The organism is Bdellovibrio sp. HM001, from assembly GCF_055397275.1.
In genome coordinates this window covers 2165993-2627365 of the sequence record NZ_AP029174.1, presented here as the reverse complement: position 1 = coordinate 2627365, position 461373 = coordinate 2165993, and the positions used below count along the sequence as shown (strand labels likewise).

The following is a 461373-nucleotide window of genomic DNA, read 5'->3' as shown; positions in this document are numbered from 1 at the left end:
CGTGGTTTTGAAGAGTATCATGGCGAATGGCCTGTTATGTTTTTTCCCAAGGTCGATATCCCGAGCGGAAAACTTGTGAGTCTTCGCCTGGTGCCACTGCATCTAAAGCAGTTTCAGTTGTCCAGGGCGACACTGGCAGAAAGCACTTGGATCAGAGATGTGTTAAATCGTGAAGGTCAAAAATGGAAAACACAATTCTCGGTCGAAATAGATAGGTCCGTGAAAATGACATGGTGATTTCACGGATCTTTAACTTTTTCAAATCATCAGTGCTTCAAATCAAAAGAGCTATGGCTTTCTTTGTGGGGTTGTCCAAGGGCGGTCCTCACAAACTCAATCATTTTGTAGATAGGGGAGGTGTGACTTTCCCAGTATTCCACCGTCTGGACGTGGACCCTTAGAAGTTGAATAGTCGGGTCCTGTGGTCCTTGGGGGAACCAGTCTTCGTGGGGCTTTTGCCATAATTCACGAACCAGGTCACGATCTTCGATGAACTCGACTGTGCCATTGACAGAGACACATTTGTGTTTGTCAGAGTACGTCAGATTGACGTCACCATGTTTTTGCAGTTCTTGATACTTAGGCGAGTTTTTCGAGATCAAAAACCACAGGCTTCCGTCAAAGTCCAAATCTTGAGTCACTAACGGGAAGCTGCACAGCTTATTGTTGTCACTAAGGAAGGTCATCATGGCGACCGGGAAACCTTTGATCAGGTGATCCACTTTTTCCATTTCAGCAGTATAGTCGATATAAGGTTCTTTTTCTTCCACCGAAAACCTCCGTGCTGTTCCTAAGGTTCGCGCCAGTCAAGAAGGCAGGCAAGATGTGCTTTGGCAGGGGATGGCCGACTACTTGTTTTTGAATCCCAGGATGTCCACGTAAGTGATGCCCTTCGACACGGAGGAAGACGGCGTGGCTCGTTGACCTTTGATCAGAATCTTGCCGGACTTGAATAGTTCTTTATATTGAGTGCGAGAGATCTCGCGCAGGTTCAGGTCTTCGTTTTGGTTTTTGATTGCTGTCAGCAAGACACCATCAAGTCGTTTTGCGGACTTGAACAGCTCCAGAACAATGCGGAAGGATTTTGGGGGCTGTGGAGGTATGAAGTCTTGCATGCGTGTTTCCTGATTTGAAAAGGGTCGGCGCGAAAAGTCCCATAGGACGTGGGACGGGACAAGGTCTTTTATTGATCCTGTATATTAAACCGGCTTTTTCGATCTTAAAGCCCCAGACGTAGCTATACCCTCAGGGGAGTTTTAGTGGCTAAGTTGTTTTGGATTTTTTAAGAAAAGATGGATGGGGTAGCAGGACTCGAACCTGCGAATGACAGAATCAAAATCTGTTGACTTACCAACTTGTCGATACCCCAACAAGGTGCATTTGCGAAAACCCAAACTACGGATTTTGCGGCCTAAAATCAAGAAAAGACTTCTTGCGTCAGAAGATTGATGGGGATTGCCAATAAAAAAGCCCGTCAGGGATCTGACGGGCTTAACGTTTCCATCGGTGTTTGAAGCCGCCGTCCCGGGTCATCTCCACATAAAATGGCCCGTTGGCGTGTGAGCAGGGAACTTCAGACCTAGTAGTCGTCGTTGCCGTAATCGCTCCCAGGAGCTTTCTGGCGTTTTAGACTGACAAGGGTCTCACCCATGGATTTGAGTTCTTTTTCATAAGCCTCAAAAATGAGGTCTTCAATCATCGCCCGGGTCTCCTGATTCAGGGGGTGGGCGATATCGCGGAACTGGCCGTCTTTGCGCTTCTTGCTGGGCATGGCCACAAACAAGCCGCTGGTTCCCTGAATAACCTTTAAATCCCTCACCACGAAGCAATTATCGAGAGTGATCGAGACATAGGCCTTCAGCCGGTCCTCATTGACGGGGAAAACTTTCACCTCGGTGACTTTCATACAGTCCCTTTCTTGTTGCCGTTCTTGTTGCAATATCCGTTGCTCATCTTGAACCGCCGAAGCAGCTCTTTTGTCGCAATCTTGGAGCCAAACTATGGTCCCGTATTTCTTCTCGGTGAGACTTTGAAAAACTAAAGACCTAGGTCGAGGATTTTTTTATATTTCGCCATTTTGTCCCGCGAACGCCTCAAAACGAGGCAGTGCTTACTTATATAGCAGCAAAATAAAAAAGCCCATCCGAAGATGGGCTTTGAAGCAGTGCTCTTAATTAAATTTTATATGCTCAAATCTATTCAATATTAATGATTTGGATACGGGCATTGCGGGCAATGCGCAGGGTGTTCTTGCCCTTTTTCAAGGATTTTAAAACGTCTTTAGAGTTGTCTACCGGCTGCTTATTAACATCCAGAATCACATCACCCACGCGAAGGCCGCCTTTGCTGGCGACAGAGAAGCGTTCGGTCTCAATGACAACCGGTTGCTTCATGTCGTCTGGCAGGCCCCACTCCTGGCGCAGTTCCGGGGTTGGATCAATCACCGAGAAGCCCAAATTAAACGGAGCTTTCTGACCCGCATAGGTTTTTGCGCTGGCCTTGCGAGTCGTGCGTTTTTCTTCCACTCGTTCAGCCGTCGTTACATTCAAGGTCAGTTCTTTGTTGTTGCGGATCAGCTTGGTCTTAACAGGTTTGCCAATCGGAGCATCGGCCACGGCATCCATAAGATCCAAAGTCGAACGAATGGTCTTGCCGTTAAACTCAGTCACGATGTCATACATTTTTAAACCGGCCTTCATCGCAGGACTGCCCGGTGCAATCCCTGTGATCACGGCGCCACGAACATCGCCCAGTCCCAGATACTCGGCAGCTTCCGGATCCAAGTCACCCAAGCTTGTGCCCAGGAATCCGCGAGCAATGCGGCCCTTGCTTTCAAGTACCGGAAGGATCGCTTTGACTTCATCAATAGGAATCGCAAAACCAATTCCTTGAGCGCGGGCATCAATCGCCGAGTTCACACCGATCACCTGACCTTTGGTGTTCACCAGCGGACCACCAGAGTTCCCCGGATTGATGCTGGCATCTGTTTGCAGCAGGGGAATCTTATTGATCTCGGTGATGTCGCGGCCTTTTGAAGAGATAATCCCTTTGGTCATCGAGTGACCGTGACCGAACGGATTCCCGAAGGCGGCCACCCATTCACCCACTTCAACGGAGCTGGAGGAGCCCAGAACCGCCACCGGAAGTTTTCCCTTCGGTGTGATCTTGATCAAAGCGATATCAGTTCGTTCGTCGCTGCCGACCAGAGTGGCTTCATAAACATCGGTGGATTTTTCACTGAGTTGGACATTGATAATATCCGCACCCGCTATCACGTGATTGTTAGTGATAATCAATCCGTCTTCACGAATGATGAACCCGGTTCCCAGGCCCATCTGCTGGGGGCGTTGTTGCTGCTGAGGCTGCTGCATACGGAAGCCATAAAGCTGTTCCAGCATATCCAGCATCGGATCACGCATGCGTGGGGAGTTTTTGGGTAGTGCAGTGGTGGAAATATTCACAACGGCCGGGTTGATGGCCTTGGCCAATTCCACAAACAAATTGCCGGGAAGTGGATCGTTGAGCTTCATTTTCGGCGGATCTTTAGGAAGCTCTTTCGTTCCAGTTTGAGCTTGCGCAGTCAGGGCAACGGACAGGAAAAGAACGAGAAGTGTCTTCATAGAAAAATTCTCCTTACATAGACACAAATTTCATTTGCAGATCACTGATTAAGTTTTCCAAAAATTTAGCTTCGTCGCTAGTCAAATTCCCCTTGGTCTTTTGTTGCAAGACCACCAAAAGGTCGATGTTAAAGCGAGCCATATTTTTATCTTTGCTCACTTCACCATTGGCAGGGTTCGGGGCAAGACCCATGGCCATCACGGCGGAAGAGGCCACAGACATAATCAAAACCGAGAAAGAAGCTTCTAATTTTTCAGTCATAGTTCAGGTCCTTTTTCTAATCTGAGTTTTCTGTTTATTCTGTCAAGTTTAGATGGGGTAATAGCCCATCAGTTTCTGCAGTCTGACTTCGATGGCCGGATGGGATTTTAAGAACAAATTCTTTTGTTTAAAGCCCTCGGGGTTCACCATGAACAGGTGGCTGGTGCAGGCCGGGATTTCCAACGGCTGGGTTTGTGCCAGACCCTCCATGCGCCATAAAACTTCGCCCAGCTTGTTTCTGTTTTCCAATAATTCGGAGGCCATCAGATCGTTTTCAAAGAATGATTTTTCAACCACTACGATTTTTATAATCAGCCAGCCCAGCGGGGACAGTAAGGGCATAAAGAACTGCAGGTTGTAAGGCAGAAGGTTGTCCAGGAATTGCCCCAGCCCCACGACGGAATTAGCTAAGGTGCTGCTAACGCTAAAAGCAAAAGTATCCAGACGACGGATATGGCAGATCTGGTGGGCCACGACAGCCTCCAGTTCCTCGTCGTTGAGCTTATTTAATAGCCCCACAGTGAATCCCAAGGAACCACGCTTCCAGGAATGTCCCACGCAGAATGCGTTCACGGAAGTGTGTGGCGTTACGTAAACCGCTGGAGCCGGCATGGACAGTTGGGCCGAAAGGCGTTCGACCTTGTCGATCAAACCCCAAGAGTCCTGACCTTTGATTCTTTGGGCATTGAGCTTGGCTAGCACACGACTTTCGCCGTAAATGAAGACGAAAAGATTCAAAAGAACTGCCAACAAAAAGCCCATCAACAGGCCCAGACGTTCCCCCAATTGGTAGCCCAAGATAAGCAGGGCCAGGGAGCTTGAAAGAATGAAAATCCAGACTTTTGTATTGTTGTTAATCATATAAAATTTGTCCCACTTAAATCCCAGGTTGGCAAGCGGGGAGGACGCGGCGTTATGCCAGCCCTCAAAATAGTTTTTCCTGACATGGCAACTCTAAACTTGCGAAGTCTTTGGGATAATTGTGAAATAGATTAGTTCTATTCTCCGGGAGGCAAGAACGTGAGTGAAGTCGATATCATGGCCCTAAATGCCGCAATCAAGCAGGAAAGCCAATTCATTGATAAGATGATGGCGGAAATCAACAAAGTTGTCGTAGGGCAAAAAGAAATGGTGGAAGGCATCATGATGGGCCTTCTGACCGGCGGGCATATCCTGCTGGAAGGTGTGCCAGGCTTGGCAAAGACGCTGACCATTGCCACCGTTTCTAAATCCATTTCCCTGGATTTCCAACGTATTCAGTTCACGCCGGATCTTCTGCCGACGGATTTGATCGGGACGATGATTTTCAATCCAAAATCAGGTGAGTTCGCTCCACGTAAAGGACCGATCTTTACCAATATCGTGCTGGCCGATGAGATCAATCGTGCCCCTGCAAAGGTGCAGTCCGCGTTGCTGGAAGCCATGGCCGAAAAGCAGGTCACTATCGGGGAGGAATCCTACAAGCTGGCGGCCCCTTTCCTGGTTTTGGCGACACAAAATCCACTAGAGCAAGAGGGAACGTATCCACTGCCAGAGGCGCAGATGGACCGTTTCATGTTCAAGATCAACGTCGTTTATCCGGGTAAAGGCGAAGAGCTTGAGATCCTAAACCGCATGGGCACGAACGAAAAACCGGTCGTGAACTCTGTGATTTCCAAAGAAGACCTGCTGCGAGCTTCCGAGCGTGCGGATCAGATCTACGTGGATAACAAAATTAAAAACTACATCGTGGAACTGATCATGGCCTCCCGTAAACCGGGGGAATATGGCCTGAGCCGTATCGCCAATCTGATCAACGTCGGCGGATCTCCGCGTGCGACGATCAGCTTGTATCGTGCAGCGAAAGCTCACGCGTTCCTGCGTGGTCGCGGTTATGTGACAGCCGAAGACGTGAAGGCCATTGCCTACCACGTTCTGCGCCACCGTCTGATTCTGACTTATGAAGCGGAAGCGGAAAATATCAAAACCGATGACATCATCAAAGAAATCCTGAGCCAGGTAGAGGTGCCCTAGTGAGCCTGCCTCCTGAGGTCTTAAAAAAGGTCAAACTGCTGGAGATCAACACAAGGAAGCTTGTGAACAATCTCTTTGCGGGTGAGTACCACACGGCATTCAAAGGCCAGGGTATGACCTTTGCGGATTTCCGGGAATACGTTCCGGGCGATGATGTGCGTTCGATCTCCTGGCCGCTGACCGCGCGCACGGGAAAACCGTATATCAAAACCTTTGAGGAAGAGCGCGAGCTGACTCTGATTCTGGCCGTGGACGTCAGTGGTTCCAGTGATTTCGGAACGGGCCCTTATTTTAAGGGTGAAGTGATGACTCATATGGCAGCCTTGTTGGCGTTTTCTGCAGTGAAGAACAACGACCAGATTGGTTTGTTGCTGTTCAGCGATCAGGTGGAACACTTTGTACCACCGAAAAAAGGCCGAGGCCACGTGCATCGTCTTTTGCGTGATTTGTTTTACTATAAACCCAAAAGCCATCGCACCAAGCTTTCTGCCGGGTTTTCATACCTGCAGGGGGTTTTGAAAAAACGTGCGACGGTCTTTGTCTTTAGCGATTTTATGGATCAGGGCTTTGAACAGTCCTTGCGTTTGTTGGGAAGAAAACACGACGTTGTGGCCTGTGTGGTGAACGACGCGGCGGAATACTCTTTGCCTGCGATGGGTGTCATCGAAGTGCAGGATGCCGAAACCGGTGAAATCGTCACGGTGGATACGTCTTCTCAAGGTTTCCGTGAACAGTACGAAGAAGCCGTGAACAAACGTAAAGATCAGCGGGATAAGATGCTTCGCCTAGCACAGGTGGAGCGGGTGGATGTGAAGTCCAGCGAGGATTACGTGAATCCTTTGGTGGCCTTCTTTAAGAAGAGAAAATAATGGCGGCGATTCAGTGTAAGGCAGAAATTCCCAGTGTTGAGGGACTTAAAGACAACGAGCTCACAGTCGGGCGCGAGTTTTTGCTGGTCTGTGACGGGGATTTCCCTAAAAATCTGCAACAGGAAAAGCTTCATTTTGTTCTAAAACCAGAACAGAAGTATCAAATTCATTTTTTGGGGTTTGAGTTCCGGTCGCCAACCCAGGCCGATATCAAGGCCACAGCTTATACAGCTGGCAACATCCAATTTGAAGATCTACAAATTTCTGATGGTGTTCAAACCCTCAGCTTAGGTCCCATTCACTATGGGGTGCAATCCGTGCTGCCACCGCAACAGCCCGGCGAAGCTCCGGTCAAGCAAGAACCCTTCGGTCCGATCGGACCCGCCAGTATCGGGGTGCCGATGCTGTACTGGGCATTGTTAGCCGGGTTTGTCGGCTTGCTGATATTGATCGCAATTTCCAAAGTCTATCGAGTGGTGCAAAGACGCAATATGCTTGATCGCTTGCGTGAGCATGATTCAGCTCTCAGTCCCTTGGCCGAATTTCATCAGCAGTTCCGACGTCTGCAAAGAACCAACCCTGTGTTCTTTGGTCAGGATGCTGATTCAGCTCAGATTGATGAAGTTCTGGTTGAAACCCATAAAAGTTTTAAATTATTCCTGACCCGTCAGTTCCGTGTTCCGGCGCTGGAATGGAGCGAGCGTCTGGTGATCAAGGATTTAAAAAAATACCATGGCAAAGTTTATGCGGAGCTTTCTGAGGACCTTAAAAAAGTTCTGCGTGAATACCAATTGGCTTTTAAAGACCGCAAAAATCTGTCCAGTACCGATGTGCTGAATCTGGCAACCCAGGCGCGCATTCTGGCTGAAAAGATGGAAAGGTTGTCATCATGACTTACCATTCCTTATGGGCCTTTTGGTTCCTTGTTCCCCTTGTTTTAGTGCTGGTGTGGATCTTCTGGCAGCGCAAAAAAAAGACACCGACGCTGCAGTTTGGCTCGGTTGAACTGCTAAAGTCAGTTGCGCCGACTTTGCGTACACGTCTGATGCATCTTCCAAATATCTTGAAGGCACTGGGTTTGATTCTGGTCATTGTGGCGCTGGCCCGTCCACAGACGATGAACACCAAGGTTCGCAAGAATGTGGAAGGTATTGATATCGTCATCTGTCTGGACGTGTCCGACAGTATGTTGATCGAAGACATGAAGCCGCTGAATCGTCTGGAAGCCGCCAAAGAAACCATCGGGAAGTTCATCGAAGGCCGCACCTCTGATCGCATCGGTCTGGTGGTTTTTGCCGGTGAATCCTTTACGATGGTTCCACCGACATTGGATTATCAGATGATCCTGCAAAGGGTGGCGGATATTTCCAGTGCCTCCAGTGCAAAGATCAAAGATGGTACGGCTTTGGGTGTTGCCATGGCCAATGCTGCGGGTCGTTTGAAGGATTCCCAAGCGCGCAGCCGCGTGATGATCTTTATGACAGACGGGGAAAACAACTCAGGGACCATTGACCCGGAAACAGGTCTTGAGATCGCCAAGGGTTACGGTATTAAGGTTTATTCCATCGGCATTGGTAAAGACGGTCCGACACGCATCCCGGTTTATGGCCGTGATATTTTCGGTCAAAAGGTGAAAACCTATCAGCCCTTTGAAAGCACTGTGAACGAAGAACTTTTAAATCGCATGGCTTCTGATACGGGCGGTAAATACTATCGCGCCACGAACGAAGGGGCCCTTCGCAATGTCTTTAACGACATCGACCGTCTGGAAAAAACCAAGATCGATGTGAACAAATACACCAACTACACCGAAGAATTCCCGCCGTTTTTGATTGCCGGATTGATTTTGTATCTGGCGGGCCTGTTGTTGGGTCGTTCCTGGTTAAGGAGGGTGCCGTAATGTTTCGCTTTGAAAACATAGCCGCCTTTAACTACTTGTGGCTGATCCCCGTGATTATTCTGATCGGGATCTTCTTTGACCGTCGTTCGCGTAAGCAAATGGAAACGGCGATTGGCTCCAGGTTGTATCCGTTCTTATCCAGCTCCGTATCGCGAAAAAAACGCTCCATCAAAACAGCGCTGCAGGTCCTGGCTGTTCTTTGTTTTGTGCTCGCCCTGGCTCGCCCGCAAATGGGAGAGTCCCAGCAGGAAGTCAAAAGCGAAGGGGTCGAGATCATTTTTGCCGTGGACGTTTCAGAAAGTATGATGGCCGAGGATGTAAAACCGTCTCGTTTGGCGCAGGCCAAAGCCGAGCTGAGCCGTCTGGTGGATTTGATGCCGGGAAACAAGGTCGGTATTGTAGCCTTCGCCGGATCAGCCGCACTGTTGTCACCCCTGACTAATGACCCTGGTGCGATCAAAATGTATCTGGAATCCTTAGAGCCAAGTTCGGTGTCTTCCCAAGGAACTAACTTCACAGAGGCGTTGAAAATCTCCAAGGAAGCTTTTGAGCGTGGCGGTGTCACCACTGATGACACTGTGAAAGTCACCCGTGTGATCCTGATTGCCTCGGACGGGGAAGATCATGAGCAAGGGGCTTTGGATGAAGCAAAGAAAATGGCCCAAGAGGGCATTCGCATTTTCTCGCTGGCCTACGGAACAGAAAAAGGTGGCGCGATCCCGGTTCGTGATGGCATGGGCTTTTTGAAGGGTTATAAGAAGGACCGCCAAGGTCAGACAATTCTGACGACGGTGAAGGGGGACGCATTGCGTGCCCTGGCCGAGGCGGGGCAAGGAAGTTTCTATTTTGCCACCTTCGGCGGGGAACAAACCAAGCTTTTGGTTGAAGACATCAGTAAACTTGAAAAAGCTCAGTTCGACACCACCATGGCCGTTCAGTATGAAGAACGCTTCCAGACTATTTTGATGATCGGAGTTATCATTGCGCTGCTCGAGTTGTTCTTGGGCGAGCGCCGCACCTCTTTCCGATTCTGGAAAGGCCGCTACGAGGTACCCCCAGCATGAAGCGCTTGGCCTGTGGTTTTTACTCGAATCTTCGAACAGTGTCTCGGGCTCCTGCCCGAGCTCCTTCGGACAATGCTTCAAACGGCCTTCCTGGCCGTTTGATCCTCGCTCGACAGGGGCAGGGGGTTAATATGATGGCCGGTGGCTCGCTGTGGAACTTGCTTCGAGCAAAAACCATAGGCCAAGCTTTGTGTGTTGTGTCGCTTTCGCTTTTGGCTTCCGGCTGTGGGCCGGGCAGACCTCATTTGAAGACGTTGGAGTTGAACCGGGAGGCGAATAAGGCCATCACTGGTCAGACTTATCCGGCGGCGATGGAGAAGTATCTGCAGGCATTGCGGTATGATCCGTTTATTGGGCAGTTGCATTTGAATTTGGGTTTGAGTTTTGAGGGGCAGCAGCAGGCCGAGAAGGCTTTGCAGTCCTACAAGGAAGCAGAAAAGCTGGCTTTGCTGGATAAGAACTTCCCGTTGGTGTTCATGGCGCGCTTTAATCAGGCGCAGCTCTTAGGCAAGGCCAAGCAGGTGGATGAGGCTTTGGCGGCTTATCAGAAAGCTTTGGAAATCATTCCATCTTCGAATGAAGTCAAAACTAATATCGAACTTTTGATCCAGCAGCAAAAAGGTCAAAGCGGGGGCGAGGGACAGCAGAACCAGCCTCAGCAGGGTGATCAGCAGCAGAATCAGAATCAACAGAATCAAGAAGGCAAAGATCAGAAGGATCAAAAGGATCAGGAAAAAGAACCTCAAGAGGGTCAACAGAAGCAGCAGTCTCAGAAATACAAACCTCGTCCGTTCAACGGCAAAGAACTGTCTGAAGCTGATGTGAAGAAAATCCTGGGCGAACTTAAGCAGCAGGAAGAAAAGATCCGTGCCGAGTACAATCGCAAAGATGTGAAGGAGCAGCCTCGTGATAAAGACTGGTAATTTCCTGTTCTTTCTTAGTTTTATTTTCTTTGGGCTGTTGGCCCAGGCCGCCGGGACGACGGTCACTTCGACGGTGGATCGCAATGAAATGGGCCTGGGGGATACGTTCACCCTCAGTGTCGTGGTGGTGAGTTCGGAAGATGTGGATATTCAAGATCCGCGTTTGCCCGATTTGGAAGGTTTTGATCTTTTGAACAACTGGACGTCCAACGCCGTAGCACAAAAGCTGGTTGAAACTCCATCAGGCATGCAGTTTCAAACGCAGCGTCGCCGCGAGTTTCACTATCAAATGGCTCCCAAAAAGACCGGCACTTTAAGTGTGGGGTCTTTTGAGGTTGTTGTTGGCGGGAAGGTTCATCGCACTCAGCCCGTGGTCATTAAGGTGGGAAATGAATCTCAAGGTCGTGTCCCCAAACCACCGAAGCGTCCCACTTTGCCGGGATTTGACGATCCGTTTGAAGAGATGGATCGTGCCGAGCAGGAAATCTTCGATCAGCTCTTGCGCAATCGCATGCGCGGCTTCCAGGGACCGGCACAAGAGGATCAGTACAATGGTTACCCCAGTGCTTCTAATTTGCCGGATGCGGCCTTCCGCAGTTTGCCGACCAATCCAAACGAGGCTTTCTTCATTTCCGTTGAAGTTGACAAGACCGAGGTTTTTGAAGGCGAGCAGGTCACAGTTAATTGGTACATCTACACTCGCGGCCAGATGGAAACCTTGGATCGTCTGAAGTTCCCAAGTCTGAAGGGCTTCTGGAAAGAGATCATCGAGGAAGTTCCATCCATCCAGTTTATGGAAGAAGTCGTCAATGGTGTTCCGTGGAAGAAGGCGCTTTTAGCCTCACACGCGCTGTTTCCGATCAAGCCTGGGACAGCCACTATTGACGAATACAAAATCAAGTCCCGTGTCAGACTGCCGGCACAGGGCTTTGGATTTTACGGCAAGCCTTACGAGTACACCAAAAGCTCCGCACGTGTTCCCATCAAAGTGAAGCCTTTGCCATTGGAAGGGCGTCCGGCAGACTTTACCGGGGCGGTAGGGCAGTTTGAATTCCATGCCTCTGTTGAGAACAACAATGTCCTGGTCAACCAGCCCTTTAGTTTGAAGATTCGCTTTGAAGGGGCCGGCAATGCCAAGATGATTGATTTGCCGGCGTTGAATCTGCCAGCAGGGCTTGAACAGTACGACAGTAAATCCGAATCCAAGTTCTTCAAAAACGGTCGAAGCTACAAAGAATTTGAAGTGCTGGTCATCCCCCGTCAGGAAGGCCCGGTGAGCATTCCTGGTTTGAGTGTCAGCATGTTTGATCCGCAGAGCAAAAAATACTACACACGCGCCACCGATCCGATCAATTTACAAGTGTCCAACAACCCGAATGCCCCTGTGGGATCCTCTTCGCGCATGGCGGATACGACCAAACCACAGCAGGCCAAAGTGGTTGAAAACCGCCTGCCGGATCCATTGATGCAATGGCAACCAGCGGCGGAAGCCAGTGTTCTTTATCGCCCGTGGTTCTGGGCTGTGCTGTACTCTGTGGCGTCCGCGTTGTTGTTGGTTAAAGCCCAGCGTGAATTCGGCTGGGGTCGTCGCCGTCGCAGCTTGAAAGAGCTTGTGCAAAAGCGCTTTAAGGTTGTGGATGCGGCGTTGGCCAAGAATGACCACCGAAAGGTCGGTGTTGAAATGACTAACACCTTCTACACTGTTCTGGGAGAGATCTCTGGATCGGGGGGGGCTGCGCAGGAAATTGAACGTCTGTTGGAAATGATTCCGCCAAGTGTTCGTCGTGATCACGGTGATGCCATCACCAAAAGTTTTGAGTTCTTCCAAACCCTGAGTTTTGCTCCGGAAGAAATGCTGGGCAAAATGAAAGAAAAAGAGACCATGAAGACCCAGGCGGACCAGGCTAAGAAAGTTCTTGGCTCGGTGGTTTCGGCCGTAGAGGAGAAATAACTATGAAAGCCCTTTTATTGACATCACTGACCGCGCTGACTTTGCAAGCACAATCCCCAATACCTCCGGTCGAGCCGACTTCTGTGCCGGCGCAGGATTCTGCTCCGGCAGAAATGCTGACATTGACAGCCCCAGGAAAGGGAGAGGTTTCATTGGAAAGTACTCCGCAGACGAACAAGGATCTGGCAATGGCCGGGTTTAAAAAGTGCTATGATCAAACGGTCGCCGAAGCCACGGCACAGAATCAACCCATTCCGACCGGAAAAGTAGTGGTGGATTTCAGTTTTGATTCAGAAGGCACGGTGACGCAGTTCGAGTTCAAGGAAAACCGCGTTCGCCCAGCTTCGACAGCTTTGAATGATTGTATTGAAACGTCAATTCGCCAGACAAAATTCGAAAAGCTACAGAGTCAGCGAAACGGGAAAGTGGTCAATCTCTTCTATCCCTACATCTTTGAAAATAAGAAGAGAGTGAAACGTTAGGTTGTTGAACCGACATAAGAAAAGCGCTCCTTGGGAGCGCTTTTCTTGTTTTTAGCGTCTGTAAAACGGCAGGCGCTCAAATTTTTTGTGACGCTGGAGCGGGGACTTCCCACTGCTTTCTTGCGAAGCAGTTCCAAGATAGAAAAGCTCCTGTCCGTCTTTTGGTTCGGTTTTAAAGATAGAGTAAGTCTTATCGCCCACGTTGGGGGCTTTGTACTCATCACACAGGTAACCAGAAACCACTTTCTTTTCGTTGCGTCTCCAGTCCGTGTATTCACAGTAGCGAACCATGTTCAGCGCTTCAGCCACTTCCTCGGTCAGAGGAGTGTAAGAGGACTCGGTCACCGTCAGATCCACATTGCCGCCATCAATGCGCACGCCGTACTGAATCTCAAAAGCCAGATAGGACTGCTTGCAGGCATCTTCCTCATAAGCAATATGAGTTAGGACCCATTTGCCGTCCTGTACCTGAAGATGAGTTGTGAGAACATCTCCATCATCGCTGTAGCAGGGGCGGTCATAATAAGTCACAGCCTGTTGCGGAGCCGCGAACGCCAATTGTGTCAGAGCAAATAAAAGTTGAATCATGTATCTAGACTATCGAACAGAAGCTGAATGCCAAGAACAAATTAGATATATTTTGCTTAGTGGCAAATGGACAGGGTCCGCGACAGGGCTGAAAATAAAGACTCGCGCTAAGGAGGTTCCTATGACACCGGATTATTCTCCCTTTCGGCATCTCAACGACATTGGTGGTGAAGAGATCGAAGGTCTTTTCGTCGATGGCAAAACGGGGGAGCCCATCTTGATCCGCGCTCAAGGGGATTATTGGATGAATCCATTTGCGTTGCGTTTTGTTCCCGTCAAAGACCTAAAACACGAAGGCTATCAGGACTATCTTGAGCTTTTCCATCGTGAACAGCCACACCTGAAGGGCAGCGAAAACGAAGCTGGCGCCCCGGGATACTAAGAGCGGTGTCGGAGGCCTGAGTTCTAGCGGCCGCCTTCTTCGAGGAATTCTGAAATAAATCTTGGAACCTCTGTGGAGGCCGGCCCTATAAAGTGCTGGTCGAATGCGGGGGAAATCTCGGTGTCCTTGAGATTGATTTCTATTTTCTTCGCTTTCCAGGCCAGTCGCACGAACCCGGCGGCCGGATAGACGTTCCCACTTGTTCCAATCGAAACAAAGTAGTCGGCCTTATCCAACGCCTCATAGATTTCCTCCATGTGGTGGGGCATTTCCCCAAACCACACGATGTCGGGGCGGACTCCGCCGCGGCGCCCACAATGAGGGCAGGGTTCATCCACAGCCAGATCCAGAAGCCATTCAAAGTGCTCATCACAGTGAAGGCAGAAAACCTGGTCCAGCCGGCCGTGCATGTGCAGCAGGTTTTTAGACCCGGCCCGGCGGTGAAGGTTGTCGACGTTCTGGGTGACCAAAAGGAAGTTTCCTTCCCAAATATTCTCCAGCTCCACCAGGGCGGAGTGGGCGGCGTTTGGGTGCAGGGCGGGGTCTCTCAGTTGAGCCCGTCTCATGTTGTAAAAGCGCTGGACCAGGGCTGGATTTCGAGCAAAAGCTTCAGGTGTGGCGACGTCCTCGATGCGATGGTCTTCCCAAAGGCCGTTTTGGTCCCGGAACGTGCGAATCCCGCTTTCTGCCGAGATTCCCGCGCCTGTGAGGATGACTATATTCTTAAAAAGCCTTAAGTCCATTATGCCTCGCGCAACGTGCTGGATTCGTTGAGATTTCAACTGATTTTCATTAGGATGGGGCGTTCTTCAAAGAAAGGCAATTACAATGGCTTCGAAAATCGAAACTACGCCAGAAATGGTGCAGAACGTTTACAAGAAGACAGCTGAAAGATTGGCTGTTGTTCGCAATCGCTTGAACCGCCCTTTGACTTTGGCGGAGAAAATTTTGTTCGGTCACTTGGACGACCCACAAAATCAAGAATTGGTTCGTGGTGAAAGCTTCCTGCTTTTGAGACCAGACCGTGTGGCAATGCAAGATGCGACAGCGCAAATGGCTTTGTTGCAATTCATGCTTGCTGGTAAAGATGAAGCAGCTGTGCCTTCCACTGTGCACTGTGATCACTTGATCCAGGCGTACAAAGGTAAAGACGCTGATATGACAGCGTCCAACATGTCCAACAAAGAAGTTTTCGACTTCTTGGCAACAACTTCTTCCCGTTACAACATCGGCTTCTGGAAACCAGGCGCTGGTATCATTCACCAAGTCATCCTTGAAAACTACGCGTTCCCAGGCGGCTTGATGATCGGTACGGACTCCCACACTCCGAATGCGGGTGGTTTGGGTATGTGTGCTGTGGGCGTTGGTGGTTCTGACGCTTCTGACGTGATGGTGGGTCTGCCTTGGGAAGTTAAAAATCCTAAGCTGATCGGTGTTCACCTGAAAGGCAAGCTGACTGGCTGGGCGTCTGCTAAAGACGTGATCCTGAAGCTTTGCGGAATGCTGACTGTTAAAGGCGGTACTGACAAGATCGTTGAGTACTTCGGTGAAGGTACAACTTCTATTTCTTGCACAGGTAAAGCAACGATCACAAACATGGGTGCGGAACTGGGCGCGACTTGCTCTGTGTTCCCATACGATGATCGCATGGCGGCTTACTTGAAATCCACAGGCCGTGAAGAGCTTTCCAAAGTGGCTGATGCTCACAAGGAACTTTTGGCTGCGGATGCTGACGTTGTGGCAAACCCAGGCAAGTACTTCGACGAAGTTTACGAAATCGATTTGTCTGCTTTGGAACCACACCTGGTGGGTCCTCACTCTCCAGACATCGCTCGCCCAATCTCTGCTTTGAAAAAAGAAGCGGCTGAAAAAGGTTACACAATCAAGATTTCTTCTGCGTTGATTGGTTCTTGCACGAACTCTTCTTACGAAGACATCGGTCGTGCAGCATTCGTGGCAAAACAAGCCATGGATATCGGCGTAAAAATGAATCAACCGTTCCTGGTTTCTCCAGGTTCCACTCAGATCCAAAAAACCATCGAACGTGATGGTCAAATGGCGACCTTCAACGAAGTGGGCGCGACGGTGTTGGCAAATGCTTGCGGTCCTTGCATCGGTCAGTGGAAGCGCGACGACGTTAAAACTGGAGAGAAGAACACCATCGTGACTTCCTTCAACCGTAACTTCCGTGCACGTAACGACGCGAATCCAGAAACTTTGGCATTCATCGGTTCTCCGGAAATCGTGATGGCTTTGGGTCTTGCAGGTCGTTTGGACTTCAACCCGGCGACTGACGAACTAGAAGGGCCAAAAGGCAAAGTGAAGTTGCAAGCTCCAGTAGCTCCGGAACTTCCGGCTCAAGGCTTCATCCCGGACACTGAAGGTTACCAAAAACCAGCAGGTGCTCAGGCTCAAGTAGCAGTGAGCCCGACGTCCGAGCGTTTGCAGCTTCTTTCTCCGTTCGCGAAGTGGGACGGTAAGGACTTCGTTGATAATTTGGTTCTTGCGAAAGCAAAAGGCAAATGTACGACAGACCATATCTCTCCGGGTGGTAAGTGGTTGAACTACCGTGGTCACTTGGACAACATTTCTAACAACATGTTGTTGGGTGCGGATAACGCCTTCACAGGTGAAATCGGTAAGGGTAAAAACCTTCTTACTGGTGAAACAGCAGAATTTGCTCAGGTGGCTCGTGCTTACCAAAAAGCGAACAAAGGCTGGGTGATCATCGGGGATGAAAACTACGGTGAAGGCTCTTCCCGTGAGCACGCGGCTATGTCTCCAAGATTCTTGGGTTGCACAGCTGTGATCACGAAGTCTTTTGCTCGTATCCACGAAACCAACTTGAAAAAACAAGGTGTTCTGGCTTTGACGTTCGTAAATCCAAAAGACTACGACAAAATCCAGGAAGAAGATCATGTTTCATTGGTGGATCTGAAAGATCTTGCTCCAGGCAAACATGTGAAAATGAACATCAAACACAAAGATGGTTCCACTGAATCCATCGAGTTGAAACACACATACAACGCAGAACAGTTGAAATGGTTCCGCGCAGGAAGTGCGTTGAACCTGATCCGCGGTCTTTAATTAGATCCTGAAGAGTTCGAATCAGAAAAGCCCTGGTGCAAAACACCAGGGCTTTTTTTTGGTCTTCAGTTTAAGACACCGTTCTGGCCTCAGGAAGGCGGCCTCTGTCCTAAGGGGTGGTGGAGCGAGCCTCGAACAGTTTCACTTTGTATTTCTTTGCAATGCCGTCCAGGAATTGATTCTTACGCATCTCCATTAGATGTCCTTCCATACGGGAAAACTGCGTCGGATCAAATTTTTTCTTTGAAAATGCCATGTAATACTGGATGGATTCTCCCAGCTCTGGAACTTCCAGTAACTGGCTTCGCGTGCGCTGAATCCAGGTCATGGCGACGTCGCGATTGGCGTATGCTAAAGGATAGGCTTTGTTTTCAAGCTTTCGTAAAGAGATAAAGACCGTGGCCTCCGGTTGAATGATGAAACCTTTATCTGAAAATTCGTGGATCTTTTGCAGACTGACCTCTGTCATTGAGGGACTGAAGACCCCCACTTTCATGCCCTTCAGATCTGGATAGCCTTTGATTTTTTTTACATAGCTTTCCGGGCCAAAGAATGAATAGTGCGTGGAAAAGACGGGAGTCATAAAGTAAACGGTTTCGCGCTGGGGTGAGGCAGAGAGCGGGCAGCCAATGTCAGCTTTGCCTTCTTTGAGCATGGCCAGAAATGTTCTTAGCGGTGCTATCTTGAACTTGCAGTGGACCTGCTCCATTTGGCAAAGGCGCTGGATAATTTCATAGCAGGCCCCTTGAACACCAGATGTGCCGGATCTGAAATAAAAAGGTTCATAATCCTGGCCGATCACGGTCATCGAGGGAGCTGTGAAGGCCGTTGAACCGGCAAAGAGCATCGATAAAAGAAAAATTAGGGCTCTGCTCATGCTTTAAGATTAAACCCGGCACGAGCTTCCCTCTAAAGATGGCAGAGTCTGGTGTGCAAAAACAGCTTAGAAACTGAAATAATTCGGGAATAATTTCGGACCAAAATAGAGCCAGCCATAGAACGCAAGGGAGTTGAACAAGATTGCAAGCAGAAGTCTGTTGCGGCTGACACGGCCTAAAGGGCGTTCCTGTCTAAGAACGCGATAGCCCAAAGCCATCGAATAGAAGTTACAGATCAATGGTACAAAAATGCATCCCAAGATGGCATTCAGCAGGGCTTTTTTTGCCATTGCTTCTGTATCCACGTCTTGAACGGTGACAATTTGAATACGAGGTTGTTCCCGGCTTTCCAACAACTGAGAAGCCTCCATGTATTCATGTTCCGGGATTTCCAATGTGAGTTTACCCAGAAGATTTTCGAAATGGGGGGCGACACCGCGAGTTTGTTCATCTTTCACGCGGGGGTTTAGACCTTGAGCCATCAGGAAGGAGCGAATCACCTGTGCTTCGGAAAAATCCGCACAATCCATCAAAAAGACGTAATTTTTTTGATTACTCATAAGATCAGCTTACGCGCTTTAGGGGGAGCTGTACACAAGGATCTGATTGCCTTCATCCGCAGATCCTTGCGGCAACCTAGCCCTTAAGGACGGCGTGCACCGCCTCCAGGGCGCAGTGGTGGGCCGTTTCAAAGCAAGGATTGGCCCAGTTGTCCTGGTTGGCAAAGTGTATCACGCTATTGATCGAGGCGGCGGCCCGTTGTGGAATTCCTTTTTGAATCAAACCGGCTTGAGCCAATGGAAGCGAGTGTCCCCAACGAGTCAAACGAATGCCATGCACGTCATCCAAAGTCAGATTCATGGTTTTCAGAACCGGTTCCACATCAGTCAGATAGCGTGTCTTGTATTTATCGTGTGAGGCCGGATTAAACAGGAACTGACGGGCCCCATCATACGGAATTCCGTGATAAAGAGTCAGAACACTGTGATCGACTTTTTCCTGCTGGGCCCAGGTGCCGTAACAAATATCCGTAAAGCTGCGATCGCCGCGTCTTAAGGCGGTTGGAGACGGTGGTACCTGGCCACGCAGGCAGTAGAGTTCATAGCTGGGGCTTTGGAAAGGCTTCTTCGTGATGATGTTGCCGACCAAATACGCTCGGTACATGAGCTGGCCGATGGCATCGAACTGCTCTTTTGGCATTTCGGGGACGATACGTCTTGCGACAAATTTTTGGCAGGCCATGACGACTTTTTTGGCGCGGATCTTTTTCAGGTTCCCCATCGCATCTTCGTAAAGAACCACTGCCGAATCACCTTCTGTGGTGACTCGCAGAACGATGGCGCCCGCACGCAGGGACTTGGTGCCTGCAGCCTTGCGGATGGCTTGGGCCATCTTATGCACCACATAGGCGTTGCCTCCAGGGTAAGCCATCAAATTGCCGGTTTCAGCGCAGATAAAACCCAAGTACTGATACGCTGACAATTCATCAGTGGAGCCACAGAAGGAACTCCAGCCATACAGTTGGAAGTATTCCAGCAGGTGAGGATGAACATCGCCGAACTCTTTTTTCAGCCATTGTTCGAATGTCAAATGATCCACCGTACGGGCCAGTTCCCCGTTGTAATCAAAGTCAGCCTCAGCACCGATTTCGGCCAAGCGGGTGAAGATTTTTTTAAATTGCTCGGAGGCGGCTTTGTCGGTCGCACCTTTCCAGAATGGAGAGGTGAATTTATTATTATAAAGCACTGTGGTGTGGTCCGAAGATTCACGGCGTGCGTGATCCCAAACGCCCAGTTCATTCAGCAGATGAGCCAACGGCGCGTCTTTATCAGGCTCAACGAAGTAAGCAGCCCCGGTGGAATACATCGCGTTTTTATAGGTCTCACCTTTGGAATTGCCCCCCAGGCGGAAATCCATCTCAAGAACGGCGATTTTTTTATCACGCAGATAGTACGCGGTGGAAAGACCAGCAACGCCACCGCCGACTATCACCACATCCAGATCCTCCGAAATACCAGAAGGTTCGCCGCCTTTTTTGGCGATATAGCCGTCGATATTCCAGAAGGCATCGTGCGGGCGGTTGATGTCGTCTCCGTTAAAGTCGATGCTGTTGTTTTCAGAGTCTTTAAGACGCGCAATAGGCCAGTCATGGGACATGTTGGTGTTCATCCACTCGGAACCCTTGGCAAGGGTTGAAGCGGGCAGAGAAGAGATCGCGGCCAGAGAAATACCTGTTTTAAGGAAGTCACGTCTTTGCATGGCGATTTAATAAAAGCGCCCTCGTAAAGACACAAGAGGAGTTCGTAGAACTCCTCTTGTTGAAAAGGAAATGAGAGGCTTAATCGGCTGTCACATTTTCGCAGTTGGGAACTGTGTAAGATTTTCTAAACAGCAGTTCATAGCGTTCGACGTTTCTGTTGGAAATACGTCGATAAACCGGAATGTTGACGGTCAAGGGGTAAGAACCCGTCACAATCTCTGTCTTGCAGACACGACGCTCGCCACGCCAGTCGCAGTTATCCACCTCGTGGCGGTAGCTGATCGGTGTTGACAGATAGTCGCGGTCAATCACAATGATTTCCTCGCGGTCGCCACGAGTTCTGCTGACAGTGGTATCCACCGGCTTTAGGGTGCGCAGGTGGTCCCCGTTGCGGCAGACGAAGGTGTAGTCAATGGAGCGGCTCATATAAACTGTAGGGGCTTTCACGATGGCGTATTTGTCGCGCATGATCTCTTCCCAGGAAGAGGAGGCGGTGACGCCGGCAAAGGCTGGGGCTGCGGTCAGAAGGCCAATAACAAGGGATAGGAACTGTTTCATATCTAGGTTCTCCTAAAAGGGGTTAGAGTGTTTTCTTCTTTGCGCAAAGAGATGACGCCACTTTGGGGTAGAGACCTCTGTGAGCTCAAGTTAAGGGCCTGTAAGAGGGGATGTTCGGCCCTTTTATTGTTCCGGCAATTTCTACATCTAACGCTTTTGGTCACGAAAAAAGTCATGCAACTGCTGGGTCCATAAGGTAAGCACCATCCATGAATTTTGAAATACCTGTGCTGCCAGAAAAGTTGAATCGTGAAGAGATTATCGAGAAGTCCTGGGTTGTGACCTTGTCTGGAAACCGCTTCAGTATTTTGAAGCCGGAACCGGATGCCATCATGATCGAAGACATTGCGTGCGCCTTGGCACGTCAGGCCCGCTTTAATGGTCACACCAGATTCTTCTACAGTGTGGGCCAGCACTCCTGCATTGGGGCGGAGGTTTCTCCGACCAAAGAAATTGCCCTGCACATGCTTTTCCATGATGCCACAGAGGCGTACATTGGTGACTTGGTATCTCCGGTTAAAGCTTTGCTTCCTGATTTTGAAATTATCGAGTCGCGCATTCACTGGGCGATTTCCAAACGCTTTAATCTGGAATACCCGTTGCCGAAAGTGGTGAAGCAGATCGATCGTCGTCTGTTGGCAACAGAGGTGCGCGACCTTATCACCAAGGATCTGAAGTCCTGGGGCATTTCCGAGGACGAGCCGTTTGATTTCCCGATCATCCCTTGGCCTCCGGAAGTGACAGAAGCGCGTTTCCTGGATCTGGCTAAAAACCTTTTAAAAAAATAAGTTTCTTAAAATCCGACCGAGCCCCGTTGAGGGCCCGGTCTTATTTGCAGGACAGTTTTTCGTTTGCTCCTAACTGCTTTAATAACTGAGCGGTCTTCAGGCGATCCTCCATTTCAGCTGGTAAAAGAACATCCACCGATTTAGCCAGACGCTGATAAGCAGTCATTTCATCCCAACAGGCATCAATATTCCATCCTGATTTTGTCGCACTTTCGATAAAATCGTGGCACCCACGCAAAGCCGCCAGATGAATAAGATAGCTAAGATCGGTTCTTTTCCTAAGAAGCAGTTCAAAGTTTATAATTCGGTACTTTTGGCACAGGCCAATCAAGTCCTTGATCTGATCGGCCTCACTGTCTTCCGTGTTGAGCAGGGTCAGCAATGACGAGGAAAGATGGTAGTTTCTGTCCTGGTAGCCAGCAATCGGCAGAACCTCGTGCAGGACCAGAAGATTCTTTTGCTCGACGGTCAAGTTGGTCCAGGCCGATTCGGACAGCACGACAAGTTCCAAGCTGGGTTGGTTGATGGCGCTGACTTCAAAGTCCTGCAGAAAAACATGGGCTTGGGAGCGCACAGTGAGTCGGTACCGTTGGGCGTGGATTTTATTCACGATGATTGAAGATTGTTCGGGAAGTATCTTTTTTTCCAGCAGTCCCAGAAGATTGTCCAAAATACTGAAAAACTCGGCGGCATAGGCATTGCCCCCATTGGTTTCAATCCCGCCGGGGTGGTGAGGCTGAGCAAAGGCCAGAGCAGAAAGAGTCAGAGAAAGCAAAATGGTGATACAGAGTTTCATAGGACCGCCGGGTAAACAGCCATGCTGATGTTATAGATATGTTCGTGATTTGATTTCTTTTCTGAGATGACATTGATGCGATGACGCGCCTTTTGAAGGATCTGTTTGATCTTCAAAAGGTCCTTGGAGCTGATCGGGACCGTCAATGTGCAGTTGTCGCGAAGTTCAAAAGGTACTTCGTCGATGGCCTTTTTGGCATCTTCCAAAAATTCCTGCTGAACAGTCTTACGCTTTTCTGTGGTGAAGGGGATCGGCAAAGTGCTGATGTTTTTTGCGAGAACTTCAACCGCCGTTTCATTGATGGAGACCGCACCGATTCTTTCAAGTCTGCCGATACGGAGCTGAAGCTCTTCTTCGGGAAGGGCCAGCTGGTGTGCCAGGTACTTCCAGTTGCGTTTTTGTCTGAACTTATTCAGGCGCAGACTGGCTAAAATTAAGATATTGGTTTTTTCGAAGATATTCTCAAAGACCTCGGTGTCGATGTTTTGCATAGAAGAAGTCCGGGGCTTTCTTTGTGTTCTTTTCTTCGAAAGCAGTTCAAGCACCTGTGTTTGAGTTTCCTGATCCAGGTTCAGAGCGGTCATCACGGAAAGAGCCGTTGCCTGCTTGACCAGTCTTTTGCCACTCATGACTCGTGTCAGTGTTCCGGCATCTTGATCCAGGCTCTTAGCGAAGGCCCGGAGGCTGTAGCGAGGGTTTTTGTTTTGTCTTCTTTTAAATTCAACGTGCAAAAGATCCGCTAGTTCCATGGGGCGCATCTTCTATTCTTTCAAAACAGGATGTCAAATAGGGAGTTCTGATAGCTGAGTACAAGTTTTTAATGTTGTTGCTTTAAAAATCATGAGCAACATAAACGAAAAATTTTCAGCCGTTTTCTGAGTTGAGAATGTCAAGGGTGCAAGGGTGGAGTGATGGTCCGGGCTGTTGCTCACAAAATTGAATGCTAGGTGCATAAACGCAAAGTGGTTCTTCTTTTGTGGAAAAGATATTTTTCAAAAAATAGGCTACCGACCAAAGGCAATTCCGCCTGACTAAAAATAAAGGAGATAAAATGAAAGTGTTAGTTTCGTCTTTGGTGGTGTGGTTGATGATGTTGGGATCTTTTGCGCAGGCTCAGGTGCAGGAGGGGACCGCAGTTCTGAGAGAAGATGGTACCGTTGTGCTTCAGCCGCTCAGTGGATACTGTCCGCCACAGCCGACCGCTGAAGACATGACCATGCTTGGCGCTTGTGAGCCTGAAACCTCTGAATGCCCGGCTCATTATGAAGAAACGGCAAAGTATTGCTGGGGTGGCTGGGGACGCGGTTTCTATCGCTGTGGTTCTGTGTGCAAACCCTACAGAGACCATGAAGGACGTGGCGGTGATCGTGGTGGTAAAAAAGGTGGCCATCATGGAGGTGGACACGGCGGACATCATGGTGATCGAGGCAATGACCGTGGCAAATAGCTAAAAAAAAGCGAGGCCTTATTCAGAGGCCTCGCTTTGGATTTTTTATCCTATGACTTAGGAACTTTGGATTCGTCGACAGTGATTTCAATTTCCACGCGACGGTTTTTAGCACGAGCTTCTTTTGTTTTTGCAGGGTCCACTGGGTTCGCAGCGCCCATACCAACAGAAGTCACAGTCTGAGCCGGAACACCTGCCGCGATCAGTTGAGCGCTGACAGATTTTGCGCGCATTTCAGAAAGAGGGTTGTTCACCATGGCGTTGCCAGTGTCATCTGTGTAACCTTTAACGGTCAGAACGTTCTCTGGATACTTTTTCATGATGGCAGCCAGCTGATTGATGTTTTCTTTTGCTGCGGGCTTCAAATCGGCTTTGCCAGTGTCAAACAAGATGTCACTTTTAAGCTTCGTGATCAAACCTTGTTCAGTTCTTTTTGTTTCAGCGATCTTTGCCAGTTCCTTTTGTTGTTTGTCCAAACGGTTGCCCACAACACCACCGATACCAGCACCCAAAGCCGCACCAATCAGGGCGCCCTCGTTGCGTTTGCCAGTCTGGTGACCGATCACAGCTCCGGCTACGGCGCCAATCGCAGCACCAATACCAGCACCTTTTGCTGTGTTAGGGTTTTCTTTCGTTGTCGCACAACCAGTCAGCATCATTGCTACGGCAGTACCAATCAGAATCATTTTTTTCATGGGGGGAACTCCTTAATTATTGAGAACTTATTATCGGGATAATTTCTGTCAGAGTGCAATATAAGAATCGCTGCGTCTGGTTGGGATACTGCACTAAGATTCTAGCCCTTTGCCTTCTACAAAGTCTGATTTATGCTTTGAGGGATAGCACCCATGGAAAGGGGTATTGCATGAAGAAAGTTTTAGGAGCCGGCCTTTTGGCGGCGGCATTGATGACCGGAATGATTGCTCACGCCGAAGATCGTTTTATCGTGGTCAGTGGTTCGGCGGAAAAAGGACTGGATCCAAACCTGGTTCATATGAACGTCGAGGTATGGAGCAAGGCAAGTACGGCGAAGCAAGCGCAGCAGTTGGCGGCCAATCAATTTAAGCAAGTTAAAAAGGCATTGGATGATTTCAAGGTCAAAAAAGAGGACATCCAGACGGACAACTATTCCTTGAGCCCTGAATACGAATACGATCAAAAGACCCGTCAGAATAAGTTGGTCGGCTTCCGTGTGGTGCAAAGTCTGTCTGTGACCTTGCGTAAGGTCGAGGATGCGGGAAATTTCCTGGATGCCCTGGTGGCCGAGAAAAAGACCACGGATTCCGGCGTGAATGTGAACTCTTTGGCTTGGGATTCTGACAAACGTCCTCAGGCTGAAACAGCGGCCTTGGGAGATGCTGTTCGTATGACTCGCACCAAAGCTGATGAAATCGCCAAAGCGGCCGGTGTTAAAATTAAAGGCGTATCCAAGATCAGTCACGGGACTTCAGGAATCAACCCACCGCAACCGGTGTTCAGAAACTTTGGACTGAAAGCCATGGCGGCCGAGGCGGCTCCGACAGAACTGTCTTCCGGTCAAATCAAAGTTCGTGTGGAAGTCACGGCTGAATACGAAATCAATTAATTTTTAGGATCGAGTGCGTGAGTCTTTAACGGCACGCACTCGAGCTGATTTACTGTACAGGGAACAGGTAAGTGGTGGTCATGGCATTTTTCTCTGTGATGGAGTGAATCTCGTAGATTTCAATCACAGCGTCGGTCTGCTTCAGGCCGGCTTTCAGCATAAAGTCATTCACTTTCGGATACACTTTCAAAGGCCCGATGCCCGGGGATCCAGTGAAGACAGCCATCACATATTTACGCTGCGGGATTTCACCCAGCTGTAGGCCTTCGGTCAGTTTTGGTGGTTCGCCCTCAAGGATGCAGCCCACTTTGGAGCGCAGGCGTGCTTCTTCCACTTCGCGAGGGTTGTCCAGATATTCACCAAAAGTACGACCGCAAGTGATGCCCTGGGACTGCATGTACTTTTCAATGCGTTCCAGTTGTTTGTTCACTTTGTGATAAGGGCCAACGTGCTCAACATAGACAATCTTAAATGGTCCTTGAGTCACTTCAGAGATCTCAACACCCCGGAAAGCACCCAGGTAGTTTGCCAGGAACAAACCGAAAGAAATCATCGCCACTGCAATAAATACCAATACATATTTCATCTTCTTAAACCCACTTGATAGAGCAGCCCATAGAGGCCGTTTGATCTTCAGAAACTTTTTCGTCTTTTAGCAATGTCTGAACCGCATCATAAAGCTCGCGCTTGGTGACTTTGCTGGCATCTTTCCAGGAGTCATCCAGGCGGCCGCGATACGCCAGCTTGTGGTTCTTGTCATAGACAAAGTAGTCCGGAGTGCAAACAGCACCGAACTTCTTGGCAATGTCCTGAGTCTTGTCATGCAGATATACGAAAGGGTAACCCTTTTCTTCAGCACGCTTTTTCAGGTTTGCAAAAGAATCTTCCGGATGGCTGACTTCATCGTTAGAGCAGATAGCGACGACAGAGACGCCTTGTTTTTTTAAGTCTGTGCCCAGTTGGATCAGGCGATCTTCAATGGCCTGCACGTAGGGACAGTGGTTGCAGATGAACATCACCACCAGCGGATGCCCCTTGGCGAAGTCCGCCAAAGAATAGGTTTTTCCATCTACCGCCGGCAATGTGAAGTCGGGGCAGCTATTACCCAAATCTGGAAATGGAGTGAACGTCAAAGCCATATCAGCACCTACAGTGTGGACCAGTTGATTTCTTTTTCACCAATTAGCAAACTGCCATCGGCTTTCATTCCCGTGTATTTTTCTTTTAACAAAGGATGCTGGTTCAGAGCTGTCAGCAAAGACAGTTGATCTGTCGGGCTCAGCTCTTCATCGGAATGTGAAACAGCATCTGTCAACTCAAACAACAGACGATCCAGGAAGCCCATGTAGTCCTGGCCCAGCAGCGGAGCGCCCATCGGCAAGGATTCGATAATGCTTGTGGATGTTTCAACTTCTTCAGGGGACGCTGTCACATTCAGGCCCAGACCGATGATCAAGCGAACTTCATCACCTTGAGCGACATTTTCCAGAAGGATGCCCGCTACTTTTTTTGCGCCAATATAGATGTCATTCGGAGCTTTTAGGTTCCAAGGCAGAAAGGGCCAGGTCGTCGAGCAGGCGCGATAGACCGCCAGGCCAACCAAGCAGGATGTTGTCGGTTGAGGCTTAGTACCCAGAAGATAAGTCCATGAGCTTAGCAGTGCACTGCCTGGGCGAGAATCCACCCACGTGTTTTTACCGCGACCGCGACCCGCTGTTTGGTGGTCCGTCACATAAAGACACAAAGACTCTTCCATCAGGTTTTCTGCGAAGGCTTCTTCCTTGGCCAGAACATTCGTGCTGGGCATTTCCTTTTGATAGGAAACGTACAGATGATTGCTCTCGGCCCATTGGGAGGTCACATAGCCAATACGGATATCAGAAACAGGAGTGTCCGTCATTAGTCCTCCCACTGGAAGACCAGGCTGACGTCTGCGCACGGCGCAGAGTGAGTCAGCGCGCCCACGGAGATGTAGTTTACGCCCAAAGCAGCCACAGAAGCCACGCGGTCCAGGTTCATGTTACCGCTGGCTTCGGTTTCGATTTCAGCAGGGATGATCTCTAAAGCTTTTTTCAAAGTGTCGTTGTCCATGTTGTCCAGAAGGATTCTTTGCACCTTCATGGAAACGGCCTCTTTGACACCGTCCAGATTCGCAGCTTCCACTTCAATGGGAAGATTGCTGTGTTCACGCACGCGATTGATGGCATTGGTGATGCCGCCCATGACCGAGATATGGTTGTCTTTGATCAGGATGGCTGTGCTGAGGTTCATTCGGTGATTCACTCCGCCGCCGTGAACCACGGCGCGTTTTTCCAGATCCCGGAAAGCAGGTGTGGTTTTACGAGTGTCCAGGATCTTGGTTTTGGTGCCTTCGATCTTTTTAACAAAACGGCGAGTGTGGGTGGCAATACCGGACAGGTGTCCCAGGAAGTTCAGGGCCACGCGTTCAGCTTTCAGGATTTGCACCAGATCACCTTCGATGGTGCAGATGATTTGGTTCTTCAGGATTTCATCACCTTCTTCGAAGTGCCATTTGATACGGCAGGTGGGTTCCAGGGACTGCATGGATTGTTCAAATGCCATGGCGCCGGAAAGAACGATGTCTTCCTTCGCTTTTAAACGAGCGCGTCCCATACGGGGCTTTAAGGCTAGGGATTCTGTGGTGACATCGCCATTTGGCATGTCTTCTTTAATGGCTGCGCGGATGAGCTCCAGCAATGTCATAAGCGTGACCTCACAAGTGGCGGTCAGCTGTATGATCTGTGACTGACCGCTTTAGATAGACTTTTCAGTTTCGCGGAGGATCTTTTTGATTTCTTCGCGCACGATGCGCTCAGCGATCTCGGGAAGGACTTTCCAGCAAATGGATTCGATCACTTCGCGAGCTTCCTCACGGATAATCTTTTCCATCATATTGGGGTCTAAGTCCACCTTGGATTGTGTATTGGGCTTAGCATTAGAAGCAGGTGACGGAGCCGCCCCTGTGGAGGTGACTTTTGTTGCACCTTTTTTAAGGGTTTCCATCATTTGATCTTTGACGGATTTTTCGACGTTGGAAATGAAGGATTCCGCCGTTGGAGCCTTGGTTTTTGTCACTTCCGCAGAAGGCTTCACAAAGCTGATCTCTTCGAAGTCGCCATCCATTTCAATGTGGGCACCTGAAAGTTCATCATCCTGAGGGATCACGAATTTAGAGGCAAAGTCAGCACTTTCAACTTCCGGGATTTGGATTTTGAATTTGGTCAGATCCTGATGCGCCCAGCCGCCTTCGTCGTGTTCGTCTTCGCCTTTAGGGGACGTCAACGGAACGGCCGAAAACTCCTCGCCGGAAACCTCCAGAAGGTTGGCCTCATCTGCATCAATTTCAGGAATATTCAGGAAGCCTTCGGATTTTTCCTCTGGCATGGCATAGTCTGAGTGTTCTTGGGCAGATGCTTCGGCTTCAGCAGGAGTTTCCTCAAATTCCGGCATTTCCGGGAACGTCAAAAAGCTGCTGACAGGGTTGGATTTGGTTTTTTGAACCAGGTCCGAAACAATCGTTCGCAAATGATCCGCATCAAACGGCTTTTCCAGGCGACGGTCCGCTTGACATTCCACTGCCTTGGCCTCGTCGATCTCCATAAAACCGCTCCACATCAATACGACAGGAAGGTGAGCAGTTTCGGAATCATTTTTAAGATCAGCGCAGACCTCATATCCGGATCTTTTGGTCAAAAGGACGTCGGCGAAAACAATGTCAGGCTTGAAGGTCTTAGCCACTTGCAACACATCAAGACCCACGGGGACCGATTTAACTTCAACCCCGAAGTCAGACAATGCCAGTTGCATTACTTTTTTGATTGTGGAACTCTCATCTGCAAGCAAGACGCGTAAAGCCATAAGCAAAGTAAAATAGGATTTCCGCCTCCAGTCAAGGGTTATCGGCGTTGTTCGGCCCCGCCGGCAGAGCTGGATCGCCGGCGACTCCGATGAATTCGGAGTGTTGACAGACGCGTATGCTGAAGCAGATAGGTTTAAGAGGATCAGACGTGAACAGAATTGATCGATACACAGCAGGGCTTTTTCTAGGCTACTTCGTCGGTGGCCTTTTGGTGTTTCTGACGCTTTTTACGGCTGTGGATGCGATGAGCACGATGGTGAATTACAAGGACGTGGCGCCCTCGGCCTTGGTTAATTATTACATATATTCCTTCCCCGGCATTGTGCACCAGTTGCTTCCGGTTGCCTGTTTGTTGGGCGTTATTCTGACGTTGAGCAGCTTGAATAAAGCCAATGAACTCGTTGCGTTATTTGCCAGCGGGATGAGCTTGATTCGTATCACTTTGCCCATGTTGGCGCTAGTGGCGGCGATTTCGGCTTTGGGGTATGCGGTGTCGGACCGGGTGCTTCCGCGCGCGACCAAGCAAAAGAACTACATTTTGTATTACGATCTGAAAAAAGAGCCGCATCGTTTTTCCACGATTAAAACAGACCGTATCTGGTACCGCTCCAAGAACTCTATCTTCAATATTAAGACATTGAATGCCAAAGGGGATGGAGCCCAGGGTTTGACCATGTATTTCTTCAGCGATGAATGGGATTTGGTGCAAATGATCACGGCAGCTCAGGTGAAGATTCAAGGGGCCCAGTGGTTGCTGGAGAAGGGGACAGTCACCATCTTTAGCAAGGACTCAAGCTTCCCACTGACAAGTCCGTTTAAAACCAAAAGTATCGTGATGGCTGAGGACTCCAAAGATCTGCAAAGTGCCGGTCAGACAGCGGATATGATGTCCCAGAAGGAACTGGAACGCTTTATTGATAAAAACCGGGACGCTGGATTGGATACGGTGGCCTATGAGGTCGATTATCACTCCAAGATCAGCTTTGCCTTTGCGGGCCTGGTCATGTGTCTGCTGGGCCTGCCTTTCAGCGTGGGTCGGGCTCGTTCGGGCGGGACCATGTTGAATGTCGGGATCTGTCTGGCCCTGGTCTTTGCCTATTACGTGTTTTATTCGTCCGGGATCACCCTGGGGCAGCACGGGACGCTCCCTCCGGTCGCAGCCGCTTGGACCCCCAACATAGTTATGTTGGGCGTGGCCTTCGTTCTTCTCAAAAAGCTCAAACGCTGATATAATGGGGGCCTCCCGGAGGTTCCCATGATCATGAAAATCCTCACATTCCCTGACCCTAAGTTGCGAGAAGTTTCGCAGCCGGTAGAAACCTTTGGCCCTGAAATCGCCAAACTGGCAGAGGATATGATTGAAACTATGTATCACGCCAATGGTATCGGCCTGGCCGCCCCGCAAGTGGGGGAGCTGGTTCGTATGGTGGTGATCGATACGCGCCCTAAAGACGAAAAGGGCCGCCGTTACAAATACGAAGAAATGACCGAACTTGAAGCGGCCGTGAAACAGCCGTTGGTTTTGATCAATCCTGAGATCGTTAAAGGCGAAGGCAAAACCACTTTTGACGAAGGTTGCCTGTCCATCCCTGGTTACTACGAAACGGTTCAGCGCTTTGACTACATCGAAATGAAAGCTTTTGATGTGAACGGCAAAGAATTTATCGTTAAAACTGACGGTCTGCTTGCGATCTGCATGCAGCACGAAATGGATCATTTGGAAGGAACTTTGTTCATCGACCATTTGAGCTTCGTGAAGGGCAATAAAATCAAAAACCAAATCAAAAAGTACGGCTACCCGGTTAAAAAAGATAAAGAGGGTGAAGCCACAACTGCTGACGAAGAAAAGTGTGAAGTGTGAGCAAGGTCCGTGTCTGTTTTCTAGGGACGCCTGAATTTGCCGTGACCTCGTTGAAAGCTCTTCTGTCGGATGAGCACTTTGAGGTCGTAGGTGTTGTGACCCAGCCGGATCGTCCCGCCGGTCGTAAGTTGCAACTGACTCCAAGTCCTGTGAAGGCCCTGGCACAAGCCCACGGTTTGAAAGTCCTGGCGCCGGAGTCTTTAAAAGCCAATCCCTTGATGCTTCAAGAAATCAAAACCTGGGGGGCTGAAGTCGCGGTTGTCGTGGCGTTCGGTCAGATCCTGACGCAAGAGTTTTTGGACTCTTTCCAATTTGGTTGCGTGAACGTGCACGGTTCTGTGTTGCCCCGTTGGCGTGGGGCCGCACCGATTCAGCGTGCGATTGAAGCGGGTGACGTCGAATCCGGAGTCACCTTGCAGAAGATGGTGCGTAAGCTTGACGCCGGTGACATCATTGGCATTCGCCGTGTGAAGATCACTCCTGAAATGAATGCTCTGGAGCTGCATGATGAACTGGCTCGTCTGGGAGCGGAACTTCTGCAGGTGGAACTGATGGATTATGTGCGCGGGAATCTGGCGCCGGTTCCGCAGGATGAATCCCAAGTGACGTTGGCCAAAAAAATTGAAAAGCAGGAATCCCAGATTGACTGGGCGACTTCGGCTAAGGCGATTGATGGCAAGGTCCGTGGCTTTGTTTATGGGCCGGGCACTTACACTTTGTTGCAGGGAAAAAAGCTAAAACTTCATAAGGTGAAGCCGGTTTCTGGTATTACCACAGTGGCGCCGGGAACGGTGACCTCTTTGAATGAGGATCACTTCTCGGTTGCGACCGGTGATGGGATTTTGAAAATCTATGAACTTCAGCCTGAATCCCGCAACCGCATGCTGGCTCAGGACTTCCTCAAAGGTCATCCTCTAAAAGTTGGAGATATGCTCGGTGTCTAAACTGGTTGCGCCCTCTATTTTGTCAGCGGACTTTGCCAATCTTGAAAAAGAGATCAAAGCCATTACAGAGGCTGGGGCGGACTGGGTGCATGTCGATGTGATGGACGGGCGTTTTGTTCCGAACATCACGATTGGCATTCCTGTGGTGAAGTCTTTGAAAAAGGTGTCCTCACTGCCATTGGATGTGCATCTGATGATCGAAGAGCCGGAACGCTATGTGGAGGACTTCATCAAAGCGGGCAGTGATTACCTGACCATTCATGTGGAATCCACCAAAGATGCCGCAGGAACTTTGCGCAAGATCCGCGAGTTGGGTGCCAAAGCGGGCATCACCTTAAGACCGCGCACTCCGGTGGAGCAAGTTTTACCGCTGCTTCCGTTGTGTGATTTGGTTTTAGTTATGACGGTTGAGCCGGGCTTTGGAGGTCAATCCTTCATGCACGATCAAGTTGCTAAGATCACGCGTCTGCGCGAAGAGATCTCATCTAAAAACTTGAATTGTCTGATCGAAGTGGACGGCGGCATCAACGCCGACACCGCGAAGATCTGCCACGAAGCTGACGTCTTCGTCGCTGGCAGTTACGTCTTCGGCAAAGACTACCGTTCCGCCATCACTACTCTTAAAAACGCTTAAAAGGTGCCTGGTTGTTTTTTCTGGCTACAACGCATCAGTCGTCGTGCTGGGGGTGTTTAGTTGGCTTTGGGGCGCGCGTTTGTCTGGCTTTGGTTAAGTAAGTTTTGTTGTCTGCTGCGCAGTAGCCAGAAAAAACAACCAGGCACCTTTTAAAGATTCAGCAGGGCGATGGGGTTTTGTTTGCCGTTTTCTAGGTAGAGGATTTCATTGGGGTGATCTTGCAGGCTTTGCAGGCGCCTGGCGATGTTGGGTGCCAGTAATGGCAGGGCTTCATCGAAATCCATGAAGCGATAATTTTTAACGTCATAGAATTTGGCTTCGATGGATTGGGCTTGTTCTTCGGTTAAGTCTTCGGTTGAAAAGAGCAGTTGAAGATATTCTCCTTTGACGTCGGTGTTGGCGACATAATCGACAGCGATCAGCTTTTTTGGTACGATCTTGAGCTTTAGCTCGTCTTGCACTTCTCGAATGAGAGCTTCTAGTGGGGACTCCTCATATTCCACTGTGCCCCCAGGTAGAATCCAACTGGAACTATATCCAGGCTGTATGATCAGCAGCATTCTTTTGTAGAATATCAGAGCGGCGACACCAATACGTTTGCGGGGCAGGGATTCATAATATTCTTTGTCGTCCTTGTACATAAGAACTCCTGTGTGAAGGTCCGGCCAGCTTAAGGGCCAGAGGGGACTGTTTCGGTCTTTGCATCGTTGACCCTTGGGCGGACTCCTCTCAGAATTTTAGGGGAGTCCAAAATATTTTTGGGTTACAAAAGGAGAAGACTTTATGAAAAAGCTCTTAGTAGTGTTGGTTGCAGTTCTTGGATTTGGGAGCGTTTCCAAAGCGGATATTTTGATTGAACCGTATGTGGGTTATGAAATGGGTAAGACCACGGATCCAGATGGGAAGCTGACGGGTTCTCAATTGGGCTTGCGCCTGGCTTACAAAACTCCGTTGATGTTGTGGGTAGGTGCTGACTACACAATGGGAAGTGGTGAAACGGATCCTGATGTTGGTACAAAAGAAGATGCAAAGCGATCCACTTTGTCTGGTGTCGTGGGAATTGATTTCCCGATTCTTTTGCGTGCATGGGTGGGTGTTGGTCTTACGAACGACATCAAGGTTGGTGACTACAAGTTTGAAGGTAAAAACGTGAAAGTCGGCTTGGGCTTCACAGGTCTGCCGTTTGTTTCCTTGAATCTTGAGTACATCAAAGACACTTGGGACAAATGGGATGGTCCGGTTGCTTTGACAACAGACGCTCAAAACGAAAGTTACGTGTTCTCTGTGTCCTTGCCTCTAGAGTTCTAATTTCCAAACAAAACAAGAAACATCAAAAAGCCATTCTGCTAACCCCAGAATGGCTTTTTCCGTTAAAAGGTGCCTGGTTGTTTTTTCTGGCAATAGTGCGTTATCGGGGGCTTTGATGCGCCATAGCCAGAAAAAACAACCAGGCACCTTTCTTTGATTGGGGTGGGGGTTTTGCGCTAGGATGCGGGCTTCTTTAAGAGAGGCCTACTATGCAGATTACTGGTGAAAATATCACACTTGAAAACCTATATCAGATTGCCCACAACCCTTCGATCAAGGCAGAGCTTTCCGCGTCCGGAAGAGCCAACATGCAAAAGTCCCGTGACTATATCGAAGGTCGTATTTCCAGTGGCGAAGTGATGTATGGCGTGAACACCGGTTTCGGCGCCTTCTCTTCTGTTCGTATTTCAGACGCTGAAATTGAACAACTGCAAAGAAATCTGATCCGTTCTCATTCCATGGGGATTGGGGCGCCGTTCACGAAAACCGAAACGCGCGCCATGATGGTTCTTCGTGCCAATGCCCTGGCAAAAGGTCACAGCGGTATTCGTCCCCTGGTTGTTGAAAAAATTCTTGAGTTCCTGAACAACGATATCATTCCGGTGGTGCCTTCCCAGGGTTCTGTGGGGGCCAGTGGTGACTTGGCTCCGCTGTCTCACCTGGCGTTGACCATCATTGGTGAGGGCGAAGCGTGGGGCGCTGACGGCAAGCCCGTTCACGTGACTGAATTGTTGAAGCAAAAAGGTATCACTCCGCTGGAGCTGAAAGCCAAAGAAGGTCTTTCCATGATCAATGGCTGTCAGGTGATGACGTCCATCGGTCTTTTGTCCTTGTGGGAAAACCGTCGCTTGTTGTGGTTGGCGGATCTGGCAGGAGCAATGACTTTGGAAGGCCTGCGTGGTTCCCGAAAGCCATTTGATCCTTTGATTCAGGCCAGCCGTCCTCATGCCGGCGAAGGCAAGACGGGGCGCAATTTGATTAAACTTATGGGCGAAACCAGCCCGATCGCAGAAAGTCACGCCGTGAACGATCCGCGCGTGCAGGATGCGTATTCTTTGCGTTGTATGCCAGCGGTTCATGGGGCTGCGAAAGATGCTTTGAGATATGCGGTGAAGGTTCTTGAAACTGAGGCGAACTCTTCCACCGACAATCCTCTGGTGTTTGCGGATGCGAACAAAGTTCTATCCTGTGGTAACTTCCATGGCATGCCAGTGGCGCACGCGATGGACTTTGCGGGGATCGCGCTTTCTTCCCAAGCCAGCATCAGCGAGTGCCGTATTTCCAAAATGATCTCCACTCAGATGAGTGAGCTTCCGCCGTTCCTGACCCCCAACGGGGGCTTGAACTCCGGTCATATGATCGTGCAGGTGGCAGCGGCCTCTTTGGTCAGTGAAAACAAAGTTCTGGCGCACCCGGCGAGCGTGGACTCTATTCCGACATCTGCGGAAAAAGAAGATCACGTTTCCATGGGGACGATCGCGGCAAGAAAATTCGCGCAGATTTTGAGAAACGCTGAAAACGTTATTGCAATGGAGCTTCTGTCAGCCTGTCAGGCCTTGGATTTGTTGGCGCCTTTGAAGCCAGCCGCAGCCGTGAAAGCTGTGCATGAGCACATTCGCAAAACGGTTCCGTTTGCAAAAGAAGACCGCATCTTCTCTAAAGACGTCGAAGCGATCAAAGCCATGATGGTGTCCGGAGAACTTATGAAAGTCGTCGAACAAACTGTCGGCGAACTGGAATGGTAATTTGTTTTAGATTTTAATTTGGAGGATTTATGTCTCGTGTTGTGAAAGCCCCTACAGGGAACAAGATGGTTTGTAAGGGATGGTTGCAGGAAGCTGCTTACCGTATGATTCAAAACAATCTGGATCCGGTGATCGCGGAGCATCCTGAAAATCTGGTGGTCTATGGTGGTATCGGTAAAGCGGCTCGTAACTGGGAATCTTTCGACAAGATTTTGGAAGCGTTGAAAGAGCTTGAAAACGACGAAACCCTGCTGGTTCAATCCGGTAAGCCAATTGGCATTTTGAAAACTCACGAAGACGCTCCACGTGTTCTCTTGGCGAACTCCAACTTGGTGCCGAAGTGGGCGACGTGGGAACACTTCAACGAACTCGATAAAAAAGGTCTGATGATGTACGGTCAGATGACGGCGGGTTCTTGGATTTACATCGGGACCCAAGGGATCATTCAGGGCACATACGAATCTTTCGTGGAAGCCGGTCGCCAGCATTTCAATGGCAACCTGACGGGTCGTGTGATCCTGACTGCGGGCTTGGGCGGCATGGGGGGCGCACAGCCTTTGGCGGGGGTTTTTGCTGGCGCTTGTGTTTTGGCAGTAGAGATTGACCCCACTCGCATCCAAAAACGTCTGGAAACCAAGTACGTGGACGAAGTGGCCACGGATCTTGATGATGCTTTGGCGCGCATCAAAAAATACACGGCAGCTGGTGAGGCGAAATCCATCGCCTTGCAAGGCAATATGGCAACTGTCATCCATCAATTGATCGAGAAAAACTTCACACCAGATCTTTTGACGGATCAAACTTCGGCGCACGATCCATTGGTGGGCTACATTCCAGAGGGTTATACTGTTGAAACAGCAAAAACCTTCCGTGAAAAAGATCAAAAGGCTTATTTGAAGGCCGCTTACGATTCCATGGCCAAACACGTTCGTGGCATGTTGATCATGAAGGATCGCGGTGCTGTGACGTTTGACTATGGTAACAATCTGCGTGCGCGTGCTCAAGAAGCCGGTGTTGAAAATGCCTTCGACTATCCAGGATTTGTTCCAGCCTTCATCCGTCCTTTGTTCTGCAAAGGCTCGGGTCCCTTCCGTTGGGTGGCTTTGTCTGGTGATCCTAATGACATTAAAGTAACAGACGATGCGCTTCGCGAATTGTTCCCGCACAAAAAAGATCTTCTGCGTTGGTTGGATATGGCCGAAGAACGCATTGCCTTCCAAGGTTTGCCGGCACGTATTTGCTGGCTTGAATACGGCGAACGTGCGAAAGCAGGGTTGTTGTTCAATAAACTGGTTGCTGAAGGCAAAGTGAAAGCGCCAATCGTGATCGGTCGTGATCACTTGGACTGCGGCTCGGTGGCTTCACCAAATCGTGAAACCGAAGCGATGAAGGACGGCTCTGACGCTGTCAGCGACTGGGCATTGCTCAATGCCCTAGTGAACACCGCATGCGGAGCAACTTGGGTCAGCTTGCACCACGGTGGTGGCGTGGGTATGGGTTACAGCCAGCACGCAGGTCAGGTGATCGTGGCGGATGGTACGGAAAAAGCCGCACGTCGCTTGGAACGCGTCTTGACAGCCGATCCGGCAATGGGTGTCTTCAGACACTTGGATGCGGGTTACGAGCTGGCGGAACAAGTGGCCAAAGAGCGTGGCGTTCGCAGTCTTTGGATCTAATTTCGAAGTCATTACTGAGCCTCTCGATGTTGTGTCGAGAGGCTTTTTTTTGCCCGGTTGACGGCTGCGCCTGTGTAACAACACAAACACCTGTCTTCGTCTTGCCATCATCTGCCAATAGTTTGACGATACTTTCATAAAGATTTCTTTTCGCTGGAGGAGGACCTTTTATGAAAGTGGTCAAGCTTACGGGATGGATTCTTCTGATCTCACTGTTTCATTTTCATGCTCAAGCCCAAGCACCTGATTTGGTGCGTGTCGGGAATCTTAAGTTTGCTCACTATGGGGCGATCAGTTACATGAGCGAGTATTGCGGAAAGTACAATCTGAAAGTCACAGAACGGGTATTTGCCAAGGGCATTGATATTATGCCCGCGATCATCGCCGGAGAAATTGACGTGGCGGCCAGTGCAGCCGATGCCGCCATTGCAGGTCGAGCCGGGGGTGTTCCCATTTTCGCCGTGGCAGGTTTTGCAGAAGGCGGCGCACGCATCGTGATTCGTCCGGATCTGCCCATTAAGTCAGTTAAAGATTTCAAAGGTCGAAAGGTCGGTGTCGCCCGAGGGGGTGCCCAGGAACTGCTGCTTTTGGCGGAACTAGCCAAGAACAATCTGACCTGGTCTGATCAAAAGGGCAAAGACGTGCAGATCGTCTACATGGCCTTCGCAGATTTGAATCAGGCGCTGCAGGCCAAGAACATCGATGCCATGGCTCAGAGCGAACCTCAGGCGTCCCAGGCGATCAATAAAGGCTTTGGAGTGGAGCTGTTGAAACCCTATGACACGCCCATGGGAGAACCCATTCGCACTTTGGTTATGACCGAAAAAATGTACAACACCCAACGCCCGGTCGCGCAACGCTTTATGAAGTGCTTCGTTGAAGTGACAAAGTTGTTCATCGAAAAGCCGGAAGTGGCCGAGAAGTACGTGATTTCGAAGATGTTTAAAAATCAAATCACCTCTCAGGATTTCAAAGATGCCATTGGCAACTCGCCTTACACTTATGATCTGACGATTGAGCATATTCAGATCACCACGGATTTTATGCAGAAGTACGGTGTCGGGCGTATGCAAAAACCACCTAAAGCCTCGGACTGGGTGAAGCTGGATCTTTTGACCGAGGCCAAGACTGCATTGGGAGTCAAATAGATGGCGGCCGAGAAAAGCCTCCTTTCTCAGCTTAAGGGTGTGTGGGTGCCAGTCATTGTCATCCTGGTGTGGGAGGCGGTGGTGCGCGTAGGGTGGGTGAACCCTCAGGTTCTTCCGGCGCCCTCGGCTGTTCTTATCAAGTGGTATCAGTATTTGATGCCTTTGGAGGAATATGATCCGTCACAAGGGTCGAAGTTTGCCTGGTATTTTTCCGGGGAACTGGTTCGGGACATGTGGGAAAGCTTTTATCGTGTGCTGATGGGATTTGTTATTGGGGCGGGGCTTGCGCTGCCGCTGGGTCTTTTGATGGGAGCCAGCAAGCACATCTATGACTACATGAATCCCTTAATCCAGGTGCTTCGTCCGATACCTCCGATTGCTTATATTCCACTGGCGATTCTGTGGTTCGGTTTGGGCAATCCCCCCGCCGTGTTTCTGATCGCACTGGGCGCTTTTTTTCCCGTCTTGATGAATACGATTGTCGGAGTTCGAGCCGTGGACAGCATCTATATTCGAGCCGGAAAGAATCTGGGAGCGGGGTCTTTTTTAATGTTCCGCAAGATCATCGTACCAGCTGCGATGCCATACATCTTAAGTGGTGTACGCATTGGTATCGGAACGGGCTTTATCTGTATGATTGTGGCGGAAATGATCGCCGTGAACAACGGCTTGGGGTATCGCATTTTGGAGGCTCGGGAATATTTCTGGTCAGACAAGATCATTGCCGGGATGTTTTCTATCGGTCTTCTGGGACTTGCCATTGATACCGTGGTCAGTCGTTTGAACAACTATCTGCTGCGGTGGCATCGAGGTTTGGAATAATGGCAGATCAGGCACAGATTCAAATCAAACATGTTTCAAAAGTCTTTAAAGGATCAGAGCAGGACGTGGTCGCGCTGAAGGACATTGACTTCAGTATCCCCGAAGGGCAGTTCGTCTGTCTGTTGGGGCCATCGGGGTGTGGCAAGAGCACGTTGCTCAATGCGATAGCGGGGTTTTCCCTGCCATCCGAAGGCAGGGTTGTGGTCGGAGGGCAGGAGGTCTTTGAGCCAGGCCCGGATCGGGGCATGGTTTTTCAGGAGTACGCCTTGTTTCCATGGATGACGGTCGAGGAGAATATCACCTTCGGTCTTAAAATCAAAAAAGCAGATCCGGCGAAGATCGAAGAAAAACTACAGCAACTTCTAAAAACATTGAAACTGACAGACTTCCGCCGACGTTTTCCCAAAGACCTGTCGGGTGGTATGAGACAGCGGGTGGCGATTGCGCGCGTGCTGGCTCTGGATCCTCCGATCATGTTGATGGATGAACCCTTTGGCGCTCTGGATGCTTTAACCCGCCGAAGTTTGCAGGATGAGCTGTTAAAGATATGGAGCGATCTTAAAAAAACCGTGGTCTTTGTCACTCACAGTATTGAAGAGGCCATATATCTGGCGGACCGTATCGTGGTGATGAGTTATCGCCCGGGCACCGTAAAGAAAGATGTGCAGGTGGATATTCCTCGCCCGCGCAATCCCGCAGATCCAGATTTTAACAACTTAAAAAGAGAACTGTCGCTGATGGTGATGGCCGAACAAAATCGCTTCGAACAGGCCACAATGGGAAGCACCGGGGATTAACCGGCCCCGCCGGCAGAGCTGAAGAGCCAGAGGCTCTAATCATCCGAAGACAGCGTATTGGTGGTCACGCGACTGCGACTGGCTTTTTTAATTTTATGAGCGAAGTGGAAGAGCACCATTCCGACAAAGGAAAAAGCCAATCCCAAAGCCAAAGTGGTTGAAGTTGAAACCAGTGCCAACTGCAGGAAGTCTTTTACCGAAGGGGCTTCTGTATAAGAGAGCTTGAGGCAATTACGGATCAACAAGGGCAGTATATATCCCAAAGTCATCAGCAAAGAGTTTTCGATAACGTGGATAAAACGTCGAGCCAGGAAGCCATTCATGACAAATAGCAGACAAAGAAAATTGACAGAATCACCAAGGACTTCCCATCCAAGTGCTTGATAGACAAGGACTAAGGATCCTGAAAAGAAGAGGGTGTAGTAGACCCACAAGCTTCGGCTATGCAAAAATGAACCGCTTTTTGTCATGATAAAACCCTCTGTGTTTAATCTTAACAGAGGGCTTGTGGATTGAAATACCGTGACGGATTCTTAATAAGGTCCTGGACCTTGGATGGGCCCTACTGACACTGACACTCTTTGAAACGGCAAGAAAGGATCTTGCCGTGATTGTTGTATTGGAACTCAAAGACTTTGTTATCGTGCTTTTCCAAAGCAACAGAAGTCTTATCACGCAAGAAAAGTTCAGACTTCACTTCATGACGGGTGACTTGGCCCAGAGCCAGCAGAGACTCCAAGGTCTCATCGCCTTTCAGGGGCAGACGTTCCGGATAGCCTTCGGCATCCAGTTTGAAGAAGCGGATCTCGACACGGTCTTTGGCGTTGGTATTATCAGCCGTGATCAAATGCACACGGCGTAGGGATCCATCTGGCAAAGTCAGATGATAGTTTTCCAAAGAAATTTCCTCTTTTTCGATACCCACGCTTTTCTGCAGATATTCCATCAGGGCTTCAGGGGTCGCAACCGCCTGGGCAGCCACTTCCGGAGCGCACTCTTGCAAAGACTTCAGAAAGTTGTCTTTGCCGGAATCAGCTGGGGTAGCGGAGTCCCCCTTTTCCCCTAGAAAACTTTCATCAGATCCCGTCGTTTGAGGGTTTGCGTTCGGTGGAATCGCTGCTCCCTGATCTTCGATAACTTGCAAAGTTTCCTGCTGCTTTTGATGGAAAAGGATGTGCAGGAAATAATAGTCCGTTGCAATCCCCAAAAGGAAAAGTGCCAGTGCCCACAGAAGCCAAGTGCTTAGTTTTGTCGATCTCATAGTTCCTTACTATTCCTGATTTAAGTCCGGAGCCCAATGGTCCCATGACTGGCAGGTTCTTGCACGCTGCGAAGGTCCACGAACCTCACCCCAGCGGTATTCGCCTCCGTCGTGCGGGTTGTTGGAAATCAGCCCCAGGAACAAGCGGCGCTTGAATTCGGCCAGATCCATCGTGCGGCCAGGAAGGTACGCCGTCGCGCAGACAGAAGAAGCTGTCACAGTTTGTGCCGCCATTTTTGCAGCTTCTTGTGCCACAGACAGGTTGATGGCTGGGAAAATCTTATCCAATTGAGCTTTTGTTCCTGCGCTGAGCTGATTGCCGCCATTGATTTGCAGAATTTCGCGGTAAGCACGACGCAAGGACATGAAGTCGTCAAAGATACGACGGTCACGGTTGGGGGTGGAGTAAGTGTCGTAAGTTGCATAGTCCATGCACTTGGAGTTGCGCTTCAGATAGTCGATGCCTTCGTTGATAGAGGTCACGCGGCCCGTGAAGCCCTCACAGGTGGTTTTCATCAAACGAGCAATCAATTGATCGTCGGTTTCCTGGCGCAAAGCCAGACGGTTTTGTACGTAGCGAACCCATTTGTTCAATGGAATTTTAAACTGTTCATCGCTGTAGCCCGGAGTCTGCCAAACAGGTTTGTTCAAAGAAGAAGCCGGTCTCCAGTAGCGGAAGCCCGCTCCACTGGAAGCGGAGTAGTCACCCTCAAATACCCATTCAGGATTGGGCCAGGACTGACGTTCTTGCAAACCAAAGCCCGAATTCGCGCCCACAACAGAATTGTAAACCAAATAAGGCACCCCAATAGGCAGGATTTCTTTGATTGTCCAAGAGTGGTGATTCTTTTTTGTCGTCGCCATCAAACCACCGGAACGGATGGTGTCACGGCTGATCGCAACAGGGTAAGTGTCGTTTGGAAGTGAGCGAGTGCTCATGGTGTTGTAGATGAACAACAGGAAGTTGCGAACGCGGTTGATTTCGCTTTGACCATCCCAGCGGCTCATTTTATTGGAAATCGTTTTGCCAGAGGCTGTCGGGTCTTGGGCTACGAACGGCAGACGGTTTTCGTAAGCAAACACGATGCGCATGGAATAAACAGTGTCGGCACAATCGACGCGAAGGCCATAATAAGGATTGCTCTGACCATTTTTCAACGATTTGCGAGAGAAGAAGTCCGTACGCCATTCCGCGCGCACCCATTCCGCGAAGCGGTCCTCATAGGCCGGGGACCATTCGTTGACTTCGGTCCAAACCGCCGCCTGAGCGGACATTGCGAAGAGCATCATTACAGCAAAAGCGAAATTACGCATGTAGCCTCCCTGAAGTGTTACACCGGGGCAGGGGTATATTGCTGTGGAGTAAGGATCAATGGAATTATTATACTGCCTTATGTGTCATCTCGAATTTTGCGCTTAGCGACATTAGTATGCTGCGTTATCTATGCGAACAATCATTCATCTCATACTTTTTGCGTCCGTTTCTGCTCTTCTGTCGTGTCAGACAAAAGAGCAACCTGTGACTCGCGAAAGTCGTCTGTCTGCCGGTCACAAACTGATCGATCAGGGGCGCTATGACGAGGCGATTGGCTACTTTAAGAAGTTCTTGCAGGAAGATTCTCATCCCCATGTGAAGATGGCCCTGGCGTCAGCCTATGCCGGGCGGGCGGGGATTCGCATCGAGAAGATCTATACATTTGTGGTATTGCGGAACTTTCAAACCGAGATTGCGCCTCTGGAGGGTCTTTCATTGGATCACCAAACACAAAGTCTGGTGAGATCGTTGTCAAAGTATTCGCAGCACTGGAAAAAGGTGCCACTGCTTTCAGAAGAGGGACGCCACGATATTTCTGCCGCCGTGGCGGTGCTGGAGCATGAAGCAAACTCGGGAGCACGCCTTTATTCAGCAGTCCTTCGCGTGGTGCTGTTAAAATCTGTCGTTGAACAGGGGCTTCAATCCTGGAGTCGGGTTCACAAGCACAGTCTGTGTTCGGATCAGTTGCAACCTTACTTCCAGTGGATGATTGAATTGACAGACACGCTGATCCTGGTTTTGCAGGATCTTCAACGGGCCTTTCCGGATCAGAAGAGTGAATATGCCAAATATGAATCAGACCTTATGACCTTCAAAGCCGAGGCCCAGAAGGTGCCGTGGCCTCAGGAGAAAATATGCTTCTGAGACTTCTTGTGTTGTTTGCAGCGATGTCCGCCCTGACGGCTCAGGGGGCGACTTATTCTCCGGTCTTACGGGATGGAGGCAGCCGCTTCCTAGTCAGATCTCTGGGAAGTGTTTGTTATTCGATGGACAGCTTCCGCCGGGGGCTTCCCTGCAATCCGGCTTTTGTTGCTAAAGACAAAGCTCCGCGCTTTGATGTGGATCTGATGCTGGGAAGTAATATGGAATACCTGCGCGAGGCCGAAGAGCTTCTTAACGGCAAAAGCGATGAGCAGGGCGTTGCCAAAATCTTTTCCCGGCGCGAGATGGTGGATGGCGAGATTTCTATTGAAGCCTCTTTTCAGCGGCCGACTTGGGGTGTTTCGATTGAGCCATATCGCCTTGTGTATGTTTATCAGTTTGAAAATGCAGCTCTTCCTATGGTGGAGCTGATCGCTTCGGAAGAACAAAGTCTCAAAGCCCAGTTGGCCAGTTTCACTTCCGGAAATTTTTATGCCGGCTTGCAGTTGCGCTACACACATATCAAGTACATTGGAAATTCGTTTTCCATTGCCGAAGCCATGGCCGGTGATAATGAAAAGCTTTTTGAAATTCACAATCAGGACATTTTGTATGTGGAACCGGGAATTTTGTATGCCTGGGAAGACGCCGTTTGGGAGCCGCAGATTTCTGCCATGCTTTCGCAGTGGGGTGTCAGCTCCAAGAAATCAGAACAGTATCCCATCCGACCGCAGGGGCTGTTGGGGGCTTCGCTAAAACCCACTGTGCCGCTGGGCTTGCTGGAAGTCGGTATGCAGGTTCAAATTCACAATGAAACCAAAAATTTTCAGGATGCTGTTCGTGCCGCGATCACTTATCAACTGGGTCTTCTGCAGGCGGTGGTCAGTGGGTCGCAGTATGATCAGTCGGCAGGATTTCTGGCGACTTATAAAAGCTTTTCCACGGGGCTTTCCTATTGGAGTGAAAGACAGAATAAAAGCGTCTTCGTTCAGTTCGGGGTGAGTCTGTGAGGCTTTTGCTGCTGATGATGACAGTTCTGCTTTCTCATCCGTCGTGGGCAATGAAGCGCGAGACGGCCTATACTGGTGCTGTCCAATGGACGGAGTTTCGTCAGTATGTGCTGCATCAGCAGCAGGAAGATGAACGCACGGGTGTGGCTTATATGATTTCCGGGGCGGTGGCTGCGATAGGCGGAACAATCGCGTATCAACAGTCAGAAGAAGTCTTCAGCCGCACGATCTTTGCCATTACCTCCAATTTGGGTCTGGCGGCGATCGGACTTGGAGCCGCTTATTATTGGACGGGGAACGAGCTGGATTCTTTTTATTATGCCATCGAGGGCTCGTCCTTAAGTCTAGCTGAGCGCAATGAGGTCCTGCAAAGATTCCTGTACAAGCAACAGGAAGAAAAACGCAAGGCCAAATGGATTCGTGTGGCCACTCATGCACTGCTGGCGGCAGCCAATATCTATGGAGCGACTCAGGAAGAAAATAAAGAGATAAGCTCAGTTTTCTATTTTCTGGGCGGAGCCAATGCTGTGCTGGCTTTGACCTACACCTTTTAGCTGTGTTTCCTGGACCTTAGTTCATTCAGTTTTGATTCAATTAAACAGATAAGAAGTTGATATTCCACTTGATAGGAGAAGCTAGTGCGACGTTCAAATACTTCTTTCTGGTTTTCCACATTCTGTTGTTTCGTGGCCTTTGCCGGTTTTGGCTGGTATCAGGCGTCGTTAAACTCAAATCCGGAAACGGCGGGAACTGCCGACTTTGCATCCAAAGGTGCCTTTGAGACGGCAGAGCAGTGTGGACCGGAGCGAAACTATTTTGCCAATGACCTTAAAAAAATGTCGGCAGTCTACGCGGGCAACCGCAGTCGGGCGCAATTGGGGAACAGCAACCCACCGAAGGAATGTGTCTCCTTTATCATGCAAAACTTCATTCCTTTAAACTCCAAATCGGGTGCTATTTCGATGTGTCGCGGAGCTAAAGGAGAGCTGCTGGCTTCTCCGACCAAAGGTGCTGACGGCCTTGGGTTCCAACCCCCTTGTACGACAGAGCCCTATGTGAACAGCGTTTACAACGCTCTGGTGGATGTCGGGGATTGTCTGAATATTCCAGTGAAGGAGCTTCTGCCGAAGCTTTACAACGAAAGTGGTCTGCACGTGAACACCTTGGGCGGCGGTTTCGACGCGGGTGTGGGACAGTTGACGGTCAGCGCTCTTAAAGAGGTTTTCGTCCGTTATAATATGGATGCCAAACAGCCATCCACCTTGGACTGGTATATGAAAGAAATTGCCAAATCCAACAAAGAATCCTGCAAAAGAATTGTGGCCGAAAAGAGCGCTTACGCTCTGGAAGTTCCTGCAGGCAAAAAGCTTTGTCTGGTGGGCGAGTCTGAAGGTGCCGATTGCTACACCCCGTGGTCTTCTTCCAATCGTTGTGTGGTCATGACGGTTCCGTCCAGCCCACTTCGCAATGTTCTTTTCACTGGGATTTTCTATCGCAGTATGCTGAAAAATGCCACGGGTCTAAGCTATTCCGCGGGTAATGACATTATCAATGGCCGCATTTACAGAGAAGGCGAAGAGCTGAATGGTTACATGGGTAAGGGTAACTATGTCGAGCGCCTGCGCGCTTTGGGGGCTACTCATGCCAATCTGAATGTGATCAAGCAGATTCTGGTTTCTTTGGGTTTCAATGCCGGTATTCAGAGCGGAAAAATCTATTTGGATAACTACATCAAACAACGAGAAGAAAAGAAGAAGTATATCAAAAACGAAGACATCGACTTCCAGAACATCAGCACCGGGAAATGGGCGATCGTGACGAATCTGCCGACGTTCTGGCGCGGTCTGGGTTCGGAAGATGCGGCAGAGTTTGACAAAGCTCTGACTTCGCTTGAGGTGCTGCGGGAATTGGGCGTGGACGTGGTGAAAGCTCAGAAGATGTACAAAGATCTTCGTCCTCATGTGCAAAAGGAAATCAAAGCCATCAACGGCAATGCCAAAATGTCGGAAGATGACAAGCAGAAGAAGATCAATGAATTGAAAGTAAAATACGACAAGTACCGCCATCCTCTATTGAAGGCCGTATTTGCCAAGTCGGATGAACTGACTTTGCCAGAGTACATGAGAATCGCACACGCCTATGCGATCATCACAAATCCAAATGCGGGCGGGGCTCCAGGGTATTTGAGTTTCGTCGCCGCAAAACATAAGCAGTTGGAAAAAGAGATGGGAGTTAAAGTATGTACAGCAGACCAATACTTACAGTTCTAGGATCAATTTCAGTTGCTTTGCTGACGTCCGCGTTCACCTTTCAGGTGCGTGCTCCCTTTGCTGGTGGCGGTGAAGCGCCGACAATGAAGGTGGCCGATGTGGTTCGCAGTGTGGACGGGCAGCTCAACGTTCTTAACAGACAGGTTCATTCCCGTATGCCGGCCAGTGCAAAAGTGGAAATTCTAAAGCAGACTCTTTCGACGATCGAAGAAGTTCGTAAACAAAACTCGCTTCAATCTGTCGACAAGGAAGTCTATTTGGACTATTCGACGGCGTCTTTAGAGCACGTGGCAACGGACAGGGATTTTTCAGTTGAAAAGTGTCCTGAATACAAAGCACGTGTGATGATCGACTTTGAGCCCTATGCGGAGCATCGTCCGACGCACCCTGCGTTGAAAAGGTCCTACGAAATCATCGAAGGTATCTGCTCATAATCTGGCAGGTGAAAAAGGCCCCACTGACGGCGTTGGTGGGCCTTTGGGGGCAGCCTTTATATTTTCGCCATGTGTACTTTCTCATGAATCATAATTAAAAAATCAGCAGTATTTGGATTACCAATAGGGTCGTGATTGAAAAAAACTCCAGAACGTAAGATAAAGTGTCTGGAGGTCGTTATGAAATCGGGTATCTTAAATTGGGCAGTCTTGGGCAGTCTGTGTCTGGGGGCCACTTCAGTTTCTTACGGGGCTGGAGGCAAAGAGATTCCGATCTACAGCAACCGTAGTGTGCGCCAACAAGTCGATACCTTGGCCGAACTTCTGGAAAAAGAAGTCGGCAAGGCCAAAAATAACCGGGATCGTTTTCGCGCAATGAACCGTGTGGTGGGACAGATTAAAAGTCTCCGAGACAACAGCGTACCACAAGGAGCTCAAGACGAGGCCCATATGGATCTGATGGTTTCTGTTTTGGAATCTCTGCCATCGGAAAAGAGCTTCAAGAAGAAAGACTGTGCCAAATACGAAAGTGATTTGATCAACCAGTATGAACCCACTGCGGAAGAAGTTCCGCAAGAGCCTGCGGTTCAGCCGGCATGGAAGGTGCTCAGCTTTTTGTGTCAATAGCTGAGTCGTTGGGTTGTCTCACATTGAGACAGGTAAATCTTAAATCGTTGCAATGATTTAAAGGCGACCTCACAAAAATCCGATCTTTCCAAGTAATGAACCTAAAGGTAAAAATCTGTCTTTTACTATGTACAATGGGAGTACTTGGAGGCTGTTCAATGGAAGCCTCTATCGAGTCTTTGTATAGAGGGGTAGGCCCCTTCGTATCAAGCAAAGGAAAAATAGTCATCGCTCCTTCTCGTCAAATGATAGCGCAGGATCACACGGGGCAATACAGAGCCGAAGGTGTGGTCGGCGAGGTCATTACGACAGAGCAGGCCCAGTCGCAAGACGGTGCCTATCGTGCAGAAGTTAATGTTCGTTTTCAGGTGATGTGAGGCGAACTATGTCATTCGCATGCGGATTTTTGTTGATCGGACTTCTTTTCCTCTCCATAGCACAGGCCAGCGGCCCTAAGACCGTAAATATCTCAGGGCGCATCATGGACAATACGACAGATCTTCCTTTGGCTGCGGTCAGTGTGGATTTTACAGTTAAAGTTCTCAGTCCCAACAACTGCCTATTGTATGAAGAACAACATCTGGGAAAAGATATGTCTGGCTCCGAGGGGGCTTTTTCACTTTCCGTGGGGACTGGAACCGGAGCTGTGAATGTGTATGCCACAGCAGGACAGGAACAAACCCGGGAAAATATCCTGAAGGTTTTTTCAAATCACACGACAACCCTCAATGGACTTCAGTCGGAAGATCAGGGCAGTGAATCCACGGTGTGTAACGGAACTTACACGCCGGCAGCCGGGGATTTGCGTAAAGTGAAGATTGTCTTTAATACAGGCGCTGGCGGGCCACGTACTATTTTGCCTTATCATCAGATTGGCACAGTCCCATATTCGATGGTGGCGCAAGAGGCGGCCATGGCCCGTGACTCTGAAAAGCTTGGTGGAGCGTCTGCAGGTGATTATGCCAAGTTGTCTGACTTAAGCGCCGAGGTTCCGAATAATGAAACCGATCCAACGGTGCGCCCGTTTGCGAAATCGGCATTACCCAACTGTGGAGCGGGTGAGGTTTTGAAATCCAATGGAGCCAGCTTTTCCTGCGTGACTGATACGGGCGGAGCCGTGCCGGTGGCTACCGCCGCCAGCACCGGCGTTGTGCAGGTGGGTTCTGGCTTGTCTGTAAATGGCGCTGGTGTTTTAAGTGTCGGCAGTCTGCCGATCTCGCAGATCACGGGTTTGCAGACGGCCCTGGAAGACCGCCTGCAGATGAGCGTTTTGCAGCAGTGCTCGACCAGCCAGGTTTCAATTTGGAATGCGGTTTCAGACACCTTTACATGTTCTAATATCAGTGTGACTGCGAGTCAGATGACTGACTTTAACACTGCGGTGGATGCGCGTGTCGGTGCTGCTGACACAGCCAATCCTAAATTGCCTTTGAGCGGTGGCACAATGACGGGCGATCTGAATATGGGTGGCGAAGATATCCTGGCCAGCGGTCACATCACAATGAGCGCCACTAAAACACTGCTTTTGGGGAACTTCACGCAAGTGCAGGAAGATGCCCTGGTGTTGAATGCCGGTCACAAGGGGCTATCGTGGTACAATTCGGATCTGAAGGCATTGAGATACTATGATGGCGCAGCCAAGCTGACAGTGGCGGCCAGCACTTCGGCCTGCACTGACGGGCAGATTTTAAAATGGAATAACACAGCCAAAACCTGGGATTGTTCGGCGGACTCTTCGGGATCGAGTCCCGGGGATGCAACTTACGCAGCAAAGGGTCTTGTGCAGTTTGATACCAGTGCTGATACTTCAGGAATGATCGTGGCGTCCGGTGTTGCCAGAGTGAACCACGGGACGGGGGCCTATCAGATTGTCAGACTGGGATCTGATTCCAAGCTTCCGGCCGTGGATGGGTCTGCACTGACGAATATCAATGCCAGTAATCTTGCGACAGGGAGTGTTTCTGCTTCCGTTTTGCCGACGGCCACAGTCGCCAAAGGTGGTACAGGTTTGACGTCAGGCACTTCAGGTGGAATTCCTTATTTCAATTCCGGCACAACTATGGCTTCGTCGGCGGCGCTGACTCAGCACGGGGTTGTATTGGGCGGTGGAGCAGGGTCTTCGCCTGTTGCAACAGCTGCCGGGACTGCTAATCAGGTTTTGCGTGTGCCAGCAGGTGGCGGTGCGCCGACCTTTGGTGCTATTGATTTGGCTTCTGCGGATGTTGTGGGAACTTCAGTTTTACCAATTGCAAACGGCGGTACGGGGGCTGCGACAGCGGCCAATGCCCGCACAGCTTTGGGGTTGGGAACCGCGGCTGTGGCGACAACGGGGAGTGCTTCAGGCAATGTCCCGGTCTTGGGTGTGGGTGGTATGACTGCGAATAAGATGTGTACTTCAGATGGTACCGGAACTGGCATTATCTGTAACGTGAACATCCCGGGGACAAGCACCCTGATGGGGTCTTTGACGATGCTGGGAAAGGCGGGGTGCGTGTGGGAACATGCCAATACTTCGTATGCCTCTTTTTCGAATGTGACAGCATGTAACGCGGCCACGGTGACGGGGCTGGCTTCGGCTCCAACGGAAGGCAAGATTCCGGGCATTCGTTTCGCAAGTCTTCCCGCGGGAGATTATGAGCTGACGGTATTACTTTTTTCGATGTATCCAGTGGATGCCGGGGTTTACTGTCGTTATCGTCTTTGGGATGGCACAAACTACTCGGGCACGGCAGGGGCCTATCAAAGTGAAATCTATCAAATGACCGGGTTGTTCTCTTATGCCACGGACCAGACGAATTTGACCTTTTATGTTCAGACGCAGACGACGACGGCCTCAAAAAACTGCCGTGCCGACATTTCGGTGCCTGGACAGGATAAGATGCAAATCTATTTGAAGAAGTTATAGCTGGTTGAATACGCGGAAAAGAAAAAACCCACAGTCGGTGACTGTGGGTTTTGTTTTTGCTGCTTCAGCTGAATCGCCGGTCGGCAATTCCGCACTGCCGGCGGGGCCGACTACATCTGGCGTTGACGTTTTTCAACGGCCAAAGCCGCTTCACGCACAACTTCAGACAAAGTCGGGTGGGCGTGGAAGGATCTTGCCAGATCTTCGCTGCTGCCGCCGAACTCCATGCACACGATCACTTCGTGGATCAGTTCAGACACGCTTGGACCCACCATGTGAGCGCCCAGGATTTTGTCTGTTTTCTTATCCGCGATGATTTTGACGAAACCTTCCGTGTAACCTTTCGCGCGCGCACGGCCGTTGGCCATGAACGGGAATTTACCCACGTTGATTTCAAGACCTTTTTCTTTGGCGTATTCTTCAGTGATACCGACAGAAGCAATTTCCGGGTGAGTATAGATCACACCTGGAACCGTGTCGTAATTCACGTGACCTGCACCACCAGCCAGGATTTCTGCCAATGCCACGCCTTCTTCTTCCGCTTTGTGCGCAAGCATAGGACCGGCAATAACGTCACCAATGGCATAGATGCCAGGAACGTTGGTTTGATAGTGTTTATCGACGATGATGCGGCCTTGAGGATCCTTTTGGATGCCCATTTCTTCGCAGCCCACACCTGTCGTGAATGGTTTGCGGCCTGTAGAAACAAGCACAACATCCGCTTTCATCGATGAAGCTTTCCCATCAGTCAAAGACTCATAGGTCACTTCAACGCCATCATTGCCCACTTTAGAACCTGTCACTTTGGTGGATAGAAGGAAAGTCATACCTTCTTTTTCCAGGGATTTTTTAAGCACATTCATGCAGTCCTGATCCATCGTGCCGCCCAGACGGTTGGCATACTCGATCACGGTGACTTTAGCACCCAGACGCTGCCATACAGAGCCCAGCTCCAAGCCGATGACACCACCACCGACAACGATCATGGTTTTTGGAACCTGATCCAACGCCAGAGCGCCTGTGTTGGAGACGATACGTTTTTCATCGTACTTCAAGAACGGCAGCTCCACGGGGACAGATCCAGTTGCGATCACGATATTTTTGGTCGTAAGAATCTGCGTGTTGCCGTCAGCACCTTTTACTTCCACTTTCCCCGGAGCCACGATTTTACCCAGGCCGTTGAAGGGAGTGATCTTGTTCTTTTTGAACAAGAAGGCGATGCCTTCGGTGTTTTGTTTTACAACTTTGTCTTTGCGAGCCTGCATGGTTGGAAGATCCAAATCGACTTTGGATACTTTCACACCGTGAGCCGCTAGATCATGCTGAGCCGCCTGATAGTGTTCAGAGCTTTCAAGAAGCGCTTTGGACGGGATGCAACCTACGTTTAAGCAAGTGCCGCCATAGGTTTTATCTTTTTCAATCACGGCCGTTTTAAGACCCAGCTGAGCTGCACGAATGGCCCCTACGTAACCGCCGGGACCGGAACCAATAATAATTAGGTCAAATTGAGTGTCTGCCATGATTATACCTCTAGAAGCAATCTTTCAGGATCTTCGACAAGTTCTTTAATTTTCACAAGGAGGCTCACAGCCTCTTTGCCATCGATGATACGGTGATCGTAAGTCAACGCCAGATACATCATCGGGCGGATTTCCACTTTGCCGTTGATCGCCATAGGACGATCCTGGATTTTGTGAAGGCCCAAGATAGCTGACTGCGGGAAGTTCAGGATCGGAGTTGAAAGCAAGGAACCGAACACGCCCCCATTCGTGATGGAGAAGGTGCCGCCGCCCAGATCGTTAGGAGTGATTTTGCCGTCACGACCTTTTGCTGCCAAATCGCGAATAGCCAGTTCAATACCAGCCAATGACAAAGTGTCCGCATCTTTAATGTTCGGCACCATCAGGCCTTTCTCAGTGGAAACGGCAATACCGATATTGTAGTAGTTGTGATACTCGATGTCTGTGCCGTTGATCCATGCGTTCACCGCAGGGAAGTCTTTCAGTGCTTCGACAACCGCTTTCACGAAGAAGCCGTTAAAGCCCAGATTCACGCCGTACTTTTCTTTGAATTTGTCTTTGTATTTAGAGCGAAGCTCCATCACTTTGCCCATGTCCACTTCGTTGAAAGTGGTCAATAGAGCTGCTGTGTTTTGCGCTTCTTTCAGTTTTTCCGCGATACGTTTGCGGATAGTCGTCATTGGAACAAGTTTTTTGTCGCCTTGTTTCGACGGGCCCGTAGCAACCGGAGTTACTGTCGCAGGAGCGGCCTTAGCTGCCGGCTTGTCCGCCGTAGCTTTAGTGGAGGCGGAAGCCTCAAGAACGTCCCCTTTCGTCAGGCGGCCGTCTTTGCCTGTGCCTTGGATCGCAGAAGGATCAAGACCCTTTTCATTTACGATTCTGTTAACAGCCGGGGACAGGTGCGCAGAGGCGGCGGCAGCCGGCAGAGCTGCAGCACCGGCAGGTGCGGAAGCTGGAGCAGCTTTCGGAGTTTCAGCCGCAGGAGCTGCTGCGCCCGCTGCCGGTTTTGCGTCCGTATCAAGAGTTGCAACTGTTGCGCCGATTTGAACAACCGCACCAGCCTCACAGCCTGGATTGATAGTCAATACACCGTCATTTTCTGCAACAACTTCCACGCTGGCTTTGTCAGTCTCAAGAAGCATAAGCACTTCATTGCGTTTTACAAAGTCGCCGGATTTTTTAGTCCAACTGCCGATGGTTGCTTCTGTGATGGATTCCCCAACCGCGGGAACTTTAATCTCTTGTTTCATGGCAACGTCCTTTTTTAAATCTTTCTAAAAATCAAATTATTTTCTACTTCAGCTTCTGCGACTGCCGTCGCGCCAGCACTGTCGGCCCAGTCGACTATTTACTGAACACGGCTTTGACGATCTCAGCTTGTTCGATGCGGTGTCTGTAGACAGAACCTGTCGCCGGAGAGGATCTTTCCGGACGGCCCACGTATTCAAAGCCCAGCTTCAGGCCGGCTTTGGAGACAACATCAACAAACTTGAAGTACACGTTCTGGAAGGCACCCATGTTTTTTGGTTCTTCCTGCGCCCATACCAAAGTTTTTGCTTTAGGGTAGGACTTCAGAACTTCCGTCACCTGATTGGCAGGGAATGGATAGATCTGCTCCAGACGAACCAATGCGACATTTTCTTTCTTGGACTTTTCTCTTTCTTCCAAAAGCTCGTAGTAAAGCTTACCGGAAACAAACACCACCGTGTCCACTTTGGACTTATCAATAGTGTCAGCAATCACTTCCTGGAAGCGACCGTTGGCCAGTTCGTCGATGGTGGAAACGGCACGCGGGTGACGAAGCAAAGACTTTGGTGACATCACAACCAAAGGTTTGCGGAAGTCACGGCGCACCTGGCGGCGAAGAGCATGATAGATCTGAGCCGGTGTTGTCAGATTTACAACTTGCATGTTGTTCTGAGCACAAAGTTGCAAGAAGCGCTCAAGACGGGCCGAGGAGTGCTCGGGACCCTGACCTTCATAGCCGTGAGGCAGAAGAAGTACCAGGCCGCTCATCTGTTGCCACTTGGATTCACCCGCAGACAGGTATTGGTCGATCACGATTTGCGCGCCGTTGACGAAGTCACCGAACTGCGCTTCCCACATCACCAGGGATTTGGGATCCTGAACGGAATAACCGTACTCGTAACCCATCACGCCGTACTCAGACAGAATACTTTCCGCCACCAGCAGTTTCGCCTTCGGATTCAGATCCGCCAGCGGGAAGTAAGCTTTGCCGGTTTTAAAGTCGTACATGCCTGCATGACGATGAGTGAACGTGCCACGCACGCAGTCTTCACCAGTCAAACGAACATTGGTGCCCTCTGACAGCAAAGAACCGTAGGCCAAAAGTTCACCCATGCCCCAGTCGATGTTTTCTTTGCCAGCGCCCATCGCTTTACGCGCTTCCAGAAGTTTGATCAGTTTCGGATGTGGAGTGAAGTCAGCAGGGTGACTGCCGATTTTCTCGCCGATTTGTTTTAGCTTGCCCAGATCGAAAGTGGTGTCGGCGGATTTTTCGAAATCAGAATCCTTGGCCTTGCGCAGACCTTTCCAGTTGCCTTCGAACTTGAAGTTCTTAAGTTTCGGCGGATTCTTTTTGGTATCTTCGAAAATAGTCTGCAAGCGATCCATCGCCTGGTTGTACATGTCGTCAGAAGTTTTCTGATCCACACTTCCTTCCGCGGCCAGTTTCTTCGCAAATAGCTCGCGAACTGTTGCGTGGGTTTTGATGATCTCATACATCTGCGGTTGAGTGAACGCAGGTTCGTCCCCTTCGTTGTGGCCGAATTTACGGTAACACAGCAGATTGATCACAACGTCTTTGCCGAATTCCTGGCGATAGCGAAGGGCGATGTCCATGGCGCGCACGGCGCTTTCAACATCGTCACCATTCACATGCAGAACAGGGGTGAAGGTCATTTTCGCTGCATCAGACGAATAACGTGTGGAGCGAGTGTCCTTGCCGTTGGTGGTGAAACCCACCTGATTGTCGATGATGATGTGGATCGTGCCGCCAGTGGAGTGAGAGTGAACTCCAGCCATTTGCAGAGTTTCCTGAACAATCCCCTGACCGGCAAACGCCGCATCCCCGTGGATTAGAACTGGAACAACATTCTTTTTGCCTGTAGTGCCGATTTGGTCTTGAGCCGCACGCGCCATCCCCAATGCCACCGCGTTGACAGTTTCCAGGTGGGAAGGGTTGTAGGCCAGAGTGACTTTGCAAGAACCGGTCGCGGTTTTCTTTTCAGTGACATAGCCCAGGTGGTACTTCACGTCGTTGTCGAAGTCTTCAATGGGCTCGGCCAGTTCCAGCGGACCGTTGAAGTCGCCGAAGACGTATTCTTCAGGCTTTCCGAAGAAGTTCACCAGGATGTTGACGCGACCACGGTGAGCCATGCCCACGAAAACTTCCTGAACCTGATGAGCCGCACCTTTGTTCACCAATGTGTCCATCATCGGCAAAATAGAATCAGCCCCTTCCACAGAGAAGCGCTTTGTTCCGACGTAGCGGGTGTGAACGAACTTTTCCAAAGTTTCCGCTTTGGTCAAAGCCGCCAGAGCGTTCTTTTTTTCATCCAAAGAAAGTTTTGCCGGATTGTTTTCGAATTGCTGAGTCAGCCATTGAACTTCTTTTGGAGAAGCATCCGCAGCCTGAAGGGAAAGTGTTCCGCAGTAAGTGGCCTTCAGATGTGCGATGATGTCGCTGAGAGTGGCGTTGGCTTTACCAATCACAGAACCAATCTGGAATTTCGCCGTCAGATCTTTTTCCGTCAGGCCAAAGCGCTTCAGGGAAAGAAGCTCGCCTGCTTGCGGAGCATACAGCGGATTCAGGTTGGCTTCGGTGTGTCCGTCAGCGCGATAAGCCTGGATGAGTTGGAAGACGGCCAGCTCTTTATCGGACATGCCGAACTTGCCTCCTTGGGCAAACTCAACACCTTCAAAGAAGCTTTTCCATTCTACTGCGAGTGAATCCGGATTCGCTTTGAAATCAGAGTAGAGTTGTTCGATGTATTCAAGATTCGCACTATTGATGCCACTGTTGCTCACGATATAACCTCAAACTTCACATGGGTTGAGCGGGCGGTTAAACAAATTATCTCGAATCCAAAGGTCTTGATATAACTTGTTTCACCGTCCGCTAGCGCTCGCTAATTTTTCAAAAAGTTGGGGATTTGACACGTCTTAATGCGCAGCAAAACGCCAAGCTTTTGATGTTATTTAAAGCCTTGTCATGATAGCTCTTTTTCTATCCAAAATGAAGGAGTTTAAACGTGTATAAGTTGGTACTTATTCGACACGGTGAAAGTGTTTGGAACCAAGAAAATCGCTTCACGGGCTGGCAGGACGTTGATCTTTCCGAGAAAGGTCGAGCGGAAGCTCTAAAGGGTGGCAAAGCTCTTCGTGAAAAAGGCTTCAATTTTGATGTGGCCTATACAAGCATGCTCAAAAGAGCGATTAAAACTCTGAATTTCGTGCTAGATGAGGTTGATCAAGTGTGGCTTCCTGTCCACAAGGACTGGCGCTTGAATGAAAGACACTACGGAGCACTTCAAGGTCTGAATAAGGCAGAGACCGCGGCTCGTCATGGTGAGGAGCAAGTGAAGATTTGGCGCCGCAGTTACGACACTCCGCCACCTCCGATGGAGGTGACAGACCCTCGTCATCCCACGCATGACCCTCGTTACAAGGATGTAGATGCTAAACTTTTGCCTAGCAATGAGTCTTTGAAGGACACCGTTGCTCGTTTCTTGCCGCTGTGGAACGGCACAATCGCACCTGCTGTAAAATCAGGCAAAAATGTCCTGATCGTGGCTCACGGTAACAGTTTGCGTGCCTTGATGCAGCATTTGGAAGGTATGACCCCTGAGGAAATCATGGGCGTAAATATGCCAACCGGTATTCCCATGATGTATGAGCTGGATGCTGATTTGAAGGTCCTGAAGAAGGAATTCATCGGGGACCCCGATGAAGTGAAAGCGGCTATCGAGGCCGTCGCCAACCAAGGCAAAGCAAAATAAGCATTGCGATGAGGGCTCCTTTTAGGAGCCTTTCTTTTTTGTCATTCGAATTTGATACATAAGTTGTTTCGATGTGAAACAAATCCCGTGCGGCGGGACCTCCTTTGCCCTGTCTTTTCTTAAGTTTGATACGATTTATGTCGATACAAGAGACAGGAGAAATCACCGTGAAATCAGTCCGTAAGTCACGTTCTGTCTTTAATAACAGGGGAAGCGCATTCGTCCAGGCGTTGGTGGCCGTGGGCGTTGTCGGTGTTATGATCTACTTCCTTTCGCCGACAGTTGTTAAGCACAGAACTCAGGTCACTAAAACGGCCTCGATCATTACGGCGCGTCTGGCTCTGCACTCCATGGTGGATTATACTCTGTTCGGTATTCGACAGCGCTGGTGTTTTTCTGAATCCTGGATGCAGGAAAGTTGCGGCAAGAGTGTGCCGGCAACAGCGGTCGAGCTGCTCAGTCACCCGCGCTCGGTTGAGCGTATTCTAATGAAAAAAGAGACCGTCGACTTCTTGCGTGTGATAGGTATCGCCAATCCGGAAAAAGTCCCTGTTTCAAAAATTCACCAACGAATCAATATTGAGTCTTTCTCTGCCTTGCATCCGGTTTATAAGATCGTGGCGGATTTGAAGGGTTACACCGTGGCTGCGATTGATGTCTCTATTTCACGAGATGTTCGCGCGTCCATCCCAGAGTACGGTCGGGAAGTGTATTTGCGTATTGATGTGAGCTTGTTGGATCGCTCCGGCAAGGTGATCGAAGTGGGCTCAAGCTCCTTAAAAACAACTTCGTATGTCGGGGTTTATCCTCGTGAGGTGGGAAGCTTTGCCGTGATGGTGGCGGGTGACCTTTATCTGGATAAAACTGTCACCACATCTTCGGGTTTGAAGAAGGGTGATGCTGTTATCAAGCAAACCGGCTCACGCCTTGCCAATATCAAGTATCCAGGTTTGATCTTTGAAAGTCCGGTCTTTGTAAACGGATCCATTCATTTGCCGATGGCGCCGGATTCCGGGGCGGATCTGACTGGCGGGGACACTGTCTACACGCCGGTGACCTTCAAGGATAAAGTGGTTCTGGGTGACGGACCTGTGATGCGCAATAATCAGGAATTTAAACCGCGTTACGCCGGTCAACAGGATGACCAGTTCTGGGGTCAGATTCGTCAGTTCGGTGGCTTCCAGAAAGGTGTGGAAGTGGATGGCGCACGTGATCTGGGCTTGGACTATCTTTCTGGTTTTGCCGTCGGAGAGACCGTGAATGCCAGTTTGATGGCACAATGTCTGCGCCACGAAAAAATCAAATACGAACTAGCCAATACCGATAACAGTCAGTTGACGGGTCAGTTGCTGGGTCAAAAGGGAAGTAAATACAATTACCGCCTGGCTTTGACTGACGGGAATATGTTCACAGTTCAGAACAAAGACGTTGAAAAGCCAAATTCGCCGGACAACTGGTGGGGCTTCCGTGATCTTTTGAAAGGATTCTCTTTAAGTCAGGAAAAACTGGCCGCGACAAGATATAACATCAAGTTCGGTAATATGTATCTGACCGGGGAGATTCCGGCTGAAGGCTCTGTGACTTTGGAACCGAAGATCGATCTTCGACCATTGGAAAAAAGTCTGGAGCGTCAGGTCAGTCAGCTAGAGTCTGACGTGAGCAGCAGTCAGGCTCGACTGAATCAAGCAGCCCGTGCTGTGGAGCGAGCGATTCGTGATGTCAACGATGCTGAAAATGATGTCGAGCGTGAGGAGCGTCGCAATCCCGTCGACAAGGATCGCCTGGCAAGTGCGCGTTCCAGGCTTTCCAGTGCCCGCAATGATCTGGCTCAGGCAAAACAATATAAAGAACGCATGGAAGCTGAGTTGGATGCGAATGAACGTAAGCTCAGCGGCACGCGTGAGCAGCTTCGTAAAGTTCGTGCCAGCATGGACATCCAGCCCAAAATTCATCTGACACTTAAAAAGCCTCTGAAGCCAGGGGATGATCCTAAGAACAATAACTCCAACTCTTCTTTCCAGGATTTGGATGTCAGCTTTGATAATGCTTCCATGCTGGTCAACTCCATGGGTGAGCGTTTGCCGGTCTCTCTTGAGTTGATCGCTTACGATGTTGGTTACTATGATGGACGTAACCTAAGAAAGAACTGGGCTGCGGGAAATAACAAAGGCTGGCTGGTCTTTGAGCCAGATGGTGATGACTTTAAGGTGGGTTCCCGCCTGCGCGATTCTGCCGGTCGTGACAAGAGCGGCTATCCAGAGGATATCGACCCTTATGTGAATCTGGACAATGCCTGTGAGGCCTTGGGTAAAAACTCTTCCGCCTTCGGGGGCTCGGACTGGTCCCAGTCATTTGCTTCATCGGCCCGTCAATCGTGGTCTTTCACCGCGAAACTGGGCGAAGCCAAGGACTTTATCTTTGACAAGAACAACGCCCGTTGGGAACCAAGTGGGGGCAGCACCGCAGCCTTCCAGGTCGTGTCGTTGGCTAAGACCTGCTATATCAAATCCGATGCGAACTTTGTATCCGGTTTCATGAACTGCGAAAGACTGGTGATTGAAGCCCGTGATAAGCCGCTCAGAATCGTCGGCAGCTTCATTCTGTCGCAAGGAATGTCCATAGATGATTCCGCTTATCGCAGTGGTATTCGCTGGAGTACCATCTATCACGCCATGGCGACTTATGAACTTCGTAAGGCGGGTGTACTAAGAGGTAATAACAGTGTTGATTGCTCTGTGATCAATCGTTACCCGGTATGGCATCCGTACCCAAGTATCACGGACGTTTCCAATCTGTATAAGTGCAACTCCATCTCCTTGCGCGCCAAGGCCGATCCTTTCCGTTGGACGGCAGTGGATCCGGATTGTGGTTTTATTAAAAACAGCAACTCGACAGTGTGTAAGAACCGTCTGGTGCGCTTCTATGTTCTGGAAATTTCGCGGGAGTCCGGCATATGAAATCCCTCATCCGAAACCAGCAAGGTATTTCGATTCTGGAGGTCTTGTTAGGGTTGGCCATGCTGACTCTGGTGGGGTCATTCTTTATCTCAGGAATTCTGAGTATGAAGAAGGTGGCCACAGACAGTGGAGTTAAGAACTCGGTCTATAAGCAGATCAACGACGTCATTGAAAACATCCGGCCTAATGTGCGCATGTATCAGATCAACTACTTCACCTCGGACAAAGAACGTGAAGCAGCGCTGGCGAAGGACAAGCTGCCCATGGCCTGGGGGAATGGAATGATGTCCACGGCCAAGGAATGTCCCGGATGTCCCGGCCGCTATGGTTTTACCATTCAGGCCTACCCGGGGATGAAAGGTTTGTATCTGGTAACAGTTCGTCTGACCCACAAAGATTGGGCGGATGGTACGGATAAAAATGGCAAGGCGGCCAAGCTCACTCCGGCTAACTATGGCTCGGTGGACTATCAGTTTGTGGTGAATGCACAATGATGAAGAATCAACGCGGTTTTACTTTAGCAGAAATGATCGTTGGTGTGGCCCTGATGGGAATCATGGGCATGGTGGCGGCCTCGTTCTTCGTCTTCACGGCAAAAACCAAAACCGAGATCACCAACGAAATTGAAGACAAGGTCGACAGTATTCTGGCCGAGCGTATGATTCTGCGGGATCTGAAGAACTCCGAACCTTCATTTAACAATTTGAATGTGCTGGATGATTACGGTCGCCGGTTCTTTGACTACGTTTCCGATGCGAGCGAGACGGCCGTCGATAACTCTGAACGAAAGCTGACATTGGAGGCGGGGCGCCGCCACGAAGTGATCTTTATTACGACGGCGGAACGAAAGGGCGGAACGATCCTTTATACTCCAGCTTCAGCTTATGAAGTGGGGAATCCGCCGGCGGATCCAAGGCAGGCGGCCTCTTTGAACTTTGTCTCTTTGAATAAAAACAATGAAGTCACCTTCGCCAACGACAAGATCTGGGTGGGTGGAAATGTGGTGATGCTGGATACACCGACAACGGTGAGAGAGATGACCTCATCGGGGCCGGACTACAGCAAGCCGGCGCGCTCTCCGATCTTTTTGGGTGTGGTGCCCAATTCCGGGGCCAGCACGTTGGTGCGCCTGAACTTGGGAAATCTGATCGACATGAGTAATCCGATGTATCCTAATGAGACGATTACAAACGAAGATAAGTTCTTAAGGGATATACCGCCAATGGGAGGAGCTGCTCCTCTTGTCCGCTTGAAAGTTGTCAACATAATCAAGTATTATTTAGCCAAGGATCAAAGCGGGAAGCAAATCAACTTGTGGCGCTCGGTTTATGGGCTGCAAGGATTTAACCAAGGTCAGCTGTTTGCATATGACGTGCAAAAAGTTGAGTTCTCTCGCAAGGACGCAAAGGATGCCTTGATTTACTTCAAGATCGTGCGTCCTGAGAAGAAGTAGCTTTGAGTCTTGATGGGGAATAAAAGGGGGCTTGTATGTTTATGCGTAAAGGGCTTTGCGCCGCCGCTGTGCTAGTGGCATCGGGTGCGGCATATGCTCAGACCGAACAGCAACCGGCAGCAGTGAACTCCGGTGCAGGCGGTTCGGCAGGGTTTCAAGGGGTCGTTTTATCCGGCCAGGCGACACGGGCCTCTTCCGACGGTGTGACCATCAACGTGGCCAACACGTGCTTCGGGACAAATCTTCGTCACGTTTCAAATCCGATTTCACCTGCGTCTCAGGTTAAAATCAAAATTACTATGAATGTCAAAGGTGCGATGAAGACCTACGAGGTGCTTTATCCGGCCAATATCGTAATGAAGGCTGGTGAAACCAACGTGGCCGTCATCAAGCACGACACCGTCAAGGCCAGTTATGCCGGGAACAACGTGCGGATTGTGTTGCCGATCAACTTTAACACGATGGTTGACGAGCAAGGGAATATCTCTGATGACTTTGAAGCCAAGCTGGAAGCCATCACCTTCGAACAGGTTTTCGATGCGCGCCAGAAGCAGGAATACATGGGTTACAACGGCCCGCTTTCTGCCACAGTCTATACCAGTGGTTCAAAAGATGGCCGACAGTACAGTGTCTCAGCCTTCTTCCCGGGTGAAAACGGCTATTGCGGCGGGTATTTCTCGCCACTGATGGTCTTCTTTGATGACAGACTTCCTCAGTTCTCTGCGGCTGTGGACTTCCCGCTGAATCCAACGGGCAAAACAATGTGGCCTGAAGCTGGTGCGCCAGGGGCATTCATTGCAGTGGATCGCAATGGCGATGGTCTGATCACCACCGAAGATGAGTTGTTCGGTAATCAGGGGGACAAATATAAAAACGGTTTTGAGGCTTTGCGCGAATTTGATTCGAACAAAGATGACGTGATTGATAAAAAGGACAAAGACTTTGCAAAACTGCTGTTGTGGTTTGATAAAAACGGTGACGGCAAAGTGCAAAAAGGCGAACTGGTTCCTTTGAAGTCACGTATTGAGTCAGTGTCTTTGAAATACGATGCTTCTGCGGTAAGCTCCGTGGCAGACCGCGCGGAAATCCGCGAGAAGAGCACCTTCGTCTTCAAAGAAAAAGGCAAAAAGAAGGAAGGCCGCGTGATCGACTTGTGGTTCTCTCCAAAAATGAAGTAGTCCAGTTTTAATTAGCAAAAAAATCCGAAGCCGGAGTGTGTGAAGACACTCCGGCTTTTTAATTTTTGACAGGTTGAATTCGACAACATTGACCTGCGTGCAAAGCGCGCCATACTTCGGGCAAGTGATTACAAGGAGGATGTTATGCCTATGCGTTCTTTGGCGCCCTGGAGCAGTCAGCGCCGGTTGGGGTCCACTTCAGACCTAATTAGTCAGTTCGAGGATTTTATTAACGACTTTGACCGGGGTTTTGGTTCAAGTCTGGCGCGTTCAGGGATGGACTTCTCGCCTGCCGTGGATGTTGAGGAAAAGGACAATGCTTATCTTGTGACGGCTGATTTGCCGGGCATGAAGAAGAATGAAATCAAGTTGGATCTGTCAGATAATGTACTGACGATTTCTGGAGAGCGCACCCGCCAGAGCCAAGGGGAAGGGCGCTATACTGAAAGATCCTATGGCAAGTTCCTAAGATCCTTCACGTTGCCCACCCAGGTGAACTCCGAAAAGATCGAAGCTCACTTCGAGGACGGTGTACTGCATATTACGCTGCCTAAAACAGAGGGCGCGCGCAGTCATAGTATCAAGATTATGTAGGGCCAAGATTTTAGCTTGATCCTCGGGACCCATGTGCTTGAATAGGTGCATGGGTATTCTGCTTAAAAATATTTCGACATTACTGACCTTGCAGGGCGCTTCAGCCAAAAATGGCCGTCACATCAAAGAAGAAGATCTGGGTATTATGAACCAGGCTTCGGTTGTCATGGATAAAGACAAAATCCTGTGGGTGGGCCCCCATAAAAAACTTTCCAAGGAATGGGCCAAGAAAAAAGGAATGCGCGAACTGGACATGAAGGGCAAAACGGTTTTGCCTGGGTTCGTGGAGTGTCACACACATCTGGTTTTTGCCGGAGATCGCGCCGCAGAGTTTGAAATGCGCAATCAAGGTGTCAGCTACCAGGAGATTGCCGCCAAAGGAGGCGGCATTTTGTCGACGATGCGAAAAACGCGGTCTTCGACTTTAAAGGATCTGGTGGCGACCGGGCAGAAGCGGGTGAATCACTTTCTGGCTCAGGGGGTGACCACGCTGGAAGTGAAATCCGGTTATGCTTTGAATCTGAAAGATGAAATCAAGGTTCTTCAGGCGATCCAAGAGCTCAAAGGCCCACGCACTGTCAGTACATTCCTGGGGGCGCATGCTTTGCCGCCGGAATACAAGTCTTACGAAGAATATCTGACCTTCCTGGCGGAAAAGGTTCTTCCTGTTGTCGCCAAAAAGAAATTGGCTCGTCGGGTGGATGTCTTTATTGAAAAGGGCTTTTTTCCGGCGGAGGCCTCTGAAAGATATCTGCGTCTTGCGCAGGAACTGGGCTTTGATGTCCTGATCCACGCCGACCAAATGTCTTTAAGTGGCGGCAGTGAGGTGGCGGTACGTCTGGGGGCACTTTCTGGCGATCATCTGCTGCAAATCGAGGAAAAAGAAATCCGCAATCTGGCAAAATCGGAAGTGACCGGAGTTTTGTTGCCTACGGCCGATCTTTACACAAAGACAAAATATCCTCCGGCCCGAGCGATGATCGATGCGGGGGTGCGCGTGGCTCTGGCCACCGATTTTAATCCGGGTACATCGCCGACGCAGGATCTGAATCTTGTAGGCCTCTTGGCTCGCTTGGAAATGAAGATGAGTCTGCCGGAAGTCATTGCTGCCTACACCGTCGGTGCAGCTCATGCTTTAAACCTGCACAAAGAGGTGGGATCCATCGAAGTGGGTAAATCTGCTGACATTGTAGGCATTGATCAGGAGTGGTCGTGTCTGTTCTACAGTGTGGGAGAGCACGCGGAGAAGGTTGTTTTCTCGAGAGGAAAGAAGGTTTTTGAGTCTTAAAATTAATCTGACGCGTCAGAAAATTTAAGATTCTTAAAATTTCCTTTGAATTAGGAAGGGTTTTCTTCCTAGTCTTGGGTTGTGTCTGTGGAGGGGGGAGCTACAACATGAGGTCATCATACACCACGTTAATGCAGTCGAAGTATTTTAATCCTGCTTTTAATAGTGCCATCTTTGATGGTCCCGTTCGCATTTACTTCGCCCAGTTTCATGAAGCGCTGGCACTGAAGATTTATTTTTTGATTCAGCAGAAACTTACAGCCGAAATGGCAAAGGCCAAGGAAGTTTCCAAGGCTTCCGGAGCCAACATCCTGGTGATGGTCTATCCGACGGAAGACAGCTTCCTGCTGTCTTTTGAAGACGCCGCCAAACACATCGGTCCTTTGGAAGTTGAAAAATGGCACGATGATGTGGTAATCGGCCTGCGTGGTCCTATTGAAGATGAAAACCTCGACCTTTTGGTTGAGACTTTGCGTCTCACAATGGAAAACTGGCGTCCAGCCCCTGTGGTGCGCACTACCTCTCCTGCGGAAGTGTGATATAATTTAAAATATGAATAAACGAGGTCAAATCGTGGTGGAGTATGTGCTCCTCCTCGTCCTAGCCGTGAGTCTTGCCGCCATCCTGGTCAGTCGACTGGTGAGCCGCAATGCTGATGACCCCGGCATCCTGGTCGCGAAATGGCATAATATTTTAGAAGTCATCGCGGAAGATCTTCCTGATGGAAAATAGAAATTAAAGGAACGCGTGCCCGCGTTTTTGCAGTTCTTCTTCAATTGCCGTCTGCATTTTTTCCTGAATATCCTGAGCAATCTCGTTCATCAATTCCGAATCATTGATGGCTTCCGGTTTATAGGGCAGATGGATCGGCTCTAAAAAGCGAATGCGCCATTTGGCGGGCAGGGGAATCACATTCAAAGGCAGCGGAATGACGGTGCCCTTCAGGAATTTCGTGAACTTCAACTTCTTCAGATTGATGTGGGTTTCCTCGGCCCCCAAAACCACCACGGGAACGATGGGGCATTGGGCTTCCAGGGCCATACGCACAAAGCCGCGTTTGAATTCCTGCAGCTGATAGCGTTCAGAAGTGGGTTTGAAGTTTCCCTGTTCGCCTTCTGGGAACAGAACAATGGCGTTTCCCTTTTTCAGGGCATTGACGCCGTTTTCATAGGTCGCTTCGGTAAAACCCATTTTGTTGGCGGGAATGGCCGTGGTCTCAGTTAAAAACCAAAAGTGGTGAGTCAGAACCCGCGGCACACGCTTGGCTTCCTGTTGGACAATATGTCCCAGCAAGATGGCATCAAAGCCAGAATAGCCGGAATGATTTGGTGCTAGCACCACGGCGCCTCGGCGGGGAATGTTCTCAACGCCTTCCACTTCCAGACGGAAGTATTTGCGCATGATTTCCAGAAGAAAACGCGGCAGAACACGAAAAATCAAAGTATCGCGATCCAGAGAGCGCAAACCAAAAATTTTTTCGTTGGGTTTCTTCAGGAAATTCTTCATTATTATTACATCGATTGGAGAATGTTTATGTCTTCTTTTATCATGGCCATTGACCAAGGGACAACCAGCTCAAGAACCTGCATCATCAATCAAGCCGGAGGTCTTGTCGCCGAGGCGCGTGAGGCCTTTAAACAGATTTTCCCCAAGCCCGGCTGGGTGGAGCATGATCCCGAGGATATTTGGTATTCCACGCAACGATCCATGCGTTTGGCATTGGAAAAAGCAGGGATCAAAGGGTCACAGATCCGTGCCATTGGCATCACCAATCAGCGTGAAACAGTGATGCTTTGGGATTCGGAAACAGGCAAGGCCCTGCACAACGCCATTGTGTGGCAGTGTCGCCGGACGCAGCAGATTTGCGAAAAGCTGAAGAAAAACAAAAAAGAAAAAATGATCACTGCCAAAACCGGACTGGTTTTGGATCCGTATTTTTCGGCGACCAAAATTCAGTGGCTGCTAAAGAATGTCCCCAATGCGGCGAAGAAGGCCCGTGAAGGTCGTGCCTTGGTCGGCACCGTAGACACTTTCCTTCTGTGGAAGTTGACTGCAGGCCAGTCGCATAAGACGGATGTGAGCAATGCCTCACGCACGATGCTGATGAACATCCACACGGGGTGGTGGGATCAGGATCTATTAAAACTTTTCGGTGTGCCTGAGGCCATTTTGCCGGAAATCTGTCCGTCCAATGCGGAATTTGGTGTCACTCATGGTTTGGGTTTTATGCCCGATGGAATTACTGTGACGGGTATTGTTGGGGATCAGCAGGCGGCCTTGTTTGGGCAGACTTGTTTTGATGTTGGGGATTCCAAATGCACCTTCGGTACAGGCAGCTTTTTACTTTTGAACACCGGAAAAAAAGCGGTGAAGTCCAAGAACAAACTTCTGACGACAATCGCATGGAAACTGAAAAATCAGGAAATGACCTACGCCCTTGAAGGAGGCGCATTCGTCTGTGGGGCCGCAGTTCAGTGGTTGCGCGACGGACTGGGATTGATTCAGCAGTCATCTGAGGTGGAGACTTTGGCCAAGACCGTACAAACCACCGAAGGGGTGGAATTCATTCCGGCACTGACCGGTTTGGGAGCGCCTCACTGGAAGCCGGAGGCTCGTGGGGTGATCTGTGGATTGACTCGTGGAAGCACCAAAGCTCATATCGCGCGCGCGACTTTGGAAGCCATGGCTTTGCAGAATGTGGATATCCTAAATACCATGCAAAGGGATCTGGGTAAAAAACTGCGTGGGGTTCGGGTGGATGGCGGTGCTGCTGCCAATGATCTTTTGATGCAGCTGCAAGCGGACTATTGTGGGGCCAACGTTGTTCGTCCCAAAAACTTGGAAACCACGGCTTTGGGGGCGGCCTTTATGGCAGGATTGGGCGCTGGTGTTTGGAAGGACCTAAAAGAAATCAAACGGGTCTGGAAGGTGGAAAAGGAATTCAAAGTGCAGATGGCCACGAAGGCGCGCAAAGATCGTCTTAAAAAGTGGGCCGAAGCTTTGGAAAGAGTGTAGTGCATGAACGGCCCCGGAGCGCAGACAATCTTTAAGAAAGTGGCGGTGTCCGAAAAGAAGCTTCTGTTTCGCGAGATCGCCGATGACAAGCTTCAACTTTCGATGAAAGGCTCGGTGAACGAGGAGGTCTTTCATTTGATCGCTGTGCAGGTGGATAAGGATGAAACTTTGTTGTGTCATCACACGGCGGACTCCAAAGGGGTTACCACCCCTCAGAAAGTGGTGGTGAACTTTCCCTTCAAAAGCGAGCGCTACTTTTTCCAGACGGACTTGTCCTTCAGTGTTGGGTGGGCGGTGCTTAAGACCGATGTGGACCTGTTCCAGCTGCAACGCAGAGCCAATGCCCGTATTGATTTGCCGGCAAAGTACGAGGCCATTTTCAGCATTCTGAATCACGGCAATCGGGTTTACTTTGTTGAAACCAGGGTGAAAGATGTCAGCGCCGGAGGTCTGAAAATAGATTTCAAAGGGACCTCACCGGATCTGAAAGTGGGGGACCGCATCAAGGGCGCTCTGCGTCTTGGAAGTCGTCGGGCCATGGAGTTTGAGGTGGAGGTGCGTTTTGCCCAGAAGCGGGAGCAAGAGGGTGAGACCTTCCAAACTGCGGGTTTACAGTTTCTAAACGTCAATCAGATGCTGGAAACGCGTTTATTGAGTCTGATGATGGATCTGCAGCGGGAACTGTTCTTAAAATATCCCAAAAAAGACGGGCGATAGAAGTTGTCAGTTTCATTTGGTGTCATTTTGTCCGGCACGAATCTTGGAAAGATTGTTGTGTTTGATTAAAAAGGAGCCTTTATGAAACTACCATTGATGTCTACTCTTTTGGCCGCAGCTTTCATGCTGCAAAGTCCATTGGTTTCTGCGCAAATTCGCCCGGATCGTGGCAACGACGATCGACGCGAAGATCGCCGTGATGATCACCGTGGGCCGGATCGTTACCATGATGACGATCGTTATGATCATGGCCGTCGCGATGATCGCCATGGCGGCATTCGCCCTCGTCCAGAACCACGTCCACCGGTCAGACCGAATCCGCGTCCTGATCCATATCCGCATCCAAACCCTCGTCCAGAGCCGTATCCAAATCCTTATCCTCCGCACAATCCCTATCCGCCTCCAGGCAATCACTATGGTGAATCCAGCGTGCAGTTCTATGGCGTGAGTCGTCGCGGCGGTGGCGAGTGGTTGCGTGTGCAGTTCAACTATGCAGCTTATGTGGATTATGTTCGCGTCAGCGTTTACCGTGCCGGAGTGCAATTGCATGAAACTTATGCGATCACTCAAAGCGGTCGCCGTGTGCAGTTGAACCGTTTGAGCTACACAGGCACGTTCTACTCTGGTTTGACGTCAGAATATCTGATGGCCGGAGAAAGAATTGTGGCGATTGATATTCGCGCTGAATCCATGGGTGGGTATGCGGACCTGGATGTGCGTGTATCATCCAGCTACGGTGCACCTTCCATTTATCCTGTTCGATACTAGTTCCAAAAAAACTGGAGGCCTTAGTGGCCTCCAGGATACCAAATCTTCGTATAGGATTCTTCAAAAGGGATCCTGCCTTCGAGCTCTTTCAAAGAGTGGGCTTTCAAAGAATCCGCTGTCACCTCAATTGGTTCACTGACATAACCGCTGGGAGCCAGGCCGGCAAAAGCTCGGTTGAATTCATCAGCCAACTGCCATCCCTGAGCACGTAAGGGTTCCGCAATGGTCGCCACCTGTTGGGACAGTTGGGACTTGATGCGAGTTAAGGCGGTGATGGAACCATCACCGGCCGAGATATTCACGATATCTTTTCTTCCGATTTTTTTCAGCGGAAAGTTCATGTGATCAAAGTAGACATCATTGATTGCCAGTGTATGAGTCCATTTTTTTCCGTATTGTCTGTGCAGGGTTTCAACGGTCTTGGGAACTTCACGGTCCGCTCGCGAAATTGGCATATCCAGAGTTGTTAAGACCTTGATGTCCTTTGAATCTTCCAGAATGTGTTTCATTCTTTCTGCTTTCGCCAGTGCAATGGTGAAGCGACTGTCGGTGATTATAACCACACCGGCTTTGCGCGGACCGAACTTCGTGGCCAAGCGGGCGGATCTTTCAGCTACGATCAAAGGATCTGTCGTAATGTTGGTGAAAAGAAGCTTGGATGGGCCGGGTTTGGCAGAGGCATGCCACCCCAGAATACGAATTCCTGCGGCCTGGGCTTGTTTGACCTGTTCGGGGTGATCCTCGGCATCGAAGCCCCCAAGAACAATACCGTCCACTTTCTGCGAGATCGAGTGGCGCAGCTGCTGGCGCAGAAGTTCCGAGCTGCCTTTGCCGTCAAAAATCTGCGCTTGCCATCTCAGGACACGAACGGCGGAAAGAAAACTTTCGCTGACGGCACTCACGCCGCCATTTTTTAAGTCCGAGGCAATAAAATGAACAGTGTGTGATTCCTGGGCTTGAGGCCCTGTGGTGGGGCCGGTCCATTTTGTTGTGTTCTGGTGTTGGGCCTCAGTGGTCATGGGGGAAAGCAGTAAAACCACAGGCAGTGAGCAAAGGAAAATATAAAATCTAAATTTGGCGATCATTTGTTCTCAGCATACATGGTCATTTCGCAAATAACTATGTGATTGAGGATTACAATGCGCTCAGGAAAGTGAGGAGGACACAAAAAAACACCCCGAATAAGGGAGTGGTTTTAAGGACTGCGACGTTTGAACTGCTCCATTTCTCGTATTTTTTCCGTCATATTTTGCAGGCGGTCGGTAAAGGACTTCAGCATGCACTCAGCCCAGGTGGGAAGTTCGGCCAGAAGTTGCTTGTAGCCTTCTTCCGAGACTTTCACCAGTACAACGTCGGTGGTGGCTTGTGCTGAAGCTGAACGGGGCATTTTTGAAATCAAAGCAAATTCACCAAAGGATTCTCCATCGGTGATGTCACAGATGTGAATGCGTTTTCCCATCTGGTCTTTGGTGAAGATGTTCACCACACCGGATTCGACGATATAGAAGTGATTTTCGATATCGCCCTCAAAGAAGATGTAGTCGCCAGGTTGATAGCTCTCTTTTACAATAGCGCTCTGATCGTCCATGTCAGAATCCTCTCGATGTGTGAATGTTCTATTTAATTATTCTACTCAGATCATGCACATTTTTGACAAATGAAATTTTCTTCTCTTTCGAAAGCTTCACTTCCTCCAAATGGCGTTTGTTGGAAAACGGAATCACAAAGTGCATAAAGCCCAGCTTGTCAGCTTCGCGGATTCTTTGTTCCACAAAAGAAACCCCACGGACTTCGCCAGTTAAACCGATTTCACCAAAGAAGCAGGTTTTTGCATCCAGATCTCTGCGGCCTTCTGTGGAAAGTACCGCAGCAGCCACCGCCAGATCTGAAGCAGGCTCCACCAGCTTCAAGCCACCTACCACGTTGATAAAGATATCACTGTGGGCCAGGCGAATATCCAAGTGGCGATCCAAAACGGCCGTCAGCAAATGCAGACGATTGATATCAATTCCCAGCGCCGTTCGGCGAGGCATGGCCATGGGACTGGAAAGGGTCAGCGCCTGCACTTCACAGAGCAGTGGTCTTGTTCCTTCCATCGACGCGAACACGGCCGATCCTATCAGTTGATCGCCACGTTCTTCCAAAAACAGTTCTGATGGGTTTGAGACTTCTTCCAGACCGCGCGAGTTCATCTGGAACACACCCAGTTCATGAGCCGCACCAAAACGGTTTTTCAAAGCCCGCAAAAGACGGAAGTTGTAAGAGACATCACCGTCGAAGGACAGCACGCAGTCGACCATGTGCTCAAGCACCTTCGGGCCGGCAATGCTGCCGTCTTTGGTGACGTGACCAATCAGGATGACTGTGATGCCTTCTTGCTTGGCTAGTCCCATCAAATGACCGGCACACTCGCGCACCTGGGAAACTGAGCCGGGGGCTGCCTGCAAATCAGGCAGGAACATGGTTTGGATCGAGTCCACCACTAGAACATCGGGTTTTTTAAAGCGCGCCATTTCCATGACGGCCTGAAGGTTGCTTTCACAACCGATTTCAATCAGCGGAGAACGAATGTCCAAACGATGCGCCCGAGATCCGGTCTGCGAAACGCTTTCCTCTCCAGAGATGTAGAGAACCTTGTGTTTGTTTTTGGCTAAACCACCAGCCATTTGCAGCAAAAGGGTGGACTTACCAATACCAGGCGAGCCCCCCAGAAGAACGAAGCTGCCTTTGGCAAGACCGCCCCCCAAGACACGATTGAGTTCTTCAAAACCCGTGTCGAAACGATCCAGCTTCACCTCTTCAAGTCTTTGGTCCAGGGTGACTGGTTTGGAAGCCGCGGCATCCCTCTCCGGAGAGCCAGTGGACCATCCTCGAGTTTTGACCTCGGGCATCTGCAGTTCTTCGACGTAGGAATTCCACGCGCCGCAGTCAGAGCATTTTCCTTCCCACCTAGGTCTTTGGGCCCCACAATTTTGACAGGTATAGATCGTTTTAGTTTTCGATTTTGCCATAGATATTCGGTATCATTATTAAATGACGGAAGCACCTGAAAAACGATTTGGGAAGGGGCTTCTTTTTATTGGAACTGTACAACTTTTTGTATCGGAGTGGTGGACATGAAGGTCTTCCTGAAATGCATTGTTTTTTCTCTTTTGATGGGTCCTTTGGCGGGAGCTCAAACAACCAAGAACGATCTGGAGCCCTTTAAAAAGGCGCTGGAACAATTTCGTGCCGCCAAATATGAAGAAGCCATTCCTGCATTTCAAGCTCTTCTGAAAGACAAGACCTCTTTGGAAGAATACGTGCGCTTCTATCTGGGTCAGTCCTACATGAAAACATCCAAGTGGGACGAAGCAGAAGGGGAGCTGAAGAAAGTTCTGGAGCTTTCCCCAAATGTGAAGATGTCCATTGAAACATCCAATCTGATGGGTCAGATTGCCTTGGAAAAAAAGAACTTCAAACAAGCCAGCGTGCAGTTCATGAAGCTGGAAAAACGCACACGTAACACCGAGGACTACCCGGATGTCATTTACAACCTTGCCATTGCGGAAAAAGGTTTGAACCGTCATGGCAATATGTGCAAATGGCTGGTGAAGCTTTACGAGCGTCATCCGGCCTATCCGAAAGTCGCTGACTGGAGTGTGGACCTTGCCAGCAATGAATTCCAAGGTAAACCCACAGATTGCAAAGCTACACCTGAAGATTTCCGCACCCGCGTTCGTTATTTGCTGTGGGCCGGACAGGATCAAAAAGCTCAGGCTGAAATCAATATCATGAAAAGCAAACTTCCCAAGTCGGACAAATATCTTTCCGACAAACTGCAGGCCCAGTTCTATCTGCAGGAAGGGGAAGTGGTTAAAGCTGTTGAATTGTTAAAGCCCTACTATGAAGCCAATAAAAGAAACTTTGATTTCCTGATTCTGTTTGCCTCTGCAGCCGCGCGAGCAGGGGAAGTGCAACTGGCAGTGGGATCTTACTATTCTGCCTACAAGATGAGCCCGAAGTCCAAGACCGGCCGTCAGGCGCTTTATCAGTCCGCTTTCCTCAGTTATCAGTTCCAGGACTATGACGGAGCTGCTCGTCGCTTCCAGGAGTTCATGAAGGCGTATCCAAAATCCGGCTTGAACCGCGATGCTCAATGGCATTTGGCGTGGCTGAAGTATCTCAAAGGTGATTACCAGGGGGCGTATAAAGCTCTGGGTGAATTGAATGCGGCGAAAAAAAGAAACAAAAAAGCCTGGAAGTCCTTCCCAGAAGATCGTGTGACTTACTGGATGGCGATGAGCTTGTATCGCCAGGGGAAAGTGGAACAGGCCCGCGCCATGATGTCTTCTTTGGCGAAGGATTCTTTGCTGGGGTACTATGCGATCGCGGCCCAGGCCCGTCTGAAGAAGATGGAGGAGATCAAAGTTCCTCGGTTGGCAGAATCCAGCCTGCCGACCCAACCGCGTGTGATTTCCCGTTTCTCGGCCGGCGAATTCCTGATGCCATTTTCGCAAGAAAGCTATCGTGGGGATGAAAGTGAATCAGAAGAAAATCTGATCCTGACCCAGTATTCTGCGGACGATGAAAAAGGGGAAGAGGAAGAAGCCGAAGCGGTGGACAACCCGGATTTGAAGTCCGTGGAAGTGGCTGATTCGGTGGAATCTGCGGATGAAGTTCCGGATGCCAGTGGTGAAAAAGTGGCGACGTTCTCGAACCCGGCGCTGATGAAGCGCTTTGAACGGGCTCGCGATATGATGATTCTGGGTGAAAACGAATGGGCGCGTTGGGATCTTTATGACATTGAACGCAAGACATCCAACCGCGAGTACCTGCGCACGTTGATGAGCGAATACAATACGGCCGGTCACTACAACCGATCTTCGTATATCGCACAGATCAACTTTGGCGGTCAGCGCGCCGCTCATGGCGTGGAAGGAATCCGTTATCTTTGGGAGTTTGCTTATCCTCGCGCCTATTCCGAGCATGTGGAAAAATACACCAAGAAATTCTCTGTGCCGGAAGAGCTGGTATGGGGGATCATGCGCGCGGAAACTCATTATCGCCGCGACGCGATTTCTCCGGTGGGGGCTTTGGGCTTGATGCAGGTGATGCCGTTCACGGGGCACAAAGTGGCGATGCTTTTGAACGAAAAAGAATTCAAAGCCCCGATGCTGTTGCAGCCGGAAACATCCGTGAAAATCGGCTCGCGTTATTTGAAACGCCTGATGGATCGCTTTGAAAATACGATCCCACTGGTGGCGGCGGGTTACAATGCCGGTCCTCACCGTGTGAAAAACTGGCTTTCCAGCTTCGGTAATCTGGAAACCGATGAGTTCATTGAGCACATTCCGTTCCTGGAAACTCGCAACTATGTGAAACGTGTGGTTTCCAATGCGCACATTTATTCACAACTGTACGGCAACAAAAAAGATCTTTTCCCTTATCTGGCGGGTGCGGTGCCGGTGAAGTTCACCGCCGAGCTGGCAGGAAAAGAAAACTGGGATGACATTTGAGCGATACGGGATTTCGTTTTGTCTTAAAAAAGTTATTTGAAATGTTAGCGTCGCTGGTGGTCCTGGCGACGCTAACATTTTTTTTGCTTAAAGCCCTTCCAGGTGGTCCCTTTGACGGAGACACCGCGCTGAACCCTGTGGTCAAGGAAAAGCTGTCCGAGCACTGGGGAGTTCAGCAGTCCGCGCTGGGGCAAGTGGGTTCTTATCTGTTGGCGGTGGGGCAGGGCGATCTGGGAATTTCCATGGCAAAGCCCGATCGCACAGTGGCAGAGATCATCGCGCAAGGGGTGCGCAACACGCTGGCCTTAAACGGCATTGCTTTATTGTGCATCTTGTCCGGAGCCTTCATGGTGGCGGTGGCGGCCGTGCGTTTCCGTGAAACCTGGATTGAAACCATGGTGGATCAGATGGTGATTGCGTTTTTGTCACTGCCCAGCCTGTTCTGGGGTCCATTGTTAATATATCTTTTCGGTTTTTACTGGAACCTTTTGCCAGTGGCCTTTTTGGCTTCTCCGATTCACTATGTGCTGCCGGTTCTGACGTTGAGTTTGCGTCCACTGGCCTCTTTGATTCGTCTTTTGAAAAACTCGCTGAATGAAAATTTCCAGATGGATTACGTGCGCACAGCCAAAGCCAAAGGCATTGGGGTGTGGGCGATTTTGATTCGGCACGTTTTAAAGAACTCGCTGGTTCCGTTTCTGAGTTACGTGGGGCCTTTGATTGTTTCATTGCTGTCGGGTTCGTTCCTGGTTGAAGTTCTTTTTGCCGTGCCGGGATTGGGAACCGAGTTCATCAGTGCCTTGAACGACCGCGATTACACCTTGATCGTGGGGCTGACGCTTTTCTATGGCAGTCTGTTGATCGTGGTGAATTCGTTGATTGATGTGCTTTTGCGTCTGGCAGATCCACGCTTAAAGGAGCAGGCATGAGAAAAATCTTGTTCGCTTTGGCCGTGGTGTTTTTGGGAATTCTTCTGTTTGCCACAATCTTTGGGCCCTGGTTGCTGGCGACCTCCGGACTGGAGCAAAATGTCGAAACCATTTTACTGCCGGCGGGGAAAGAGCATCTGTTCGGGACGGACAGTCTGGGGCGTGATCTTTTTGCACGCGTGCTTTTGGGGGGACGAATTTCACTGGTGGTGGGACTTTTGGGGTCGCTCATGGCCTTTGTTGTGGGGCTTTGTTATGGCGGTGTGGCCGGTTGGTCGGAAGGTCTTGTGGACCGCACGCTTATGCGCTTTTGTGACATCCTGATGGCCATTCCCAGCTTTATTCTGGTGTCGGTATTGTGTTTAAGTCTGCAGTTGCTTCTGCCCTTTGAAGATCCTTTGTACCGTTCCTTGATCAGTCTGTGTGTCAGTATTGCGGCGACTCACTGGATGAGTCTTGCCCGGGTCACCCGCGGGATGGTTCTGGAAATCAAGCGCAAGCCTTTTGTGGAAGCCGCCATTGCGTTGGGTGGCAGTCGCAGTCATATTTTTTTCAAGCACATACTGCCGAATATGCTGGGCACATTGTTGATTCTGGTGGCGATGCAGATTCCGACCAACATCTTGTATGAAAGTTTTATGAGTTTTATCGGGTTGGGGATTCATCCGCCGTACACAAGCTGGGGTATCTTGGTGCGAGAAGGGTGGAAGACTCTTTCCAGCTTCCCGCATCTGATTTTGTTCCCCAGCCTGGTGTTGTTCCTGACGGTGTGGAGCTTCCACATCATCCTGGATTATCTGCGTCGGCCTAAATTCTAAAGACCTTTGGGAGGCTGCCAGCCGCCGAAGGTTGTTTCCAGGAATTCCGCACAAGACAAAGCCAGATGGTCCTTCATGTAAGGGGCCACCACCTGCACACCCAGTGGCAGGCCGTCTTCATTCAATCCCATCGGCACTGACGTTGCGGGATGTCCCAAAGTCACAAAGATCGCTGTGTAGATAAAATCAAACGGTGACCACAAAGGCGCACGATGTTTCGGAGCCACGCGCGGATGTGGGGGAAGGATCAAAAGACCTTCGTCGCCCAGTTTGGCATCCAGTTCAGCGCGCATCTTTGCCAGAGCTTGCATTTCTTCGGCAAAGTCTTTTTTGCTGGTGTCAAAAATTTCTGCCAGCGACACCAAAAGATTTGGCAGGGTGTAGTCGCCTTTACCAAATGTCAGCTTCAGAATTTCTTTTCCGATGGACAGATGTTGGGTGGGTCCCATCAAAGTCTCATACAGATTGCGAGTCTTGGAGTTTTTCAGGGCTGCAAACCACAGCTCCACCGCGCGAACAAAGAAGCGTGGATCCAGTTCTTCCACCTCAGCACCCAGCTCTTTAAACAACTTTCCACAATTACGCACGGCTTGTGCCATATCGTCATCCGTCCCGCGCGCACGGTGGAAATTGGGTGTTGGACAGATCAGGATTTTTCGTCCGGCCCATTCCTCTGTCAATCCACCCAGTGACGGGGTTTTGACGGTCTGTTGATCGATATTATCCGAACCCATTAAGACTTTTAGCATCGGATAAAGATCCACTGCTTTACGAGTCATCGGTCCCATGGATGTGAACGGATACTTTTCCCCCAACAAAGTGGTGCGGAAGTCATCTTCCACAAAAGGGAAATGTCCAGTCAGAGGCAATAGATAGCGAGAAGGCTTGTGGCCGAAGACACCACAGAAAGAGGCTGGCATACGAATGCTGCCGCCAATATCACTTCCCAGACCCAAGGGGGTGGCACCTGCGCCCAGCAAGGCTCCTTCACCACCACTGCTGCCACCGCAAGTGCGGCCCAGGTCGTAAGGGTTGTTGGTGCGGCCATAGACCGGATTGTAACATTCAAACCAGAAGCCCAGTTCCGGGACATTGGTGGTTCCCATGGGAATGGCGCCCGCTTTTTTCATACGCGCCACCACGGTCGCATCCCAGTCCATCACTTCATTTTTGCGATGAATGCTGCCGCCCGTGCGTTTCATGCCGGCATAGGCGAACATTTCTTTGACGGTGAAGGGCACACCAAAGAACACCGGCAGGTTGGTGTTGTCTTTGGCCAATTGCTCTGTTTGTTCATGCGCCAATTTTCTGGCGCGAACAAAGTCGTCTTCCACCATGGCATTCAAAGCAGGATTGACCTGTTCAATGCGGGCGATGTGCGCTTCAAGCACTTCGGTGGGGGAGAACTGTTTGGAAACAATTTTTTTATTCAGTTCAACAGCAGAAAGCTTCAGAAGTTCATTCATAAAAAAACAAAAGGGAGCTGCGAGCTCCCTTTCCTTTCGGAACTAAACGTTAAATTTGAAGAACAAGACGTCGCCGTCTTTTACCACGTACTCTTTACCTTCGATGCGGTATTTGCCGGCATCCTTGATGGCTTGTTCGGACTTATAGTTGAACAAGTCTTCACAGTGGTAAGTTTCAGCTTTAATGAAACCGCGTTCGAAGTCCGAGTGAATCACACCCGCAGCCTGAGGAGCTTTCGTGTTGGCACGAATAGTCCAAGCGCGAACTTCAGTCACACCTGCAGTGAAGTAAGTCTGCAGACCCAAAAGTTTATAAGCTTCACGGATCAGGCGGTTCAGGCCTGGCTCTTCCGCGCCCAAAGCGTCCAGGAAGTCCTTACGTTCTTCTGGTGGTAACAAAGCAATCTCTGCTTCCATCGCAGAACAGATCAGAATGGTTTTGTTGTTTTCCTCAGCGGCGCGAGCCTCAACAGCTTTTGTCCAGTCGTTGCCACCGGCGGCGAAGTCCGTGTCGTTCACGTTCATCGCATAAAGAACTGGTTTTGCCGTCAGCAGGTGCATTTCGCGCAAAGCACCCATTTCCATATCGTCCAAGGCAACGGAACGAGCCGGAAGGCCTTTACCCAAAGCCTCTTTGATTTTTTTGGCAACTTCCACTTCCAGCTTCAATTTCTTGTCGGTGGAATTCTTGGCTTGTTTTTCCGTGCGCTGCAAACGCTTTTCCACGGAATCCAAGTCAGCCAAAAGAAGTTCCGTGTTGATGATTTCGATGTCACGGATCGGATCTACGGAACCTGCCACGTGAATGATATTTGGATCATCAAAGCAACGAACCACGTGAACGATGGCATCAGTTTGACGGATGTGGGACAGGAACTGATTTCCCAAACCTTCGCCCTGGGAAGCTCCTTTAACGATACCCGCGATGTCCACGAATTCCATTGTTGTCGGAACAACCTTTTGAGGTTTGATGAATTCGGTGATTTTATCCATGCGTGGATCGGGAACTGTCACAACGCCCACGTTTGGATCAATTGTACAGAACGGATAGTTAGCGGCCTCAGCCTTTGCGGAAGTAAGAGCGTTGAACAAAGTACTTTTGCCAACATTCGGTAATCCTACGATACCAACCTGAAGTGCCATTAAAAACCCCTTGGAAAACAGTATTAAACAAACGCAGTCAATCTAGCTTAAGTGTTGAATTTTGTCGAAGCTTTTTGAATTCCGTCCAGAATGATACTTTCAATCGCATCACCGGCTTTATTCAGGAAATCCGGCATTTGCGCGAACTCTTCTTTGGTAAATTTGCCCAGCACATAGTCGGCCACGGGAATATGAGGATTCTCGGGACGACCGACGCCCAACTTCAGGCGGGTATAGTCCATGGACCCCAACAGACCCGAGATGCTCTTAATGCCGTTGTGGCCGCCATGACCACGGTTCTTGTGAATCTTCATCTGATTGAAGGGCTGGTCAATGTCGTCATGAATAACAATGAGGCGTTCCTGAGGGATTTTATAGAAGCCCATCAAAGGCTGCACGGATTCGCCGGAAAGATTCATGTAGGTTTGCGGTTTGCAAAGGATGACCGGGTGATCTTTGATTTTGGTCTGCGCAATTTCGGCCTTGAATTGATTTTTAATGGCGGGGTTGCCCAGGCCTTCCATCAAATAGTCGATGGCCATAAAGCCGATATTGTGTCGAGTCAGTTTATATTCTCCGCCGGGATTTCCAAGTCCAACAATCAACCACATTGTTCAAGCCTTTCAAAAACAAAAGGCAGCTCGGGTGAGCTGCCTTTTTGAACTATCAATTCGTGCGTGCGAATTATTTTTTCGCAGCAGGTGCTTTTGCAGCAGCAGCTGGAGCAGCAGCAGCAGGAGCCGCAGCGGCAGCAGGAGCAGCAGCTTCTTCTTCTTGAGCGTTAACAACTGCAACAGTTTGCTCAGCGCCAGTGATCATTTTCACGGAGCCAGAAACTTTGATGTCGGAAACGTGAAGAGCATCACCAACTGCCAAGTTAGAAACGTCAGCAGTGAAGAATTCAGGGATTTCAGTTGGCAAGCACTCAACCTCAACGGAACGAAGAACAACGTTCAACAAACCGCCTTCAGAAAGACCGATTGGTTTACCTTCAAGACGAACTTCAACGTTAACGCGAACAGCTTTCTTAAGATCCAAAGCAAAGAAGTCTACGTGTTGTGGACGACGAGTCAGTGGGTGTACGTCTACGGATTTGATCAAAACAACGATACCGTCTGCTGTTTTGTCAGTGGATTTCAAGTTGAAAAGAGCATTCTCGTAAGCACGAGTGTTGTACTTAACGATTTCTTTTTCACCAACGGAAACGTTAGTTGGAGTTACAGCTCCGTAGATAACAGCAGGAACGTTGCGGCTCACGCGCAGGCCACGGCTTGTGTGTTTACCAGTTTGACGAGGTTCAACTGTAAGGTCGATTCTTGTTTTCATTTTTTATCCTTCTAGTCCAATAGAGGAAGTTAATAATATCCACCAGATGGTGGTTTAAGTTTTTACTTCAGCTTTCGCACCTTTCGGCGCTTCAGCTCTGTCGGCTGAGGCCGCTTAGTCAAAAAGCGAACTGACAGAGTCGTTGCCGTGGATACGCTTGATCGCTTCAGCCAGAACCGGAGCTACAGAAACCACTTCAATTTTTCCGCAGTTTTTCGCCGCTTCAGTCAGCGGAACCGTGTCAGTCACCCAGACTTTTTCGATCTGGCTTTCTTTTAAACGATTGATCGCGGGACCCGATAAAACGGGGTGCGTTGCAACGGCGAACACACGTTTTGCCCCATTCTTGTAGAGGCTGTCAACTGCTTGTGTAAGAGTTCCCGCCGTATCGATCATATCGTCCACGATCACGGCCGTTTTACCAGCCACATCCCCGATTAAATGCAACGCTTTGGCCTCATTAGGTCCGGATCGGCGTTTATCGATAATCGCCATCGAGGACTCAATTCTTTTGGCAAAGGCCCGGGTTCTTTCGACCCCTCCGGCGTCTGGACTCACCGCAACAAAGTCGGAGCCCTGGCCATAGGCCTCACGCCAAGCGCGAGCCAAAGTCGGAATTGCAAACAAGTGATCCACCGGAACATTGAAGAATCCTTGGATTTGGGCGGCGTGCAGGTCCACGGACACCACACGGTCGGCTCCGGCGGTCGTCAGCAAGTCGGCCATCAATTTGGCAGAAATGGGCGCACGGGGAGCCACTTTACGGTCCTGGCGGGCATACCCGTAATACGGGATCACGGCCGTAATGGAGGCGGCAGACGCCCGGCGAAGGGCATCGAGCATCACAAAAAGCTCCATGTAGTTCTGGTTCACCGGAGGGCAGGTGCTTTGGACGACAAAGACATGCTGTCCGCGAACGCTTTCATGGATTTCGACCTGAATTTCGCCATCAGCAAAACTGCTGACTTCACAGTATCCGAGCTCAACTCCAGCGGCTTCGGCTACTTTTTTGGCTAATATGGGATTGGCATTGGCAGTAAAGATTTTTAGGCCCTTCATCACTCGTAGTCTCCTGAGTTGACGTTGTGCACTCTGACGCTGTCAGAGTAGGGATGCGTTTAAAGGAAGCTAGCAAGGGGTCCTGATTTTGTCTACCCAAAAGGGGCCTTTTTAGGGCCCCTTTCTCTATATTTCTCCTCTGGATTTATGCTTCAAGCGCACGCGCAGATCCTGGGAAATTTTTTTCCACTTTTGACGCTCTTCCCGGGCGATTTCCGGATCGGATTTGCGCTGAAAATAACGCAGTTCTCGATCCAAATTTTGAAAACTTTCCCATCTTTCTGTGGAAAGTTCCCCATTTTGCAAAGCCCGCAGGATGGCGCAGCCCGGTTCAGTTCTATGTTGGCAGTCAGAAAACCGACACTGGGTGGCCAGATCGACAATATCCTCGAACTGACTATCAAAGCCCTCGCGGTGGTCCAAAAGCCCCAACTCGCGCATACCCGGGGTGTCCATCAGTAAGGCTCCCGAGGGAAGCTGGTACAAGGATCTTGATGTCGTGGTGTGCTTTCCCTTGTCGTCGCTTTCCCGGATGCCCTGAGTTTTGAGCTGCTCTTTTTCCAGCAGCACATTTCCCAAGGTGGACTTGCCAACACCAGAAGAGCCCAAGAGCACCAAACTTTTCCCGGGCACCAAATAAGGATTCAGCCCGAGCACTGTTTCCGGTTGCAGGGCGCTGACGGCGTGAACGGGGACGCCCATATGCTGGGACTCGACCGCCCGAAGCAGGCTGGCGATGTCTTCACAAAGATCCGCCTTCGTCAGAACAATGACAGGGGAGGCATTGCTTTCCCATGCAAGGCTCATGTAGCGATCCAGGCGCTTTAAGTTAAAATCCTGATTCGCCGACATGGTCACAAAGATCGTGTCCACGTTGGCGGCCACCACCTGGGCTCGTGCGCCGCTGCCGGGTTCTTTGCGATAAAAGCAGGATTTTCGTTCTAGCACCTCATGAATCAAGGCTTGCGTTCCGTCTGAATGCAGTTTGCAAATCACCCAGTCGCCCACGCCGGGGTATTCCAGGTTGATATCTGCGTGTTCATAGCGAAACTTGCCGGTCAGTTGGGCTTGGGCTTTTTCAGTGCCATCAGCGGTAAAATAAACCACCCGGTACATTTCGCGTTCTTGATTGATAATTCGAGCGACCACCTCGTCGCTGGCAAGTGGGCGCATTTCCAGTTGTGTCTGGAAAAATACATTCCATCCCCATTCGAGGATGATGGATTGATTAAAATTCACGGATAACTCCATTTAGTTAAAAATAAATAGGAGCTCTCGTGGGGCGGATTTTAAATTAAAATTGAATTAAAGTGCCGCAGGAGAGCCAGCAAATTTGATAGAAGATAGAACAATCATCAGCCCTCCTTTGTTTGGGTGTTTCTAAAGTATTCTCTATATCTGGAAATTATGCAAGTCCCTGGTGCAAAAGAGATCAGTCTGGCAGGAAGTATTCTGCCACACCATAGAATCCTGAAGAATACACCGCGAATATGACCGAGTTGCGCTCGGGATGATAGAGCAGTCGACGAGTTGAGCCTACGCAAGACAGGCCCGGCTGGGACCAGCTTAACTGTGATTCTGAGTCAGTTTTCATATCGTATTGGTAAAGCTTGTTGTTGTTGCAATAGAAGAATCGTTCACGAGTGGCATCGTGGACCTTATTGTCCCAAGCAAAGCCAGTCATGCTTCTAGGGAAGTTCTTATAGGGAGAAATGTCTCCGCCTCGGGTGACCGAATAGATGGTGGAGCTAAACGGAGTCAGCAGCCAACTGTTTGCGGTGGAAGGGTAGGCGCCAGAGAGTCCCCCATAGGAGGGAAGGTAGGCCGTAGCGGCAGGGGTTGTCGTTGTTGGGAAAGGCCCATTGGTTCCGGTCACGCCGGCAACATGATACTGTTTGTAAGAGCTGCTGCTGTCATAGATTTTCAACATGGCATCAACGGTCCCCGAGTTCCAACGGGATTTATGCTGTAACACATCTTTTCCATCCCAGGCCAGAACCTGGCCGTTGTAGGCAATGCTGGCCCCGGCGGTGAAGCTGATACTGGCGCCATTAGTTCCATCCGCTGCGGTCGTGAAGGCAGTACCTCCGCCACCGGCAACCAGATTCGAAGCAAGAGTGCTGTAATCAAGGCGATAAAGCCCGCCTGAATTGCCCCAGAAAATATCGCCAGTGGCAGGATCGGAGGCGAAGTTATAAAGTCCGCCATAGCCGATATATCGGATGCTGCCACCCAGTTGGAATTCACGAATCGAGTAGTTACCCCAGTCGATGATATAGAACCGATCGCGGGCACCGCCAATGTTTTTACCAAACTCAAGGTCCATAATTGAACTGATACGAGCATTGGTGGAGCGATCGCCATCACCAGAGGTGAGGCCCTGACCAAACACGGTCAGGATTTTGTTGTCACTATCTATGGTGCGGATCAAACCTTTTTCCATAAAGAAGATCTGTCCGGTTTTGGAAATGAAGACATCGTTGAGCATAAGCGCACAACTTGTTTTGGGCGTTCCATCGGGACAGATGGCCCTTGAGCCGCTGGTGGTGCCTAATAGCAATGTGAGCGAGTTTGTGTCTGGATCCCATGAATAAAGGGCACTGCGGTCGTGCGTCACCACATAGAATTTGCCATCCATCCCGGTCATCAACCATGGGTGGTAAGGGAAGGCAATGTCATAAGGGGCCATCGTGGAGTAAGTTTGACTGTGGCTTCCATTCAGGAAATCCAAGCGGGCGTAACTTTGTTGATCGTTCCCCAGGACCAGATAGTAGATCATGGCCAGCATGTGCTCGACGGCTGAAGTTGTTGGGTTGAATTTTACGTGAATAGCTCTGGGATAGCGAGTGTAACCACCCTGAGGGGTCCATGGCGCGCTGGCATTGGTGTCAAAGCCTGGCCCTTGAGTCTGGATACGCTCCACTTTTTGAGTGGCTGCAACATAGTGTTGGAAGACCCCATTTCCACTGCTGGAGGCGCGGAAGTACATGTCACCGTTGGGAAGCACGGTCCAGCCAGCGGTGGCTTCATCATAGGCCGCAAGCTTAATCTGATTCCAGTCGACTTGTGTCCCTGCCGGATCAGTGCTTGCTCCGCCGCCAACAATGGTGGTGATGATATTGGTGTTAAGATCCACGCGACGAATGCGATCCGAGTCCCAGATCAGCAGTCCATTGTTGTAATCAAGTCTTAGGGCTTCGGGGTATTTCAGAGTTGCAGAGGTGGCCGGGCCCCCATCGCCACTGGATGTTCCAGTCGTTGGAATAAATTTGTCAATGACCCCTGTGGCCGGATTGATCCACAACAGTCCGTCGACTAGATCCCGAACAAAGACACGTCCGTCATCGGCAAAAATCAGCCCCCCTGAATCCAGGGTGTAGCCCGAGGTTTGGCTGCCGGTTCTGAAGGTGTACCCCATGGCACTGCCTTTCAGTCCTGAGCCAATATTCCCCGCAATAATCTGCAGATTGTCGTCATTGAGACCTGAGGAGCGTGCAAAGGTTTTCAGTCCCAAAGTGTCTTTCGCCGTCACACGAATCGAAAAGTATCCCGAAGTTGGTGCATTCGTCCAGGTGTAGCACCCGGTGGAGGAGTCTTGGTTGGTGCATCCACCATTGACGGCATTTGGAAGATTTTGGGCGCCAGGGATATCGACAAAGTTCACTTCGTCGGTCGTATACGACAGTGAAATTGGATTGGCTGCAAGCCCTTCGAGATCGGAGGCATTCCAACGGATATAGACAGTTTGCTGACTGACGCTGGTTTTTAGCTGTGACTTCAGTGGTGGAGACGACGGAACATCGACATTTGCGGCGATGACGTCCTTAACCACAGGGGGCGTGCCTGGATCGAAGTAAATAGATTTTTTATCGACGCCATCGCTGCCACTGTTGGCAGAGATGTTGCCAGCTTCGTCCATGACCCAAACATAGACAGAGTAAGACTGTTTTGTGAAACCCAAAAGATAGTAGATTCCATCCGCAAGAGTGATTGAGACTGTTTGCGATTGCAACCCCGTTGCCAGAGTTGTCCAACAGGCGGCGTTGCTGGCAGGGGTGGCCGGAGTGCCTATGCTGGAGCTTAGGAAGCACACACGATTCACTTTGCTGAAAGAGTCCGCGGCATTGAGACTGATTTGAACGTTATTGTTCGAGGTGTTCGCGGCTCCATTGTTCAGGTTAAAACTGCTGATGGTGGGCTTGGAGTTATCAATCTTGAATGTCCAGACCGCATTTGCGGAGTTTCCGGCAAGGTCAGTGAAAGAGACTCGCACTTTAGCGCCTGCGTGGGAAACGTCGGGCAGGCTGAGGCTGGTGTTGAAAGGTCTGTTGCTAAGAGGGCCATTGGCGGCTGCTACTGCGGGCTGAGCAATATAGTTACTGCCGTCAGAGGCCAGTTCAACGACAAAGTTCTGGGAACTGGATGTGTTTTGATCGGTGAGCAGCCAAGAGAAAGTGGCTGAACTGTTGCCTTGGAAAATGGCTCCAGAACTGAAACTTATTGCCGGTGCCACAGTATCCAGTGTGAAGGTGGCTGGTGAACTCACGGCGCTGATGTTCCCGACGGCATCCATAGCAAAAGCATAGACAGACTTCAGGCCATCCCCGGTGCTGGTTGTAAAGACTTTGCTGGCAGCGCAGGAGGTCCAGTTAGGATCGCTGGCCAGTGGCACAGAGGCGCTTTCAGAGAAAAGCATTTTGACGGCATCGCCGGTGCATCCGGTAATGTTCATGGAGATTGAGTTTGTATTGCTATAAGCATTACTGGTGCGAGTAAGCACGAGGGAGCCAGGAGCTGTAGAGTCCACAGTCAGGTTGGAGCTGGAGATGGCAGAGTTGCTCCAGCCCGCAGAGTCGATGACTGAGATACGAATCTTGACTTGGGAAGAGTTGATCGAGCTGGGGATTGTCCAGGCATAGCTCCCAGAGGCAGGCTGAGCTGTGGCAATGCTGTTCCAAGTGGTGCCGCCATCAGCGGTGTAATCAATACTGACAGGGGAACCCGCCAAAGAAATATTGTCAGAAGCATTCCAGTTGATACTTTGAACGGAGCCGCCTTGATATGATCCGGAGTTCATCGAAGTCAGAGTGACCGATGGAACCGTGTTGTCCACTGTGAAGGCCAATGTGGAGAGGGTCTGACTGAAGTTGCCAACGGCATCGTAAGCAGTCAGGCGAACCAGCATGGTTGTGGAGTCCAGGGACGGCAGAGTCCAGCTATAGCAACCGCTGCTTCCACCAGGAATGCTACAGCCACCGCTGGAGCCGTTGATTGTGCCAGGGGACAATGTTGTCCAGGTGCTGCCGTTGTTGGAACTGTATTCAATAGCCACAGGGCTTCCGGCAAGTGCAAAGTTGTCTGAAGAGCTCCAGGCGATAGGCTCTGTGCTGCCAGCTTTGAAAATCCCAAAATTAAAGTTATTCAGTGAAATTGTCGGCGCGGCGGAGTCAATGATCAGCGCGGCCAAGGAGGCCACTGTCTTACTGTTGCCTGAACTGTCGGTGGCCTTGGCGCGAATCCGGACTTGGTTTGAATTTATCAGGGGTAAAGTCCAAGTATAACAACCACTGCTACCACCGGGCACCACACAAGTGTCGTTGGCTGCATTGTTAAGAGTGTTTGCAATGGAATTCCAGGTCAAGCCGTTGTCGCTGGAATAGTCAAGGCTGACAGCGCCGCTATTGAGGCCGACGTCATCTGAGGCATTCCAGGTGATTGTTTGAACCGAGCTTCCTTTAAAGCTGCCACTGTTAAACGAGGTCAGTGAAAGAGTCGGGGCAGTGCTGTCGATACCAAATGCGGCAGAAGTGATCGTGGAAGAGTTCCCGGCCATATCCATGGCAATAAGTCTTACTTTTGATCCAGCGGTATTTACTGCGGGCGGGGACCAAAGATAGCTGGTGCTTCCGGCGGCGGGTGTGGCGACGTCCGTAAAAGTTGTTCCATCCTGGGCAAACTGCAAAGTGAGTGAAGAAATATTGTTGGTATCACTGGCTGAAAATTGCAGATTGAAAGGGGTGGCACCTTGAATGGTAACTGGCAGATTAGTCAGGGAAACTGTTGGAGCAGTGGAGTCCACAGTCAGGCTTCCCGACGAGACAGATGAGGCCGTCAAGCCGACTTTGTCGGTGGCCGTAACACGAACTTTGACTGTGTTGGAGTCAATACTTGGAACTGTCCAGAGATATACGCCTGAGTTGCTGAGGCCGGAGGCGATGGAGATCCAAGAACTGCCATTATTGGTAGAGTATTCCAAGGCAATAGGAGCGCTGATCAATCCTCCCGTATCGCTGGCTGTCCAAGAGAACGTTTGGGTCGATCCACCTTTGTAAAGGCCGCTGTTCAGCGAGGTGAGGGCCACCACGGGCACAACAGTGTCATGGGTGAACTCCACTAAAGAATAGGACGAAATATTCCCGGCCAGATCTCGCAGCCAACCATAGATGTTATGAACGCCTTGGGTTGCGGGGATTGTGTAGGTGTAGGTGCCTCCCGCGGTGCAAGTCTGCCAACGGCCGTCACCAAGGCCAGGCTGCAGAGTGGAGTCTGTGAAAATGATCTGAGACGCAGCCTTATTGCAGTTTTGGTTGGTTAAAGAAACGCTGGTGGATTGAGATGGAGTCACGGTATTTAAGGAAAGTGCTGGAGGATTTGGTGCCGTGCTAGAGATGTTAAAGGCTGTACTTGTTGAGGTGTTACTATTGCCGGCATTGTCGATGGCAACCAGTCGGATTTTGACTCCGGTGGCGTCCAGAGTTGGAACCCGCCATTGATAAGAGGTTGCTGAAGAAGCAAGTGTTGCGACATCCGTGAAGGTGTTGCCGTCTTCGGCAATTTGCAAGGTGAGCGAGGCAATTCCATAAGAATCGGTGGCGGCATATGTAAGATCCACCAAAGAATTTCCCTGCAGGTTGGTTGAGCTTAAGGCTGCCAGAGAGACCGCCGGAGCTTGTCGGTCCAGTGTGAAGGTCACTTGGGTTGGAACGGTGGAGATCGTTTTGCTGGCATCCAGGGCCCACAGTTTCAGGGTGATCGGACCATCTTCGGAAGCCAGAGTATAGTTGAGGGTTTGAGTCCCTGTGGTGTTGCAGGTGATGTTGTATGCGGATTCATTTGTCGGTGCAATAGCAGCATTTTCAGTCAACGCTAGAGACGAAAACGACTCGCAGTTGATTAAAGAGGCGCCTGTATTGAGATTCAAGACGACATTTGCAGAGTTGATAAACGCCCCTGTCGGAGTGGTTTTCGTGAAGGTCGGGGAGGTTGGCGGAATTGTGTTGTCAACTTGGATGTTAAAAGTGCGAGTCCAAATTGGTTTTGTCGTGTCGATCTTCCCGGTGCCATCGTCACGCCCCAGGGTGATCTTCACGCTGTGCGAACCCTGGGAGTTGGCCGAAAGGACCTTGCTGAAGAAGGGAGTGCTGGAAAGGGAGACCACTTGATCATCCAGTTCCCACTTGTAGATGGTCAGGTAGTTTGAAGACCAGTGCTCAGTTTCCACAATCGGGGTCAGCGTTTGCCCCTCGCCGAAGCTTGAGGATACCGTCATTTTTTTGATCTCAGGAGTGATGTCTTCGACTTTTTCAACGTTAAAGCCATAGACCTTCAAAAACTCGGCAGAAAGGGCTGGGGAGTTTTTGATTTCAAGGTAGGTGCCCTCTAGAGATGGCAGGCCGTATTCACTTTCAATCATTTGCAGGCGTGCGACGAAGTTTCCGAGTGCAGTCTTGTCAATACTGCTTTTGGAGATCCCCTGGAAGGCCGCTACGGCCAGAGCTTGTTCGGTGAGTTCGCTTCCCAGCGAAATGTTTTGATTTTCCATGCCCGTCAAGGGGCGGCTGAAGCTAGAGTCACAATTGCTCATCACAGCTTTGTACTGGAGACTTCCATTTTTTAAACTGTCGCGGTCTGCCTCGCTGATGGTGAATGCATAAGTTCCATCGCTTGAAACAGAAACTGTCTGTAGAGCTGCGGGATTGTCGCCGCGATAGAGCGTGACGTTTGCGGGGCATCCAAGACCAATGTATGAACCTAGGGTCTTTAGGATGCCCGTGGAAAACTGACTTTCGGGAAGAATGATTTTTCCTGAGATTATAGTAGGGGAAATATCAGTGAGCGTCGCCTGAATATTACACGCGGTTTGACTCAAAATGAGACAAATGATGAGTAAAGAACGCTCCAAGATTCCCATGAAGAATCTATCGGCCACCAACGAGAACAGCTGAAGATTTTTTGCGTTAAAATGAAGATATCTCCAATGAAAGACTCGCGGATGTGTTCTGTATTATTCCATGACAAAGACAATGGTCCTGAAAGTCTCTCACGCCCCGCACCCAGCTCAGTGGCTGCCCTAGAATGTCACACGTGAAGAAAAGTTGAGCTGTGGCATACACTTAAGCCACAGCTCAGTATGAGTCATTGCATACACAAATGTCCTTGTCCTGCATTTTAAGTGCAGCTGGGCCGGGCGGAGGCATGGGGGCGCGAATGCTGCAAGAACTCACTTTGTCACAAGACCATTAAAAAATTGGCTTAAGCCAAATTAACTAAGGAGAATCTTATGAAAATGAAGTCCGCTATTGCGACGGCAATCCTTGCTATTTCCACATTTTCCACAGTGGCCCAGGCTGTGACAGAGCTCAGCTGCAGTTACGAGTATAAAAACGTTGGCCAGCGTCTTAAAATCGATAACAGAATAGGTCGCGACGGCAAGCTTCATCCTTTTATGCGTCACTTTGAAGACAGATCAGGAGATTCTGATTTGAAGTTTGGAACCGACGAGATTCAATTCAGCGTTTCCGGGAGTGACAAGCGCATGCAAAATTGGATTTACGTTGAAGCGTACAGTGACATCGCAGAACGCACCTTTCAGTTGGATCTGAAAAAAGGCACCATCACCATCATCAAAGGTGGACGAGTTATTTTGGCTAATAGCCCACTTTCATGCACTCTTTCGATGGGTGGCGAGTAGTTTTTAAAAATTAAATAGAAGTTCGCAAAAAAAAGCCCCCATAGTCAGTCAGATTATGGGGGCTTTTCATTTACGGATTCACAGTCTGTAGTTTTTCAAGGAAAGCTTTGAGTGCCATCGCCCGGTGGGAAAGCAGGCTCTTGTAGCCTGTACCCAGCTCTGCCAGCGTCTGTGTCTGGCCTTCCGGGATAAACACCGGATCATAACCAAAACCGTGCAGGCCGGCTGGTTTAGAGGCTATCGTGCCCTTCATTTCGCCGGTGAAGACCCATTCTTCCCCGGTTGGTGTGTAAACCACTGTAGTGCAGACGAACTTCGCGTTTTTGTTGGGCATCGGTTTTAAAGTGATCATCTTCAAAAGCTTGGCCACGTTCTCGCTGTCAGAAGCCTTCGGTCCGGCATAGCGAGCGGAATGAATTCCGGGCAGACCATTGAGCCCCTCAACCACAAGTCCGGCATCTTCCCCCAGCACCCAAACATTGTTTTTCACCGCACGCAAAGTTTTGGCTTTGATGCGGGCGTTGTCTTCGAAAGTTTTTCCGTCCTCGGGACGGGGAGTGAAGGATGGAATGTCGCCTTGTGAAAAGACTTTTAAGTCTGGAAGTTCACGCAGCAGTTGTTTGTATTCAGCCAGTTTTCCTTTGTTTCCGGTCGCAATCCACAATTCCATTTTTTTAAACCCCAGCAATTTTATAGATTTCACCCATGACAGCAGCTTGGTGAATGAAAAGTTCACGGCAGCCTTTTTCCGCGACGTCCATCATTTTGAACAACTGATCGCGAGTGAAGGGCACATGTTCAGCAGTTCCCTGAACCTCAACGAATTGGCCTTTGTCCGTCATAACAAAATTCATGTCGGTGCCGATCGCAGAATCTTCGTCATAGTTCAGGTCCAGCAGAATATTGTTCTCATGCAGTCCCACGCTGATGGCAGACACATAGTTCGTCAAAGGCATGGACTTGATTTCGCTGACAGCATGCAATTTTTTAAGCGCCAGTGCTAATGCAACAAAGCCACCAGTTACAGACGCAGTGCGAGTGCCACCATCGGCGTTCAGAACATCACAATCCACGATGATCTGTTTTTCGCCCAGTTGTTTCAAATCCACCGCGGCACGCAGTGAACGCCCGATCAGGCGAGAAATTTCCTGAGTGCGTCCGCCCGTCATGGACTTTTCACGCTTGATACGTGTGTGGGTGGAGCGGGGAAGCATACCGTATTCAGCCGTCACCCAGCCAGCCCCCGTGCCCACCAACCAAGAGGGCGCTTTGGCTTCATAAGTGGCGGTGCAAAGAACTTTGGTGCGACCAAATTCCACCAGCGCCGAACCTTCAGCGTATTCAGAAACATTTGGTGTGATTTTGATATTTCGTAGTTGATCAAATAAGCGGCCATCAGCGCGCATAAAAACTCCTGCGACTGTCGAAAATGATCCGTCCGATGCGTTGTCGTGCGGCGGCTTTGCCTTGCGGCGCAACCCTTTGAACAGTCTTAAATTGGGGGTGGTAAGACTTGTCTAATTTAGGGTTTTTGCGTTGTGGTTGTCCATCTTTTCTTTATAGGACTGGAGGGCGTTGTAGATTTTTTGAGCAAGGTCGCTTTGATAATTCGCGCTGACCAGCTTTTTGACCTCTTTGGGATTTGTGAGGAATCCTATCTCAATCAAAACTGAGGGCATGGTGGTTTTTGAGATCACATAGAAGGGGGCTTGTTTGATCGTGGCTTGCGCCGCCGAAGAATCGCGCTCCCACACCTGGGTCAGTGTTTGCGTCAGACGCAGGCTGCTGTTCATGCGGCTTTGACGTTGTAAGTCCTCGACAATAGCGGCCACATCGCCTTTTTTGGAAAGTTCATCACCACCGGAAATCTCCTGCAGTTCACGGCGATTCAGGACCATTTGATTTTCCTGACTGGCCAGGAACAGAGCATCCTCATCCGGAGGTAAATTGTTCTGGAAGAAAAACTCAACCCCTTTGGCGCGCTGATCGGCAGCGGCATTGGCGTGCAGGCTGACGAACAGATCGACTTTGGAGCTTTCGGCCAGTTTCACACGTTCGGGAAGTCCAAGGTTGCGATCGTTGGTGCGAGTCATGCTGACCGTGAACTGGTCATCGTTTTCCAGAAGCACTTGCAGCTTCTGTGCGACTTTAAGAACCAGATCCGCTTCTTTGGCGCCACTGTAAACGGCCCCTGTATCCACACCCCCATGCCCAGGATCGAGCATGACATGCAAAGCATTGGCAGCAGAGGACGTACAGAGAATAAGCAAAGCCCCAAGGCTTTGTTTCAGAAACGGAAGATTCATGAAATCAGAATAAGAAGGAAGTCGAGGGTGTGTCGAGTCCAGAGCCCGAATCGGGCCGAACCTAGCCATGGGTCAAGGAAAGGAGCCTGCGAAGATGCAGGCTCCAAAGCTTCTTACTGAATACAGAAGGAAGGGGAGGCGTTCACTGGAACGGTTGGGATATCTTCTTCCGCCATGCGGGAGTAAGCGGGAGCTCCATCGAATTCAGCGCAGCGTGTTTCAGGTTCGCTGCCGCATTCGCCTTCGGCGATATAGAGTTTTTCTGATTCAAGCTTGGCAGTTAAGTATGTTGTGGTATTGCATCTTGTGGAGTTGAATTCTACGGTCCACGGGGACTGGGACACAATATTGCCAATTTCAACAGTGTTTGTACCAAGGCTATTAATACTAAACACATCGCCGCTACAATCGTAACTTTCGTAGTTTACGCGGAAAAGGTTTTGAGATCCGTCTTCATTAAGCTGGAAGTAATCATAGCTACTGCCGATAGCCAACAGCATAGGTGCCGCCTGGCATTGGCCTTTCCAGTAACCAGTCAGGTCCGGCTCTGTGGAACCAGGATTTGACTTCTTGCTGTCGGAGCAGGACACGATTGTCATAAGGGAGGCTGCCAGGACGATGTTTAGACTCATTCGTAAGTGCTTCACGTGTTTTGTTATCCTTTCAAAACATAGGGTTGTTGTTTTACTGTGGGGCAATGAGATGAGCTTGGGGATCGCACGGATAAGAGATCCAGTGCGGTTTCCTATAAAATCCGGACCTGCGTCTACTCACTTTGAGACAATCTGACTAAAAAAAATGGGTGATCTGGAAGGGGCGAACGTCGAGGCAGAGCCTCCCACAAAGACACGTTTATATGAAACTTCCGTCCGACAATTGTCGTTTTCTGTCAAAAACCTCGACATAGGATTTGAGCGCTCTGTGAGTTTAATCGGATCTGACGAAGTAGTAGGCATGGCATCGCGGTTGCTTTAGTACAAGGCAACCCCCCATGGCGGCCAGGACCCCTCCCCCCCAAATCCTGGTCGCTTTTTTTTTGCCCAAAATCCCATTATCCTAAGTGCTATTGAACATCGATTGAAACATCGAAGGAGACATTCAATGCAGTTAAAACCCCTTGGGATTCTTCTCTTGGCAGCTCTGATGACCTCAACCATGCCACTGACGGCCAAAGCGCAGGTGGACAGTTCGCAGATTGAAGCTGAAGAAGCCACTGCAGATGCCGAGGCTGCGAAGGCCGAAGCGAACGAAGCAAAGAAACGCGCGGAAGAAGATCGCAAACGCCGCGACAAAGTGCGCGCGGAATCTCAGGCGGCGATTAATAAAGCTCGCTCTTTGGAAAATGATGCCAAGAAAGAGCAGGCCGAAGCCGAGCGCGAATCAGCCAAACTAAAAGCCGAAGCGGCAGAGCATGAGCGGGCTCAAAAAGCCGCCGAAAAAGAACAAGCCGCGGCTCAGGCCCGCATCAAGGCCGCACAGGAAAAGACTCAAAAAGCCCAGCAGGTGCGTGATGAAGCTCAAGGCAAACGCAAGCAAGCTGAAGGCAAAGCCAAAGAGTTAGGCGACGAGGCGAAGGAACAAGAAAAGCTGGCAAGCAAAGCGACGGAAGAAGGAATGAAGGCTTCTCAAGAAGCTGAAGTTGCCAAAGCCGAGACGATGAAGGCCGAACAGAATCTTTCCAAGGCCAAGTTGTTAACGCAAAAAGCGGTGGCAGAAGCCAAAGCCCGTGAAGCCAAGGCCAAACAGGAAATCGCCCGTGCGGAGGCGGACCGAGCGCGTGCTGAAGCCGAGATGTCGCGTTTGAAGGCGCAGGATGAACAGTCCAAAGCCATGATTGAAAAAGTCGAAGGTGAACTGAAGGCTTCATTGGAAGCGTCCAAGAAAGCCAAGGAAGACGCCGAAGTGGAACGCAAGAAAGTGGCAGAGACTAAATCTCAGGAAGAGAAGTTGAAGCAGTCTGCGGCCAAAGCCCGACAGGAACTGGAAGGTAATCGCAACAATCTTCGTAAAGAGCAGGCGACAGCGAATCTGGAAATCGCCCGGGCCAAGAAGGCCATTGCTGAATACGAAGCCGAGATCGCCCGCTCAGAAGGCGAGCTGAAGCGTTTGACGGAAGAGGCTGAGAAGGCCAAGAAAGAACGCGAGAAGCTTGAGAGCAAATTGGATTCAGTAAAAAACACGGCTGAAGAATCCCGCATCAAGGTGGCTACTGTCAAAGCGGATGCTGAGGCTGAGCAGATGAAGCTTGAGGCCATCAAGATTCGTATGGAAGCCGGCTTGTCCAGTAAGTCCAATAAGAAGAAAAAGTAGATTCTGAATCTGCAAAAAAAAGTAAGCCCGCTAATCGCGGGCTTTTTTATTTCATTTTCTCAAGAAAGCGGAAGTAGCGTTCCGGTTGGATATCCACGGACATCAATTGTCCGTTGCTGTCGTGGACTTCAGGGAAGGAAAACTTCCACTGGCCTTCGTACAGATAGAAGTTAATCCCGATCGAGAACTGAACGGGAGTTTCTTCCCCGGTGGATTCTGAATAATAGGGGACAGAGAAACTGCGCACGCGGGCTTGTTTGGGTAAAAAGCCATCGACCATATTGACCTGATCAATAAAACATTTGGGCGCATCGTAGATCAAAATCTTTGCATTCTTCAGTGGCGAGGCCCAGTTGATGAAAGTCCGTACACCCAATGAGTTAATCCCACGCAATTGATCCAGATGCAGGTGCAGATCCAGATGTTCCGGGATCTGCAAGGACGCGAAAGACTTTTCGTCATTTTCAAGCAAACCGCCCAAGCTGATTTTGGCAACGTTTTGCTCTTTCAGAATAACGAAATCCAACTTTACTGGCATCGGGCTAGGGTCCTATTTGGGTGTAAGGTTCGTTTGATACACGGTCTGCGTTGGGTACGCAAAATCGACCTTCATATCGGCGGCAATCTTCAGAATCTCAATAAAGATTTTTTGTTGATGGGCCAGCTCTTCAGGTCCAGTGTACACCTTCAGGTGGAAGTTGACGAGAACATCCAGAGACGAGGCATTATAATTATTGAAATGAACAGTGACGGTGTCGGAAATCACCTTTTCGTCGGATTTGATGTAATAACGAACACGGTCGCAGAATTCCTCGATCTTTTCTGGCGGGGTTTCATAGGTAAGACCCAGGACTTGGCGGACCCTGCGGGCTGGACGAACACCCATATTATCCACAGTTTCTTTAGCCATCATCGCGTTCGGAATAGTAATCAAAGAATTATAGAATGTGCGAACACGAGTCGAGCGGAAACCGATTTCTTCAACCGTTCCCTCCATGTCCTTGATTTTGACCCAGTCTCCGACCTGGAATGGACGGTCAAATAGAATTGTAATGGAGCCAAAAAGATTCGCGGCCGTATCCTGGGCCGCCAAGGCCAAAGCCAATCCCCCAAGCCCTAGACCGGCCAACAGTGACATGACATTCAGACCAAAGCTTTGCAGAACAATCAGGAAACCCATGACCACGACAAAGATCTTTGCCGCTTTGGATGCAAAGGGCACGATTTGATCGTCGAAGGTGCTGGGGGTTTTGGAAGTGTAGTCGGCCAGAACCGAGCAGGCAGCGTCGACCAGATAGTAGATCAAGCGAATGATAAAGATCGCAATCAGACCGCGAAGAAAGTGGTCATAGTATTTGGCAAATTTTCCTGAAAGATCGGCGGCGTCGCCGGCCGCGAACCACAACAGAATAACCAGTATCCAGGCCAAGGGGCGATCGGTATTGGATTGTAAATAGTAACCCCAGAAGCTTTTTGGATACTTTTTGACGATTGGATTGTGCTTTTTTAGTTCTTTTAGAATGAAGTAGAAAAGAGGGCGCAGAACAAAAATCCCTGCAGCAAAAGCGATTCCCAAGAATGCCCACTTCCAGGTTGGCATAATAAAGACGGTTGATTTTAGGAATTCACTCATTTCAGTTGAAAACCATTGAGAGTCTTCAAATAAAAATCTTTCCATGCTGGACAGTTCTTTCATATTACATCACCTGCAGATTGTGTCCTGTATATAGTAGTACAAGTAAAACGACGCCCAAGACGATTCGATAGTAACCAAAGCCCCGGAAACCGTAGCGAGACACTATACCGATAAAGAACTTGATCGCAAGCATCGCCACGAAAAACGCCACCACGCAACCCACCAGCAGAACATTGATTTGTTCTGGTTCGATCGTCTTATAGATTTTCAACAACTTGTAAAAGGTGGCTGCGGCCATTGTGGGGACCGCTAAAAAAAATGAAAATTCCGCTGCCTCTTTTTTGTTCATGCCAAGTGTCAATCCGCCCATGATAGTGGCTGCGGACCGTGATACGCCCGGGATCATGGCGATGGCTTGAAACAGCCCCAGTTTGACCGAATCCTTGTATGTCAGATCATCGGTTTTTCGCCCCATCATTGTCAGATGAGCAAAGATCTTATCGGACCACACCAGGATCACTCCACCGATAATCAGCGACCAGGCCACGACGTGCACGCTGCCCAATAGATGTTCTACAACATCTTTGACCAAGAAGCCGATGGTCACAGTCGGCAGAAAGGCCACGAACAACTTTTTATAGAATCCCCATTGGGGAAGGAAGCGTTTCCAGTACAAAACCAGCACGGACATGATGGCGCCAAATTGAATGATGACCTCGAAGGCTTTGGTGAAAGTGCTGTCTTCAATCCCCATCATGGAGCTGGCAATAATCATATGTCCGGTGGAAGAAATCGGCAAAAACTCGGTGATACCCTCGACGATGCCAAGGATGATGGCGTGGAGATAACTCATGCTGAAACTCTCTTTCGCTGCATAAAAACAGTCGCCCACATCATTGAAAAGAAGCGGTGTGGGTTCAATATTCGATGGGTTGTGTCAAAAGATTTTAAGATTTGTTTAAGATTTTTGTATTCAACGCAGAAGAAAGGTGAATATGATTTTTTTTACCACGGAGGGGGTTTAATATGAAACGTGCATTACTAGTTGGTGCGGTTTTGTTTGGTTCTCAGGCGTTCGCAGGCGAATACCTGGTGAAGTATACGAACACACGCGCTTTCAACATGCTAAATACAATGTCGACATCTAAAGTGTCCACGATCCAGATGATGGATCACAACGACACGGCAAGCTTGGTTCTTGTAGATATCGCGAAAAAACACGAAGCTCAGGCTTTGGCTTCTCTTTTGGGTCAGCCAGGAGTTGAGTACATCGTGCCTAACTTCAAAATCAGAGCTTTCGAAGCGCCGGTTGATGCCGCAGCTTTGAAAGAACAATGGTCTATCGCGAAAGTTCAAGCTGAGAAAGCTTGGCAGCGCGCGGGTAACAAGGGTAGCAAAAACGTTATCGTAGCGGTTATCGATACGGGCGTGGATTACACTCACCCAGCTTTGGCTCCAAACATGATCACGGGTTATGACTTCCGTGACAACGATGCAGATCCAATGGATATCACTGGCTTCCAAAACCCAGGTCACGGTACACACTGTGCGGGTGCGGTTGGCGCAACGGGTTTGATCGACGGTGGTATCGTAGGTCTTTCTCCAGAAGTTTCCATGATGCCACTTCGCTTCTTGGGTGCTGATGGTTCTGGTGACTTGAACAACGCGATCAAGTCTATCGACTACGCTATCGAAAAAGGCGCACACATCATCTCTGCATCTTGGGGTGCGGCGGTTCCTCGCAATCAAGCAGCTCCGCTTCTTGAGGCCGTGAAACGTGCAGATGATAAAGGTGTTATCTTCATCGCAGCAGCTGCGAACGATGGTAAAAACAACGATAAAACTGAAATGTTCCCAGCGAACAACGGTTATCCTAACTCTATCACAGTTGCGGCTTCTGGTCCTTCTGATGCAAAACCATCTTGGTCTAACTACGGTACTGCAACAGTACACGTAGCGGCTCCTGGTGAAAACATCATGAGTACTTTGCCAAAAGGTAAATACGGCAACCTATCCGGTACATCCATGGCGACTCCGCTAGTGTCTGGTTTGGTGGCTTTGATGAAAGCTCAAGATCCTTCTCTGACTGGTGCGCAAATCCGCGCGATCCTTCAGACGACAGGTGCTAAAGTTTCCATCGAAACTGCATGTAACTGCCGCGTTGATGCTTACGAAGCTGTTGAAGCTGTTATGTCCAAGAAAATGGTTGTTGTTCCATCTGCGGCGACAATCAAAAATTCTGAGACTTTGGCGCTTTCTGTATTGAATGGTAAAGCTCCATTCAAATTCACTTCCAGCAACCCATCTGTAGCTACTGTATCTGACAACGGTACAATGACTGCTGTGGCAAACGGTTCCACTGTTATCACGGTGACTGATGCTTCTGGTAAAACGGCTTCCACTTTGAACATGCACGTAGGTGCTTCTTCTGGTGGTTCTAACCCAAATCCTCCAGATGATGGTGGTGGTTTGCCATCTCCTGGCGAGCCGGGCGAATGCCCACTGGGTGATCCAGCGATTTGTCAGATCATCTGCCAAATCAAACCAGATCTACCGTTCTGTCAGTAGTTGACGAACAAAAAAAGGCTCCTTCGGGAGCCTTTTTTCGTTCTAAGGGGGAGCAGCCTATGGAATGCCAACTGCTGCGTTGGGCGTCGTCGACGTACCAGTGGTACGCCTCCTCCTTCAGCCTTGCATTTGACATCCCCTAGACTGCTTGGGTAGGTTCGAGAGAGGGGGCGTTGTGTCTTTTTATTCTCAGGCTTTTGCGCATCTGTCGGTTTCTCTTAAAAATCATACGCTTTGGGTGACTTTGAATAATCCAGAGCAGAGCAACGCTATTTCGCTGGAGATGGTGGATTCTTTGACTCGGGTTTTGAAGTTTGCGGATTTCGATCCCGAAGTTCGGGTGATTGTACTTAAGGGCGAAGGGGCTTCGTTCTGTGCTGGCGGGGATGTGAAGGCCATGCAAAATAAGACCGGCATGTTTGCTGGTGAAAGCAATGAGCTTCGCATGCGCTATATTCACGGTATTCAACAGATTCCTAAATGCATTGAAGAACTTTCGACTCCAGTCATTGCAATGGTCAATGGGCCAGCGATCGGGGCGGGCTGTGATCTGGCCATGATGTGTGATTTGCGCATTGGTTCTGCCAAATCCAAATTTGGCGAAACCTTCGTGAAGTTGGGACTTGTTCCGGGCGACGGAGGCACGTTCTTCCTGCAGCGAGTGATCGGCTTTAGTAAAGCCATGCAGATGTCTTTAACCGGGGACCTGGTGTCTGGCGAAGAGGCTTTGAAATGGGGACTTCTGAACTATCTGGTGGAAGAAGCAGCCTTGGAAGCAGAAGCAGACAAACTGGCTTCCCGAATTGCGGCCAATCCTCCGGTGGCGGTGCAGATGACCAAGAAGGCGATGAAGATGGCTTACTTGAATGATCTGTCGACCATTTTGGATCTATCCGCGGCTTATCAGGGGATTACTCAACGCACGGAAGATCACTTCCGGGCTTTGGAGGCAATGAAGGAAAAGAAGTCTGCTGATTATCAAGGGCGTTGAGCGATCTGTTCCAGATCCTCGGCGCGGGCGATCAGATTTTCTTGCAGGTTTTCTTTTTGTTCGGGACTTAGGCCCTTCCAAAACTTTTCAGCCAGAAAAATTTGAAAAGCGTGTTTGTGGGCGTTTAAGGCTTCGGTGAATTCAGGCAGTCGACTGGTTTCATAGTCGGTGTAATAATCGGCCACAAATTTTTGTAAACTTTCCGGGTTCTGGCTTGAATCGATAAATTGCTTCAAGCTGTATTCGCGGCTTTTGTGTTGCAGATCCCAAGGGTAGGGGTGGCGCTTTAAAAAATCTTCTAACTCTACTTGTTGTTTGGCGGATATCCCACCGATCCAGAATTCCACCGAGCGGCGATAGCGCTTAAAGGCCGTGCGCTGGGCTTTTTCCGGAGTGTCGTTGTCTTTTCTGGATTCTTCGATGTCGGCGCGAACTTTTTCAGCGAAATGATCAAACTGAGGTCTTTTTAACTGAGCTGTGATCTTGCTGGCTGTAGCTTTAAAGTATCCCGCACCTTTTTTGAAATAATCCTGCACCAGCATAAAGTTTTTCGCCAGCAGGGCCGGGTTCATGTGGCCATTTTTGATTTCAGGCTCCAGTTCCCGTAAGGATTTGGCAACTTCAGGCAGAAGTTCCTTACGCAAACGGGTGATGTCTTTTTGCAGATCTTTCTTAAGCTCTTTTTCTTGGTCGCTGCTCAGATCAAAGTACTTATCGACGCGCGAAGTGGCTGTGAGGTCAGCCCAGCGGACCACCATATCCAGGCGACTGCATCCCAGGGACATCAAAACTGTGATTAAAAGAAGAAGCTTTTTCATCCTATCTTTGTTTTAGAATGGCCCTTCGTAACAGCAAAGCCTCAATGACAAGATACAGGATAAAACTGACGGTCAGGCCCACTCCTTTTAGCAGGGCCCAGTTGGTGGTGGTCCAATCATAGGCCGCCCACGTTGCCAGCACCGCATGAATGGCAAAAAAGACCCCCACGCGCAAGGTGAGTCCGTTCATCCGGGACTTGATTTCTTCCGGAAACTTTTGCCCCTGTTGTTCTGCAAGATAGACCAGTAAGGGCTTTTTTAAAATCAACGAACCCCACAGCACCAGGGCAAAAGCCCCTTCCATCAAAGCGGGTTGCAGCTTAAACCATATGCCTTCAGATGAAATCAGCGAAATTCCACCCAAAGCCAACAGCATCCCGTTGCCGATCCAGGTGATCTTTTGCACTTTCTTGTGGCGATAAAGTTCCCAGATGATTTCGCCCACACCAAAAATCATCCCCGCAATCAGACCCGGGATGATTCCGTAGTATTCTTCGATGAAAGTAAAGGCGATAACCGGAAGCAGACCGCCGAAGAACAGACCGGCGGCCGTTTTCTTAGGGCTCGGGTTCATGGGGTTTTATCCAGAAAATCCACCGGCTGACCTTGTGACGGCAAAACGACCTGATCGTTTTCCATCACCAGCTTTCCACTAACGATGGTGTGAGTCGGCCATCCGGTCACCTTCATGCCATGGAACGGAGTCCATCCGCAGCGGCTGGCAATCCAGGAATTATCAATGGTCATTTCTTTTTTCAGATCCACGATCGTGATGTCAGCGTCATATCCTTGGCGCAGGCGACCTTTGTTTTTAACTCCAAAGACACGGCAAGGGTTTTCTGTCACAAGCTCAGTGAACTTGCGCAAACTTAAGCGGCCCTCATGCACATGATTCAGCATGATCGGCACCAAGGTTTGCACGCCCGGAACACCCGAAGGGCTTTGTGGGTAGGGTTTGTCTTTTTCTTCACGTGTGTGGGGGGCATGATCGGACCCGATCACATCCACGGTGCCGTCTTGCAGGGCTTTCCAAATACGATCCAAATGGCGCTTTTCGCGGATCGGTGGGTTTTGTTGGGCATAGGTGCCCAGTTTGTCGTAACAGTCGGGGGCATATAACGTCAGATGCTGTGGCAAAACCTCGACCGTGGCGATGTCTTTGGCATCTTTCAGCAGGTCCATCTCTTCGCCCGTGGACACGTGCAGAACATGAATCTTACGTCCGGTTTTACGAGCCAAACGCAGCAAGCGGGTTGTGGAGTTCACGGCAGTTTCCACATCTCTCCAGACCGGGTGGTAGTGAGGATCAGCCATATCCACGGCAATATGACGTCTTTCGCGCAGGCGCATTTCATCTTCGCTGTGGAAGATGATGCGGCGATGGCCCTGCAACAGGATTTTTTCTAACGTTTCATCGTCCTCGACCAGCAGGTTCCCGGTCGAGCTTCCCATAAAGATCTTAATCCCCGAACAGTGGGGCAGAAGCTCCAGCTCGGCGATTTTGTCGACATTGTCGTGAGCTCCCCCGATAAAGAAGGCATAGTTGGCGTGGCAGCGGTTTTTGGCGCGGTTGAGTTTGTCTTCGAAGGCCTCTTTGGTGGTGGTCGAGGGGTTGGTGTTCGGCATTTCGAAAATACTCGTAACTCCACCCAAGATGGCGGCGCGGGTGCCGGTTTCTAGATCCTCTTTATGAACCAGTCCAGGTTCGCGGAAGTGAACTTGGCTGTCGATCACCCCGGGCAGGACGTGCAGTCCATGAGCTTTGATGATCTTCCGGGTGGGTTCGTTGATGGTTTCTCGGATCTTTTCGATGCGTCCATCTCGGATGGCGATGTCGGCCTGCTGCTCTATCAGGCCAGTTTCAGACGGGTGAGGCAGCAGGCAGGTGCCGCCTTGAATGATCAGATCGTAGGGACGTGGCTGAGACATGTATCACCTCGGAGTGCCTTCAAAGCTATCATTAGATACCTTCGAAGGTCCAGCGTTGACGAGACCCTTGGGATAGGTGAGAATTTGAATTGTGACAGTTGAAAAATTTCTCTCCTTCTGGGACCAGCACAATACCGCCATCATTGAGGGCCTCGTCGCACTCATTGTTCTTATATCATTGTTTCTGGCCTATCGCGCCTTCTTTGCCAAAAAAGACCAAGGCGGCGGCGAGCTGGGGAGCGGCTCTTTGGATGCCGCGCAACTGGAAAAAACTCTGCAGAAGATTTTAGAAAATCAACAGGCGTCCGGAAAGTCCCCACGCAGTGCTGCTGCGTCAGAAGATTTTGGTGTGGATGTGGAGATGGATGAATCTCCAGCTCCTGTCCGCGGGCCCAAGGTGGCAGCCGCTGCAGAGTCTGCAGTCGATGCTCCTGAAGTCAAAGCCGCCATCGAAGGGGCCAAAGAATCTGCAGCAGAAGTGGCGCAGCTGCGATTGTCACTGACAGAAGGGCATCAAAAAATTGCCGAGCTTCAGGCGCAATTGCAAGAAGCCCAGGCCGCAGCCCAAGCCGGTGGTGGCGGTGGTGCGAGTGAAGGCGGGATGTCTTCAGCGGAAAAAGAAGAACTTAACGGTAAGCTTCGCGATCTGGAAGCTCGTTTGGCTGAATATGAAATCATCAGCGAAGACATTGCGGATCTATCCCGCTATCGCGATGAAAATGAAGAGCTGAAAAAACAGTTGGAAGCCTTAAAAGCTGGAGGAGCCGCAGCGCCAGCCGCGACACCGGCGGCAGCAGAACCGGCTCCAACGCCAGCCCCAACGCCAGCGGTTGAAGAACCTGTTGCCGAGGTGGCGGTGGAAGCAGCCCCAGCAGAAGGTGGCTCGGATCTGATTGATGATGATTTGATGAAAGAATTTGCAGCGGCCGTGGAAGGGCAAAGAGCCTTGGACAAGGCTGCTGAAAAAGCCGGGGACGGCAGCGATGCAGCTGCGAAGGCCGGGGATGAAACTAATCAGTTGATGAGTGAGTTTGAAAACTTCGTTTCCAAAAAGAGTTAAAAGCTATGAACAAGTTTCTTTTGGCCTCTGTTTTGTTTGCGGGACTTTCTTCAAGTGCTTTGGCGGCAGGGACTAAACCTTCATCCAGCACTTTAACTTCAGCCTTGGAGTTGTTGAAACTTCCTGGTGAAAACCGCCGCATGGTGGTCCAGGTTCAGGGCGAAAAATACTATCAAAATTTTATCTCGTTAGCCTTCAGTGACGCTCAACCGATGGGGCTTCGCTGGCGGGCCTTGATGGCCGCTGCCGAAGCTCGTGGCGCGAAGGCGACTCCGGACTTGGTAAAGGCGGGGGCGAACAGTCAGTGGTTCATGCGCAATGCAGCCCTGATTGCGCTGTCTGAAGTGAACCCCTCTGAGGCCGAAAAACTTGCCAAAAAGCTAATCAAAGACAAGGCCCTGGTGGTCCGTTCGGCGGCGGTCGAGACTTTAGAAAAAAGCGGGTCTTTGGATCGAGAGCTTTTATGGGAAGAGCTGAATCAGGATTATAACTTCAAGAACCGTCAAAGCCTGTGGATCCGTCATCAGATCGTCGAAGCTTTGGCGAAAAAACCGATGGATCGTGAAATGTCGTCGTTTGCCAGTCTGCTAACGGATAAAGACGCCCGGGTTCATATGCCCGCCGTGCGAGGGCTTGAACGCCTGACCGGAGTTCGTCTGAACGACAAACCGATGAAGCAGACCGCACTGGTTGATCTTTGGAAAGACTATATCAAGAAAAACAACTAAGAAAAAAAGCCGGGGGAACCCGGCTTTTTTAGTTTTGTGAGCTTATTCAGAATCCGGGCTGCTCTCGGTTGGAGTTTCCGTTGGCCCGTCAGTTTGCTCTGGTGCGTCGGCGTCTTCGATCTCTTCCTCATCTGGAAGTTCGGGTTTAGCACTAGTCAGGGTTTCGTTCACAGAGGAAGGCGTTTTTGCCAGCACGGTGTTGCAGGAAGCTTTTACCCGGAAGAAGTGCTTCCACATTTCACCGTCGACCTTTCCTTTGATCTCGGGTTTTTGCAGTTCCGATCCCATGTATGAGCTCGCGTTGGCAAATTCTTTAAGGCGTTTCAGGCGCGGGATCTTGCGTTCGCCGTCACATTCACCTTGGGAAGCTTTTCCGCCTTCAGCAATGAAACTATAAGCTTTCGGTGGAGTTCTTCTTTTTGCATGAGCCACAGAGTCTGGACTCAAGAGAGGGTGAAGAAGCAGGACGCTGGTAAAGATGAACAGTTTTTTTAAAGTGGAGTTCTTCATAGAGAAGAATGGTAGCAGGAGTTGGTGGTGGCTAAAAACAAAAAAAATGGGTTCGTTGTATTAGAACCCGGCTTTTTTAAGGGCTTCGTTGATAATCAGCTCACGCTCGATGCGATAGAAGATGATCTTTTCTTCCAGACCGTCGGTTTCCAGGGTTTCGGGTTCAGAGAAGAAGTCTTTTAAAATTTCCATGCGCTTTTCAATGGTCACGCGCGTGGATTCACGCCCCTCGGTTTTACCGCGGGCAAAGATCAGGGTCAGTTTATAACGGATGCCGCCGGATGGGCGTTCGGTCTGGCCTGGTGGTTGCCAGCCATCGATGCCTTTGATGTATTCAGTTTCAATCACACCCGTGTCTTGGTTTTCTTGGGCGATGGGGTACTTCAGGACCGCGTGGGCGGCTCTCCAGACGTTGTCGTAAGGAGCAAAGAAGACTTTTTGTTTGTTGATTTGGCCCATACGTTGGTGGGCGGAAGGCTTTTTATCAAACAGGCTGCACCCAAATAAGGAGCAGCCTGTGATAATCACAAGTCCAAGAAGGATTTTTCTAGAAAGAGACGGAACTGTGTGTGACATGTGTTGCAGCTTCGATCATAGCAGGCCCCAGGGCCGCTTGTGAAGTAGTTTGGCTGCCCACGAAGTTCACTTCCCAACGTTTTTTGCCGGTGATCGCGGAATCGTTCGGCCATACGGGCAGTTTCACGCGCTCAGCCCAGTTTTGAGAGTATACTTCCCATTGTGGGTTCAGGATTTTCACCTTCGCAGAGCCTTGAACCACTTCCTCTTCCTTGGAAAGAACAGAATAGGTCGCAATCGGGCTGACACCATCAATTGTGTTAAACTTTGGCATCAAAAGCTCGCCGGCTTGCAAAGTCGGATCCGGGATCAGAGGCAGCATCTGAGGCGTCGTGCCCGCAGCAAACGGAAGCAGGGTTGCGCTCATGCGGTCGCCGCCGGACTTAAGGTCTGCTGTTTTCTTAAGCACCCCCAAAACCATGGCTTGAGATCCTGGCAGGACGTTCAGGCCCATTTTCTTGCCGTTTTGAATGGACTTCACATCCGTCGGGATCAGGTAGCCGGATTGGTTGGCGACGCCGACGGCGATGAAGGTTTCATCAGAGCGGAAGCCAGGGGCTCCGACGTCTTTTTTCTCGTTGAAGTTCAGCTCACGGGTCGGCATATCCAAGCGCGTGCTGCCGGATTTAACTTCGATGTCACGAACGGCGCCGCCGTTGATAGAGAACGAATTGATCAGCTCATAGAATTCCGCCCCGCCACGAAGAGCGTCCACGGTGGATTTGAACGGGAATCGTCCGCGAGCTGCAAAGACGCGGTTCACACCGCTGCTTCCGTAATAAATACGATAAGTCGGTTTATCCAGGTTGATAGTGAACAGACCATACTTTTCGCTTTGATCTGGTACGGAGATGTTGGCCGGGATGTCGATGTCCTGACCCATGGCAGAGATACGGTCAAACTGCGGGCTGATAACATTATTAATGTCAAAAGCCAGAAGATCCATTTTAGAGAACGCCGGCATCACCAAACCGAAATCGACATAGCCGTCTTTGTTTTGAATCGGAAGACCGGAAGTCACACCTTTGACTTCATACTGAGTCTTAGTCGCTTGAGCGCGAAGTTTGATCGTCAGTGCGCCCGGCTCTTGATTCATATAAGTGCTGCGCAGGAAGCCTGGGGCTTGGACTGTCACCGGAAGGCCTGTGTTCCAAGCCGCGGGGATTTCAACCTGGCCGTTGGCGTCCGTGGTCAGGAAGTTGCCAGCAAACGGGGAGTTCAGGGCGTCACCGATCAGGATTTGTGCGCCTTTGATGGGTTTGTCGTCAAAAGTGCGGATAGAGATGATGTTGGTGGATTGTTGCCAGAACAGGCCGGCAAAGCCATTAGTGTCATTTTTTTGAGTGCCTTTGTGGTCCGAACAACCCGCAAGAAGTGCCGGGACGGCCATGGCCATCACTAGTTTTTTCATGTTGTATCCCTCCGTGGTGGGCTTTAGGGGCCCTTTTTTCAGTTTCTTTTCTAGAGCAGCGGTACTAGTGACAGGTTTCTTTATCGCGCTGCTGGCTCGGTCCCCTTCGTTGGAGTCCGAATAATCTGTCATGACCTGTAATTGCATTGCGGAAAAGCCACAGGGTCAAGACCTAAGGCGAGGAATTGGGTAAAATTTAAGGAATCTAATTTAACGCAAAGCCCATTATTGACTTCCTGCGCGTTCACAACTAAAAATCTTGCTTCACGCACTTCCAATAAGGCTTCGTCCTTGTCGGGTGTGTTACTGTGTGGTGGGGTAGCTCAGCTGGTTAGAGCAACGGAATCATAATCCGTAGGTCGGCGGTTCAAGTCCGCCTCTCACTACCAATTTTTTAAAACCCGCGTAACTGCGGGTTTTTTTGTTTCTGGTTCGGGTTCAATCCCCGATGATCACCCCAATTTCCTTTCCTAGGAAATTGAACAAGGTCCTCCAAAAATCATAAATAGCTGAAAAATCAAAACAAGTGGTTTCAATAACTTACGGGTCTCTTCGCGCGTGTACCGTTACAGCGAATTACAGGGAATTACCCTGTTTGGCTATATCTGGCTATACGTTGGCTATACGATTTTTTTGATTCAAACCACTCATCCCTAAGCACATCCCAAGACCAAGTTGCCCGCGTTACAAGGCCCGCCCTGTAAGTCAGCGAGGTGACTTGGTTTAGCTTGCCTTGCTCGCTCCTTATTCCTGCTGACCACCCGCTCTCTACGAGATCAGGTGGTCAGCAGCGGAGCTCGCAAGACAAGCAAAACCAATAACCAAAGATTGGTTATCAACAGGGCGGGCAGATTTAAACTTTTTAGGGAGGAATGAGTGCAATTAGCAATGAGTGGGATATTCCCAGAGATCACAGAAAAACGAACCTCGGCAAAGAATATTGTATTAACCGAGAGAGATTTTGAAATTTTAGAATTTATCATGGATATGAAATTCGCGGGCATTGAAGAGGTATTCGAAAGGTTTTTTAAGATAACCATGTCCAATGAATCGGCGAAAAGTGCCGAGTGGGCGAGGAAGCGACTTTGCCAACTTGAAAAAGCAAACTTTTTGAAGTCGGTACGATCTTTTTCGGAGAGCACAAGGTACTACGTCACAACTTTCAAGGCGTACTATGCTTTGACACAATTTAACCCCGAGAAATTTATAAGTAAACCGAGCGGGGGATTTGATCAGCGGACCTTCTTGCATGACCGTGGTGTTTTGCGCGCGCGTTTGCATCTTGAATCTCTGCGATTGGTAAATCTCTGGTTGTCAGATCGTAAGCTGAAGTCTTCGACTGAGTTGGCAGGTGGCCTGTCAGTTCAATATATTCCCGATGCCATCTATGTTACTTCGGCGGGTGTGCGAGTTGCCTTTGAACTTGAAATCGCTGTGAAGGCGAAGAGTCGCTATCAAGATAAAATCAAAAAATATGTTCAACTTATGCGTTCGACAAATATGCAACATAAGGTTTTTGATCGCGTTCAGTTTGTCTGTTCAAAAGATACCGTAGCTAAATTTTTGATTAAAGAGACTCGAATCTACGGAGATCTTTTTGAAGTCGTGACCGTTGAAAACTTCTTTTCAAAGAAGGGTGGGGTTTAAGATGGAAAAGTTTAACTCCGTTCAAGAGTTGGTGTCAGGTGGTGGTGGCAATCTTAAACCTTCAAAGACGACAGGAAGAAAGCCCGTAGCTGGTGATCGTGTTGTCCTTGGCAAGGTCAGTGGTTCATTGTGGCGCAAAGAGGAGCTGACAGAAGGTCAGCTCAATCACCACGTTCATATTGTCGGGGCATCTGGGTATGGGAAGACGGTATTACTTTCTCATATTATCAAGCAACGAATTCAGCAGGGTAAAGGTTTGCTTTTCATTGATCTAAAAGGTGACATCGAGACGATCATGAAGTTTTCAAAATTCGTCGCAGATAGTGATCGTATTGAGGATCTTCAGATATTCTCTTTGTCAGACCAAAAGTTGTCGATTCCCTACAATTTGATTGAAGATGGAACGCCAACGCAGTTGCGTGACAAAATCATGCTGGCACTGAATTGGTCTGAGGAGTTTTATAAAAATCAGTCCGCCAGTTTTCTTTTAAAGGTGCTGATTGGTCTTTGTTATCTCCGTGATACGCAATCATTCAGATTTCACTTAGGAACAATTTTGGAGGCAGCAAGTAAATCGGAATTTTTGGAAAGTTTGTCGTTGAAAGTTCCAGAAAGTGAGCGCCGGGTTAAATTGGCATTGGAGGATTGTTACAGTTTTCTAAATTCACAGGATAACTATAAGTCACTTCAGGGGTTGCGAACTCAAATCGAGTCTTTGGTGCTTTCTGATTTTGGAGATATGATCACCTCGGAAGATCTAGGTATCAATTTGTACGATACTGTATCCAACGGAAAAATCGCTTTCGTATTTTTGGATTCTCGTCGGTATGGAGACACGGCAAAGTCAGTTGGCCGTTTTATTCTGCAAGATTTAAAAATGGTCTCGGCAAAAGTAGATGCTGGAGTTCCAAAGGAAAAACGTCGTCCATTTACAGTGATAGTTGATGAGTTTGCGGATTTAGCCCAGGAAGACTTCATCGGTTTCCTAGATCGCGCGAGAAGTTCCAAAATGTCGGTCATCGTTGCACACCAAGAGATCTGCGACTTGTTGCGAATTAGCCCTGAGTTTGCAGGTCGTCTAATGGGGAATACCTCAACTTTGTATGCTTTCCTTCAGAAGCGCCCCGAGAGCGCGGAGATGATCTCTGCCATGGCTGGAACACGAAAGGCTTGGAAGGAAACTATGCAATCTTCAAAGATGCTTTGGTTGGATGTTCCGACGGGCAATAAATCACTCCGGGAAGTGGAGGAGTTTGTGATTCACCCAAATACTATAAAATCCCTAAAAGTTGGAAAGTGCGTTTCTGTTAAAAAGTACCCTGAGTCTAGGGCTTACTTAGTGGCGGTGAATCATGAAACTTAATGTTTTCAAGGGTTTATATGCCAGTTTTTCTGTGTTATATTGGTGGGAAATCGGAGGTCTATATGTCTAATGATACCCCTAAATTGCCGAAAACTGGTGGAGCGAAAAAGGCTCTAGAAGCGGTTAAAAAATTTAGAAATCAGCAACCTTCGGATCGCCTCGTAAAAATCATTTCCGAATACGGAAATGAAGTAGAAGTTGAGAAGGAAAAGGCTCCAAAGAAGCCTTCTGTTGCTGCCAAGGATATGGAGTTATAATTGGGCACTGCTGTTCCTTATTCAGATGTTGATAAGTTTTTGATGGGTATTGATTGTTCAAAAGGTTGTGTTTTAGATACGAACTTTTTGATCGCGTTGACCGAAGAGAATCACCGGTTTAACGACGACTCTAATTTCATTTACGAAAAGCTCGTCGAGTATAAAGTTCCAATTTATTCTACGGTGACTGTGCGAACTGAGTTCATTGATTACCAAAGAAGAATCAAGGTGACTGAGTCCCTTATGGATATGTTGGCGCCATCTTCAAAGTGGAGGATTTCTTCCGCAGTCCGAGACGAGCTCAAAAAGCAAAGAGGCTGGATAGATAATCAAGCCAAAGATGAAGAGTTGCCGTGCCTCACAGATACAAGAATTAAAGACGTGAAACGAGTATTTTTACCTAAGACACAATCGGGTCAAATCGGGTGGATTGAGATGTGTAAGGAGTTTCTGCAAGGGAAACTTCTAGAGGCATGGAGAGGTGTGGAAGAAGCCCTTTCGATCAATTACGTTGATATGCGCGACGGCAGTTCTCAGAGACTTTTCCAAAAAGAGTTGAAGTGGGAGAATATGTATGTGCTATCTGAGCAAACAGCACTTGGTAGCAATGATGCGATGATTTTGAATGTACTGGAGTCGAGTGTAATGCCTTTTGTTGTCAGTGCTGATTATGATCTTGCTTATGGGGTAATGAAGTCCAACAGTGAAAAAACTATTTTGGTGCCGGATTCTCTTTATAAAAACTATCTCAAGAAATTACGCTTCTAACATGCGGGTGTAGTATGGCCGATATTATGACTAAGGAACAAAGAAGTCGGAATATGGCCAAAATTCGAAGCTATGATACCAACCCAGAGCAAATAGCAAAATTGATTTTGAGAAGGTTTGGTTGGTATCTTAGGGACGGGAGACATGAGTGGGGGCGTCCTGATTTTATAAATAAAAGAAGAAAGATTGTTGTTTTTGTAGATGGGTGCTTTTGGCATAAGTGTAGGTTTCACTTCACTATGCCCAAGTCAAATGTGAAATTCTGGAGAGAGAAAATTGAGAGGAACGTGGTCAGAGATCGGCAGGTAAATTTCGAGTACAGGAAACTTGGATACACTGTTATTCGTATTTGGGAACATGAGCTCAAATTTCCTGATAAGTTGAATGCTAAAATTTCCCGCAGGATAATTCAAAAATCCTCTGTTTACCCAGGAGAGGGACAAAGTTATGGGGCGTAAAAATGAGAAGATTGTGTGGGTCTACTTTCCGAAGAACCAGAAGCTGCCTTCGATTGGTGGTAAGATTGTTGATTTGTTCAGTCAGCACTTTGAGTCCATTTCCTCTGAAAAAAATGATCATAAAATAAGTAAAGATTTTAAGGATGCCTCAAGTGACAATGTTCTAAAGGTTGTTGCGACAGACTTGGAGTCAATTGGATTTCGTGTAGAGAAAAGTAAAAAGAAAGAGGAGCGGGTGTATGTTCCTGTTCTTTTTGGTATCAACGGGAAGGCAGATAAGTACTTTCTGGTAGATGCGTATGATGAACGCTCAAAATGGGTTGTAGAGGTTGAGGCTGGTAGAGCTGTCGCAAACTATCAGTTTCTGAAAGATTTATTTCAGGCTTGCGTGATGGTCGATGTTGACTATCTGTGCATAGCAATTCGAAAGAGCTATAAAGGAAATAAGGACTTTGAAACAGCTCTCGGATTTATTGAAACATTATACTCAAGTAGTCGTATTCAACTACCATTGAAAGGCATATTGCTAATAGGTTACTAAACCTCATTGAGACAATTTAGTTTTCTAAAATATTGGGAGTCGTGAATTAAATGTTGTAAAAAGTCGCAGATTTTTTCTGCTGCTTCTCTAGACTCAATTACGGCACCTATTTCGACGTTATGATTCATACCAAGAAATGTTAGGTTGGCGGATGAGAGTAATAGTTTACGTTCATCTACAATTATTGTTTTTGCGTGCATTTTTATTTCTGATAGGTGGTCATCTTTTTGCATGATATATATTGAGGGGCTGATGTCGGGGCGCCAATAGCGCATGAATGGGTCAATGAAGTTTTCTTTAGAATCAGCTATTAGAATAACTTTTACACCACGATTGTGGGCAATCGCTATAGCCTCTGCAATTTCTTTTGAGTTGTCAGTCATCCAGAATCCAAATAGGTAAATTGATCTCTCCGCTGAGTTTATAAGATCGATTAATTTACTTCGAATGGTTGCCAATTTTACATTGTATAGTTTTGGCGTAGTAAATACTGGCGTTATTTTTCCAATATGAAATCTTTCGCGACACATGAGAATGCTGAGTGCTGGAGTTCTAATTTCTGAAAAGGTTTTTCCTTTGAAGAACGATAGAAGTTTATTTTTTGTTCTTTCGTTTATGGGAAGTGATCGGATTTCAATTGGCTCGTCCGAAGAGAACATCTTAATGAGGCTCTCGATTTCGGTGTTTGAGCAAGCTTCTATTATTAAAATAAGATTGGAAATTTCGTTGGGAGTCATCTTTTTCTCCAAAATCCAATCTCATCATCGATCAATACATTTCTATCTAAATATTTATTTGATGCTTCGCAACTGGTTTCAGATAGGAACAAACAAGCGTGACATGCAGCTAAATTTTGAGAAGTAGTTTTTTCGTGCGCATTTTCTGAGCATATTGGATCAGAGGAGCACCACCTAGACTCGGCTAAGGCTTCTTCGAATATTCCATGAAATTTGAGGGGGTCAGCCATGGAAACAATTCCCCCCATTGTTCCCTCTGAATCAGACTCGCCGGTATAAAGTAGTAATCCGTTTCGATCTGGGAAAGAGTAGATCTTTTCCCTAATAGATACGCTCGAATAGCCACCATATAGAGACATCTGCTTGATGAGTGCATGCGCTAATGAATGAAGAAGTATTGATCGAGGTGCGAGTGAAAATGGGAGTCTTCTGAATTTTGTGATTGGGTTGAGAAGCTTGGAACAATGAAGTTGTACTTGGGGATTCTTCTCCCAGCGTTGTAGTTCCTGTTCATCCAAAGATAAGAAGATTCCTTCACCACTGACTTCAATCGCGGGGTAGTGTCCATTCGATTCTGAACCTATGTCAACGAGGTTAGAGGTGTTAGGAAAAACTCTATTAAATCCTTGAAGAACTCGAATTTCTTGTAGACGGTCCACTCTCACAAGATTGTTGACATGGAGGCTTTTTAAAGAAGAGTTGAGATCAATTCCCTTTGCTGAAAATACTTTCGGAAGAACATTCTCTCGAACGATTTGGGGCTCAGATAGCACTTTTAACTCTTCACCTCTGATGTCTTCTTCAGATCTCTCTGTTGTAATTTGGGAAGAAAATCTTTGTAAAATATAGTTTCCGAACTCTCCGGGATCAATACTTCTCTGGAGCAATAGTTTATAGATATGGGGGCGCCCTAAAAATGACTCTATGAAAACCTTGTCCGCATCCCTTAGTAAATCGTGATAGACTTCTAACTCTTCTTCTAGGAATCTTTGAAAGGTTTCGTTGCTTTCTGGAATGGTTATTTCAGATTTGATTTCTGGGAAATAAACGTTGGACGCTCCTCGAAGAACAATTAAAGATGTCTCTGTGCACTTATCATTTGGTTGATCTAGCCAAGGTTTTTTTCCCGTACATCCTTTCGCGAGAGGAAAGGAATAGATATTTCCTAGGCTCAATCCATCGCGGTGCTTTTTGCATCTGCAGAATAATTTAAGATCGCTAAGGGCTCCCGTTTGGTTGTCGGAAGCGACCAACTTCATTTTTGGGTGGGCCTCACCACATTCATCCTCACCGTGATAGAATTGCTCCCAAGGTATGTCATCTATGTGTCCTTTGGGGCAGATTCGAATCAACCTGGCGGGAACTAGTTTTGAAAAGCAGGAAACGCATTTAAATTCATCTTTCTGGGATTTTATAAGCCAAAATGGTCCAAAGATTGAACACGATGGGTTCGAGCATTGAACCCATAATGGAAATCTGCGAACCGGAACTTTTCCGAAAGGGGTGTAAGCTTCAGAAAAACCAATTTTTGAAACTATAACCGGAGGTCTTAGTAAAATACCGAGGCCTCGGCGGCTTTTTTTGGGTATTCTTTGGAGTTTTTCTGGAGTCCATTCTGCTAAAGTTGAGACCACACCAGACCAGTCCGATGTTTCAACGATGGCCCCAGGTCCTGAGTTGAATATTAATTGGGATTTTCTGATTGGAGAAATTTTCATTACCAGCCTCCAGATTTAATTTGTAAGGGAACTTCTTCGTCAACATTCCTCAATGAAGTAACGAATTGAGCGATGTGATCTGAACCAATTTCTTGAGGCCCAAATGCTTTTAAGAGCCCCCGCGTCTTGTTTCCAGCTCGATACTTAAAATCAGAGGACTCAATTTTGGTCGCGATATCCCAACGAGAAACGATTTCACGCAATTCTGCTTCGAAATCTTCTTTTAATTCGTTTGGTGATATTGAGGACAATATCAAATTACAGATTTCTTCAATTTGAGATTTGTGTCTCTGAAAATATTTGGCCGAATCATCGGTTCTCATTTCGGGAATAAGGTTTCTCACCAATGCTACTAAGATTCCAGCAACGGTTCTAATCCGAACTTGAGGACTAAGAGGAGTAACGCTAATACCTTCAACATATCTATAAAGCTGGCAATGATAGGATAAAAATCTTTCATAGTGGGAAACATCACGAGGTCTTGACCAGTTGAAGTTGGTAATAACCAGACCAGGCACAGAGCGACCCACGCGACTACTGGCTTGGATATACTCCGAGGTGGTTTTCGGTTGACCTGCAATCACCATGCTGAACAGTCTGCTAATATCGATACCTACAGATAGAATATTAGTAGATAGAACGAATTCTGGCGCAGAGTGTTTTTTTTGTTCGAGGCTATTTAGAATTTTTGTTACTCTTTCCCCAGACATGCCTCCTTTTAGCTCTGGGTATTCAACAGGTCTCTCGTCATCGTAATTTGATCCGTCGGAATCGTGATGAAATTTTCTCCACTTGAGAACGTCATCTCCCATCATCGAAAGCACTCCTCCTAGTTCCTTTCTGGAGTTGAAGTAACCTATTACGGTGCGTAGGTAATCTGTTGAGTCTTTTGAAAACGTGTTTTCATGAAAATGATGATTATAATAATGATTTAATAGTCCATATAACCTTGCCATGACTAGCTTGCCGGAGCGACCTTTAGCACTAACTCCTAAATATAGTCTGCCCATGTCGTTATCTTCTTTTTTTCCCTGTTTTGCGAAGTAAGAATCATCATGGTTAATTCCAGGCGGTGGAAACTGAAACGATGGTGTGTTGTATAATTCGAATAGCTGTTTACTTGCTCCTCGAATAGTTGCTGTCGATGCAATGTATTTAGGTTTAATTCCTTTTCGCGAGCATAAGTTTCTTACGGCAATTTCAAATGCACCTACCATTGATCCTAGAGGGCCAGTTATTAGATGTAGTTCGTCCTGAATTATTAGTTCTGGAGCAGGTGTCTCTATCGAGACCGTACCTTTACAGTTGCAAGTGTCAGCATTTGGAGAAAAATACCCGTGTATGACGCAATGCCTGGAAAATATATTAAATATTTTCCCCGCATCCTCGTGCCATGCGATTTGTGCAAATTTATCAACTGTTCCGATAAGAATTGAAGGTGCATATTTGTATACGTCTTCATCGGTGAGGTGAATGGGCAGAGGAATATCCTTATATTTGCATGACTCAAAATCGCATTTTATTTCAAGTCTTTTAAAGCTGCTGCGTCTTTTTTTTTCTTCTTGTAGGTGATTTATCTTATAATTTTTAATCGACAACTCACTATTACAGCAAGGGCACGATTCGAAAACGAGTGGGGCTTTGCCCTCGTCACGTCTCTTTTGCCATTCGCTATTGTCATTTGGAAAAGAATCTCCTCCGACCCAGAGGCCGATTGAAAATTGGCTTTTTCCATATAGAGATGGGTTTGCGCTTCTTAAGTACTCAGCAGCGCAGATCATCCTAGCTGCCCTTTGGAGTTGTTGTTGGGTCAATAATCTAAGTGTGTATCGCAGAATGACCGCTGTGCCGCCGCCAGACTTTCCAGTCTGTTCCTCTCTGAGATTGCGATATACAATTAAGAAAGCGGCTATTAAAAGATATGCTTCAGTTTTTCCACCCCCGGTCGGAAACCAAAGAAGATCTGTCATAGATCTATCGGTTGAGGTTTCATCGGTTAGTCCGAGTAGGTTTTGAAGGAAAAAACAAATTTGGAATGGATGCCAGTTGAACTTATTCAAGCCTTTCCATTCATTTTGAGTTTTTAATATTGTGTTGGCAGCGACAAAAGCTTGTTTGGCCAATGTATTGTTTTCAAGTATTTTTATTCCATTCCCTATTCTTACAGATGCCGTTTTGCACTCATCAATATGAATTGAGGCGATATTCTTTAAGTGGGGCGGAACTTCCAGAGATGCTTGATGCGCAATCCAGTCATCATATCCTTTGGATAATTTTTTTAAGGCATGAATGCCATCTCGATCTAGGGAATCTATAGTGATGAAGTTATCGATAGAAAGATCAATATTATTACGATTTGAGGGCTTCATTAAGAAGAGCTCATATTCAGGTATAAAATCTGTAGACACCTTCAATGTTGGGCCATCTTGTTCCCAAGTGGCTGAGCAATTGTGTCCAACGCCAAATATTGGGATGTCTCGGTAGAGTAAAACTTGAGATTTTACCTCATTGTCCATTGTAGTACTTGAGAGAGAGTTGATGCTAAGAAAATTGCTTTTTTCTAGCGTGGCTTCGATTTTGCACTGCCACAGTGTTGAAATATCTTTTAAGATACTTCTTTTTTTTGCTGCCTGTTCTTTGAATAATTCTTTAGGTGCCTTGTTGATAAGGGTTAATGTTACGATTTTTTGTTCTTCGTAACTACGTACTCTTATGTCTAAAAATGCCCAATTTTCAATCAGAGCAATTCTTGAACTGCTCTGAATATCTAGTGTTAAGTTCCAATCGTGTGGTGTTCTGCTAAGAGATTCATCGAGGTTGGAGAACTTATATATTCCAAAAGATATTGAAACCGGTAGGTGATTGACTTCTTTTTTTGTATAGATTGTCAAACCCGCCGAGCTCGGGAACAAGATCAAATCTTTTGAAATTTCGTCGGCTGTTTCCTCGTTGGAATTAGCAGTTTCATTTAGGCTCGCATATTCATTAGCTAATTCAGATTCCGTTTCTTTTTCCGATTCACGATGGTTGGACTCATTGTCATTTGCTGTGTCAGCCTCAGTCATGGAGTTAGAATAAATAGCTCCGGTTAGATACGTATTATGCGGACGTCGTCCTCCACTTAGCACTTCAAAGCTGTCTTCAGGTCCGATGAAGGAGCTTTTTAAATAGGCTGTTAATCCTTTTCTTAGGTCTGAAATTTCATGCTGAACGGCCATAATGTTCTCCTAGATTAGCACTGTTCCGGTTAGTTTAACTGCGAGCCAAACTTCTATAGAATTTGTGAACTCAGTGTTCTTAATAGTACTCGAAAATGGGTCAAATCTAAATTCGGAGTAGACCTTTCCAATTGAAGATTCAAATCGTTTTGCTCGAGGGCCAAATTGTCTTGATAGAGCGGACATAGAACTAAAGAAATTGAAAGACATGCAGCCAATTACTTTGCCTTGATGTTTTATGTAGTACCGTGAATCCCCAGAAGGGGACTTATCAAAAAATATTTCAACTCGGTCATTTGGTCGAACTGCAAGTTGAATATAATCTTGAATTTCTTCAGGTGTGCCATATCCGAAGTCAGTTATAAAGGATGATCCGTCAACATCATCATCTGCATCAATATTCATTCTTATATCTCTCCCTTCTCGGCGTATCCAACGATCTGCGGAAGTAGAGTTGGGATTGGTGTTAAATCCGTATAGTTGACTTAGTCCTTTAGGCGAAATTAGGTGTATAGAGTTTTTCGCTCTGGTTAGGCCGACATAAAATAGTTTTAGCTCAGCAAGCAAGTCATCTTTGCTTGTGATCTTATCTAATTCGGGTTCACTCATTACCACGTCGTCAAACTCAAGACCTTTGGAGCAGTGTATGGTGGAAATCGTAAGTGGACTTATTGTGATTAGTGCTTGTTCTTTTGTACTTAATGGAACGTCTTTTATGGACTTTAAATTTCCTTTTAGTTTTTCAAGGTGTACATAGTTAGGATTTGGCTGACGCTCAATGTGTTTTAGAAGATAGAAGGCCTCGTCCTCTTCCCAACCGTCTTTTTCAGCAATTTTTGCGAAGGCAGATTTAAAGGTTTGTTTTCTGTCTAAAATATTCCTAGAATCTAAACGAAGATCATATAGAAGCTTCGCGACCCATCCAGGTAATAAACCCTTAGAGTATTTTCCTAATAGTCTAACATTTGATAGACAATTAAGATTATCCGCGATTTCCCCTAGAATTTGCCCATTTGTTCTTACAAGTAAGGCCTTTTTTTTATTCGGTTCAGCAGACAGTAGCGAATTTTGTCCGAACTTTTCTTGTCCGTGGGACGCGCATTTTGAAACTTCAGTAATAACTCTTTTAAATATATCTAGACATTGATTGAGGTCGACTGTGCCTTTTTCTAGGCTGCGTATAAGTTTTTCGATCTCGAGTTTGGCAGTAATTCCACTTGCCATTCTATGCTGCTTAGTTAACGAGAGCTTTTCGACACCCTTAAGGTCAGATATCACTTCGTTGAAGTGGTTTGAGTTAATATTACTTAGATCGCTGTCCTTTAAAGTCCAATCGTAAATCGACTGGTTGAAATCGCCAAATATAGAGTATCCACAGTCTTCATTAATTTTGCCTAGTACTTCTAGTACAAAATCGGCGCGAACGCCGACAATATCTTGAACCTCATCGATGAGTACATGTCTGAACTTTTGAATTCCGAACTCTGTTAAGAACTTCTTTGCTTCAGTTACATTGCTGTCAAAAGATCGATTCAGCCATTGTTTGTCGTTTGTTGTGGATATCAAAATCCAGGATGCTAGGGAATCGATTGTGATTGGATTGATCCACTGAATACGTTCATCTCTAAACTTCGAAAGACGTCTTTTTACCTCTGCTACAGCTTCTCTCGAGAAACTGATAATCAAAATTTCTGATGGACTTAGTCGATATTTTTCGATTAGGCATGCGGCTCTGTGAGTTAGGCAGAAACTTTTTCCGGTTCCAGGTCCGGCTTGTATAAGTTGCCGTTTGTTGGGGTGTGCCTTTATAATGATATTTTTTTCTTCAAACTCGAGATCAAAGACATTTTCTATTTTTTCTTCTGTAATTAAGGGTTTACTGTTTGCTTCTACTTTTTGATGTTCAATATCTAATATTACCCATTCTCCAGACGGGAGGGTAAATACATGCCCGACAAAATTTCCGAGAATAATTTGAGCTAATGGTGTGTTGAGTCCCAAGAGGCCACCTGAGGGACTTGTCAGATTCGGATCTACTATTGTGTATGACTTTTCTTCGGAGTTGGACAGGTTTTTTATTGTAAATTTTGAACCGATTTCTGCGCAAATATTCTCATTGCGCTGTTTTTTTATAGCCGCGGATAAAGGTTCGGATAAGTTACCCGTCTTTTTTTTAATAACACCAAGTATTTGCGATTCAAGCAGGCTGTATGATTTTCGGCTAGGTTTTGATGTTTCAACGGTCCAATAGTTTTTTCCATTGTGACTGCGAGGGCCGGCGGTTATCTTTCCTACCACTTCCCTTGGAAACCCAGCTGTATGAATGTGAAATCGGACAATGTCCCCGATTTCGTAAGTTGTGTGCATAAATGAATATCCCTAAAAAGTTTCTATCTCGTTTATTATCTGTTTATAAACAAAGATATGTCATCTTTTAATCAGGGATAGATTTCAAAAATTTTAGGAATTCAGAAGCTGTTCGTAGTTTTGCTGAGGCTTGTTGTTGTTGATCTTCTTTGATTTATTCATCAAGCTATTTAGGTCTGTAAAAATTCTTTTAGCAACTGCCGTTGCAACAAGTGGTGGGATTGCGTTCCCGATTTGCTTAAAAACTTTGCCCATTGGGCCATTGAATTGGTAGCCGTCAGGAAAACTTTGAAGTCTTGCGGCCTCTCGAATCGTGAGAGTTCGAGCTTGCTTGTGATCAAAATGAATGTGGCTATATCCGTCTTTTTCCAAGTGTGCAGTTAAGGTGCATGCCAATTTATTTGGATCCAGTTTTTGCCATTTTTCCGGAAAACAATCTAGGCGATAAGGAGGAACAACTGTGCTCTTTTTTGGTAGCTGAGAAATTCGTCCCTTTGCGAATTGAGCCTTTTTCTTTTGCCAAAGAGCCTGAGCGATTGCAACAGCTTGAGGAAACATGTCGCCATAATTCATTTTTGAGAAAATTATATAATCACGAGGAGTGCTTCGGCAGAAGTGGTCTTTAACTACATTGCTTGAGTATCCAGGCCAGTTTCTCATCTTTGCGCAGTATTTGTTGGATGGAGTGTTGGATGTGTAATCTTGATGTTCGCACTTCATTCTTGAGGCTCGGTAGCCAATAGTTAGATGTTCATAGAACGGAGGTAGATCTTCAAAGGCGTCCGATACTGAAACTCCAACTTCTGGGGTTTTTTTTTGACCTATAGATTCTTGGCTGACATAGTACTTATCGGTTTTCCATTTTACCCCATTTTTTATGGGCTGTCCCCATGCGCCGCCGACATTGTCTAGATTGTGAGATTTGAGCGGGAAGGATGGAGTGATTCCAAGGTCAGACCTGAATGCAACAACAAACACTCTTTCGCGACTTTGAGGCACTCCGTACCACGCAGAATTCAACACAGAGCATCGCACGTTGTAACCGAGATTTTCTACGTCCTGGCAAAATATTTCGACGAAATTCATACCGCGAACATTTAACATTCCAGGAACATTCTCAAACAGTAATGCCTTTGGCTTCAGGATTGAGATGTATTGAACCACGGATTTATAAAGTTTATTTCTGGGGTCTTTCGAAAAACATGAGTCTTTGTTAAGAGAGTTAAGCTTCGCTCTTCCTGCTGCCGAAAAGCCTTGGCAAGGAGGGCTAGCTACCAGCAGATCCAGAGATAAGCACCCGGTTTCTGCAAGCTCCTTTTTCATTTTTTTTAAATCTACCTTAGTTACATCTCCATCGGCATCACGAATGGATTGCAGAGGGGAGGAACCAAAGTTAAGTTCAAGAGTTTTTTTTGCGGTCTCATCAATTTCAATATGGCCGATGCTATGAAAACCAGCAGTTTCAACACCCAAAGCAGTGCCACCACATCCAGAAAACAAATCTAAAGAGTAAAATAGAGGTCTGCTGCTAGTCACTGATGCTGCTCCAACTGTTTTAAATCAGCATTTAGTTTAGATCTAACAGCCATGTTATGTAAACAGAAATTGTACATGCTACTGAAATCGCTCGTTAGACTCCTGTTGAAGGTTGGTCCACTGTTTTTCAATGCTAGCCTTTTTAGGCAAGATCCAGATTCTTATATTTTGGGACATCTAAGTTGGGAATGCAGATATTTTTGACTTCCCAATTGCCATAGTTTACCTGTAGCTATCTATAAGATAACTAGAATTAAATCGTCTTGCGAGCCATGCTTATGCCCGAACCTTTGTCGGGTCTTAGACTTGTACATGGTTCTATGGGTGCCGGTCCCAATGGCACAAGAGGGCGTTCCACTCAAGTCTTCTGGCCGTCGTTTCTTGAGTAGCCGTTAGTATACGTATCATCCATAACATTTACCGATGGCCCCGGCTCCTGTCGCGCTTGTTGGTGTTATTGCAACCGCCGTATTTCATGGTACCTGTCCTTTATGAGTGCGCCCTCGCCATATCACTTTGGGCAGGGTGTTGCGGAATCGTTTATTTCTTTGTCTTTAGTTCTTAAACCGCAGCGCTCTGAGCACACCTGCCTGGTCAGCCAGAATCATCAAATCCCTATAAGCTACGACATTGTTGAAAGTCCCGGGCCATTGACCCTCAGGCTTCCAGACGGACAGAAGGACCTGGTTTTCTCTGGAATACACATACAGCCCCTCTTCCCCAGGAAGCAGGATTCGATCCTGGGAATCAATCGAAACGGAAGCATAGCTGAGACCCTTGGTTGGCACTTGGATGGTCCAATCAAGTTGGCGAGTCTTTAAATTGAATTGATAAATTTTCCCGTAAATGTCTGAAACAACCAAATGATCACCGCGCACAACCGGTTGGCTGATCAAAGACCCCGTGGTGTTGAATATGAAATAGTCCTTGCCACTGGCTTTTTCGTAACAGGACAGTTGGCCAAATTTTAAGTTCTTATAAACGTCCCCGGTCGGAAGGCAGACGACGTTGTTCCAAAGAACGGGAATTCCCCAAACTGAGGTGGGTAAAGGTTTTTCCCAGACAACTTTTCCGGTCTGCAAATTGATCGCGAAGGCCTTGGTGGGAGCTTCTTCAAATCCCGCCTCCAGACCCGAGCCGATATAAGCCTGTTCACCATCGACGACAGGGAACGTGTCAAAATGCCCAAAAGGAGCTTGCCAGACTTTTTGCATTGTTTCGGGATTAATAGCGTAAAGTCCGTCCTTGCCCGCAGGGAAAACCAACAAGGATTGATTCTGGGTTTTGGTGTAAACGGCGGCCCTTTCAATATGCCCGGCTGTTTGGAAGGCGCCGGTGAATTCTCCGGATTTAAGATCGAAGGAATAGATACGGGCGTTATAGGTCAGGTGGATTCCTTCGCCAACATAGATCTTGTTATTGGCAATCACAGGAGAGGCCATGACCGGCTGGCCGATCTCGAATTTTCGCAAGAGCTGGCCGCTTTTTAAGTCCACTTCAATCAGGCGGCCTTTTTCTAATCCTGCAAATAACGAGTCCCCGGCCACCAAAGGCAAACCAAAAACGACACTTTTCAAAGGCAATTCCCAAACCACTTCCAGATCGTTTGAAGCGGGCAAGGCAGATACCGTCGTCGCGAGGGGATTTGTGGTTTCATAATTTCGATCGGAAGGCTGCGGCGATGCGTTTTGCAGTTCAACCCACCAAAGCGGGTAAGGCCCGTTGGAAAGATGCTGAACCCCTTTGATGGCACCATAGACAATCAAATTCGACACCAGGGCGAAAGCTAGAACTTTTGGTTTCATCAAAACTTCAAAAAGTCTTTTGGGCCCTTCGGCTTTCAGTTCAAAACCGAAAAGGGCCGCAATCCATGTCGCCACGCTGGTTAAGATCATTCCAATGATTGTGAACGGCAGTACGACCGTTGGAATAATGGCTAACTTAGTTGCTTCGTCTAATTGTCCCGTGATTTCCATCAATCCAAACACGTTCACCTTCTTTAAATAAATGACTTGCTCCGCGAATTTCCCCAACCGCAGGAAGGCCCATTTCACGTGCGACAATAGCACAGTGAGATAACACCCCACCACGCGCAACGATAATGCCTTTTGCTCGCTCAAATAGAGGCGTCCAGCCCGGATCGGTGGCTTCGGCGACCAGGACATAGTTATCCGGCCAAGAATCCAAATCCTCGTCTTCGGGGTTATTTACAATGTGGACGACACCAGAGGCAATACCCGACGACAGGGAAACGCCTTTGACCAGAGGAGCTGACGAACTGGCGCTGGCATCCTCGGTCAGAACTTTTTTGAGTTCTCCCAAAGAGAAGGTCATCGGCAAATCCACAGCTTTCAGTGCTTTGGTAAGCTGCTTTCTTTTTTGGATCAGTGCTTGAAGCTCTGAAATGTCTTGGTCTGGCTGCAAAGAAAGGATCTCATTCAGATTAAGCCAGAAGATGTCATTCCCCAGATTCATCTTTGCAGCAATGGCCAAGGCCAGCCAGCGAATCTGAGCATAGGGCTTCATGACTTCCATTTTGTTTTCTTCACGAATCTGCAAAAGCTTTTGAAGCTCTTGGAACTCTTGTTTGAACACCGGTCTTCTGAGGCTAGAGATCTTCTGCAAGACCTCGTCAAGAAGAGCATTGGTTTTTGGGGCAGGCGCTTTGTTGACGCTAGGCTTGTATTGAGGACGCTGGGTTTCAATCCAACGCGGATGGGAAAGCTCCAGTTCCCCCACGCCACGGTGACCATAGCGTGACAAGAATGAATTCCATTTGTCGTCGCAGTCCGCAACGGCCTTTAATTCCTGATTCATTTCGCTGGCCAGGGTTTGCAGACTGGTGCCAGTCAAAAGCTGCAAAGAACTTTCAGCCTCTTCCTTGCCCAGGTCCTTTGCAATAAGGGCCATAAGACCTTGCGTGGTGGATTCAATCAGCAGAGTCAGTAAAAAGGTCCCCTGCATCGCCGTGGATGAAAATAAGTCACAGAGAGATTTTAGCTTCTGCTGCTGGGACTCTAGCGATTCCGTCTGACATTCCGCCTTGAGAGAAAAGGCATCCTGATTGGCTTGCGAAATGGATCTGGTTGAAGCCAGGACTTTTTTAGCAAGTTCGCGGCGTCCGGTTTGAATATTCCAAGCGACAGTGATCATTTTGAAAATGCCATAGGGAGCGCGAGCCAGAATCGGCAAAGACAGTTTGCTCCAGGCGAACTCAAGATGCGGGCGAGGATGCGGAACCAACTTGTAAGGCGACTTGCCAAAATAGACTGGCTCTAGAGAATTCAGATTCAGATAAGCCCGGCCGTAAACCCGATCGAGCAGGCTGAATTTTTCGGACCTATTGCCAAGCCCCTCGTAACCGATGGATTTCAGAGCCAAGTCGTAGGCTTGGTTTTCAGCGAAAGTTCGCTGCCAAAGATCGAAAGTCAGCTCGGTCGGAAGACCTGTCCATTCGGCAAAGGTGTGGCCATCCCAAGTGGTGTCCAAAGAGTGCTGTTTGGAAAGTCTTTGCCACTCTTGATCTAAGATCTTGCGATTGTTGGATGGGGCCGCCATAGCGGTGATCGGGCGGGATTGCAGAATCCAAAAGTGCCCTTCCTGATCGATGGCCCATTCCATGTCCACCTTATAGCCAAATTCCTTTTCAACCTTCAGGCCCCATTGAACGATGGTTTGTAAGTACTCAGGCCGCCAATTTTTTGGCAAAGCGGAAGGAGTCTTATCACTAAAGCGGTAAGGGGTGACCTGACCGGAAACAAGCTGCTCGCCCTGACCTTCAACGACCTCGACCAGCCATGAGCCTTCGGGATTGCGAGGGTCCACGGAAAAGAAGACTCCCGAATACTGCGAATCAATCATACGCTGCACAAGAACGTGCATGGGGATTTGTGGCTGTTCAAAGTGGGATGCATAGGCTTTGCTGGCAGTGCGATGAACGGCCTGAAAGCAGGTTTTCACTGCCGATTGCAGTTCTTCAGCCGTTTGCAGGTGCAAGAGAGTCACAAACTGGCCAGCATAACTAAAATCACCGCTGTCTTCACCAGAGGCAGAGCTTCGTGCGGCCACAGGATATGAACCCATTTCCTTCCACCACCTCAAAAGGGGAGCAAAATCATCTGCGCCCTGGGGTTCGTGAAAAACAACAGACCCAGAGGGAACGGGGAAGCCTTTTTGAAGCAGGTGAGCCAGGGTTGCCGCTTTGCCTCCCATCAACTTAATTTCTGAAGCTGTGGCGTTACGAATATCCTGAAACGCCGAAAGTTCCGTTTCCATAAGTCTTTCCTTTGAGCAAAAGGACTATCACTTTTGGCAAAGGGGAGCAACAGTCATAGAGGGAGGGCCTATTCGTCCATGGGAGGTTTCAGGATTACCCCCAGGGAGGAGAGGTCGGCTCTGGTGGCCCGGATTTGAAAGCCATCCCGGATCTCAGAACCCTTTCTAAATTCTAAGAAGCAAGTCCGTTTTTCGCACTTGAAGTCCAATATATTCGAGTTGCGGATCCGTTGTTGTGGCATAAACGATGAAAATGACAATACGGTATGGACAAAATATTAATCACCTTAGTTGGATTTGCTGTAGTTCTGGTCGCTCATTCTCGCGGAACCGTGCCCCCATCTCATTCAGAAAGAGGGGGCTCCGTGAGACTTCTGCCAGCCAAGGTTCAAATAGAAAGGCAAGCTCAAGACGCCTTGCCGAAGCCACATCATCCATCTTCAGATAATGTGCCCCCAGTGGTGGCGACGGCAGCTCCCAAGAATGACGCTGCAGAGGAAACTCAAGTGCACGCTCCCAAAGCGCCTCAGAACCTCGATCGAGATGTCCTGTTTTCGCCTTATAAAGTCACCATCACGAATCAGGACTCCCCCCTGGGGCGCACTCCAAAGTCGCTTCAGAAGATCAAGTCCTTGGCCGCGATAAAGCACTTTGATTCAGTGCCTTCCTTGCGGTTCCTATCCGGTAATTTTATTGGAGCCTATCAACGAGGGGGTAGCCTTAACGTCATACGGTTGGCGCTGTTTTTTAAAGATGATAATTTGGACGAGATGTCTTCTGTTTCTTGTGCAGGAATACTTCAACGGCACCCAACGAGTCAGAGTCTGTCAGGAAGTCTTCAGGACCAAACGGTGCAGTTTTTTTCAATGGATGGAAAGACGGAGAACCAAAGAAGTCTTCTTGTGGTGATCAAGGATCAGATTGTCATTCATGCGTGGCAGGTCGATAAAAGAGCAAAAAAACTCTGGGCTAAGGTTTATCTTGTGCAGAAGAAAGGTGATCTTTTGGAGCTGGGATATGCCCAGCTGGAACAGGCCAAAGAAATCTTTGGCTCGTGCTCTAGTATAAATTGATTATGTTGATTCAGGGGGGCGTGACTTCTTGATGATGTAATATGCGGCGCCAAGTGCCACAATAAGAGCCGCAATCCCGACAAGTGTAAAAGCAGGAGTTTCTTTAAAGTCGAGTGTGATAACCTTTCTCGATAACGCAATCAATGTAACAAGAATCACAACTTCGGCGCGCGCCGAGCTTTGATGAAGATACAGCTTCAGCGTTTCAACAAGTTCGATTCCTATCAAGACCAAAAGAAACATCGAAAATATATCTAAGAGCTCGTTCACATCTAAAAGTATGATGGGCGGTGTGATGATGTCTTTGATAAGCAGCCAGATGAGATCAATAACGGTGAGGCAAACAACAATGCTCATCAAGACGATCAGGATCCCAGTCACGATTCGTTCGAACTGTTTTAAGTAATCCATATTTCCATTTGTCGCCACGAACGCCTCTCAGGTTCAAAATTCACAGCCTCAGTTCTTAAATTAGACCCTATTAATGAACTGGGCAAGATGCTCAGCAAGTGGTGTCTTTTAACAGTAGATTCCTTCATGACTTCTCTTTTGGGACCCATCATCCTTTGATATAAAGGGGACGTCTAAAATGGATCAGCGTGATCAATCTCAATATGTCTATGCAATGACTGGAGACGAAGTCTTAAAGCTTCTCTCAAGTCAAGTTGAGGGTCTTTCCCAAGAAGAGGTTCAAAAGCGCCAATCCAAATATGGTAAGAACATCCTTCCCCAGGCGGAAGGCGAAGGTGTACTCAAAATATTCTTTCGTCAGATTCACAACCCCTTAATATACATTCTTCTGTCTTCTTCTGCTCTTGCATTTCTCATGGGAAAGTCGACAGACGGAACCATTGTGCTTTTCGTCGTGGTGATAAATGCCTTCATTGGCTTCTTTCAGGAATTCCGCGCCGGGAAAGCCGTCCAGGCCCTTTCAGCTATGATTCCAAACAAAGTCCGGGTCATCCGTGACAAGCAACGGCTTGAGATCGACTCAACGGATCTGGTCCCAGGTGATATTGTGCATTTGTACAGTGGCGACAAAGTTGCAGCTGACATGAGGCTGCTCGAGGTAAAAACGCTTAGGATCGAAGAGGCGGCCCTTACTGGGGAGTCGGTTCCAACTGAGAAAATCATCAGTCCAGTCGAAAAAGACAAGGTCGTTGGCGATCGGCTGAACATGGCTTTTAGCGGAACTCTAGTTTCTTTTGGTCAAGGGACGGGTGTTGTCACCGGCACTGGAGATCGAACGGAGCTTGGACGAATAGCCAAGTTGCTGAAGAGTGCAACAAAAGTTGAAACTCCACTGACTCGATCCTTAGACTCAATCGGTAAGATCCTGACGATAGCTATTTTGATCGTGGCAGTTGTTTTGCTTGTCATCAGTCTTTGGCGTGGGTTTCCTATCGTTGAAGCCGTCCTTGCATCGATTACATTAGCCGTTGCTGCGATTCCAGAAGGGCTTCCTGCTATTATAACTATTGCGCTGGCCATTGGTGTTCGCAGGATGGCTTTACGAAAAGCAGTTATCCGTAAGCTTCCTGCCGTTGAAACTCTCGGGTCGACCACAGTTATTTGTTCGGACAAAACAGGAACATTGACCAAAAACGAAATGACGGTTCAGGCTCTTTGGACACCGCAGGCAGATTACCGTGTCACTGGTGTTGGATACACTAATGACGGAAAGATTCTCCTCGACGGCATTATCTTGAATGAGCCAGGTGATGATATACAGGACCTTCTGAAGGCGGGCGTTCTGTGTAACGATTCAGAAGTTGTCAATGAGGGTGAGAATCGGAAAGTGCAAGGGGATCCTACAGAAGCGTCATTAATCGTGGCCTTCGAAAAGGCCAATGGCGTCGTGGCAGCGATAAAGTCCGATCATCCTCGGCTGGACTCTATTCCCTTCGAATCAGAGAGGCAATACATGGCAACTCTCCATCAAGATGGCAACCAAGGGGTTCTCTTTCTCAAGGGGGCGCCAGAGGTCATCTTAAGGGCTGTGTCCTCTGAAGAGGTCGTTGTCAACGAGGCCCGTAGCCGAATTTCTTCCTATGCGGCCCAGGGGATGCGGGTGCTGGCATTTGCGCGAAAAACCTTTCAAGGACATGAACTTACAGAGGCAGGTTGCCATGGTGGTTTTGAGCTTCTCGGCCTTCAAGCTATGATTGACCCACCAAGGGAAGAGGTGATCCAGGCCATTGCTGATTGTCATAGAGCCGGTATCGTCGTGAAGATGATTACGGGGGATCATCCAGAGACTGCAGAGGCAATAGCGAGGGAACTAAATATCTCTACCGGGAAGTCCGCCCTGACGGGTTCCCAGATTGAAAAGATGCGGGATGAGGAGCTTGAACGCATTGTTGCCAACATAAATGTGTATGCTCGGGTTGCACCTGAGCACAAGCTTCGACTTGTTAAAGCTTTGCAGAGCACTGGCAATGTGACAGCGATGACCGGCGATGGAGTGAATGATGCTCCGGCACTGAAACAATCTGATATTGGTATTGCCATGGGGATTACGGGAACGTCGGTCTCAAAAGAAGCGGCCGATCTTGTTTTGCTAGACGACAATTTCGCAACAATTAGGACAGCCGTGGAAGAGGGCCGAAGGATCTATGATAACCTAGTCAAGTCACTTGCATTTGTACTGCCGACCAATTTAGGTCAGGCTTTTATCATTCTTATTGCAGTTGCGTTTTTCCCAAGAGAAGATGGTCATCTCTTAATGCCAATCCTGCCGGTCCAAATTCTTTGGATCAACCTTGTGGCTTCTGTAGCGCTCTCGCTGCCTCTTGCCTTTGAAGCTAAAGAGCCTGATATCATGTCACGACCACCCAGGCCCCAAAAAGAGAAAGTTTTAGGAAAGTTTGTTTTGTGGAGAACTTTGATTGTCGCACTGATTATGGCTTTAGGTGCCCTTGCGCTTTTTCGCTATGAATTGAACGTCGCTCGGGAGCTCGGACATGATTTCGAAGATGTCGTTCGCAAAGCGCAAACCATGGCTGTTAACACTGTTATTTTCTTCCAGATCTTCTATTTTCTGCAATGCCGTTCCCTTAAGAGCACGCTGCTTAAGATCGGAGTTTTCTCGAACCCAACGGCCTTTCTTGGTATCGGCAGTTTGATTCTGCTACAAATTGCCTTTGTTCATCTGCCATTTATGAACAGGTTCTTTCACTCAGGTCCTTTGCCTGTTGAAGACTGGTTGAAATCAATTGCGGTCGGAGCTCTTGTGTTTCCCGTTATTGCTTTTGAAAAGATCGTGCGTCAGTCAACTCAACGCTAATCATTTGAGGATCCACGCACTTAAGTTGGCCTGCATAGCCTTATCAAAAGACATGTTCAGATCCTGGATCTTGTCTTTTTTTACAAACACCGTGAAACCTCCCCCCACCATGTAGGCTAGGGGTATGTACACGGCCACCAAGTCGTCCATGGGTTCATTCGTCGGTAATGTATTCAAATCTGTTCTAGTCAGGAATCCAGCAATTCTAAATTCAGGATTGTCGAATTTTACAATGACTGCTTTTCCGTGAGGGCTTGCTTCGGCTTTTTTGAAGAAATCAGTCAGGTCGCGAATAGAAACATAAATGGCCCCCAAAACCGGAATTCTGATGATAGTTCTTTCCAACCACTCCTTGATAAACTTCGCGACAAAAAGATCCGAAGTTCTTCCCAACACATAGATCAAAACCAGACCGCCACCGATGCCAACGCCGAAAGGCAAGGTGATTCCCATTGGTACCAATATCCCTGAAAAAACCTTATCAAAAAAATCTGCAAGCCAGTAAAGGAAGTAGAAACTCAGAATGAATGGAAGAAGAACAATAGCCCCTTTTACGAGATTGTCAGAAATATTCTGTCTTAATCCTTCGGTCTTCATATTTTTACCCCTGCTGACTTCAAATTTTCACCTAATTGCCGCCAACAAAGAAACTAAAAACGGTCATGAAATTCATATTGCTTAAAAGCAGAACGTATCCAGCATCAGAAAGAGTTAGTCTGTCGTTTAATAGGCCTGCGGTGTTTGACAAGAAAAAGGAGGCATGTGGTAAGTGCCATAATATCTAGGTGGGAATCTCATTCCCAAAATTTTTAAAAACCCGCGAAACTGCGGGTTTTTTTTATGCTTAAATTTGCTTTTGTAGCTCAAATAAACCAAAGGTTCAGGTTATCTACTCCCAGCAAAGTAGACGCCACCGACTAGGTCGTAGCCCAGGATATAGTTCTTATCCGGGGACATTGTGAAGATCCCATGGATGGGCCCATCTGCGGTTGGTGTACCATTGCCAACTGAACTGTCGTAGCCGAACAGGAATATTCCAGCGGCACTATCATTCAATACGGTTTCCCCTTCGAACGAACCATTTATGGAATTGCGTCCTTTAAATGCGATTAGGCCATTTCCGCCAGTTCCGGCAATTGTTGCAGTTGATGTTGAGTTGACGATAACCGATCCTAGGCCACTCACTGTGAAGTTAGCAAATCCCCAAGTTTTAGTTAGGTCAGAGTTTGAAACTGAAGGAGCCGAATTAGCTTTTTGTGCTATAAAGAAGAAATTTGAGTTGTCTCCACCGACCATTGTACTAAAGTCGCTTGAGAAAATAACGGCGGCGTCACTTACATCTGACAAGTACGTGTTATCTCCAAAGTCCAAGTTAAATCCAACAAATCTTGAGGTTGAATCAGTGATTGAGAGTCCATTTTGTGATGGTGAATAGTTTCCAGTTACATTTGTGTTGGTGCTACTACTTAAAACCACTGTATTTGAAGTGGCCGAAGCATACCGGACTAGGCGATCGATATAGAAATTTGAGAAGTAAGCAGTAGAATCATCATTCTTCACCAGATCGAAATGAACGACTGCGCCGTGTAAGGATCCACCGCTTAAATAAATGACTCTTCCATAGTATGTGACTGACGTTGATTGAATTTCTACCTTATTTGATAAACTCGTCTGCGAGGTGATTGAGTCAATAGTTATCGGCCCAGAGGAGGCAGTAAAGCTATTGGAGCCTCCACTTTCTGAGCTACCTCCACCGCCGCCTGAGCATCCTATTGTTGAAACGAAAAATAGAGCTATAAAAAAACATCTTAAAATCATTGTTCTCTCCCGATTAAATCAAACGTTTTTTAAGAGGCCGTTTTGTTTTCACTTGTGCAAGTGGGGGTGGTTTCTAAATTTACTTGCTGTTCAGCAGGAGGGGAGGTTAGTCCCTGGTCGGTTGCTGCCGTCGTCTTACGGATACGTTTGGTTTTTCTGGAGGCGCGCTTTTGTGATTTTACGAACTTATGAATCTCCGCAGCCTTTGTGTCATTCCATCCTTTGATGGCATCGTTCAAACCTTGCTCCAATAGCCAATATAGGCGGTCAGTCAAAATCTCGTGGTTTGCTTTGAATTCATGTTCGCCACGTACGTACTTGGCTACGTACTTAACAACGTCCACAGACAAAATAGCTTTAGCCAAAGACTCGGGAGAGAATGCCATCGCTTCTTTTGAAAGCTCGGGCCACATCGAAGTAGTATAAGAGCTTTCATGGAAGTCGAAGAATTCATAGGCTTGTTCTTCAACTGCTTTTTTGGATACTTCGATTGTATCCTCGGATTTTAAGTCAAAGTTTGCGATTTCGATGCCACCATATTCCGGCAAAGAGAAGTCATAGAGTTTCCATTCGCATCCATTTGTGAGAATGCCCCAACGAACATCGCCGATAAGACTTAGGTATTCTTTAAGTTGAACCTTGCCACAACGGAAATCAGACTTATTTAGATCAAAACCCATTTTCTTTACTTCGACTACAAAGATAGGTTTGTCTTGGTAAAGAACTACTAGGTCGGGACGCATTTTGCCTTTGGTTTCTTGCGCACGGATTGAATATCCCGCGGAAGCAGAGTAGCCCAGGCAGTTTCTCAGGAAGCTTTGAGCCCAGCGCTCTACGTCGAGTTCTTTTGTATTCGGGTTAGAGTCCAAACCTTTTAACTCATGCAGATGTTCTGTCGTTTGATCAAGTAGGTTGCGAATGATTCTATCTTGTTTGGTCTCTCTGGACATTTTTTGGCTCCTTGTTCTGTGTATAGTTCAGCGTGTTTAGTTAAAAGTTTAGAATGCTTAAATATAAAGCATAAACTGTTTTGTTTAGTTTTTAACAAGGGCAAACTATTTGGTGTAGTCACCATTTTTTAGCCCCAATCGCACCTTATCGATGATGACTTGATCCGATTCTCGACTCGAATTTTGATTTGTTGGCGCTGATAGTTGGTGGGGCTGCTTTGCAATTTTGCGTGAAATCTTTCGTTGTGTCCTAAGAGGTTGAGGCTCTTGAGGATTTGCAGCTCTTTTGATCGAATCATTTTTTACAGTTGTCGGATTGAGGGGAGAAGAGGTAGTCGCTGATTTTGGGGATGGCGAAAGGGAACGCACTGTCGAAATAATCGCGAGTCCGAGAGAAACAATTTTTAGGATGTCTTTTAGTTTGCTCATGGCTTACTCCACCAACTGCTCGTTGGATGTAGACATCGGAGTGTTTATTGAAAGATTTAGGAACATTCCTAAAATAGAACAAAGAGAGCGATTTTTCTCCATTCTGTAAAGAATATTTAACTGAGAAAACTGAACCTTTAAAAGTAATTGTTCAAGAAAAACTAAAATGTGTGCGGGGAGTGGAGGCAAACTATTAAGCTAATTCGCACGAAAGCTGATTGGTTCGTAAATAAATGCAAACAACCAATCAGAATATTGGGACTATTCTATAAATGCTTGTGTATGTGCGGTTTGGACTAAGCTGTTGATACAACTGAAAAGGCTTTTTAGAGGACAGTTAGAAGCGGCAATGGCATCACCACCTCTAAAGTAATAAATTAAAGAACTTCCGCAAGATGTGATCTAAGGCGTTTTTTAAACTCATCAATATCGATGGACTTCCCAGTTTCTTTTTCTAAACTGGTCATTACATTGCTTTTAAGGCCGCAGGGGTTCATCCCTTGGAAGGCTTCAGGGTCTTCAATAAGATTGATGGCGGCTCCGTGAAAGGTGATCCATTTTTTGACACCAATTCCCAAGGATGCAATTTTCTGTGTGCCAATCCAGACACCGGTTTCGTTATTTTCAACCTGTGTCAGTGGATTTTTTTGCAGCGACCGACCGACAACATTGGCGACACCGTAGTCGCTGATAACTTGGGCGATGGCGGATTCGAGCGTTCTTAAGTATCCTGCGATCTCATGAGAAGATCGGCCCTTGCGCGGACGAGTGAGATTTAAGATCGGATAGACAACAAGCTGGTTGGGTCCGTGATAGGTGGCTCGGCCCCCTCGCGAAACTTCCACCGTATTGCCTTTCCAAGCAAACACATCGCCGGGTTGGGTGGCTCTTCCTAAGGTGACAACAGGTGGATGTTGGCAAAAGATCAAATACCCGGGGAGCTCTTGTTTGTGCAAAGTTTCAACCAGCTCAAGTTGCTTGGTCAGAGCAAGCTCGTAAGGAATCAGTCCCCAGTCTTCGAAAATCAGATCCATGATTTATCTCAATCCTCTTTCGACAAGACTTTTCATGAAGAACTCGCCCGCACGGTAAGAACTGCGAACAAGTGGGCCGGAAGCCACGTAAAGGAATCCCATGTCCTCAGAGATGCGCTTCCACTCGTCAAATTTTTCAGGAGTGACATATTCCATCACTTTTAAGTGGCGTGGCGTCGGCTGGAGGTACTGACCGAAGGTGACCACATCGCAGTCGATCTCTCGCAGGTCCTTGAGTGTTTGCAGTATTTCTTCATCGGTTTCACCAAGACCCAGCATCAAAGAGGTCTTCGTGTAGCGAGAAGGATCACGGTCCTTAACGGATTTTAGAACCTGCAAACTTTGACGATAGCCGGCTCGGGGATCTCTTACTTTAGGAGTGAGTCTTTCAACTGTTTCCACGTTGTGGGCATAGACATCGGGTTTGGCATCAGTGAGCTTGTAAATCAATTCCGTGTCGCCGCGGAAGTCACCGGCTAGAATCTCGATAATAAGATTCGGGGAGCCTTTTTTGACCTCATGAAGGGTTTTGACGAAGTGCTCAGCCCCCTGATCGGGAAGGTCATCCCGGTCCACGGTAGTGATGACGACATATTCGAGGTTCATTTTGGCGATAGATTCTGCGACTTTTTGGGGCTCCAGAGGATCAAGCACCTTTTTGGGATTTCCCGTTTTTACGTTGCAGAAACGGCAGCCTCGCGTGCAGACATCGCCCATGATCATGATCGTCGCAGTGCCACCATTCCAGCATTCCCCAATATTGGGGCAACGGGCAGACTGGCAAACTGTTGCAAGCTTTAGTTCCGACATCATTCCCTTGAGATTTTCATAGGTTTCCCCGGTGGATGCGCGAACCTTAAGCCAGCCCGGTTTTTCGAGAGTTTTCGTGTCTTTTTGCATGTGAACCTCTGCAGTCGATATCGTCTTTTAGCTTAACCTGGGGGGTATGTAAATCTTAGACTGCCAACCGCTCCCCGGGCTTTGGGTCGACGGAAGCTCCAATGCCCGTCGCTAAAAAGCCTTAGAGCTTCCGTCGCGACGTTCCATTTTCTTCGTATAAAGTCACCAACAGTTGTCCATCACCTTACGGCCACTTGATAACCGCACCTGTCGACATAGCTGAAGCATTGCCGCTCGAATCCACGGCAACCACCTGATAGCTGTATTGCACGCCTCGGGTAATATTACTATTGCGGTAGCTCAAGTTTGTGGTTTCCCCCAGCTTCACACCGTTGCGATAGATCACATATTTTTGCACAGCCACGTTGTCCGTGGAGGCTTGCCAGGTCAGATCGACTCGGGCGGATTTTCCACCACGAAGATAAGTCAGAGTCGCTTTGACATTCCCCGGGACTGTGGGAGCCAAGGTGTCGGCGGGTGGGGCTACCGGGGCATTGCCAGCTCTCAGAGTGGATGTGTTCGCATCAACGTAAGAGGGAACTCCTGCCGCCGAAAGCAGGGTGTTTCCCTGGGCCGGGTTTACGATGTTGAAGCGCAACGTGCTCAAAGGACTTCCCACGGTCGAGTCCTTTTCAATCAGATAGAAGTACTGATTGTTGATGTCAGACCCCGCCAAAGAGGAAATATCAAAGTAGAAAGAGCCTTGTTTTTCTAAAGACGTTCCGTCAAACGCCCAGTTGCCACCGTTGTTAACAAAAGCAAACGGTGTCCAGTAGGCTGTAGGTTTGGTCGTTGTATTTGTCGAAGAGCCAAACTGCAAGGACACTTGCGAACGCAGGGCGTGGGACATGCTGACTTCGGCCAGAAGTTTCGGGGTGTAGGCTGTGTAGGTTGTAAATTCAACGGTTCCGACTTGCGTCAGTTGCACTCGGCCAGCTGGGGCGAAGTTTGGAACTGTCGAAGTCGCACGGAAGGCATCATAAGAAGCCCAGCCGAAGCCTTGATTACCCCAGGTTGTTCCGAAGGAATTTGCAATCTTGAATGCGCCAAGCTCCTGGCTTTCCACCAGGCCATTCCCGTTGATGTCAGTCCAGATTGTGTCGTCATACCCAACAATTGTAATCGCATGACCCGCGACAGTGCCATTCAGGTGAGTCACGATGATCTGGCCCACAAAAGGATTTGATCCTACGTTGGGATTAGCTTGAACCTTTTTATAGACCCAGCTGTTTGCATAAGTTCCGGTGATCACCACGTGACCGTTGGCAAGCATCTGTTTTAGTGAAGCCATGCCGGCGTCGGTATTGACCACCATATAGCTCGACGGACGCATGCGCGAGTTGATGGCATTCTTCCAATGCTCAGGGTTCATGCTCCAGGCGCGATAGTCCGTGTCATAGGGGAACTCCGAGTTCAAAGCGGCCCCATGCTTTTCCAGAACAGACAGAGCGGCTGAGAAATTAGAGCCGTTGTCGCTGCCGCCGTTAATAAGATTGTAAGTCCATTTCGGAGAGTAGATGCGCTGGCCATAGTTTTTGTTATTACAACCCAAGGTCAGACACACTTCGTGGCTCATCATGTAGTAGGTCGAAGCAAAGGCAACACAGGAACCTAAGCCACCTTGATTGGCGATCGGTGGGAAGGAGGCTAACGCCGAGTTGTCGACCTGAGCCGGCGCACTTCCCAGTGCAGTGCTGTAGACTCCGTCAGAGGAGGCAGCTCCCAGGGTCTCTTCCGTTTCGAATTCAGGCAGGGAAAGATCCGCAGAAATGGGAGGCTCACCGCGGTGACTACGCTCTTTGTTAATGCGTTCCAGTCCCAGACGGTTGGGGCGTACCTTCTTGACCTTCTTTGTGTGAAGTTTTTTGCTCTCCTCAGCCGTCATTGCTTTAAGGCCAGGGCGGAAGGCGGTGTTATTCTGTGCAAGGCTATGAGAAACGTTCAAAAGGAGCGTCAGGGACAGGGCCGCTCCAGCAGGCATAAAGTAATTTCTCATGGGGTTCATCTCCAGAGTTATATTGTGGTACTAAACGCAACGGCAGATTTGGGCTGAAGTCTTAATGTCGAACTGAAAAAATATGTGAATGCGAGGTGCTTCCCGCAGAAAGTGAAAAAGGACTATACAGATTGCGGCAAATTTCCGGGTCGTTACTTGTATGCGTTGGGGCTGTTAGAGCCGACGAAGGGGTGCCTTAGTTAAGGCCATTAGAACTGACCCACTCTTAAAAAGAGAGAGTCAGCATTCATTCCTCAGTGTTTATTTGGTCTCATCAGTCTTGTTGTGTGTGCGGACTTCGATCATCACTTCATTCCTGCGTAGAAAGGGAAGTGTCCACGGTGGGTCATAGCCAGCAAACACCGGTTCAGAGACCTGTTGGTAAGTTCCATTTTTAATCAGCCACTTCAGCAATTCATCGGCTTTCTCCTGATTTTTTTCTTCCGACCAAGTCCCAGAGTACCGAAGAACCGCGAAAAGTTTAGCAGGAACCGGCATGAGCTTCACACGCGGATCTTTGGGGCGAGGCAGGTCTTGCATAGAATACTTTGACGGCATCATAAAACTCATCTGCCAACCATCTGCGACTTTCGTTTGCACCACGGGTGCCGTCATCTGAATCTTTTCTGAAGATGGCGCCGCCACAACGGGAGCCGTCATGGAAATAGATTGGCTTTTTTCATTTTCGCCAAAGATGTACGCTGCAAGAATACGAAACGCCGAACTCATTGAATCCTTAAAGGGGCCCTGGACTTGAGTTGTGGCTACGATATAAGGGGAGTACTGACGAATCTCTTTATTTTCATCCTTGAGTAGAACTTCGTATTTTGGAGTTTCCTCGGTGCGAATACCAACCACACTGCATCCCACTTGAGTCATTAATATAGCGAGTGCTCCGAGAGATCGCCTCATACAGATGTCCTCCTATTGCTATATTGGAACTCAGATTAATGTTTTTGCCAAATTTAAAGTTGAAGTCGGCCGGTGTATCCTTTGGGACTGCATATTCGCTTGGATATACGCTTGACCATTTCAGAGGCATACTTGAGGAGTTCGGGGGTCCATGACTCTTTTTTGTTGAGTCCGACAGTGAAGCTGCCAGTTATTCCCTTCGCATCAAAGATCACGAGAGAATAAAGTCCCGGCTTTAAATTCCCAGTCCATTCGCCTCCAACCCAATAAGATTGTCTTCCAAACTCTTCATAATACTTGGGTCGATGTCCAACGGCATAAGAGGATTTCGCCTCTGCTATCGCAGATCGTCGGAGGCGCTTTACATAGTTGAAGTTTGATTCTCCGGACTTTTTCCAAGGCACATCTCCGGGAATTATAATTCCACTTGGCTGGAACAGTTCATACCTTGGAATCTGTGGACACTCCGGAGTCAAAATCTGAAGCAGCGTCCCTTCGGACTTTGAAGGCACGAAAAACTGGGCCACCAAGAACTCATGGGGCCTGGTGATCTCTGAATAAATTGCGCGTGATATTTCTGACTGTCCAAGAAAATACGATGCGACAGGCGTTTGAGGAATTGGAAGCAGCAGAACCGGAACGTGGGCCGAAGCAAACACAGCAGAAAGGAAAACGGCGAGAAAAAAGGCAGATCGCATGCGAACCTCCCGGTGAAATGAATATAGCTTCAATTTCGCTCTTAGAAAACTTTGGATCACGAATAACATTTTTTGTGAGGTGCCCTCCAGACGAAGAAGTTTGGCAAGCGACAATGAGGAATACTTTTTCTTTTAAAAAGAACATCTCGTTTTTGAATCTGTCATTGATGATACTGTTGTGGATCTGGACGATTTAGTTTGAATTTGTTTTTAAGTAATCACTCTTTCTGCCGAAATCATTTTGTAGTTGATCATCTGTCAATTGCTTTCAGAAACAAATCCCGCGCTATTTTTCGCAGTGGATAGAATAAGAATAAAATTCTGGATTCGGGAGGAAGTCTCGCTGCTTTTGTCTTGCTACTAAATTACTGGTCTGAACATGAAGGTTATTTTGGAGGTGTAAATGAAGAATCGAAGTCTGAATTTTAAGTTGGCTCTTGTTATCGGAATACTTGTGACGGGGTCACTGCTGATTGCTGGAATTGGATTGAGTCGGATGGATGCAATTAATACGGCTTTGGATCAAATCGTCACGGAAAAGAGTGCGCGAGTTTCCATCGCGAAGGACATTAAGGCTTTGTTTTATTTGCAGCTTTTGAATGAACGTAGCTTTGTGATCGAAGAAAGTCGCGAGGGTATGCAAGATATTGCGAGCCGTCTGGAAAAGAGGGGCGATGATATCTTAAAGAAAATCGACGAGCTTTCGGCAATCTCAGGAGAGCAGGGGAAAGCTGAGGCGGCTCAGTTTAAAGAGACCTACTTGAAGTGGTGGGCTGTGAATGAGCAGGTTCGCAAAACATCCTTTGACGGTGACAATAAAGGTGCAATGGCTCTGGTTAACTCTAAGGGGAATGAGCTCCGCAATGAAGGAGAAGCTCTGGTTGATTCCGTTGTGAGTCGCAATGAGCAGAGAATGTTAGATGACGCGGCCAAAGCCTCGGCCGACTTTAAAAATGCCCGATTCTTTATGATTTTATTGAGCTCCCTCGCGATTCTGATTGGGGTTTCTATTGCTACCTTTATTCTTATCTCTTTGAGTAAAGCTATTAACACAATTATTGAAAATCTGAGTGGCTCGTCCAGTCAGGTGGCTGGTGCCTCGCAACAGATCGCTTCGTCGGCCGAAGGACTTTCACAGGCAACAACAGAGCAGGCTTCGTCTTTGGAAGAAACGGTGGCAACAATCGAAGAGCTGTCTTCCATGGTAAGAGTGAACTCTGACAACGCCCATCAGGCGGCTCAGTTATCCACCCAGACCAGCGAAGTGGCCAGTCGTGGAGAGCAAGAGATTCATGCTCTTGTCAGCTCCATGCAGGAAATTTCCAATGACTCTCAAAAGATTGCTGAAATCATCAACGTCATTGATGATATTGCCTTCCAGACAAATCTTTTGGCATTAAATGCAGCTGTGGAAGCCGCCCGGGCAGGGGAGCAAGGAAAGGGCTTTGCTGTTGTGGCTGAAGCCGTGCGCGGCTTGGCACAGCGAAGCTCTTCGGCAGCAAAAGATATCGAGGCGCTTATTAAGTCCAGCGTGCAAAGAATCGAAGTTGGAAGTGATCAGGCCGAAAAGAGCGGGGCTGTCCTGGGAGAAATCGTGTCAGCAGTGAAGAAAGTCACGGCATTAAACAACGAGATCGCCGCCGCAAGTAAAGAGCAGTCCGATGGGATTATGCAGATTAGTAAAGCTATGAATCAATTGGATCAAGTGACACAGGTAAATGCGGCTTCCTCGGAAGAAGCAGCGGCCTCAGCAGAAGAGCTTTCTGCGCAATCTGAGAACATGACTCTTGTGATTCAAGAACTGGTTGCGGTGGTCAAGGGAGGGCAAACTTCGGTGTCGCCTTATCAAGGTGAAGTGGCTAAACCTCGGGCTGTGGCCGCTCCGGTGGCTTCCACCGCTCCGAAAAAGGGAGAGTCCACAAACCACGAGGATCTTTTGCCACTGAATTCAGCAAGCTAAATAGAAAAAAGGCGCCGGAAGGCGCCTTTTGCTTTATTTGATAAAGTACCAGCCGTTACCAGCTCCAGAGGTAGAACCCGTTGTCGCCCAGGCTTGGGCTGCACTGACCCAGTAGGCTCCAGGATAGTAGGAATAACCAAGGTCTTCACCACCGCCCCAGAGACTTCCTGACCAGCAGTCTTTGTACCAGAACGGGGAGGCGGTGTAGTTTCCGCCGCAGTGAGAAGCCGAAACGTCATTGTCTTTGTCCCAAGCAGAGAATTTATAGCCGCTGTGAAAGCTGACGACATCAGGGGCCGTGGCGCCAACTAACTGGGCGCAGGACGAAAAGTTAATTATGTAATCGGCCGTAGTCAGCGTGTAGTTGCACTTATATCTTTGCTCGACAGCTGTGCCCGTGACCGCTTTCCAGTCGTAGCGCCACTGGCCATTGGGAGCAAGTCCGCTCCAGTGTTTAAGGCCGGTATAGACTTCAAATGAGTCAATATCATCGTTGGGATAGTTTTTGTTTATCGGAGTGGTATTGATGGCCCGGTCCCATACCAAGCTGGAAGAGGGTTTTCCCTTCCCGCCGCGGATGTTGGACCAAACCAGAGTCCAACCGCCACCGTCGGTCGTCATATCACAATAAACCTGAAAAGCAGTATTGAAGTTGTGGGCTTCACCCAGTACACGCCGTCGGTGACTCCTGCGCGGTTTTGTTTTAAGTGATAGCAGTTTTGTGCAGGATTGGCATTTGTATCACCTAAATTCGTCGCGGCGGCTGCGGTGGTCTGCACGCTGCCATCGGGGAACTTAAATCCACCCGAGGTGCTTTCGACGGTCCCAGCTACGGTCAGTTTTTGCCCGGGTGTTAAGGTGCCTACACCCATGTTGCCAGCGGTATTAATAAATAGCCGCGAAACTCCGGCAGTGTAGTCGTACACTTCGTAGCCCGCATTTCCGTTACTGAGATTCATCCCCGCGCCCCAGACATGAGCCGCAGAGGCGGCGCTAAACCCGGCATAGCGGCTTTGCACCGCGCTGCCATTATTTCCGCTTTCCACATTCGATGTTGTACTGGCCGTGCCACGATAGACGGACAAGGCATACGCGGGTGTCTGTGTTCCGATGCCCACATTGCCGTTGTTAAGAACCGTCATTCTGACAGCGCTGTTGGTTTCAAAGTTCAGATTAAAGTTGTCGTTGGTCCCCAAAGTGGCATTTGCAGCAAAAGAGTTTCCACCATTAGTGAAGATAGAACCATTGGTGAAGGAAGAACATGTCATCATTCCTGTGGCATCGAAGGTCAGCATTTGTCCGGTGCCACAGGTAAAGGTCGTCAGCGCACTCCCAGTTCCGTTCGAGACCACAAGTCTATTGGTCGATTTTGTATTTAATTGAGACATACTAGTCGCCCAGGGAAACTGTGAAGTTTCCCTTATGGCGGCTACAGACTTTATGCTGCAACGGGTGTTATCCGAGAAAATCAGGTTCGGGCCTCAGAGGTGTCCTCTAGAGGCTTGAAGGTCCCTCGGTGACCGTTCGCTCCCAGCACATGGACACTGGTGGCTTTGGGGCCCTTTTCCCCCATGTCTTCGGCAAAACGCACTTCCTGCCCAGGCATCAGCTCGTCAAAGTTGCCGGTGACAACCGAGTTTCTGTGGAAGTAGATTTCGCGATTATCCTCCGTAAGTAAAAAACCGTACTCTAGGTCCGGAGAGATTCTAAGGACCTTGGCGTGATTGGAATTGTTTTTGGTTTTGACGTAGCCTCCCATCATTCGCATATATTCATCGACACGGCGGCGGGCCGAAAGGAAAGCATCTCGAATAGCCACATAAACATCTTCGTGGGCATGATTCAGACCACGTTCTCGGTCCACTACGAGGATGTTTCCTGGAACTGTCATGCGAATTTTGATGTGATAGATGCCACCTTGATGTTGTTTGCGCGGCGGACGTTCGACGACCACGTGACAGGAAAGCAGTTGAGGGCAGGTTTCTTCAAGAGTGTCAGCGTGATCCTGAATTGCTGAGGTGACCGCGACTGATTCCGGAAACCCCACGAATTGAATCTTTAAGTCCATCATAAATTCCTTTCCGCGATAGAACGCTTTTTTTCCATTTTACAGTAAGACTGCGGCCGCGGATCGCTGCTCTTCAACATAATGGGTGGCTTCTGCAATAGAACTCCAATACAGGTCGAGGATGCCGTATTCGTGATAGGTCCATTGTCAGTTGAAATAAGATTTTTGCATTGGGTGATCAGTCCTGACCAGTCGACGTGGGCAGAGTATGGGATTTATTCTAAAGCGTTGTCCTCAGAAGCACGTGATCTATTGAATGTCGTTGTAGATCACGTAATAGATGGCGATCAATGCAATCAGCGCCGGTAAAATAAATGTCAGACCTAAAACCCACAGAGTTTTTGATCGGACCTTCTTTTCTTCCGTGGTCATATTTGTTCCTAACTTTAAATTTTGTCTTGGCCTCGAACTTTCACCAATCCTTGGCTTTTGTAAAGGAAAAATAGAACGTGGATCCGCTGTCTTTAAGGCATAGCCACCTTGAGATTTCTGCTATATCATGGCTTGGAATCAGTAAAGGCAGCAAAAGTGAAGCATAAGATTTCAAAAACATTCGTTCGCACTCTCTGGTTAAAATCCCAAGGGCTTGATCAGCCCAAGCCCTTTGGCAGCGGTCCCAAAGCCACGGTGAAGGCCATTCAACATCTGGGCTATGTTCAGATCGACACTATCAACGTGATTGAACGATCGCACCATCATATTCTGTATTCCAGAATTCCTGACTACAAGCGATCCCATCTGCAAAAAGCGCAAAGTAAAGATAAGACGGTCTTTGAATATTGGACCCATGCCTTGGCCTATGTTGCCACGGATGATTTTAAATACTTCATTAACGACATGAAGCGCCGACAGAAAAATCCATCACAATGGTATTCCTCTGTCACCGAAGCTGATGTCAAAAAGATGCTAACTACAGTCAAAAAGCAGGGGGCTATTTCAATCCGCGATGTGACCGACGATGTCTTAGAGGAAAAGAAGCACCCTTGGGCAAGCAAAAAGCCATCAAAGAAGTTCCTTCAATGCGCTTTCAATGGGGGGGAGCTGGTCATCGCAGAGCGCTTGGGTATGCTCAAAAAATATGAACTGACGGATCGTCATTTCGATTGGGAAAAAAGACCCAAAGCCGCTTCGCCCAAAGAGGTCACTGAATACAAACTGGAACGGGCCTTAAGATCCCAAGGCGTGATCAGTCTGGATTCGGCAGCTTATATGGAAAAGGCGGCGCCTAAAAATGAAATCTTAAAGGCCATCGAAGCACGCGTGCGCCAGGGCACTTTGATCCCTGTGGAAGTCAAAGGTCTTGAAAGAGTGCACTTTTGGGTCAAGCCAGAACTGCTGGAATCCCCGCAAGAGAACGTCAACAGTCTGACACACATCCTGTCACCATTTGACCCTCTGGTCATACAAAGAAAGCGTTTTCACATGTTCTTTGACTATGACCATCGCTTCGAAGCCTATGTGCCGAAAGAAAAGCGCAGATACGGTTACTTCGCATTGCCGGTGATCATCGGTGATCAGGCTGTTGCGGTTTTAGATTTAAAAACAGACCGGCAAAAACAAAAACTTCTGATTCAACAATGGAGCTGGCTGGGAAAACACAAAACCAAAGTGAATAAGCAATTGATCGAGCAAGAGTTGGAACGATTTGAAAGGTTTCAACTGGGAACGTAGGCAGGGTGAACGCTTTGTTGTCAGAGGCGCGCGCAATTTCTGCGGGCGCGCCTTTTTAAATAGCCAGTTCTTTGGTCTGCGGAGAAAGGCTTGCGGCCTTTTCAAACAGAGTGTCCACGTGACCTGCGACGGAGGACACCTTATGGTCAATAGCATCGCAGTGGGAATTGAGCTCCTGGGCTGCTTTTTGAATGGAGCTGTTTGAAGACTGCAGCAGATTAATGAATCGCAGCATTTCTTCCAGATAATGAACGAAGGTAACTTTAACTTCGTTCACACGGGCAGATTCTACGGCTCCGATTTGACGGATGACTTCCAGACCTGTTGTAAATCTTTTCACATCAGCAAGTTGCGAAGAGATTTTCGACAGTTGTTCGGCCAGGGCCTTAATTTCAACAGTCAGTTCGTGCGAATTGCCACGGAAAAGGCTGGCGAAGTTGTCTCGAACAATCAGCATATCTGAAAAAGCGTTCTCGGCGTGCTGACTTTTTTGAATGGATTCTTTGATAAAGAAGTCCACCATCATCATTTGCACGTCCATCGAAACAATTTTAAGAGTGCATTTCTGGATTGTTTCAGTCAGATTTTGTTCGAAGTGTTCCAGTCCGGACAGGTGGGATCTGATTTGCTCGGAAAGATCAGAGAACTCTTTTGCAACCACACCCAGCGAAGAAGCCACTTCTCCGAATTTGGCAGCAGCAACAGTCATGTTTAAAGCATTAAACTTCAGCTGCGTGAATCCACTGGTCAAATGTTCCATGGTGGTGACCAAGGACTTATTGATGTTCTGAAAATCCTGAACTCGTTTAAAGCAGTCCTTCAGGTCCTTGGAGGTTTTGGAGCTGATATTAGAAATGTCGGCAATAACACCCACGCTGCCAGACTTTCTTTCCACGTCCCGGTCAGGCAGGGCATTGATTTCAGCAAAGGCCGCTTGAATCATAAAGTCAGTGTAGTCCCGGAATCCAGCCTTCTGCACCTGATCAAGGATAAAGGGAACAGAGCCCTCCATGCCTTCTTTTTCCTCGACCGCCAAGGTGGCTGTATAAAGGTCTTTGACGACACTAAAAATAGGTGAGGAGGGCTTTAAGCGAATAGAGAGATATCCGTCCTTAATGGGGAACACGAAAGCATAGACCCAGTAATAGCTGCCATTGGCCGAAAGGTTTTTTACATAGGCGGCGATGGGGCGGCCCGCAAGCAGTGTATCCCAAAGAAGCTTAAAGACAGCGCGAGGCATATCGGGGTGACGAATGATGCTGTGAGGAGCTCCGTTCAGAGTTTCTCGAGTATACCCGCTGACGCGAACAAAAACATCATTGCCGAAAGTGATCACGCCACGATTGTTGGTGGTGCTGAAAAACAGTTCATCAAAGCCAAAGGGGCTTTCATTTTGATTGGGTGTTGGTCTTTTCATTTCTTGCCTCTAATAGTTTGATTTGAACACAACCTGTTAGGGACAACAAAAGACGAAAAAATAAACACGACCTGGAGGATGGAGACCGGACTTTTTGCCGGTCTAATCATTTTATTGTTGATAAGGCTCCAGCATCGGCCAGCGTCTGCAGAGCTCGAAGATCTGCACTAGATCGATTTAAGTAATGACTCACCATGCAAGGGTTCCCATGGTTTAGATCCCTCACCAGCTTAAACAGCCCACCTGACTTTTTACCGGCGACAGTCACCCCACCAAAACTGAAGTAAACCACGCCTTTGGACGTCAAGCTGTGCTGCCACAGAATCAAAGAATTTTTACTGCGCAAACGGATCTTGGACTTTGCAGAAATCTCCACAGGTGCACTTGGGACGGTCTTAAACCCTTGCGATGAAATATGCTGCATCCAGGACTTTAAGAAGGTCTCTTGCAGTTCTTCGACACTTAATCTCTGCAAAAGTTCGATGGTCTGAAGGTAGGCTTTCGGAAGCTCACTTACTTCGCCGGAATCACTGCGCAGATTCTTAAACTGAGTTGCCACCTTGGTACCGGCGGCACCGCTTTTTTGTGCCAGCAGACCTTTTAAGGAATCAGAGATCATTTCCTTGTGTGGCTGATCCACCCAAACCCCCAGGCTCCAGGTGGCACTGAAGGATCCATCCGATTCCGCAATATGCCAGGCCGAAGAAGGCCAATAGGTCATGTCACCGGGGCGGGCCTCTAAAAGTTCGGATGCTTTTTTGTGTTTTTCATACTTAAACGCACGATCCAAGGAAGGATTCTTTTTCACATACTGTGGTTCCCACAGTCGGAACCGTTTAACCCCCGCAACTGGGAAGCTAAAGACCCCGCAGGAATCCACATGCACTCCAAATGGAGTTTTGCGGTAATTCCCCAAATACAAACCCATTTCCGAAAAGCGATTCGGGAACCCGACGTGACGATACAGCTCGTCGGTAAATTCTGTCAGCAGATGTTGCTTTTTGTGATTCACCTGCAAAAGCTCATCACAGACCAGGCAGTAGTCCGGAAACAGCGCTTTCATGCGCGCATGGTAGCCTAAAAGGGATTTGTCCTGTTTTTCAGGCAGAACTTGCAGGACGTCTTCTTCCTCTGCTTTAAAACCATCGATGAAAAACTTAAAACCCGTCGGATCGTTTAGTTTGCGGCAGCGATCTGCATACAAGACAAGCAAATCAAAAACTTCGGCGTCGGTTATTTCCAGAAGGCTGGATTTGACGTTTCTTAGAACCAGCGCTTTTTTCTCCCAGATATTCCGGGAAAAATTGCGCCAAAATTTTTTGTCCAACATCGTCTTCATGCCCGGCAGAGTCGTTGAGATCGCCGTCAGAGTCAAATAAAGCACCCCAAAAACATAAGCCCCCGACGAGGATTTGTAAATTTGACCCGCGCGACGGAATGAACCGCATAACCCCTTGTGATTACCTAGGATTTATCATAAAAAGTCCCCTCTGGAGAAGCCCCTCATGAACGCAGCCCCTGTTACATTTGAAGATCCCATTTTGACCATCGAGCTTAAGCGGGATGTCACCAAACACCTAAAACAGGGGCACCGCTGGATTTTTGCCAACTGCTTTGAAGAACGTCGGTCCATCAAGTCGGGCATTCATATTCTGAACTACAAGGGTGAACCCTTGGCTTTGGGGATCTGGCAGGGTGATACGCAGTTGCGTTTCCGCGTGCTGGTGTTGGCTGAAGAGCCGATCTTCCGCCGCAACAACATGAAACGCACCCTGGAGCTTTACTTTGAAAGCCAGTGGCGCAAGGCCGTGGAAATCCGTAAGACCTTCGATCTTTCTGTCACCAACTCCTTCCGCCTGATCAATGGGGAGGGGGATGGTTTCCCTGGGCTGGTGGTTGATGTTTATAACGACACGGCTGTGATCAAACACGATCACGCCATCATGGAAAAAACCTGGAACGCCAGTGCAATTGCAGAAAAGATTCAGGCGGATTTCCCTCAGGTAAAGTGTGTGTACCTGAAGCGCCGTAACGACGCTGATGAAAAAGGCACAAACATCGTGGGCACATTGGCGCCCGAGGTGCAGTTCCTTGAAAATGGAGTTCTGTTTGCCTCTAACATCCGTGATGCCGCCAAAACGGGGTTCTTCTTGGATCAGCGTGACAACCGCAAGATGATCCAGAACTTTGCCAAAGGTAAAACCGTATTAAATCTGTTCAGTTATACAGGCGGATTTTCCATTTTTGCTGCCAAAGGTGGCGCCAAAGAAGTGACCAGTGTGGATATTGCCAAGGTGGCCATCCAGGCGGTCGCCAGAAACTTTGAAATCAATGGTCTGACAACAGTTCACCATGATATCGCCACCGATGCCTTTGAGTATCTGGAAAAGCAGAATGCCGAAAAGAAAAAATACGATCTGGTGATCACTGATCCGCCCAGCTTTGCTCCGAATGAAAAATCCGTCGAACAAGCCAAGGCTGCTTACACGAAGGTCTTTAGCAATTCGATCAAGCTGGTCAACCCCGAGGGTTTATTTGCGGCCAGCTCCTGTTCCAGTCATATCTCGACCCGGGATTTTATGGAAATATGCAAAGAGGCCTTTTCGCGTGCGCGTAAGAAGGGCACACTGGTATATCAAGGCGGGCAGCCGGTGGATCATCCCTATCCCATGGCGATGGAAGAGCTTCGTTACTTGAAGTTTGCCCTGTTCCGTCTGGATTAGTTGATTTTTGGGTTTGATTTAAAGAGGTTCATAAGTGGATAGCATCGCCAGTCTTCGTCAGGAAATTGATCAGGTTCATAAAGAGCTTCATGCGCTGCTGTTGCGCCGTCGTGAACTGACCATGGCCGTATGGAAGATTAAGCAAGAGCAGGGCTTGCCGTTTTTTAGCCCCGAGCGCGAAGAGCAGATTATCCAGAGCTTCGTGGCTATGCAGCCGCATCGGCCCAATGACCCTGCCTTCGAGGAACTTCTTAAGGGCGTCATGAATTCCATCTTAAGAGAGTATGAGAAATATCTAAAAGCTCAGTTTCCCACAAAATAAAAAAAGCCCCTGTGGAGGGGCTTTTTTTTGCGAAGTTTACTTTTTACGACTTTGATATTCTTTTTCGCGTTGGAAGTGGCTTTCAGACAGGCCGTAACTTTCCACGTTCCCCAGATCCTTGATCAATGAATCCAGATCCTTCTTGCCACTGATAAAGTCCAAGTGCCCTTGGATTTTTGAAATCAGCTCGGTCCCGCGCTCTTTCAAAGCTTCATAGCGCACATAGCCCAGCCCATGGGATTCCCAGTCCTTGATGTAACGAGCCGCCGACTGTGACGTTCCGTTGTACATGGTGTTGCGGCACTCTTGATCGGGCTTGATCTGATGCCAGTTGCCGAACTGGTCCTTCAGTTTGACCTGATGTTTTTCACAAGGCTTCCCGCAGTCTTTGAAACTGGTCCCTTTGGAAAGGAAGGCGGCAAACACACAGTGTTCCATATGGAAGCTTGGCATGTACTGGTAAGCGGTGACTTCAAAACGCTCGGCTTGTCCGGCCTGAATCAGTTCTTCCACCTGCACGTGATTCAGGTCATAGCCCAGGCACACGCTGGAAAGACCCTTTTCCAGAAGGTACTGAGCCGTCAGGTGATTGGTCACGTTCAGGCTGAAATCGCCCAGAATCTGACCAGTGTAGGAGTTGGCCTGCAAGTATTGCACAGCCCCCAGGTTGCGCGCCAAGATGGCATCGGGATTCAGGTTGAGCAGATGCTTCACATTGCGGTGTTCATTGGGTTTTAGAATACGTGTGGTGGCAATGGCGACTTTCATGCCTTGATCGCGCAGGACTTTCAAGCTGGGTTCGAAATCCAAACCGAATTCAAAGTCCAGGATCACCAGATTGATACCGGAGGTTTCAATTTCACCGGCGGCGATGGCTTTAGCCACGTCTTCGACTTGTTCTTTGTCGCGCAGAAGAAGATTTAGCTTCAATCCTGGCTTGGCTTTGGCCGCCACTTTATTGGCGTCAATCCAGCTCAGAACCTGCTCCTGCGGAGTGACTTCGGCATCAGCACCGTTTTTAATGCGCAGATCCGTTAATTCTTTGACCAGCTTTTGGCGAAGTTCTTTGACCTGTTTGTTGGGAATAAACAGCGGTGTGGTTTCATCCAGCTCGCAGGCAAAATTATCACCGCGGAAGGGACTTCCCATCAGGGCAAACAGCTCTTCGCGCAAATCCAGGGAATTCAGCCCCTTGTTTTTGGCGGCTTCGCAGATGTTTTCAGAATAACCTGTCACGGTGTTTTTGCCGTCAGAGTATTGAACTTTCAATGGCTGACCCAAAGAAGCCTCTGCGCGGATTGAAACTGGAACGCGCTTTTTTCTTTCCTTGTCTTCAACACTCAGGGCCACGTCACGCTTAAGGTCTTTATCGTGGTTATAAAACACACGAGCGCCCACAAACAGATTGTCCATGACGATGTCCCGTGAAAACTCCAGCGCAAAACGGCGCGGGGACAAAGTTTTGACGGCAAAGACGAATCCGCCTTTTTCCGCGCTTTGTCCGTTACGGTCTTTGTAAACCCAAAGAATTCCGTCACCGGCTTGAATGAAGTCCGCTTTTAAGCCCTGGGCGACCTTGTCGTCCGTGATTTCCACTTCCAGGGAATTCCCGTTCACACGCAGAACTTTTCCGAATTCAAAGCCACGGTGCGCACTGAAGGTGCCTTCCACCAGTTCCTGGTGATTCACTCCATGGAACCAGCCGCTGTAAAAGCCACGGGAAAATGCCGTGGCCATTTGTTTTTTCAACAAGATAGGATTAGCCAGAGCCTGGTCGCGTTGTGCGGAAGTGATGGCGGCATCGAAACTGCGGGCGGCAGTGGCCACATATTCTGGCGTTTTTAGGCGGCCTTCGATTTTAAAGCAGTCCACACCTGCTTCCAAAAGACTTGGAACTTCGTTGATACCGCAAAGATCCTGCGGGGACACCAGGAAGGACTTGCCACCCAGATCACGTTTTTCACCGTCAACGTACATTTCGTAGTTAAAGCGGCAGCTTTGCGCACATTGACCACGGTTGGCAGATCGTCCACCGATGCCTTCTGAAGTAAAGCATTGCCCCGAGTAGCTGACACACAATGCCCCATGAACGAAAACTTCGATTTCTTTTGAGGTGTTTTGTTTGATGGCGTGGATTTCTTTGATTGAATTTTCACGCGCCAGAACAAAGCGCTGAATGCCCAGGTCGTCTAACCATTGAATGGCTTCGGCATTGCTGATGCTCATTTGGGTTGAGGCATGCACACGCTGGTGAGGGGCCATTTGACGAACCAGGCGCACCAAGCCCAGGTCCTGGATGATAAAGGCGTCGGGCTTCAGCGGAAGAATTTTTTCAAGGACTTCGACGGCCTTGTGCAGTTCGTTTTGGAAGACAAGAATGTTGAAGGCCAGATTCACTTTCACGCCATACAGGTGGCAGGTGTCGATGATCTCTTTGACCTCTTCGATCTGAAAGTCATAGCTGCGGCCGCGGGCGTTGAAGCCGGGGACTCCCATGAAGATGGCATCAGCACCATTGTGAATGGCAGCCATGGCCATCTCTTTGGTACCTACGGGAAGTAACAGCTCGGGACGTTTCAAATCTTGTTTTTCCATGCGGTGTTTTTAACGAAGGCGGGGGCTGGGCACAAGGGGAATTTCGCCGGGTAAAAGCGGGCTGACGTCGCTGGCAGTGTGAGACCGCCTTAAATCCCATGACGTCAGGTCTAAGTGCCTGAATTGTCATGGGATTTATTCAAGTATTCAAAAGACCTTGAGGGGTCCTTGATTAAGGGCGACTTTTTTTAGCTGTCATTTTTTTGATCAGCTCTTTCATACTTTCAATTTCTCTTTGGACTTCCTTGGGGATGTGAGTTCCCGAAGAGCCAGTGAAGGCCATCTGAATCAGGTCCTGATACTCGGTCAGGCAGGCCGGGGCGATCTTGGATTCAGGGTGTTCCAGGACACATTGTTTCAGATACAGCTCCGGCATGGAGTAAAGGGCTTTTTCTTCGTATCGTCTTTCACAGAAGGACAGCCAGTAAAGAATTTCGGGCTTTAGCGGGGTGTTGGGATACTGCTCAAGATACTTGTACAGAACACTGGAAACTCGCAGATAAGCCAGCTCCCGGTCTGTGTTCATCTCAAAATCACCTGAAAGTTCTTTTTTTAGATTTGTCTGAGCAAACTTGCGCAGTTCATTACTTTGTTTGTCGTTAAACTCCGGATAGGGCAGGGATTTGATTTTTTCGGCGGATTTTACCAGATCCTGCATGCGGTTTTTAAGGAACTCTGGCAGCTCTTTGTTACCCAGATCTTTTTGCAGACTTTGGATCAAGCCCGGAAGGTCCCTTTTGACACGGGTGAAGTAGTACACTTTTCTGGAAAGGGCTTGTTCAGCATGTTCAACCGAAGGATCATTTTTGGGGAAACCAGCAAGAACTTCAGAATATATCGGCAGTGCCTTGTCAAAGTTTCGCACAATGAACAGGAACTCTGCTTCATCAAATGGCTTGCTCAAGAAGCGGTTTTTATCAGAAAAATCAAATTTAGTGGAAGAGCTGGGAAGCTGTGTATGACAGGACATGCACACACTCAGCGTAGAGCGAAGCATCCATAAAGAGTAGTCTTTGTTACCCACTCGATAAACGATCTCGGCTTCTTTGAGCTGTTGATTCATCGCCCGGCCTGAAATGGCGAAGCCGGAATTTTTGATTTTACCTTCGTGAGAGATCTTTTCACTTAAGCTCACCATGTTTTCCAGGGATTTTTGAATCACGGGTGCATTCTTAGGGTCACGATAGTCGTCTGCGGAAACAATAAAAGGTTTTAGCGTATAGATTTCCTGAAGCATCTGATCCATGTAGGGTTTGACTTCGGCTTGAGCCTGCAATGAAAGAGAAGTGATTAAGAATAAGAAGAATTTTCCAGCCATGGGCCCTCCGGTTGTATCGCATTCATTACATAGGCTTCATAACTTGGTGGCAAACTAAAAAATGTCTTCTTGTTTGTTCTCCAACCGGGGCGGTTGCGGGTTAACAGGCCGTTCTTGTGATTTTAAGCAGCTACGTCATTCTTTGTTCGAGATTTTCCGGGTTCACGATTCAGAATCACAGTTCAGACAAAAGTATAATTGAACCTAACGGAAAGGAATGAAGATGCAACGTCCATGGTCTCAACGAATTTTAGCTTCTATTTTGGTCCTTCAGGCGCCTTTGTTGGCCCAGGCTGAACTGAGTCCTTACACCAGTGGTGCCGAGCGCAGCGTACTGAATCCTTATGCCGCCTTTGAAGGCGTGGGAAGGGTGGCGGATATCACCCGTAAAACGGGTGGGGCTTTGTACCGTCTGGAGCTGGCCAAACCACTGCCTTTAACGTCTTTGCGCATTAAATCCAAGGCGGGGAAGGTGAAGATTTTAGGCGTGACGATGATGACTGACAAGCAAGAGCGCATCGTTATTAAGAGCTTTACGAACGTGAGCTTGGCTGAAGCGGATCAACCTCTGGCTTCGGAAGTTTTAAGCTCCACTGCGGGGATTGCGATGATCGAAATTCAGGCAGAGGCCATGGGAGGCAGTGCTTCGCTCGAATTAACCGCTGTTTCCAGTCTCGAAGCGCCGCAGTTGTCATTGCGGGATGATTTTTCTTGCAGCAAAAAGTTTGACGCGATTTTGAAAGAAAAGCTAGATGTGGTTCAAGTTTGGGCAGGTCGAGCCGAATCCAGTGCGCCAGATTCTTGGCAGGAAAAGTATGCAAGCAAAGAGTTCACCAAATATGTGAACGACTTTATCACCACCTTGAAAGAGTCTAAAAACTCTGTGGCTTCTACGGAATACACTTTGACGCTGTTAAACTTCTTCACTGAACGCCATAATTCCAGCCGAGTCGGCAGTGCCGCAGAGCAGGGCTATAAATCCATGGCGACAGAGACCTTTGAAGTCTTTTTGGCCTCTTTCCAAAGCCAGCAAACCTGCCGTGTGGTGTCCAGCGAGGCGTTGATTGAAATCACCGTGGATTTCCAGAAAAAGCAGGAAGCCAGCAAACCTGACAGCCGGGCTCGTAAGATCTATGAGATGATGATCGGAAAATTGGGGAAATTCATCCCGACCCAGTATCGCAAAGAGCTGGCGACCAAAAATCTGACGTTCCGTCAGGCCGACAATGAAGGATATAAGTTCTATAAGCAGTTTGCCGCCAGCAAGCCTGAGAGCATGCTGAAAGGAACTTATCAGGAAATGAGTGCGAACGCCTATGCGTTGGCGGAACAAGCCCTGATGAAAGAGGTCAAGGAACTGGACAATGAAAGAACCTATCAGCTGATCGTGGAATTCCAGGCCAAATACAACGACCCGGCCAATTATCCACAGGAAACCATGATGAAGTATCTGGTGATCCTGTCTGAACACAGCACCTTCTTAAGAAACATCATGCAAAACTAAAACATGCCAACCTCAAGGCGTGATCCCAGGATCACGCCTTGTCTTTACCTGATCTTTCGCGCCAGCCATTTCGGCAGAAGGTCTTTCCAAGACTTGCGCGCGGAAATACCTCGTTTTTCCAAATAGGCGATAATGGCTTTGTTATCATAGCGTCTGGCAGCTTCGATGCAGTTCATATCATCAAAGAAAGACTTCAAAAACGGGTCGGCCTTGTGTTCCAGAAGATACAGGGCAATGTTCGTGTGCCCAGCCGCAATCGCCGCCACCAGTGGTGTGGCTAAAATTTCGGGATGTTGATAGTTCGGATTCACATCGTGTTCGATATGATAGCGTACCAGCTCGATATTTCCATTTTGCGCAGCCAGATACATTTCTTTCCAGTCACCAGCAGACATCAGATCCCCTTGATTGATGGTTTCTCTGGAGTCTAGCATTAGGAATGGTGATGGCTAAAGTATTTTGAGGTGAGTCAGAAAGGGCCGGGTTCCCCCGGCCCATTTATTTAGTGGAACAAAGGGAACCCGTAGGTTTCTTCAGCCAGGATATTCAGATATCGGGCTGCGACGGCTTGTGGAATCTCCGTTCCGCTGTTCATTTTCCCTTGGTATTCGACGATCAACTGGAATCTTTGTTCGATGTCCATCATTTTGACTTCGCGTTTCAAGGCCTGTTCGGCAGCGACAAAGGCATAGGCACTCATGCTTTTGCTGGTGTCTTTCAGGAAATCCCCGTCAGGGGCGGCCAGGTACATTTTGAAGTACTTGGATCCCTCTGTGTCGGCATCGCGGAAATTAAGGTTCGCAGCGATAATTTCCTTGCGATATTGCTCGGGCGCAAAATCACGGACTTTGTTCATGATTGTGGTGAATAATGGGCGAGCTTTTCCATCGGCAGGCATGGCTTTGAGCTTTTTGTTAAAGTCCATCGACACGCTTAGCAGGACGTCGCTTGGATAGCGGCGGCATGGAAGTTCGTTTTGAATTGCAATCACCAGCACATCATACGTGGCCGTCAGCAGATCCTTATAAGCGGGCTCTGAAACACCCCCTGAACGAACGGCATTGTACTGATCCGCAAAGAAGTTCATCAGTGTGATCAGGTAAGCATGGGACGTATAGCTGCCAGCGGTGTTCATGGTGGCAACAAAGTCTTTGACCTGCTCTTTAAGCTGATTGCCTGCAAACTTTTCCTGAACGGATCCGGGGGCACTGGATTCAGCACGTTTCACCCACAGTTGCACCGGGTCCAGTTTGTCCTTCAAAAGGGCGTCGATGTTTCGCTTGCACGAGAACGACGGGATGCGATTGCCTAAGGTTAGCCTTGGGGCTTCTTTGGTCGAGAAGGCTTTGATTTCCAAGGCGGCTTCTCCTCCCATGGCTTCGGCCAGAACCTCGATGCCCGTGATGTTAGCGGCGGTTTGGAACATCTCTGAACTCATCGGGGCTTGCGTTTCATCCAGATTGACACCAACGAACTGACGGACTTGCACCTTTTCATTTTTATCCGTGACCAGAGCGACAGAGTAAATTTTCATACGGCCTAATTTGGATTTGGCCTCCAGGCGCACCAAGGGCAAAGACTTGATCAAATCCAACCGATACAGATCCCCACCGCGATCGCGGGTGATCTGATCAATGCGACCGACGCCTTCATAGAGAGGGGATTGCGGAGGCTCTGTCGGGCGGTTGGGAGGTGCAGGTGGTTTGGGCAATTCTGACTTGGGCGGCTCCGGTGCCGCGAAAGCTATTTGTCCATGAACGAGCAAGGCGAGAACAGCAAAACGTAAATACATGTTCGAACTCCTTTCGAATAATTGCATTTTAAATTCGTACTTCCTTTGTTGAACCTATTCAATTTACAGATTATTCACCTTTGAACAGACCGCGCAGAGAACCTTCGATGTTTTTGTTTTGTCCGTACAAATCTGTCACAAATCGTACAACTCCGTCTGAGCTCATCATCGAAGTCAGATAAGCAGTGTACACAATTGTTTTCTTGTAGCTGGGAACGGTGATCTCGGTGGACTTGGTGACGATTTCTCCTGGGCGGGCCATCATGGCAGCAATGAGTTTGCGATCCCATGGCGTGTCTTCCAGCAGAAACTCGGCTAAGTCCAAAGGTTTTTCCAGACGAATGCAGCCCGAGCTGAGTTGTCGACTGGGGGTATCAAAAAGTTCCCTTTGATTGGTGTCATGCAGGTAAATGGCAAACGAGTTTGTCAGATCAAACTTTAAAACACCCAAGGCATTCCCCAAATGAGGAAGCTGGCGAATATTCACATCAGGCTCTACGCGTCCTGCGGCGATGCCCTTCCAGTCGATTTCTGTCGGGTCCATGCGGCGACGGAAATCCTTGGACCAGGCTTCATAGTGGTGCGAGTTGAAGTATTCGCGGATCTGTTCGCTGTTAAGATTGGCCAGATCATTGACTTTGTCTTCATAGAAAATTGTCGGTGGCACCACCCAATACGGGTTGATAATGACTTTAACAATTTCGTCTCTCATCGTTGGTGACTTGCGGCTGGGGCGACCATTGACAGTGCGGAAGCTCATAATTCGCGGCCACTGGGTGGATTGATCCATCAGGATGAAATAGGACATCGCTAGATTCACAAAGACATAGCGGTTTTCAAAGTACTGCGGGAACCACCGCATCTTTTCCATGTCGATCTGCAATTGGCGGACTCGGTCCATACAAGACACGGTAAGGAAAGCCCAGACTTTGCCATTTGGAGAAATAGCCCCGTCGGGATTGATTCGCATATTCCATTGAATATCCGTGACGGCATTGAGAAGATCACCGTCAAAGCGGTCATCCATCAGTTTAAACTTATATCCAAGAAGAGCCAGCCGTTGTTTGATTTCCCTGATCACGGGATTCTGGGAAAAAAGTCTTAAGGTTGTGTTGATCGGAGTGATGGGCTGCCACTGTCCGCTTAAACAAGAGGGATATACCTTTTCCAGAGCCGATTTGACCGCCAGATACGGTGCATTCTGGGGTGATATCAGATCCAGCAGGCGACTGGGTTCTTCGGCTGCTGTCAAAAAAACGACTTGCAGTTGTTTAGGTGTCAAAAAATCTTTCTGTATGAATTTAATGTCGCGGCCGGCACTTTGGGGGTTGACGCTGCCCAGGTGAATCTCTTTTAACAGTCGCAGAAAAGCTTGGTTGGCCAAGGGGCGGAGTCTGGTGGTGTTGCCGGAATTGAGCAGCGACTCCATCGCATCAGTCCAATAGGACTTTGGATTCACCCCGTGGCGCCAGGCATTCATACTGGCCTCACGAAGACTGCGCAGGTCCATCTGGTTTAACAAGGTGTTGTAGTCTGCAGCTGCCTGAAGGTGAAGTGGGGATCGGACTTCCTCAGAAAAAGCCCCATTGCAAACCAACGTGGGCAGAAGGAAAGCCAGGGTCGCAGAAAGCCGTGCTGTAAACATGGTGGGTCTCCTTTTTTGCTGAGTTATCATTTTTTACAAAAACGAGATGCGCGAGAATTGAAAAGGATCCAACTGTATAAAGTCAGGAAGAATCACAGGATCGTGGTCGGGTGTCCAAGTAAAGTACAGTCTGACCTCAGAGAAGGTGAGGCAATACGCCTCACCTTAAGATGGTAAAACTAGATACCGGTTCCGTAGAGTCTTATAAGAATGTTGCCTTCGCTGGTCTTGATGGACATTTCACCGTAGTGGTCACCTGTAGCTGTCGGGGCAAAGTAAATGTCGATCAAACAGTACTTCCCGGCTTCGACGGTGGCACCGCAGTTGGTGGTGGCGGCAAACATATCACCGAAAATCAGAAGTTCGTTGATGTTTAAGTTCCGATCTGGCGGGGCGTTGATCCCAATTTCCGCCAGAGCTGTTTGATTAATAGGGACTTCACCATATTCCAGGCTCAGATAGTCAATGTCAGTCGGAGATATATTAATTCTGTCATTGGCATACCCGGGCAGAGCCAAGAGAGTTGTGAGGAAAAAGGCTGCGAGTGCTTTCATAGGGCCTCCTTTATGTTCTTATTCTAAGAACAAGCGGGCTCCTTCGCAGCATGCATAGAAACAACGGTCTAGTCTTTCGCGGACGGGGGACGTAGATCTTCCACTTTGACCTTGTTCTGGCGGTGCGCCTTGGGGGTCTTGGATTTTTCTTCGTAGAAATCTCCCTGGAAGTTGCGCATGGGGATTTGATCCAGTTCCTTGATGAATTCGTAAGCTTTGATCAGTTGATTCTTAAGATTCAACAGTGTCTGCCTCATGCCATGATCTCCATTGTGTGCTGATTCACAGTTTAAAGGCAGGCACGGAATCTTTCGTGAAATTCTATGGGAAACCCTGAAATCTGGACAGCCGTTGAGCTTTGGGAAGAGGGTTCGGAGGTCTTCTCATTTCTGGAAGGTCCAGGGGGCACGTTCTAAAGATATTTGTCGGCAATCTTCTGGAGTGTGCCGTCTTTCTTCATGTCTTCCAGAGCTTTGTTTAAAGACTGAATCACCACCTCGGGGGTGCTGATATGAAACGCCATCCAATAGTCCGTCGCGTACATGAATGCCAGTCTTTTGTATTTGATGTTCCAGCGTTTTTCATAGGTTTTCTGGCTGCCGTCAGTGACGATGTCCAGGTCGATGCGGCCTTTTTTAAAGGTCTCCATGCGCTCATCTTCACTGCGATAGATGCTGACTTTGAAGCCCTCTTTCTGCAGAACCTGAATCGGGTAGTCATCAAACTGACCGCCGACGGAATACTTTTTAAAACTGCGATAGTCCTCGGCAGGTTTGAAATTCGAAGTGCTCAGTGCCGCCAGATAAACGGAATCTTTTGCGATGGGCCCCACCCATTTAAAAAGTTTTTCGCGTTCCTCAGAGCGGGAGGTGGAAAAGACATAGTGCTTCTTCTTTTGGAGAGCTGCGCTGTAGGCCCGCGCCCAGGGCCACAGGGTGAGTTCCGTTTTTAGTCCGGCTCGTTTGAATGCCTCGCGCACCACGTCGGTGGAGTAACCTTGAATCTTATTGTTTTCAAGATAGTTAAAAGGCACGAAGTCTTCGGTCATGCCTTGATAGACGATGTCTTGCACAGGCTGACTTTTCCATTTGGCCAGCACCGTTTCGCAACCTAAAAAGACCGGCAGAAGAATAAGTAGCGGTTTGAGGCAAAGACTCAAAGTTCCACCGCCTTAAAGCGAGCCATCGGGGCCATACGCGCTTTGGTTAATACCAGCATCCCTTCGCTGAGAGAATAATTGTCGATACTTTGTAGGATCTCGACGAAGTTATCTTCTGTTGGCATTTGCAAACAGAACTTTTTCGTGGAAGCCAGTTTCGAAATAAAAAGACGCTGACCGTCCTTGGCCTCAAAGGCGCCAGTAAAGGCATTGCATCCATCGTTGCCATTCACGCGACTGTCACCACTATTGAATTGAACATAGACTTTTTGCGCATCCGCAGAGGCGTATTTCACTGGATGTCCCATCAGTTCGACAAGTTCCCAGCGAATATCCTTAAATGCAGCAGGGGTGGATTCCTGGGTCATTGCAGAAACCTCCGTTTCCGTGTCTGTGGTTGCGCAACCGAAGAGAGATGAAAGAATCAAGGGCAAGGTGCAGAGGATTTTTTTCAAGGAAGAGTCCTTTCTGTCGGTTCTTCGCCGACATCCTTTATTTCTGTAGCATCGGTGGCAATTTCCCGGGAGAAAAGATCCAGGGCTGATTGACCGACTTGTTTTGTATCATAGCGCGTGTACCAGCCGACGGCAACAGCCCCCGCAATGGGAATCCATCTGGAAATGCTGGCTCCCAGCATCCGCTGAGTGACCCGTAAACCAAGGCGCTCACAGACGCGTTCGATCATTCGTAAACTGGTTCGGCGCAAGACATAGCGTTCACCCACGCGGACAACTACGTCACGCAAAAGTTGACTGGCACCGTGTTTAAAAAGACAAAACAGCAGAGCTTCGCGGGTCAGATAGCCGGACTTGCCGTGAACAGCGGCGATATCCGCCACCATCTGCGCTTGAATACGCCAGATCGCCAGTAAATCCGGAAGAATGGTCAGCATCCCCAGTGGGCCTGGAGGGATGGCCAGGGCTCCGGAAACTCCTGCGGACTTCCACGCGGCCATCTTGATAATGTCTTGGGAGGCTTTATAAGGATCCGAAGCGGGGGAGAGTTGCGACGAGGGGGCGGCTGTGACCAGGTCATAAAGCGTGCTTGCAACCTTGGAAGCGTCTGATTTTTTTGTTCCCACGGCAGACCTCCTGATGCCGTTATTTTATAAAAAAAGCCGGTGGAGGTCCACCGGCTTTACACAATCATTTTAAGACAATTCCTTTTATTTGTTGTAATAGACTTTCAAGACCACCCGACGATTTCTTTGGCGACCGGTGGCGCTGTCGTTCGAAGCAATGGGGCGAGATTCCCCGTACCCGATGGCCTCGATGTCTTTTCTGTCCAGGCTGAGCTCTTTGCTCAGAATATCCTTAACAGCTTCAGCACGTTTGCGGCTGAGTCGTTGGTTGTAATCATCACTTCCAACGGAGTCGGTGTGCCCCTCGACAATCAATTTCTTAATCTGAACCTGGCGCAGGTTCTGCAGATTTTTACGCAATTGAGCCAAGGAGGCATCCGTCAACTGCGCCTTGCCCGAGACAAATTCCAGATTGGATAAATCAATGGCTTTGTCCTCTTTGGGAGGCTCAATGACTTTGATGGTGGACTTGGCGGTCCGTCCTTGGTGATCGGTGACCTGAATCTGGACGGTCTGTTTGCGGAGGGGGGCTTCATAGAAACCTGTTTCTTCCATGGAGCCTTGGCCGCGAAGAAGGCTGAAGCGATAAGGCGCTTCGCCACCTTCAGCCTCCACCTGCACGGAGGAACCTGTGTAGACCTCATAGTTTTTTTGCGTGAAGCGCAGCGGACTGCGAACTGTGGTTTCGCGGATGGTGACAGTGCGAGTGACAGTACGGCCGAAGCTATCGCGGAACTCAAGACGGCTGAAGCCCGGTTGATCTGAAGTAAACTCGCAGGCACTGTTCAGACTTCCCGGTCCTTCCACGACCTGGCAGCTTTCGATCTGCACATCACCTTCGGCATAGTATTGAATCCATTCAAAGGTGTTGATGGTTTTGTCATCAGGTACAATCACAAACGCTTTTTCGACGGTTTTTTCTCCAGACGGAGTGCTGTTTGTGCCAGGCTTCCAGTAGTAGACCAAACCAGCAAAGACACGATAGGCCGGGGACAGGGTTTTGACTCCAGGTTCAACCGTGGCGCCCCAGTCAAAATTCAGATTCTTATACCAACGGTGTTTAAGTCCCAGCAATAGGTCCAATGAAGAGGCGTCCACGGCATCTTTGTAAGGCTCTTTGTCCAGCGGATAACTGGAGAACGCTTCGAACACCCAGCGGGCGGTCGAGGAAAACTTGTCAGATATTCCATAGGACACCGTCAGTTGGCTTTTCAAAGGGAACATGTGCGCATCAGCTGGCGTGTCTGTGGGATTTCTGATGCGGGCTCCAACGTTGACGGATTGAATGCGGGTGGCTTTGGACCAACTGTAGGCGCCTTCAAGGTTAAAGATGGGAAGTGAGTCTGTCCCCGTGTAGGGGCTGTTTTCCAGGAACGGGAAATCCACGGACCCCAAAAGTGCCCAGTGTGTGTCTTTGCCAGATGCGGAGGACCACTTGAATCCGGGACGGAAGCTGTGAATGCCTTCAGTCAGGTTGACCCGAACCCCGTCTTGTTCCTTGGTGGAATGACTGAGCAGCACAGGCATCTGCAAACTGAACTGCAGGTTTTCAGAAAATCCGTAAGCCACGCCGAAATCATACTCGAACAATGAATCTTCATAATCAATGCGGTCTTGCGCATTAAGGGTTTTATAAACCAGCAGGTGATCTTTGGCAAAATTCAGATAGTTGCTGAAAACAAAATAGCCCTGCGGCAGCGGGCGGGCCGAGTGGACAGAGATAAAGTCCAGACCATCAGTATTTGGAGAGAAAGTTTGCATATCCCCAAGAACATTGGCCATCGCCGAAAGGGGAAACAACAGAGAAAGAAGAGCCGTCGTCATGCGCATGATGCTGATCCTTTGAAGTAATCTGACTTTTATCTTTTCAGATAGAAGTCCTTCAGAGCAAGAAGGAAAACCATGGAGCGGCTCATTTTGTTTTCCGTTGTGTTGGGAACGTTGCGAAGGTCGGGGGCTAGAGCAGATATCTTTGTTTTAGACGGGAGCACACTTGCTCCAGAGCTTGGCTGTAGTCCCCGAGGTCTTTGACAATCAGGTGAGCGTGTTCTTTGGAGGGCTCCACGAACAAGTTATGCATAGGGCGAACCTGAAGTTCAAACTGCTTATGAACCCCCTCAGGTGTGCGACCGCGTTCATGCACATCGCGATTCAGGCGGCGTTCAAAGCGCAAGTTTTCCGGGGTGTCAAAAAAGATAGCCTCGTCCAGTTCGGCGCGGACTTCGTGGGAATGCAGGATTAAGATTCCATCGACGATGATCACTTTTTTGGGCTGACCAAGCAGGGTTTCTTTTTTTCGTGAGTGGGTGACAAAGTCATAAATTGGAACATTCACGGCAATGCCGGATTTCAGCAGACGCAGCCCCTGCGCCAGCAGGGTGAAGTCCAACGCCTCGGGATGATCGAAGTTCACTGAACCGCCGTCCCCGTCGAATTTTGCCGATTGATCGATGTAGTAGTTGTCCTGATACAGAATCGTGCAGTTGGCTTCGCCCAGCATCTGTTGCAGTTCTTTGGCGAAATAGGTTTTTCCGGAACCGCTGCCGCCGGCAACACCTATGATATGTGGTCTTTGATTCATGACAAAACCCCTGTTGAACCCTCGCAGTTTCGATATTTTAACTGCATTTTTCAACAGGGGCGTAAGAGGTTTGCAGTCTTTGCAGGACTGTCAAAACTATAAACGAAAGACTTAGTAAATCAGCGGCTGTGGCGTAGAGGAGTCTGTCGGGTTGTTCACCCCGAGTTCGCCTTCTTGGCCCTCACCCCAACACCAGAGCTTTCCACCATTGGAAATTGCACAGGTGGTTCCAGATCCGGTGGAAATGACTGAGGCGGGCAATGCTTCTGCAGGCATATTCACCTGTGTTGGAACGCTGACAGCCGAGGTCATGGTGCCCACACCCAGGCGACCGTTTGTGTTTAACCCCCAGCATTTGATGGCTCCTGCCTGGGTCACTCCGCAGGTCATTTGTTCTCCGGCTGAAATCTGCATGTAGGAAGTCCCACTGTCGATCACCGTCGGGGTTGTGACACTTCCAGAGGCCACACCGTTTCCAACGGCACCAAAGTCGGCGCCACCCCAGCATTTCAGAATGCCGCTGGTGGTGACGGCACAGGTGTGCGTACTTCCGACGGACACCATGGAATAGGTTGTTCCCACATCAATCGCGGTTGGTGTGTTGTAGTTGGTGACATTGCCGGTGCCAAGCTTGCCATAGGTGTTCGTGCCCCAGCATTTGAGTTGTCCGGTATTAGTGATTCCACAAGTGTGACTCGATCCAGCTGAAATCTGATTATAGGTCACACCCGCGTCGATTGTGGTGGGGCTGGTCTTGAAGACCGTAGTCCCGTCACCAAGATTCCCTGAGATATTGTCACCCCAGCACTTTAAGACGCCCATCGTGGTGATCGCGCAGGCTGAGCTGTTAGCGACCGACAGGTTGATAAAGTAGTCGCCGCCAGTGACCGGCGCTGGCAGATCGTGAAGGGAGGTTGTGCCGTCACCGAGCTGACCTTTGGTGTTCATCCCCCAGCATTTGACTTCGCCAGCATGGGACAAGCCGCAGGAGAAATCATAGCCCATTTTGACATAGCTCCAGTCTGTGCCCGCGGGGGCAATATGTTTAGGGATGTTTTGTTGAGTGCTGACGGGATATCCTAATCGTCCTCCGCTAGGGTTCCCCCAGCAGAAGGATCCCATCATAGACTTGGCACAAACGCCGTTAAATCCAGAGACAAATACGTTTTCTGAACCATTGGCAAAGGGACCACGAACATTGATCGTATAGCTTCCGGCTTGAGTCAGGCTGGAACTTACCCCCAGGGTCAGAGCCTGAGGTGTGCGCGCTTTAAGAAAGAATGGCACTGAATATTGACCCGCAGCCAAGCTGACGGAGCTGACGGGGTAAGAGCAAGCGCTGTCTGAGAAGTATTCGGCAGAGGAGGAGGTAAACTGGATTTCTAATGGGGATGGAGCCAGCACGGCAGTGTGCTGATCATTCACCAGAATGGCTTCGAAAGGGGAGTTGTAGCAGAAATCACGAGTTGGGCCGTCTCTGTGCCCCCGCAGTTCCAGTTTAGAAGGTGTGTTGGTTCCGCCGCCACGATAGATATTTTGAGTCAGCGAAACGAAGCTCGCACCTGACAAAGTGATGCTATTTTGCCCCGCAGTCCCCGTGCTTTTCACCCACACCGCTGTTGAAGAAGAATAGGAAGGGATCGTGATGGACGTTTGCGCAGCTCCCGAACAATCGGACGTGCTGTAAACAGAAAGACCCGCTCCGGGGGCGAGAGTCACGACACCGGGACTCATGGCATTATCGGGGCTGTTGCCTGCATCAATGTAGCGACGAGTTAATTTAAATGGATAACAGAGGTCCGGCAAAATAGACCGAGCCCCTTGAAGCTCAACCCCTTTCAGGCCGGAATCGACAATTTGATAGGTTTTTGTTTGAGTCTGCAAGACCACAGCAGAGGAGACATTGGTGATGCTGATTTCCAGAGGGCCTGGAGTGTCGGGGGCACGGAAGACAACGTCTTTAAAGTTTTGACCGGCAGCAATCGTGGAAGTCGGACTGGTGCCCAGCATCTGGTGACATTCGTCGTAGCTTTGGTAAATGCCAACTTGGGTCCCATTCAGGGATAAAAAGAACTGAGTGTCTGTGGGAAGAACACCATGTCTATTTTGATCGTCAGAAAGAAAGACACCCACGCTAGTGCAAGCTCCCAGAACATAGGTGTTGGCCGGGAACCAGTCTTTGCTGCTGGTAATGCGTGTAGGAATGCTTGCGCCTGGGTTTGAAGGGCCGTCCTCCGGGAAATCAGGACCCCGGCAGCTATCAAACCATTTTTCTGAATCATAAGTGATGGGAATATCGACGACGGTGGTTTCTCCGGCACGAAGTTTCATCCCTGCCTTGGATCCCAAAACATAAGGACGTGACAGTCCGTCACCGAAGCCCGCGGATTTAAAGTCTTTGCATTGTCCGTCTGGAGCATAAAAGCCGATCACCAGGAACTCGCGGCTGTCCCCGGAAGGAACTTCCATGGTCAGTTCACCACCAGCAGGAACTCCGCCGGTCCAGGGACCTACGTTCCGCGCCGGTGCTGAATTGTCGTCGCGTGCGCAGGTGTTTCTGCGAAGAGCCTCTTCCGGCCCAGTGACAGTGACAAGATAGCAGTTGATTGGAGCAGAACCCGTAAATCCAGTGGGGATCGGTCGACCGTCCGGTGTCGTACCGCCAGAGGTTGCAAAGGCTTCAGCTTTTGAGGCTAACGATTGTGCGGAGGGAAATTGAATGCGCACCTTGGAGGAATCCTGCAAAGACAGACGATCACATCCTGAGAGCCCGACAAGAAGCCCCAACATCGGAAGAACGGAATAATTTTTCATGTTTTACTTGTCGGCTTTTTGATAAGTCTTCTAAATGATCAGGGGAGCTTGAATAATTCTTAAGCTCGAGATGTTGTACCGAAATAGCGCAAAAAGATGTCAGTTGTGACATGATTAGAGAAAGGTCCAGTCGAGGCCTGAGACCTCGGTCCAAAAGAGAGACAACTGACAAAGTATTTTTTTAATCCAAGAATTTCTCATCTAAAATGAAATCATATTTAACAGCAGGGATGGATATGAACGTAAAGGCGGCGTCTTTAAATACGGTGGTGGGTTTATTTCTCTTGGGACTTGCGGTGCAGGTCTCTGCCGCAGAAAAAATGTATGGTGTTTTTATGGTCGTCAAAGGGGGCGTGCAGATCCAGTCCCCAGGTAAAGCGGAAGCGGCGGCCAAAGTCGGTGCCAAAGTCTATGAAGGTGACAAAGTGATCACGGCTGCAGACTCTCGCGCCAAGATTGTCATGTCCGATCGCAACGTCCTAAATCTGAATCCTGACACGACCATTGAAATTGCCACTTATCAGAATGATCCGGCCACAGGTAAAAAGAACGTCGAAATCAAACTCGGTGCGGGTAAACTGCGCGCCAACGTTGAGCAGAACTATGATGGTGAAAAAAACAAATTCCAGGTCAAAACTCCAACAGCGGTGGCTGGGGTGCGTGGAACTCAGTTTCAGACTGGGTTTGATCCAAAAACCAGCATGACCTCAATCGTCACCTTCAAAGGATCTGTGGCGGTGATGGCTGTGAATCCCCAGGGGCGTCCGATGGGGCAACCCGTGATTGTTAAAAAAGGCCAGATGACCACGACGGCTCCAAACTCCACTGCGCCGGAAGCTCCAAAGGCCCTACCTAAAGAAGAAATCAAGCAGATTGAAAATGACTCGCTGGCGACAAATATTCCTCCGGCGGTTCCTGCTACTGAGTCCGGAGCCAGTCGGGAAATTGCTTCCGAGGCTCCTGCAACTGTCGGACCAGAAGCTGCGCCGACCACGTCCATGATTGACAGCAAAGATATGGATTTGGGCATGGCAAAAGAAATCAAACCGGTGGCGGGGACCGCGACAGCTCCACCCAACACCACGGTGCGCGCTCCAACCACGGATACGGCGGTGAAGGATGTTTTGCGCTCCGGTGGGAAAACCAAGGTTATCATCCGTCCGACTCCTCAATAATCTAATTAAGAAGAAGACACATCTATGAAATTTGCAGCTTTGGGTATTGCGGGTGTTTTTATTGTGAATTCAGCCTATGCGCTGGATGCAAAAATTTCTCAGACACAGTCCTTGGAATTGGAACTTCAGGATAATTCCGTGCAAGGTGATTCACGTCCTCTGCGTGTGCGGGACAGTGAATCCGGCAAGGTCGCTCAGGTGATGTTGCACCGACGTGGTGGCGCGAACGGCCCCTGGAGCGGTTTTTTCATCATTCAGTTCTTTATCGGGGACAATCGTCCGCGCATTCTGGAATTTTCAGATCCCGGCCAGCCACCTTTTTATGCCTATGCTATTCCCGGTCAGACAGTTCAGCGTATTGTGCTGTTTAAGTCCGCTGATGAACTGGCAAAGTTCGTAGCCGTACAGGAACAAAAGCAAAAAGCCAAGCCAGTGGCAGCGGCTCCGGTGGCTAAAGTGCTTTCTCCGCAGGCGGTGCGCCGTTTGGAGCGCCAGGAGCGTGAGGAAAAGCGCCAGATGGAAAAAACACAATTGGCCCTGGAAGAAGAGCAGGCAAGACAAAGAGCCCAGTTGCTGGAACAACAGGCGGCTTTGACGCTGGCAGAAAAAAATCGCAAGAAAGCCGCAGCCACCAATATGGTCAAAGAGGCTGACAAACTTTACGCCAAACAAGACTATGCCGGGGCTGAACGCAAGTATGCCCAGGCCGTGGACATGGATCCGGAAGAGGATTCTTACTACTACCGCTATGGTGTGACCCTGTACAAGATTGAAAACTACAATAAGTCCCTGGCAACGCTGTCCATGGCGGATGTTCCGTCAGAACTGTCTTTGGAGAAGGACTACTATATTGCCCTTAATCATCTGAAACTTCGGGATTACGAAAAAGCCCGCAAAAAATTTGTCGAGATTCGCTCGGAGAATGATGCAACCTTAAGCCCGATGGCATCCTTCTTTGCGGGGAATATCGAGATGCAGCAGCAGAAGTTCCCCGAGGCCCGTTCGAGCATGGAGTATGTGCTGGATAACTCCAAGGACCCTCGGTTGGACCGTTCGGCGGAAGAGCTTCTGAATCAAATTGACAAGATGCAGGCGTTTTATGAGAGCAAGAAAGAAAAGTATCGCTTCACCGGATTTATCGGTGCTGTTTATGACGGCAACGTTTTGAATGTGGCTGAAAATAACGTGACCACAGATGTGAAGGCCTTGCGTTTGAACTATGGCGCCAGTGCTTTGGCTATCTGGAAACGAACCCCGACATCAGATTTTGGAACCCAAATCGGAATTTCTGATTACTACAGCACCAACACCAGCTTTCAGGGGGATGCGGTTTTGCAAACGGCGGACCCGTTGCAGTTGGATCTGAGTCTTCCGTTTCACAAGGAATTTGAATTCTCAAAACGCTCTTTGAACTGGGAACTCGTTCCCACTTATCGCAGCATCTACATGAGCCCCACGGGAGGCACTCGTTCGGAGGTGATTCGATCCCTGGGGGTGAACACCACGCTGGCGGCGCCAGTGCAAAGTGATATGCTGATGGCTGTGCGTCTGGAAGCATCCAAAGAAGAGACTTTGCTGGACTCTTCCGTGGGCGACGATGATCAAAGTGGTCTGCGTTATGGTATGACCTTGTTGCCGACGTGGATTCTGGATCTAAAAGGGGAGAAGTCTTTGACCCTGGATGCGGGTTATCTGATCAATCAGGCTGAAGGCCGCAATTACCGCTATAAGCGATCGTCTGTGGGGCTGACCTATGCTTTTGCAGCATGGTGGAAAAGCAACGCCAGTTTGCGTGCCGAATACTCCAGTCAGAACTATGATGAGGCGGTGACCACACGTATCGATTCAAACCCCATTGTCACCGCGGCTTTCAATAAGGATCTTAAGCGCAACGTGAACTGGTTGATGAGTGTGCAGTACAATGTGGGCGATTCTGATGAAGACTCTTACGATTACAACAAGTTCGTTGTCACCAGTCTTTTCACGTTCACCCACAGCATTCTTGGCAAATAATTCTATTTGGTCTTCATGACATAGACTCCGTCCCATCCTTCCGGGGGTGGGGAGTCGATATAGTCCTGACACCTTTCAATATAAAGCTCACACACCGGTTCTTGCCCGTTGTAGAGTTCCAGGCCCTTTTTGAAGAACTCCTGGGCCTCTGCAAAGCGCCTTTCATGATAGGCTTTGTAACCTTGTTCGAACAATGTCAGCATTTCCGCCTGTGGGCCTGAAGCTTTTCCTTCGCAGATCAGTTCAAAGATACGAACGGGCTCCAGTTTTCCTTTGACCCGCACCCGATCAATTTCCCGGGCGGTAAACTGCCCCTGAATATCGGCGTAAGTGAATTCACTGATCACGATTCTGGTGCCGTATTCTTTGTTGATTCCTTCCAGACGCGAAGCCAGATTCACCGAGTCGCCCATGACGGTATAGTTCTGAACGATATTAGAACCCATGTTGCCGACGCTCATTTCGCCGGTGTTGATGCCGATTCCAATATCGATATAAGGAAGCCCTTTGTCAGAGAATTCCTTTTGCAGTTCTTTGAGTTTATCCAGGCTTTGCAAGGCACAACGACACGCATGGGCGGCGTGCTGAGGGTCCTTCACCGGCGCTCCGAAGAAGGCCATGATCGCATCCCCCATGTATTTGTCCAGAGTCCCCTGGTTTTTAAACACAATCTCGGTCATTGGAGTCAAATACAGATTCAGAACACGGGAAAGTTCTTCCGGAGGAAGTTTTTCTGAAATCGTGGTAAATCCGCGCACGTCTGAGAAGAAGGCGGTCATACGCTCTCTTCGCCCACCCAGTTTAAGATTGGCAGCGTCCTTTAAAAGTTCGTCGACCACGGCCGGAGAAACATATTTCGAGAAGGTGGATTTTAGTTCTTTCTTCTTTTTTTCCTCGGTGAAGTACTTAAACAACTGAATGGCGGCAAAACCTGTCAGAGCGCTGATATAGATCAGGAATGAATGCAGCAGGATTTGTTTGTGCATGAAGAGCCACAGATCCAGACCTGCCAACAGTGCAAAGATCAGAACAAAGCCCGCAATAGAGGCCAAAGGCCCCATTAAGGCCCACGCCGTGGCGAGCACGGTGCCGCCGATCAAAAGAATCCACGGCATCACGGCGGATTCGGCATTCCAGGGTTTTAAAAAGTTTTTATCGAACAGATTCGCCAGCATGGTCAGATGAAGTTCAGGGCCGGGATAGTTAGCTTCCAAAGGGGTGTTGCGCAGATCGTACAGACCCACGGCCGTGGCCCCGACAATCAGGCTGCGATCTTTGAAGAATTCTTTTTTGTCGTATTCCTTGGTTTCATAAACCAGTTGTTTGGATTTTTGATTCAGGACACTGGTGGTGACCTTGACGGTCGGGCTGTCGTTGAAAAGCTCTTTGGCAGAAACATAGGGCAAAGACATCTGGCGGCCATAGAAATTGATCAGCAGTTGTCCTGATCCATCGACGGGGTAGCTGCTGATTTTGACTTCCGGATCTTTGGAGGTGTCGTAGATATTAAAGGACTCCAGGGATTTTTCGCCTTTTTTACCGGTGTTCATTTTCAGTTCGGCTCGGTAGGGTCCGGAAAGCAAAAAACTTTGTAAGGCCATGGAAGGAATGAAGCTGGTTCCAAGCTTGTGGCCCGAACGGAAGAACAGGGGATAACGGCGCACGTAGCCGTCGGAATCCAGTTGCGCAATAAAGCTGGCGGTGTAAGTGGCCGGGGTCTGCAGCTCAAGGATGTTGGGAGTCCACTCACCATACTGCGGGATGGGATGGGTTTTGTACGAACTGCGTATGCGTGCCAGCAGATTGTCAAAGCTGAGATTCTTTAGCTCAGGGGAGTCTTTGGTAACCTCTGCATATAACAGAGCCACCTGGGCCCGATTTTCACCTTTGAGGAAAATATCGTCTTTAGTCAACCAAGAATGGCAATAGTCAAACAGCGCCATGGACTGTCGGGCTTTCAAGTTGTTCTTTTGGAAAGTGGAAAGCTCTTCGCGTGAGGATTTTCCCAGGCTTTTAAGAAGCTCTTCTTCTTCGCGTTCCTGAATACTGTCAAAGAAGGTTTTAAAAAGTGGTGCCCAGTTCAGATCATCAATTGCATGGGTTTCTTCATCGATTGAGAAGCTGGGATTGATTTTCACCAGTTGATCACCCCCGGTGGCCAAAAACGCTTCAGCCACACAAAGATCCTGATGGGGTTGGAAATCGATCAGGTTTTCGCTGAATGTTCCAAGGACGATTTTGTCAGGATTTTTCTCAATAACCTTTGCAAAGGCTGTATCCGCTGCAGGGTTGGCGGTTTCAGGTTCCGCAAAGATCACATCAAACGAGACCGACTTCGCGCCATGTTGCAGGACTTTGTCAGTCATCTCCGCGATCATTTCGCGGCTCCAGGGCCAGCGGCCTATTTCACGCACAGAGGCGTCGTCAATGGCGATCAAAGCGACTGGCGCCTGACTTTGAACCGAAGGGCGCAGTTTGTATTTAAAATCGTTGATACGCAAATCCAGCACTTCGGTGCTTTCCAACAAAGGACTGTAGGGGCGCTGGATCGCGGGGGTTCGTGAGTACTTAAAATAGTAATCACTGAACCATGCAAAGAACGCCGAGATGATGATGCCGATCAAGATGCTGATTTTTTCTGTCTTCATGGTGCTTTCTTAAATGTCTAATACACAGTTAGATTCACAGTCGTGCTTTGTCCGGCACTATCCTGAACCACAATCGTTAAAGGACCCGTTGCTGATGGTATCACCGACAGCTGCCAGTTCGGAGCATAAGGCTGAATGACATTCACGGTAGCGGATCCTTGAGTCACAGTGGCCGTGTAGGGTGGTGTTCCGCCTACAATGTTAAATCCGTAAGAAACAGTGTTCGGAATGGTGCTGTAGCCTCCAAGATCGACAGACAGCGGGGCCGGAGTTGGATTGAGACGGATTTCACTTGCCGGAGAAGAACCCATAGTCTGAGTGTACGAAGAGGAGTAGCCAACAAAGAATGCCCCGAGGCTATTGGCTTTCATGTAGATCAGTTTGGAGGAGGTGCCTGCCGCCACTTCGTGCTCTTGCTGCTGAGATGTACAGCTGCTGTCGGAATAGAAGGATACATCGACAGGCTGAGCCATGATCTCAGGACGGGAGTGAATGTGAAAGCTAAGTTTTTTGTTTGCTGGGATGATGACCGGATTGTTGGAAGAATCACGAACCTCAACCTGGACGGCCTGGCATTGATAAACCTGTGGGGTGGTGCTGGAACCCGAGGGCAGGGTCAAAGAAAGATGATGCGCCAGCGGTGTTATATTTAGATTGGCCATCCCAGAAGTTCCAAAGCCGTCGACTTTTAAAGAGACATTGTTTAGCAGACTGGGGCCAGCCAACACCGCGAATCGTCCGACGCCATTGACGACGTTGATGGAGGCTTGAGGGGTTCTAGATACGCAGTTATTGACGATTTTGATGTCACTAGGAGGCGTGTAGGATGTGACCCCATCGAGCTCAATCCAAGAGAAGGTGGCGGTACCGGTATTGTTAACCGGATTGCCTCCTTCGTGGAAAAAGGCGGCAACGGGATGACAGCCTTGCGGGAAGACCGCCATCAAAGGAGGGAAGCTTCCCGACGTGGTGTTGGTGGTGTCCAGCGACAATGAGACACTGGTTGGAGTGCTTGTGGGGTCGACAACGTTTAAATTAAAAGGACTTGGATTGGTCAGTCCCAGAGTGTTTGTCAGCGAAAGGTTGAAATTACCGTAGGACGCTGACTTTATATAGAATGTGGACTCGATAAGCTGTGCTGTAAATGTCTTGGACAGAGTCGATACCGGCGAGCCACTGCAATCCTTGGTGCTGTACAAGATAGCCGCCGCTGCATCAGAGTAATCTTTTGCTGTCACTGTATAGCCCAAAGAAGGGTACGGGTTCACGGCGAAATTTGAACCGGACAGGTTGACTTGGACAGCACGGCATTCACCCACCACCGGCCAATGGTTGAAGGGAAGTCCCGTGGAAGGGCTTGAGCTCAAACTCAGTGTTTGAGGAAGTGATGGACTGGTATTGTTTACCCAGATGTGATTGGGTTTCCCATGGGGATGACCATCACGACTGAGGCAAATAATATGCTGATATTCAGTCTGCGCGGCCAAGCCTAATGAGTCTACCTGTATCTTCAGTGCACCATTGTCCAATGCTGGCAGCGGCAGGGATTTGTATAGACTCCAGCCACGGCTGGAAAGACGCTCACTCTCGCAGCGCTCATCGTATTCAGTGCTTGGCATAGGCATGGCCGTCGTGACTTTTCTATAGACCTGAAGGCCGTTGATTCCCTCAAGGGCTCCAGGAAGGGGACGTGTTTCTAGGTAGACTCCTGAAGAGTTGACGCCGAACTTAGAGGTTGAGCGGTATTGAGGGTTTTCCTCAGGGCGGTTGAACATGGTTTGAAGACCCACGATCCCGCTGCTTTCACCAATGTTATAAATCCGGTTATCCCAGGAATTGCCGTTGAATTTAAGATAGGAAATAAATTCTTCGGCAGGGGGTAACGACGCACAATCGCTGAAGGCCCGTCCGCCAATAAATGCAAGGGCCTGCGGCGTGGCTGTGGGGGTTGAGCCGGTGGCGAAATGTTTGATAGGCATTGGATGATTGCGGTTTGCACTGACAAAATGAGAGTTCGAGTACAAAGATCCACCGTTGCTGAGAGCGGATTGAACGCACACGGTTTTGTTGGAAAGATAAGTTGGGTTGTTGGCAAAGAAGCCAAAGAACTTGTCTTCAGGCAATTGCTGGATCCACGTCGAAGTTCCGACACTGGTCCACTGCTCGCGGAAAGACAAGGGTTCTGCGACTTTGACAAGGTGAGGGCCTGTGACAAGAGTGTTCGTGGTCCATTGTTGTCCCATATAAGTGCCATCAGGCAGTACATAGTCCATGGGGATGTCACTGAAGGCGACCATTTCAAACCATCCACCAAACATCATTTTTCTATCAACTAGCAATGCGGGTTTGCCAGGGGGTCGGTAAAAGAGTTTGAGCTCTCCGCTGGGGCCAGCATTGGCGGAAGAAAGATAGCGTCCTTTCAGGCGACCTTCGACCGTGCTTTCGCTGCCAAGTTTTTGTAGCGGTACATCCAAAGTTTCTGTTGTACCTGCCAGAGATTTGCTGACATCTCCGTAGTACAAGATCGCGCCCCCATCAGAGCCTGCCGGAGAGTAGGCCGCCAGTACCTGCACCAGACGATCAGAACCGGACGGAATTTCCAAGGTGATTTCTGAGCCCAATGAAGAGGAACCACCCGCATCTTGAAGCAGGGTGATAGGCTGACTCATATCCGGAGCTGTGACTTGAACGGCAAGATGCTTCAGCATCAGGGTGGAGGAGGCCGAGTTCATTTTGCCAGAAAGACTTCTGGGAACTTGCAAAGATATTTTACTGCTATCCACGGTCAGGCGATCACAGCCTAAAGCCAACAGACAAAGCAAAGAGATAACGTACTGGTGAAAGTGTCTTTTCATGTCAATGAACCTCGTAGATATGGAGAATTAATCGGATTTTTATGGGTCCTACTGAAGGCCGAAAAGGGTCTTGAACGATTCTTGAAATGTTCATGGCTTATTCTGAGACAGAGGGAAAGTTGATTGCTTTTCTTTGGGATTCAAGAGTACTTTTTTGTAATGTCAGAAGAAAAAAAGCCCTACGAACTGCTAGGTGGTGAGCCGGTCCTGCGCCGACTGACCCAGAGATTTTACGAGATCATGGACACACTTCCAGAGGTGCAGGGCATTCGCCAGATGCATCCGGAAAACCTGCGAGGCTCTGAAGAAAAGCTCTTTATGTTTTTGTCGGGGTGGTTGGGCGGACCGAATCTCTTTATGGAACGCTATGGGCATCCGCGACTGCGCATGCGCCACTTTCCTTTTAAAATTGGCAAGTCCGAACGGGATCAGTGGATGTTGTGCATGGTGCAGGCTTTTGATGAGCTGCAAATTGCAGAGCCCCTGCGCAGCGAGCTTCTGCATTCTTTGCTTCGGCTCGCCGATCACATGCGCAACATCGAGGAAAACCAAGAGTAGCGCTTGTTCTAAGCCTCTAACGGGATGAAGCTGAACTTCGTCACATCCACCAGGCCGCGGTCCGTGAGTTTCAGGGTTGGAATCACGGGCAGGGCCAGGAACGCCATTTGAATAAAAGGCTCATCCAGGGCAACCCCCAGACTGCGGAAGGATTTCTTCAGATTGGCAATGCCATCTTTGATTTCTTCCGCGCTTTGCAGGCTTAAAAGACCTGCGATCGGCAGTTCCACCAGGGCCTGGACTTTTCCCTGATCGACGACGACAAAGCCACCCCCTTTTTCAATCAACGTGTTCACCGCCACCGTCATGTCTTTGGCGTTGGTGCCAATGACCATAATATTGTGTGAATCGTGGGCCACAGAGCTTGCTAAAGCCCCCTGTTTAAGTCCCAAACCCTTCACCAGACCCAATGCGGGAGGAAGGCCTTTGCCATAGCGCTCGATATTGGCCATGAAAAGAACGTCCTCTTTTTCAAATTTCTGTCCGTCGAACTTCAAAGTCAGATGCTGAGTGATGATCTCGTGAGGCACGATCTCAATCACATTGTAAACACCTGGAAGCAGATTCACAGTCAGATCTTTTTCCGTCAAAGAGGTCCGCTTCATGGTGTTTTCCAAAGGGGGTTGGGAGGCTTGAAGTTTTTCCTGCAAAGACTTTTCCAGATGCAGTTCCGAAACAAACTGTCCGCCGATCATCACATCCTGGATGTCCACTTGTTTAAGGTCCTTCAAAAAGACCAGATCGGCCTTCTTGCCCGGAGCCACCAGTCCCAGTCTTTTAAGGCCAAAGTGTTTTGCCGCGGAATAAGTTGCCAGACGATATGCCACGTGAACAGCTACGCCATGTTTGTTGATCAGCTCTTTGATCAAATAGTTGATATGACCTTCGTGTGCGATTTCAAAGGGATTGCGATCATCGGTGCAGAGCAGGCATTGAGGTGATGAAAAATCATTCACCAAAGGCGCCAAAGTTTTTAAGTTCTTCGCAACACTGCCTTCGCGGATGATAAGGCCCATGCCTTTTTGCAGTTTTTCGCGGCCCTCTTCCAGGGTGACCGTTTCGTGGCAGTTCTGGATCCCGGCTAGCAGGTACGCATTCAGTGGTTTACCACGCAGCAGGGGAGCATGTCCGTCCATGTTGAGATCGTCAAAGGCCTCAATCTTGGCGTGAACGTCCTTGTCGGCATAAATCACACCGGGGAAATTCATCATTTCGGCCAGCCCCAGCACGGACGGGTGGTCTTTGAAGCTTTTCATTTCTTCCAAAGGGAAATCACTGCCCGTGGTTTCAAAACCCGGAAGCGCCGGCACACAGGATGGCATCTGAACAAACAGATTCTGATGCATCAGTTCTGATGAACGCAAAAACCAGCTAAAGCCTTTTCCACCAAGAACGTTGGTGATTTCATGGGGGTCACAAATGGCCGTGGTGGTACCCAAAGGCAAGGTGGCTTTTTCAAACTCAAAAGGCGACATCATGGAAGATTCAATATGCAAGTGACCATCGATAAAGCCTGGTGTGACAAAATCCCCTTGGGCGTCGAAAATGCGTGCCGCTTTTTGGTCCTGATATTCAAGTCCAACACCCACGATGTACTGACCGCCCACGGCGATGCAGGTGGGGTAGGTTTCACCGGTGATCACATCCAGCAAGTGGACGTTGGTGATCAGCAGATCCAGTTCGCCATCCCCGCGGGCTTGCGCCAGACGCTGGGGCATTTCTTGCGAGGGAATCTTTTGTGTTTTTTTACTATGCAGGCTCATTGTTTTGGTCCCTTGTTTTAAGGATTTGCGCCACGATACTAAAGGCAATTTCAACCGGCGAGTTGGTGCCAAAGTTTTCACCCATCGGGCAGAAGAAGCGGGTCAAGGATTCCTGGGGCAGTCCTGCATCCAAAAGATCCTGTCTTAGGCGGCGGGCTTTTTGGTCGCTTCCGACATTGCCGACGTAAGTGAAGCGATCCCTTTGTTTCATCACTTCAATCAGTACAGGAAGATCTGTTCCATGTCCCATGGTCATTAAAGTGATATAGGCCTTGTCGGGGATAGAGGCCACCAGGCCCTTCATGTCTTCAGTGCAAACGGTTTTAAGCTTTGAGGACTTTGGCAGGCGATCAATCCATTCCTGCCGGGGATCGACGCAGGTGATGCGGCAGTCCAGCAAAGTCAGCATACGCACAAATTCCTGGGCGATGTGGCCAGCGCCAAAGACATAGATATGAAACGGATGATTCTGTTCATGCAGCTCAAAGAAGAAACTGACCACGCCCCCGCAGGTCATGCCGATATCTTTTTGCAGATTCCAGTCGGCATAAAGGTGCGGTGTTTTGGCCTGAATCATTTTTTGCGCCTCTTCAATGGCGCGTTTTTCCACTTTGCCTCCACCGACGGTTCCAAACTCCAGCCCTTGAGCCGATATCAGGGCGCGTGCGCCCACTTCCTGAGGCGAAGATCCTTGTTGGTTCACCAGTGTCACACTGACAAAGGTCTTTCCTGCCTCTTGCAGGGTTTTGACGGCAGTAAGGTAGTCTTCAAAGTTCAGTCTACTCATGACGGGAAAGCTCCATCAGCATGTCCTCGGGGGTGGCCGGGGACTTCAGTGTTGAAATCAAACCTTTGCTTTTGGCATTGGCAGCATCTTTAAGTGCCGTCCAAACGCTAATGCCCAAAAGGAACGGAGGTTCCCCCACGGCTTTGGAACGATGAACGTTTTCGCGATTTTCATGGTTTTCAATAAATTCAACATTAAAGATCCTTGGTGTGTCCTGGACATTCGGGATCTTGTAGGTGGTTGGAGAATGACTGAGAAGTTTTCCGTCTTTGTTGTGGAAAAGTTTTTCGGACGTCACCCAGCCCATGCCTTGCACGAAGGCTCCGGTGACCTGACCACGGTCAATCCCTGGATTGATGGGGCGGCCAAGATCCATCAGGATATCAGAACGCAAGACTTTGTATTCGCCCGTCAAAAGATCGACTTGCACTTCGCTGACGGCCACACCATTGGTGAAATACTTAAAGGGTGTTCCCTGGCTGGTTTTTTTATCAAAACCCAAACCTTCGGTTTTAAAGTGAGCGTATTCCCCCAGAGACATTCGGTTGAAGTAAGCTTGTTTGACGACGTCCTGCCAGGAAATGGATTTACCCGACGGAAGATGTGTCAGCATTCCGCCTTCAAATTGGAATTCTTCAAAGCGCAGCTGGGTTTCATCCAAAGCCGGACATTCGGCGATGTCATTCATCGGAGTCCCCGCCAGAATGTTCTGGAAAAGCCACGCCAGACGCTTTTGAATTCCCAAAGCGGCCTTCATTGCCGCGGCACAGTTGATATCCGATCCACTGGAGGCCGCTGTCGGAGAGGTGTTATGGTTTTTCTCTGTCGAAGTCGCCATCACTTTGACATCCTGAGAAGGAATCCCAAAGGCATGCGCCACCACCTGCTGGATCTTGGTGTTCACACCCTGACCCATTTCCGTGGCGCCGGTGGAGACTTGCACGGTGCCGTCTTTGTGGACGTTGACGGATGCATTACCCTGATTCAGGAAGCGCGCCGTGAAGGCGATTCCAAATTTGGTCGCAGTCATCGACAGTCCTTTGACATGTGTCTTGCTGCTGGCATTGAAGGCGTCAATGTCCTGTCGGCGCTTTACGTAGTCCGATGATTTTTTAAGTTCTGCAAAAAGATCCGGCAGGGGGTTGTGCCCCAAGTGCTGCCCATAGTGGGTCACATTTCTGACAACTTTCTGGTAACAATTGAGTTCACGAATCTGCAAGGCATCTTTTTTCAGGTAAAGAGCGATGTCTTCGATGATGCTTTCGATCGTCATCGTTCCTTGCGGGCCCCCGAAACCGCGGAAGGCGGTGTTGGAATATAAGTTCGTGCGCACCACCGAACCTTCGATAAACGCATTTGGTAAATAGTAGGCCCCATCGACATGGAACATGGCGCGATCCAAAATTGAACTGGAAAGATCGGCATAGGCGCCACCATCTGCATACAGATGGGCTTTCAGTGCCAAAATTCTGCCATCATCATCAAAGCCCACTTCATAGTAGTTTTTAAAGGGATGGCGTTTTCCGGTCATCATCATGTCGTCGTCTTTGGATAGACACAGTCTTGCCGGGCGTTTCATTTTTTGCGCCACCAAAGCCGCCATGGCCGCAAACGGGGCGGCCTGACTTTCTTTTCCACCAAAGCCTCCACCCATGCGTTTTACAACACAGACAACTTCATGCAGGCTTAAACCCAAGGCTTCGGCCACGACGTGCTGAGTTTCGGTCGGATGCTGGGAGCTGGCGTGGATTTCCATCTGTCCGTCTTCCAGGGGATAGGCGATGCAGGCCTGGGATTCCAGATAGAAGTGTTCCTGACCGCCACATTCAAAAGCCCCCTTAAGACGGTGCGCAGATTGACCCAGAGCAGCCTCCACGTCACCGACCCTGAAGGCATTGGCTTTATAGATGAAACTTTGCTTGGCGATGGCGTCATCAATCGTAAAGATGGCCGGAGCTTTTTCCACCTCAAAGCGCACGAATTTTTTGGCGCGAAGCAAGGACTCCATGTCTGTTCCCACCAGCAGGACCGCCGGTTCGTCATAGTATCCAATCTTATCAGCCACCAGAATGGGTTGTTCCGGGACAATCGTACCCCAGGAATTGTGATGAAGATCTTTGGCAGTGAAAGCCGCCAGCACACCTTTAGCCTTGAGGGCCTCAGAGACATCAATGGACTTAAGAATTCCCGCCGCAGCAGGAACTCCGATCGGCATCACTTGCACTTCGCCTGCCATCAAAGGACGGTCGTCAATAAAAACGCTTTCGCCGGTGACGTGGCCTCGGGATGAATCGTGGGGGATGTTTTGACCTACGGACATGGGATTTCCTGCTCAAGTTCTAAGTGGCATTTTTTAAATAGATTCTCGGCAACTTTCAGACGGTATTCGTCCGAAGCACGCAGATCAGAAATGGGCTTGATCAAAGAACGAACCTGCTTCCCCAGATCGGCAAAAAGAGCTTCGTCGAAACTCCGCCCCTGGGCCGACTTCTCAAGTTCTGGCAGGCGCACCACGGTGGGGCCGACACCACCCATGGCAAAACGTGCCTCGGTTATTTTAACACCATCCATTTTTAAACTCGCCGCAAAGGTCACGGCAGATATGTCGAGATCTTTGCGCAGGGATACTTTGAAAAAGCGATGTTTCCACTCCGGTCCCGGAACCGGGATCAGAATTCCAGTGGCAATTTCGTTGGGTCTTACGTCAAAGACTTTATAGGCCTTGTAAAACTGGCTTAAAGGAACTTCACGCAGACCGTCCACAGATTGCAGATGAACTTTGGCATCCAAGGCCAGCAAAGCCGGGATGCTGTCCCCAATCGGAGATCCATTCATCACATTCCCCACCAAGGTGCCCTGATTCTTGATCTGGGGCGAAGCAAAGATGCGCAGCAAACGGGACAGTTCGGGCAGGGTGCTTTCCACATAATTTTCAAGCTGAGTCAAAGTCACACGCGCGCCCACCCAAACGCCGTCGGCTCGGGATTCAATTTTTTCAGTTTCGGCAATCTTATGCAGGCTCATCACGTTATCAAGGAAGGACTTTCCTTTGTTATGAAGAACGCCCAGGTCCGTGGCCCCGGCCACCAAGCGAGTTTCGGGGGATTGATTTTTCTGATCCACCGCCACAGAAAGGCTGAAGGGCGCATGGAAACGGCGCTGGCCCGCTTCGATGTGCAAGGAATCCTTTAGCAGGGGAGCAAAGCTCTTTGACTGTTGTGTGGTGAGATATCTTTCCTTGAGGGGTTTCCACTTGGATAGATCCACATGCGTCGCCGCTTGCAGAATAGGCTCATAACCCGTGCAACGGCACAGATTGCCGGTCAGATGGTTGCGGGCTTTTTTTTCTGAAATGCTTTTGCCATGGCAGTGGCTGCTTTCGGCTAGGGATGAAAGCGCGCACACCATGCCCGGCGTGCAGTAACCGCATTGACCGCCGTGGAACGTGCGCATTTTGTCCTGCACTTCATTCAGCTCGTCCTGGTCTGACAGACCTTCCACAGTGACCAGCGAGGCCAGGTCAAACAGGTACATCGGGGCGATACAGGAATTGATGGTTTGAAAATCTGACCACTCTGGATTTTCGGCCTGGGTTGCTTTGAGTTTGGCAACCAAAACCGTGCAGGCGCCACAGTCCCCCTCGGCGCAGACCACTTTGGTTCCCGGCAGGGAGTGGTTTCGCAGATATTGGGCCAGAGGAAGGAATGCTTTTTCACCACCGATGCTATGTTCAACACCGTTGATAAGGACATGAATTTCGTTGCGAATTTTTGAATCAGCCATCTAAATGGGTTCTCATAAAAGGAACCCCATTTCAATAGAATTTGCGGGGCCAACTGCAATGACCTCAATGACACGGTGCTGGCGGTGAAGGGCTTTGCGCCGAAGCCATGGTTGCCCCTTAAAAGCAGGCAGATTCCAGCGTTTTGAGTCTTCTCCAGCGTATGAGCACAAAAATCACGAGTTTTAAGTCGAGGAGAATATCTTCGCGGGCAAATTTTTCCCCTCTGCAAAGGTCTAAAAGAGGGCCAGTTCCAATCTGGAACGCGACCTACTCTTTGAGCATTGCGGGAAAACAGACAACGATTGATATCAGATCGCGAAGGATTCGCGTTCAGAGGGGAAAAAAATGAAAATGAACCATCTTGTAATTGCAGGCCTCATGATGATGTCTGCTCCGGTATTTGCGAAGTCTGGTCCTGTAGAAGGTAAAATCGTTGGTGGCGTTGAGGCGTCCATCGGTGAGTTTCCTTACATCGTGTCTCTACAGAGCAGCAGTCACTTCTGCGGTGGATCTCTGATCAAGAAGAACTGGGTTTTGACGGCGGCTCACTGCGTTCGCGGTGGCACTGTGAAAAAAGTTGTAATCGGTCTTCATGATCGCACAAATGCGGTGAATGCAGAGTCTATTGCTCCTAAGAGAATCATCGCTCACCCTGGTTACAACAGCCGCACAATGGAAAATGATTTTGCCCTGATCGAGCTTTCTCAGGATTCTTCCTACACTCCAGTGGCTTTGAATCCATCTGAAATCACTCTTCCAGAAGACGGTTCCCAGATCATGACGACAGTGGCTGGTTGGGGTACGACTCGTGAAGGTTCTTACTCTTTGCCAACTTTGCTGCAAAAAGTCAGCGTTCCATTGGTTTCCACTGAGGCTTGCAACAAGTCTTATAAGAACGAAATCAAAGACAGCATGATTTGCGCGGGTTATGAGTCCGGTGGTAAAGACTCCTGCCAAGGTGACTCTGGTGGTCCTCTTGTGGCTCAGGATGAAAACAATCAAACATACCTGGTTGGTGTCGTGAGCTGGGGTCAGGGTTGTGCTCGTGCGAACTACTATGGCGTTTACGCTAAAGTGAGCAACGCATACAAATGGATCACTGAAACTGCTCAGTAATTCTGCTGCAAAAAGCTAAAAACAAAAAAACCCCGGGCATTGCCTCGGGGTTTTTGTTTTTTATGACTTCTTCCGAGCGACTTAGCGACAGCGCTCTTTGCTCCACTTCACAAGTTCTGGGGCCTTGGACTGGCTGGCGTCAAACCAGCGGGCTTCTTCGAAAACCCAGACAAAATCCATTTTGAAGGCGCTGTAAGTGTTTACATAATGAAGCCCCTCACAAATGCCCTCAAGCCCCTTGTCGCTCATGTACCAGTCCGAATGAGTGCCGATAATTTCACTGCGGTTTTGCTGGGAATCCTGACAGGTATAAACGCAAGTCCACTTGCGTTTGGTGCCATACCAGGTCTTTTCATAAAGCTGATACTTTTTGCTGAAGGGGTCGGCGATGCACTGGCAGGCCTGGGCCCATCCCGGGGTTGTCAGGGACAGTAAAAACGTCAATGCAAGGAATAGAAAAGCGTTATTTTTCATGCGCAGGTAAAAGCTGCAAGTCCGATTCCAGGGTGGGGGCGGTTCAGATGGTCATCGGTTAAAAAAGTGCTGTCGATAAAATCGACAGTGCCTGTATTTATTTTTTAGACGTCGCGGTGTTTTTTTGCGTTGTAAGCCTTGCGCCCTGCGCGATGTTGCAGGGGGAGTTCGTTGTTTGCTAGCAGAGCGCAAGATAAACTTGCGCAGCGGTCCAGCAGCTCTTTGGAGGCTTCGGCCAGCGCATGACTGTGTTGAACGTAACGGACATTGTGCTCCATGTTTTCGGCGCTCCACCCAAGGGAGTGGGCGATGAACGGAAACGGAGGCAGGTGAAACCCCAACTCCGAAAAAAATCCCATCAGGTGACCGGCGACAGACTGCACATTGTCCTGGCCCCCCGTGATGATGAAACCGGCGACTTTGTTGTGTATAAGCTGATTATTGTGGGTTGTGATTTGGTTTTGAATGCAATTAAAGCGTTCGATCATTTTGTAATACAACGAACTGGCCGAACCCCAGCGAATCGGGGTGGCCAAAATCATGATGTCAGCCCAGTGAATCAGGTCTTCATAAATGCGATCGAGCTGGTCGGTTTCATCCAGTTGAGTTAGTGAGCAGGGCCAGGTGCAGGCATGCGCGCTTTTGGAATAAAACCCCTCGCAGTGGCGAAACTTCAAATCGCGAACTTTCTGCAAATGGGTTTCGTAACCTTTGTCCTGTGCATATTTTAAAGTTTCCAGCAGCAAAAGCTCCGAGGTGGAAATACGTGGATGGGCAGAGTCCATCACGGTTGTTGAGATCCCAACCACCCGCAATGGTCCGTCGTGACGCTCGGGCTTTCGTGTCAAGGGATGCGGAGCGTGAGGCAGTTTTTGGCGCGGACTTGCATTGGCAAGATCAATCCAAAGTTCCTCATCTACGATCTTCAGGGGATAGCTGGGGACTCGGTCGGCCTCGAATCCGGGTTCCCCTTCACCGGTTCGATAGTGGAATTTGTAATAGTGCCAGGGGCACACAACGTAATCCCCCTCGAGGCAACCTTCGCCCAAGGGGCCCCCCGCGTGGTTGCATACACCCGAGATGGCCGTGAAAAGTTCATTCTTGTAGATCAAGGCAATTTTGGTGCGGTGAACTTCGAGTTGCTGAAGTTCTTTTTGTTTAAGCACTTCGACGGAGCCCAGTTTGTTCCAAGAAGGAGTGGAGTTCATAGCTTATTGAATCTGTAAATAGAGATGGAGAAAAGAGTTTCTGGGGTCTTTTTGGTGAATGGCAGGAGCTTGATGGAAGTGGAGGCTTCGACACTGGGTGTTGTGTTATGAGGTCTTCAGCATTCTCATCGGAGCTTTGCTGGGATAGCAGGCAGATTCTAGAATCTTGGTGGAACACTTTGGAGTCTAAATGGGACTCAAGGGATTGCCCTTCCTTTATGAAGCCCCACACAATGATGTTTAGGGAGGAACATGTGGCGGAAGATGTGGACACAGTGAAGGATATTCGGAAGCGTCTGGCAGGGGTTCTACAGAGCGTAATTGAAGAGATGACATCTTGCTACAACAACGTGGAAGTGGATTTTACTGAGGGCGACAAAACGACGATCTATCGAGTGGTGGTTCCGGTTGAAGTGCGTGGCAAGCTTATTGGTGCCCAAGGAAAAAACATCACCTCACTAAGAAATATCATTGGTGCGATGAGTGGGAATCACGGCTTTCGAGCGATCATCGAACTAGTGATCTAGTCGTGGGCGTTCCTTTGTGACGCAAAGAGGGAACGCTTCTGTTATTTTAATCTTGCAACTTCGTCATTAAATGTAAAAATTCCTTCATTTCATCTTGAGGGGATAATGTCTAATAAATTCGGAGCCCTGTTAAAAACCAAACTTGAGGAAATTCAAAAAAAGAACCCTCGCTTCTCCTTTCGTTCTTTAGCTAAAAAAGTGGGCATTTCGCCCGGTTGTTTGAATGAGTTGATGCACGGGAAACGTCCTTTAAGTGAGTTCTATGCCAACAAGATTGTTTTGGGTTTGGAACTGGGGACAGAAGAACGCAATGAGGTTTATTCGTTGATCTCTACGCGTTCGCGTAAATTTGCCGCTCAGAAAGTTTTGATGGAAAAAGAGATGGAGATGCTTTCCAGTTGGGAACATTACGCCATCTTGAACATGATTCGCATGAAGACCTTCCGTTCAGAGCCAGAGTGGATTGCCGAGCGCCTGGCTTTGCCCGTGGAGCGAGTGGAAAAAAGTTTGGAGCTGTTGATGGAATTGGGGTTCATCAAGCGCAAAGGAAATTCCATAGCCCGGTCAGTGGCAAGTTTGGCAACGACGGAAGATATTCCGAGCCAAGCCCTGGTGAAGGCGCATCTTTCGGATATGACCAAAGCCATGGAGGTTTTGCAGAGCACACCTCCGGATGTGCGTGACTTTACATCCATCACGATGGCGATCAATCCGGAAAAATTTGCTGAAGCCAAAAGCCTGATTAAAAAGTTCCGCCGTAAACTGTCCATGCTTGTTGAAGAAGGTGAAATGACAGAGGTTTACAACTTGAATATTCAATTCTTCCCCCTGACGGTTCAAGAAAGAGAGAAGAGCCCTTTATGCTAAGACTTTCGTGTTTAATCGCAGCATTGATTTTATCTTGGGGAGGCCTTGCGCAGGCTCGTTTTGGTGGGGATGAAAAAGGTAATGGGGGCAGTGTTATTGACTGTCCGCAAAACAACCCATGGGAACGCTACGAGGTTTTGGATCTTTACGAAGCCCGTGAGGTTCAGACTTTCAAATTGGATTTGATTGAGGCGTATTCCTACCAGGACGTCTTGGCCAAAATGATCAATAGGCTGGAGGAAATCAATCCGACTCGCGCCCGATTGTACCGGTCCTACGCAAAAACTTTCGAGCAGGAAACGCGCATGATTTCCGGGGCTGAGTTTACCGATGTTCCGGATCGTGGCTGGGGCGCTTTGCCGAAGGGCTGCCGACTGGTGCAGGGGGCCGTTCAGTACAAACGCCCGAGTATCGCGGGTCACCGTTATTACATCAATAAAGATGTTTGGGATGGAATGAACAACACCCAGCGGGCAGCGTTGGCTTTGCATGAGATCATCTATCGTGAAGGTCTGTTGCCGGAAAATGGTTTTCAGTCTTCCAACGGTGTGCGCCTGTTGAACGGCTATCTGCATTCGACAAACATGCGAAATGTCACGCTGAAGAAATACGTGGATCTGATTCAGCGTTCCGGTCTGCAGGCCATAGACATTCAAGGTTACCCGGTGATTTTGCACGGTGGTGGTCTGGGGGAAGAGGGTGATTACACCGTAGAGTTCTACGACTCTGAAGTTGTGAAAAGAGCCGTTCTGGCGCGACAGGTAGAGCTGCCAGCACCGCAGGGCAAAACAGCTCCATTCTTGTGTGGACCAGAGGCCAAAGGGCCTCCGGCAGAGATAAACTTCTATGCCAGTGGTGTGATTCAGCGAGTTCGTCCACGTTGTTCAAGCGTGGGCTTCGTGATTTACAGTCGGGAATCCTATGGTCAGATCACTGCTTACGAAGTGAACTACGATATTGAAGGTCGTATGACCAGTGCGATGTCCTTTCAGTTTGAACTAAACCATCCTGATTACCATCTGCGATCCTCCAAGATCGGTGGGCTCATCGAATTTTATCCAACCGGAGAGCCTCGACGTGCCTTTATTGGCCGGCATTTTTCCGATGCCACGGGAAGTTGGGTTCGCATTGATGAAGTGGGGCAGGACCTGGTCGCTTTGCAGAAAAATGACGTCCTCTTCGATCAAACAGGACGTATTGTGGAACTTAACCTCATTCCGCGCTAGCAATTTTTTCCGGCGGTTTATCCGCCGAAAAGATTTAAACAGAACGTCACTAATGCGGCGTTAAAGAAATCAATAAAACAAGAGCCAACCAAAGGTATGACCAAAAAGGCTTTCGGGGCCGGGCCGTATCTTTGTGCTAAGGACGACATATTGGCCATGGCATTGGCGGTCGTTCCCATCATAAAACCGACGTAGCCGGCACTCATCACAGAGGCCTCATAGTCCTTACCAGCCACCCAGAATGCGGGGCCGATAGCCGTCACAGCAACCAGCACGGCCTGCATGACCAGAAAGACAATGATTGGCAAGGCAGCGTTGCGCAGTTCTTCCAGACGCAAAGACATGATGGCCATGGCGATGAACAGAGTTAAGGCAACATTGCCTATTTCTTCAATCCATTCAGGCTTGATCTTAAACACGGGCTTCACGTCTTCAATGTTGCGAACAACGGCCGCAATGATCATCGAACCAATGTAAATGGGCAGCGTTATTTTCAACGAACTGATCCAGGAGCTTAAAGTGGTTCCGATTCCCATGATCAGGACCAGAGCCAGAATATGCAGCAAAAGATCACGACCAGGGAAGGAGCGAAGGAAGTGAGAGTCCTCGTGCTGTTGAGAAGCCGCAAGTGGAGCCTCCTTCAAACGTCGCTTGTTAATGAGATAAGTGGCCAGAGGGGTTCCGACAAGTCCTCCTAACACGATGCCCCCCATGGCAGTCGTGAGGCCGATCGCTGAAGCACCCTCCACCCCGGCGGATTCAAAGGAGGGACCGAATGCCAGGGCGGTGCCCGGACCGCCAGTTAAAGACACGGCTCCCGTCAGTACACCCATCAACGGATGCAGGCCCATCAACTGAGCCGCGCCAATACCAGCGGCGATTTGTAACACCAGTCCGCAGATGGTCAGAAGCAGGAAGAATATAACGGCGCGGCCGCCTTCTTTTAATAAACGCAACGAGGCGGAATAGCCGACCGAAGCAAAGAAGGCAATCATCAGACTTTCTTCGAAAGCTTTGTTGAACTGGATTTCAAAAAGCCCCTGACTTTTCAGAAGCGAAATGACGATGGCGACAACAAAACCACCAATCACCGGAGAGGGCAGGTTGTACTTTTCGATGAAAGAAATCCTGCTTTTAAGATAGCGGCCGAAATAAACGACCAACGCGGCAAGTGCAACTGTTTGAAAGGATGTCAACGTCATGCGTTTAAGCCTAACGTGACATCCGGGGTCTGTCTAGAAAACTCCTTGAACTTATCCGGCTTTGGCAGAGCCGTTCAGCACACCTTCGACGGCGCCCACCAACTGATCCAGGTGATGCGACTGATTCGACAACTCCACAGAAGCTGCGGCCGTTTCTTCCGAGGAAGCCGCGTTATTCTGTGTGACTTTGTCAAGGTCTTGCAGGGCCTGAGAGATCTGCGCAATGCCGGTGGTCTGTTCAATGCTGGCGGTGGCGATTTCGGTGTTCAGTGCTGAAACTTTTTGTGCTTCACGTACGATGGTTTCCAGTGACTCGCCACTTTTTACCGCGAAATCGTAGCTTTGTTCCACTTGTTGAACACTCTGCGAGATCAAGGTTGAAATCTCTTTGGCGGAAGTCGCTGATTTTTGCGCCAGTTGGCGGACAGCGTCGGCAACCACCGCGAAACCGCGCCCGTTTTCTCCGGCACGGGCGGCTTCCACAGAGGCATTTAGAGCCAAAAGATTGGTTTGGAAAGCGATGTCGTCAATAACCCCGGTGATCTCCTCCACCTTCTTGGCGGTGGCAGAAACCTCTTTCATCGACTGAATCAGGGTGCGGATCTGTTCTTCACCGATTTCGGCGGCCTTCATCGTCGACAGGGACAGGTCTTTTGCGCTCTGGGCGTGGTCGGTATTAAGTTTCACCATGCTACTAAGCTCTTCGATAGAGGCGGAAGTTTCCTCAAGAGCCGCCGCCGCTTGAGTGGAGGCAGAGCTTAAGTTTTGAGAGGCATCAGAGATTTCCGTGCTGGTCGCAGATAGATGGGAGCTGGAGGACTTAATGGAATCCACAGCCTGATGCAGGTGTGAAAGCGGTTTTTTCAGAATGAGCCATGCGATAAAGATACTGATCAGCAGCCCGACAGCCGAGAACAGCAGAATTTTGTTTGTGGAGGCGGCGCTGATTGCATCTGTGTTAGCCATGCTGCTGGTGATGGCAAACACCCCGTGCAGGCGGCCATCGGCCCAGTTTTCCATTTTATGGCCTAGGATATCGTTGCCGTTGCCAAAAGGGCTTTGACTGGGATTTCCATGGCAAAGAAGGCATCCTTGTTGTTCGGACAGACGCACGGGGCGATAGACAACCACAGAGGATTCCTGAGTGTCGACGATCTCTTTCAGGGTGGGGTCTTTCAGGAAGCGATTGTAGATTTCCATTTCTGTGGCACTGGCCATATTGGTGTCGCGACGGGGTTCTGGAGAGAAGACCCGGAACTTATAGCCGCTGCGTTCGGCCTGATCCTGGCCCACTTTGATAGAGGAAAAGATCGGAACCCGGCGCAGGATGTTTTGTTTGATATCTTTAGGTACGTTGCCGTCGGGATATTTGTTGCGGATGCTTTCTATATATTCCGGAAGCCCACCCTGTGCGGCCACATAGTCCCGTGTTCCTTCCAGTTGGTCCAGAATCGCGCGACTTTTGTCGATGAGATTCCTTTCCCCCTGATCATGCACTTCGTGTCGAGAGACTTGGGTGGCGGTTAATACCGCCAGAGCTGCTGCCAAACTAACAATTCCTAAGATCTTACTGATGAGCTTCACGTACAACCTCCAGTAGTACTTTCAGGATAAGAGTGGAAGGTGGAGGCAGTGATGACGGCCATCATGATAATAACTTTATTTTTAGGGGCGGCGATTCGTATTGAGACAAACCCGGCTAATTCACGATCCAATTCATAACAATGACGGACAGGGCTCCTGCCACAAAGTGTTTTTGAATAAGATATCGCATTTGTGTCTCTTTCATTTTTGCGAAAATCTCTTCCAGAGTCACACTGATCATGGCACCTCCGGCGAAGGCCAGAATGTAGGGAAGGGAAGATGACGTGATAGAGGTGAAAACTCCACCCAGTGTGCCTCCCAGAATTTCCATCACTCCGGTCAGGACAGCGCCGAAGAAAGACACTTTGCGGGACATGCCGATGGAAAGAAAGGCGGCCGCCGTGGCCAGTCCTTCGGGAAAGTTCTGAAAGACAATGGCACCCACCACCGTCCAGCCATTGGCCTGCGATATAGAATCAGCGCTCAGCGCAGCTCCCGAAGCCAAACCTTCAGGGAGATTGTGCAGCATCATGGCCGTGACAAAGAGCCAGGCTCTTCGATGAGCGGACCATGCGGAGGGCGACACATGATGGATCAGATGACTGAGTCCATAAATGGAAGCCACACCGAGCGCCAGGGCAAGAGACACCCCGAAGGCACTGTGCGAACTGGAATAGGCCGGCCCGATCAGGTTAAAAGCAGCAGCAGCCAGCATCATCCCGATGGCAAAATCCAGATTCAGACTGCGCCAGGGATTCCAGCCATTGCTTTTTTCCTTGAGGATGGGCAGGGCCCCCAACATGGTTGAAAGCCCTGTGATTCCTCCTGCAAGTAAACCCATCAATGCACTGCCCATTTTCAACCTCTTTGATGGTCATTGGTCGTTTAAGATCTGTGGCTGCGAATCATCCAAGCGGCTTTTTCGTGGAATCCGATAAGATCCTCGTACAAAGTCACCGCACTGGTTTCTTCCGCATCTTCCGCTGTTTCCAGACGTGCCTTTAACGCGATCGCCATATTAGTATGATCCTGACTGAGTGTCTCGATCATTTGGTTGGCGTTCAGTCGGTCCGGAGCTTCTTGAATAGAGGAAAGTTCTTTAAATTCTTTGAAGCTGCCAGGAGCTTTGGTTTTTAAGGCGCGCAGGACTTCGGCGGTGCGATCCACGAATTCAGCCAGCTGGCCATATTGTTCTTCAAACAGTTTGTGCAAAGAGAAGAACAGGGGGCCTTCCACGTTCCAGTGGAAGTTCTGAGTCTTTAACTGCAGCAAATACTCTTCTGCAAGCGACTTTTTCAAAGTCTCAACAACAGAGTCAGTGCTTGCCTCAACTGCTTTGAGGCTGCTGACGGATTTATTTTCACCGATGGAATGTGATGATTGTGATCTCATAAAATCCTCCTTGCGAGTTACTCTTGCCTGATAACAGGATAGGTTTGCAGAGGGTATTTGAACAGTTCTCTTTTTCTATGGCATCTATAGACAGAAACTATGGGCTGTCTATAGACATAGATGAAAACTATTTGAGATAGCCCAGAGGATTGTCCACCTTAAGAAGGTTTTTGGTCTTGTTGACGGAGACACCTTCGGGCAGGTTTTTCTTTATGTTTTCAATTAGGGCCTTTAGCAAAGCTTTTCTTTGAAAGTGGGGGCCGTGAATCAAACTGACTTCGCGGGTGGGCACAGGATCGGAAAAAGGTCGCAGGCGTTTTTTGTCCTGGACATCCATCGCGGCCAGCCACGGCAGCAAGGTGAAGCTTTCGCCCTGATCCACCAGTTTTTTCAGTGTCTCCAGACTGCCGCTTTCAAAGGTGAAATTGCGGTCGGCGGGGGGAGCTATTTTTTTATTCCGGCATAAGGACAGACTTTGTTCGCGGAAACAATGGCCTTCATTCAGCAGAAGCACATCGTCCGAAGACAGATCCTTCTCGTCGACAGTTTTGCGGGCCAGCAGTGCATGTCCTTTGGAAAAGTACACATTGAAGGGCTCATAAAACAGAACATGACTGGCAATATTCAGGTCATCAATCGGTGTGACCAGAATGCCCAGATCCAGGCTGTGATTGCGGATCTTTTCGATCATCACTTCGGTCTGCAGTTCTTCAAAGGTTAAATGAAGTTCGCTGTGGGTCTCTTTCACTCGCTTCAGGAACAGGGGCAGCAGATACGGTGCCAGCGTGGGGATGATTCCGATGCGCAGTTCTCCACGTAAGGATCCCTTGGCGTCATCGACGATTTCCTTGATGTGCTGAGAACCTTTGACAACCAGTCGGGCCTGTCGGATCACCTCTTCGCCCACTGAAGTGGCATGAATGGGTTGTTTGGTTCGGTCAAAGAGAATCACACCCAGCTCATCTTCCAGTTTCTGAATTTGCATGCTCAGGGTGGGTTGAGTGACAAAGCATTGGCGTGCTGCCTGGCTGAAACTTCCAGTGTCGGCAACGGCGAGAATATATTCAAGTTGAGTCAGCGTCATGTTACAAGCTTGCCGTTGCGGTCAGGAGCTTGCAAGCATATTCCTGGTCAAGGGGGCTTGATTCAAAGGATCCAAATCCCCTGAATCAAGCCTTGGTGAGTGAGCAGGGACTCTCTCAGCCTAGATAGTCGTCTTTGGGTTTTCGATCTTTCGGATTGGGATTTTTGGGTTTGAGTTCCATCACCCTTTCCGGCTTTTCTTTTTCGGGTTTGACTGGTTTTTCCTCAGGCTCATCGTACAGATGATAGTGCGAGGCGATTTCGGCAAATCGTTCGCTGGCTTCTTCGATAGCCATGCCAACCTTGCGTTCCAGCAGGTCGACAATGGATTGTGTGTTTCCTTTGGTTTTTTCCAAGTCATGCTCTGAGAGCTCACGCCATCTTTGCATGAGCTCTCGTTTGAGTTCCCGCCAGCGGGGGCCGTTGAGGTCTGTTGCCATGGGGCACCTCCTTATTCGGTTTCAATCACCATGTCGATACGACGGTTTTGGGCGCGTCCTTGTTTGGTGTTGTTGTCACTGATGGGTTCCTCAAAGCCGCGTCCCACAGCCTCGACTTTGTCTGCTGCGATGGCGCCTTTAGACACCAGATAGTTTTCCACGGCCTGGGCTCGTTTTTCAGACAGGGACTGGTTAGTTTCGGCACTGCCGACATTGTCGGTGTGACCTTCGATGATCACCTTCGATGGCGCAACGCCCGCCAAAGCCGCTTCGACTTTATTCAACAAGGCCTGATTTTTGGGGCCCAGAGAAGATTGAGCTGATGGGAACTGCAGCCCTTTTAAGCGCACCATCAACTTTCCATTTTCCGTAAAGACTTCGGCTTCATTCGGTTTTAATTGGCGACGCAAGGCCTGGGCTCGGTCCAACAGGGCTTGTTGTTTTTCCAGCTCCATACGACGGCGTTCAGCTTCGCTTTGGACCTGCTGCAGTTCCTGTTCCGTGGAAGAGTACTCACTGCGCAAATTGGAAATTTGTCGTTGCTGGCGCTCAGCCATCAGAACAAGATCCTCTGAATTTCCCGCATTCACTTTGCGAGTGACTTCCAGCAGATGTTGCGATTCACGGGTGGCGTCTTGGGCGGCGCGGGCGATCGCATTGGTGTTGCGCGGGTCGGCCTGAATCATTTTTTCCGCGTTATCATATTTCATAGAGGCCATGCTGAAGCTTTTTGGTGCGTTTTTATCCGCCCCATCTTTTTTGGCCGTGTCCAGGTTGTCTTTGGCAGTGCCCAGGTAGGCCTTGCTCACAGACATACGCTCCAGTTCGCGATAACGTCGGACGATGTCCTCGCCACGTTTGTCGGAAGGTTTTAGATTTCCTCTTTCAACTGCGTGAGTGATCTTTTCCAGTTCCTTGCCGTTCTTGCCCCATTCTTTCGGGAAGAACTTCGGAGCTCCGGCTTTCATTGCTCCTTCACGGGCATCTGTGATATCGCTGCCCACGGACATTTTTGCAATTTCAGCTTTGGCATTGGCCTGTTCCAGCCAAGCTCGGGAGTAAGACACCTGCTCCAGAACGTCTTCATTGGATTTGTTCTTTTCTTTTTTGTCTTTGGCTTTCTGCAACGCTTTGGAGGCGTCCGTGAAGTTTTCCGGTGACAAGACATCCACCTGCTTGCTGCGAGCCTCGTTCAGCATCATTTCGGTTTTTTCAATTTCAGTGGTGGGGTTGGCCGTGGATGAAATGGATTGGACATTGGGTGGTGTGCTTGCGCAGCCTGCGACTACACCCGCCAGTGCCAAAGATGCGATAATCTTCTGAGTCCGGGAAACCATAAACTCCTCCTTCGTCGCAAAAACGAAAATATTATTGTTTATCGTATTTCAACGCTAATCCTGCGCGGTGAAAGCAGACAAGGAAAACAGAAGGAGGTGTTTGTTTTGGTGCAACTTAACAGGGATTGGAGGAGATAACACTATCGAGGGCGAGGCTAGCCTCGTGTCCCCCGACAATGGAAAATGAAAAATAGAAAGTTTGAGATTAGAAAGCGTATCCGAGGCGAACCATGGCGTGAGGCAGAACCATCTTACCCACTTTGTCGGCCAGATCCTCGGCGTCTTGGCGGGCTTTGATGTATTCAGGATCATTTAACACCGTGGTGTTTGTGGTGCCATCTTGAATTTCAGTTTTGTTCGAAAGGGGAATCTGAGCGCCCAGCTCAACACCGAAGTTCAAGCCAGAATTGAATTGCCAGAACCATCCCACTTTCGGGGAAACATAGGTGCTGGAGATTTTTACTTCCGGCTCGGCTTTTTCCGCACCGACAGTCAAAGTCTTTTTCGCTGTAACTCCTTGTGAGCCCAGAGCCGCCGCCAGATAGAAAGAGCCCGCAGTCGGGTGATAGCGTCCGGCGACCTCCAGGTTGCCAATGCTGAACTCTTCCTTGTCGTTTTCTTCGTCTTTGGGTTTAAATCCTCCGCCGCCAATTTCAAGCGCCACGGACCACATTTGTGACTGATCCAGATATTCGATACCGCCGGACAGCACGTGCGGGATCCCCAGGCCGCCATAGACACCCCACAGGCTGCGAGGCCATCCACTTTCGCGGGCAACGTCAGGCGTGGCTTCCGGGACGGGGGCTTCTGCTGAAATCGGTGTAGGCTTTTCCGCAGGGACACTTTCAGTGCCTTGAGCAAAAGCAGTTGTTGTGGATAGAAGAAGAGAAAGAATCGTGATGTGTGTGGATTTTGTCATAACCCACATTTTGAGTTAAAGCGGATTTAGTTTCAATGCAAAAACATAAAGCTTGCCAGCGAGTACAGTCCAGCTGTGATTAAAACCAGACCGGCAATTCGCTGTTGTTTCAGTCCGGCACTTTGAATGCCCTTTCTGACCATCATCGGGACAGCACTCAAGGCGGGAAGTCCCCCCAGCCAGAACAAAGCCAAAGTTAAAGCCCCCGCCCAAGGACTTTGGGTGGCAATGGCCGCAGTGACATAGGTGTAAAGCCAGCCGCAGGGGAGCAGGGAGGTCAGAAGTCCCACAACAAAGCCGGACTTACCTATATGGAATGCTTGCAGACGTTTGATGACCCCCAGAATTGAGTGGGCGCCTTTCCAGGAGGACAGTTTTTGGCGAATGGAGGCGGGAGCCACCAGGTTCAGTCCGGACAGGATCAGGACCAAAGCCAAAAGGATGGCCGAAATCCAACGTAAGAGAATGAAGTCACTATTGAGAAAAAACTGCCCCAGACTGCCAGCTAAAATCCCCAGCAAAACATACGAAATCAAGCGGCCCAGATGATAACTCCAAAGGCTGTGGCGGGCACTCATCAGGGTGGCCACCGGACCGCACATACCAGCGCAGTGCCAGCTGCCGAAGAAACTTGAAGAAAGAATGCCCAGGGCCAAAATCAACGAGGAGGTCATTGGGCTTTCGGCCCCACTAAGATCAGTTCCCGTTTTGTTTTGAATCCATCAAGAGCGAGCTCATCTTGCACCAGAACTTCGGTTTTGATCTGACCGCTGCCAGGCATCACTTCAGGGGGAATTCTGACAAAGAAGTACCACTCTCGGGCTTCTCCGGGGGCCAAGTTGATGGGATTTTCAGCCACTTGCAGGGTGATGCCTTTGTCCAAGAGTTCCTGTGGCAAAGTCAGAACGTAGCGCGCACGCAATGATCCCTGATTCTGGATATGCAGGCGGAATTGATTTAACAGGGCTTCGTGGCCATCCACGTTTTTAACGTATGAGTAGGGAAGTCCCGCGCCTCTGAGGACGGCAATATGCACCGGCTCACGGGTTGAAATGGCATAACTTAAGCCGCCCACCAGTCCAAGTATCGCAATAATATAAAGAATGGATCTTGGCTTTTTCAAAGAAATCTTACTGCCATCCAAAGTGTCATAGCGAATCAGACCTTTGGGTTTTTTCACTTTTTCCATGATCTCATCGCAGGCATCCACGCAGGCCGTGCAGGCAATGCACTCCATTTGCAGACCGTTGCGAATGTCTATTCCGGTCGGACAAACCTGAACACAGCGATTGCAGGCAACGCAGTCGCCGACTTTTTCTCCGGCTGCGGCGGTGCCTTTGCGAGGTTCGCCGCGTTTGACATCGTAAACCACGGCCAGGGATTTTGAATCCAGCAGGACGGATTGAATGCGTCCGTAAGGGCACATGATCACGCAGAATTGTTCGCGGAACCAGCCAAAATCAAACAGGATCACAGCAGTGAAGAAAAGAACCAGAATGAAGTAGGTCATGTGCTCTGAAGGAGAGCCTTGAGTCATGGCCAGTAAATCTTTGGCCCCGACAAAGTAAGCGATAAAGCTGTGGGCAATAAAAGAGGAAACCACAAAGAACAGGAACCACTTCAGTCCCACTTTGCGGAATTTGGTCAGTGTCATCGGACCATCGCGCAGTTGACGGCGTTGGATATAACTTCCTTCAACCCATTGTTCAATACGGCGATAGACGGCATCAATAAAAACAGTTTGTGGGCAGGCCCAGCCGCACCACACGCGTCCCCAGATGGAAGTGACAAATGCCAGGCCCAGGGTCAGAGTGCCCAGAATGAAAAACAATAACGGAGCATCGTGGGATTTAAACAGAATTCCAAACAGCGCAAATTCGCGGTTGGGGATGTCGATCAGAATAGTCTGGTGCCCATTCATTGTCGTCCAGGGCAAGATGAGGAAAATGATCAGCAGAATGATCTGGGTCCAAGTCCGGTGCTTTCGATAAAACCCCCGCACTTCTGCGGGGATGATATTGATGCGATCACCATGTACGTCAACACTTGTTAGTTTGCTTGGATCCAGACCTGCCATAAAATCACTCTACAGCCTCTCCTTGAGGTTCTTTAGCACCTGGAGGATTGCTGCCTTTCTTGGATATAATAAATGCACTCACGGCATAGATTTCATCTTTTTTCATCACAGGGCCCCAAGGCGGCATGCCTTTTTCAGGAACCCCGTCACGAATAACTTTGACGATATCCATGCGTGTTGCTTTTCCGTGTAACCAATATTTATCTGTCAGATTCGGACCAATCAAGCCCTGAAGCTCCGGACCGTGGCAAGAGGCACATTTAGCCACATACTGCTGAGCCCCCAAAGCCACCATACCGTCCTTTTCAAAAGCCGCCTGCAATGACTCCTCAGTTTCCATCGGTGCCGTTGCCGTTGCGGTCGCTTGAGTTTTTTCGATCTCTTGCATGGCCACTTTCAGTTCGTCCTGCAAAGTCGGTCCGCCACCCAGTTCATAGTGTATGAAGTAGATGAAGGCAAAGATGATGGTGAGGAAGAACGTCCACAGCCACCAGGTTGGCATGGGATTATCGTGTTCGATAATCCCGTCATATTCGTGGAATTTGTCCTTGTTGTCGCTGCTCATTTTATTCTCCATCCTTCAGTGGAATTTGTTCCATATGAGAGTAAATTTCCTTGCTCGATTTGCGGTAAACCCAGAACAGGACTCCGACAAAGAACAGGAAGAAGATCAAGAGACCCATCGCCGTTAAATGCGTGTCCGTGAAATACTTCAAAGCTTCCTGTTTCATTGTACTTTCCCTTTCTGTCCCAGCGACTGAAGGTAGGCGATCAGGGCCACGATCTCTTTATCAGCAAGACCCTTCGGAGCGCCATTCGCTTCTAGGTCTGCAGCAATTTGCTGCGCTTGCTTCTGAGCGTGAATATCCGCATTGGCAATCACATCTTCGTCGTAAGGAACATCCAGTTTTTTCATGACGGACAATTTCTTGCGCAGAACTAGGAAGTCGGTTTTCTTTTCCGCCAGCCATGGGTAGCTCGGCATGATACTCTTCGGAGTCACTGCGCGAGGATCCATCATATGGCTATAGTGCCACAGATTTGGATACTTCTTACCCAAACGGGAAAGATCCGGACCTGTACGCTTGGAGCCCCATTGGAAAGGACGGTCGTACATGGATTCTTCCACTGTGGATGCCGGTCCATAGCGCATCACTTCAGCCGCGATAGGGCGGATTTGTTGCGAGTGGCAGACATAACAGCCTTCCTTCACGTAGATATCACGGCCTGCCAGCTCCAGCGGAGTGTACGGATCTGTGATATTATTCGGATTCACATATTTGTGCAGTGACAAAGTCGGATAAATCTCGATCACAGACCCCACAGCGATTGCCAGGAAAGCCAAGACAGAGAAAGTGAAACCCATACCTTCAAGTTTGCGGTGAGTTTCTTTAGTCACTTCATCAAAGCCAGTGCGCTGAACTTCGGCAGAAGTGTCTTCTTGATTTTTTGGTGCCATCTTAACGGTTTTAAAGATGTTGTAGCACATCATAATGAAACCGATCAGGAACAGCAATCCACCCAAAGCACGCACCCAGTACAATGGAACGATACGAACCACCGTTTCGATAAAGTCAGGGTACGCCAAGGCACCTTCTTTATCGACCGCCAGCCACATCAAACCTTGAGTGATACCCGCAACTACCATGGAGATGTAGTAAAGAAGCACACCGGTCAATGCCAGCCAGAAGTGGTTTTCCAAAAGTTTTTTGGAATAAAGTTCAGTTCTCCACAAGCGGGGAACCAGATAGTAGATCATACCGAAGGACAGCATCCCATTCCAGCCAAGTGCGCCGGAGTGAACGTGACCCACGATCCAGTCTGTGTAGTGACCCAAAGCGGAAACGGATTTGATGGACAGAAGAGGTCCTTCGAATGTGGACATACCGTAGAAGGTCAATGCCGCCACGAAGAATTTGATCAGCGGCTCGGTTCTTAGCAAGTGCCAAGATCCTTTCAAAGTCAAAAGACCGTTGATCATACCACCCCAGGACGGAGCCCACAGCATCACAGAGAAGATCATTCCCAGTGTCTGCGCCCATTCAGGCAGGGAGGTGTAAAGCAAGTGGTGCGGACCCGCCCAGATATAGATGAACACCAAAGCCCAGAAGTGCACGATACTCAAACGGTAAGAGTAAACCGGACGGTTGGCGGCTTTTGGCACGTAATAGTACATCAAACCCAAGAACGGAGTTGTCAGGAAGAACGCCACCGCGTTGTGGCCGTACCACCACTGAACCAGCGCATCCTGAATACCCGCGTACACAGGGTAGGACTGGAACAATGTCACCGGAATCTCGATGGAATTCACAATGTGCAGTGTCGCGACCGTGATGATCGTGGAGATATAGAACCAGATCGCCACATACATGTGTTTTTCACGACGTTGGCGGATAGTTCCGAAGAAGTTCACAGCAAAGACAACCCAGATCACGGTGATGGCGATATCAATCGGCCACTCCAGCTCTGCGTATTCCTTGGATTGGGAATAACCCAGAGGCAAGGTGATGGCTGCCGCCACGATGATCAACTGCCAGCCCCAGAAGTGGATGCGTGACAAAAGATCCGAGAACATGCGGGTTTTCAGCAGGCGCTGGGATGAATGATAGATCCCGGCGAAGATGGCATTCCCCGCAAAGGCAAAGATCGCCGCATTGGTGTGCAGCGGACGAAGTCGTCCAAAGGTAATCCATTCCAGATTCGCGTTGAGCGGCCAGTAAGCCAGTTGCAGCGCCGCCACCAGACCAAACAGGAAGGCCGCAGCCGCCCAGATCATTGTGGCGAGGGTGAATTTTTTGACGATATCGTCATCGTAATAAATTTTTTCGATGAGATTCCCAGTTGTGTTCACGATTTTTTCCTTTCGTTTTCTTCGCTTAAAATTCGGTGTGCAGGTGTCTCAAGGTCGTCAAATTGACCTTTGGATGTGGCCCAGAGGAAGGCCGAGACAAAGCCAACCCCCAAAAGCAAGGCCATCGGGATCATAAGCAGGATGATATTCATCGCAACCCCCACAAGGACGACAGAATAATGATGATCGAGCTGATCGGCATCAGAATCGCCGCCATCATCGGATTGATGAATCCAGCCAAAGCCAGAACCCCGCCGATGGAGTTATAAATCAAGGAAATCGAAAGATTGCGGATCAGCACCTGTCGAGTCTGATGGGCCAGATCGAAAAGGTCAAACAAGGGACGCAGTCCGCCACGAGAGAAGTACACATCGGCACTGTTCAGGCTGAGATCCACACTGCCTTTCACGGCGATGCCGACATCTGCGGCCTGGAGGCTCAGAGAATCGTTGGCGCCGTCGCCGATCATGCAGGTGTCTTGATAGCGAGATAAAATTTCTTTCTTGTCCTCGGGGAACAGCTCGCCGTAGGCATTGTCACGAGAAATGCCGCAGGCCAAAGCTGCCTGTTGAACGCGGGACTTTTTGTCTCCGGAAAGAAGGTGGCACTGATAGCCTTGCTTTTTCAGACGGTCGACAGCACCCGGTGAGTCCTCGCGCAAAGCATCCAGGAAATAAAGACGACACAGGCTTTTGCCATCTTCCAAAACTTCAATGGCTGTTTCATCTTCATGAGTGCTTTCAGAAAGGTGGCGGATTTCGTAGTTTTTGCCATCAATACGACCGCGCACACCATGGCCCAGAATTTCCTGGGTGTATTCCACGTTGTCTGGGCGAAGCGCCGAAGGCCAGGCCTGGCGCAAGGCAAAGGCGATGGGGTGATAAGAGGCGGCCTCCAGACTCAGGATGACACCTTGAGTGCGGGCAGAAATTACTGCGGGCTCTGAGTGGGAAAGACTCAGGCTGCCTTCAGTCAGTGTGCCGGTTTTATCAAAGAAGATATTTTTCACTTTCAGTATGCGCTCCAGCGTGGTGGCATCTTTTAGCAGCACACCATTTCTTTGCGCTTTCTTCAATGCCAGGCCGAAGGTGAGTGGTGAACCAAATGCCAAAGCGCAAGGGCAGGCCAGAACAATCAGGGCCAGAGAACGGTTGAAGGCCTCGGTGGCGTTAATGTTCATATAGATCAGGAAGAACAGAATCGCGACGGAGAAGACCACCATTATCAGTTTTTGTGCCAGTTTGTCCGTGAGGGCGATGAATTGGCTTTTTTGCAGAGCGCCCTGATCCAGTTGCGCAAACAAAAGTCCCAGCTTGCTTTGTGCGAAGGAGCGCTCTACGCGCACGAAGATGTTTTGATCCAGGCAGCGTGTGCCGGCAAACAGAATCATGCCCGAAGAAAAGACTTTTGGCAGGGATTCGCCATTAAACAGGGACATGTCCAAAGTGGCCTGGTCTGAAAGCAGTTCGCAGTCCGCAGGTAATGTCTGATTCTGTTGAATTTTCAGAATGTCACCTGTTTGCACCGAGCTCCACGGGATGGTTTCGGTAACGTCGCCATTCAGGCGCGAATACTTTTCGGTCTGGAAGAAGGACTTCATGCGTGACGGGGACAGGTAATTCTGCTGAACGCGTTTAAGCAGATAGCGTGCTGACAGAATGAAGAACATGAAGCTGGCGGTGCTGTCAAAATAGATCGCACCGTCATCACGAATCAGGTTGTAGGTGGAAAGGGCAAAACCGGACAGCATGGCGATCGCAATCGGCAGATCGACGTTGACCACTTTATATTTCAAAGAGTTCCAGGCGCCACGATAAAAGGGGACCGCCGAGAAAAACAGAATCGGCAGGAACAGGGCAAAGCTGATCCAGTTAAAGACTGTGGCCCAGGTGCCCGCCAAACCTGCATAGACCGGGATGACAAAAAGCATGGTGTTGCCTGCACAGAAGCCGGCTACCGCAATTCGCATCAGGAAGGTGCGGTTTTCTTTTTTATAACGTTCCGCCAGGTTGTCCTGGGCCGCCAAAGGTGTGGGTTTGTATCCCAGTTCAGCGATGACGTGGGCGGCTTGGGCCAGCGAGGCATCAGGAGCCAGCTGGATGGCCAAGGTGGATTGACCGAAGTTCACTCGTGCTTGGGAGATGCCTTCATAGAACTGAGGCAGTTTTTCCAAGAGATGCACGCAAGAGGAGCAATGCAGGCCCTCGGCGAAGAACAGGTAGTTGAAGTCCTCTTGTTGGGGATGCAGATACAATCGACGGAACTCGTCTTTATCCAGATACCCGTATGCATTTTCCTGCTCGTTCAGAATCGGCAGGGGGCGAACATGTTGATCCAGCATCTCACAGGCGTTGCAGCAATAAGGGGCCTCTTGAGTCGAGGTGCCGCAATAGGCGCATACTTGTAAGGCTTTAGAGTCCATAACCGCTCCGTTTATACTGGAAATATGCCCAGTTCCCTGAGGATTGAATATGATCGGCATCATGTCCCCATAAAAAACCACTGATAAAGACTTTTGCCAAGGCCTTTGGGTGCCATAAAAAGTTGCAACCCCTGGAAAAAAGCCGGTCTGTGGGGGAATCCGAGGGTAAATTCCATTTCAATAATCTTCCCACTGTAAAGTCTTTTTGGGAACCGTCTTTGATTCAGATCAAGTTTGTTAGGTTTTAATTAAAATAAACAATTATTGATGGACTAAGTCACGTAAGAAAGCGCATAATTCTACAGGCTATTGATGGCCGTCATGTATTTCGTGTTGAAATTTGTCGAGGATGTAGATGCGAAAGCATTCATCAAGGAGAAAAAAGATGAAAGACTGGAATTATAAGAAACTAATGCTACTAGCGACAATCGCGTGGCTGCCATCAGGTGTGATGGCTCAAACTATTAAAGGTGAAGAAGTTGCCGTTTTGACTGACGCGCCGGAAGTACCACCACCAATCACTCGTAAACATGCCACTAAAGTGATTGTGAACCTGGAAACTAAAGAAGTGAAAATGCGTTTGGCTGACGGTGTGGATTACACTTTCTGGACATTTGGAGGCAAAGTTCCAGGAAAGTTCATCCGTATTCGTGAAGGGGATCAGGTGGAATTCCATCTGCACAACCATCCTTCCAGCAAACTGCCACACAATATTGACCTTCATGCTGTGACTGGTCAAGGGGGTGGTGCTGAAGGTTCCTTCACTGCGCCGGGACATAGTTCTACATTCAGTTTTAAAGCACTGAATGCAGGTCTGTATGTCTATCACTGTGCAACTGCGCCAGTGGGAATGCACATCGCCAACGGGATGTATGGTTTGATTTTGGTGGAGCCGAAAGAGGGTCTGCCTAAAGTGGACCGTGAATTCTACGTTATGCAAAGTGAGTTCTACACTAAAGGTAAATACGGGGCTCCGGGTCTGCAACCGTTCAGCATGACTAAAGCAGTGGAAGAAAAAGCCGACTACGTGGTCTTCAACGGTAACGTGGGCGCTTTGGTGGGCGACAATGCCATGAAAGCAAAAACTGGCGAAAAGGTTCGTCTGTTTGTGGGTAACGGCGGTCCGAACCTGGTGTCTTCATTCCACGTGATTGGTGAGATCTTCGACAAGGTTTACGTTGAAGGCGGCAAGTTGGTGAATGAAAACGTTCAGACTACTTTGATTCCGGCCGGTGGTTCCGCCATCGTCGAGTTTAAGTTAGACACTACTGGAACTTTCATTCTGGTGGACCACTCGATCTTCCGTGCCTTCAATAAAGGCGCCATCGGTATGCTGAAAGTGGAGGGTAAAGAGGATCACGAGATCTATTCCGGAAAAACTAAAGACGGGATCTATCTGCCAGAAGGTGGTGTGATCCAGGAAATGGGTGCGGATGCTCCGAAGCAGATTCCGGCAAGAACTTTGGAAGAACGAATCGCGGGCGGTAAACGTATCTACGAATCCTCCTGCTTTGCCTGCCACCAAAGCAATGGACAAGGTTTACCGGGCGCGTTCCCTCCACTGGCGAAATCGGACTTCCTGAATAACAAGGAAAAATCCATCTCCGCAGTGATCCATGGTCTGGAAGGTCCGGTGAAGGTCAATGGCAAAGAGTTTAATTCTGTGATGCCTGCCCAGATCCTGTCCGATGAAGATGCGGCAAACGTGCTGACTTATGTCTACAGCATGTGGGGCAACTCGAAAAAAGTTGTGACTCCGGCTGAAGTCAAAGCGGTTCGCGAAGCTGGTAAGAAGTAACACGAAAGGGGATATGAAATGGACGGATTCTTAAAAGCGCTTATTCTGGCCGCCGTCCTTTTCAGTCACTCGATAGGGGCTGCTCAAGAGATTCTTATTCCTGCCGGAGAGTTCAAGATGCCGGCAAAACTGAATAAGAACAGTCTGAAGGTGGCCTCTTTTTATATCGACGCTCATCCGGTGACAAACTCCGAATATCTGGAGTTTGTGCGTAAGAATCCACAGTGGAGCAAGTCCCAGGTTAAAAAACTTTTTGCCGATGGCAGCTATCTTGAATACTGGAGTGGGGATCAAAGTTACGGTGATAAATCGTTAGCGTCCTCTCCGGTTGTTCGGGTCAGTTGGTTTGCGGCGCGGGAGTATTGTGCATGGAAAGGCCAACGCCTTCCATCGACCAATGAGTGGGAGTACGTGGCTCTGAGCCCGTTTAAAAACCGCACAGAAATCAAGGATCTGATTTTGGAGTGGTATGGACGTGGCGCGGAGTGGCCTTTACGGAACGTCAAAAAGAACAGTCCTAATAATCTGGGAGTTTACGATCTGCACGGTCTGATCTGGGAATGGGTGGAGGATTTCAACACTTCACTTGTAACTGGTGAGTCCCGGGCCGATGGTGGACTGGATAAGAATTTGTTCTGTGGAGCCGGAGCTTCGGCGGCCGCGGATCCGGCCGATTATGCGGCCTTTATGAGATTTGCTTTTCGCAGCAGCTTGCAGGCCAAGTACACAGTTCAGAACCTGGGCTTCCGCTGTGCAAGAGATAAGGAGTAACTATGAACGCGTCAAAATTTTCCTCGTTCGTGATGTTAGTGGCAAGTTTGGCTTTGGCTGCCAAGGCTGTGGCCTCTGATCAGCATCACCATCACCAGGCTCCGGCAGCCAAAGAATCGCCCGCCGCCCTGAACGATGAATCCATTTATAATCTGAATTCAGAACTGCTGGACGAAAACGGCAAAAAGGTGAAGCTGGAAAGCATGCGTGGTCAGCCTGTGGTGATTTCCATGGCCTATACAAGTTGTGCTTACACTTGCCCACTGATTCTGGCGCAGATGCAGCAGATTGAAAAGAAGCTGGCAGAAAACGGCAAAAAACAGGTTCGTTTTGTTCTGGTCAGCTTTGATCCGGAAAAAGACACTCCTGAAGTTCTCAAAGCCTATGCCAAGAAAAAACAACTTAGCGGGCAGTGGAGTCTTTTGACCGCAAAGAATGACAAGGCCCCTCGCGAGATCGCCAGTGTTCTGGGGATCAAGTACAGCAAGGTTGAAGGCGGGGACTACGACCACTCGTTCATTATTACAGTGCTGGATAAAGAAGGTGTGCCTCGCGGTCGTCAGGTGGGTGCCAGCGCGGATCCCAAGGATCTGATAAAGTTCATCCCTTGATCTGGATCAAGGCTAAAGAGGATTTTTTTTCTTAAAGTGGATTCAACAACAAGGAGGAACTTTTCATGAAAGAGTTCGTTATTGAAGCCCAGAAAATTGATCCCATGCACCGTCATTCCTTTATCTTCGAAAGTTTTGACAGCTTGGAAGGTGGGGATAGCATTGTTATCGTAAACAATCATGATCCTGTGCCTCTGCTGCGTCAGTTTGGTGAATCCCGTCCAAATCAGTTCGTGGACGAGTATTTGGAAAAAGGCCCTGATGTGTGGAAACTGCGCCTGACCAAAAAGAAAAAAGAAGGCTGTTGCGGTTTCTGTGAATAAACGACGAAAAAAGAGAGAACACCTGTTCTCTCTTTTTTTGTTTGTGAGTCTTATGCCGCAATATTTTCACACAGAATAAACAGACACTGATCTTCCTTGGCGATATGCTGGCGCAGAAGTTTTTCGTAATCACGACTGAGGCGGTCGAATGCCTGAGGAAATTCAGCCTGATATTTTGGATAAGAAAGCAGCTTTAAGGCCTCGGCAATCTCGTGGCCCAGCACGTGCTCGTCCATGGGCAGGCTGAGAGGGTTTTGCGGGGTCAGCCAGGGAAAGCTGGCATAGGCGCGGGGACGGGGAAATCCGCGCATGTAAAGCCCGCAAAGATAGTCCCGGGGCCCTTTTTGTGGATTCAGATCCAGTTCCATACCACGGAAATAAGTGCACAGTGGGCCGCCCTTGCACAGAAGGGTATTGTCCGCCACGGCTGGAAACAGACTTTGTTCCTCCAGGGGGTGATGAACCTCCTCCACGAACTGAACAATTTCCAGAATGTCGACTTTATCATCAAACATTTTCAGTATTTGCTGATGTTCCTCGCGCAATTTTTTTAGAAGGTCTTTCACCTTGCACCTCCGTAAGAGCTTGTCGATCCAGAATTTCGATGTGACGGCCTTCAGTTCGGATCCAACCATTTTTGGTCCATTGACTTAATATTCGTATCACTGTTTCACTTTGACTACCGATACGATCGGCAATATCAGCCCGGGTCAGAGGAATTTGCAAATAGCTCTGGTCCGGTCCCTGACGGTCCAGCAGTCGCAATAAAAAATCCGCGATGCGCAAGGGGGCCAACTTGTGGGACTTGCAAACGTCATTTTGAAATTCCAAGAATCGTTCTGAGACCTGGCGATTGACTCGTCGGCGCAGCTCGGGAATTTGCATCAGTGTATCAAAGAAAAAGCCCACGGGAATTTTAAGTAAGGTGGACTCTTCGTTGGAGATCGCAGAAGTCGGGTAACGCGGGTTCGGAAGCCCCGCCATGGCCACCCCGAGGAATTCATCCCGGCTAAGAAAGTTGAAGATCTTCACCGTATCCCGATCCATGGTTTCCTGGATTTTGAAGGACCCATACAGAACCAGATAAATGTGTTCAATGGGTTGCCCCTTTTCAAAAAGCACCTGGCGGGTCATCGTGTGCACAAGTTCGAAATAGGGTGATATTTCACGTAAATCCTTCTCGCTGAAGCGGCGAAGGAAGTCCTGTTTTTTGAGTATATTGACTATGTTCGACATAAGGCCCTCGGGAATAGAATGCCCGCCTAAATTTGTGCCAGATATGATCGGGATCAAAAAAAGGTGTTTTTTACAGGTGATTCTTGATTTGGATCAAAGAAGGTTCGTTTTTTGGATGTTAACTAACTTCGAAAGACTACAAGTCGGGAGCATCATGTTAACAAAATCACAGGCAAAAAACTTTTTCGTGATCGGAACGGTGCTCTGTTCAGCGGCCTTTGTGTTGCTGACCATTGATACCTTCCGACGTATTCCTAAACAAACCAATCAGGCTGAAATGACCCCCGAAGTGGTACGGGGAAAACATCTTTTTGATCGTAACAACTGCATGGGCTGTCACACCATTTTAGGGGAGGGGGCTTATTACGCTCCGGAACTGACAAAGGTGTGGGAACGCCGGGGCGAGATCTTTATCAAGTCCATGTTGCGCGATCCACAGGCCATGTATCCCAAAGATCGAAAGATGACGAACTATCACTTCACCGAAGATGAAATCAATGATCTTACGGCCTTTCTCAGATGGGTGGGCACAATGGATCTGAACGGTTTCCCACCAAAGCCTGATCTAGCCCAGCCCGTGAAAGCGGAGTCTGTGCATTTGGCTATGACTCAGCCGGCGGTTTATGGCCAGGTCTGCGTGGCCTGTCACACATTGCAGGGCTCCGGGGGGACCGTGGGACCGGCGTTGGATGGAATTGGCACCCGTCGTGACAGCGAATATCTGACCAGCTGGTTGAAAGACCCCTTTGTTTTGAAAAGTGATTCAAAAATGCCAAAGCTTCCTTTGACGGATGAACAGATCCAGGAACTGGTTGCGTATCTTTCGCAGATAAAATGAGGACAACATGAAGTATCAAACACAGAAAATTTCTTACTGGTTCTTTGCCACTTGTATGCTGCTGTTTTCCTTGCAGCTTGTTTATGGATTTATCATGGGCTTTGCGCACATGGGGTATGATGGCTTGCATGACATCATACCCTTCAATGCGGCCCGGGCCACGCACACCAATCTTCTGGTTGTGTGGCTTCTGACCGGTTTTATGGGGGCGGCTTATTACATCGTCCCCGAGGAAACCGAACGTGAATTGATTTTTCCCAAACTGGCTTATGTGCAGTTGGGGGCTTTGGTTGCTGTCGGTGTCGTCGCCATTGCCGGTTTTCACATGAACTGGTGGGAGGGACGTAAGTTCCTGGAAATCCCGCGACCACTGGATTACCTGGTGGTGGTGGACGTTTTGCTCTTTATCTTCCTGATCGGTGGCACCATCTGGAAGGGGCGTCGTTATACCACAACCAGCATCGTGTTGTTCCTGGGGCTTTTGATGGCGGCTTTGCTGTATCTGCCGGGCATGATCAACACCGATCATCAGACAGTGGATTCCTACTGGCGTTGGTGGGTGGTGCATCTGTGGGTGGAAGGTGTGTGGGAGCTTATCATGGGTGCGATCATGTCCTTCCTGCTGATTAAAATGACCGGCGTGGATCGTGAGATCATTGAAAAATGGCTCTACATCATTGTCGGATTTACCTTCCTGTCGGGAATTCTGGGTACAGGTCACCATTACTACTACATTGGAACTCCTCGCTACTGGCTGTTGGTGGGTGGGCTCTTCGGTGCACTGGAGCCGTTGGCTTTCCTGGGGTTTGCGATCTATGCCGTGGCAATGGCTCGAAAGGGTGGAAAAACTCCGGATAATAAGATGGCAATGGCATGGACCATGGCGACTGCAATTTTATCTTTTGTCGGGGCGGGGTTCCTTGGATTTGCCCACACTCTGCCTCAGGTGAACATGTACACACACGGAACCTTGGTGACGGCTATGCACGGACATATGGCGTTCTGGGGTGCTTATGCGTGTCTTGTTCTGGCGTTGATTGCCTATGCGATGCCAAAACTGACCGGACGTAATTTGCAGGACTCACGTATGAACGTATTTGCGTTTTGGACATCCAATATTGGCATGACCGCGATGACTCTGGCTTTCGGTGTTGCAGGGATTGCGCAGGTCTATCTGGAAAGAAAAATGGGAATGGATTTCCTGGCCGTGCAAAAAGAGGTCGAGGTGCACTTCCTGGGGCTGGTACTGGCCGCTTCGTTGTTCTCTGTGGGAATTGTGGCCTATGTCTGGAACTTTATCCGCTTCGGAAAACCAGTTGGCGAGGTTCAATGAAAACCTATTACCGGGAAGTCGCCAGCGAAGTTGACATTTTCACCAAGTGCTTTGAACAGCAGTTGCCCTTGTTAATCAAAGGACCCACGGGGTGTGGAAAGAGCCAGTTGGTGGCACACATGGCAGAAAAGCTGGGTCGCCCTTTGGTCAAAGTCGCCTGCAACGAGGACACCAGCAGTGCGGATCTTCTGGGGCGCTTCCTGATTAAAGGGGCGGAAACTGTATGGCAGGATGGACCGGTCACACGGGCGGTGCGCGAAGGCGCCATCTTGTATCTGGATGAAGTGGCCGAGGCCCGCGAAGATGTGATCGTGGCGTTACATCCTTTGACCGATCATCGCCGGGAACTTTACGTGGACCGCACCAATGAAGAACTGACGGCACCGCCGGGATTTATGTGTGTGGCCAGCTTTAATCCGGGTTATCAGCGAGGTTTTAAGGAATTAAAACCCTCAACCCGTCAAAGATTTGTCACAATAAGTCTGTCTTACCCGCAAGCAGAAGTGGAGACTGAGATTCTGCACCGGGTGACCGAAGTTGATCTGAAAACCTGTCAGCGTCTGGTTGAAGTGGGTAATAAGATCCGCGGGCAAAGACACCTTGAGTTGAAAGAGACCGTATCAACCAGACTGCTGGTTCATGCTGCACGTCTGTTCAAGTCCGGGTTGCCTTTGCGGCAGGCTTGCCTTTTCGGAGTTGGACAGTGCCTTTCTGACGACCATCAGGTGCAGGAAGGATTGAAGGATCTTATCTATTTGAGTTTGTAGTATGGATATCACAGAGAAGATTTATGAGGCGGCGGTTCGCTGGAAGAAACGTCGCCAGGAAAATGAGCTGGAGTCCTGTCGCTATCACTTGCAGGATTGTGACAAGGCACTGGCTTTGGTTTTACAGCCCTTCTTTGATGACACCATCGAAATTCACGCGGCCCGCCAGTCCGGCGTGATGGGGCGGGTGGTGTATCTGCCCGAGTCCATCCATTTCTTTCCTGTGAAGGAACGCAACCGTGACCTGTATTTGCATCAGGCCCTGTATCTGGCGGCTTCGCAGAAGCTTAAAATTCACTGGCCCGAGTTGGGCAGAAATGCTTATGCCCGGGCTTTGCATTTTGTGCGCCATAAAGCCCTTCTTCATTCGCAGATATCAAAGATGTATCCATCCTTTCCTGACTTTCATCAAAGTTTGCTTCAGGATTTTTTGCAAAGATTGAAAGCCCCTGCGAACGCGCCGGGGCGGCAGATGATTCAACTGCTTTCATCGGTCGAAACAGTCGCAGCAGCCGGATTGGATCCGGCACGATTAAAACGCAATGAACCGTTTCCTGAAGACCTTTGGCTTTTGTGGGGCGGGTTGAGTTCTGTGGCGGGCCCAACCTCGGTGCTTCCGGACAGCTCCCCACCGGCCAAGATGTCCCGGCAGGAATCAGAGCTTTCCATGCAGACGCACTTTGAAAAAGAAGAAGTGGATCTGGACAAAGAGGAACACAACCCAGTGACTCATTCTTTTGAAAAAATGGAAACGGTGGATGAATATCAGGGTGGAAGTCGGGTGGCCGACGGTTCGGATCAACTTCAGGAACACAGTGAGGCACTCAAGGAGATTCAGCCCCGTCATGTGACCCGATCCGGAGAAGAGGCGGCTTCCTTCTTTAAATCCGATTTTGCCCAAGGACCGGGGCGTGACAATGCCACGCACACGTTATCCAAGGCAGGGGAATTTTTTTATTATCCCGAATGGCACTTTAAGCGCAAACAACTTCTGCCGGACTTTTGCCGACTTAAAGTCACTACTCCAGAGCCGGGTTCGGAAGGATCTCTGCGAGAACAGCTTATGCAGCAGCAGAGTTCGTTGATTGAGCGCAGTCGACGACAATTGGACGAGGTTCGCAATCAAAGGAAGTGGCGGGGCGGACAGCTGGACGGCCCCGAAGTGGATTTGGATGCGTATGTTCGCCATCTCAGCGACGTGCGAAATAGGGTTTCTGCCAGCGGGCATCTTTATCAAAGTCAGTTTCTGCGACAGCGTGACATGCAGATACTGATCCTGCTGGATTTCAGTCTTTCCACGGATTCCTATGTGGCCAATCATCGGGTTTTGGATATTGAACTGGAATCTGTGGGCCTGTGGGGCTTGCTGCAAACAAACCCTGATGAAAACACCATCGTTGCGGGGACCTATTCGGAAACACGACACCACTGTGCTTTTGAGTTCCTGAAGAAACAGGATGAAAAATGGGACCGATATTTTTCCCGTGTTCCGAATGTCGTGCCGCGCGGGTACACACGCCTGGGGCCGGCGATTCGTCATGCGACACAGTTGCTTCAGAAGTGCTCTGCCCGGCAGAAGGTGCTATTGCTTCTGACGGATGGAAAACCCACGGACTATGATGGTTACGAAGGACGTTACGGCATTGAAGACATGCGCAAAGCCTGTCTGGAGGCTGAGACCCTGCAGATCAGTACGAAAGCCTTTGCCATCGAAAAAGCGGCGAAACATTATTTTCCGCAGATGTTTTATTCCTACGAGATTTTGTCAGAACCAGCGAAGCTGCCAGAAAGTTTGATTCAAACTTTGGCGAAGTTGCGACGTTAGATGATCCCCGTCAGGTGGCGCTTTCATTCTGTTTTCAGGCGTGATTTTTTTTGCTGAATCCGTTGTTTCATTTTTGTGATCGCTTTATTGCAGGACCCACAAACAAAAAAAGGACCTGGTGATGAAGCGTTTTTTATTTCTTCTTTCAACTATTTTTTCTTTTCGAACCATGGCTTTGGGGCTGGCAGGGGTTTATCCAGAAAATAATATTCAAATGGAGTTACAACAACAGCGGGAAGCAGATGAGGTTTCCCGTGGGACCTTACTGGGCTATGGATTTTCACCGAAGTTAAATCCTTCTTTCAATCTAACAGAAGTGCGGTCTGGGGAAGAGGCCCATCTCCGCGCGGCCTTCGGAAATGTATCTACCTGGGCGGGGGATTTTGTTCAGGTGGCGTTTGTGCCGGGTTATTCACATGATATCAGCGAAGGGGTGTGGCAGCTGTGCGGGGAAATGTCCGGGGATGTGACTGCACGCTGGACCCCTTACGGACGAGTGTCTTCAGAGCTCGCAGGGGAACACGATTTTTCTGCGGATTTTATAGCAGGTGTTCGCTGGGTGGCGGCAGGGGAACTGGACGTGATCCTTGAAAAACAATTGCACCGGGATCAGCTACTAAAAGCCGGAGTGAACTGGCGCTGGGACCAGAATATTGAGCTGAACGTCGAGGCAACGATTCCCTCTGTCGAACATGCGTGGGGTGTGGTTGTGATTTTCCAGCCGGGTGAGTACTAAGTATCAACTAAAGATCTCACAAAAAGGGGCCGATGTAAGTCGCCACATGGGAGGTTTTGGGTGCGTTTTGCTTCTTGGTTTAAGGGAATTCGTGGACGTCTGTTGGCGGTGGCTATTTTGCCGGTGATCGGTTTTGTGATTTCATCCGGTGTGGCCTTCAATGGGATCAACCGGGTGGGGGGATTGTTGGATGCAGCCCATGATGAAATCATTCCTGCAACCAAAGCACTCAATCATCTGATCATCGCCCGCAATCGATATGGCTATAACATCTTTGTGGCTTTGACGGTGGCTGACGATCCGGCGTTGAAAAAACAGCGTCTGGAAATCGCTCGCGAATCCATCGCTGAATGGAAGACCAACTTCGCACTGTATTCAAAGTTCCCGGCTCGCACCCAGGCCGAGCAACAAGGTCGTCAATACATTGAGCAGAATAAGGATCACTATCTAGGAATGCTGGAAAAAGTTGTCGAACTTGTCGAGCGGGGAAATCCCGAGGATCTGTCCGAGGCGCGCGCCCTTCTTCTGGGGGATATCTGGAGAATTGGTACTGAGATCGGCCGCAACAATCTTGAAATCTCCAAAAGCTATGAAAAACGTGCTGATGAGGAAAGTAAAGAATCCGAACGCGTGCAAAGCAGTGTCTTTTGGTGGACGGGTGTTATTAACACGACCGCCAGTTTGACGGTGATTGGAATCATCCTGTTGATCTCCTCACGCATGGCGAACGGGATCTCAGCCATTGCCACTAGATTGTCTGGCGCCAGCGGCAATGTGACTTCTTCAGTTGTGCAACTGAGCGAGGCTGGAACCACGCTGTCCCAGTCTTCCACAGAGGCCGCGGCTTCATTAGAGGAAACAGTGGCTTCGTTGGAAGAGCTCACCTCGATGGTGCAGGTGAATTCAGATAATGCCCGGCAGGCGGCTGCGGTTTCGGCTTCTTCGCGCAGTGCCGCCGAGGCCGGCGAAAGTGAGATTCGTGGATTGATTCAGTCCATGAATGAAATTTCACAGTCGTCCAAGAAAATTGAAGAGATCATTTCCGTCATCGACGATATCGCATTCCAGACGAATCTTCTGGCATTGAACGCGGCGGTTGAGGCGGCGCGAGCGGGTGAGCAGGGGAAAGGCTTTGCCGTTGTGGCCGAAGCCGTGCGCAGTCTGGCGCAGCGAAGTGCGGTCGCCGCTAAGGACATCGCCACATTGATCAGCACCTCAGTAGAACAGATCGAAAGAGGCAGTCGTATTGCCGCCAACAGCGGTGTCGTTCTGGGGAGTATTGTTGAGTCCGTGAAAAAAGTGGCGGATTTAAATAATGAGATTGCCGCGGCCTCTGCCGAACAAAGTGCGGGCATTCAGCAGATTGGAAAGGCGATGAACCAACTGGATCAGGCTTCGCAAAGCAATGCGGCTTCTGCGGAAGAGATTGCTGCCACCAGTGGAGAAATCGGCGGACTGGCCGAAACAACCCAGCAGCTGACCGTCGAGCTGAACGTGATGGTTCTGGGGGCATGACCGGGATCAGTGAAAACGCGGATTGGCTTTTGCAATCAGCGATGACTTGATGTGAATCATGTTTTGCCTTGAAGCCACGCCGTAATCTTTCCTCATGAAAGTGAGGAGTTTATGGAGACAGTGAAACATGTGGTTGTCAGTGGGGTGATTGGAACCGTTATGGTTTCCGGAGCCTGTATCGGGATTTTTGCAGCCACGATGGGTATGTGTGGGGCCGCCGTTGTCGGTCTTTGGCTGGCCGGAGGCTAAAAAGGGGGCTGAGAGCCCCTTTTTCTTGATTCGAGTCAAGGCAGCCTTCATTGACACATGTTAGGTTCATTAGGGACCCTGCAAAGGGCGAAGTGAGGCTAATATGAGTACGACTTCAATGGATGCTTATCGTTATTTCTTTCCAGCGGGCTGGGTGATGGGAGTCTGGGGCGTTTTGCTGTGGATTCTTTTCCCCTGGAATCTGGTTTCTTATCCGGGACTGCATCATCCTGAAATCATGTCTGGTGGATTTTTCCTGTGTTTTGTCGCAGGCTTTTTGATGACCGCAGCCCCGAAGTTCACATCCAGTTTTGAACCGGCCCCGTGGGAGCAAAATCTTTCCATGGTTCTGATTCTGTCCCTTTTTGCCAGTTTGCTGCCACAGAGCAAGGTCTACTTCTACGCCGTTGTCACGGCACTGTTTGTTTTTTTGATGGTCTATATGTTCCGTCGTTTTTTTAATCGTCAAAGCAATCCTCCGGACTCTTTCCTGTTTGTCGGAGTGGGATTGGCCGTGGGATTGTTTGGCAGTGTCGTTTTGTTGTTAGGACAGTCGCTGGATGTTCCCGGAAATCTGTATTCCTTGGCACGTACCTTCCTGCTGCAGGCTTATGTGCTGTGTCTGGTGATGGGTGTGGGCAGTCGACTGGTGCCAGCTTTATTGGGATGGGCTCCGTTGCCGACCGAGGCGGGCAAGACGGTTCGGGCTCGCATTGGATTGTTCTCTTTATTGGCGGTGCTGTTCTTGGGCAGTTTCGTTGTGGAGGTTCTGATTCACGCGCGAGCAGGTTTTGTTCTGCGCGCTTTGGTGATGAGCTTTATTGTGTTTTTCTTCTGGAAGATTCACCGCAAACCCCAGCGCAAAGCTTTTCAAAGTTGGTTTTTATGGGGTTCCGCCTGGATGATGTTACTGGGACAATGGGCGACCGTGGTCGTTCCGGATTTCCGAATCCATTTGCTGCATGTGATCCTGGTGTCGGGTCTGGGGCTTATGACCTTTATGATCGCAACCCGGGTGACTTTGTCTCATGGTAAGCACAACATGGAACTGGAAAAAAGCTCCAAGGGGTTGTTCCTTGGAGCCTTGTTGATGGGGTTTGCCGGTTTAACTAGGTTGTCAGCGGGATTTGCTCCTCATATCTATCAGTCTCATTTGGTCTATGCGTCTTATACATGGATTCTGGGGCTGTTGATCTGGGGCTGGATTTTCCTGCCGAAGATGATCCGTGTGAAGTCGTAGGGTGATAGAAGCGTTTGGCCGCCTCGATCTGACGGGACTTGCTGAACGCAGAAATGCGTTTCAGGTATCCGATCACACGGGTTGCATGGTCCACATCGGGGCTGCCACAACTGCTGCATTTGTACAAAGTCCTTTTGTCGATATGTTCGCATTCATTGCAGATGGTGATCTTGATATTCACGCACCAGTAATTGCATCCGGAAAGGGCCGCGGCACGAATCAGTTTCAGAAAACCGTCGGCGGTCAGCTTTTCTTCCAAATTCAAATGCAGGGCGGAACCTCCATCCAGATATTGCATCATTTCCTTGCCATGCAGATCCATTTTGTCCAATGAATTCACTTCGTCATTTTCGACAATATAGAAATAAGAGTTGTAACAGTCGCGCGGGACATATAATCCATCCTTGCGGTCCCACTGGGCGTTTTTCACCCCCAGGTTTTCAGCCGGAACAAACTCGGTGTTGAACATATAGCCAAATTTCTGACGGGCTCTTTTATTGGCGTCATAGATGATTTTCAGTTTTTCCCGCACGAAGTCCTTGTAAGGGGCCTCATTGGCAATGCTCAGGCCTGAGTATTCCGCCGCTTCCACCATTCCGTTTATCCCGATGGTCAGGAATTGTTTATCCAACGAGATAAACCCTGCCGTATAGGCACTGAGCAATCCGGCTTCAAAATACTCCTGCATCAACTGGCGATAAGCGACCTGATATTTTTGAACTTTTTCAACCGTGGTTAACAGATCCAGTTTTCGCTGTACCAGGCGGTTCATATTAATGGTGATAACGTTGATGGACCCTGTCGCCACACCTCCGGCACCCAATGAATAGCTGAACGTGTTGTCCGAGATTTCGTTGCGCAGGCGGCAGCAACTGGCCAGACTGTCGGCGGAGTCGCTCATATACATGAAGAAGCTGTTGCCCTCGCTGAGTTCGCGGGCGCACATGCCGGCAAAATCATTGTCGCGGGGGCCGTTCTCATCAATCAACATCGCGGCGGTGACCACAGGGAATGTCAGAATCGCTTTTTTTCGTTCTTCATTAAACCAGGACATAAAGTGCGCTTGTAATTTTTTGACACTGTCCCACTGTGGCAGATCTCCGCTCGGGAAGACAAAGTCACCAAAAAGAGATTTGAAATAGTATTCGTCATAAGCCGAAATATTCCAGAACACCGATTGATAGCCACGCGCGGCCGCAGGCTGGTTCAGGGCATACACAACATGTTGCAAGTGATTGTTGATGATGCGAGTGTGAGTTTGTAGATAGTTGTCGCCGTAATCCTTGCGGGCAAAGTGATCAAAATACATCAACCATTCGACTGTGGCCACAGCTCCGGCGAACTGCGCGGAAATGGCAAAGACCAGATTCACAAAACAGCCACAGAAGCTTTCAAGATGTTGGGGGGCCTGGGATTCACCGCCCAGATCTTTCAAGCCTTGCAACAGCAACGGGTACATGGAGATAGAGGCGCAATAAGGTTTTAGCGATGTTTCGTCGTGAACATAGATTTCATGGCTTTCGATTTGGCGGACATACTCTTGCGCCAGGTTCGGACCGAAAAGTTCTTCGATCTTGTTTTGCACCAGTGTGCGGTTGATCTGGATATTGATGTCCTTGTTGATCTCTGCTTCCAGTGTCGCAATATTTTTCAACGTCACATTGGCATTGGCATCCAGCTTCGAGCCTTCGGCAGCATTCGGCGCGGCTTTATATTGTTGGACGAATTCGATCTTTTTCTGAATCTGTTCCGGTGTAAGTCGGATCATAGGGAGGTCTCCTTTGTGTTGTGTTGAAAGAGGTGGTTAAGAACTTTTCCAGTGTTCAGATCCCTAAAGACCTGATTGGTTGTCGGGGAGGACAGTCCGCCCCGGGCCTGAATCCATGGACCGGTTTTCAGGTAATCCAGATGTTGCTCCAATCGTTGGGGGACTTTTTCCAGTCCCGTGTACAGCGCGGTTTTAAGGTGATGACTGCGCCCCAGTTGCAGAAATTCGCACAACTCGGACTCATGCCATTCACCGCCCAGAAACAGCAGACAGGAAATACGATGACGATATTTTTCGATCAAAGATTGTAAGAGGGGGGTGGTCAGCGGGGTGCCGGTTTTTTCGGTCCACAATTCGGGAGAATGGCAGCCCGGACATTTGAGCGGGCAGCCACAGATATAAAGGGCCAAAGAAATATGATGAGGAACTTCCTGGAAAACGATGTCGTACTTGTAGATGTTCATGTCTCGCTCCTGATAAAAGGATTCACGAGAACTTTTAATTGAACACTACAAATCCGCCAAAATCATGATCAGGGTCACTAGCCGTAGTGGTCCAGTGTTATCGCACGGATTTCAGGATCTGAATCTGTTTGTGATTCATCTTAATGATGTCCTGCTGCTCGAGTTCTGCCAAAGTGCGCGAAAAGGTTTCTGGACGCAGTCCCAGCATCAGGGCCACTTCGTGCTTCTTGCCTTCCAGATGAACCACGGGCGTTTGCTGTTCGGATTGCAGGCGCTCCAGATAATTCAAAACCCGATCCTGGGCCGAGGGTGTACTGATATTTTCGATGACCTGATTCAGATTGGTCATCCAGCGCACCAGAGAAGACACCACCGATTGATACAATAAAGGATTTTTCGCGAGGATATCCTGCAGGTCTTTTTTGGGAAGGTAGAAGATTTCGCAGGCTTCAGAGGCGGAAGCTGTGTCAGCTTGTTTGGATTGTCCCAGCAGGCTGCCTTCACCAAAAGTTTTGCCGGGCCCCAGAAGTCCCAAGACCACTTCTTTACCGTTGGATGAAATTTTAGAGATTTTCACCGTGCCTTTGACAATCAGATAAAGACCCTTGGCCTCTTCTTCCTGTTCAAAGATGACCGTATTTTTGGGATAGGTTTTCTTCTGAATGAAACTCAGAATCTGCTCTGTGACTTTCTCTTCCTGGGTGGAGCAGATGGGGCAGCCATCCACGGGATTCTTTTTCATATTCACCTCAGTACCAATTTAGCAGGAAATGGGGCGGACGTCATGTTAAAGCTTGATGTACCCACCTAAACGGATAGGATGCAAACTAATTGATTCGGAGGAAGTCGTGCCTAAGTTTGTATCCGCAGACGAAGCCTTAAAAGAAGTTCAGTCGGGCCACCATGTATTTATTCACACCGCAGCGGCAACGCCGCAACAATTGGTCAAGGCGCTGGTGCGCCGGGCTCCTGAAGTTAAGAACGTGAAAATATATGCCATTCATACAGAAGGCGACTGTTCCTACGCACTGCCAGAGTATGAGCAGAACTTTGAAGTTCACAGTTTCTTCAATGGCGCCAATCTTCGCAAAGCCCGCGCAAATATCAACTCCAGTTTTGTCCCAATTTTCTTAAGTGAAGTTCCTCAGTTGTTCTATCGTGGGATTGTTCCGTTGGATGTGGCTTTGATTCAGGTGTCTCCGCCAGATCGTCATGGCATGTGCAGTCTGGGGCCGTCTGTGGATGTTTCCATCGCGGCAGTGCGCACAGCCAAAAAAATCATTGCACAGGTCAACCCGCGCATGCCGCGCACCTTTGGTGAATCCCAGTTTGAATTTAACAAAATCGATTTTGCGATCCCTGTGGATGAGGAGCTTTACATCGCCTCCGCAGCAGATCCTGGTGATGTGGAAATGCAAATCGGGCGCAATGTCGCAAGTCTGATTGAAGATGGTGCCACCCTGCAAATGGGAATCGGTGCGATTCCGGATGCAACCTTGCGGGCCTTGCACGGGCATCGCGATCTGGGGATTCACACCGAGATGTTTTCAGACGGGTTGATTGACCTTTATAAAGCCGGGGCCATCACCAATCGTTTAAAGCCGCGTCTGACGGGCAAAGTGGTTTCAAGCTTTGTGATCGGCTCACGCAAAGTCTATGACTTTATCGACGACAATCCTGACGTCATGATGATGGATGCCAGCTACACGAATGATACACACGTCATTCGTCAGAACCCAAAGATGATCGCCATTAACAGCGCGATCGAAGTGGATCTTACCGGACAGATCTGTGCCGACTCCATTGGCAGCCGCATTTATTCAGGCATTGGTGGCCAAATGGACTTCATGAGAGGCGCAGCCCTGTCACCGGGAGGAAAACCGATCATCGCCTTGCGTGCCAGTTCCAAGAAGGGTGTTTCCAAGATTGTTCCGACCTTGAAGCCGGGGGCGGGTGTGACGACCACGCGCGCGCACGTTCATTATGTCGTGACCGAATACGGGGTGGCCCCTTTATTTGGCAAAACTTTAAAAGAAAGAGCCGACGCCTTGATCGCCATTGCGGCGCCGGAAGTGCGTGAAGAGCTGAGCCGTCAGGCCCACAAGATGCTTTACGATATCTAAGAAATATTTTTTCGATAAGCGGCGAAAGCCGCTTTAGTCGACTTCAGCGCGTTCGCGCAGTTTGTCTTTGGAAAGAATGCGGATGTTGCGTCCGTCAGTCTGATCGATGATGCCGTCTTTTTCAAATTGCGACAGCGTGCGGATCACGGTTTCAGGGGTGGTTCCTGCCCACTGTGCGATTTCCCGGCGAGTCCAGCTTTGATGGACGAAGTGCTCTTGCAGGAACAACAAGGCCTCAGCGATACGTTCAGAGGCTCCTTTGTCCATTTGGCCCATCCATTTTTCTTCCGCCATGCGCAGATCTTTTGAGATGTGCGAAAGCAGTTTCATTGCCAATTCTGGATGAGTCTTAAAGATGCTCATGATTTCAGCTTTAGGCACAAAGCAAAGTTCGCAGTCCTCCACCGCCACGGCGGAGGCATGGTAAGGCTCATTGGCAAACAGGGAGCGATAACCCAAGGTGCCACCAGGACCGATCAAGCGCAGCGTGTGTGCGGCGCCGGCCGGGGAGGTGACTTCCAATTTCACCAGTCCTTTTTGAATTGTGAAAATACCCAAGGGGTCATTCCCAGAATAAAAGATCACCTGACCACTTTTAAAGCGACAGGTGACGCGGGCTTTTTCCATCAGCAGCAGCACGTCCGGAGACGAGCACAGCAAGCTGTCAAAACGCGTTTCGCAGTTTTTGCAGGAATCCAGATTTACAGGCGAGTGACCGCAGTCTTTTTTTAAGGACATAGACCCCCAGCTTAGCAGATAATTGCCGGGCCGTCATGAAAGTTTATTGAGAGTGCGTCGTGTAGCAAATGTTCGTCTTTAGGACTTTCGAACAGGGGCGTATTGAGACGCTGGGCCGCATTTAGTGCCTCAGTGGGGAACTTCCAAGGCTTGAGACTGGCCTCATACAGCTCCTGAAACTCCCGCTCGGCTGCCGGTGGCAGGGGGTTTTTCATGTCCAAGCCATCGCGGCGTTTGAAGTAGCCCAAAAGGACGGCTTTCAGGGTTTTCAGCAAGTGAAGAGGAAACGAGTTCATGTCCGACATCAGATACTCAAACTCGGATTTGAAAACCTCATCAGACTTTAACATTTCTTGAATTTTCGGCAGAGCAAAGATCACAGCCAAGCGTTGACTGAAATGGATCTGCGCTGCCGCCTTCACGGGATCGGCAAAAAAGTGATCGGCATGAATCAGGTCATGAACAATGAATCCTAAGACGTCTCGGCCCTCTTCAACGAAACTCTGCATTTCATTGAGCGTTTGCAGCATCGAAACACAGCGCTGACCTTGAGTTTGTAGCGACAGAACTTCAAAAGGCGTCGGCACGAAAGAACACAGCTGCAGCGGATAGCGACCAGCCTGCCAAGCCATCAGGGACTGTGGCACAGACAGGGGAATGGATCGCCAGCTTTGCGAGCAGAAGTAGGATAGAAAATCCCCGCTGTGAGCAAAACGGCGCAAGGATTTGGCGTGACGAAGCGATTCAGGAAGTTCCCCGCAAAGGCACTGCAGGAAGTCCGAGGCTTGAAAAGAGGGCTTTTCAGGCAGCGCCGCCAGCGGCTGATTGTGAGGGCCCCCTAAAAAATCCACAGGCCGTCGCAAGAAAGCAAAAACGGCTATATAAGCCGCCGCGATTTCCGCATCTGACAGGGCTTTCGCGCGCCAGAGCTCCAGAAAAGGTTGCAAACATTGGTGTGCCAAAGCACTTTGATTTTTTAAAAAACCATCATCCAGCAGACGATGGCGGAAGCGACCGGCACGTAACATAATCCCTGTTGTAGGCAATCCTGCGGTGGAAGTCTAACAATTTGCTCTTTGCACACCGCGATTCATGCGTTTTTTGTCTTAAGATAAGACGTTCTTTCGTGAATTTCCTTCTAAGGGCAAATCTGGCGCGCTTGAGAGAATAAATGAAATATCCACCTTTGTTGCAGGTTTTGCTCGCTGTTACCCTAGAGGGCATGAACACTACCAAGACTCATGGTGCTGTTGTCCTGTCATTGTTGCTGGCTTCCGGGTGGGGCGTTGGGTGCTCTCCGGGGACGAGCTTTGATGCCATTGCGGTTTCTGACTCTGTCGAAAGGGCGGCGTTGCCGTCCTCAGCTGACTGCGCAACCCCGCGAGGTGTTTCCGGGCGGCCTGCAACTATCGAAGACGTGGTTGCTTTGGTGAATTCATTGCCCAAGCCAGTCACAGTGCGCTGCTTTTTAGAAAGTCTGGAGCGCCCGCTGAATGTTGCCTTAACCAACAGTCAAATGAGCGGGCAGCCAGCCGCAGGCAACCGCAGTCCGCGCATTTTTATCTTAAACGAAAAGCTTTACATGTCCGTCGTACCGGAGGGGCGAGGACGGGATTATCTGGAGTTGAGTTATCAGACCTCTACAACAACGTCGATCAAGGCGGAAATAGAATTCCCGGTGATGCAACCGATCGCCAAAAGCAGACCTTACAGCAATGTGCGTTTTGGCTCGGGAACCAACTGCAGTTCCTGCCATCGGGCGGAAAAGCAGGTCGGAACCCTCGAGGATGTTCCTTTGTTTGAATCCTGGGCCTACCAGCCGGACAAAGAAACCCTGGTCGATTTACAGCAATTAAAGAATGAACTAAAGGTCTGCAATTTTGATAAGGAACCCGAAAGGTGTGGCATCATCAGAGCTCTTCTGAACAACGGGGAAATAAGAACTCAGGCCTTCCCCAAAAGCATGTACTTCAATTTCTCTGTCTGGTGATCAGGCGCACGGGGTGGCCCTTGCGGCTTTTTGTTCGTTTTCTGTTTTTGTTTTCCAGCTCGCGATTTATTCTTTGCAAATAAGCGAATTTCTTTTTCTAATAAGAAAACAACGATGCTCTAAAAGGATTTGGAGACTTCATGAAGAAATCGCTTCTTGTGATGATGTTGGTGGCCACTTTCGGAAAATCTCAGGCCCTGGCTGAAAATTATCTCGCCAACCCCCGATTTGATGACTACTACACCGTCAAGGAAGGGGAATCGCCGCAAAATTCCTCCTCCTCGTTTTCGGATCCTTTGACTGTCGCCCATGAGTTCCTGTCTGATTCTGAAGATTTTTTCACTGAGTTACGCGCCCGTTTGTATTCTCTTTTGCAGTTTGATCACCACAATGAAAGTTATGGTGCTGTCACCGAGCCCTACAATCGCTCCAAGCATTTTGGGGGATGGGTGAATGATCGTCGGGATGATGTCTGTTACAATACGCGGGCCAAGGTGTTGATTCGCGACTCGGAAAGCCCAGTGGACTTTTCCTCCAATGGTTGCTCGGTGGCTGCGGGGAAGTGGCAGGACCCTTATGGGGATCGTTCTTACACGCGGGCCAGTGAAATTCAGATTGATCACTTTGTGCCGTTGAAAAACGCCTATCTGAGCGGTGCCTATAAGTGGACTAGAACCAAGCGCTGTCTGTATGGCAATTTCCTGGGGAATGGCTTCCATTTACTGGCGGTCTATGGAAAGGAAAATGCCTCGAAAAGCGATAAAACTCCTGAAGGTTACATGCCACCCAATCCAGCATATCGCTGTCAGTATTTGGTGCAATGGTTGAAGGTGAAAATGATCTGGTCCCTGGGGCTGACACCGCCGGAAAAAGATCGGGTGCTGGAGCTGGTTCAGGAAAACCACTGTGACGTGAATCAGTTCGTATACAGCGCCACAGAGCTGGCGGGGCAGCGCCAATTCATGACGGACAATCTGGCGATGTGCCAATAGTTTTACTCTGAGAATATGTAATGACCGTGTAATAAAATAAGGACTGGAAATAGGTCCTGTTTCGGCTCAATTTCGGGGCTGTCATGCCGATAAGTTCCCTATGAAAACAGCTCTTCTTTTTACAGTTTTGATTTTGAGCGCGACGACCGGGCGGGCGGCAGAGTCCTGCGGGCCTGGTGCAAAATCCGTAGTGCAGGATCTGAAAAGTCTTTGTCAGGAGCTCGATAAAAAGAATGAAGCTCACTGCCAGGTCAAGACCGCAGTGAAGGCTGAAAAGATGCCAGAGATCACTTATGGTGTGTTCAGTGCTTCCAGTAAAATGAAGGGGCTCTTTGACAAGCTCAACACTCTTCAACAGGCGTTTTTAAAAGAATCCGGGGGATGTCCAGGGGGATGCTCTAAGGTGAACTCTCCGGTGGTGGAAATCAAAACAGAACCCACGGGCACGGTGGCTGACCCTTCGTGTCCGGCAGCTTATAAGGTTCTTCAGGTGTCCGCGGCAGAGGCTTCGAAGTACGGGGTCAAGCAAACGGACAAGTCCTTCCAAAAAGCGTTTCGTCTTGTCGGGGATGAAAAGGTCTGTCAGGAAAAAGCCAGCACCTTTGCTCAGGAAACTCTGATGGGCAAAAATGAATTCGGCAGCTTTCTGGAGGATCAAAAGTGCCAATCACCTTGTTCATATGCCTCCGTCATTCGCATGAAGACGGAAAAGCTCAGTAAATCTGAATGTGCGGTGGTGCTGGAACTTTCCGTGCATTGTGGTCCTCCGAAAAAAGACCGCGAATGGAAAACCAACGCCTCTTTGACCAAGGCCTTTCGTTGTGAGGTGGCTCCATGAGAAAAGTGATAGTCTGTGCCATTCTGTGTGTTTCCTCAGTGTCCTTCGCGAAAGTGTGCGAGGATTCCGATAAGGGCTTGATTCCTGAAACGGCGGGAAAGATTATTTATGCTTTGGGGGATGAAAACTGTCTTGGTGACAGCTGTTATTCCCAGGTCGTCAAAGAATTTGACCGGTGTTTGGATTCGCAAAAACTTCTGGAATTCGCCTGTCAAAAAGGTGAAGTGCTTGAAAAGGAAATTCTGTGTTCCTCCGGGCAAGTCTGTCTAAAAGGGGCCTGCGTCAAGAAATAACGGTGTCGCAGATCTTGCGTGGACTCGATGCAAAATCGGCATGTGTTATCCGGTTCTGGTTGGCAGGGCTTTTTGAGTCTGTTTAGTATGTCTTTATGACATACACTACAGTTGAGCTTATCGGAACAATTCTGTTTGGCCTGGCCGTTATTCACACCTTCATGGTGGGACGGATTTTGGCGTGGTCCCATCATTTTCCCAAAAACTCGTTATGGAGCAATGTCTTGCACCTGCTTGGTGAAATTGAGGCGGTGTTCGCGATCTGGGCGGCGCTCTTTATGGCCATTTTCATCGGCATCGAAGGCTGGGAAAAAGCCATGGCTTATCAGACGGGTCTGAACTTTATTGAACCGTTCTTTATTTTTGCCATTATGGTTGTCTGCTCCACCAGACCTGTGCTGGCTGCAGGACGTAAAGGGATTTTAGTTGTCAGTTCGTTGATTCAAAGGGTTTTCCGCACGCCCGCTGTTCTGACTGATATTTTTGTGGTGCTGATTTTAGGGCCATTAAGCGGCAGCTTTATCACGGAGCCTGCAGCGATGACGGTGACGGCCTTTATGCTTAATTCGATGCTGCAGAAGGAAACAAACAAACTGATTTATGCCTTGATCGCGGTGTTGTTCGTGAACATCTCCATCGGCGGGGCTTTGACGCCATTTGCGGCGCCTCCCATTTTGATGGTGGCTGGCAAGTGGAACTGGGACTTTGCCTTTGTCTTCTCTCATTTTGGTTGGAAGAGTGCGATTGCGGTGGCTATTAATACCTGCTTGCTTCTGGCGATTTTCCGCAAAGAGCTCAAAGAAGGTTGTATCCCTTTGCGTGAGGTTGAGACTCGTCTTGCGGGGGCTCAGGCGGCCATCCCAGTTCCGGTCACTATTGTGCATTTGTTATTCCTGACCGGGATCGTTGTTACGGCTCACTATCAAAATGCCTTTATGGGCATCTTCTTGTTGTTCCTGGGGGTTGCGGCCGTCACGCAGAGATATCAGGATACTTTGCGCCTTAAAGAAAGTCTGCTTGTGGCCATGTTCCTAGGGGGGATTATTCAGTTTGGTGCCTTCCAGAAATGGTGGCTGGCGCCGCTTCTGGGCAGCATGAGTGATTTGTTGCTATTTAAGGGAGCGGTGGGATTGACTGCTATCACGGACAATGCAGCTTTGACTTATCTCGGATCTCAGGTGGAAGGTTTAAGTGAGGCCAGCAAATATGCACTGGTGGCCGGTGCCATCGCCGGGGGTGGTTTGACGATTATTGCCAACGCTCCGAATGCAGCAGGGTATTCGATTTTAAGCCATAAGTTCCCCGGTGGAATCAAACCTTTGAATCTTCTGATCGCCGCTGTGATCCCGACGGCCGTTGCGATCAGCTGTTTGTGGCTGCTGTAAAAGGCCTGTCAAAACAGTACTTCGGGCTCTATTATAGGATTCTTTTTAATTTATTCTTTGAGGGGGCTGGACAAGCCCCTTTTTTTTGGGTTACGCTGAATCATCTCACAAAGGGAAGGAGGCACATTATGATGATTAATTTTATCAACACTTCGATGAAGTTGATCTCTATGCAGAGCCTTCTTCTGTCACAGTTCTAAGACACCCTTATTAGGCGTCTTATTCTTCTGAAAATTTATTTTTTGTTTTTTACAGCCCCAAAAGGGCAGTTATGGATTCTTTATGAATTTGTTCCGACGTTTGTTATTTGCTGACGTGACACCCTTGGTGAAACTGGCCAAAACCAAGCATATTGATGAAAATGATCTGATGGCATTGCCGGCCGATCTGCACCCACAGCACGGTCAGATCAACCTGGATGAAATCAAGTGGAGCAGTCCGCGGGCGCTGCTATTTTCTTTGATCCGGGCTTTGCGCAAGTACACCTGGCCCTCTTATACCTGGTATCTGGCAAGCTCTGTTCTGGCGCTGTTATCGCCTGTTTTGGTGAATCGTTTTGTCAGTGTTATTTCTGCAGGTGTGACGCCAGAGACCTTACCGACGGCCCTGACCTTTGGGGTGTTGCTTGGCTTCTGTGGCTTTTTGTCCGGGCTTTTCATGCAACATTACTTCTTCAACGGTTTAAAAGCCTATCAGGTGATGACCAACATCCTGAATGAGAAGTTGTTCCGTCACAGCTTGAAGCTGAGCCAGAAGGCACGGCAGAAAAATCAGGTGGGCGATATCGTCAACCACATGAGCACCGACTCTGAAAACGCTTCAGATTTTGCCATGGTTCTGGGGGACTTTGTTTCTGCGGTCTTTCTGATAGTGGGCGTGGTGATCATGCTCTTCTATTACATCGGCTGGTCGGCTTTGGCGGCGCTGGTGGTGCTTTTCACCCTGGCTCCTTTGACCAACTATGTGGCCAAGAAGTTCACGCGGTTGGATGAGGAAATGATGGCTCATCGCGATCACCGGGTGACGCTGATGACCCAGGCGATGAATGCTATTCGCGTGGTGAAGTATTTTGCCTGGGAAAAGAGTGTTTCCAAGGAAGTCACAGAGGTTCGTGAAAAAGAACTTAGCAGCCGTCGTCGCCTGGCCAAGGCGGAAGTTGTTTCCAGTCTGGGGTATCTGGCGGTTTCAACATTGGTTCTTTTTGTCGCCCTGGCAGTTCATTCCTGGCGCGGGGAAAAACTGGATGCGGCCATCATCTTTACCTGCATTTCCTTGTTTGGTTTGTTGGAAGGACCTTTCGGGGATCTGTCTCGTTTGATCTCTCGTGCGACGAACGCGATGGTGGGGGCCCGCCGTATTTTGGAATACCTGCAGGAAGATGAAGTGGAAATCTCCACGGAAGAAAGAGCTGATGCGGGTGCTTGTGTCGGTGTGCAGTTGCAGAACGTCAGTTTGCGTTTTGATGGCAACAGCCAGGATGTTTTATCAAATTTGAATCTGCAGGTTCCGGCAGGAAGTTCACTGGCTATAGTGGGGCCAGTCGGTGCGGGGAAAAGTTCCTTGTTAATGAGTCTTTTGGGGGAACTTCATCCACGTGAAGGGCAGATCAAGTTCACACCGGAAATGCCCGGTCGACCGCGCATGGCCTATGTTCCGCAGGAAGCCTACATTATCAACAGTTCTTTGCTGGAAAATCTGCAGTTTGGTGAAGAGGTTTCCAAGGAAGACTTGCGCCGGGCCTTGCACAACAGTTGCCTCAGTCGTGACCTGAAAGAGTGGTCCGGCGGCCTGCGCACAGAGATCGGTGAAAAAGGTGTCAACCTGTCTGGCGGACAAAAGCAGCGTGTGGCTTTGGCACGGGCATTTTTGCGCAAACCGCAGGTGGTGCTTTTGGACGACCCATTGTCTGCCGTGGATGCTGAAACTGAAAAGCTTTTATGTGAGCGCCTGATTTTTGGTGCCTGGAAAGACACAACTCGAGTGGTGGTCACCCATCGCCTGGAGTTCCTGTCCAGTTTTGATCAAGTGATTTTTATTGAGAAGGGAAGGATTCAGGGGCAGGGCACTTATGAAGAGCTGTTAAAGCTTCCGGCCTTTGCAGATTTTTATAAAGAGCATGGAAAATCTCAAGGCGAAGGCGAATCCGTCAGTGTCAGCGAGGTGGCCCAGGATATTTCCAGCCTGCAGGAAGCTGTGGAAAGCAAGAATGTGCGTGTCACTGAGGACGAGGATCGAGAGGTCGGTGCTGTCAAAGGATCCGTGTATTGGGACTACATCAGCTCACTGGGCGGGGATGGTAAGTACACCAAGCCGTTGATTTTGGGATTGTTGTTGACGGGGGCAGTGGCGGCTACGTTGCTGCCCTTGGCGCAAAAAGCCTGGCTGTCTTACTATTCAGATCATCAGACACAATGGGTGGCTCTGACGGCCATTGGAATTTATGGTTTGATTGGTATAGCAGTTCTGGTGGGTTCATTGGTGAATCACTTGTTCTGGCTGGACCGGGGAATTCGTGCCGGGAAGAACATGCATGACAAGATGCTGAAAAGTGTTTTGTCATCGCCGGTTCGTTTCTTCGATTCAACGCCGGTGGGGCGGATCATTCAGCGTTTTTCCCGTGACGTGGAATCGGTGGATGTCTATTTGCAGTGGAGCTTTGATTCCGCCGTACATTGTGCTTTGCAGGTGGTTGTTTCGATGGCCCTGATTTTGACTTTGATGCCGTTGATGGTCGTGGTGATTTTGCCAGTGATGGTTTTGTACTATGTGCTGCAAAAGGACTATCGTCGTCCGGCCCGGGAAGTGAAACGTTTTGACAGTGTGGCAAGATCGCCGAGATATGCACATTTCAAAGAAAGTTTGCAGGGGCTGGTGGTGATTCGCAGCTTTAACAAGGCTCCGTGGTTTATGGATAATTTTTATGCGAAGCTGGCACACAGCAATCGCATGTTCCATGCGCACTATCTGATCAATCGCTGGTTTTCTTCGCGGATTCCGCTGATTGGTGGTGTGATTTCCATGAGCACTGCCGTTGGTGTCAGTTTGTCTGCTTACGCTGGGGTGATGGATGCGGGAACCGCAGGTCTGGTGACCCTGTATTCACTGTCCTTCTGGGGCTTCTTGAATTGGGGTGTCCGCGTGTTTGCAGACATTGAGTCGCGCATGACCTCCATTGAGCGTTTGAAGTACTTCTCAAATCTTCCGGCGGAGGAGTCTGTGCTGAAAGCGCCGTCAGAGCCTTTACGTCCGACTTGGCCCGAGCGCGGAGAAATCTCGGTTGAGAATCTGAAAGTGCGGTACGCGTCCCATCTGCCATTGGTTTTGAAGGGAATCACTTTCAAGGTCGAAGCGGGAAGTCGCGTGGGCATTATCGGTCGCACAGGTTCGGGGAAAAGCACCTTCTTCCAGTCGTTGTTCCGCTTTATCGAGGCGGAAGAAGGTCATATCGCGATTGATGGAATCGACATCGCAAGCGTGCCGCTGGAAAAGCTGCGCCGAAGTCTGGCCATCATTCCCCAGGACCCGACCTTGTTCATGGGCACGATCCGCAACAACCTGGATCGGTATAACGAGTACACGGATGAGGAAGTCATCGGTGCTTTAAAACACGCCTCCATGTGGAGCTATGTTTCCAGCCTGCCTAAGGGACTGGCTTCCGAAGTTTCTGAGGGTGGTTTGAACCTGAGCCAGGGGCAGCGGCAACTGCTGTGTCTGGCGCGGGCGCTTTTGACCAAGGCACGAGTGATTGTGATGGACGAGGCCACGGCCAGCGTCGATGTGCAAACCGATGCGTTGTTGCAGAAGGTGATTCGATCCTCTTTTGCCGGAGTGACGATGCTGATTATCGCCCATCGTCTGGGAACGATCGAGGACTGTGACCAGATCGTCGAGATTCTGGCCGGAGAAGTGAAGTCCATTCGCCGACCAGCCGAGTTTTCCAAAGAGGAAATTGAAGAAAGTCTTGTGTAAATAAGAAGGCCATGCAGGACCTAAATCCCTGCATGGTGCTTTTGAGGTCTCAAGTTGAGACGAATAAATGAGATCCATGTAACAATTTGTGATTTTTTGTCTTCTATTTAGGTAGTGTAATTAAAAAACTATCAAAATGTTCCGATAGTTAATGCATGGGATTAAAAGGAACGTTCACTGCACTCCTTCTTATTTTCGGTTTCGGGACTGCTCACGCGGCCCCGGCAGCCTTAACCTATCAGGGCCGTATCGTTAAAAGTAACGGGCAACCGCTGGAATACGCGGCGGTGGCATTCGAGTTTACGGTTCTGGCTCCGAACAAAACCTGTGTTCTGTATCGGGAACAACTTAATAACGTCAACATGGTGAATTCGGGTGGTGTTTTCGATGTGAAGATCGGAAGCGCACACAACTATCCGGGGGGAAACAACCCAAGCTTCACCATATTGGATGCGTTTAACAACGCTTTGCCTTTGGTGTGTGACGGGAACTCTCCTTACAATCCCGGCCTGACGGACGGCCGCTTCCTGCGTGTGCGTTTTTATGACGGCGCTCAGTGGAACACGATTTCACCAGACAGTGAGATTCGCACAGTTCCATTCTCGGGCTTTGCGGCGTCTGCTGCGAAGCTGGGTTCGAACGTGGCATCTGATTTTGTCATGAAAAATGAAGTTAACGGGAACTTGAACTGTGACTCGGGCAGCTTCCTGACCTGGGATGCGATCAATAAGGAATTTGGCTGTGCGGCGGTGGCAGGTGCCAGTGGCGGGACTGTCAAAACTGTGACTGCGTCAGCGGGAAGCAACCCGTATTTGACGGTTTCTGCAGATACAGTAAATCCTGTGATCACTTTGAATGTCGGCACAACTTCAGGTACCGTGGCGGCTGGTGATGATGCGCGCTTTACGAACGCTCGTACACCATCAGGAACAGCTGGTGGCGCTTTGTCCGGAACCTATCCTAATCCGGGGTTGGCCGATAATGCGGTGACCACGGCGAAGATTGCAGATCAGGCGATTTCAACGTCAAAACTTTTTGCAAATCCAGGTATCAACCGTCTTGTGAAAACGGATTCAGCAACAGGGGACACCCTGGAGCCGTTCTATTGTTCCGCAGGTCAGGTGATGGTCTGGAACGCCGGTACGGGTTGGACTTGTGCCAATCAAACTTCTTTGGCTGTGGGCTCGGCCTCTGTGTCAGCCAATTTCACCGGAAGTCTTGCTGGGGATGTCACGGGCACGCAAAGCGCGACGGTGGTTGAAAAAATCAAGGGCTATGATCTGGACTTCACGGCAGCGCCGACAACAGGTCAGGTTCTGAAGTTTAACGCCTCTGGGAAATGGGTCGCTTCCAATGACAGCAATGCCGGAGGAACAGTGACGAATGTTTCCGCCACGGCGCCATTGTCTGTCACAAACGGCGGAACGACGCCGCAGATTTCCATCACCAAAGCGGACAATTCCACCGACGGTTATTTGTCAGCCAGTGACTGGATTGTCTTTAGTGGAAAACAAAATGCTTTGGGCTTCACACCGTTGAATCCCGCCAATAATCTGAGCGAACTGACCGCGACCGCAGCCACGGCGCGAACCAACTTGGGGCTGGGCACTGCGGCTGTGAAAAACACTCCGGCAGCAGGTGATGCGGCGGCGGCGGAAGTTGTTCTGGGTAATGACTCTCGCTTAACAAACTCCCGTGCTCCTTCCGGGGCAGCAGGTGGGGATTTAACCGGAACTTATCCAAGTCCCACACTGGCGGCCATCGGGGCCGGTGGCACAGGGACTAAGATCACTTATGACACCAAAGGGCGTGTGACGGCATCGACGGGACTTGCGGCAGGTGACATTCCTAATCTGGATTGGTCAAAAATCACTTCCGGCAAACCTACAACGCTTTCTGGATATGGCATCACGGACGCTTTGGTTTCAAATGCCGGGGGTTCTCCAAGTATTCAATCCGGCACCGATGCGGCGAAACCGGTCAGCCCGGCGGCAGGGGCGATCTACTTTGCTTCGGATACAAAGGTTATCTATCAGTACAACTCGGGGGCGTGGGTGGCCATTGCTTCTTCCGCGGGAGCTGGTGGTACGATCACGTCCTTAACCGGGGACGTGACAGCGTCTGGAAACGGAGCCGTCAGTGCAACGGTGAATTCCGTGGGTGGTTCTTCGGCAGCCAATGTGAACAGTGCGACGGTGGCAGCAAATGCCGCAACAAATTTAAATACCGCCAGCACGATCGTGAAACGTGATGGCTCTGGCAACTTTGCCGCAGGCGCCGTCAGTGTGGGCTCTGTGGTGTTGCGTGATTCAGGTTCCAACACGGTGACCTTGCAGGCTCCGACAAATGTGTCTTCCTCTTATGTGTTGAGATTCCCGACAGCAGTCGGCGCGGCGAATCAGGTTCTGACGACAGATGCCTCTGGAAATCTTTCCTGGACCACGCCTGCGGTGACCACTGGGGTGGCTGTGACTTCTCCCATTGTGAATTCCGGGACCGCCAGCGCGCCAAACATCGGCATTCAGGTGGCTAACGGAACTCAGAATGGTTATCTGTCCTCTGCGGACTGGACGACTTTCAATAATAAACTTTCTGCGACACTGGCTCCGGGCAATATCCGCGTGGGTAATGGATCCAGTGTGGCAACAGCCGTAGCGCCTTCTGGGGATGTGTCCATGACCAGTGCAGGTGCGTTCACGGTGACCAAGGTACAAGGAACAGCAGTTAGTGCCACAGCGCCTACAGCTGCAGGTCAGGTGCTGCGCTACAACGGCACCACGCAGTATGCACCAGCCTTCTTGCAACTGGGCGATCTGCGTTCCACCATCACTCCTTTTGGTGGAGTGTTTGCCAGCACGGCGTGTTCTGCTTCGCAGACAATGTATTATAATGCCGCGACTGACACGTTCCTGTGTCAGTCGATTTCAGTGACGGCGGCGAACTTTGCCAACCAGGCGCAGAATTCATTCTTTGCAGGTCCGGCTTCAGGCGGTGCGGGCGCACCGGCGTTCCGGGCCATCGCAGCGGCGGATCTGCCAACTGTGGGTACGGCAGGTACCTATCGCTCGGTGACGACGGATGCTTACGGTCGTGTGACTGCGGGAACAAATCCCACAACGGCCGCCGGATATGGTTTGACGGATGTCTTTGTGAACGGTGGGAACAGCTTCGGTGCAAATGCGACTTTAGGGACTAACACAGCTCACTCGCTGATTCTGGAAACCAACGGCGTGGCGCGCATGACTGTAGACAGTGCAGGATTGGTGGGGATCGGTGCTGGCACTCCATTGACTGCTCTACATATCACCGAAAAGGATGATACCTGGGCGAGCTCTTTCCGAATGGACCGATCCTGGGAATCGACGGTGGATTATTTCCAGATGATGTATGATTATCAGGGCCTCAAGATCCGAACGATGGCCGACGATGCAGACGAAGCCCATATTATCTTTAAACCCAAAGATTCTGAATCCGTGCGTTTTACAGAAGATGGCAAAGTGGGTATTGGAGTCACAGTTCCCACTTCAACTTTACATGTAAAGCAGCGAGCTTCCGAACCGCCATTTAAAGTCGATATGGCCGGCGGTTCAAGTGCCATCTCTGTGGATTGGAGTGGTCGAGTCACGATGGATACCAGTGTCAACTCAACGGTACCGATGTTAACCATTGGAAATGGAAACTTCGGAGGACGCTTACTCGTCTTAAATGGAAAGACTGGAAATACATCCAACTTGATGGAAATTAAGCATAATAGCGTTGACCGCATGATTGTCACCTATGATGGTAAAGTGGGCATAGGAAATTCAGCTCCGAGCGAGGCCTTGGAGGTTACTGGTAACGTTAAAGCGGCGTCTTATCTCTACACCTCAGATGCTCGCTTAAAGAAAGACGTGGTGACGCTGCCTCAGGCTCTGGAAAAACTGCTGAAGCTTCGTGGTGTGAACTTCGTCTGGAAGAACAACCAGGAAAAAACTGTCGGTTTCATCGCCCAGGAAGTGGAAGCCGTGTATCCGGAACTGGTGAAGACGGACAAGGTCTCAGGCTATAAATCAGTTCAGTACGGAAATATCACAGCCATTCTGGTTGAGGCCCTGAAGCAGGAACACGCCGAGCGTCTGGCAGACAGAGAGCTTTGTCAGAGTCAGATGGCTTCTGTGTCCCGCGGACTGGCCAGTGTTCAGCAGAACGCTGAAACCCGCATGCAACAGTTGGAAAAGGAAAATCAGGATTTGAAACAGCGCTTGGAGCGTCTGGAACAGGCCCTTTTGAAGGGAAAGTAAACCTGTGAGACATGCATGGAAGATCTTTTTTATTCTAAGCACAGCGCCCTTACTTTTGGCGCTGAACACCCAGGACACGGGTCACCGGGTCAATCGTTCCACGACCAAAGCCATTCAGGCCCACAATGTCTGTAAGAAGGTCATCAACGCCAATGCCACCAAAGACTTTTTTGTGCCTACCAAAGCCGCGGCGGAGTGGACGGCTTTTCGTTCCAACTTGCCAGCCGGCGTGACCTTGGGGAACTGCACCTCATGTTTGGATATTTTAAATAACAACGGCTCTGAAGGAGACGGTGTTTATTACGTCGATCCGACGGGGAGTTCTCCATTTCCTGTCTACTGTGACATGACCACTGATGGAGGGGGCTGGACCCGCTTATTCAGACATAACATTGCGGGTGGGTACTTTGCTGATGCCACGGATGCTTTGTCGAAGAATGCCGCCAATCCCACAGCGGATTTGCATTCAATCTTAAATCGTATCGATAATTTTAAAACCTCGGGCAATCGATATCACTTCCGGCTGACCTGGCCGGGCGAAGAATTAAAGAATATCTGGTTTCAAACAACCAATCCCACGACCGATGTGAATGTGGCGGGTTATACGACCGAGTTCGTGCAGGGGTATACCAATTATTGGGGGGGGCTGGAGTTGTCCAACGGGGCTCATGGTCCGGCCTCTACGTCTTCATTTTTAGATGGTTCCGTCAATCACGCCAACTGGTATTATTCCGTGGGTGCTTACGTCGTCTGGGGATCGGCGCCGCCGGGGCTTCCCGCATCAGATGTATTGGGAGCCAGTCACGGTGTTTCCGAAGTGAATCTTTGGATTCGGGAGGACAATACCCACACGCTGTATAATTCATGTAAGGCCATTCTGAACGCCGGGGCGTCCAAGGGGGATGGCATTTACACTATTGATATTGATGGAGCAGGGGTGACGGCTCCTTATGAAGTCTACTGTGATATGACTACCTCAGGTGGTGGCTGGACATTGGTGGCTTATTCGAATGGTGCTGTGACCGGCACGACGCCGAATGATTTCTTTGTGAACACTTACAATCTGGCGGCGGCAGGCAAACACTTAATGCCGACTCAGCAGGCTTCCGTAAATCCCGAAGCGTTTTCGATTGCAGTGAACACGACCGATGCCATGTTTGTATCGCCGTCTTACAACAGCGGCGCACCGATCATTGATCTGGCCGGAGGAAACTGGGACTATAATACCACCAAGTGCACCGGCAACCTTCGCCATACCAGCCGCACCGCCGGGTGTGCCGGTCAGACGGCCAATGATCACTACAACCTTTCAGATGCCTTCAATATTGCCTTCAACGCCGGGAACGAAGGGATCGTTCCCAGCTACAAAGCCACGGAAGTCTGTTACAGTGGCAAGGGGAATGCTTGTAGCTTTAAGTTCTATCTTCGTTAAAGTGGGACGTGATCGAATATGAAACTGCGTACAGCCATGATGATCTTTACAGCGCCATTCATCCTGGGAATCAACACTCTCGGTGAAGGGTACCGTATTCCCGTGAGTGGCTCTTTGCGCCTGTATCTGCCCTATGGAGCAGAAGGATCTTGTTATCATATTCAGAACAATCACGCCTCCAGTGATTTGTTTGTACCAACGAAAACCAGCACCGAGTGGAGCGCTTTCACGGCTGCCAGCAAGCCTGCTTTCATCGTGGCGACGCAGTGTTATCCCAAATCCTGCAAAGAGATCAAAGACACTCTGGGAAGTCCCGCCGACGGAATTTATACAATCGACTCGGACGGGTTGGGGGGGAATGCTCAGTATCAGGTCTCCTGTGACATGACCACGGACGGAGGCGGATGGACACGGATCTTCCGCCACAATATTGCCGGAGGGTATTTCGCAAACACGGCCGATGCGCTGAGCAAGAACACGGCCGCTCCGACGGGGAATCTTTATTCTGTCGTTAACAAAATTGGTGACTTCGTTGCGAATGGAAAATACCGCTTCCGTCAGACCTGGCCGGGATATTCGCAGAAAAATATCTGGTTGCAAACCACGAATCCCACAAGTGATGTCATCACTGCCGGGGTTGTTCCAATTGCAGTGAATCTGCACTCTGACTACTGGAATGGGTTGGAGCTTGGTAACGGAACTCATGGGCCTGCGAATTCGAATCAAGCCTTGTTGGACGGATCGGCACAGCGTTCGGACTGGTGGTACGCTATTGGTTCCACGGTCGCCTATGGAAACCCGGCCGGGATACCCATGGCAAGTCCTGTCCTGGGCAGCGGCGCCGGAGTCAGTGAGGTCAATTTGTGGATCAAAGAAGATGACACTGTGACAAACTACAATTCCTGCAAAGCCATTTTGGATGCGGGTGCATCGAACGGAAATGGTTTGTATACAATTGACCCGGGAAACACGGGGACAAAGATTCCAGTTTACTGTGATATGACCACTGATGGAGGCGGCTGGACCCGCATCTTCTATCATGACTATGTTGCTTCAGGTGTCTTTGCCAGTAAAGCCGAAGCTTTGAATCTGAATTCGACGACTCCGCTGGCAACCAAGTATTCCATTTTAAATCGGCTTGCTGGATTCTATCGCAGTGGTAAGCTGGAGTTGAAAATAAACTGGCCGGGAACTTCGTCACTGCGAAACTGGTGGACTCAGACCAGTAACTTCACGACGTCCCCAGTTGCGGGCTACACAGCTGTGGCCATTCAGTCCACCAGTAATTTGTGGGGGGGATTGGAGCTCAGCACTGCGCCTCAGGCGCTGGCGGATGGATCTGTTGGGCATTCTGATTGGTTCTACGGCATCGGCATGATCAGCGCGACCTGGGGGACTCCGGTGGGGTATCCAGCGTCAGACACGGTGGCGGGGTCTGGGGTGGGAGTGCCCCGGGTTGAACTTTGGGTGAAATAAACGGGGCGTCTCGTGACTAAGAAACTGCTTGGAATATTTTTACTGATGCCGTTCCTGCTGGGGATTAATACTCTGAGCGAGGGGTATCGTATTGCTACGGGCGGATCTTTGCGATTGTATCTGCCTTATGGATCTCAAGGGTCCTGTTACAATATTCAAAACAATCACGCCACCAGTGATTTGTTTGTGCCGACGAAAACCAGCACGGAGTGGAACGCTTTCACGGCTGCCACCAAGCCTGCATTCATTGTGGCGACGCAGTGTTATCCCAAGTCCTGTAAAGAGATCAAAGATACTCTGGGAAGTCCCGCCAGCGGAGTCTATACCATTGATTCCGATGGTCTTGCCGGGAATGCCCAATATCAGGTCTATTGTGAGATGACGGCAGACGGAGGCGGATGGACTCGTATCTTCCGCCACAATGTTGCCGGGGGCTACTTCACCAGTCCGGCGGATGCTTTAAGTAAAAACACGACAGCTCCGACCGGGGACCTGTATTCGGTGTTGGATAAAATTCCGAATTTCTTAACGAACGGAAAGTATCGATTCCGCCAGACGTGGCCGGGATACACGCAAAAGAATATCTGGTTGCAATCCACCAACCCCACCAGCGACGTGGTCTCTGCGGGAGTGATTCCGATTTCAGTCAATTTACACACCAATATGTGGAACGGTCTGGAGCTGTCCAATGGCGCGCATGGACCTGGCAATACCAATCGATCTTTGTTGGATGGATCTGTTCAGCACTCGGATTGGTGGTACGCTATTGGTGTGAGTTCGGCCTATTACGGTGGGATACCGATGGATTCAGGGGTGACAGGTTCTAACTTCGGTGTCAGTGAGGTCGAACTTTGGATCAAGGAAGATGATACGGTCGCAAACTACAATTCCTGCAAAGCCATTTTGGATGCAGGTGCCTCTATCGGAAATGGTCTGTACACGATCGACCCAGGCAACACGGGGACAAAGATTCCGGTTTACTGTGATATGACCACAGATGGTGGTGGCTGGACGAGAATCATGTATCATGACTATGCCGCCGCCGGTGTGTTTGCCAGTGATGCTGAGGCGCTCAATGTGAACTCAGGCACTCCTCTGGCAAAAAAGTATTCTATCCTGAATCGACTGGCCGGATTCTATCGCGGCGGAAAGCTGGAGCTGAGAATCAACTGGCCTGGAACTTCCACCAAGCGCAACTGGTGGACCCAAACCAGTAACTTCACAACATCACCAGTGGCGGGATACACGCCTGTGGCTATCGAATCCACGAGCAATTTCTGGGGCGGGTTGGAGTACAATGGGGGTGTTGACACTCTCGCTGATGGATCTGTAAATCATATCAACTGGTTTTATAGCGTGGGTGCAAAGACAGTTAACTGGGGCGCGACGCCTCCGGGGTTGCCAGCTTCTGAAGATGTTGCAGGCGTTGGCGTCGGGGTCCCGCGAGTGGAGCTTTGGGTGAAATAGCGGCCCCAAATAAAAAAAGGGAACCCGAAAGTTCCCTTTATCACATTCTTGCTGTGAAGCAGGAATTAGTGACCAGCAGGAGCTGTTGCAGGTGCAGCAGGAGCTGCAGCCGCTGCAGGAGCAGCTTCTTTAGCGTGCTTTTTCTTAGCAGCTTTTTTCTCAACTTTTGCAGTTTCAGCAGCAGGAGCAGCTGGAGCAGTTGTTGTAGCAGCAGCAGGAGCTGTTTCGTTAGCGTGAGCAACTACACCAGCAAAAGCGATAGACATCAAGATAGAAGCGAATTTCATAGTAACCTCCTAATGGTTCTTTGTTAGCTTCAATTACGGAACACCGAAAGCCTAACAAAGGAGGTTAAAACCCTAATTAAAAACAGATTAAATGTTTTTAATTTCAAAAGTAAATTTCGCACCAGCCCCTGAGTGATTCTCAGCACTTAGCTTGGCATTGTGAAGGATGGCGATTTTTTGTGCGATCGCCAAACCCAGACCAAAGCCCTTAACTTTTGCTTCCATATTCGAACCGCGTGAGAAGCGCTCAAAAATTAATGGCAGTTGTTCTGCGGGGATTCCCGGGCCGTTGTCTTCAACGATCAGGGCTGAGTTTTCGGATCCGTGGTTCAGCGTGATAGAGACCACTTCATTATTGGGAGAGTACTTGATGGCATTTTCCACGATGTTCACAATCAGATTTTCCAGCAGGTCATTGTCTCCGCGAATCAGGCGGTGATCCTCGCTGGGTTCGTTGTTAATTGTGACCTTCAGTTTGATGTCTTTGGATTTCGCAAGCTTTTCACAACGAGCCAGAGCTTCAAAGACCAGCTCATCGAAGTTCAAATCCTGCAGATTCATGGCTCCAATCCCCGCATCTACGCGCGCCAAAAGCAGCATCTCCCGAACGATGCTGGACAGACTGTCCACTTCCTGCAGGGCGCTTTTGATAAATTGATCCACGTCTCGATGTTCGGCTTTTTGCAGCAGTTCCAGTTCACCCCGCATGATCGTCAAGGGGGTCAGGAGCTGATGAGAGGCATCGGCGACGAAACGTTCCTGACTCATAAAGGCCTGTTGAATACGATCCAGCATTTCATTCAGCGTCAGGGAAAGCTGTTTGATTTCATCGTTGGCGTGCGGCACGGGAACTCTTTTGGACAGCTCGCTGGCTTTGATCTCTTTGGTGATCTGAATAATATTGTTCACGGGCTTTAAAGCTCGCGCCGAAAGGAACAGCCCGCCCAAAGTGGCAACAATCAGAACCATGGGAATACCCAGTTGCATCAGGGTCAGTCGTTTCTGAATCTGTGTTTCCAACAGGGTCATAGGGACGGCGATCTGTAAAAGCAACTGCGGTTTGGCGGCATTGTCCAGAGGGAAGGAGATCAGACGGTAAGAATCTGCCTCAGCGGAGGGGATATTGCGAATGTGTTCGATCGTGCGGTAGGTGGCTTCTTCGCCCTTCCAGATGCGTTCAAAATCCTTCTTGTAGGGTGGGTTGAATTCACCAAAATTCCCCACGCGGGCCAGGACGGCACCGGAACTGTGGCGGACCTGGATCAGCGCCGTCCCCAAAGGGAAGGGCAGGATTTTACCATGATCCAGGCGCAAAGGGGGAAAGCTTAAGTCCCCCTTGATGCCAATTTCGATCCCGTCAGAAACATCCACGCAGTAGTTGAACAAAGCATCGTCAAAGTCCTGCTGAAGGTTGTCGATCATCATTTGGAACAGGAACATATTAAAGAACACCGTCGTTGTCCCGAAGATCAGAACAAAGATCAGCGACAGGCGCAGGCGGATGCTGAAGCTGGAAAGAAAATTACGAATTTTCTTTAAGAACATAGCCAGTTCCCACCACCGTGTGGATCAGACGTTTTGGGAATGGAGCATCGATTTTTTTGCGCAGCAGATTGATGTAGACATCAATCACATTGCTTTCAGAATCAAAGTGAATGTCCCAGACATGTTCAGCGATGGAAACGCGCCCCAGGGGCCGCTCTGGATTTCTCATGAAATATTCCAGCAGTGCGAACTCTTTGGAGGTTAACGAGATGTCCTGAGAGGCCCTGCGAGCTTTGCGTTGAATCAGGTCCAATTCCAGATCGGCATATTTCAGTACGTTGGAAGCCCCACCGTTGGAAGGCGTTTTACGACGTAAAAGTGCGCGCACCCGGGCATGAAGTTCGTCAAAGGAATAGGGCTTCGTCAAATAGTCATCTGCCCCGGCGTCAAGACCGTGAACTTTGTCTTTGGTGGTGGAAAGGGCCGTCAGCATCAGAATGGGTCCTTCAAACCCGTCGCGACGGATGTGGCGGGCCGTGTCGATACCACTTTGATCGGGCAGCATCACATCCAGAATCACCAGATCGTAATCCCCCTGGGCCAGATATGATTCCGCCGCAGATCCGCTTTCAGCAAGATCAACAGCATAGCCGACCTCATTAAGGCCCTGCTTCAAAAAGTTCGCCATCTTTACTTGATCTTCAACGACTAGAATCCGCATGGTCTACGGGTCCTTTCTGATCTTGTTTTTCCTTCATGAAATAGTAATCCAAAATACTCATCAATGATTTGTATTTCACAGCCAATTGCTTTTTGTGCTCTGTATTTTCACCGCGAACAAGGCGCTCGTAAGAGCCCTCCCAATCCAATGGCTGGTCATTTTCAGGTTTGCCGGAAGTCAATACACCGCCGCTCCGATCCACAATCAGGCCGGAGTTGTTGACGGCAAAATCCCCGGTCTTGTCAAAAAGATCGCGCCCCAAAGAATAGTACGGTGTTTCGGATAAAGCCAGATTGTACAGGGTGGGGGGGATGTCTGATTGAGAACCGAAGGCTTCCGGGTCCAACTTTTTACGGATGGCGTCTGGCAGATACAGATAGAACGGCACAGAACCTTTTTGCAGAAGTTCCTGTTCGGTAAAGTTCACGATCCAGAAGGTGTGGTCTCCGGTAATGGCGACGATCACTTTGTCTTTTAGCGGTGAGTTCTTGAGTTTGGTCATGAACTCGGCCAGTTTGTCCGAAGAGTATCGATAGGTCTTAAAACGTTTTTCCGCCAGTGCGGCATCGCCAATCAAACGATTCTTCAGCTCTGCCGGAGCGTTCAGGGGTGGAGCCTGATAAGTGCTGGGCAGTTGATAAGGCGGATGGTTGGTTGTGGTCATGGTCAGCAAGAACTGCGGTTCTTTGGCGTCGGACAGGGTCTTCAACACATAATTGAAAAGGTCTTCATCGTAGATACCCCAATCGTGTTTTTCTTTGATTTCGCCAAAACCTTCGGCGATTTCATTTTCGCCATCGACGGCGTCAAAGCCCTGTTGGAAGGCGAATTTATTCACCTCACGCCAGCCTGGATTGCCTCCGTAAAGGAAACGAGCCTTGTAGCCAGCACTTTTAAACACTCGTGCGGGACTGGAGCGGAAAGGCACCTGCAGATAACTGCTTTCTGTCAGGAATTCACTGATGGGTCTTTGGGGGGAGCCGATCATGAGACAGCTTAAGCTGCCAATGGTGGCATTGGTGCTGGACAAAAAATGGGTCAGATAGGTGTCCTGCTGAAGATGTTTTTCAAAATCCCCCAGGAGATTGAAGTCGGGTTGATTGTAGTTAAACCAGTAGGCCCCCATGGACTCCATGACCAAGAGCACGACATGGGGACGAGTTTTTTCAGCCCACGCGTTCTTCGGTGTTGTTTTCTTCATCAGTTGCAGGGGATCTGTCGGAACCTGTTCTTCAGAAATCTGATAGAAGTCGGCAAAAGCTTTGCGATAGTTTTCACCATACCCGTAATGACGAAGATTGCTGTCCCATTTGGAGTTTTGCTGCGACTTCAGTTCAATGGCGCGGGTCAGGGCACGCACCCCATTAAAGCTGAGGTGATTGACAAAGATACTCTTGGAAATGCCCGTGTCCATTTCGCTTAAAGGGAACAGCGCCAAAGAGCCCCGCGCCCCAATGCCATTAAGGACAAACAGCACAAAGAAAAACAGGACAAAAATCGGATAAGAAATTTTCTGGACGCCCGCGGGCCACCATTCTTTTCCTTGGGTGAAATTGACCTTGAGCCCCTTCCAGAGAAGATAGGTGAAAAGGAACAAGCCCAGGAAGATCCAAACCACCGGATAGTTGCTCCACATGGTTTTTGTCAAAGCCCACGTGTCGTCTTCGAAATAACCAAAGATCAGGACGTTAATGCGGTCCTGATAGAAACTGTAGAAGCCAAAATCCACAGCCGAGAAAAACATCACGATGAAAAGCATCACCGTGTAGTACGGAATCAGAAATCGGGAAAATCGGGAAAACAGGGGATTCAGAATCCCGGCAAAGCCCTTCCAGAAGGAACAGAGGCTGAAAAGCAAAAGCAGGAGCAGGGGAATGGCGTTGATGTAAAAAAGAACGGTTCCATCAAAGCGAGCTCCCAGGACGAAGGCTTTAAAGACATCTCCTGAAAGCGGGGCCAGTTCGCGGGAATCCCCGAAGGTCAGCATAAAGGCCCAGCGCCACAGGAATCCAATAAAAAGGAAAACTACATTCACGATCAGAATGCGTTTAAGATAAAGCCAAGACTGATTGAACCACTGTGCCCGTACGTTTTTCATTGAGGAAGTGAAAGTCTCACTTCCCGGGCTCAGGATCAATCTGGAATTTTACCGAAATCCCATTTCTGGTTCGGATCTTCGGGGACCTGGAATCCGCCCCCTTTGTCGCCTTGAACGGCCTCAACAGACTTAATGCGTTTATCGCCGTCGGCAGTGACTGAGACCGCCGGGCCGCCGGGTTTTCGCGACTTTTCCAGGAGTTTCAAGGTTGCGCCATATTGCGGCAAAGAGCGGGGGACGACATAGGCGCCCTTGGCTTTGTCGCCTTCGAAAAAGACTTCGACTTCTTCGGAAATTTCACGCACGACGCGAACTTTGGCGGAAAAGCTTTCCGACTTTTCGGGTTCGACCTCTTGCTCATAGATCGAGGTGTTCATTTTCTTGCTTTGGGCCTGCGCATCACCCGTGAGAAACAGAATCATGATGAAACTCAGCATTGTATTTCCCCTTTCTCAATATAATGCACGTCCTTTTGTTGCCGCGCAATAGGCCTTATGCTAGGGTTTGTGGCATCTAACGAGGAGACCTTATGAATTTGGGTTGGACTGAAATTCTTCTTATCGGCGGTATCGCTTTGCTTCTTTTTGGGCCAAGCAAACTTCCCAATTTGGGACGTTCTTTGGGTGAATCCATTCGCGGCTTCAAAAAAGGCCTGAGCGAGGACCCGAACGAAGAGCGTGAAGTGAAACAACAGATCACTCAGAATCAGCAAAAGCCGATGAATGAGCAGACTCAAACTGAAGAGAAAAAAGACTCTCACAAGCAATCATGAGCTCTTCGAAAATCGCCCTGACTCAGACTGTGCAAAAGGGAGGTTGTGCCGCGAAGGTGGCTGCCTCCGAGTTAAGAAGCATTTTGCAGCAGGTGAAGTTCCCTGCGGCTCATCCGGCCTTGATGGTGGACGGGGGGCTGTTTGATGATGCGGCGATTTATAAAGTGAACGATGAGGTCGCTCTCGTTCAAACTCTTGATTTTTTCACTCCTATTGTCGACACCCCGAAACTGTTTGGTGAAATTGCGGCGGCCAATGCGCTGAGTGATGTTTACGCCATGGGCGGGAAGCCCAAAACAGCGATGGGAATTCTGGCGTTCCCGATTGCGACGATGCCTTCTGAGGTCATCGTTGAAGTCATGCAGGGGGCGAGTGATAAGATTGCCGAAGCTGACGCCAATTTTGTGGGCGGGCATTCCATTGATGATGACACTTTAAAATTCGGTCTTGCCGTGACGGGGTTTGTGAACCCTCAGTTTGTATGGTCCAACGCCGGGGCTCGTCCCGGGGATCATCTTGTCCTGACCAAATCTTTGGGAACCGGGACTTTGACGGCTGGTTTGAAACGTCAGGAAGCCACGGAAGAAGATATCATGGAGGCTTTGGTCAGTATGGCCACAGTCAATAATGCGGTGGATTTTATGACTCCGGCTTTGCAAAAGGAAGTTCACGCCGCAACGGATATCACGGGCTTTGGTTTGTCCGGACATTCGATGCAACTGGCGAAGGCCAGCAAAGTCAGCCTGCGTATTTCTTTAGGGAAGCTGCCTCGTTTTCAGAAGGCGTTGTCCTTTTTGGAAAAAGGTTTCCTGACCAAGGCGCACCGATCCAACGCCCAGTACACTGAAAAAGATGTGAGCTTTATGCAGGTCGATGACCTTCACAAACTTTTGACTCACGACCCTCAGACCAGCGGCGGCCTGCTGCTGTCTGTTTCTGCGGCTGTAAGTGGGGAGATGGTTCAGGCCTTGCGTGCCAAGTTTAAATCTGCTGAGATCATTGGAGAGGTTTTACCCCTGCAAGATAAAGCGGTGATTTTTGAGCCTTAAGACTATCAAGCCCGATCAACTCAAAGAACTTTTTTCCCGGAACATTCCGCTGGTGGATGTGCGGGCTCCTGTTGAGTTTCAGCAGGGCAGCCTGCCTGGTGCCGTGAACTTGCCCATCATGAACGATGAGGAGCGGGCCACTGTGGGAACCACCTACAAGCGCGAAGGTCAGGATGCGGCTGTCCGTCTGGGGCATGCGTTGGTTTCAGGCGCCATTAAAGAAGAGCGCGTGAAGGGCTGGAAGGATTTTTTTGAAAAACATCCCGATGCGGTTCTTTATTGTTTTCGTGGTGGCAAGCGTTCGCAGATTGCACGGCAATGGTTGCAGGATGCCGGGGTTTCAGTCCCGTTGATAGCCGGAGGCTATAAGGCTGCGCGAAATTTTTTGATCAAACAAATTGATGAGTTTTCTGTTCGTCACGAAATGATTGCGCTGTCGGGGCCGACGGGCAGTGGAAAGACCCATCTGTTGCATCGTCTGCGGAAGCGGTACCCGGTCCTGGATCTGGAGCACTTGGCTCGCCACCGCGGTTCCGCCTTCGGGGCTATGGAGGCAGAGCAGCCCACCCAAATTGACTATGAAAATCAGCTGGCTCGGGAACTGATGCTTCTTGAGGACAAAATTAACGGGGGAATCAAACCTCTGGTGGAGGATGAAAGTCGCCTGATCGGGCGTATCTATCAGCCAGCGACGTTCTTTATTCGACTTCGCGCGTCCTCGGTGGTGTGGATTGATGAACCCATGTCCGTGCGGGTTGAGAATGTTTTCGATGACTATATCCATAAAACGGCGATTGGATTGAGTGTCCAGTCACTGCCACGCTGTCAGGAGGAGGAAGACATCCTTCGAGGTGAAGCGTTGCAGGTGTTTGATAAGTACCGTCGCTCGACCATGGCCATCCATCGGAAGTTGGGTGGTCTAAGGCATCAGGAGGTGATGGCGGATTTGGATAAGGCTCAGCAGGATTATCTGAACCATCAGGATCTTTCCAGTAACAAAGTGTGGATAGAAAAGTTGCTGCTGTATTACTACGACCCTCTTTATTTGGGATCTTTGGATCGTCGTCAGGTGAAGGTTCTGTTTAAGGGAACTGCCGCTGACGCTGAAAATTACATCCTTGCCCTTGGTCAGAAGTGACCGCGATCGGCCGCTTCTGAGCCTGGCGGGAGCTTTCTTTTCTCTGCGCGTTATCTATTTGAAAATAAAAGAAACGGGCGCAAGATATAGCCTTTAGTATTTAAAACAAACCCCTTAAGAGGAGACAGCATGAATAAATTGGTCCTTGGTGGTCTTGTTGTTGCGGCTATGGCCTTCACAACAGCATGCCAAAAGAAAGTGAAGCTTGATACTGACATGAAAAAAGCGAGCTACGCTATCGGTCAGCAAATCGGTGGTAACTTGAAACAACAAAACATCGATTTCGATGCAGATGCATTGGCGATGGCTTTGAAAGATGCAGCAGCAGGCAAAAACGAAATGTCTAAAGAAGACATGCAAGCTGCGATGATGAAGCTTCAAGAAATGGCGATGAAAAAACAACAGGAACAAGCTGAAGGCAATGCTAAAGCTGGTAAAGACTTCCTGGAAAAAAACAAATCTGCAGCGGGCGTGAAAACAACGGCTTCCGGTTTGCAATACATCGTTGAAAAAGAAGGCACTGGCGCTTCTCCTAAAAAAGAAGACGTAGTTAAAGTTCACTACAAAGGAACTTTGACAAACGGTGAGCAGTTCGATTCTTCTTACGATCGTGGTCAACCTGCTGAATTCCCAGTGGGTGGCGTGATCCCAGGCTGGACAGAAGCTCTTCAGTTGATGAAAGTTGGCGGCAAAGCTAAACTTTTCATCCCACCTGAGTTGGCTTACGGTCCATCTGGTCGTCCAGGCATCCCGCCAAACTCTGTTCTTGTGTTCGAGGTTGAGTTGATCGACATCGTTAAACAAGACACTAAGAAGAAGAAATAATGTTCGACTTCAGCAAAGACCCTTTTGAGCATTTCGACCGCCTGATGAAAGAGGCGGTCGCTAAGCAAATCCCGGAAGCCAACGCGATGTCGGTGGCCACCGTGGATGGAAAGGGTGTGCCCTCCGTGCGCATCGTCTATCTTAAAGAGGTGAGCAAGGGGGGCTTTGTTTTTTACGGGAACTACAATTCCCATAAGGGACGCGATATCGAGGCCCATCCGATGGTGTGCCTCAACTTCCACTGGCCAGCTATCTGGCAACAAATCCGCATCACTGGCAAAGCCGAAAAAATCACTGCAGCTGAAAGCGATGCTTATTTTGCGACACGCGCGCGCCTTAGTCAGATTGGTGCCTGGGCTTCTCACCAAAGCGAAGAAATTCCCGATATCGATTGGTTGTCTCGCAGAGTGCAGGAATACGAAAAGCAATTTGACGGTCAGGTTGTGCCACGCCCACCACATTGGGGCGGCTGGCGTGTGATTCCCACGGAAATTGAATTCTGGTTCGGGCTGGGCGGTCGCCTTCATGAACGCTATATCTATCAGCGCACAGCGGATGGTTCTTGGAACCGCCTGATGCGCAGTCCGTAAATCTGTTATTTATCCTATTTGACGGCAAGTCTTTATCTTCTTTCTAGGACCGGGTTAACTAGTGTCTTACAGGGGGGGGATATGAGCCGTTCTATATTTGCCGTGATAATGTTTATTTTTCCATCCTTGGGGATTGCTAAAGTTGCGTCGCAAACGTTCCCCGATGCGATTGAAAGTGATCCTGTTAAAATGCAATGGATGGTCGGGGCCCCGCCGCCACGGGATCGCATCGTAAGATTTGATGATGGATCGTTCTTTGTCTTTCCGGCCATGCGATGGAGTGTTTCGCATTTCCGTCAGTTGATGCCGACGATCACGGTGTCTCTTGGTCTATCCACTGCACGGAGCCTTCCGGTCCGTCTTCGCAATGATATCGATAAAATTCGATTTAAACCCTTTAACAGCGCCGAAGAAATCACATGGGAAAAGAGCCTTTTGAAAAACTACACTGATGGCATCCTGATTTTGCAGAAAGGGACTGTTGTTTATGAAAAGTATCTGGGCAGTTTGACAGTTGAAGGACAGCATGCCGCCATGTCCATGACGAAGTCCTTTGTCGGGACTGTGGCAGAAATCCTGGCGGCTGAAGGTGTGCTTGATCCGGAGAAGCCTGTTATCACCTACGTGCCAGAGCTTAAAGGCTCTGGATTTAAAGAGGCCAGGGTTCGGGACTTGATGGATATGACAACGGCCATTCGTTTCAGCGAAGACTACGCGGACCCGAAGGCAGAAGTCTGGCAGCATGCTAAAGCCGGAAATCCGCTGCCCAAAGGGGCGGACTATCAAGGGCCAAGAACCTATTATGAATTCTTGGAGACGGTGAAGCCCGAGGGTGTTAACGGAGCCGAGTTTCACTATAAAACAGCCAACACCGATGCCTTGGGATGGGTCCTGGCCCGAGCCAGTGGTAAAAACGTGGCCGAGCTTATTTCCGAGAAGATCTGGAAGCCGCTCCGACCAGAGCAGGATGCTTATATGACGGTGGATTCAATCGGAACTCCTTTTGCCGGTGGGGGATTGAATCTGGGATTGAGAGACCTGGCGCGCTTCGGGGAAGTGATGCGGAACAAGGGGATGTTGCGGGGTCAGCAAGTGCTTCCAGCCAAAGTCGTTTCCAATATTGCTTCTGGTGGGGATCGCGATAAGTTTAAAAAAGCCGGCTATGATCATCTGCGGGGTTGGTCCTATCGAAGCATGTGGTGGGTGACCCATAATTCACATGGAGCTTATATGGCGCGCGGAGTTCACGGGCAGGCTCTGTATATAGATCCCAAAGCTGAGCTGGTGATTGCACGATTTGGCTCACACCCCGTCGCCGCAAACGCAGCTAACGATGGGACGACATTGCCGGCCTTTCAGGCTGTTGCGGAGTACTTGATGAAGTCGTCAAAGTAGTGAAATGCGAAAGCGAGGCGGTTCTTCACCGGCCTCGCCATTAACAATTCCAGGATATTTATTTGCGTGCCTGAATCTCGGTCTCTTGAACTGTTTCAACACTGTCGCAATAGACCTTGTCCAGGGTTTTGGAACCGGACTTCTTGTAGTAAACATAAGCGCCTTTCAGGCGTTCATTGTCGTTGAAGGTCTGCACTTTTCCATCCACGAAGCCTTTGGCAGGACTCCAGTCGATGCTGCAATAACCGGCTTGAATATCAGGTGTAGATCGTACAGGAACCTTTTCACCGTTTGCTTCACGCAGATCTGCAATTTTTTGTTCAACCTCTTCTGACAGTTCCAACTTCAGGTCAGCGACAGTTTGTTTGGTTTGGCTCAACTCTGCTTCCAGGGCGGCAATGCGCTCCTGGGTCATGGTCTTGAGTTTCGCTGACATACGTAAGTCTTTTTCCAGATTGCTGATTTTGAATTCTTTGGACGGCAGACCTTTGCTGCTGCTGCCGGCTTTCATTAGCTGTGATCTGACGTGATCGGCGTTATCCTCCCACAGGTCAAAACCAGCTGTCTCTTGATTCAGACAGGCGACGCGCACAGGTTTTTTGTCGTTGATTGTGCAAGAGGCAATCTTAAAGTCCAAAAGATTGCCCTTGCCAAGAGCGGGCTGGGGCAGATTCTTGAGAAGCTCGGTTTTGCTCTTACTTGAAACCTTAACTAGCAATTGGTCCTCGGAATAGGAATTGGCAGCTGTGTCTGTGTCGGTGGATTTGATTCCTCCCAGACAGATTACAGGACTGGTTTTGTTCTTGCCGCGATACTGCATCCACCAGTTGCCTTTATAGGACTTGTTCGGCGTGACAGTGAATTCACAGTAATTGGGGTCATTGGGTTCGCGGGCGCAGGCCACCGCATTCATAGAAACACCACGACTTTCCTTGCGATAACAAAGAAGCGGGGACTCGCTGGCTTTCAACGGAGATGATTGCAAGTGGGACGTGTAGACCTTTTTCGTCAGACTGACGATGTTGGTTTTACCTTCAACATAATCGCCAATGCGAGGTGATTTGATATTGAGCGTATCGGCTGGGGGTACTACCGTTACGCCGATATCGCAGACTCTGCGGGCAACGAACTTGTGTTTGCCGGCTTTAGAGTCGTAGTTGAGATTTCCGTATTGCCAGCTGCCGTCTTTAAAGACACAGGCGCCGCCGTAGTTTTTTTTGTAATTCAGGTCAAAGTCATTGCAGCTGACACTGAGGGTTCGAGCAGCACCATTGACGGATGCCGAATAAGAACAGTCTTTGGGTCTTCCATCTGTCAGGGTCTCGGATTGCGCTGACAGGGGAGTAAGCATGAATAATAGCACGATCGAGCGCTTCATGGGGTTCTCCTTCTTAAATTCCTAGAATGTACTTATTTGCAACATTGCATTTTTCGTTAACGTGACAGAAGACATCTTCGCCGTCGGCATCAACACTCTTGGCAACACAAAGACCATTTTGTTCATCCAGCCCCGGAGGGCAGGGAAGTTGACATTTGGCTTCGGACTCGGTCCAGGCACCGCCAAAGCTGGAGCAAATTGCTGCAAGGTCGGTATTTTCAAGGCTGGCCGTGCAGCCAATGATATTGTTGCGTGAACTATCCAGATAGAAGAAGGCAGCAGCCCGTATTGGAGACTTCGGTGTGTTTTGTGCCGTGGCATCCAGGCGCAATGAGCCTTTTATGATTCGGCTGTTGGCAAAGTCAGTGGCATTCGCCCCTTCCAAGGCCACGTATTTATCACTGCGGTTTTTGCGGTCATAGTAGGGGGCAATACTGATGCTTTCAATTTTAAAGCGTCCGTAAGAGTCACCATTTTTTAGTTCCAGGAAACGACCGGAAATGCCTTTGTTCAAGGTAATTAATTTATTGTTCACCCAAGTGTCTGAGGTCACGGGAATGGGGTTTTCAAGGTCGGCAATGCCGCAGTTCGCGGACTTGCTGAGCTCCACCAGCTCACCAGAAAGTTCACGGGCCTCAAGTAAAGTGTTGAGGTTTGTTTCATGTTTATAGTTGTTCGCCATCAGAGTCATGAAGCCGCTGACGGCAATTCCCAAAATTGCCAGCGACAAAAGTACTTGTATCAAACTGAAACCACTCTGATTTTTAATATTCATATTTAAGTCCCGGGGGCCCTTGTACGTCCTAGAAAATGACTGTTAGTTATCGGGAAAAAGAAAGAGCTTCTAAAGAGTGCTAAAAAAAATTAATCAAACCTCGTGAAAAAGAGGGGAACATCTCCAGCAAACCCAAAAGTTCTCGGTAATATCGGCCATAATAGATAACCTCAGCCTTATTGATGAATGTTTTCGATGTCTGATATATCGAAGACCTCATATCCATTATAAAGTTGAATATAAAGATAGTTCCCTCGCACTGAAACACCCTTGGCATTGAAGCCTCCGAATTCAGATTTGTTGATGGTACGCTTTAAGACCGGTGCTGATGGATTAGCGACGTTTATGATTTCCACGTGGCCAGCATCTGCTACAAAGACATAGTTGTCTTTTTTTGCTACTTGTTGCGCAGTTCCGGGGGTGTTGTAGGTGCCTGTCAGTACGGGGGCGGCGGGATCGGTCAGGTCGACAATCTGCAGTCCTGCGGTGCCGTCAGCCAGATAAGCAAAGCTGCCATCTTGGATGGCATGATAAGCTGTCCCTGGGGAATTATAAGTTCCCAGCAGTGTCGGACTGGCCGGTGTGCTGATATCAAAAATCCGAAGACCTGTGCCGAGACTTGCGGCTAAGAGTTTGGTGCCGCTGACATGAAGACTTTTGATGTCAGCATAGGCTGTTGTTGACAGCATCGTCAGATTTGCCGGATTGGAGGCGTCAAAAAGGCTTAAATGAGAATTTGACTCGGTGGCATAGATGATACTGCCGGATTTGACTATGTCGTTCAGGTATTTGTTGTCCCCCGTGCGCGAAACTTGAGACAGTGCCACGGGGTTTTTGGGATCAGCCATATTAAAAGCTTTCAGGAAAAACTGATCCGCCACAAAAAGGGTGTTACCTTCTTCAATGGGATTCGCCACGATGGAATATAGTTCTATGCGTGTTAAATATTCAGGCTGCGTGGGTTTGGTGTTATCCAGAACCATCATACCAAAATAGCTGTCCGCCAGATACACCCGAGTGGCGGTCGTGGATAGAGCACTAAGGCTCTTGATCGTTGTGGGTTTGTTCATTTTGAGATACTTCTTGGAGTCATCATTTAGAATTTTAAATCCAGTGGATTCGTCAGCAATATAGATATTGCCGTCTTTGGCCTGAATCCCCAGGCATCCCCCCAATTGGTAGGCCTCTTTCAGAACCGGTAGTGGCGGGGTGGTGATATCAAAGATTTGAAGACCGGCGTTATAGTCACAGCTATGGAGCTGGTTGTCTGCAACGACAAGATTTGCGGGAACATCGGTGCCGATGGTCTTGTAAACAAGAGAAGGGGCCGCGGGATTGCTGACATCAAAGACACCCAGATTTTGATTGCCTCCGACAAAGACATAGTTGCCACTCTTAGTAACGCTGTAGGTAGGGATCGGACCTGACGGATAGTCATAGGTTGAAACCACAGTCACGCTGGCGGGATTTGAGATATTCACAATCCGCAAGGAATTGGTGCCGGCTAGATAGGCATAGTTGCCTTCCACATACACATCGTCAGCATAATAGCCGTAACTTCCCGCCAGAGTTGGAGTTGCGGGTGTGGTGACGTTGTAAATGTAAATCCAGGAATCATAGACGACATAGACAAAATTGTTGAGTTTGAAAATCTGGCGCGCACCACTGCCATGATCCAGGGTGGCCACGATGGTGGGGCTGGCCGGATTGCTGACGCTGATGACTTTCATGCCGCTATTGCCAACGGTGGCATAGACATAGTTATTGTCGTAAATGATTTCTTTCTTGCAGGCGGTAACCCCTTGCGGAGTTTCGCCCAGGTATTTCGGATGAGCGGGATTACTGATATCAAGTACGGTCATTCGGCCCCAGTCATTTTCACAAACGTAGGCGCGGTTGCCGGAGGCGTCGACCGAATTGGTCCACCAGTTCACGCCACGATAGCTGTAAGGAATGTGCGGGGCTTTGATGTCAGAAATATCCAGCGTGCCAACGCCATAAGTTTCCGAAGCGACGAATAGATGAGTGCTATTGGAGATAAATCCATAGGGAATTCCCCACCAAACCGTGGCGAAAGGGGCGGCGGAGCCCTGGGTGATGGGGTTTACCGGGTCGCTGATGTCGTACACAATCAGACCGTTGTAGTAGTCCATCGCCAGCAGATAGTTTCCTTGAATGTCGAGCTTCTCAACTGCATTGTTGTAATTGAAATAATCCATGTAGCTCGATGCCAGTGTGGGATTGGCTTTGTTAGAAATATCGACGATGTCGATGCTGTTCCAGCTGACGGCGATATAGGCATAGTTCCCTTTAACTTTGACATCCAAAGCGTCGCTGTTTGTGAGGTAAGAACCGACCAGAACGGGTGTCGCTGGTGTGCTGATGTCAAAAATTTTGAGTCCTTGAAATTCGTCAGCCAAGTACAAATAATTGCCATCCACTTGGGCCGAGACCGCATTGCCATCGGTGTCGATCGTGTTAACCAATTGCATGTTGGCAGGATCAGTAAAATCCACAACACGAACTCCAATGGCATTATCTGGCACATAAGCCAGCGTTCCCCTGGTGGCCACGCGGTGGGGAAAACTTAACATCAAAGTCGACTTCAATACGGGAGCTTGTGGGGCGGTGATGTCATAGAGTTCAAGAAGGCCACTGCTGTTTGAAACAAAGAGCAGGTCATTCACCTTGGTCACGCGATGGATGCTGGATCCTTTCAGGGAGTTGATTTCTTTGGGGAGATAGGGATCTGTGATATCCAAAATGCTTAGCCCCCGGGATGTACCAGCCAGCAGAATGTCGCCACTGAGGGCTAAATCATAAGGTGTGCCGCCGTAGCCCCAGGCGTTCTGTTTTGAGACGGCTGGGGGCGGTGGTGTAGGGGTCGGCGTCGGTGTCGGTGTGGCGGGGGGTTCGAAACTTCCCAGGTCGAGACTTTTCGGCTGGAAAAGCTCAGCGTTTACAAGCCCGCAAGAGGTTAGCAGGAGAAAAGACAGAATAAGAAGCAAATTTTTCGAGTACGTTCTCATAAGTCTCTCTCTCGGAATCTCGAGAAAAACTTATGAGGCAAATGCAACACTTCCTCTATTTCATATCGGCAATAAAAGGTCGGCAGATCAAATTGAGATCCTTAATTGCTTTCGACATATCAGCCTGCTCCAGGAGGGATGTCTGTTCAGACATAATAAAAGCAGTCGCCTGACGAACAGCGGGCGTATTACCTTTCCATCCGGGGCTTTGTAGAGCATTAAAAAGCAGGATCTCATGCACGATCAATCCCGCTTGCTGGAAGCTGTTCATGCGAATCCAGATATCTTCGTTGATCAAGTAGCGTGGAGCCTTGTGCAGAGGTGTACGCAGTTGCAAAGCGACTTGTTTCTTTTCGCAGCCCACCGGCACGACATAGGACACTTCATCTTGTACGTTGTGCATTTCGTGGCCTGGCAAATGGCGGATCTGCTCCCAGAAAGAGTCATTGTCAATGTAACTGGACAGGCAAGTGTGCAGGTCCGGGGCTGTGGTTTTCAGCGGCTCGATCAGTTCTTCGACAGTGTCTTTAATATGCAGCGGTTTGAAGGCGGACCACAAGGCCTCTTGAGGGTGTTCCCCATAGGAATACAAGACATCCCTTTCGTGCAGATCCAGCAGGCGTGGGGTTTGGCGGGGACAGACAATCACATCGCCGCCGTTGCAGATTTCATCACCTGCAAAGGTCGGAAAAGATAAAGAGAGAAACGCAATGAAAAGAACCGCAAAAGTGTGCATAAAATTCCTATTAGAGTTTGCTCAAAGGGACAAGTTGAACACCCAGTAAATAAACCTGCTCGGCGTTTCCTTCTTCAAGAAGATTGGCCATTCTTTTTCGGAAGGCGCGGATTTCTTCTTTGGCCTGCGGGAGCTTCGACATATCAATCGCCATCATGATATGGGACACGTCCCGAAACTCCACCGGAGTTTTATCTAATGAAGAACGGCTTTGTTCCATGAGTTGAAGATGCATATGGCGAATCACTGAGCTTGGAATGTCCTTACTTGTGGTCAGGAAGGTTGTGGTCCGGACGAAGCGGCCTTGATGTTCTTCGATGAGTTTCAGTTTCATCAGGCGTTTCAATGCGGCCTGTGCCTGGGCGGGGGTGATGGCCAGGCGGTTGGCAAACCATCGGGGATCCAGCGTTGCCTCCGGGGTTTTTACCAGACTCAAGATGGCAAGATGGTACCAGTCACGAATAAAATGCAACTCATCCTGGCTCAGCATGCGATCGGGTCGTTGCATTTTGCTGCGTTTTTTGGAGGTTTGGACAAAGTGTGTGGGGCTGAGATTCAAAGCCCGGGTTATTTTCCCAATATAATAAGGTGAAAGGGGGCGAGTGCCATTAAGGATTTCAGAGACCCTTCCTGAGGGGATTTGTGCCTTTAAGGCCAGATTGCGCCGGGACATTTTGCGGCGTTCAAGTTCGTCTCGCACAAGTTTTAAAAATTCCAGATGTTCCAAGGTGCTCCCAGTGCTGAGTGAGGGAGCCAAAATTTAGGTCATTTCTCCTAAAAAGTGAACAAATCTATGGAACTTTGCCATAGTTTTACGCATGAGTGATGAAATAGTGTTGCATATCCGGGAAGAACTTGTGCGTCGACGCGCTAAAAATCCACGCTATTCATTACGGGCGCTGGCGACCTTTTTGGGGGTGGCCCCCAGTGTTCTGTCGCGGGCGTTGTCTGGTGAGACTGTTTTAAGTGAACGAAACCGCACCCGCATCCTTGCTCGATTGCGCGGGAAGCGGGACTCAGCGACTTAAAATTCTTCTTTAGTCAGTGCCCAGATCTCCATATCCATCCACTTTTTATTCACCAGCAAGCGGCGCTTGCTAAGACCTTCTTTGCGCATCTTCAAAGCTTTGGCGACCTTGATGGATTTTTTGTTAGAGGGGGCAATGCCAGCTTCCACCCGGTGAAGCTTTAACTTTCTAAATGCGATATCCAGGGCCCCGTGACTTGCTTCTTGAGCAAAACCATAGCCCCAGTAGGGATTAAAAATGCGATAGCCAAGGTAGGCATTTTGGAAAACTGCACGGGAAATATCCATCAGGCTGACGTTGCCGATCAGAAGCCCATCGTCTTTCAGAAAAACTCCGAAAGAGTAAAAATGATCAGCATTTCTTTGCTGCTTTTCTTGCCTCAGAAGTTCTTTGAATTTCTTTTTGGTCAGTTCGCTCTCGGCCCAGTTGGTTTCATCCCATTCATTTTGGGGCGGTTTCATACTGGAATAGGCCTGCACCCAGTTTTCGTAGTCAGTTTCTTCCAAGGGGCGCAGGATCAGACGGGCGGTTTTTTTATAAAGAGGCAGATCTATAGACTTCATTGCTGACAAGTCTAAGAGGGATGCGTTTTAAGTTGCAATAGAAATAGGTCAAATTATGCGAACTGCGCACCACGGATGTGTGGGGTTCATGACCAACCATTTTAACGGTGATCTTGACGGGATGGTCTTTTTTGATGGCGACAAGTTTCGGGGTTACGTAGCGGGTCTTTTGGTCTTCAATCCAGATCTCGGCACCTTCTTGTTCTGAGATCACCATGCAAAGGCACATTTCCGGCTTTTCCAGACCCAAGAGTTCTCGCAAGTTTTTAAACCATGCCATGATAGCCTCCCGCAAACTGGCACAGGGTTTAGCACAGCTTTATTTTTCAATTCCAGTGAAAAGGATAAAACTGGACCTCGAAATTGTTCCGAACAAATAAGGGGATTATGGGGAAATTAATGCAGCGCCAAAGGTGCCACAAGATAGAATTCAGGGATTTCCACGCTGAAGCTTTCTCCGTTTTCGGCTACGAAGAAATAGCGTCCAACCATACTGCCGGTGGAGGTGTTCAGTGGGCAGGCGCTGTCGTATTCGAAAGTCTGCCCGGGATGGATCTTAGGCTGTAATCCGACAACACCGGGGCCGCGGACTTCCTCTTTGTTTCCAGCAGCATCAGTGATGATCCAGTGACGGCTCATCAGTTGGGCAGGTGAGGATCCAATATTTGTGATGGAAATTTTGTATGCAAAAAAGTGATAACCCTTTTCAGGTTTGGATTCTGAAGGGACATAGACGACTTTTGCCGAGATTTGAAAATCTGGGACGGATGTTTTTTGCATGCTCATACGAAACTCAGGATAAATCTTTCCCTGATTTCCGGCAAGAGCAACAGATGGTGCGTATCTTTTTTGGAGTGCGGCGTGTTGCAAAAAGGTACGGCGTATCCATTAGCGAAGTGGAAGCCCCGTCAGTTCGAAAACCAAGGGATAATGATCGGAGGGAAGATTCAGCTTGGCATCCATGTTTCGTGGGATGTCATGTTCCATTCCGAATTCATCCTTATAACGGTACACCTTGCAAGAGCCCGGTTTGACATGGCTCTGTAATGATGGTGGCGCAAAGACGAAGTCAATCTGGCGCCCATCGGCTCGAGAGCCGCTGCGGACCTGATAAAAGGTGGCCCGTTCTTCGGGGGGCAAACCTGCAACTTCCAAGATATCTCGCAATTGTGTGCGGCTGTAGATATGTTTGAACTCTTCATCCGTGCCCTGAGAGCTTGCATTGCCATTGAAGTCACCAGCCACCATGACGGGAACATGGGGATGGGTGGTTCCCAGTTCTTCATAAATATCCAGCAGGGTCTTTAGTTCGGCTTGGCGTCTTTCAAATCCATTGGGATCAATGCGCTCGGGATCCAAGCGGGATTTTAAATGAGTCAGCAGGATGATCAGGAAGGGTTTGTCCTGATCCTTTTTGAAAAGTTTCAACTCGACAACGTCCCGGGAAAACTTGTGGCTTGTGGTGATCTTGCCACCCTTGACCGGATAACCTGCATTCAGGCTGTCTCTTTCATGGGGGTAAAGATAGTTGATCAGACGATTTTTATTGGACTGAAGGTCAAAATAAAAGGGCAGACCTTTGCGAATCAAAAAGCCGACGTCGATATTGCGTTCAGAGTTTCCTTCAATAAGACAAGGTGAATACGCATCATCCATAAAGAGAAGGTTGAAGTTATTCAAAGACTCCAAACCACCCACTTCGCACAGCATAACAATATCGGCATTGATGTCTTTAAGGGCCTTTGCGATTTCCAGGGTCTTTTTCAGGGGCTTATTTTCATAGACGGACGTGGACAGACGTTGCCACTGAGTTTCTTTCAGATTCAAGACATCCTTGGACGGAGTTCCATCAAACATCAAAAACAGGTTCTCTGCATTGAGTAAGCAAAATTTTAGGTTTGTGGTCTCGGTCCACGTCATATTATGATTTTACGGAACATACCGCCCTAGAAGCCACCTCAAAACATACTCTGCCGCATCGCTTCGTATGCTGGCGGAAGCCGAGGGGTTTCTTTCGCATAAAAATAAAAGTGAGGCAGACAGTGGCAAAAAAAGCGGCTCCAGCAGCAAAGTCATCCGGCAAACTTCAATTCCATTCTTGGATTGAAACTTTCGACTTCGGAAAAGAACTTAAAGTAAAAAATGAAATCACCGGATACGTTTATTTCTTAGGGGTGGATGACACTGCGAAGTTTTCTTCGCTGATCGGGACCCATTCTTTGGAGTGGCAGTCCAAAGCTCTAAAACAAAGTGAAAAGGAAGTCGTTTCTTTCGTTGGCGCGCAGGGGCCGGTGTGGATTCTGCGCCCGCGCAAAAAAGCGACTGTTGGACATGATGGCCTGATTGATGAAGCGGCCTATACCTGGGCGCGTGATCAGTTCGGTTCTTTGGTGGCGCAGTTTAAAGCTCAGCAGATCAAGGCCGTACAAATTGAATTCCATGGCACCGAAGGTGTTCAGGATTTGGGGGCCTTGACGGGAATGGATATGGCGGCCTACAGCTTCCGCCAATTTGTTGACGGTAAACAGTTGGCCGATCTGCCAAAGGTAGCCTTGAAAAAATCTTTGGGCGCTTGGGATAAAGCCGTCGTTAAGGATGCGATGCTGCGTGCCCGTGCTGTCAATGTGGCCCGTCACATGGTGAATCTGCCTCCGAATGATCTAAATCCTAAATCTTTTGCGGAAATGGCGACCAAGCGTTTGGGCTTCCCGAAAAATACCAAAATCACAGTCTGGGACACCAAAAAACTGGTTCAGGAAAAAATGGGACTGCACGTGGCGGTCGGTCAGGGGGCTGAACACGGGCCTTGCATGGTTCACTTGAAGTACCGCCCAACCAAGAAGTCTTCACTGAAGCCGGTGGCCTTTGTCGGTAAAGGGATCACCTTTGACACCGGCGGCTTGGATATCAAGCCTTCTTCCGCAATGCGCTTGATGAAAAAGGACATGGGTGGGGCGGCCAGTGTGATCGCCCTGGCTCAATGGGCGGCTGAAAGTAACTATCCAGGTCCGCTGGATTTCTATCTGGCTTTGGCAGAAAACGCGGTGGATGGAAAGTCCTTCCGTCCAAGTGATGTCATCACGGCTCGCAATGGGATGAAGGTTGAAATCGACAACACCGATGCGGAAGGTCGCTTGGTTCTGGCCGATGTTTTGGATGTGGCTTGCACGCAGAAAGCCGCTGATGAAGCTGAGATCGTGATTGACGTGGCAACATTGACTGGAGCCATCAAGGTGGGTTTGGGAGCTGAGATTGCCGGGTTGTTCTCTAACGACGATGAGTTGGCGACGGCTTTGACCAAGGCCGGACAGCGTTCGGGGGATTTGAACTGGCGTATGCCATTGTTTGAAAAGTACTGGGGTGATCTATCTTCGCCATTTGCGGACTGCAAAAACTCCGGCGGCGGCTTCGGTGGTGCGATCACGGCGGCCTTGTTCCTGCAAAAATTCGTGCGCGGAAAAAAATGGGCGCATCTGGATGTCTATGCCTGGACGGATAAAGCCCAAGGGGCCTTGCTTGCCAGCGGCGGTAATGGTCAGCCAGTGCAGTGCTTGATCGAGTTCCTGAACGCTCGAGCATCTAAATAGAATTTCTCTGCAAGCTCCCCTCGGGGAGCTTTTTTTTTGGCGTCACACTGACACCGAAAGGGTTGGCCTTAAAATTGCTTTGGATTTTTGTACCTTCTTTGATGGGGTGAAGAAGGTACAAAAAACGGGGGTTTTCGTGATGTCAGCTATAAGAAATTTTTTGGTACTTCTTCTATCCGCAACTTGTTTTTTCTTTGCGCATAATGCTGGCGCTCAGGATCGCAACTCTCAAGAGCGTATCCGTGTGTTGGAAACCCGGGTTTATCAGCTTGAAGCCAATCTTTCTCAAATCAATCAACGCCTGGCTAACTTGGAATATGGCCATCGTCCTCCTCCATTCCCGGAGCCTGCGCAGGAGGTAGCCTGCCTGATTACCGATACTGGCTATAACAAAGTGTTCCTGGGTAAAGGCCGCATAAAACTTGAAGCGGAAGCCGCAGCTCGCGAAGCCTGTGGGAAGTCGGTTCATGCCAGCTACTGTCAAGCGGTTGTGAAGTGTTCGGACCCACGCCAGGAGCGGCCGATTGCAGGTGCGATTTGTATGTTGACTGATACCGGGTATCAGAAAACCTTCAAAGGCGAGGGGAAGTCTCTGATCGAAGCAGAGTACAATGCTCGTAAGCAGTGTGGTGACAGTGTGCATGCCTCTTACTGTGTTGGTGCCGTTCGCTGCGACACTTTCTAAGGGCACTTAATCAGTTCAAATTCTAAGGCACGCTCTGATTTTGAGCGTGCCTTTTTATTTGTGTCGATCATAAAACGACCGCATAGTAAGGACTCGCGAGGTTGAATATGTTGGCGAGAATCCTGATTCCGTTGGTTGCTCTGGTGAGTTTGGTTCCTTTTGTTTCCTCTGGCGTAGCCCTTTTTGCGGGCGTTTTTGTAGCTTTGGCTTTTGGAAATCCTTATCTGGATCACACCCGTAAAATCACTCACTCCTTGTTGGGTATTGCCGTGATGGGAATGGGGGCCGGGATGGACTTGCACGTGATTGGGCGGGTCGGCTTGCAGGGGGTCGGTTACACTGTCGTGGGAATTTCGTTGTCTTTGTGTCTTGGGATCTTGCTGGGGCGTCTTTTGAAGACTGAACAGGACACGTCTGTTTTGATCTCTGTAGGAACTGCGATCTGCGGGGGCAGTGCGATTGCTGCTGTGTCGCCGGTGATCCGCGCTAAACATCATGAAGTGTCCGTGGCTTTAGGCACCGTTTTCTTACTCAATGCTGTGGCACTCTTTGTATTTCCTCCCTTGGGGCATTTCTTCGGCTTGACGGAGCATCAGTTCGGTCTGTGGAGTGCGCTGGCGATTCATGACACCAGCTCTGTGGTCGGAGCTTCCATGCAGTATGGGGCTGAAGCGTTGCAGGTGGGAACGACGGTGAAACTGGCGCGGGCTTTATGGATTGTTCCCGTGGCGTTTGTTATTGGTTATGTCTACTCAAAGAAAACTAATGCCACGGGGGAAAAGGGCAAGGCGAAACGCCCTTGGTTCATTTTAGGCTTCCTGGTTGCCGCAGCCATCGTGACCTGGATTCCGGTTTTAAAACCTGCCGGTGAGGTGGTGAACGCCGTCTCCAAACGTTTACTGGTTGTGACCTTATTCCTGATCGGCTCTAGCCTGACGCGAGAAACGGTGAAGAGTGTGGGAATCAAGCCCTTCTTGCAAGGCGTGATACTTTGGGTGCTGGTGGGTGGCGCCACCTTGGGCGCCCTCTTGTTAGGATGGATTCACTAGAATATCAGTCCCGATCCGTGCGATAGGCATCACTGAAAGACTCGGGAACGACGGAGGATCTGACCAGATCACCATCTTCGTTGAACTCCAGTTTGTTCTTGCCGTGGTAAGAGCATTGAGTCTGGGTATAGCCCGGCGTATAGCTGGGCGGAAAGTTGCCGTCGGTGGCTTGGAAGACCATTTTTTTGATTTTGCCGGAGGGATAGAACTCCACAAAGCTTGAAAACTTCTCATTGATAAAGCTTTCGTTGCAGACACGGTTAAAGATCTCATCACCGATGCGCACAGAAAATGAATCTGCCAATTGAGCAATGTGAATCCGATCGGAGCCGGGGAAATAAATGATGGGAGCCATTCTAACGCCAGTCATATTTCCCTCGGGAGTGCGTATGAAAAGTCTTAAGCTCAGCCCGTTATAGTCACCACGGGAAAAATGTAAAGAACGCAAGATCCTCAGCAGCTCCGTTTGTGTCAGATTTTCGACAGAGTGAAACAACCAGGCATTCAGGTATCTGGAAGAAACGGAATTGACGTGGTTGTTTTCTGGCAGAAGAGCTTCGCGATAGATCAGCTCATGCAGCAGAAGGTAGGCCCGGTCCAATGTGGAGGCCTGCTCCCACAGACTTTGATTGAAAAGAAAGCGCATTTTATTCGTGACGGGCGACGTGATGAAGATGGCTGCCTGCTCTTGTTTGCAGAATTCAGGAATCATGGTGGTGCTGCTGTCGGGCAGGGGAAGGAAGGAAAAATTCTTTACGAACTCTCGAGAGCTTAAAAGCTCCGAAAACCATTGGTTATAGAGCTGAGCCCGTGTTGGGTTGACGGTGTGCAGTTTGCCCAGGATGTAACGAACCACCTCGACTTCATCACGCAGAAGTTTCAGGGATTCTGCGGGCGGCAGCGCATGTAAATAGGCGGCTTCGATATGGTCCACGGAAAAGACGCCGGCCCCCAAAAAACTTTGGCCAGAGCAGGACATCAAAAAACCACCGTTGCCACGCTCATATCCCTGAGGATGAGATTCAAGTGCCAGGGATTGGCTGGAAAAGGCTAACAATAGAAAAAGCAGGCTTTTCATAAAGGTTCCTTTGGTTCGTCCGAGTTGACCAGCGGGAAGAATTGAATATTGATCTGGTGGACACTTTTTTTTGCGCCCTTCTCCATGACACGCACAAAGCTACGTCGGAAATCGCGGATCAGCTTTTTGGCTTTGTTGATATCCTTGGGATCCATGGTCAGAGTCATAGAGCTGAAGTCACGCTCGTAAACACCGACGGTCTTGATTTTCTCCTGCGCCAACTGCAGGTCCCCCAGCAGGCCCTGCATGCGTGCATGGCTGGGGATGTCGTATCCGGTCGTCGCTTCCTGATGGGAAGGGACCCAGGCGCCGCCGTCCCACTCCACCAGACCGGCCATAGTCATAGCCTCCAGCAGTGACTCTAACTCCTGCACAGGAAGACTCAGGCGTTTGGCTATTTCCAGAAGTTGATGCCCCTGAGTGTTGTGCCGATGGCGGATGGAAGAATAAATTGTCGTCTGGAAAAAGCTTAGTAGTGCAAAAGGTTTCCAGTCCGCCAGTTTTTCGACGACATGTTCTTCCAGGACAGGCCCGAAGGTCTGCTTTTCTGAGGGCGATACCAGGGATCTTCGCAGCTCACTGATGTCAGTCTCGGAAAGCTTCAGTGCTGTACAGAACTTGTCGGCATAATAAGCGGTCAGGGGCCGTTTGGCATTGAGGATTTCAGACAATCGCCCCGAAGAGATTCCCATTCTTGCAGCGATCAATCGAAGCGACATTCGGGGGTTGTTTGACTGCTTCTCTTTAATAATTCTTTTTAAAACCAAATGAGACGACATTGAGTCTTTTATAGACACGGCTTTAAACGATGTCATCGTTTTGTTTTAGTCAGTGCGTGATGATGCTCCCATTTGTGTTTAAATGGGAGCGCTTTGAATATTTCACAAGGTTCTTTGTTCATGACTGGATCGCCCGAAACACCGATCTGGCTTGCGAAAGAGGACGCTGCTCCCAGCGTTTTTGACTTGGTGGGAGCGCTTTTTGGTCCTTCCACCTGTGCCGAAATTTATACCTTTCCGATACAAATATGTGAGGTGAATCATGAACGTCGGCAGCAAAGCACAGATCACAAAATTTCTTCTGGTCGTATTGATGGCGGTGGCCCTGGGGGGCTGTGGGCTTGAGGCCTCCATCACCAGTTTGAACGAAGATGTCGTGACAGAATCTCAACGAGTGGAGCCTGATTTTGTGGCCTCGGAGGTTGTTACAACCAACAAAGGTGTGGTTGTTCGAGGTGCCTTTGGGGAGATTTCTGAAAAAAAGATCCTGTCTAATAACGTGGTCATTGAAGGGGCGTTCTATGAATAAATTCATTCATTGGTATGTCGTCGGTATCAGTGTGTTTTCTCTATCGACTTTTGCTGCCGGACCTTCACATAAAGGAATCAGTTTTCAGGGGGTGATCAGGCTTCCCAATGGCGACTATCCATCGGTTGCCGGAGTCACGGTGCGTGGCCTGGTGCTTTCATCGAACAACTGTATTTTGCGCGAGGAAGAGTTCAGCTCCGTCAATATCGTCAAGGGCTATATCAACCTGGTCATTGGCCAAGGGGTTGTGGATGGCGATGACCCTGGTTTGACGATGGCCGAAGTCATGGACAACACCAAAGTTCGTAATGGATTGAAGTGTATTGATGCAGGGGGAGTTCGTGTTAACGGAAGTTTCAATCCTTCCAGCAGCAGCGGGGTTCGCAAGTTTCGAATTGATTTGGCTGTTAATGGCATTCCCGTGCTTGCTGATTTTAATATGCGTGCGATGGCTTATGCGGTGAATTCAGAAACCTTGAACGGCAAGGCCGATAATGACTTCTTGCAGGTGGACACGGGCAAAGGAGTGACGCAAGTCAATTTGGAAATAGTCTTGGCGCAAACGACGAAGTTGGAGAATCTTTTGTCTCAGACCAATCCGGATGGAACTGTGAACGCAGCCAGTGCGCTGACGGCCGTGACCGCTCAGGGGCTTGATGCCAGCTACACTGTTCCCGTCACCCAAGGGGGGACCGGTGCTACAACAGCCTCAGGGGCTTTACAGAATCTACTTCCAAGTCAGGTCGGCAAAGCAAATCACTACCTGCAAACGGATGGGACCACCGCCTCCTGGCAACCCGTGGTTTCCAGTGGCGGGACGATAACAGAAGTGGCCGCCGGAGCCGGTTTGACCGGGGGGGCGACCACAGGAACGGCCACACTGGGTCTTGAGGAGTTAAATACCCAGGGCACTTACACCAAAGTGACGACCGACAAATATGGTCGTGTGACGACCGGGACGACCTTGGCTGACAGCGATATTCCGGCGCTGCCTGCGACCAAAATCACTTCAGGTACACTGACCGTTGATGTGCAAAGCACAAATGTGTCGGCGACAAATCTTGCCGGAAGCAATCTGAAGCTTTGGAACGGAACAAATTATTTAACCTTTACTTACCCTGTTGGCGGAGGCGGCTACAGTCTTGAATGGCCAGCGATGACGGATGCGGCAAACGCCAACATGGTTTTACAAACTGATGGCGCAGGGAAGTTGCAATGGGTGGCACTGCCTTCAGTCACCTCCTATGTTGCGGGCACAGGGCTGAATTTGACGGGAACAACTTTTTCCGTCAAATACGGATCCGGAGCGGGGGAGGCGGTGCAAGGCAATGATTCTCGCCTGACTGGCGCCTTCCAGTCAGCCACTGTCTTAGGTCAGGATCTTAGTGGAACTTTGCCAAATCCGAAAGTTGTGAAGATCAATGAAATCCCAGTGGCTAAAGCGCTAGCGACGGATGATCAAAAGTTTATGAAATACGTGGAGGGCACAGGTTGGGTTCCCCATTATGTGAAGCTTTCAGAGCTTAAAGACAGCTTGGGGACAGGTTCGGCTTTCAATGTTGCAAGTTGTACGGCCAGCCAAACAATGGGTTGGTCGTCGATCACAGACAAATTTGAGTGTCAGGATATTCAAATGAGTCTTGCGAGTGCGAATGTCACGGGAACTCTGCCTGTCGCCAAAGGTGGTACAGGTTTAAGTGCCGCAGGGACGGCCAATCAAATGCTGGGGGTGAATGCGGCGGGAAGTGCGTTGGAATATAAATCCATGCCTACGTGCGCAGCGAATCAGTATATCACCTTTAATGGCACCAGCTTTACTTGTGCGAACGATGCTGGGGCTTCAGGCACTGTGGCGTCGATCGGTTCTGGAACACCGGCTTTGACGTTCAGTTCATCCACGGGAACGATCACGGCAAATATTTCTGATGCAACAACAGCAGCCAAGGGTCTTGTACAATTGGCTGCAAGTGGTGGAACCACGGCGGGGACTGTGGTGCAGGCCACGGACGCTCGTTTGTCAGACTCTCGTGCTCCGTCCGGATCTGCAGGTGGGGATTTGACGGGCAATTATCCGAATCCGACACTGAAGGCGACAGGCACAGCCGGAACTTATACGAAAGTCACAACCGACGCTCAAGGTCGCGTGACCAGTGGGACTACTCTTGTGGCCACAGATATTCCGAATTTGGACTGGGCTAAAATCACTACTGGTAAGCCAACAACTCTGACGGGCTATGGGATCACGGACAGTTTGGTCAGTAATGGCGGTGGTGTGGGCAAAATCTCTTCAGGTCTGGATGCCTCTAAATCAGGATCGCCAGCGACCGGGGATTTATTTGTCGCGACGGATTCCAAAAAAGTTTACCGATATACTGGTGCTACTTGGGACATGATCAGCTCGGCCAGTGGAACGGGTGGAACTGTGACAACGATGTCTGTGGTTTCAGCAAATGGATTGGCGGGCAGCGTAGCTACTGCCACGACGACTCCAGCCATCACTCTGTCGACGACCGTGACTGGTATGGTGAAAGGAAATGGCACGGCTCTTTCTGCTGCGACTGCCGGCACTGACTACTCGGCGGGAACTTCTGCCTTGGCGACGGGTCTTTTAAAATCAACGACGGGTACAGGCGCACTTTCTACTGCGGTCTCTGCCGATGTCACTGCGGCATTGGGTTATACTCCGGTGAATAAAGCTGGTGACACCGTGACTGGGAATTTGACTTTCGATAACACCAAAGGATCTGCTTACAAGGGCACGTCCGCGAACACAGCCACTTTGACGGGACCGAATGCGGCGATTGCGACAAGTTATGTCCTGCGTCTGCCAGCAACACAAGGCACGGCTAATCAGGTGATGTCCGTGGATGGTTCCGGCAATTTAGGTTGGACAACATTGAGTTCGCTTGCAACATCCGGAACTGTGAACAACAGCAACTGGTCGGGGGCACCTTTATCCATCGCCAATGGTGGTACGGGTGCTACAACTCAAGCAGGCGCTGCAAATGCAGTCTTGCCACCACAATCCACCCATGCTGGTAAATACTTAACTACAAATGGAACGGATGTTTCCTGGGTGGCGGTTCCGACAGTCACTTACGGCACAACAGCTGGCACGGCTCTTCAGGGGAATCAAACCTTTGCGGGTGATGTGACGGGGGTTGTCGGTGCGATGAAAGTTGAAAAGCTGCAGAATCGCTCTGTGGCTGCAACGGTACCTACGAATGGACAGGTGCTAAAATGGAATAACGGAACTTCTACATGGGAGCCTTCCGCAGATGCTGATACCACTTACACAGCAGGAACTGGATTGTCGTTGGCTGGGACAGTCTTCAGCGTTGGGATCGTGCCATTGGCGAATGGCGGAACTGGGGCGACAACACAAGCCGGCGCTCAAACAGCTTTGGGGATTGGTACAGCGGGAACGAAAAACACCGGCACGATCTCAGGCACTGTGCCTTTGATTGGTGTGACGGGGATCACCGCTAACAGCATGTGTACCTCAGATGGGACAAGCTCATTGGTCTGTAACTCTCCGATCCCGACGGGTTCTCAATGGACGACTTCAGGAAGTAACATCTATTACAACACTGGTAACGTGGGGATTGGAACTGCGAGTCCGGCAAGCTCTTTGCAAGTATCTAAGAATGGAACTTCTAGAATCACGCTGTCAGACGCCAGTCAAGGAGCTGATTTAAAGCATTTTTCTATTAGCAACAACAGTCAGACTCTTCAACTGGGCGCCTATAATGATGCATTTACTATCTATACAGATTCAGTAACTATAAATCGCTCTGGAAACGTTGGTGTCAAGAATACTACCCCAGGTCGTGCTCTTGATGTTTCGAGTAATTCAAGTGGTTCTTACAGCAGTTCTAGCTCATCATACGCTAGTCCGGTGCCAAATGGTCTTTATCCTTCTCTGAGAGTAAAAGACAGTTCTTCAGGCGACAATAGGGGCGCTTATGTAGAGCTATTAGTAGCTAATTCATCGGGAAATGCTCAGAACGCATATATCGCAAGTATTTCCAACACAGGTGCCGGCGTTTATGCTCCTTCAATTGTATTTGGTCAGCAAACTGGTGCAACGGCATATAACGAAAGAATGCGTATCGATGCTTCCGGTAACGTTGGTATTGGTACGACGGGGCCGACAACAAAATTGGATGTTGCGGGTACAGTGAAAGCCACAGCCTTCCAAGGTGACGGATCTGGCTTGACGGGGGTTTCTGCCGCACCTGCGGGGGCCGACAAGCAAATTCAGTTTAACAACTCTGGTGTGATGTCTGGGGCCAGCAAACTTGTTTGGAACAATACGAACGCAGGACTCGGTGTTGGTTCCGGTTTTGACAACTCATCAAGCTATCCTCTTTATGTTGGCAGAGCATCTACTAACACTATAGTGGGTATTTCTAATGAGAGTGGCACGGATGTGGCCGGCAATACGGCCGAGATTGAATTCCGCCTAGCAGGAAATGATCGTGGTGGAATTAGAATGCGGACTATGAATACGGCTTCGGCCCAGTATGATATGTTGTTCTGGACCAAAGAGTCCGGATTTAATCTAGAGCGCATGAGAATTGCGAATAATGGAAACGTGGGTATAGGAACAGCAGCTCCTGCTTCCAAGCTTCAGGTTTCCGGAGCAATTAGCAACGTCGTCAACAGCATTATCACAACCTTTACCTGCGGAAGTACACAGCTTGATATGTCCACAAGTAACTTTGTTCGCCTATCACCTTCCAATGTAATTGCGGCGGGTGCTTGTGGGGTGCAGCTTACGAATCTGACGCCAGGGGCTAGTTATACCATAGTGGTGACCGGAAATGCCGCAACAAATGCTGTGACCTACAGCTTTACCCCTTATGCCGTCAAATACCTTCCGGGCAATGGTCCGACAACAGCAGGCAAAGATACGATTTATACGCTGTTGTACGACGGATCGACTGTCTATGTTACTTGGGCATCAGGGTACTAAAATGTTGAGGTCTCGTTTTTTTGTATTGCTGTTGCTCTTAGGGAGTGTCGGTCAGGCGTCGCCAACGATGCTGCCGTTGGTGGGGGTGATAGCGAACACTCAGGATCGATGCGCTTTACCCAGTCCTCCTCTGGGGATCACCTGTCCTGGTGGGTCCATCAGTTTGGGGGTCTTGCCAGAGATTATTGTTGGCACTGATACGACGATCGAGGGAAATAGCGGGAAAGTCAGATACATGGTCACTCCTTTAGCCCAAGAAAGTGCCTCGTCGATTACTTGGGGACCAGGGGGAGAAATTTCCGGAGCAGAGAGGATCACAAGTGCTTCGGTGCGATCAACTGAACTGGGTGATTGGAACATTCGAAAAATTGTGGCGGCCAAGGGAAGCCTGACAAATTACCCTGCGGCGAAATACTGTGATGACCTGGTTTTCGGAGGCTACAGTGATTGGTATCTGCCCAGTAAATCAGAAATGGCTTTCATATACTGTAAAGCTGTTCCTCAGACACATAACACTTTGTACCCTGCAGAAGATCCAAATTGTTCCTTGTATGGCGGTAAAGAAAGTATATTGACTGGTTTTGGTTACAATTATTGGACGTCCACGGAGTTTTCAAACAGCGCCGCTTGGATCCAAAGTATATCCGGCGGATTTCAAAATAATGGCTACTTAAAAACAGATGTCAGTGCCAGCAACAAGGTCCGCTGTATCAGGAGATACTAAGATGGGATTGCTTTTACAAAGCTTGTTTAGCCCATTGCTCTTGGGAAGTGTCGTTCAGGCGTCGCCGACGATGATGCCTTTGGTGGGAGTGATAGCGGTGAACCTCCCGGATCCCTGCATGGCTGCCAACCCAGCGATTGGGACTGTTTGTAAAGATGGCACGATCTGGCTCGGAGTGCTTCCGACCAGTATTAGTCATGCGGGAAATAATGGCGGTAAAACAAAGTATATGGTTGCACCCAAATCGACGGAGGTTTCTTTGCCGTGGAATGATGGAACCGCCAACTACGGTTCGTCAGGGGTGGAAGTGGTTACTTCTCTGACTGCTAAATCGACGGTTCTTGGAGATGCCAATACCGCGATCTTGGCAGCAGCAACAGCGCCGGGTGGCGGGACTTATAAAGCCGCGAAATACTGCAAAGACTTGAATTTTGCCGGGTACAATGACTGGTACCTGCCAAGTAAGTCAGAAATGGCCTATATCTATTGCAAATCAGAACAGAATGGTCACGACGTAGCATACCCACAAGAGGAACCGAACTGTGTCGGTTACGGTGGAAAAGAGAGTTTACTGAAGGATTTCTTTCCGGGTAGCACTGTATTTTATCAGTCCTCAACAGAGGTCACAGGCTACACTAAGTGGGTTCAACAGACAGTGAATGGGCAACAATTTCATAGCGCCGGTGGTAATAATAAGGATTGGCCTAATTACGTTCGTTGTATCCGCAGATTCTAATCCGACCTATGCTCGGTAGATATCTTCAAAAGAAATCTACCTCAATCCAAACAGCTTTTTAGACTTGATCAAATCACGAACGCCCGGGGGCACCAGTTGCTCCCATTTTGCGTCTCCGGCTTCGATCATCTTCATCACATCTATCGAATGCAAATACTCTCCGGTTTCATCGCAGCCGGAAATATCGACGATCTGCTGATTTTCGATAAAGTGCGCATAGATATGACGCAAGTGCGGGGAGGGGAAGAAGCTCTTCGCCGTCAGGCACAGGTTCGGTGTTTTGTGGGGATAGATATACAGTTTGGTCTTCTGCTCCAGCAGTTTTCCAAGACCTTCCAGCAGGCCGCCATCCAGATCCTTGTAGTGCTCTTCGGTGAAAAGCTTGTTCAGGTGGCTGGCACCCACAACCAAAGCCATGAAGTGCGGATTATAGCGACGGATAAAGCGCTTGAGTCCATAGAACAGGAAGAAGTTGGAAATCAGAACATGCAGACCCTGACTGGTTAAGGTTTCCACCCTGGCCAGGAAATCTTTTTCGTTCACATGCCCATCGGCAGTCAGATTGTGCATGGTCAGTTCCATCAAAGGCAGAACTTCCAGATCCTTACCTTCTGATTTCAACACATCGCCCTTGATCTGCTGCAAACCTTTTTGCAAAACATCCAAGTGGGTCACTGTGACCGGGCGGAAGGTGCCGCGCTGAATGAGCAGGGACTTGCCATAGACTGCGTCAGAAATATTCAGAATCTCATTTTGTGGAGAGAACAAGATCGCCTCTGCCAGTCCTCGACGAACCAGCTCCAGATTCATCAGGCGCATATCAAAATGCTTCACATCCGGCCCGTGGAACTTGATCACATCGATCACGATCTGATCGTCTTTAAGACCATCCACCAGATGCGTAATAAATTCTTCAGCTTCGAGCAGATGGTAAAAAGCGCAGTTCAAAAGATTGACGCCCAAAATGCCCAAAGCCTCTTGTTGTTGCAGGCGATGACGATCCAGCATGCGCACATGCAGGATGATATCATTGGAAGGGCCGCCGGGTTCGGTCTGAAAACGCACCCCCATCCAGCCATGGGACTGCTTGTTGCTGCCTGAAGACGCCGTTGCCACAGTGTTGGCGATGGCAAAGAAACGGGATTGCGGGCCTCGGGTGGGGCTTAAACGATCCACCAGAAGATCATACTCGTGCGTCAGCATCTTATTTAAGCGAGGCTCGCAGACATAACGGCCGTTTTTTTCGCGGCCATAGATGTCATCACTGACAATCATGTCGTAAGCGGAGATTGTTTTTGCAATTGTTTGAGACGCCTTGCCAGCTTGGAAGAAGTGACGGGCAACTTCTTGACCCGCACCGATTTCCGCAAACACACCATAGCGGCTGACATCCTGGTTGATTCTACGGGCTTTGCTCAGGGTGTTTTCAATGGAGTCAGACATTATTTCTTCTCGCCTTCGTTTTTATCAGCCTTCACCCAGCCGGTGATGGCAAGACTCATCGCTTTTTCAATAGGCATATCCAACGGAGTGATGCGCGAACGGGGCACCATCAGGGTGAATCCCCCCAAACCATAACTCATGGGAATATAAACGGCGATACGATCACCGGCGTTTTGTTCAATCGCAGGCACGTCTTTGAAGTTCTCGCGAGTCACAAGCCCCATGGCGCGAATGGTGGTTCCACCTTCGCTCAAGTCCACCAGTACAACTTTTTGCAGTCCGCCCGGACCGCCGCCTTTGGAGAAAAGATTCATCAGATCTCGCAGAGGACTGTAGATGGCTTTAATAAAAGGAACTTTGGTCAGTTTTTGTTCCAGCTTTTGGAAGATACCGCCAGCCAGAAGATTGTTCAGCATCAACCCCAAAAGCAGAATCAGGACGATCGTGATCAGGAAGCCTAGGCCGGGGATATAAACCGGAAGGATCTGGCGAAGGGCGTCCCCAAGGAAGCTGTCCACAATTGCGACGCCGGCATAAATAATATAGATCGTCAGCGCAATTGGCAAAAATGTAACGAGGCCCTGCAAGAAGATCTTCTGGAGTTGTTTCATACCTAGATGTCCTGTTCTTTAATGCCTATCGGCAACAAATAGATATCAGCTAAGTCGAAACGCAGCAAGTTCTGACGCTGTCTCACGGTGAGACGAATAATAAAAAATAATTTGTCTAAATCCACCTCGACTTCTGGCCGAAGAGTTCTCTGAAATGAAAAAGGAGAACCGGTGAAGCCGATTCTAAGATCTTTATTTCTGACGGTGACTTTGGTGGGGTGGACCGCGGGGGCTCAGGACGCTCCTGAGGCTGTTCCTGGCGAATATCTCATCAAGTTTAAGGCTTCTTCGGGGGGGCCGGCCTTGGCGCAGTCCAAGTTGCAGGGGAAGGCCAATCTGAAATCCACATTTCCGGGTTTGGGCATCTTTCAGGTTTCCATGAAGGTGGCTGCGGATGTTGAAGAGCTCAAAAAAGATCCGGATGTCGAGTACATTGAACCGAACTATATTCTGAAAAAGAGTGAAGTCGAGCCTAACGGCCCGGTAGAGCGTCTTTCCTATGAAGACGCCGTCGCCTCGGGGTATGCGTCGAGCAATCCGACGATTTATTCTCAATCCTCTGCAGACACGCGTGTGTCTGAATCCTGGGCTTATCAAAAGCCTCTTTCTGCCACAGGCAAGATCATCGTGGCCGTTGTCGATACCGGCCTGGATAAAAATCACGACGTGTTTAAGCCCGTCAGTGAGGGGGGAACCGGGGCCCTTTGGCGCAATGAAATTGAAGCCAATGGACGTCCGGGCGTGGATGATGACCAGAATGGCTATGTCGACGACATCAATGGCTGGAACTTCATCAGCAACACAGCCAACTTCTATGATGATGACGATCACGGCACTCACGTCGCCGGAGTTGTCGTCGGCGCAGGATTGAACATTTTTGCGCGTCCCTTGGATGAATCAAAAATTGAAGTCATGCCGCTGAAGTTTCTGGCCAAAGGCGGTGCCGGCTCGACGGCCAATGCGATACGCGCCATCTACTATGCTGTGAACAATGGTGCACGCGTGATCAATAACTCCTGGGGTGGGTCTGGTTACAGCCATTCCTTACAGGATGCGATTGCCTACGCTTATGAACGACATGTGCTGGTGGTTTCCGCTGCCGGTAACTATGGCAGCAACAATGACACCAGCCCGATGTACCCTGCCAGCTACGATGTTCCCAGTAACATCGCGGTAGCTTCGACAAGTCGCTGGGATGATCGTTCGGGCTTCTCGAACTATGGCAGCTATTCAGTGCATATTGGCAGTCCGGGAGAATACATCGAAAGTACCGTTCCTGGTAACGCCACCATGAAAATGTCCGGAACCAGTATGGCAGCGCCTTTGGTGGCAGGCATGGCGGCGTTGGCGATGCGTGAGGCCCCTAGTTTGTCCGGTTATCAAATCAAGCAACTTGTGATGAGCTCTGCGGATCAGGTGAACAGTTTGAATGGCGTGGTGTCCTCCAAGGCGCGTGTGGATGCGGTGACTTTGATGAGTGCTGCACAAAATATGGCGACGGCGGCGGCTTCTCAGCCTGTTTATAAGTCGGCAGATCGTTCACCAGCAGCCGAGGCAGCCTCTGCCGCTGGTGGATGTGGTCTGGTTCAAAGCGTGATTAAACAGGGTCCTGGCAGCGGGTCTGGTGGTGGCTCTTCAGGGGGCGGTACTGCCGGAGTGGTGGTGGGTCTGTTGCTGATTCCGCTGATCCTTTGGCAGGTTCTGCGCGCCCGAGATCCGAAGTCGCGCAGGAAGTATGAACGCTTTAAGATGAGTTCTGAGATCCGTGTTCAGGTCGGTGACCGTGAGTTGGTCGGCGCGGTGAATACGATTTCCGAAGGAGGATTGTCCTTCAACACCGACCAGGCTTTGGAAAAAGGCGGACTGGTTACCATGCGAATTCAAAGCCCGGATGGTCACGAGGTCATCGAGGTGCAGGGTCAGGTCGTCTGGTGCGAGGCAAACAAAGCCTACGGTGTTCAGTTCGCCAATGCGCGACAGGGCACTTTGGCCATGATCCGCGATTGGACCGCCGGGATGATGAAGTCCTGACAGTAGTAAATTAAAGAAGTTCTAAAAAAAACGGCCGTGAGACAAGAACTCGCGGCCGTTTCTATTTTTACGGTATTCTCCGGAACAGAATAATTACAATCCAAAGCGGACCCTTGGAAGGGATAGATCGTGCTTGGTAAGACAAGGCCACTTTAAAACAAAAAAAAGGGGAGGCCCATGAAAGCGATCGTTTCCGGATTGATTATGATGTTAGTGACCTCAACGGGTTTTGCGGCGGTGACCGCAAAGGATGTTGCCAAATGCCAGATGTTCGCAGAGGGTTTTGCCCAAGGCGTTTATTCCGCAAATACTTCCGGCATCCAGGGGCATGAGTGGGACAGTTCGCTTGAATCCTTCACAGTGAATAACGGCGACAATTCCATTGACTATAAAGTGGTCGTCAGCGGCGGCAATGATGAGGGTGAAAGCTGGGATGTCTTCTATCTGATCACAGTGGCTGCCAAAGGGTGCCACCTGATTTCTTACGATGAAGTTAAGTAGTCAAAGAATAGGATTTTCTGCGTTTAAAGGCCAAAGAACTTAAACACGCGTTCGGCCAGCAGGAACTCGTCTTGCAGATCCAGAGGGTCCTCGGGCAGATGCCAGACGGCCTCTTTGGAGGCTTTGTGCAGCCCGGACAGTCGAGTCTGGGCCTGCTTCCAGAAAAGCGTCTGCCACTGTTGATTGGTGTTGTGAATGAAAAGATCACTTAGTTCCAGCGCTCTTTTCGTCGCCGCCTTCACCAGGGGTTTATTTCCAGGCAGGATATAATTCACCGCAGATTCGATGTCTTCGGTGTGAACCATTTCCAAAAGTAAGTACGTTGCAGTCAGCAGGGCATACAGGTACTGCCGGTATTCTTGTGGCGGAAGCTGAGACCATTTATCCACACCGCCAGGGCGATAGATGGCACGAACCTGTTCAAATGAATTTGAAACTCTTGTGCCCAGCTCATCTCCCAGGGCCAGATCCAAAGTGACCACCAGGCTTTCTGCAAAGTTCAAATAACGACAGAAGTCCCTCTGTTTTTTCGGAGCCGGCGGCAGCAGACGCCACAAGATACGGTGATTTTGTTCGTGAAACACCGAGATCTCGCTGTAAGCCATCAGGGACTTGACGGCCGCCTCGGGATCAGCAACCTCGGCCGCATGATCTTTGAACCAGAGTATTTCACTTAAGATGGGGCTGTATTCGATAGAGTCTTTAAACAGATCCTGAGCACTTAAGGAGCGCATGGTGGAGCAGACCTTCGCGCTGTATTTTCCATCCAGAGATAGATACAGCTGGCGACTTCGCTGGTACAGACTGCTGGCCTTGAGCAGTTGAGCATCGAAAGGATATTCTTCCAGGGTCACCGCATCGAATTTCTTCGAAGTCGGAAGCGCGAATAGAAAAGAGATGTGCTTCAGATAATTTTGCACGGTCGCATTTTTCTTCATATCAGAAACCTACAGCAGAATGCCACTGAGGAAGAACGAAGCCACCGTGAAGTAAATCACAAGACCCGTAACGTCCACCAGTGTCGCAACGGCCGGAGCCGAAGCCGAAGCGGGGTCAAAGCCCACCTTCTTCAGAACAAAAGGCAACATCGAGCCGGAAATGGTTCCCCACAACACAACCCCCACCACGCTCGCGGCGACAGTCATGCCCACTTGCATGTAGTGAACCGTATACAGACTTTCGCGGTTCGGCCACAACATGATACGAATAAAGCCGATCATTCCCAGCACCAGACCCAGGCAGGCCCCGGTGAGGATTTCACGACCTAAAACGCGCCACCAGTCGCGCAGACGCACCTCGCGCAGAGCGATGGCACGAATGATCAAAGTGGACGCCTGAGAGCCCGAGTTACCACCTGAGCTGATAATCAGCGGAATGAACATGGAAAGAACCACGGCCTTGGACAGTTCGTCCTCGAAGAAGGCCATTGCAGTCGCTGTAAACATTTCCCCAAGGAAAAGAATCATCAGCCAGCCACCGCGCTTTTTTAACATCTCCAGCATGGAGATTTTCAAATACGGTGCATCCAGGGATTCAACACCCCCGATTTTGTGGATATCTTCGGTCGCTTCTTCCTGAATGGCTGTCGCCACGTCATCGAAGGTGACGATACCTTTCATGATGCCGTTTTCATCGACAACCGGGACCGCCATCAGCTCCTGTTGAGAGAAAATACGACCGATTTGTTCCTGGTCCATCTCAACTGGAACCTTCAACACGTCGGTGTGCATGATCTCGGCAATTTTCTTTTCCGGCGAGGACTGGAACAATTCGCGGAAAGAAACCACACCAAGAAGTTTTTGTTCTGAATCCAGAACGTAAGCATAGTAAATCGTTTCAACGTGGGTCTTGGCTTGAATACGAATGTAGCTGATGGCCTCATCCACGCTCATATCCGGGCGCAGGCGAACAAAGCGGGAGCTCATCAAGCCCCCAGCGGCGTCCTCAGCATAGGCGAGCAGGGCTGTGACCTCACGCTTGGTTTGCGGGTCCAGCAGAGACAGAATGTCCTCGCGGCTGTCATGTCCCATTTCCTGAATCAAGTCGGCCACGTCATCGGGTGCGAGCAGGCGAATCCAGGACCTTTTTTCGAGGTGCGTTGCCTCCTCGATCAATTCGGCCTGGTCGTGGGTCTTGAGACTGAGGAAAAGTTCTTCCGCCTCGGTGCGAGGCAGTTCTTTGAATTTCTCACGACGTTCGCCAGGACTAAGGGCGGACCAACTGTCCGAAAGAGACATCACAGTGTCTTGTTCTTGGACGTCTTCATGGCTGTGGTTTTCGTTGTTGTCCATGGGCCCCACCTGGTTGAAAAACGGATATCGCTGTCCCGATCAAATACCCTCTAACATCGGCTGGAGCAAACTTATTCTTTAGAAGCCGTTTCAAAACCCTCAGACTTGGCGTTGCGGCGTCGTCGGCGTGCGGATCGCACGCCTTGGAAGAACGCGATAGTTTGGGCCTAGACTAATTCGGTGTTTTTGAAACGGGGAAGGACTTCCGCTGTCGGCCCCAGGGCGACAATTTCCCCATTCTGTAACCATAAAATTCGATCACATTTAGCCAGAGTCGACAGGCGGTGCGCGATAATAATCTGTGTTCTGTCAGAGAAGAACTCTTCCGTGGCGCGAACCATGATTTCTTCGGACTGCGGGTCCACGGAACTGGTCGCCTCGTCCATGATCACTATCGGGGCCTGTTGCAAAAGACAGCGGGCCATACATAGAAGCTGGCGTTCGCCCAGGGACAGGTTTTTGCCGCGCTCTTCAATGCGCATATCCAGTCCTCCGGGTTGACTTAAGACCCAGTCTCGTAAACCGACTTGCTCCAAAACAGAAAGAAGTTTTTCCTCGGAAATTTGACCGTCGATGTCCAGGTTAAAGCGCAGGGTTCCCTGGAAAAGGATCGGTTCCTGCGCGATAAACGCCATGGACTTTCTATACAGGTTCAGATCCACGCCGGAGACCTGCTCTGAAAGCTTGGGGAGGTGATTGTTGATGGAAATCTGTCCTTTGTCGATCGGGTAAAGATAAAACAGTGCCTGAATTAAACTGGATTTGCCGGACCCGGTGCGTCCCACAATACCCAAGCGCTCTCCAGCGTGCACTTCAAAGTGAACACCCTTCAGAACCCATGGCAGGTCTTCGCGATAGCGGAACCACACGTCCTGCACCTGAACAGATGCATTGCGGTCTTCGGTCAGACGACGGTTTGCCAGATACTTTTCAACGGAGGGAGAGTAGGTCGGATGTCCTGTGGCAAAGGTGGCGGATGAGGGCAGCAGCGAGCCGCGCTCGATATCCATGCGCATGTACTGATCCAATCGTTCGACGCCGATCATGGCTTCTTCAAATTGCGTCAACCATTCAAAGAACATCTGCACGGTGTTGCCGGAAAGTGCAATAAAGGCAAAGGCCACCCCGACGGACCCCACAGTGGCCCAACCCTTTTCCACCATGAAGTAGGCGGAAACGCCGGTGATAAGCAGAAGGAAGGCTGTCAGGCTGTTCATTTGCAATGAAAAGCTCAGAAGACTTTTTGTGGTGTTCAATTTTTGCGTCAGGAAATATCGATCCAGACGCTCGAAGCGTTCACTAAAGGATTTTTGCCGGCGGAAGGAACGAATGGTGCTGGCACCCTGTGTGGTTTCAGCAAAGTGCGCAATGCTGGGTGAGCGACTGGCAGATAGCTCCCGGCGGGCCGTGCGCAATTTTTCCTGATTCAGCTTATAGACCAGATAGTTCATGATGGCGATAAAGACCACGAAGACCAGATACACAGGATTGGCCAAGGTAATCAGTGCCACCATCATCATCAGATCGAAAATAATTGAAATGAACTCGGCCAAGGGGCCGCCGAAAAGACGGAAGACGTTGCCGTAATCGCTGGAAAAGCGGGTGATAATGCGGCCTGCAGGAGTGTTGTCGAAAAAACTCATCGGCAGGCGAGAAGTGCGTAACGTCACTTCGTCATAGAACGAGGAAATAGCCTGGGCTGACAACCGCGAAAAGCTGACCCGGAAGGATAAGGTCAGCACGAAGCCCGTCAAGGCCATGCCTGTCAGCAGGGCAATGATCTGACCGGAAGTCATTCCAGTCAGAATGTTTTCTTTCCCGGTGATCGTGTCCACCCAGTAACCGATGATATTGGTGTTGGCCAGCAGCAGCCCGCGCCCGACAATTCCCAGGCACAGACAAACGATGATGCGGACCAGGAACGGCTGGTAGGCGTACTTCAGTGTGGCGTAGATGGTCTTGTTGTATCCGCCGCCTTTTTTGGTGTCGCCATCAGAAAGATATTTGGGGTTGATCGGTGCATTAGACATGTGTCACCTCCGCTTTTTTGTCTGCGGCCTCTTTGGCGACACTCGTGGTGTAGGCTCGGAACTTTTCATTGCGTGCCAGAAGTTCTTCAAACGTGCCAGAATCAATGATCTGTCCTTCTTCCATGAACAAAATGCGATCCACACGGTTTAAGGCACTCAGTCGGTGAGTGACCAGAAGGCGCGTGCGGTCTGCCCAGGCACCTAATAACAACTGCTCAAAAAGTTTTTGTTCGGTGTCGACATCCACGGCACTGAGGCAGTCATCCAGCAGCATGATGGGAGCTTCGTGATAGTGAACGCGGGCCAGACCGACACGTTGTCTTTGACCTCCTGAAAGATTCACGCCCCGCTCGCCGATCTCGGTATTCAAACCTTTTTCCACCCGTTCGGTGTTCAGATCAAATTGCGCCAGACGCAGAGACTCTTCCACCATTGGGTCACGCTCGGCCTCAATGTCATAGATGAAGGCCACGTTTTCGCGCAAGGTCGCGTTCATGATAAAACCTTCCTGTGGGACATACGCAAAGTGAGATCGCACCTCATCGACGGAAACTTTTTGTGCGTCCTTTCCTGCCAGATGATAGAAGTCAAAGCGGGCCCCGGTTTCTTTCAGCAATGATAAAAGCAGCATGGATTTTCCGGCGCCAACCTCGCCAACAACCGCCACAAACTCTCCGTTTTTGATATCCAGGGACACATTGCGAAGAATGCGGCGTTGGGACACAGTCAGGTTCAAGCCGCGCACTTGCAAAGCATATTCTTCCTGTCCTTGCGGAAGTGGAGTCCCTGCTGAACGGTCTTCAGTTGTGTTGTTCTGGGTCGAAAAATAGTCTTCCAGGCGGCGCAGGGAGGTCCAGGAATCAAATGCGAACGTAAAGAACCAGGGCATTTGCCGGAACGGTCGGGTTAGAAAAACTCCGACAATCCATAGCAGGGCCAGAAGCTCGCCACTGGTTAATTGATGATTGGAGTAGAACACCAAAGTCGCCAATGCCACCGCATTCAGAAAGAAAGTGATGGATGTTGAAATGGAGTTCATCACTTGACCGTTGGTGACCATGGAAACGCGGTTGCGGGTTTCCACGATACGCTTGGCGAAGATGTTTTTTTCAAAGTGTTGGGTCCAGCTCAGGATGCGAATGGTGCGGATGTTCTGGATCCATTCGTTCACCAGGCCGATACGCTCTGCCGCCAGTTGTTTGAAGTTAAAAAAGAACTTGGACTGTCGGAAGGCCAGGAATGTGTTCAGGCAGGAAATCGCCAGCATCAGCAAGATGGTCGGCCAAAGCGGAACATCAAAAAGCAAAGAGATTGCGAAAGGTGAAAGAATCAAAGGGAACAGCATAGAGGCGCCCGCGGGCAAAGTCTGATCCAGAAAAACGGTGGCGCCCTGAACGTCCGTGGCATACAAAGAAACGATTTCACCCACGGGGCGGCCGCTCATTGTGTCGACCTGCAGGTGCAGGGTTTTGTCATAAAGTCTTTTGGCGAAGACCTTTTGCATATAAAGCGCTTCGCGCACGCTCAGGAAGTTTGTCAGTTGAGTGAAGGCTTGGGCCAGCAGAACACAGAAAAAAGCGCCGATGATGTAAGTTAATGTGTGATCAAACTGGATAAAGTGAAGTCGGCTTTCAACGCCGGTCAGCTGATCGATGAACTCTTTTTGGAAAAAAGGCCCCAGCAAGCCCAGCACCGCGGCAATCAGCGAGCACACCAAAACGGTGATTCGCGCATGCAGACGGGTGAAAACAACTTCAGTAAAAAGAGACTTCATGATGCATCGTTCCTAAACCATCCGGTCAAACTGAGCCGGTGTGAATGACTTTTCTCCACTTGGTGCGGGAAAAGTTCGCTGCGGAATAAAACAAAGGTGCCAAGGCGAGGTTCAATCTGTGTGATAAGCTGATTTTCGTCGTCAGGCTCATACAAGCTGAGTTCGCCACCATCGCCCTTTTTCCAGTCTGGGTTAAGATAAAGAACAAAGGTTATTCTTCTCGCACCCGAACCACGATGGTTGTCAATATGCTTATCATAACCTCCGCCCGGAGGATACAGTGCAAAGTGAGATTCAAATCTTTTGAGACCTAAATAAAAAAACTGATTGAGTTTCGATTTTAAAAGCTCCATCTGATCGAGGAAGCTTTGTTGCAGCTCCGAGGCGGTGTTTTCCTCCAGCCACAGAGTGAAGTCGCCGCGGATTTCGGCGTTGATCGTTTTGCTGCCTGCATGCCCGATGGAGGCTTTGGTCAGCTCTCCTTCGTGGCGCAGGCGATGACACTCTTGGGCGAGCGCCATGCAGAATTCAGAGGGAAAAATGTCGTTTGCTGTGGCCCAGTTATCCTGGGCCAGAGACTCCAACATTCTATCCAGATTTATGAGATTGATTTGATTCTGTTCCAAAGTGTTGCCATTCTATTCAGGTGAGGGGAGCAATGGCAAAAAGTTCTTTTACCCGTCGTGAGTTTTTGAAAATCTCGGCCTTGGGGTCCGGCGCAATGGCTTTAGGGGCTTGTGCCACCACTGAGCGCCTCTTTATGGGGGACACCCGGGACTTACGCGATGAGGTTGTGATTTTAGGGGCCGGCGCGGCAGGTTTGTCAGCCGCCTTCGAACTGAAGAAACGCAAAGTTCCGTTCCGGATCTTTGAGGCCTCCTCACGTGTCGGAGGACGTGTTCAGTCGGTGTCCGTGTTTCCCGAAGAAGGCCCGGTGGCCGAGCTGGGGGCCGAGTTCGTTGATGGTTCCCACGCCACCGTGATTGCGCTGGCCAAAGAGCTGAATCTGCCACTGAGGGAAATCCGCACTCCAGCGGGAACCGAAGCCCACTTGTTTTCCTTTCAGGGGCGCCAGTATCGTGTGAAAGATCTTATTCCGCGCCTGAAGACGCTGCAAAATCCCCTGCGGCGTGTGCGCTTGGATTTGTACCGCGACCAGGATGTGGTGCTGAGTTATAAAAATGCGCTTCAGTTTGAACGCTCGGCTTACTATGACAGCCTGTCACTGAAGGATCTGTTGAATTCATGGTCCAGCGAGCTGGATCCGGTGTTGAGTGATCTGATCGAGGTGCAAGCCGTGAATCGCTTCGGAGTGGATGCCAAGGATCAGTCTGCATTGCACTTTCTTTCCACGCTTGATGCCGAGGGCAGTTCACTGCTGAGTTCCTCAACCCTGTATCGCATGGAAGGGGGCCTGTCGTCTTTGATGCAGGTTCTGGCGGATCGGGCCGGCGGTGTCATTCCGGACCATATAATGAAAATGAACATGGCTTTGGTGGAAGTGGAGTATGAAAAGGAGATCTTCAAACTCACATTCCAGGGACCTCGGGGAAAAGAAGTCTTCCGGGCTCGCAATGTTATTTGCACGCTGCCTTTTTCAAAGTTGCGTGAAGTCAAAGGCCTGATGGATTTGGAACTTTCTGAATTGAAGAAAGATGTCATTCGTCATCAGGAATACGCCACTCACAGCAAAGGGGTCGTGGGTTTTGCAACCCCGTTCTGGCGAAGTCCGCTGGCTTCGACGCCGGCAAATCTGGGCAATTTCACCGGGGACTTCCTTTCGGAAAAAATCTGGGACTCTGGACGCTCCCAGCCCGGCACCCAGGGCCTGCTGACTTGGCAACGAGGTGGCAGTTCCGGTTTGAGGGCCGGTGCGGCGGCAACCGATGAAGCGCGTAAGGATCTGGAGCGTTTCTATGGGGAAGTTCCCGCCAGACTCAGTGGGGTCCAGCAGATGATCAACTGGCGCCAGCGCAAATGGTCGTTGGGCTCTATGGCCGTGTTTAAGCCGGGCCAGTACATGAAGTATCGCGGAGCCGCAGCGGAACCCGAGTTGGCTGGTCATCTTCACTTTGCCGGAGAGCACACCAGTTTGCGTTTTGCCGGAACCTTGCAGGGGGCTTTGGAGTCTGGTCAGAGAGCGGCTGTCGATATCCTGCGATAGAAAATAAAAAAGGCGTCATGAAGATGACGCCTTTTTCTTTTTTCGGAACGTGCGGCTGAAATCGGGTTATTTAACCAGATTCACCTGCAGGACACCTGCATTGCCTTGCGAAGAGATGAAGCTGTCCACATCTGTTTTGTTGATCGCATTGATCAAAGAACTCATGCGATTGTTGGTCGCAGTCATGCCTTGAGGGATGGATCCGTCCGCGTTCACCCAGCTATAGTTGGCCTGAGGCGACACCACAAACACCACGATATTGTACGAAGGACGGAAACCTTCTTTTTCCACCTGAACAGAAGGCAGGCTCATTGTGTCGGCAGAGATGTATACCGTGCGGGCTTCCTTCACCTGAGAGATGGAAATCTGAGAGGAATCCGTGGAGATAAACGGACGGGAGCCGACGGCATAAAGCACCGTCAGATACTGCCCGCGGTAGTTGCCCAGGCGGTTGACCTGCAGAGCAGGGATGGACTCAAAGCGCGCAGCCTCGGCACTTCTTTGAGAGACTGAACCGCTCATGAGGCCAAGACCGATAATCAGAGTCAAAGCATTGATGATGATAAGTTTGAGGGATCGCATGTTATTTCGCTCCTGTTTTCGCGTAATCCAGATACATCACTAAGTGACCGTTTGGATCCATCATGACGCGATTAATATCCAGTTTAATTCCTAAAATCTGTGGAGGAAGAGGCAAGCCACCAGGCAGGGACTCTTCTGTTTTTCTCCAGTTAGCACTGCGTTTTTTCAACTCGTCTTTGACACCGTCACGGACTTTGCCTTTGAAGAGCTTGCCCGCCATAGAGATGTACTTGTCATCCAGATACATGGAATCTGTATCGATCGAGTGCAACAGCAGTTGCATGCCGCTCTTATCCTCTAACTGGCGCAATTTTGCAATGATATCGAAGTCCACCACGATGATGTTTTTCAGGAACATCGAACCGGGCTTAATTTCGACTGAAACTCTTAATTTGACGAAGGTTTCAGTAGGCTTCAAAGCCACACCAGCTGGAGTTTTTACATAGTCTATCAATGGTGTCGCCACCAGTTTCAAAACGGAACCATCGGATTGTTTGATCTGTTCGAAGTTTCTGCGCTCAAATGCCAGTTGCAGAACGCGATTGATCAGGGATCGGTCCACGCTCAGGCCAATGTCATAATTTTCCTGAGCCACGGCGCCGAATGAGGGAGCCCCGCGGGAAGCGTGCCCCGCTACCGGAGCGCTGCGGCTGTTGACCGGATCTTCCACGTAGGTGGTCAGATCAATGTTCAGGGACTTCTTAAGATTCAGATTTTGGAGCTGCAAGCCCCACTTGAAAGCCGGACGGGTGTCGGTGGGTTCCTGGCCAGGAGCTGCCATGTCCTGAACTTGTTCCAAGGGACCTTTTAGGAACTCTTTGGCTTTTTGGTTTAGCATTTCCGGCAGCTGTTTGCGTGCAAATTCACCGATGTTTTCGCGGACTTTTTCCAGAATCATCGGAGCCTGAGCGGCAAAAAGCTTTTCGATTTCAGCATTGTTCAAATAGAACTTTTTGCCGTTCACTTCGATGGCAAAGGTCGGAACCAGTAGTTTTTTATACTGCAAAGCCAACGACGTTTTATCAAAGTTGTTGTCAATTTCCAAAGCCTCGAAATCCAGTGTTCCATAGGCATTCATGCGGATGTAGAAAGGAATGCGGATGCGCAAAGGGATTTCCTTGTCACCAGCCTCCAAAGAAACATCTTCAAAACCGATCTTACCAAGGAATTCGTTTTGCGTGTCCCAGGCGACCACGGACTTTGTGGCCAGGGTCATTTTTTTCACTTCCAATTCAATGGCCAGAATCGCACCGTCACGTTTTCCCAGGGAATCCATCAGGCGTTCATCCGTCACCAGACCAAAGCGGGAAAACTGCGCGATATAACCGGATTCTCCGATTTCAATTTGCGGCTGGTGATCGTTCATTGAGAATCCCACCAGCCACTGGGTCAGAAGACCACGCACCTGGTTGTACATTTTCACCATTTCCGGATTGGACGCCATGATGTCTTCAGGCTTCAGGGGCTTTTCAAAAGTATAAGTCATTGCCGGGAAATAGCCCTCATCCAGCTTCACGCCCAGATTCCCCAGAATTTCACTCAGGCGGTTGTCGAAGTATTTCATCCCGCGTTGAGTGACCTGAACACGGACTGCATTTTTCAACAGATGCTTATTGGCGATCTGCGGATTGGCGTCGGTGACAGCATGGGCAGTCATCGCCTGCAGGGTCAGCAGAAGCGGGATCAGCAACTTGGATGTGGGCAACCGATTTGGCATTTTTGTTATCCTCATATTTAGGGGCCATGGTCCGTTGCCCCAAGATGCAAATGCGATTCCATTTATGAGACGGTGTCAGACCCTTTATATGGCCTCTGAGGCTTAGACAGGTGTCTAAAATTGATACAGGGGACCTTTTATGTCGACCAATGTAAATAGGGAAGGTTCTGGAAAAAAGATCAGGGTCTGGTCTTAGTTCCCCTTTTTTATTCAAGCTTTGATAGAAAAGGCCATCGTAAAAAAACACAAGGGGTAATACATGCTCAAAAAGTTAACGATGACTATGATGGCGACGGCAATGTTGGCAGCTTGCGGTCAACAGAACTCTGCTCAAGTACAAGCCACTGAAGCTCAGAATGGTGTGATTGGCGGTGAGGTTGTTTCCGCTGGCAGTAATATTGCGCGGTCCACAGTAGGATTGTATGATGCGAAAGTGGGGGCTTTGTGCTCTGGTACTTTGATTGCTCCGCAATTGGTTCTGACTGCGGCTCACTGTGTGGATCCAAACTCCAGTGAATTGATCGTCTTCTTTGGCCAGGAAATGAAAGGTTTGGATAAGTCCAAATCTCGTAAAACAATCAAAGCTATTCAACATAAGCTTTATAATCCAGATCGCGCGGAAGATACAGCTGACATTGCTCTGGTTCGCTTTGAAGGCAATGTTCCGGCGGGTTACGTTCCGGCTCCTTTGTACAAAGAATTCAATGAGCTGCAAAAAGGTTCCCGCATTGTGGTTGCCGGTTACGGTTTGAATTGGTCATGGGGTATCAAAAAGGGTGCAGGCACCTTGCGCACAACTGATTTGAAGGTGAAAAAGCCCTTGTATGGCAGCACAGAAATCATGATCGATCAGTCCTTGAAAAAAGGTATCTGCAGTGGTGATTCCGGCGGCCCGGCTTACGTGGAAAAAAATGGCAAGCTTTATCTGATGGGTGTTGCCAGTCGCGGCGACTCTATCCCAATTCCTCTGACTCCGGACTGCTTCATCATGTCCATCTTTACAAGAGTGGACGCTTATGTTCCCTGGATTCAGGAAACAGCAGCTTTGCTGATGTCCATCAAATAGGATATTTCAGAAGAATCTGAAATGAAATCAGGCGGCAACGCTTTACCAGGACCCACAGCTTTCAAAAAGGTTGTGGGTTTTTTTATATTGTGGAAGTAGGCTTCTGCGATCTTTCCATCCACCAGCTCAAAGTACACGCAATTCTTATAGGTCGAAGCCTCTGAACAATCTCCTGACTTGAGAGCCGCCCGAAATTCAGTTAAATCCTTAGGCCTACCGCTTTTAACAAAGGTAAGAACATGATGAACAAAGTCGCTTTTGCTTTTTTGTCTTTTTCTCTGGTCCTGACTTCTCAGGCTGCCACAGCCAACTGTGATTTGCAGATCGCTGCGATCGTAGCCAATCACGGACATCCGAGTGATCACCCATCATCTCCAGTTCTGGTGGGGACTCTGCTGGCAGGGGATGCTCGCCGGGGAGCGCAAGGGCACATTGGTCCCTTTTCCGAGGATGTCTATCTTTACCTTAATAATGGATCCCAGCACAGCGGATGGTTTCAGGAAGCCTTTGCCTTGGATTTAGACTGCAAACTTAAAGGGTCTAGCGTCCTTTACGCTGAATAAGCTTGGGCGTTGTGGCTGCCATTGAAGCCACAGGATGAATGAGCAAAACGAACCATTTTCATATATTTTGAAAATGAGTTTTCGACCTGTTTCGCGTAATAACCTTCATGGGGGATTGAGCCGGCAGAAAGAAATGCCGAAAAGTTCTTCATGATCAGAACGTATGTGTATTCATCTTTTGCATGTTTTCTAGTTGTACTTCTATGCGGTTGTAGCCTTGACCTCAATTTAACCCAAAATCCTTCGTTGCTGCCGACATCACCGGGCACTGAAAATCCCATCCAATCCTTCGGTGGAAAGCTGTGTTTCGAAGGTGGCGCCATTCGTACTGTGCTCGAGTCAGAGGGAATTCGTTATTACGGTGGGGACTTTACTAAAGTGGGTCCCTGTTCGAGCGGTATTACGAACTTGTCTTCGGATCCTCGCGGTCAGGCAGTCTCTTTGCCTGTCTCGTTAAAAGAGGCCCACGCCTTAGTGCAGGATTCTTTAGGACGATACTACGTTGCGATGACCGTGGCTAATCCTGGTGAAATGCGGGTCAGAAGATTTACGTCTGACTGGGCTTTGGATAATTCCTTTGTGTCGCCTACGTTTTACTATGCCCCTTCCCTTCTTGAGGAAAAACGGCAGATCGCTTGGCTGCATACTAAAAACGACAAGCTGATTTTAGCCGGTCCCCTCTATTACACCCAACCCTCCGGAGGAGAGGAAGGCGGTGGTGGCGTCCCGATGTCCATGGAAGATGGCAGAAATGTTGCTATTCTGAACTTGGAGAGTGGCTCGTTGTTGCCGGCTAGCATTGTTGCAGATGGGTTGGAGCTGCAGTCCGTGGATGATGTCATCGTGGCGGGTAGCAGGGTTGTCCTGGTCGGAACCATGGGTGGTACCGGGCGTGTTGTTGTTGATTTGGACTATGTGAATCAGACAGTCTTTGTTGAACCGACGGGTTTTAACTCTCCGGCCACCTTGTTGCTGGATGGTGCGGGCCAACCATTGGCTTATCACATGGGTTCGGAGTCTTCTGAGTTGTATACAATCAACAACGGCATTTTAACTTCTCGTGCATTTGATATCTCGGCCTGCGGAGTTTATGGGTCACCCACCGTGAAGGCCTATGGCAATATGCTTTACCTGTTGGCCCTGGTGGATTTCGATAATAATTTGGTTAACATCTGTTCTTACGATCTTTCCACTAACCAGGTGACACGAGTGCTGCCGTGGGACACCGACAGAATACCGCCGAATCAGATTGTCTGGGCGGTGAATGAGGAAAAAATCGCTTTGGCGGTAGGTTCACAGTTTTTGGAGCTGAAGCGCAGTGACTTAACGGAAACATACTATCAGAGTGTCCTTAATTCCGAGACGTTGGCGTCGGTTCCAGGTGGATTCTTCGCTTTGAGTGCCGCCGGCAATGGAGCAACGGGGTCGGGGGTTCATAGCGGTCTTTATGCCGAATCGATGTCAACCCGACAAGAGGTTGAAATTCCGACCGTGCTAAGCCTTGACGGCGTGAATGATGCCCCGGATGACAAGGTCAGTATCCGCGGACTTGCCGTTCATGGGAAAAAGCTTTATGCGGGTGGATTCTTTGAGCAGGTCAACGGGGTTCAACAGCAAGGCCTTGTGGTTCTTGATATTAATGATCACTTCAAATCTGTGGCCTTGCCAGTTGCGGTTTCGGGAAATGTCTCAGGCCTAGGTCTTTATAACGATAAGTTGTATATGGTCGGTAATAGCCTTGTGGTCGGCGAAGATGCCGAGGCGGGAGAAGTGGTGCCTATGTCTGTCAGTTCGGCATCAAAGCTGGTGGCTCTGGATTTAAATACCGGTTTGCTGGATGCGGGGCTTTCCAACGAGGTTGTCGTTGATATCGGCAATGACGACATTTACACCTTGTACGTCAATCAGAGCGGAATTTATATCGGTGGCTACTTTGTGATTAGTCACGAGGGCAGTGATTATTGGGATTTCGTGGTGCTGGATCACCAGGGGGCGGTGATCGGAGCGCCGCTGCCTGCAGATCCAGGGGATTACGAAAATGTTTCTGGGGTGGTGGAGTCCGGCGGTAAAATCTATTTCTCTGTCTGGGACTACGGCAGTGATAAGGCCTCTTATGCCGAGCTTAAACCGGATATGACGTTTGAAACGAAGCTTTTAAGCAGCCAGGTCAGCAGTAAAGCTGTGAGTCTCTTTAAGTATAATGGGAACCTTCACGGGATCGTGACGACGCAGGGCTCTGATGAGGCGGTGATTCGCGAAGTTCAGCAGGACGGAACTGTTGGGGAATCTGAGAAGTTGTCTGTGTCCGGGGCGGAAGCTGGCGGAGGCCCCGCTTAACCGCCCGAGGCACCTTACTTTTTAACAAATATCGGTATCGGCATTAGAAGTTGATACCCCAGCCCGCACGAAGAATGATTTGGTTTGCGGAAGAAGTGTTATTATCCGGGTACATCGCATAATCCAGCTGAACCGGGATGAAGTTCTTCTTGCTCAGGTGATAGTCTAGCCCCAAAGAGCCAACGAAGGTCTGGTTGGTGCTGATCTTACTGGTGTTCAGAACGTTGCTGGATTTACCAATCGCGAATAAGAAACCAAGACCGCCGCCGACCCACGCATCAAATTTGGTGTTGCGAAGATAAGAGTAGCGCACCAGGGCTTCGACCCCAAGATAGCTGATGTCCACTGAACATTCAGAACCAGGGCAACTGACATTGGAAGAAGTGCCTTTGGCCACCAGGGTTTCATAACCACCAAGGAAGCGGGCACTGATGTTTCCATCCAGATTCATCTGATAAAAGCCAGAGGCATTAATGCTGCTGCCGGACAGAGAGACCGAAGAGCTGGGGCTGGGCTTGACCGTCATGTTGTTCATGGCATAGCCGGCCGTCACCCCCCAGGCAGATTTGCTGCTGGAACTCTTGACGGAAGCGGACTTCGAGCTGGCGGCAGAGGAGGCAGCTTTGCCAGCGCCGATTTTGCTCAAAGAGAATTCTTGACTCATTTTGCCCTTTAAAATGGCCGCTACTGCTTTGCCATTTTTGATTTGTTTGATTTCCAGCAGAGCGCGGGCTTTGCCATCACTGTCGCGGGCACCGACCTTGTCTCCGACCTGCAGGTATTCGCCTTCAAGATCAATCAAGGCTCGGTCATTCTTAACAACGACTGTTTTAAGCGCCCAAGCTGGTGAAACCAAAGATGATATCATTAGTGTTGCAATCAAGAATCTCATATTGATCTTATCGACAGATACGATTGGAACTAAAGGCAAGATCATTTGACTTGAAATTTCAAAGGCCGGATTTTACTGAAGAAGCCTCCAGAATTGCCAGGGCCCCCTGCAATCAGGCGATCTTATTCTCGAAGTGAAACAAAAAACTGGCGAAAAATGTCAGCTCAGATTGGGGCGGAACACTTTCTACCCACCTCGGTGGCGGGGTGGGTGTCTCACTTTGAATACAGTGCGGACCACAGATCAAGCACTTAGGTGTTGTTTGTCCCAAAAAGTGTCTCAGGATGATGTGCTGTCGAAGCAATTGACTGTATCTTCAGATGAAAAATATTTCGCGATGCCATCACAATTTATCCTGAATTAGACGATAATGTAAACACTCAGGGGGAATTGAGTATGAGGGGCTACAAATATTTGGTTGTAGTTGCGTCGGCATTGTCTGTGGCAAATGCGAACGCAGCTGATAAAGACATGTTAAAGGCCAAAAGACTCTACGAGAGAATGACTGGCGTTAAGGTGTCTTCCACCAAACCGGAGTTGAAGAAGGTCGTTGAGTATATTTCTCAGAACAACGACCGGGCTGCCGCCAATTACATCACGACGACGCCGGATTTTTTGAATGTCCAGGTAAAAAATCTTTCCCTCCGTCTTTCCAATAAAGATGAGTCGGTCAAAGTTCCATTCAATGACTTCTCGGCTTTGATCGTTGGTGTGGTTCGGGATAATGCGGACTTTCGCGAAGTTTTGACGGCAAATTATTCTTACGAGGTTCGTGGCATCGCGAACGATACGGATGAAAGAACCCGCTTCATAAACCAGAGCAACTATACGCCTGTTGAAACCTCTTACCTGGATATGACCAACAAGAATATTCTGGTGAAAAACAGCAGCCAGAAGCTTGTGAAGAACTTCTGGGATACGGCGATCACTCAGGCCAATTTTCAGGGCGGCCAGATTGTGACTTTAGGGACTCATCCGGAACCTGCGGGGATATTCACCACGCGCACATTTGCGGAAAGAAATCTCAGTGGTGGTACCAACCGCCGTGCGGTGGAATTTTCCCTGAAGCAATTCCTTTGTGTTTCCATGGCGGAAGCGGCTGACTCCAGTGCTTCTGACCAATACGTTGGGCGCGATGTCGAGCGTTTCCCAGCAGGGGATCATAATAAATATCTTACCAGCTGCAAAAGCTGCCACTCTGTGATGGATGGTATGCGCGGTGCCTTCGCAAAAATGGAGTATGTGAACTTTACCCATGGGGGTGCGACAGGAACATATTCCCAGATGAACGGCGACTTCTATATTCAACAGGGCATTCTGGCTGACTATAATAAGTACTATGCAGACTATGTCACGCCAACACTGAATGAGATTGTTCCGGAACTGGCAAACAGTCAGGAAAACTCCAGATGGTTCAAAGCACGTGTGGACTACTTGGTCAGCCGTGGGGATACCGTGGCTGTTGCGACAGAGACAACACGTAAAACCTTGGATACCATCCGCGACCCAGCGGTCGCAAATGCTCTGATGGCAGAATATCGCGCTGTTGCCGCCAATCAGGCGTTGTTGGCAACAATTAAAACCAACTATCGTGCGGCAGATTATGTGGCTGAATATACAGCAACATGTCTGAATAAACTGGGAACGACCGCGGGCACGGCACAAACTCGGGAAGATGGCTTCCTGCTTTGTAATTTGGACGTCAAGAAAGATCAGTCTTTGATCTATGCTTTTTACAATGCCAAGTTGACGGCAGCTCGTGTGGCTGACACCGAAAAAGCCCGCCTTCTGGGGAAGTTGATCAATAAAGGCCGCCCTGCGCCTATCAATTTGGCGACGCCCTACTTGCAGGCTAAGGGACAGTTGCGCCAGTTCCCTCGTAACAACTTTGATTCCGCCACGGGTGTGGCGGTGAAAATGAACAAAGGCAGCTATCCCTATGGGTTCGTTGTGAACAGCGATAACTTTGTGAACAATGCCACTTTGGGCAGCAAGTCCTCCTTCTTTGGCTGGCGCGGTCCTGCCTCTGCAGGCGGTTCCGGCGTTAAGGATTTTGGTCGTATGCTTTCGGATTCACGTCGTTTCAGCCAGTGCATGGCTAAACGTGTGTATGAAAGCGTTTGTTTGAAGAAGTTGGAAGCCACTCAATACTCCACACTGGTGCGCCTGGGGGATCGTTTTGAGGCCGTTGGTTACAACCTCAAGAATCTGTACGCGGAAGTTGCGCTGGATCCAGTTTGCGGCGTGGTGAAAGGGGAATAAGCCATGAAAGCAAGAAATAAAATTGGTGCTGTGATTGGTGTGACATTCTCTTTTCTGTTTGTGGCGGCGTCTTTCCAGAACTGCGCCAAACAGGTGGACTTTGCAAGTCTTGAAGAGGTGACTTCGAATGGCGGTGGCGAGGAGGTGCCCAATGGCAGCTCCGGCAATTCAAAAGCGCAAACAGATATCGACGGGGCTCCGGTGGATGCAAAGCAAACCCTGGAATCCATGATGTCACTGCTGGGGCTTTCCCGCACGGATATCAACATGAAAACCGTGAATGATGAGATCAACTATCGTCGGAATTTGCTGGTGTCTCAGAACGATCTGAGTCAGGTGAATTCCCCTTCAATCATTGCGATCACGTCGCTGGCAGGGGTGGTTTGCCAGCAAGCTGTGATCAAGGAAAAGAAGGGGACGAAGGATCTGTTTAAGTATATTGATTTTACCAAGGGACCTTCAAGTTATGGGAAGCTGGGTGCCATCAACACCTACATTTCCCTGATTGACCGCTTCTGGATGCGTCAGCCGTCTAAAGAGGAACTGACTTTGATCACACAGGCGGTGGATGAATACTTCAGCACGCTGGATTCATCTGCGATGAGCAAGGCGGCCGAATCTGACAAGCTCGCCGTGTTCATCTGTACGGGAATGCTGGCCGTTCCGGATTCATATCTTCTGTAAGTTTTTGGGGACAGTGGGGGAAAGATGAAAAACGATAAACTAAAAAAAGTACTGGATGAAAAAACAGATATCTCCAGCCTGAAGCTTTCCCGCAGGGAACTGCTGGAAACAGGTGTTCTGTCCTTTGCGGCCCGCGTGGCGGTGCCAGGAGCAGTAACTTCCATTCTGGGTATGACCAGCCGTGCACAGGCCGATGAATCGGTAGCGCCAATGATGCCCTTTATAACTTTAAGTTTGAGTGGTGGAGCTGCTTTGCATGGGAACTTCGTTGTAAAAGATAAAGGTGGAAGTCTTTTAAGCTCTTATAGCAAGCTGGGTTTGGGAAGAGCCGGTTTTGCGACTGAAAAAGTGATGGGGGCTGACTTTGCCTCCAGTTCCCGTTTACATAAAGGCATTCAGTCTGTGGCCTCGGCAGCGACTTTGGGTAAAACCCGTTTGGTGGCCTTGTGTACAGACACCGCGAACGACACCGCAGGTCAGGCGGCGCTTCGGCCGTTTTACGATTTGTCCGGTCCGTTGGAACGCGCCGGTCTGATTGGAAAAGTTCTACCCGGCGTGCATCAGGGTGCTGGTGCCGAGAATCTTCGCCCAGTGTTTACGTCGCCCAACACCATGCTGGAGCTTGCAAGTCTGGACAACATGTTCGGTGCTTTGAACTATTCCAGCACTTTGGCTGATAACGGGCTTTTGAACGCGGCTCAAAAAAGAACTTTAAGTTCATTTATTGGTAAGATGACCCAGTCCCAGATCGCGCGTCTGAATTCCAAAGATGATGGTCTGAAACTGGCTTTACAAGAGGCAGGTATTAAATCTGCCGATATCATCAAAGCCGGTGGCGCCAGTGGTGTTGATCCGCGCAAAGATGCCGTGGTGCAAAGAGTTTATGGTATCAACACAGGCACCGCCGCCAACAATGCCACCGCTGTGACTGCAGGTGTGGTTTACAATGCTTTAAATGGCAATATCGCGCACGGCCGGATCACGCTGGGTGGGTATGACTATCATGCTCCAGGCGTCAGAACAGCGGCCGACCAGAAGGATTTCGATGCCGGGGTTCAGATTGGCCGTATGCTGGAACTGGCAAGTCAGATGCAAAAGCCGTTGTTCCTGATGGTGACAACGGACGGGGCTTGCGTGTCAGAAATTTCTGACAGTGCCACCACAATCTGGTCCAGTGATTACACGTCTTCTTTGCAGTTCATTATCGCCTTCGATCCAAGAGGCAAGGTCACTTCAAGTGGGACACAGATCGGTCACTATCTGGCCGATCAAAGTGTGGACAACACCACGTTGGTGGGCTCGCGCCCGGACTATGTGGCTGCTGCGATTCTGGCGAACTATCTGAATCTGAATTATAAAATGGGGATGTTCAAGCAACTTGCACCGGCCACACTGCAGGCCGATGACGTTGAAAAAGTTGTTAAACTTCACGTAGCTTAAGGGGAAGCGAATGAAGAAACTTCAAGCCTTGAAGATATCAGGCGCCTTAATCGGGGGACTCATCCTTGTGGTGAGTTTTCAAAACTGCGCTCAGAGCCTGGGAGAAGGTTTCGAGATCGATGCTCAGTCAGTGAAGCTGGTCAGCCAGGGTAGTTCCAGTGCTGGGGGCGACGTGACTCCCGGTGAGGAGGAAGAGACCGACGGCGATGTCAGCACAGGAGATCTTTGTGAGGATCAGCTGTTTGCCAAGTTCGGTTCAGGCTATTATCAATTCTTGAAGCAAAACTGTGCCGGCTGTCACAATGGTGAGCACGAGGCACCGGCCTTTGCCTCCAAGAATTCGTTGATGTCCTATCAGGTCTTTAAAGACAAAGGCTATCAGCTGGTTTCCCTGAATGCGATCAGCGAAACGCACAATCCGCCGTACACAGGTGCTACTCACAACGGCACAATTTCCAGTTTGAAGAGCGAGTGGGAAACGGCCCAGTCTGCTTTCCTGAGTTGTAAGGGCGTGGATGGTGAAGACAAGTCTGTTGTCACCAATTACAAGGCCAATGCCGCGATCGTGAACAGCAAGGCGGATTCATCCGTCTGGAGCAAATTGGAATGGAACATGAGTACAGCGGCGGACATGCCGGCCAAAGCGGCGTTGTTCCCTCTGAAGATCTCATTAGACGCTCAAGTGGCAAAAGTGAACGGGACTGAAGTCGGATATGCCGTGCGCAATCCAACGATTTCCATCACTTCCGGCACGGCGAAGTATCGTGTGCGTGGGGTGTTCTTCTATGTCAACAATGTGCTTTTCGATTCAGCAACTGTTTACCGCAGTATCAATGCGGTTGTTTGTCCGGGGACTGCTTTGAATCTGGCTCCAGTGGGGAACGCCCAGTTGCTGGTTGTGTCTTCGGCTAAGACGACAGATAAATTTGCTTTGCAATTTACTTCCATTGAAAAGGCCGAATCAACTGCAACTTGTGGAATCGGATCCAATGTCGTTGTGCCGGTGGATGAAACCCCGGCTGTGGTCACCTACAGCATGTTGGTGGGCACGGACAGCAAAGTGAATGTGTTTAAAACCCAGTGCTTGAGCTGTCACTCTGGGACCTCTGCAGACGGAGGTCTGGACTTAAGCAATTACAATCAAGCCAAGTCCAAGGCGGCAGCGATTAAAAGACGTGTTAACGATGCCGGAAATCCGATGCCACGCAGTGGTGTGATGTCTTCATCCATGCGCGCGATCGTCGATAAGTGGGTTGATACGAATACACCGCAGTAAAGTGGTGTGTCTTAAAATGAGCCGTTTTGCTGTGAAAGGGGAAAAACAGACAAAACGGCTTTTGATATAGTCTGTGTGTCCGATAAGTAGTCGTGGGGAGCGTACGAATGAAACTTGGGGGATTCAAGAAGACATTTGCTGTTGTTGCCGTTTTGGCAATGGTTCTGGGTTTTCAGAACTGCAGTGACTTTGCGTTGCAGGACCAGGTTTTGTACGAGCAGGGGCTATTTGATTCGCAGACGGCGTTGGACCAGAAAGCGCTGCCGAAGCTTCTGAATGCCGAAGAGTTGTCATTCTGGTCAAAGCCAGGAAATCCTTCCTTCGTTACTAAGTCTCTTTTTATGGCCAACCAGATTTCTGTCGTTGTGGCGGTGGACCGTTCAGCGACCGGCAAAATCATCTCGGTGACCTCAGGAGTCAACCAGGAAGATGCCTTTATCTCTATTGCTGATGGCAAAGTGCGTGCGACTCATGCGGCGGTCAATGCTTCAAATTATGCGTTTATTGAAACCAATTTGCCATCGTCGGGTGACAAAATGGTGATTGCCGCCGGATTCGGGACTAAGACCACTGAAATCTCGCTCTTGATTAATGGTGTGGTGCAGACGGGAACCATTCAAAAAGTGGGCACTCCGGATGATTTTTCCTACACGGCCAAGAGTGTTGAAGTCGCACCTTCGGGTGGTCAGGTTTATGAGTATGTCGTCTATGGCGGACATACGGATGATGCTGCGGTCCTGACCAAGAGCGAACTCAATGTGATGTCCCGTTATATCGCGACCAATAATTTGATTGAGAATGTGATCTATGATCCAAGTCTTGCGAACGAAGGCAAGGATGATACGACCACCGAAAATCCAAAGTTCGCGCCGGTAAAAGCCCTTCTGGATGCGAAGTGCGTGACCTGCCATACACACAGTTCGAATTTGAAGAACATGACCGAGACTAAAGCTTTGGCCAACAACTGGGTGCGGGCGAAAAATCTGGCGGGATCTCGCTTGTACTATCGCTTAAAGGGTGCCACGACCGGTTCCGGTCCGGCCAATATGCCGACGGATAACACGTTGACGGCGGCCGAAGTTCAGGCCGTTGCCGACTGGATTAACAGCATTGAAAATTAATAACAACTAAGTACGTTGATACAACAATCACCAGTAAGGGTGGAGGGGTTACATATGAAGTTTTTGACAGCGTTGATTGTCACAATGGGGATTTCAACTGCAGCGGTGGCACAAAGTGTGGTCGTGGATGTTGTCTTGAATCCGATGGGGGATTTTAAAGGCAAGACGTCCGATGTTAAGGGTGAGGCGACTGTTAAAGGGGACGAGGTTTCTGCGCAAAATATCGTGGTGAATCTGAAAAACCTGAAAACAGGCGTGGAAGTCCGGGACAAGCACACACAAAAGTATCTGGAGACCAGCAAGTATCCTGAAGCGGTTTTGATCTCCGCCACGGGTAAGGGTGGTAAAGGAACGGGTAAGATTAAAATCCGTGGTGTGGAAAAAGATATCGCGGGATCTTACAAGATTGAAGGCAAGGTGCTGAAGGCCACGTTTAAATTGAAACTAAGCGATTTCGGCATCAAGGACATCAACTACATGGGTGTTGGCGTTGAAGACGAAATCACTTTGAATGTGGCTGTGCCGGTTAAATCCTAAAAGCGGTAGTTCGCGCCGATTTTCCAAAGCGTGGTCCCCTCTGTCAGGGGGCCAACGCCAGAATAAAAGTCCCACTTTCTAAATATTCTAATATTCAGATCCAAAAGTCCGCCGACATAAAGACTGCGTCCGGCATCGACAATTTGCGTGGATGTTTCTCTTGGCCAGTCAATATTTTTGTACATGCCCATCAAGGTGAGCCCGGCATTGATGCGTCCGGAGAAGCGATAGAATCCCCGTGGAGAAACTCCATAGGTGGTGAAGGCAACCTTGTCCTGCAGATAGCCTTCGCCAGCAATACCACCGTTGGCGCGACCTGATCCGATAAAAGCGCCCATGCTCCAGCCCCAGCGGTAGTAAGTGATCTCTTTCATCAGAGTGACGGTGATGGCGTTGTAGTTGGCGGGCTGTCGACTCATGTTGATTCCGTCTTGCACGCGCAAGGTTTCATTCCATTGAAGAGTCGAAAGACTCAGTCCCCAATTTTGCTGTGCCCGGACGCGGGAGGTTTTTTTTGCCGCGGTCTCAGTTGCGGTTGTTTCGCCAACAGTGTCGTCAGAGTCCTCCTGGGCAAAAGCAGTGTGAGTCAGCAGGCCCAGTGTCAGAAGAAGGGGAAGAAGTGTTTTTTTCATGATTGCTCCTAGTATGAAACGTGCACTTGCCCTTGCAAGGACCACTGATCTTCCGCGCCACCAGAAGATGGATAAGTCTTATTGTTAACGCCCATCACGCGCAATTCCGTGCGAGGCAGAGGGAACATCAAAGCTCCGACAGACCACTTCATGCTTTCGTCGGAGGACTCGGTGATGCTTCTTTTGGAGTGCTCAATAACAGAGAGAAGATTGTATCCACGTTCCAGATTCACCAGGGTCTGTACCAGCGCATAAGTGCCCAGTTCGGGGTCTGTTGTGCCGATCTGCGGTGTGCGTTCTTTTAAGCCAACCTCAGCCATAATCGCAGATCCTTTAGAAAGGCCCATGCGAGTTGTAAAGGCCGCAAGCTTCCATTTTTCAAGGTCACTTTCGGACATAAGGAAAGAACCACCGACTTTGAATTTTTCATAAACCTGATATTCGCCGGCGACGGAATAGCCTTTTTGCTTTGCATTGTCTTCTTGAGCCGCGTTTCCGAAGAAGGCATTCAGGGCAATATCCCAGTCGGGATACGTGAGGTGAGCAATAGCACCCTGAGACTGGTCAAACTGTCCCAAAGTGATGACTTTGCGGTTCACCGCCGAATGGTCCACGTTGCGGATACCGAAGGCTTTGTCCATTTGCCCCAGATAGATCCACAGGTTGTTGCTTTGTTTCCAGCGAAGATAGTATTCGCGCATGAACCATGTGTTGGTTTTCCCATAGTATGCTTCCTGACCTGTATAGCCGACGGTGGTGATCAGGGCGTAGGTTTGCTTTTTATCAAGGAAGAAGTTCAGGTTCACGTCGTTTTGCATGTTATAGAACTTCTCGATAGTATCCTTGGAGCCTGGCGAGGTTTTCAGCCACAAGCCACGGTACTTCAGGCCGGGACGGAACCACCAGGGAAGTGGCTTACTTCCCAAGAATCCGGACTTCATTGAGATTTCTTCGTCATCCATCGTTTTAGGGAAGACCGCACGTGAGGTGATTTCGCCAGCAAACAGGGCGCGGCCGTAATCATTCAGGGCTCCGCCACCCAGACCATTGTAATGGCAGGTGATACAGGAGGAGTACGAATAGCCGATAAAGTCGGGGTAGGCCGAAGCTGTTTCGGTTTTAAGAATCGCTGCAAAGATGAAGGCGGGCAGAAGATATTTAATGTGTCTCACAATGAGAAATTCTAAGTGAGGAAGCGAGATAATCAATAAAAATCTATATCTGGAACGGATACTGGCCGATAAGTTTTCCATGGAAACAAAAACAACCACACTACAACGTCCTCGGACGGTTGAAATGGCTGCGGCGGTGCTGATCCTGACGCCGATGTTGGATGCATTGATGATGCAAAGATCTGGCGTGTCTATTCTGAATTGGCTCAGCTGGATTTTCGTTTTCGGTGCGGGAGTGACGCTGATGATTCGTCACAAATCCTCATGGATTCTCGGGGTTGTTCTGTGTGCGGCCTTTGTCGTGAACACCTCTTATCATCTGATTCAGGAGTTTAATACGGTAGACCCCATCATCAGCTCAGCACGACTGTTGGATTGCCTTATTGTTGTGTTTATTGTCGGGACTGTGTTTTCGTTCTTCCGTTATCCTTATCTGGATCGCCGTCAGAATTGGTTTGCACCCACGGGCGACCGTTACGTGGTGGCCACCTCTGTGCTCCTAGAGGGGCGTGTGGAAGCGCAGACTGTGGATCTGTCCTATACCGGCGCCCGCATCGCGGTCCCGGAGGGGGTGTCTTACCAAAAGGGACAGACGGTCTCTGTTCAGCTTTCCGAGATCAATGATATTCAGTGTGCCGCCAAGGTGATTGACTTGCAGGGCGGAATCCTGCGCCTGCATTTCGCAGACCTTAATTCCAGCGAAAAAGAACTGCTTCGTCAGTGGCTTTCCAGCCAAAATCTGCAAAAAACATAGAATCCTCTTTCGTCTCTGCTATTTTTAGGGCATAAGTGGGCTTTTCCAACAAGGTGGTCGCATGGCGAAAACAACAAAGAAGACATCCAAGAAAGCAGCCAAGAATAAAGAGGACGCTTTGCTGTCCGACGGAACTCCGACTGTGAAGCAAATTCTGGAAAATGTGCGTCCGACTCCGATGGTGCATAATGGTCTGACCAACGAGGAAAAGATTGATCGCATCGCGGAGAAATTCACGGATATCATGCAGACACTGGGATTGGACCTGGAGGATGACAGTTTGCGTGAAACGCCACGTCGAGTGGCGAAAATGTACGTGAATGAAGTCTTCGGTGGGTTGGATCCGAAAAAGTTTCCGAAAATGACAGTGATCGAAAACAAGATGAACTATGATCAGATGATCGTGGTTCAAAATATCGGCTGTTTGTCTTTCTGCGAACACCATTTTCTGCCTATTGATGGCTTCGCCACCGTGGCTTATATCCCCAATAAAAAAGTCATTGGTCTTTCCAAGATCAACCGCATTGTACAGTATTTTTCAAGACGTCCTCAGGTTCAGGAACGCCTGACCAAGCAGATCGTGGACTGTTTGCAGTACATTCTTGGAACGGAGCATGTGGCGGTTCATATCAATGCCAAGCACTATTGTGTGATGATGAGAGGTATTGAAGACACCTCCAGCACGACCTCGACAGCGGATTTGCGTGGTCACTTTAAAACCCGCATGGAAACGCGTGAAGAGTTCCTGCAGCACTGCCGCACTAAATTCTAAGGTACCTGCTTACTTTTGCAGAAGCGTTGCGAAAAAAAGGGAGGCTGTAGCCTCCCTTTTTGTTTTTTAGGACAGGGCTGATTGTAGCAGTTCTCGGGAGTTCTTGGACAAGGACTCCACTGCGACCATACGTTTGATTTGAGTCAGGGCTTTTTCTTTCATGGCAGGCTCCAGCTTCTGAACAAAGTTGAAGGCTGCACAAAGGCGGGCGGCCACTTGCGGGTTCTTGGTGTCGATCTCAAGGATCTTGTCAGCATAGAACTCGTAAGCGTTGGTGTTAGGGTCATGGAAACGAACCAGATTCGCACCAAAGGCACGCAGCAATGAATAGACGTTGTTCGGGTTTGTGATGTTGAACGCTGGATGCTTCGTCAAAGCTTTGACGTCTTCCAGAACCTGCTTGCGGTTGGTTGTCGCCTGTGCGGTAAACCATTTATTCAGAACCACGGAATCATCTTTCCAGTCTTCATAGAAGTGCTGAAGAGCTTTTTCACGGTGAGCGGATTCTGAGTCCGCCAGGATCATCATGGCGGTCATACGGTCCGTCATGTTCTGTGCTTCCCAGTACTGTTTATTCACAGCTTCCATGATTTCCGGGTCATGCAGTTCTGCCAAGTAAGCCAGGGCCTGATTTTTCAAAGAGCGATGGCCAAAGACCTTGGTGTCACGGCTTTTCGGTTCCACATTATGAAACTTGCGATAGATGTTCAGCAAAGCGCCGCGGTTTTCTTTTGCGATAGCCTGGCGAAGAGCTGTGCGGGCCTGATAGAAGGCCTCGGCATCCAGAACGGATTCTTCCTGTGCCAAGACGGCGTAGCTTGGCAGCTGCAACATCTTGGCTTTGAAGGACGGATCCATGGATTCATCGGCAATCGTGGCACTGACGGCTTTTACAAAGCGTGGGTCCACGGTCAAAGTCTGCTTGTTGCGGGCTTGTCCGATCAAGTTGCGCAGCAAGCGCAAAGAGATCTTCTGAGCCATTTCACGGCGATTGAAAGAGTCTGTGTCCTTTTCCATCAGGAAGTACAAATCTTCCTCAGAGGCTTCCCATTTCAGGTTTACCGGCGCCGAGAATTCACGCAGCACTGAAAGAACCGGGCGGTCTTTCAGACCTTTGAAAGTGTAAACTTCTTTTTGCTCTTTAAGTTCAATCAGGTTTTTGCCATCACTGTTCACTGTGATCTTGTCGCAGTTCAGAGTCAGCTCATTGCCGGATTTGTCCAAAAGTCCCATCATCAATGGAATATGGAATGGCTCTTTGTGCGGCTGGCCTGGAGTGGCTGGGCAGCTTTGTTCCAGCGTCACAGTCAGCTCACCTTTGGCAGCATCAAAACTTTCCTGAATTGTGACCACAGGAGTTCCCGCCTGATGATACCAGCGACGGAACTGAGTGAAGTCCTTGCCGTTGGGAGTCGCGATGGCCGAAGCAAAGTCCTCGGTGGTGACAGCCTGACCGTCATGACGACGGAAGTATTCATCCATGCCCTTGCGGAATCCTTTGCGACCCACAATCGTCTGCATCATGCGGATGACTTCAGATCCTTTTTCGTAAATTGTCATGGTGAAGAAGTTATCCACGGCCATGCAGGATTCCGGGCGAACCGGGTGGGCATTCGGGCCCGCGTCTTCGGCAAACTGACCGGCACGCAAGGCATCGACGTCCTCAATACGCTGCACACCACGATCGGTCATATCAGCAGAGAATTCCTGATCACGGAAGACCGTCAAACCTTCTTTCAAAGACAACTGGAACCAGTCACGTAAAGTCACGCGGTTGCCAGTCCAGTTGTGGAAGTATTCGTGAGCCACAACAGATTCAATGCTGTGGAAATCCACATCAGTTGCCGAGTTGGAATCTGCCAAAACCAGGCGAGAGTTGAAGATGTTCAGTCCCTTGTTTTCCATGGCGCCGGCATTGAAATCGTCAATGGCCACAATCATGTAGTCATTCAGATCATACTCAAGGCCAAAGACCTCTTCATCCCACTTCATTGATTTCTTCAGGGAATCCATCGCGTGCCAGCAGCGCTCTTGTTTGCCATGAGCGGCATAGACTTCCAGGTTCACCTTGCGACCATTCACAGTGGTAAAGGTGTCGCGGATAACCCCAAGGTCGCCTGCCACCAAGGCAAAAAGATAGCACGGCTTTTTGTGTGGATCTTTCCAGAAGGCTTTGTGGCGGCCGTTACCCAGGTCTTCAATTTTGATGCGATCGCCGTTGGACAGCAGAACCGGGTACTTTTGTTTGTCCGCTTCGATGGTCACAGAATAAGAAGTCATCACGTCCGGGCGGTCAAAGAAGAAGGTGATCTTGCGGAAGCCCTGAGCCTCGCACTGAGTGCAGAAAATCCCATTGGACTTGTAAAGCCCTTCCAGAGAGGTGTTGTTTTGCGGTTGCAGTTCTGTTTCAATTTCCAAACTGAAGCTGTCGGGAACTGACGGAACAATCAGCTCTTCTGCCGTGATTTGATATTGGTCTTTGCTAAGCGCTTGGTCGTTGATTTTGATACTGACCAGCTTCAATTCCTCGCCATTTAAGCGGAGCGCAGCGCCAGCTTCGGTTCTGCGAACCTGGCTTTTTGCCACAACTCGACAAAAGTCCTCATTTAGATTGAAGTCGAGGTTTACAGAATCCACCGCAAAGGCGGGGGCTTTATAGTCTTTCAGATAAATTTTCTCTTGTTTCATAAGGCCTCGATTCGGATAATGGGCAGATGAGTTTACTTTTCACTTCTATCACAATAAACACCACGCAGCTACAGGGCATGTTGGGTTTTTATCGAATTATCGGCTTTCAATTTACAGCGTCAAAAGTTGATAAGGGGAGTGAAGTCCACAGAGCCGTTCACAATGGCGTGGAATTTTCCCTGTACAATATCCAAAACCCGCAGAGGTCTCAGATTCCGAGCCTGCAGCTGGGCTTTAAGATCACGGACCTGGAAAAGACCGTGCAGGAGCTTGTGAAAGTTCCTGGAGCCATGTGTATTTTGGACCCGACAGATATGCCCGACGGCAAGAAGGCCATTGTCTTGGACCCGGATGGCCATTCCATCGAACTGTGCGAACTATAAAAAAAGCCCCGGTCACCCGGGGCTTTTGCTTTTGGCTCTTTATTGAGGCGTTGTGATGAACTGGGCGGAAGAGGCCTTAACGTGAGTCTCGATCGGCTCCAGGCGCCCTTTCAGATATTTCTGCAGGAACTCTTCCGTGATGGCATTCGCCGCCATGTTGTTTGCCGCTTTGGCAAAACCATGGCCTTCATCCGGGAAGAGCACGTATTCCACAGGGATTTTCTTCGACACCATAGCGTTATAGATTTGATCTGCTTCGTTCTTTTTCACACGCGGATCATTGGCTCCTTGCAGAATCAAAAGTGGCTTTTTGATCTTATCCACATGAGTCAGAGGAGAGCGTTCTTTTAAAAGCTTTTTGCCTGCGACGGTGGTAGGGTCCCCTACGCGTTTGTACAAATTCGCACGGAAGCTTTCCCAGTAGGGGGGCACCGTATTTAGCAATGTTTCCAAGTTGGAAGGGCCCACGATATCCACGGCTGCGGCAAAGGTGTCCGGCGTGAAGGTCACGCCCGCCAAGGCTGCGTACCCACCATAAGACCCTCCCATAATAGCGATCTGGCTTGGATCAGCGTAGCCATTCTTAACGGCCCAGTTTACGGCATCAATCAGATCGTCATGCATTTTGCGACCCCATTGTTTGTCGCCAGCGTTCAGGAACTTTTTCCCGAAACCAGTCGATGCACGGAAATTGACGCTTAGGACATTGTAGCCACGATCCGCAAGCCATTGATGATAAGGATTGTAACCGTAATCATCGCGGCCCCACGGTCCGCCGTGAACAAACAGGATCAGAGATTTTCCCGCAGGTTTGCGGGCCTGGGTCAGATAGGACACCAGTTGAAATCCGTCACGAGAAGGAATTTCGACGGCCTCCATCGGACTCATGCGATCGGCGTATGGAATTAGGGACTTGGTGTGATACAGGGGTTCGCTTAAGGCCTGGGTTGTGACATCATAAAAATAGAACGCCACAGGTTTGTCCGTGGAATCGGCGAAGATCACCCAGTGATTTCCATCCAGGCTCATGGAGGTCACAGAAATTTCTGTGTTGAGTTTTTTCTCAATGTTTTCAAAATGCCGTTGGAATTCTTTGTCGAAGAACTGAATGTCTCGTTTCAGGTAATAAGATGACGCCCACAAAAGCTTTCCTGTCTGCGGATGCATCTGCAGATTCTGAATGTCGGAGCGTTCGTCCGAAGCAAGCACTTTTGTTTTATCAGATTTCAGATCCCACTCGACCAATGCAGCCTTGTCACGCTTGCGGCTGTCGACCAGATAAACCTTGCTGCCATCATGGGATGTGTCCACGGCGGAAGAGGTCATGCTGTCTTCAAACGGAATCACACTTTTTTTGTTAAATTTTTTGTTTTTTTCGTCCCAAAGGAAAAGCGTGGAGGAGCCGTCCTTGTTGGATTTGCTGGCCAGAATCGGGCGGAAGTTTTTATCAAACAGAACGCCAGCGAAGTTTTCTGTGTTGGTAAAAAGATCCGTGGTTGCTTTGGAAGTCAGGTTCAGGATCTTGTAGTCAAAAAACTTTGGATCACGTTCGTTTGAAATAATCACGACTTCGTTAGGTCGAAGATGACTGGTTTCAGCAATCTGGGAGGTTGTTTTTCCAGGCTTGGTGATTTCGTTAACTTCGCCACTGGCCACATTCAAAGTGTACAGGCCATAATTTTCATCGCCCGCCACGTCCTGACTGAAGATCAAAGTGCCTGGAGTGTATGTCCAGTTGTAGCGAAAGATCCCGCGTTTGGTGTCGTGAGTGACGGGCTTCGCGGTTTGCGGCTTTCCAAATTCCTGAACCCAGATATTCAGAACACCTTTGTGTGTTGAAAGATAGGCCACATATTTTCCATCCGGACTGATTTTAATACCGGTGATGTCCGGGTTTCCGAAAAGAACTTCACGTGGTATGTAGTCGGCGTTCACAGAATCTTTCTTGTTTAAAGACTGGCAGCCACTTAGGGCGAAAATCAGGGCAGTAAAAAAAGGCACATTAAAGACTGTCTTCATTAAATGGACTCCTGTTTTGGAGTCTTATCGTAGGTCAGCCTCTATCGGAGTCAAGTGGGGGGGGGAGATTTATTACGCAGAATAGAAAAAAAGGGCCCGGAGGGGCCCTTTTGTATCAAGAGTGATACATGCGGTCTTCAAAGGCTGCCAGAGCGGCTTTGGCTCCTTCACCCATGGCAATGACGATCTGCTTGTAGGGCGTCGTTGTCACGTCACCAGCAGCGTAGATGCCCTTGGCTGAGGTGCGACCTTTTTCATCGACGATGATTTCACCAAACTTCGTCAGCTCCACTGTGTCTTTCAGGAACTGACTGTTGGGAACCAGGCCGATCTGTACAAAGATACCATCCAGATCCATTTTTTCAGTTTTATTCAAGCCACGATCCAGGTACTGGATCTGCTGAACTTTTTGACCGTCGCCAATGACTTTTTCAGTCTTGGCATTGGTGATGATCGAAGCGTTGGGCAGGGACTTTAGTTTGTCCACTAGAATCTTATCGGCTTTCAGTTGCTCATTGTATTCAAAGACCACGACTTCACGAACGATACCCGCCAAGTCAATCGCCGCCTCAACGCCCGAGTTGCCGCCGCCGATAACCGCGACTTTTTTATCCTTATAAAAAGGACCGTCACAGTGAGGGCAGTAGGCCACACCGCGGCCCAGATATTCTTTTTCGCCTTCGACACCCAGTTCACGCCATTTGGCGCCGGTGGTGATGATGACAGAATCTGCGGTCATGTGTTCGCCACTTTCCAGCTCGATCGTTTTTGTTTTGCCCTCGGTCAGAATTTTCTTCACACGACGGTTTTCAAATACCTTAATAGGGTAGCTGGCAATGTGTTGATTCAGTTGGGCAGCCAGTTGCGGTCCCTCCGTGTAAGTCACAGAGATCAGATTTTCAATGCCTTTTGTTTCCTGAACCTGACCGCCGATTTTTTCCGTGATCATCGCAGTGCTCAAACCTTTGCGAACCGTGTAGATCGCTGCAGAAGCCCCCGCAGGACCGCCGCCGACAACCAAAACATCAAAGTGGCCCAGGTTGGCATTCACGGGCTCTGCCGGAGCGGCGCTTTCATCCACACCGAAAGTGGCTTCGAGCTTGGTCATCAAGTCCAATAATTGAATGCGGCCTGAGTGGAACATTTTGGAGTTGGCCACCAAACTTGGCACGCCTTGGATGCCCAGCTTTTGGATGTCATCCTGAACGTAACCACCATCAATGATTTCGTGCTTGATGCTTCCGTGGGCCAGCACAATCTGATTGATGGCCTGAACCACGTCCGGACAGTTTTCACACGTCAAAGAAATGTAGGACTGAATCGTGATGTTCTTCTTCAGGCGTTTCGCTCGCGCGGCAATCACGCTGTCCAGCGGTTTGCCTTTACCGTCGGTATTGAGAATGGCCAAAATCAAAGTGGTGAATTCATGACCACCTGGAATCCCTTTAAATGAAATTCCAGTCGGTTTTCCTTTGTACTCGATATGGAACAGTGGGGCCGGGGAGGTTGTGTCACCTTTGCGCACGACAATCTTATCTGAAGTGCTCGCAACATCCTGGAGCATTTCAACAAGTTCTTTGTTGTCGTCGTGAGAGCTGTCTGCGTAAACCAGTTCGACAGTGTTTTCCAGAGCAGCGAAGACGGACTGAAGCTGTTCTTTAAGACCTTGATCTAACATTGGGGCCTCCATTCTAACGGGGGAAATTACCTGAAAGCACCAACTGACTGCGTTGGTCGGTGTCGGCGTACGAGGAGTACGCCTTCCTTCTCCCGCCTTGCATTTGATGCTTTCAGCTAATTTCTGTTTTGCGGTTCGGGGTGGGCTTGTCCCCGCTTTCGCGGGGACTCGCTTCTGGGTAAAATCTTAGATTTTACCTACTAGGTCCAAGCCTGGTTTCAATGTGGATTTGCCTGGAGTCCATTTAGCTGGGCATACTTCGCCTGGGTTTGCAGCGATGTATTGAGCCGCTTGAACTTTACGGAACAACTCATCAGCGTTACGGCCGATACCGTTGTCCTGAACTTCTGCAAGTACGATTTTACCAGCAGGGTTCACCAGGAAAGTACCGCGGTAAGCAAGACCTTCTTCTTCAATGTGCACGCCGAAAGCGCGAGTCAATTGGAAGGTAGGGTCCGCAAGCATTGGGTACTTGATCTTTTTGATTGTGTCAGAAGCATCATGCCAAGCTTTGTGAGTGAAGTGAGTGTCTGTGGAAACACCGTAAACTTCCACGCCCAATTTTTGGAAGTCAGCGTATTTGTCAGCCATGTCACCCAACTCAGTCGGGCAAACAAATGTGAAGTCCGCAGGGTAGAAGAAGAAGATAGACCATTTACCTTTAAGATCGTTGTGAGTCACAGTCTTAAAGTCGTTGTTGTGATAAGCTTGAACTTTAAATTCTGGCACTTGCGTGTTGATCAGAGTTTGCATTTATTCTCCTTGAATAAAAGTGGTTTGTATTCGGGCCGATGGCCAAGTTATAGGTCCACCAGCATTGTTAATTGCTAGCAGACATCTTTCGTCTTTGAGAATAAGGGATCAACCTCTTTTAATGAAATCGATTATAAGTATCTATTGATAGATTTTGTCTATTGCGGCATAATGCCTTCCAGGAGGCTGTATGGGCCCAAAAGTGAACTTTTCTCTGACGCAGCTTGAATACGTCATGGCTGTCCATAAGTACGGACATTTTGCCAAGGCGGCTCAGGCCTGCTTTGTGACTCAACCTACGCTCAGCATGCAAATACAGAAGCTGGAGGAGGATCTGGGGATTGTGATCTTCGATCGCTCCAAAAAGCCGATCCTTTTGACTCAAATGGGTAAGAAGCTGATTTCTCAAATGCAGACAGTTCTGTTTGAGGCCAAGAAAATCGGCAGCATTATTCAGCAGGAAACCAAAGGGGCTAAGCAAGGTTCTTTGTCTATTGGTGTCATACCGACGGTCGCACCCTATCTGTTGCCTCGACTTTTGCCGATGTGCGAAGAGCTTTTCCCAGAGGTCGAACTGAATATCAAGGAACTGCAAACGGAGCAGATTTTAAAAGCTCTGGATGATGATGAAATCGACGTGGGAATTTTGGCGACCCCCACTCAGGTTGCCAAGATGTTCGAATATCCGCTGTACTATGAACCGTTCTATGTGCTGTGTGAAAAAGATCATGAATATGCCCACCAGAAGAAAATCAAATATCAAAGTCTGAGCATGGAGGACATCTGGCTGCTGGAAGAGGGCCACTGTCTGCGCAATCAGGTTTTGGACTTGTGTTCGGTCAAAAAGAATAAAGGCGCAGGAAGACGCTACAAGTTTGAAAGCGGCAGTCTGGAGACCCTGAAGAATCTGGTGGATCTGTACGGCGGCTACACGTTGCTGCCTTATCTGGCAACAGAACAAGTCGGGGATCGCAGTCAGATTGTGCAGTTTGAGCGCCCCATTCCGGCTCGTGAAATAGGGTTGGTGTACCGTCGCGAACACTACAAGAGCGAATTGATCGAAGCCCTGGGTGAGGCGATTTTGAAGTCGATTCCGGAAGAACTGCGTCGTATTCGCTCTAAAGATCTGGATGTTTTACCGATATCTTGATGTTAACCTAATGGGTAAAAGAAAGGTCCAGCATGGAAATAAAACGCAAACCCCTTGAGTCTCGTGATGACATCCGAATTTTAGTGGACAGCTTTTACGCCAAGGTGCGGGCTGATGGGTATATCGGGCCGATCTTTACGGATGTGGCGCAAGTGGACTGGGATGAACATCTGCCCAAGCTGTATAATTTCTGGGCCGATCTTCTTTTGGGGGAGGACTCCTATCGGGGCCGACCCTTTCCTCCGCACATGAAATTGAATTTACAGCCCGGACATTTCGAACAGTGGCTGCGTTTGTTTGTGGCGACGGTGGATGAATATTTTGTGGGGCTGAAGGCAGATGAAGCCAAACACCGGGCTTATCGCATTGCCAGGAATTTTATGATCAATTTGAATCTGATCAGTTTGGATTAACTTCTTACCAGACGTTGAGCGTGTGCCGGAATGCAGAGGGGCTTTTGAGAACCTTGTATTGTTGCACAGCTGCGCAGGACGCTTAGAGAAGCTCTGCGGAGAGTGCTTAAATGGAAAAAGCCGCGGAGGTTCTTTATGAAACTCACAGTCAACTTTGCATCGCAGGGACGTCTTCTTGAGGGAACTCTTTATCTTCCTGAATCCAATGAGGATGTTCTGGCCGCCTGCCTTTTTGAGGGGGCCATGACCGGAGCCACAGCTCAGGTGGTGGATTATCTGGCTCGGCAAGTCAGTCATCAGGGGTTTGTCACCCTGGTCATGGATCATAACTATTTCGGAGATGACGAAACGGCTCCGCAGCCCTGGGAGTCGCCCTTTAAGCGGCTGCAGGATATCCTGGCAGCTTTGCACTTTTTGGAAGATTATGGCGAGGTTGATAAGAACCGAATTTTCGGTGTGGGTGTCAGCGTGGGTGCTGAGTTTCTGGCCGAGGCCAGTCGCCGGACTGATATATTAAAGGGTCTGGTCTTCGTTGAAAGTCCCACAGATGACAGTCGCAATCGAATTGCTCGACTGGATATTCCCAGCATTGTCGTGGATGAAGCTCACCTGGAAACGGCCGTCGAAGAAATTGTTCTTTGGGCCCGCACGCTCTTTGGCAGTTCGCGTGAAGAGCATGGTTCTGTGAACTGGCATCTAACGGATGAATAAATTTACTTCAACTTTATTGTGACCGTATTCACAACCTCATTTTGCATATTGCGAATGTCCACTTTCATTGACTGGCGCTTCCAGTCGATTTCGGCCAAGCCAAAGTTTTCTTTGTTATACACGGGGCCGATGTAGTGTCGGTCGGAATCCCGATAGTTGTTAGCGCGATTGATGGAGCTACCTGTGATGTCGTACAAAGGCCCATAGCCGGGAAGTTCCAGTTTGGAAATAGAGGCCATGTGGCGATCCCCACTGAGAATGACGACATTTTTCGCCTTGGTTTTTTTGATTAAATCAAAAAGGCGCTGACGTTCTTTGGGGAAGTTGCTCCATTTTTCAAACGGCGGATCTTCCGCGATGACCTGAATACTGCTGACGATCAGGCGGACTTGCGCCGGGCGCTTGAGCTGGGCTTCCAACCACGCCCACTGGTTTTCGCCCAGCACAGTGCCATCAAGGCTGGGTTCATAGTGCATGGCCTTTCCTTCAAAGCCCGCTTTTTCTTTCAGGGGACTACGATAGTAGCGGGTGTCGAGCATAATGACCTGAACCAGGTGCTTTTTGGGGCCGATGATTTTGCTGTGGTATACTCCGCGCTGCTCAAGGGGCATGCTGTTACGGGTGTAAGTCCAATAGTTCACAAAGTCCTTGCGAGCGGCATCCTTGCCCGTCCATTCATTTCCACCGTCGCGCATTCCAAAGTCGTGGTCATCCCAGGTCGCCATGAAGGGCACGTTTTCGCGCATGGCGCGGTATTCCGGGATCAAATCCAGTTTGCGGTACTGTTCGGCGATGGGCTGTTGGTACGGGCTGCTGGCGTAAACATTGTCGCCGGCAAAAAGAAACAGATCAGGCTCAGTGGCGCTGATGGTTTTCCAAAGCGGCTGAGGTTCGTCCTGATTGGCGCAGGAACTAAAGGCAATACGGCGCAGGGTCGCAGAATAATCAATCCCCCGGGAGGGCAGAGCGGAAACATAGGTCGTTGCCACAGGGGCTATCTGGGTGACACCAGTGTCGCGATTTTTTGGATTTTGTGCGCAGGCCGTGACCAGTAATGCCAGCAACAACACAAGTCTTGTCATGAAGTCTCCCTGGTGGAGGTTGGAAATTGGAAACCGGGTTTTTATTTCATGCATCCGGGTCTGTTTTGGCAACCCTTTTGTCTCAAAATAATCCACGGCACAGAGCTTGTATTGATTCTTTGGCATGACAAGTAAAACGATCCTCTTAGGCAGAATACTGACGGCTTTCTTTGTGACCCTGACTGTTTTTACAGCTGAGCTTTCATTAGCTTCACTTGAGCGAATGAATCTCAGACTGAGACAGCCGACAAAGGGCGCATCTGTTCAAAGAATGGCGCAGGAAAAACGACAGCAAGCGGTGCGTTTAGGACTGAAGCGCGCCAACACCTCGGCAGAGGCGTTGGATCAGCAAATCGTGCGCTATCTGGAAGTGGCCTCGATGGGGCGCTTGGAGCGCTGGAAAAAGGGCATTGACCTTGATCTTGTCAAAGTCGAGTACTCGCAGCGTGTTCTGGGGCACTTAAGCTCTGTGACCAATCTGATGAAGATGCGTCGTTCGTCCGGCAACAAATTCAAAAAACTTTACGAGTTTGATTTCCAAAATCTGATGCGTAAGAGCGATTACGTACTGGCGGTGAATACCACGCGCACAGTTTTGGAGTACGCATCGGCTCAGGATAGAGAGCTGGCCGCTCGGGCGGAAAAAATTCTGGCGGAATACAATCAGGAGCGTCTGCAATTTGACGCTAAAATGATTGCCTTCAACTAAGGTACCTGCTTACTTTTGCAGAAGCTGTGCGTAAAAAAAGGGAGCCAAGAGGCTCCCTTTTTTCGTTTTAACTTTTGGTTAAAAACTATTTGCGCTCGCTCAATGGAGTCACTTTGCGCTGTTCTGCACCCACGTACTCAGAAAGAGGACGGATAATGCGGTTGTCAGCAGCTTGTTCCATGATGTGAGCAGACCAGCCCGTCGTACGAGCCATCACAAAGATCGGAGTGAAGAAGTCGATCTCAAAGCCCATCATGTAGTAAGCAGGACCTGCTGGGAAGTCCAGGTTAGGATAGATTTTCTTCTTCTCAACCATGACTTTTTCAAGGGCTGCATACATCTGCATCCACTTTTGTTCGCCAGTCACGTCAGCCATGATTTGCGCATACTTCTTCATGGTTGGAACGCGAGAGTCGCCGGAGCGGTAAACGCGGTGACCGAAGCCCATGACTTTTTTCTTCTGTGCCAATGCATCCAGCATCCACTGTTCTGCTTTTGCTGGGTCAGCGATTTCTTTCATCATGTGCATAACCATTTCGTTCGCACCACCGTGCAAAGGTCCTTTCAGTGCACCAATGCCTGCAACAGTTGCAGAGTAGATGTCAGACTGAGTGGAAGTTACAACACGCGCAGTGAACGTGGACGCGTTGAAGCTGTGCTCAGCGTAAAGGATCAAAGAAACGTCGAATGCCTTAACAACTTCTTTTTGTGGAACTTTACCGAAGCACATGTGGAAGAAGTTTTCAGCGATGGAAAGATCAGACTTAGGTGGGATGAAATCCAAACCTTTTTTGAAGCGGTAGTCCGCTGCCACCATCGTTGGGATTTTCGCAAGCAACATCATGGCTTTGTCCATGTTTGTCGCAGGAGTTGAATCCCAGATACGAGCGTCTTCAGCACCCAGGAAGGACACAGCCGTGCGGATGGAATCCATTGGGTGACACTTTTGTGGAAGCGCTTTGATCACGTTCAACAAAGTGGTGGAGATTTCACGGTAGCTGCGTTCTTTCTTGGTGAAATCCGCAAGCTGAGCAGCGTTTGGCAGCTCACCATTATACATCAAGAAAGCCACTTCTTCGAAAGAGCAGTTTTCTGCCAGATCCTGAACCGGGTAACCACGGTAGATCAAAGAGTTGGTGTGAGGGTTTACTTTGGATACGGAAGACGTATCCATCACAACGCCATCAAGACCTTTCTTAACGTTCATTTTCTCTGGTTCTGGAACATAATCTGGATTGATATACTCAGCCATTTTTCCTCCGGCGAAATCCGCGCAGGCGGTTCCTAATACATTCAGGAATCGGTGCGTTATATTGCTAATGATTAACGACCAAAGCTAGCGCGGCCCCAGAAGGCGGTCAAGAGTTGGTGCACGGACTCTGCTTTGCGCAGCGGCGGGATTGACGGATCCCCCTAGGTTTGAGCACACTTTAACGATGGAATTATCATTCGCCCTCGTTCCGGCACTTATTCATGTGTACATTTTTACTCTGGAAAGCCTGCTTTGGGGGCGTAAAAGAACCAATAAGTCTTTCGGTGTCACGGAAGCCGAAGCTGCCACCACTAAGCTGATGGCCTTCAATCAAGGGTTCTACAATCTGTTCCTGGCTGTGGCGATTTTGCTCGGTCTGCATTTGCGAACAGGGGAGATCACTCGCGCCGCAGGCACCACGCTGGTGATCTATGGTCTGGTCTCTATTATCGCGGCGGGCCTGGTATTGATTCTGTCGTCACGTCGCTTGTGGCGGGCGGCCCTGGTGCAAATTGTTCCGGCAGTGATCGCCCTGATCCCGTTTCTAACTTAAAACTGCCCTTCACACACACCCGGAGTCGTCGTCAGGATCGGCTGTGGATTTGCTGAAAAATAGTTCTTCAGATCCAAATCCAGATGCAGATTTCCTTTTTTGCAGTTGTCATAAAGCGCCCGGTACAGACTTAACAGGTTGTTCTTGAATATCGTGTATTCCGCGGCGGTGAACTGCAAAGAGTTGCGGAAGAATGTCTCCATGGCGACTTGGGATTCTGGATTGCCGAAGACCTGATTGTGCAACTGGATGACGCCCTTATAAACCATCGGGCTGAAATGTCGCACCACTATGGTGGCATTCAGGTACAGATCGGGATTTCCTTTCCAGCTGTCATAGGTGGCAGAGGCCTTCTTGGTGTCGGCAATCAGGTGATATTTCTTTGCCGTGTTCATATCAAAACCGCCATCGTTGTCTTTCAAAAGCATCACTTTCAAGGAAACTCCGGTTTCTTTGATCGCGCTCAACATTTCAGCTTCAGCCGGCGTCAGCTGGGGGGGCGCTTTGGCTAGAAGTTCGCGGTATTTTTTGTCGGAAATATCATCCACTTTTCCCTGTACTGTTTTAAAGAAGTGGCGACGCTTGTAGTGGATATTGCCGATACGGTCAGCCTGGTCCAGCAGGAAGTCCATCACCAGCATGTCAGATGTCTCCTGCATGCCCAGCATTTTCTGACCGGCTTTGGCCAGCTCGGTGCTGCCTAGGATTTGCGAAATCGGTCGCGGGTCCTTCAGCAGAGGCCAGAAAACGCTGCTATTGCGGAACTGATCAATGCGGGTTTTGTCCTGTTTCAGGCCAAAAGCTTCGGCATATAATTCTTCGTTGCCCGGATTTTCCGCTAGCACGCCAAAGACCTGACGCTTGTCTTCAGTCAGGATGCGAGTTGACCAGTAGGCAGTGCCGTTGGTCGATAGGCCACGGCGCTTGCCATCTTTATAGAACGAAGCCGGTACAATGCCCAGGCCGTGGGGCGGTTTGGTATAGACATCCGGCAACTGGGACACATTGCCGTGCTTGGCGCGAACCAGATGGCCGATCTGATCGTACCAGTATTGATTCAGATATGTGTTACCCATTTGCAGTCCCAGATAACGTCCGGCCAATGCGTGATTTAACACCGTGTCCAGATCCACCGTGCGCAGAACACTGGCCGGAACCTCCACAGACTTAAACAGCTGAGTCAGACGAGAGTATCCCAGAATACTTCCTACGGAAACTCCGGGAGCCGCAAACTTGAATTTCGCCTCTTTGTCCGGATATCCCAGACGGGCTTTCATTTTCTTTTTTTCAGAGCGCGAAAGAGGGCAGATGGATTTCTGGAACTGGGCCTCCGTCATTCTGGCAGGGACTTCATAGTATTCCACCGCCACGGAGGTGCTGTTCACTTTCGGACAGCTGTAGAAGGTCTTCAGTTTGGGATGATCGCCATACGAGGCATAAAGATTCATTGCGCACAGGCTGTCTTCGTCTTTATTGATTTTGTTTTCCAAGCCGGGGAATCTTTGCAGCAGATAACATTTTTCGCGCAGGGCTTTGCCGGGCACCTCGATATTATAAGTTCTGATTGCATGTTTATCAAATTGCGGGTCCAGATAGCCGTGGGCATTGGAACTGAAAAGAACAAGGGACATGAGTGAGGCAAACATGGGATAGTCTCCGTATAATGGGGACGGAGACTATTTCCCGGTATGTCGAAAACCAAGTTATTTTATTGCAAGGTTTTTCAGCGAACGTACCTCACTCCATTTTTGGCATCCAAAGTCAGAGAGGCGGGAAGCGAACTTAGACTTTGCAGTGTCCCTGAGGAGTTGTAGTAACGAATGGAAAGCTGATTCGTCTCAGAGAAAACAAGTTCGACGTAACCTTGCGGAGTTCTAATGTTTGTTCCGACGAGATATCGGGGAGCGCTTCCCGCACACGGCATGGACACCACTTGAAGTTTTTTCCCATCAGCATAGGTGTAATGCCCGGAATAAAATCCGTGAGAATGCCCAAAGATTACCAGGTCCACTTTATGGCTTAAAAGAATGGACTCCAGAGTAAAAGATCCCGCTGTGCGGCGTTCTTGAGCCAGGACGCCGTTTTCATAAACCGTTGAGCTGTTGGCCTTGCTGCTGACGATGGAGTAAAGCGGGATGTGTCCATAGACCACGCGAGCGCGAGCTCCTTGGGCGCGGGCCGAAGACAGTTGTGCTTTGAGCCAGTTTAACTGAGCCGTGCGGTTGGAAAGTTTTGAATAGTTCGCGTCATCCAAAGAGACAAAGAACACATCCTCTTTGATGAAGGAGTAGTAAAACGGAAAGTTGTCATCATCGACGTATTCCACATTGGGTTTGTTTTCGCTCCAGAAACTGTCATAGATTTTTCGTTCCTGGCTATAGTAGGCATCATGATTTCCCGGTGTCGGTAAAAACGGCAAACCCGCGGTGCGCATCAGGGATAGAACCTTTTTTGAAAACGAGTTCCACATGTTCACGTAGGTGCTGTCGGACAGGGTCTTTTTTTCGCCGTCGATATAATCACCCACACCCAAAATGGCCGCCGGCTGGCGTGCGATCATGGACTTTACAATCGAAATGGTGCTGCTGGCATAGGTGCCGCTGGTGTCGATGTTCATATCCGCGAAGGCATGGATCTTTAAAGACCTTGCACTGTCCTCGATTGTGCCGCCTTGTTCAGGCGGCGTGGTGGGCGGGGAGGGATCCTTGCTGCCCGGGTCAGTGAAAGAACTTTCAGAGTCTGAATCTGAGCTGGGTGGAACCATGCTGAGAACTTCAGAGTTTTGAGGCATACACGCGGCTAAGCCAGAAACGAGAAAAAAGGCCGCAAGGAATTGGATGGAGGCGGTGGCTTTTGTTTTCATACAGTTTGTATCGTAACAAAGGTCGAAAACATTAAGTCGAATTAATGTGGATAGTGTGTATGTAAAATGGACTCAGGTCTAAGTCCCATTTTCTGCAGGAGCTTTAGACAGTTTCTGTGAAATAAAAAATGGAATCAGAGAGGTTGTAATAAACCCGATCAAGGGCAAGATCCTGACGGTCTCTTCGTCAGGATCTGTTTGTTTAGCGGCTTAGATTTCGATGTTTTTGCAAATCCAATCGCGCAGTTCACTTAAGCCTGTTTGAATATCTGGATAAGCCTTGATGACGGCAGACATCTCGGCGTGGATAGTCTCGCCTTTGTAAGGTTTGTTGCGCAAAGCCTCGGTGATTTCTTCAATCACGGTGGGATACAGGCAATCCGTATAGAACTTCAAATCCTTGATCTGTCCGTCCTCCACTTTGAAGTGCACATCAAAAAAACCCAAAGACAGATAGTCGTCCATCTTATGGCTGAATTCCAGGGTGTTGCCGTACAGCCACTCCCACGAACTCAACTGGTCGTACTGACTTTTCAATTCAGGAATCTGCTGCAAACTTTGCATGGTCAAAGACTCAATCTCAGCCTTGGCGCCATAGAAGCTTTCAAAGGCCTCGATCATCGGACCGACAAGATTGTCGTGGTTGATAGAGGCTGATACCTCATTCAGATTCGCCACGCGGGCCCGGACGGATTCTTTGCCTTTGGCTTGAAGCTTCTTGGGGTTCGGAGTCAGATAGTTCCCCAATCGCGCCAAATCCGTATGCATCAGCAAAGTGCCGTGGTGGAAGGCGCGGTCCTTTTTTTCTCGATAAGCGCTGCCGCTGAATTTGCGCGGTCCATCGTGGAACGGGATCAGCAGGTCATTGCGACCGGAGGCTTCCCCCTCAATGCCAAACTTTTTAAGCGCGTTGAAAATAACCTGCACATTGTTTTCGCGCTTATAGGATTCTTTCGGTGAAAGGAAAGTGAAGTTGGTATTACCCAGGTCATGGAAAACGGCTCCGCCGCCGGTCGTGCGGCGAGCCAGATGAACCTTGTCCTCTTTCATTTTCGCCAGGTTGCATTCGGACCAGGGATTTTGATTGCGCCCGATGACAACGGTTTCTTCATTGCGCCACAAAAACAGGATCTGCTGGGAAGGATCCAGGTTGTGAAAGATCCATTCTTCTGTTGCCAGATTCAAATGCGGATTCAAACTGTCAGAGAGAAATACTTTAAGTTTTTGCATGGGCCCAACCTAGTCTGCCGTCGACGACGGGTCAAGAAAGAGTATAGGGTATCGGGCTTGTCCAGTGGGGGAATTGGCGCGATCTCTGGACTTAGTAAGGCAATTTAGAGGGAAAGACTTAAACGGCGTCTTTACTTTTTCCGTGTTTTGCGATTAAATATTACCGTATTTCAGTTTTCGCAACTGATGTGCCCGGACGATGTGCGACGTACCCGGTCAGGACAAGACGACGCTTTTTTCTAACGAAAGGAGTGTTGGTATGTCTAACACAGTAGCATGGATTATTTTGGCAATCGCAGGTCTTCTTGAAGTCGGTTGGGCCATCGGCCTTAAATACACCGAAGGTTTCACAAAGCTTACACCCAGTCTTTTAACTTTGCTTGCTTTGGCAGGCAGTATGTTTTTACTGTCTCGTGCGGCGACGGTTCTTCCTATCGGGACTGCGTATGGGGTGTGGGTTGGTATCGGTGCTCTTGGCGCTGCGGTTCTGGGAATCATGTTGTTCAATGAGGCGGCCACGCCAGCTCGTCTGTTCTTCCTAGGTCTTTTGTTGATATCCATCATTGGACTGAAACTCACAGCCGGTGGGCACTAAAAAACTCACCTTATCGGGGGAGGAGTCGCAAACTTCAGAGAGCGTTCAGAGAGGATCTGGACATAGGTCCTCTTTGTCTCTCTCGGGTTTGTTCCGAATCTTTCAGGGTTCAGACAGACCTGGAGTTGTAGCATGTTGTTTCGCGGATTCAGAAGACTTTCATTCACTCAACAATTGACCCTGCCCATTGCCGTGGTTGGAACTTTGGTTTTGGGAGGTATTGCAGCACTGTCCGTTCAGGATTCGTTCAAGGATGCAAAAGAAAGTGCGCACACTCTGACTTTGGAGATGGGGCGGAAGTACTCTCAGCAGATCAAAACCTATTTGGACAAATCTTTTGCGCAGGCCGAGGTTGTGGGGCGCAGTTTGGCCATGGATGTGCAGAATCATCTTCAGGATCGCAACAAGGCCTATATGACCTTGCGTGAGGTTTTAAGCAGCGATCCTCAGTATCTGGCAACCTGGTCTGCTTGGGAGCCTGATGCCTACGATGGCAAAGATGCCCAGTACATGAACTCACCGATGCATGAAAAGACCGGACGGGTGTATCCGTGGTGGGTGCGTCAGGGTGACAAGATCGTCTACAAGACGTTGCTGAATGAAGAAACGCCGGATCTGGGGGATTGGTACTTCCAGCCGATTCAAAGAAAGCAAAGTATGCTGGTGGAACCCTACAAGGACACCGTCAACGGCAAAGAGCTGGTCATGACCTCGGCTGTCTACACTATCGTGCAGCAGGGCGAAGCCAAGGGACTTGTGGGTATTGATATCAGTCTGGATAATATCAAAAAATTGGTGACAGAAGTCCGTCCCTTTGCCGACTCTCAATCGTTTTTGCTTTCGGATAAGATGATGGTGGTGGCAGGTCCCGCACAGGCGGAAGTGATGCAGACGTATCAGGCCGATGCGGATCTTCAGTCTTTGATCCAACGTCATGAGCCTGGCAGTTTGGAAGTCGACAGTCCCCGCGGCAAAGAAGTGGTTTTGGTGGTGCCGGTGCCCATCTATAATCTTGAGCAAAGCTGGACGCTGGTGATTCGCACGCCAGAAAAAACGATCCTGGCGGCCGCCTACTCGTCCTTATGGAAGCAGCTGGGTTTTTCTTTGCTGGGTCTTCTTTTGCTGATGTCCGTGGTGTATCTGGGGGCGAAAAGATCCGAGCGGAAAATTTCCACCCTGTCTTCGGGGCTGACCGAGTCTTCTCATGGTATTTCCGAGGATCTTGAGCACTTAAACACGACCGGGAGTCTACTGGCGGAAGCCTCGACCCGGGCAGCGGCCTCCATCGAGGAAACAGTGGCTTCACTGGAGGAGATCACCTCAATGGTGCGTTTGAACACCGGCCATGCACAAAATGCGGCCTTGCTTTCCGGTGAATCCGCGAAGCTGGCCAAGACCGGAGAGGCAAAAATTCTGGAGCTTGTCCAAACCATGACGGCGATTGAGTCGTCGTCACAAAAAATCGAAGAGATCATCAACATCATCGATGACATCGCATTTCAAACCAACCTGCTGGCCTTGAATGCCTCGGTCGAGGCGGCTCGTGCCGGAGAGCACGGCAAGGGGTTTGCGGTGGTGGCAGAGGCTGTGCGATCACTGGCGCAGCGGTCGGCTTCGGCTGCAAAAGATATTAATCACTTGATCTCCGCATCCGTGGCGCAGGTCAAGCAGGGCACCGTCATGGTGCGGGAAAATGGTGAAGTTCTGAAGCAGATGTCCGCCAGCATTGAAAAAGTCGCGGCGTTGAATCAGGAAATTGCGGACGCTAGCCAGCAGCAGTCCACGGGAATTGAACAAATCAACGTGTCCATTAATCAACTGGATCAGGTGATCCAGAAGAACGCCTCTGAAGCCGGTGAAATTGTGACAGCGGCCGCCAACATCAGTGAGAAATCTGAAGTGATGAATGCCACTGTCAAGGTGTTGAGCGCCGCCTAGTCGCCGTGAACGACGGAATTCATCTCTGTCACCACCGTCTTCATGACGTGGGCCTGATTCAGGATCTCCTGAACTGTGGCAGAGATTTCTTCCGCTGAGGCGGCATTTGTCTGAATAGCCTGATCCAAGGAGTTCATCGCTTTGCTGATCTGCTGAATGCCGGTGGATTGTTCGTCACTGGCTGAAGAGATTTCAACATTCAGGTGACTGACTTTGCGTACTGAATCGACGATCTCTTTTAAGTTCGAGTTGGAGCTTTCTGCTTTTTGGCTGCCACGCTGAACTTTTTCGATAGAGTCATTGATCAGACTGTTGATATCTTTAGCCGCTGATGCGGATCTTTGCGCCAGGGTTCGAACGGCTTCTGCGACCACCGCGAAGCCCTTGCCGTGCTCTCCGGCACGAGCCGCCTCGACTGAGGCATTCAAGGCCAGCAGATTTGTTTGGAAGGCCAGGTCGTCAATCACACTGTTGATTTCAGCAATCTTCTTGGAAGAGCCAGAGATCTCTTCCATCGCTCCGACCAGAGCGTTCATCTCGGTGTTTCCGCGTTCAGCGCTTTGATTGGAGTCTGCCGACAGGCGGGCCGCCTCTTTGGCGTTGCCGGCGTTCATTTGCACCATGGAAGTCAACTCTTCAAGACTTGCCACGGTTTCTTCGATGGAAGCAGCGGACTCGGTGGCCGACTGAGCCAGGTTCTGTCCAGCGCGGCTGAGTTGATCGATCGCGGCCGTCACAACGTTTTCCGCTTGATCCAGACTTTTTGTCAGACGGGTAAAGCGCTGGGAGATCCGGCGAGAGATCGCAAAGACGGCAACCCCCATCACCAAGAAACAGATAACAAAAACCAAAAGCTGATTCCAGAGAAGGGAGTACGCGCTGGCCAGGACTGTTTTGACGGGTGTGGAGATCTGCACCCCCCAAAAAGTTTTGGAGTACGGAATCGCAACCGGCACTAGAATGTTGAGAATGTCCTGGCCCGAATGTGGATCCGTGCCGGTTTTAAGCAGCAGACGGCCTTCTTTCAGGGCCTGCTTGAATTCTTCCTGAGCGAAAGGCAGCACCGCAGGTTTACCCACCAGATCCGCCTGGGGATTGGTGACATAGTTGAACTGGTCTGAGATCAGATAACCCACCGAAGTTTCATAGGGCTTTACGGCGGCGATTTGCTTTTCCAGTTGCGACAGCAGAAGATCAACGCCGACCACGCCTTGCATTTTTCCGTCTTGATAAAGGGGAGCTGCGGCGGACGTCATCAGAAGATTCTGCCCATTGACCTCGTCATAGTACGGCTCCGTCAAAATACGATGTCCGCTTTTCTTGGGCGCCAGATAGAACTCGCCATCATAGTTGATGTCATTTTCCCAGGCCAGGGTGCCGTTCTCTCCCGAGCGATTCCAGTAGGGACCAAATCCGCCCACCTTTTCATATCCGGGCTGACCCAGATAGTGAGCGTCTTGTCCGTCGAAGGCATTGGGTTCAAAAGTGGCCCACACCCCAAAGACGGAAGGGGCTTGTTCCAGCATGGCCTTTAAGACTGCGTTGACTTCAGAACGCTGTTTGGATTTTTGTTGGCGAAGAGTCTCCAGATAGGCCTCGAGCTGCTGGGCGACCATAAGGCTTGCATCCAGCTCGGCTTTAAAGGCATTGGCGAAGGACTCGGCAGATTTGCTGACTTTAAATTCAGCGTCGCTGCGTGCGCTTTGAAAACTTTGAGAGGCTGAAAAATAAGTCAGAAGTCCCAGAGCAATGAATGTGATAGTCAGAATAGGAAGGGCAATTTTGGTCTGTAAGGAGAACTCTTTCTTCATTGAGCCATCTTAAAGGAGTTTTGCGCATCTGACCTCGGCGAAAAAACAAATAAGACTCTGGTCGGAATTTGCGTCTTCAACAATTAGGCGACGGTGTCCGCGCCTCTGAGCCAAAGGGCAAGTTTATTACAGATTGCGAGGAGTTCTTAAATACACTGTTTGAAAGAAACAGTGGGAACGGTCAAAAAAAAGGGAGGCTCAAGCCTCCCTTTTTTACTCTTACTTCAACGTGAAGTTGAAGATGCTGGTGTCGAAAGAGTTGTACTCGTCGTAACGAGAAAGTGCATACAGTTCTTTGCGAGTTTGCATTTTGTCCAAAAGACCTTCCTGAGTGCCTTTGGCTTTGATTTCATTCAAGCCCGCCACGGTCGCACCCATCGCCAGACGGAACGTCGTCACAGGATAGATCACGATGTTGTAGCCAAGGTTGGAAAGCTCTTCGTAAGTGTACAAACGGCCCTTGCCGAACTCAGTCATATTCGCCAAAAGAGGAACATTCACAGCCTTGCGGAAAGTTTCAAATTCTTTTTCGTTTTCCAAGGCCTCTGTGAAGATGCAATCCGCACCCGCATCGATGTAAGCTTTCGCACGGTCAATGGCTTTATCCAAGCCTTCAACAGCACGGGCATCCGTACGAGCAATCAGAAGGAAGTTTTCATCCAGCGCTTTACCACGAGCCGCCGCCGCCACTTTGCGGGACGCTTCATCACGAGTCACGAGACCTTTACCATCCAGGTGACCACAGCGCTTCGGATTGATTTGATCCTCAATGTGGCAACCCGCCAGACCCATCTCAATCATTTCCTGAACCGTGCGAGTCGCCGACATCGGTTCACCAAAACCCGTGTCGATATCAATAATGGTCGGAAGTTTTGTCGTGCGGGCAATCTGACGACCACGCTGAGCCACCTCAGTCAAAGAAGTCAGACCAATATCAGGATAACCCAGATCATTGGAAAGCACAGACCCAGAGATATAAACCCCATCAAAGCCCGCTTTCTCAATCGCCATGGAAACCAACGGAGACCAAGACCCCGGCATCTGCAAAAGCTTGCCAGACTTCAAAGCCTCTCTAAAATTCTTACGTTTCTGCGCAGGAGTAATTTCAGGAAACAACATACAAACCTCATCCTTCCTCACGACCCGCTTGGGGACGGGGAGGGGGCTTAGCCTTAAGCCCTTCCCCTGCGAACAGTCCTCGCGGACGCCATCCCTTCGGGATGAGCTGCTGCGGAACTTGGTGAAGAGCTTAAGGCTAAGCCCCCTCCCCATCCCCAAGCAGCTCTCGGGTATCGTGTATCCATTTATGTTTTCTTCGATTCAGAGCTAAACACACAAAGTTTTTAGAGTGCCTATCTCTCAATGTCCGGCAGCGCCGGTTCAGCAGTTCATCCTATCACAGTCCATTTCAAGTAGTGCCCAAGTATAAGCGTCAACAAATTGAACTTATAGAGCGATGAGCTTGAAGGGAGTGGGAAGCTGTACTTGGAGGGACCTCTGGGGGCGCAGGAAGCGCGAACCGGGCGAACGCCCGGCCCCAGCGAGGCAGGAAGCCGTGTCCCGTAAAGGACAGCTTCCCACTCCCTTCAAGCGGACCTTCGTTCTAGAAGATCCCTTTGTTGTCGCGTTTGTTGTTCACAAGCTTTTCGATTGGGATCTGAACGTTCAACTGCTGAACTTGTTCTGCAGTCAGGTTTTCCAGATTTTCAACCAGGCCGATGAAACGATCGCGTTCTGCTTTGGTGATGATACCTTCAGTCAGAATGTCGAACTTGCGGATGTAGTCCGCACGTTTGAACGGACGAGCGCCCGCTGGGTGAGCATCAGCTACGCCAAGCTCATCAACGATTTTGGAACCGTCTTTCATTGTGATTTCTACGCGGCCACCGAAGCGTTTTTTGTCTGGATCTGTTTCGTGGTACCAAGCAGTCCATTGTTTGTCTTCAACAGTGGAGATTTTGTGCCACAAAGCCACAGTGTCCGGACGCTGAGCGCGCTCTGGAGCGTAAGAGTTCACGTGGTGCCAAGTTCCGTCCTGCAACGCCACGGCGAAGATGTACATGATGGAGTGATCCAAAGTCTCGCGGGATGCATTTGGATCCATTTTTTGTGGATCGTTTGCGCCAGTACCAATCACGTAGTGAGTGTGGTGAGACGTGTGGATCACGATAGACTGGATGTCGTCGAAGTTTTTGATCATTGGCTTCATTTTGCGAGCCAAGTCGATCAAGGCTTGAGACTGATACTCTGCAGAGTGCTCTTTTGTGTAAGTCTCAAGGATCGCGCGTTTTTCTTCGCCCACTTCTGGAAGTGGAACTTCGTATTTACCATCTTTGCCATCAAGCATGTAAGCGATAACAGAGTCTTCACCTTCGTAGATCGGAGATGGAGCGCCTTCGCCACGCATAACGCGGTCCACAGCTTCTACAGCCAGTTTACCAGCGTGAGCAGGTGCATAGGCCTTCCAAGAAGAGATTTCACCTTTGCGGGACTGACGAGTCGTGAAGGACACGTGAACCGCTTGTTGAACCGCTTGATAGATGGTTTCAGTTGGCAAAGACAACAAAGTTCCGATGCCTGCGGCTGTTGCCGGGCACAAGTGAGCGATATGATCTTTTTTGTGTTTGTGAAGGCAGATCGCTTTAACCAGGTCCACGTGAACTTCGTAACCAGTCACGATACCTTTCAGAAGGTCTTTACCGTTTTTGCCCATTTGCTGTGCCACTGCCAAGATAGCAGGGATGTTGTCAGCAGGGTGGGAATAGTCAGCAGCCAGGTAAGTGTCATGGTAGTCCAATTCACGAACAGCAGTGCCGTTCGCCCAAGTGGCCCATTCACAGTCAAATTTCTGATCATTTGGCATACCGAAAACAGTTGCACCGTGGGCGCGAGGATGCGCAATCGCCATGGCACGAGCAGAAGCCACCGGACGACGGTTGGCAGCAGCAATCGCAACAGAGGCGTTGTCGATGATACGGTTGATAACCATGTCAACAACGTCAGCTTTGATAGGGGCATTGTCAGAAGCGATTTCGGCAATCTTCCAAGCCAGTTGATCTTTGCGATCCAATTTTTCTTTGGACGGGTAAACGCGAACGGTGTGTTTCTTCATGAGAAAGTCCTTTCTGGATTTAGAAAAATGAAACAGCCCAAGCTATCTTGGGCTCCAGTAAGGGTCAAGAAACCGCCACGCTCAGCAGACAGCTTCGCTCAATGCGTCGAAAGCGCCGTCCAGCCATCCTTGTTGTGAAAGTCAGGATCGGAGCCCGGATGGGACAGGGACCAGTAGCTCAGCGAGCCATCAGTAAACTCAATCACCGCCGTCAGGCCCAGGCAGGTGAAGTCAAAGGGCTTTTGGCTGTCGATTTCGATTTCAAACAGAGCCTCATGCTGTTCCGGCTCATGGTGTTGAAGGCGCACGCGGGTTTCCGCTGCCGGCTGCATACCCTCGCGGTAACTGCTAAAGGAGTAAGCATTCCAGTTGCCATTAGGAGCACAGTTGATTTCCAGATAAGGCGAGCGGGGAGAGGTCCCCGTTCCCAGAAAAGCCTCCAAACAGGTGTGCTTCCAAAGGCCGTCTTCCCGGTGGATCTGAGGGGTCGCTTTGGGCCACAGGATCAGGGCCAGGTTGCCGGAGATTTTGAATTTGACCAGCAGGCGGTTGTCAGCCAGTGAGGAGATATTCCCGTGGACAGAAATACTTTCGGTCAGGGCGGTTTTGCTGAAAGGCTTCAAAGGTTTCATGCTTTTTTCTCCCATCCCAGCAGGGCGGTGAAGAGGACTTTGTTGTCGCCGACACGCAGCCCCTGATAGCTGGTGATTCCGGCGTCTGAAGTTTCCGGGTTCGGTGCTTGACAGCTGCGGTGAATTTCAACCTCGTCACCTAAATGGGTTTCAGCCAGAAAATTGACCGAGTAGCTATTCAGCTGAAGTTTTCGGTGCAGGTCATAGGGGACGGCATCCAGAATCCACTGCGCGTATTTGGTGTTGTTCACATGCTGATTGATATCCAGGTCGGAATTTCGCACGCGGTACTTGGCGATTTTTTCATAGGTACCCTGCACGGGGATTTTCTCAGGCGTCAATCCCGTGGCACGTGGATGGGTCAGGCTTTCCCAGGGACGCAGATTCTGTGCAGGAAGAATTTTTTTGCTCTGGCGATCCAGGGCCAGCCAACTCGTGGAACACAGGCCGATTTCCTGGCCTTGTTGGTTCAGCACCACGAATTCACGGCTGACAAAGGCGCCTTCCGGCGGGCGCAGCCAGGTTTGCACTTGAAGATTTTCACCGAAGCGGGGCCACTGTTTCATCTGCAGTGTCTGACGGGTGAGCACCCAGAACAGGCCGTCTTTTTCCATGTCCTGCATGCCAAAGCCTAAACTTTCCGCATGCATCCAAGCGGTTTCCTGCAGAAGATTCAGTAATCCATAAAGACCCAAGCGTCCCATGGGATTAACCAAAAGACTGGTAATGTGAAAGTTTTCTGACCAAGGGGAGTTGCTAATGTTTGGCATTCTCACATCCTCTCATATCTTATCTGTAAGAAAACAAGAAAATGCTCATATCTCAAACACAGAAAAGATTAGAAATTGCAAAAAAACAGGAAGTACTTTAGATCAAATAAGCTATAATGTATTTATATTGATGAGATATTTTTGAAAGCAAAGGCTTGTCACAATCGCTTTGTTATGTATAAATAAATCATCGTTAGGTGGAAACGCATGAGACAAAGAAATATGCTAGCTGATTTCTTGAAGCAAAAACGTGTATCTGCAGGTCTTTCTCAAAGAGACGTGGCTGACAAATTGGGATACTCCACTCCACAGTTTATTTCAAACTGGGAAAGAGGTGTTTCTCATCCGCCAATCAACGCTTTGAAAAAGTTGGGAGAGCTTTATAAAGTCTCTGCTGATGACTTGTTCGAAGTGACTTTGAATGCAACGATTCATGAGGTGACTCAGGATTTGCGTCGCAAATTTGCAAGCAGCAAGGCTCGCTAAGTCGAGATCATTCAAGGGCACAAGTAAAGGGGCTCCATTTTGGAGCTCTTTTTATGTCAAAAATGTAAATAATATATTGTTTTATAGCAAGTTTGCGGTGCATTATGAGTCCCAAGACCCCGTCTGCGGTCGACAGTTTTAAAAAATATGCAGAGGAATTATGTGCGTTTATTGAGCAAGAGGGTTGGGCCGTGCGCCCTTACCATCAGGACTCTTTGCCGTTTTTCTTGCAGTTGAATGAGTTTCAGCGAGGCACAACCATCGAACTGCTTCGTCAGTACCTGGAGATTTGTGAGCGTGTGTATTCCCGGGGGCGCCGCTTAAAGGACATGCCTTTTTTTGTGGAAACGGCTTTGGACTATTATGGTTATAGCATTTTTCCCCAGACAATGGGGCGCTTGCGGGCGGAACCTAACAAGATGGTTGAATTCTACTCTGACAAGCACACCCAGTTCTTTAGATCACTGAATTTCTTTGAGTTCACCAGCTACACCATCGAAGACTTGTACTGCCGTCAGTGGGTTCATCTGTATGATCGTGAAGAGGCGATGACCTTGCGGATCTTAAAGAAGGCCAACGCTGTGCTGGCAGGGCAGTGTGAGGCTCCTTTGGCGGTGCTAGAGCCTCACATTCTGAAAGAACGTCTGTCCTTGGAACGCTTGCAGGTGGAAATGAAAAACCTGGAGCTAGAGCCCTTACGTAAAAACGGCCAGGTTCAGGGAATCTTTGCCATGGCCGATTGCACCTGGGCTCTTTAGAATGTCCCGATAGACAGGTGGAAGCGCCAAGGTTCTTCCCCCGGGCGCGCATCCAGTTTCCAGGCCCATTCCAGGCTCAAAGGACCCACCGGCGTGTTATATCGGATTCCGAATCCGGCAGAGTCCCGGTAAGGATCTGAAAATTTTAAATCCTCAATTTTCACAGACCCACCATCATAGAAAACGGCTCCCCCCAAGCTTTCATAAAGCGGGAAGCGCAACTCTGATTTAATCAGATACATGGTTGAATCCGAAGTCAGATAGTACGTCGGATCGCTTTCAGTAAGCCCCAGATCCTGTCGGTTCGGGAAGACTTCCTGAGTTCCGGCCTCATAGCCACGCACGGTGGCTTGGCCTCCCAAAGTGAAGCCCTTTTTATCCCAAGGTACACCGCCCCCAGGACTTAAGTTTTTCATATACCCGGCACGCCCTTGATTGGCCCAGACAACCGGCTGCTTGGAAAGGTGACCGACCGTCCAATAGTGCGTGAAGCTTAAAGTGGTACGCCAGTATTCAATTGTCGGGCTGGAACCGATTGAAGGACTCGCATATTCCGCATTCCAACGGGTGAAGGTCCCTTTGCTCGGATTGAAAGGATTGTCACGGAAGTCCAGATCCAGTTGGGGGCCGGTTGTTGCGATGTTTTGCTCAACTGTGTCGTATGGATAGGAATCATCCAAACCGAAGTCACGGATGGTGGCCAAAGACCACAGATCCCAGATTCCCAGAATCCGTGAGGTGAAATCCTTTTCTAAAGAGTAAGTGGTCGAACGCACGTCGGAGACCTGTTTGATATCGAAATCCGTCACCGTGCTGGAGCGAGTGACATTGATACGTCCCCGCACGCGGGAATCAAACAAATAAGGCTCCAGGTAACCCAAGACCACGCGGCTTTCCAGATACTTGATATCTGCGACGTTATAGTTTCCTTCAAGACGCAGGGAAACTCCGCGTCCGGTGCCCCACAGATTTCGATAGGCCACGCCCGTGTATCCACGCAGTGTCAAAGTTCGTTCGTTGGTTGCTCCGGCGCCCAACGTAAAGACGCCCGGATCGCGTTCACTGACCTTGACCAAAACCGTGCGGTTGGCAACGTTGGTTTTTTCTTCCAGTGTGCGGATTTCGACAGAGCCAAAGAAGCCGGTTCTTTGCAAGCGCGCGACGGACTCCTCCAGATTTGACGGGGTTAAAAGGTCGCCGTTTTTAAACTCCAGTTCCTTGTGAATAACATAGTCCGAGGTGAAGGTGTTGCCTTCCAGGATGATCGACGCCACCCGAACCTGAGGTCCTTCGAAGATCTTGAAGTTGAGATTGGCTTTGGTGTTGGTTTCATCATAAGTCACGACGTCGCCGCGTTCATTCAGCAGCAGCATTTCGATATAGCCGCGCTCTTTATAGAAGTTCTTCAAGCGGGCGATAGAGTCCTCGATCTGCGTCAGGCGCAAGGGGCCCGCGCGCAGACGGGTGGCCTGCAGCAGCTCCTCGTCCCCGAAGGACGAGTTTCCTTCAAAGGTCACGGACTCCACAATCGTCAAAGGTCCCTCATCCAGATTGATGTGGATTGTGACGGCATCGCGCTCTTTGTTGTACTGGGTGCGCGTGGACAGGATCTTGGCCTGCAGATAGCCGTTGTTTTGCAGTTCCAGAATCAGATTTTTCAAGCCGATGTCGATGTCCTCTTTATTGTAGTAACCGCTTTCCACTGTGCGAGAGCTGTGGGCTTCAATAAAGTTGATATAGTATTTGTCTTTGCGATTAAAGCGCCCTGTCAGGTTGTATTTCTGAATTTTGACCCGGGGACCTTCTTCAATATGGAAGGTCACCTTCCTTTGGAACTTACGTGCTTCAGCTTCATCCACTTTGACTTCGGCCCGGGCATAGCCCCTTGCCAGATAATGAGCGCGAATCTTCTGCGCCAGCTCGGTGCCCACAGAGGGGCTGGCGGAATAGTAATTATCCAGATCCAGGGCACTTTCGATTTCCCGGATCGCCAGGAAACGAACCCCTTGATAGTCGAAGTTGTATTTTTCGGTTTTCTCCAGACGATAGGTCAGCACGACTTCGCTGTCATCTTCACTGAATTCCGTGGTGGGGCCCACCAGATCCGCCCGGATGTAGCGGTTTTCAGTCAGGTACTCGCGCGCCGCTTTTTGAATCTGTGCCAGGGTCGCGTCCGTGTAAGGATCATTCAGGGAATCGTCGATTTCCTTCATGACCTTCTTGTTCAGCTCCTCGTTGGGGCTGATCAGAATAATATTTCGCACCAAAGAGCGTTTGTTTTCATTCACCCGCACAAGCACGCCCACCGTGTCGGCAGTTTCAGGCGGCATTTCGATGTCAATCAAGGCATTGTAATAGCCCAGATCTCGATAGGCCTGACGCAGTTTTTCACCTCCTTCAATCAGCGTCTGCTGATCAAAGACGTCTCCGGATTTAACCCCAAAAAGATTTTCTGCTTCCGATGTGGAGAAGTTCTTATTGCCCACGATTTTCACGCTGGCCACCCGGCGGGTCAGCTCATATTCCAGGCGCAGGGGAGAGCTGTTGCCATCATCCAGAACACGCACGCGTTTGATCTGTGGCTTAAGCTGCAACTGGCGTATGATGTCGTCCACCTGATCCTGGGTCAGGCGCTCTTTGCCCAGTTGCGGAAACCTTCTGGTCAGATCCTCTTGAAGATCCTGGGGCAGGTTGGATATGTTCAAAGGCTTTTTTAAGGCCCAGACCGACGTACTCCAGCCCAGAGTCAGCGTCGCTAGCAAAAACACGGCAGGGGATCTTAGGCGTGAAGATATCATTTAAACTCCCGCTTAAACTCTAGATCCAAGCCAAAAATACTTTGGGACTCTTGTTGGGTGGACTGAACATTCGTGCTTTCCTCTGTCGATCCGCGACTTTCAAATGAACCGATGGCTGTAACGTTGCTGTTCAGAAGATATTCCAGCTTGATGTCATAGGATTGTGTATCACCCACGGGACGACTGCCGGACACCTTCATTTTATCTGACAGTCGACGGCTTAAGGTGATCTTTGGCACACTGATGTTGCGGGTGGAATCATACTGGGACGTCACAGCCAGATTCAGACCTAGCGTGCTTTCAAGTTGTTTGTTGATAGGTTTTGCCAGGACCGCCCCCCCGATTTCCACGCCCAGCTGTTCGGCCTGTTGACGGGATTGCAGGTTTTGATCCATGGCCGAGGAGGTGACCCCCAGGGCAATCAGGGAAATAATATCCTGCTCTGACAGTGGTGGGACACTGTTGAGGTGAATGGTCAGATTTTTTGACGGTCCTTGCGCCAGCAGCGTGATGTCGTATTCATTGATGCGTGACATGGCCGAGATATAAAGATTCGGATTGATTTCATCAGGATCATTGAAGTCAATCACGCCGCTTTGGATGTCAAAAACCTTGTCTTTGAAGATGATCTTGGATTTGCGTTCCATGCTGATTTTACCCAGAAGCACCGGATTGGTCGGAGTCCCTTTGACTTGCAGCTGTCCTGTGACCGAACCATCGATCAAAGAATTTTTAACCACGATATTTCGATTTAACAGGATCTGCAGATCCAGCAAAATGGGCTCAAATTGCCCCTCACGCAGCAGCTTTGGCAGATACTGGCTTTGGCGAACCCCTGCCACCGTCCCGGCGTCTTCGGTGAACTCTTTTTCAACCAGAGCGTTGGACACATGGAAGGTGCCGGAAAGAGTGAACGGGAACCATCGGCCTGACAAAAGCACATCGGCATTGCCACTGCTTCGGACCTTGTCCGGGACGTTGAAGGTCACGCCATCCAGACGGGCGCGAATGGTGGTGGGGATATCCTTGATTCCATTGATCATGATGCCGCCATCCCCGGTCAGGGTGCCGCCCGCGATCTGGCCTTTGATGGCATTGATCAGAATGCGGTTCTGCGAAAAGACGACTTCCGTGGAAAGGCGTTCAAAGGGATGCGGGAAGCCTTTGATCTTAATGAAAGTGTTCTGGGCGTTGGCATTTCCAAGAATTTCCGGTTTCATCAAGGTGCCGGAAACATTGGCTGAAATGTGCAGCAATCCCCCCATATCCTCAAGGAACGGAGTGAAGATTTGCAACAGGCGAAGGTCGGTGTGACCGGCCACACCCAGATTCAGCCGTTCGGCGGAAAAATTAGAGCCCCGAATCTGCAGCAAGTGATTCGGACCTGACAGGGTGAAATTGCGGATGTTGACCAGACCGTTGTCGGCCGTGATGTCAATAGGCCCATTGTTGGTGAAATTCAAAGGACCGCGCTTCAGATTGAAGGTTTCAATGTGAATCTTACCGCTGGCCTTCAGGATGTCGCCTTGCTCTGAGCGCAGGTCCACCATTGATGTCAGGGTGGAGTCATATTCGCTGGCCAGATTTGCGCCGCCGATCAACCCCAGAACCGTCGAGTAATTCCATTTGTTAGTATTTACTTTCAAAACCAGTGGCGATCGTCCTTTTTCCATCGGGATCTGAAAGTCCGCTCGGACCTTGTCCCCAAAGAAAGTGAATTGTCCGCCCAAACTGTTGCGGTTGACCCTGACAATAAAGTTCGAGTTGGGAATTTCCTGGTCCTCAAAAAGAGTGTCAGTGATCGCACCTTTTAGCAGAACCTGCGGGTTGTTGACGGAATCTTTCAGTTCGGCAGCAAAATTCACATTGCCGGTGATGTTGGAGTTGATTTTGCTGATAATGTCAGATTCTTCCAGATGCCAGTTTTTTCCATCAGCATAAAGATTCATGATGCGATCTGAACTGATGCCACCTTGCAGAGTCAAAGTGGAGTTGGCCTTTTGCAGGATCACTTTGTCAGCATTGATGTTTCCGTCTTTAGCCGAGGCATTGAACAGCAGCTGATTGAATCCCTCGGGTCCGATCGTGACATCCTTAAAGGCGGACTCCAGCTTGTAATTCAGCTTCCAGAAGTTCAAAGGTCCATCAACACGGGCTTTGGCAGCGCCAGCCCCAGAGACGGGCAGAGGGAATCGGTAGATCTTTTCAAAGATCGTGGCCACATCGCCGAGTTCCGCTGTGGGAATGCTGAAGTCACCTTCCAAAGTTTCATTGTTCAGGTCGACATCCAACTCGCCCAAATATTGCGTGCGATTCAGAGCGCCGGCGATGTCTTCAAAGAACAAGATGCCTTTGCTGTAGCGGAGATGGGTCAAAAGATTTCCCAGAGTGAAATCCTCAAACACGAAGTTGCGTGCATTGAGCTTCATATTGAAGACGGCAGCATTGGAGTCCCCGGAGGTGGATCCTTCGATGCTGGTTGTGCCCACCAATTTTAAGTTGGCCAGATTACGCACATTTTTAAGATCCAGCTTGTCGGTTTTAAAGTTGATCTTAAAACCTTTGTGGAAATCAATCACACCATCAGAACTTCCGGCGCTGTCACCCATGGTCACGGAGGCCGCGTAAGAAACCTGATCCAAAGTCACCTGAACCTGGCCTTTGGCAGACATCGCATCAATGTTCACCAGGTCTGGGGTTTTGGGTTTGATGTCAGTCTTCACCCAAAGGTTTTTCCCCTTGAGGGAAGCGTTAGAGCAGGTCACCTGAAAAGTGGGGCGGATCTGTCCTTCGCAGGGAAGCTGACCTTCCAGTTCCAGACCGACGGGAATGTTCGCCAGATCCAGATTTTGGAAAAGTTTGTAAAGATCCAGGCTGTGAACCGTCACCATAGACTTAAATCCGTAATTGCCATCCAGCCGTAACTGCGATTTTGTCAGAGTGGCTTCACCCGCCGGGTGGTGCACTTCCATTTCCGAAAGTCCAATGACGCCATTGTGGTATTCACCCTGAATACGGGCGTCACCCAGTTCCAGCTTTTCCAGCGTGACAGAGCGGGTGTTGATTTCAGCCTTGGCGCGGATGTCGTCAAATCCGTTGAACTTGGTGTCGACTTCCGTGATCAATTCACCACCTATCGCCGGCAGCTTGATGTCCGGGCGCAGACGCTTCATTTCCGTATAGATGTCGCTCAGGTTGATTTTTCCGGTCAGATCCAACACGCCGGAAGGTTTGATGGCAATACGGGCAAAGTTGGTCAGCTCGCCGCGGGCCAAAACTTCCGACTGTCCCAGTCGGACACCCAGTTGAATGATCTTTAAAGACTGACGGGTCAAATAGAGGTGAGTATCCAGTGAGCCGGCAAAGTCCCCAAAACCAGTCAGCTTCACCTGCAGTTCTGGTAAGTTGGCCTTGGCCGTCAGGTTTTTACCCATATTGGTCAGAAGCAGATCGCCACTTTGTACGGTCGCATTCAGCTTAAGCTGTTTGGAGGTGATCTGGGTTTGAATGTTCTGCAGGAAAATTCGCTGCAGCGGCAGTTGCTCTAACACAGCAAAGATCTGATCCATCGGCAGCTCTTTGGAAGGGGAGTCCTCTTTAAGGAGCGGATCCAGATTGATTTGCGCCTGAGGAGAGTCCACGACCACTGCCGACAACGTCAGTCGCCCACCCAGCAGATGGAACATGTCCACAAAAGTGCGAACACTTTCGATCCTGATACTGGGAAGAACCTCGGCCAGTTCGCCTTGTCCTTCAATAGTCACGCCTTCCAGGGCGGCGGAGGGACGCAGGAACCGCAAAGAAAGTTTCTCGGCACGGATTTTCACCGGCAGGTTGGCGGCGGAATAGCTTTGGATTTTTTCCAGCGTCCAGGCTTCAATCTTCGGAGCCAACACCTGGGCCATCAGAGCCCAGAGCACCAGAATTACAGCCAGCGGAGTGATAAGAATCCAAAAGACACGTTTCACTGACCACTCCAGATGCTAAGTAGCGCACTGGCGGCGCGATAGTGTGGACGAGCGGCCAGAAGTCCTTCGAGTACTTCTATCGCCGTGTGTTTTTGTCCCAAGCCCCACAGCGCCTGCGCACGCAGATAAGCGGTGGCAAAGAAAGTTTCCGGATCATGCGCAAACAGTATTTCTACTTTGGCAAGATCGGTCAGCAGTTCCACGAAGCGGCGGCACTTTAACAGGATCTCAAGCCGGAACCAGATCAGGGATTCAGTTTCCTCGCTGAAAGAAAGCAAAGACAGTGCATCCTCGAAGCTGTCCAGCATATAAGCGGCCACGGCAAAATCAAAAGCCATCTCCGGATACTTCTCGGCGTGCTCGTGCATACTTTGCATCAGTGCCTGCAGGGCCTGTTCAACTTCGGGTTCCCGGGGGGAATATTCTTCGGTGTTGATACTGACTTTGCGTGAACGTGGTGTTCGGCGCGACAGAATCTCCAAAGCATAACGCTGTTTGTGTTCATTCACCTCGCGGCGAATATCGCTGTCTCCAGGATAAAGTTTTTGCAGACGCTGCAGCAGGGACTTTTCCTGCTCATACAGTTGCTGTGTGCGCAGGGTGATCAGTTGCTCCAGCAAAGAACGTTTGTTGTTCAGATAGTCTTTGTGGATTTTATATTTGCGATTGCTGCGCCATTCGCCCAAAGTCTGCAAAGTCTGGCGCAGAGCCAACGAGCGTGAGGCTTCGCTTTGAGCCTGGTCCTCTTCGATTCCGTCCTGCAAAGCGCGCACAGCCTTTTCATTCAGCTCGTCAGAGAAAGCACTTAGCGCTTCAAGAAAATAGGGCCATGGAATTGGGAAGGATTCGTTTTCAATGTGACGAAGAACGAACTCAATCAAAAGATGTTCATGGCGTGACTGAAGCAGGAAGCGAGAAAGGGCGTTGATATTGTCCAGAGTAAGAAGGTCCGGCGAGGACTCGATATTGCCGATAAGTTGTGTGGCAACTGCGCTGAGATCATCAGCGTGTCTGAGAAGACTTTGGATTTCTAATTCAACATAAGTGGACAAAAAAGCCTCCGCAGCTTAACTCGTTTATTTTGCGATAAAATTGAGTGGTTGCGGAGACTTAATACTGAGCGTTACTTATTTTTGGCTGACGCGCTCGACGTATTCACCTGTGGAGGTGTCAATACGAAGAACATCGCCTTCACTGATGTGCAAAGGCACGCCAACAACAAGGCCCGTTTCCATAGTGGCAGGCTTGGTAGCGCCCGTAACGCGGTCCCCTTTGATGCCTGGGTCCGTTTGAGCCACAGTCAGGTTCACGGCTTTTGGCACATCACAAGCAACAGCTTTCTCGTTATAGAACAAGATAACCACTTTCAGGTTTTCTGTCAGATAGTACTTCGCATCACCCAGGTCTTCTTCAGACATGGCGATCTGTTCGAAGGTCTCTTGAGACATGAAGTTGTAACCCGTGTCGTCTTTGTAAAGGAAAGACATCTCTTTGTTTTCCACGTTAGGAACTTCAAACTTCTCACCGGACTTGAAGGTGGATTCCAAGTTTTGGCCAGTCAGCATGTTTCTTAGTTTGGTGCGGGTGAACTGATTCCCTTTACCTGGTTTTACGTGTTGGAAATCCACGATCACATAGGGTTTCCCCTCGAGCATGATTTTAAGACCTTTTCTAAAGTCCGACGTTTCGTACATGATAAATCCTTCCTCACGGCTGATGAAAAAGGCCCCACTGACTGCGTTGTCGGGCGGCCTTCTCGCTCCGACGTGCATTAAGCACGTCTGCGCTGCGAGGGACTACTCCGCCTTGCATTGGGACCTTTTTGATCAGCCTTTTATCTTTATGGCTGATCAGAAAGGCATCATGACTTATAGGGACGTAGGCGGTCAACCTTGGGCGCGGTAGTCTTCGATTTTGCGAAGCATCATCTCAAGAACTTCCAGCTTCTTTTCGCGGATCAGCTGTTCGCGTGGCAGAAGTGGTTTTAGCGGAATGGCCTCATCAGAGTCGTTATAGCGAACCTGAAGGGTGTTCATACGGCGTTGGATTTCCGGGTGGTCGCCAAACTCCAGACGGGTGTCTTTCAGAAGAGCATGGGCTTTTTCCAAGTCATTGCGCACAATAAAGGCGTCGATCAAAGAAAGCATGCGCTCCAAGGCCTTGTTGGTGGTCACCGGAGTGGGGCGGATCACCACCTCTTCCGGGGCAAAGTCAGGCGGGCGCTCGGATGAAACCGGAGCCGCTTGCAATTTCACTTCCGGAAGTTTTGTCATCGAAAAGACGTCTTCATCATACTCATCCGCCGTCAGGGATTCCAGTTTCTGGACGGCTTTTTGGGCGCTTTTTGAGTTCGGATTCAGGAAAAGCACCATTTTAAAGGCTTTTAAAGCCTCTTTCGGATTTTTCTGAGCCAGATGAACTTCCGCCGTCAGTTGGTGCGCCAAAATATTTTCGGCCGACAGGGAAGTGGCTTTTTTCAAGGCCTCAAGAGCTTTTCCCAGTTCGCCCAAGTCGCGCATCACTTTGGCGTAAGTGACCAGGCCGCCGACAAATAGCGGATGGCGTTGAACGCCCAAAGTCACCGTTTTACGCGCTTCTTGCAGCATTCCCATCTCGCGATAAGCTTCGGCCAGAGGTGCAAAAACCTGAGAATTCGGATCTTTCTCAAGGAGACTCTGGTACTTTTCGATGGTGCTTGCTTCAATTTTGGGCATAGACTGATACTAAAGCAGATTTATTGACTAAGCAATATCTACGACGCCATAGTGGAAATATAAAAAAGGAAAATTCTTTGATCATTCTTGGGGTCGATCCCGGTTCTCGCATTACAGGTTTTGGTGTTGTCCGTGTTCACAACGGAAAGATTGAGCACGTCAATCACGGTGTGATTGTGATGGACGCTGATGAAGCGTTTCCGCTGCGCATGAAAGAGTTGGGGTCCGCCTTCCGCGAGGTCATGGAAAAGTACAAACCCCAACAGGTGGTCATCGAAAAAATCTTTCTGGGCAAAAACGCCGACAGTGCCTTTAAGCTGGGGCACGCCCGCGGGGTCATCATGTATGAAGCCGGTTTGGGCGGGGCGGAAGTTCAGGAATATGCCACGCGTTCCGTGAAAAAAGGTGTCACCGGAAATGGCGGAGCCTCCAAAGAGGACGTTCAGGCAATTTTGAAAGTCATGCTGAGCTTAAAAACCATCAGCCGCATTGACGCCTCCGATGCCCTGGCCATGGCCTGTTACCATGCCTTTGAGATAAAGAAAAAAGCGATTATGCAAAGAGCGGTGAGTTTATGATTGGATATCTGCGCGGTAAAATTATTGAAGTGATGAATGACTCCGCTTTGATTGATGTGCAAGGGGTGGGGTATGAAATTCTGGCGTCGGCGCACACGCTGGGGGATTTGCAGGATCTTCTGGGGAACGACATCATCGTATGGGTTCACACCCATGTTCGTGAAGATGCGTTGCAGTTGTTCGGTTTTCACGACAAAGAGGAAAAAAATCTTTTCCTGTCTTTGTTGAAAGTAAATGGCGTCGGCCCCAAAATGGCCCTGAGCATTCTTTCCGGGGGACGCCCGGCCCAGATTCAGGAAATGATCGAGGCCGGAAATGCCAAGGCCCTGTCCGGTTTGCCTAAAGTCGGCAAAAAGACGGCAGAGCAAATTATTCTTACTCTCAAAGGCAAGTTGGTGTCCATCGAAGAGAGTGCAAGCCCTGCGAAGAAAAAATCCCAAGGCCACACGCAGATCACCTCCGCGCTTTTGAATCTGGGCTATAAATCCCAGGTGGTGGATCAGTTTGTTTCCACTTTGCCAGCGGATATCAGCGTTGAAGACGGTGTCCGTAAAGGACTTCAGACCTTGTCAGGAGGCTTGTCATGAGTCGCATTCTGGAAGGGGATCCGGTCGAGGGTGAAAAGTCCTGGGAAAATGAGTTGCGCCCGCAGCGTTTTGAGGACTTCCCGGGTCAGGATGACGTAAAGGAAAAGTTGAAAGTTTTCGTGGCGGCGGCCAAACATCGTGGCGAGTCTCTGGATCACGTGTTGCTGGCGGGGCCTCCGGGACTGGGTAAAACCACCTTGTCCAAGATCATCGCCAATGACATGGGGGCTGAAATCAAAATGACTTCGGCTCCGGCGATCGACAAAAAGGGTGACTTGGCGGCGATTTTGACGTCGTTGAAGCCGCACTCGGTTTTGTTTATTGATGAAATTCATCGTCTGAGCCGTCATGTGGAAGAGTATCTTTACACCGCAATGGAAGACTACTACATCGACATCGTCACCGGCGAAGGCCTGGGAGCGCGTTCGATGAAGTTCACACTGGCGCCGTTCACTTTGGTGGGGGCGACGACCCGTGCGGGGCTTTTGAATCCGCCATTCCGCGATCGCTTTGGGATTGTAGAGCGCTTGCAGTTCTATGATAAGGATGCTCTTCGTCAGATCCTAATGCGTTCAGCAGAAATCCTGAAGGTGGAAATCGACGAAGCTGGTGCCGAAGAGGTGGCAAGGCGTTCCCGCGGCACCCCGCGTGTAGCCAATCGTCTTTTGAAGCGCGTGCGTGACTATGCCCAGGTCAAAGGCAATGGCGTTGTTACCAAGGACATTGCAGTCTATGCACTTAATCAATTAGGCGTGGATCAGTACGGTCTAGACCTGATGGATCGACGTATTCTTAGCTTGATTCAGGATAAGTATGCCGGTGGTCCGGTCGGAATCGACACCATTGCCGCAGCTTTAAGTGAAGAGCGTGACACATTGGAAGAAGTCTATGAGCCGTTCCTGATTCAGGAAGGTTTCATTCAGAAGACTCAGCGTGGACGTGTGATCACAGAATTCGCAAAAAGCTCCGTTTTAGCAGACAAATAATCGGTGACGTAATTTCTCGAAAAATCTTTTAATCTCATGGGCCTTGCCTAATGAAGACTCAAAGCCGGCGTATTGCCGGCTTTGTTGTTTGTCGTATTTTGAGCCTTTAAGAAGTTTTTATTTTGGGGGCCCGGGTATCCTGATAGAATAATTCGCGGTTCGCCTATGACATTCAGGCGATGTGTTGCAGTATTCTCTCTCGGAGTTGTGTTGTTTTGAGAATCCTGAGCTGCTTTTTTGGGGAGAAACTCTATGGCATCAAAACAGCCGTTGGTCATTGAAGTGCTGCGTGGTCCTGTTGTGGAAAGCCTGCATCAGGTGATGATTGTGGTCGTGAATGAAGTGGGCAGTGTCATTCAGTATTGGGGTCATCCCCAGTTTTTAACCATGCCTCGCAGTGCGATCAAGATGCTGCAGGCTTTGCCGCTGATCGAATCCGGTGCGGCTGACAAATTCAACCTGGAAGACAAACATATTGCGTTGGCTTGTTCATCTCATCGGGGAGAAAAAGAGCATTTAGCGGCCTTGGCTCAATGGGCGGAGAAGGCCGGTTTGAAGGAATCTCAATTCGTCTGTGGCCCGCATCTGCCTTATCACGAGGAGAGTGCCCACGAGATGATTCGTCACAACCACAAACCCACAGTTTTTTGTAACAACTGTGCCGGAAAACATTCAGGCATAATTTCGACATGTTTGCACTTGGGAGAGGATCCCACGGGTTATGAGAAGTACGATCACAATGCGCAGAAACGCCTGCGCAAAGTCCTGACCGAAACCATGAGGGTGGATCACGGTAAGATTCCCTATGGAGTGGATGGGTGCGGTATCCCGACTTATGCTGTGCCTTTGCAAGCCATGGCGGTGGGAATGTCCACGTTCATAAATCCCAAGGAAGCTCCGGCGCGAAGAGCGGCCGCAGCGCGAATTCTACACGCCGTAAAGACACACCCGTTTTATATTTCCGGCAGTGACAATTTTGCCACAGCTGTGATTGAAAAGTCACAGGGGCGTGCCGTGATTAAGGGTGGAGCAGAAGGAGTCTTTTGTGGTGTCTTGCCAGAAAAAAAGGTGGCCTTCGCAGTGAAGGCTGCCGACGGGGCTGGTCGTGCCGCTCAGGTGGCGACGGCGTCGCTGTTACTGAAGCTGGGCGGACTTTCGGAAGATGAATTTAAGGCTCTCTCGAAACACACAATGCCGGTCATCACCAACTGGCGTGGGGATACCGTCGGGCAAATCCGCATTGCGAAGGTCTGACAGTTACGGTACAGTCTAGGCAAGATGTTCTTACAGAAAACAATTCGTAAAAAGACCGTTGTTCAGGGGATCGGGATTCACTCCGGCGATCCCTGCACGCTGACTTTCCGACCGGCTCCTGCTGACACGGGCGTTTACTTTATTCGCACCGATTTGCCCGGCAGTCCTTCTTTGAAAGTCACTGCTCGCAATGTTCAGGCGACTTCGCACCAGACAACGATCGGTGGTCCTGAGTTTTCCGTGGCGACTATTGAACACTGTGTATCCGCTCTCTCTGCACTTCGCATTGATAACTTGTTTATCGAATTGGACGGGCCTGAAATTCCCATAGGCGATGGCAGTGCCAAGGTTTTCCTGGAGGCCTTACTGACCGTGGGGATTGTGGAGCAGGATCAGCCGCGCAAGTATTGTTATATTACAGAGCCGATTTACTTTAGCGAAGGTGATAAGCATGCCTATGTGGTTCCCTATCACGGCCTGCGTTTGACTGTGACCATTGATTTCCCGAATCCAACAATTGGCAAACAGACGATTGATCTGGACATCAATGAACAATCCTTTGGGCGTGATGTCGCCAATGCGCGCACCTTTGGATTTATGAAGGACGTGGAGGCATTAAAAGCCCGCGGTCTTGCCAAAGGTGGCAGTCTGGATAACTGCGTGGTGTTGGATGGTGAAACTGTTGTGAATCCGGATGGACTTCGTTGGGCGGATGAATTTGTGCGCCATAAGGCTCTGGATGCGTTGGGGGATCTGGTGACGCTGGAAATGCCTTTGATGGGGCATGTGGTGCTATATAAAGCCGGTCACGATGTGATGAACAAGCTTGTACGCAAGATTTGGGATTCGCCGAACAGTTATCGTCACGTCGAATTGGGGGCTGATATTTCAGAGGAAGTTCAGCGCTACACCGGATGGACTGTGCCAGTCTGAGATAAATTCGTTGTTCCTTGTATTCAAGCAAACACGTTACCAGGAGAGGGTCTTATGCGAGGCCCTTTATAGTTAAGCCCCCGTCAAAAGTGCCGATAGGTTATCGCATGAAACTGAATCTTTCGGCTCTTTTCCTGTGTTTTTCTCTGCTTTCAGCGTGTACGTTGGACTTAAATATGCGTGAAGGCAGTTCGCAGAACAGCCTGAGGCCCGAAGAGGACGTCTTCACGGAAGTTCTTTCCATCGATTTCAGAGCCAAAGCGGATAACAGCGATATTTCCGAAATCTATATCAGTAAAGATCAGTCACAATTTGACTATGTCGCCAGCATTCCAGGTTACATTGACTTCTTTGCGGCAGATCCCAGTTCTCCGGGGAATGGTTATGCCGTAGTGGTGAAGTCCCCGGCATCCCCGGGGGCTTGGCCGGACAAGGTGCTTTGGTTTGTTTCGGCCAAAGCGGAGGCCAATCAATACTTCGCGGATCTTCCCGCAGGACTGGAATCATGCACTGTCTTCCCTCACAAATCCTTTATAAATCTTCATTGTTTGGATGCGGCTTATGAACCTGTCGCTTATCAGATCGACAAAGCCAGTGGGGAAGTGGCCCCGCTCTTACCGAGACTGGGATACTTGGATGACAGCAACTATCGTTATCAAATTAAGTCTCCTGTCTTCCCGGGCAGTGCTGTGGATCTGATTGAGGTTCGCAAGATCGCTTTGGCAGATCCGTCTGACAGCAAATTGGTGGATCTTTTTGTTTACCTTGACGATGCCTACACAAAATTGCCCCTGAGCGGGGGGGATCTTACGGCGGTAGCGGCAGCGAATGTCGGTGATGTTCGCATGGATATGGACAATTTATTGACGGTGTTTCTTTTTGATTCCATCACTCAGGACGTCAATCTTGTGATCGTGGACGTGACTAAGGCAGATCAACTTCTGCCGGTTCGGGTTTTTGCCGGGACAGGGACGGTGTTCACTGAAGGGGTGATGGATGGTTCTCTCATTTTGAATGTGAACTCAACCCTGAAGTCTTACCGGCTGGGGTCAGGATTGAGCACGTTAAGCTATTCCAGCAATCAATATCTCGGGATTGTTCAGGGTCGAATGTACTATTTTGAACCCTGGGTCTTCGGTCAGCCACAGTGGTTTGGCAGTTGTGACATTAGCGGCAGTTGTCAGACTGTTTTCACGGATGCGGCGGCTTATGGAATTTTGACTCTGGTCCCGAATGAACAGCAGAAGATTTATTTTGTGAATAAGACATCTCCGGAAGCAGACAGGGTCCTTGAGTCCACCAGTGGTTCGGCAGGTGGAAGTGTTGTCGAGACAAAACTTACTGAAAATCTCAAGTCGCACCCCATTCCTATCGCCAAGGTCAGTTCCATCCGCAAAGTGGGCAATTACCTAGAGGTCTACTATCAGGATCCCAACACAAATCAAAGAGCTTTTGCCATCCTGGATGCGGAAACCGAAAGTGTTTTGGACACCTTTGTGGACTATTGTTATGCCGCCACGGATGAAGAGAGAAAAGATTTCGTTTTAAAAAATCATAAATACCGCGAGCCCCTGAAGCCTGGTCTGAACTTCATTGTGGCAAGTTTTGGCTGTATTTAGTCAAAGTGTTTTGAAATGAGACAGACAGACTCTATTCCATTTTTTCTCAACATTTGCCGTTAAGAATGATGGTACTGTATGAGGACTGTGTTTCCGGTGGGGGATGTATGCAGAATCAAAAGAAGATCTGGGGCAGTGTGATGGTCTTTGCTGTCCTGACAATTTGTACATTGACCTTTCAAAACTGTGCACCAAGCTCGACGGATTCGGCTTCGACGTCGTCAGACGGGGCTACGGCCAACACAGAGAATTCCAGCACGAGCACAAGTATCCTGACCTATCCGAACGCGGGCACACCTGTGACACTGATTCCTGGTCAAAGTATCACGCTTAAACTTACCAAGCCTTCGTACATGAGCAATGCTGCTGACTATCTTTGGATTGTGCCGTCGGACGATTATGCGTTGGCTTCGTACTATGGCCTGTTCACGGAGGTCGATGGTTATTTGTATGTGTCGCTGACGGTAAAGTCATCTTACGCCTCGGCGAAAAACATGCGCCTGTACATTTTAAATATCGCCTCAAACAGCTACGCCGACAAGACCGGACTGGGACTTAAGATTGATGCGTCAGCCTATGGTCAGCACTATTCCAGTGATATGGTTTCAGAGATGTGTGATGTCCGTGGAGGTTATGTTCCAACCTTCATTTTCGATAAAACCAAAGACGCCGCCGATGCTCTCATCGTCTTTGACAACGGGGCGGGAGTGGGTTCGTTGGAGTGTAACTTTGGTGGAACCTCTGTGGACTGTCTGAGTACCAGCTCCTGGCCGTCGGATTGGGCCTCGCGCAGCCTGACGATCTCAGGCTATAATCGCTGTGGGGCTACGACCACCCGAACCTTCTGACGGATCTAGGTTCTAACGAACTCCTAGGATTCTTTTGCCAGTTTCATCCAGACGAATCTGAAATGTCTGTTGGGTGTTCATTTTATCCTGCAGAAAAAGACAAAAGGGATGATTGGCAAACGCCGGCCCCTTTTGTTCAAAATAGGCCAGGGCTGGGGTGGAGGATTCCTGAGAGGTGTAAATCAGGGTTCCGTAACTCAGAACAGAGTCACCCATTTGTTGAACACCACATTGAAGTTGAAGAGCAAAAACCATACTGAGAATCATGGCGATGGTTATATCGCCGTTGTGAGCAGTCGTACAGTGGTTCATTGCGCGCTTGAAATTTTTAATGAGTTGTTAAAAAAACCGGCTCTGTTTTCAGAGCCGGTTTTTTTTATCTTTGGGATTTCAAGTAACCAACGATATCGATGTCCGGTGGAGTTGCAAGGCCGACTCCAGGAAGAGGACCTGTGAGCTCGCTCAGAGAATAGTCCATGCGCGCGTCATAGCGGCGCTCCCACTGATTGCGCAACCACTGTTCGCGTTCGTACCATTGACGTTTGTTCGCATCGTCCTGACAGGAAGCCAGTTCCTGCGGGATTCGTGCGCCCCAGCGAAGTTCGATGCAGTGATACGGGTCAAAGCTCATGGCAAACAGTCTTTGGCGGGCGGCTTCCAGATTCAACATCACAGTGCGTCCGTTGGAAGTTGTGTAAGAGAACTGACAAGCCTGAGCTTTTTGCGCATAAACGTTGAACAGATCCTGGGCCAGGTTGCCACCGTTATAGCGGATAGAGCGGTCCCGTTTTTTATAGCGCTCAATATTGGCTTTGGTTGAAGCCAGTAAATCCATGAAGGCCACTTTCAAGCGCGCGTCGCGTGAAGGGGTGGCATAGTTTTCCCATTCACCTTCGGTGCCGAAAATATTCAGTGGCAGTCTTTCCGGGTGGGCCTTGGCAGAAACGCCCGAGGTGCGGGCCGCATCCACGGCATCCACGCGGTCTTTTAAGCTGACGCAGATATCATCTGTCAGTTGCGCCATGTCTTTGAGGGGATCAATATGTGCTTCACCATCGGTCAGGGCCAGGCGAACGTAGTCATAGAAATTCACCTGTTGACCGTTAAAGATGAATTTCCCCTTGCTCCAGCCGGCAGAATCAGGATGAGTTCCATAGAACTGTTCCTGGCCATAAAGTGGCAATTCAGAGTTGCGGGCTGCCACGATTTTTCCACCGGCATAGGCACCCGAGGAATCCACTTTGGCGTCAACCAAAGTCAGAGGGCGGAAGTTTTTAAAGCCCGCGCCTTGATTGGGGTTGCTGCGCGCGAATTTGGGAGTGAACATCCCCATCGTCAAAGAGTTGTCCGGATGGGCGTCGATATAGAAGATGCGACCATCGTCCGAGATTTTATAAATAATCGCGACGTGTCCGTTGGGATCATAAATCACCGTGCCCGGGCGGATGGCCTGGCGGTTGAGGCGAGTCGGGTAGAAGTCCGTGAACAGATCCGTATCTTCGTTACCAGCCATACGCAAAGAGGCCGAGAAAGTCAGGCCTGGAACGATGTTGTTCAGAATTTCCAGCGCATTGGGGTAGGTGTTTTTGAAGACGCCGTTCTTGGTCAGAACGTCATAGCGCTTGGTCACCATATTTCCTTGCGGAGTGTAGCGCACGTCTTTGACTTTTTCGGTGTTCAGAGGACTGGGTTTGATCTCTGCTGAAACAGAGAACGGCAGACCGTTTTTCCATGCAAAATAACCGCGCAGATAATAGGGAAGATCCGCACAGTCGGAGTAGTACTTCAATCCCGCGGGGTCGGTGCCATAATAAAGGTTCGCAGTGCTTTTAAGGCAGGTGTCGACCTTGCCGCACTCGCGACGCTCAACTGCGTCCCCAAGGCGGGCGACGAACTGGCCGAACTGCCGCTCGTGTGCTTCTGTCCAGGCAGGTTGAGTGATACGCCACTGAGTTGCTGCGGCGTTGTTCTGGGCGTAGGCTCCGGAAGACAGAAGGAGCATGAGAGATAGACGTCCAACAAATTTCATATTTTTCTCCAGCTAATTAAAATCCGGAGGAGAGTAAACGATTTCCGGCTGAATTTCCCCTGTCAGGATTTTAGACAGTAGAAACTTCCCGTTCCCTCAGAATCAGCGCCCAAAAACGTCCCGAAAAGGTGCCTGGTTGTTTTTTCTGGCTACAACGCATCAGCCGAGGGCTGCCGGCCCGGTTACATCCCACGGGTCAGGGAGTGGGGATTTCGGATATTTCTAGGTGGTCTGCTGCGCCGTAGCCAGAAAAAACAACCAGGCACCTTTTGCAGCCCAACTTGCTTTTTATTACCGATCTGGCATATTTGCTGGGTTTCACAACCGGAAAAATCAAATATTGAGGGTGCGTTTTGTGCCTGACAGGAGAAGATCATGATTATCGGTGTTCCTAAGGAGATTAAAATTTCAGAAAACCGTGTTGGTTTGACTGAAGCAGGTGTTCGCCAGTACGTGACTGAAGGTCACACGGTGATCGTTGAAAAAGATGCGGGCGTGGGCTCAGGCATCACCAACGAGCAGTACGAAAAAGCGGGCGCAAAAATCATCGACACCAAAAAAGAAGTGTACGCAAAAGCGGACATGATCCAAAAGGTGAAGGAACCACTTCCTGACGAATACGAACTGATGAGAGAAAATCAGATCCTTTACACTTATCTTCACTTGGCTGCTGAAGCGAAGCTGACGAAAGTTCTTTGCGAGCGCAAAGTAAAGGCGATTGCTTACGAAACCATCCAGTTGGACAACGGCTCTTTGCCATTGTTGACTCCAATGTCTGAAGTTGCCGGTCGTATGGCGACTCAAATTGGTGCTTTCTACTTGCAAAAAAATCACGGCGGTAAAGGCATCCTGATGGGTGGTGTTACTGGTGTTAAACCTGCCAAAGTAACCATCATCGGTGGTGGTGTTGTTGGTACGAACGCGGCGAAAATGGCTGTGGGCTTGGGCGCTTCCGTAACTATTCTTGATGTGAACACAGCACGTCTTGAGTATTTGGATGATATCTTCCAAGGCCGTTGCATGACATTGTTCTCTAACGCAAAAAACATCGAAGATTCGGTAAAAGAATCTGACCTTGTTATCGGTGGCGTTCTGATCACGGGTCACAAGGCGCCAACGTTGGTTTCCAAAGAAATGGTTTCCAGCATGTCCAAAGGCTCCGTGGTTGTGGACGTTGCGGTTGACCAAGGTGGTTGTATCGAAACGTGCCGTCCGACTTCTCACACGAACCCAACTTATGAAGTTGACGGCGTGATTCACTATTGTGTTCCAAACATGCCAGGTGTTGTTCCTAGAACTTCCACTTATGCACTGACCAACGTGACTTTGAAATACGGCTCTATGATTGCTGCTATGGGCGTTGAAGACGCTGTGGCAAAATCCCCAGCTTTGTTGAAAGGTCTGAACACTTACGGTGGCCACGTGGTTTACGAGCCGGTAGCTCGCGACCTGCACATGGAATACAAGCCTTACAAAGCTTAATTCCGGCCAATTCTTTTTAAAAGAAGATCAAACCCGCATCTCACAAAGATGCGGGTTTTTTATTTTCCTGCGGCAGTCTGGGATTCGTCCCCCTCAATCCAGATATGTCCCCAGTCCTCGGTGCGCAGAAAAGGCAGACGATGCTGACGGAGGCGCTTAAGGACCTGAGGGTGCGGGTGCTTGTAGCGGGCCCAGCGGGCCGAGCCGATGGCCAGGCGTACGTTCGGAAGGCTTGCTAGGAGCCTCTCCGAGGTGCTGGTACGACTGCCATGGTGACCCAGGATTAAAACCCGGGATTGGCGCACCCAAGGAAGCTGGCTCCACAGGGCTTCTTGCCGCTGGGGGGAGTCACCAGGGATCAGAATATTTTGGTGCAGCAGAACATGGCTGCGAGCATTGCTGTCTTTTTCTTGCGTTGAGGAAGTCCAGATTCTTAGTTCCGAAGCGGGGGAGAGGCAGGGGCTGAGGTCTGCAAGTAAAGATTTTTTGTATTTGGATGTCTTCCCAACAGGGGGTAATGCCAGACAGCGCCGGGGCAGTGTCCGGACCAAGGCGGGTTTGGCAAGAGCGCCGATGTGATCCCAATCCCAGTGCGATAGATGGATCTCGTTATCTTTGTTGCCGCAAATCTGTCGCAGTCTTTTCCACGGGAAGAATTCACCACCCATGTCAAAGTGCTGGCAGCGTTCGGGCGTGATTTGCGTCAGCCACTGACCTTGTCCGACATTCCAAATCACGAAGTAGGGCCGCGTGAAAAAGTCCTGCACAGGTGTGGCGCTGAGAGTGATCAGAATAAATATCAAGAGGCTCACCGGGAGTCCCGCCCTTGCCAGAGGCGCAAACGCAGAAAATGCATGAAGACGTGCCAGAATAAAATCCACAACCACAAAATTTCAATCCGGGGCAGGGTTCCTTTATTCAAGAGGATGGGCTCTGCGAGAATTGCCAGTGAATCTTTGAAAAACAACATGAGATGATCAAAGGTCCCCGCCAGCGCTGGAATGAGGGTGGCCAGAAAAGCCAGGGGCAGCAACAGATAAGAAACCACCGGGGCCAGAATCAGGTTGTACACCAAACTTAAAGGATGCAGGCTTCCCAGGCCCCATAAAGGGGCGCACATAAACAGGAAGATGCAAATTTGCGACAGAAAAACCCGCCCCACTCCTGTGCGAACCCGCAGTAAAGAAGGCCAGCACAAGGCCAGGGCCGCACACCAGCTCATCACCAGAGACAAAGAATTCCACCAATCCGGAAATAAAATCAGCGTCAGAAGTCCTGTGATCAAAACCGTCAAATCCGCCGGAAAATACCAGCGGCGATGTTGTAAAAAACTGCGCGTGAAAAGCCCCAGCAGGGCGCGCACGGCGGGCGCCTGCCAACCCACCGCAAGGGAATACAGCGCCAGAAAGATGAATCTTACAAAGAGTGGAATTCGCAGAATGCCTAAGAGTTCATCAAGCAAAATCAGATGAGATCCGGAAATAACAAAGATGTGAATCAGTGAAGTTCGCTGCAGATTTTTTTGCAATTCAGGGTCTGTGATTTTTTCTCCACATAGAAGTGAGGAAAGCGACTGCTGTTCCTGTGAATTCCTCGGCAGAAGTCGAACACACTTTTGTTGAAAACTCTGCGACAGATGTGACGTGTTAATCAGCAAAGTGGGTGGGCAAGCGATGCTTAAGCAAAAAGCAAGGGCAGCAAGAATGATCATAGTTCTAGGCACTTAGCAAATTTCATAACGCGCTGGATTTCTAAAATAGTCTGTCATTGGGTCCGTGCGTCTTCGGGGGTCGGATTTTAAGATCTGAAATTCAAACGCATAATTACACGGCAATAATGTGGTTTATTCTAATAAAAACATAGGTTTATGTCATGCTTACGTTTCAAGCAAATCGCTGAAACCCTTGAAAATAAATAGGTCTAAGGTCTAGGATTACAATAACTCAACATTTTATGTGGATAACTCCTGCTTGTTTGCACTTCTCAAGGCGTGTCATACTAAGGAAAGATCAAGAGGTGTCGAGAGATGAAGCAACTTAGACTATTAGCAGCAACGGTCCTTTTAAGCCTGCCTTTGGTGTCCACAGCAAAGACGGTGGATGCAAGCTCCAAGACAAAAAATCGCGACTTGGCTCAGGAAGCTCTTCTGGTGGAGCTGACAGGGAAGGACCTTTCGAAAGAAAGTGACATCACTCTGTATGCTGAAATGGTAAGCGCTTATGACGGCAATGATGAAATCGCTTTAAAAAGCCGTCTGCAAAGCCTTCTCAGTCGATTCCCACAAAGTGCCTATGCTGACAATGCTCTTTTCTTAGCCGGGCGTATGGCCGTGGATAACGCCAACTATGCACAGGCGATCAAGTATTTCTCTCAGATTGAAAAGCAGTATCCTCGAAGCAACAAAGTCGCGGCGGCCAAGTATGCCAAGGCTATGACCTACAAGAAAATGAATCTGCCGGAATTTGCACGCAAGGCGCTGGCAGAAGTGCGCGCGAAGTACCCGGGCAGCCCAGAATCGTTCCGCGCGGACGCTGAGCTGAAAGTTCTGAAGTAATTCTCACGGCAAGGATGCAAGAGTGATGAACAAGAAGTTCTCTTTAATGATGGCACTGATCCTGACGGCGCTTGTGGCGAAAGCTCAGGACAATCCCCCGGATGCAACCTGGGAGTCAGATCCTTTGGATGTTCTGGAAAGTCAGCAAAAAGAAGCAGTGGAACCCACTGTGCCTGAGTTTCAGGAAATCCCCGAGGACGGTGCGGCCGCTCCTGCGCCTCCAGCCCCCGAAGTGGCGGCACCTGAAAACAGTTTTGAAGAAGTGTCACCGGGGACTCCGGCCGAGGTGGCGCCACCACCGCCGGCCACTGTCGAGTCCTCTCCAGCCCCGGTTCCGAGTCTTGAAGCGACCTCTGTTGGGTCTGAGCCGGATTACTCTCGTGAGGCGGAGTTCCATCGTATTTACAAGAGCTACAATGAGCAGCCGACGTCTGTTGAGCTTTGGGAGAAGGCTGTGGGCGCCCGTGAATCTGAAATTTACCAGGTTCAAAAGGGCGACACGCTGTGGGGAATTTCCACCACCTTCTTTGGTGATCCGAACTTCTGGCCTAAAATTTGGTCTTTGAACAACGGGGCTATCGCCAATCCGCACGAGATCGACCCGTTGATGAACATTCAATTCTTCCCGGGGACGGCCGATGAAGCGCCGACGCTGGATCTTGCAGACGCAGGCGCAGTGGCCAAGGATGTCACGGCTCCGGCGACCGTCACGGATGTCAGTAAGTCTGCGGTTGGAGCCAGCATTCCGCGCCCCAAGAAAAGAGCGCCTCTGCTGAAAAGTCTTCCTGACAGTCTACCGCAGTATCGCATGGGAGTTTTGAAGGATGCCAAGGTGGAGCTTCAGGTGGAGCTTCCCAAGAACCAGTTCCCGACAGCGCCGGAATATTTGGAGTACTACATGACAGATGCTCCGATTGCGGGAGTGGGGCGTGTGACTTCGACGGAAATGGATATGAAAACCGCCGGTGAGTACCAGTTCATCTATGTGCAGTTGGACGACGCCAGTAGTAAGGAATTTGTCGCGCAGAAAAATCTGACGAAAGTGGCTGACCCGCAGGTGAAAAACCGCGAAGGTCAAATGGTGGAACTGCAAGGGCAGATCGAGGTTCTTGAAAAAGTAAATGATCAGCAAAACATCTATCGTGCGATCGTGAAAAAATCCCTGCAGCCGATCGAAGTCGGGGCGTTGTTGACGCCCGGACGCCTGCCGATGATCGACCCGTCTTCTTCGGATCTGACTTCGGGTGTGGGGGCTAAAATTATCGGCGGTCAGTTTGATCGCAAGCGCAATATCTTTGGTAACAACACATTGGTGTTCTTGGATGGCGGTTCCGGACAGGGCCTGCAGGAAGGTCAGTCGTTGGCGATTTTTGCCGACGAACGTGTGCGTAACAAGAAGAGCCAGGCCGTCATGAATGATCGGGTGATCGGAACGGTGAAGATTGTGCGTGTGTCTCCGAACTTTGCCACCGGCTATGTGGTCAAAGCCTCGGACAATGTGGTTGTCGGGGATTATGTTGGAAGGCCTGTCTCCCAGGCGATGAATTCCACTCCGGTGGTTGAAGCTCCGGCCAAAGTGGATTCGGACTTTGAAAAAGAATTTGATGAAATGCCAGCAGACACTCCGGAGGCCACACCGGCGCCGGAGACCGGATCTGAAGATTCTGATTTGGACTTTTAAGGACATCACAAAGGGCTCTGCAGATTGCAGGGCCCTTTGTGTATGAACGATCTTTATTCTTTATCACAGATTATTAAGAACCATCCGGCCTATGCTGTGGCCCGGGATGAAATCCACCTGATGTATCAGATGCTGGCGCGGGAGGGGCGTTTGCAGGCCCCCGAAGTAATGGTGGCAGTTCGCGATCGATGGCCCGAGTTGCATGAAGCTCTGCTGAAGAATCATTCCTTATTTAAAAGACATTGCGAAGAAACCTTGAAGCTTCAGATGCAGGGGGTGCAGTTCGTGGTTTATGGTGAAGTGCTTTATCCCTCTATGTGTTATCGCATGTCGGATCCGCCGTTAACTTTGAGTTATATCGGCGCCCCGGCATGGCTGAATGAAAGGACTCTTTCCGTCGTGGGCAGCCGGGAGCCTGCGGCGGATTCCTTGTTGTGGATGGAAAAAGAACTGGCTGCCTTTTGTGACCAGGTGAAGCCTTGCATCGTCAGTGGCGGGGCGCGGGGAGTTGATCAAAAGGCGCACAGTGTGGCCCTGCGCAAAGGATGCACCACGGTCATCGTGCTGCCGTCAGGATTGGGTGAAATCTATCCCTCATCTTTACGCGAGTGGGTGTCTCTTGTGACAGAGCAGGGCGGTTGCTTCTTAAGTGAATATGACCATCAGCAAAGAATGCACAAGCATCTCTTCCATCATCGCAATCGCCTGATTGCCGCCCTGGGGCAGGCAAGCTTGTTGGTAGAGGCCAGACGACGAAGTGGAACTCTGATCACTGCGTCCCAAGCGCTGCAGTTGGGGAGACCGGTGTGGGTTGTTCCAGGGCATCCTTTGGATCCGCACTTTTTGGGCGGTTTGGATTTGTTGTTGGACGGGGCTCAGATGGTCCGCGATGCTCAAGATTTATTCATGTTTTTCGGCGCAGAAAATAATGAGGCACAAATGTCCCCAGTAGGGGTAGCAGCATTATAGAATCATCGCACTACCTGTAGTGGGTATCATAAGTTATGAAAATGCTTGGGAAAAAAATGAAAGCTTGTGAAAAAACCTTTTGCAAGCTCTGCATATTGCCCCTACCATTTGAGTTAAGGGAGGGGCGATGTGGTCAGGGACGACCGTGGTAGTAAGGATGCTACTGCATCGCTCTATTTTTAGTCCGCACACCTTGTTCTAGCTTAGTTCCAATTTCTTCTTAAAGTTTCCGCACCTAAAAATGCAAAGATCACATTCGGTGTCCAAATCGCCAATGCTGCTGGCAGTGAGCCGCTGCGAGCGGCCCCTTCGGCGGCGACATACAAAATCCAATAGAAGATGATGATACCAATACACATGATCATGCCACCGGCTTTGGCGGCTCGACGATTTGTCGTGGTGCCCAGGCCTACACCTATCATCGCAAAGACAATGCACAGAACAGAGATCGCCCAGCGCTTGTGATATTCAGTTTGCAGAGTGCGCAGCAGCTCTTGGTCCTCGATGTTTTCCTTCAGGCGATTGCGAACCTCCTGCAGAGTCAAAGAGGGCGGGGATTTGGCTTTTTCTTCCAGATTCAAAGGTTCTGAAAAGCGCACGTCATAGCTGTCAAAGCTGATTTTGGTGTGGGTTTGGGCCTGACGGTGAATTTCGCCCTGATTCAGGCGCAGCAGGATTTCATGTCCCGGGCGTTCGGGATCAGGAACGATCTCTCCTGCCTTGGCGATAATAGTCAGCGGGACGTCGCCACTTTTTTCGTCGTAGATGAAGACTTTCTTCAACAGGCCCTTGTCGGTGTTCACCTCGTTGGCATAGATGACCATGTCAAAGAACCCCTCTGAAAAGGTGCCCTCTTTAATCACGGCCGCCGCTTTGGTGTTGGCCAAGCGAGAGTACAGCACCTCGAACTGACGATTTCCCCAAGGGGCGATGTTAAAGGACATTTGGGCCGAGATAATGCCCACTAAAGTTGCCAGTATCAGAGCAGGAAGAAGCAAGGTGCCCATGGGAAGACCGCTGGCTTTCATGGCGACTATTTCAGAGTCCTGACTAAGACGGCCATAAGTTAAAAGCACCGAAAACAGCAAGGCCATGGGGAATAGGATTGGCAGCATCGAGATGACGACATAGCCAATGATCTCGGCAATGGTTTTCAGGGCCACGCCATGCACCAGCGCAAACTCGGTCAGACGCAACACCTGAAACATGAGGATGATTGATATAAATACCAAAAGCCCCAAAATAAAACTGGGAAGCATTTCAAAGAAGATGTACTGCGCGGCTTTTTTTCCGTTAAAGATGCTCAAAAGTGGTCTCCGTGTTGTCCCTATTCTAGACTGCCCCAAGGACGACGTCATCGCGTCCATTGTCTAGAAGAAGCCTTATTGACCCTTTAGAATCCTTATCTGACAATAGGGACATGAACAAGATTCTTTTGGTTTATGAGGATTATGCGGACCTGATGTCGGTTGAAGGCACTTTAAAAAAAGTGGGATTCGACGTGATAGGTCTTACCAGCGAATATTCCGTGGCAGAACAAATGCTGGCATTCAATCCGGATCTTGTTGTTGGTGCCGGTAAGGGCGCCAAGGTCAGCTCTTTGGGGGTTGGTAAGCGCCTCAAAGAAATGGCCCGCTGGCAGGGGAAGTCCCTTCTGATCTTCCCTGCGAACTTCAAGCCGAACCCACAGGATCTGATCAAGATCCGTGTGGACATGGTTTTGGAGTCCCCGGTTCCGCCCTTACGCCTGGTGCAGGTGATCGGGCGCATGTTGGGGCATGATGAAGCCTTATTGTTGGATCGTCTGAACAAGGCGATGCATGTGGAAAGCCCGCAAAAGGCGGCCACGACTGTTTCTGGCAAGTACTCCCCGGAAGGGGAAGCAATCTATGTCAAAGGCACAACCCCGGAAGAGTCTGCCGACAGTGCTTCTTTGCGCACGGAAAGAGTTCATGAAGATTCTGAAGAAGGGGCATTAAGTAGCGAAGAGCAGGGTGAAAAGATCGCCTTCCGCTTTGGTGATCGGATGCAGGCGGCGGACTCTGAACGGTCTGTTGCCGAATCTTCCGAAAGTGCTTTTCCTGATGTGGATATGAAGGCCTTCGAACGAGAACTGTTCGGGGGCGGTGTGCCTGCGGTGGAAAGAGTTGAGGAAACAACACCTCAAGTGGTGGATGAGGTTTTGTCGGGAGCATCTTCCGAAACCGAGGAGAGCCTGGCAGATGTCAGCGTGAGGGCGCTGGAAAGTCTGAAGAAAGCTGAAATTGGTCTGTCAGAGAAGATCAATAAATATGCAAAAATGGTTGAAGATGTGAAGGTCGCTCCGAAAAGCACGGTGTCCCGAGTTGAAGCACGTCGTCGCCAAAAGACCCTAGAAGAGTCTTGGGATAGGGAAAACATTAGTGAAATTGATAAGTTAAGACAGGAATTTACAAAAGCCCTCTTTAAAAAGTAATTGATCCTCGTCGGCCTTGACGATAGAGTTTTCGGGATCACATTTAGTTTAGATAATGGAGGCCATTCATGGGCACATTTACAAAGGCAGTTACCGATACATCTTTTGACGCTGAAGTTCTTAACTCTACTACGCCAGTCCTTGTTGATTTCTGGGCTGAGTGGTGTGGACCTTGCCGTGCCTTGGCTCCAAAGCTGGAAGAAGTGGCTCAAGAGTTGGGTGCGAAAGTAAAGATCGTTAAAGTGAACGTGGATGAAAACCCAAGTGTTCCTGGCAAATACGGCATTCGCGGTATTCCTGCGATGTTGTTGTTCAAAGGTGGCAGTGAAGTGGGGCAGTTGGTAGGCAACCACCCTAAAGACGCCATTCTTGAGTTCTTGAACAAGAACGTTTAGTTCTTTACCTCAAGCAAAAGATGAAATTTTGCAAAGAGACCTCACCTGAGGTCTCTTTTTTTATTTCTTGGGTTCTTGTTTAGTAACATGAGAAGTTTGTAAGGATTGCGTTCTAAGCGGGCAAAAATTTCTTTGAATTGGACATTAGTTAGCACCTTTAATATGATTTCGCTGTATCTTTTTGAGGCAATTGAGGACGTGATGCAGTTAGATTCTTTGGTGGATGGCAATCTTGATGAAATTTTGAGCCGAGAGTTCAAAACAATCTCTGAGGATATCTGTCGTATGTTGGCGACAGAGGGGAAGTCGATAGTACCATATCTACCGGGGTTGCCTTATTACTCCAAGTTGCCAACGGCAGGTAAGAAGCAAGTTGTCGAGACGCTCCGTTTTTATCAAGAGCTCTGTCACTCTCAGTTGGCTGAAGGCTATCGCATCAACGACAGTCTTTCGTTTACATGGCGTGCCTTCCGAAGATTGGGGCTGGTGCCGCGTGCCGAACTGTTCAGTCACATGGTAGATGAAGATATCGTGGAGATATACTCTGAAGATCATATTCAGCTGTTCAGAAATTTCACATTTTTTGATTTCTGTTCGTACACTTTGGAAGAGCTTCACACAAATGAATGGTGGGCGCTTTTCGAAAGAGACGAAGAAATCACTACAAAGATCATCGAAGAGGTGCGAAAGGTTTTTTCTGAAGAGGTTCGAGAAACCTTCGCTCCGGATATTCCGAAGCATGTGCTGCGAGAGATTCGCTCCGCAGAAAGACTGTGTCAATCTATGGAAATTCGTCGCATGAGTCCGCTTTATCGAAATAGAAAAGTGGCCGCAGTAATTGTGCTCGAAAAAGTTGAAATGTTACAAAACTGAAAAACTCAAAATAATTCAAGTTCTCAATTTCAAATGTACTGCTTTGATAAACACCATTAAGTTAACCACAGAGATTCCGAAAGAACACCCCATGCAAGGAGAAGAGCATGGGGAATTTCAAATACCATTTGTTTAATCCCAGAGAATTAAATTCTGAAACGGCAATGCTGAGCAATAAAATCTATGAGGCTTGGTGTGCGGTCTACAGCGAGGTCTTGGGTGCTGTTAATGAGCCCTTGAACGCCGACGATTTTCATCGCAATGACATCATTGTGTGTATTACTGACGGCGATAAAGACGATAGAATCGTGGGTTTTCATTTATACAGTGTGTTCGATTTGCGTTCGAAGGCCCATTTGGATCATCACTACATGAAGGCTTTTGACGAAGTCACTCTATCCCGCTTTCGCCAGCGTGGAATCACAACCCTGATGAGTATGGAATATCTGACAGTGTTGCCGGAATACCGTTCCCGCAACACCGACGTAAACTGGTCCGAAATTATCATTGCACTAGGCAGCCGAGTGATGGACGTATCACCCGGCTGGGATGCCGTGATAGGGACGGGGCGTAAGGATTTACATGTTCGCAGGAAGGCGGCCCATAGTGGTCTTGAATACTTTGGCGATGTGATGAAGATGAACTATGTGTGCGAAATTTTGCTGGCGCAGAAGGGGCGTATTACAAGGTTTGAAGATCCCAAGACGGCCGCCCTGGTAGATAGTCTTTGGGCGGAAAAAAACTGCCATATCCCGTTCCTGAATCAAGAAACCAAATACAACAAGAAAGCGGCTTAATTGCTGCGGAAGAGGCCTGTTATGAAAACGAATGTTTCCGATGAGCTCAATTTCCTCATGCAAGAGTGTAAAAATAAAATCGATAACTTTCCGTGGCACGACCGAGCCTGTTATTCGGCCTGGGTGGCGCAGACATACTACTTTGTCAGTCACTCCACGCGCTTGCTGGCGCTGTCAGCGGCCCGCACACCCTTGGAGTCGCAGGAGTATCATTTGCGTTTTCTTGCCCACACCGCTGAGGAAAAAGGCCATGAGAAGCTTCTGGTGAATGATATGAAGGGTTTGGGCAGTAAGATGTCTGATTGGCCCGAGATGGCTGCGGCCTCGGCGATGTATCAAACCCAGTACTATCATATTGAGCACTCTTCACCGATGGCATTCTTCGGCTACATCCTGGCTCTGGAGGCGCTGGCCGCGCGTTTTGGTGCTGAGATCGGAAAGAAAGTGGAGACCAGTTTCGGACCTAAAGCAGCCCATTTTCTGCGTGTCCATGCAGAGGAGGATATTGGTCACGTGGAAGAGGCCATGGAAAAGATCAATCATCTGCCACCGGATCAGCAACAGCTGGTTTTAAGCAATCTGCGCCAGTCCCTGACATACTATATTCAGATGTTGGATGAATGTGTGGCTTACGGGCGCAGTCGTTCCCGGTCTGCGGCGTAAAAGGATTTTTAAAAACAAAAAAAGCCCTTCTTTTTCGGGAAGGGCTTTTTAGATTCCAAGATCAGAGGTTTGGGAGATCTACTTTACTGTCGCTGTGTAGATATCGCAAATGTTGCCCTGGAGCAAAGAGCCGCCACGGTAGATGGTGGCATCCAGAACATTTTCACCTTTCAGGGCCTCTTGACGGATTCTTTCGCAATCACTTTCGTAGTTTTTGCAGATGCCAGCGTCTTCTTTGTTTTCACAAACCCAGAAAAGACTTTTCACTTTTTGGCCGACAATTTTTACGTTCTCAAGTTCGGAGTGCAGTTCAACGTTGCAGATGATCTTGGCGCGACCGTTGTTGTCGATCTCGCTGGACCAGCTGTAAGTGAATTTTTTGTATTCCAATTCCAAAGCGCGTTTGGAGGCGATGTCCTTTTTGCGGGCATCGATGCTTTCAATGAACTTCTCGCAGCGTTCGCCCAGTTCCTGAGTTGTGCCCTTACGCGACCACTGGAGTACGCGTTTGGAGGGTTTGCCGAAGATACAGCGGTCGCCGGCTTCGTTACAGCCAACGCCGGTATAGTAGGGGGCCGCATGCGCGATGCTTCCCAACATCAACAATGAAAGTAGTGCTATCATTTTCTTTTTCATAAAGTGTTTTGTTCGAAAGTCTTCTGGGAACTATCCCCAAAAAAGCCTGCGATCTCCTTATGCTGGACTGCTTTGCGAAACTTATTCCAATCTGACGGGTGGTTTAAAGCGAGATTAGCCCATCTATGATGTATAAATTCCTGCAATAGGGACGAGCTTGGGCGTCTGTCAAAATTCTGAACAGCCGCAAAAGATACAGGCCCCGGGAGCTTCCCGGGGCCTGTGCAAGGATCATCATTTACCGATTTTTTAGAACGCGGCGATGCGCTGGTGAGTAGTTTCAGAAGAGTTCATCTTTGCATACAGTTCGCCATAGTTTTTCATGACGCGAGAATTGTATTCCGCAGGTTTGACGTTCTTCGCCAGAAGGCGGCGCACATTCGTGGGGCCCATGTTATAGGCGCTGACATACTTCATGGCCTTGTTGTTGAACTTGCCACGCAGATAGTTCATGTACGCCAGACCAATCTTGATGTTGGCTCCGGGGCTTTGCAAAGTCTTTTTGCCATTCCAGGGAAGATCAAATTTTTTAGCGATCCATTCAGCCGTATCGGGCTTGATCTGCATCAGACCGATTTCACCGTGGCGGCCGACTACCAGTGGATTGAATTTACTTTCCGTTTTAATCACAGCCAGGACGAACACCGGGTCCAATTTATATTTGGCACTTTCGGCAATCACCGTGCGGGCAATGGCGCGGGCCTGGTATTTGAATTTTGGTGGAAGCTGGCTTTGAACCTTCTGATAGATGGCTTCATTTAACGCCTGTTGGCCCTCCAGTGCCTGAGCGTCGCTGCCAGTATAGTCGCGACCCAGAAGCTCTTTGGCGTGAGCGATGCGGGAGGCTTCGTTCACGCTTTCAATAGCAGGCACTTCATGGTGCCAGCTGGAGAAAGAGAAGTTGTTAAATAGAACCGACGTGAGCGAAGCGGTGACAAAGGCGATTCCGATTTTGAGATGTTTCGTTTTCATATCCGCGTCCTCCTGTTACAGAGGAATAGTTCAAGGGTCGTGCCGAGAAGCTAAGTGCATGGAATGAATCAGGTCTTGGAATGAATCAGGTGTCAGGTGCGATGAATTTGAAATGGGAACGGGGGGTGTCAATCAAAGTATGAACACTGTCTGATCAGTGGTTAGTCGATATGGGATGAATTCTTACTCTGAGACACTCGGGATAAGACACCGCAAATTGCGATGAAACCAAGGATAAAAAGGCTTGATTGAGGAAATAAAAAAAGCGCTGAGTTGTCGGCTCAGCGCTTGATGATTTGCATCTAAAAACGATTCTAGAACAGATAGCGGCGGTACGCCACACTCGATATCAGGCCCAGCCCCGCCATGGTGGTCAGCATGCTAGATCCTCCGTAGGACAGCAGTGGCAGCGGAACCCCCACAATAGGAAGTAAACCGATAACCATTCCGATATTCACAAACATGTGCCAGAAGATGTAACACAGAACTCCGACGGTCAGAAGAGCTCCGAATTTATCCCGGGCATTGGAGGCAATGCGGATTCCGGTGATGAACAAGAAGCAGAATAAACCGATCACTGCGATCGAGCCGACAAAGCCGTGCTCTTCGCTCAGTACAGAATAAATAAAGTCGGTGTGACGTTCAGGCAGGAATTCCAGTTGGGACTGAGTCCCTTTCATAAAGCCTTTCCCGAAGAAGCGGCCCGAGCCCACGGCAATTTTGGATTGGATGCTGTTATATCCGGTTCCGCGCGGATCGCTGGTCGGGGACAGGAACGTCAATACACGGTTTTTCTGATAATCGTGCAGAACAAACTTCCAGGCAATCGGAATGGCAATAATGCCCAACGCGATGATGGTGGCCAGAATGGATTTTCGGATCTTCGCAAAAATCATCATGGATCCGCCGATGGCTGCCAACATCATCGCCGTTCCCAAGTCAGGCTGTTCAACGACCAAGCCAAAAGGGATCAGCAGGGCAATCAATGGCAGAGCCAATTCTTTTAATCCCATACCGCTGCCAAATGTCGAACGGGTGGAAAGGATTTTGGCCATAACCATAATCAATGCCAGCTTCATGGTCTCTGACGGTTGGTAGCGGAAGAACCCCAGATCAATCCAGCGTTGCGCCCCCAAAGCAACCTTACCGAAGAAGGTCACATAAAGAATGGCCCCCAGATTCAGGAAGTAGGCGATGGCGGCAATTCGCATCACGACGGAATAATCTACGATCGTCACAACCAGGAAGACCGTCCAACCGACGATCAGCCACATGATTTGTGAAATAAACAGCGAGGCCACGTCCTGAGTTGTCGGGCCGTGGGTGGCACTCCAAAGATTGATCAGACCAATCACGTTCAAAGCCAGAATGACGATGATCAGGTTGATATCTAACTTTTTGAAGAGAGTTCTTTCTTCTACATGCAAAGAGGTAAACACTCTTATTCTCCTTCAACAGTTTCTGGCGCAGCCACCGGAGCCTGTGCTCGTTTGCCGCCCTTGGCTTTTAATGCCGCTTCGATCACCTCAGGGTGATATTTTTGGAAATAGGCCTGAACAATATCGCGAACAATCGGTGCGGCTCCGGTGCTTCCATGACAGGAGTGCTCCGCCAAAGCCGCAATGGTGATTTCCGGGTTGTCTGCCGGCGCAAACGCAATGTACCAGCCGTGGTGACGCATATGAATCGGACGGCCTTCACACTTTGCATAGATCTGGTCGGCCGAAAATCCCATGACCTGGGCCGTACCGGTTTTACCCGCCATCTGCACGCCGGGAACTTTCCAGTGTTTTGCCGTTCCGCGATCACCATTGGCCACGCGTCTGAGGCCTTCTTTGACGGTTTTAAAGGTCTCTGGCGAAATGTGTACACCATTGGGTTGAGTCTGTTGCAGATCACGAACCACCTGCGGGAAGTTTTCACGCAGAACTTTCCCGTCCTGATCTATGATTTTTCTGAGCAGGAAGGGTTTAACCACCTTTCCTTCTGTGCCGATGGCATTGTAAGCAATCGCCATGGAAAGTGGGGTGACGTTCACAAAGCCCTGACCAATCGCCGTGGAAAGGTTTTCCCCGGGTTGCCATTCTTCACCAACAGTGGCCTTCTTCCATGCTGAATTCGGCATGGTGCCGGACACTTCACGGGAAAGCTCAATGCCGGTTTTCTGTCCGATACCCAATAGACTGATGTAGTCGAACATCTTATCAACACCCAGCGCGATACCCATCTTATAGAAAAACACGTTCGAAGATCTTTCCAGAGCTTCAAAGATTGTGATGTTACCGTGACCGCCTTTTAAGTGGTCATGGTAAGGACGACGGCCAAAGTAAAACACACCCGGTGCGGAAACAATCGTGGTCGGGGTGATCACTTTTTCCTGCAGTGCTGGAACCGCCACCAAAGGTTTGAACGTCGATCCCGGAGCGTTGTGATCCTGGATAACTTTATTACGCAAAGGTTTGAACGGGTCGTTGATCAGTTTGGACCACGTCTGGGCGGAGATACCGGTTGAGAACTCATTGGGATCAAAGGATGGAGTGCTGACCCAGGCCAGGATCTCTCCATTGGTTTTCATGGCCACGACGGCACCGATACGATTTAAGTTCATGAACGACTTAAAGGCCGCTTCCTGGATATCACGGTCAATCGTCAGAATCGCATTGTTCCCGTGAACCGGGATCATGTCCTTGATCTGCTCGCCGTAAATATTCGGCGTTTGCGTCACAGCCTCCCGACCGTGGGCATCGACCTGAATAAAGCTGACGCCGTCAGATCCCCGGATGTCTTTTTCCAGAGTTTCTTCCAGTCCACTTTTCCCGATAATGTCGCCCTGATCAAACTTCAGTACACCTTTGTATTGCTCATTCAGAATCGGCAACTGACGTTTGGAGATCTCTCCCACATAACCAAAGAGCTGGGCTCCGTTGTCACGCAAAGGATAGAAACGCACGATGGATTCACGAATCTCCAGCCCCGGAGTGTCCAGGCGCATGCGCTTCAGACGGAAGACCTCTTCGCGGCTGAGATTTTCTTTCAGACGAATTTGCGCAAACGGACCGTTCTGGCGGCGGCTTTTTTGAACCTTCAAAACGACTTTTTCAGGTTCCATGCTCAAAACCGGGCCGACGGTTTTTGCCAGCTCATCCAGGTTCTCAATATACTGAGGCGACAAGATGGCCTCAAAGCCCGGCAGATTTTCCACCAGCACTTTGCCGTCACGATCCAGCATCAGTCCGCGGGGAGCGGTGATTTTGTTTTGTTTGATACGGTTTTTCTCAGAGAACTCGCGCAGCTCATTTCCAGAAATAATCTGCAGATACCACAGGCGCATTGTGAAAATGGTCAGGGCAAAACCGATAGCGATATAAAAGATCTTATACCGGCTCTGATACTCTTTTGCCTCGTCCGGATTACTGACGTAGGTACTCATAGCTCCAATCCTCCGGGCTCATGCATTAATTCGTCCTGTGTGATCTTGTCGATCTTGGCCAGCAGCCAGTACATCGGGAACGCGAAAGAAGGAGTCAGAACAATTTGTACCAGTCGGTCTACAATCTCAAAGCTTGCAGGGTTCTTCTCTATCACCATCGAAGTAAAGAAATAAATCAGGTGATAAGCCACGGCAGAGAAGGCACACATAATCGTATAATATCCTGAGCCGGACCAAAAGACGCGTGTTTTGATTCCATAGACCAAGGTAAAGAGAATGATGAGACTGATCCACATCATCTTCAACGGCATGGCCGTAAATGTGAGCAAAATGAAGCCCATGGCGTAAATCGTGAAGATCGCCGGGAATGGTTTACGATAAAGGATCACATATACAATCAGATTCAGCCACAGCAGGGGGGAAGGGACATTCCCGAAAAGCTGAAACCAAAATGTGGTCTGAAAGCCGGCCAACAGCATCAGCACGGCAAAGAAAACCAAAAAATTCAGAAGGACGTTCCAGCGGATTTTCACTGTCTCTTCTCCTGAGGTTTAGGTGTGGCCACGGGAGCAGGGCTGGCCGCCGGGCTGGCCGCTGGAGCGGTGGGGGCTGGCGTGGGCGAGGCCACGGATTCTGCAGAGGCACCGGATTCGGTGCCTTCGGCGGATTTAGGCGCATACTTATCGCCAAAGTCCTCGTTGTTTCCTTGAGAAATAATAAAGACCTCTTCCACTTTGTAAGGGTCCACAACCGGGCGCAGATCCACTTTCAAGGAGACACTAAAAGTCTTCTTTTCGACGGATTCAACCACAGCCACGGGGAAACCTTTAGGGAAGATGTTGTCCAGACCTCCGGTGACAACCAGGTCGCCTTCCTGTACATCTTCAGTTCTTTCCACGTATTTCAATTGCAGGGTGCTGCTGTACTGGCTTTTGCCTTCGACAATCCCGTGGGCGCGGGTTCTTTGTACAATCCCGTCAACAACCGCATAGCGGTCAGTGATCAGCATGACATGGGAGGTGAAAGTGTCTGGCTTAAAGATATAACCCAGAACGCCGCCGGTGGTGATGACGGCCTGACCGGCCTTCAATCCGTCCTTAGTTCCCTTGTTGATGGTGATGGTGTTGTGGTCGATCACCAGATCACGTCCAATCACTTGTGCTGCGATCAGGGACATCTTGGTTTGTTCTTTGAATGCCAAAAGTCCGCGCAGGCGGTCGTTTTCGATCAAAAGCTCGTTCATTTTCTCCAGACGGGCCTGCAGCTCGTTGTTGGTGCTGGTCAATTGCTCGCTGTGCTTTTTAATGTTGATCAGATCCAGATACATGGCCGTGGTGCCTTTGACGCCGGAACTAAAGCCGTAGAAGGTCTCTGACACTGCACTTCCAAGAAGGCTGAAGGGCTTGGCCAACCAGTTGGATTCCTGCGGACGCTGCTGCATGTTGATAGAAATAAGCGGCAAGGCCAAAACAATCCCTATCATCACAAGTTTCTTGAGATCAAAGTTGAAGAAATTCAAAACCGGTTCCTCTTTGTTGCAATATGGATGGGGACGGTTTTTTAGTGCGTCCCTGTCTAATATTTCCAACGCTAGTCAAAAGCTTCAGGGAATTCAACAATTTCCCCTTGAAAAAAAATAAAAATAGTTGGGTAATGAATCGGCGTTTTTGAAGTTCGTTTCAGGAAGGATGAAGTTATGAGCGACAGTATGGCAGATAAGTTGAAGAGAAAACTCTCCACAAAGAGCATCACGGCGATGGTGGTTTTCGGAGCTATCATTATGGTTTTTGTCTTCTTCGGCATGCCCGGCCAAATGGGTGCGGGAATTGGTTCCGTTGCGCGTGTGAATAACACGTTGATCTCTGTGGCGGACTTCCAAAATGAAGAAAACCGTATCCAACAGTATTACCAAAACCTGTTTGGAAGTCAGATGGACTTTAGCTCTCAGCGTCAACTTTTGCGCCAGCAAGCTTTGGAAAACCTGGTTCGCATGGAACTGGTGTCTCAAGCTGCTGAAAAGAACGGCATTCTGGCGACAGATGCGGAAGTTCGCGACTTTATCGTGAAGGATATCCCATTCTTCCAGCAAAATGGTCAGTTCCAGAGGGAATTCTATTCCCGTTACCTGGAGTCCACACGCTCCACTCCAGGCAACTTTGAGAGCAAAGTGCGCAAGGACATTGCCAATGTGCGCGTGCGTTCTTTGTTTGAACTGGTGACCCAGCCAACGTCAGTGGAGTTGAAGAAGCTTCAGGATATCCGTGGTTCCAAAATCAATGTCACTTTTGTGAAGATTGATTCCGAAGCTGTCAGCAAAGCGATGACCAAAGAAAAAGCGGAAGCTGCCATCAAGGCTTTGGATGAAGCCTTGATAAAAGGTGACGAAGCTGCAGTTAACGCGCAGTTAAAAGAACTGAAGGCGACATGGGAAGAAACAGGTCTTGTTTCCCTGGACTCCGAGACCTTCCCTAAGATCACAAGCTCTGTGGCAACGGAAGCGGTTTTTGAGCTGACAAAAGCTCAGCCTCTTTTGAAACGTTTGGTTCGTGACGGCAATGCGAAATACGTCTTGAAGTTGAAAGAATCGAAAATGGAAGAAGTTAAAACGGCCCTTGAACCAATGTCTGTTGAAATGCTTCAAAAACGCCGCGGCGACGGCATGTTTGAGGCTTGGATCAATCAGTTCCGCTCCAAATCTCACGTGACCATGAACACTCAGGCGTTGCAGTTGAACTAAATGCTGCAATTCGTAAGAGAGATTCCCATTCGAATCGTCTTGCAAGAAACCCCGTCCGCTCGACGGGGTTTCTTATTTCATCTGGCGGCAGGGTTTGCTCGCCAGGGTGGGCAGCTTGATCCCTTGTCGGGGATGAGTGTGAACCTGATGCACGTCGATAGCTGGTTGGCTGAGGTGAAAGCTCGGGCCGAGCAGAATTCCTGTTCCGATTTGCATGGTTTGATGCAGGCAATCCGGTCAGAACTTTCAGGCAAAGCGACCTCTCAAGGGGCCCAGTTGTGCAGTCTGATGTTGCGTGAAGAGCGTGGCTGGAGTTTGTCCTGGAGTCAGGATGAGGATCCTGCCGGGATTCGATGGGCCTATTCTCACTATCTGGAGATGTTGCCTTTGACGGGGAATTTTGAGCTTCTGAGAGTGAGTTTAACCTGGCTTCGTCCGTCCTCTTGTGATGCGGATCTGCCGCATGAAGGCTTTAAGATCATGAAGTCGCTGCAAAACACATCGGGTTTGCAAGAACTGCTGGAAAAGCTCAAGCCCTTTAAGGGGACGACACTGTCCTCGGGATGTCTGTTGGAGGACATTCGCATTCATCTTTGTTCTCAGGACATTCTTTTGACTTTGTAATACGGCCTTGGATCGCAGTGGCGCTCGGTCAGTTCAGATCACCAATGACAATGCAAGGCTCGGTGTCGATCTTTTAGACGCTCTTAGGGGCTTATCCGGGCCCTGGTGTTTTTGGGGTGGGCACTGGGTTTGCTTTGAAATATGTGGATTCCTTTAATTGAAGTCTACCAAACGAGGGTTGTATGAAACTGAAAGCATGGATTCTGGGAAGCGCCTTGGTGATGTCCGTTCAGGCCTTTGCGGAAAGCTACTGGGCTCCGGACCCTCGTCCACCGCGCTTTTGTTTGCAGAACTTCAATGCCTACGGCCCTATCTATGCCAAGGATATTGAAGGCCGCACCGAGCGCATGACCGGCTTATTACAGGCCATCCCCAAGTGTGAGGTGGTTCATTTGCAGGAAGTCTGGAACGAGCCGCAGATCAATCTGATCGAAAGAAATCTAAAAAGACAATACAGCATCAGTGCCCCGAACCGCGACTCTCGCATTGGTGTGATGTCCCTGGTTATGGGGGATATTAAGGGTACACAAACGCAGGCATTTGATGTGAACAACGAAGGCGGTGTTCTGGATTCCGTGCGCGAGGCTTTAAATGTGCGCAAGGCCTTTCATGTGGTGAAGGCTGGGTTCTTCGGGATTGATGAGGATTTTTATTTCATCAACACGCACTTGCATCCGTCGTCTCCGGCCGTGCGGGTGACGCAAGTTCTGGATATTTTGAAGTGGCGCTTGCAGCATCAGGATATGAAAATGCTTTTGTCAGGTGATTTTAATGCCAATGTTGGCAGCTTGGAGCGGGCGTTGGTGCTGGCAACGTTAGGCACCCGCGATGCGATGGAAGACGCCATGGGCGGCTATCCCAAGAAGGGTTACTGTACTTATTGTGCAGGGAATCCACGGGGCTGGATGCTGACGGATCAGGTTTTTGATTATATCTTTTATTCCAATATCGGTGAATCCGCCACGACCTTGCGCGTGGAATCCGGGGAAGTAAACATGCGCGGGACCCAGCGCGAACCGCTTTCGGATCATTATGGTGTGCGTGTGCAGTTTTCTGTAGACCCGAATCGTTCTTCCACGAACGAATTAGGATTGGAGCTTCGCAAGTCTTATGCTTTGCAGAATCTGGCAAAAGCGGAGCGCCTGCTTGCGCAGCAGGAGGAACCGGAATTCCGTCCTTACTTACAACTGCTGAGGGAGCTGCAAAGTCAACTTCAGGGGAAGTCCGGAGAGTTTTATCGATACTTTGTAAACTTCCGCTAAATCAAGGTGAAGGGACGCGCGCATTGATCTTTTGCACGTCCTTGTTTAACCGGGATTTTTTTGAAATACCGAAAACACCGAAGTCTTCGATGATCGGCCGACCCACACGCTTGAAGGATTTCAGCGGGATGCCTTCCTGGTGGGCATAAAAGGCCAGGACGTCCGTGTTGCAGACGAACAGTTGAATCTCTCCGGTGTACAGCTTACGCAATCCCTGGGCGACACTCTGAACCTCCACTTTGCGGCTTTTGGGGGCCTTCAGGTAGCTTCCCAGAGGTTCCCCGTATTCGTAACCCAGAACATAACCGATACTGTAGTAGCGCAAGTCCTGAGGTGTTTCCCAGCGCAGCTGTGATAAATACTGGTTGCTGGCCAGTGTCCACAGAGCTTCTTCTGTTTTGATCACTTGTTTTGTGTAAGTCAGATAGGTTTTTTTCGGGTCCACTTGCATCGGGCCGATAATATCCACGGCCCCGTTCTCTGCTTCTTTGAGGGCCCGCTTCCAGGGGATGATTTTAACGTCCAGATCCGATTCTTTGATGGCAAGCATTTTCGCCAGCAGAGGCAGGGCAGTCCCTTTCGGGACCCCATTTTCCTCATAGATAAAGGGCGGATAAGGGTCCGAGGCAAAGCGAACTTTTTGGGCCTCAGCAGATAAGGAAAAAAGAAATATCACCCAAAGCAGTGGCATGTCTTTTCCCCTTTTGCGTCCCTAATCAAGATGTTTTGGTGTGAAAGCTTCCGGGAAAATCTCCGGGAACTGGAATGATTTCACCTTACCTTGAAGATTTGCGGTATGAATAATTGTGTGTTCATTGGCAAACTCTGCAATCACCTGGCGGCAGAATCCGCAAGGTGGCCAGGGCTTTTCTGCATCACTGACAACCAAAATTTCCTTGATCAGTTTTTGTGCGCCTTCGCTGACCGCTTTGAAGATGGCCACACGCTCGGCACAGACCGTCCCGCCGTAGGACGCATTTTCCACATTGCAGCCTGTGAAAATCTGGCCATCGCCCATCAGGACGGAGGCCCCGATCAGTGCGCCAGAGTAGGGGGCGTGAGCTTTACGTTGAACTTGGCAGGCGGCTTCAAAAAGTTTTTTCTGTGTTTCATTCATAGATCTAGATTCTCTAATATTTTGTTCAGGGCGATCAAGGGCAATCCTTGAATGGCAGTGAAATCCTGGCTTTCGATTTTATCAAACAGCATGATTCCGTGTTTTTCAATTTTATAACTTCCGGCGCAGTCAATGGGATTGTCCAGGCTGACATACTTTTCAATCTGCTCGCGGGACATTTTCTTCATGTGCATGCGCGTGATGTCCGTGTAGGGAATCTTTTTGTCACCGTCGTAAATGCAGATGGCGGTGATTAATTCATGAGTTTTTCCCTGCATGCTCATCAGTTGTTCAACGGCCTTCTCAGCGGTGTGGGCCTTGCCGATAATGCGGCCTTCGAAGGACACCAGTTGGTCTCCGCCAATCACAACCGCGTCGTGCGTTTGCAGGCTGGCGGCTTTCAGATCCGCCAGTTTTTCTGCCAGAGCCTGCGGTGCCAGGGCCGGGTCTTTTTCTTTATCTTCGTCGATCAGAGGGGCCTGGGCCGTGTAAGCGTAAGCCAAACGAGAAAGAAGTTCTTGGCGGTATTTCGATGTACTTGCGAGGATCAGTTGCTTTTTTGGCATAGGGCTCAATATATCCGTTCTTGCTGGCAGCGGCACCACTTTAACCTCACTCTTGCGGCGCATCTGGTTGAAAAAGCTTCGTGAATGGCAAAATTCAGAGCCATTTGCAGGAAATTGCGCTAAGAAGGGGGTGAATTGGATATAAGCTTATGACGAAACAAACTCTTCCTGACGTAGCCAAAGAAACTCATGCTGAACGATTTGCCCCGATTGACTGGGTGGGGATGGGGGCTATTGAGCTTCCGGTGATCCTGAAACAGGCCGATGGCCCGTATCGTATTCCGGCACGAGTCGACGCCAAAGTCAGTCTGGATAAAAAGCCTTCCCGTGGCATTCACATGTCGCGATTGTATTTGCTGTCCCAGGAAATGATGACCAAGTCTGATTTGACTCTGGGGCTTCTGGGGCAGGTGACGTCCGAGTTTCTGCGCACTCACGAGGATCTTTCCACGCGGGCGCTGGTTCAGGTGCAGTTCGAGGCTCCATTGGTGCGCAAGGCCTTAAAAAGTAATAACCAGGCTTGGCGCTCTTATCCGGTGGTTCTGTCAGCGTTCAATGAAGAGGGTAAAATCAGCTACTTTGCGGAAGTGATCGTGACTTATTCCAGCACTTGCCCGGCTTCGGCGGCTTTGTCCCGTCAGTTGATTCAGGATGGTTTCAAGCAGCAGTTTTCCAATGATCAGACTTTGGATTTCGATATTGTGCATGCGTGGTTGGGAACTCCGCAGGGGATTGTGGCGACTCCACATGCTCAGCGCAGTTTTGCCCGCGTGAAGGCTGAAGTCGGTCCGGACTTCCATTACGGTGACTTGATCGACGTGGTGGAGGAGGCTTTGCAAACGGCAGTGCAAGGGGCCGTGAAGCGTGAAGACGAGCAGGAGTTTGCTCTTCGTAACGGCCAGAACCTGATGTTCTGTGAGGACGCGGCTCGTCGGGTGAAGGATGCCTTGGACGGGAAGCCTGCGATCTTGGACTATGTGGCTGAATTCAGCCATGTGGAAAGCCTGCACCCACATAATGCGGTTTCTCACATTTCTAAGGGTTTGAAATTACGTAGTTTTTAGTTTCCACAGAAAAAGCAAGGTTAGCGCAAATCAATTGATAATGATTCTTGATTATGTGGACTTATCTGAAGGGCTCCCCTATAACTAGGGGCCTGAGGTGACCATATTATGGGTAAAGATTCTGTTCCATTCCTTCCGCGCCAACACGACGACGACATCATTGTTCACTCTGAGGAGTTCGACGAGGGGGAGCTGAAGCGCATCATTCGCGCCTTGAACCTCAAGGTCACCAGCCAACGTATGGCGATTTTAAAGGCCCTGCATGAAGGGCGTCGCCACGTCACAGCTCAAGAGCTTTACGAAAAACTCAATAAAGAACATCCAGATATTGGTTTTGCTACTGTGTACCGCTTCCTGCGCACTCTGACTGAAGGGTCTTTCGTGACGGAAGTGCGTATGGGTGGCTTGCCGGCGCGCTATGAGCTGACCCCGAAAGGTCACCACGATCACTTGACTTGCGTGAAGTGCGGAAAGATCTGCGAATTTGAAAACAAAGCGATCGAAGGTCTTCAGGAAAAAGTTGCTAATCAATTTGGCTTCAAACTGACTCATCATATTCTTGAGCTGTATGGGGTGTGTCCTGCTTGTCAGGCTAAGAACCTGTAACCTGATAAGGCGGATCCGACACAAGGTCGGATCCGAATGCTTGTTTCTGATTTAGAATTGATATCCCAAATGGACCGTCGGGAAGAACTGCACGCGCTCTTGGTTGTACTCTTTGTTGTTTATCTTAAAGGTCACGTCGTTTAGCAGGTAGTTGATCCCGATCCACGGTTGAATATAAAAGCCTTCATTGCCAAAGCGATATCCAGCTTGAACTCCAACAGAGCCGACGGATTCTTGTTGCTCCTCGTGTGACACTTTTTCTGTAGCATAAAGATTGTTGATCCCGCCAGAGATGCCTGCGAAGAATCCATCCGGCTGGTCTCCGGTATAATTCAACTTAAATCCATATCCATCGAACTTGGTATCAAAGTCTTTATTTGCTTCAACATCATCCGGCACATCCATGGCAAATACGCCAAGATCCAGAACCAGGCCTGTCTGTCCCAGTTCTTTGCTTACATGCACGGAATAACCTTTAAAGAAATAGGCGATCGGATCGACCTCCACCATCCAGCCTGATCCTTTTGCGAGAGCAGGTTGAGCGAGGGTGATGACAGCGATGAGGCACAATAATTTTTTCATAGAGTCTCCTTTTTTAAATTAATCTAATGCCGTTAGATTAATAATCTAACGGCATTAGATTAATATTGCAAGAGGGAATCTTGATGTGATACAAAGAGCGTATGGGCAGGCCTAAAAAGAAAGATCAGATCGATAAAGACTATATTTTGGCTAAAATAGAAAAGACCATGGTCAAGGCGCATTGGCATGAGCTGAGCATTGCTGGAATTGCAAAGAAGGTCGGGGTCAAGTCTCCCTCTATTTATCATTATTTCTCCGGACTCGAAGGTTTGCGCAATGAACTCTCCATGAAGGCCACCATTGAATTTGCCGAGGTTTTGGCAGAATCCTTGGTGTCAGTCCCACAGGAGCAGAAGCTCAGGGTCTTTTTTGAAACGTACCGGGCGTTCTCGAAAGAGAATCCATTCAAGTTCGAATGTGTTCAGTTTGGCATTGCTTCTCAGAACAAGGAGTTGCTGCAGAAGGCCTATAAAATCGTCCAACTGGCGACCGAGGCCAGTGATCTCAAAACACCAGACCGAAGTCTGGAGGAGATCATACATAAGGTTCGCATTATTCGCTGTCTGCTCAATGGCTTTATTGACCTGGAATCCAATGGGGGATTCCAGCTCGAACAGTCGAGTGATGAAACGTTCGAATATTTGATTCGATCCGCAAAAGCCATTTTGGAATTAAAATATTAACGGTCACGGTCAGTTTTCTTAAGTCTTGTTTTGGAACGACCGATAGGACTTATATGAAGTTGGCTTTAAAAAGGTGGGGAGTCATTATCCTCGCACCTCTTTTTTTGGGTATTAGCAGTGGCGGGCTTGTTGAGCTTGAGGGCTACTTTAATGCTCGTTATTCAGCCAACTTTCTGAAGTCCACGCGCAACGTGCGTTTTGTTTTGCCTCCGGGGACGAAAGCTAAAATTCAGGAAGTAAAAAAGTTCAGCTCCGGTAAGTACGGGCTGAATGTGGAAGTGCTTGATGGCAAACAAAAAGGCGAAAAGGCCTGGGTCTATTACAACCCTTCCAATCCCGGTATGAAGCTTTATGAAGGCGAACAGGCTGAAGCTCAGGACAAGACCACCAAAGAAGTGGAAAAAGCCGATCGTGTGCGCACAACTCGCAAGACCGAAGCTTTAAGGGTTCCGGCCGGTGCGCAGGAAAAAGAGAATAAAGACGCTGCTGCCGAAGTGGCTCGTCAGATCGAAAAAGGTAATAAGGTCGTCAAAGAACAGGCGCAACCCGGTGGTCCTTGCCGAGATTGTGAAGTTTCAAAGCTCTATTCCCGTGATGTCAAACAATCAGAGGTGGTTGATCCCAAGGTCAGTCAGTTTGCAGGTCGATCTTCGGCTGATGCGCCGACGTTGCGCCCACCCACGCGCACGGTGAATCCTTATGGAGTTCGTCCAGTGACGTGTCGGACGGTGGGTACATATGATTCCTGCACAAGCCAGGGGGATCCGGCGGAAAGCAAATTTAAACTCTTCAATCGGGGCCCCAATCGCATTGTGCCCAGCAAAGCGGAAAACCGTGACCGAATTTGGACCTTTGAATACGAGGGGGGAGCCCGGCAGGATCTGGGGTTTTATATCAGTGATTCCCCGAATTCGACCCTGAGCCATATTCAGGAAACCTACATGATGGTGTTTCCGCGCAAGACGCTTCCGCACATCCGTGTGGAAGGGAACAGACAAATCGTGACGTTGCCGACGGGTGAGACCGTGACTTTCAATGCGCAGACTCGTGAAGTGATTGGTGGAGTGATGAGCGAAGATGGTCCGATCACCAAGGGGGGCACGAAACTTGACCCTCCGAAAGTGACCTATCGTGGTTCAGGTGTTGTTGTGCGGGTGGATGCTCGCGGGGATGAACCTCGTTTGCAGAAAAACGGAACAGCCACGATCAGCAAACAAGGGCGCACATGCAAGGTTCCCACCAAAGACCTGTGGCCGGACCAGCGTCAATCCTCCGCCGCCCATTTCAAATACTTCTCAGACTCCGATTTTGACACTTACCTAAAATCCAAATGCGGCTTCGGCCTCTAAAAGGTGCCTGGTTGTTTTTTCTGGCTACAACGCATCAGGTGAAGTCCTTCGTTAATTAAAAAGCCCGTCTAGCAAGTTATTGTGAGTTCTTTGTGTTTTCCTACGGACTGCTGCGCCGTAGCCAGAAAAAACAACCAGGCACCTTTTCTCGGCTTTCCTTCTGGAAGGCTCGGGCTTAGACTTTGGGGTTATGTCGCATGCTGAAGATGGAATCATAGTTAAGGGTGCAAAAGAGCATAATCTCAAAGACGTGAGTGTTACTATCCCGCGCAACAAGATCACCGTGTTTACGGGATTAAGTGGCAGTGGGAAGTCCTCGCTGGCATTTGATACGGTCTATGCTGAAGGACAAAGACGTTATGTAGAAAGTCTTTCGGCCTATGCGCGCAACTTCCTTGAACAGCTAAAAAAACCGGAAGTGGATTCCATCACGGGGCTTTCTCCGGCAATTGCGATTGATCAGAAATCTGTCGGTACCAATCCTCGATCCACCGTGGGCACGGTGACTGAGATCTACGATTACCTGCGCCTGTTGTATGCGAAGCTGGGTGTTCCGGAATGTCCGACCCACCATATTCCAGTAAGCAGTCAAACCCCGCAGCAGATCATCGAAGAGGTGTTCAAAAAAAGCCAGGGGACTAAGTTTTATGTCCTGGCTCCGATGGCGTCGGGAAAAAAAGGGGAGTTCTTAGCTGAATTCCAACGCTGGGCGAAGAAAGGTTTTGTCAAAGCCAAAGTCGACGGCAAGATGATTGATCTTGATAAGGCCACCAAGCTTGCCAAGACCAAAACCCACGATATTGATCTGGTGATTGATCAGTTGATTCTGAAAGACAGCCTGAAGCTGCGTCTTTCTGAAAGCATCAACACCGCACTTTCCATGGCCAATGGCCGCGTGATCATTGAAACTCTGGACGGGGATCGTGTGTCTTATTCTTTGCATTCGGCATGTCCCGAGTGCGGCTTCAGCTTCCCGGAGATCGAACCAAGACTTTTCAGTTTCAACAACCCACGTGGGGCCTGCCCGACATGCAACGGACTGGGGACGATAGATCTGGAAGAAGAGGAGCAATTCTCTGACGGTGAGGTCGGTGGTAAAAAACTCGACAAGGTCGTTTACAAATACAAAGGTAAAAAAACTTCGGACGAAGACGATGAAGAGGGCGAGGAAATGGTTCTGAACGACTGCCCGGATTGTCACGGCAGTCGTTTGAAGCCGGAAGCCCTGAATATCCGTCTGGGCGGAAAAACCATTGCCGAATTGTCTGATTTGGGTGCGGTAGAGCTTCGGGACTGGGTCGCGAAACTGGAGTGGAAAGCCAAAGACCAGTTGATCGCGGAAAAAATCGTCAAACAAATCCTGGCACGCCTGGATTATCTGATTCGAGTCGGCACAGGATATCTGTCTCTTAGCCGTCCTTCGCGCACACTGTCGGGGGGCGAAGCCCAGCGTATTCGTCTGGCCACGCAAGTGGGTTCGGCCTTGATCGGCTGTCTGTATGTCATGGATGAGCCCAGCATCGGGCTGCATCCGCGGGATCATCACAGATTGCTGGATATTATCGGTGAGCTGAAGGATCGTGGGAATACCATCTTGTTGGTCGAGCATGACGAAGACACCATTCGCTACGCCGACTTTGTTGTGGACCTGGGGCCGCGTGCGGGGATTTTGGGTGGGGAGAAAATGGCCCAGGGGACGCCGGATGAACTGGCGGCCAATCCGAACTCATTAACAGGAAAATACCTCAGTGGCGAGATCCGCATTCCTGTCCCCAAAGAACGTCGCAAGGGGAACGGTCACACCCTGAAGCTACTGGGGGCCAGTGGAAACAACTTGCACGATGTGGATCTGGAAATTCCACTAGGGACCTTCACCACCGTGACGGGGGTGTCCGGGTCAGGAAAAAGCACCCTGATCATCGACACTCTATACAAGATTTTGGCGCAGCACTTTTATAAGGCACTGGCACAGCCTTCTCCTTATAAAAAGATTCAGGGGCTTGAGCACATCGACAAGGTCATTGATATCAATCAAAAACCCATCGGGCGAACGCCGCGGTCGACGCCAGCAACTTATGTGGGGCTGTTCCCGATGATTCGTGATCTGTTTGCAAACTTGCCGGATTCAAAACTGCGCGGTTACGAACCGGGACGTTTCAGCTTTAACGTCAAAGGCGGACGCTGTGAAACCTGCATGGGGCACGGGCAGATCCGTATGGAGATGCACTTTCTCAGTGATGTGTTTGTGACCTGCGATACTTGTCTGGGGCGCAGATACAACCGCGAGACTTTGAACGTAAAATACAAAAACAAATCCATCGCCGATGTCCTGGAAATGAGCGTGGGCGAGGCTTTGGATTTCTTCCGCAACCACACTCAGATCTATCGCAAGCTTGAAACTTTGCATCGGGTGGGGCTGGACTATATGACTTTGGGTCAGAGTTCGACCACTCTTTCAGGGGGTGAGGCTCAGCGTGTGAAGCTTTCCAAAGAGCTTTCCCGTCGTGGCACGGGTAAGACGCTGTACATTTTAGATGAGCCCACCACGGGTTTGCACTTTGATGACGTTCGCAAGCTGGTGGAGCTGATTCAAGAACTTGCCGATCAGGGGAACACCGTCCTGGTTATTGAACACAATATGGAAGTGGTGAAGACCTCGGATCATGTGATCGACCTGGGCCCGGATGGAGGAAAAGGCGGCGGCTATATCGTTGCCACGGGAACTCCAGAGCAGGTGGCTAAGGTCCCTGCCAGTGAAACAGGCAAATTCCTGAAGCCTCTGTTGAAATAAACCGAGTTCATTTTTGACAAGCCATGTCTTCAACGGCCGCCCTTGATTCTTAGGGCGGAATCGGGGAAATCTGTCAGAATGAAATACTTTACAGGTTCCTTTGTCTTTACCTTCATCGGTCTGATTGCGTCTTACTTCGTGGGTCATTACTACGGTGGCACGGTGACAGCCGGTCTTCAGGCCCTTTTTATTGCCTCCATTCTGGCGATTCTTGAAATCTCATTGTCTTTCGATAATGCGATTGTGAACGCTGTTGTTCTAAAGGAAATGACTCCGGTCTGGCGTCATCGGTTCCTGACTTGGGGGATGCTTATCGCGGTCTTTGGGATGCGCTTGGTCTTCCCATTATTGATTGTGACCTTCATGGCGGATGTAAATCCGTGGGAAGCTTTGGTGATCGCGGCGACGAAGCCGGATGATTACGCCAAAATGATGCTGGATGCTCACTTGCAGGTGGCAGCCTTCGGAGGAAGCTTCCTGTTGATGGTGGCACTGAAGTACTTCTATGACGGCAGCAAGGATTTGCACTGGATTCCGTTTATTGAAAAGCCGACTCGTTATATTGGCAGCAAAGTCGAAGCCATCGAAGTCTGCTTAAGTTTGATTATTCTTATTTTGATCACGAACTTCCTGCCAAAAGAAGAAGCCTTGCCGTTCCTGATGGCGGGGATGGCGGGTCTGATCACTTACGTGATCGTGGATGGTATTGGTTCCTGGTTGGAAGCCTCTGATGAGCAAATGCACGACGTGCACAAGGCCAGCGCCGGGATGTTCCTGTATCTGGAAGTTCTGGATGCGTCATTCAGTTTCGACGGGGTGGTGGGAGCTTTTGCGATCACGCATAATTTGTTCATCATTATGATTGGTCTTAGTATCGGAGCCTTCTTCGTGCGTAGTTTGACGATCATGTTCGTGGAAAAAGAGGCACTGACCAAGTTTGCCTTCCTGGAGCACGGGGCCTTCTATGCCATCGGTTTGCTTTCCATGATCATGCTGGCAGATCCGTTCCTGCACATCCCCGAATGGTTCACGGGCCTGAGCGGCGGGATTATTATCCTGACTTCGTTCTTGTGGTCCCTGAAAAAAGGCAACATCGAAGCCTCTCACTAGGCGGTTGCTGAAAAAGGCCCCACTGACTGCGTTGTCGGGGCCTGTCCTCGCTCCTAGGTTTCTTTCTTGGATGGGTCCCACAGAATTTGCAGGACGGAGGCAGTCATGATCAGAACGGCGCCCGAGATCTGCAGCGGTGACAGGCGTTCGTTCAGGATCAAAAAACCAAACATCGCGGCAAACGGCGATTCCAGCAGGAAGATCATGCTGGCGGTAGAGTCGGAAAGAATTTTCTGTGTTCGAATTTGCAAATAAAAAGCAATGATACTGGAACCCAGTCCCAGGCACAAAACTCCCAGCCAAGGTTTGGCTGTTGGTGTGCCGACAAACATGTGCTCCTGAGACAACAACAACGGCGTCAGCGCCAACAGGCACCACAGAGACTGGAAGTTATTAAAGCGAAAGGCGTTGCCCACACGGTGGGATATGCGCCCGATATAGATGATATGAAATGTCGCAAACACCGCGCACGCCAAAGTCCACAGATCCCCGGTGTTGATGTTGTCGATCTTTCCGCCCACCAAAATAAAAGTGCCCACCAATGCCAGGAAGGTCAAAGCGTACTGACGCCAGGAACTGGCGGTCTTAAAGAACCAGGCATTAAACAAAGGGACTAAAATCACATACAGCGCAGTTAGAAATCCGCTCTTGGTGGCGGTGGTGTATTTTAAACCTATAGTCTGTAAAAGAAGCATTCCGCCCAACAGCAGTCCAGCAGGCAGGGCGCGGGTCAGCTCCTCGCGCAAGCTGACAAAGTTGGGTCCTTTGGCAATCAGGTAAAGAAGTTCTCCGACAACCCCGGCAATAACAAAACGCAGGAAAAGAGTCTCAACAGGAGTGAAGGCCTCCAGCGCCCACACAGTGGCGACAAAGCCGAAGCCCCAAAGGACTCCGGCAAAGATCAGTTCTAAGGCCGAACGGTTTTTAGTCAAAGGCCTCTGCCCAGATCTTGGTTTTATCAAAACCATCAACTTCCAGAAGTTGATGTTTCACTTCCTTGATCATGCCGCCGTTACCGCAAAGGTAGAACGTGGTGGGGATGTTCTTGTAATCAAATTCAGAGATAAAGTTCTGCACGTAACCTTTTTTGCCCTTCCAGTCGTCCTGGGGACGGCTCAGCACAAATTCAAATTTGAAATCAGGCAGTTCTTTTTCCAGAGCTGCCATTTCTTTTTGATAGTACATGTCCTTCTCCGTGCGCACGCCAAACAGCATGCGGTAGCGCAGGTTTGGGTACTGCTCTTTTTTTGAAAGCAGGTAGCAGATGTGTTGGGATAGCCCTGTGCCCGTGTTCAGGAAAACAATTTGCTCTGTCGGAGGTTCCTGGAAGAAGACTTTTCCGAACGGGCCGGTGAAGTTTAAGAGTTCTCCGCCTTTGAGTTGCCAAACAAAAGTCGAGGCAAGTCCGTTTTCAACGAACTTGAACAGAAGACGGAAGCCGTCTTTAGTGCGGTCGTCAGAGGCGATGGAATATGCACGCAGCGCTGGTTTTGCTTCCCCTTGAGGGACATGAAGCATCACGAATTGGCCGGCTTTGAAGTTGAATTCATTGGGAGTCTCAGTTTTGAGGACCAATTCCCGCACTGTAGGGGTGTGGTCGATGATCTCTGTGACTCTCATGTGGTAGATCGTACGAGCGGCAGACATAGGGCTCCTTCATATTGCAAAGAGGATTTAATAGTCTGAAAAAGCCAGACAGTCCAATGTTTTAGCTTGTTACAAAACCTCGTATTCAATAAAATTAAAGCTCAGCAGAGAGGTACAACCGTGAATAGTGCGCAGCATCTGGTTTTGATCGTTTTATTGGCATTTGCGTCCTTTGTACACGCACAGACGTCTGAGGAAACACCTCAACCAAGTGCTCCAACCACGCCGGCGGTGGAAGCCTCTGAAAGTGGGGACTCCACGGAAGAAGTGCCAGCCCCTCAACGCTCCTTGCTAAAAACAGCGGCGACCCGGGATTTTAATAAGCCTCTTTACTTCGATCAGATAGACAATGGGGTGATTTTGCCCCCGCTGGAGTTGGAATACGACCTGACGGGTGGAAAGACCCTGAAGTTGGGAAATCTGCAGTTCAATGAAAGAAACTTCTTCTTTGCCTTGCTGCCACTGGGTAAGACGCATTCACAGCTGTCTCAGGTGCTCAGCGGAAGTGAAGCGGGTAAAGTGACTTTGGTGATGGCTTGGCCCGAAAAACTGATGAGCCACGGCACCCTGGAGATGATTTCCCGCACGGGCACTGTCTTGTGGAGCTACTCTTTTACTCAGGAAGATCGTACAAAATGGCAGAAGCAGCTGGATGGCTGGAGAAAAGCTCTGGTTGAAAAAGGGGTTGCCGCCAAAGACGTGGCGCGCTCTGGAATCTTTGGATCTCAGTTTGCGATTGTTGACGTGGAAAGCGCGAAAGCTCCGTTCTGGGGCCAGAAAGAATCATTCCGTTTCTGTGTCACTCAAACAGATGGCCGTAACTCCACGAAAATGTGCTCTCAGCGTTATGGAACGAAATCCTCCGGTAAGAATGTGATCATGGGGAAGGTCCGCTCTGATGCGGTGACCCCGCGTGTGCTGGTGAATAACGAAGAGGCGGCACTGAAGAACTCTGTGCCCGTGGCGGCGGACATGCCCAGCTCGTTTTTCGCAGAGCTGGGAACAGGTGAGTCCTATGAGTTTGTGACCTTGCCGAATAAGCTGGAGCTGATGGATATCTCCGATACGAAAAAGCCGGGCACTTTGCGCATCGTGGGTTATGATACAAGACCGATCGGACGCTCTGTGATTTTGAATCCGGACCAGTACGGTTCTTTGACAAAGCTTTTGGGCTTTGAGGCGACGATTGGGGACCCTCGTAAATTCTGGGCGGCGGCCATTAAGAAGGACGATCCAAAAATTTATCTGCCAGGTCAGGGGGGTGGCGTATTCAAACAAAAATTTGAACTGTCTGAAATTCCTCGCGCGCAGTCTCGTGTATATTTAAGCAAGCGTGCACCCACCGGAACCTATATCGATGGAATCAAGCTGGAAGGCCGCAAGCAGCCAGTGGCGCAGATCACCAGCGATCAGAACTCTGCGCAGGAAAACCCACAGGATCCGGCCTCCTTTGTATGGAACTTCCGGGCAACAGAGCGAGGTCAGATCAACCGTTCTTATCTGACTGTGGAAATGGATGGCAAGACGTACAAGTCTTACTATGAAATCTACAAGGGCTATCCGCGCGAGGTGTCCGGACGCTTCACGGGTGTTCAGGCCAAGAGTGAATTTATCATCATGGGGGAAGTGGCCTACAATCAGTGGTTCGAGGATCTGTTTGGTTGGACCAACTACTGGCTGTCCCGTCAGCGCTGGGGTGTCAGTGCCAAGTACTTCCAGTCGTTCAATCAGCTGAAAGTGGATACGGCCGGGAACACGGCTCCACTCAGTGTGATGACCTTGGATTTGAAGTACCGCGCCACCCCAGGTCTTTGGGGGCGTGATGAGTCCGTTGGGGGGATGTTGTCCTATCAGAACGTGACGTTTGATAAGTTGAAAGCACCGATGTTGGGAGTGGGGGCCTTCTGGGCGCGCTCCATGCCGAAGGTGTTTGATGACTTCTTTAATCTGCTGCCTTTCATGCGTTATCCGAAATGGGTGGATATGGAGTTCATTTACTATATGAGCTCCATGGACTCAAAGGTGACCCTGAATGCGCCCATGTCCCTGAACTTCCATGGTAAGGTTCTGTGGTCAGAGCGCTACTTCGGAGAGGCGGGCTTCGGTATGAAACGCTACGGCTTTAAAGATTCGTCTTTGAATCAAAAAGCTGAACTCAACACGTTCTATGGCACCGTGGGCTTGGGGATCAACTTCTAAGTCTCAGGGATCATCAGTAAGAACAGACCCAAAAACGGAGGCCCCAGGTCTCCGTTTTTTGTTTTAAAAGATTACCATTTAAGGTCACCTGTTCAGGTCTTTGACAGCTGAGCAGGATTTAAACACCCCTCCGCGCTGGATTGTGAATTGCTCTAGCTTTCGACGTCATAATAGAAAGGACGTCGAATGAGACTTATAAAAGCAGCCCTCCTGTTTTTGCTCACCTTTGCCTCGGCATTGGTTTTTATGCCGGAAAAAGGTTATGCCACATCGACAGACGCGGAAGATCTGGCGGCCTGTTCTCCGAAAGATGTGCGTGAGTACATGGCCCCGCAGATGAAGAAGTATTTCATGACTCCTTCGGATCAGGGAAATATCGGGTGGTGCTATGGCTATGCTGCCAATGATATTCTGAGCCAGAAGTTAGGAATTCCACTTTCGGCCATTTACACGTCATCAAACTATACAAGTCGTATCACCGGCGCGGGCCGCTTCTTTCGCAGTATTCTGAATGGGGATACGGCGGTTGCAGAAGGCGGTTTTATTGCCGGAGCCATCAAGGATATCAAAAAGAATGGTTATGCGTGCAGTACGCAGGCGCTGCCTCAGAACGGAAACTTCACGTTTGAATTGGTCCCTCGATATGTGTCCATGGCAGGAACGGGTGATCTGGTTCGCTACATGGAGAAAGTTCGTGAAAACGACTGCAACGATGAAATGTGCCAAAAGCGCGTGGACTATCTGTTTGATTATTTCTTCGGTAAGCTCAGTGTAATCGATGTAAAACGCTATGTGATCAACACCAAGGATTCTCGCCTCGAGGATGTGTTGTTTAAGTTGATGGATGCAGGTTGTGGTGCTGCCAAGGTGAAAGTGCCAAGCTCTCTCAAAGTCCGCACGGGCGGGGACACCAGCAAGCAGAGCAACTCTTCTGACAAATACCCCTCTGATAGCTACGACCCAGAACAAACCTTGATTGCGAAGCTCAATCGTCAGTTGAATGCGAATAAGGTGGTGGGTTTTGAATACAACGCCAAACACATCACCGGTGTTGGAGGAATCTTCGGCGGCTGGCATGCATCTTCTGTGGTGGGACGAAAAGTGATCAATAACAAGTGTCACTATCTGGTGCGCAACTCCTGGGGGACGACGTGCTCGTACAAGCCAGGGGTCATTTGTGACAAAGACACTGGTTCTTACTGGGTTGATAGCGCGACCTTCAAGCGCATGACCACGAAGCTGGTCTGGGTCGATTAGTGATAAAAAACTGAGCGAGGCTATAAATGCTTCACAAAGACCGCAGCCCCCCTGCGGTCTTTGTCGCTCAGTTCCAATTGAACGGGTAATTGTTTCAAAACGGCTGCCGTTTTCTGGCGCGGTATTTGCTCAACCGGTGACGGGGATCTTTTTAAGGTCTCTTTGACACCACAAAAAAGGATACGCCATGTCCCTCAGAATAGTCATAGTCTGTGCGTTATGCCTGATGGCTCTTTCGATCGCCAGTGCCGAGAGCGTTTCATTGCCGTTGAACTCGGTAAAGAAGCCCGCCATGGACCTTATCAGTCAGACGGGTGCCGCTTTGGATGTCGGTCAGGCTGCAGCTTTGGCTAATCAGGGGCAGGACCTGAGCGTTCTGAATCCCGCTGAAAACAAGATGTGGCAAAACCGTGTCTATCCGGGCGTTGAAGACGTGCCGGGCAGCTATCCGACCTCTGCAAGAGGAGTGCAGTTCCTGTCTGAAGAAGCAGCCTTGCCTTTCACCTACATGTCCCGTGTTCAGTCCAATGAAAACCCAAACCTGTTCTATCGTTTAAGCTTAAGCCGTCTGACCCACACAACTTTGATGCGTGCAGCCCTGCTCAGAAAACTCGGCTACTATGTTCCGTCTCCAAAGTATTACCGCAACCTGCGTGTATTCTTTAAGTCTGAGGAAGAAAAGAAATCCTTCCTGAAAAATGCCCAGGAATCCATGATTTCTGACTTTGACAGTCGTGGCTGGGTGACAGAAGACAACACCCAAAACCATTCTGTGGTCTTTGCCGACGCGATGCTGGAGCCAGCCGTGGCAGAGTACTTTGATATCCAATGGGGTTATGCTCCAGATCCAAACAATCCTAATCAATTGCCAGCGGTGCAGCGTTATTCCCGCTATCGCGCCTATCGTGCGTTGATTCTGCCATTTGCTTTGGTGGACTTGCCAGAAAGTGTGAATCGTTTCTCGGCGAAATTCGGGGCTGTTCTTTCCGGTCACGTGATCATCAATCACCCGTCGGCGGAATCCTTCTCTGCCGCAAGTTATGAGGATGTGCGCTGGTTGGTGCGTCGTCTGTCGGAACTACGATACAATGACTTTGTCGAGATCGTGCGTGCCGGGGCTTATCCGCAGGAACTTGAAGACCTGATACTGGCAAAACTGATTCACCGTGCTCACAATGCCTTGGAGCTGTTTAATCTTAAGAATGTTTCCGGCTGGCCGAAGCCGGATCTGAATATCACATCACACTCTGGTCTGGTTAAAGACGGGAAGGTGACTCAGGAGTTCGTTCCGGGCTATCCGCAGCGTTTTGCCCACGGGGATCGTCAATCGCCATTCCAGGATGGGGATTTGGAACGTTACATGGGTATCCGCGCCAAATCCGCGGCGATCAGCACGGTTCTAAATCATATCAATGAAAAGCTGGATCTTTTGTCTGTCGGTGATTTGTATCAAAGCCGCCGTGACGAAATGACCCAACGAGTGATCGAACACATCCGTCAGCGCCCTTACGAGCCTTTATATCAAAAGGTCGAAGCTTGGGGCGGTCCGGTGGGTGGTTTCAACTTCGGAGCCACTCGGCACGTGACAACAGGGACTTACTTCGGAAGTTCCGCGCCAATTCAATTGGTGGATAACGTCAGTGTTGCCGGTCGTTTGGGTTACTTTATGACTCTGGATGGGGTTCCTAAAGTCACACCAATGGCAGGCGCCAACATCATGGTGATGCGTGACTATACCCACGTGCGTCCTTTGACGTCCATTCAGGAAGGCACCAAGGTTTCCTGGAAGGACATGTTGATCCCGCGATTCATGACGAAACTTTCCAGTGTCCTGGATGAAAAAGACCCTATTAAAGGTGCGACTCCCGATGCGCCGACTCGTCAGCCGTTGGATGCCTTCCTGGCCGATCTGCGTGAAGGTGAAGTCTTCACCATCACGGATTCCGTGGCGTTGTCTGCTTACGCTCAGACCTCTTCTTCTTTGGATGTTCTGATGGGGATTTCCCCGTTGAATTTCCTCAATACCGTGGCCGTCGGTGTGGACGCCAACCGTGCGATCCTGCGCCAGACAAGCTTCATGCGCACCAAAGAAGGTGTTCAGGTTTATGTGCGTTCTCAGACCAGCAAGGCTTTGGGAATGACTCTGGACGTAAACTATTTCATTAATATTCTGCGTGTTCGTTCCAACACTACATGGGCGGATCTGAATACGGATGCCTTCGTGATTGATTACAATCCCGAGTACGCTGAATACATTGATTCTGAAAATTCGGATGCGAAGTTCGTGCAGGACTTCAAAAGAACTCGTGACAACCTGAAGCCGGCTTTGCGTGCTCTGTTCAAGAGCAATGATCCGGAATTGTTGTACGCAAAATTCCAGCATCGTAAGTTTGAAATCGATCACAATCTAAAAACCCGCGAGGTGCGATCCAAGTTCTTCGCGATGCGTGTGAATTCCTTCAATGAAGATCATTTGTTGAAAATCCGCTACCCCCGCAGCGAAGAAGCGCCGGAGTTGAATCCAAAAGATGAAGAAGTGACCTTGTTCTCAAATAAGCGCGGGGAATTAAAGGGGCGCGATCTTTTGGGTTTTGCCTTTGACTGGGTGGAAGGTTTGCTCAACAAGTGGGCGCCTAAAGGCCGCGTGGATCTGGCGCGCAGTGATGATCCGAATCCGGCGAACACCCCCTTTGGCAAAGCCTACTGGAGAACCGTCAACACCGAAGCGGACCTGACCACGACGGGCAAGCAGTACCCTTCTGTGGGCGTGGTTCAACACGTCTGGGGTGGCTGGCACTTAAACCGTAAGAAGTTCCTGAAACTTATTGATGAAGTTCAGGGTGAACTGAAGAACTCACCTGTGGCGTCCTATCGCCTGATTGAGCCTGAAGCCTTTGCCAATGTGACGGCCGTGGACTTCTATCGTATCACAGCGAATCTTTCTATTCTTCCTGCGGGTCTGGACAAGATTCGGGATCTGGTGCTGGCACCGGATCAGGACGGTAAGAGCGTGCCGAAAGCCAAGTTCATCGGTCGCTTCTTCCAGAAGATCAGTGAAAAGCTGGGCCGTGAGGCTCGTCCTCATGATAAAGAAATTTACAAGGACATGCTGACAGTCCTGGGGAATGGCGACTTCAAAGCCGGGGAACGCAAATTCGTTGATCAGTGTCAGGAAGAGCAAGACCGTCACAAAAAAGAAAAGTCTATGAACTACACTGGCACCTGGGTGAATGGCACCTACTTTGACTGCATGCTGCCTTGGTTGGAACGTCTGATGAAGCTGTCAGCGGCTTATCCTAAGGACAAAAAAGCCCAGACGCAGTGGATGACCAATGTGATTTACATCCTGGAAGAACAAATTCCATTGCCACAGTTGCTGAAGTTCCTGGGTAAAGAAAATTACATCTACTTCGTTCGCATCAACGGTTTCCGTATGGGTGATGAGGACGGGGACATTGAATACTTCTCCAACACATTGGGGGATCCGAAGCAGCATATCGAATATGCCAACGGTCTGATCCAGATGTTTGCGACGAAGACCCGTATTTCTCCAATCGAGCTGGACAAGACACTGGGGAGCTTCCGATGAGACACGTGATTCTTGCCTTAATCTTTTTCAGTGTGGCTCAGCAGGTGCAGGCGGCCGATCCATTTTCTTCGATGCAGTGGGGCCTGAACAATCAGGGTGTTCCACAGATGATCGACTTGGACCCCTTGCACACGTATAAGATCCCGGCGCGTCCTCAGGAGGATGTGCGTCTGCCAGTTCCCGTCAAGGCATCTAAAAAGGTGATCGTGGCGGTTCTGGATACCGGGATTCAAAAGACTCACCCGGACTTGAAAAATGTCATTCATCGCAATGAATCAGAATGCCGGGCTTTGGCGAAGTTTGAAGCCTGCGTGAAGGATTCTGATCGCGTGACTTGTGAAAAGAAATGGATGGATTTGAATAATCCGGAAGTGGATCAGGACAAGAACGGTTATCCGCTGGACTGTCAGGGCTGGAGTTTACTGGGGGGCATGAATGCCGCAGGCATCATGGGCCGTCCTGACTTTGGCGACGACCAAGGTCACGGAACGCACGTGGCGGGTATCGTGGCGGCGGAAGTGGATAACAATATCGGCGTGCGCGGTTTAAGCGAAAACGTCTCGATTTTGCCGGTGCAGGTGATCGGTGTGCAACCGAGCGAACCTATGAAGCCGCTATCGATTTATGACTCTCCACTGGAAGAGGGTCGCACTCACATCAAAGAAAGTCTTGGCGATATGGTCGCTCGTGGTGTGATCTATGCGATGCGCTCCGGTGCGCAGGTGATTAACTTCTCCATGGGCTGGCCGCAAGCCGCAGACTCTGACTTTATGAGAAAAGTCATCGTTGAAGCCCAAGCCCGTGGTGTGATCATTGTCGCGGCGGCGGGAAATGACTCCACTCGTGCGCTGTTGCGTCCTTGTGCCTATCCCAACGTGATTTGCGTGGGCGCCTCCGGTCCGGACGGCGCGTTTGCACATTTCTCTAATTTCGGTTCCGGCGTGGATATCGTGGCGCCGGGTGTGAACATCTTGAGCACCTATCCTGAAAGCAAACGCCCGGTGCGTTTCCGTTCGACGTTGGGTTACGAATTCCTTTCTGGAACATCTCAGGCTTCACCCTACGTTGCAGCCGCTGTGGCAGAACTTTTGGCGCGCGGAGTTCCGGCTCAAGATGTATACGCTCGTTTGGTTCTTGGGTCCCGTCCTGTGAAAAACAACCTTTCTTTGGTGGAAGGCGGGTCTCATCAAAATGGACAAACGTTAAGCCCGGAAAGGGAAATTTATCGCAAATTTGCTGTTGCCGGGAATATGGACGTAGAACGTTCCCTGAAAGTGCCAGCCCAGCCGCTGATCGTTCCTGCGGATAAGGAAAAAACCGAAATCCTGTGGGATCGTAAAAGCAAAGACTTGAGCTACGAGGTGTCCTTCGTCAATAAATGGCAGGACGTGGAAATCGGCAAAGTGAAGATGAATGCCCAATTCCTGAAGCCTCATGCTGATGCCGCTCGTCCGTGGATCACGGCCGTGAAAGAGTCTGCACCTTACCCTGGTGTCTGGAAGCAGGGGGAAGTGCGTAAGTTTGTGGTGATGATGAGTATTGTGGATCACAGCGATCCATCTAAGTCCCGTATTCCCAGTGAACTGGATTTGACCGTGGACGTAAGTGTTTCTGGTCAGGAAGCCCGTCGCTATGTTCTGGAAAGCGAAATCATTGTTCCAATCAATTCAGACGCCGTGGGTGCGGATGTAAACGCCTTCAAGCTGTCGGGAATGCCAAGAACCCGCACCTCCTTCCTGCCAATCGATGAGAATCTGGATAACCATCCTGAAGAGCGACATTACTTCGTGCAAGCTGGAGATGAGAAAAACTGGCAGTTGTGGGTGGCCGCGAACAACGGTTCTGAGACCTACACTGTTGTGGGTGGTACAAAAATCCGCATGGAAGCTGAAGAAAAGTTGCGTGCCCAGATTCTGGTTCGTCTGGATCTGAATAATGACGGGCAAAGTGAATACGCTTTGGGTGTATTTGAAGATCGCAGCGAGGCGACCGAGCCGGGGCCTTCGCCCATGAGCTTCTTCTTCTTTGATAAATCCATGAAGCTTCTGGATAGTTTCAAATATTCCAGCGAAGTGGCGCAGATTCCATTTGCGATGTACTGGCAAAAAGTGGGCGGCACCAAACGTCCGGCGTGGGTGGGCGCGGGTAAAGACCCAGCCAAGAAGCGCAGCCTGAAAGATCGCTGGGAAAATCCGGATAATATCGAAAGATCGCAGACGCGTTTCTATTATATCAATGAAAAGAACGAGCTAAAAGCTCTGGAAGAGCACAATGGCTACAAGATCATTGATGTGATCGAGCCACGTCGTGACCAGGTGGTGGCAGGCCGTGTTCCTGTTCTTTTAGCGAAGAACCAGGGCACTGAGGCCAAACCTTCTTACCTGTATAACTTCGCCATCGCAGAAATTATTGATGGGCGGGTTGAGAACTTTATGGAGCTGGATCTTTTCGCCAACCAGAACACGTACAGAAACATTTTAGATACGCGTGTCGATAAAGTGCACTCTTTGGACTATCAGAAAGATGAGTTTGCTGGCAGCTTCTGGTTCAGTGAAGGTTTGGATCGTCAGCAGCGTTTGTCGGTGTTCGATAATAAAAATTGGGAACTACTGGATCAGCAGTTGAAGGCAGAACGGTCCCAATTTGACTCCGCTTTGTGGGTTCGTGCGGTTTATTCAGGGCTTCAACGCAAGGGTGCATTCGTTCTGACAAACTCTGAAATTCAGTATCATGACCTGAATACGCAACGCGTGATTAGCCGCAGTTATGAGCGTTACACGTTCTTCCCTGACCTATTTATGTCTAATTCGTACTATCCGCTGACTTTGCGGGATGCGCGCGATGCGACAACGAAGATCCCTGCACTATTTACAACGGAGGGCTCAGGCCTCAGCCGTGGTGTCAGAATGTTGGTACCGGTTTTTGCAAGGGATGGATCTGCGGTTGAACTGGTGTCACCAGCTCGCTTGAGATTGAAGTCAGGAACAGGCTGTCGTCCTTTGGAAACGCCTGTGTTCGATGGAGCCAAGGGAGCACACTCTTTCGACTACTATTGTGGCGATAAATTGCTACGGGTTAACTTGACATATTAAACAAAAGACGATTTTTAAGGATCGCAATTTAAAAAACCTATAAGGGGGAAACCATCATGAAAAATGTTTTGCGTGGAATTCTAGCGACAGTTGTTGTTACTGGCTTTGCTGCCTGCGGTGGCGGTGGCGGCGGTGGTGGCGGCGGCGGCCAAGTGATCTACTACCCATACGAAACTGTGTACGGTGATGTGTGCCAGACTCAGGAGGCTTCTCCTGGTTGTACTTTCTTGAAGTCCAACGGTCAGCGTATCAAAGTTACTGACGATCCACACTACAACAGAGGTGGCTACGGTTCTGACGATCTTTGGTATGTAAAATTCGATTCCAACGGTCAGGCAGCTGTGTACGACGATTTGGGCCGTTTCCAGTACTATGCTAACGTAAGTGAATTCGCTGGATATATCGGTGGTACAACTATCGGTGTCGGTACAACTGGTTTCTACTGGGAGGATATCTCCAACGGAACTTACTGGTTGGGTAAAAACGGCGTATTGTACAATGCAAACTCCGGTGAAGCTAACTACGGTCAAGCGATCAACGATAAAACTGCTTCTTCTGCTTCAGACACAAACTTTGCTGCTTTGAACTCTGATGCAAACAAAGAGCTTGTTAAAATGGCTTCTGATCGTTTGATGAAAGAATACGGCTTCAAGCAAGACAAAGCAGTTGCAGTTGCTTCTGCGTTGAACTCTTGGGCGGTAGCGGCTGCAGAGCGTGGCACTACTTCTGAAAGAGACATGGACAAGACTTTCAAAGCTGTTTTCGGTGTTCAGTTCTCTGACGCTTTGGCTGCTGCTAAAGATCTTTCTCTGGGTGACAAAGCAGGTATGCAAGATCTAACAAACAGATCTGCTGCGGCTTTGGGTTTGAAACCTCACCAGGCTCAAAAGTTCATGAAGGGCATGTACAAAAAAGCTCTTGCTAACTGGGGTTACGACGAATCCAGCTTCAACTGGTAATTGTCGGGCTTTTATAGCTTAGATACTTAAAGAGGCTCCCTTGTCAGGGAGCCTCTTTTTTTTGCCCTAAAACGATGGGGGAACCGCTTCGGGGGGATTGTCTTCGGAGGGGGATTCCTCAACAACCTGCTCAATAATAAGAGCTTTCAGGAACGTCTTCCGGTTAACGGCGTAATAAATTCCGCCACTAAGTAATCCCAGAATAAATCCATAAAAATGGCACAGGTAACTGATAGTCGGATCAAAGGCCGAGGCGGGCATAAAGATCCCCAGAGCCACGCCCATCACCCGCAGAATCCTTTGGGTCAGGCTGCGCTGCTGGTCCAATAGCAGGTAGAGCACCAACCAGGCGCCACCCATCCAGTACACCACGCCGGAGATTCCAATCAGGCGGGTTTGTGGCTCATAGCTGAGCAATGTCAGCAGATTCGCAAGGCCTCCCACAGCTAAAGCGGCGATGGGGAATAACCACAAACTAAAGTAACCTGTCAGCAGATATCCCAGAACGAAGATTCCCAAAGCGTTCGAGGCTAAATGTCCTAGGTCCGCGTGAGCAAAAAGCGCCGACCAAAGGCGCCAGTATTCATGCTTTTGCAAGACCCCTTCGTTCGATGCAACCATCAAAGACGAGACCCCGCCAATGTCCTTCCAGTAAGCCACAGCCGTGACGATAAGGATAAAGACGGACCAAGCGGCAATCAGACTGGCGCGAAAGCGGGGGCGGCGGCTAAGCCAGGTGCGGCGAACCACAGAAAACGTGGTGGTTTCCGCCAAGGGTGGGGTGGATTGCATAGAGGACCTCCGGCAACAAAGATGAGTCTTTTAGAGGCCCTGTCAAGATAGGCTGACTATTTGGAAACAAACACGTAAGGAGTCGTCACCAAGGAGTCCGGCAGTCCTTTTTTATCTCTGAATGTTTCAAAGGACACTTTGATTACCTGAATTTTCCCATCGGCATTTTTGCTGGTGATGGAAAGAGTGCATTCATCGGTGCCGTCATAGCTGTTGCCTGTGCAGTAAGTGGATGTCAGAGACGCCGAGCCATCACTGGAAATCAGGGCTTCGGCTAGGACCGTAGAAAGCTTCTTTTCCACACTCCCAGAGTCACCCTGAACTTTTACCGACGTCGTGGCCGCCTGATTGAGCAAAACTTCCGTGGCTCTTTGCGAAGTTTCGCTCTGAGAGGCAAAACTGACGGAGGCACTGAGCAGCGCCAGGGTTGCAAAGATCGTTTTCATGGAGACTCCTTTTTTATTTCAAGCAATGACACTTATCCGATCAGCCTAAACATGCAAAGCGTGCCGATGGCTAAACTGAAAAGTAACATACTTTCAGTGTCCAGATTGTAGACAGGGAGCCTAAAAGGGTCGGGCAGAGACCAGGGGGTCTTGCAGAACCCTGGTCTGTTTTTAGATGCTTAGAAATAACCGATCAAGCCGGCTTGCAGGGAAAGTCCGGTCACCGTGATGTCAGAGCCCACTCCGCCGGATTTCTTCTGATAGATGTAGCCGCCATCCATGCGGAAGCCGACGTTGCTGCCTGTCGGGAACCATTTTACAAAAGGCCCGGCAAACACGGTCATCAGATCGCTCTTGGCGCCGGATCCGTTGTCATACTGACCAAAAGATCCCATGCCTCCCAAGCCGTAGATAAAGATCTCGCCTGGAGTGTTGGAGATCATGTTATAGTCCGCCCAGCCTCCGAGGGACAGAGTGGTCGCAGTCACACTGCCAGTGGCATCAGAGGCATAAGAACCCAAAGGACCCACTTCATAGGAAGCGAAGTTCCAGCCAAAGCGTCCGGAGATGGAAAGATCTGTTTCATTGGAAGATCCAGCAGCATCGGACTTGGTGTTCATCAGGCTGAAGCTGACGGAGACCAGATATTTGCGCATGGACTGGCTCATGGTCGTGTCGCCAAATTCATCCGGCGCCAGCTCATAGACTTGGCCTGGCGCCAGACTGCCGCCAGAAAAATCAATTATAGCCTGGCTGCCTTTGACTTTACGAACTTTGATTTTTTGGGCGAAGGCCGAAGATGAAAAGGCCAATAGGGCACACAGAATGAAGAGCTTTTTCATGTTATCCTTTCCAAGATGATGTATCAGACTAAAGTCTTTCAATCCGCACTGGGGCTGTCAACGAGAAGTTGTCTCAGGATGAGACCCAAACATTCCTTATGTTTAAGTATTCCTGTGTTTCGGCCGAATTAGAAACTGTAACAGGGGAACAAAGGGAGTGCCATGTCTTCTTCCTGGGGAAACATTCCGACTTGGGCCTATGATGCGGCTCAAGCATTGATGCAGTCTTTGAAGATTGTGGACCCGTTGACGTACGCGCATTGCTGCCGCGTGGGTGAGATGTCCCGCAAACTGGCACGTGATGCCGGCCTGAATGAGTATCAACAAAAACTGGCGGAGTTCGCAGGTCTTTTCCATGATATTGGCAAGATTGGGGTTCCTCAGGAAATCATCGCCAAGCCGGGCAAATTGACGGATCAAGAGTATGAATTGATGAAGTGCCACCCGGTTTTGAGTGAAGAGATCATCAAGCCTCTGGCACAGCACGATTTCTTTGCAGAGATACTGCCGGGGATTCGTGGTCATCACGAACGTGTCGATGGACGTGGGTATCCGGATAAGAAAAACGGGGATGAGATTCCGCTGATTGCGCGGATCATTCTGGTCGTGGACACGTGTGATGCGATGTCTGAAACCCGAGCTTACCGCAAAGGTCTGCCGATGGAAGTGGTGTATGAGGAGCTTAAGCGCTGCTCGGGCACTCAGTTTGATCCACAACTGGTGAAAATCTTTTTGCAAGCCCACGGGCACTGGAAAGATCAGGCGCCGGACCAGGACACACTTCAGTATCTGATTAAAAAAATCGCTTAAAAAAATGCCCTCTTTCAGAGGGCATTTTTCTTTCTATTGTCTGTTCGTGCTTTCAAAGATTTTGTCAGCGGATTTGGCGACAAAGCCCTGATACAATTGGCCGTTGGCCAGTGGATAACGTTTGGCGAACTCATAATAACATCCCGGGATGTTGTGAGTGCTGCCATCGTCAAATTTCACTGGAATTTCAGAGGCCATGGTGGAGCTTTGCTCCAGGAAGTCCTCGGGTGTTCCTTTGATTTCGCCGCCCGATTTGTTCAGAGTGTAACCTTTTTCCTGAACGAATTGGTTGAGCACTTTGATGTCATTGAACTTTTTTAGTTTGTTGATATTGACGGTGAAGTGGTTGGGGCGGAAACCATAGGCGGCCACCCAGCTGGCGTATTCACTTTCCTTCGCCAGCGCAGCGTACACATCCCAGGTGATTTTCCATGGGCGACCGGCCATTGCGAAGGCCTCGCTTTCGATCAAAGAGTCCGGAACCTGATCCACCAGTTTGTTCACGGTTTCGCGCACGAATGGGGACACCTTTTCCAGTTCCAGCTCACTGATGAAGATTTTGGGATTGTCCATATTGGGGTGTTCGTAGTGTTTGGCATAAAGCTTCTTTTCCACGAACGTGTATTCACCCTTTTCAACATAACCCAGTTTTTTGAAGTGCTTTGCCAGGGATTCAATGCCCAGGCGGGGATGGTTGAAGGTGCGCAGAGCGATGTGGTCATTCAGCACAGTTTCACCCTCAGCGGTGAAAATGTCATAAATGCGTTTGGCAGCAGGGTTTAGTTCACAATAATCAACCCACATTTTTTGCAATAGGGTGTCCAGAGTCATCATAATTTTCTCTCCTGTATGCGTGAAGACTACTCCGCTTGGCAAAGAGGCGCAACGCCCCTTCAATGGCTGCGAGCGTTAAGCGTTGGAGGCCGGAAGATTATCACTAAGAATAGGGTTCCTGTGGAGTAAAAATGACAACGTTGCCTGAGATCCAACAAATTGAAAAAAAGATCGAAGCTTTGGGCTCCACCGGGAGGGCGGAAGTGCTGGCTTACAGTGAGCACGAGGATCTGCGCTTTCCCATCTACAAAGTCAGTTTTGGCAGTCAGGATCCCCAAGCGCCGGTATTGGGTTTTGTCGGCGGGGTGCATGGGTTGGAGCGCATCGGCGCCCAGGTGTGTGTCGCATTGATGAATTCTTTGGCGGAACTGGCCCAGTGGGATGTGACTCTTCAGCAGACGTTACAGAATATTCGTATTTTCTTTATTCCCACAGTCAATCCTGTCGGTATTCAGCGCAAGACCCGCTGCAATCCCAACGGCGTGGATCTGATGCGCAATGCGCCTGTGGAGGCGGACAATCCGCAGTTTCTTCTTGGGGGGCATCGCTTCAGCAACAAACTGCCCTGGTACCGGGGAGAGCTGGGGGCGCCGATGCAGCTGGAGGCCCAGGCTTTGGTGGATACCGTTCAAAAAGAAATCGCGCAAAGCCCCCTTGCGATCACTTTGGATTTGCACTCTGGTTTTGGTTTGCAGGATCGTTTGTGGTTCCCTTATGCCAAGACGGTGAAGCCGTATCCGGATCTGCACCTGTGTTATGCACTGAAAGAGCTTTTGGACCGCACTTATCCGCATCACTTTTATCGGGTCGAGCCTCAGGCGCAGAACTACACAACTCATGGAGATTTGTGGGACTACCTCTATGACAACCATTCGGGCCGGACACAGGGGCAGATCTATGTTCCTCTGTGTCTGGAGATGGGGTCCTGGCTGTGGGTGAAAAAAAATCCGTGGCAGATATTCAGCGCCGAGGGGCCGTTCAATCCTCTGAAAGGGCATCGTCACAAACGGACTCTGCGTCGGCACAACACTCTGATGGAGTTTTTGATTCGGGCCTTGAGTTCGCCTCAGGCTTGGGTCGGAAACGAGCCGCACAAGGTGCAGCAACTTGAACAGAAAGCAAAGGAGCTTTGGTATGGCGAACGGTAGAAACTGGCTTTTATTGCGCGGTCTTGCGCGTGGTGTGGGGCATTGGGGTTCGTTCGCAGAGACCATTCAGAAACACTTCCCAGAAGATCGTTTTGAGTTTCTGGATTTGCCGGGCAATGGTTCGCGCCACTTGGAAAGCAGCCCCCTACGAATTGCGGACTATGTGAAGGATTTGCGTTTGCGTTGCAGCTATGTCAAAAATGGCCAGCCCTTTCAAATCCTTTCTGTGTCTTTGGGATCCATGATCACGGTGGAGTGGATGCGGGAATATCCGCATGAAGTAAAAAGAGCATTCTTGACCTGCACCAGTTCCGCGGGGCTGTCGCCGTTTTATCATCGTTTCTATCTGGCCAATGTGCCGCAGGGGCTGAAGCTTTTGGGAAAACTGGAGGATGCTGAGCTGTGGGAAAAAACCGTGTTGGGCATGATCGTGAACAATCAGGAACGTCGCGAGGCGGAACTGCCTGCGATGATTGAGTACTCTAGAAAGTATCCGATGAATCCGACCAACGTGTTTCGTCAGTTGCTGGCGGCTTCGCAGTACCGCTTTCCCGCACAGCCTCCCGGAGAGGTGAAATTGCTGGGAAGTCATGGGGATCGTCTGGTGTCAGCCAAGTGCACCCTTAAGATCGCCGAACAGTGGGGCCTGAAGGCGCAGATGCACCCCTGGGCCGGGCATGATGTGCCGGTTGACGACCCGCAATGGCTGCTGGAGCAGTTGCTCTAAAAGACCTTTTTTATGGGGTCTTTTTCGGGGTAGATTTTTCAAACATATCGGGGTTTTTTTACCACCAAGTCCTCTATATTTGATTTGAGACACATCAACGCGTGGTTCCGTTGACTCCAGAGGGCTTTTCTTATTTTCTATCCCCTAGACTTTTATCTAGAGGCGAATGTGAGAGTAAGGACCTATATTGCGGCGGCATTTTTAAGTACCGCGGCAGCCCCTAAGGCCATGGCCCAATCCACGAGCTTGAAATTACCTCAAGCCGCAGGGGTGAGCTCTATCCAAGCCCCATCGTCCAAGTCAAAACCAGCAACAGTTTATGGTCAGATCCGTATGGAAGGCATGCAGTACATGTCGGTGATACCGGAGGCGCCTCAGTTGACTTACAGTCAGCTTCTTTCGGCACGTCTGACCGGACTTAAAGAAACCTCCTGGGCTGATTTTGCCGGGGACTTTTCGGGCGGGACCTTCTTCAGCCGAGGACAGTCGCATATCGTCGTCTCGGAGGCTTACATCGCCTCCAAAGGTCAAAACTTCCGTGTCTTTGCCGGTCGTAAAAAGAAAGACTGGAGTGAGATGGATCGCCGCTGGCAGTTGGGTCTGTGGCAGCCGAAGTTTGCCATTGATGCTCTTCGTCCGGAAGAGCAGGGCCTGACGGGTTTCTTTGCTGACTATAACACCAGTGGCTGGGAAATTGTCGGCATGGCGACTCCGGTGTTCATCCCCAGCATGGGGCCGGACATCCGCGAAGAGGGCGGCGGTCTTGTTTCAGACAGCCGTTGGTATCGTGCCCCGTCACGCAATTACGACTTCAATAACAACATCAACACCATTCAGTACAAACTGGATATTCCCGAAGCTGCCAAACTTGCTGACAATGGTGGGGCGGCGATGATGGGACGACTTGGAAACAAGGAAAAGGGTCCCTGGGTTGTGCTCAGCGGGGGTTACCTGCCTGTGAATGAGCTTATCTTAAAGCGTAAGAACTTTAAGGCCGCTTCCGAGGAAAAAGTCGATGTGACGGTGTCTCCGGATGTCACTCATCATATTCTGAAATCCGTGGATGTCGGTTATACCTTGGGCCGCATGAAAGCTTCGCTGTCATATCTGGAAGATGATCCGGTGGAAAAACGTCCGGATCCGGAATGGTCTATTCAGAAATTGATGCCCATCAAAGCCTATTCAGCGGCATTTGATTTTTCTTTGTCCGATATTTTCACCAAGACGCTGGCCTTCCAGTTGGAGTACCTGAAAATTGAAGGTGGCGGAATTCAGGATATTCTTTCTGACGGAACGCCTGATGATTTTACGATGTTTGATGAACGTCTGAAGTTCACCAATGCGCTGTCAGTTCGCGTGGAAGGACAGCTTGCCAGCTTCTTCCGTCGTCCTTTTGTGACTCGTTTTAAATATTTGTATGACTATGATCAGAGGGGATCTTTGCTTAATACAGAGTTCCTTTATTATCCAAGTCAGAAATGGGCTTTGGTCGTTGGAGGCGACGTTCTGGGGGTGCAGGATGAAAATCATGACCCGTCAGGTTTCCTCAATCAATACCGTGCGAACGACCGGTTCTACGGGGGCATGACTTATGTTTTCTAAAATTTCAGCGAACTTATCATCGGGTCTGACAAAGGCCCTTTTGCTTTTGAGTCTGACAGCAGGGCTTGCGGCCTGTGATTCAAAAGTCGGTGAAGAGCCTCCGCCGCCGGATGCTCAGGAGTTCGGCGGTACGCAGTGCTTAAGTGACGCCAAGCCGGTCGTGAAAGCATTCATTGTCGGCGATGCCAAAACCGGGGATCTTGAAACCACCTGGGACTGCATTGGCAGTGCAGTTGAAAAGTTCAAACGGTATGTGCGCGGACGCAATGCCGATCGCTATACTTCTCAGGAGCTGGCGACCTTCCTGGAAAGAAACTTCCTGGATCCGAAGGAAAAAATCACGATTTCCCCGGCTTTGCAGGTGGAATTCATGAAGCTGAAACAGGTCTTTCTGGGCGGCAGCCGGGACTATCTGACTCGCGCGGAGCTGGATAAAACCATTTCCTTGATTCGCAGCTTGCGTGAAATCACCGTGAATCTGAATCCGTACATGAAGGTCATCGCCTTGCGCTGGGAGGTTTCTGAAACCCCGAGTATGCAGCGGGATGTCCGTTACTTTGAAGAGGCCAATAAAGAAATTCAGGATGCGGCCCGCACGCTGGCTTCTTTGATCGAAAAAAATGGTCAAAGTTATTATCTGTCCGACTTTGTTGTTTTGATGCGCGAAATGTCCCAGCTCTTTGGTGAAACCTGGGAATTCCCGGAGGTGATCAGCAAGTACATGCCGATCATCAGGAAAGTGAAAAAGGCTCTTGCGGGCGGGGATGAAAACTCCATCACCCCCAATGAGTGGCGCCGCTTCAGTCTGCTGGGGGCCCGCGGATACGTGCAGTTCTTGCGTTATCACTATTTTATCAAGTCTGTTCCCGAGACGGGGACGGGGTATCGTCTTTCCTATCTGGCGCGCACGGTTGAGGACGTATTGTCTGTCTTCCAGGATCTGGTGGCAGAAAAGCCGGAAGGTGTGGTTTCTCGGGACGAGATTTTTGATCTTCTGAAAACCCTGGAAGTCGTGTGGCCGGAATTCAAAGTCTCCACCGGATTGGTCTTTGAGGGCATGAAGATCAAGCAGTTGTTCTTCGGGGGCAGTGTGGATTCCCTGACCACCACGGACTTTGAAACGGCCCGTCTGAAAGTCAGTCGTATCAAGACGCTGATTGAGCGTTTCATGCCTTATTATTCCATTTATGGGCGCGAGTGGGATCCGGAAATGTATGGTCCGGAAGAGTCACAGAAGCTTTACATGGAATCTCAGTTCGTTCTGGAAGCCACCGTGCGTGAGGCCGGGGTTTTGTTCGAAGGCTCCTATGACCTGAATGACCTGAATAATATCGTTCGAGAGATCGAACTTCTTTATCCTCCGAAAGAAGGCCGCGGCCTGACAGAGAAGGTGAAAGCCTATCTGCCGCTGGTCATAGATGCGAAAAACATCGTGCTGGGCGGGAATGATTCTTCTTTGCGCAAATCCAATTGGAGTGTTTTGCTGGGCTTTGCCGCGCGTGCGTATTCGGATTATCTGTATTACGACTACTTCCTGAAAGAGCAGTCGTTCCAACAGCCGGTCATTCTGAGTTATCTGTCCGTCTTTGCCAACCAAAGTCTGAACATCCTGCGTGATCTGTTGCTGGTGAAAAAAGAAAATCAGTTCAGTCATGCCGAGCTGAACAAGCTGGTCAAACACATGATCCGTCTGGAGCTGATCCCCAAAGCCATCAACGAGCAGTCGGCGGATCAGCTGGTGAAAGTGGTTTTGAACAACATCCTGAATCCACCCGAGATGCGCATATCAGGACAGTTGCCGAATGCTTTGACTGTGACCTCGGTTGAAGTGGCACGGCAGGAAATGCAGATCTGGCTTGATGCCGAACTGATGTTTGCACAAATGGCCGAGGGCTGGAAAGAAGACGAAGGCATTCGTGGCAAGGATTTACTGGATCAACTGAAGCGCACCAACCGGGCTCTGGATGCGTCCAATGGTCCGTTGCTGGCTGCGATGAAAGAGTTGCTGCTTTCGGTGGACAGCCCCGTGCCGATGACGACAAACGACAAGGGCTTTGTCATTATCTCTAACAAGTTTGAGCAGCTTTATACGCATAAGAGTTTGCGGGACCTGAATCGCAACCGAGCTGTGGCACGTCTGCTGATCCGGTCTTTTGCAACGGATTTAAAGCGAATTGAGACTTATCAGGGAGCAACTTTACAAGAGGTGGAAGGTGGGTTTAACAGCCTCAAGTCCATTTTTGTTGAGATGGGTCTTTTGGATCCTAAGAACGTGACTTTTGCTTCCTCACGTTTCCGGGAAGCCAATATTTTTGTGCCACATTCAGACGGCAACAGTTTGGCGTCTCAGGCCGAAATCACGGATCTGATCGGTATGATCTGGTCGGGTGTCAGCATCAACTCTGAGCTGCGTGAAGAGCTGGTGAGAGTCTGCTTTAAGCCCGGCGAGGTTGTGACAGATTCCAGCCGAGTGAATTTAAGTTGTGTGCGTAAAGCCTATAGAGCAGTGATGGCTGATATTATGTCAGCGACGCCAGAGTATGTGTCCTTCATGAAGAAGGCCAGCGCCGATGAGTGGGCTTATTATATGAATAACATCTTTATGGCTGCTGGCTATGTTCCGAATGATCAGAATATGGCGATGATGGGTGATATTGCCCTGACTCCGCATGTGATTCAGTATGTGGAAATGATCTTTGCGCGCTTTGACCGAAACAAAGACGCGATCATTTCAACCCAGGAAGCGATCAATGCCTTCCCGGCGTTCAAAGGTCTTTTGAGAGAGCTGGCAAAAGACCTTCTGGACAGTGGAACGTTAAAGGAAAAGGATCTGTTGGATGTGTTCACCTTCATCTTGCGCTATGGAAAGCCGCCAACGACGTTGACGGAAAAAGCGCGCTTCATGTTTAAGTGGAAGGGCAAACCGGAAAAATGGGATGTGTGGGCGGACCGTGTGCAGTTGGCTCAGATCCTGGGGTACATCGCTGAAGAAGTAGCAAGGTCGTCCAAGTGATGCCCAAGCCAAAAGCAGTAAGAGATTAGATTGATAGAAATAAAAAAAAAGGCCCCGGTGAATCACCGAGGCCTTTTTTTTAAGAGCGAAGTCTTATTAGTCCAGAACCTTGGAAGTTGAAACCTGAGCGGCTGTGACCGTCGCATTTTCCAGAATCAGACCATTGATAGTTCCACCAGCCAGGGCATTCGGCAAAGAGCCTGAAAGATCGGAGTTTGAATCGATATCGGCAGTTTCCGGGGAATAGATTGTCATATCCCGGCGCCATACATAGACGCGCGTTTTGGTGCCGACATTGTGGATATCAATCACGACATCCAAAGCTGTGGGGAAGAAAAAGCTGGTATTGCCACCAGTGACATCCAGAGTGGTCCCATTCACAGAAATTTTCACAGCAACACTGGCGCCGTTACGAATGAACTTCACTTGGACGCCAGAATTAGAAGGTAAAACAGTGCTATTGGAATACATCACCGCCGTGACAGTGCCTAAAGTGATATTATTCAAGGAGGCCTTCAGCGTCATGGAGCGACTGCTGAGGTTTGGAACCGTGCTGGTGAAAGTTATGGAGCCCGTGCCATTGACGGTGTTGGAGTCGGCCTGCGAGAAAGAGCCGCCTGTGACCGTGTAGCTATCAAGGCCAGAAATAGATTCAACTTCGCCAGGCGCACAGCCTGCCGAAGCCAAAACAACAAGTATGAACAGAGACTTTAGAATTGATTTTTCCACATCATGGACTCTACCGGTATCGGCTGTTTAGAGTTATACTTCGCGGAAGGTTTGACATTATAAGGAGTTAAAATGTCACCCTTCACTTCAAAGTATATCAACTGACCGATAGGCATTCCAGTATAAACACGCACAGGCTGTTTTACGGAAATTTCCAGAGTCCAATAGTTGCAGAAGCCGACATCGCCTTTGCCTGCAGTGGCATGGATGTCGATTCCAAGACGACCAACGCTCGATTTACCTTCCAGGAATGGGACATGTTTCAGAGTCTCAGTGTACTCTAAAGTCACGCCCAAATAGAGAGTGTCCGGCATAAGCACGAAACCCTCTTCCGGGATTTCAAAGGTACGAATTTGGTTATGCTTCTTTGCGTCCAGCACCTTGTCTTCGTACACGGCCAGGGTTTTACCAAGGTGAACATCATAAGAGTTCGTACCCAGGCACTCCCTGCGGAAAGGCTCAACCTTGATTGAACCTTGTTCCATGCACTCGAGAATCTGCTGATCCGTAAGAATCATTACTTAGTTTCTCTGTGAACTGTGTGACGCTTAAGATTCGGATTGTATTTCTTCTTCTCAAGACGGCTTGGAGTCTTAGTTTTGTTTTTAGTAGTAGTGTAACGAGAAACAGGTTTGCCTTCAGCACGAGCTTCAGTGCACTCAAGAGTTACGATGATTCTTCCTGTCTTTTTAGCCATTGCGGTACCCCTTAAATTGAACCGTTTGTATTGCCATGCGTTGTGTAGAAAAAATGACAATACCTTTTCAAAGGGGCTCAAGGTATCAAAGGAAAAAGGAAACTTCAACAGGCAATTTCGTGTCTAGGAGGAGAATCGTGAAGGGTTTTGGACTTTTTTTTAGTTCTTTGCTCATGTTGGCCTGCGCTCATGCTCAAACAAGTGGCATTTTGACCGGAAACAGCCTTCAGCCGGTGTCTTTAACCCAGGCCGTTCAAAATGTCAGACCAGGTTCTATCGTGGTCATCGGGGAAAATCACGGATTCAAAGAACATCAGGCTCAGCAGGTTGCCATAATGCAGGCGCTTCGGGACCAGGGCTTGGTGGTTTCCGTCGGGATGGAATTTTTTACATATACAGATCAGCCGCTGGTGCAGGCTTACCGCCAGGGGGCTTTGTCCGAGCCCGAGTTTCTTCAGCAGATCAAATGGGGCGGTCTGTCCTATGATTTCTATCGTGATCAGGCCCTGTTCCCGGATCTGAGCGAAGGGGCGGCCACGGTGGCCCTCAATGCCCCCCGGTCGCTGACGGGCAAAGTGTCCAAACAGGGACTGGCGGCCCTGACTCCGGAAGATAAGGCGTTGCTGCCGCCGCAGTTTTCTTTGGGGCGTGAATCCTACAAACGTCGCTTTCTTTCCATGATGCCGCACCTGCCAAGCCCCGAAGCGGGGGAGCGCTACTTTACAGCGCAGTCCATTTGGGACGACACCATGGCATGGCAAGCGACGGACTTCCTAAGATCTCATCCAGATCAGGTGCTCGTGATTGTGGTCGGAGACTTCCATGTGCAGTTTGGCGGCGGATTGCCGGACCGTCTGCGCGTGCGCGGGGATGAGTTCCCGGTCCTGACCTTCTCGCAGGTCAATACTCTGGGCTTGAGCGAATCTGAAATTGCCAAAGAAGTGGCGCCATCTGAAACCGACGGACCACGTGCGGATTTCCTGTGGTTGGCCCCAGCAGAAAGTCCAGGCTTGTAAAGAATCTTTGAGATTCACACCAGGTTTTCTAGAATAGGGGGATGTAGAGGAGACTCCATCTATGTTCCCCTTCGAAACGCGCATCCTGGTTATCGACGACATGCCTTCTATCCGTGATCTGGTGAAGAACACGCTGAAAGCCATGGGCTATAAGAATATTCAGGAGGCGGAAGACGGCGAGCAGGGACTGAAAGTTCTTCTGCAAAACAACTCTGCCGGAAGTCCGATCCAACTGGTGATTTCGGACTGGAACATGCCCAAGATGAAAGGGTTGGAACTTTTAAAACAAGTTCGCGCCACGGCGGAATTTGCCAATTTGCCTTTTGTTCTTCTGACATCCGAATCCGAACGCGATCAGGTGACCGAAGCCGTTTTGGCAGGAGTTTCCCAGTATATCGTCAAACCGTTCTCGGCGAAAATCTTTGAAGACAAACTCAAAGGTGCCTACACCAAACACAATAAATAAAGTCAGGGTTCGCAGTTATTTTCAGCTTCAGCCAGGTGTTTAACGCTGTTGCGTTGCCATGGCTAAGTCCGTACCATGGATGCATGACTGTTTCCTATGACGTTTTGGCAAAAAATCTGGCGGCGCAAACTACGGAGCTTCGAAAAAAGAGGGGCCTGACCCAGGCAGCCCTCGCCAAGCTGGCCGGGATTCCGCGTTCGACGTTGGCGAATATGGAAAGTGGCATGGGCAATCCTTCGCTGGTGAATTTGGCCAGCGTCTGCGCGGCACTGCAGGTGTCTTTTGAAGAACTGCTGGCCACACCGCGTTCACAGACCCAATTGATTCCAAAAAATGAAATTCCCGCGACTAAAAAGGCCAAGGGCAATGTCCTGGTCTATAAGCTTTTGCCAGATCCTATTCCCGGGATGGCGATAGATCGTATGGAGTTTGAAGTGGGTGCACGTCTTGGTGGGGTGCCTCACTCTGCTGGGACGAAAGAGTATCTGCATTGTGTGCAGGGCGAGTTGACCGTGGTGGTCAGTGGCGAAAGTTTTACTTTGAAGGCCGGTGATGTTCTGGCCTTCCCCGGCGATTCCGCCCACAACTATGTCAATACCGGCTCAGGCCGTGCGATCGGCCTGAGCGTGGTGACGTTGACACCAAAGCTTTAGGCGCGGAAGTTCTTTTCCACAAACGACCAGTTCACGATCTTCCAGAATGCAGCCAGGAAGTTTGGACGGCTGTTGCGATAATCAATATAGTAAGCGTGTTCCCACACATCACAAGTTAGCAGAGCGGTGTGACCTTTGGTCATCGGAGTTTCCGCATTGCTGGTGCTGAGAATTTCAAGTTTGCCGGAAGAATTTTTCACCAGCCAGCCCCACCCAGAGCCGAACTGTTTGATCGAGGCCTCAGCGAAAAGTTCTTTGAATTTTTCGACAGAGCCAAAATCGCGGATCAGGGCCGCAGCCAATTCACCTGTGGGTTCGCCGCCGCCTTGCGGTGACAGGCAGTTCCAAAAGAACGTGTGGTTCCAGATTTGCGCGGCATTGTTAAAGATTCCGCCTGAGCTCGTCATGATGATTTCTTCCAGGGATTTTCCTTCAAACTCAGTTCCAGGAACAAGTTTGTTCAGATTGTCCACGTAGGTTTTGTGATGTTTTCCATGGTGGTATTCCAAGGTCTCTGCCGACATGTGGGGAACTAAAGCATCTTGGGCGTAAGGAAGGGGAGGAAGTTGAAAGGACATAAGGGTCTCCTTGGTTGTTCAGGTTGAAATTCCACCATCAGGATAGGGTCAGAGTCCGGCGCAGGGAAGACACTGGTTCTTCTATTGGCAAAAGGACGATATATTGGCATAAATGACCATTAATAGTCACTCAGGCTCGCTGCGGCAGGGCGGATGGACCACCCCTTTTAGGCTGCGGGTTTAATGGATTTTTCTTTATGGAATTCGGTGATGTACGGCACTTCCACGAACAGGGTGCTGCCCTGGCCAAGGACGGATTCCACCCAGACACGGCCTTGCAGATCCTCGGCCGCGTTTTTAATGGCATCCATACCCACGCCACGGCCCGAAATGTCGGTGACCTGGTCGCGTGTTGAAAACTGGCTGTCAAAGATATGCTGGATCACTTCCTGATCGGTTTCTTTGGCGACATCCACACCGCGCTGGATGAGCTTTTCACGAATGCGCTCTGGATTGATGCCACCGCCATCATCTTTGATTTGCACCAGCAGATAAGTTCCCTGGGTGTTGTGGGCCAGGTTGAATGTCACTTCCACATGCCCTTCGGCAGGTTTTCCCTGATCCACACGCAGATCCGGCAATTCGATCCCGTGATCAACGGCATTGCGGAAGGCATGCACGAAAGTGGCAAACAGGCTGCTGTAGATTTCCGGGATCACCATGATATTTCCATTGGTGATTTTCAAAGGCGCTACCATCTTGTCAATCTGGCCTGCCACGTGAGTCATCACATCGCCGTAAGGTTCGATGAAACGCGCCACGGGTTCCATCGCCAGCTCCAAGAGAAGTTCCTGGGCAACCACGCCGCCGCCAGGAAGGCTTCCCACCTTGCGGGCAATGTGATTGAGCTTGCTGATGGCCACTTCGATCTGGCGCTCGTCCGGCATGCCGGAACTTCCCAGGATCTCTTTTGTTTGATTCAGGAACTTTTCAAAATATTCGTCGACCTCAAAGCACTTGCCGCGCAGAGCGATAAAGCCCGGGTGGGTCCAGCACTCGTTCAGCTCAGCCAAGAGTCCTTCGGCCTGATGGCAGGCTTCAGCGACATCTTTGATTGAGAACAAGGAGGCGCCACCTTTTAGGGTGTGCAGGTTGCGGAAAAGCTCTTCCGTGTTGTAGGGGCCGTCGTCTTTGCTGACTTCCTCGCGCACTTGCAGCAACAGACCCTGCGCTTCCTGAATAAAGCGGTGGATTTCACGCTTGGACTTGATCATGTGAATGATAAGCTTTGCGTGTTCCTTTTCGCGTTCGGCCTGCTTTTGGGCCTCGACCAGTGATGTGATATCAGAAGCCACCACAACCACACCTTCCATTGCGCCCTCATTGTTGCGCAAAGGATGGTATTCCAAAGAGATATTGCGCTCTTTGCTGTGCGGGTAGGTCACAGGTCCCAGACAGGAAAGGTCTTCAAAAGGCAGCATTTCCATAAACAGGGTCTGCATCCATTTTTTGAAGCCTTCGACTTTATTTTCCGGAAGTTTCAAAACGTCCCAGATCAATTGACCGTCTGGCTTGCATTCCACCGTGGCCTCACAGGCTTTGGAGGACACATCCAGAATCTTTCCTTCGGCATTGAAGATAAAGAAACCTTGTCCAAGGCTGTCCAGCAGGGCGGACATGGTCTGATTCAAACGTGACAGTTCGCGGGTGCGATCCGCGACCATCTGCTCCAGGTTTTTACTGTAATCTTCAAGTTGGGCCTTGGCATCTTCCAGGGCTTTGATGACGTCTTCTTTTTGTTCCAGCTCGGCTCTGTATTTCTTTTGCAGACGTTCTTCCAACGTCACGTCGCGCACAAAGACAATCCAGTTTTTATCACCCATGGAATCAAAGATGGGCTGCAGGGTGATTTGCACTTTGCCTTCGTCCGCATGCAGGGCTTTGAAGGTGACTTCTTTATAAGGAGTGGCATCACAAACAGCGATCAAATTGTCCAGCGCCTCAATGGGTTCACCAAACTGGAACAGTTCGTTGAATTTCATTCCTCTTGTGATCTTGCGAATGGACAAGCCTGCTACGATGGCGGCGGTTTCATTGCAATAGACAACCTTTTGCTCTGCATTAAGAACAAAGACAGGTTCCAAAAGGGTGTCGAAAAGAGAGTATTGAATCTTCATTTTACGAACGTCTCATTTTTCTGGTGATAAAGGGTGAATTCACGTTTTTCCGCCCATTCTGAAAGCTCAACATCACCTTTGGCTTCAGCGCGGACGCGCCAGTAGATTTTCCCAAGAGGAACTTTTTCCTTAATCAAATATCGGTTGCCCGCCAGGGACTTGGAAATCAGCGTGCGCGAGAAGTCCGGCTTGTCAGAGATTTCGATGCGATAGGATGTTGCACCTTCGACCTTTTTCCATTCCAGCCAGATGAATGGTTCCATCTCTGTTTGCAGGAAGATCGAAGCGTTGTTAAAGGGCTCCATCAGGGCCGGAGCTGTCAATGGGGTGCGGAAGGTGTAAAGAACTTCCTGCACATTTGAAAACTCCGTCAAAGGTTTATTGGCCTCATCCAATGCCTGCACACGCACGGCATAGTTGCCCGGATCGTTCAGGACCAAAGAGCCGGAACTTGTGGAGTATTCCATTTGTTGTGGGTGAGAGAAGTCCTTCGACTTGTCCACCTGAACCAGATAGGACTTGGCAAAGGGAACTTCGCTCCAGCTAATGGGTGTTTCTTTCGGCCCCGGAGCCTGTCCCACGGCGCTGATGGTTTTTAGTGGATTCAACGTCAAACCGCCGACGCTGACGTCGATGGTGCCCACTTCGCTGGGTTCGCTGACCAGGCCATTGAGTCCCTTGGCAAAGACACGATAGTAGTGTTTGCCGGGCTTGAATTGGGACCACGCCACTTGATTCTGTGTCACTTCGTATTTTTCCGGCTCAGCAAAGCTGACATCTTTGGCGATTTGCAATTGATACGCTTTCACCTGAAGGACCGGTTTCCATGCAAGCTTCGGAGCCTCTGGGGAAGCCGGGTTGCGGTCTTTTGCGGATGGAGCCTTGAATTCCACTTTCTTGGTGACCAACACGGGGCGATTCGGACGCTCTTCTTTATGGGCGGCCAGATTCAAAGTGAAGGAGACGGGTTCAGACCACGGCGATATGTTTTTGTTTTCGGTTTGGCCTTGCACGCGCACCCAGTAAGTGCCGCTGGAAAGGCGTGGAGTCAAAGCCGCCAACGAGTCAGTTTGTCCTTCTTTTAGGATGGTTTGAAACTCGGGGTCCTGAGCAATCTGCCAGGTGAAGCTTTTAAGTTGAGAAGGCGCCTTCCACTGAAATTCAGTGGTGGTGGCCAGCTCTTCCTTCGGTTTTACTTTCAGTTCCAGATTGATCTGGGCGGCTTGCAGTGGGGTCGTGATTTCCGGACCCGTCAGATGAGAGATGTTCATTCTGTGAGCGGCAGACGTGACCCCCGCTTCGCCATTGCGATCAAAAGTTTTAACGCGCCAGAAATAAGGGCCAGGCTGTAAGGGTTCGGTAACGGCCGCGCGCTGCTCACTGGTGGTTTTGGAAAGGGCCACCGTGCTAAAGTCCTCGCTTGGGGAAATTTCAAGTTCATAGCGGGCGATATCGCCTTTGCCAGACCATTCAAATGGCAGGGGATCATCAGGGTTGATGCGCAACCAATTGATATTGTCGGCGGTTTTCAGAAGCAACTGCGGCTTTTCCACAGTTTTGATTTCGCCATCTTTTTTGACTGCGACGACGGCATTTTTCGGAAGCTCTTTCACAGTCTGTTTTTTCTGGTCGATGTATTTCACGTCACCGGAAATAAGTTTCAAATCCACCGTGCCGCTGTGGGCTTTGTTGAAGCGAATCTTTGGTTTTTCCTGCGTGTTCGTGGGGGCACTTTCGAGTTTGAATTCCTCTTTGCCGGACGTGATCGTCAAAGAGGCTCCTTGAGCCAGTTCCCCGGTCAGGTTACCGTAGCGCAGATCCAGATTCATTTGACCGTTTTTCAGATTCAGGGTGATCAATGAATTGGGCTCGATGCGGATTTGCGTGCCATCCTGAAGTTGAATGGTCGCTTCCGAACGATCGCCGGTGAAGATGGAGTCATTCTGATAGACGCTGTCTTGTCGCGATGCCGGAAGCCAGCTGAAGGTGTCCAGATTTTTCCGGCGCACATCGTTCTGGGAGACGGCCACGGAACCAATCAGTTCCAGCGCGCTGTTGTTGGCTTTTGGGAATAGCAAAGAGTCATCGTACAAGAAGTACGAGAAGACCATGAGCACAAGCAATGCTCCGGTGAAGATCATCTTTTCAGTTCGTCCAAAACGCGACATAAGACTCCTGCTCAAAGCTTATCGGTTGGAAAAGACAAGAGATTTACGGACCTTAGGCTAAGTTATATGAGAATTTGTTTTCGGGTTCCTTGTGAATGGGCATAATGAACTTGTGAAAAAACGTGGATTATCAATAAGATACAAAATTCTTTTGCTCCTCACTTCACTGCCTTTGATTACACTGACTGTGTATTTAATCCTGGCGCTGCGAATCTTTGAAGAAGACAAAATCGCATACGTCTTTGATTCTTCCAGCAGAATGTCAGGAACCATGGCGGCTCAAATCAAGACACAGCTCAACAGCGTTCTGGGGACGACCAAGCCGATCTTTCAGGATTATCTAAGTCAGCAGAAGTTTTCTTCAGTCGGCGAATCCATTTTTCAGAACGAGTTTAATCTGGAGTCCATCGTCGTATTTAAGCCTTCGGCAACAGGAGCTTACGAGCAGTCCGCGATTTTAGAGAAGGTTCCGGGGCAAACGGCCGGTGTCCTGGCTCAGTTGCAGAATCAGATGAGTTCTTACTTTGCCGAGGTGGAGGCCACGCGCCGGGTGGTGAAGGTGCCGTTCAGTGATGATCGTGTTTTCATCATGGAAAAAGTCAGCGATGAAAGTAACACCCGTAATACAGTCTTTCTGGTGATTGTAAAAATGAGTGAGGCGGCTGAGATGTTCCGTGCAGCGATGTCTCAGAAACTATATTTAATCTCCACGGATGGGACTATACTCTTCGGACCGGATGGGACTCCGGGACAGAAACTGCAAAGCACCGTGAATCCGCAGTTTTTGACCAACGCCAATCAGCAAATCGCTCAAGGGGCAGAAACCGACCGCGGGGTGGATGGCAAGGAATTGCTGGTGTCGTTTTCCCGTGCGGGATTTGGTGATCTGATCGTTGTGACGACCGTGGAAAAAGAAAAAGCTTTGGGGGCGGTTCAGATTCTGATCAGAAAGTCTTTGATCTTCTTTGGCATCCTGATTTCTGTGACGGTGATCTTGAGTCTGTTTGCCTCCAGTGGTCTGACTCAGGCCCTGACACAGTTATTTGATGCGACCCAAAAAGTGGCGGAAGGGGACTTCAACATCCGCGTCGATGTGAAGTCCAGTGATGAGGTTGGAAGTCTTGCAGATAATTTTAACATCATGGCGGCGGAAGTTTCGCGCCTGCTGGATCAGACCGCGGAAAAAGCGCGTATGGAATCCGAACTGCAAACGGCCAAAACCGTTCAGGAGACGCTGTTCCCTGAAACTCAGGCCAAGATCGGCCCTCTGGCCATTGCGGGTTACTATGAGCCTGCCAGTGAGTGTGGTGGGGACTGGTGGCATTACTGTCAGATCGGCAACAAGATCTTCCTGTGGATCGGGGATGCGACGGGACACGGGGCGCCAGCTGCATTGATCACCAGTGCGGCGAAATCAGCTTCGACGATCATTGAAAGACTCAATATCACTCCGGCCAAGGCGCTGGAGCTTTTGAATCGTTCCATTTATGATGTTTCCAAGGGCCGCATCATGATGACCTTCTTCCTGGCGTCGTTTGATCTGGAAACCGGTGAGCTAGCGTACTGCAATGCTTCGCATGAGGCACCGTTCCTGATGAAAAAAGGTGAGGGGCCCTTGAAGAAAAAAGATCTGATTCCTTTGAATGAAGTGAATAATCCCAGATTGGGTCAGGCTCGTGACTCTGTTTATGAGCAGACAACCATTCAAGTTGAAACAGGGGATCTTGTGTTCTTCTATACTGATGGAATTCCTGATATACAGGACCCAGCCAAGGCGGCTTGGGGAGAGCGTGAATTTATCAAAGCTCTGATTGCGGCAAACAAGGATTTCCCTGGGGTGAACGACTCGGTCCAAAGATTTGCGCAAAGTTTCCAAGCCCATCGTCAAGGCGCGCCCTTAATCGATGACGTCACGTTTTTTGTAGTTAAAAATGAAGGTCTTAGTTAAAATTGCTATCTGAACGAGGAGATTTGAACACTATGGGTAAACTCGATGTAAAAATGAACAAAGCCGCCGATAAGCTGACTGTCCAAATGGCAGGAACCATCGATGAGGATGTTGATTTTTCTCAGTTCAACCTTGGCGGCAATCCACAGATTGAGGTGGAGCTGAGTGGACTGAAAAGCATCAACTCCTGCGGTATCCGCGAATGGATCAAATGGATGGGGACGGCAGGTCCTGCGCAGATCAGCTTCAGCAACTGTCCGAAAGTGATCGTGGATCAGATCAACATGGTCGATGGTTTCTTGCCGGCTACTGGCAAGGTGAATTCCTTCTTTGTACCTTACTATAATGATGATTCCGGCTCTGAAAAGAACGTCCTGTTCCGTTATGGGACAGAGTTCACCGAAGGCGGGGTGACACCTCCAGCCTCCGTGAAGGATGAGGAAGGTAACGAAATGGAAATGGATGTCATCGAATCTAAATACTTTAAGTTCCTTAAAAAGTAAGAAACAGCAGACGAAGGTCTAGTTCTGAGGGCGGGCACTGAACATCAGTCCCGCTTTTTGTTTTTTGTTCTAAATTGAACATAAGAGTGAGCCGACAAGGAAACGTGGAGCAAGGAAAGTCAAAGATCCTCATTTTAGAAGATGATGAGACGGTCAGAAACTCTTTGAAGGAGATTCTGAGTCGTGCGGGTCATTCTGTCTTCACCGCCAGTCGGCCGGATGAAGCCAACGGGATTTTGGCGGCCAATGGCGGTCTGGAATTCCTGTTCTGCGACTGCTTGTTGCCTCAGATGACGGGGCTTGATTTTATCAAGCAGGCTCGTGCCAATTATCCTGCAGCCAAATTCAAAGTGGTCCTGATGAGCGGTATCTACACGGACAAAGCCTTCATTCAGGAAGCCACACAGAGCACTCAGGCCGTGGCCTTCATGAAAAAGCCCTTCGATATGGAGCAGGTGCTGAAAATCGTGAAGAAGGAAGAGGCGCCTCGCCGTGAGGAATCCACTGCACGCAAAAAGCTCTATCAGATGTTTGCCAACCCGACGGTGACCAGTCGTCAGAAACGTAAAGTCATCGAGTCCATTGAGGAAGTCAGCGGGTTTGACCTGCCATTCCTGTATTCGCTATTGGTAGAGACCAAAAGCAGTGGTTATTTGAATATCTATAATTCCGATGGCTCGGTTTCCGGTATTTCGTTCTGTAACGGGAATATTGTCGGTGTGGACGTGGATGATCGCACCACCTTCCTGGGTGAAATGCTGATTCAAAGCGGATACGCAACTCCGAAAGACGTGCAGGAAGCCCTGCGCGACAAGAACAACCGCAAGATCGGAAACTATCTTATTCAGAACAATCAATTAAGCCCTCACGCGTTCGACCTGATCCTGATGGAGCAAATGAACATCCGTCTGGTGCGCACGATTGTGGACCAGAAAATCCGGGTGAACTTTGCCTCTGCTGAAGTGGAGATGAGCAACCCGAGCATTGATGCCGACACACTTTCTTACTATCTGCATGACTGGATCGCCTCGAAGATTTCTGTCAGCTGGTTGAAGTCCCTGTATGTGATGTGGGCAGGCAATGTCATCGTTAAAAGTCCGACCTTCCGTGATGATCACCCGGCGTTGACCATGTCCCTGGTGAAGTCTCTGGACGGGCTGACTGTGAAATTAAACAATCAGGTCACACTGACTCAGCTTCTGGAAATCAAAGGCTACAGTGAAGTGGCAGTTTATAAGGCCATTCACTTCCTTTTGACTAAAGGTCTTGTGGTCTTCGCTCAGCGTGCGGCATTCACCAATCCGGCGGAACAGCTTAAAGTTATTCGTAAAATCCATGCCGAATTGGAACATAAAAACTCTTACGAGATTGTGGCCTACATGGAAACAGGTACCGGGGGAGGTTCTGCGGAATCCATCCTTGCAGACTTTATGACCCTGCTGGGCGAGGAGCCCTCTGACAGGGCTTCGGAAGTCTATTCCTACTGGCACAAAGTGCGCGCATTGGCAGAAGAGGCCATCAGTGCCTCCAAGGACAGCAATAAGATTGATCAGTTCCGCCAGGCAAGTCAGCGTTCGGAAGCTGAGGCCAAGTTGAAAGCCACGTCCTTGATGGAAGAAGTGAAAAAAGCCCTGCAATACACGCAGTTCGCCAAAGCTTTGGAGATCCTGGCTGAGGTGGCAACTTTGAATCCGCAAATGCATCAGCTTCATTTGTACAGCGCCTGGGCTAAGCTGGGTTCCGTGGATGTGGCCAAAAAACAATTTGTTCTAAAAGAAGTGGAGCTTGAGCTTTTGCAGGTTCCGCCGGACGAGCGCTACGACACGCTCTTCCCCTTTGTGATCGGTCTGTTTAATAAAATCAAAGGCGACATGGTCGCTGCCCGCAAATCATTCGAAAAGAGTGTGGCCCTGGATCCGTCTTTCATTCCTGCCAGACGTGAACTCTCTATACTGAGTTCGCAGAATAAGAAGCAGGATGTCTTTAATATGGACCTAAAACAAGCCATCTCCGGTTTCTTTAAAAAGCGATAAAAACAGTCCATCCGACAGCGTTGTCAGACGGCCTTCTCGCTTCGACGTGCTCGGAGCACGCCTGCGCTGCGAGGGCCATCCTCCGCCTTGCGGCTGAACTGTTTTGATCGCTTTTTTCCGTAAATGGGGCTTTGGCTGGTTGCGGGCTTTCGCCCTGCAACTTCGCGTCTTGGGCTTGTGGGTGGCTTTGCCACAACTTGTGTGCCAGTTGGGCTTTATTCAGAGGGGATTGAATAAAGTTTTTACGATAAATTGAACATTTGGAAATTGTTTTTTTTAGTGTCGAACTGTTGACGAGTCCACTAAATCATATTGACCCGCTTGTGCTAAAAGTATGGAGATTTTTTCTTGCGCTTGCCAACATTGTTGGTAGCAAGCAAGGAGTCGCCGATGAACTACGGAAGAATCTTACTGCCCCTGGGTTTATTAGTTCTAGCAGGATGTCAGAAAAATTCGTTAGGTGAAGGTTCAGAAACGATGGAAGCCGCTTCCGCATGTGTGGGAACAGTTTCCAAATCCACTTCGGATGAACTGACCATTGTGGGTGAGTCTGCTGCGGACGCAGGAAGTGCTGTCAGCTACTCCTTGAATCAGGCGGGGCACTGTATTAACAGCCAAAACGTAACCTGGAAGGCGGCTGGTTCCAATCGTCTACGCACCAGTGCCACAGGTGCGACTTCCGTGTTTAAACTTGCCGGATCTTATGTTGTGACAGCTCAGGAAAAGACCTCTTCTTCTGATGCACAGGTGGCTTCTATCACCACAACCGTCGTCAATCAGGAGCTTGAAGTGGCAGGACCTCAGGCAGGCTTCGTTTACAATCCGCTTCGTTTTGAACTGATTGTTCCTTCAAGCATTCAGGTGCAGTCTGTGGCCTGGGATTTTGGTGATGGCTCGGCTGTGGCCACTTCATCGGCCGTGGAACACGCCTTCAATAAAGAGGGCACCTACCAAATGAAAATCACAGTGACCCATGCTGATGGCAAAGTCAGCAATCTGACTCACCGGGTGAATGTCCTTATGTATATGGACGGTGCGGCCTGTGTTGAGCAATTGGCGATTTCTGGAGCCAGTGAAGCCAAGGTAAATATTGCAACAGCGATGCATGTCTTTATTCCCCAGTGTCTGGTTGATAAAGTGGGGGCCATCCGCTGGAACTTCGGTGACGGTGGCACGGCAGCAAATCAATCTGTGACCCATGCTTATGCCGCAGAGGGAAGTTACCATGTGACCGCGACTCTTTATCTGGGCAGCAGTCAGGAACCGTGGGTGACCCTGGATCATGATATCCGTGTGATCAAGGATCTTGTTATTGATCCGGAGCCCGAAGTCCCCGTGGATCCGATGGCTTGTACCGAACAGGGCGCCATTCGTGAATCCCAAGGCGAAATTTCCTCTGAGGAAGTGGCTTGTGGTCTGAACGGCAAGAAAACAGTCTCTTACCGGGAGCGTATTAAAGAGGAATGCAAACTGGTGGTTGAAAAACTGACCTGGGTTGAGGTTTCACGCAACAAAGAAGTGACCAATGAAGGGGAATGTCTTGGTCAGTCCTGCCAACTTCCAGACGGCAGTCTATTGCCAGACGGCGGCAGTAAGGTGATGTATTCCACATCGACCCCGGTGAACTCTTGTTCTGAGGTCAGTGAGACCCGCACCTGCAGTAACGGTGTGTTGTCAGGATCAGTGTCACACACTCAAATCATCTGTCATGAGGGTTGTGGCAGTTTTGGATCACACGGCACTGTGAAAGTCGGTGTGGTGACAGGTGAAGTGAAAGTTCCATTGCAATGTTCTTTCGGTGAAGAAGGTTTCTTTGATCTTTACACTGAAATTTCTGATCAGACTTGTACGGATGGCAGCATCGTGAGTTCCAACACTCGTCAAGGCACCATGAAAGAAGCAGGCAAGTGTCCGGTTTATAAGTATGTCCCAACGGAAGAGTTCACGGTCTGTACGGCAGACTGTGGTGGCAAGCAAAACCGCATCTTCATCTGTGTCGACGACAAAGGCACCAAAGTGGACAACGTCCGCTGTGCAGACCAGGTGATGCCAGTGGAAGAGCGTCTGTGTGATGCCAATCCTGAGGCGGTTCGCAGTCAAACGTCCACAACGACTTTGGAAGAAGCTAACAGCTCCTCCGTATGTCCTGCCAATCAGATCGGTGTGATTGTGAAGACCCGTGAAGTGGTGACGACGAAGACCTTTGCATGTATCGATCACTCGGTGCAACTGGAAAGCGAAGTGGCCGTTCCAGGCGCTTGGGTTGAAGAGAAGTACTGCCGTGACTATGTGGCGCGCCGCTGTTCTCAGGACAGCTTGAGCAACACGGAAGCCAAGGGTCGCTATGACTGGATGGTGAAGTGTCAGGATGAATTGCCAGTGATCAAAGAGTTCCTGACAAACTTTGCTGACGTCAAAGTAAGTGTGGGCGGTAAAAAAGTCGGTTTGGGTTCTGCGGGTCAGGAACTGTATGCGACCTTCATGGATCGCGCTTACAATCCTGAAAGACCATGGATTGCTCCGAAAAAAGCCAATGCTCCTTGTACGATGCCATCAACCGCCTATGTGGCAACGGTCTGCGTATCTTCTTGCGCAACACCAGAGCAGCAGATCCTGGCGGAAGACGTCGTCAGCAAGAAATTGAAATATATGTCCTTCATTGATGCCTTCACTCAGCAAACGGCCTACGTGGGAACTATGCAGTCCGCGGATGCCCTGACCAAGAACTCGGTTGTGAAAACCAAGGTGGATCAGTGGGTGTCTGAACTGGTGGATGGTGATCATGAAATTCTGATCTTCAAAATGAAGTCGGGTCGTGAACTGCGTGTGACGAAAAACCATCCAATCCTGGATAAGGATGGATCCATGAAGGTGGCTGAAGAGTTCAAAGTGGGCGAGGCTCTGGTTCAAAGTGGCGGCACTCTGGACCCGATCGTGTCCATCGACGAAATCAACCACTTCGGTAAGGTGTATAATGTCTTCGTACAGTCCAATGCGCCTCACAAGAACGTGGTTTTGATCAATGGTTATCTGAACGGTTCGGCGTTCTTCCAAAATGCCGGAGCTAAAGAAATGAACAGAACAATCTTCCGCAACAACATGACGCGTGGAGTGTTTGGCAAATGAGAACGAGAACGTTGATTATTCTGTCCGTATCCTTAACGTGTTTGGGTGTCGGTTTGACTCTGTACTCGCAATCACGAAAAAACCCCGAGACGGAGTCCCAGGCGACGCCGGTTCGGGAGGAAGCACCGGCAGTCAGTCCGATGGATAAGGAAAAAGAAAAGGCTGTGGCTGCAGGAAAAGTGGAAAATCCTGCGGCAAGCTCTGTAAAATCTGAAGTCCTGGCTGTTTGGAAGGACTATAAGTACAGCCGGGATCTGCAGAGGTATGCAGATCTGAGCCGTAAAGCTCTGCTGTTGGAACCAGACAAATTGGTTAAACGCCGTCTGTTGAAAGATGAAAACTTCCTGCGCAGTCTGGAAACTCTGATGAAGACGGCCCCGGTTGATGAGTCGTCTCAGGCCATGCAAAATTCCGCCTTGGATTTTGTTTTTGAGGCCCTCAACACAGACATGCGTCCGGTTGCTATCGAGATTCTGAAAAACGTGGTTGCCGACCCCACCGTGGAAAACACGGCGGTCAGTGAAATGGATCGCAAAGTTTTAGCGGGAGTGAAGGCCGAAGCCCTGTATCAGTGGTCGGCCGTGGATCCTGCTGCAGAAAGAAGTATCAATGGACTGCTGCCTGGTCCGGTCAGCGAAAAGATCTGGGTGAACGTCCAAAATCAGCAGCAAAGCAACTTAGCTGAATCTGCTATGTTGCAGGCCTCCCAGCAGCAGTAGTTTTTAACGAACGCCGGTCGGGGTGTGGCCCGTGGCCGGAGTCGGGGATGAGGCTCGCGCAGCTGCTTTCAATTTTAAGTCGTTTATTTTCTCAATAACCGAACGGCCCCATTTGGCTGAATCATTCGGCCCATAATGAATTCCATCGGACTTGCCAGCGGGATACTGGGTTAGCTTGGTTGAATCAATAAAGTGGCACTGATTTTTTTCCGCCAGCGTCTTGATCACCTCCACTCCGCTTTGCAGATTTTTGCTAAATGGAGCTTTGGCCAGATCTGGCGGCCCCACCCAAACACATTCCGATCCCTGGGCCCGGATGGCCTTCATCATGCTTTCAATATGTTTTTTTTCAGAGGCGATATTCCCCGGGCTGCCCAGAATGTTTGTGCCCAAAGTGATCACGGTCAGTTGTGGGCGCAGGTTTTGAAGTTCGGTGCTGAAGGAGGGAAGTTTGTGGCTTTTCACGCGGATTTCACGGTCGGCCGCACTTTTTTTCCAGAAGCCACAGTTTGTGGATTTGAAATTGGCAGAAGTTGTTGTCCAGGTCGAAGGCGAAGATCCGCAACTGGAAAAAGAAGTCACCTGCTTCGCGCTGGTCCGAAAATGCGCATCCAGGATTTCGCCATATTTGCCATAGGCGTGGGAATCCCCCAAAAGCAGAACACGTTCAAAGGATTCTGCAAAAGCCGGGGACGAGGTCAGAGCCAGAAGACTGAGCAGTAAAAAACTTTTCATGACAGGCCTTTGTTAAAACTTCCAGAATAAACTGGTCCCCACGCCAATTTGCATTTCTTCTTTGGCGGCGGAGGGATCAAACTTGTATTCGTTCAGGTCCAACCCATAGCGCCAGAACCACTGATTGGAAAGATGGACATAGGCCTGAGCTTTTAAAGAATAAGCCGACTTGATTTTAAAATCACTGCCAGAAGAGCCGGCATAATATTGCAGCTTCAGCTCAGACCAGTCCATCAGGGATCTGAACCAGCGGTGTGGCTTGTTGACCATGAATGCCCCGACGCCAAAAGAGGTGGCGCTGGCGCTTTCTGCCTGGATCATCTGTAAAGGTAAAGACAATCCCCAGGAGGCATCAACCAGATGGAAGCCTTCATGAGCTCTCCATAAAAGTTCCACGGTGGTCAGGTCTGCTTTGGCAAAGTCATCTTTTTCAATCAACTGCTGCTGACGTTCCAGGGCCATACCCCAGTGGAAGCGCGACCAGTCGGCATTGATCCACATAAAGTTTTCTATCCACCACTGGAATTCCAGAGTGCCGTAGGCCACACCCGAAGGGGTTTGATAGCGTCCGCCCAAACCCAGTCCAAAAGGCTGACCGCGGAAGACGTCATTGCCGACAACAAAATTGTGTCCATCGGCAGACACATTCAGATAACGGCGGTTTTCCACGCCAGCAGGGATATCCCGCACAGTCCAGACGAACTGATTTTTTTTGGACATTTCCAATTGCGCGGCTTTGTCGTTTTCCGGAACTTTGACGGAAACTCCGGCAGGAGCCACGCCATTAAAGCTCAACGAGGAAGAATATGTTCTCACGGCCGAGCGGGCAGACAGGTAAGGGCGGTTCTTTTCCCGTGGCAGCTGGCCACGAATATAAAACTCCTGCCGCATTGGAATGTCGCCGTCCCCCTTCAGGAAAAGCACCGGACGTGACTTAGGCAGAGCGATCTGCCATTCGGTGTCCGAGATCTTTTTAACTTTCTTTTCGTCGACAGGCTCGGCTCCGGAGGCTGTCAGAATCAGGCGTTCGCCATCATCAGAAACCACGGCATCTTTAAAATCCACATCCTTTTTGCGAGTCTCAATTTCCAGAAAGGCCCCGCTGCGAGTCGCGGCCCGGAAGGCGACGTTTTCACTGCGGTCATTCAGATAAATGATCCCCTGATTGCCAACGACCTTGCCGTTGATTTCAATCTGTGCCGGTTTTTTTGTGCTGGAGCGGGCTTTGACCGTCATTTGCCCCTGCTGAGAGCTCAGGTACAGTTCGTTGGAGCACAGGTACAAACGCGTTTCGTCACTTTCACGATAAATGCAGAAAACCATGAACGGCAGATACTTCATGTCGTCCACCAGGCTGGTTTCGACCTCTTCAGCCACGAAGTCCGCTTTTTCCGAGCGCAGGCCTTCTTCTTCACTGGTGGTCTCGGCCTGGGATATTTTTACGTTGTCCCGGTTCAGAACCGCATTGAAAATCGCTTTGCCGGAATTGTTTTTAATCGCAAGTTCGCCTTCTTTGATCAAACCCGCAGGCCAGGTGAAGCGAATACGATAAGCACCTTTTTTAGCAGGGGAGGGTTCGATCTGGAAGGTGACCTCGGTGGTGTCGATCAGGATGTCACCGACCTTCAGACGATCTTCATCCATCAGGGTGTACTCAAAGCGTTGCGGCAGGACCTGAAGATTGTTTTTGTCCGCCTGAAAGTACAGAGGTTTCAGTTTGCTGGATCGGTTTTGAGCCCATGTGGGGATGGCAGAGAGCAGACAAAGCAGAGAGACTAAAAGCAATCTCATTACAAAAGCTCCTTCTTGATTTCTTCCGCACTTTTATGTGCCATGATCGCGCGAATCACCGCCAGAGAAGTTGTCATCTTCGACAGGAAGTCCTCGTTGTGAGTGATGATCACGCGGCGGGGATGCCCGCTCCAGGCATCTTTGATACGACTGTTCAGGTCCCAGGCTTCCTGGAAGGTTTCTGTGCGAATCGGGTTGGAGGCGTCGTAGTATTCCGCCGAAGCAGTATCTAAATGGATCACCCAATCGTAGCGCGCCAGCTCTTTTTCCTTGGTGGTGTTTAGAGCTGTAAAGAAATCCACCGGCGCGGTGCTTGGCCAGTAGGCCGCACTGTCTAAAGAGCCCCGGTCACACACGACCAGGTTCTTTTGGCTGACATATGAAATCATCGCCTCAAGCTCAAACTGGGTGGCATAAATGGCTCGTTGAGCATGGACGATCGTTTGCGGGTCTTTAAAGCGGGGAAAACCCCCACGGTATAAAATACTGGCGGCTTCGGGGACGACCGCACAGCGCTGACCAAGCTCTTTTTTCAAGGCTTCGATAAGTGTTGTTTTCCCCCCAGAGGGGCCCCCGGTGATCGCGACTTTAACTGATGAATCCATTCCTCTATGGTCCCTAATAATCCCGCACGAGGTCAAAGTAAAAAACAGTCTCAGAGCATGTAACGCAGTCTGAAGGCAATTTTGTAAAGAAGTCGTGTGAGCCAGGAGGGGGTGGCAAAGTCTTTTTCTGAGACAGCCTTGGAGTCACTGACATCCTGTTTCCACTGTTGCAGCATGCTTTGTACACTCTGCGTGTCGTTCAAAATGACTTCGACCTCAAGATCATGCAGGATGCTGCGGTGATTGAGGTTAAAGGAGCCTATGAACGCCTCATTATCGATGATCATTGTTTTGGCGTGCAGAATGGACTTCTGGTATTCGAAGATCGGAACCTGACGCTGCAATAAAAAACGGACAATATAAAACGCAGCCCACTTCACCAGCGGGACGTCAGACTTTCCGGGAATCAGCAACTGCACGTCGACTCCACGGTGCGCGGCTTTCATCAGGGCCCGCAGCAGGGACCGTCGTGGTAAAAAATAGGCGGTGGTCAAATAGATACGTGATTGCGCCTGGCTCAGTCGACGAAGCAGGTCGCGATACAGCTTGCGGCGCAGGCGCTGGGTGGTGTTGAGGCGCAAGACTTCCCGGGCAGGATCCTCGTGCAGTTTCCAGCGGCCGACCCAGCCCAAAAGACCTTTCATAAATGTGCGCAGATAAGATATTTGAAAGGCCAGCACCAGGCGCTTGACCGGTTCGCCCTCGACCCATACACCGGTGTCGCGCCAGGCTTTGTTGCCAACGTAGCTTGCGCAGTGAACTTCGGTGAAATTCAGACTGCCAAGGTAGGCGCGGGTTTCGTCGATGATAGTGATTTTGCGATGGGTGCGGCGATTCACGCGTCGAAACAGCAAGGACCCCCGCATCGAATACTTCAATACAAACTGATGAGCCCATAAGATTGGATAGGGCAGAGGGTGAAAGACCCGCAGATCCATGCCGTTCTCTGTGCAATAGCGATCCAGAAAGGGAATAGAGGTGTAAGAGCCGAAGCCATCGACGACGATTTTGATGGTGCAGCCGCGCTCGCGCGCATTTTTCAGTTCAGCAAGAATGGTCTTGGTCAGTTTGTCTTCTGCAAAGATGTAAGATTCAATGGTGACGCTGCGACGAGCCTGCCTTATATCTTGGATCAGACTGTGGAAATAGTCGTCACCGGTGTAGAATATTTGAGCTTGGCTCCATGACTCCATATGTCGCAATTGTTCATTAATTTATTAAAAAAGTCGACAGCAAAGCGCGGGGGAGGGCACACTCACTTTATGGCATTAAGCAACATAAAGAATCTGAAGAGAGTTCTGGTTGGTGGTCTTTTGAGTTTAGGGTTCTGCGGGGCAACATGGGCTCAGGCAGCACTTCCTTCTGCGAAGACGACCGTGATTTATTTTGGGCAAAACAAAGCTGAAGACTTTGAGTTAAAAGTAAAACCTGTCTTTGCTGATTTTGTGAAGTCCTGCAAAAGATGTGAGATTCTGAACTACACGCCTTACACCAAAACGGGTGAGGTGGACATGGAATCCCTGCAAGAACGCCTGGAGTCCCTGCCAGAAGGTGCAAGTTTTGTGTTTTTTGACTTCAACATGAAGGTCAACGATGCCAATAAAGAGCTGGTGGATTTGCTAAATAAAAAAGCAGATTCCGGCCTGGTGATTGTTGGCGCGGCCGGGGGGCCTCGTGCTTCCGAGGCGTCCAGTCCTTTGAGTCGCACGATCCTGGGGCAAGTTCACGGGGCGTTGATTATCGGAGAGCTGGGCGAAAGAGATCGTTTGTTCCCGGTGATTGGTTTTTATGGGCCTGAGATGTTAACAGCCCTGCGCGCTCCAAGAGATTTGGTAGGGCAGGGGTACAGTCCGCTGATCTTCACAGCAAACCTGGCAACCAACTGGCAGAAACGTTCTTCTTCCGAGTGGGTGGAGCATTTCCGTATGAAGAAAATGAAAACCCGCAAGCTGTGGCTGGATCTGGGTGATCTGTTCTAGAAGTTTAGCGTCCTGGGAACAGGACCACACGATCCCGGTGTTCAGCCGGGATTTTTTGTTTCAGAAGGTGCAAAGCCTCTCTGTCGGAATATCTGCTGGAAGCATGAATTAAAACAATCTTTTCACTTTCGATGTCATTCAGGCGGGGAATCACTTCGTCAATGTGAGTGTGGCCCCAGGTGCGGGCGTGTTCGATGGTTTTTTTCTCGTCCAGATAAGTGGCTTCCATCAGAAGAATCTTTGAGTGGCGAACCCAGGGGCGTGAATCCAGAAATTCGATCTGTGTGTCGCCGGTAAAGGTGACCACCGGAATGTGGGTGATCTCGTTGACTTCAATCCCTTGGCGGCGCAGGTCGACGATTTCCTCCTGAGTGTAACCCAGATAGTCCTGTTTTAACTTCTTATGGATTTCAAAAAGCGTATAACCGTAGGACTCGATGCGATGGGTGGTCGGAAAAACCTTGATATAGCATTGCGCATTCAAAGGAATCTCATCGTCGGCACGCACGCCGATGAATTCGTAGTTGTACTGATGGCCCTCAATCTTTTCCCAGATCTTCATGATCTGATCCAGTGGCTCCACCAAAGACCCTGGCATGTAGAACTTGCCAGCGGGCTGTGAGGTCATCGCCTTCTGTGAGATGATATAGGGAACTCCAGCCGCATGATCCAGATGGCCGTGAGAGATAAAGAACTGCTTTAAGTTTAAAAGGAAGGGGTAGCCCTGAGCGACATCAAAGCTCAAAGAGAGTTCGGGCATGGAAATCGCTGTGCGGATGCCCGACAGCGACAGCCCATGGAATTTGTATTTGCTATGACTCCAACTCTCTCCGGCTTGTACTGACATAACTACATGCAGCGAGCCACGATATCGTGGCCGATCCAGGCAACAGGATTCTTCGGCTTCCAGGAATCATGCAGCATGATATAACCGCAGGATTTGAAGACAACTTCGCTTAACACCGCCGTGATCAGGTTCTTTGGATCCTTATGCAGATCGAAAAGATAGTCAGAGCAGGACAGCATGTATTCCATCTGGTCCTGGCGGGAGTGTTGTGGCCACTGCTCAAACTTTGTGAATTCCAAAGTCAGATTGTTGGTCAGGTAGTCATCGGTGAACTTGATGATCTGTTCAAAGGTGACGTCGTCTTTCAAAAGCTCTTTGCAGGCTTTAAGAACCTGGTCAGCATGAGCTTTGTCTGCGGCGTCTTTTTGAATAGCTGCAAGCAAAGGATAAAGTGACACTTCAACACCCTGGAAGACAGAGCTGGAGTTCGTCAGGATCTCTGGGCAGTTGTAAACGCAGCAATGAACACCTTGTTTTGCGAAATTTTCTGCATGCTTTTCCAAGGCCATTTTTGCCCAGCCTTGGAAGTAGCAGGTGTAGGTTTGCCATTTGTACTGACCACGGATCAGAACCTCGGTGCCATGATAGCCATAGGCCGTATAGGAAACATGCGACCCCTGGCTTTCTAGTTTCTGGCGCAAAGGGGCTGACAACTCTATCAGGTGGCGGAAGGTTTCCGCAGTCACTTCGTTAAAGCTCTTCAGGCAAAGTTGACCGATCTGGGAATCCATCAAAGTTTTTGAAGAAATATGGCGGTCTCCGGTTCCTTTGGAAACACGGTTTAGGACCGGCATGATCACTTTAGTCCGAGGAACGCCACCCGCCATCAAGTGCGCAAAAAGAACATTGGCACCTGTTGGGATGTGCTTCTCAAGTTCCTTCAGGAACTGTTCTGTGTTTTTTCTGAATCTGGCCACGCCATTTTTGTGGGATTCTTCGATCGAAGCCCAGTCCAACTGCACCTGATCCCATTCGCTCATTTTCACGCCCTCAAGTTGAGCGCATGGAGTAACGCCTTTAGAGTCAGGTTCCAGGTCGAAGCCCGCTTCCAGAGGGACGTTGATGAAAGGGGCGGGGATGTTTTCAGATTCTTCAGCAGTCAAAGGGCGCAGGCTTCCGTCTTTTTCACGGCGACCCACAGTGGCACGAACGATTGTCATTCCACGGCGCTCAGCTTCTTCAACCAAACCGTTGGCATATCCGCGCGTGAAAAGCTCACCGAACAAAACAAGGACGTCGCCTTTTTTGTAGGGGCTCAAAGCCGGTTTTTCATGAAGAGGGAATAGTTGCGTCATAAATACCTCACAATATAAGCCGACATACTTGTCCGACCCCCGGGATGGGTCAAGTTTTTTGAATTTGTACCTGGTGGTATCCGTTTTTAGCTGCGTTGCTTCGTCGTCGCCCTGGGGAGGGGGCTCTTGCTGATGCCTTGTAAAAACGGATGCCACGAGGTACAAATGAAGTGCTTCAGGGAGGATGCAGTGCGAGTTGTGAGTATGGTTCCGTCATGGACCGAAACACTGTTAAGAGCGGGAGTGCAGGTTGTTGGCCGCACACGCTTTTGTATTCATCCCCCTAAAATGATCACAAATATTCCCATCGTCGGCGGCACCAAGGAAGTTTCCTGGGATCTGGTCGCGGATCTAAAGCCGGATTTGGTCCTGCTGGATCAAGAGGAAAATCCACTTGAGATGGCAGAAGAATGTCCCGTTCCGTATCTTGCCACGCATGTGTCTTCACTGGCGACCTTGCAAAAAGAATTGGCACGCTTGGGAGAGCACTTTGAAAATCCGGCCCTGATGGAAATGTCCGTGGAGGCCCTGGATATAGTCGAAGCCCCGCCGCTTCCGTGGAATATGCAAAGGATTCCGGGTTTTTTAGAGTGGGTGCGTCCGCCCTCTCGTGATTATGATGAAGTCCTGTATCTGATTTGGAAGAAGCCCTGGATGACGGTCAGCCGAGAAACCTATATCGGCTCGGTGCTGGAAAAATTAGGCGCAAAATTAGTCAGCTTCCCCGAGGGGGAAAAATACCCGGTGATCGAGATTGAGGACTTCAAACACGCCTTTGCTCTGTTTTCTTCGGAACCGTTTCCGTTTCAGAAAAAAATCTCGGAGCTTAAAGCCATGAACATCGACGGCGCTGTCGTCAATGGGGAATCTTATTCCTGGTTTGGCGTCCGCAGTTTGGAGTTCCTTAAAGAGGCTTACGCGAAGAATTCATAGACAGAGCCAGTTGTTAAGATACAATTAAAACTCTTGATTTCAAGAATGAATTCTAAGTGGAAGGATCTGCACGTTATGGAAATGTCGTCTTGGGCATCTCGTCTTTCTTGGGCATTACTGGCAACTTTTCTGACAAGCTCTTGCGCTGAAAAAAGTCAGGCGCCAGAATCCCTGACATTGAAAATGATGCGCATGCAAGCTGAGTCCAACTATCAATCCGAGCTTCCGCAAAAGGATCTTCGTCAGGTTCAAAGTGTGCATCGTGTGGCGTTTGTCTGCTGTGCTCAGCAGGATCAGGAACAAAAGCTGTGGTCCCAAGTGGCCAAGAGTCAACCCGATGTCGTGGTCTTCACCGGAAATTCAGTCAGCTCGGTTCGCTATGACGAAAAACCTCTTTCCGCGCAATACAAAAAACTGGATCAGATTGCCGAGTACCGCGATCTGCGCGCCAAAGTGCCGTTTATGGCTGTATGGGATGAGCTGGATTTCGGAATTCGTAACGGGGATTCCAGCTTCCAGGGTAAGAATGAAAATCGTCAGGCCTTTTTGGACTACTGGAAGTACATCGGTAAACTTCAACCCACCACAGCCCGGGGTGTGGAGCACTCGGTGATCCTGGGGGCCCCGGGGAAACGGGTGCAGTTTATCATGCTGGACACACGCTTCTATGCGACACCTTGGTTGAGTGCGGGCACCGACGGAGAATTTAAAAAGAACTGGAACAAATCGGACTCTTTGTTGGGCTCTGGACAGTGGGCTTGGTTGGAATCAGAGTTGCGCAAGGACGCCGAATACCGCGTGATCGTGTCACCTCTTCAGATGGCGGCAAATTCAGGAGGGTGGGAGCGATGGGGTTTGTTCCCGCTGGATCGTCAGAAATTCTTCGATACGTTGCGTGCGACCAAGGCTCATAAAGTCGTGGTAGTCAGTGGCAATCGTGGTTTTGGCTCCTTGGGTAAGGTGGATCTGCTGGAAGGTTATGGGCCGCTGTACGATATGACAGTGGGTCCTTTGAATGGCGCCACGACCACCCGCGAGGATGATTTCCACTATGTTGGGAAAGCGGTGTCTGCTTTGAACTTCGGTCTGATTGAATGGGACTGGAAGAAGAAGAAAGTGAAGCTGATGCTGATGGATGAAAGCAATCAGCCTGTTGAGTCTTTGAGTCTGAATCTTTAAAGCAAAAGCCCACCTTCTCGGTGGGCTTTTTTTTATCTCATCAGGTGCATGCCTGGATAAGAGGGGGCTGGCATCTGGAACAGTTGTTCCATCATCTTGGTGGCCTGGGCTTGAGGATCTTCTTCCTTTTCAGAACCCGTTGGTATGCCGAAGCTGCCCTTCATGGCCAGAACAAAGCGGTTGAAGTCCTGAGTTGAGCGCAAAGCCAGGAAGAAGTTTCTGTTACGAGCATCGCCGGAATCCTGCATTTGGCTGGAACCTGTTTCCTGCGCAATCAGGTAGTAGTTTTCGGTGATATCCACAGGCTTGTTATTGACAACACCTTCACACAACATGATGCCACGAGTGACGGCCTGACCTTTTTCTTCATCTGTCAGACGGTGATTCAGAACGTTGACATAGTCACGGCGACCAAACCAGGATTTGCTGTCTTTGATGAATAATGTCGGATTCATACGGATCACCACGCACTGTTCATGCTTGTTCACGCGCACCTTGAAGATGTTCTGCTGCACAGTCATGGATGTAGAACCATTGACGGAAATGGAGTTGCCGGTCGTCTTATTTTCAGAGACACCCCATTGCATGGTGTATCCCAGATCCACGCCCAGAGAGATCAGGTCCAGGAATTTTTTAGACAGACCCACTTTGGCCGTAATGCTCGTGGAACGGCTGGAGTAGTTGGATGTCGAAGCGCTCAGCGAGAAGCTTGTACCTACGGAAAGCCCCTGATTCAGACCTTTGAGGTACTGCATGCCGCCGACTTCTTTGGTGATCATTTGTTTTTCCACGTGGAAGAATTTGGATGGGTTCTTGCGAGTCATGCCCATGCAATCCATGCCGAAGGCGGTTTTAGTATGATCGTTCACGGCGCCGCCCTTGCTTTGGAACATGGCTTTACCCATGTAGTCGGTAGACCAGAAAGCGCAAAGTTTTTCTGCTGTGGCCGGGGACAGTGTGCCTGTGGCCATCAGCCCCTGCAGATCGGCTTTGGTGATTTGCAGGCGCTCAGTGATATTGGAAGTGATACCCAACGCCTTTAACAGAGGGCGGGAGGCATCGACCTGATTTAAGTTGATCAGGTTCAGATTGTTTTCTTTGGCGAAGACTTCTTTCTGGGCACGAGCCTGGATTTTTTGTCTGATGGCCGCTTTGACTTTCAAACCATCCGCTACGATACGAGTAATGATATTTTTCTGAGACGTGTTGTTTTCGCCCTGACCTTTCAAAAGGAAGGAGCTGATTGCAGACGCATCCATAATTCTTAAAGGACGAGTGGATTCGTCAATGTTCAAAGTGATCGGGCCGATATAGGTCGGATTTTCCAAAGTGGAAGCCGTGTCGATTGCAGAGTCCACCGACTGGGAGGCATCCTTCAGGCGGATTTCTTCTTTATCCACGATCACTTTGCTTTCGTCCACGGGATGGATTTCCACCAGAATGTTATTGCGGTTCCCCAGGGATTTAAGGTCCTGGGTCTGGAATGTGACATCCGTGTTGATCAGGCCGTTCATCACATTGACAAAACGGTCTGCAGAAGCCACGTAAGTGTTCTGTTGGTCATAGTCGCGGTTTTGCACGATGGCGATTTTCATCAGGTAAACCCCGTCACGCAGACGCTGAGTTTCTGAGCGACCGTTGGAAAGGCTTGAGTAGATCAACAAACGTGGATCCATTTTGAACTGAACCTTTTTGGTAACTGTCAGATTCAGTTCGTTGTCGATGGAGTACTTGTAAGAAAGCGTGTTGTAAGAATAGCTGTCCAGCATCACCTGAGAGCGCGGACGGCTTTCCTGAGAACAGCTCAGGACCAGTTTTTCGCTTGTGTCGACATAGCGCATGTCACGGGCCACGGCGCTGGAGGCCTCCCAAGGATTGACGATCAGATCCAATTTTTCGTTCATGCCCAGGTCAGCGTTTTCAATCTGGACATGGCCTTTGAGGTAGTGCTGGCAATCGAAGTAGTTAAACGTGATGCTTTCATCCCAGTTCAGGCAGGAATTGTTGTCAGTTTTCAAAGTCACAGTGCGGGCTTCCTCTGATTCAGACTGACGGAACTTGGTGATTTTGAAAGTGTGCGCACGGGTGTTTTTCTGGTCCAGACCGTTTCTGACGCAGGCACGGATGTTATAGAAAATTTCACGAGTCGAGGTTGTCTCCTTACCCACGCGGATATAACGGAACTCCATCTGGGACACTTCGATCTTTGGCTTCTGATAGGTGTCCTGATCCATGGTGCCACCTTTATTGACTTGTGAAACCTCATTCATCTGGGCATTGACGTATTGAGAAAGCTTGAAGTCTTTCGTCTGAGCCACGATGGTGTTGATTTTAAGGAACGAAGCCCCTTTGATCTGGTCGTATTCGCCTAGGAAATACAGGCCTTCAAAGGACATCAGTCCCTGCGGAGCTTGGGTCGGTTCCAGATTCAGGCCCAGCATGATTTGACCGCGTGTTGGCAATGCGGGAAGGTGCATGGGTGCTTTGATCGCCAAAGAACCGTTTTCCATCTTCACGTCCTGTGCCTCAGACACCGTCATCAGGCGGCGCACTTCCTTGTTGTCGTGTTGATAGATATGGATCAACTGCATTTTGGCTTTGAATGTTCCTGCAGTCAAAGGACGCAGGAACATTTCGCCATTCATTTTCGTCATCTGGATGGAAACATTCGGGCGCATTTCCACAACCAAAGTGACTCCATCAGTGGTCATCTTTTGCTCGGTCACGAACAAACGGCCATCTTCCACCCACAGAGGGCGGCGGGCTTCTGTGCTGCCATCATGGGACAGGCCTTTTAAAGCCATTTTGCCTTGTTCCTGATTATCCACCAGGCGGGGAATGTTGTTGCCATCATCCGGATTGAGGACCGGAGTCAGATTTTCCCCATGGGACCACGGATTGATTGCGAAGGCCACTTTCTGAGTGCCTCGGTGCATGCCAGTGCCCTTGATGGTTCTTTCAATGCGGATGTACTGGGAATCAGCCAGGAAGTTGAAGTTCACGCGCTCGGCCCAGGTCAGGCAGCCGGCTTTGTCAGTGGTGACTTGCTTTTGCACTTCTTCAACCAGGAAGGTGTGGCCGGCCACGATTTTATCGAAAGCCACATCTTTGATGCAGGCCTGAAGGTTGAAGACTTTGGAATTTGGCAATGCAAAGTTTCCATTCACAGACACCTCCAAAGCTTTGGATTTGTCCGCCATGGGTTGCGCCGTGAATGTCGCCGCACTGGTGCCAAGACTTTCTTTCTGCTGTGGTGTTGGCAGGTTGCAACCTGCCAAAGAGAGGGCTGAAAGACCAAAAAGAGCTTTTAGTAGGGTGGTCTTAGAGATTTGCATAGGATGTCTCCAGCTTAATCATCAAAGTCTTTTCACGCGATTGAGGTTCCCGTTGATACATCACTTCAGCGTCTGTGTACTTCACGCCGAAATTGAAGCCTTCTTTTTTAAACGCCAGATAGCTTTCGGCAGAATAACCGACACGGTTGGTTTCAAAGCTGGAAGCGTTGAAGTAGGCCACGGCCGCTTCAGGTGCAATTGAGAAGTAACTGCCTTCCACCACCAGATCCATGTCTTTGCTGAAGTGAATTTCACCCGCCAGGAAATAACGAGTGGCTGTGTTCTGATCCGAAGGGGCTTTTTGATTTTGCAGGTACTCCACACCGGTTTTGATATCCAAAAGACTGAACACCGGGAACTCCAGCTCTGCAGAGGCCTCGATACCTTCATATTTGTACCTAAAGGTGTATTGAGCCTCAGAGATCTTTTCCACTTCATTCCCCAGCAGGTTGGATTTCTGTGCCACAGCGGAAGGAAGATTGTTGTAGATGAAATAGCCTGCAGACGCCTTCCAGTACAGATTGCGTGCGGCTTGCCACTGGAACTTCACAGAAGCCGTGTTCAGGGAAGGTGTGGCTTCAAGGTCCTTGGTGTTGGTGCTTAAGGATGTGGACGTGGGAATGGCTGTTTCCATACCCAAAGTCGTTTTGGTGTTGCCGAGTTTCATCAGTCCCTCCAGACGTGCTGCCGGGAATGCGATGCTGTCGACCAGAATGTCGGTGTGCATATGGCGCTGATTCAATGCGCCAGCCGACATGCGCAGGAACGAGAAAGGCAGATAATGAGCGGCCGCCTGATTCAAAAGGATCTTGTTTTCAGCTTTGTCAGCGCCATCCACAGACTGAGTCTGACCGGACTGCAGGCGCAGTGAAGGTTGAATGTCCAATTGCAGAGAGCGATGCAGAAGGTACTTGGCTTTGATATCTGTGCGAATATCCACAAGTTTGGCCTGACTGCGATCGTCATGGATGTCAGAGCCTTGCAGGCGCAGTCGCCATTCCGCAGAGAAGCGGCTTTGCTCTTTTGTCTCAGGCAATACAGTGCTGATCTGACCTTGCGCCCATGTTTGCGCAGTCAGTATCAAAGTGAGACAAAGTGTTGAAATCGCAGTTCTTCTCATGCCAACCCCATTACCTACGCACTATCATTTCAAGTTCCGTGCGCGGTTTTGGTTGGACCATTTCAAAGATATAAGACTTAATAAAAAGGCCTTCGACAGTGTGCCCTCAATTGTCACCTGCGAGGTTTCTTCATTTTACGAGGGAAAGCCTAGCGATAGACCTGTTTGCAGGCCTGTTCACACCCTTGTGTGTCTCTTTGAGATTCTCCGTACTGGGCTCCACGTCGAGTGGCTTCGTAGTCGTCTTCGTCAAAGTGAGTTTTGATATTACAATCGGTGATGTCCCGATCTTCTTTCAACCAGCCGACATAGTCGGCCGTGGCAAAACTGGTTTCCTGAGAAATGCGACAGCCCATATAGCAATGAGCCAGTTTGTCCGTGCCCATGCGTTCGGCTTTGTTTTTCTCATTTTTGTAGATTTTGTAAGCCTTGATAAGGGAAAAAGGATTTCCCGTGCCGGGATTGCGTTGTGCCCAGTCTTCGCGAACAGACGTGTATTCTTCAGCGCTTTGGAAAGCCTGGCGGGTGAGAGGGTTTTTCTCCTTCTGATAGCACAAAGGGTCCTGGGCATGCGCCAGACTGGAAAAACCAAGAACTAGAAGGAAGAATAGTTTCTGCATAGGGGAAGACCATAACAGATGCCTTATGGATGCCTCCCGTGAAAGTTTCGCAAGGAAATAATTTTCCAAAGAGGTGTCAAATTACGGCAGAGATTTTCACCACAGAGGCGCAATGCTGACAGATTTCAGTGTGCTCCTCCAAAAAGGCGGATTTATTGATAGTCACAGGTTGTTGGCACTGGGGGCAGTTTACGGTGCCAGAGATTATCTCTTGTTTTTGCTTTCTGGCTTGAAGGGCTAGATAGGCTCCCATGACAAAGAACAGCGGAACCAGCACGAAGTGCACGACGGGCAAAAGAACACTGATCACCGCCAGTCCCCAGAAAAGCACCAGTTGCTTCAGGGACTTCTGCAAAATTTCAGTACGGGAAAAACGTCGTATCTCCGCATGTCCGTATTCGATTTTATCAAAGTTGCTGTTGGCGATGGCTTGGATTTTTATTGTGCTCATGAAGGGATGCCTCCGTAGTATTCGTGGGGAACTTTCAAACCACGACGGACAATTTTTTCGGTCATGATTGTGTTCTTCATTGTGCTCAGGGATATAAGATACGCGATGGAACAGCAACCCAGCAGCGGAACAAGTCCCACGGGTTGTTTTGTTCCTTCCAAAGCAAATATCACCGAGGCCAGAAGCGCACGTGACGAACCTGCAAACAAGGCGGCCATCCCAATCAGTGCCATGGTGCTGGTGTCAGTGTGCAGCGCAGGGAAGTAGGTGGCCAGGAAAGTTCCCACCAGAAAGCCAAACGCAGATCCCAAGGTCAGGATCGGAGCAAGAGTTCCACCGGAGGTGCCGCTGCCTAAAGCTAAAGACCACGCTAAAAACTTCCATATAAAAATGCTGAAGGCCGCACTGACAGTCAAGGTTCCCGCCAGACTGGAAGTGATGTTGTCATAGCCCACGCCCAAGGCGCATGGTTCTATCATTCCAATCATGCCGACGGCCAGGCCTCCCAAGGCTGGCCACCACATCCAGTGCACAGGTATATGTTCAAATAGATCCTCGACCCAGTAAACGGACTTTGTCACAATCACGGACAGAGCTCCGACCAAGGCCCCAAAGACCAGATATGCAAGCAAACTTTGCAGGTCGGGCGTCACCAGTGAGGGCATGACAAAGAAGGCGGCCTTTTCGCTAAAAACAGAACGCAGAGTCGCAGCCACCACCGTTGCCAAAGCCACAGGCACAAAGGATTTGGGACGATATTCAAATAGCAGCAGTTCAATGGCCAGCAGCACGGCAGCCAAAGGGGTGCCGAAAATTGCAGTCATACCAGCAGCAGCGCCGGACGCCAGAATGATCTTTCGTTCGTAAGGACTGACGGGCACCACTTGTCCTAGCCATGATCCCAGGGCGCCCCCAGTGGCAATGATCGGGCCTTCAGCACCAAACGGACCTCCAGAGCCAATGGCGATGGCAGAAGAAAAGGGCTTTAAGAAGGTGATACGACGAGGGATGCGGCTTTCTTTTTGAAGAATATTTTCCATCGCTTCGGGGATGCCATGGCCGCGAATGCTGGAAGAGCCAAACTTCGCCATGGCTCCGACGATCAGCCCTCCGATGGCAGGAATTATAATGGCCAGCAGGCCCAGATTGTTTTCAGCCGGAGAACTTTCGTGCAGTGAAAAAGTTTGGAAGTAAAAAAGATTGGTGCAGAAGTTGATTCCAAGCAAAAGCAGGTGGGCCACGCCCACACTGACGATCGCGACTGCACAACTTAACGTGCAAATAAGAAAAACACGGCGGCGGCGATTGAGTTCCCGAGAAGACACATGGGCTCCTATGCAAAGACCCATAAATGTTCCTAGTTCGAGATGCCGTCAACGCATGTGGCTACGCATCGAAACGATGCGTCAATTTTCACTCAGAACCTTTTCGATAGAAGACAACACTCTTTGAGTGGAATGGCGATTCTTTCCAATTTCGGCGCGGATTTCCTCTTTAATGTGCGGAGACTGATCTTGTTGCTTTTTCATTCTTTGCAAAAGAACGGCGACATCGGCCGAGGTGTGGACCACTTGCACGACCATACCCGAAGAATATGTTTTTTTCTGATAGAAAAGGGCCTCGCGATTGTTGCGATGAAAAGGGCCCACCATCACCGGGAGTCCCGCCGCCAGAGCCTCCATCACGCTGTGCACCTGTTTTTTGAACGAGCCCCCGATGAAAGCAATATCCGCCCAGGTGTACAGCTCGGCCAGAATGCCGACCTGATCGATGATGAGAATATCTCCGGCATTCCAGGTTTCGACTTGTGAATAGCGCACGGATTTCATGCCCAAAGCGCGAATCTGATTTTCCAAATGCTCCAAGTGGCTGGCCGTGGTTTCATGCGGGGCCAGAATCGTGCGCAGGTACATGCCTTGCAACTTTTCCAGCGCCGGCAGCAACACCAGTTCATCTTCGGGCCAGGTAGAGCCTGCAATAAAAACAAAATCTTCCGGGCTGGGCATAAGGCTGCTTTTCAGCGCTTTGGGATTTTCCAGGCGGTGAAAGACCTGATCAAAACGTGTGTCGCCGCTGACCTTCAGGGGAACCTGCAGCTTTAAGGCATCCAGATTCTGAATGTCTTCGGCGGAAACGCAGTGGATCTCATGCAAGTGGTTCAGAGAGTATCTGGTCAGATAGCGCGTGATCCCTTTCAGGCGGGACGAATTGTCAGCAAAGGTGGCCGAGAACAAAGCCGCAGGCAGGCGCTCTTTTTTTGCGACTTCCACAAGCACCGGCCACACATCGGTGCGAGAGAACAGCAACACACGCGGGTTCCACTTTCTGATGAATCTCTTCATCAGAAAATCAATGTCCCAGGGAAGGGCACACCATAGATCCACATCATGAAGACTTTCCAGAATCTTCTTTGCGGAAGGGGATGAATAAGTCACCATGATGGGAAGATAAGGATATTGTTTTTTTAGTTCGCGAATGACGGGCCGGGCGTATTCGATTTCTCCGCTAGCTGCGTGAATCCAGATGGGGCGGGCGGCCGCCAGTTCCACTTCGCTGCCTTTGATCTTGATGCGATAAAAGCCTGTGTTTTTGTCTTCGATCATTTCCCGCAGCTTGCCCTTTAAAAAAGGGCGGGTTAGTTGCAGCAGCATGAACGCCAATGGGACAATGACATACTTATAAAACAAAAAGATCAAAGTGTTCATCGGTGCGAAGTCCTCAGAAGCAGCTTCATTTCACGAGTGACTTGTTCTGGCGTGATGTCGACCAGGCACTGATGGTACTTTTCCTTGTTCACGCAAGGCCCCTGGCCGTGTTTGCTGCAAGGACGGCATTTTAATTCAATCTCCAGAACTTTCGTGCTGCCGCGGGACGGGAAGCCAAATGGCGCAGGTCCCATCAAAGCAATGGTTCTTTGCCCCAGCTGTTCTGCCACGTGCAAAAGACCCGTGTCGTTGCTGATCAACATTCGTGACAATGCCACCACGCTGGAGCTGACTTGCAAAGAACACTTGCCCGCCAGATTCAGAACTCTTTCCGGCGCGACATCGCGGATGTCCTCGATAAAGGAATCCTCGGGGCCTCCCAGTAAAACGAAACGCTGATCGGGATTTAAAAGAATCAACTCTTTCCAGTATTCTTTCGGCCAGCGTTTCAGGAAGAAAGCGGCAGAGGGGGCCAGTGCGACACAGTCGGCATAGGGCCCCAGGACCTCCTGGGCTTTTTTGTGACTTTCTTCGCTGGGGAAAATCTGAGGTGCTGCCGGTGAAACTTTTGAAATGCCCCATGACTGCAAAGGCTCCAGCAAATCGCGCTGCCCGGAGAAGGGCATTTCAAAAGTGTTGATGCGGAATTTGAAGAGCAAAAATCTTTTCCAGCGGCGAATCGAGCGACGAATGAATTTGGGTCCGACGCCTAAAACTCCCAGCGGGCGAAGAATCCACGTGATCACGCGCGAACGCATGTTGTTGTGGGCATCATAGATATGGGTGAAGCCCTCGCGGCGCATTTGCAGGCACAGGCGAATTAAGCCTTTGAGCCCAGCCTTACGGTCGAATTCCCAGATCTTATCAATGTTGGGATGATTCTTAAGCAACGGGGCCATATCTTTACGGGTGATCCAGTGAATTTTGGCTTCCGGGAAAGATGCTTTGATAGCCGAAGGAACGCTCAGGGTTTGAACGACGTCTCCGAAGCTGGAAAAGCGAATGATTAAAAATTTAGCATTTTTAGGGTCCCGTAATAACATGGGGTTAAGATTAGCAAAGGCGCCGAAAAAGGTCACTTGTTTAAAAGCTTTTAAGAGGATTCCGCATATAGGCGATCTGGCCGGGCATGGGCATTGAAGTAAAAGTCCTAGGACAGGAGGCCCATGGCTTTCAAACAAGTCCCCGTTTTGGGGGCCTATTTAGCATCTTTATTAGGTTCATTAGCACTGCTTTTGACTCCGCTGTTTGCATCGGCTCAGGTGCAGACCGAGATGCGTTTATTCTCAGATTCCTTTATCAGTCCCACTTTTGAGTCGGCTGAAAAGACAAACTATCAGTTTGTGGGTGCTCAAATAAAGACAGATCCTTTTTCTGAGGACAGCCTTAAAATGGACGTGTCCGGGGGAGTCGCCATCGGGGCGCCGCTTTTAAATTATCTGAATATCTCTGAGTTCTATGTGCAAAGCCGCCAAAGCGAGACCGAAACGTTCTATCTGGGGCGCAAGAAAATGCTCTGGAATGAGCTCGACTCGCGCTGGGACCTGGGTGTGTGGGAGCCTCTTTTTAAATGGAACCCGCTGAATGCGGAAAATCAGGGTTTGACCGGACTGTTCTGGCAGGTGGATAAACCATATTATACTCTGGTTCTATTTGCGTCTCCGCTTTATATCCCGGATCAGGGCCCCAGCTTTGAAATTGAGGACGGCACTTTCGTGAAAGGCAACCCGTGGTTCCGTCGTCCCCCGGAAAGTATCCGCATTTGGCAAGAGGCCACTGCCATTGACTATAAGTTTGAAAAGCCCAGCGAAAGCCAGGTTGTTTTGCAAAACTCTTTCGGCCTGAAGCTGTCCTTTGGTGACCCACAAAGTCTGCGTGGACAACTGGCGTACACCTATAAACCTGCCAACCAACTGGCCATTGGCTATGAAGGAAATCTGAATGTGGCAGAGCTTAAAGGCGCTGTGAATCTGCAGCCGCAGGTCTTCTATCATTCCCTGGTCGGAGGGGATATTAGCTATAAATACGAACGCTTCCGCTTTGGTGTCAGTGGTCTTTACGACAAGCCAAGCAAAGATGACATCTTCGAGGAAAAGTGGACTCATCCGGTCTTTGAAGATGCCGTTTTGGTCAGTCCGTTTATTGAGTGGGCCACGGGAGCCTTCGGTGTGGCGGTGCAACACCTGGATATTTTCGGTGGTCAGGTGAAGGAAGAAGGGGAGCTTGCCAGCGACAATCGGGCCGCCCTGATGACCCGTTATCCTTATCAAGAGGCCACGCAGGTGTCGGTTATGGGGAACTTTAGTTTCCGTAAAACCAAACGTCTGATCACAAAACTCAGCTACACGCATTCTGAGAAAAACAAATTTGATCTGATCCGGGTCAGCGCCAGATTCCGTTTGTCCGGCTTGTGGTCCTTTATTGGCGAGGCCCAGTTGGTCAAAGCGGAGCCAGCCGACAAGAATAATCAAAATGAAGTTGCGCAGTTTGTGAATAACGATCGTTTGATGTTGGGAGCAGCGTATGTCTTCTAAAGCTCTCCTGCCATGGCGTAAGATCTTAGGCTCTTTGTTGGCGGTTTCAATCACCGCCGGAACTGTGGGATGCAGTGAGTTCCTGAATGGCAAAAAAGTCGAACCCGAGGTTATCGAGTTTTCCGACAAGCGTTTTGCCTGCTTGCAGGAGATTCCATCTCATCTTGAAAAATTCTCTATCGGCGAGGCCAAGTCTTCTGAAATTACAGAGGGCTTTGACTGTATGACCGAGGCTTTGACGTACTTTAATAAGAAAACCTTTGGCTCCCTGCAGGATGCCTATACAGTCGAGGAGATGCGTAAGTTCTTCGGGAAGTACTTCCTGAAAAAGAACAACGTGACGCCAGAATTTGCCGCCGAATTAATGAAGATCAAAAAGGCTCTTCTGGGTGGTTCTGTCGGTCATATCACCAAAGACGAAATCGTTCGTCTGGTAGAGATTCTTCAGTTGCTGCGCGATGAATCCATAGCGCTTTCCCCGCATGTGAAAGTCCTGTTGGATCAGAATCAGGAAAAGAAGACCGAGTGGGAGCAAATTTCCGCTGCCATTGGTCAGTTGCGAAAATCCCTGCAGCGTCTGCTGGAAAAAACTCAGGTGGCAAAGTCAGATTACAGCTTCGAGGACGCCAAACGGGCCCTCAGCGGTTTTGCCGAATTCATCCGCGGACAAGAACCCTTTGCTCCATATCAGAAGTACAGCAGGTGGGTTCCGATGGTGGAATCCGTGAAGGTCGTTTTGATGGGAAAACGGGCCAACTTCGCCGGGCTTTATCAGTGGAGCGAAAGTCTGGACACGTTGTTGGATCTGTATGAGCTGGCGCTAAAATACTATTATGTCATCGGGGACCTCGAGTTTAATGATCCCGCGAAGCTGCGCCAGACCAGTCAGTTTATCACGCAAGGGTTGGATCTGCTGATGAACTCTCACCAGATGAAGTCTTCAGGCCGTATTCCGGTGGAGGATATTGACACTCTGATTCGTCAGATGCTGCCATCCCTTGTGCCTGTGGATGCCGCGTTGGACGAAGTCCAGGCCCAGGCCCGTATGGAAGACTACTTCAAGGCGATCACCAAAACCTACAAAGTGGTCTTGATGAAGATCCTGGATCCGGCCCGCCCGCAGGATTCCCGGGGACTTTTGGGATTAGAGAAAAAACATCTGCTCAGCGTGCAGCGCGAGCTAAATATCTGGCGTTTGCATCAAAGCTTTATCGACTTCCTGCCATTCAAGCAAACCGGCGGGGGCGTCACGCAAAAACAGCTGATTCAGTCTTATGAAAAATTTGACAAGACCACGGTCATTGAAAAAGGACTGACCCAGGATGTGTTCGAGCAGAAGGCCTTACAGAACTCGTGGCAGGATTTTGGCGACCTGCTGAAGAATCCTCGCATGGTCAGCTTTAATGCCGACGGTCGCATGGTCATCGCCGCGGGTGATACGAAACAAAACTGGAAAGCCCTCACTAAATTCAACCTGATGAGGGCGTTATCTCGTATGCTGCTTTTGGGCTATGGGGATCGTGTGTCGGGTCGACTGAGTCAGGCGACGATGAACGAAAAGGGACTGGTGCAGTGGTATGAGGACTTCCAGGAAGTGGGACTGTTGTTAAAGGCCTTCGACCCGCGCTCGGCCAATTCCGGTTCACGCAGCTTCCTTGAAGCCAACTTCTTCACATTCAGCGGTAACGGCGATGAGGGCATGGATCAGAAGGAAACTTTTGAGTTCGTCAGTATCTTGTTCTCTGCCGGCCTTTCCACGTCCAACGCGGTTTCCAAACATATGGAGCTGGCGCGCTGTACGGTGGCGGAACAGGATGTCTTTGGCTTTGCTTACATGAAAGAGGCTTGTTTCAAGGCGCAGCTGCGCAAGCATATGAGCGTGTATTTCAATAATTTGCCAGGCATGGTGAACTATGTGCAGCGCCTGAACGACGCTCAATGGAATGAGTTCTTTGGGTATCTACTTGCGGCCTCTTTAAGTCCAACGCAGAAGGCGGGATTGATTGAAACTGCCAACGTGCGCACGATGGTCACGATCCTGCATTATATTGAAACCGTGATGGTGATTTATGATGCCGACCACAATCAGGGGCTATCCCTGGACGAGGTCTATTCTTCGGCACCAAGATTCATGTCCTTCTTTAAAAAGGTCAGTCCAACGTCATTTGAGTTCCTGATCAAAGAAGGCTTTGCGCACTTGGTGTTCTATGGCGAAATCCCCGGAGCCGGTGGCATTTTGGGCTTCCAGTTCAGCAAGCTTTGGGGTTTGGACGATGCCCAGCGCATGGAAATCGCCCGTCTTTTTGGCACATTGAAGGATCAATTGAACAAGGTTGGAAAGTAAGCTAGGCTTCGGGACATGCTTTGGCGGTCCCTTGCGGTTTTCACAGCCCTGATCGTGTCTTTTTCGGCACATGCTTTTTCGTCCATGGACGAGGAAGTGCCGATCATTCTTCGCGAACCAGCCTCGGATCTTCCCAGACCCCAGGTTGAAGCCCGTGGCCGTATTGATTCTTTCGTCGACAATAAAACACTGAGAGTCCTTAGCATCGCCAGTGACTGGTACATCGGTGAAATCGTCGCGATTGAATCCCAAACCCCTGCGGTGGGGATTGTCGGCTTTGTCGAGGTGACGGGAATTGAGAACAAGCAGGACGGCACCTATGAGCTGACGTGTGAATTGCTGCGCCAGTCGCGCATGAACTTCATTCAGATCGGGGATCAGATCATGCACCTGGATCTGAGTTCGGAGAATCAAAAGTACAAGGGCACCACGGATCTGATCATTAAAAAAGGCACCAAAGAAACATCGTCCAAATATAAACCTCTGTTCACGCAAGGTATCGCCGTGGGCGAAACGGCAGAGACCTTGTGGGAGGGCGAGTATCTGGTCACTTGGTTTGGTCAAGTGAACTATGGCTGGAAAGAATGGCTGACGGTTTCCACCATCATACCGGCAGATTTGCTGGGAGCCTACAATGCCACTGGCAAGATGCGAGTGTATCAGTCCGCTTCGAACAACTTTGCTGCCGGTCTGAATTTCGCGCGCATTCCCTCGGAAACCCGCTCGACGTTGAATTTGAATATTTATTGGGATTCCATTTCATCTGAAAGCGTGATTTCGCACACACTGCTATCCGTCGCTTTGTTTAGTTTTGAGGATGCCCAGAATGCCACTGCGATCAAATCTCTGGGGACGAGTTCCTTCCAGACAGGATACGAATTCATCCTTGATGACTGGAACCGCATCCTTCTGGGCCCGAGTTATAACTTTGAATCCAAAGCGGTCGGGGGTTATCTCAGCTACGTCAAAATCTGGGATCAATTCCATCTCAGCTTATCTCTGAATTCCACCAACATCACTTCGGTGAAGTTTGCCCCGGAAGATGGATATTACCTACTATTCGACGCCTACTGGCGCTTCTGAGCACATCCAAGGCCCCATCTGACTGCGTTGTCGTTCGACCTGCTCGCTTCGACGTGCAATAGCACGCCTACGCTGTGCGGGTCTCCTCCGCCTTGCAGCTGGGGGTAAAAGGTGCCTGGTTGTTTTTTCTGGCTATGGTGTGTTATTAAAAGGGACGTCGAGTTTTTTTGCGACGCTTCTGTAAAAGTAAGCAGGTACCTTTTGAATAAGTTTTTTGTTGCGACACCTTTGGATTTTGAAAAGCGGACTTTGGCAGAGATGAAAGAAGTCTGGCCTTATCTTTTGGGTAAAGATGCCAAGCCTCATTCGTTGCCGTTTCCGGAAGTCGCCGTTCTTGAGGGCGGGCTGGAATTTGAAACCGAACTTTTCATAGGTCTGCAACTGAACTTCTTCCTAAAAACAGCCAATCGTATCTTGTTGCGCATGACTTCGTTCAAGGCGAAAGATCTGCCGAAGTTCTATCAAAAATTCAAAGGCCTTCCCTGGTTGGATTTTCTGCCTCACGCGAATGTGACGTGGGAGGTGGCCGCGCAAAAAAGTCGTCTGAATAATGAAAAGCGCCTTCAGGAAAGTGCCGAGACTGCTTTGAATGAAGTCTTCAAAGGCCAAAAAGGCACCGAATCCTGTGCGAGTATTTACATCCGCATGGACGATGATCTGTGCACGATCAGTCTAGATTCCACCGGGGAGCATCTGCATAAGCGCGGCTGGTCTGTGCTGAAAGGTGAGGCCCCTTTACGTGAAACCATCGCGGCCTTTCTTTTAGAGGAAATGATTGGCAATACCTCCTCAGCGGAACTTGCAGGGATCACGTTGTTAGACCCGATGATGGGGTCAGGAACGTTCCTGGGTGAAGCCCGCGCCCTCTGGGCTGGACAGTTTTCCCGTGAGTTTGCCTTCAAAAAATGGAAACGCGCGCCGAAGCTTTTTGCCTCTTCCAGTTTTGCGCTGAATTACACTTTGCCTGCACGCATGCCTTTTAAGGCCTATGTTGGCTATGACATCGACGCGGATATGATCCCTGCGGCAGAGAAAAACTTTGCCGAGGTGGAGCGCCAACTCCAGGTGGTGCAAAGAGCGGGGTTTGTACCTGCTCCGCATAAGTTTATCCACGGAGATGCCCTGAAGCTTGAGACTTCCCAGGACGGCCCGTTATGGCTGGTGGTAAACCCTCCTTATGGAGAGCGGTTGCCGGTGGCGGATCAAGGGGGGCTAAAAACCTTGGTTAAGGAGCTCTGCCTGCGTCATAAACCACAAAAGCTCGGGGTTCTTTATCCGGAAAAAGAGCGTCTTTCGGCAGTCCCTGCGGGCTATAAGCTATTTAAAGAGATTAGGGTCAATAACGGGGGCCTGCGCTGCCTGTTCACTATTTTGACACGCCTGTAAATTTTTAGGAATTGGTTAGAATTTGCGGCAGTGAGAGTGGTCCCTCTGGAAGTTTGACGGGATTCCGGCTACATTCCTGTTCCATGAAAACAGCCAAACTACTTTCCGCCGTATTTTTGAGTTCTGCCCTTTTGACGACAGCCTGTACGCCGAAGGACGAAGCCATCACAGACAAAGCCACTCGCGATCGCATTATTGCGCAAAATAACCGTAAAAGCGGTAAGGGTAAAAAGACGGGTGGCCAGCGAACCGAATTCCGTTACGGCTCTTATTCCATTGCATCTTTGCAGGCCGAAAAGGTTGTTGAAGCTCTGGAAGTTATCAGATTGTCTTTGGGACATGCGGAAGCTCTGCCAGCAAACTATTCGAAGTCTGAGGAAACCAAAAGCGGTGATCTGCTTCAATTGAGCCTGAACTCAGCCACGGCACCTGTTGCTTATTCTACCAAGCACGGCAACTTCCAGGTGACGGTAAAAAAGAATTGGAAAGTGCAGGCTTTGGCTGATGCAAATGGAGTTAAGTCCTTGATCGCAGAAACGGCGAAGAACTCGGTTTCCGTTGATCAAAAAGATATCAGTGAAAAGACCTATGTGAACTTCAAAGAAGATGCGGCAAAGATTTCTTTGGTGGCTGATGCTGAAGGTAAAGCCAAGGTTACCGTGACCGGCAATGGCTTTATGAATATCAGCAAGAAAAATGTGACTGGCAAAGAGACCTTCACTTACTCTCTTGAATTCACGATCCGTCTTGATCAGTTGGCTGATGGTAAGATTGATCTGGAAAATGCAAGCGGTGAATTTGTGGGTGTCCGAAAAAATGGCAAAAACTGGGTTACTTCTATCAGTGGGTTGAACGCAAAAGTGACCCTTGATGGTCAGTGCAATGATGTTGAAGGCTCCGTTAAAATTGGAAAAGGCGACAGACCGCGAGTTCTTCAGATGACAAAGTCCGGGGCTGTGGTTGAAAAAAGCTCTTTTGATACGGACCTGGGGCAGTGTGGACGTCGTCCCGTTGTGGATCTGAGCCGACTGCTTCTGAATTAGTCCTGACGATCAGACAATAAGAATAAAAAAAGCCGCGATCTCTCGCGGCTTTTTTTATTTGGTGAATTTAGAAGCTTATTTCTTTTTGGTCTTCTTTGTGCCCTTGGCTGGCTTTGCGTCCTTGGTCGGGGCTTCTTCCTTCACTGGCGCTTTCGCTTCACTGCGCTGTTTTAAACGCACATAAAGAGGGAAGTGATCGGCCACCCCGATCATGCGGTCGTAGTCCCAGCGCAATGGGTATTTGCCTTTTTTCAGGTGAACATCCTCATAGCGGATCACATCAATCGTGCCGGGTTCCATTTTATAGCTGCCAGCTCCGTCAGCTAGCAAAGCTTTGGAATAGATGTGTGCATCCAGGAAAGACCAGGACTTGCGATAATTGTGCGTGCCCGGGCACTCTTTACAACCCACGAAGTGAGAAACAGCACCGACAGGAGAGAACGTGTTCGCGAAGATCTTTTCCTTTTCTTCCTCATCGTGCGTGATGTTCAAGTCACCGCCAGCGATGACCATGGCATTGGGTCCCTTGTCTTTGATCAACTGGGCGACGAACTCAGCCGCCTGTTGACGCCAGTAGGTCGGATTGGCCTGGGATGGGAAGTGGGCCGTGAAGAAAGTGATGGGATCTCCGTTTGGAGCCTTCAAAGTCACTTCCAAAACGCCACGGGATGCTTCCATCCATTTTTTGTCTTCGTCGTTTTTAGGCTTCCAAGGGATTTTGTGCAGAACCGGTTTACCCACTACTGGCAGACGGGACATCAAGCCCACATCGATACCACGTTTGTCCGGGCCTTCGATCAGAACCACGGTGTTGTAGTTGGCTTTTTGCAGATATTTTTTGTTCCAGATATTCAGAACGTTTTCATTCTCAACCTCGATCAACATTAAAACATCCGGGCCGTTGCCATCCACGCCCAGGACAACTTTTGAAAGATTCTGCAGCTTTTTATCAAGCTGAGTCTCGCTCCAGTCCGTGGAAAGACACTCAGACAGGCGATAGCCACTGTCGTTATTGTCTTTGCAGGCCTGGCGAATGACCGGGTCTTGTTTGGCTGACAATGGCATGTACGTATAGTCATTGCGATCAGCATCATGAGTCGTGTCGAACAAGTTTTCCACGTTAAACGACATCACAGCGATCTCATCAGCGGCCTTCGGAGGAAGGCTAAACTGGGCCTTCTTGAAGGTGACGGCACAGCCGACAAGCAGGGACAAAATAAGGGCAAGGGTCAGGTTCTTAAGCAGCAGTAAATTTTTCATGCCTCAGTTGTAAGGGAAGGGGGAGGTGGACTCAAGTTGAAAGAGTTTTAGGAATTCGTTGAGACTCACGCCGTCTAAATTTTGCCACTTGTGTAACATGGTGCGATATGGCATATTTCACCCGAATTTTGTCACTGAGGAGCTTTCATGCTGAAAAAGGCCCTGGCCCTATCCCTTGTTTTCTCTTGTTTTGGATCCGTCGCTTTTGCTCAAGAGCGTGAAGAAAGCATGGTGATGTCGGTTGGTGACTCTCTTCGCAGAAACTGGAACTTCACTTTGTTCTCGGTTGTTTCCCAAGCCAACATGAAGCCGGGTAAAACACAGACCGATGGTCGCTCTCAAGAATCCTACACTTATATCAGTGCCAACTATAAAATTAACGCTGACCAAAAGCTTTCTGTGCGTGTTCCTTTCTTGTTCAATACCGCCGGTCAGAATGCCTACGGTGATCAGGTGAAACAAGATGCGGAGCTTTCTGATATTCATATAGCTTACGCCAACTATGACCTGGGTTATATCGGTGATGTGGACCTGGCAGGAAATGCGAAATTGTATCTTCCAACCAGCAAGTACGCGGAAAACTCCGGTATGATCGCCAAGCTTCGCTTGGAAATGTTTTTTGATTATTCCATCGGACGCTTCTCTTACATCTCTTACGGTATCAAACCGGATTTCTTCTGGCAGAGTCGTACTGCCAGCTTCAACAACGACATCCCTCAGTTCCCGGACGGCAACTATGTGACGGACCCTCGTCAGACCAACAAACAGGCCTCCTTGGAACAGTATCTGGAAGTGGCCGCAGATATTAACAAATACTTCTCTTTCAAACCACGTATCGGTTTGGAAGAAGACTGGTACCATTCTTCCGCAGTTGAGCAATTGGAAGCTCGTCATGTGACTAAGGCTTTCTATCAGGTGGCCTTTGCGATCCGTCCGCCAATGCGTGGTTTGAACTTCCTGGTGGGAGCGACAAACACGACGATCCTGAATTCTTATCGTGGTAAAGATATCGCCTTCGGTCAGCCAGAGAACACTCAGTACTTCCTGATGACCAACGCTTTCTTGTTCTAATTTAGATTTTAAATTCGTGAGATTCCCCTGTGAGCGGGTTGGTAAACGCCAGCTCGCAGGCCTCAAGCTCGATCCGCTCTTCTTCCCACAGCTTTTCGGCACCATAGGCAAAATCACCGACAATGGGATGACCTTCAGCACCCAGTTGCGCGCGAATCTGATGGGTGCGCCCGGTGTGTAACTTAATTTTTGCCAGGCCTTGGTTGTTTTCAAGTTTTGAAAACTCAAGAATCTCAAGAAGACATTCCTGCCATTTCGGTTGAGCTTCTTTGCTGACCACCTTCGGTGCACGCGGCGAAGGCTCCATAAAGTGTCGAAGCAGTCCGGTGGACAGGTCTTGCCCCTGAACGCGGGCGCGATAGACCTTGCGCATTTCACGCTGGATCAGCAGCTGATTGAACTCGGTTTGGAACTCTGCCGTCTTTGCATAGACGATGAGCCCCCGGGTTGGCACATCCAGGCGGTGAGTGACGTAGATGTTTTGTTGTAAAGTCTGTTGCAAATACGACTGCAGATTTTCGTGCAGGTTATCAACGCTGGCGTGAACCGGAAGGCCTGAGGTTTTATTCACCACAAGAAAGTGTTCGTTCTGAAAAACGAGACGCGACAGCCACTGTCCATCGTTGGCGGGGAAGCGGCGGGGTTTCGTATGGACTCTAATATAGTCGCCAGATGAAACCGAGGAATTCTCCGTAACTCGCTGATGATTATGATAGATGGCGCCCAGTTGAAGCAGAAATTGGATTTGTTCACGATCAAGTTCCAGATTGCTTAATAATACATCACAAAGCCCACCAGACTGAGGGCTTAAAATATGTCTGACTCCGTATTCAAAACCTCTGGCACTCTGCATACTTAAATCTTCTTGTGAGAAAGACACATAGCACGGTGTGGTAATGGTGTTCAAGTGGGACTGTTTAATTCATAGTAAGGACCTCAGGAGAATGCAGTTTGGAGTTTGCTAACGAGCCAATATTTCAATGGATGTCTCAGTTCGCCTATCAGCCGGGCATGGTTTACGCCGGACTGATTGCGATGATGGCATTATCTGCCGTTGGTTTCCCGCTGCCTGAAGAAGTGACGCTGATCAGTGTCGGTATCCTGGCCTTCATGGGGGCGCATCCCGCGCATTTCCCGCCGCCTTACGAGGGGGCTCCGGTTGTTAACGTTCACACCGCTTCGATTATTGCTTTCACGGCCGTGGTCGCCAGTGACACTTTAATTTACTTTATAGGACGGATTTTCGGTCGAAAGCTGCTGTATCATCCGCGCGTTCATAAGTTCTTCCCTGAACACATGATGAAACGTGTGGAAGAGTGGACTCACAAATACGGTGCCTATGCCTGCGGTATTTTCCGCTTCACGCCGGGCCTTCGTTTCCCAGGTCATTTGGCTTGCGGGATGTTGCGATATCCCGTTTGGAAGTTCCTGGTGATCGACGGTATTGCGGCTTTGATCAGTGTGCCGACTCAGATCTACTTGCTGGCCCACTATGGTGAGCCTATCTTGAAATATCTTCGTCAATTCAAACTGGTGGTTTTTGGAATCATCGCGCTGTTGGTGATCTATTTCGTGATCAAGAAAATCCGCGAACGATGGATCGCCAAAGCCGCCAGCCGTTAGTACACTCCGGAAGTGCGCCCTCGTCGGTTGAACCTTGTTTAAATTAATGTGACAGCGTACTAGAAAAGCAAAAGCCCAGCTTGAAGCTGGGCTTTTTTGTTTTGTGAGAATTTGTTTGTCTTAGGCGGCTGTTTCTTCGTAAATGGCTTCTGGTGTGATTTCACAGCACAGGTGCAGACTGACAGGTTTAGAGTGGAACTGAGGCTCCACATCTTTCCAGAAGATCTTTTCATAGCCACTTTGCAGGGCGAAAATCTCTTCACGGATTTTGAACAGCAGGCCTGCCGGGGAGCCCAGCAGCCAATCCATTTGCACCAGATAGAAGGCCTCTTCCAGCTCCATCGGGTTCAGGGAACTGATGAAGTTTTTGGGAAGATTGTTCACCAGATGACAAGCGTTATGGGAATACTTCTGGAAGGCTTTTTCCATCGGATTCACAAATAAGTTCTCAACGCGACTGTCCGGAGTTTTTGGGCCGCTGAAAGGCTGTGAGAATTTTTTGAAGTTCCAGTACAGCAGGGCATCGTTCACGACATATTCCGCACGTGGCAGATAGTCGGTGATGGCATCAACTTTCACACCTTCATGAGAAGGATCTTCGACATGGGCGTTGTGATCCACCGCCACCAGGCTGCGCAGGTTGTACAGGAAGGAATACAGATACTGAAGTTTGTCGACGAAGGGTTTTGAGAAGTTCAAGCCGAAGTTGTACATCAGCGGCTGACCCATCTTGGTTTCAAACCACGAGAAACTGTCCAGCAACGGCCACAAGGCCGTCAAATCAACACCCCAGGGTTTCAAAGCAGTTTCAAAGTGCTCATTGAAGTGGCTTTCAAATTCGGCACAGATCTCGGGATTCACAACCGCGATGTGAGATTGCAAAGCGCGAACTCGTGGAGACGATCTGTCATATAGTTCCGTGTGAGGGTCCAAGGCCTTCCAGGCGTCCGTGGCGAAGTTGTAGTCCAAGTGAGGAGTGGCCACCGGGCTTTTGATGTAGTGGTTCAATTTGACAAGTGACAAACCCACCAGAGCGTCAGACATGTATTTAAACGGCTCAGAGGCTTTGAATTTCTCGTAAGTGGATTCCTGATTCCAGAATTGAACTTTCAGGGGCTTCCATGTCGCACCTTTTTCCATAGTCACGTCAAAACCCAGGCGTAATTTATGCTTCATACATACTCCTATACCGTTCATGTATCGGCGGAACTTCGCCCTTGTTCGAGTCTGGGATTTCACGATATAACCTGGACCTATGGTTGGATTTGGATATTGGGTGGATGCCCACGGACACCTGGCTGACTCACGCTGGGACGGTCAGGTTGATGAAGTGATCGAAAGTGCTCGCGCGCGCGGGATTGCCTTCTTTATGCAAGGGGGCGTGGGCCCCGAGGACTGGGCCCGGCAGATCGAGTTGAAAAAGAAGTATCCAAGTCACATCGGCCTTTGTTTTGGTCTGCATCCGTACTGGGTGGTGGATCATGACGAGGACGAATGCGAAGCCGCCCTGGATGCTTTGGCGGGGCTTTTGCCGCAGGCTAAGGGTTTGGGGGAGCTGGGGCTGGATTTCCGGCCTCATATTATGAAGGACTCTCGGGAGCGTCAGATCAGCGTATTTGAGCAGCAGTTGGAATTGGGTCACATGAGTGGCAAGCCTCTGGTGCTGCACCTGGTGCAGGCTCACGAGGAAAGCCTGCGAATTATGGACGTCTGGGGGCTTCCAAAACAAAAAGGCATGGTGCATTCTTTCAACGGCAGCTGGGGCAAGGCCCAGGAGTTCCTCAAACGCGGCCTGTTTCTGTCGGTTGGGGGCCCGGTGTGCCGCCCGGACAATCAAAAACTGCATCAGGCGGTGCGTGAAATGCCGCTGGAGCAGCTTTTAATTGAAAGCGACAGTCCGGATCAGGCACCACCTGCCTATAAAGGTGGCTTAAACCCTCCAGAAAGCATCTGGGAGGTGGCAAGAACTATAGGGGAGTTAAAATCCCTTGATCCTATGGAAATATTAGATATCACTACTGCAAACTTTCGAAGATTTGCACCGCCAATAGAGTGAGGGCGAAATATGGAAACGACACAAACTAACAACCTGCCTCAACCTCCAGAGACTGAATACGTGCTTCACCGCCGCTTCGACCGCATGGGTCGCTTGGTTGGTGATGAGGTGATGAAGCGTCTTTTCAACACTCACGTGATGGTGATTGGTTTGGGCGGCGTGGGTTCCTGGGCCGCGGAATCTTTGGCTCGTTCTGGCGTGGGCAAACTGACTGTCGTGGATTTTGATGAAATCTGCATCACCAACGCCAACCGCCAAATGCACGCTTTGCAAGGTTTGGTCGGTAAGAAAAAAGCCGAAGTCATGGGCGAGCGTCTGCGCAAGATCAATCCGCAAAACACCGTGAACGTGATTCCGGAATTCTACAACGAAGCCAATTCTGAAATGATGTTGTCCCATAAGCCGGACTACATCGTGGATGCGATCGACAATATCACGGCCAAAACTCACTTGCTGGCGACTTGCCGTGCGCGTGGTATCAAAGTTGTCACTACAGGCGGAACAGCGGCGAAAATGGATCCATTGCGCATTAAAAAAGCAGACTTGTCTGCAACACACGGGGACCCGATGGCGTCCCAAGTGCGCAAGATCCTTCGTCAGAAATATGATTTCCCGGAAAAGAATTTTGGCATTCCTTGCTTCTTCTCAGATGAAACTCCAATTCAGCCCGTCGAATTGAAATACGACAATGGTCAGGGGTTCAAATGCGTGTGCCCGAAAGGTCAAAACGATCTGCACAACTGTGACAGCCGTAATGTGATCTGGGGGACAGCAAGCTTTGTCACCGGCGCGTTCGGTCTGCACCTGGCATCCCACATCGTCCAGGAAATCCATGCTCAGGTATGGGGCGAGGCGGAGAAGAAATGATCGTCTTTGCTTGGTTTACTTTGATTGCATTAATTATTCTTTTCAGCTTCGTTTTTGTCGGAGCGACCTTCTGGCACTGGTACAAAGAAGGTAAAGCCAAAAGAAAAGCGGCAGCTGCTTCAGCTGCCGGCGCTTCTCACAGTTAGGTGCGACAACTTAATTGATCTACAAGACGCCGTTTTGGGCGCCGGGCAGGGGGTAAGACTCTGTCGGGCCATCCCCGGAAGAATCAAATGCCGTGACTTTCACGGTGTCCCCATTTTGCCAGGTGTAAGGGGCTGTGATTTCCTTCGTGGCGGTCAAAGAGTCGACCGTCCCAAGATTCATTAAAACACTGCCTCCACGATAAATCTCAAGGCGATATTGATATTGTTTCTTCTGAGTCAGACCAAGATGGGAAATTCTTGAGTTGAGCGAAGAAGAGTTGGCTCCCCCGACGTAAAGTACCACGAACTGTTTGGGGCCATCCGTGTAAAAATCGGCCCAGCTGTCGGCCGTTGGGAATGTTGTTGGTGAATATGTCAGGTGAATGAGTGCTGTGGAAGTGCTGCTTCCGCGAGTGCTGGCAATCAAAGAATTTGTTCCATAAGAGCTGGATTTCGGATTTACATTTAGGTCAAAACTGGTGCTCCAGGTTCCGCTTTCAGGGCAAAAGACGGTGCTTGAAGCCGTCAATCCAACTGCATAACCATCCAGAACAATCACGTCTCCAGGTTTACAGACACCGCTAACGGTCGCAGCGGTGGTGTTCTCATCATAAAGACCCACCAGATGGGTGTTGTTGGCTTTAAAAATCGCCGTGAAGCTGCTTTGCGAAGATCCAATGTTCGAATCACCCTCTGAGGCATTGGCCTCGGCAGGCTTTAGTTGGGCTTGCAATACGCACCCAGTGGTGAAGAGGGCGGGAATCAGACACAGCAGGACGTTCAGAGTTTTCATGAGGCCTCCAAATGTCTTTTCGGATCGAATGTGAGGCGACATGATAGAAAACAGGGGGATCGTAAAGAAAGTGTTCTTTTCTCGGATAGGATTGATTCGGATTGAGACATAGCAGACGTCAAGGTGAAGAAACTTCTAATTCAAAGACTTCGAGTTTCACAATCGCGACAAGGAAACTTTACAGTAATTGAGTGAATCTCTGATAACCCCTCCATTTCTGTAAAGTTTTTGTAAAAAAATATACTCTCAGGACCTTGATGCGTTCGACATCATCCCGATAAGTAAGCCATCTTACTATCGGGGGCCTACTTTGAAAAAGCCAATACCTACTCTGAACGAGAGCCCATTTGGGTTCCATGAGTTCTTCTTTTCCACCACGAACAATCGAGGAGTCATCCGCTTTGGCAATGACGTCTTCACTCGGGTGAGTAATTATCCTAAAGAGCAGATGATCGGTGCTCCCCACAGTCTTATCAGGCATCCGGATATGCCTCGTTCGGTGTTTAAGCTTTTTTGGGACACCTTAAAAGCGGATCGACCGATCGGAGCTTATGTGAAGAATCTTGCAGGCGACGGAAGCTATTATTGGGTTTACGCTTTTGCATTTCCGATTGAGGATGGATATTTGTCCATTCGCTTCAAACCTTCCTCTGCCATCTTTCAAGAGGTTCAAAAAATCTATGGAGAAATCCGTGAGTTTGAAAAGGGTTCCGATGACCTGGAGGCTGGCGAAAAACTTTTGGTGGAATCAATCCAGAAGCGAGGGTTTAAAAACTATGAAGAGTTCATGGTGAAGGCCGCATTGACTGAGCTCAATGCACGAGCTGCCCAAGTTCAGGAACAGCGCCAGGAAGGGGCGGCGGGACGTGAAAATGCGCAGTTCACGCAAATTGCAGATGTGACCAATTCGACGCTGACCCGGTTGAACGATGTTTTTGCCAAGGTCGGTGGTTTTCAGAGTTCCAATGATGTCCTGCTTGCCACCATTGATTCCTTGGATCGAGAGTTTCAGAATTTGAAATTTATTTCCGTGAATATGACTATTGCCGCCGCCAAGTTTGGCAATGTGGCCTCCAGTCTGGGGGTTGTCTCTAAAGAGTTCTCAACACTGTCCGGTCAAATTGAAAACAACCTGAGCGGACTGAACACTTTTGTCGGGAATCTGGCTGCGGTCATTCAAAAATGCTCTTTGCAGGCTTCGGCGTTGAATGTGCAAATGCTCATGGTGGACTTCTTTGTTAAAGAATCCCTGACCAAACTGCATCAATCAGAAGATGCTTTTGCCGAAATGACAGCCAATCAGAAGGACTTCTCAGGTCTGTTCCGAGACTATTCGGCAAACCTGCGCAGGGAAGTGGCTTCTTTGTCCAAGTATCTGTCCGATTTTGAATTGGCGATGGGTGAGGTGACAAAGTTTATCACGGGGCTAGAGGTGATTCGTCAAATCGGAGCTGTTGAATCGGCCCGCGTGGACGAGGTGAAACAGGCCTTTATGCACTATCTTCAGCAGATGGACCGTTTTATTCAGTTGCTCCGCTCGGCCACATCCACCATCAAGAAAGAGTCGGGTTTGTTACAAGCCAACTCTCAGGTGATTCATGCAGCCATTGGTTCTGTGGGGGGCAACGTGGATGCTATCTTTGGTCTGGCGTCAGGAGTCAAAGCTGCGGCCTGAAGCGGCAGCATTCCCTATTTGACGGCAACCTCACAGTCTGAGACGTTTAGATGTGGAGGTGGTCTGTGAAGATCAAGATTCCGTATCAGGATAAAGTCACGTTGGGTTATTCCCTGGCGAGGTCCGCAGGCTTTGCTGTTCAGCAGTTGTCCTTGCCCTTTTTTGAGTTTGTCACCACGGGACGCCGCAAATCCCATCATGCATTGGAGCCTCAGAAGATGAGGGCGGCCTATGCCGAACTTTTTAAACTGCTAAAAAGAGACAGCGAGAATATTGCAAAGGGGTGTTATCCCGTTGAAGTGCTAAAGCCTGAAAAAGTGGCCCAGCATTTCCTGCGATATCCGCGCATTATCTATGACGGTTATGCGATCTCCAAACGTCGTTCGGAGAAGGATGCGCGGGATTTCAGCGAAGAGGCTGAAAATTTCCTGAAAGACCTGCCGGAATACTATCAGCGCAATTTCCATTTTCAAACGGGTGGATATCTGACACGTCAGTCGGCGGAGCTTTATGAGCATCAGGTGGAAATACTTTTTTCCGGTGCGGCCGATGCTATGCGCCGCCTGATCATTCCTTTGGTAAAAGAAGCTCTGCCAGGTGATGGGTCGGGCTTGCACTTCCTGGAGGTCGGAGCGGGCACCGGACGACTGACCCGATTTATGAAGCTGGCCTATCCCAAGGCTAAAATCACGGTTTTGGATCTGAGTTATCCCTACTTAAAAAAGGCCCAGGACAATTTGCATGAGTTTGACCGCCTGGATTTTGTGCAAGGGGCGGCGGAAGATTTACCGTTCCAGGATGCGAAGTTTGATTTTGTCTATTCCTGTTTTTTGTTTCATGAACTGCCGCATGAAATTCGTCGTCAGGTGATCGGCGAAGGGTTCCGGGTGTTAAAGCCGGGCGGTTGTTACGGGCTGGTGGACTCGTTGCAGAAAGAGGACACCAAGGATTTGGAATGGGCACTGGAACAATTCCCCGTGGACTTTCACGAGCCTTTTTACAAGAACTACACCATGAATCCCATGGAGGGCTTGTTGGCAGCTCAGGGGTTCACTGATATTCGCCGTGATCAGGGCTTTTTCGCCAAAGCTCTGCTGGCCAGACGCGGGTTATAAAATATTGGAAGTACAGGACTTTCGGGCACAGCTTGGTTCTTTTGCAAAAAGCAATCTGTGCTTGAGTTTTCGATCTTTTCTGGTAGTTTCCTTGGCTCTTGATGAAAGCTAGAAATCTTTAATCGGGGACCGATGTCCTCCTTGAAGCTTTTCAGCTTTTATTAATAACAAGGAGAAATCATGGGTCCAATTACTCAGTTTATCGATCATCACTACCGTCATTTCAATGCGGCTGCTTTGAAAGATGCGGCTAAAGGCTACAAACTTCACATGGAAAACGGTGGCCAGATGCTTGTGACATTGGCAGGTGCTATGTCCACGGCAGAACTGGGTCTTTCTTTGGCTGAAATGATCCGTCAAGGTAAAGTTCACGCGATCTCCTGCACAGGGGCAAACCTTGAAGAAGACGTATTCAACCTGGTTGCTCATGATCACTATGTGCGCATCCCCAACTATCGTGATTTGACTCCTCAAGATGAACAAAAACTTCTTGAGAAGCATTTGAATCGTGTCACTGACACGTGCATCCCAGAAGAAGAAGCTATCCGTCGTATCGAGAACGTGGTTCTTGAGTACTGGCAGGATGCGGATTCCAAAGGTGAATCTTACTTCCCGCACGAGTTCATGTACAAAATCCTTCTTTCTGGCAAATTGAACCAGTACTACCAGATTGATCCTAAAAATTCCTGGCTGTTGGCTGCTGCTGAAAAGAATCTTCCTATGGTTGTTCCAGGCTGGGAAGATTCCACTTTGGGTAACATCTTTGCTGGTCACTGCATCAAGGGTGATATCAAGAAATCAACAACCGTTAAGGGTGGTATCGAGTACATGAAGACTTGGGCAGAATGGTACATGGGGGCTTCCAAAAAAGCTCCAGTGGGCTTCTTCCAAATCGGCGGTGGTATTGCGGGTGACTTCCCGATCTGCGTTGTGCCAATGCTTGAGCAGGATTTGGGCCATGAAGATGTTCCTTTGTGGAGCTACTTCTGTCAGATCTCTGATTCCACAACTTCTTATGGTTCCTACTCTGGGGCGATTCCAAATGAGAAAATCACTTGGGGTAAATTGGCTCCAACGACTCCAAGCTATATCGTTGAATCCGATGCGACTATCTGTGCGCCTCTGATCTTCGGTTACGTTTTGGGTTGGTAAACGTTAGAAAATAGAAATTGGATATCTAGGTATTAGATTTCTGTGAAAGGGTCCCAGTTTGGGGCCCTTTTTCTTTTTGGAGCGCGGCGTGTTTTCTTAGGGCTTGCCTTTCATTTGCGAAAAAGAAAGCATAGTTCCCATGAAAATCGAAGAACTTTGCATCTATCCCATCAAGTCCGCCCGTGCTCAGAAGCTCAATCAGATGACTATCACTCATGAAGGGCCGCTCGGGGATCGCCAGTGGATGCTGGTGGATGAAGCCGGTAAATTTGTAACACAAAGAACACTGCCGAAGCTTGCGACGGTGGAGGTGTTTTACGATGATGCGGCTTTGACGGTCGGTTTTCAGAAAATGTTCTTTAAGATTTCCACCAAGAACTCGTTTCAGCGTCAGGTGAAGGTGCAGATCTGGAACGATACGGTTGATGCGGCATTAGAACCAGATCTGTATTCTCAGGCGCTGTCCCAGTATTTGGGGGCGAACCTGCGTCTGGTCCGCTATGCTCCATTTTCACAGCGTCGTGTGCTTTCCCATTCTATGGACTGGAAACCTGAAGTGCGTTTTGCCGATGCGCGACCGGTTCATTTGATCAATCTGAAAAGCCTTGAAGACCTGAATTCCCGTTTGGCAGAGCCAGTGGGTGTGGATCGTTTCCGTGGCAATCTTATCTATTCTGGAGAAGTGCCTTTCGAGGAAGAACAGTGGAAGAAGATCCGTGTGGGTGAAGTGGTGTTTTCTCAACCCAAGCGCTGCAGCCGCTGCACGATCACAACCATTGATCAGTCGACAGGGGATCGAACCGGGGCCGAGCCGCTGAAAACCCTTTCGGGCTATCGCCGTGATGGCAAGGATGTTTTCTTTGGGACTTTGTGGATCCCGGAAAATACCGGGGTTGTTCGGAAAGGTGACGCGGTCGAGGTTCTGGAGTAGAACTCAGAACTGACAGTTCTTGCCTCATGATTAGTTCTTAAGCACTCAATTCCACATTAAGGCCTTAAATCCCGGGCGCGATCCCTGCAAGACAGAGGATCATGTCGAAATTTATTGGTTTCATCCTATTTTTTATCCTTGCCGTGAGCTCTTGGGTTCAGGCGGCTTCGCCGGAAAAGGCGGGGCTGCACCTGTCCTTTGAAGAGCGCTTGGTTTTAAGTTATGCGCTTTTGTCTCAGAATGAGACGCCCGAAACGAAAGAGGCGATTCTGAAGCGGGCCATGACCTACATTGAATCCACCTATAAGTTGCCCGTTAAAACCGTCGAAGTGCGCAACTTCAATGAGTTCCTGAGTCTTTATAAAGGTTCCTGGCCTAACACCCACAGTCTGGCGTTGGATGTGGAGTCCATCGAGACCCGTGGTCCCCGGGCCGTGTCCGTGTTCACGGCAAAATCCCCTCGTGTACAGCAGCAAATTGATTCCTATCTGGAATGGAAACAGGCCGAATTGTTGAAAATGATGGATGGAGATTTAAAATCTCTGACCCCTGATCAGATTCTGGAGCAGGCCAAAGGGGTCCTGTCCAGTTCTTCAGGTCGCCTGCAGATGGCCCGCACTTTGTTGCAGGTCAGTGAGGATATGCTCAACACCAAGATGGCGGAACTGGATCATGTGGGTGAAAAGATCGCTCAGTCCAATCTCGCAGCCCAGCAGGATGCAACCATGAAGATCTTCCTGCAGACCATGTTCACAGAATACTTCGCACGTCTTAGTCCGGCTTCAAAGAAGTTGATTGTGTCCTCTTATCTGGGCGGGGACCTGCATCTTTCTGAAATGAAGAAGTTTGAATTGATGGTGCAAAACAGCGGACCGCAGTTGCAAAAACTGCTGCAGGTCGTGGCACGCCAGGCGGATCTGGGACCCGAAATGCTGGAAGTCTTTAAGGGTCTGGAAAATTCCGTGCGTCCGGTCCCTTGGGAGCAGGTTGAAAGCATTTTAAAAAGAAAGAACAACAAATTTGCTTTCACTTACTTTGAAAGAAAGCCTCTGGGTGTGGGCACGATGGCGCAGGTTCATCGGGCCAAGCTGATGATCGATGGCGAACGCCATGATGTGGTGGTGCGCTTTATCAAGCCCGGTATCGAAGCCCGCGTCGAGGAAGACAAACGTATTCTGCAAGAGGTGGCGCAGATTCTGGATGCCAATGAGGAATTCCGTAAAACAGGAGCCCCGAAGCTTAGCCCTGTGGTTCAGGATATCACAGACACGGTGGTGGCCGAGCTGAACCAGGCCGATACCGTGCTTCGCCAAAAGCTGGCGGCCAGTCGCTATAAAAAAGCGGCTTTCCTGAAGTCAGCTCAATACAAGAACGAACTTTATTTCCATGTGCCCAAAATTTATGACGGCCCCAAGGATTCAGACTTGATGGTGCAGGAAATGGTCATCGGCAAAAAACTGGATAAAGAAATTGCCCCCTATAAAGAGATGGCACCGGACATGAAAAAGTTGATTGTCGAGGAAATGGCGCGCATCTGGTCCAAAGAGGTTATGTTTGGTGGCGGATTCTATCACTCGGACCTGCATCAGGGTAATTTCATGATTCAGGTGACAGAGCCCAAGATCGTGGTCAATATTCTGGATTATGGAATGGGTGGAGTGATTTCAAAGGAAATGCAACGGCAGGTGATGTTGTTAGGGGCTGGCACTGAGCTTCTCAATGAAGAACTGATGGTCCGGGCCTTTTGGAAGTTAAGCGACAAAAGCAAGAACACGATCACCGAATCCTATTTCCATCAGTTGATCGCAGCCAAAATGCACAACATTCGCATTGGCTATGAAGAGCCGTTAAGTATGGAAAAGTGGACCGCCTTTGCCATGGATTTGGGTCTGCGTCTGCCCTATGAATTTGTCAGTCTGAACCGGGGCTTGGTGATTGTGAACAAGCTGCTGGCGGATGCCGGAAGCACTTTGACTGTAAGTCAAATGATGAAAGACCTGGCAAAGCAGCATCCGGTGGTCGTTTACCGTGCACTGGTGCTTGAAGAAAAAATGTCCCATCGGGATCTTGTAAAATTGGGTTGGACTGAAGTGAAAAACACCTTGGGCTTTAAGGTGCCGGAGGCAACCGTCAAAGCCAGTGCGATTCGCTGCGAGATGGTGTTTAATTAGAAATGCCACTCGACAGGCACAAATTAAGTCTTTGAAATCGTCTTCAAATTTGTTTGTTGTTGGATAAACCTCCTGATCAAAATGATGTTGAATCAGGAGGGGATCTTATGACAGCCACTGCGGCCCAAACAACGGGTGTTGCCAATTCTGAAAAAAGCAAAATTTGGAAAGTGATCGGGGCCTCCAGCGCCGGGACTCTGATTGAATGGTACGACTTTTATATTTTCGGAAGCCTCGCCACAATCATCTCCTCTCAATTTTTTCCTAAGGGTCATGAAACGGTGGCGCTGCTGAGTACGTTGGCCACTTTTGCCACAGGATTTATAGTTCGTCCTTTTGGGGCGCTGGTGTTTGGACGTGTCGGGGATGTGGTGGGGCGCAAGTATGCCTTTATGGTGACGTTGCTGATCATGGGGTTGGCGACAACGGCCATCGGGTTGCTTCCGGGCTATGAAAGTATCGGAATCCTGGCACCTATTTTGTTGTTGCTGCTGAGGCTTTTGCAGGGGTTGGCGCTAGGGGGTGAATATGGGGGAGCTGCGACTTATGTGGCAGAGCACAGTCCCGACGGGAAGCGGGGATATTATACCAGCTATATTCAAACGACGGCCACCTTGGGTCTTTTTGTTTCCTTAGGGGTGATTCTGGCGACACGATTAAGTCTTGGCGAAGAAACTTTCAGCAACTGGGGATGGCGCATTCCATTTTTATTGTCCGTGGTCTTGGTCCTGGTGTCTTATTTGATTCGAAGAAAGATGGAGGAATCCCCGGTCTTTAAACAAATGAAAGCCGAAGGGAAGGGATCATCCAGTCCTTTGCGTGACAGCTTTCTGCATCCGGAAAATCGCCGTCTGGTGATTCTGGCACTGTTTGGTGCGACCGCAGGCCAGGGGGTGGTGTGGTACACGGGGCAGTTCTATGCGCTTTATTATTTGCAAACTGTTCTGAAAGTGGATTTTGTCGTCGCCAACCAGATCATCGCCGTGGCGCTGTTGTTTGCGACTCCATTTTTTGTGGTGTTTGGAGCTTTGTCCGATCGAATCGGACGCAAAAGAATCATGATGGCGGGCTGCTTGATAGCGGCTCTTTGTTATTATCCGATCTATAAGGCAATGGAGGCGTATTCAGGCTGGAATCCGGCAGAGCCCTTGGCGGCCGCCGTGAATCCGAATGTGGTGATGTTGACAGTGCTGGTGTTTATCCAGGTGATCTTTGTGACCATGGTGTATGGCCCTATTGCAGCGTTTCTGGTAGAGCTGTTCCCAACCCAGATTCGATACACTTCGATGTCGTTACCATACCACATTGGGAACGGAGTTTTTGGCGGCTTGGTGCCTTTTATTGGGACAGCCATTGTTGCTGCGACAGGGAATCATTTTGCCGGTTTGA

General features: G+C 49.6%; 403 protein-coding genes, 2 tRNA genes, 1 pseudogene and 1 riboswitch (2 of these 407 only partly in view). Of the genes and pseudogenes, 197 read left to right on the top strand and 209 right to left on the bottom strand.

Annotation, left to right across the window (positions count from 1 at the left end; genetic code table 11):
* Positions 1–237, top strand: partial view of a CapA family protein gene (locus ACZ5ZZ_RS12405; protein ID WP_464139685.1) — the final stretch only. It extends 849 nt beyond the left edge of the window; the window shows 237 of its 1086 coding nt (coding positions 850–1086); its start codon lies beyond the left edge, outside the window; it ends in the stop codon at positions 235–237.
* 29 nt (positions 238–266) lie between these two features.
* Here the strand turns inward: ACZ5ZZ_RS12405 and ACZ5ZZ_RS12400 are convergent, their stop codons facing one another.
* From ACZ5ZZ_RS12400 to ACZ5ZZ_RS12370, 7 genes are all read right to left on the bottom strand, one after another.
* Entirely contained in the window at positions 267–770 is a 504-nt protein-coding gene (locus ACZ5ZZ_RS12400) for a pyridoxamine 5'-phosphate oxidase family protein (protein ID WP_464139683.1), read from the bottom strand.
* Positions 771–848: 78 nt separating this feature from the next.
* The gene (locus ACZ5ZZ_RS12395; protein WP_464131490.1) at positions 849–1115 is read right to left on the bottom strand and encodes a hypothetical protein; all 267 of its coding nucleotides are present in this window, start codon (positions 1113–1115) and stop codon (positions 849–851) included.
* A 178-nt stretch (positions 1116–1293) separates the two neighbouring features.
* Positions 1294–1369 (bottom strand) — tRNA-Gln (locus tag ACZ5ZZ_RS12390).
* A gap of 210 nt (positions 1370–1579) precedes the next feature.
* A complete protein-coding gene (spoVG, locus tag ACZ5ZZ_RS12385; protein ID WP_011165187.1) occupies positions 1580–1906 on the bottom strand; it encodes a septation regulator SpoVG in 327 nt (108 codons plus the stop codon).
* A gap of 289 nt (positions 1907–2195) precedes the next feature.
* Positions 2196–3620 (bottom strand): trypsin-like peptidase domain-containing protein, encoded by a 1425-nt coding sequence (locus tag ACZ5ZZ_RS12380; RefSeq protein ID WP_464139681.1) that lies wholly within the window; start codon positions 3618–3620, stop codon positions 2196–2198.
* Positions 3621–3633: 13 nt separating this feature from the next.
* Entirely contained in the window at positions 3634–3882 is a 249-nt protein-coding gene (locus ACZ5ZZ_RS12375) for a DUF1844 domain-containing protein (protein WP_464120446.1), read from the bottom strand.
* Positions 3883–3930: 48 nt separating this feature from the next.
* Positions 3931–4743 carry a M48 family metalloprotease gene (locus tag ACZ5ZZ_RS12370; RefSeq protein WP_464120447.1) on the bottom strand — a complete coding sequence of 271 codons (813 nt, stop codon included), beginning with the start codon at positions 4741–4743 and terminating at the stop codon, positions 3931–3933.
* A 177-nt stretch (positions 4744–4920) separates the two neighbouring features.
* Here ACZ5ZZ_RS12370 and ACZ5ZZ_RS12365 point away from each other — a divergent pair, with 177 nt between their 5' ends.
* The 8 genes from ACZ5ZZ_RS12365 (at position 4921) to ACZ5ZZ_RS12330 (ending at position 13084) form a co-directional block, all read left to right on the top strand.
* On the top strand, positions 4921–5895 hold the full coding sequence (locus tag ACZ5ZZ_RS12365) for an AAA family ATPase (protein WP_464121391.1): 975 nt from the start codon (positions 4921–4923) through the stop codon (positions 5893–5895).
* Positions 5895–6764, top strand: a complete 870-nt coding sequence (locus tag ACZ5ZZ_RS12360) for a DUF58 domain-containing protein (RefSeq protein ID WP_464120449.1) — start codon at positions 5895–5897, stop codon at positions 6762–6764. The genes ACZ5ZZ_RS12365 and ACZ5ZZ_RS12360 overlap by 1 nt, the downstream gene beginning before the upstream one ends.
* The gene (locus ACZ5ZZ_RS12355) at positions 6764–7657 is read left to right on the top strand and encodes a hypothetical protein (RefSeq protein ID WP_464131486.1); all 894 of its coding nucleotides are present in this window, start codon (positions 6764–6766) and stop codon (positions 7655–7657) included. Before ACZ5ZZ_RS12360 ends, ACZ5ZZ_RS12355 begins: the two co-directional genes overlap by 1 nt.
* Entirely contained in the window at positions 7654–8664 is a 1011-nt protein-coding gene (locus tag ACZ5ZZ_RS12350) for a vWA domain-containing protein (RefSeq protein ID WP_464120451.1), read from the top strand. The genes ACZ5ZZ_RS12355 and ACZ5ZZ_RS12350 overlap by 4 nt, the downstream gene beginning before the upstream one ends.
* Positions 8664–9728 (top strand): vWA domain-containing protein, encoded by a 1065-nt coding sequence (locus ACZ5ZZ_RS12345; RefSeq protein WP_464131484.1) that lies wholly within the window; start codon positions 8664–8666, stop codon positions 9726–9728. The genes ACZ5ZZ_RS12350 and ACZ5ZZ_RS12345 overlap by 1 nt, the downstream gene beginning before the upstream one ends.
* Positions 9729–9859: 131 nt before the next feature.
* Positions 9860–10651, top strand: a complete 792-nt coding sequence (locus ACZ5ZZ_RS12340) for a tetratricopeptide repeat protein (RefSeq protein ID WP_464120454.1) — start codon at positions 9860–9862, stop codon at positions 10649–10651.
* Positions 10635–12602, top strand: a complete 1968-nt coding sequence (locus ACZ5ZZ_RS12335; RefSeq protein WP_464120455.1) for a BatD family protein — start codon at positions 10635–10637, stop codon at positions 12600–12602. The genes ACZ5ZZ_RS12340 and ACZ5ZZ_RS12335 overlap by 17 nt, the downstream gene beginning before the upstream one ends.
* Positions 12603–12604: 2 nt before the next feature.
* Positions 12605–13084 (top strand): hypothetical protein, encoded by a 480-nt coding sequence (locus ACZ5ZZ_RS12330; RefSeq protein WP_464139679.1) that lies wholly within the window; start codon positions 12605–12607, stop codon positions 13082–13084.
* A gap of 51 nt (positions 13085–13135) precedes the next feature.
* On the opposite strand, the gene ACZ5ZZ_RS12325 is transcribed toward ACZ5ZZ_RS12330, so the two are convergent.
* Positions 13136–13672, bottom strand: a complete 537-nt coding sequence (locus ACZ5ZZ_RS12325) for a hypothetical protein (protein WP_464139677.1) — start codon at positions 13670–13672, stop codon at positions 13136–13138.
* Positions 13673–13793: 121 nt separating this feature from the next.
* Here ACZ5ZZ_RS12325 and ACZ5ZZ_RS12320 point away from each other — a divergent pair, with 121 nt between their 5' ends.
* The gene (locus ACZ5ZZ_RS12320) at positions 13794–14054 is read left to right on the top strand and encodes a peptide methionine sulfoxide reductase (protein WP_262555654.1); all 261 of its coding nucleotides are present in this window, start codon (positions 13794–13796) and stop codon (positions 14052–14054) included.
* Positions 14055–14077: 23 nt separating this feature from the next.
* On the opposite strand, the gene ACZ5ZZ_RS12315 is transcribed toward ACZ5ZZ_RS12320, so the two are convergent.
* A complete protein-coding gene (locus tag ACZ5ZZ_RS12315) occupies positions 14078–14797 on the bottom strand; it encodes an NAD-dependent deacylase (protein ID WP_464120459.1) in 720 nt (239 codons plus the stop codon).
* Positions 14798–14882: 85 nt separating this feature from the next.
* Between ACZ5ZZ_RS12315 and ACZ5ZZ_RS12310 the strand changes: the two genes are divergently transcribed.
* Positions 14883–17141: an aconitate hydratase gene (locus ACZ5ZZ_RS12310; RefSeq protein ID WP_464139675.1), complete on the top strand. Its 2259-nt coding sequence runs from the start codon at positions 14883–14885 to the stop codon at positions 17139–17141.
* Positions 17142–17250: 109 nt separating this feature from the next.
* On the opposite strand, the gene ACZ5ZZ_RS12305 is transcribed toward ACZ5ZZ_RS12310, so the two are convergent.
* The 4 genes from ACZ5ZZ_RS12305 to ACZ5ZZ_RS12290 form a co-directional block, all read right to left on the bottom strand.
* On the bottom strand, positions 17251–18018 hold the full coding sequence (locus ACZ5ZZ_RS12305; protein ID WP_464139673.1) for a substrate-binding periplasmic protein: 768 nt from the start codon (positions 18016–18018) through the stop codon (positions 17251–17253).
* A 66-nt stretch (positions 18019–18084) separates the two neighbouring features.
* Complete coding sequence (locus tag ACZ5ZZ_RS12300) at positions 18085–18579, bottom strand: hypothetical protein (protein WP_464131474.1); 495 nt, start codon at positions 18577–18579, stop codon at positions 18085–18087.
* A gap of 76 nt (positions 18580–18655) precedes the next feature.
* Positions 18656–20278 (bottom strand): FAD-dependent oxidoreductase, encoded by a 1623-nt coding sequence (locus ACZ5ZZ_RS12295; RefSeq protein ID WP_464139671.1) that lies wholly within the window; start codon positions 20276–20278, stop codon positions 18656–18658.
* Positions 20279–20357: 79 nt separating this feature from the next.
* Positions 20358–20837, bottom strand: coding sequence for a hypothetical protein (locus ACZ5ZZ_RS12290; protein WP_464139669.1), 480 nt, complete (start codon positions 20835–20837; stop codon positions 20358–20360).
* 209 nt (positions 20838–21046) lie between these two features.
* Here ACZ5ZZ_RS12290 and ACZ5ZZ_RS12285 point away from each other — a divergent pair, with 209 nt between their 5' ends.
* A complete protein-coding gene (locus tag ACZ5ZZ_RS12285) occupies positions 21047–21625 on the top strand; it encodes an HD family phosphohydrolase (protein ID WP_464131468.1) in 579 nt (192 codons plus the stop codon).
* Between the two features lie 40 nt (positions 21626–21665).
* Here ACZ5ZZ_RS12285 and ACZ5ZZ_RS12280 read toward each other — a convergent pair whose 3' ends face one another.
* Together ACZ5ZZ_RS12280 and ACZ5ZZ_RS12275 are read right to left on the bottom strand one after the other, a co-directional pair.
* A complete protein-coding gene (locus tag ACZ5ZZ_RS12280; RefSeq protein WP_464139667.1) occupies positions 21666–22421 on the bottom strand; it encodes a hypothetical protein in 756 nt (251 codons plus the stop codon).
* The gene (locus ACZ5ZZ_RS12275; RefSeq protein ID WP_464131464.1) at positions 22418–23170 is read right to left on the bottom strand and encodes a DUF4423 domain-containing protein; all 753 of its coding nucleotides are present in this window, start codon (positions 23168–23170) and stop codon (positions 22418–22420) included. The genes ACZ5ZZ_RS12280 and ACZ5ZZ_RS12275 overlap by 4 nt, the downstream gene beginning before the upstream one ends.
* A 302-nt stretch (positions 23171–23472) precedes the next feature.
* Between ACZ5ZZ_RS12275 and ACZ5ZZ_RS12270 the strand changes: the two genes are divergently transcribed.
* The gene (locus ACZ5ZZ_RS12270; RefSeq protein WP_464131462.1) at positions 23473–23868 is read left to right on the top strand and encodes a hypothetical protein; all 396 of its coding nucleotides are present in this window, start codon (positions 23473–23475) and stop codon (positions 23866–23868) included.
* Between the two features lie 50 nt (positions 23869–23918).
* On the opposite strand, the gene ACZ5ZZ_RS12265 is transcribed toward ACZ5ZZ_RS12270, so the two are convergent.
* A complete protein-coding gene (locus ACZ5ZZ_RS12265) occupies positions 23919–24563 on the bottom strand; it encodes a YiaD family glycine zipper/OmpA-like lipoprotein (protein ID WP_464131460.1) in 645 nt (214 codons plus the stop codon).
* A gap of 170 nt (positions 24564–24733) precedes the next feature.
* On the opposite strand from ACZ5ZZ_RS12265, the gene ACZ5ZZ_RS12260 reads away from it, so the two are divergent.
* Positions 24734–25453, top strand: coding sequence for an SIMPL domain-containing protein (locus tag ACZ5ZZ_RS12260; RefSeq protein ID WP_464139665.1), 720 nt, complete (start codon positions 24734–24736; stop codon positions 25451–25453).
* Positions 25454–25502: 49 nt separating this feature from the next.
* On the opposite strand, the gene ACZ5ZZ_RS12255 is transcribed toward ACZ5ZZ_RS12260, so the two are convergent.
* Genes ACZ5ZZ_RS12255 through ACZ5ZZ_RS12235 form a run of 5 tightly spaced genes read right to left on the bottom strand, consistent with a single transcriptional unit; the run spans position 25503 to position 29332 of the window.
* On the bottom strand, positions 25503–26039 hold the full coding sequence (locus ACZ5ZZ_RS12255; protein ID WP_464120469.1) for an AraC family transcriptional regulator: 537 nt from the start codon (positions 26037–26039) through the stop codon (positions 25503–25505).
* Between the two features lie 4 nt (positions 26040–26043).
* Positions 26044–26592, bottom strand: a complete 549-nt coding sequence (locus ACZ5ZZ_RS12250) for a thioredoxin family protein (protein WP_464120470.1) — start codon at positions 26590–26592, stop codon at positions 26044–26046.
* Positions 26593–26600: 8 nt separating this feature from the next.
* Positions 26601–27353 (bottom strand): biotin--[acetyl-CoA-carboxylase] ligase, encoded by a 753-nt coding sequence (locus tag ACZ5ZZ_RS12245; RefSeq protein WP_464139663.1) that lies wholly within the window; start codon positions 27351–27353, stop codon positions 26601–26603.
* The gene (nadC, locus tag ACZ5ZZ_RS12240; protein WP_464139661.1) at positions 27353–28177 is read right to left on the bottom strand and encodes a carboxylating nicotinate-nucleotide diphosphorylase; all 825 of its coding nucleotides are present in this window, start codon (positions 28175–28177) and stop codon (positions 27353–27355) included. Before nadC ends, ACZ5ZZ_RS12245 begins: the two co-directional genes overlap by 1 nt.
* A 51-nt stretch (positions 28178–28228) precedes the next feature.
* Positions 28229–29332, bottom strand: coding sequence for a response regulator (locus tag ACZ5ZZ_RS12235; protein WP_464120473.1), 1104 nt, complete (start codon positions 29330–29332; stop codon positions 28229–28231).
* A 149-nt stretch (positions 29333–29481) separates the two neighbouring features.
* On the opposite strand from ACZ5ZZ_RS12235, the gene lptG reads away from it, so the two are divergent.
* From lptG to rpe, 4 genes are read left to right on the top strand one after another with little or no spacing between them, the layout of a single operon-like run.
* Complete coding sequence (gene lptG / locus ACZ5ZZ_RS12230; protein ID WP_464120474.1) at positions 29482–30561, top strand: LPS export ABC transporter permease LptG; 1080 nt, start codon at positions 29482–29484, stop codon at positions 30559–30561.
* A 27-nt stretch (positions 30562–30588) separates the two neighbouring features.
* Positions 30589–31194, top strand: a complete 606-nt coding sequence (gene def, locus ACZ5ZZ_RS12225; protein WP_464139659.1) for a peptide deformylase — start codon at positions 30589–30591, stop codon at positions 31192–31194.
* A complete protein-coding gene (gene fmt / locus ACZ5ZZ_RS12220; protein ID WP_464139657.1) occupies positions 31191–32138 on the top strand; it encodes a methionyl-tRNA formyltransferase in 948 nt (315 codons plus the stop codon). The genes def and fmt overlap by 4 nt, the downstream gene beginning before the upstream one ends.
* A 1-nt stretch (position 32139) precedes the next feature.
* On the top strand, positions 32140–32772 hold the full coding sequence (rpe, locus tag ACZ5ZZ_RS12215; protein ID WP_464142387.1) for a ribulose-phosphate 3-epimerase: 633 nt from the start codon (positions 32140–32142) through the stop codon (positions 32770–32772).
* A 149-nt stretch (positions 32773–32921) separates the two neighbouring features.
* On the opposite strand, the gene ACZ5ZZ_RS12210 is transcribed toward rpe, so the two are convergent.
* On the bottom strand, positions 32922–33413 hold the full coding sequence (locus tag ACZ5ZZ_RS12210) for an NUDIX domain-containing protein (RefSeq protein ID WP_464139655.1): 492 nt from the start codon (positions 33411–33413) through the stop codon (positions 32922–32924).
* Positions 33414–33555: 142 nt separating this feature from the next.
* On the opposite strand from ACZ5ZZ_RS12210, the gene ACZ5ZZ_RS12205 reads away from it, so the two are divergent.
* From ACZ5ZZ_RS12205 to ACZ5ZZ_RS12180, 6 genes are all read left to right on the top strand, one after another.
* Complete coding sequence (locus ACZ5ZZ_RS12205; protein WP_464131447.1) at positions 33556–34080, top strand: outer membrane beta-barrel protein; 525 nt, start codon at positions 33556–33558, stop codon at positions 34078–34080.
* Positions 34081–34289: 209 nt separating this feature from the next.
* Positions 34290–35825, top strand: coding sequence for a histidine ammonia-lyase (hutH, locus tag ACZ5ZZ_RS12200; protein ID WP_464139653.1), 1536 nt, complete (start codon positions 34290–34292; stop codon positions 35823–35825).
* Between the two features lie 29 nt (positions 35826–35854).
* Positions 35855–37501, top strand: coding sequence for a urocanate hydratase (gene hutU / locus ACZ5ZZ_RS12195; RefSeq protein WP_464139651.1), 1647 nt, complete (start codon positions 35855–35857; stop codon positions 37499–37501).
* Positions 37502–37671: 170 nt separating this feature from the next.
* Positions 37672–38649 carry an ABC transporter substrate-binding protein gene (locus tag ACZ5ZZ_RS12190; protein WP_464120481.1) on the top strand — a complete coding sequence of 326 codons (978 nt, stop codon included), beginning with the start codon at positions 37672–37674 and terminating at the stop codon, positions 38647–38649.
* Entirely contained in the window at positions 38650–39471 is an 822-nt protein-coding gene (locus ACZ5ZZ_RS12185; RefSeq protein ID WP_464139649.1) for an ABC transporter permease, read from the top strand.
* Positions 39471–40268, top strand: a complete 798-nt coding sequence (locus ACZ5ZZ_RS12180; protein WP_464139647.1) for an ABC transporter ATP-binding protein — start codon at positions 39471–39473, stop codon at positions 40266–40268. The genes ACZ5ZZ_RS12185 and ACZ5ZZ_RS12180 overlap by 1 nt, the downstream gene beginning before the upstream one ends.
* A 35-nt stretch (positions 40269–40303) precedes the next feature.
* Here the strand turns inward: ACZ5ZZ_RS12180 and ACZ5ZZ_RS12175 are convergent, their stop codons facing one another.
* The 3 genes from ACZ5ZZ_RS12175 to ACZ5ZZ_RS12165 form a co-directional block, all read right to left on the bottom strand.
* On the bottom strand, positions 40304–40591 hold the full coding sequence (locus tag ACZ5ZZ_RS12175) for a hypothetical protein (RefSeq protein ID WP_464139645.1): 288 nt from the start codon (positions 40589–40591) through the stop codon (positions 40304–40306).
* 239 nt (positions 40592–40830) lie between these two features.
* Positions 40831–41529, bottom strand: a complete 699-nt coding sequence (locus ACZ5ZZ_RS12170) for a hypothetical protein (RefSeq protein WP_464139643.1) — start codon at positions 41527–41529, stop codon at positions 40831–40833.
* Positions 41530–41538: 9 nt separating this feature from the next.
* A complete protein-coding gene (locus ACZ5ZZ_RS12165; RefSeq protein WP_464139641.1) occupies positions 41539–42843 on the bottom strand; it encodes a hypothetical protein in 1305 nt (434 codons plus the stop codon).
* A gap of 130 nt (positions 42844–42973) precedes the next feature.
* Between ACZ5ZZ_RS12165 and ACZ5ZZ_RS12160 the strand changes: the two genes are divergently transcribed.
* From ACZ5ZZ_RS12160 to ACZ5ZZ_RS12125, 8 genes are all read left to right on the top strand, one after another.
* Complete coding sequence (locus ACZ5ZZ_RS12160) at positions 42974–43708, top strand: hypothetical protein (protein ID WP_464120487.1); 735 nt, start codon at positions 42974–42976, stop codon at positions 43706–43708.
* Complete coding sequence (locus ACZ5ZZ_RS12155) at positions 43699–44715, top strand: hypothetical protein (RefSeq protein ID WP_464139639.1); 1017 nt, start codon at positions 43699–43701, stop codon at positions 44713–44715. Before ACZ5ZZ_RS12160 ends, ACZ5ZZ_RS12155 begins: the two co-directional genes overlap by 10 nt.
* Positions 44712–45269, top strand: a complete 558-nt coding sequence (locus tag ACZ5ZZ_RS12150; RefSeq protein WP_464139637.1) for a hypothetical protein — start codon at positions 44712–44714, stop codon at positions 45267–45269. The genes ACZ5ZZ_RS12155 and ACZ5ZZ_RS12150 overlap by 4 nt, the downstream gene beginning before the upstream one ends.
* 84 nt (positions 45270–45353) lie before the next feature.
* Positions 45354–46985, top strand: a complete 1632-nt coding sequence (locus ACZ5ZZ_RS12145; protein WP_464120490.1) for a hypothetical protein — start codon at positions 45354–45356, stop codon at positions 46983–46985.
* Positions 46955–47419 (top strand): hypothetical protein, encoded by a 465-nt coding sequence (locus ACZ5ZZ_RS12140; protein ID WP_464139635.1) that lies wholly within the window; start codon positions 46955–46957, stop codon positions 47417–47419. Before ACZ5ZZ_RS12145 ends, ACZ5ZZ_RS12140 begins: the two co-directional genes overlap by 31 nt.
* Before the next feature lie 180 nt (positions 47420–47599).
* Positions 47600–48046, top strand: a complete 447-nt coding sequence (locus ACZ5ZZ_RS12135) for a hypothetical protein (RefSeq protein WP_464139633.1) — start codon at positions 47600–47602, stop codon at positions 48044–48046.
* Between the two features lie 134 nt (positions 48047–48180).
* Entirely contained in the window at positions 48181–48423 is a 243-nt protein-coding gene (locus ACZ5ZZ_RS12130; RefSeq protein WP_464139631.1) for a hypothetical protein, read from the top strand.
* 104 nt (positions 48424–48527) lie between these two features.
* Positions 48528–50951, top strand: a complete 2424-nt coding sequence (locus ACZ5ZZ_RS12125) for a cell wall anchor protein (protein ID WP_464139628.1) — start codon at positions 48528–48530, stop codon at positions 50949–50951.
* Positions 50952–51061: 110 nt separating this feature from the next.
* On the opposite strand, the gene lpdA is transcribed toward ACZ5ZZ_RS12125, so the two are convergent.
* From lpdA to ACZ5ZZ_RS12110, 3 genes are all read right to left on the bottom strand, one after another.
* Positions 51062–52471 (bottom strand): dihydrolipoyl dehydrogenase, encoded by a 1410-nt coding sequence (lpdA, locus tag ACZ5ZZ_RS12120; RefSeq protein ID WP_464131421.1) that lies wholly within the window; start codon positions 52469–52471, stop codon positions 51062–51064.
* A 2-nt stretch (positions 52472–52473) separates the two neighbouring features.
* Positions 52474–53721: a 2-oxoglutarate dehydrogenase complex dihydrolipoyllysine-residue succinyltransferase gene (gene odhB / locus ACZ5ZZ_RS12115; RefSeq protein WP_464139626.1), complete on the bottom strand. Its 1248-nt coding sequence runs from the start codon at positions 53719–53721 to the stop codon at positions 52474–52476.
* 94 nt (positions 53722–53815) lie between these two features.
* Entirely contained in the window at positions 53816–56521 is a 2706-nt protein-coding gene (locus ACZ5ZZ_RS12110; protein ID WP_464139624.1) for a 2-oxoglutarate dehydrogenase E1 component, read from the bottom strand.
* 224 nt (positions 56522–56745) lie between these two features.
* On the opposite strand from ACZ5ZZ_RS12110, the gene gpmA reads away from it, so the two are divergent.
* The 9 genes from gpmA to ACZ5ZZ_RS12065 all read left to right on the top strand — a co-directional run bounded on the left by gpmA (position 56746) and on the right by ACZ5ZZ_RS12065 (position 65694).
* Entirely contained in the window at positions 56746–57492 is a 747-nt protein-coding gene (gene gpmA, locus ACZ5ZZ_RS12105; protein WP_464120496.1) for a 2,3-diphosphoglycerate-dependent phosphoglycerate mutase, read from the top strand.
* Positions 57493–57659: 167 nt separating this feature from the next.
* Entirely contained in the window at positions 57660–60449 is a 2790-nt protein-coding gene (locus ACZ5ZZ_RS12100; protein WP_464139622.1) for a zinc ribbon domain-containing protein, read from the top strand.
* A complete protein-coding gene (locus ACZ5ZZ_RS12095) occupies positions 60446–60943 on the top strand; it encodes a type II secretion system protein (protein WP_464120498.1) in 498 nt (165 codons plus the stop codon). Before ACZ5ZZ_RS12100 ends, ACZ5ZZ_RS12095 begins: the two co-directional genes overlap by 4 nt.
* Positions 60940–61902 (top strand): pilus assembly FimT family protein, encoded by a 963-nt coding sequence (locus ACZ5ZZ_RS12090; RefSeq protein WP_464120499.1) that lies wholly within the window; start codon positions 60940–60942, stop codon positions 61900–61902. The genes ACZ5ZZ_RS12095 and ACZ5ZZ_RS12090 overlap by 4 nt, the downstream gene beginning before the upstream one ends.
* Before the next feature lie 35 nt (positions 61903–61937).
* A complete protein-coding gene (locus ACZ5ZZ_RS12085) occupies positions 61938–63080 on the top strand; it encodes an EF-hand domain-containing protein (RefSeq protein WP_464131415.1) in 1143 nt (380 codons plus the stop codon).
* Positions 63081–63224: 144 nt separating this feature from the next.
* Complete coding sequence (locus tag ACZ5ZZ_RS12080; protein ID WP_464139620.1) at positions 63225–63674, top strand: Hsp20/alpha crystallin family protein; 450 nt, start codon at positions 63225–63227, stop codon at positions 63672–63674.
* Positions 63675–63723: 49 nt separating this feature from the next.
* Positions 63724–64962, top strand: a complete 1239-nt coding sequence (gene hutI / locus ACZ5ZZ_RS12075; protein WP_464139618.1) for an imidazolonepropionase — start codon at positions 63724–63726, stop codon at positions 64960–64962.
* A gap of 107 nt (positions 64963–65069) precedes the next feature.
* Positions 65070–65501, top strand: a complete 432-nt coding sequence (locus ACZ5ZZ_RS12070; protein WP_464131409.1) for a hypothetical protein — start codon at positions 65070–65072, stop codon at positions 65499–65501.
* A gap of 13 nt (positions 65502–65514) precedes the next feature.
* Positions 65515–65694, top strand: a complete 180-nt coding sequence (locus tag ACZ5ZZ_RS12065) for a hypothetical protein (RefSeq protein ID WP_464120504.1) — start codon at positions 65515–65517, stop codon at positions 65692–65694.
* Between the two features lie 3 nt (positions 65695–65697).
* On the opposite strand, the gene ACZ5ZZ_RS12060 is transcribed toward ACZ5ZZ_RS12065, so the two are convergent.
* Positions 65698–66468 carry a lysophospholipid acyltransferase family protein gene (locus ACZ5ZZ_RS12060; RefSeq protein ID WP_464131407.1) on the bottom strand — a complete coding sequence of 257 codons (771 nt, stop codon included), beginning with the start codon at positions 66466–66468 and terminating at the stop codon, positions 65698–65700.
* Positions 66469–66489: 21 nt separating this feature from the next.
* Here ACZ5ZZ_RS12060 and glpK point away from each other — a divergent pair, with 21 nt between their 5' ends.
* The 3 genes from glpK (at position 66490) to ACZ5ZZ_RS12045 (ending at position 69462) form a co-directional block, all read left to right on the top strand.
* Entirely contained in the window at positions 66490–67977 is a 1488-nt protein-coding gene (gene glpK / locus ACZ5ZZ_RS12055; protein WP_464139616.1) for a glycerol kinase GlpK, read from the top strand.
* Positions 67978–67980: 3 nt separating this feature from the next.
* Positions 67981–68694, top strand: a complete 714-nt coding sequence (locus ACZ5ZZ_RS12050; protein ID WP_464120507.1) for a flagellar brake protein — start codon at positions 67981–67983, stop codon at positions 68692–68694.
* A gap of 81 nt (positions 68695–68775) precedes the next feature.
* On the top strand, positions 68776–69462 hold the full coding sequence (locus tag ACZ5ZZ_RS12045; protein WP_464131405.1) for a beta-sandwich domain-containing protein: 687 nt from the start codon (positions 68776–68778) through the stop codon (positions 69460–69462).
* A gap of 20 nt (positions 69463–69482) precedes the next feature.
* Here the strand turns inward: ACZ5ZZ_RS12045 and ACZ5ZZ_RS12040 are convergent, their stop codons facing one another.
* The 3 genes from ACZ5ZZ_RS12040 to radA form a co-directional block, all read right to left on the bottom strand.
* Positions 69483–70547, bottom strand: a complete 1065-nt coding sequence (locus ACZ5ZZ_RS12040) for a substrate-binding domain-containing protein (protein WP_464139614.1) — start codon at positions 70545–70547, stop codon at positions 69483–69485.
* A 110-nt stretch (positions 70548–70657) separates the two neighbouring features.
* Positions 70658–71050, bottom strand: coding sequence for a Crp/Fnr family transcriptional regulator (locus ACZ5ZZ_RS12035; RefSeq protein WP_464120510.1), 393 nt, complete (start codon positions 71048–71050; stop codon positions 70658–70660).
* A 28-nt stretch (positions 71051–71078) separates the two neighbouring features.
* A complete protein-coding gene (radA, locus tag ACZ5ZZ_RS12030) occupies positions 71079–72473 on the bottom strand; it encodes a DNA repair protein RadA (protein WP_464131401.1) in 1395 nt (464 codons plus the stop codon).
* A 105-nt stretch (positions 72474–72578) separates the two neighbouring features.
* On the opposite strand from radA, the gene ACZ5ZZ_RS12025 reads away from it, so the two are divergent.
* From ACZ5ZZ_RS12025 to ACZ5ZZ_RS12015, 3 genes are read left to right on the top strand one after another with little or no spacing between them, the layout of a single operon-like run.
* The gene (locus ACZ5ZZ_RS12025) at positions 72579–74960 is read left to right on the top strand and encodes a transglycosylase SLT domain-containing protein (RefSeq protein ID WP_464131399.1); all 2382 of its coding nucleotides are present in this window, start codon (positions 72579–72581) and stop codon (positions 74958–74960) included.
* A gap of 41 nt (positions 74961–75001) precedes the next feature.
* A complete protein-coding gene (locus tag ACZ5ZZ_RS12020; protein ID WP_464139612.1) occupies positions 75002–75889 on the top strand; it encodes an ABC transporter permease in 888 nt (295 codons plus the stop codon).
* Positions 75886–76707 (top strand): ABC transporter permease, encoded by an 822-nt coding sequence (locus tag ACZ5ZZ_RS12015; RefSeq protein WP_464139610.1) that lies wholly within the window; start codon positions 75886–75888, stop codon positions 76705–76707. The genes ACZ5ZZ_RS12020 and ACZ5ZZ_RS12015 overlap by 4 nt, the downstream gene beginning before the upstream one ends.
* Here ACZ5ZZ_RS12015 and ACZ5ZZ_RS12010 read toward each other — a convergent pair.
* The 7 genes from ACZ5ZZ_RS12010 to ACZ5ZZ_RS11980 form a co-directional block, all read right to left on the bottom strand.
* A complete protein-coding gene (locus tag ACZ5ZZ_RS12010; protein ID WP_464139608.1) occupies positions 76704–78173 on the bottom strand; it encodes an amidase in 1470 nt (489 codons plus the stop codon). The genes ACZ5ZZ_RS12015 and ACZ5ZZ_RS12010 overlap by 4 nt on opposite strands.
* Before the next feature lie 42 nt (positions 78174–78215).
* Entirely contained in the window at positions 78216–79316 is a 1101-nt protein-coding gene (gene ychF, locus ACZ5ZZ_RS12005; protein ID WP_464120516.1) for a redox-regulated ATPase YchF, read from the bottom strand.
* Positions 79317–79363: 47 nt separating this feature from the next.
* Positions 79364–79927, bottom strand: a complete 564-nt coding sequence (gene pth / locus ACZ5ZZ_RS12000) for an aminoacyl-tRNA hydrolase (RefSeq protein WP_464120517.1) — start codon at positions 79925–79927, stop codon at positions 79364–79366.
* 73 nt (positions 79928–80000) lie between these two features.
* Positions 80001–80642 (bottom strand): 50S ribosomal protein L25, encoded by a 642-nt coding sequence (locus ACZ5ZZ_RS11995; RefSeq protein ID WP_464131393.1) that lies wholly within the window; start codon positions 80640–80642, stop codon positions 80001–80003.
* Between the two features lie 114 nt (positions 80643–80756).
* Positions 80757–81701 (bottom strand): ribose-phosphate diphosphokinase, encoded by a 945-nt coding sequence (locus ACZ5ZZ_RS11990; protein ID WP_464139607.1) that lies wholly within the window; start codon positions 81699–81701, stop codon positions 80757–80759.
* Between the two features lie 126 nt (positions 81702–81827).
* Complete coding sequence (gene rsgA, locus ACZ5ZZ_RS11985) at positions 81828–82940, bottom strand: ribosome small subunit-dependent GTPase A (RefSeq protein ID WP_464139605.1); 1113 nt, start codon at positions 82938–82940, stop codon at positions 81828–81830.
* 193 nt (positions 82941–83133) lie between these two features.
* Positions 83134–89892 (bottom strand): hypothetical protein, encoded by a 6759-nt coding sequence (locus ACZ5ZZ_RS11980; RefSeq protein ID WP_464139603.1) that lies wholly within the window; start codon positions 89890–89892, stop codon positions 83134–83136.
* A gap of 369 nt (positions 89893–90261) precedes the next feature.
* On the opposite strand from ACZ5ZZ_RS11980, the gene ACZ5ZZ_RS11975 reads away from it, so the two are divergent.
* Positions 90262–90672 (top strand): hypothetical protein, encoded by a 411-nt coding sequence (locus tag ACZ5ZZ_RS11975; protein ID WP_464120522.1) that lies wholly within the window; start codon positions 90262–90264, stop codon positions 90670–90672.
* 70 nt (positions 90673–90742) lie between these two features.
* On the opposite strand, the gene rdgB is transcribed toward ACZ5ZZ_RS11975, so the two are convergent.
* The 4 genes from rdgB to ACZ5ZZ_RS11955 form a co-directional block, all read right to left on the bottom strand.
* Positions 90743–91342 (bottom strand): RdgB/HAM1 family non-canonical purine NTP pyrophosphatase, encoded by a 600-nt coding sequence (gene rdgB / locus ACZ5ZZ_RS11970; RefSeq protein WP_374000337.1) that lies wholly within the window; start codon positions 91340–91342, stop codon positions 90743–90745.
* Positions 91343–91346: 4 nt separating this feature from the next.
* Entirely contained in the window at positions 91347–92078 is a 732-nt protein-coding gene (rph, locus tag ACZ5ZZ_RS11965; RefSeq protein ID WP_464131383.1) for a ribonuclease PH, read from the bottom strand.
* A 111-nt stretch (positions 92079–92189) separates the two neighbouring features.
* On the bottom strand, positions 92190–92978 hold the full coding sequence (locus ACZ5ZZ_RS11960) for an N-acetylmuramoyl-L-alanine amidase family protein (RefSeq protein ID WP_464120524.1): 789 nt from the start codon (positions 92976–92978) through the stop codon (positions 92190–92192).
* Positions 92979–93091: 113 nt separating this feature from the next.
* On the bottom strand, positions 93092–93610 hold the full coding sequence (locus tag ACZ5ZZ_RS11955; RefSeq protein WP_464131381.1) for a hypothetical protein: 519 nt from the start codon (positions 93608–93610) through the stop codon (positions 93092–93094).
* Between the two features lie 469 nt (positions 93611–94079).
* Between ACZ5ZZ_RS11955 and ACZ5ZZ_RS11950 the strand changes: the two genes are divergently transcribed.
* The gene (locus tag ACZ5ZZ_RS11950) at positions 94080–95288 is read left to right on the top strand and encodes a hypothetical protein (protein WP_347359614.1); all 1209 of its coding nucleotides are present in this window, start codon (positions 94080–94082) and stop codon (positions 95286–95288) included.
* A 46-nt stretch (positions 95289–95334) separates the two neighbouring features.
* Here the strand turns inward: ACZ5ZZ_RS11950 and ACZ5ZZ_RS11945 are convergent, their stop codons facing one another.
* From ACZ5ZZ_RS11945 to ACZ5ZZ_RS11935, 3 genes are read right to left on the bottom strand one after another with little or no spacing between them, the layout of a single operon-like run.
* Positions 95335–95826, bottom strand: a complete 492-nt coding sequence (locus tag ACZ5ZZ_RS11945) for a hypothetical protein (protein ID WP_347359615.1) — start codon at positions 95824–95826, stop codon at positions 95335–95337.
* A gap of 12 nt (positions 95827–95838) precedes the next feature.
* Positions 95839–96984, bottom strand: coding sequence for a mechanosensitive ion channel family protein (locus tag ACZ5ZZ_RS11940; protein WP_464131367.1), 1146 nt, complete (start codon positions 96982–96984; stop codon positions 95839–95841).
* A gap of 1 nt (position 96985) precedes the next feature.
* On the bottom strand, positions 96986–97777 hold the full coding sequence (locus ACZ5ZZ_RS11935) for an undecaprenyl-diphosphate phosphatase (RefSeq protein WP_464120527.1): 792 nt from the start codon (positions 97775–97777) through the stop codon (positions 96986–96988).
* 173 nt (positions 97778–97950) lie between these two features.
* On the opposite strand from ACZ5ZZ_RS11935, the gene ACZ5ZZ_RS11930 reads away from it, so the two are divergent.
* Entirely contained in the window at positions 97951–99492 is a 1542-nt protein-coding gene (locus ACZ5ZZ_RS11930; RefSeq protein ID WP_464120528.1) for a S8 family serine peptidase, read from the top strand.
* 175 nt (positions 99493–99667) lie between these two features.
* Entirely contained in the window at positions 99668–100483 is an 816-nt protein-coding gene (locus ACZ5ZZ_RS11925) for an enoyl-CoA hydratase-related protein (protein ID WP_464120529.1), read from the top strand.
* Here ACZ5ZZ_RS11925 and ACZ5ZZ_RS11920 read toward each other — a convergent pair.
* From ACZ5ZZ_RS11920 to ACZ5ZZ_RS11910, 3 genes are read right to left on the bottom strand one after another with little or no spacing between them, the layout of a single operon-like run.
* Entirely contained in the window at positions 100471–101301 is an 831-nt protein-coding gene (locus ACZ5ZZ_RS11920) for a DUF6279 family lipoprotein (RefSeq protein WP_464139601.1), read from the bottom strand. The two genes, ACZ5ZZ_RS11925 and ACZ5ZZ_RS11920, sit on opposite strands and share 13 nt — an antisense overlap.
* 1 nt (position 101302) lies before the next feature.
* Positions 101303–101875: an inner membrane-spanning protein YciB gene (locus ACZ5ZZ_RS11915; RefSeq protein ID WP_464139599.1), complete on the bottom strand. Its 573-nt coding sequence runs from the start codon at positions 101873–101875 to the stop codon at positions 101303–101305.
* Positions 101872–103230 carry a dihydroorotase gene (locus ACZ5ZZ_RS11910; RefSeq protein ID WP_464139597.1) on the bottom strand — a complete coding sequence of 453 codons (1359 nt, stop codon included), beginning with the start codon at positions 103228–103230 and terminating at the stop codon, positions 101872–101874. Before ACZ5ZZ_RS11910 ends, ACZ5ZZ_RS11915 begins: the two co-directional genes overlap by 4 nt.
* A 91-nt stretch (positions 103231–103321) precedes the next feature.
* On the opposite strand from ACZ5ZZ_RS11910, the gene ACZ5ZZ_RS11905 reads away from it, so the two are divergent.
* Positions 103322–104290: a hypothetical protein gene (locus tag ACZ5ZZ_RS11905; protein WP_464139595.1), complete on the top strand. Its 969-nt coding sequence runs from the start codon at positions 103322–103324 to the stop codon at positions 104288–104290.
* A gap of 5 nt (positions 104291–104295) precedes the next feature.
* Complete coding sequence (locus tag ACZ5ZZ_RS11900; protein WP_464120534.1) at positions 104296–105018, top strand: HEAT repeat domain-containing protein; 723 nt, start codon at positions 104296–104298, stop codon at positions 105016–105018.
* A 42-nt stretch (positions 105019–105060) separates the two neighbouring features.
* On the opposite strand, the gene ACZ5ZZ_RS11895 is transcribed toward ACZ5ZZ_RS11900, so the two are convergent.
* Genes ACZ5ZZ_RS11895 through ACZ5ZZ_RS11885 form a run of 3 tightly spaced genes read right to left on the bottom strand, consistent with a single transcriptional unit; the run spans position 105061 to position 107515 of the window.
* Positions 105061–105528, bottom strand: coding sequence for a hypothetical protein (locus tag ACZ5ZZ_RS11895; RefSeq protein WP_464139593.1), 468 nt, complete (start codon positions 105526–105528; stop codon positions 105061–105063).
* A gap of 60 nt (positions 105529–105588) precedes the next feature.
* The gene (locus ACZ5ZZ_RS11890; protein WP_464120536.1) at positions 105589–106104 is read right to left on the bottom strand and encodes a hypothetical protein; all 516 of its coding nucleotides are present in this window, start codon (positions 106102–106104) and stop codon (positions 105589–105591) included.
* Entirely contained in the window at positions 106076–107515 is a 1440-nt protein-coding gene (locus ACZ5ZZ_RS11885; RefSeq protein WP_464139591.1) for a hypothetical protein, read from the bottom strand. The genes ACZ5ZZ_RS11890 and ACZ5ZZ_RS11885 overlap by 29 nt, the downstream gene beginning before the upstream one ends.
* A 312-nt stretch (positions 107516–107827) precedes the next feature.
* Here ACZ5ZZ_RS11885 and ACZ5ZZ_RS11880 point away from each other — a divergent pair.
* The 7 genes from ACZ5ZZ_RS11880 to ACZ5ZZ_RS11850 all read left to right on the top strand — a co-directional run bounded on the left by ACZ5ZZ_RS11880 (position 107828) and on the right by ACZ5ZZ_RS11850 (position 112549).
* A tRNA-Met gene (locus ACZ5ZZ_RS11880) sits at positions 107828–107904 on the top strand.
* Positions 107905–108391: 487 nt separating this feature from the next.
* Positions 108392–109162 (top strand): hypothetical protein, encoded by a 771-nt coding sequence (locus tag ACZ5ZZ_RS11875; protein ID WP_464139590.1) that lies wholly within the window; start codon positions 108392–108394, stop codon positions 109160–109162.
* Position 109163: 1 nt separating this feature from the next.
* A complete protein-coding gene (locus ACZ5ZZ_RS11870) occupies positions 109164–110525 on the top strand; it encodes a type IV secretory system conjugative DNA transfer family protein (protein ID WP_464139588.1) in 1362 nt (453 codons plus the stop codon).
* A 62-nt stretch (positions 110526–110587) separates the two neighbouring features.
* Positions 110588–110782, top strand: coding sequence for a hypothetical protein (locus ACZ5ZZ_RS11865; protein ID WP_464139587.1), 195 nt, complete (start codon positions 110588–110590; stop codon positions 110780–110782).
* Positions 110783–111550: a hypothetical protein gene (locus ACZ5ZZ_RS11860; protein WP_464139585.1), complete on the top strand. Its 768-nt coding sequence runs from the start codon at positions 110783–110785 to the stop codon at positions 111548–111550.
* A gap of 14 nt (positions 111551–111564) precedes the next feature.
* Positions 111565–112008 carry a very short patch repair endonuclease gene (locus tag ACZ5ZZ_RS11855; RefSeq protein ID WP_464139583.1) on the top strand — a complete coding sequence of 148 codons (444 nt, stop codon included), beginning with the start codon at positions 111565–111567 and terminating at the stop codon, positions 112006–112008.
* Positions 111998–112549 carry a hypothetical protein gene (locus tag ACZ5ZZ_RS11850; protein ID WP_464139581.1) on the top strand — a complete coding sequence of 184 codons (552 nt, stop codon included), beginning with the start codon at positions 111998–112000 and terminating at the stop codon, positions 112547–112549. Before ACZ5ZZ_RS11855 ends, ACZ5ZZ_RS11850 begins: the two co-directional genes overlap by 11 nt.
* Here ACZ5ZZ_RS11850 and ACZ5ZZ_RS11845 read toward each other — a convergent pair.
* The 7 genes from ACZ5ZZ_RS11845 to ACZ5ZZ_RS11815 all read right to left on the bottom strand — a co-directional run bounded on the left by ACZ5ZZ_RS11845 (position 112546) and on the right by ACZ5ZZ_RS11815 (position 126400).
* Complete coding sequence (locus ACZ5ZZ_RS11845; RefSeq protein WP_464139580.1) at positions 112546–113286, bottom strand: phospholipase D-like domain-containing protein; 741 nt, start codon at positions 113284–113286, stop codon at positions 112546–112548. The two genes, ACZ5ZZ_RS11850 and ACZ5ZZ_RS11845, sit on opposite strands and share 4 nt — an antisense overlap.
* Positions 113283–115004, bottom strand: a complete 1722-nt coding sequence (gene drmB / locus ACZ5ZZ_RS11840; protein WP_464139579.1) for a DrmB family protein — start codon at positions 115002–115004, stop codon at positions 113283–113285. Before drmB ends, ACZ5ZZ_RS11845 begins: the two co-directional genes overlap by 4 nt.
* Positions 115004–118222: a helicase-related protein gene (locus ACZ5ZZ_RS11835; protein WP_464139578.1), complete on the bottom strand. Its 3219-nt coding sequence runs from the start codon at positions 118220–118222 to the stop codon at positions 115004–115006. Before ACZ5ZZ_RS11835 ends, drmB begins: the two co-directional genes overlap by 1 nt.
* A 9-nt stretch (positions 118223–118231) precedes the next feature.
* On the bottom strand, positions 118232–120589 hold the full coding sequence (locus ACZ5ZZ_RS11830; protein ID WP_464139576.1) for a UvrD-helicase domain-containing protein: 2358 nt from the start codon (positions 120587–120589) through the stop codon (positions 118232–118234).
* Between the two features lie 93 nt (positions 120590–120682).
* Entirely contained in the window at positions 120683–122125 is a 1443-nt protein-coding gene (locus ACZ5ZZ_RS11825) for a DNA cytosine methyltransferase (RefSeq protein WP_464139574.1), read from the bottom strand.
* Positions 122126–122679: 554 nt separating this feature from the next.
* Positions 122680–124113 (bottom strand): outer membrane protein assembly factor BamB family protein, encoded by a 1434-nt coding sequence (locus ACZ5ZZ_RS11820; protein WP_464139572.1) that lies wholly within the window; start codon positions 124111–124113, stop codon positions 122680–122682.
* Positions 124067–126400, bottom strand: coding sequence for a PEP/pyruvate-binding domain-containing protein (locus ACZ5ZZ_RS11815; RefSeq protein WP_464139570.1), 2334 nt, complete (start codon positions 126398–126400; stop codon positions 124067–124069). Before ACZ5ZZ_RS11815 ends, ACZ5ZZ_RS11820 begins: the two co-directional genes overlap by 47 nt.
* A 365-nt stretch (positions 126401–126765) precedes the next feature.
* On the opposite strand from ACZ5ZZ_RS11815, the gene ACZ5ZZ_RS11810 reads away from it, so the two are divergent.
* Entirely contained in the window at positions 126766–127473 is a 708-nt protein-coding gene (locus ACZ5ZZ_RS11810; protein WP_464139568.1) for a hypothetical protein, read from the top strand.
* On the opposite strand, the gene ACZ5ZZ_RS11805 is transcribed toward ACZ5ZZ_RS11810, so the two are convergent.
* The gene (locus ACZ5ZZ_RS11805; protein WP_464139566.1) at positions 127474–127902 is read right to left on the bottom strand and encodes a phosphate-starvation-inducible PsiE family protein; all 429 of its coding nucleotides are present in this window, start codon (positions 127900–127902) and stop codon (positions 127474–127476) included. It lies immediately after the preceding gene.
* 160 nt (positions 127903–128062) lie between these two features.
* Here ACZ5ZZ_RS11805 and ACZ5ZZ_RS11800 point away from each other — a divergent pair, with 160 nt between their 5' ends.
* The gene (locus tag ACZ5ZZ_RS11800) at positions 128063–130759 is read left to right on the top strand and encodes a cation-translocating P-type ATPase (RefSeq protein WP_464139564.1); all 2697 of its coding nucleotides are present in this window, start codon (positions 128063–128065) and stop codon (positions 130757–130759) included.
* On the opposite strand, the gene ACZ5ZZ_RS11795 is transcribed toward ACZ5ZZ_RS11800, so the two are convergent.
* From ACZ5ZZ_RS11795 to ACZ5ZZ_RS11755, 9 genes are all read right to left on the bottom strand, one after another.
* A complete protein-coding gene (locus ACZ5ZZ_RS11795; RefSeq protein WP_464139562.1) occupies positions 130760–131356 on the bottom strand; it encodes a DUF502 domain-containing protein in 597 nt (198 codons plus the stop codon). It abuts the gene before it with no gap.
* Positions 131357–131644: 288 nt separating this feature from the next.
* Positions 131645–132577, bottom strand: a complete 933-nt coding sequence (locus ACZ5ZZ_RS11790; RefSeq protein ID WP_464139560.1) for a hypothetical protein — start codon at positions 132575–132577, stop codon at positions 131645–131647.
* A 29-nt stretch (positions 132578–132606) separates the two neighbouring features.
* Positions 132607–133527, bottom strand: coding sequence for a type I restriction endonuclease (locus ACZ5ZZ_RS11785; RefSeq protein WP_464139557.1), 921 nt, complete (start codon positions 133525–133527; stop codon positions 132607–132609).
* A 105-nt stretch (positions 133528–133632) separates the two neighbouring features.
* Positions 133633–133956, bottom strand: coding sequence for a hypothetical protein (locus ACZ5ZZ_RS11780; RefSeq protein WP_464139555.1), 324 nt, complete (start codon positions 133954–133956; stop codon positions 133633–133635).
* Positions 133957–134333: 377 nt separating this feature from the next.
* Complete coding sequence (gene lipB, locus ACZ5ZZ_RS11775; protein ID WP_464139553.1) at positions 134334–134990, bottom strand: lipoyl(octanoyl) transferase LipB; 657 nt, start codon at positions 134988–134990, stop codon at positions 134334–134336.
* A 3-nt stretch (positions 134991–134993) separates the two neighbouring features.
* Positions 134994–135890 carry a lipoyl synthase gene (lipA, locus tag ACZ5ZZ_RS11770; RefSeq protein ID WP_464120571.1) on the bottom strand — a complete coding sequence of 299 codons (897 nt, stop codon included), beginning with the start codon at positions 135888–135890 and terminating at the stop codon, positions 134994–134996.
* A gap of 184 nt (positions 135891–136074) precedes the next feature.
* On the bottom strand, positions 136075–137886 hold the full coding sequence (locus tag ACZ5ZZ_RS11765; protein ID WP_464139551.1) for a C1 family peptidase: 1812 nt from the start codon (positions 137884–137886) through the stop codon (positions 136075–136077).
* Between the two features lie 261 nt (positions 137887–138147).
* A complete protein-coding gene (locus ACZ5ZZ_RS11760; protein WP_464139549.1) occupies positions 138148–138798 on the bottom strand; it encodes an SOUL family heme-binding protein in 651 nt (216 codons plus the stop codon).
* A 53-nt stretch (positions 138799–138851) separates the two neighbouring features.
* Complete coding sequence (locus tag ACZ5ZZ_RS11755) at positions 138852–139457, bottom strand: hypothetical protein (protein ID WP_464139547.1); 606 nt, start codon at positions 139455–139457, stop codon at positions 138852–138854.
* Between the two features lie 442 nt (positions 139458–139899).
* Here ACZ5ZZ_RS11755 and ACZ5ZZ_RS11750 point away from each other — a divergent pair, with 442 nt between their 5' ends.
* Positions 139900–141456, top strand: coding sequence for a methyl-accepting chemotaxis protein (locus ACZ5ZZ_RS11750; RefSeq protein WP_464139545.1), 1557 nt, complete (start codon positions 139900–139902; stop codon positions 141454–141456).
* A gap of 33 nt (positions 141457–141489) precedes the next feature.
* Here the strand turns inward: ACZ5ZZ_RS11750 and ACZ5ZZ_RS11745 are convergent, their stop codons facing one another.
* From ACZ5ZZ_RS11745 to ACZ5ZZ_RS11730, 4 genes are all read right to left on the bottom strand, one after another.
* Positions 141490–142077 carry a fibrinogen-related protein gene (locus tag ACZ5ZZ_RS11745; RefSeq protein ID WP_464139543.1) on the bottom strand — a complete coding sequence of 196 codons (588 nt, stop codon included), beginning with the start codon at positions 142075–142077 and terminating at the stop codon, positions 141490–141492.
* Complete coding sequence (locus ACZ5ZZ_RS11740) at positions 142074–142844, bottom strand: hypothetical protein (protein WP_464139541.1); 771 nt, start codon at positions 142842–142844, stop codon at positions 142074–142076. The genes ACZ5ZZ_RS11745 and ACZ5ZZ_RS11740 overlap by 4 nt, the downstream gene beginning before the upstream one ends.
* An 80-nt stretch (positions 142845–142924) precedes the next feature.
* A complete protein-coding gene (locus ACZ5ZZ_RS11735) occupies positions 142925–143527 on the bottom strand; it encodes a cold shock domain-containing protein (protein ID WP_464139538.1) in 603 nt (200 codons plus the stop codon).
* Positions 143528–143773: 246 nt separating this feature from the next.
* Complete coding sequence (locus ACZ5ZZ_RS11730) at positions 143774–143896, bottom strand: hypothetical protein (protein ID WP_464120574.1); 123 nt, start codon at positions 143894–143896, stop codon at positions 143774–143776.
* Positions 143897–144028: 132 nt separating this feature from the next.
* Between ACZ5ZZ_RS11730 and ACZ5ZZ_RS11725 the strand changes: the two genes are divergently transcribed.
* Entirely contained in the window at positions 144029–145195 is a 1167-nt protein-coding gene (locus tag ACZ5ZZ_RS11725) for a winged helix-turn-helix domain-containing protein (protein ID WP_464139536.1), read from the top strand.
* 55 nt (positions 145196–145250) lie between these two features.
* Here the strand turns inward: ACZ5ZZ_RS11725 and ACZ5ZZ_RS11720 are convergent, their stop codons facing one another.
* Complete coding sequence (locus ACZ5ZZ_RS11720; RefSeq protein ID WP_464139534.1) at positions 145251–146612, bottom strand: PAS domain-containing protein; 1362 nt, start codon at positions 146610–146612, stop codon at positions 145251–145253.
* Positions 146613–146718: 106 nt separating this feature from the next.
* The gene (locus tag ACZ5ZZ_RS11715) at positions 146719–147996 is read right to left on the bottom strand and encodes a JmjC domain-containing protein (RefSeq protein ID WP_464139532.1); all 1278 of its coding nucleotides are present in this window, start codon (positions 147994–147996) and stop codon (positions 146719–146721) included.
* Between the two features lie 121 nt (positions 147997–148117).
* Between ACZ5ZZ_RS11715 and ACZ5ZZ_RS11710 the strand changes: the two genes are divergently transcribed.
* Entirely contained in the window at positions 148118–149335 is a 1218-nt protein-coding gene (locus ACZ5ZZ_RS11710) for a class I SAM-dependent rRNA methyltransferase (protein WP_464131310.1), read from the top strand.
* Positions 149336–149369: 34 nt separating this feature from the next.
* Positions 149370–149657 (top strand): chorismate mutase, encoded by a 288-nt coding sequence (locus ACZ5ZZ_RS11705; RefSeq protein ID WP_464120579.1) that lies wholly within the window; start codon positions 149370–149372, stop codon positions 149655–149657.
* 36 nt (positions 149658–149693) lie between these two features.
* On the opposite strand, the gene ACZ5ZZ_RS11700 is transcribed toward ACZ5ZZ_RS11705, so the two are convergent.
* Both ACZ5ZZ_RS11700 and ACZ5ZZ_RS11695 read right to left on the bottom strand, forming a co-directional pair.
* Positions 149694–152252 (bottom strand): peptidase U32 family protein, encoded by a 2559-nt coding sequence (locus ACZ5ZZ_RS11700; protein WP_464139530.1) that lies wholly within the window; start codon positions 152250–152252, stop codon positions 149694–149696.
* Positions 152253–152424: 172 nt separating this feature from the next.
* Positions 152425–153570 carry a hypothetical protein gene (locus ACZ5ZZ_RS11695; protein WP_464139528.1) on the bottom strand — a complete coding sequence of 382 codons (1146 nt, stop codon included), beginning with the start codon at positions 153568–153570 and terminating at the stop codon, positions 152425–152427.
* A gap of 223 nt (positions 153571–153793) precedes the next feature.
* On the opposite strand from ACZ5ZZ_RS11695, the gene ACZ5ZZ_RS11690 reads away from it, so the two are divergent.
* Complete coding sequence (locus ACZ5ZZ_RS11690) at positions 153794–155074, top strand: beta-sandwich domain-containing protein (protein ID WP_464139526.1); 1281 nt, start codon at positions 153794–153796, stop codon at positions 155072–155074.
* A gap of 44 nt (positions 155075–155118) precedes the next feature.
* On the opposite strand, the gene ACZ5ZZ_RS11685 is transcribed toward ACZ5ZZ_RS11690, so the two are convergent.
* The 11 genes from ACZ5ZZ_RS11685 to ACZ5ZZ_RS11635 all read right to left on the bottom strand — a co-directional run bounded on the left by ACZ5ZZ_RS11685 (position 155119) and on the right by ACZ5ZZ_RS11635 (position 166700).
* A complete protein-coding gene (locus tag ACZ5ZZ_RS11685; protein ID WP_464131304.1) occupies positions 155119–155508 on the bottom strand; it encodes an ankyrin repeat domain-containing protein in 390 nt (129 codons plus the stop codon).
* 68 nt (positions 155509–155576) lie between these two features.
* Entirely contained in the window at positions 155577–156866 is a 1290-nt protein-coding gene (locus ACZ5ZZ_RS11680; RefSeq protein WP_464139524.1) for a beta-sandwich domain-containing protein, read from the bottom strand.
* A gap of 70 nt (positions 156867–156936) precedes the next feature.
* The gene (locus ACZ5ZZ_RS11675) at positions 156937–158511 is read right to left on the bottom strand and encodes a L,D-transpeptidase family protein (protein WP_464139522.1); all 1575 of its coding nucleotides are present in this window, start codon (positions 158509–158511) and stop codon (positions 156937–156939) included.
* A 179-nt stretch (positions 158512–158690) separates the two neighbouring features.
* Positions 158691–159065, bottom strand: coding sequence for a hypothetical protein (locus ACZ5ZZ_RS11670; protein ID WP_464139520.1), 375 nt, complete (start codon positions 159063–159065; stop codon positions 158691–158693).
* Positions 159066–159133: 68 nt separating this feature from the next.
* Positions 159134–159322 (bottom strand): hypothetical protein, encoded by a 189-nt coding sequence (locus ACZ5ZZ_RS11665; protein WP_464139518.1) that lies wholly within the window; start codon positions 159320–159322, stop codon positions 159134–159136.
* A 155-nt stretch (positions 159323–159477) separates the two neighbouring features.
* Positions 159478–160224, bottom strand: coding sequence for a substrate-binding periplasmic protein (locus ACZ5ZZ_RS11660; protein WP_464139516.1), 747 nt, complete (start codon positions 160222–160224; stop codon positions 159478–159480).
* A complete protein-coding gene (locus tag ACZ5ZZ_RS11655; RefSeq protein ID WP_464131297.1) occupies positions 160221–160679 on the bottom strand; it encodes an META domain-containing protein in 459 nt (152 codons plus the stop codon). The genes ACZ5ZZ_RS11660 and ACZ5ZZ_RS11655 overlap by 4 nt, the downstream gene beginning before the upstream one ends.
* Positions 160676–161305 (bottom strand): hypothetical protein, encoded by a 630-nt coding sequence (locus ACZ5ZZ_RS11650; protein ID WP_464139514.1) that lies wholly within the window; start codon positions 161303–161305, stop codon positions 160676–160678. The genes ACZ5ZZ_RS11655 and ACZ5ZZ_RS11650 overlap by 4 nt, the downstream gene beginning before the upstream one ends.
* Positions 161306–161389: 84 nt before the next feature.
* A complete protein-coding gene (locus tag ACZ5ZZ_RS11645; RefSeq protein ID WP_464139512.1) occupies positions 161390–163129 on the bottom strand; it encodes an OmpA family protein in 1740 nt (579 codons plus the stop codon).
* Positions 163130–163262: 133 nt separating this feature from the next.
* Complete coding sequence (gene udk, locus ACZ5ZZ_RS11640; RefSeq protein ID WP_464131291.1) at positions 163263–163886, bottom strand: uridine kinase; 624 nt, start codon at positions 163884–163886, stop codon at positions 163263–163265.
* A gap of 111 nt (positions 163887–163997) precedes the next feature.
* Positions 163998–166700, bottom strand: a complete 2703-nt coding sequence (locus tag ACZ5ZZ_RS11635; RefSeq protein ID WP_464139510.1) for an RCC1 domain-containing protein — start codon at positions 166698–166700, stop codon at positions 163998–164000.
* Positions 166701–166906: 206 nt separating this feature from the next.
* On the opposite strand from ACZ5ZZ_RS11635, the gene ACZ5ZZ_RS11630 reads away from it, so the two are divergent.
* Together ACZ5ZZ_RS11630 and ACZ5ZZ_RS11625 are read left to right on the top strand one after the other, a co-directional pair.
* Positions 166907–167875 (top strand): FecR family protein, encoded by a 969-nt coding sequence (locus ACZ5ZZ_RS11630; RefSeq protein ID WP_464139508.1) that lies wholly within the window; start codon positions 166907–166909, stop codon positions 167873–167875.
* Positions 167876–167899: 24 nt separating this feature from the next.
* Positions 167900–169888 (top strand): tetratricopeptide repeat protein, encoded by a 1989-nt coding sequence (locus tag ACZ5ZZ_RS11625; protein WP_464131284.1) that lies wholly within the window; start codon positions 167900–167902, stop codon positions 169886–169888.
* 2 nt (positions 169889–169890) lie between these two features.
* Here ACZ5ZZ_RS11625 and ACZ5ZZ_RS11620 read toward each other — a convergent pair whose 3' ends face one another.
* Entirely contained in the window at positions 169891–172536 is a 2646-nt protein-coding gene (locus ACZ5ZZ_RS11620) for a CHASE2 domain-containing protein (RefSeq protein ID WP_464139506.1), read from the bottom strand.
* 17 nt (positions 172537–172553) lie between these two features.
* Positions 172554–175391, bottom strand: coding sequence for a hypothetical protein (locus ACZ5ZZ_RS11615; protein ID WP_464139504.1), 2838 nt, complete (start codon positions 175389–175391; stop codon positions 172554–172556).
* A 159-nt stretch (positions 175392–175550) separates the two neighbouring features.
* Here ACZ5ZZ_RS11615 and ACZ5ZZ_RS11610 point away from each other — a divergent pair, with 159 nt between their 5' ends.
* The gene (locus ACZ5ZZ_RS11610; RefSeq protein ID WP_464120597.1) at positions 175551–175949 is read left to right on the top strand and encodes a group II truncated hemoglobin; all 399 of its coding nucleotides are present in this window, start codon (positions 175551–175553) and stop codon (positions 175947–175949) included.
* Positions 175950–175957: 8 nt separating this feature from the next.
* Here the strand turns inward: ACZ5ZZ_RS11610 and adeD are convergent, their stop codons facing one another.
* Genes adeD through ACZ5ZZ_RS11590 form a run of 4 tightly spaced genes read right to left on the bottom strand, consistent with a single transcriptional unit; the run spans position 175958 to position 182282 of the window.
* On the bottom strand, positions 175958–177712 hold the full coding sequence (gene adeD, locus ACZ5ZZ_RS11605; RefSeq protein WP_464139502.1) for an adenine deaminase: 1755 nt from the start codon (positions 177710–177712) through the stop codon (positions 175958–175960).
* Positions 177699–178499 carry an XdhC family protein gene (locus ACZ5ZZ_RS11600; RefSeq protein ID WP_464139500.1) on the bottom strand — a complete coding sequence of 267 codons (801 nt, stop codon included), beginning with the start codon at positions 178497–178499 and terminating at the stop codon, positions 177699–177701. The genes adeD and ACZ5ZZ_RS11600 overlap by 14 nt, the downstream gene beginning before the upstream one ends.
* Positions 178492–180819, bottom strand: a complete 2328-nt coding sequence (gene xdhB, locus ACZ5ZZ_RS11595) for a xanthine dehydrogenase molybdopterin binding subunit (protein ID WP_464139498.1) — start codon at positions 180817–180819, stop codon at positions 178492–178494. Before xdhB ends, ACZ5ZZ_RS11600 begins: the two co-directional genes overlap by 8 nt.
* Positions 180810–182282 (bottom strand): xanthine dehydrogenase small subunit, encoded by a 1473-nt coding sequence (locus ACZ5ZZ_RS11590; protein WP_464139496.1) that lies wholly within the window; start codon positions 182280–182282, stop codon positions 180810–180812. The genes xdhB and ACZ5ZZ_RS11590 overlap by 10 nt, the downstream gene beginning before the upstream one ends.
* Positions 182283–182628: 346 nt before the next feature.
* On the opposite strand from ACZ5ZZ_RS11590, the gene ACZ5ZZ_RS11585 reads away from it, so the two are divergent.
* A complete protein-coding gene (locus tag ACZ5ZZ_RS11585; RefSeq protein ID WP_464131272.1) occupies positions 182629–183399 on the top strand; it encodes a S1 family serine peptidase in 771 nt (256 codons plus the stop codon).
* An 81-nt stretch (positions 183400–183480) separates the two neighbouring features.
* Here ACZ5ZZ_RS11585 and ACZ5ZZ_RS11580 read toward each other — a convergent pair whose 3' ends face one another.
* Positions 183481–183873, bottom strand: coding sequence for a hypothetical protein (locus tag ACZ5ZZ_RS11580; protein ID WP_464139494.1), 393 nt, complete (start codon positions 183871–183873; stop codon positions 183481–183483).
* Between the two features lie 104 nt (positions 183874–183977).
* Complete coding sequence (locus tag ACZ5ZZ_RS11575) at positions 183978–185081, bottom strand: Rieske 2Fe-2S domain-containing protein (RefSeq protein WP_464139492.1); 1104 nt, start codon at positions 185079–185081, stop codon at positions 183978–183980.
* A gap of 254 nt (positions 185082–185335) precedes the next feature.
* Here ACZ5ZZ_RS11575 and ACZ5ZZ_RS11570 point away from each other — a divergent pair, with 254 nt between their 5' ends.
* From ACZ5ZZ_RS11570 to ACZ5ZZ_RS11560, 3 genes are all read left to right on the top strand, one after another.
* Positions 185336–185608 (top strand): KH domain-containing protein, encoded by a 273-nt coding sequence (locus ACZ5ZZ_RS11570; protein ID WP_464139490.1) that lies wholly within the window; start codon positions 185336–185338, stop codon positions 185606–185608.
* 105 nt (positions 185609–185713) lie between these two features.
* The gene (locus ACZ5ZZ_RS11565; protein WP_464131266.1) at positions 185714–186475 is read left to right on the top strand and encodes a DUF4423 domain-containing protein; all 762 of its coding nucleotides are present in this window, start codon (positions 185714–185716) and stop codon (positions 186473–186475) included.
* Entirely contained in the window at positions 186469–187701 is a 1233-nt protein-coding gene (locus ACZ5ZZ_RS11560) for a hypothetical protein (protein WP_464139488.1), read from the top strand. Before ACZ5ZZ_RS11565 ends, ACZ5ZZ_RS11560 begins: the two co-directional genes overlap by 7 nt.
* 17 nt (positions 187702–187718) lie before the next feature.
* On the opposite strand, the gene gltS is transcribed toward ACZ5ZZ_RS11560, so the two are convergent.
* The 15 genes from gltS to ACZ5ZZ_RS11485 all read right to left on the bottom strand — a co-directional run bounded on the left by gltS (position 187719) and on the right by ACZ5ZZ_RS11485 (position 203071).
* Entirely contained in the window at positions 187719–188903 is a 1185-nt protein-coding gene (gene gltS, locus ACZ5ZZ_RS11555) for a sodium/glutamate symporter (protein WP_464139486.1), read from the bottom strand.
* Positions 188904–188954: 51 nt separating this feature from the next.
* On the bottom strand, positions 188955–190487 hold the full coding sequence (locus ACZ5ZZ_RS11550) for a methyl-accepting chemotaxis protein (RefSeq protein ID WP_464139484.1): 1533 nt from the start codon (positions 190485–190487) through the stop codon (positions 188955–188957).
* A gap of 115 nt (positions 190488–190602) precedes the next feature.
* A complete protein-coding gene (locus ACZ5ZZ_RS11545) occupies positions 190603–191343 on the bottom strand; it encodes a ZIP family metal transporter (protein ID WP_464120610.1) in 741 nt (246 codons plus the stop codon).
* 29 nt (positions 191344–191372) lie between these two features.
* Positions 191373–191879: a Dps family protein gene (locus tag ACZ5ZZ_RS11540; protein ID WP_464120611.1), complete on the bottom strand. Its 507-nt coding sequence runs from the start codon at positions 191877–191879 to the stop codon at positions 191373–191375.
* A gap of 127 nt (positions 191880–192006) precedes the next feature.
* Complete coding sequence (locus ACZ5ZZ_RS11535) at positions 192007–192963, bottom strand: hydrogen peroxide-inducible genes activator (RefSeq protein ID WP_464120612.1); 957 nt, start codon at positions 192961–192963, stop codon at positions 192007–192009.
* A 115-nt stretch (positions 192964–193078) separates the two neighbouring features.
* Positions 193079–193402, bottom strand: coding sequence for a transcriptional regulator (locus ACZ5ZZ_RS11530; protein WP_464131254.1), 324 nt, complete (start codon positions 193400–193402; stop codon positions 193079–193081).
* An 11-nt stretch (positions 193403–193413) separates the two neighbouring features.
* Positions 193414–194739, bottom strand: a complete 1326-nt coding sequence (locus tag ACZ5ZZ_RS11525) for an OmpA family protein (RefSeq protein ID WP_464139482.1) — start codon at positions 194737–194739, stop codon at positions 193414–193416.
* Between the two features lie 205 nt (positions 194740–194944).
* A complete protein-coding gene (locus ACZ5ZZ_RS11520; RefSeq protein WP_464120615.1) occupies positions 194945–195658 on the bottom strand; it encodes a hypothetical protein in 714 nt (237 codons plus the stop codon).
* A gap of 32 nt (positions 195659–195690) precedes the next feature.
* Positions 195691–196332 carry a sulfite exporter TauE/SafE family protein gene (locus ACZ5ZZ_RS11515; RefSeq protein WP_464139480.1) on the bottom strand — a complete coding sequence of 214 codons (642 nt, stop codon included), beginning with the start codon at positions 196330–196332 and terminating at the stop codon, positions 195691–195693.
* Entirely contained in the window at positions 196329–197735 is a 1407-nt protein-coding gene (ccoG, locus tag ACZ5ZZ_RS11510; RefSeq protein WP_464120617.1) for a cytochrome c oxidase accessory protein CcoG, read from the bottom strand. Before ccoG ends, ACZ5ZZ_RS11515 begins: the two co-directional genes overlap by 4 nt.
* Before the next feature lie 4 nt (positions 197736–197739).
* Positions 197740–198300: a cbb3-type cytochrome c oxidase N-terminal domain-containing protein gene (locus ACZ5ZZ_RS11505; protein ID WP_464131247.1), complete on the bottom strand. Its 561-nt coding sequence runs from the start codon at positions 198298–198300 to the stop codon at positions 197740–197742.
* 1 nt (position 198301) lies between these two features.
* A complete protein-coding gene (locus ACZ5ZZ_RS11500) occupies positions 198302–198466 on the bottom strand; it encodes a CcoQ/FixQ family Cbb3-type cytochrome c oxidase assembly chaperone (protein ID WP_347358684.1) in 165 nt (54 codons plus the stop codon).
* A complete protein-coding gene (gene ccoN / locus ACZ5ZZ_RS11495) occupies positions 198463–200586 on the bottom strand; it encodes a cytochrome-c oxidase, cbb3-type subunit I (protein WP_464139478.1) in 2124 nt (707 codons plus the stop codon). Before ccoN ends, ACZ5ZZ_RS11500 begins: the two co-directional genes overlap by 4 nt.
* Entirely contained in the window at positions 200583–200711 is a 129-nt protein-coding gene (gene ccoS / locus ACZ5ZZ_RS11490) for a cbb3-type cytochrome oxidase assembly protein CcoS (protein WP_464135208.1), read from the bottom strand. The genes ccoN and ccoS overlap by 4 nt, the downstream gene beginning before the upstream one ends.
* Positions 200712–200734: 23 nt before the next feature.
* Entirely contained in the window at positions 200735–203071 is a 2337-nt protein-coding gene (locus ACZ5ZZ_RS11485; RefSeq protein ID WP_464139476.1) for a heavy metal translocating P-type ATPase, read from the bottom strand.
* 322 nt (positions 203072–203393) lie between these two features.
* Between ACZ5ZZ_RS11485 and nirK the strand changes: the two genes are divergently transcribed.
* From nirK to ACZ5ZZ_RS11465, 4 genes are all read left to right on the top strand, one after another.
* On the top strand, positions 203394–204806 hold the full coding sequence (gene nirK, locus ACZ5ZZ_RS11480; protein WP_464139474.1) for a copper-containing nitrite reductase: 1413 nt from the start codon (positions 203394–203396) through the stop codon (positions 204804–204806).
* 18 nt (positions 204807–204824) lie between these two features.
* A complete protein-coding gene (locus ACZ5ZZ_RS11475; protein ID WP_464139472.1) occupies positions 204825–205577 on the top strand; it encodes a formylglycine-generating enzyme family protein in 753 nt (250 codons plus the stop codon).
* Positions 205578–205579: 2 nt separating this feature from the next.
* Entirely contained in the window at positions 205580–206188 is a 609-nt protein-coding gene (locus tag ACZ5ZZ_RS11470) for an SCO family protein (protein ID WP_464139471.1), read from the top strand.
* Between the two features lie 65 nt (positions 206189–206253).
* On the top strand, positions 206254–206511 hold the full coding sequence (locus ACZ5ZZ_RS11465; protein ID WP_464120624.1) for a DUF2249 domain-containing protein: 258 nt from the start codon (positions 206254–206256) through the stop codon (positions 206509–206511).
* A gap of 50 nt (positions 206512–206561) precedes the next feature.
* Here the strand turns inward: ACZ5ZZ_RS11465 and ACZ5ZZ_RS11460 are convergent, their stop codons facing one another.
* Both ACZ5ZZ_RS11460 and ACZ5ZZ_RS11455 read right to left on the bottom strand, forming a co-directional pair.
* Complete coding sequence (locus tag ACZ5ZZ_RS11460) at positions 206562–207026, bottom strand: hypothetical protein (RefSeq protein WP_464139469.1); 465 nt, start codon at positions 207024–207026, stop codon at positions 206562–206564.
* Positions 207019–207747 carry a Crp/Fnr family transcriptional regulator gene (locus ACZ5ZZ_RS11455; protein WP_464139467.1) on the bottom strand — a complete coding sequence of 243 codons (729 nt, stop codon included), beginning with the start codon at positions 207745–207747 and terminating at the stop codon, positions 207019–207021. Before ACZ5ZZ_RS11455 ends, ACZ5ZZ_RS11460 begins: the two co-directional genes overlap by 8 nt.
* A 154-nt stretch (positions 207748–207901) precedes the next feature.
* On the opposite strand from ACZ5ZZ_RS11455, the gene ACZ5ZZ_RS11450 reads away from it, so the two are divergent.
* From ACZ5ZZ_RS11450 to ACZ5ZZ_RS11415, 8 genes and pseudogenes are all read left to right on the top strand, one after another.
* Positions 207902–208585, top strand: coding sequence for a c-type cytochrome (locus ACZ5ZZ_RS11450; protein ID WP_464131238.1), 684 nt, complete (start codon positions 207902–207904; stop codon positions 208583–208585).
* A 7-nt stretch (positions 208586–208592) separates the two neighbouring features.
* Positions 208593–209918: a cbb3-type cytochrome c oxidase subunit I gene (locus ACZ5ZZ_RS11445; protein ID WP_464120628.1), complete on the top strand. Its 1326-nt coding sequence runs from the start codon at positions 208593–208595 to the stop codon at positions 209916–209918.
* Positions 209915–210685: an AAA family ATPase gene (locus ACZ5ZZ_RS11440; RefSeq protein ID WP_464120629.1), complete on the top strand. Its 771-nt coding sequence runs from the start codon at positions 209915–209917 to the stop codon at positions 210683–210685. The genes ACZ5ZZ_RS11445 and ACZ5ZZ_RS11440 overlap by 4 nt, the downstream gene beginning before the upstream one ends.
* A gap of 1 nt (position 210686) precedes the next feature.
* Positions 210687–212510: a nitric oxide reductase activation protein NorD gene (locus ACZ5ZZ_RS11435; protein WP_464139465.1), complete on the top strand. Its 1824-nt coding sequence runs from the start codon at positions 210687–210689 to the stop codon at positions 212508–212510.
* A 214-nt stretch (positions 212511–212724) separates the two neighbouring features.
* On the top strand, positions 212725–213246 hold the full coding sequence (locus ACZ5ZZ_RS11430; RefSeq protein ID WP_464139462.1) for a hypothetical protein: 522 nt from the start codon (positions 212725–212727) through the stop codon (positions 213244–213246).
* Between the two features lie 60 nt (positions 213247–213306).
* On the top strand, positions 213307–214761 hold the full coding sequence (locus tag ACZ5ZZ_RS11425) for a methyl-accepting chemotaxis protein (RefSeq protein WP_464131234.1): 1455 nt from the start codon (positions 213307–213309) through the stop codon (positions 214759–214761).
* Between the two features lie 111 nt (positions 214762–214872).
* Entirely contained in the window at positions 214873–215010 is a 138-nt protein-coding gene (locus ACZ5ZZ_RS11420; protein ID WP_464120633.1) for a hypothetical protein, read from the top strand.
* A 103-nt stretch (positions 215011–215113) separates the two neighbouring features.
* A pseudogene (locus ACZ5ZZ_RS11415) lies at positions 215114–216178 on the top strand (NnrS family protein); the annotation flags it as partial.
* Here ACZ5ZZ_RS11415 and nrdD read toward each other — a convergent pair.
* The 3 genes from nrdD to ACZ5ZZ_RS11400 form a co-directional block, all read right to left on the bottom strand.
* Positions 216120–218018 carry an anaerobic ribonucleoside-triphosphate reductase gene (gene nrdD / locus ACZ5ZZ_RS11410; RefSeq protein ID WP_464139460.1) on the bottom strand — a complete coding sequence of 633 codons (1899 nt, stop codon included), beginning with the start codon at positions 218016–218018 and terminating at the stop codon, positions 216120–216122. The pseudogene ACZ5ZZ_RS11415 and the gene nrdD overlap by 59 nt on opposite strands.
* Positions 218015–218482, bottom strand: a complete 468-nt coding sequence (gene nrdG / locus ACZ5ZZ_RS11405) for an anaerobic ribonucleoside-triphosphate reductase activating protein (RefSeq protein ID WP_464139458.1) — start codon at positions 218480–218482, stop codon at positions 218015–218017. The genes nrdD and nrdG overlap by 4 nt, the downstream gene beginning before the upstream one ends.
* Before the next feature lie 97 nt (positions 218483–218579).
* Positions 218580–219224, bottom strand: coding sequence for a Crp/Fnr family transcriptional regulator (locus ACZ5ZZ_RS11400; protein WP_464120636.1), 645 nt, complete (start codon positions 219222–219224; stop codon positions 218580–218582).
* A gap of 106 nt (positions 219225–219330) precedes the next feature.
* On the opposite strand from ACZ5ZZ_RS11400, the gene ACZ5ZZ_RS11395 reads away from it, so the two are divergent.
* Entirely contained in the window at positions 219331–220605 is a 1275-nt protein-coding gene (locus ACZ5ZZ_RS11395; RefSeq protein ID WP_464139455.1) for an acetyl-CoA hydrolase/transferase family protein, read from the top strand.
* A 33-nt stretch (positions 220606–220638) separates the two neighbouring features.
* On the opposite strand, the gene ACZ5ZZ_RS11390 is transcribed toward ACZ5ZZ_RS11395, so the two are convergent.
* Complete coding sequence (locus tag ACZ5ZZ_RS11390) at positions 220639–221343, bottom strand: Crp/Fnr family transcriptional regulator (protein WP_464131230.1); 705 nt, start codon at positions 221341–221343, stop codon at positions 220639–220641.
* Positions 221344–221354: 11 nt separating this feature from the next.
* Positions 221355–222371 carry a hypothetical protein gene (locus ACZ5ZZ_RS11385; protein WP_464131229.1) on the bottom strand — a complete coding sequence of 339 codons (1017 nt, stop codon included), beginning with the start codon at positions 222369–222371 and terminating at the stop codon, positions 221355–221357.
* Positions 222372–222565: 194 nt separating this feature from the next.
* Here ACZ5ZZ_RS11385 and ACZ5ZZ_RS11380 point away from each other — a divergent pair, with 194 nt between their 5' ends.
* The 10 genes from ACZ5ZZ_RS11380 to ACZ5ZZ_RS11335 all read left to right on the top strand — a co-directional run bounded on the left by ACZ5ZZ_RS11380 (position 222566) and on the right by ACZ5ZZ_RS11335 (position 239465).
* Complete coding sequence (locus ACZ5ZZ_RS11380) at positions 222566–223333, top strand: hypothetical protein (protein ID WP_464139452.1); 768 nt, start codon at positions 222566–222568, stop codon at positions 223331–223333.
* 140 nt (positions 223334–223473) lie between these two features.
* Positions 223474–224325, top strand: a complete 852-nt coding sequence (locus tag ACZ5ZZ_RS11375) for an HNH endonuclease family protein (RefSeq protein WP_464131227.1) — start codon at positions 223474–223476, stop codon at positions 224323–224325.
* 100 nt (positions 224326–224425) lie between these two features.
* The gene (locus tag ACZ5ZZ_RS11370) at positions 224426–225163 is read left to right on the top strand and encodes a hypothetical protein (protein ID WP_464139449.1); all 738 of its coding nucleotides are present in this window, start codon (positions 224426–224428) and stop codon (positions 225161–225163) included.
* Entirely contained in the window at positions 225160–225456 is a 297-nt protein-coding gene (locus ACZ5ZZ_RS11365; RefSeq protein ID WP_464131225.1) for a hypothetical protein, read from the top strand. The genes ACZ5ZZ_RS11370 and ACZ5ZZ_RS11365 overlap by 4 nt, the downstream gene beginning before the upstream one ends.
* 95 nt (positions 225457–225551) lie before the next feature.
* On the top strand, positions 225552–226841 hold the full coding sequence (locus ACZ5ZZ_RS11360; protein ID WP_464131224.1) for a putative Na+/H+ antiporter: 1290 nt from the start codon (positions 225552–225554) through the stop codon (positions 226839–226841).
* A 282-nt stretch (positions 226842–227123) separates the two neighbouring features.
* Entirely contained in the window at positions 227124–230810 is a 3687-nt protein-coding gene (locus ACZ5ZZ_RS11355; protein WP_464139447.1) for an ABC transporter transmembrane domain-containing protein, read from the top strand.
* A 155-nt stretch (positions 230811–230965) separates the two neighbouring features.
* The gene (locus ACZ5ZZ_RS11350) at positions 230966–235090 is read left to right on the top strand and encodes a tail fiber domain-containing protein (protein ID WP_464139445.1); all 4125 of its coding nucleotides are present in this window, start codon (positions 230966–230968) and stop codon (positions 235088–235090) included.
* A gap of 4 nt (positions 235091–235094) precedes the next feature.
* Positions 235095–236522 (top strand): fibrinogen-like YCDxxxxGGGW domain-containing protein, encoded by a 1428-nt coding sequence (locus tag ACZ5ZZ_RS11345; protein WP_464139443.1) that lies wholly within the window; start codon positions 235095–235097, stop codon positions 236520–236522.
* An 18-nt stretch (positions 236523–236540) separates the two neighbouring features.
* A complete protein-coding gene (locus tag ACZ5ZZ_RS11340; RefSeq protein WP_464139441.1) occupies positions 236541–237998 on the top strand; it encodes a fibrinogen-like YCDxxxxGGGW domain-containing protein in 1458 nt (485 codons plus the stop codon).
* 12 nt (positions 237999–238010) lie between these two features.
* Complete coding sequence (locus ACZ5ZZ_RS11335) at positions 238011–239465, top strand: fibrinogen-like YCDxxxxGGGW domain-containing protein (RefSeq protein WP_464131215.1); 1455 nt, start codon at positions 238011–238013, stop codon at positions 239463–239465.
* Between the two features lie 65 nt (positions 239466–239530).
* Here the strand turns inward: ACZ5ZZ_RS11335 and ACZ5ZZ_RS11330 are convergent, their stop codons facing one another.
* From ACZ5ZZ_RS11330 to ACZ5ZZ_RS11310, 5 genes are all read right to left on the bottom strand, one after another.
* Positions 239531–239752 (bottom strand): hypothetical protein, encoded by a 222-nt coding sequence (locus tag ACZ5ZZ_RS11330; RefSeq protein WP_464131212.1) that lies wholly within the window; start codon positions 239750–239752, stop codon positions 239531–239533.
* Positions 239753–239839: 87 nt separating this feature from the next.
* The gene (locus ACZ5ZZ_RS11325; RefSeq protein ID WP_464131210.1) at positions 239840–241297 is read right to left on the bottom strand and encodes a sensor histidine kinase; all 1458 of its coding nucleotides are present in this window, start codon (positions 241295–241297) and stop codon (positions 239840–239842) included.
* Positions 241275–241958 (bottom strand): response regulator transcription factor, encoded by a 684-nt coding sequence (locus ACZ5ZZ_RS11320; RefSeq protein WP_464120651.1) that lies wholly within the window; start codon positions 241956–241958, stop codon positions 241275–241277. The genes ACZ5ZZ_RS11325 and ACZ5ZZ_RS11320 overlap by 23 nt, the downstream gene beginning before the upstream one ends.
* On the bottom strand, positions 241939–244056 hold the full coding sequence (locus tag ACZ5ZZ_RS11315; RefSeq protein ID WP_464139439.1) for an LTA synthase family protein: 2118 nt from the start codon (positions 244054–244056) through the stop codon (positions 241939–241941). The genes ACZ5ZZ_RS11320 and ACZ5ZZ_RS11315 overlap by 20 nt, the downstream gene beginning before the upstream one ends.
* Positions 244057–244091: 35 nt before the next feature.
* A complete protein-coding gene (locus tag ACZ5ZZ_RS11310) occupies positions 244092–244493 on the bottom strand; it encodes a hypothetical protein (protein WP_464139437.1) in 402 nt (133 codons plus the stop codon).
* A 92-nt stretch (positions 244494–244585) separates the two neighbouring features.
* On the opposite strand from ACZ5ZZ_RS11310, the gene ACZ5ZZ_RS11305 reads away from it, so the two are divergent.
* The 6 genes from ACZ5ZZ_RS11305 (at position 244586) to ACZ5ZZ_RS11280 (ending at position 249825) form a co-directional block, all read left to right on the top strand.
* On the top strand, positions 244586–244828 hold the full coding sequence (locus ACZ5ZZ_RS11305; RefSeq protein ID WP_464120654.1) for a twin-arginine translocase TatA/TatE family subunit: 243 nt from the start codon (positions 244586–244588) through the stop codon (positions 244826–244828).
* Positions 244825–245877 (top strand): selenide, water dikinase SelD, encoded by a 1053-nt coding sequence (gene selD / locus ACZ5ZZ_RS11300; RefSeq protein WP_464139435.1) that lies wholly within the window; start codon positions 244825–244827, stop codon positions 245875–245877. Before ACZ5ZZ_RS11305 ends, selD begins: the two co-directional genes overlap by 4 nt.
* Positions 245867–247015: a tRNA 2-selenouridine(34) synthase MnmH gene (mnmH, locus tag ACZ5ZZ_RS11295; RefSeq protein WP_464139433.1), complete on the top strand. Its 1149-nt coding sequence runs from the start codon at positions 245867–245869 to the stop codon at positions 247013–247015. The genes selD and mnmH overlap by 11 nt, the downstream gene beginning before the upstream one ends.
* Positions 247016–247144: 129 nt before the next feature.
* Positions 247145–247840, top strand: coding sequence for an FKBP-type peptidyl-prolyl cis-trans isomerase (locus ACZ5ZZ_RS11290; RefSeq protein ID WP_011164968.1), 696 nt, complete (start codon positions 247145–247147; stop codon positions 247838–247840).
* Complete coding sequence (pdxH, locus tag ACZ5ZZ_RS11285) at positions 247840–248430, top strand: pyridoxamine 5'-phosphate oxidase (RefSeq protein ID WP_464139431.1); 591 nt, start codon at positions 247840–247842, stop codon at positions 248428–248430. The genes ACZ5ZZ_RS11290 and pdxH overlap by 1 nt, the downstream gene beginning before the upstream one ends.
* Positions 248431–248538: 108 nt before the next feature.
* A complete protein-coding gene (locus ACZ5ZZ_RS11280) occupies positions 248539–249825 on the top strand; it encodes a serine hydrolase domain-containing protein (protein ID WP_464142385.1) in 1287 nt (428 codons plus the stop codon).
* Between the two features lie 58 nt (positions 249826–249883).
* Here the strand turns inward: ACZ5ZZ_RS11280 and ACZ5ZZ_RS11275 are convergent, their stop codons facing one another.
* The 5 genes from ACZ5ZZ_RS11275 to ACZ5ZZ_RS11255 form a co-directional block, all read right to left on the bottom strand.
* Positions 249884–251203, bottom strand: a complete 1320-nt coding sequence (locus tag ACZ5ZZ_RS11275) for a hypothetical protein (protein WP_464131200.1) — start codon at positions 251201–251203, stop codon at positions 249884–249886.
* A gap of 13 nt (positions 251204–251216) precedes the next feature.
* Complete coding sequence (locus ACZ5ZZ_RS11270; protein ID WP_464139428.1) at positions 251217–251978, bottom strand: type IV pilus modification PilV family protein; 762 nt, start codon at positions 251976–251978, stop codon at positions 251217–251219.
* A gap of 176 nt (positions 251979–252154) precedes the next feature.
* Positions 252155–255007 (bottom strand): LVIVD repeat-containing protein, encoded by a 2853-nt coding sequence (locus ACZ5ZZ_RS11265; protein ID WP_464139425.1) that lies wholly within the window; start codon positions 255005–255007, stop codon positions 252155–252157.
* 55 nt (positions 255008–255062) lie between these two features.
* A complete protein-coding gene (locus ACZ5ZZ_RS11260) occupies positions 255063–255743 on the bottom strand; it encodes a hypothetical protein (protein ID WP_464139423.1) in 681 nt (226 codons plus the stop codon).
* A gap of 10 nt (positions 255744–255753) precedes the next feature.
* The gene (locus tag ACZ5ZZ_RS11255; protein WP_464142383.1) at positions 255754–256443 is read right to left on the bottom strand and encodes a TIGR02147 family protein; all 690 of its coding nucleotides are present in this window, start codon (positions 256441–256443) and stop codon (positions 255754–255756) included.
* A gap of 118 nt (positions 256444–256561) precedes the next feature.
* Here ACZ5ZZ_RS11255 and ACZ5ZZ_RS11250 point away from each other — a divergent pair, with 118 nt between their 5' ends.
* The gene (locus ACZ5ZZ_RS11250) at positions 256562–256771 is read left to right on the top strand and encodes a hypothetical protein (RefSeq protein WP_464139421.1); all 210 of its coding nucleotides are present in this window, start codon (positions 256562–256564) and stop codon (positions 256769–256771) included.
* On the opposite strand, the gene ACZ5ZZ_RS11245 is transcribed toward ACZ5ZZ_RS11250, so the two are convergent.
* The 4 genes from ACZ5ZZ_RS11245 to ACZ5ZZ_RS11230 form a co-directional block, all read right to left on the bottom strand.
* On the bottom strand, positions 256768–257334 hold the full coding sequence (locus tag ACZ5ZZ_RS11245) for a GNAT family N-acetyltransferase (protein WP_464131188.1): 567 nt from the start codon (positions 257332–257334) through the stop codon (positions 256768–256770). The two genes, ACZ5ZZ_RS11250 and ACZ5ZZ_RS11245, sit on opposite strands and share 4 nt — an antisense overlap.
* Complete coding sequence (locus ACZ5ZZ_RS11240; RefSeq protein ID WP_464131186.1) at positions 257306–257614, bottom strand: hypothetical protein; 309 nt, start codon at positions 257612–257614, stop codon at positions 257306–257308. Before ACZ5ZZ_RS11240 ends, ACZ5ZZ_RS11245 begins: the two co-directional genes overlap by 29 nt.
* Positions 257615–257730: 116 nt before the next feature.
* Positions 257731–258120, bottom strand: a complete 390-nt coding sequence (gene apaG / locus ACZ5ZZ_RS11235) for a Co2+/Mg2+ efflux protein ApaG (protein WP_464120665.1) — start codon at positions 258118–258120, stop codon at positions 257731–257733.
* Between the two features lie 102 nt (positions 258121–258222).
* Positions 258223–259254 (bottom strand): endonuclease/exonuclease/phosphatase family protein, encoded by a 1032-nt coding sequence (locus ACZ5ZZ_RS11230; protein ID WP_464139419.1) that lies wholly within the window; start codon positions 259252–259254, stop codon positions 258223–258225.
* 122 nt (positions 259255–259376) lie between these two features.
* On the opposite strand from ACZ5ZZ_RS11230, the gene ACZ5ZZ_RS11225 reads away from it, so the two are divergent.
* From ACZ5ZZ_RS11225 to ACZ5ZZ_RS11215, 3 genes are all read left to right on the top strand, one after another.
* Positions 259377–260921, top strand: coding sequence for a M17 family metallopeptidase (locus tag ACZ5ZZ_RS11225; protein ID WP_464139417.1), 1545 nt, complete (start codon positions 259377–259379; stop codon positions 260919–260921).
* Between the two features lie 139 nt (positions 260922–261060).
* Positions 261061–261606: a hypothetical protein gene (locus ACZ5ZZ_RS11220; protein ID WP_464139415.1), complete on the top strand. Its 546-nt coding sequence runs from the start codon at positions 261061–261063 to the stop codon at positions 261604–261606.
* A 107-nt stretch (positions 261607–261713) separates the two neighbouring features.
* Complete coding sequence (locus tag ACZ5ZZ_RS11215) at positions 261714–262655, top strand: YeiH family protein (RefSeq protein WP_464139413.1); 942 nt, start codon at positions 261714–261716, stop codon at positions 262653–262655.
* Between the two features lie 4 nt (positions 262656–262659).
* On the opposite strand, the gene ACZ5ZZ_RS11210 is transcribed toward ACZ5ZZ_RS11215, so the two are convergent.
* Positions 262660–263733, bottom strand: coding sequence for a hypothetical protein (locus ACZ5ZZ_RS11210; RefSeq protein ID WP_464139411.1), 1074 nt, complete (start codon positions 263731–263733; stop codon positions 262660–262662).
* Positions 263730–264512, bottom strand: coding sequence for a TIGR02147 family protein (locus tag ACZ5ZZ_RS11205; RefSeq protein WP_464139409.1), 783 nt, complete (start codon positions 264510–264512; stop codon positions 263730–263732). The genes ACZ5ZZ_RS11210 and ACZ5ZZ_RS11205 overlap by 4 nt, the downstream gene beginning before the upstream one ends.
* 262 nt (positions 264513–264774) lie before the next feature.
* Here ACZ5ZZ_RS11205 and ACZ5ZZ_RS11200 point away from each other — a divergent pair, with 262 nt between their 5' ends.
* From ACZ5ZZ_RS11200 to ACZ5ZZ_RS11185, 4 genes are read left to right on the top strand one after another with little or no spacing between them, the layout of a single operon-like run.
* Positions 264775–265041: a hypothetical protein gene (locus ACZ5ZZ_RS11200; RefSeq protein WP_464139407.1), complete on the top strand. Its 267-nt coding sequence runs from the start codon at positions 264775–264777 to the stop codon at positions 265039–265041.
* On the top strand, positions 265034–270019 hold the full coding sequence (locus ACZ5ZZ_RS11195; protein WP_464139405.1) for a beta strand repeat-containing protein: 4986 nt from the start codon (positions 265034–265036) through the stop codon (positions 270017–270019). The genes ACZ5ZZ_RS11200 and ACZ5ZZ_RS11195 overlap by 8 nt, the downstream gene beginning before the upstream one ends.
* Before the next feature lies 1 nt (position 270020).
* Positions 270021–270743, top strand: a complete 723-nt coding sequence (locus ACZ5ZZ_RS11190; protein WP_464139403.1) for an Lcl domain-containing protein — start codon at positions 270021–270023, stop codon at positions 270741–270743.
* Position 270744: 1 nt separating this feature from the next.
* Positions 270745–271479 (top strand): Lcl domain-containing protein, encoded by a 735-nt coding sequence (locus tag ACZ5ZZ_RS11185; RefSeq protein ID WP_464139401.1) that lies wholly within the window; start codon positions 270745–270747, stop codon positions 271477–271479.
* A gap of 36 nt (positions 271480–271515) precedes the next feature.
* Here the strand turns inward: ACZ5ZZ_RS11185 and ACZ5ZZ_RS11180 are convergent, their stop codons facing one another.
* Entirely contained in the window at positions 271516–272922 is a 1407-nt protein-coding gene (locus ACZ5ZZ_RS11180) for a hypothetical protein (protein WP_464139399.1), read from the bottom strand.
* On the bottom strand, positions 272922–273533 hold the full coding sequence (locus tag ACZ5ZZ_RS11175) for a DUF502 domain-containing protein (RefSeq protein WP_464120670.1): 612 nt from the start codon (positions 273531–273533) through the stop codon (positions 272922–272924). The genes ACZ5ZZ_RS11180 and ACZ5ZZ_RS11175 overlap by 1 nt, the downstream gene beginning before the upstream one ends.
* A gap of 171 nt (positions 273534–273704) precedes the next feature.
* Between ACZ5ZZ_RS11175 and ACZ5ZZ_RS11170 the strand changes: the two genes are divergently transcribed.
* A complete protein-coding gene (locus tag ACZ5ZZ_RS11170; protein ID WP_464139397.1) occupies positions 273705–275564 on the top strand; it encodes a S8 family serine peptidase in 1860 nt (619 codons plus the stop codon).
* A gap of 177 nt (positions 275565–275741) precedes the next feature.
* On the top strand, positions 275742–276065 hold the full coding sequence (locus tag ACZ5ZZ_RS11165) for a hypothetical protein (RefSeq protein WP_464120672.1): 324 nt from the start codon (positions 275742–275744) through the stop codon (positions 276063–276065).
* Between the two features lie 23 nt (positions 276066–276088).
* Here the strand turns inward: ACZ5ZZ_RS11165 and ACZ5ZZ_RS11160 are convergent, their stop codons facing one another.
* From ACZ5ZZ_RS11160 to ACZ5ZZ_RS11140, 5 genes are all read right to left on the bottom strand, one after another.
* Positions 276089–277003: a hypothetical protein gene (locus tag ACZ5ZZ_RS11160; RefSeq protein ID WP_464139395.1), complete on the bottom strand. Its 915-nt coding sequence runs from the start codon at positions 277001–277003 to the stop codon at positions 276089–276091.
* Positions 277004–277012: 9 nt separating this feature from the next.
* Positions 277013–278356, bottom strand: a complete 1344-nt coding sequence (gene mgtE, locus ACZ5ZZ_RS11155) for a magnesium transporter (RefSeq protein ID WP_464120674.1) — start codon at positions 278354–278356, stop codon at positions 277013–277015.
* Positions 278357–278523: 167 nt separating this feature from the next.
* Positions 278524–280386 carry an ABC transporter ATP-binding protein gene (locus ACZ5ZZ_RS11150; protein WP_464120675.1) on the bottom strand — a complete coding sequence of 621 codons (1863 nt, stop codon included), beginning with the start codon at positions 280384–280386 and terminating at the stop codon, positions 278524–278526.
* Positions 280379–282160, bottom strand: a complete 1782-nt coding sequence (locus ACZ5ZZ_RS11145; protein WP_464139393.1) for an ABC transporter ATP-binding protein — start codon at positions 282158–282160, stop codon at positions 280379–280381. The genes ACZ5ZZ_RS11150 and ACZ5ZZ_RS11145 overlap by 8 nt, the downstream gene beginning before the upstream one ends.
* Positions 282157–282786, bottom strand: coding sequence for a 2OG-Fe(II) oxygenase (locus tag ACZ5ZZ_RS11140; protein WP_464139391.1), 630 nt, complete (start codon positions 282784–282786; stop codon positions 282157–282159). Before ACZ5ZZ_RS11140 ends, ACZ5ZZ_RS11145 begins: the two co-directional genes overlap by 4 nt.
* Positions 282787–282818: 32 nt before the next feature.
* Here ACZ5ZZ_RS11140 and ACZ5ZZ_RS11135 point away from each other — a divergent pair, with 32 nt between their 5' ends.
* Entirely contained in the window at positions 282819–284324 is a 1506-nt protein-coding gene (locus tag ACZ5ZZ_RS11135; RefSeq protein ID WP_464139389.1) for an FAD-dependent oxidoreductase, read from the top strand.
* 66 nt (positions 284325–284390) lie between these two features.
* Here the strand turns inward: ACZ5ZZ_RS11135 and ACZ5ZZ_RS11130 are convergent, their stop codons facing one another.
* Together ACZ5ZZ_RS11130 and ACZ5ZZ_RS11125 are read right to left on the bottom strand one after the other, a co-directional pair.
* Entirely contained in the window at positions 284391–284906 is a 516-nt protein-coding gene (locus tag ACZ5ZZ_RS11130) for a hypothetical protein (protein ID WP_464120679.1), read from the bottom strand.
* A 1-nt stretch (position 284907) separates the two neighbouring features.
* Entirely contained in the window at positions 284908–286623 is a 1716-nt protein-coding gene (locus ACZ5ZZ_RS11125; protein WP_464131163.1) for a DUF2785 domain-containing protein, read from the bottom strand.
* A 259-nt stretch (positions 286624–286882) separates the two neighbouring features.
* On the opposite strand from ACZ5ZZ_RS11125, the gene ACZ5ZZ_RS11120 reads away from it, so the two are divergent.
* From ACZ5ZZ_RS11120 to ACZ5ZZ_RS11110, 3 genes are all read left to right on the top strand, one after another.
* The gene (locus ACZ5ZZ_RS11120) at positions 286883–287689 is read left to right on the top strand and encodes a S1 family peptidase (protein WP_464131162.1); all 807 of its coding nucleotides are present in this window, start codon (positions 286883–286885) and stop codon (positions 287687–287689) included.
* Positions 287690–287928: 239 nt separating this feature from the next.
* On the top strand, positions 287929–288252 hold the full coding sequence (locus ACZ5ZZ_RS11115; RefSeq protein WP_464131161.1) for a hypothetical protein: 324 nt from the start codon (positions 287929–287931) through the stop codon (positions 288250–288252).
* A 246-nt stretch (positions 288253–288498) separates the two neighbouring features.
* Positions 288499–290589 (top strand): hypothetical protein, encoded by a 2091-nt coding sequence (locus ACZ5ZZ_RS11110; RefSeq protein WP_464139387.1) that lies wholly within the window; start codon positions 288499–288501, stop codon positions 290587–290589.
* Between the two features lie 43 nt (positions 290590–290632).
* On the opposite strand, the gene ACZ5ZZ_RS11105 is transcribed toward ACZ5ZZ_RS11110, so the two are convergent.
* Entirely contained in the window at positions 290633–291481 is an 849-nt protein-coding gene (locus ACZ5ZZ_RS11105) for an outer membrane beta-barrel protein (RefSeq protein ID WP_464139385.1), read from the bottom strand.
* A 396-nt stretch (positions 291482–291877) separates the two neighbouring features.
* On the opposite strand from ACZ5ZZ_RS11105, the gene ACZ5ZZ_RS11100 reads away from it, so the two are divergent.
* The 6 genes from ACZ5ZZ_RS11100 to ACZ5ZZ_RS11075 all read left to right on the top strand — a co-directional run bounded on the left by ACZ5ZZ_RS11100 (position 291878) and on the right by ACZ5ZZ_RS11075 (position 298801).
* Positions 291878–293743: a hypothetical protein gene (locus ACZ5ZZ_RS11100; protein ID WP_464139383.1), complete on the top strand. Its 1866-nt coding sequence runs from the start codon at positions 291878–291880 to the stop codon at positions 293741–293743.
* Positions 293744–293746: 3 nt separating this feature from the next.
* The gene (locus tag ACZ5ZZ_RS11095; protein WP_464131156.1) at positions 293747–294427 is read left to right on the top strand and encodes a hypothetical protein; all 681 of its coding nucleotides are present in this window, start codon (positions 293747–293749) and stop codon (positions 294425–294427) included.
* Between the two features lie 24 nt (positions 294428–294451).
* A complete protein-coding gene (locus ACZ5ZZ_RS11090; protein WP_464131154.1) occupies positions 294452–295867 on the top strand; it encodes a hypothetical protein in 1416 nt (471 codons plus the stop codon).
* Positions 295868–295877: 10 nt separating this feature from the next.
* Positions 295878–297143: a hypothetical protein gene (locus ACZ5ZZ_RS11085; RefSeq protein WP_464120686.1), complete on the top strand. Its 1266-nt coding sequence runs from the start codon at positions 295878–295880 to the stop codon at positions 297141–297143.
* Between the two features lie 107 nt (positions 297144–297250).
* Positions 297251–298264: a c-type cytochrome gene (locus ACZ5ZZ_RS11080; RefSeq protein ID WP_464131152.1), complete on the top strand. Its 1014-nt coding sequence runs from the start codon at positions 297251–297253 to the stop codon at positions 298262–298264.
* 54 nt (positions 298265–298318) lie between these two features.
* Positions 298319–298801 (top strand): YceI family protein, encoded by a 483-nt coding sequence (locus ACZ5ZZ_RS11075; protein ID WP_464120688.1) that lies wholly within the window; start codon positions 298319–298321, stop codon positions 298799–298801.
* Here the strand turns inward: ACZ5ZZ_RS11075 and ACZ5ZZ_RS11070 are convergent.
* Positions 298798–299433 (bottom strand): hypothetical protein, encoded by a 636-nt coding sequence (locus ACZ5ZZ_RS11070; protein ID WP_464139381.1) that lies wholly within the window; start codon positions 299431–299433, stop codon positions 298798–298800. The two genes, ACZ5ZZ_RS11075 and ACZ5ZZ_RS11070, sit on opposite strands and share 4 nt — an antisense overlap.
* An 8-nt stretch (positions 299434–299441) precedes the next feature.
* Positions 299442–300605: a hypothetical protein gene (locus tag ACZ5ZZ_RS11065; RefSeq protein WP_464139379.1), complete on the bottom strand. Its 1164-nt coding sequence runs from the start codon at positions 300603–300605 to the stop codon at positions 299442–299444.
* A gap of 79 nt (positions 300606–300684) precedes the next feature.
* On the opposite strand from ACZ5ZZ_RS11065, the gene ACZ5ZZ_RS11060 reads away from it, so the two are divergent.
* Positions 300685–301359, top strand: a complete 675-nt coding sequence (locus tag ACZ5ZZ_RS11060; protein WP_464139377.1) for a PilZ domain-containing protein — start codon at positions 300685–300687, stop codon at positions 301357–301359.
* A 61-nt stretch (positions 301360–301420) separates the two neighbouring features.
* Positions 301421–302131, top strand: coding sequence for a GTP cyclohydrolase I FolE (gene folE / locus ACZ5ZZ_RS11055; protein ID WP_464139375.1), 711 nt, complete (start codon positions 301421–301423; stop codon positions 302129–302131).
* A gap of 66 nt (positions 302132–302197) precedes the next feature.
* Here folE and pepN read toward each other — a convergent pair whose 3' ends face one another.
* Entirely contained in the window at positions 302198–304819 is a 2622-nt protein-coding gene (gene pepN, locus ACZ5ZZ_RS11050) for an aminopeptidase N (protein ID WP_464131146.1), read from the bottom strand.
* A gap of 26 nt (positions 304820–304845) precedes the next feature.
* Here pepN and ACZ5ZZ_RS11045 point away from each other — a divergent pair, with 26 nt between their 5' ends.
* Positions 304846–305202: a VOC family protein gene (locus ACZ5ZZ_RS11045; RefSeq protein WP_041577782.1), complete on the top strand. Its 357-nt coding sequence runs from the start codon at positions 304846–304848 to the stop codon at positions 305200–305202.
* A gap of 39 nt (positions 305203–305241) precedes the next feature.
* On the opposite strand, the gene ACZ5ZZ_RS11040 is transcribed toward ACZ5ZZ_RS11045, so the two are convergent.
* The 3 genes from ACZ5ZZ_RS11040 to ahpC all read right to left on the bottom strand — a co-directional run bounded on the left by ACZ5ZZ_RS11040 (position 305242) and on the right by ahpC (position 309652).
* A complete protein-coding gene (locus ACZ5ZZ_RS11040) occupies positions 305242–307221 on the bottom strand; it encodes a S9 family peptidase (protein ID WP_464139373.1) in 1980 nt (659 codons plus the stop codon).
* A 115-nt stretch (positions 307222–307336) separates the two neighbouring features.
* Complete coding sequence (ahpF, locus tag ACZ5ZZ_RS11035; protein ID WP_464139371.1) at positions 307337–308899, bottom strand: alkyl hydroperoxide reductase subunit F; 1563 nt, start codon at positions 308897–308899, stop codon at positions 307337–307339.
* 186 nt (positions 308900–309085) lie between these two features.
* The gene (gene ahpC, locus ACZ5ZZ_RS11030) at positions 309086–309652 is read right to left on the bottom strand and encodes an alkyl hydroperoxide reductase subunit C (protein ID WP_464131142.1); all 567 of its coding nucleotides are present in this window, start codon (positions 309650–309652) and stop codon (positions 309086–309088) included.
* A 190-nt stretch (positions 309653–309842) separates the two neighbouring features.
* On the opposite strand from ahpC, the gene ACZ5ZZ_RS11025 reads away from it, so the two are divergent.
* The 3 genes from ACZ5ZZ_RS11025 (at position 309843) to ACZ5ZZ_RS11015 (ending at position 311926) form a co-directional block, all read left to right on the top strand.
* Positions 309843–310802, top strand: coding sequence for a LysR substrate-binding domain-containing protein (locus ACZ5ZZ_RS11025; RefSeq protein WP_464120697.1), 960 nt, complete (start codon positions 309843–309845; stop codon positions 310800–310802).
* Positions 310803–310834: 32 nt separating this feature from the next.
* Positions 310835–311215: a group III truncated hemoglobin gene (locus ACZ5ZZ_RS11020; RefSeq protein ID WP_464120698.1), complete on the top strand. Its 381-nt coding sequence runs from the start codon at positions 310835–310837 to the stop codon at positions 311213–311215.
* A 135-nt stretch (positions 311216–311350) separates the two neighbouring features.
* The gene (locus ACZ5ZZ_RS11015; RefSeq protein ID WP_464131140.1) at positions 311351–311926 is read left to right on the top strand and encodes an alpha/beta hydrolase family protein; all 576 of its coding nucleotides are present in this window, start codon (positions 311351–311353) and stop codon (positions 311924–311926) included.
* A gap of 2 nt (positions 311927–311928) precedes the next feature.
* On the opposite strand, the gene ACZ5ZZ_RS11010 is transcribed toward ACZ5ZZ_RS11015, so the two are convergent.
* Positions 311929–313008, bottom strand: a complete 1080-nt coding sequence (locus tag ACZ5ZZ_RS11010) for an alkaline phosphatase D family protein (RefSeq protein ID WP_464139369.1) — start codon at positions 313006–313008, stop codon at positions 311929–311931.
* Between the two features lie 223 nt (positions 313009–313231).
* Here ACZ5ZZ_RS11010 and ACZ5ZZ_RS11005 point away from each other — a divergent pair, with 223 nt between their 5' ends.
* Entirely contained in the window at positions 313232–313717 is a 486-nt protein-coding gene (locus tag ACZ5ZZ_RS11005; protein WP_464131136.1) for a hypothetical protein, read from the top strand.
* Between the two features lie 85 nt (positions 313718–313802).
* Here the strand turns inward: ACZ5ZZ_RS11005 and ACZ5ZZ_RS11000 are convergent, their stop codons facing one another.
* The gene (locus tag ACZ5ZZ_RS11000; RefSeq protein ID WP_464120702.1) at positions 313803–314969 is read right to left on the bottom strand and encodes a bifunctional 2-methylcitrate synthase/citrate synthase; all 1167 of its coding nucleotides are present in this window, start codon (positions 314967–314969) and stop codon (positions 313803–313805) included.
* A 184-nt stretch (positions 314970–315153) separates the two neighbouring features.
* Between ACZ5ZZ_RS11000 and ACZ5ZZ_RS10995 the strand changes: the two genes are divergently transcribed.
* The gene (locus ACZ5ZZ_RS10995; protein WP_464139367.1) at positions 315154–315522 is read left to right on the top strand and encodes a DUF1304 domain-containing protein; all 369 of its coding nucleotides are present in this window, start codon (positions 315154–315156) and stop codon (positions 315520–315522) included.
* On the opposite strand, the gene ACZ5ZZ_RS10990 is transcribed toward ACZ5ZZ_RS10995, so the two are convergent.
* The 3 genes from ACZ5ZZ_RS10990 to ACZ5ZZ_RS10980 all read right to left on the bottom strand — a co-directional run bounded on the left by ACZ5ZZ_RS10990 (position 315519) and on the right by ACZ5ZZ_RS10980 (position 319615).
* Positions 315519–317168, bottom strand: a complete 1650-nt coding sequence (locus tag ACZ5ZZ_RS10990) for a hypothetical protein (protein ID WP_464139365.1) — start codon at positions 317166–317168, stop codon at positions 315519–315521. The genes ACZ5ZZ_RS10995 and ACZ5ZZ_RS10990 overlap by 4 nt on opposite strands.
* Before the next feature lie 77 nt (positions 317169–317245).
* Positions 317246–318385, bottom strand: coding sequence for a metallophosphoesterase family protein (locus ACZ5ZZ_RS10985; RefSeq protein WP_464139363.1), 1140 nt, complete (start codon positions 318383–318385; stop codon positions 317246–317248).
* Positions 318386–318595: 210 nt separating this feature from the next.
* Positions 318596–319615: a lipoate--protein ligase gene (locus ACZ5ZZ_RS10980; RefSeq protein WP_464139361.1), complete on the bottom strand. Its 1020-nt coding sequence runs from the start codon at positions 319613–319615 to the stop codon at positions 318596–318598.
* Between the two features lie 173 nt (positions 319616–319788).
* A riboswitch (guanidine-III (ykkC-III) riboswitch) is annotated at positions 319789–319851 on the top strand.
* Between the two features lie 23 nt (positions 319852–319874).
* On the opposite strand from ACZ5ZZ_RS10980, the gene sugE reads away from it, so the two are divergent.
* The gene (sugE, locus tag ACZ5ZZ_RS10975; RefSeq protein WP_464120707.1) at positions 319875–320210 is read left to right on the top strand and encodes a quaternary ammonium compound efflux SMR transporter SugE; all 336 of its coding nucleotides are present in this window, start codon (positions 319875–319877) and stop codon (positions 320208–320210) included.
* A gap of 132 nt (positions 320211–320342) precedes the next feature.
* Complete coding sequence (locus ACZ5ZZ_RS10970; protein WP_464131124.1) at positions 320343–322148, top strand: methyl-accepting chemotaxis protein; 1806 nt, start codon at positions 320343–320345, stop codon at positions 322146–322148.
* Here the strand turns inward: ACZ5ZZ_RS10970 and ACZ5ZZ_RS10965 are convergent.
* The 5 genes from ACZ5ZZ_RS10965 to ACZ5ZZ_RS10945 form a co-directional block, all read right to left on the bottom strand.
* Positions 322145–323959 carry a methyl-accepting chemotaxis protein gene (locus ACZ5ZZ_RS10965; protein ID WP_464139358.1) on the bottom strand — a complete coding sequence of 605 codons (1815 nt, stop codon included), beginning with the start codon at positions 323957–323959 and terminating at the stop codon, positions 322145–322147. The two genes, ACZ5ZZ_RS10970 and ACZ5ZZ_RS10965, sit on opposite strands and share 4 nt — an antisense overlap.
* A 219-nt stretch (positions 323960–324178) precedes the next feature.
* Positions 324179–325078, bottom strand: a complete 900-nt coding sequence (gene prpB / locus ACZ5ZZ_RS10960; RefSeq protein ID WP_464120710.1) for a methylisocitrate lyase — start codon at positions 325076–325078, stop codon at positions 324179–324181.
* 484 nt (positions 325079–325562) lie between these two features.
* The gene (locus tag ACZ5ZZ_RS10955; protein WP_464120711.1) at positions 325563–327071 is read right to left on the bottom strand and encodes an MmgE/PrpD family protein; all 1509 of its coding nucleotides are present in this window, start codon (positions 327069–327071) and stop codon (positions 325563–325565) included.
* A 98-nt stretch (positions 327072–327169) separates the two neighbouring features.
* The gene (locus tag ACZ5ZZ_RS10950; protein ID WP_464131119.1) at positions 327170–327703 is read right to left on the bottom strand and encodes a DOMON-like domain-containing protein; all 534 of its coding nucleotides are present in this window, start codon (positions 327701–327703) and stop codon (positions 327170–327172) included.
* On the bottom strand, positions 327700–328473 hold the full coding sequence (locus tag ACZ5ZZ_RS10945; RefSeq protein ID WP_464131117.1) for an acyl-[acyl-carrier-protein] thioesterase: 774 nt from the start codon (positions 328471–328473) through the stop codon (positions 327700–327702). The genes ACZ5ZZ_RS10950 and ACZ5ZZ_RS10945 overlap by 4 nt, the downstream gene beginning before the upstream one ends.
* Before the next feature lie 207 nt (positions 328474–328680).
* On the opposite strand from ACZ5ZZ_RS10945, the gene ACZ5ZZ_RS10940 reads away from it, so the two are divergent.
* Both ACZ5ZZ_RS10940 and ACZ5ZZ_RS10935 read left to right on the top strand, forming a co-directional pair.
* Entirely contained in the window at positions 328681–328959 is a 279-nt protein-coding gene (locus tag ACZ5ZZ_RS10940; RefSeq protein ID WP_464131115.1) for a helix-turn-helix domain-containing protein, read from the top strand.
* 104 nt (positions 328960–329063) lie between these two features.
* Complete coding sequence (locus tag ACZ5ZZ_RS10935) at positions 329064–329717, top strand: hypothetical protein (RefSeq protein ID WP_464131113.1); 654 nt, start codon at positions 329064–329066, stop codon at positions 329715–329717.
* Here the strand turns inward: ACZ5ZZ_RS10935 and ACZ5ZZ_RS10930 are convergent.
* From ACZ5ZZ_RS10930 to ACZ5ZZ_RS10910, 5 genes are all read right to left on the bottom strand, one after another.
* Positions 329714–332515: a POTRA domain-containing protein gene (locus tag ACZ5ZZ_RS10930; protein ID WP_464139356.1), complete on the bottom strand. Its 2802-nt coding sequence runs from the start codon at positions 332513–332515 to the stop codon at positions 329714–329716. The two genes, ACZ5ZZ_RS10935 and ACZ5ZZ_RS10930, sit on opposite strands and share 4 nt — an antisense overlap.
* On the bottom strand, positions 332512–336483 hold the full coding sequence (locus tag ACZ5ZZ_RS10925; RefSeq protein ID WP_464139354.1) for a translocation/assembly module TamB domain-containing protein: 3972 nt from the start codon (positions 336481–336483) through the stop codon (positions 332512–332514). The genes ACZ5ZZ_RS10930 and ACZ5ZZ_RS10925 overlap by 4 nt, the downstream gene beginning before the upstream one ends.
* Positions 336480–337535, bottom strand: a complete 1056-nt coding sequence (locus ACZ5ZZ_RS10920) for a hypothetical protein (protein ID WP_464120717.1) — start codon at positions 337533–337535, stop codon at positions 336480–336482. The genes ACZ5ZZ_RS10925 and ACZ5ZZ_RS10920 overlap by 4 nt, the downstream gene beginning before the upstream one ends.
* Before the next feature lie 75 nt (positions 337536–337610).
* Complete coding sequence (gene efp / locus ACZ5ZZ_RS10915; protein WP_464120718.1) at positions 337611–338177, bottom strand: elongation factor P; 567 nt, start codon at positions 338175–338177, stop codon at positions 337611–337613.
* Between the two features lie 192 nt (positions 338178–338369).
* Positions 338370–339197 (bottom strand): tetratricopeptide repeat protein, encoded by an 828-nt coding sequence (locus tag ACZ5ZZ_RS10910; RefSeq protein ID WP_464120719.1) that lies wholly within the window; start codon positions 339195–339197, stop codon positions 338370–338372.
* Between the two features lie 77 nt (positions 339198–339274).
* Here ACZ5ZZ_RS10910 and ruvC point away from each other — a divergent pair, with 77 nt between their 5' ends.
* From ruvC to ACZ5ZZ_RS10875, 7 genes are all read left to right on the top strand, one after another.
* On the top strand, positions 339275–339775 hold the full coding sequence (gene ruvC, locus ACZ5ZZ_RS10905) for a crossover junction endodeoxyribonuclease RuvC (protein ID WP_464120720.1): 501 nt from the start codon (positions 339275–339277) through the stop codon (positions 339773–339775).
* Positions 339772–340362 carry a Holliday junction branch migration protein RuvA gene (ruvA, locus tag ACZ5ZZ_RS10900; RefSeq protein ID WP_464131105.1) on the top strand — a complete coding sequence of 197 codons (591 nt, stop codon included), beginning with the start codon at positions 339772–339774 and terminating at the stop codon, positions 340360–340362. Before ruvC ends, ruvA begins: the two co-directional genes overlap by 4 nt.
* Positions 340359–341348 (top strand): Holliday junction branch migration DNA helicase RuvB, encoded by a 990-nt coding sequence (gene ruvB, locus ACZ5ZZ_RS10895; protein ID WP_464131103.1) that lies wholly within the window; start codon positions 340359–340361, stop codon positions 341346–341348. Before ruvA ends, ruvB begins: the two co-directional genes overlap by 4 nt.
* Before the next feature lie 252 nt (positions 341349–341600).
* Positions 341601–342602 (top strand): asparaginase, encoded by a 1002-nt coding sequence (locus ACZ5ZZ_RS10890; RefSeq protein WP_464131101.1) that lies wholly within the window; start codon positions 341601–341603, stop codon positions 342600–342602.
* A 24-nt stretch (positions 342603–342626) separates the two neighbouring features.
* On the top strand, positions 342627–343535 hold the full coding sequence (lpxC, locus tag ACZ5ZZ_RS10885; RefSeq protein WP_464139352.1) for a UDP-3-O-acyl-N-acetylglucosamine deacetylase: 909 nt from the start codon (positions 342627–342629) through the stop codon (positions 343533–343535).
* A gap of 107 nt (positions 343536–343642) precedes the next feature.
* Positions 343643–345154, top strand: coding sequence for a hypothetical protein (locus tag ACZ5ZZ_RS10880; RefSeq protein WP_464139350.1), 1512 nt, complete (start codon positions 343643–343645; stop codon positions 345152–345154).
* Between the two features lie 65 nt (positions 345155–345219).
* Positions 345220–346002 carry a hypothetical protein gene (locus tag ACZ5ZZ_RS10875; protein ID WP_464139348.1) on the top strand — a complete coding sequence of 261 codons (783 nt, stop codon included), beginning with the start codon at positions 345220–345222 and terminating at the stop codon, positions 346000–346002.
* Positions 346003–346014: 12 nt separating this feature from the next.
* Here ACZ5ZZ_RS10875 and ACZ5ZZ_RS10870 read toward each other — a convergent pair whose 3' ends face one another.
* Both ACZ5ZZ_RS10870 and ACZ5ZZ_RS10865 read right to left on the bottom strand, forming a co-directional pair.
* On the bottom strand, positions 346015–346314 hold the full coding sequence (locus ACZ5ZZ_RS10870; protein WP_464139346.1) for a hypothetical protein: 300 nt from the start codon (positions 346312–346314) through the stop codon (positions 346015–346017).
* A gap of 64 nt (positions 346315–346378) precedes the next feature.
* Complete coding sequence (locus tag ACZ5ZZ_RS10865) at positions 346379–348031, bottom strand: hypothetical protein (RefSeq protein WP_464139344.1); 1653 nt, start codon at positions 348029–348031, stop codon at positions 346379–346381.
* 375 nt (positions 348032–348406) lie between these two features.
* Here ACZ5ZZ_RS10865 and ald point away from each other — a divergent pair, with 375 nt between their 5' ends.
* Positions 348407–349513, top strand: coding sequence for an alanine dehydrogenase (gene ald / locus ACZ5ZZ_RS10860; protein WP_464120729.1), 1107 nt, complete (start codon positions 348407–348409; stop codon positions 349511–349513).
* Positions 349514–349572: 59 nt separating this feature from the next.
* On the opposite strand, the gene ACZ5ZZ_RS10855 is transcribed toward ald, so the two are convergent.
* Positions 349573–350325, bottom strand: a complete 753-nt coding sequence (locus ACZ5ZZ_RS10855; RefSeq protein ID WP_464139342.1) for a ComEC/Rec2 family competence protein — start codon at positions 350323–350325, stop codon at positions 349573–349575.
* The gene (locus tag ACZ5ZZ_RS10850) at positions 350322–351224 is read right to left on the bottom strand and encodes a ComEC/Rec2 family competence protein (protein ID WP_464139340.1); all 903 of its coding nucleotides are present in this window, start codon (positions 351222–351224) and stop codon (positions 350322–350324) included. The genes ACZ5ZZ_RS10855 and ACZ5ZZ_RS10850 overlap by 4 nt, the downstream gene beginning before the upstream one ends.
* A gap of 315 nt (positions 351225–351539) precedes the next feature.
* On the opposite strand from ACZ5ZZ_RS10850, the gene ACZ5ZZ_RS10845 reads away from it, so the two are divergent.
* From ACZ5ZZ_RS10845 to ACZ5ZZ_RS10835, 3 genes are read left to right on the top strand one after another with little or no spacing between them, the layout of a single operon-like run.
* A complete protein-coding gene (locus ACZ5ZZ_RS10845; protein ID WP_464120732.1) occupies positions 351540–352067 on the top strand; it encodes a tetratricopeptide repeat protein in 528 nt (175 codons plus the stop codon).
* A gap of 25 nt (positions 352068–352092) precedes the next feature.
* A complete protein-coding gene (locus ACZ5ZZ_RS10840; RefSeq protein ID WP_464139338.1) occupies positions 352093–353748 on the top strand; it encodes a LysM peptidoglycan-binding domain-containing protein in 1656 nt (551 codons plus the stop codon).
* 42 nt (positions 353749–353790) lie between these two features.
* Positions 353791–354717 (top strand): DNA-processing protein DprA, encoded by a 927-nt coding sequence (locus ACZ5ZZ_RS10835; protein ID WP_464139336.1) that lies wholly within the window; start codon positions 353791–353793, stop codon positions 354715–354717.
* Positions 354718–354920: 203 nt separating this feature from the next.
* Here the strand turns inward: ACZ5ZZ_RS10835 and lptF are convergent, their stop codons facing one another.
* Positions 354921–356024 carry an LPS export ABC transporter permease LptF gene (gene lptF, locus ACZ5ZZ_RS10830; RefSeq protein ID WP_464139334.1) on the bottom strand — a complete coding sequence of 368 codons (1104 nt, stop codon included), beginning with the start codon at positions 356022–356024 and terminating at the stop codon, positions 354921–354923.
* A 113-nt stretch (positions 356025–356137) separates the two neighbouring features.
* Here lptF and ACZ5ZZ_RS10825 point away from each other — a divergent pair, with 113 nt between their 5' ends.
* From ACZ5ZZ_RS10825 to ACZ5ZZ_RS10805, 5 genes are all read left to right on the top strand, one after another.
* A complete protein-coding gene (locus ACZ5ZZ_RS10825) occupies positions 356138–357172 on the top strand; it encodes a hypothetical protein (protein WP_464139332.1) in 1035 nt (344 codons plus the stop codon).
* A 68-nt stretch (positions 357173–357240) separates the two neighbouring features.
* Positions 357241–357567, top strand: coding sequence for a thioredoxin (gene trxA, locus ACZ5ZZ_RS10820; protein WP_464120737.1), 327 nt, complete (start codon positions 357241–357243; stop codon positions 357565–357567).
* Between the two features lie 162 nt (positions 357568–357729).
* Positions 357730–358440, top strand: a complete 711-nt coding sequence (locus ACZ5ZZ_RS10815) for a hypothetical protein (RefSeq protein ID WP_464139330.1) — start codon at positions 357730–357732, stop codon at positions 358438–358440.
* Positions 358441–358547: 107 nt separating this feature from the next.
* Positions 358548–359237, top strand: coding sequence for a hypothetical protein (locus ACZ5ZZ_RS10810; protein ID WP_464131081.1), 690 nt, complete (start codon positions 358548–358550; stop codon positions 359235–359237).
* A gap of 21 nt (positions 359238–359258) precedes the next feature.
* Positions 359259–359900: an iron-containing redox enzyme family protein gene (locus tag ACZ5ZZ_RS10805; RefSeq protein WP_464131079.1), complete on the top strand. Its 642-nt coding sequence runs from the start codon at positions 359259–359261 to the stop codon at positions 359898–359900.
* Between the two features lie 78 nt (positions 359901–359978).
* On the opposite strand, the gene ACZ5ZZ_RS10800 is transcribed toward ACZ5ZZ_RS10805, so the two are convergent.
* From ACZ5ZZ_RS10800 to mreC, 6 genes are all read right to left on the bottom strand, one after another.
* A complete protein-coding gene (locus tag ACZ5ZZ_RS10800; protein ID WP_464139328.1) occupies positions 359979–360536 on the bottom strand; it encodes a hypothetical protein in 558 nt (185 codons plus the stop codon).
* A gap of 249 nt (positions 360537–360785) precedes the next feature.
* Complete coding sequence (locus ACZ5ZZ_RS10795) at positions 360786–361508, bottom strand: lytic transglycosylase domain-containing protein (protein WP_464120742.1); 723 nt, start codon at positions 361506–361508, stop codon at positions 360786–360788.
* A 314-nt stretch (positions 361509–361822) separates the two neighbouring features.
* On the bottom strand, positions 361823–362947 hold the full coding sequence (rodA, locus tag ACZ5ZZ_RS10790) for a rod shape-determining protein RodA (RefSeq protein WP_464120743.1): 1125 nt from the start codon (positions 362945–362947) through the stop codon (positions 361823–361825).
* Between the two features lie 2 nt (positions 362948–362949).
* Positions 362950–364938, bottom strand: a complete 1989-nt coding sequence (gene mrdA / locus ACZ5ZZ_RS10785; RefSeq protein WP_464131076.1) for a penicillin-binding protein 2 — start codon at positions 364936–364938, stop codon at positions 362950–362952.
* Positions 364935–365471, bottom strand: a complete 537-nt coding sequence (locus ACZ5ZZ_RS10780; protein WP_464120745.1) for a hypothetical protein — start codon at positions 365469–365471, stop codon at positions 364935–364937. Before ACZ5ZZ_RS10780 ends, mrdA begins: the two co-directional genes overlap by 4 nt.
* Positions 365468–366457, bottom strand: coding sequence for a rod shape-determining protein MreC (gene mreC, locus ACZ5ZZ_RS10775; protein WP_464139326.1), 990 nt, complete (start codon positions 366455–366457; stop codon positions 365468–365470). Before mreC ends, ACZ5ZZ_RS10780 begins: the two co-directional genes overlap by 4 nt.
* Positions 366458–366634: 177 nt before the next feature.
* On the opposite strand from mreC, the gene ACZ5ZZ_RS10770 reads away from it, so the two are divergent.
* The 3 genes from ACZ5ZZ_RS10770 to ACZ5ZZ_RS10760 all read left to right on the top strand — a co-directional run bounded on the left by ACZ5ZZ_RS10770 (position 366635) and on the right by ACZ5ZZ_RS10760 (position 369561).
* The gene (locus ACZ5ZZ_RS10770; protein ID WP_464131075.1) at positions 366635–367675 is read left to right on the top strand and encodes a SurA N-terminal domain-containing protein; all 1041 of its coding nucleotides are present in this window, start codon (positions 366635–366637) and stop codon (positions 367673–367675) included.
* Positions 367676–368299 (top strand): hypothetical protein, encoded by a 624-nt coding sequence (locus tag ACZ5ZZ_RS10765; protein WP_464139324.1) that lies wholly within the window; start codon positions 367676–367678, stop codon positions 368297–368299.
* Between the two features lie 182 nt (positions 368300–368481).
* Entirely contained in the window at positions 368482–369561 is a 1080-nt protein-coding gene (locus tag ACZ5ZZ_RS10760) for an endonuclease/exonuclease/phosphatase family protein (protein WP_464139322.1), read from the top strand.
* Position 369562: 1 nt separating this feature from the next.
* On the opposite strand, the gene ACZ5ZZ_RS10755 is transcribed toward ACZ5ZZ_RS10760, so the two are convergent.
* The 3 genes from ACZ5ZZ_RS10755 to ACZ5ZZ_RS10745 are packed head-to-tail and all read right to left on the bottom strand — an operon-like array spanning position 369563 to position 371244.
* Positions 369563–370252 carry a substrate-binding periplasmic protein gene (locus ACZ5ZZ_RS10755; protein ID WP_464139320.1) on the bottom strand — a complete coding sequence of 230 codons (690 nt, stop codon included), beginning with the start codon at positions 370250–370252 and terminating at the stop codon, positions 369563–369565.
* A gap of 21 nt (positions 370253–370273) precedes the next feature.
* Positions 370274–370678, bottom strand: a complete 405-nt coding sequence (locus tag ACZ5ZZ_RS10750) for a cytidine deaminase (RefSeq protein ID WP_464120751.1) — start codon at positions 370676–370678, stop codon at positions 370274–370276.
* Positions 370675–371244: a Maf family protein gene (locus ACZ5ZZ_RS10745; RefSeq protein WP_464131071.1), complete on the bottom strand. Its 570-nt coding sequence runs from the start codon at positions 371242–371244 to the stop codon at positions 370675–370677. Before ACZ5ZZ_RS10745 ends, ACZ5ZZ_RS10750 begins: the two co-directional genes overlap by 4 nt.
* Positions 371245–371393: 149 nt before the next feature.
* Here ACZ5ZZ_RS10745 and folE2 point away from each other — a divergent pair, with 149 nt between their 5' ends.
* Entirely contained in the window at positions 371394–372308 is a 915-nt protein-coding gene (folE2, locus tag ACZ5ZZ_RS10740; RefSeq protein ID WP_464131069.1) for a GTP cyclohydrolase FolE2, read from the top strand.
* Between the two features lie 108 nt (positions 372309–372416).
* Entirely contained in the window at positions 372417–372914 is a 498-nt protein-coding gene (locus ACZ5ZZ_RS10735; RefSeq protein ID WP_464120754.1) for a Fur family transcriptional regulator, read from the top strand.
* 51 nt (positions 372915–372965) lie between these two features.
* On the opposite strand, the gene ACZ5ZZ_RS10730 is transcribed toward ACZ5ZZ_RS10735, so the two are convergent.
* Positions 372966–373496 carry a hypothetical protein gene (locus tag ACZ5ZZ_RS10730; RefSeq protein WP_464131067.1) on the bottom strand — a complete coding sequence of 177 codons (531 nt, stop codon included), beginning with the start codon at positions 373494–373496 and terminating at the stop codon, positions 372966–372968.
* A 101-nt stretch (positions 373497–373597) separates the two neighbouring features.
* Between ACZ5ZZ_RS10730 and ACZ5ZZ_RS10725 the strand changes: the two genes are divergently transcribed.
* The 4 genes from ACZ5ZZ_RS10725 to ACZ5ZZ_RS10710 all read left to right on the top strand — a co-directional run bounded on the left by ACZ5ZZ_RS10725 (position 373598) and on the right by ACZ5ZZ_RS10710 (position 379429).
* Positions 373598–374179 carry a TetR/AcrR family transcriptional regulator gene (locus ACZ5ZZ_RS10725; protein ID WP_464131065.1) on the top strand — a complete coding sequence of 194 codons (582 nt, stop codon included), beginning with the start codon at positions 373598–373600 and terminating at the stop codon, positions 374177–374179.
* Positions 374180–374232: 53 nt separating this feature from the next.
* On the top strand, positions 374233–375528 hold the full coding sequence (locus ACZ5ZZ_RS10720) for a hypothetical protein (protein WP_464139318.1): 1296 nt from the start codon (positions 374233–374235) through the stop codon (positions 375526–375528).
* Positions 375529–375718: 190 nt separating this feature from the next.
* On the top strand, positions 375719–378319 hold the full coding sequence (gene uvrA, locus ACZ5ZZ_RS10715; RefSeq protein ID WP_464139316.1) for an excinuclease ABC subunit UvrA: 2601 nt from the start codon (positions 375719–375721) through the stop codon (positions 378317–378319).
* A 78-nt stretch (positions 378320–378397) separates the two neighbouring features.
* A complete protein-coding gene (locus tag ACZ5ZZ_RS10710) occupies positions 378398–379429 on the top strand; it encodes a DUF475 domain-containing protein (protein WP_464120759.1) in 1032 nt (343 codons plus the stop codon).
* Positions 379430–379482: 53 nt separating this feature from the next.
* Here the strand turns inward: ACZ5ZZ_RS10710 and ACZ5ZZ_RS10705 are convergent, their stop codons facing one another.
* Positions 379483–380361: a DMT family transporter gene (locus ACZ5ZZ_RS10705; RefSeq protein WP_464139314.1), complete on the bottom strand. Its 879-nt coding sequence runs from the start codon at positions 380359–380361 to the stop codon at positions 379483–379485.
* Positions 380354–381076 (bottom strand): FAD-binding oxidoreductase, encoded by a 723-nt coding sequence (locus ACZ5ZZ_RS10700; protein WP_464139312.1) that lies wholly within the window; start codon positions 381074–381076, stop codon positions 380354–380356. Before ACZ5ZZ_RS10700 ends, ACZ5ZZ_RS10705 begins: the two co-directional genes overlap by 8 nt.
* A 120-nt stretch (positions 381077–381196) precedes the next feature.
* Here ACZ5ZZ_RS10700 and ACZ5ZZ_RS10695 point away from each other — a divergent pair, with 120 nt between their 5' ends.
* From ACZ5ZZ_RS10695 to ACZ5ZZ_RS10675, 5 genes are all read left to right on the top strand, one after another.
* Complete coding sequence (locus ACZ5ZZ_RS10695; RefSeq protein ID WP_464139310.1) at positions 381197–383275, top strand: hypothetical protein; 2079 nt, start codon at positions 381197–381199, stop codon at positions 383273–383275.
* A 186-nt stretch (positions 383276–383461) separates the two neighbouring features.
* Positions 383462–384532: a hypothetical protein gene (locus tag ACZ5ZZ_RS10690; RefSeq protein ID WP_464139308.1), complete on the top strand. Its 1071-nt coding sequence runs from the start codon at positions 383462–383464 to the stop codon at positions 384530–384532.
* A 187-nt stretch (positions 384533–384719) separates the two neighbouring features.
* Positions 384720–388121, top strand: a complete 3402-nt coding sequence (locus tag ACZ5ZZ_RS10685) for a hypothetical protein (protein ID WP_464131056.1) — start codon at positions 384720–384722, stop codon at positions 388119–388121.
* A complete protein-coding gene (locus tag ACZ5ZZ_RS10680; protein WP_464139306.1) occupies positions 388118–391213 on the top strand; it encodes a S8 family serine peptidase in 3096 nt (1031 codons plus the stop codon). Before ACZ5ZZ_RS10685 ends, ACZ5ZZ_RS10680 begins: the two co-directional genes overlap by 4 nt.
* 56 nt (positions 391214–391269) lie before the next feature.
* Positions 391270–392172: a hypothetical protein gene (locus ACZ5ZZ_RS10675; RefSeq protein ID WP_464139304.1), complete on the top strand. Its 903-nt coding sequence runs from the start codon at positions 391270–391272 to the stop codon at positions 392170–392172.
* Positions 392173–392238: 66 nt separating this feature from the next.
* On the opposite strand, the gene ACZ5ZZ_RS10670 is transcribed toward ACZ5ZZ_RS10675, so the two are convergent.
* The 3 genes from ACZ5ZZ_RS10670 to ACZ5ZZ_RS10660 form a co-directional block, all read right to left on the bottom strand.
* Positions 392239–392964: a rhomboid family intramembrane serine protease gene (locus ACZ5ZZ_RS10670; RefSeq protein WP_464139302.1), complete on the bottom strand. Its 726-nt coding sequence runs from the start codon at positions 392962–392964 to the stop codon at positions 392239–392241.
* A 56-nt stretch (positions 392965–393020) separates the two neighbouring features.
* Positions 393021–393410: a hypothetical protein gene (locus ACZ5ZZ_RS10665; RefSeq protein ID WP_464139300.1), complete on the bottom strand. Its 390-nt coding sequence runs from the start codon at positions 393408–393410 to the stop codon at positions 393021–393023.
* A 179-nt stretch (positions 393411–393589) separates the two neighbouring features.
* The gene (locus tag ACZ5ZZ_RS10660; protein WP_464117199.1) at positions 393590–394252 is read right to left on the bottom strand and encodes a hypothetical protein; all 663 of its coding nucleotides are present in this window, start codon (positions 394250–394252) and stop codon (positions 393590–393592) included.
* Positions 394253–394414: 162 nt separating this feature from the next.
* Here ACZ5ZZ_RS10660 and ACZ5ZZ_RS10655 point away from each other — a divergent pair, with 162 nt between their 5' ends.
* On the top strand, positions 394415–395062 hold the full coding sequence (locus ACZ5ZZ_RS10655; RefSeq protein ID WP_347359184.1) for an HD-GYP domain-containing protein: 648 nt from the start codon (positions 394415–394417) through the stop codon (positions 395060–395062).
* A 33-nt stretch (positions 395063–395095) separates the two neighbouring features.
* Here ACZ5ZZ_RS10655 and ACZ5ZZ_RS10650 read toward each other — a convergent pair whose 3' ends face one another.
* Positions 395096–395896 carry a 2-oxoadipate dioxygenase/decarboxylase family protein gene (locus ACZ5ZZ_RS10650; RefSeq protein ID WP_464117198.1) on the bottom strand — a complete coding sequence of 267 codons (801 nt, stop codon included), beginning with the start codon at positions 395894–395896 and terminating at the stop codon, positions 395096–395098.
* Between the two features lie 131 nt (positions 395897–396027).
* On the opposite strand from ACZ5ZZ_RS10650, the gene ACZ5ZZ_RS10645 reads away from it, so the two are divergent.
* The 4 genes from ACZ5ZZ_RS10645 to ACZ5ZZ_RS10630 all read left to right on the top strand — a co-directional run bounded on the left by ACZ5ZZ_RS10645 (position 396028) and on the right by ACZ5ZZ_RS10630 (position 402386).
* Positions 396028–397044: a DUF2817 domain-containing protein gene (locus ACZ5ZZ_RS10645; protein ID WP_464131051.1), complete on the top strand. Its 1017-nt coding sequence runs from the start codon at positions 396028–396030 to the stop codon at positions 397042–397044.
* Positions 397031–397771, top strand: coding sequence for an alpha/beta fold hydrolase (locus tag ACZ5ZZ_RS10640; protein ID WP_464139298.1), 741 nt, complete (start codon positions 397031–397033; stop codon positions 397769–397771). Before ACZ5ZZ_RS10645 ends, ACZ5ZZ_RS10640 begins: the two co-directional genes overlap by 14 nt.
* A 168-nt stretch (positions 397772–397939) precedes the next feature.
* A complete protein-coding gene (locus ACZ5ZZ_RS10635; protein ID WP_464131048.1) occupies positions 397940–399373 on the top strand; it encodes a transposase in 1434 nt (477 codons plus the stop codon).
* Positions 399363–402386 carry a hypothetical protein gene (locus tag ACZ5ZZ_RS10630; RefSeq protein ID WP_464131046.1) on the top strand — a complete coding sequence of 1008 codons (3024 nt, stop codon included), beginning with the start codon at positions 399363–399365 and terminating at the stop codon, positions 402384–402386. The genes ACZ5ZZ_RS10635 and ACZ5ZZ_RS10630 overlap by 11 nt, the downstream gene beginning before the upstream one ends.
* A 96-nt stretch (positions 402387–402482) precedes the next feature.
* Here ACZ5ZZ_RS10630 and ACZ5ZZ_RS10625 read toward each other — a convergent pair whose 3' ends face one another.
* The 3 genes from ACZ5ZZ_RS10625 to rpmG are packed head-to-tail and all read right to left on the bottom strand — an operon-like array spanning position 402483 to position 403812.
* Positions 402483–403115: a hypothetical protein gene (locus ACZ5ZZ_RS10625; RefSeq protein WP_464131045.1), complete on the bottom strand. Its 633-nt coding sequence runs from the start codon at positions 403113–403115 to the stop codon at positions 402483–402485.
* Positions 403097–403633 (bottom strand): dCTP deaminase, encoded by a 537-nt coding sequence (dcd, locus tag ACZ5ZZ_RS10620; protein WP_464117192.1) that lies wholly within the window; start codon positions 403631–403633, stop codon positions 403097–403099. The genes ACZ5ZZ_RS10625 and dcd overlap by 19 nt, the downstream gene beginning before the upstream one ends.
* On the bottom strand, positions 403633–403812 hold the full coding sequence (rpmG, locus tag ACZ5ZZ_RS10615) for a 50S ribosomal protein L33 (protein WP_011164830.1): 180 nt from the start codon (positions 403810–403812) through the stop codon (positions 403633–403635). Before rpmG ends, dcd begins: the two co-directional genes overlap by 1 nt.
* A 137-nt stretch (positions 403813–403949) precedes the next feature.
* Here rpmG and ACZ5ZZ_RS10610 point away from each other — a divergent pair, with 137 nt between their 5' ends.
* The 3 genes from ACZ5ZZ_RS10610 to ACZ5ZZ_RS10600 all read left to right on the top strand — a co-directional run bounded on the left by ACZ5ZZ_RS10610 (position 403950) and on the right by ACZ5ZZ_RS10600 (position 405947).
* Positions 403950–404828 carry a ChaN family lipoprotein gene (locus tag ACZ5ZZ_RS10610; protein ID WP_464139296.1) on the top strand — a complete coding sequence of 293 codons (879 nt, stop codon included), beginning with the start codon at positions 403950–403952 and terminating at the stop codon, positions 404826–404828.
* A 61-nt stretch (positions 404829–404889) separates the two neighbouring features.
* Positions 404890–405294 (top strand): response regulator, encoded by a 405-nt coding sequence (locus ACZ5ZZ_RS10605; RefSeq protein WP_464117190.1) that lies wholly within the window; start codon positions 404890–404892, stop codon positions 405292–405294.
* A 35-nt stretch (positions 405295–405329) separates the two neighbouring features.
* Positions 405330–405947, top strand: a complete 618-nt coding sequence (locus ACZ5ZZ_RS10600; protein WP_464139294.1) for a helix-turn-helix domain-containing protein — start codon at positions 405330–405332, stop codon at positions 405945–405947.
* On the opposite strand, the gene ACZ5ZZ_RS10595 is transcribed toward ACZ5ZZ_RS10600, so the two are convergent.
* From ACZ5ZZ_RS10595 to ACZ5ZZ_RS10585, 3 genes are all read right to left on the bottom strand, one after another.
* Entirely contained in the window at positions 405944–406525 is a 582-nt protein-coding gene (locus ACZ5ZZ_RS10595; protein WP_464131040.1) for a superoxide dismutase, read from the bottom strand. The two genes, ACZ5ZZ_RS10600 and ACZ5ZZ_RS10595, sit on opposite strands and share 4 nt — an antisense overlap.
* Positions 406526–406692: 167 nt before the next feature.
* The gene (locus ACZ5ZZ_RS10590; protein WP_464131038.1) at positions 406693–408642 is read right to left on the bottom strand and encodes an ATP-binding protein; all 1950 of its coding nucleotides are present in this window, start codon (positions 408640–408642) and stop codon (positions 406693–406695) included.
* Positions 408639–410810, bottom strand: coding sequence for a FecR domain-containing protein (locus ACZ5ZZ_RS10585; RefSeq protein WP_464139292.1), 2172 nt, complete (start codon positions 410808–410810; stop codon positions 408639–408641). Before ACZ5ZZ_RS10585 ends, ACZ5ZZ_RS10590 begins: the two co-directional genes overlap by 4 nt.
* A 151-nt stretch (positions 410811–410961) precedes the next feature.
* Here ACZ5ZZ_RS10585 and ACZ5ZZ_RS10580 point away from each other — a divergent pair, with 151 nt between their 5' ends.
* The 5 genes from ACZ5ZZ_RS10580 to ACZ5ZZ_RS10560 all read left to right on the top strand — a co-directional run bounded on the left by ACZ5ZZ_RS10580 (position 410962) and on the right by ACZ5ZZ_RS10560 (position 419139).
* Positions 410962–412758: a SpoIIE family protein phosphatase gene (locus tag ACZ5ZZ_RS10580; protein ID WP_464139290.1), complete on the top strand. Its 1797-nt coding sequence runs from the start codon at positions 410962–410964 to the stop codon at positions 412756–412758.
* A gap of 32 nt (positions 412759–412790) precedes the next feature.
* Entirely contained in the window at positions 412791–413261 is a 471-nt protein-coding gene (locus ACZ5ZZ_RS10575; RefSeq protein ID WP_464117184.1) for a hypothetical protein, read from the top strand.
* 86 nt (positions 413262–413347) lie between these two features.
* Positions 413348–415294, top strand: coding sequence for a response regulator (locus ACZ5ZZ_RS10570; protein ID WP_464131034.1), 1947 nt, complete (start codon positions 413348–413350; stop codon positions 415292–415294).
* 390 nt (positions 415295–415684) lie between these two features.
* On the top strand, positions 415685–418420 hold the full coding sequence (locus ACZ5ZZ_RS10565; RefSeq protein WP_464139288.1) for a PKD domain-containing protein: 2736 nt from the start codon (positions 415685–415687) through the stop codon (positions 418418–418420).
* Complete coding sequence (locus ACZ5ZZ_RS10560; protein ID WP_464139286.1) at positions 418417–419139, top strand: hypothetical protein; 723 nt, start codon at positions 418417–418419, stop codon at positions 419137–419139. The genes ACZ5ZZ_RS10565 and ACZ5ZZ_RS10560 overlap by 4 nt, the downstream gene beginning before the upstream one ends.
* A 3-nt stretch (positions 419140–419142) precedes the next feature.
* On the opposite strand, the gene ACZ5ZZ_RS10555 is transcribed toward ACZ5ZZ_RS10560, so the two are convergent.
* Genes ACZ5ZZ_RS10555 through ACZ5ZZ_RS10540 form a run of 4 tightly spaced genes read right to left on the bottom strand, consistent with a single transcriptional unit; the run spans position 419143 to position 423463 of the window.
* Entirely contained in the window at positions 419143–419874 is a 732-nt protein-coding gene (locus ACZ5ZZ_RS10555) for an SGNH/GDSL hydrolase family protein (protein WP_464117180.1), read from the bottom strand.
* A gap of 12 nt (positions 419875–419886) precedes the next feature.
* A complete protein-coding gene (locus ACZ5ZZ_RS10550; protein ID WP_464139284.1) occupies positions 419887–421665 on the bottom strand; it encodes a hypothetical protein in 1779 nt (592 codons plus the stop codon).
* A complete protein-coding gene (locus ACZ5ZZ_RS10545) occupies positions 421665–422270 on the bottom strand; it encodes an ATP/GTP-binding protein (protein ID WP_464117178.1) in 606 nt (201 codons plus the stop codon). The genes ACZ5ZZ_RS10550 and ACZ5ZZ_RS10545 overlap by 1 nt, the downstream gene beginning before the upstream one ends.
* A 50-nt stretch (positions 422271–422320) precedes the next feature.
* A complete protein-coding gene (locus tag ACZ5ZZ_RS10540; RefSeq protein WP_464139282.1) occupies positions 422321–423463 on the bottom strand; it encodes a phospholipase D-like domain-containing protein in 1143 nt (380 codons plus the stop codon).
* 69 nt (positions 423464–423532) lie between these two features.
* Here ACZ5ZZ_RS10540 and ACZ5ZZ_RS10535 point away from each other — a divergent pair, with 69 nt between their 5' ends.
* The gene (locus tag ACZ5ZZ_RS10535) at positions 423533–424249 is read left to right on the top strand and encodes a hypothetical protein (RefSeq protein ID WP_464117176.1); all 717 of its coding nucleotides are present in this window, start codon (positions 423533–423535) and stop codon (positions 424247–424249) included.
* A gap of 4 nt (positions 424250–424253) precedes the next feature.
* On the opposite strand, the gene ACZ5ZZ_RS10530 is transcribed toward ACZ5ZZ_RS10535, so the two are convergent.
* Together ACZ5ZZ_RS10530 and ACZ5ZZ_RS10525 are read right to left on the bottom strand one after the other, a co-directional pair.
* Positions 424254–425096: an MBL fold metallo-hydrolase gene (locus ACZ5ZZ_RS10530; protein WP_464117175.1), complete on the bottom strand. Its 843-nt coding sequence runs from the start codon at positions 425094–425096 to the stop codon at positions 424254–424256.
* Positions 425097–425098: 2 nt separating this feature from the next.
* The gene (locus tag ACZ5ZZ_RS10525) at positions 425099–426391 is read right to left on the bottom strand and encodes an enoyl ACP reductase FabMG family protein (RefSeq protein WP_464139280.1); all 1293 of its coding nucleotides are present in this window, start codon (positions 426389–426391) and stop codon (positions 425099–425101) included.
* A 132-nt stretch (positions 426392–426523) separates the two neighbouring features.
* Here ACZ5ZZ_RS10525 and ACZ5ZZ_RS10520 point away from each other — a divergent pair, with 132 nt between their 5' ends.
* Together ACZ5ZZ_RS10520 and ACZ5ZZ_RS10515 are read left to right on the top strand one after the other, a co-directional pair.
* Positions 426524–427324 (top strand): helical backbone metal receptor, encoded by an 801-nt coding sequence (locus ACZ5ZZ_RS10520; protein ID WP_464139278.1) that lies wholly within the window; start codon positions 426524–426526, stop codon positions 427322–427324.
* A 45-nt stretch (positions 427325–427369) separates the two neighbouring features.
* Positions 427370–428503, top strand: a complete 1134-nt coding sequence (locus ACZ5ZZ_RS10515) for an alkaline phosphatase D family protein (protein ID WP_464131023.1) — start codon at positions 427370–427372, stop codon at positions 428501–428503.
* Between the two features lie 32 nt (positions 428504–428535).
* Here ACZ5ZZ_RS10515 and ACZ5ZZ_RS10510 read toward each other — a convergent pair whose 3' ends face one another.
* The 7 genes from ACZ5ZZ_RS10510 to ACZ5ZZ_RS10480 all read right to left on the bottom strand — a co-directional run bounded on the left by ACZ5ZZ_RS10510 (position 428536) and on the right by ACZ5ZZ_RS10480 (position 437777).
* Positions 428536–431838, bottom strand: coding sequence for a hypothetical protein (locus ACZ5ZZ_RS10510; RefSeq protein ID WP_464139276.1), 3303 nt, complete (start codon positions 431836–431838; stop codon positions 428536–428538).
* Positions 431825–432958, bottom strand: coding sequence for a hypothetical protein (locus ACZ5ZZ_RS10505; protein WP_464139274.1), 1134 nt, complete (start codon positions 432956–432958; stop codon positions 431825–431827). The genes ACZ5ZZ_RS10510 and ACZ5ZZ_RS10505 overlap by 14 nt, the downstream gene beginning before the upstream one ends.
* A gap of 149 nt (positions 432959–433107) precedes the next feature.
* Positions 433108–433578, bottom strand: coding sequence for a hypothetical protein (locus tag ACZ5ZZ_RS10500; RefSeq protein WP_464131018.1), 471 nt, complete (start codon positions 433576–433578; stop codon positions 433108–433110).
* 76 nt (positions 433579–433654) lie between these two features.
* Complete coding sequence (locus tag ACZ5ZZ_RS10495) at positions 433655–434029, bottom strand: hypothetical protein (protein ID WP_464139272.1); 375 nt, start codon at positions 434027–434029, stop codon at positions 433655–433657.
* Complete coding sequence (locus ACZ5ZZ_RS10490) at positions 434026–435354, bottom strand: chloride channel protein (RefSeq protein WP_464117167.1); 1329 nt, start codon at positions 435352–435354, stop codon at positions 434026–434028. Before ACZ5ZZ_RS10490 ends, ACZ5ZZ_RS10495 begins: the two co-directional genes overlap by 4 nt.
* Positions 435355–435435: 81 nt before the next feature.
* The gene (locus tag ACZ5ZZ_RS10485) at positions 435436–436734 is read right to left on the bottom strand and encodes a 3-deoxy-D-manno-octulosonic acid transferase (protein ID WP_464139270.1); all 1299 of its coding nucleotides are present in this window, start codon (positions 436732–436734) and stop codon (positions 435436–435438) included.
* Positions 436731–437777, bottom strand: coding sequence for a glycosyltransferase family 9 protein (locus tag ACZ5ZZ_RS10480; RefSeq protein WP_464139268.1), 1047 nt, complete (start codon positions 437775–437777; stop codon positions 436731–436733). The genes ACZ5ZZ_RS10485 and ACZ5ZZ_RS10480 overlap by 4 nt, the downstream gene beginning before the upstream one ends.
* Before the next feature lie 123 nt (positions 437778–437900).
* Here ACZ5ZZ_RS10480 and ACZ5ZZ_RS10475 point away from each other — a divergent pair, with 123 nt between their 5' ends.
* From ACZ5ZZ_RS10475 to ACZ5ZZ_RS10455, 5 genes are all read left to right on the top strand, one after another.
* Positions 437901–439268 (top strand): hypothetical protein, encoded by a 1368-nt coding sequence (locus tag ACZ5ZZ_RS10475; protein ID WP_464139266.1) that lies wholly within the window; start codon positions 437901–437903, stop codon positions 439266–439268.
* The gene (locus ACZ5ZZ_RS10470; RefSeq protein ID WP_464139264.1) at positions 439258–441612 is read left to right on the top strand and encodes a hypothetical protein; all 2355 of its coding nucleotides are present in this window, start codon (positions 439258–439260) and stop codon (positions 441610–441612) included. Before ACZ5ZZ_RS10475 ends, ACZ5ZZ_RS10470 begins: the two co-directional genes overlap by 11 nt.
* A gap of 15 nt (positions 441613–441627) precedes the next feature.
* Positions 441628–442695, top strand: coding sequence for a hypothetical protein (locus ACZ5ZZ_RS10465; protein WP_464139262.1), 1068 nt, complete (start codon positions 441628–441630; stop codon positions 442693–442695).
* 201 nt (positions 442696–442896) lie between these two features.
* Positions 442897–444081 carry a THUMP domain-containing class I SAM-dependent RNA methyltransferase gene (locus tag ACZ5ZZ_RS10460; protein WP_464139260.1) on the top strand — a complete coding sequence of 395 codons (1185 nt, stop codon included), beginning with the start codon at positions 442897–442899 and terminating at the stop codon, positions 444079–444081.
* 83 nt (positions 444082–444164) lie between these two features.
* Positions 444165–445124, top strand: a complete 960-nt coding sequence (locus tag ACZ5ZZ_RS10455) for a hypothetical protein (protein ID WP_464117160.1) — start codon at positions 444165–444167, stop codon at positions 445122–445124.
* Between the two features lie 75 nt (positions 445125–445199).
* Here the strand turns inward: ACZ5ZZ_RS10455 and ACZ5ZZ_RS10450 are convergent, their stop codons facing one another.
* Complete coding sequence (locus ACZ5ZZ_RS10450) at positions 445200–446384, bottom strand: endonuclease/exonuclease/phosphatase family protein (RefSeq protein WP_464117159.1); 1185 nt, start codon at positions 446382–446384, stop codon at positions 445200–445202.
* Positions 446385–446531: 147 nt separating this feature from the next.
* On the opposite strand from ACZ5ZZ_RS10450, the gene ACZ5ZZ_RS10445 reads away from it, so the two are divergent.
* Positions 446532–447455 (top strand): hypothetical protein, encoded by a 924-nt coding sequence (locus ACZ5ZZ_RS10445; protein WP_464117158.1) that lies wholly within the window; start codon positions 446532–446534, stop codon positions 447453–447455.
* 1 nt (position 447456) lies between these two features.
* Here ACZ5ZZ_RS10445 and ACZ5ZZ_RS10440 read toward each other — a convergent pair whose 3' ends face one another.
* Positions 447457–448308: an RluA family pseudouridine synthase gene (locus ACZ5ZZ_RS10440; protein ID WP_464139258.1), complete on the bottom strand. Its 852-nt coding sequence runs from the start codon at positions 448306–448308 to the stop codon at positions 447457–447459.
* A gap of 131 nt (positions 448309–448439) precedes the next feature.
* On the opposite strand from ACZ5ZZ_RS10440, the gene ACZ5ZZ_RS10435 reads away from it, so the two are divergent.
* Entirely contained in the window at positions 448440–449078 is a 639-nt protein-coding gene (locus ACZ5ZZ_RS10435) for a DedA family protein (RefSeq protein ID WP_464139256.1), read from the top strand.
* 120 nt (positions 449079–449198) lie between these two features.
* Here ACZ5ZZ_RS10435 and ACZ5ZZ_RS10430 read toward each other — a convergent pair whose 3' ends face one another.
* On the bottom strand, positions 449199–450254 hold the full coding sequence (locus ACZ5ZZ_RS10430) for a hypothetical protein (protein WP_347357493.1): 1056 nt from the start codon (positions 450252–450254) through the stop codon (positions 449199–449201).
* Between the two features lie 79 nt (positions 450255–450333).
* Here ACZ5ZZ_RS10430 and ACZ5ZZ_RS10425 point away from each other — a divergent pair, with 79 nt between their 5' ends.
* The 3 genes from ACZ5ZZ_RS10425 to ACZ5ZZ_RS10415 are packed head-to-tail and all read left to right on the top strand — an operon-like array spanning position 450334 to position 452147.
* The gene (locus tag ACZ5ZZ_RS10425) at positions 450334–451134 is read left to right on the top strand and encodes a TatD family hydrolase (RefSeq protein WP_464139254.1); all 801 of its coding nucleotides are present in this window, start codon (positions 450334–450336) and stop codon (positions 451132–451134) included.
* A 9-nt stretch (positions 451135–451143) separates the two neighbouring features.
* Complete coding sequence (locus ACZ5ZZ_RS10420; RefSeq protein WP_347357495.1) at positions 451144–452001, top strand: tRNA threonylcarbamoyladenosine dehydratase; 858 nt, start codon at positions 451144–451146, stop codon at positions 451999–452001.
* Entirely contained in the window at positions 451998–452147 is a 150-nt protein-coding gene (locus ACZ5ZZ_RS10415; RefSeq protein WP_347357496.1) for a hypothetical protein, read from the top strand. The genes ACZ5ZZ_RS10420 and ACZ5ZZ_RS10415 overlap by 4 nt, the downstream gene beginning before the upstream one ends.
* A 19-nt stretch (positions 452148–452166) precedes the next feature.
* Here ACZ5ZZ_RS10415 and ACZ5ZZ_RS10410 read toward each other — a convergent pair whose 3' ends face one another.
* Complete coding sequence (locus ACZ5ZZ_RS10410; protein WP_464130992.1) at positions 452167–452940, bottom strand: hypothetical protein; 774 nt, start codon at positions 452938–452940, stop codon at positions 452167–452169.
* 310 nt (positions 452941–453250) lie between these two features.
* On the opposite strand from ACZ5ZZ_RS10410, the gene ACZ5ZZ_RS10405 reads away from it, so the two are divergent.
* The 6 genes from ACZ5ZZ_RS10405 to ACZ5ZZ_RS10380 all read left to right on the top strand — a co-directional run.
* Positions 453251–454615, top strand: coding sequence for a PAS domain-containing protein (locus ACZ5ZZ_RS10405; RefSeq protein WP_464139252.1), 1365 nt, complete (start codon positions 453251–453253; stop codon positions 454613–454615).
* 65 nt (positions 454616–454680) lie between these two features.
* Entirely contained in the window at positions 454681–455730 is a 1050-nt protein-coding gene (locus ACZ5ZZ_RS10400) for a class I SAM-dependent methyltransferase (protein ID WP_464117146.1), read from the top strand.
* A gap of 180 nt (positions 455731–455910) precedes the next feature.
* Positions 455911–456882, top strand: a complete 972-nt coding sequence (locus tag ACZ5ZZ_RS10395) for a deoxyhypusine synthase family protein (protein WP_464117145.1) — start codon at positions 455911–455913, stop codon at positions 456880–456882.
* Between the two features lie 139 nt (positions 456883–457021).
* On the top strand, positions 457022–457813 hold the full coding sequence (locus ACZ5ZZ_RS10390) for an MOSC domain-containing protein (RefSeq protein ID WP_464130989.1): 792 nt from the start codon (positions 457022–457024) through the stop codon (positions 457811–457813).
* Between the two features lie 101 nt (positions 457814–457914).
* Positions 457915–459984 (top strand): AarF/ABC1/UbiB kinase family protein, encoded by a 2070-nt coding sequence (locus ACZ5ZZ_RS10385; protein ID WP_464139250.1) that lies wholly within the window; start codon positions 457915–457917, stop codon positions 459982–459984.
* 107 nt (positions 459985–460091) lie between these two features.
* Positions 460092–461373, top strand: partial view of an MFS transporter gene (locus ACZ5ZZ_RS10380; RefSeq protein ID WP_464117142.1) — the 5' portion only. It continues 83 nt past the right edge of the window; only the first 1282 of its 1365 coding nucleotides appear in the window; its start codon is at positions 460092–460094; the stop codon falls past the right edge of the window.

What these genes read in the sequence shown, in the direction of transcription:
- ACZ5ZZ_RS10985 (WP_464139363.1), bottom strand. Translation starts at nt 318,385, where the DNA reads ATGAAAACAAAAGCCACCGCCTCCATCCAATTCCTTGCGGCCTTTTTT.
- ACZ5ZZ_RS12185 (WP_464139649.1), top strand. Translation starts at nt 38,650, where the DNA reads ATGGCGGCCGAGAAAAGCCTCCTTTCTCAGCTTAAGGGTGTGTGGGTG.
- ACZ5ZZ_RS11635 (WP_464139510.1), bottom strand. Translation starts at nt 166,700, where the DNA reads ATGAAAAATTATTCCGTTCTTCCGATGTTGGGGCTTCTTGTCGGGCTC.
- ACZ5ZZ_RS12180 (WP_464139647.1), top strand. Translation starts at nt 39,471, where the DNA reads ATGGCAGATCAGGCACAGATTCAAATCAAACATGTTTCAAAAGTCTTT.
- ACZ5ZZ_RS11165 (WP_464120672.1), top strand. Translation starts at nt 275,742, where the DNA reads ATGAAAGCGATCGTTTCCGGATTGATTATGATGTTAGTGACCTCAACG.
- ACZ5ZZ_RS10585 (WP_464139292.1), bottom strand. Translation starts at nt 410,810, where the DNA reads ATGTCGCGTTTTGGACGAACTGAAAAGATGATCTTCACCGGAGCATTG.
- ACZ5ZZ_RS12165 (WP_464139641.1), bottom strand. Translation starts at nt 42,843, where the DNA reads ATGCGTAATTTCGCTTTTGCTGTAATGATGCTCTTCGCAATGTCCGCT.
- ACZ5ZZ_RS10505 (WP_464139274.1), bottom strand. Translation starts at nt 432,958, where the DNA reads ATGAGAAGAACTGCGATTTCAACACTTTGTCTCACTTTGATACTGACT.
- ACZ5ZZ_RS10990 (WP_464139365.1), bottom strand. Translation starts at nt 317,168, where the DNA reads ATGTTTGCCTCACTCATGTCCCTTGTTCTTTTCAGTTCCAATGCCCAC.
- ACZ5ZZ_RS12060 (WP_464131407.1), bottom strand. Translation starts at nt 66,468, where the DNA reads ATGAAGAATTTCCTGAAGAAACCCAACGAAAAAATTTTTGGTTTGCGC.
- ald (WP_464120729.1), top strand. Translation starts at nt 348,407, where the DNA reads ATGATTATCGGTGTTCCTAAGGAGATTAAAATTTCAGAAAACCGTGTT.
- rdgB (WP_374000337.1), bottom strand. Translation starts at nt 91,342, where the DNA reads ATGGAATTGTGGATTGCGACCGGAAACAAAGGAAAACTGGCTGAATAC.
- ACZ5ZZ_RS11440 (WP_464120629.1), top strand. Translation starts at nt 209,915, where the DNA reads ATGAAAACCTATTACCGGGAAGTCGCCAGCGAAGTTGACATTTTCACC.
- ACZ5ZZ_RS11060 (WP_464139377.1), top strand. Translation starts at nt 300,685, where the DNA reads ATGGAAACAAAAACAACCACACTACAACGTCCTCGGACGGTTGAAATG.
- ACZ5ZZ_RS11950 (WP_347359614.1), top strand. Translation starts at nt 94,080, where the DNA reads ATGCAGTTAAAACCCCTTGGGATTCTTCTCTTGGCAGCTCTGATGACC.
- lipA (WP_464120571.1), bottom strand. Translation starts at nt 135,890, where the DNA reads ATGCAAAAAGACACGAAAACTCTCGAAAAACCGGGCTGGCTTAAGGTT.
- ACZ5ZZ_RS12175 (WP_464139645.1), bottom strand. Translation starts at nt 40,591, where the DNA reads ATGAATGGCTTCCTGGCTCGACGTTTTATCCACGTTATCGAAAACTCT.
- ACZ5ZZ_RS11835 (WP_464139578.1), bottom strand. Translation starts at nt 118,222, where the DNA reads ATGGCCGTTCAGCATGAAATTTCAGACCTAAGAAAAGGATTAACAGCC.
- ACZ5ZZ_RS11325 (WP_464131210.1), bottom strand. Translation starts at nt 241,297, where the DNA reads ATGTTCTTAAAGAAAATTCGTAATTTTCTTTCCAGCTTCAGCATCCGC.
- ACZ5ZZ_RS12325 (WP_464139677.1), bottom strand. Translation starts at nt 13,672, where the DNA reads ATGATTCAACTTTTATTTGCTCTGACACAATTGGCGTTCGCGGCTCCG.
- ACZ5ZZ_RS12370 (WP_464120447.1), bottom strand. Translation starts at nt 4,743, where the DNA reads ATGATTAACAACAATACAAAAGTCTGGATTTTCATTCTTTCAAGCTCC.
- ACZ5ZZ_RS10445 (WP_464117158.1), top strand. Translation starts at nt 446,532, where the DNA reads ATGCTGAAAAAGGCCCTGGCCCTATCCCTTGTTTTCTCTTGTTTTGGA.
- ACZ5ZZ_RS11250 (WP_464139421.1), top strand. Translation starts at nt 256,562, where the DNA reads ATGAGTGATGAAATAGTGTTGCATATCCGGGAAGAACTTGTGCGTCGA.
- ACZ5ZZ_RS11020 (WP_464120698.1), top strand. Translation starts at nt 310,835, where the DNA reads ATGGAAATAAAACGCAAACCCCTTGAGTCTCGTGATGACATCCGAATT.
- ACZ5ZZ_RS10485 (WP_464139270.1), bottom strand. Translation starts at nt 436,734, where the DNA reads ATGAACACTTTGATCTTTTTGTTTTATAAGTATGTCATTGTCCCATTG.
- ACZ5ZZ_RS11815 (WP_464139570.1), bottom strand. Translation starts at nt 126,400, where the DNA reads ATGGAAACGGAACTTTCGGCGTTTCAGGATATTCGTAACGCCACAGCT.
- ACZ5ZZ_RS10450 (WP_464117159.1), bottom strand. Translation starts at nt 446,384, where the DNA reads ATGAAAAATTTACTGCTGCTTAAGAACCTGACCCTTGCCCTTATTTTG.
- ACZ5ZZ_RS11370 (WP_464139449.1), top strand. Translation starts at nt 224,426, where the DNA reads ATGAAAACAGCTCTTCTTTTTACAGTTTTGATTTTGAGCGCGACGACC.
- ACZ5ZZ_RS12245 (WP_464139663.1), bottom strand. Translation starts at nt 27,353, where the DNA reads ATGACGGACACTCCTGTTTCTGATATCCGTATTGGCTATGTGACCTCC.
- ACZ5ZZ_RS11320 (WP_464120651.1), bottom strand. Translation starts at nt 241,958, where the DNA reads ATGCGGATTCTAGTCGTTGAAGATCAAGTAAAGATGGCGAACTTTTTG.
- ACZ5ZZ_RS11590 (WP_464139496.1), bottom strand. Translation starts at nt 182,282, where the DNA reads ATGGCTGATTCAAAAATTCGCAACGAAATTCATGTCCTTATCAACGGT.
- uvrA (WP_464139316.1), top strand. Translation starts at nt 375,719, where the DNA reads ATGTCGCATGCTGAAGATGGAATCATAGTTAAGGGTGCAAAAGAGCAT.
- ACZ5ZZ_RS11275 (WP_464131200.1), bottom strand. Translation starts at nt 251,203, where the DNA reads ATGAAGCGCTCGATCGTGCTATTATTCATGCTTACTCCCCTGTCAGCG.
- ACZ5ZZ_RS10395 (WP_464117145.1), top strand. Translation starts at nt 455,911, where the DNA reads ATGGGTCCAATTACTCAGTTTATCGATCATCACTACCGTCATTTCAAT.
- hutI (WP_464139618.1), top strand. Translation starts at nt 63,724, where the DNA reads ATGGGTATTCTGCTTAAAAATATTTCGACATTACTGACCTTGCAGGGC.
- ACZ5ZZ_RS10725 (WP_464131065.1), top strand. Translation starts at nt 373,598, where the DNA reads ATGGGCAGGCCTAAAAAGAAAGATCAGATCGATAAAGACTATATTTTG.
- ACZ5ZZ_RS11615 (WP_464139504.1), bottom strand. Translation starts at nt 175,391, where the DNA reads ATGAAAAGACACTTTCACCAGTACGTTATCTCTTTGCTTTGTCTGTTG.
- nirK (WP_464139474.1), top strand. Translation starts at nt 203,394, where the DNA reads ATGAAAGACTGGAATTATAAGAAACTAATGCTACTAGCGACAATCGCG.
- ACZ5ZZ_RS12285 (WP_464131468.1), top strand. Translation starts at nt 21,047, where the DNA reads ATGAATTTTGAAATACCTGTGCTGCCAGAAAAGTTGAATCGTGAAGAG.
- ACZ5ZZ_RS12365 (WP_464121391.1), top strand. Translation starts at nt 4,921, where the DNA reads ATGGCCCTAAATGCCGCAATCAAGCAGGAAAGCCAATTCATTGATAAG.
- ACZ5ZZ_RS11795 (WP_464139562.1), bottom strand. Translation starts at nt 131,356, where the DNA reads ATGAAGACCGAAGGATTAAGACAGAATATTTCTGACAATCTCGTAAAA.
- spoVG (WP_011165187.1), bottom strand. Translation starts at nt 1,906, where the DNA reads ATGAAAGTCACCGAGGTGAAAGTTTTCCCCGTCAATGAGGACCGGCTG.
- ACZ5ZZ_RS10560 (WP_464139286.1), top strand. Translation starts at nt 418,417, where the DNA reads ATGAGAACGAGAACGTTGATTATTCTGTCCGTATCCTTAACGTGTTTG.
- ACZ5ZZ_RS11710 (WP_464131310.1), top strand. Translation starts at nt 148,118, where the DNA reads ATGAACGCAGCCCCTGTTACATTTGAAGATCCCATTTTGACCATCGAG.
- ACZ5ZZ_RS12295 (WP_464139671.1), bottom strand. Translation starts at nt 20,278, where the DNA reads ATGCAAAGACGTGACTTCCTTAAAACAGGTATTTCTCTGGCCGCGATC.
- ychF (WP_464120516.1), bottom strand. Translation starts at nt 79,316, where the DNA reads ATGGCACTTCAGGTTGGTATCGTAGGATTACCGAATGTTGGCAAAAGT.
- ACZ5ZZ_RS11375 (WP_464131227.1), top strand. Translation starts at nt 223,474, where the DNA reads ATGAAGAAATCGCTTCTTGTGATGATGTTGGTGGCCACTTTCGGAAAA.
- ACZ5ZZ_RS11850 (WP_464139581.1), top strand. Translation starts at nt 111,998, where the DNA reads ATGGGGCGTAAAAATGAGAAGATTGTGTGGGTCTACTTTCCGAAGAAC.
- ACZ5ZZ_RS11315 (WP_464139439.1), bottom strand. Translation starts at nt 244,056, where the DNA reads ATGAAAAACGTACGGGCACAGTGGTTCAATCAGTCTTGGCTTTATCTT.
- prpB (WP_464120710.1), bottom strand. Translation starts at nt 325,078, where the DNA reads ATGTTGTTTCCTGAAATTACTCCTGCGCAGAAACGTAAGAATTTTAGA.
- ACZ5ZZ_RS10415 (WP_347357496.1), top strand. Translation starts at nt 451,998, where the DNA reads ATGATCGTCTTTGCTTGGTTTACTTTGATTGCATTAATTATTCTTTTC.
- ACZ5ZZ_RS11525 (WP_464139482.1), bottom strand. Translation starts at nt 194,739, where the DNA reads ATGGTTTCCCGGACTCAGAAGATTATCGCATCTTTGGCACTGGCGGGT.
- ACZ5ZZ_RS11085 (WP_464120686.1), top strand. Translation starts at nt 295,878, where the DNA reads ATGAAGAAACTTCAAGCCTTGAAGATATCAGGCGCCTTAATCGGGGGA.
- ACZ5ZZ_RS11575 (WP_464139492.1), bottom strand. Translation starts at nt 185,081, where the DNA reads ATGAACTCCACTCCTTCTTGGAACAAACTGGGCTCCGTCGAAGTGCTT.
- ACZ5ZZ_RS12020 (WP_464139612.1), top strand. Translation starts at nt 75,002, where the DNA reads ATGTTAGCGTCGCTGGTGGTCCTGGCGACGCTAACATTTTTTTTGCTT.
- ACZ5ZZ_RS11630 (WP_464139508.1), top strand. Translation starts at nt 166,907, where the DNA reads ATGAAATCATATTTAACAGCAGGGATGGATATGAACGTAAAGGCGGCG.
- ACZ5ZZ_RS11360 (WP_464131224.1), top strand. Translation starts at nt 225,552, where the DNA reads ATGACATACACTACAGTTGAGCTTATCGGAACAATTCTGTTTGGCCTG.
- lpxC (WP_464139352.1), top strand. Translation starts at nt 342,627, where the DNA reads ATGTTCTTACAGAAAACAATTCGTAAAAAGACCGTTGTTCAGGGGATC.
- ACZ5ZZ_RS12235 (WP_464120473.1), bottom strand. Translation starts at nt 29,332, where the DNA reads ATGGCTTTACGCGTCTTGCTTGCAGATGAGAGTTCCACAATCAAAAAA.
- gltS (WP_464139486.1), bottom strand. Translation starts at nt 188,903, where the DNA reads ATGACGTTGACATCCTTTCAAACAGTTGCACTTGCCGCGTTGGTCGTT.
- ACZ5ZZ_RS11190 (WP_464139403.1), top strand. Translation starts at nt 270,021, where the DNA reads ATGTTGAGGTCTCGTTTTTTTGTATTGCTGTTGCTCTTAGGGAGTGTC.
- ACZ5ZZ_RS12070 (WP_464131409.1), top strand. Translation starts at nt 65,070, where the DNA reads ATGAGGTCATCATACACCACGTTAATGCAGTCGAAGTATTTTAATCCT.
- ACZ5ZZ_RS12205 (WP_464131447.1), top strand. Translation starts at nt 33,556, where the DNA reads ATGAAAAAGCTCTTAGTAGTGTTGGTTGCAGTTCTTGGATTTGGGAGC.
- ruvB (WP_464131103.1), top strand. Translation starts at nt 340,359, where the DNA reads ATGAGTCGCATTCTGGAAGGGGATCCGGTCGAGGGTGAAAAGTCCTGG.
- ACZ5ZZ_RS10500 (WP_464131018.1), bottom strand. Translation starts at nt 433,578, where the DNA reads ATGCAGAAACTATTCTTCCTTCTAGTTCTTGGTTTTTCCAGTCTGGCG.
- ACZ5ZZ_RS11530 (WP_464131254.1), bottom strand. Translation starts at nt 193,402, where the DNA reads ATGGCAACAGACCTCAACGGCCCCCGCTGGCGGGAACTCAAACGAGAG.
- ACZ5ZZ_RS10660 (WP_464117199.1), bottom strand. Translation starts at nt 394,252, where the DNA reads ATGAAAAAGCTCTTCATTCTGTGTGCCCTATTGGCCTTTTCATCTTCG.
- ACZ5ZZ_RS12330 (WP_464139679.1), top strand. Translation starts at nt 12,605, where the DNA reads ATGAAAGCCCTTTTATTGACATCACTGACCGCGCTGACTTTGCAAGCA.
- ACZ5ZZ_RS10675 (WP_464139304.1), top strand. Translation starts at nt 391,270, where the DNA reads ATGAAAAATGTTTTGCGTGGAATTCTAGCGACAGTTGTTGTTACTGGC.
- ACZ5ZZ_RS11005 (WP_464131136.1), top strand. Translation starts at nt 313,232, where the DNA reads ATGAATCTCAGACTGAGACAGCCGACAAAGGGCGCATCTGTTCAAAGA.
- ACZ5ZZ_RS11465 (WP_464120624.1), top strand. Translation starts at nt 206,254, where the DNA reads ATGAAAGAGTTCGTTATTGAAGCCCAGAAAATTGATCCCATGCACCGT.
- ACZ5ZZ_RS11120 (WP_464131162.1), top strand. Translation starts at nt 286,883, where the DNA reads ATGCTCAAAAAGTTAACGATGACTATGATGGCGACGGCAATGTTGGCA.
- ACZ5ZZ_RS11095 (WP_464131156.1), top strand. Translation starts at nt 293,747, where the DNA reads ATGAAAGCAAGAAATAAAATTGGTGCTGTGATTGGTGTGACATTCTCT.
- ACZ5ZZ_RS10845 (WP_464120732.1), top strand. Translation starts at nt 351,540, where the DNA reads ATGAAGCAACTTAGACTATTAGCAGCAACGGTCCTTTTAAGCCTGCCT.
- ACZ5ZZ_RS12155 (WP_464139639.1), top strand. Translation starts at nt 43,699, where the DNA reads ATGCTTCTGAGACTTCTTGTGTTGTTTGCAGCGATGTCCGCCCTGACG.
- ACZ5ZZ_RS10770 (WP_464131075.1), top strand. Translation starts at nt 366,635, where the DNA reads ATGAGCGACAGTATGGCAGATAAGTTGAAGAGAAAACTCTCCACAAAG.
- ACZ5ZZ_RS10850 (WP_464139340.1), bottom strand. Translation starts at nt 351,224, where the DNA reads ATGATCATTCTTGCTGCCCTTGCTTTTTGCTTAAGCATCGCTTGCCCA.
- ACZ5ZZ_RS12355 (WP_464131486.1), top strand. Translation starts at nt 6,764, where the DNA reads ATGGCGGCGATTCAGTGTAAGGCAGAAATTCCCAGTGTTGAGGGACTT.
- ACZ5ZZ_RS11310 (WP_464139437.1), bottom strand. Translation starts at nt 244,493, where the DNA reads ATGCTGAGTTTCATCATGATTCTGTTTCTCACGGGTGATGCGCAGGCC.
- pth (WP_464120517.1), bottom strand. Translation starts at nt 79,927, where the DNA reads ATGTGGTTGATTGTTGGACTTGGAAATCCCGGCGGAGAATATAAACTG.
- ACZ5ZZ_RS12280 (WP_464139667.1), bottom strand. Translation starts at nt 22,421, where the DNA reads ATGAAACTCTGTATCACCATTTTGCTTTCTCTGACTCTTTCTGCTCTG.
- ACZ5ZZ_RS12040 (WP_464139614.1), bottom strand. Translation starts at nt 70,547, where the DNA reads ATGATCGCCAAATTTAGATTTTATATTTTCCTTTGCTCACTGCCTGTG.
- ACZ5ZZ_RS12315 (WP_464120459.1), bottom strand. Translation starts at nt 14,797, where the DNA reads ATGGACTTAAGGCTTTTTAAGAATATAGTCATCCTCACAGGCGCGGGA.
- ACZ5ZZ_RS11220 (WP_464139415.1), top strand. Translation starts at nt 261,061, where the DNA reads ATGTCAGCTATAAGAAATTTTTTGGTACTTCTTCTATCCGCAACTTGT.
- ACZ5ZZ_RS10930 (WP_464139356.1), bottom strand. Translation starts at nt 332,515, where the DNA reads ATGATATCTTCACGCCTAAGATCCCCTGCCGTGTTTTTGCTAGCGACG.
- ACZ5ZZ_RS10750 (WP_464120751.1), bottom strand. Translation starts at nt 370,678, where the DNA reads ATGAATGAAACACAGAAAAAACTTTTTGAAGCCGCCTGCCAAGTTCAA.
- ACZ5ZZ_RS10515 (WP_464131023.1), top strand. Translation starts at nt 427,370, where the DNA reads ATGAATTCTAAGTGGAAGGATCTGCACGTTATGGAAATGTCGTCTTGG.
- ACZ5ZZ_RS11730 (WP_464120574.1), bottom strand. Translation starts at nt 143,896, where the DNA reads ATGACCACGGAAGAAAAGAAGGTCCGATCAAAAACTCTGTGGGTTTTA.
- ACZ5ZZ_RS12345 (WP_464131484.1), top strand. Translation starts at nt 8,664, where the DNA reads ATGTTTCGCTTTGAAAACATAGCCGCCTTTAACTACTTGTGGCTGATC.
- ACZ5ZZ_RS11185 (WP_464139401.1), top strand. Translation starts at nt 270,745, where the DNA reads ATGGGATTGCTTTTACAAAGCTTGTTTAGCCCATTGCTCTTGGGAAGT.
- ACZ5ZZ_RS11700 (WP_464139530.1), bottom strand. Translation starts at nt 152,252, where the DNA reads ATGGAAAAACAAGATTTGAAACGTCCCGAGCTGTTACTTCCCGTAGGT.
- ACZ5ZZ_RS10605 (WP_464117190.1), top strand. Translation starts at nt 404,890, where the DNA reads ATGTTCCCCTTCGAAACGCGCATCCTGGTTATCGACGACATGCCTTCT.
- ACZ5ZZ_RS12255 (WP_464120469.1), bottom strand. Translation starts at nt 26,039, where the DNA reads ATGAAATATGTATTGGTATTTATTGCAGTGGCGATGATTTCTTTCGGT.
- ACZ5ZZ_RS11265 (WP_464139425.1), bottom strand. Translation starts at nt 255,007, where the DNA reads ATGAGAACGTACTCGAAAAATTTGCTTCTTATTCTGTCTTTTCTCCTG.
- ACZ5ZZ_RS11520 (WP_464120615.1), bottom strand. Translation starts at nt 195,658, where the DNA reads ATGACAAAATCCACACACATCACGATTCTTTCTCTTCTTCTATCCACA.
- ACZ5ZZ_RS12380 (WP_464139681.1), bottom strand. Translation starts at nt 3,620, where the DNA reads ATGAAGACACTTCTCGTTCTTTTCCTGTCCGTTGCCCTGACTGCGCAA.
- ccoG (WP_464120617.1), bottom strand. Translation starts at nt 197,735, where the DNA reads ATGGCAGGTCTGGATCCAAGCAAACTAACAAGTGTTGACGTACATGGT.
- ACZ5ZZ_RS11960 (WP_464120524.1), bottom strand. Translation starts at nt 92,978, where the DNA reads ATGAATCTTCCGTTTCTGAAACAAAGCCTTGGGGCTTTGCTTATTCTC.
- ACZ5ZZ_RS11205 (WP_464139409.1), bottom strand. Translation starts at nt 264,512, where the DNA reads ATGTCGTCTCATTTGGTTTTAAAAAGAATTATTAAAGAGAAGCAGTCA.
- ACZ5ZZ_RS10530 (WP_464117175.1), bottom strand. Translation starts at nt 425,096, where the DNA reads ATGTCAGTACAAGCCGGAGAGAGTTGGAGTCATAGCAAATACAAATTC.
- ACZ5ZZ_RS10495 (WP_464139272.1), bottom strand. Translation starts at nt 434,029, where the DNA reads ATGAGCACAATAAAAATCCAAGCCATCGCCAACAGCAACTTTGATAAA.
- ACZ5ZZ_RS11680 (WP_464139524.1), bottom strand. Translation starts at nt 156,866, where the DNA reads ATGTATTTACGTTTTGCTGTTCTCGCCTTGCTCGTTCATGGACAAATA.
- mgtE (WP_464120674.1), bottom strand. Translation starts at nt 278,356, where the DNA reads ATGGACAACAACGAAAACCACAGCCATGAAGACGTCCAAGAACAAGAC.
- ACZ5ZZ_RS11230 (WP_464139419.1), bottom strand. Translation starts at nt 259,254, where the DNA reads ATGACGTGGACCGAGACCACAAACCTAAAATTTTGCTTACTCAATGCA.
- ACZ5ZZ_RS11450 (WP_464131238.1), top strand. Translation starts at nt 207,902, where the DNA reads ATGTTAACAAAATCACAGGCAAAAAACTTTTTCGTGATCGGAACGGTG.
- ACZ5ZZ_RS11620 (WP_464139506.1), bottom strand. Translation starts at nt 172,536, where the DNA reads ATGAAGACAGAAAAAATCAGCATCTTGATCGGCATCATCATCTCGGCG.
- ACZ5ZZ_RS12045 (WP_464131405.1), top strand. Translation starts at nt 68,776, where the DNA reads ATGAAACTACCATTGATGTCTACTCTTTTGGCCGCAGCTTTCATGCTG.
- ACZ5ZZ_RS11435 (WP_464139465.1), top strand. Translation starts at nt 210,687, where the DNA reads ATGGATATCACAGAGAAGATTTATGAGGCGGCGGTTCGCTGGAAGAAA.
- ACZ5ZZ_RS11430 (WP_464139462.1), top strand. Translation starts at nt 212,725, where the DNA reads ATGGAGTTACAACAACAGCGGGAAGCAGATGAGGTTTCCCGTGGGACC.
- ACZ5ZZ_RS11830 (WP_464139576.1), bottom strand. Translation starts at nt 120,589, where the DNA reads ATGCACACAACTTACGAAATCGGGGACATTGTCCGATTTCACATTCAT.
- ACZ5ZZ_RS11270 (WP_464139428.1), bottom strand. Translation starts at nt 251,978, where the DNA reads ATGAATATTAAAAATCAGAGTGGTTTCAGTTTGATACAAGTACTTTTG.
- ACZ5ZZ_RS11455 (WP_464139467.1), bottom strand. Translation starts at nt 207,747, where the DNA reads ATGTCGAACATAGTCAATATACTCAAAAAACAGGACTTCCTTCGCCGC.
- ACZ5ZZ_RS11015 (WP_464131140.1), top strand. Translation starts at nt 311,351, where the DNA reads ATGAAACTCACAGTCAACTTTGCATCGCAGGGACGTCTTCTTGAGGGA.
- ACZ5ZZ_RS11200 (WP_464139407.1), top strand. Translation starts at nt 264,775, where the DNA reads ATGAACGTCGGCAGCAAAGCACAGATCACAAAATTTCTTCTGGTCGTA.
- ACZ5ZZ_RS11745 (WP_464139543.1), bottom strand. Translation starts at nt 142,077, where the DNA reads ATGACGACCGACGGTGGCGGTTGGACTCTGGTTTGGTCCAACATCCGC.
- ACZ5ZZ_RS11885 (WP_464139591.1), bottom strand. Translation starts at nt 107,515, where the DNA reads ATGAAAAAACTAGTGATGGCCATGGCCGTCCCGGCACTTCTTGCGGGT.
- ACZ5ZZ_RS11845 (WP_464139580.1), bottom strand. Translation starts at nt 113,286, where the DNA reads ATGACTCCCAACGAAATTTCCAATCTTATTTTAATAATAGAAGCTTGC.
- ACZ5ZZ_RS12260 (WP_464139665.1), top strand. Translation starts at nt 24,734, where the DNA reads ATGAAGAAAGTTTTAGGAGCCGGCCTTTTGGCGGCGGCATTGATGACC.
- ACZ5ZZ_RS10420 (WP_347357495.1), top strand. Translation starts at nt 451,144, where the DNA reads ATGGAAACGACACAAACTAACAACCTGCCTCAACCTCCAGAGACTGAA.
- ACZ5ZZ_RS10575 (WP_464117184.1), top strand. Translation starts at nt 412,791, where the DNA reads ATGGGTAAACTCGATGTAAAAATGAACAAAGCCGCCGATAAGCTGACT.
- ACZ5ZZ_RS11735 (WP_464139538.1), bottom strand. Translation starts at nt 143,527, where the DNA reads ATGATGGACTTAAAGATTCAATTCGTGGGGTTTCCGGAATCAGTCGCG.
- ACZ5ZZ_RS12270 (WP_464131462.1), top strand. Translation starts at nt 23,473, where the DNA reads ATGAAAGTGTTAGTTTCGTCTTTGGTGGTGTGGTTGATGATGTTGGGA.
- ACZ5ZZ_RS10410 (WP_464130992.1), bottom strand. Translation starts at nt 452,940, where the DNA reads ATGAAAACTCTGAACGTCCTGCTGTGTCTGATTCCCGCCCTCTTCACC.
- ACZ5ZZ_RS11665 (WP_464139518.1), bottom strand. Translation starts at nt 159,322, where the DNA reads ATGAGGCAGACACTGTTGAATCTTAAGAATCAACTGATCAAAGCTTAC.
- ACZ5ZZ_RS11540 (WP_464120611.1), bottom strand. Translation starts at nt 191,879, where the DNA reads ATGAGATCACAATCATCACATTCCATCGGTGAAAATAAATCCGTCAGC.
- nrdG (WP_464139458.1), bottom strand. Translation starts at nt 218,482, where the DNA reads ATGAACATCTACAAGTACGACATCGTTTTCCAGGAAGTTCCTCATCAT.
- ACZ5ZZ_RS11995 (WP_464131393.1), bottom strand. Translation starts at nt 80,642, where the DNA reads ATGAAAACAAGAATCGACCTTACAGTTGAACCTCGTCAAACTGGTAAA.
- ACZ5ZZ_RS11355 (WP_464139447.1), top strand. Translation starts at nt 227,124, where the DNA reads ATGAATTTGTTCCGACGTTTGTTATTTGCTGACGTGACACCCTTGGTG.
- ACZ5ZZ_RS10745 (WP_464131071.1), bottom strand. Translation starts at nt 371,244, where the DNA reads ATGCCAAAAAAGCAACTGATCCTCGCAAGTACATCGAAATACCGCCAA.
- ACZ5ZZ_RS10525 (WP_464139280.1), bottom strand. Translation starts at nt 426,391, where the DNA reads ATGACGCAACTATTCCCTCTTCATGAAAAACCGGCTTTGAGCCCCTAC.
- ACZ5ZZ_RS10390 (WP_464130989.1), top strand. Translation starts at nt 457,022, where the DNA reads ATGAAAATCGAAGAACTTTGCATCTATCCCATCAAGTCCGCCCGTGCT.
- ACZ5ZZ_RS11760 (WP_464139549.1), bottom strand. Translation starts at nt 138,798, where the DNA reads ATGAGGCGATCTCTCGGAGCACTCGCTATATTAATGACTCAAGTGGGA.
- ACZ5ZZ_RS11940 (WP_464131367.1), bottom strand. Translation starts at nt 96,984, where the DNA reads ATGAAAGAACTGTCCAGCATGGAAAGATTTTTATTTGAAGACTCTCAA.
- ACZ5ZZ_RS12275 (WP_464131464.1), bottom strand. Translation starts at nt 23,170, where the DNA reads ATGGAACTAGCGGATCTTTTGCACGTTGAATTTAAAAGAAGACAAAAC.
- ACZ5ZZ_RS11535 (WP_464120612.1), bottom strand. Translation starts at nt 192,963, where the DNA reads ATGACGCTGACTCAACTTGAATATATTCTCGCCGTTGCCGACACTGGA.
- ACZ5ZZ_RS10470 (WP_464139264.1), top strand. Translation starts at nt 439,258, where the DNA reads ATGTCTTCTAAAGCTCTCCTGCCATGGCGTAAGATCTTAGGCTCTTTG.
- ACZ5ZZ_RS10630 (WP_464131046.1), top strand. Translation starts at nt 399,363, where the DNA reads ATGTTTTCTAAAATTTCAGCGAACTTATCATCGGGTCTGACAAAGGCC.
- ACZ5ZZ_RS12170 (WP_464139643.1), bottom strand. Translation starts at nt 41,529, where the DNA reads ATGAGATCGACAAAACTAAGCACTTGGCTTCTGTGGGCACTGGCACTT.
- ACZ5ZZ_RS10545 (WP_464117178.1), bottom strand. Translation starts at nt 422,270, where the DNA reads ATGGATTCATCAGTTAAAGTCGCGATCACCGGGGGCCCCTCTGGGGGG.
- ACZ5ZZ_RS11485 (WP_464139476.1), bottom strand. Translation starts at nt 203,071, where the DNA reads ATGATGCCGATCATATTCAATCCTCAGGGAACTGGGCATATTTCCAGT.
- ACZ5ZZ_RS11045 (WP_041577782.1), top strand. Translation starts at nt 304,846, where the DNA reads ATGAGTTTACTTTTCACTTCTATCACAATAAACACCACGCAGCTACAG.
- ACZ5ZZ_RS10465 (WP_464139262.1), top strand. Translation starts at nt 441,628, where the DNA reads ATGCTTTGGCGGTCCCTTGCGGTTTTCACAGCCCTGATCGTGTCTTTT.
- ACZ5ZZ_RS12395 (WP_464131490.1), bottom strand. Translation starts at nt 1,115, where the DNA reads ATGCAAGACTTCATACCTCCACAGCCCCCAAAATCCTTCCGCATTGTT.
- ACZ5ZZ_RS12130 (WP_464139631.1), top strand. Translation starts at nt 48,181, where the DNA reads ATGGGAGTACTTGGAGGCTGTTCAATGGAAGCCTCTATCGAGTCTTTG.
- ACZ5ZZ_RS11305 (WP_464120654.1), top strand. Translation starts at nt 244,586, where the DNA reads ATGAATTTGGGTTGGACTGAAATTCTTCTTATCGGCGGTATCGCTTTG.
- dcd (WP_464117192.1), bottom strand. Translation starts at nt 403,633, where the DNA reads ATGATTCTTACGGATCAGCAGATTCTCGAGTGCATGGAACAAGGTTCA.
- ACZ5ZZ_RS11160 (WP_464139395.1), bottom strand. Translation starts at nt 277,003, where the DNA reads ATGAAGAAAAATGCGACCGTGCAAAATTATCTGAAGCACATCTCTTTT.
- ACZ5ZZ_RS11585 (WP_464131272.1), top strand. Translation starts at nt 182,629, where the DNA reads ATGAAAATGAACCATCTTGTAATTGCAGGCCTCATGATGATGTCTGCT.
- ACZ5ZZ_RS10910 (WP_464120719.1), bottom strand. Translation starts at nt 339,197, where the DNA reads ATGCCCAAAATTGAAGCAAGCACCATCGAAAAGTACCAGAGTCTCCTT.
- ACZ5ZZ_RS12310 (WP_464139675.1), top strand. Translation starts at nt 14,883, where the DNA reads ATGGCTTCGAAAATCGAAACTACGCCAGAAATGGTGCAGAACGTTTAC.
- efp (WP_464120718.1), bottom strand. Translation starts at nt 338,177, where the DNA reads ATGTACGAAACGTCGGACTTTAGAAAAGGTCTTAAAATCATGCTCGAG.
- def (WP_464139659.1), top strand. Translation starts at nt 30,589, where the DNA reads ATGATCATGAAAATCCTCACATTCCCTGACCCTAAGTTGCGAGAAGTT.
- ACZ5ZZ_RS11390 (WP_464131230.1), bottom strand. Translation starts at nt 221,343, where the DNA reads ATGTCCTTAAAAAAAGACTGCGGTCACTCGCCTGTAAATCTGGATTCC.
- ACZ5ZZ_RS10425 (WP_464139254.1), top strand. Translation starts at nt 450,334, where the DNA reads ATGGTTGGATTTGGATATTGGGTGGATGCCCACGGACACCTGGCTGAC.
- ACZ5ZZ_RS10800 (WP_464139328.1), bottom strand. Translation starts at nt 360,536, where the DNA reads ATGAAAAAGAAAATGATAGCACTACTTTCATTGTTGATGTTGGGAAGC.
- ACZ5ZZ_RS10685 (WP_464131056.1), top strand. Translation starts at nt 384,720, where the DNA reads ATGTCCCTCAGAATAGTCATAGTCTGTGCGTTATGCCTGATGGCTCTT.
- ACZ5ZZ_RS11215 (WP_464139413.1), top strand. Translation starts at nt 261,714, where the DNA reads ATGTTGGCGAGAATCCTGATTCCGTTGGTTGCTCTGGTGAGTTTGGTT.
- ACZ5ZZ_RS12125 (WP_464139628.1), top strand. Translation starts at nt 48,528, where the DNA reads ATGGACAATACGACAGATCTTCCTTTGGCTGCGGTCAGTGTGGATTTT.
- ACZ5ZZ_RS10890 (WP_464131101.1), top strand. Translation starts at nt 341,601, where the DNA reads ATGGCATCAAAACAGCCGTTGGTCATTGAAGTGCTGCGTGGTCCTGTT.
- ACZ5ZZ_RS10535 (WP_464117176.1), top strand. Translation starts at nt 423,533, where the DNA reads ATGGCATTAAGCAACATAAAGAATCTGAAGAGAGTTCTGGTTGGTGGT.
- ACZ5ZZ_RS10880 (WP_464139350.1), top strand. Translation starts at nt 343,643, where the DNA reads ATGAAACTGAATCTTTCGGCTCTTTTCCTGTGTTTTTCTCTGCTTTCA.
- ACZ5ZZ_RS12010 (WP_464139608.1), bottom strand. Translation starts at nt 78,173, where the DNA reads ATGAATGAACTTCTGAAGCTTTCTGCTGTTGAACTGAATAAAAAAATT.
- ACZ5ZZ_RS11545 (WP_464120610.1), bottom strand. Translation starts at nt 191,343, where the DNA reads ATGGGCAGTGCATTGATGGGTTTACTTGCAGGAGGAATCACAGGGCTT.
- ACZ5ZZ_RS10385 (WP_464139250.1), top strand. Translation starts at nt 457,915, where the DNA reads ATGTCGAAATTTATTGGTTTCATCCTATTTTTTATCCTTGCCGTGAGC.
- ACZ5ZZ_RS12250 (WP_464120470.1), bottom strand. Translation starts at nt 26,592, where the DNA reads ATGGCTTTGACGTTCACTCCATTTCCAGATTTGGGTAATAGCTGCCCC.
- ACZ5ZZ_RS11145 (WP_464139393.1), bottom strand. Translation starts at nt 282,160, where the DNA reads ATGAAGTCTCTTTTTACTGAAGTTGTTTTCACCCGTCTGCATGCGCGA.
- ACZ5ZZ_RS12135 (WP_464139633.1), top strand. Translation starts at nt 47,600, where the DNA reads ATGAAATCGGGTATCTTAAATTGGGCAGTCTTGGGCAGTCTGTGTCTG.
- ACZ5ZZ_RS11135 (WP_464139389.1), top strand. Translation starts at nt 282,819, where the DNA reads ATGGCAAAAAGTTCTTTTACCCGTCGTGAGTTTTTGAAAATCTCGGCC.
- ACZ5ZZ_RS10590 (WP_464131038.1), bottom strand. Translation starts at nt 408,642, where the DNA reads ATGAAGATTCAATACTCTCTTTTCGACACCCTTTTGGAACCTGTCTTT.
- ACZ5ZZ_RS11070 (WP_464139381.1), bottom strand. Translation starts at nt 299,433, where the DNA reads ATGAAAAAAACACTTCTTCCCCTTCTTCTGACACTGGGCCTGCTGACT.
- ACZ5ZZ_RS11040 (WP_464139373.1), bottom strand. Translation starts at nt 307,221, where the DNA reads ATGAAGACAGTCTTTAATGTGCCTTTTTTTACTGCCCTGATTTTCGCC.
- ACZ5ZZ_RS10980 (WP_464139361.1), bottom strand. Translation starts at nt 319,615, where the DNA reads ATGCAAAAACTTAAAGTATTTCTCTCTGACAGTTTGAATCCGCATTTG.
- glpK (WP_464139616.1), top strand. Translation starts at nt 66,490, where the DNA reads ATGTTTATGTCTTCTTTTATCATGGCCATTGACCAAGGGACAACCAGC.
- ACZ5ZZ_RS11475 (WP_464139472.1), top strand. Translation starts at nt 204,825, where the DNA reads ATGGACGGATTCTTAAAAGCGCTTATTCTGGCCGCCGTCCTTTTCAGT.
- ACZ5ZZ_RS11000 (WP_464120702.1), bottom strand. Translation starts at nt 314,969, where the DNA reads ATGGCTGAGTATATCAATCCAGATTATGTTCCAGAACCAGAGAAAATG.
- ACZ5ZZ_RS12320 (WP_262555654.1), top strand. Translation starts at nt 13,794, where the DNA reads ATGACACCGGATTATTCTCCCTTTCGGCATCTCAACGACATTGGTGGT.
- ACZ5ZZ_RS10840 (WP_464139338.1), top strand. Translation starts at nt 352,093, where the DNA reads ATGAACAAGAAGTTCTCTTTAATGATGGCACTGATCCTGACGGCGCTT.
- hutU (WP_464139651.1), top strand. Translation starts at nt 35,855, where the DNA reads ATGTCTCGTGTTGTGAAAGCCCCTACAGGGAACAAGATGGTTTGTAAG.
- lpdA (WP_464131421.1), bottom strand. Translation starts at nt 52,471, where the DNA reads ATGGCAGACACTCAATTTGACCTAATTATTATTGGTTCCGGTCCCGGC.
- ACZ5ZZ_RS12015 (WP_464139610.1), top strand. Translation starts at nt 75,886, where the DNA reads ATGAGAAAAATCTTGTTCGCTTTGGCCGTGGTGTTTTTGGGAATTCTT.
- ACZ5ZZ_RS11750 (WP_464139545.1), top strand. Translation starts at nt 139,900, where the DNA reads ATGAAGAATCGAAGTCTGAATTTTAAGTTGGCTCTTGTTATCGGAATA.
- ACZ5ZZ_RS10720 (WP_464139318.1), top strand. Translation starts at nt 374,233, where the DNA reads ATGAAGTTGGCTTTAAAAAGGTGGGGAGTCATTATCCTCGCACCTCTT.
- ACZ5ZZ_RS10645 (WP_464131051.1), top strand. Translation starts at nt 396,028, where the DNA reads ATGACAACGTTGCCTGAGATCCAACAAATTGAAAAAAAGATCGAAGCT.
- ACZ5ZZ_RS12290 (WP_464139669.1), bottom strand. Translation starts at nt 20,837, where the DNA reads ATGAAACAGTTCCTATCCCTTGTTATTGGCCTTCTGACCGCAGCCCCA.
- ACZ5ZZ_RS11790 (WP_464139560.1), bottom strand. Translation starts at nt 132,577, where the DNA reads ATGATTTTAAGATGTTTTTTTATAGCTCTATTTTTCGTTTCAACAATA.
- ACZ5ZZ_RS10730 (WP_464131067.1), bottom strand. Translation starts at nt 373,496, where the DNA reads ATGAAAAAATTATTGTGCCTCATCGCTGTCATCACCCTCGCTCAACCT.
- ACZ5ZZ_RS10875 (WP_464139348.1), top strand. Translation starts at nt 345,220, where the DNA reads ATGATGGTACTGTATGAGGACTGTGTTTCCGGTGGGGGATGTATGCAG.
- ACZ5ZZ_RS11280 (WP_464142385.1), top strand. Translation starts at nt 248,539, where the DNA reads ATGTTTATTTTTCCATCCTTGGGGATTGCTAAAGTTGCGTCGCAAACG.
- ACZ5ZZ_RS10700 (WP_464139312.1), bottom strand. Translation starts at nt 381,076, where the DNA reads ATGTCTGCCGCTCGTACGATCTACCACATGAGAGTCACAGAGATCATC.
- ACZ5ZZ_RS11100 (WP_464139383.1), top strand. Translation starts at nt 291,878, where the DNA reads ATGAGGGGCTACAAATATTTGGTTGTAGTTGCGTCGGCATTGTCTGTG.
- ACZ5ZZ_RS11385 (WP_464131229.1), bottom strand. Translation starts at nt 222,371, where the DNA reads ATGTTACGTGCCGGTCGCTTCCGCCATCGTCTGCTGGATGATGGTTTT.
- ACZ5ZZ_RS10455 (WP_464117160.1), top strand. Translation starts at nt 444,165, where the DNA reads ATGAAAACAGCCAAACTACTTTCCGCCGTATTTTTGAGTTCTGCCCTT.
- ACZ5ZZ_RS11515 (WP_464139480.1), bottom strand. Translation starts at nt 196,332, where the DNA reads ATGACCTCCTCGTTGATTTTGGCCCTGGGCATTCTTTCTTCAAGTTTC.
- ACZ5ZZ_RS10765 (WP_464139324.1), top strand. Translation starts at nt 367,676, where the DNA reads ATGCTGCAATTCGTAAGAGAGATTCCCATTCGAATCGTCTTGCAAGAA.
- ACZ5ZZ_RS11895 (WP_464139593.1), bottom strand. Translation starts at nt 105,528, where the DNA reads ATGAAGAACTCCACTTTAAAAAAACTGTTCATCTTTACCAGCGTCCTG.
- ACZ5ZZ_RS11380 (WP_464139452.1), top strand. Translation starts at nt 222,566, where the DNA reads ATGAACACTACCAAGACTCATGGTGCTGTTGTCCTGTCATTGTTGCTG.
- ACZ5ZZ_RS10565 (WP_464139288.1), top strand. Translation starts at nt 415,685, where the DNA reads ATGAACTACGGAAGAATCTTACTGCCCCTGGGTTTATTAGTTCTAGCA.
- ACZ5ZZ_RS10690 (WP_464139308.1), top strand. Translation starts at nt 383,462, where the DNA reads ATGAGACTTATAAAAGCAGCCCTCCTGTTTTTGCTCACCTTTGCCTCG.
- pdxH (WP_464139431.1), top strand. Translation starts at nt 247,840, where the DNA reads ATGTTCGACTTCAGCAAAGACCCTTTTGAGCATTTCGACCGCCTGATG.
- ACZ5ZZ_RS11945 (WP_347359615.1), bottom strand. Translation starts at nt 95,826, where the DNA reads ATGCCAGTAAAGTTGGATTTCGTTATTCTGAAAGAGCAAAACGTTGCC.
- ACZ5ZZ_RS12090 (WP_464120499.1), top strand. Translation starts at nt 60,940, where the DNA reads ATGATGAAGAATCAACGCGGTTTTACTTTAGCAGAAATGATCGTTGGT.
- ACZ5ZZ_RS10825 (WP_464139332.1), top strand. Translation starts at nt 356,138, where the DNA reads ATGAACAAGATTCTTTTGGTTTATGAGGATTATGCGGACCTGATGTCG.
- ACZ5ZZ_RS11500 (WP_347358684.1), bottom strand. Translation starts at nt 198,466, where the DNA reads ATGAAACAGGAAGCTTTGAAGTATTTCACGGACACGCATTTAACGGCG.
- ACZ5ZZ_RS11350 (WP_464139445.1), top strand. Translation starts at nt 230,966, where the DNA reads ATGGGATTAAAAGGAACGTTCACTGCACTCCTTCTTATTTTCGGTTTC.
- trxA (WP_464120737.1), top strand. Translation starts at nt 357,241, where the DNA reads ATGGGCACATTTACAAAGGCAGTTACCGATACATCTTTTGACGCTGAA.
- odhB (WP_464139626.1), bottom strand. Translation starts at nt 53,721, where the DNA reads ATGAAACAAGAGATTAAAGTTCCCGCGGTTGGGGAATCCATCACAGAA.
- ACZ5ZZ_RS11240 (WP_464131186.1), bottom strand. Translation starts at nt 257,614, where the DNA reads ATGGCATGGTTTAAAAACTTGCGAGAACTCTTGGGTCTGGAAAAGCCG.
- ACZ5ZZ_RS11175 (WP_464120670.1), bottom strand. Translation starts at nt 273,533, where the DNA reads ATGAAACAACTCCAGAAGATCTTCTTGCAGGGCCTCGTTACATTTTTG.
- lipB (WP_464139553.1), bottom strand. Translation starts at nt 134,990, where the DNA reads ATGGATCTGATTTTCGAAGACTGGGGACTGATTCCTTACGAGCTTGCT.
- ACZ5ZZ_RS11115 (WP_464131161.1), top strand. Translation starts at nt 287,929, where the DNA reads ATGATGAACAAAGTCGCTTTTGCTTTTTTGTCTTTTTCTCTGGTCCTG.
- ACZ5ZZ_RS10965 (WP_464139358.1), bottom strand. Translation starts at nt 323,959, where the DNA reads ATGAAGAAAGAGTTCTCCTTACAGACCAAAATTGCCCTTCCTATTCTG.
- ACZ5ZZ_RS10555 (WP_464117180.1), bottom strand. Translation starts at nt 419,874, where the DNA reads ATGAAAAGTTTTTTACTGCTCAGTCTTCTGGCTCTGACCTCGTCCCCG.
- folE2 (WP_464131069.1), top strand. Translation starts at nt 371,394, where the DNA reads ATGACGAAACAAACTCTTCCTGACGTAGCCAAAGAAACTCATGCTGAA.
- ACZ5ZZ_RS10810 (WP_464131081.1), top strand. Translation starts at nt 358,548, where the DNA reads ATGGGGAATTTCAAATACCATTTGTTTAATCCCAGAGAATTAAATTCT.
- ACZ5ZZ_RS10435 (WP_464139256.1), top strand. Translation starts at nt 448,440, where the DNA reads ATGTCTCAGTTCGCCTATCAGCCGGGCATGGTTTACGCCGGACTGATT.
- ACZ5ZZ_RS10540 (WP_464139282.1), bottom strand. Translation starts at nt 423,463, where the DNA reads ATGGAGTCATGGAGCCAAGCTCAAATATTCTACACCGGTGACGACTAT.
- ACZ5ZZ_RS10480 (WP_464139268.1), bottom strand. Translation starts at nt 437,777, where the DNA reads ATGTTATTACGGGACCCTAAAAATGCTAAATTTTTAATCATTCGCTTT.
- ACZ5ZZ_RS11930 (WP_464120528.1), top strand. Translation starts at nt 97,951, where the DNA reads ATGAAACGTGCATTACTAGTTGGTGCGGTTTTGTTTGGTTCTCAGGCG.
- ACZ5ZZ_RS11180 (WP_464139399.1), bottom strand. Translation starts at nt 272,922, where the DNA reads ATGTCTGACTCCATTGAAAACACCCTGAGCAAAGCCCGTAGAATCAAC.
- ACZ5ZZ_RS10755 (WP_464139320.1), bottom strand. Translation starts at nt 370,252, where the DNA reads ATGCCACTGCTTTGGGTGATATTTCTTTTTTCCTTATCTGCTGAGGCC.
- ACZ5ZZ_RS11025 (WP_464120697.1), top strand. Translation starts at nt 309,843, where the DNA reads ATGGGCCCAAAAGTGAACTTTTCTCTGACGCAGCTTGAATACGTCATG.
- ACZ5ZZ_RS11130 (WP_464120679.1), bottom strand. Translation starts at nt 284,906, where the DNA reads ATGCGATCCCTCAAACTTATCATCATCAATGCTTTGACTCTGATTATC.
- ACZ5ZZ_RS11400 (WP_464120636.1), bottom strand. Translation starts at nt 219,224, where the DNA reads ATGAAAAAGAATCCCGTGGATGGCTGCCCCATCTGCTCCACCCAGGAA.
- ACZ5ZZ_RS11910 (WP_464139597.1), bottom strand. Translation starts at nt 103,230, where the DNA reads ATGTCTCAGCCACGTCCCTACGATCTGATCATTCAAGGCGGCACCTGC.
- sugE (WP_464120707.1), top strand. Translation starts at nt 319,875, where the DNA reads ATGTCTAACACAGTAGCATGGATTATTTTGGCAATCGCAGGTCTTCTT.
- drmB (WP_464139579.1), bottom strand. Translation starts at nt 115,004, where the DNA reads ATGAAAATTTCTCCAATCAGAAAATCCCAATTAATATTCAACTCAGGA.
- ACZ5ZZ_RS11565 (WP_464131266.1), top strand. Translation starts at nt 185,714, where the DNA reads ATGTCTAATAAATTCGGAGCCCTGTTAAAAACCAAACTTGAGGAAATT.
- ACZ5ZZ_RS11975 (WP_464120522.1), top strand. Translation starts at nt 90,262, where the DNA reads ATGAAAATGAAGTCCGCTATTGCGACGGCAATCCTTGCTATTTCCACA.
- ACZ5ZZ_RS11890 (WP_464120536.1), bottom strand. Translation starts at nt 106,104, where the DNA reads ATGTCACACACAGTTCCGTCTCTTTCTAGAAAAATCCTTCTTGGACTT.
- ACZ5ZZ_RS11010 (WP_464139369.1), bottom strand. Translation starts at nt 313,008, where the DNA reads ATGACAAGACTTGTGTTGTTGCTGGCATTACTGGTCACGGCCTGCGCA.
- ACZ5ZZ_RS10640 (WP_464139298.1), top strand. Translation starts at nt 397,031, where the DNA reads ATGGCGAACGGTAGAAACTGGCTTTTATTGCGCGGTCTTGCGCGTGGT.
- ACZ5ZZ_RS10710 (WP_464120759.1), top strand. Translation starts at nt 378,398, where the DNA reads ATGAAATACTTTACAGGTTCCTTTGTCTTTACCTTCATCGGTCTGATT.
- ACZ5ZZ_RS10950 (WP_464131119.1), bottom strand. Translation starts at nt 327,703, where the DNA reads ATGAAACCTTTGAAGCCTTTCAGCAAAACCGCCCTGACCGAAAGTATT.
- ACZ5ZZ_RS10995 (WP_464139367.1), top strand. Translation starts at nt 315,154, where the DNA reads ATGGAATTATCATTCGCCCTCGTTCCGGCACTTATTCATGTGTACATT.
- ACZ5ZZ_RS11210 (WP_464139411.1), bottom strand. Translation starts at nt 263,733, where the DNA reads ATGAAAAGCCTGCTTTTTCTATTGTTAGCCTTTTCCAGCCAATCCCTG.
- udk (WP_464131291.1), bottom strand. Translation starts at nt 163,886, where the DNA reads ATGAATCAAAGACCACATATCATAGGTGTTGCCGGCGGCAGCGGTTCC.
- ACZ5ZZ_RS11980 (WP_464139603.1), bottom strand. Translation starts at nt 89,892, where the DNA reads ATGGGAATCTTGGAGCGTTCTTTACTCATCATTTGTCTCATTTTGAGT.
- pepN (WP_464131146.1), bottom strand. Translation starts at nt 304,819, where the DNA reads ATGAAACAAGAGAAAATTTATCTGAAAGACTATAAAGCCCCCGCCTTT.
- ACZ5ZZ_RS11580 (WP_464139494.1), bottom strand. Translation starts at nt 183,873, where the DNA reads ATGAAAAATAACGCTTTTCTATTCCTTGCATTGACGTTTTTACTGTCC.
- ACZ5ZZ_RS10940 (WP_464131115.1), top strand. Translation starts at nt 328,681, where the DNA reads ATGAGACAAAGAAATATGCTAGCTGATTTCTTGAAGCAAAAACGTGTA.
- ACZ5ZZ_RS11470 (WP_464139471.1), top strand. Translation starts at nt 205,580, where the DNA reads ATGAACGCGTCAAAATTTTCCTCGTTCGTGATGTTAGTGGCAAGTTTG.
- ACZ5ZZ_RS11935 (WP_464120527.1), bottom strand. Translation starts at nt 97,777, where the DNA reads ATGAGTTATCTCCACGCCATCATCCTTGGCATCGTCGAGGGTATCACC.
- ACZ5ZZ_RS12305 (WP_464139673.1), bottom strand. Translation starts at nt 18,018, where the DNA reads ATGAGCAGAGCCCTAATTTTTCTTTTATCGATGCTCTTTGCCGGTTCA.
- ACZ5ZZ_RS11900 (WP_464120534.1), top strand. Translation starts at nt 104,296, where the DNA reads ATGAACAAGTTTCTTTTGGCCTCTGTTTTGTTTGCGGGACTTTCTTCA.
- ACZ5ZZ_RS12065 (WP_464120504.1), top strand. Translation starts at nt 65,515, where the DNA reads ATGAATAAACGAGGTCAAATCGTGGTGGAGTATGTGCTCCTCCTCGTC.
- ACZ5ZZ_RS12160 (WP_464120487.1), top strand. Translation starts at nt 42,974, where the DNA reads ATGCGAACAATCATTCATCTCATACTTTTTGCGTCCGTTTCTGCTCTT.
- ACZ5ZZ_RS11690 (WP_464139526.1), top strand. Translation starts at nt 153,794, where the DNA reads ATGCAACGTCCATGGTCTCAACGAATTTTAGCTTCTATTTTGGTCCTT.
- ACZ5ZZ_RS12265 (WP_464131460.1), bottom strand. Translation starts at nt 24,563, where the DNA reads ATGAAAAAAATGATTCTGATTGGTACTGCCGTAGCAATGATGCTGACT.
- ACZ5ZZ_RS11090 (WP_464131154.1), top strand. Translation starts at nt 294,452, where the DNA reads ATGAAAAACGATAAACTAAAAAAAGTACTGGATGAAAAAACAGATATC.
- ACZ5ZZ_RS11670 (WP_464139520.1), bottom strand. Translation starts at nt 159,065, where the DNA reads ATGAAAGCACTCGCAGCCTTTTTCCTCACAACTCTCTTGGCTCTGCCC.
- ACZ5ZZ_RS12140 (WP_464139635.1), top strand. Translation starts at nt 46,955, where the DNA reads ATGTACAGCAGACCAATACTTACAGTTCTAGGATCAATTTCAGTTGCT.
- ACZ5ZZ_RS11125 (WP_464131163.1), bottom strand. Translation starts at nt 286,623, where the DNA reads ATGCCAAATCGGTTGCCCACATCCAAGTTGCTGATCCCGCTTCTGCTG.
- rph (WP_464131383.1), bottom strand. Translation starts at nt 92,078, where the DNA reads ATGCGCGCTGATGGCCGCTTATTTGATCAACTACGAAATATCAAAATC.
- ACZ5ZZ_RS12035 (WP_464120510.1), bottom strand. Translation starts at nt 71,050, where the DNA reads ATGGACGATCAGAGCGCTATTGTAAAAGAGAGCTATCAACCTGGCGAC.
- ACZ5ZZ_RS10735 (WP_464120754.1), top strand. Translation starts at nt 372,417, where the DNA reads ATGGGTAAAGATTCTGTTCCATTCCTTCCGCGCCAACACGACGACGAC.
- ACZ5ZZ_RS11420 (WP_464120633.1), top strand. Translation starts at nt 214,873, where the DNA reads ATGGAGACAGTGAAACATGTGGTTGTCAGTGGGGTGATTGGAACCGTT.
- ACZ5ZZ_RS11080 (WP_464131152.1), top strand. Translation starts at nt 297,251, where the DNA reads ATGAAACTTGGGGGATTCAAGAAGACATTTGCTGTTGTTGCCGTTTTG.
- ACZ5ZZ_RS10970 (WP_464131124.1), top strand. Translation starts at nt 320,343, where the DNA reads ATGTTGTTTCGCGGATTCAGAAGACTTTCATTCACTCAACAATTGACC.
- ACZ5ZZ_RS11720 (WP_464139534.1), bottom strand. Translation starts at nt 146,612, where the DNA reads ATGAAAAGACCAACACCCAATCAAAATGAAAGCCCCTTTGGCTTTGAT.
- ACZ5ZZ_RS11445 (WP_464120628.1), top strand. Translation starts at nt 208,593, where the DNA reads ATGAAGTATCAAACACAGAAAATTTCTTACTGGTTCTTTGCCACTTGT.
- nrdD (WP_464139460.1), bottom strand. Translation starts at nt 218,018, where the DNA reads ATGATCCGACTTACACCGGAACAGATTCAGAAAAAGATCGAATTCGTC.
- ACZ5ZZ_RS10520 (WP_464139278.1), top strand. Translation starts at nt 426,524, where the DNA reads ATGCCTTGTAAAAACGGATGCCACGAGGTACAAATGAAGTGCTTCAGG.
- folE (WP_464139375.1), top strand. Translation starts at nt 301,421, where the DNA reads ATGGCGAAAACAACAAAGAAGACATCCAAGAAAGCAGCCAAGAATAAA.
- ACZ5ZZ_RS11780 (WP_464139555.1), bottom strand. Translation starts at nt 133,956, where the DNA reads ATGAGCAAACTAAAAGACATCCTAAAAATTGTTTCTCTCGGACTCGCG.
- ACZ5ZZ_RS11610 (WP_464120597.1), top strand. Translation starts at nt 175,551, where the DNA reads ATGTCAGAAGAAAAAAAGCCCTACGAACTGCTAGGTGGTGAGCCGGTC.
- ACZ5ZZ_RS12050 (WP_464120507.1), top strand. Translation starts at nt 67,981, where the DNA reads ATGAACGGCCCCGGAGCGCAGACAATCTTTAAGAAAGTGGCGGTGTCC.
- ACZ5ZZ_RS11150 (WP_464120675.1), bottom strand. Translation starts at nt 280,386, where the DNA reads ATGTCTAATGCACCGATCAACCCCAAATATCTTTCTGATGGCGACACC.
- ACZ5ZZ_RS10805 (WP_464131079.1), top strand. Translation starts at nt 359,259, where the DNA reads ATGAAAACGAATGTTTCCGATGAGCTCAATTTCCTCATGCAAGAGTGT.
- apaG (WP_464120665.1), bottom strand. Translation starts at nt 258,120, where the DNA reads ATGAGCATGCAAAAAACATCCGTCCCAGATTTTCAAATCTCGGCAAAA.
- ACZ5ZZ_RS11865 (WP_464139587.1), top strand. Translation starts at nt 110,588, where the DNA reads ATGTCTAATGATACCCCTAAATTGCCGAAAACTGGTGGAGCGAAAAAG.
- selD (WP_464139435.1), top strand. Translation starts at nt 244,825, where the DNA reads ATGAGCTCTTCGAAAATCGCCCTGACTCAGACTGTGCAAAAGGGAGGT.
- ACZ5ZZ_RS10815 (WP_464139330.1), top strand. Translation starts at nt 357,730, where the DNA reads ATGATTTCGCTGTATCTTTTTGAGGCAATTGAGGACGTGATGCAGTTA.
- ACZ5ZZ_RS11675 (WP_464139522.1), bottom strand. Translation starts at nt 158,511, where the DNA reads ATGTTTACAGCACGGCTTTCTGCGACCCTGGCTTTCCTTCTGCCCACG.
- ACZ5ZZ_RS10670 (WP_464139302.1), bottom strand. Translation starts at nt 392,964, where the DNA reads ATGCAATCCACCCCACCCTTGGCGGAAACCACCACGTTTTCTGTGGTT.
- ACZ5ZZ_RS12350 (WP_464120451.1), top strand. Translation starts at nt 7,654, where the DNA reads ATGACTTACCATTCCTTATGGGCCTTTTGGTTCCTTGTTCCCCTTGTT.
- ACZ5ZZ_RS10865 (WP_464139344.1), bottom strand. Translation starts at nt 348,031, where the DNA reads ATGAAATTTGTTGGACGTCTATCTCTCATGCTCCTTCTGTCTTCCGGA.
- radA (WP_464131401.1), bottom strand. Translation starts at nt 72,473, where the DNA reads ATGGCAAAATCGAAAACTAAAACGATCTATACCTGTCAAAATTGTGGG.
- ACZ5ZZ_RS11915 (WP_464139599.1), bottom strand. Translation starts at nt 101,875, where the DNA reads ATGAACCCGAGCCCTAAGAAAACGGCCGCCGGTCTGTTCTTCGGCGGT.
- ACZ5ZZ_RS11855 (WP_464139583.1), top strand. Translation starts at nt 111,565, where the DNA reads ATGGCCGATATTATGACTAAGGAACAAAGAAGTCGGAATATGGCCAAA.
- hutH (WP_464139653.1), top strand. Translation starts at nt 34,290, where the DNA reads ATGCAGATTACTGGTGAAAATATCACACTTGAAAACCTATATCAGATT.
- ACZ5ZZ_RS10955 (WP_464120711.1), bottom strand. Translation starts at nt 327,071, where the DNA reads ATGAAGAAACACACCGTTCGCGTTTACCCGTCCAAAGAAAAATTGGAT.
- ACZ5ZZ_RS10760 (WP_464139322.1), top strand. Translation starts at nt 368,482, where the DNA reads ATGAAACTGAAAGCATGGATTCTGGGAAGCGCCTTGGTGATGTCCGTT.
- ACZ5ZZ_RS10680 (WP_464139306.1), top strand. Translation starts at nt 388,118, where the DNA reads ATGAGACACGTGATTCTTGCCTTAATCTTTTTCAGTGTGGCTCAGCAG.
- ACZ5ZZ_RS11105 (WP_464139385.1), bottom strand. Translation starts at nt 291,481, where the DNA reads ATGAGATTCTTGATTGCAACACTAATGATATCATCTTTGGTTTCACCA.
- nadC (WP_464139661.1), bottom strand. Translation starts at nt 28,177, where the DNA reads ATGACATTGCTGGAGCTCATCCGCGCAGCCATTAAAGAAGACATGCCA.
- ACZ5ZZ_RS10475 (WP_464139266.1), top strand. Translation starts at nt 437,901, where the DNA reads ATGGCTTTCAAACAAGTCCCCGTTTTGGGGGCCTATTTAGCATCTTTA.
- ACZ5ZZ_RS11765 (WP_464139551.1), bottom strand. Translation starts at nt 137,886, where the DNA reads ATGAGAAATTACTTTATGCCTGCTGGAGCGGCCCTGTCCCTGACGCTC.
- ACZ5ZZ_RS11340 (WP_464139441.1), top strand. Translation starts at nt 236,541, where the DNA reads ATGAAACTGCGTACAGCCATGATGATCTTTACAGCGCCATTCATCCTG.
- ACZ5ZZ_RS10510 (WP_464139276.1), bottom strand. Translation starts at nt 431,838, where the DNA reads ATGCAAATCTCTAAGACCACCCTACTAAAAGCTCTTTTTGGTCTTTCA.
- ACZ5ZZ_RS10440 (WP_464139258.1), bottom strand. Translation starts at nt 448,308, where the DNA reads ATGCAGAGTGCCAGAGGTTTTGAATACGGAGTCAGACATATTTTAAGC.
- ACZ5ZZ_RS11800 (WP_464139564.1), top strand. Translation starts at nt 128,063, where the DNA reads ATGGATCAGCGTGATCAATCTCAATATGTCTATGCAATGACTGGAGAC.
- ACZ5ZZ_RS12095 (WP_464120498.1), top strand. Translation starts at nt 60,446, where the DNA reads ATGAAATCCCTCATCCGAAACCAGCAAGGTATTTCGATTCTGGAGGTC.
- ACZ5ZZ_RS10870 (WP_464139346.1), bottom strand. Translation starts at nt 346,314, where the DNA reads ATGAACCACTGTACGACTGCTCACAACGGCGATATAACCATCGCCATG.
- ACZ5ZZ_RS11365 (WP_464131225.1), top strand. Translation starts at nt 225,160, where the DNA reads ATGAGAAAAGTGATAGTCTGTGCCATTCTGTGTGTTTCCTCAGTGTCC.
- ACZ5ZZ_RS12340 (WP_464120454.1), top strand. Translation starts at nt 9,860, where the DNA reads ATGATGGCCGGTGGCTCGCTGTGGAACTTGCTTCGAGCAAAAACCATA.
- ACZ5ZZ_RS10935 (WP_464131113.1), top strand. Translation starts at nt 329,064, where the DNA reads ATGAGTCCCAAGACCCCGTCTGCGGTCGACAGTTTTAAAAAATATGCA.
- ACZ5ZZ_RS11195 (WP_464139405.1), top strand. Translation starts at nt 265,034, where the DNA reads ATGAATAAATTCATTCATTGGTATGTCGTCGGTATCAGTGTGTTTTCT.
- ACZ5ZZ_RS10650 (WP_464117198.1), bottom strand. Translation starts at nt 395,896, where the DNA reads ATGATGACTCTGGACACCCTATTGCAAAAAATGTGGGTTGATTATTGT.
- ACZ5ZZ_RS10665 (WP_464139300.1), bottom strand. Translation starts at nt 393,410, where the DNA reads ATGAAAACGATCTTTGCAACCCTGGCGCTGCTCAGTGCCTCCGTCAGT.
- ACZ5ZZ_RS10550 (WP_464139284.1), bottom strand. Translation starts at nt 421,665, where the DNA reads ATGAGATTGCTTTTAGTCTCTCTGCTTTGTCTGCTCTCTGCCATCCCC.
- rpmG (WP_011164830.1), bottom strand. Translation starts at nt 403,812, where the DNA reads ATGGCTAAAAAGACAGGAAGAATCATCGTAACTCTTGAGTGCACTGAA.
- ACZ5ZZ_RS11245 (WP_464131188.1), bottom strand. Translation starts at nt 257,334, where the DNA reads ATGAAGTCTATAGATCTGCCTCTTTATAAAAAAACCGCCCGTCTGATC.
- ACZ5ZZ_RS12210 (WP_464139655.1), bottom strand. Translation starts at nt 33,413, where the DNA reads ATGTACAAGGACGACAAAGAATATTATGAATCCCTGCCCCGCAAACGT.
- ruvA (WP_464131105.1), top strand. Translation starts at nt 339,772, where the DNA reads ATGATTGGATATCTGCGCGGTAAAATTATTGAAGTGATGAATGACTCC.
- ACZ5ZZ_RS11645 (WP_464139512.1), bottom strand. Translation starts at nt 163,129, where the DNA reads ATGACGACGGCTCTTCTTTCTCTGTTGTTTCCCCTTTCGGCGATGGCC.
- ACZ5ZZ_RS11600 (WP_464139500.1), bottom strand. Translation starts at nt 178,499, where the DNA reads ATGAGTAGACTGAACTTTGAAGACTACCTTACTGCCGTCAAAACCCTG.
- ACZ5ZZ_RS11075 (WP_464120688.1), top strand. Translation starts at nt 298,319, where the DNA reads ATGAAGTTTTTGACAGCGTTGATTGTCACAATGGGGATTTCAACTGCA.
- ACZ5ZZ_RS12085 (WP_464131415.1), top strand. Translation starts at nt 61,938, where the DNA reads ATGTTTATGCGTAAAGGGCTTTGCGCCGCCGCTGTGCTAGTGGCATCG.
- adeD (WP_464139502.1), bottom strand. Translation starts at nt 177,712, where the DNA reads ATGAGCCTGCATAGTAAAAAAACACAAAAGATTCCCTCGCAAGAAATG.
- ACZ5ZZ_RS11505 (WP_464131247.1), bottom strand. Translation starts at nt 198,300, where the DNA reads ATGAGCAGCGACAACAAGGACAAATTCCACGAATATGACGGGATTATC.
- ACZ5ZZ_RS11290 (WP_011164968.1), top strand. Translation starts at nt 247,145, where the DNA reads ATGAATAAATTGGTCCTTGGTGGTCTTGTTGTTGCGGCTATGGCCTTC.
- ACZ5ZZ_RS12300 (WP_464131474.1), bottom strand. Translation starts at nt 18,579, where the DNA reads ATGAGTAATCAAAAAAATTACGTCTTTTTGATGGATTGTGCGGATTTT.
- ACZ5ZZ_RS11460 (WP_464139469.1), bottom strand. Translation starts at nt 207,026, where the DNA reads ATGTTTGATGATAAAGTCGACATTCTGGAAATTGTTCAGTTCGTGGAG.
- ACZ5ZZ_RS10835 (WP_464139336.1), top strand. Translation starts at nt 353,791, where the DNA reads ATGAACGATCTTTATTCTTTATCACAGATTATTAAGAACCATCCGGCC.
- ACZ5ZZ_RS10945 (WP_464131117.1), bottom strand. Translation starts at nt 328,473, where the DNA reads ATGCCAAACATTAGCAACTCCCCTTGGTCAGAAAACTTTCACATTACC.
- ACZ5ZZ_RS11870 (WP_464139588.1), top strand. Translation starts at nt 109,164, where the DNA reads ATGGAAAAGTTTAACTCCGTTCAAGAGTTGGTGTCAGGTGGTGGTGGC.
- ccoS (WP_464135208.1), bottom strand. Translation starts at nt 200,711, where the DNA reads ATGGCCTTGCTTTTGGGGGTTGGCTTTGTCTCGGCCTTCCTCTGGGCC.
- ACZ5ZZ_RS10655 (WP_347359184.1), top strand. Translation starts at nt 394,415, where the DNA reads ATGTCTTCTTCCTGGGGAAACATTCCGACTTGGGCCTATGATGCGGCT.
- ACZ5ZZ_RS11955 (WP_464131381.1), bottom strand. Translation starts at nt 93,610, where the DNA reads ATGAGTCTAAACATCGTCCTGGCAGCCTCCCTTATGACAATCGTGTCC.
- ahpF (WP_464139371.1), bottom strand. Translation starts at nt 308,899, where the DNA reads ATGTTAGATCAAGGTCTTAAAGAACAGCTTCAGTCCGTCTTCGCTGCT.
- ACZ5ZZ_RS12190 (WP_464120481.1), top strand. Translation starts at nt 37,672, where the DNA reads ATGAAAGTGGTCAAGCTTACGGGATGGATTCTTCTGATCTCACTGTTT.
- ACZ5ZZ_RS10795 (WP_464120742.1), bottom strand. Translation starts at nt 361,508, where the DNA reads ATGAAAACGAAACATCTCAAAATCGGAATCGCCTTTGTCACCGCTTCG.
- ACZ5ZZ_RS11740 (WP_464139541.1), bottom strand. Translation starts at nt 142,844, where the DNA reads ATGTCTCAATTAAATACAAAATCGACCAATAGACTTGTGGTCTCGAAC.
- ACZ5ZZ_RS12025 (WP_464131399.1), top strand. Translation starts at nt 72,579, where the DNA reads ATGAAGGTCTTCCTGAAATGCATTGTTTTTTCTCTTTTGATGGGTCCT.
- ACZ5ZZ_RS10430 (WP_347357493.1), bottom strand. Translation starts at nt 450,254, where the DNA reads ATGAAGCATAAATTACGCCTGGGTTTTGACGTGACTATGGAAAAAGGT.
- ACZ5ZZ_RS11685 (WP_464131304.1), bottom strand. Translation starts at nt 155,508, where the DNA reads ATGCTAGACTCCAGAGAAACCATCAATCAAGGGGATCTGATGTCTGCT.
- ACZ5ZZ_RS11330 (WP_464131212.1), bottom strand. Translation starts at nt 239,752, where the DNA reads ATGAAATTCGCTTCTATCTTGATGTCTATCGCTTTTGCTGGTGTAGTT.
- ACZ5ZZ_RS11260 (WP_464139423.1), bottom strand. Translation starts at nt 255,743, where the DNA reads ATGCACACTTTTGCGGTTCTTTTCATTGCGTTTCTCTCTTTATCTTTT.
- ACZ5ZZ_RS10595 (WP_464131040.1), bottom strand. Translation starts at nt 406,525, where the DNA reads ATGTCCTTTCAACTTCCTCCCCTTCCTTACGCCCAAGATGCTTTAGTT.
- ACZ5ZZ_RS11625 (WP_464131284.1), top strand. Translation starts at nt 167,900, where the DNA reads ATGAAATTTGCAGCTTTGGGTATTGCGGGTGTTTTTATTGTGAATTCA.
- ACZ5ZZ_RS12080 (WP_464139620.1), top strand. Translation starts at nt 63,225, where the DNA reads ATGCCTATGCGTTCTTTGGCGCCCTGGAGCAGTCAGCGCCGGTTGGGG.
- ACZ5ZZ_RS11990 (WP_464139607.1), bottom strand. Translation starts at nt 81,701, where the DNA reads ATGAAGGGCCTAAAAATCTTTACTGCCAATGCCAATCCCATATTAGCC.
- ahpC (WP_464131142.1), bottom strand. Translation starts at nt 309,652, where the DNA reads ATGCAAACTCTGATCAACACGCAAGTGCCAGAATTTAAAGTTCAAGCT.
- ACZ5ZZ_RS12375 (WP_464120446.1), bottom strand. Translation starts at nt 3,882, where the DNA reads ATGACTGAAAAATTAGAAGCTTCTTTCTCGGTTTTGATTATGTCTGTG.
- ACZ5ZZ_RS11920 (WP_464139601.1), bottom strand. Translation starts at nt 101,301, where the DNA reads ATGAAAAAGCTTCTTCTTTTAATCACAGTTTTGATGTCCCTGGGATGC.
- ACZ5ZZ_RS11695 (WP_464139528.1), bottom strand. Translation starts at nt 153,570, where the DNA reads ATGGCTGGAAAATTCTTCTTATTCTTAATCACTTCTCTTTCATTGCAG.
- mrdA (WP_464131076.1), bottom strand. Translation starts at nt 364,938, where the DNA reads ATGAGTACCTACGTCAGTAATCCGGACGAGGCAAAAGAGTATCAGAGC.
- ACZ5ZZ_RS11785 (WP_464139557.1), bottom strand. Translation starts at nt 133,527, where the DNA reads ATGTCCAGAGAGACCAAACAAGATAGAATCATTCGCAACCTACTTGAT.
- ACZ5ZZ_RS11560 (WP_464139488.1), top strand. Translation starts at nt 186,469, where the DNA reads ATGCTAAGACTTTCGTGTTTAATCGCAGCATTGATTTTATCTTGGGGA.
- xdhB (WP_464139498.1), bottom strand. Translation starts at nt 180,819, where the DNA reads ATGTCCGTAGGTCAAAACATCCCCCACGATTCATCCCGAGGCCACGTC.